The sequence below is a fragment of the Bradyrhizobium yuanmingense genome (assembly GCF_025200905.1).
GTDB lineage: Bacteria > Pseudomonadota > Alphaproteobacteria > Rhizobiales > Xanthobacteraceae > Bradyrhizobium > Bradyrhizobium yuanmingense.
In genome coordinates this window covers 4375368-4816921 of sequence record NZ_CP104173.1, presented here as the reverse complement: position 1 = coordinate 4816921, position 441554 = coordinate 4375368, and the positions used below count along the sequence as shown (strand labels likewise).

Annotated in this window: 451 protein-coding genes, 8 tRNA genes, 5 pseudogenes and 1 riboswitch (2 of these 465 cut by a window edge); of the genes and pseudogenes, 257 read left to right on the top strand and 207 right to left on the bottom strand. The window is 64.8% G+C overall.

The annotated features are described in order from the left end of the window. Positions 1 to 272 (bottom strand): annotated as a pseudogene (locus tag N2605_RS36375) (winged helix-turn-helix transcriptional regulator); it reaches 12 nt to the left of the window's first position. Here N2605_RS36375 and N2605_RS22835 point away from each other — a divergent pair. The 3 genes and pseudogenes from N2605_RS22835 (at position 229) to N2605_RS22825 (ending at position 3793) form a co-directional block, all read left to right on the top strand. Continuing rightward, a pseudogene (locus N2605_RS22835) lies at positions 229 to 1256 on the top strand (SDR family oxidoreductase). The pseudogenes N2605_RS36375 and N2605_RS22835 sit on opposite strands and share 44 nt — an antisense overlap. Positions 1257 to 1339: 83 nt before the next feature. Further along, positions 1340 to 2119: a 2-keto-4-pentenoate hydratase gene (locus tag N2605_RS22830; protein ID WP_225147600.1), complete on the top strand. Its 780-nt coding sequence runs from the start codon at positions 1340 to 1342 to the stop codon at positions 2117 to 2119. A gap of 507 nt (positions 2120 to 2626) precedes the next feature. Beyond that, the gene (locus tag N2605_RS22825) at positions 2627 to 3793 is read left to right on the top strand and encodes a PcfJ domain-containing protein (RefSeq protein WP_225185486.1); all 1167 of its coding nucleotides are present in this window, start codon (positions 2627 to 2629) and stop codon (positions 3791 to 3793) included. A gap of 134 nt (positions 3794 to 3927) precedes the next feature. On the opposite strand, the gene flgH is transcribed toward N2605_RS22825, so the two are convergent. Genes flgH through flgF form a run of 4 tightly spaced genes read right to left on the bottom strand, consistent with a single transcriptional unit; the run spans position 3928 to position 7404 of the window. Beyond that, complete coding sequence (flgH, locus tag N2605_RS22820) at positions 3928 to 4692, bottom strand: flagellar basal body L-ring protein FlgH (RefSeq protein ID WP_036027919.1); 765 nt, start codon at positions 4690 to 4692, stop codon at positions 3928 to 3930. 4 nt (positions 4693 to 4696) lie between these two features. Then, positions 4697 to 5827 (bottom strand): flagellar basal body P-ring formation chaperone FlgA, encoded by a 1131-nt coding sequence (flgA, locus tag N2605_RS22815; RefSeq protein WP_036027931.1) that lies wholly within the window; start codon positions 5825 to 5827, stop codon positions 4697 to 4699. Between the two features lie 10 nt (positions 5828 to 5837). Beyond that, the gene (gene flgG / locus N2605_RS22810) at positions 5838 to 6626 is read right to left on the bottom strand and encodes a flagellar basal-body rod protein FlgG (RefSeq protein WP_036013098.1); all 789 of its coding nucleotides are present in this window, start codon (positions 6624 to 6626) and stop codon (positions 5838 to 5840) included. Positions 6627 to 6642: 16 nt separating this feature from the next. Further along, positions 6643 to 7404 carry a flagellar basal-body rod protein FlgF gene (gene flgF / locus N2605_RS22805; RefSeq protein WP_128264476.1) on the bottom strand — a complete coding sequence of 254 codons (762 nt, stop codon included), beginning with the start codon at positions 7402 to 7404 and terminating at the stop codon, positions 6643 to 6645. 382 nt (positions 7405 to 7786) lie between these two features. Between flgF and fliL the strand changes: the two genes are divergently transcribed. From fliL to N2605_RS22785, 4 genes are read left to right on the top strand one after another with little or no spacing between them, the layout of a single operon-like run. Beyond that, positions 7787 to 8284: a flagellar basal body-associated protein FliL gene (gene fliL / locus N2605_RS22800; RefSeq protein WP_128264477.1), complete on the top strand. Its 498-nt coding sequence runs from the start codon at positions 7787 to 7789 to the stop codon at positions 8282 to 8284. A gap of 19 nt (positions 8285 to 8303) precedes the next feature. After that, positions 8304 to 9506 (top strand): flagellar motor switch protein FliM, encoded by a 1203-nt coding sequence (fliM, locus tag N2605_RS22795; protein WP_036027916.1) that lies wholly within the window; start codon positions 8304 to 8306, stop codon positions 9504 to 9506. After that, on the top strand, positions 9503 to 9949 hold the full coding sequence (locus N2605_RS22790) for a DUF6468 domain-containing protein (RefSeq protein WP_074448249.1): 447 nt from the start codon (positions 9503 to 9505) through the stop codon (positions 9947 to 9949). The genes fliM and N2605_RS22790 overlap by 4 nt, the downstream gene beginning before the upstream one ends. Before the next feature lie 9 nt (positions 9950 to 9958). After that, positions 9959 to 10720, top strand: coding sequence for a MotE family protein (locus N2605_RS22785; RefSeq protein ID WP_036013086.1), 762 nt, complete (start codon positions 9959 to 9961; stop codon positions 10718 to 10720). A 68-nt stretch (positions 10721 to 10788) separates the two neighbouring features. Here N2605_RS22785 and N2605_RS22780 read toward each other — a convergent pair whose 3' ends face one another. Further along, complete coding sequence (locus N2605_RS22780) at positions 10789 to 11028, bottom strand: hypothetical protein (RefSeq protein ID WP_036013084.1); 240 nt, start codon at positions 11026 to 11028, stop codon at positions 10789 to 10791. A 277-nt stretch (positions 11029 to 11305) separates the two neighbouring features. Here N2605_RS22780 and N2605_RS22775 point away from each other — a divergent pair, with 277 nt between their 5' ends. Beyond that, entirely contained in the window at positions 11306 to 11503 is a 198-nt protein-coding gene (locus N2605_RS22775) for a hypothetical protein (protein ID WP_074448248.1), read from the top strand. A gap of 21 nt (positions 11504 to 11524) precedes the next feature. Here N2605_RS22775 and N2605_RS22770 read toward each other — a convergent pair whose 3' ends face one another. Then, positions 11525 to 15616 carry a VCBS domain-containing protein gene (locus N2605_RS22770; RefSeq protein WP_225151168.1) on the bottom strand — a complete coding sequence of 1364 codons (4092 nt, stop codon included), beginning with the start codon at positions 15614 to 15616 and terminating at the stop codon, positions 11525 to 11527. A 421-nt stretch (positions 15617 to 16037) separates the two neighbouring features. Between N2605_RS22770 and N2605_RS22765 the strand changes: the two genes are divergently transcribed. From N2605_RS22765 to N2605_RS22755, 3 genes are all read left to right on the top strand, one after another. Beyond that, on the top strand, positions 16038 to 16652 hold the full coding sequence (locus tag N2605_RS22765; protein ID WP_240538199.1) for a FecR family protein: 615 nt from the start codon (positions 16038 to 16040) through the stop codon (positions 16650 to 16652). Positions 16653 to 16715: 63 nt separating this feature from the next. After that, positions 16716 to 17621: a tetratricopeptide repeat protein gene (locus tag N2605_RS22760; RefSeq protein ID WP_260343274.1), complete on the top strand. Its 906-nt coding sequence runs from the start codon at positions 16716 to 16718 to the stop codon at positions 17619 to 17621. Positions 17622 to 17844: 223 nt separating this feature from the next. After that, a complete protein-coding gene (locus N2605_RS22755; protein ID WP_260343273.1) occupies positions 17845 to 21567 on the top strand; it encodes a tetratricopeptide repeat protein in 3723 nt (1240 codons plus the stop codon). 187 nt (positions 21568 to 21754) lie between these two features. Here the strand turns inward: N2605_RS22755 and fliP are convergent, their stop codons facing one another. Further along, positions 21755 to 22513: a flagellar type III secretion system pore protein FliP gene (gene fliP / locus N2605_RS22750; protein WP_036027911.1), complete on the bottom strand. Its 759-nt coding sequence runs from the start codon at positions 22511 to 22513 to the stop codon at positions 21755 to 21757. Beyond that, a complete protein-coding gene (locus N2605_RS22745; protein WP_225139735.1) occupies positions 22510 to 23484 on the bottom strand; it encodes a flagellar biosynthetic protein FliO in 975 nt (324 codons plus the stop codon). Before N2605_RS22745 ends, fliP begins: the two co-directional genes overlap by 4 nt. A 352-nt stretch (positions 23485 to 23836) precedes the next feature. Here N2605_RS22745 and flgB point away from each other — a divergent pair, with 352 nt between their 5' ends. The 10 genes from flgB (at position 23837) to N2605_RS22695 (ending at position 33077) form a co-directional block, all read left to right on the top strand. After that, positions 23837 to 24241 (top strand): flagellar basal body rod protein FlgB, encoded by a 405-nt coding sequence (flgB, locus tag N2605_RS22740; protein WP_036013075.1) that lies wholly within the window; start codon positions 23837 to 23839, stop codon positions 24239 to 24241. 19 nt (positions 24242 to 24260) lie between these two features. Then, positions 24261 to 24686, top strand: coding sequence for a flagellar basal body rod protein FlgC (gene flgC, locus N2605_RS22735; protein ID WP_036013073.1), 426 nt, complete (start codon positions 24261 to 24263; stop codon positions 24684 to 24686). A 16-nt stretch (positions 24687 to 24702) separates the two neighbouring features. Then, entirely contained in the window at positions 24703 to 25017 is a 315-nt protein-coding gene (fliE, locus tag N2605_RS22730) for a flagellar hook-basal body complex protein FliE (protein ID WP_036027907.1), read from the top strand. Between the two features lie 141 nt (positions 25018 to 25158). Then, positions 25159 to 25422, top strand: a complete 264-nt coding sequence (gene fliQ, locus N2605_RS22725) for a flagellar biosynthesis protein FliQ (RefSeq protein ID WP_025037372.1) — start codon at positions 25159 to 25161, stop codon at positions 25420 to 25422. Positions 25423 to 25439: 17 nt separating this feature from the next. Beyond that, entirely contained in the window at positions 25440 to 26210 is a 771-nt protein-coding gene (fliR, locus tag N2605_RS22720) for a flagellar biosynthetic protein FliR (protein WP_036027906.1), read from the top strand. Between the two features lie 13 nt (positions 26211 to 26223). Beyond that, entirely contained in the window at positions 26224 to 27303 is a 1080-nt protein-coding gene (gene flhB / locus N2605_RS22715; RefSeq protein ID WP_225183319.1) for a flagellar biosynthesis protein FlhB, read from the top strand. Positions 27304 to 27458: 155 nt separating this feature from the next. Beyond that, positions 27459 to 30047 carry a cell cycle histidine kinase CckA gene (gene cckA / locus N2605_RS22710; RefSeq protein ID WP_225139737.1) on the top strand — a complete coding sequence of 863 codons (2589 nt, stop codon included), beginning with the start codon at positions 27459 to 27461 and terminating at the stop codon, positions 30045 to 30047. Positions 30048 to 30277: 230 nt separating this feature from the next. Continuing rightward, positions 30278 to 31291 (top strand): Tim44 domain-containing protein, encoded by a 1014-nt coding sequence (locus N2605_RS22705; protein ID WP_225183321.1) that lies wholly within the window; start codon positions 30278 to 30280, stop codon positions 31289 to 31291. Positions 31292 to 31435: 144 nt separating this feature from the next. Continuing rightward, positions 31436 to 32116, top strand: a complete 681-nt coding sequence (locus N2605_RS22700; protein ID WP_260343272.1) for a lectin — start codon at positions 31436 to 31438, stop codon at positions 32114 to 32116. A gap of 253 nt (positions 32117 to 32369) precedes the next feature. Next, positions 32370 to 33077 carry a glutathione S-transferase gene (locus N2605_RS22695; protein ID WP_225183323.1) on the top strand — a complete coding sequence of 236 codons (708 nt, stop codon included), beginning with the start codon at positions 32370 to 32372 and terminating at the stop codon, positions 33075 to 33077. Between the two features lie 22 nt (positions 33078 to 33099). Here the strand turns inward: N2605_RS22695 and N2605_RS22690 are convergent, their stop codons facing one another. From N2605_RS22690 to N2605_RS22680, 3 genes are all read right to left on the bottom strand, one after another. Further along, positions 33100 to 33774, bottom strand: coding sequence for a methyltransferase family protein (locus N2605_RS22690; protein ID WP_036027901.1), 675 nt, complete (start codon positions 33772 to 33774; stop codon positions 33100 to 33102). 116 nt (positions 33775 to 33890) lie between these two features. Then, the gene (locus N2605_RS22685) at positions 33891 to 34064 is read right to left on the bottom strand and encodes a hypothetical protein (RefSeq protein ID WP_167361693.1); all 174 of its coding nucleotides are present in this window, start codon (positions 34062 to 34064) and stop codon (positions 33891 to 33893) included. A 277-nt stretch (positions 34065 to 34341) separates the two neighbouring features. Continuing rightward, positions 34342 to 34815 (bottom strand): hypothetical protein, encoded by a 474-nt coding sequence (locus N2605_RS22680; protein WP_036013057.1) that lies wholly within the window; start codon positions 34813 to 34815, stop codon positions 34342 to 34344. 212 nt (positions 34816 to 35027) lie between these two features. On the opposite strand from N2605_RS22680, the gene N2605_RS22675 reads away from it, so the two are divergent. Beyond that, positions 35028 to 36683 (top strand): fumarate hydratase, encoded by a 1656-nt coding sequence (locus N2605_RS22675; protein WP_036027899.1) that lies wholly within the window; start codon positions 35028 to 35030, stop codon positions 36681 to 36683. A 196-nt stretch (positions 36684 to 36879) separates the two neighbouring features. Here the strand turns inward: N2605_RS22675 and N2605_RS22670 are convergent, their stop codons facing one another. From N2605_RS22670 to N2605_RS22650, 5 genes are all read right to left on the bottom strand, one after another. Then, the gene (locus tag N2605_RS22670; protein ID WP_225150555.1) at positions 36880 to 37800 is read right to left on the bottom strand and encodes an SH3 domain-containing protein; all 921 of its coding nucleotides are present in this window, start codon (positions 37798 to 37800) and stop codon (positions 36880 to 36882) included. A 16-nt stretch (positions 37801 to 37816) separates the two neighbouring features. Then, entirely contained in the window at positions 37817 to 38113 is a 297-nt protein-coding gene (locus tag N2605_RS22665) for a hypothetical protein (protein ID WP_036013050.1), read from the bottom strand. A gap of 105 nt (positions 38114 to 38218) precedes the next feature. Next, positions 38219 to 38773 (bottom strand): inner membrane-spanning protein YciB, encoded by a 555-nt coding sequence (locus N2605_RS22660; protein WP_036013049.1) that lies wholly within the window; start codon positions 38771 to 38773, stop codon positions 38219 to 38221. A 220-nt stretch (positions 38774 to 38993) separates the two neighbouring features. Continuing rightward, on the bottom strand, positions 38994 to 39257 hold the full coding sequence (locus N2605_RS22655; RefSeq protein ID WP_036043814.1) for a hypothetical protein: 264 nt from the start codon (positions 39255 to 39257) through the stop codon (positions 38994 to 38996). A 72-nt stretch (positions 39258 to 39329) separates the two neighbouring features. Then, a complete protein-coding gene (locus N2605_RS22650) occupies positions 39330 to 40727 on the bottom strand; it encodes a carotenoid oxygenase family protein (protein WP_225124704.1) in 1398 nt (465 codons plus the stop codon). A 106-nt stretch (positions 40728 to 40833) separates the two neighbouring features. Here N2605_RS22650 and N2605_RS22645 point away from each other — a divergent pair, with 106 nt between their 5' ends. Then, positions 40834 to 41565, top strand: coding sequence for a TetR/AcrR family transcriptional regulator (locus N2605_RS22645; protein WP_225124705.1), 732 nt, complete (start codon positions 40834 to 40836; stop codon positions 41563 to 41565). 175 nt (positions 41566 to 41740) lie between these two features. Here N2605_RS22645 and N2605_RS22640 read toward each other — a convergent pair whose 3' ends face one another. Further along, positions 41741 to 41974, bottom strand: a complete 234-nt coding sequence (locus tag N2605_RS22640) for a hypothetical protein (RefSeq protein ID WP_225114263.1) — start codon at positions 41972 to 41974, stop codon at positions 41741 to 41743. Here N2605_RS22640 and N2605_RS22635 point away from each other — a divergent pair. Next, on the top strand, positions 41940 to 42245 hold the full coding sequence (locus N2605_RS22635; RefSeq protein ID WP_225125314.1) for a DUF6321 domain-containing protein: 306 nt from the start codon (positions 41940 to 41942) through the stop codon (positions 42243 to 42245). The genes N2605_RS22640 and N2605_RS22635 overlap by 35 nt on opposite strands. Here N2605_RS22635 and N2605_RS22630 read toward each other — a convergent pair. Further along, positions 42242 to 42847, bottom strand: coding sequence for a hypothetical protein (locus N2605_RS22630; RefSeq protein WP_225124707.1), 606 nt, complete (start codon positions 42845 to 42847; stop codon positions 42242 to 42244). The two genes, N2605_RS22635 and N2605_RS22630, sit on opposite strands and share 4 nt — an antisense overlap. Before the next feature lie 162 nt (positions 42848 to 43009). Here N2605_RS22630 and N2605_RS22625 point away from each other — a divergent pair, with 162 nt between their 5' ends. Beyond that, positions 43010 to 43573, top strand: a complete 564-nt coding sequence (locus N2605_RS22625) for an SET domain-containing protein (RefSeq protein ID WP_225124709.1) — start codon at positions 43010 to 43012, stop codon at positions 43571 to 43573. Positions 43574 to 43596: 23 nt separating this feature from the next. Here N2605_RS22625 and N2605_RS22620 read toward each other — a convergent pair whose 3' ends face one another. The 3 genes from N2605_RS22620 to N2605_RS22610 all read right to left on the bottom strand — a co-directional run bounded on the left by N2605_RS22620 (position 43597) and on the right by N2605_RS22610 (position 45359). Continuing rightward, on the bottom strand, positions 43597 to 43872 hold the full coding sequence (locus tag N2605_RS22620) for a hypothetical protein (protein WP_225124711.1): 276 nt from the start codon (positions 43870 to 43872) through the stop codon (positions 43597 to 43599). Between the two features lie 824 nt (positions 43873 to 44696). Next, positions 44697 to 45095 (bottom strand): hypothetical protein, encoded by a 399-nt coding sequence (locus N2605_RS22615; protein WP_225124713.1) that lies wholly within the window; start codon positions 45093 to 45095, stop codon positions 44697 to 44699. Positions 45096 to 45128: 33 nt separating this feature from the next. Beyond that, entirely contained in the window at positions 45129 to 45359 is a 231-nt protein-coding gene (locus N2605_RS22610; RefSeq protein ID WP_192893150.1) for a hypothetical protein, read from the bottom strand. A 100-nt stretch (positions 45360 to 45459) separates the two neighbouring features. On the opposite strand from N2605_RS22610, the gene N2605_RS22605 reads away from it, so the two are divergent. Next, entirely contained in the window at positions 45460 to 46281 is an 822-nt protein-coding gene (locus N2605_RS22605) for a helix-turn-helix domain-containing protein (protein WP_225124715.1), read from the top strand. Positions 46282 to 46321: 40 nt separating this feature from the next. Next, on the top strand, positions 46322 to 47143 hold the full coding sequence (locus N2605_RS22600; protein ID WP_225124716.1) for a helix-turn-helix domain-containing protein: 822 nt from the start codon (positions 46322 to 46324) through the stop codon (positions 47141 to 47143). Here N2605_RS22600 and N2605_RS22595 read toward each other — a convergent pair. Then, positions 47131 to 47931, bottom strand: coding sequence for a thioesterase family protein (locus tag N2605_RS22595; RefSeq protein ID WP_225124717.1), 801 nt, complete (start codon positions 47929 to 47931; stop codon positions 47131 to 47133). The two genes, N2605_RS22600 and N2605_RS22595, sit on opposite strands and share 13 nt — an antisense overlap. Before the next feature lie 171 nt (positions 47932 to 48102). On the opposite strand from N2605_RS22595, the gene N2605_RS22590 reads away from it, so the two are divergent. Next, positions 48103 to 48768, top strand: coding sequence for a DsbA family oxidoreductase (locus tag N2605_RS22590; protein WP_225150551.1), 666 nt, complete (start codon positions 48103 to 48105; stop codon positions 48766 to 48768). A gap of 4 nt (positions 48769 to 48772) precedes the next feature. On the opposite strand, the gene N2605_RS22585 is transcribed toward N2605_RS22590, so the two are convergent. The 3 genes and pseudogenes from N2605_RS22585 to N2605_RS22575 form a co-directional block, all read right to left on the bottom strand. Continuing rightward, positions 48773 to 49942: a GNAT family N-acetyltransferase gene (locus N2605_RS22585; RefSeq protein ID WP_225150549.1), complete on the bottom strand. Its 1170-nt coding sequence runs from the start codon at positions 49940 to 49942 to the stop codon at positions 48773 to 48775. Between the two features lie 154 nt (positions 49943 to 50096). Beyond that, on the bottom strand, positions 50097 to 51533 hold the full coding sequence (gene ccoG, locus N2605_RS22580; RefSeq protein WP_225150547.1) for a cytochrome c oxidase accessory protein CcoG: 1437 nt from the start codon (positions 51531 to 51533) through the stop codon (positions 50097 to 50099). Positions 51534 to 51576: 43 nt separating this feature from the next. Next, positions 51577 to 51717, bottom strand: a pseudogene (locus N2605_RS22575) (ArsR/SmtB family transcription factor); the annotation flags it as partial. Between the two features lie 47 nt (positions 51718 to 51764). Here N2605_RS22575 and N2605_RS22570 point away from each other — a divergent pair. Both N2605_RS22570 and N2605_RS22565 read left to right on the top strand, forming a co-directional pair. Next, positions 51765 to 52193, top strand: a complete 429-nt coding sequence (locus tag N2605_RS22570; protein ID WP_036013017.1) for a YeeE/YedE family protein — start codon at positions 51765 to 51767, stop codon at positions 52191 to 52193. 5 nt (positions 52194 to 52198) lie between these two features. Next, positions 52199 to 52666, top strand: a complete 468-nt coding sequence (locus N2605_RS22565) for a DUF6691 family protein (protein ID WP_036013015.1) — start codon at positions 52199 to 52201, stop codon at positions 52664 to 52666. A gap of 57 nt (positions 52667 to 52723) precedes the next feature. Here N2605_RS22565 and N2605_RS22560 read toward each other — a convergent pair whose 3' ends face one another. From N2605_RS22560 to N2605_RS22550, 3 genes are all read right to left on the bottom strand, one after another. Further along, the gene (locus N2605_RS22560; protein WP_036013014.1) at positions 52724 to 53047 is read right to left on the bottom strand and encodes a hypothetical protein; all 324 of its coding nucleotides are present in this window, start codon (positions 53045 to 53047) and stop codon (positions 52724 to 52726) included. Positions 53048 to 53149: 102 nt separating this feature from the next. After that, complete coding sequence (locus tag N2605_RS22555) at positions 53150 to 53551, bottom strand: hypothetical protein (RefSeq protein ID WP_036027875.1); 402 nt, start codon at positions 53549 to 53551, stop codon at positions 53150 to 53152. 348 nt (positions 53552 to 53899) lie between these two features. Next, positions 53900 to 54142 (bottom strand): PilZ domain-containing protein, encoded by a 243-nt coding sequence (locus tag N2605_RS22550; protein WP_260343253.1) that lies wholly within the window; start codon positions 54140 to 54142, stop codon positions 53900 to 53902. Positions 54143 to 54349: 207 nt separating this feature from the next. Here N2605_RS22550 and N2605_RS22545 point away from each other — a divergent pair, with 207 nt between their 5' ends. Beyond that, on the top strand, positions 54350 to 54643 hold the full coding sequence (locus tag N2605_RS22545; RefSeq protein WP_225128886.1) for an HdeA family protein: 294 nt from the start codon (positions 54350 to 54352) through the stop codon (positions 54641 to 54643). A 114-nt stretch (positions 54644 to 54757) separates the two neighbouring features. Here N2605_RS22545 and N2605_RS22540 read toward each other — a convergent pair whose 3' ends face one another. Further along, on the bottom strand, positions 54758 to 55222 hold the full coding sequence (locus N2605_RS22540; protein WP_225147582.1) for a PaaI family thioesterase: 465 nt from the start codon (positions 55220 to 55222) through the stop codon (positions 54758 to 54760). 362 nt (positions 55223 to 55584) lie between these two features. Here N2605_RS22540 and N2605_RS22535 point away from each other — a divergent pair, with 362 nt between their 5' ends. Together N2605_RS22535 and N2605_RS22530 are read left to right on the top strand one after the other, a co-directional pair. Beyond that, complete coding sequence (locus N2605_RS22535; RefSeq protein ID WP_128264514.1) at positions 55585 to 55884, top strand: hypothetical protein; 300 nt, start codon at positions 55585 to 55587, stop codon at positions 55882 to 55884. Positions 55885 to 55982: 98 nt separating this feature from the next. Further along, positions 55983 to 56237 carry a hypothetical protein gene (locus N2605_RS22530; RefSeq protein WP_036013009.1) on the top strand — a complete coding sequence of 85 codons (255 nt, stop codon included), beginning with the start codon at positions 55983 to 55985 and terminating at the stop codon, positions 56235 to 56237. Between the two features lie 30 nt (positions 56238 to 56267). Here the strand turns inward: N2605_RS22530 and N2605_RS22525 are convergent, their stop codons facing one another. Next, entirely contained in the window at positions 56268 to 56456 is a 189-nt protein-coding gene (locus N2605_RS22525) for a hypothetical protein (RefSeq protein WP_260343249.1), read from the bottom strand. A 234-nt stretch (positions 56457 to 56690) separates the two neighbouring features. Here N2605_RS22525 and N2605_RS22520 point away from each other — a divergent pair, with 234 nt between their 5' ends. Then, a complete protein-coding gene (locus N2605_RS22520) occupies positions 56691 to 56942 on the top strand; it encodes a DUF2798 domain-containing protein (RefSeq protein WP_109143204.1) in 252 nt (83 codons plus the stop codon). 575 nt (positions 56943 to 57517) lie between these two features. Here the strand turns inward: N2605_RS22520 and N2605_RS22515 are convergent. Continuing rightward, the gene (locus N2605_RS22515) at positions 57518 to 57688 is read right to left on the bottom strand and encodes a hypothetical protein (protein WP_225114240.1); all 171 of its coding nucleotides are present in this window, start codon (positions 57686 to 57688) and stop codon (positions 57518 to 57520) included. Between the two features lie 153 nt (positions 57689 to 57841). Beyond that, positions 57842 to 58042, bottom strand: coding sequence for a hypothetical protein (locus tag N2605_RS22510; RefSeq protein WP_036043863.1), 201 nt, complete (start codon positions 58040 to 58042; stop codon positions 57842 to 57844). 323 nt (positions 58043 to 58365) lie between these two features. Between N2605_RS22510 and recA the strand changes: the two genes are divergently transcribed. Continuing rightward, positions 58366 to 59454 (top strand): recombinase RecA, encoded by a 1089-nt coding sequence (gene recA / locus N2605_RS22505; protein ID WP_027577058.1) that lies wholly within the window; start codon positions 58366 to 58368, stop codon positions 59452 to 59454. Between the two features lie 99 nt (positions 59455 to 59553). Continuing rightward, entirely contained in the window at positions 59554 to 60549 is a 996-nt protein-coding gene (locus N2605_RS22500) for a hypothetical protein (protein ID WP_036012995.1), read from the top strand. 129 nt (positions 60550 to 60678) lie between these two features. On the opposite strand, the gene gcvP is transcribed toward N2605_RS22500, so the two are convergent. The 3 genes from gcvP to gcvT form a co-directional block, all read right to left on the bottom strand. Continuing rightward, complete coding sequence (gcvP, locus tag N2605_RS22495; protein WP_260347471.1) at positions 60679 to 63543, bottom strand: aminomethyl-transferring glycine dehydrogenase; 2865 nt, start codon at positions 63541 to 63543, stop codon at positions 60679 to 60681. A 162-nt stretch (positions 63544 to 63705) separates the two neighbouring features. Next, complete coding sequence (gene gcvH / locus N2605_RS22490; protein WP_057030328.1) at positions 63706 to 64074, bottom strand: glycine cleavage system protein GcvH; 369 nt, start codon at positions 64072 to 64074, stop codon at positions 63706 to 63708. A gap of 9 nt (positions 64075 to 64083) precedes the next feature. Continuing rightward, on the bottom strand, positions 64084 to 65229 hold the full coding sequence (gene gcvT / locus N2605_RS22485; protein ID WP_260343244.1) for a glycine cleavage system aminomethyltransferase GcvT: 1146 nt from the start codon (positions 65227 to 65229) through the stop codon (positions 64084 to 64086). Between the two features lie 146 nt (positions 65230 to 65375). Continuing rightward, positions 65376 to 65466: riboswitch (glycine riboswitch) on the bottom strand. 234 nt (positions 65467 to 65700) lie between these two features. Here gcvT and alaS point away from each other — a divergent pair. Further along, positions 65701 to 68382 (top strand): alanine--tRNA ligase, encoded by a 2682-nt coding sequence (gene alaS, locus N2605_RS22480; RefSeq protein WP_225124731.1) that lies wholly within the window; start codon positions 65701 to 65703, stop codon positions 68380 to 68382. 87 nt (positions 68383 to 68469) lie between these two features. Here alaS and N2605_RS22475 read toward each other — a convergent pair whose 3' ends face one another. Next, a complete protein-coding gene (locus N2605_RS22475; protein WP_225147579.1) occupies positions 68470 to 68973 on the bottom strand; it encodes a DUF3455 domain-containing protein in 504 nt (167 codons plus the stop codon). Between the two features lie 93 nt (positions 68974 to 69066). Next, the gene (locus N2605_RS22470; RefSeq protein WP_225114235.1) at positions 69067 to 70281 is read right to left on the bottom strand and encodes an NADP-dependent isocitrate dehydrogenase; all 1215 of its coding nucleotides are present in this window, start codon (positions 70279 to 70281) and stop codon (positions 69067 to 69069) included. Positions 70282 to 70617: 336 nt separating this feature from the next. Here N2605_RS22470 and N2605_RS22465 point away from each other — a divergent pair, with 336 nt between their 5' ends. Further along, positions 70618 to 71811 (top strand): TrmJ/YjtD family RNA methyltransferase, encoded by a 1194-nt coding sequence (locus tag N2605_RS22465; RefSeq protein ID WP_260343239.1) that lies wholly within the window; start codon positions 70618 to 70620, stop codon positions 71809 to 71811. A 2-nt stretch (positions 71812 to 71813) separates the two neighbouring features. Here the strand turns inward: N2605_RS22465 and N2605_RS22460 are convergent, their stop codons facing one another. Both N2605_RS22460 and wrbA read right to left on the bottom strand, forming a co-directional pair. Further along, positions 71814 to 73013: an MFS transporter gene (locus N2605_RS22460; protein WP_260343238.1), complete on the bottom strand. Its 1200-nt coding sequence runs from the start codon at positions 73011 to 73013 to the stop codon at positions 71814 to 71816. Beyond that, on the bottom strand, positions 73013 to 73639 hold the full coding sequence (wrbA, locus tag N2605_RS22455) for an NAD(P)H:quinone oxidoreductase (protein WP_036012985.1): 627 nt from the start codon (positions 73637 to 73639) through the stop codon (positions 73013 to 73015). The genes N2605_RS22460 and wrbA overlap by 1 nt, the downstream gene beginning before the upstream one ends. A gap of 102 nt (positions 73640 to 73741) precedes the next feature. On the opposite strand from wrbA, the gene N2605_RS22450 reads away from it, so the two are divergent. Together N2605_RS22450 and N2605_RS22445 are read left to right on the top strand one after the other, a co-directional pair. Continuing rightward, positions 73742 to 74650: a LysR family transcriptional regulator gene (locus tag N2605_RS22450; protein ID WP_109143213.1), complete on the top strand. Its 909-nt coding sequence runs from the start codon at positions 73742 to 73744 to the stop codon at positions 74648 to 74650. Between the two features lie 215 nt (positions 74651 to 74865). Continuing rightward, positions 74866 to 76551 carry a tetratricopeptide repeat protein gene (locus N2605_RS22445; RefSeq protein WP_036012965.1) on the top strand — a complete coding sequence of 562 codons (1686 nt, stop codon included), beginning with the start codon at positions 74866 to 74868 and terminating at the stop codon, positions 76549 to 76551. Between the two features lie 159 nt (positions 76552 to 76710). Here the strand turns inward: N2605_RS22445 and N2605_RS22440 are convergent, their stop codons facing one another. Then, a complete protein-coding gene (locus N2605_RS22440; protein ID WP_036012964.1) occupies positions 76711 to 77358 on the bottom strand; it encodes a TetR/AcrR family transcriptional regulator in 648 nt (215 codons plus the stop codon). Between the two features lie 247 nt (positions 77359 to 77605). Between N2605_RS22440 and N2605_RS22435 the strand changes: the two genes are divergently transcribed. The 3 genes from N2605_RS22435 to N2605_RS22425 are packed head-to-tail and all read left to right on the top strand — an operon-like array spanning position 77606 to position 80223. Next, positions 77606 to 78148, top strand: coding sequence for an OsmC family protein (locus N2605_RS22435; protein ID WP_036012963.1), 543 nt, complete (start codon positions 77606 to 77608; stop codon positions 78146 to 78148). A 35-nt stretch (positions 78149 to 78183) separates the two neighbouring features. Next, positions 78184 to 79296 (top strand): acyl-CoA dehydrogenase family protein, encoded by a 1113-nt coding sequence (locus N2605_RS22430; protein WP_260343237.1) that lies wholly within the window; start codon positions 78184 to 78186, stop codon positions 79294 to 79296. 48 nt (positions 79297 to 79344) lie between these two features. Then, a complete protein-coding gene (locus tag N2605_RS22425) occupies positions 79345 to 80223 on the top strand; it encodes a sulfurtransferase (RefSeq protein WP_260343236.1) in 879 nt (292 codons plus the stop codon). An 8-nt stretch (positions 80224 to 80231) separates the two neighbouring features. On the opposite strand, the gene N2605_RS22420 is transcribed toward N2605_RS22425, so the two are convergent. Beyond that, positions 80232 to 82157: a sigma 54-interacting transcriptional regulator gene (locus N2605_RS22420; RefSeq protein ID WP_260343235.1), complete on the bottom strand. Its 1926-nt coding sequence runs from the start codon at positions 82155 to 82157 to the stop codon at positions 80232 to 80234. A gap of 160 nt (positions 82158 to 82317) precedes the next feature. Here N2605_RS22420 and N2605_RS22415 point away from each other — a divergent pair, with 160 nt between their 5' ends. The 4 genes from N2605_RS22415 to cynS all read left to right on the top strand — a co-directional run bounded on the left by N2605_RS22415 (position 82318) and on the right by cynS (position 86184). Next, positions 82318 to 83697 carry a CmpA/NrtA family ABC transporter substrate-binding protein gene (locus tag N2605_RS22415; RefSeq protein ID WP_225139758.1) on the top strand — a complete coding sequence of 460 codons (1380 nt, stop codon included), beginning with the start codon at positions 82318 to 82320 and terminating at the stop codon, positions 83695 to 83697. Positions 83698 to 83851: 154 nt separating this feature from the next. Then, complete coding sequence (gene ntrB, locus N2605_RS22410) at positions 83852 to 84691, top strand: nitrate ABC transporter permease (protein ID WP_036027853.1); 840 nt, start codon at positions 83852 to 83854, stop codon at positions 84689 to 84691. 5 nt (positions 84692 to 84696) lie between these two features. Further along, positions 84697 to 85620 carry an ABC transporter ATP-binding protein gene (locus N2605_RS22405; protein WP_225114226.1) on the top strand — a complete coding sequence of 308 codons (924 nt, stop codon included), beginning with the start codon at positions 84697 to 84699 and terminating at the stop codon, positions 85618 to 85620. A gap of 75 nt (positions 85621 to 85695) precedes the next feature. Continuing rightward, entirely contained in the window at positions 85696 to 86184 is a 489-nt protein-coding gene (gene cynS / locus N2605_RS22400; protein WP_025037304.1) for a cyanase, read from the top strand. On the opposite strand, the gene N2605_RS22395 is transcribed toward cynS, so the two are convergent. Then, positions 86171 to 86998 (bottom strand): isocitrate lyase/PEP mutase family protein, encoded by an 828-nt coding sequence (locus N2605_RS22395; protein ID WP_260343232.1) that lies wholly within the window; start codon positions 86996 to 86998, stop codon positions 86171 to 86173. The genes cynS and N2605_RS22395 overlap by 14 nt on opposite strands. A 103-nt stretch (positions 86999 to 87101) precedes the next feature. Between N2605_RS22395 and N2605_RS22390 the strand changes: the two genes are divergently transcribed. Then, positions 87102 to 88076, top strand: a complete 975-nt coding sequence (locus tag N2605_RS22390; RefSeq protein WP_260343230.1) for a LysR family transcriptional regulator — start codon at positions 87102 to 87104, stop codon at positions 88074 to 88076. Positions 88077 to 88081: 5 nt separating this feature from the next. Here N2605_RS22390 and N2605_RS22385 read toward each other — a convergent pair whose 3' ends face one another. Next, positions 88082 to 88405: a DUF1476 domain-containing protein gene (locus N2605_RS22385; RefSeq protein ID WP_036027850.1), complete on the bottom strand. Its 324-nt coding sequence runs from the start codon at positions 88403 to 88405 to the stop codon at positions 88082 to 88084. Between the two features lie 320 nt (positions 88406 to 88725). On the opposite strand from N2605_RS22385, the gene purC reads away from it, so the two are divergent. Genes purC through N2605_RS22370 form a run of 3 tightly spaced genes read left to right on the top strand, consistent with a single transcriptional unit; the run spans position 88726 to position 89941 of the window. After that, positions 88726 to 89493 carry a phosphoribosylaminoimidazolesuccinocarboxamide synthase gene (purC, locus tag N2605_RS22380; protein WP_172782948.1) on the top strand — a complete coding sequence of 256 codons (768 nt, stop codon included), beginning with the start codon at positions 88726 to 88728 and terminating at the stop codon, positions 89491 to 89493. Between the two features lie 14 nt (positions 89494 to 89507). Then, positions 89508 to 89750 carry a phosphoribosylformylglycinamidine synthase subunit PurS gene (gene purS, locus N2605_RS22375; RefSeq protein ID WP_036012950.1) on the top strand — a complete coding sequence of 81 codons (243 nt, stop codon included), beginning with the start codon at positions 89508 to 89510 and terminating at the stop codon, positions 89748 to 89750. A 5-nt stretch (positions 89751 to 89755) separates the two neighbouring features. Beyond that, complete coding sequence (locus N2605_RS22370) at positions 89756 to 89941, top strand: hypothetical protein (protein WP_260343219.1); 186 nt, start codon at positions 89756 to 89758, stop codon at positions 89939 to 89941. A gap of 19 nt (positions 89942 to 89960) precedes the next feature. Here the strand turns inward: N2605_RS22370 and N2605_RS22365 are convergent, their stop codons facing one another. Beyond that, positions 89961 to 90977 carry a magnesium and cobalt transport protein CorA gene (locus N2605_RS22365; RefSeq protein ID WP_260343218.1) on the bottom strand — a complete coding sequence of 339 codons (1017 nt, stop codon included), beginning with the start codon at positions 90975 to 90977 and terminating at the stop codon, positions 89961 to 89963. A 166-nt stretch (positions 90978 to 91143) separates the two neighbouring features. Between N2605_RS22365 and purQ the strand changes: the two genes are divergently transcribed. Together purQ and N2605_RS22355 are read left to right on the top strand one after the other, a co-directional pair. Then, the gene (gene purQ, locus N2605_RS22360) at positions 91144 to 91845 is read left to right on the top strand and encodes a phosphoribosylformylglycinamidine synthase subunit PurQ (protein WP_036027846.1); all 702 of its coding nucleotides are present in this window, start codon (positions 91144 to 91146) and stop codon (positions 91843 to 91845) included. Continuing rightward, positions 91842 to 92831 (top strand): tripartite tricarboxylate transporter substrate binding protein BugD, encoded by a 990-nt coding sequence (locus N2605_RS22355; RefSeq protein ID WP_225142574.1) that lies wholly within the window; start codon positions 91842 to 91844, stop codon positions 92829 to 92831. Before purQ ends, N2605_RS22355 begins: the two co-directional genes overlap by 4 nt. A gap of 47 nt (positions 92832 to 92878) precedes the next feature. On the opposite strand, the gene N2605_RS22350 is transcribed toward N2605_RS22355, so the two are convergent. Further along, a complete protein-coding gene (locus tag N2605_RS22350) occupies positions 92879 to 93277 on the bottom strand; it encodes a RidA family protein (RefSeq protein ID WP_074448244.1) in 399 nt (132 codons plus the stop codon). Positions 93278 to 93407: 130 nt separating this feature from the next. Here N2605_RS22350 and N2605_RS22345 point away from each other — a divergent pair, with 130 nt between their 5' ends. From N2605_RS22345 to N2605_RS22335, 3 genes are all read left to right on the top strand, one after another. Further along, positions 93408 to 94013 (top strand): TetR/AcrR family transcriptional regulator, encoded by a 606-nt coding sequence (locus N2605_RS22345; protein ID WP_225139765.1) that lies wholly within the window; start codon positions 93408 to 93410, stop codon positions 94011 to 94013. A 145-nt stretch (positions 94014 to 94158) separates the two neighbouring features. Beyond that, the gene (locus tag N2605_RS22340) at positions 94159 to 94896 is read left to right on the top strand and encodes a tetratricopeptide repeat protein (protein WP_260343212.1); all 738 of its coding nucleotides are present in this window, start codon (positions 94159 to 94161) and stop codon (positions 94894 to 94896) included. A 139-nt stretch (positions 94897 to 95035) separates the two neighbouring features. Beyond that, on the top strand, positions 95036 to 95461 hold the full coding sequence (locus N2605_RS22335; RefSeq protein ID WP_109143227.1) for a GFA family protein: 426 nt from the start codon (positions 95036 to 95038) through the stop codon (positions 95459 to 95461). 13 nt (positions 95462 to 95474) lie between these two features. On the opposite strand, the gene N2605_RS22330 is transcribed toward N2605_RS22335, so the two are convergent. Beyond that, on the bottom strand, positions 95475 to 96440 hold the full coding sequence (locus N2605_RS22330) for a DMT family transporter (RefSeq protein ID WP_260343210.1): 966 nt from the start codon (positions 96438 to 96440) through the stop codon (positions 95475 to 95477). Between the two features lie 76 nt (positions 96441 to 96516). Beyond that, positions 96517 to 96996, bottom strand: a complete 480-nt coding sequence (locus N2605_RS22325) for a PaaI family thioesterase (RefSeq protein ID WP_025037294.1) — start codon at positions 96994 to 96996, stop codon at positions 96517 to 96519. Positions 96997 to 97182: 186 nt separating this feature from the next. Here N2605_RS22325 and purL point away from each other — a divergent pair, with 186 nt between their 5' ends. After that, the gene (gene purL, locus N2605_RS22320; RefSeq protein ID WP_225187711.1) at positions 97183 to 99393 is read left to right on the top strand and encodes a phosphoribosylformylglycinamidine synthase subunit PurL; all 2211 of its coding nucleotides are present in this window, start codon (positions 97183 to 97185) and stop codon (positions 99391 to 99393) included. A gap of 126 nt (positions 99394 to 99519) precedes the next feature. On the opposite strand, the gene N2605_RS22315 is transcribed toward purL, so the two are convergent. Next, positions 99520 to 100707: an acyltransferase family protein gene (locus N2605_RS22315; protein WP_085972307.1), complete on the bottom strand. Its 1188-nt coding sequence runs from the start codon at positions 100705 to 100707 to the stop codon at positions 99520 to 99522. A 175-nt stretch (positions 100708 to 100882) separates the two neighbouring features. Between N2605_RS22315 and N2605_RS22310 the strand changes: the two genes are divergently transcribed. Further along, the gene (locus tag N2605_RS22310; protein WP_036012969.1) at positions 100883 to 101056 is read left to right on the top strand and encodes a DUF1328 domain-containing protein; all 174 of its coding nucleotides are present in this window, start codon (positions 100883 to 100885) and stop codon (positions 101054 to 101056) included. Between the two features lie 156 nt (positions 101057 to 101212). Here N2605_RS22310 and N2605_RS22305 read toward each other — a convergent pair whose 3' ends face one another. Then, positions 101213 to 101572: a DUF427 domain-containing protein gene (locus N2605_RS22305; RefSeq protein ID WP_036043505.1), complete on the bottom strand. Its 360-nt coding sequence runs from the start codon at positions 101570 to 101572 to the stop codon at positions 101213 to 101215. 197 nt (positions 101573 to 101769) lie between these two features. On the opposite strand from N2605_RS22305, the gene N2605_RS22300 reads away from it, so the two are divergent. Both N2605_RS22300 and N2605_RS22295 read left to right on the top strand, forming a co-directional pair. Next, complete coding sequence (locus N2605_RS22300) at positions 101770 to 102006, top strand: BolA family protein (protein ID WP_011088461.1); 237 nt, start codon at positions 101770 to 101772, stop codon at positions 102004 to 102006. A gap of 42 nt (positions 102007 to 102048) precedes the next feature. Beyond that, positions 102049 to 103242 (top strand): low temperature requirement protein A, encoded by a 1194-nt coding sequence (locus N2605_RS22295; RefSeq protein ID WP_260347470.1) that lies wholly within the window; start codon positions 102049 to 102051, stop codon positions 103240 to 103242. 9 nt (positions 103243 to 103251) lie between these two features. Here N2605_RS22295 and egtD read toward each other — a convergent pair whose 3' ends face one another. Next, positions 103252 to 104223, bottom strand: a complete 972-nt coding sequence (egtD, locus tag N2605_RS22290; RefSeq protein ID WP_036027840.1) for an L-histidine N(alpha)-methyltransferase — start codon at positions 104221 to 104223, stop codon at positions 103252 to 103254. Between the two features lie 48 nt (positions 104224 to 104271). After that, positions 104272 to 105567: an ergothioneine biosynthesis protein EgtB gene (gene egtB / locus N2605_RS22285; RefSeq protein WP_192893155.1), complete on the bottom strand. Its 1296-nt coding sequence runs from the start codon at positions 105565 to 105567 to the stop codon at positions 104272 to 104274. A gap of 238 nt (positions 105568 to 105805) precedes the next feature. Between egtB and grxD the strand changes: the two genes are divergently transcribed. The 4 genes from grxD to N2605_RS22265 are packed head-to-tail and all read left to right on the top strand — an operon-like array spanning position 105806 to position 109281. Then, complete coding sequence (gene grxD / locus N2605_RS22280) at positions 105806 to 106132, top strand: Grx4 family monothiol glutaredoxin (protein WP_018647423.1); 327 nt, start codon at positions 105806 to 105808, stop codon at positions 106130 to 106132. Between the two features lie 3 nt (positions 106133 to 106135). Next, positions 106136 to 106687, top strand: a complete 552-nt coding sequence (locus N2605_RS22275) for an O-acetyl-ADP-ribose deacetylase (RefSeq protein ID WP_109143232.1) — start codon at positions 106136 to 106138, stop codon at positions 106685 to 106687. A 46-nt stretch (positions 106688 to 106733) separates the two neighbouring features. After that, positions 106734 to 108020: a serine hydrolase domain-containing protein gene (locus tag N2605_RS22270; RefSeq protein ID WP_036012922.1), complete on the top strand. Its 1287-nt coding sequence runs from the start codon at positions 106734 to 106736 to the stop codon at positions 108018 to 108020. 1 nt (position 108021) lies between these two features. After that, entirely contained in the window at positions 108022 to 109281 is a 1260-nt protein-coding gene (locus N2605_RS22265) for a serine hydrolase domain-containing protein (protein WP_260343179.1), read from the top strand. A gap of 112 nt (positions 109282 to 109393) precedes the next feature. Here the strand turns inward: N2605_RS22265 and N2605_RS22260 are convergent, their stop codons facing one another. The 7 genes from N2605_RS22260 to N2605_RS22230 form a co-directional block, all read right to left on the bottom strand. Continuing rightward, on the bottom strand, positions 109394 to 110461 hold the full coding sequence (locus tag N2605_RS22260) for a threonine aldolase family protein (RefSeq protein WP_260343178.1): 1068 nt from the start codon (positions 110459 to 110461) through the stop codon (positions 109394 to 109396). Between the two features lie 349 nt (positions 110462 to 110810). Beyond that, positions 110811 to 111428 (bottom strand): 30S ribosomal protein S4, encoded by a 618-nt coding sequence (rpsD, locus tag N2605_RS22255; RefSeq protein ID WP_036012915.1) that lies wholly within the window; start codon positions 111426 to 111428, stop codon positions 110811 to 110813. A 222-nt stretch (positions 111429 to 111650) separates the two neighbouring features. Then, positions 111651 to 112418, bottom strand: a complete 768-nt coding sequence (locus N2605_RS22250) for an acyltransferase (protein ID WP_036012914.1) — start codon at positions 112416 to 112418, stop codon at positions 111651 to 111653. A gap of 221 nt (positions 112419 to 112639) precedes the next feature. After that, on the bottom strand, positions 112640 to 113413 hold the full coding sequence (locus N2605_RS22245; RefSeq protein ID WP_260343176.1) for an HpcH/HpaI aldolase family protein: 774 nt from the start codon (positions 113411 to 113413) through the stop codon (positions 112640 to 112642). Positions 113414 to 113474: 61 nt separating this feature from the next. Continuing rightward, positions 113475 to 114272, bottom strand: a complete 798-nt coding sequence (murI, locus tag N2605_RS22240) for a glutamate racemase (protein WP_036027824.1) — start codon at positions 114270 to 114272, stop codon at positions 113475 to 113477. Between the two features lie 136 nt (positions 114273 to 114408). Beyond that, positions 114409 to 115215, bottom strand: coding sequence for a Crp/Fnr family transcriptional regulator (locus tag N2605_RS22235; RefSeq protein WP_036012905.1), 807 nt, complete (start codon positions 115213 to 115215; stop codon positions 114409 to 114411). A 229-nt stretch (positions 115216 to 115444) separates the two neighbouring features. Continuing rightward, positions 115445 to 116524 (bottom strand): SecDF P1 head subdomain-containing protein, encoded by a 1080-nt coding sequence (locus tag N2605_RS22230; RefSeq protein WP_036012903.1) that lies wholly within the window; start codon positions 116522 to 116524, stop codon positions 115445 to 115447. A gap of 226 nt (positions 116525 to 116750) precedes the next feature. On the opposite strand from N2605_RS22230, the gene N2605_RS22225 reads away from it, so the two are divergent. After that, the gene (locus N2605_RS22225) at positions 116751 to 118658 is read left to right on the top strand and encodes an acyl-CoA synthetase (protein WP_036012901.1); all 1908 of its coding nucleotides are present in this window, start codon (positions 116751 to 116753) and stop codon (positions 118656 to 118658) included. 168 nt (positions 118659 to 118826) lie between these two features. Further along, a complete protein-coding gene (locus tag N2605_RS22220) occupies positions 118827 to 120653 on the top strand; it encodes a caspase family protein (RefSeq protein ID WP_240538197.1) in 1827 nt (608 codons plus the stop codon). Positions 120654 to 120672: 19 nt separating this feature from the next. Here N2605_RS22220 and N2605_RS22215 read toward each other — a convergent pair whose 3' ends face one another. Then, positions 120673 to 121845, bottom strand: a complete 1173-nt coding sequence (locus tag N2605_RS22215) for a M20 aminoacylase family protein (protein ID WP_036012899.1) — start codon at positions 121843 to 121845, stop codon at positions 120673 to 120675. Positions 121846 to 122013: 168 nt separating this feature from the next. Then, positions 122014 to 123321 carry an adenylosuccinate lyase gene (gene purB, locus N2605_RS22210; RefSeq protein ID WP_260343175.1) on the bottom strand — a complete coding sequence of 436 codons (1308 nt, stop codon included), beginning with the start codon at positions 123319 to 123321 and terminating at the stop codon, positions 122014 to 122016. Positions 123322 to 123884: 563 nt separating this feature from the next. Between purB and N2605_RS22205 the strand changes: the two genes are divergently transcribed. Next, the gene (locus tag N2605_RS22205) at positions 123885 to 124472 is read left to right on the top strand and encodes a TetR/AcrR family transcriptional regulator (RefSeq protein ID WP_192893159.1); all 588 of its coding nucleotides are present in this window, start codon (positions 123885 to 123887) and stop codon (positions 124470 to 124472) included. Positions 124473 to 124502: 30 nt separating this feature from the next. Here the strand turns inward: N2605_RS22205 and N2605_RS22200 are convergent, their stop codons facing one another. From N2605_RS22200 to N2605_RS22190, 3 genes are all read right to left on the bottom strand, one after another. Next, positions 124503 to 124799 carry a hypothetical protein gene (locus N2605_RS22200; protein ID WP_109143242.1) on the bottom strand — a complete coding sequence of 99 codons (297 nt, stop codon included), beginning with the start codon at positions 124797 to 124799 and terminating at the stop codon, positions 124503 to 124505. 110 nt (positions 124800 to 124909) lie between these two features. Beyond that, positions 124910 to 125563, bottom strand: coding sequence for a response regulator (locus N2605_RS22195; RefSeq protein ID WP_036027820.1), 654 nt, complete (start codon positions 125561 to 125563; stop codon positions 124910 to 124912). 7 nt (positions 125564 to 125570) lie between these two features. Then, positions 125571 to 126941, bottom strand: a complete 1371-nt coding sequence (locus tag N2605_RS22190) for a sensor histidine kinase (protein ID WP_036012890.1) — start codon at positions 126939 to 126941, stop codon at positions 125571 to 125573. A 198-nt stretch (positions 126942 to 127139) separates the two neighbouring features. Between N2605_RS22190 and N2605_RS22185 the strand changes: the two genes are divergently transcribed. The 5 genes from N2605_RS22185 to N2605_RS22165 all read left to right on the top strand — a co-directional run bounded on the left by N2605_RS22185 (position 127140) and on the right by N2605_RS22165 (position 131487). After that, positions 127140 to 127910 (top strand): MotA/TolQ/ExbB proton channel family protein, encoded by a 771-nt coding sequence (locus N2605_RS22185; protein WP_057029496.1) that lies wholly within the window; start codon positions 127140 to 127142, stop codon positions 127908 to 127910. Next, positions 127907 to 128593, top strand: coding sequence for a hypothetical protein (locus tag N2605_RS22180; RefSeq protein ID WP_036012886.1), 687 nt, complete (start codon positions 127907 to 127909; stop codon positions 128591 to 128593). Before N2605_RS22185 ends, N2605_RS22180 begins: the two co-directional genes overlap by 4 nt. Next, the gene (locus N2605_RS22175) at positions 128586 to 129191 is read left to right on the top strand and encodes a hypothetical protein (protein ID WP_036027815.1); all 606 of its coding nucleotides are present in this window, start codon (positions 128586 to 128588) and stop codon (positions 129189 to 129191) included. Before N2605_RS22180 ends, N2605_RS22175 begins: the two co-directional genes overlap by 8 nt. A 118-nt stretch (positions 129192 to 129309) precedes the next feature. Next, complete coding sequence (locus tag N2605_RS22170) at positions 129310 to 130050, top strand: metallophosphoesterase family protein (RefSeq protein ID WP_057029497.1); 741 nt, start codon at positions 129310 to 129312, stop codon at positions 130048 to 130050. Between the two features lie 3 nt (positions 130051 to 130053). Next, a complete protein-coding gene (locus N2605_RS22165) occupies positions 130054 to 131487 on the top strand; it encodes a serine/threonine protein kinase (RefSeq protein ID WP_260343172.1) in 1434 nt (477 codons plus the stop codon). A 27-nt stretch (positions 131488 to 131514) separates the two neighbouring features. On the opposite strand, the gene N2605_RS22160 is transcribed toward N2605_RS22165, so the two are convergent. The 5 genes from N2605_RS22160 to rpe form a co-directional block, all read right to left on the bottom strand. Beyond that, complete coding sequence (locus tag N2605_RS22160; protein ID WP_036012880.1) at positions 131515 to 131703, bottom strand: hypothetical protein; 189 nt, start codon at positions 131701 to 131703, stop codon at positions 131515 to 131517. A gap of 21 nt (positions 131704 to 131724) precedes the next feature. Further along, positions 131725 to 131904 carry a hypothetical protein gene (locus tag N2605_RS22155; RefSeq protein ID WP_036027809.1) on the bottom strand — a complete coding sequence of 60 codons (180 nt, stop codon included), beginning with the start codon at positions 131902 to 131904 and terminating at the stop codon, positions 131725 to 131727. A gap of 5 nt (positions 131905 to 131909) precedes the next feature. Beyond that, positions 131910 to 132050, bottom strand: coding sequence for a hypothetical protein (locus N2605_RS22150; RefSeq protein WP_167361692.1), 141 nt, complete (start codon positions 132048 to 132050; stop codon positions 131910 to 131912). Positions 132051 to 132139: 89 nt separating this feature from the next. Further along, a complete protein-coding gene (locus N2605_RS22145) occupies positions 132140 to 132739 on the bottom strand; it encodes a hypothetical protein (protein ID WP_036027807.1) in 600 nt (199 codons plus the stop codon). 47 nt (positions 132740 to 132786) lie between these two features. Further along, positions 132787 to 133488, bottom strand: coding sequence for a ribulose-phosphate 3-epimerase (rpe, locus tag N2605_RS22140; RefSeq protein ID WP_036012875.1), 702 nt, complete (start codon positions 133486 to 133488; stop codon positions 132787 to 132789). Positions 133489 to 133743: 255 nt separating this feature from the next. Here rpe and N2605_RS22135 point away from each other — a divergent pair, with 255 nt between their 5' ends. After that, entirely contained in the window at positions 133744 to 134496 is a 753-nt protein-coding gene (locus N2605_RS22135) for an EF-hand domain-containing protein (protein ID WP_036027805.1), read from the top strand. A 13-nt stretch (positions 134497 to 134509) separates the two neighbouring features. Here the strand turns inward: N2605_RS22135 and N2605_RS22130 are convergent, their stop codons facing one another. From N2605_RS22130 to N2605_RS22120, 3 genes are read right to left on the bottom strand one after another with little or no spacing between them, the layout of a single operon-like run. Beyond that, positions 134510 to 134722, bottom strand: a complete 213-nt coding sequence (locus tag N2605_RS22130; protein WP_036027804.1) for a KTSC domain-containing protein — start codon at positions 134720 to 134722, stop codon at positions 134510 to 134512. 48 nt (positions 134723 to 134770) lie between these two features. After that, complete coding sequence (locus N2605_RS22125; protein ID WP_036027803.1) at positions 134771 to 135769, bottom strand: P1 family peptidase; 999 nt, start codon at positions 135767 to 135769, stop codon at positions 134771 to 134773. 55 nt (positions 135770 to 135824) lie between these two features. Then, positions 135825 to 138638 (bottom strand): PAS domain S-box protein, encoded by a 2814-nt coding sequence (locus tag N2605_RS22120; RefSeq protein ID WP_260343170.1) that lies wholly within the window; start codon positions 138636 to 138638, stop codon positions 135825 to 135827. Between the two features lie 235 nt (positions 138639 to 138873). On the opposite strand from N2605_RS22120, the gene N2605_RS22115 reads away from it, so the two are divergent. Then, positions 138874 to 139260 (top strand): response regulator, encoded by a 387-nt coding sequence (locus N2605_RS22115; protein ID WP_128264566.1) that lies wholly within the window; start codon positions 138874 to 138876, stop codon positions 139258 to 139260. A 94-nt stretch (positions 139261 to 139354) separates the two neighbouring features. On the opposite strand, the gene N2605_RS22110 is transcribed toward N2605_RS22115, so the two are convergent. The 6 genes from N2605_RS22110 to N2605_RS22085 all read right to left on the bottom strand — a co-directional run bounded on the left by N2605_RS22110 (position 139355) and on the right by N2605_RS22085 (position 145014). After that, entirely contained in the window at positions 139355 to 140473 is a 1119-nt protein-coding gene (locus tag N2605_RS22110; RefSeq protein ID WP_036012868.1) for a branched-chain amino acid ABC transporter substrate-binding protein, read from the bottom strand. Between the two features lie 150 nt (positions 140474 to 140623). Then, a complete protein-coding gene (locus N2605_RS22105; RefSeq protein WP_025037253.1) occupies positions 140624 to 141361 on the bottom strand; it encodes an ABC transporter ATP-binding protein in 738 nt (245 codons plus the stop codon). After that, complete coding sequence (locus N2605_RS22100) at positions 141358 to 142191, bottom strand: ABC transporter ATP-binding protein (RefSeq protein WP_036043573.1); 834 nt, start codon at positions 142189 to 142191, stop codon at positions 141358 to 141360. Before N2605_RS22100 ends, N2605_RS22105 begins: the two co-directional genes overlap by 4 nt. Beyond that, positions 142188 to 143507 carry a high-affinity branched-chain amino acid ABC transporter permease LivM gene (gene livM, locus N2605_RS22095; RefSeq protein ID WP_260343166.1) on the bottom strand — a complete coding sequence of 440 codons (1320 nt, stop codon included), beginning with the start codon at positions 143505 to 143507 and terminating at the stop codon, positions 142188 to 142190. Before livM ends, N2605_RS22100 begins: the two co-directional genes overlap by 4 nt. A gap of 12 nt (positions 143508 to 143519) precedes the next feature. Beyond that, a complete protein-coding gene (locus N2605_RS22090; RefSeq protein WP_109143253.1) occupies positions 143520 to 144437 on the bottom strand; it encodes an ABC transporter permease subunit in 918 nt (305 codons plus the stop codon). A 205-nt stretch (positions 144438 to 144642) separates the two neighbouring features. Beyond that, positions 144643 to 145014: a hypothetical protein gene (locus tag N2605_RS22085; RefSeq protein ID WP_260343163.1), complete on the bottom strand. Its 372-nt coding sequence runs from the start codon at positions 145012 to 145014 to the stop codon at positions 144643 to 144645. Positions 145015 to 145167: 153 nt separating this feature from the next. Between N2605_RS22085 and N2605_RS22080 the strand changes: the two genes are divergently transcribed. Continuing rightward, positions 145168 to 145707, top strand: a complete 540-nt coding sequence (locus N2605_RS22080; protein WP_225114410.1) for a hypothetical protein — start codon at positions 145168 to 145170, stop codon at positions 145705 to 145707. Here N2605_RS22080 and N2605_RS22075 read toward each other — a convergent pair. The 3 genes from N2605_RS22075 to N2605_RS22065 all read right to left on the bottom strand — a co-directional run bounded on the left by N2605_RS22075 (position 145669) and on the right by N2605_RS22065 (position 148325). Then, the gene (locus N2605_RS22075) at positions 145669 to 146061 is read right to left on the bottom strand and encodes a carboxymuconolactone decarboxylase family protein (protein WP_024340834.1); all 393 of its coding nucleotides are present in this window, start codon (positions 146059 to 146061) and stop codon (positions 145669 to 145671) included. The genes N2605_RS22080 and N2605_RS22075 overlap by 39 nt on opposite strands. 110 nt (positions 146062 to 146171) lie before the next feature. After that, on the bottom strand, positions 146172 to 146954 hold the full coding sequence (gene pcaD / locus N2605_RS22070; RefSeq protein ID WP_225124767.1) for a 3-oxoadipate enol-lactonase: 783 nt from the start codon (positions 146952 to 146954) through the stop codon (positions 146172 to 146174). 15 nt (positions 146955 to 146969) lie between these two features. Continuing rightward, positions 146970 to 148325 (bottom strand): 3-carboxy-cis,cis-muconate cycloisomerase, encoded by a 1356-nt coding sequence (locus N2605_RS22065; RefSeq protein WP_225157076.1) that lies wholly within the window; start codon positions 148323 to 148325, stop codon positions 146970 to 146972. A 172-nt stretch (positions 148326 to 148497) separates the two neighbouring features. Here N2605_RS22065 and N2605_RS22060 point away from each other — a divergent pair, with 172 nt between their 5' ends. The 11 genes from N2605_RS22060 to adhP all read left to right on the top strand — a co-directional run bounded on the left by N2605_RS22060 (position 148498) and on the right by adhP (position 157614). After that, on the top strand, positions 148498 to 148944 hold the full coding sequence (locus tag N2605_RS22060; protein WP_036043583.1) for an SRPBCC family protein: 447 nt from the start codon (positions 148498 to 148500) through the stop codon (positions 148942 to 148944). A 149-nt stretch (positions 148945 to 149093) separates the two neighbouring features. Beyond that, complete coding sequence (locus N2605_RS22055) at positions 149094 to 149579, top strand: (2Fe-2S)-binding protein (RefSeq protein WP_014494194.1); 486 nt, start codon at positions 149094 to 149096, stop codon at positions 149577 to 149579. A 27-nt stretch (positions 149580 to 149606) separates the two neighbouring features. Then, positions 149607 to 150413 (top strand): FAD binding domain-containing protein, encoded by an 807-nt coding sequence (locus N2605_RS22050; protein ID WP_036012847.1) that lies wholly within the window; start codon positions 149607 to 149609, stop codon positions 150411 to 150413. A 62-nt stretch (positions 150414 to 150475) separates the two neighbouring features. Then, positions 150476 to 151399, top strand: a complete 924-nt coding sequence (locus N2605_RS22045) for an AAA family ATPase (protein WP_036027789.1) — start codon at positions 150476 to 150478, stop codon at positions 151397 to 151399. A 139-nt stretch (positions 151400 to 151538) separates the two neighbouring features. Then, entirely contained in the window at positions 151539 to 152741 is a 1203-nt protein-coding gene (locus tag N2605_RS22040) for a vWA domain-containing protein (protein ID WP_036012843.1), read from the top strand. 10 nt (positions 152742 to 152751) lie between these two features. Next, the gene (locus N2605_RS22035) at positions 152752 to 153075 is read left to right on the top strand and encodes an XdhC family protein (protein ID WP_025037240.1); all 324 of its coding nucleotides are present in this window, start codon (positions 152752 to 152754) and stop codon (positions 153073 to 153075) included. Positions 153076 to 153077: 2 nt separating this feature from the next. Next, complete coding sequence (locus N2605_RS22030; protein WP_036012841.1) at positions 153078 to 153779, top strand: XdhC family protein; 702 nt, start codon at positions 153078 to 153080, stop codon at positions 153777 to 153779. Then, positions 153776 to 155380, top strand: coding sequence for an NTP transferase domain-containing protein (locus N2605_RS22025; protein WP_036027785.1), 1605 nt, complete (start codon positions 153776 to 153778; stop codon positions 155378 to 155380). Before N2605_RS22030 ends, N2605_RS22025 begins: the two co-directional genes overlap by 4 nt. Before the next feature lie 202 nt (positions 155381 to 155582). Next, entirely contained in the window at positions 155583 to 155972 is a 390-nt protein-coding gene (locus N2605_RS22020; protein WP_036012830.1) for a DUF4189 domain-containing protein, read from the top strand. A 66-nt stretch (positions 155973 to 156038) separates the two neighbouring features. Then, entirely contained in the window at positions 156039 to 156449 is a 411-nt protein-coding gene (locus N2605_RS22015; protein WP_036012829.1) for a DUF2000 family protein, read from the top strand. A gap of 139 nt (positions 156450 to 156588) precedes the next feature. Beyond that, on the top strand, positions 156589 to 157614 hold the full coding sequence (gene adhP / locus N2605_RS22010) for an alcohol dehydrogenase AdhP (protein WP_036027781.1): 1026 nt from the start codon (positions 156589 to 156591) through the stop codon (positions 157612 to 157614). Between the two features lie 67 nt (positions 157615 to 157681). Here adhP and N2605_RS22005 read toward each other — a convergent pair whose 3' ends face one another. Genes N2605_RS22005 through N2605_RS21995 form a run of 3 tightly spaced genes read right to left on the bottom strand, consistent with a single transcriptional unit; the run spans position 157682 to position 158904 of the window. Further along, positions 157682 to 158095, bottom strand: a complete 414-nt coding sequence (locus tag N2605_RS22005; protein ID WP_036012827.1) for a GFA family protein — start codon at positions 158093 to 158095, stop codon at positions 157682 to 157684. 15 nt (positions 158096 to 158110) lie between these two features. Further along, entirely contained in the window at positions 158111 to 158572 is a 462-nt protein-coding gene (locus N2605_RS22000; RefSeq protein WP_036027779.1) for an SRPBCC family protein, read from the bottom strand. After that, the gene (locus N2605_RS21995; protein WP_036012825.1) at positions 158569 to 158904 is read right to left on the bottom strand and encodes an ArsR/SmtB family transcription factor; all 336 of its coding nucleotides are present in this window, start codon (positions 158902 to 158904) and stop codon (positions 158569 to 158571) included. Before N2605_RS21995 ends, N2605_RS22000 begins: the two co-directional genes overlap by 4 nt. 108 nt (positions 158905 to 159012) lie before the next feature. Here N2605_RS21995 and N2605_RS21990 point away from each other — a divergent pair, with 108 nt between their 5' ends. The 6 genes from N2605_RS21990 (at position 159013) to N2605_RS21965 (ending at position 165001) form a co-directional block, all read left to right on the top strand. Next, positions 159013 to 159708, top strand: a complete 696-nt coding sequence (locus N2605_RS21990) for a TetR/AcrR family transcriptional regulator (RefSeq protein WP_085969158.1) — start codon at positions 159013 to 159015, stop codon at positions 159706 to 159708. After that, on the top strand, positions 159705 to 160508 hold the full coding sequence (locus N2605_RS21985) for an HlyD family secretion protein (protein WP_036027776.1): 804 nt from the start codon (positions 159705 to 159707) through the stop codon (positions 160506 to 160508). The genes N2605_RS21990 and N2605_RS21985 overlap by 4 nt, the downstream gene beginning before the upstream one ends. Beyond that, positions 160505 to 161437 carry an ABC transporter ATP-binding protein gene (locus tag N2605_RS21980; RefSeq protein WP_036027774.1) on the top strand — a complete coding sequence of 311 codons (933 nt, stop codon included), beginning with the start codon at positions 160505 to 160507 and terminating at the stop codon, positions 161435 to 161437. The genes N2605_RS21985 and N2605_RS21980 overlap by 4 nt, the downstream gene beginning before the upstream one ends. Next, a complete protein-coding gene (locus N2605_RS21975; RefSeq protein WP_036027772.1) occupies positions 161434 to 162597 on the top strand; it encodes an ABC transporter permease in 1164 nt (387 codons plus the stop codon). The genes N2605_RS21980 and N2605_RS21975 overlap by 4 nt, the downstream gene beginning before the upstream one ends. A 29-nt stretch (positions 162598 to 162626) precedes the next feature. Further along, positions 162627 to 163934 (top strand): adenylate/guanylate cyclase domain-containing protein, encoded by a 1308-nt coding sequence (locus N2605_RS21970; RefSeq protein WP_036027770.1) that lies wholly within the window; start codon positions 162627 to 162629, stop codon positions 163932 to 163934. Positions 163935 to 164086: 152 nt separating this feature from the next. After that, positions 164087 to 165001 carry a PhzF family phenazine biosynthesis protein gene (locus N2605_RS21965; RefSeq protein ID WP_036027795.1) on the top strand — a complete coding sequence of 305 codons (915 nt, stop codon included), beginning with the start codon at positions 164087 to 164089 and terminating at the stop codon, positions 164999 to 165001. A 139-nt stretch (positions 165002 to 165140) separates the two neighbouring features. On the opposite strand, the gene N2605_RS21960 is transcribed toward N2605_RS21965, so the two are convergent. Next, entirely contained in the window at positions 165141 to 165596 is a 456-nt protein-coding gene (locus N2605_RS21960; RefSeq protein ID WP_036027769.1) for a DUF488 domain-containing protein, read from the bottom strand. A 7-nt stretch (positions 165597 to 165603) separates the two neighbouring features. Further along, the gene (locus N2605_RS21955; protein WP_085972302.1) at positions 165604 to 166440 is read right to left on the bottom strand and encodes a DUF72 domain-containing protein; all 837 of its coding nucleotides are present in this window, start codon (positions 166438 to 166440) and stop codon (positions 165604 to 165606) included. Between the two features lie 98 nt (positions 166441 to 166538). Here N2605_RS21955 and N2605_RS21950 point away from each other — a divergent pair, with 98 nt between their 5' ends. From N2605_RS21950 to N2605_RS21935, 4 genes are all read left to right on the top strand, one after another. Further along, the gene (locus N2605_RS21950; protein WP_036012816.1) at positions 166539 to 166919 is read left to right on the top strand and encodes a hypothetical protein; all 381 of its coding nucleotides are present in this window, start codon (positions 166539 to 166541) and stop codon (positions 166917 to 166919) included. A gap of 135 nt (positions 166920 to 167054) precedes the next feature. Then, positions 167055 to 167255 carry a hypothetical protein gene (locus N2605_RS21945; protein WP_036027765.1) on the top strand — a complete coding sequence of 67 codons (201 nt, stop codon included), beginning with the start codon at positions 167055 to 167057 and terminating at the stop codon, positions 167253 to 167255. Positions 167256 to 167496: 241 nt separating this feature from the next. Beyond that, positions 167497 to 168624 carry a glycosyltransferase family 2 protein gene (locus N2605_RS21940; protein ID WP_036027763.1) on the top strand — a complete coding sequence of 376 codons (1128 nt, stop codon included), beginning with the start codon at positions 167497 to 167499 and terminating at the stop codon, positions 168622 to 168624. A 6-nt stretch (positions 168625 to 168630) separates the two neighbouring features. After that, positions 168631 to 170133, top strand: a complete 1503-nt coding sequence (locus N2605_RS21935) for a glycosyltransferase family 39 protein (protein ID WP_036027762.1) — start codon at positions 168631 to 168633, stop codon at positions 170131 to 170133. 4 nt (positions 170134 to 170137) lie between these two features. Here N2605_RS21935 and N2605_RS21930 read toward each other — a convergent pair whose 3' ends face one another. After that, a complete protein-coding gene (locus tag N2605_RS21930; RefSeq protein ID WP_225124783.1) occupies positions 170138 to 172027 on the bottom strand; it encodes a CHASE2 domain-containing protein in 1890 nt (629 codons plus the stop codon). A gap of 56 nt (positions 172028 to 172083) precedes the next feature. Then, complete coding sequence (locus N2605_RS21925) at positions 172084 to 172608, bottom strand: FecR domain-containing protein (RefSeq protein WP_036012807.1); 525 nt, start codon at positions 172606 to 172608, stop codon at positions 172084 to 172086. A gap of 658 nt (positions 172609 to 173266) precedes the next feature. Here N2605_RS21925 and N2605_RS21920 point away from each other — a divergent pair. Next, the gene (locus N2605_RS21920; protein ID WP_225139793.1) at positions 173267 to 174346 is read left to right on the top strand and encodes a tlde1 domain-containing protein; all 1080 of its coding nucleotides are present in this window, start codon (positions 173267 to 173269) and stop codon (positions 174344 to 174346) included. 7 nt (positions 174347 to 174353) lie between these two features. Here N2605_RS21920 and N2605_RS21915 read toward each other — a convergent pair whose 3' ends face one another. Next, positions 174354 to 174983, bottom strand: a complete 630-nt coding sequence (locus tag N2605_RS21915) for a glutathione binding-like protein (RefSeq protein ID WP_225114395.1) — start codon at positions 174981 to 174983, stop codon at positions 174354 to 174356. 13 nt (positions 174984 to 174996) lie between these two features. Continuing rightward, positions 174997 to 175590: a cysteine hydrolase family protein gene (locus N2605_RS21910; protein WP_036012801.1), complete on the bottom strand. Its 594-nt coding sequence runs from the start codon at positions 175588 to 175590 to the stop codon at positions 174997 to 174999. Positions 175591 to 175717: 127 nt separating this feature from the next. Between N2605_RS21910 and N2605_RS21905 the strand changes: the two genes are divergently transcribed. The 5 genes from N2605_RS21905 to lepB all read left to right on the top strand — a co-directional run bounded on the left by N2605_RS21905 (position 175718) and on the right by lepB (position 179298). Continuing rightward, positions 175718 to 176557 (top strand): LysR family transcriptional regulator, encoded by an 840-nt coding sequence (locus N2605_RS21905; protein WP_260347469.1) that lies wholly within the window; start codon positions 175718 to 175720, stop codon positions 176555 to 176557. 194 nt (positions 176558 to 176751) lie between these two features. Then, positions 176752 to 176821: transfer RNA gene (locus N2605_RS21900), tRNA-Phe, on the top strand. Between the two features lie 4 nt (positions 176822 to 176825). Beyond that, positions 176826 to 176891, top strand: a tRNA-His gene (locus N2605_RS21895). 338 nt (positions 176892 to 177229) lie between these two features. Continuing rightward, positions 177230 to 178393 (top strand): slipin family protein, encoded by a 1164-nt coding sequence (locus tag N2605_RS21890; protein WP_260343107.1) that lies wholly within the window; start codon positions 177230 to 177232, stop codon positions 178391 to 178393. Positions 178394 to 178554: 161 nt separating this feature from the next. Then, positions 178555 to 179298, top strand: a complete 744-nt coding sequence (gene lepB, locus N2605_RS21885; protein WP_260343105.1) for a signal peptidase I — start codon at positions 178555 to 178557, stop codon at positions 179296 to 179298. A 321-nt stretch (positions 179299 to 179619) separates the two neighbouring features. Here the strand turns inward: lepB and groL are convergent, their stop codons facing one another. Together groL and N2605_RS21875 are read right to left on the bottom strand one after the other, a co-directional pair. After that, complete coding sequence (groL, locus tag N2605_RS21880; RefSeq protein ID WP_057029537.1) at positions 179620 to 181260, bottom strand: chaperonin GroEL; 1641 nt, start codon at positions 181258 to 181260, stop codon at positions 179620 to 179622. Between the two features lie 48 nt (positions 181261 to 181308). Beyond that, the gene (locus N2605_RS21875; RefSeq protein WP_025037205.1) at positions 181309 to 181623 is read right to left on the bottom strand and encodes a co-chaperone GroES; all 315 of its coding nucleotides are present in this window, start codon (positions 181621 to 181623) and stop codon (positions 181309 to 181311) included. Positions 181624 to 182002: 379 nt separating this feature from the next. Here N2605_RS21875 and N2605_RS21870 point away from each other — a divergent pair, with 379 nt between their 5' ends. Continuing rightward, positions 182003 to 182290, top strand: a complete 288-nt coding sequence (locus tag N2605_RS21870) for an usg protein (protein WP_036015394.1) — start codon at positions 182003 to 182005, stop codon at positions 182288 to 182290. A gap of 134 nt (positions 182291 to 182424) precedes the next feature. Here the strand turns inward: N2605_RS21870 and N2605_RS21865 are convergent, their stop codons facing one another. Continuing rightward, entirely contained in the window at positions 182425 to 184554 is a 2130-nt protein-coding gene (locus tag N2605_RS21865) for an O-linked N-acetylglucosamine transferase, SPINDLY family protein (RefSeq protein WP_260343095.1), read from the bottom strand. Between the two features lie 290 nt (positions 184555 to 184844). On the opposite strand from N2605_RS21865, the gene N2605_RS21860 reads away from it, so the two are divergent. Beyond that, the gene (locus N2605_RS21860; protein WP_260343093.1) at positions 184845 to 185372 is read left to right on the top strand and encodes a cupin domain-containing protein; all 528 of its coding nucleotides are present in this window, start codon (positions 184845 to 184847) and stop codon (positions 185370 to 185372) included. Between the two features lie 151 nt (positions 185373 to 185523). Beyond that, a complete protein-coding gene (locus N2605_RS21855; protein WP_260343091.1) occupies positions 185524 to 186723 on the top strand; it encodes a rhomboid family intramembrane serine protease in 1200 nt (399 codons plus the stop codon). Between the two features lie 120 nt (positions 186724 to 186843). On the opposite strand, the gene N2605_RS21850 is transcribed toward N2605_RS21855, so the two are convergent. Next, positions 186844 to 188094, bottom strand: a complete 1251-nt coding sequence (locus N2605_RS21850; protein WP_225132683.1) for a NupC/NupG family nucleoside CNT transporter — start codon at positions 188092 to 188094, stop codon at positions 186844 to 186846. Between the two features lie 160 nt (positions 188095 to 188254). On the opposite strand from N2605_RS21850, the gene N2605_RS21845 reads away from it, so the two are divergent. Then, positions 188255 to 189493: an MFS transporter gene (locus tag N2605_RS21845; RefSeq protein WP_260347468.1), complete on the top strand. Its 1239-nt coding sequence runs from the start codon at positions 188255 to 188257 to the stop codon at positions 189491 to 189493. Positions 189494 to 189734: 241 nt separating this feature from the next. Here the strand turns inward: N2605_RS21845 and N2605_RS21840 are convergent, their stop codons facing one another. The 6 genes from N2605_RS21840 to N2605_RS21815 all read right to left on the bottom strand — a co-directional run bounded on the left by N2605_RS21840 (position 189735) and on the right by N2605_RS21815 (position 195359). Beyond that, positions 189735 to 190493 carry an SDR family oxidoreductase gene (locus N2605_RS21840; RefSeq protein ID WP_260343087.1) on the bottom strand — a complete coding sequence of 253 codons (759 nt, stop codon included), beginning with the start codon at positions 190491 to 190493 and terminating at the stop codon, positions 189735 to 189737. 26 nt (positions 190494 to 190519) lie between these two features. Then, entirely contained in the window at positions 190520 to 191278 is a 759-nt protein-coding gene (locus tag N2605_RS21835) for a proteasome-type protease (protein ID WP_036015360.1), read from the bottom strand. Between the two features lie 192 nt (positions 191279 to 191470). Beyond that, positions 191471 to 191878: a carboxymuconolactone decarboxylase family protein gene (locus N2605_RS21830; protein WP_260343084.1), complete on the bottom strand. Its 408-nt coding sequence runs from the start codon at positions 191876 to 191878 to the stop codon at positions 191471 to 191473. 67 nt (positions 191879 to 191945) lie between these two features. Then, positions 191946 to 192794, bottom strand: coding sequence for a transglutaminase family protein (locus tag N2605_RS21825; RefSeq protein ID WP_036029799.1), 849 nt, complete (start codon positions 192792 to 192794; stop codon positions 191946 to 191948). A 197-nt stretch (positions 192795 to 192991) separates the two neighbouring features. Continuing rightward, entirely contained in the window at positions 192992 to 193936 is a 945-nt protein-coding gene (locus N2605_RS21820) for an alpha-E domain-containing protein (RefSeq protein WP_036015356.1), read from the bottom strand. 4 nt (positions 193937 to 193940) lie between these two features. Then, positions 193941 to 195359 (bottom strand): circularly permuted type 2 ATP-grasp protein, encoded by a 1419-nt coding sequence (locus tag N2605_RS21815; protein ID WP_260343080.1) that lies wholly within the window; start codon positions 195357 to 195359, stop codon positions 193941 to 193943. 278 nt (positions 195360 to 195637) lie between these two features. Here N2605_RS21815 and N2605_RS21810 point away from each other — a divergent pair, with 278 nt between their 5' ends. The 3 genes from N2605_RS21810 to N2605_RS21800 are packed head-to-tail and all read left to right on the top strand — an operon-like array spanning position 195638 to position 197625. Next, the gene (locus tag N2605_RS21810; protein ID WP_225139801.1) at positions 195638 to 196375 is read left to right on the top strand and encodes a competence/damage-inducible protein A; all 738 of its coding nucleotides are present in this window, start codon (positions 195638 to 195640) and stop codon (positions 196373 to 196375) included. 36 nt (positions 196376 to 196411) lie between these two features. Beyond that, positions 196412 to 196939, top strand: a complete 528-nt coding sequence (gene gpt, locus N2605_RS21805) for a xanthine phosphoribosyltransferase (protein ID WP_036015348.1) — start codon at positions 196412 to 196414, stop codon at positions 196937 to 196939. Between the two features lie 23 nt (positions 196940 to 196962). After that, positions 196963 to 197625, top strand: coding sequence for a hypothetical protein (locus N2605_RS21800; RefSeq protein WP_225132682.1), 663 nt, complete (start codon positions 196963 to 196965; stop codon positions 197623 to 197625). A gap of 25 nt (positions 197626 to 197650) precedes the next feature. Here the strand turns inward: N2605_RS21800 and N2605_RS21795 are convergent, their stop codons facing one another. Beyond that, positions 197651 to 198673, bottom strand: coding sequence for a methionine synthase (locus N2605_RS21795; RefSeq protein ID WP_225139802.1), 1023 nt, complete (start codon positions 198671 to 198673; stop codon positions 197651 to 197653). 118 nt (positions 198674 to 198791) lie between these two features. Here N2605_RS21795 and N2605_RS21790 point away from each other — a divergent pair, with 118 nt between their 5' ends. The 3 genes from N2605_RS21790 to N2605_RS21780 all read left to right on the top strand — a co-directional run bounded on the left by N2605_RS21790 (position 198792) and on the right by N2605_RS21780 (position 201212). After that, positions 198792 to 199493 (top strand): glutathione S-transferase N-terminal domain-containing protein, encoded by a 702-nt coding sequence (locus tag N2605_RS21790; RefSeq protein WP_260343071.1) that lies wholly within the window; start codon positions 198792 to 198794, stop codon positions 199491 to 199493. Positions 199494 to 199629: 136 nt separating this feature from the next. Next, complete coding sequence (locus tag N2605_RS21785) at positions 199630 to 200238, top strand: 2-hydroxychromene-2-carboxylate isomerase (protein ID WP_260343069.1); 609 nt, start codon at positions 199630 to 199632, stop codon at positions 200236 to 200238. Further along, the gene (locus tag N2605_RS21780) at positions 200238 to 201212 is read left to right on the top strand and encodes an NADPH:quinone oxidoreductase family protein (RefSeq protein WP_225157088.1); all 975 of its coding nucleotides are present in this window, start codon (positions 200238 to 200240) and stop codon (positions 201210 to 201212) included. Before N2605_RS21785 ends, N2605_RS21780 begins: the two co-directional genes overlap by 1 nt. Here the strand turns inward: N2605_RS21780 and N2605_RS21775 are convergent. The 9 genes from N2605_RS21775 to N2605_RS21735 all read right to left on the bottom strand — a co-directional run bounded on the left by N2605_RS21775 (position 201201) and on the right by N2605_RS21735 (position 212152). Further along, complete coding sequence (locus N2605_RS21775; RefSeq protein ID WP_225114408.1) at positions 201201 to 201647, bottom strand: hypothetical protein; 447 nt, start codon at positions 201645 to 201647, stop codon at positions 201201 to 201203. The two genes, N2605_RS21780 and N2605_RS21775, sit on opposite strands and share 12 nt — an antisense overlap. Before the next feature lie 137 nt (positions 201648 to 201784). Beyond that, positions 201785 to 202675, bottom strand: coding sequence for a crotonase/enoyl-CoA hydratase family protein (locus tag N2605_RS21770; RefSeq protein ID WP_036045899.1), 891 nt, complete (start codon positions 202673 to 202675; stop codon positions 201785 to 201787). Between the two features lie 157 nt (positions 202676 to 202832). Further along, entirely contained in the window at positions 202833 to 204254 is a 1422-nt protein-coding gene (locus tag N2605_RS21765; RefSeq protein ID WP_260343060.1) for an amidase, read from the bottom strand. Beyond that, positions 204247 to 205419 (bottom strand): M20 aminoacylase family protein, encoded by a 1173-nt coding sequence (locus tag N2605_RS21760; RefSeq protein WP_036015333.1) that lies wholly within the window; start codon positions 205417 to 205419, stop codon positions 204247 to 204249. Before N2605_RS21760 ends, N2605_RS21765 begins: the two co-directional genes overlap by 8 nt. 14 nt (positions 205420 to 205433) lie before the next feature. Beyond that, complete coding sequence (locus N2605_RS21755; RefSeq protein ID WP_036045893.1) at positions 205434 to 206939, bottom strand: M81 family metallopeptidase; 1506 nt, start codon at positions 206937 to 206939, stop codon at positions 205434 to 205436. A 234-nt stretch (positions 206940 to 207173) separates the two neighbouring features. Then, positions 207174 to 208823, bottom strand: coding sequence for an ABC transporter ATP-binding protein (locus N2605_RS21750; protein ID WP_057029706.1), 1650 nt, complete (start codon positions 208821 to 208823; stop codon positions 207174 to 207176). A gap of 129 nt (positions 208824 to 208952) precedes the next feature. Next, positions 208953 to 209840: an ABC transporter permease gene (locus N2605_RS21745; protein WP_036029754.1), complete on the bottom strand. Its 888-nt coding sequence runs from the start codon at positions 209838 to 209840 to the stop codon at positions 208953 to 208955. 18 nt (positions 209841 to 209858) lie between these two features. Beyond that, a complete protein-coding gene (locus N2605_RS21740) occupies positions 209859 to 210800 on the bottom strand; it encodes an ABC transporter permease (RefSeq protein ID WP_036029753.1) in 942 nt (313 codons plus the stop codon). A gap of 221 nt (positions 210801 to 211021) precedes the next feature. Next, entirely contained in the window at positions 211022 to 212152 is a 1131-nt protein-coding gene (locus N2605_RS21735; protein ID WP_260343053.1) for a M20/M25/M40 family metallo-hydrolase, read from the bottom strand. A gap of 267 nt (positions 212153 to 212419) precedes the next feature. Between N2605_RS21735 and N2605_RS21730 the strand changes: the two genes are divergently transcribed. Continuing rightward, entirely contained in the window at positions 212420 to 214027 is a 1608-nt protein-coding gene (locus N2605_RS21730) for an ABC transporter substrate-binding protein (RefSeq protein ID WP_036015319.1), read from the top strand. A 380-nt stretch (positions 214028 to 214407) separates the two neighbouring features. Here the strand turns inward: N2605_RS21730 and N2605_RS21725 are convergent, their stop codons facing one another. Continuing rightward, positions 214408 to 215610 carry a multidrug effflux MFS transporter gene (locus N2605_RS21725; protein ID WP_425248805.1) on the bottom strand — a complete coding sequence of 401 codons (1203 nt, stop codon included), beginning with the start codon at positions 215608 to 215610 and terminating at the stop codon, positions 214408 to 214410. Positions 215611 to 215982: 372 nt separating this feature from the next. Between N2605_RS21725 and N2605_RS21720 the strand changes: the two genes are divergently transcribed. After that, the gene (locus N2605_RS21720; protein ID WP_260343048.1) at positions 215983 to 217293 is read left to right on the top strand and encodes a hypothetical protein; all 1311 of its coding nucleotides are present in this window, start codon (positions 215983 to 215985) and stop codon (positions 217291 to 217293) included. A 10-nt stretch (positions 217294 to 217303) separates the two neighbouring features. Here the strand turns inward: N2605_RS21720 and N2605_RS21715 are convergent. Beyond that, positions 217304 to 217392, bottom strand: a tRNA-Leu gene (locus N2605_RS21715). A 172-nt stretch (positions 217393 to 217564) separates the two neighbouring features. Between N2605_RS21715 and N2605_RS21710 the strand changes: the two genes are divergently transcribed. After that, positions 217565 to 217987, top strand: a complete 423-nt coding sequence (locus N2605_RS21710) for a twin-arginine translocation pathway signal (protein WP_260343046.1) — start codon at positions 217565 to 217567, stop codon at positions 217985 to 217987. Positions 217988 to 218012: 25 nt separating this feature from the next. Here the strand turns inward: N2605_RS21710 and N2605_RS21705 are convergent, their stop codons facing one another. Continuing rightward, entirely contained in the window at positions 218013 to 219215 is a 1203-nt protein-coding gene (locus N2605_RS21705) for an FAD-dependent monooxygenase (protein WP_260343044.1), read from the bottom strand. Positions 219216 to 219235: 20 nt separating this feature from the next. Beyond that, positions 219236 to 219481 (bottom strand): zinc-finger domain-containing protein, encoded by a 246-nt coding sequence (locus N2605_RS21700; RefSeq protein WP_008562814.1) that lies wholly within the window; start codon positions 219479 to 219481, stop codon positions 219236 to 219238. A gap of 307 nt (positions 219482 to 219788) precedes the next feature. Here N2605_RS21700 and N2605_RS21695 point away from each other — a divergent pair, with 307 nt between their 5' ends. The 3 genes from N2605_RS21695 (at position 219789) to N2605_RS21685 (ending at position 223609) form a co-directional block, all read left to right on the top strand. After that, positions 219789 to 220925 (top strand): hypothetical protein, encoded by a 1137-nt coding sequence (locus tag N2605_RS21695; protein ID WP_260343040.1) that lies wholly within the window; start codon positions 219789 to 219791, stop codon positions 220923 to 220925. Positions 220926 to 221042: 117 nt separating this feature from the next. Then, the gene (locus tag N2605_RS21690) at positions 221043 to 221798 is read left to right on the top strand and encodes an alpha/beta fold hydrolase (RefSeq protein WP_260343038.1); all 756 of its coding nucleotides are present in this window, start codon (positions 221043 to 221045) and stop codon (positions 221796 to 221798) included. Between the two features lie 299 nt (positions 221799 to 222097). Then, positions 222098 to 223609 (top strand): MASE4 domain-containing protein, encoded by a 1512-nt coding sequence (locus N2605_RS21685; protein WP_260343037.1) that lies wholly within the window; start codon positions 222098 to 222100, stop codon positions 223607 to 223609. Between the two features lie 42 nt (positions 223610 to 223651). On the opposite strand, the gene N2605_RS21680 is transcribed toward N2605_RS21685, so the two are convergent. After that, complete coding sequence (locus tag N2605_RS21680; RefSeq protein WP_260343034.1) at positions 223652 to 224587, bottom strand: LysR family transcriptional regulator; 936 nt, start codon at positions 224585 to 224587, stop codon at positions 223652 to 223654. Between the two features lie 107 nt (positions 224588 to 224694). Between N2605_RS21680 and N2605_RS21675 the strand changes: the two genes are divergently transcribed. Beyond that, positions 224695 to 225108 carry a hypothetical protein gene (locus N2605_RS21675; protein WP_057029559.1) on the top strand — a complete coding sequence of 138 codons (414 nt, stop codon included), beginning with the start codon at positions 224695 to 224697 and terminating at the stop codon, positions 225106 to 225108. Positions 225109 to 225110: 2 nt separating this feature from the next. Here N2605_RS21675 and N2605_RS21670 read toward each other — a convergent pair whose 3' ends face one another. From N2605_RS21670 to N2605_RS21660, 3 genes are all read right to left on the bottom strand, one after another. After that, entirely contained in the window at positions 225111 to 225392 is a 282-nt protein-coding gene (locus tag N2605_RS21670) for a hypothetical protein (RefSeq protein ID WP_260343032.1), read from the bottom strand. A gap of 148 nt (positions 225393 to 225540) precedes the next feature. Continuing rightward, positions 225541 to 225696 (bottom strand): hypothetical protein, encoded by a 156-nt coding sequence (locus N2605_RS21665; RefSeq protein ID WP_156447197.1) that lies wholly within the window; start codon positions 225694 to 225696, stop codon positions 225541 to 225543. A gap of 9 nt (positions 225697 to 225705) precedes the next feature. Then, entirely contained in the window at positions 225706 to 227160 is a 1455-nt protein-coding gene (locus tag N2605_RS21660; RefSeq protein ID WP_260343028.1) for a hypothetical protein, read from the bottom strand. Between the two features lie 274 nt (positions 227161 to 227434). Here N2605_RS21660 and cysE point away from each other — a divergent pair, with 274 nt between their 5' ends. Next, positions 227435 to 228259 (top strand): serine O-acetyltransferase, encoded by an 825-nt coding sequence (gene cysE / locus N2605_RS21655; protein ID WP_036015299.1) that lies wholly within the window; start codon positions 227435 to 227437, stop codon positions 228257 to 228259. Between the two features lie 131 nt (positions 228260 to 228390). Continuing rightward, entirely contained in the window at positions 228391 to 228609 is a 219-nt protein-coding gene (locus tag N2605_RS21650) for a DUF3126 family protein (protein ID WP_007602550.1), read from the top strand. A gap of 314 nt (positions 228610 to 228923) precedes the next feature. Here N2605_RS21650 and N2605_RS21645 read toward each other — a convergent pair whose 3' ends face one another. Together N2605_RS21645 and N2605_RS21640 are read right to left on the bottom strand one after the other, a co-directional pair. Continuing rightward, complete coding sequence (locus N2605_RS21645) at positions 228924 to 230735, bottom strand: caspase family protein (RefSeq protein WP_260342944.1); 1812 nt, start codon at positions 230733 to 230735, stop codon at positions 228924 to 228926. A gap of 266 nt (positions 230736 to 231001) precedes the next feature. Next, the gene (locus N2605_RS21640; protein WP_225147517.1) at positions 231002 to 231709 is read right to left on the bottom strand and encodes a hypothetical protein; all 708 of its coding nucleotides are present in this window, start codon (positions 231707 to 231709) and stop codon (positions 231002 to 231004) included. A gap of 222 nt (positions 231710 to 231931) precedes the next feature. Here N2605_RS21640 and N2605_RS21635 point away from each other — a divergent pair, with 222 nt between their 5' ends. From N2605_RS21635 to N2605_RS21620, 4 genes are all read left to right on the top strand, one after another. Continuing rightward, positions 231932 to 232261 (top strand): DUF6949 family protein, encoded by a 330-nt coding sequence (locus N2605_RS21635; RefSeq protein WP_036015295.1) that lies wholly within the window; start codon positions 231932 to 231934, stop codon positions 232259 to 232261. A gap of 85 nt (positions 232262 to 232346) precedes the next feature. After that, on the top strand, positions 232347 to 232877 hold the full coding sequence (locus N2605_RS21630; RefSeq protein ID WP_225124829.1) for a gamma carbonic anhydrase family protein: 531 nt from the start codon (positions 232347 to 232349) through the stop codon (positions 232875 to 232877). Positions 232878 to 233010: 133 nt separating this feature from the next. After that, complete coding sequence (locus N2605_RS21625) at positions 233011 to 234705, top strand: PAS-domain containing protein (RefSeq protein WP_260342941.1); 1695 nt, start codon at positions 233011 to 233013, stop codon at positions 234703 to 234705. A gap of 141 nt (positions 234706 to 234846) precedes the next feature. Then, positions 234847 to 235221, top strand: coding sequence for a hypothetical protein (locus N2605_RS21620; RefSeq protein ID WP_036044002.1), 375 nt, complete (start codon positions 234847 to 234849; stop codon positions 235219 to 235221). Between the two features lie 180 nt (positions 235222 to 235401). On the opposite strand, the gene N2605_RS21615 is transcribed toward N2605_RS21620, so the two are convergent. From N2605_RS21615 to N2605_RS21590, 6 genes are all read right to left on the bottom strand, one after another. Next, positions 235402 to 235893, bottom strand: coding sequence for a hypothetical protein (locus N2605_RS21615; protein WP_057029563.1), 492 nt, complete (start codon positions 235891 to 235893; stop codon positions 235402 to 235404). 180 nt (positions 235894 to 236073) lie between these two features. Beyond that, a complete protein-coding gene (locus tag N2605_RS21610; RefSeq protein ID WP_225114714.1) occupies positions 236074 to 236805 on the bottom strand; it encodes an aspartate/glutamate racemase family protein in 732 nt (243 codons plus the stop codon). A gap of 21 nt (positions 236806 to 236826) precedes the next feature. Then, a complete protein-coding gene (locus N2605_RS21605; protein WP_025037151.1) occupies positions 236827 to 237705 on the bottom strand; it encodes an ABC transporter permease in 879 nt (292 codons plus the stop codon). Positions 237706 to 237708: 3 nt separating this feature from the next. Beyond that, complete coding sequence (locus N2605_RS21600) at positions 237709 to 238662, bottom strand: ABC transporter permease (RefSeq protein ID WP_036015279.1); 954 nt, start codon at positions 238660 to 238662, stop codon at positions 237709 to 237711. Between the two features lie 5 nt (positions 238663 to 238667). Further along, entirely contained in the window at positions 238668 to 239957 is a 1290-nt protein-coding gene (locus N2605_RS21595; RefSeq protein WP_036029687.1) for an ABC transporter substrate-binding protein, read from the bottom strand. A 42-nt stretch (positions 239958 to 239999) separates the two neighbouring features. Beyond that, positions 240000 to 240986 carry an ABC transporter ATP-binding protein gene (locus N2605_RS21590; protein ID WP_260342932.1) on the bottom strand — a complete coding sequence of 329 codons (987 nt, stop codon included), beginning with the start codon at positions 240984 to 240986 and terminating at the stop codon, positions 240000 to 240002. A 258-nt stretch (positions 240987 to 241244) separates the two neighbouring features. Here N2605_RS21590 and N2605_RS21585 point away from each other — a divergent pair, with 258 nt between their 5' ends. After that, complete coding sequence (locus tag N2605_RS21585; protein WP_260342930.1) at positions 241245 to 241952, top strand: GntR family transcriptional regulator; 708 nt, start codon at positions 241245 to 241247, stop codon at positions 241950 to 241952. Positions 241953 to 241992: 40 nt separating this feature from the next. Here N2605_RS21585 and N2605_RS21580 read toward each other — a convergent pair whose 3' ends face one another. The 3 genes from N2605_RS21580 to N2605_RS21570 all read right to left on the bottom strand — a co-directional run bounded on the left by N2605_RS21580 (position 241993) and on the right by N2605_RS21570 (position 244201). Then, a complete protein-coding gene (locus N2605_RS21580) occupies positions 241993 to 242970 on the bottom strand; it encodes a Bug family tripartite tricarboxylate transporter substrate binding protein (protein WP_260342928.1) in 978 nt (325 codons plus the stop codon). 104 nt (positions 242971 to 243074) lie between these two features. After that, the gene (locus N2605_RS21575; protein ID WP_036015272.1) at positions 243075 to 243890 is read right to left on the bottom strand and encodes a helix-turn-helix domain-containing protein; all 816 of its coding nucleotides are present in this window, start codon (positions 243888 to 243890) and stop codon (positions 243075 to 243077) included. 104 nt (positions 243891 to 243994) lie between these two features. Continuing rightward, positions 243995 to 244201: a hypothetical protein gene (locus N2605_RS21570; RefSeq protein ID WP_225130870.1), complete on the bottom strand. Its 207-nt coding sequence runs from the start codon at positions 244199 to 244201 to the stop codon at positions 243995 to 243997. 147 nt (positions 244202 to 244348) lie between these two features. On the opposite strand from N2605_RS21570, the gene N2605_RS21565 reads away from it, so the two are divergent. Next, the gene (locus N2605_RS21565) at positions 244349 to 245896 is read left to right on the top strand and encodes an FAD-dependent oxidoreductase (RefSeq protein ID WP_260342925.1); all 1548 of its coding nucleotides are present in this window, start codon (positions 244349 to 244351) and stop codon (positions 245894 to 245896) included. Positions 245897 to 246073: 177 nt separating this feature from the next. Then, complete coding sequence (locus N2605_RS21560; protein WP_260342924.1) at positions 246074 to 247834, top strand: CYTH and CHAD domain-containing protein; 1761 nt, start codon at positions 246074 to 246076, stop codon at positions 247832 to 247834. A 120-nt stretch (positions 247835 to 247954) separates the two neighbouring features. On the opposite strand, the gene N2605_RS21555 is transcribed toward N2605_RS21560, so the two are convergent. The 4 genes from N2605_RS21555 to N2605_RS21540 all read right to left on the bottom strand — a co-directional run bounded on the left by N2605_RS21555 (position 247955) and on the right by N2605_RS21540 (position 252100). Continuing rightward, entirely contained in the window at positions 247955 to 248578 is a 624-nt protein-coding gene (locus N2605_RS21555) for a transglutaminase-like cysteine peptidase (protein ID WP_036015265.1), read from the bottom strand. A gap of 330 nt (positions 248579 to 248908) precedes the next feature. After that, positions 248909 to 249520, bottom strand: coding sequence for a PilZ domain-containing protein (locus N2605_RS21550; RefSeq protein ID WP_026312634.1), 612 nt, complete (start codon positions 249518 to 249520; stop codon positions 248909 to 248911). A gap of 124 nt (positions 249521 to 249644) precedes the next feature. Continuing rightward, positions 249645 to 250844: an MFS transporter gene (locus N2605_RS21545; protein ID WP_225139824.1), complete on the bottom strand. Its 1200-nt coding sequence runs from the start codon at positions 250842 to 250844 to the stop codon at positions 249645 to 249647. Positions 250845 to 251203: 359 nt separating this feature from the next. Next, the gene (locus N2605_RS21540) at positions 251204 to 252100 is read right to left on the bottom strand and encodes an acyl-CoA desaturase (protein WP_260342921.1); all 897 of its coding nucleotides are present in this window, start codon (positions 252098 to 252100) and stop codon (positions 251204 to 251206) included. Between the two features lie 196 nt (positions 252101 to 252296). Between N2605_RS21540 and N2605_RS21535 the strand changes: the two genes are divergently transcribed. Beyond that, positions 252297 to 253448, top strand: a complete 1152-nt coding sequence (locus N2605_RS21535) for a zinc-binding dehydrogenase (RefSeq protein ID WP_225139827.1) — start codon at positions 252297 to 252299, stop codon at positions 253446 to 253448. Between the two features lie 25 nt (positions 253449 to 253473). Further along, positions 253474 to 253896 carry a VOC family protein gene (locus N2605_RS21530; RefSeq protein ID WP_225139828.1) on the top strand — a complete coding sequence of 141 codons (423 nt, stop codon included), beginning with the start codon at positions 253474 to 253476 and terminating at the stop codon, positions 253894 to 253896. Between the two features lie 6 nt (positions 253897 to 253902). On the opposite strand, the gene N2605_RS21525 is transcribed toward N2605_RS21530, so the two are convergent. Then, entirely contained in the window at positions 253903 to 254643 is a 741-nt protein-coding gene (locus N2605_RS21525; RefSeq protein WP_225139829.1) for a metallophosphoesterase family protein, read from the bottom strand. A gap of 271 nt (positions 254644 to 254914) precedes the next feature. Here N2605_RS21525 and N2605_RS21520 point away from each other — a divergent pair, with 271 nt between their 5' ends. From N2605_RS21520 to N2605_RS21510, 3 genes are all read left to right on the top strand, one after another. Further along, on the top strand, positions 254915 to 256840 hold the full coding sequence (locus N2605_RS21520; RefSeq protein ID WP_225139830.1) for a DEAD/DEAH box helicase: 1926 nt from the start codon (positions 254915 to 254917) through the stop codon (positions 256838 to 256840). A 394-nt stretch (positions 256841 to 257234) separates the two neighbouring features. After that, entirely contained in the window at positions 257235 to 257720 is a 486-nt protein-coding gene (locus tag N2605_RS21515) for a phasin (protein WP_225124845.1), read from the top strand. 115 nt (positions 257721 to 257835) lie between these two features. Next, entirely contained in the window at positions 257836 to 258063 is a 228-nt protein-coding gene (locus N2605_RS21510; protein WP_225115087.1) for a hypothetical protein, read from the top strand. Between the two features lie 45 nt (positions 258064 to 258108). Here N2605_RS21510 and N2605_RS21505 read toward each other — a convergent pair whose 3' ends face one another. The 3 genes from N2605_RS21505 to N2605_RS21495 form a co-directional block, all read right to left on the bottom strand. Beyond that, positions 258109 to 258615 carry a GNAT family N-acetyltransferase gene (locus N2605_RS21505; RefSeq protein WP_036015246.1) on the bottom strand — a complete coding sequence of 169 codons (507 nt, stop codon included), beginning with the start codon at positions 258613 to 258615 and terminating at the stop codon, positions 258109 to 258111. 79 nt (positions 258616 to 258694) lie between these two features. After that, positions 258695 to 259828, bottom strand: coding sequence for a DJ-1/PfpI family protein (locus N2605_RS21500; protein WP_036015286.1), 1134 nt, complete (start codon positions 259826 to 259828; stop codon positions 258695 to 258697). Positions 259829 to 259963: 135 nt separating this feature from the next. Further along, positions 259964 to 260518, bottom strand: coding sequence for a PAS domain-containing protein (locus N2605_RS21495; protein WP_036029643.1), 555 nt, complete (start codon positions 260516 to 260518; stop codon positions 259964 to 259966). A 449-nt stretch (positions 260519 to 260967) separates the two neighbouring features. Between N2605_RS21495 and N2605_RS21490 the strand changes: the two genes are divergently transcribed. Next, positions 260968 to 261786, top strand: coding sequence for a rhomboid family intramembrane serine protease (locus tag N2605_RS21490; RefSeq protein ID WP_036015285.1), 819 nt, complete (start codon positions 260968 to 260970; stop codon positions 261784 to 261786). A gap of 188 nt (positions 261787 to 261974) precedes the next feature. Continuing rightward, positions 261975 to 262403: a CBS domain-containing protein gene (locus tag N2605_RS21485; RefSeq protein WP_036015240.1), complete on the top strand. Its 429-nt coding sequence runs from the start codon at positions 261975 to 261977 to the stop codon at positions 262401 to 262403. On the opposite strand, the gene N2605_RS21480 is transcribed toward N2605_RS21485, so the two are convergent. After that, on the bottom strand, positions 262404 to 263477 hold the full coding sequence (locus tag N2605_RS21480) for a patatin-like phospholipase family protein (protein ID WP_036015237.1): 1074 nt from the start codon (positions 263475 to 263477) through the stop codon (positions 262404 to 262406). Between the two features lie 247 nt (positions 263478 to 263724). Here N2605_RS21480 and N2605_RS21475 point away from each other — a divergent pair, with 247 nt between their 5' ends. The 3 genes from N2605_RS21475 to N2605_RS21465 all read left to right on the top strand — a co-directional run bounded on the left by N2605_RS21475 (position 263725) and on the right by N2605_RS21465 (position 268804). After that, positions 263725 to 264798, top strand: coding sequence for a hypothetical protein (locus tag N2605_RS21475; RefSeq protein ID WP_260342912.1), 1074 nt, complete (start codon positions 263725 to 263727; stop codon positions 264796 to 264798). Positions 264799 to 265115: 317 nt separating this feature from the next. Beyond that, on the top strand, positions 265116 to 265355 hold the full coding sequence (locus tag N2605_RS21470) for a hypothetical protein (RefSeq protein WP_225185566.1): 240 nt from the start codon (positions 265116 to 265118) through the stop codon (positions 265353 to 265355). A 986-nt stretch (positions 265356 to 266341) separates the two neighbouring features. Then, positions 266342 to 268804, top strand: a complete 2463-nt coding sequence (locus N2605_RS21465) for a putative bifunctional diguanylate cyclase/phosphodiesterase (RefSeq protein ID WP_036027750.1) — start codon at positions 266342 to 266344, stop codon at positions 268802 to 268804. Here the strand turns inward: N2605_RS21465 and N2605_RS21460 are convergent. The 3 genes from N2605_RS21460 to thrS form a co-directional block, all read right to left on the bottom strand. After that, positions 268790 to 270058, bottom strand: coding sequence for a serine hydrolase domain-containing protein (locus tag N2605_RS21460; protein WP_036027746.1), 1269 nt, complete (start codon positions 270056 to 270058; stop codon positions 268790 to 268792). The two genes, N2605_RS21465 and N2605_RS21460, sit on opposite strands and share 15 nt — an antisense overlap. 64 nt (positions 270059 to 270122) lie before the next feature. Continuing rightward, a complete protein-coding gene (locus N2605_RS21455; protein WP_036010490.1) occupies positions 270123 to 270686 on the bottom strand; it encodes a nitroreductase family protein in 564 nt (187 codons plus the stop codon). A 92-nt stretch (positions 270687 to 270778) separates the two neighbouring features. After that, positions 270779 to 272821: a threonine--tRNA ligase gene (gene thrS, locus N2605_RS21450; protein ID WP_050996028.1), complete on the bottom strand. Its 2043-nt coding sequence runs from the start codon at positions 272819 to 272821 to the stop codon at positions 270779 to 270781. A 187-nt stretch (positions 272822 to 273008) separates the two neighbouring features. Here thrS and N2605_RS21445 point away from each other — a divergent pair, with 187 nt between their 5' ends. Together N2605_RS21445 and N2605_RS21440 are read left to right on the top strand one after the other, a co-directional pair. After that, complete coding sequence (locus tag N2605_RS21445; protein ID WP_074448151.1) at positions 273009 to 274184, top strand: MFS transporter; 1176 nt, start codon at positions 273009 to 273011, stop codon at positions 274182 to 274184. An 89-nt stretch (positions 274185 to 274273) separates the two neighbouring features. Further along, complete coding sequence (locus tag N2605_RS21440) at positions 274274 to 274639, top strand: hypothetical protein (protein ID WP_036027737.1); 366 nt, start codon at positions 274274 to 274276, stop codon at positions 274637 to 274639. Positions 274640 to 274660: 21 nt separating this feature from the next. On the opposite strand, the gene N2605_RS21435 is transcribed toward N2605_RS21440, so the two are convergent. After that, the gene (locus tag N2605_RS21435) at positions 274661 to 275980 is read right to left on the bottom strand and encodes an alpha/beta hydrolase (RefSeq protein ID WP_225124852.1); all 1320 of its coding nucleotides are present in this window, start codon (positions 275978 to 275980) and stop codon (positions 274661 to 274663) included. Positions 275981 to 276339: 359 nt separating this feature from the next. Here N2605_RS21435 and N2605_RS21430 point away from each other — a divergent pair, with 359 nt between their 5' ends. Both N2605_RS21430 and N2605_RS21425 read left to right on the top strand, forming a co-directional pair. Then, positions 276340 to 277707 (top strand): APC family permease, encoded by a 1368-nt coding sequence (locus N2605_RS21430; protein WP_036027723.1) that lies wholly within the window; start codon positions 276340 to 276342, stop codon positions 277705 to 277707. 2 nt (positions 277708 to 277709) lie between these two features. Continuing rightward, a complete protein-coding gene (locus tag N2605_RS21425) occupies positions 277710 to 278924 on the top strand; it encodes a hypothetical protein (RefSeq protein ID WP_085972298.1) in 1215 nt (404 codons plus the stop codon). Here N2605_RS21425 and N2605_RS21420 read toward each other — a convergent pair whose 3' ends face one another. Together N2605_RS21420 and yidD are read right to left on the bottom strand one after the other, a co-directional pair. Beyond that, positions 278925 to 279131, bottom strand: a complete 207-nt coding sequence (locus N2605_RS21420) for a hypothetical protein (RefSeq protein ID WP_036027722.1) — start codon at positions 279129 to 279131, stop codon at positions 278925 to 278927. A gap of 89 nt (positions 279132 to 279220) precedes the next feature. Further along, positions 279221 to 279559, bottom strand: a complete 339-nt coding sequence (yidD, locus tag N2605_RS21415) for a membrane protein insertion efficiency factor YidD (protein WP_036027721.1) — start codon at positions 279557 to 279559, stop codon at positions 279221 to 279223. A 255-nt stretch (positions 279560 to 279814) separates the two neighbouring features. Here yidD and N2605_RS21410 point away from each other — a divergent pair, with 255 nt between their 5' ends. Further along, positions 279815 to 280711: a COG3904 family protein gene (locus N2605_RS21410; protein ID WP_036027720.1), complete on the top strand. Its 897-nt coding sequence runs from the start codon at positions 279815 to 279817 to the stop codon at positions 280709 to 280711. Positions 280712 to 280816: 105 nt separating this feature from the next. Here the strand turns inward: N2605_RS21410 and N2605_RS21405 are convergent, their stop codons facing one another. Further along, positions 280817 to 281272 (bottom strand): iron-sulfur cluster assembly scaffold protein, encoded by a 456-nt coding sequence (locus N2605_RS21405; protein WP_036027719.1) that lies wholly within the window; start codon positions 281270 to 281272, stop codon positions 280817 to 280819. Between the two features lie 253 nt (positions 281273 to 281525). Between N2605_RS21405 and folE the strand changes: the two genes are divergently transcribed. The 4 genes from folE to N2605_RS21385 all read left to right on the top strand — a co-directional run bounded on the left by folE (position 281526) and on the right by N2605_RS21385 (position 285341). After that, positions 281526 to 282218 carry a GTP cyclohydrolase I FolE gene (folE, locus tag N2605_RS21400; RefSeq protein ID WP_036027718.1) on the top strand — a complete coding sequence of 231 codons (693 nt, stop codon included), beginning with the start codon at positions 281526 to 281528 and terminating at the stop codon, positions 282216 to 282218. A gap of 27 nt (positions 282219 to 282245) precedes the next feature. Then, entirely contained in the window at positions 282246 to 282668 is a 423-nt protein-coding gene (hisI, locus tag N2605_RS21395) for a phosphoribosyl-AMP cyclohydrolase (protein ID WP_036027717.1), read from the top strand. 96 nt (positions 282669 to 282764) lie between these two features. Continuing rightward, entirely contained in the window at positions 282765 to 283838 is a 1074-nt protein-coding gene (locus N2605_RS21390; protein ID WP_085972297.1) for a transglycosylase SLT domain-containing protein, read from the top strand. A 327-nt stretch (positions 283839 to 284165) separates the two neighbouring features. Beyond that, on the top strand, positions 284166 to 285341 hold the full coding sequence (locus N2605_RS21385) for a DUF2336 domain-containing protein (RefSeq protein ID WP_036027716.1): 1176 nt from the start codon (positions 284166 to 284168) through the stop codon (positions 285339 to 285341). 140 nt (positions 285342 to 285481) lie between these two features. Here the strand turns inward: N2605_RS21385 and N2605_RS21380 are convergent, their stop codons facing one another. The 3 genes from N2605_RS21380 to N2605_RS21370 all read right to left on the bottom strand — a co-directional run bounded on the left by N2605_RS21380 (position 285482) and on the right by N2605_RS21370 (position 287506). After that, a complete protein-coding gene (locus N2605_RS21380; protein WP_036027715.1) occupies positions 285482 to 286060 on the bottom strand; it encodes an Hpt domain-containing protein in 579 nt (192 codons plus the stop codon). Positions 286061 to 286088: 28 nt separating this feature from the next. Further along, a complete protein-coding gene (locus N2605_RS21375) occupies positions 286089 to 286634 on the bottom strand; it encodes a response regulator (protein ID WP_011088265.1) in 546 nt (181 codons plus the stop codon). A 92-nt stretch (positions 286635 to 286726) separates the two neighbouring features. Further along, on the bottom strand, positions 286727 to 287506 hold the full coding sequence (locus N2605_RS21370) for an NAD kinase (RefSeq protein WP_036010536.1): 780 nt from the start codon (positions 287504 to 287506) through the stop codon (positions 286727 to 286729). Between the two features lie 253 nt (positions 287507 to 287759). Here N2605_RS21370 and N2605_RS21365 point away from each other — a divergent pair, with 253 nt between their 5' ends. After that, entirely contained in the window at positions 287760 to 289328 is a 1569-nt protein-coding gene (locus N2605_RS21365; protein WP_036027728.1) for a S10 family peptidase, read from the top strand. Here the strand turns inward: N2605_RS21365 and N2605_RS21360 are convergent. After that, positions 289315 to 290703 (bottom strand): serine hydrolase domain-containing protein, encoded by a 1389-nt coding sequence (locus N2605_RS21360; protein WP_036027714.1) that lies wholly within the window; start codon positions 290701 to 290703, stop codon positions 289315 to 289317. The genes N2605_RS21365 and N2605_RS21360 overlap by 14 nt on opposite strands. A 122-nt stretch (positions 290704 to 290825) precedes the next feature. Continuing rightward, positions 290826 to 291368, bottom strand: coding sequence for a tetratricopeptide repeat protein (locus N2605_RS21355; protein WP_036010542.1), 543 nt, complete (start codon positions 291366 to 291368; stop codon positions 290826 to 290828). Between the two features lie 248 nt (positions 291369 to 291616). On the opposite strand from N2605_RS21355, the gene N2605_RS21350 reads away from it, so the two are divergent. The 4 genes from N2605_RS21350 to N2605_RS21335 all read left to right on the top strand — a co-directional run bounded on the left by N2605_RS21350 (position 291617) and on the right by N2605_RS21335 (position 294126). Next, the gene (locus N2605_RS21350; protein ID WP_036027712.1) at positions 291617 to 292009 is read left to right on the top strand and encodes a His-rich protein BRANT; all 393 of its coding nucleotides are present in this window, start codon (positions 291617 to 291619) and stop codon (positions 292007 to 292009) included. 229 nt (positions 292010 to 292238) lie between these two features. Then, positions 292239 to 292634, top strand: a complete 396-nt coding sequence (locus tag N2605_RS21345) for a hypothetical protein (RefSeq protein WP_036027727.1) — start codon at positions 292239 to 292241, stop codon at positions 292632 to 292634. Positions 292635 to 292895: 261 nt separating this feature from the next. After that, positions 292896 to 293600, top strand: a complete 705-nt coding sequence (locus N2605_RS21340) for an outer membrane protein (protein WP_036027726.1) — start codon at positions 292896 to 292898, stop codon at positions 293598 to 293600. Positions 293601 to 293883: 283 nt separating this feature from the next. Further along, entirely contained in the window at positions 293884 to 294126 is a 243-nt protein-coding gene (locus tag N2605_RS21335) for a DUF6719 family protein (protein WP_036010549.1), read from the top strand. 27 nt (positions 294127 to 294153) lie between these two features. On the opposite strand, the gene N2605_RS21330 is transcribed toward N2605_RS21335, so the two are convergent. Further along, entirely contained in the window at positions 294154 to 294408 is a 255-nt protein-coding gene (locus N2605_RS21330; RefSeq protein WP_260342886.1) for a hypothetical protein, read from the bottom strand. A 312-nt stretch (positions 294409 to 294720) separates the two neighbouring features. Beyond that, positions 294721 to 295092 (bottom strand): hypothetical protein, encoded by a 372-nt coding sequence (locus N2605_RS21325; RefSeq protein ID WP_036027725.1) that lies wholly within the window; start codon positions 295090 to 295092, stop codon positions 294721 to 294723. Between the two features lie 99 nt (positions 295093 to 295191). On the opposite strand from N2605_RS21325, the gene N2605_RS21320 reads away from it, so the two are divergent. Continuing rightward, the gene (locus tag N2605_RS21320) at positions 295192 to 295356 is read left to right on the top strand and encodes a hypothetical protein (RefSeq protein WP_167361680.1); all 165 of its coding nucleotides are present in this window, start codon (positions 295192 to 295194) and stop codon (positions 295354 to 295356) included. A 23-nt stretch (positions 295357 to 295379) separates the two neighbouring features. Here N2605_RS21320 and N2605_RS21315 read toward each other — a convergent pair whose 3' ends face one another. Next, the gene (locus N2605_RS21315; protein ID WP_050996027.1) at positions 295380 to 295583 is read right to left on the bottom strand and encodes a hypothetical protein; all 204 of its coding nucleotides are present in this window, start codon (positions 295581 to 295583) and stop codon (positions 295380 to 295382) included. Positions 295584 to 295903: 320 nt separating this feature from the next. Here N2605_RS21315 and N2605_RS21310 point away from each other — a divergent pair, with 320 nt between their 5' ends. Next, the gene (locus tag N2605_RS21310) at positions 295904 to 296623 is read left to right on the top strand and encodes a class I SAM-dependent methyltransferase (protein WP_260342884.1); all 720 of its coding nucleotides are present in this window, start codon (positions 295904 to 295906) and stop codon (positions 296621 to 296623) included. On the opposite strand, the gene N2605_RS21305 is transcribed toward N2605_RS21310, so the two are convergent. Together N2605_RS21305 and N2605_RS21300 are read right to left on the bottom strand one after the other, a co-directional pair. Then, positions 296611 to 296685: transfer RNA gene (locus tag N2605_RS21305), tRNA-Thr, on the bottom strand. The two genes, N2605_RS21310 and N2605_RS21305, sit on opposite strands and share 13 nt — an antisense overlap. 171 nt (positions 296686 to 296856) lie before the next feature. Further along, positions 296857 to 297351 (bottom strand): hypothetical protein, encoded by a 495-nt coding sequence (locus tag N2605_RS21300; protein WP_057029593.1) that lies wholly within the window; start codon positions 297349 to 297351, stop codon positions 296857 to 296859. 283 nt (positions 297352 to 297634) lie between these two features. On the opposite strand from N2605_RS21300, the gene N2605_RS21295 reads away from it, so the two are divergent. Both N2605_RS21295 and N2605_RS21290 read left to right on the top strand, forming a co-directional pair. Continuing rightward, positions 297635 to 298117, top strand: coding sequence for a hypothetical protein (locus N2605_RS21295; RefSeq protein WP_109143325.1), 483 nt, complete (start codon positions 297635 to 297637; stop codon positions 298115 to 298117). Between the two features lie 41 nt (positions 298118 to 298158). Beyond that, complete coding sequence (locus tag N2605_RS21290) at positions 298159 to 298665, top strand: hypothetical protein (RefSeq protein ID WP_109143326.1); 507 nt, start codon at positions 298159 to 298161, stop codon at positions 298663 to 298665. Positions 298666 to 298927: 262 nt separating this feature from the next. Here N2605_RS21290 and rlmB read toward each other — a convergent pair whose 3' ends face one another. After that, the gene (gene rlmB / locus N2605_RS21285) at positions 298928 to 299758 is read right to left on the bottom strand and encodes a 23S rRNA (guanosine(2251)-2'-O)-methyltransferase RlmB (RefSeq protein ID WP_260342880.1); all 831 of its coding nucleotides are present in this window, start codon (positions 299756 to 299758) and stop codon (positions 298928 to 298930) included. Between the two features lie 207 nt (positions 299759 to 299965). On the opposite strand from rlmB, the gene N2605_RS21280 reads away from it, so the two are divergent. Further along, positions 299966 to 300051, top strand: a tRNA-Tyr gene (locus N2605_RS21280). A gap of 126 nt (positions 300052 to 300177) precedes the next feature. Here the strand turns inward: N2605_RS21280 and N2605_RS21275 are convergent. The 3 genes from N2605_RS21275 to N2605_RS21265 form a co-directional block, all read right to left on the bottom strand. Then, entirely contained in the window at positions 300178 to 301209 is a 1032-nt protein-coding gene (locus N2605_RS21275) for an LLM class flavin-dependent oxidoreductase (protein ID WP_260342878.1), read from the bottom strand. Between the two features lie 95 nt (positions 301210 to 301304). Beyond that, positions 301305 to 302285, bottom strand: a complete 981-nt coding sequence (locus N2605_RS21270; RefSeq protein WP_260342876.1) for an NADPH:quinone oxidoreductase family protein — start codon at positions 302283 to 302285, stop codon at positions 301305 to 301307. Positions 302286 to 302341: 56 nt separating this feature from the next. Continuing rightward, a complete protein-coding gene (locus N2605_RS21265) occupies positions 302342 to 304399 on the bottom strand; it encodes an ATP-dependent helicase (RefSeq protein ID WP_225113255.1) in 2058 nt (685 codons plus the stop codon). 122 nt (positions 304400 to 304521) lie between these two features. Between N2605_RS21265 and N2605_RS21260 the strand changes: the two genes are divergently transcribed. Beyond that, positions 304522 to 305115 (top strand): TMEM175 family protein, encoded by a 594-nt coding sequence (locus N2605_RS21260; protein WP_260347467.1) that lies wholly within the window; start codon positions 304522 to 304524, stop codon positions 305113 to 305115. Here N2605_RS21260 and N2605_RS21255 read toward each other — a convergent pair. Continuing rightward, positions 305082 to 305456 (bottom strand): YciI family protein, encoded by a 375-nt coding sequence (locus N2605_RS21255; protein WP_036010863.1) that lies wholly within the window; start codon positions 305454 to 305456, stop codon positions 305082 to 305084. The two genes, N2605_RS21260 and N2605_RS21255, sit on opposite strands and share 34 nt — an antisense overlap. A 211-nt stretch (positions 305457 to 305667) precedes the next feature. Here N2605_RS21255 and N2605_RS21250 point away from each other — a divergent pair, with 211 nt between their 5' ends. Beyond that, entirely contained in the window at positions 305668 to 305853 is a 186-nt protein-coding gene (locus N2605_RS21250) for a hypothetical protein (protein WP_036010865.1), read from the top strand. A gap of 299 nt (positions 305854 to 306152) precedes the next feature. On the opposite strand, the gene N2605_RS21240 is transcribed toward N2605_RS21250, so the two are convergent. Then, positions 306153 to 306323 carry a hypothetical protein gene (locus tag N2605_RS21240; protein WP_420887834.1) on the bottom strand — a complete coding sequence of 57 codons (171 nt, stop codon included), beginning with the start codon at positions 306321 to 306323 and terminating at the stop codon, positions 306153 to 306155. Between the two features lie 411 nt (positions 306324 to 306734). On the opposite strand from N2605_RS21240, the pseudogene N2605_RS21235 reads away from it, so the two are divergent. Together N2605_RS21235 and N2605_RS21230 are read left to right on the top strand one after the other, a co-directional pair. Beyond that, positions 306735 to 308480: pseudogene (locus tag N2605_RS21235) on the top strand (ATP-binding protein); the annotation flags it as partial. Between the two features lie 329 nt (positions 308481 to 308809). Further along, positions 308810 to 308883 (top strand) — tRNA-Gly (locus N2605_RS21230). 357 nt (positions 308884 to 309240) lie between these two features. On the opposite strand, the gene N2605_RS21225 is transcribed toward N2605_RS21230, so the two are convergent. Continuing rightward, a complete protein-coding gene (locus tag N2605_RS21225; RefSeq protein WP_260342874.1) occupies positions 309241 to 310104 on the bottom strand; it encodes a formate/nitrite transporter family protein in 864 nt (287 codons plus the stop codon). A gap of 164 nt (positions 310105 to 310268) precedes the next feature. Between N2605_RS21225 and N2605_RS21220 the strand changes: the two genes are divergently transcribed. The 8 genes from N2605_RS21220 to N2605_RS21185 all read left to right on the top strand — a co-directional run bounded on the left by N2605_RS21220 (position 310269) and on the right by N2605_RS21185 (position 316938). After that, complete coding sequence (locus tag N2605_RS21220; protein ID WP_260342872.1) at positions 310269 to 310721, top strand: DUF2231 domain-containing protein; 453 nt, start codon at positions 310269 to 310271, stop codon at positions 310719 to 310721. Then, positions 310718 to 312052, top strand: coding sequence for a PQQ-dependent sugar dehydrogenase (locus N2605_RS21215; protein ID WP_260342870.1), 1335 nt, complete (start codon positions 310718 to 310720; stop codon positions 312050 to 312052). Before N2605_RS21220 ends, N2605_RS21215 begins: the two co-directional genes overlap by 4 nt. A 60-nt stretch (positions 312053 to 312112) precedes the next feature. Beyond that, the gene (locus N2605_RS21210; protein ID WP_036010879.1) at positions 312113 to 312328 is read left to right on the top strand and encodes a hypothetical protein; all 216 of its coding nucleotides are present in this window, start codon (positions 312113 to 312115) and stop codon (positions 312326 to 312328) included. Positions 312329 to 312337: 9 nt separating this feature from the next. Then, positions 312338 to 312508: a hypothetical protein gene (locus N2605_RS21205; protein WP_167361681.1), complete on the top strand. Its 171-nt coding sequence runs from the start codon at positions 312338 to 312340 to the stop codon at positions 312506 to 312508. A gap of 303 nt (positions 312509 to 312811) precedes the next feature. Beyond that, entirely contained in the window at positions 312812 to 313639 is an 828-nt protein-coding gene (locus N2605_RS21200; protein WP_057029603.1) for a 3-oxoadipate:acetyl-CoA acetyltransferase, read from the top strand. A 132-nt stretch (positions 313640 to 313771) separates the two neighbouring features. Beyond that, positions 313772 to 314974, top strand: coding sequence for an MFS transporter (locus tag N2605_RS21195; protein WP_260342864.1), 1203 nt, complete (start codon positions 313772 to 313774; stop codon positions 314972 to 314974). A gap of 180 nt (positions 314975 to 315154) precedes the next feature. Beyond that, the gene (locus N2605_RS21190; RefSeq protein ID WP_260342862.1) at positions 315155 to 316384 is read left to right on the top strand and encodes a CaiB/BaiF CoA transferase family protein; all 1230 of its coding nucleotides are present in this window, start codon (positions 315155 to 315157) and stop codon (positions 316382 to 316384) included. A 338-nt stretch (positions 316385 to 316722) separates the two neighbouring features. Continuing rightward, positions 316723 to 316938: a hypothetical protein gene (locus N2605_RS21185; protein ID WP_036010888.1), complete on the top strand. Its 216-nt coding sequence runs from the start codon at positions 316723 to 316725 to the stop codon at positions 316936 to 316938. 303 nt (positions 316939 to 317241) lie between these two features. Here N2605_RS21185 and N2605_RS21180 read toward each other — a convergent pair whose 3' ends face one another. Then, on the bottom strand, positions 317242 to 317904 hold the full coding sequence (locus N2605_RS21180) for a TetR/AcrR family transcriptional regulator (protein WP_036027671.1): 663 nt from the start codon (positions 317902 to 317904) through the stop codon (positions 317242 to 317244). A 208-nt stretch (positions 317905 to 318112) separates the two neighbouring features. Here N2605_RS21180 and N2605_RS21175 point away from each other — a divergent pair, with 208 nt between their 5' ends. From N2605_RS21175 to N2605_RS21165, 3 genes are all read left to right on the top strand, one after another. Next, entirely contained in the window at positions 318113 to 319348 is a 1236-nt protein-coding gene (locus N2605_RS21175; RefSeq protein ID WP_036027669.1) for an acyl-CoA dehydrogenase family protein, read from the top strand. A gap of 131 nt (positions 319349 to 319479) precedes the next feature. Continuing rightward, positions 319480 to 320538 (top strand): phosphotransferase family protein, encoded by a 1059-nt coding sequence (locus tag N2605_RS21170; protein ID WP_109145739.1) that lies wholly within the window; start codon positions 319480 to 319482, stop codon positions 320536 to 320538. 249 nt (positions 320539 to 320787) lie between these two features. Continuing rightward, positions 320788 to 321414, top strand: a complete 627-nt coding sequence (locus N2605_RS21165) for a LysE family translocator (protein WP_128264692.1) — start codon at positions 320788 to 320790, stop codon at positions 321412 to 321414. 159 nt (positions 321415 to 321573) lie between these two features. Here N2605_RS21165 and argE read toward each other — a convergent pair whose 3' ends face one another. Together argE and N2605_RS21155 are read right to left on the bottom strand one after the other, a co-directional pair. Next, positions 321574 to 322767, bottom strand: coding sequence for an acetylornithine deacetylase (argE, locus tag N2605_RS21160; protein ID WP_260342854.1), 1194 nt, complete (start codon positions 322765 to 322767; stop codon positions 321574 to 321576). A gap of 400 nt (positions 322768 to 323167) precedes the next feature. Next, complete coding sequence (locus N2605_RS21155) at positions 323168 to 323953, bottom strand: SDR family NAD(P)-dependent oxidoreductase (RefSeq protein ID WP_109143341.1); 786 nt, start codon at positions 323951 to 323953, stop codon at positions 323168 to 323170. A 133-nt stretch (positions 323954 to 324086) separates the two neighbouring features. Here N2605_RS21155 and N2605_RS21150 point away from each other — a divergent pair, with 133 nt between their 5' ends. Next, positions 324087 to 324785 carry a histidine phosphatase family protein gene (locus N2605_RS21150; protein WP_057029612.1) on the top strand — a complete coding sequence of 233 codons (699 nt, stop codon included), beginning with the start codon at positions 324087 to 324089 and terminating at the stop codon, positions 324783 to 324785. A 34-nt stretch (positions 324786 to 324819) separates the two neighbouring features. Further along, positions 324820 to 325587 (top strand): SDR family NAD(P)-dependent oxidoreductase, encoded by a 768-nt coding sequence (locus N2605_RS21145; RefSeq protein WP_225139860.1) that lies wholly within the window; start codon positions 324820 to 324822, stop codon positions 325585 to 325587. 191 nt (positions 325588 to 325778) lie between these two features. Here the strand turns inward: N2605_RS21145 and N2605_RS21140 are convergent, their stop codons facing one another. After that, positions 325779 to 327014, bottom strand: coding sequence for a serine hydrolase domain-containing protein (locus tag N2605_RS21140; protein WP_225150243.1), 1236 nt, complete (start codon positions 327012 to 327014; stop codon positions 325779 to 325781). 148 nt (positions 327015 to 327162) lie between these two features. Between N2605_RS21140 and N2605_RS21135 the strand changes: the two genes are divergently transcribed. Next, positions 327163 to 327238, top strand: a tRNA-Trp gene (locus N2605_RS21135). A gap of 105 nt (positions 327239 to 327343) precedes the next feature. Here N2605_RS21135 and N2605_RS21130 read toward each other — a convergent pair. From N2605_RS21130 to N2605_RS21030, 21 genes are all read right to left on the bottom strand, one after another. After that, positions 327344 to 328105, bottom strand: a complete 762-nt coding sequence (locus N2605_RS21130; protein WP_036010911.1) for a glycosyltransferase family 2 protein — start codon at positions 328103 to 328105, stop codon at positions 327344 to 327346. A 138-nt stretch (positions 328106 to 328243) separates the two neighbouring features. Then, positions 328244 to 328750, bottom strand: a complete 507-nt coding sequence (locus tag N2605_RS21125) for a hypothetical protein (RefSeq protein WP_109143343.1) — start codon at positions 328748 to 328750, stop codon at positions 328244 to 328246. Positions 328751 to 328754: 4 nt separating this feature from the next. Next, a complete protein-coding gene (locus N2605_RS21120) occupies positions 328755 to 329261 on the bottom strand; it encodes a hypothetical protein (protein ID WP_225113242.1) in 507 nt (168 codons plus the stop codon). 159 nt (positions 329262 to 329420) lie between these two features. Beyond that, a complete protein-coding gene (locus tag N2605_RS21115; RefSeq protein WP_260342848.1) occupies positions 329421 to 330461 on the bottom strand; it encodes a Gfo/Idh/MocA family protein in 1041 nt (346 codons plus the stop codon). 3 nt (positions 330462 to 330464) lie between these two features. Beyond that, positions 330465 to 331670 carry a class I SAM-dependent methyltransferase gene (locus N2605_RS21110; RefSeq protein ID WP_260342846.1) on the bottom strand — a complete coding sequence of 402 codons (1206 nt, stop codon included), beginning with the start codon at positions 331668 to 331670 and terminating at the stop codon, positions 330465 to 330467. 9 nt (positions 331671 to 331679) lie between these two features. Beyond that, positions 331680 to 332885 carry a class I SAM-dependent methyltransferase gene (locus N2605_RS21105; protein WP_036010928.1) on the bottom strand — a complete coding sequence of 402 codons (1206 nt, stop codon included), beginning with the start codon at positions 332883 to 332885 and terminating at the stop codon, positions 331680 to 331682. Positions 332886 to 333129: 244 nt separating this feature from the next. Then, entirely contained in the window at positions 333130 to 335028 is a 1899-nt protein-coding gene (locus tag N2605_RS21100; RefSeq protein WP_260342842.1) for a hypothetical protein, read from the bottom strand. 315 nt (positions 335029 to 335343) lie between these two features. Continuing rightward, complete coding sequence (locus N2605_RS21095; protein ID WP_109143348.1) at positions 335344 to 337104, bottom strand: hypothetical protein; 1761 nt, start codon at positions 337102 to 337104, stop codon at positions 335344 to 335346. A 4-nt stretch (positions 337105 to 337108) separates the two neighbouring features. Further along, positions 337109 to 337693 (bottom strand): WbuC family cupin fold metalloprotein, encoded by a 585-nt coding sequence (locus tag N2605_RS21090; RefSeq protein WP_050996026.1) that lies wholly within the window; start codon positions 337691 to 337693, stop codon positions 337109 to 337111. Beyond that, a complete protein-coding gene (locus N2605_RS21085) occupies positions 337671 to 338336 on the bottom strand; it encodes a class I SAM-dependent methyltransferase (protein WP_225113239.1) in 666 nt (221 codons plus the stop codon). Before N2605_RS21085 ends, N2605_RS21090 begins: the two co-directional genes overlap by 23 nt. Before the next feature lie 25 nt (positions 338337 to 338361). Beyond that, positions 338362 to 338754, bottom strand: coding sequence for an LIC12192 family sporadic carbohydrate cluster protein (locus N2605_RS21080; RefSeq protein ID WP_225113238.1), 393 nt, complete (start codon positions 338752 to 338754; stop codon positions 338362 to 338364). Continuing rightward, on the bottom strand, positions 338747 to 339553 hold the full coding sequence (locus N2605_RS21075) for a sporadic carbohydrate cluster 2OG-Fe(II) oxygenase (RefSeq protein ID WP_025037016.1): 807 nt from the start codon (positions 339551 to 339553) through the stop codon (positions 338747 to 338749). Before N2605_RS21075 ends, N2605_RS21080 begins: the two co-directional genes overlap by 8 nt. Continuing rightward, the gene (locus N2605_RS21070; protein ID WP_260342834.1) at positions 339550 to 340668 is read right to left on the bottom strand and encodes a DegT/DnrJ/EryC1/StrS family aminotransferase; all 1119 of its coding nucleotides are present in this window, start codon (positions 340666 to 340668) and stop codon (positions 339550 to 339552) included. Before N2605_RS21070 ends, N2605_RS21075 begins: the two co-directional genes overlap by 4 nt. Further along, positions 340658 to 341764 carry a DegT/DnrJ/EryC1/StrS family aminotransferase gene (locus N2605_RS21065; protein WP_225113236.1) on the bottom strand — a complete coding sequence of 369 codons (1107 nt, stop codon included), beginning with the start codon at positions 341762 to 341764 and terminating at the stop codon, positions 340658 to 340660. The genes N2605_RS21070 and N2605_RS21065 overlap by 11 nt, the downstream gene beginning before the upstream one ends. An 8-nt stretch (positions 341765 to 341772) precedes the next feature. Next, positions 341773 to 342732, bottom strand: a complete 960-nt coding sequence (locus N2605_RS21060) for a transketolase family protein (protein WP_036010951.1) — start codon at positions 342730 to 342732, stop codon at positions 341773 to 341775. A gap of 10 nt (positions 342733 to 342742) precedes the next feature. Continuing rightward, positions 342743 to 343591 (bottom strand): transketolase, encoded by an 849-nt coding sequence (locus N2605_RS21055; protein WP_225113235.1) that lies wholly within the window; start codon positions 343589 to 343591, stop codon positions 342743 to 342745. Then, the gene (locus N2605_RS21050) at positions 343566 to 344603 is read right to left on the bottom strand and encodes an aminoglycoside phosphotransferase family protein (RefSeq protein WP_225113234.1); all 1038 of its coding nucleotides are present in this window, start codon (positions 344601 to 344603) and stop codon (positions 343566 to 343568) included. Before N2605_RS21050 ends, N2605_RS21055 begins: the two co-directional genes overlap by 26 nt. Beyond that, positions 344600 to 345211, bottom strand: a complete 612-nt coding sequence (locus tag N2605_RS21045) for an HAD family hydrolase (RefSeq protein ID WP_225113233.1) — start codon at positions 345209 to 345211, stop codon at positions 344600 to 344602. Before N2605_RS21045 ends, N2605_RS21050 begins: the two co-directional genes overlap by 4 nt. Before the next feature lie 5 nt (positions 345212 to 345216). Next, on the bottom strand, positions 345217 to 346218 hold the full coding sequence (locus tag N2605_RS21040; RefSeq protein WP_036010979.1) for an NAD-dependent epimerase/dehydratase family protein: 1002 nt from the start codon (positions 346216 to 346218) through the stop codon (positions 345217 to 345219). A gap of 27 nt (positions 346219 to 346245) precedes the next feature. Further along, positions 346246 to 347811 (bottom strand): PfkB family carbohydrate kinase, encoded by a 1566-nt coding sequence (locus tag N2605_RS21035; protein ID WP_050991860.1) that lies wholly within the window; start codon positions 347809 to 347811, stop codon positions 346246 to 346248. 87 nt (positions 347812 to 347898) lie between these two features. Then, positions 347899 to 348915: an SDR family oxidoreductase gene (locus tag N2605_RS21030; protein ID WP_260342827.1), complete on the bottom strand. Its 1017-nt coding sequence runs from the start codon at positions 348913 to 348915 to the stop codon at positions 347899 to 347901. 166 nt (positions 348916 to 349081) lie between these two features. Between N2605_RS21030 and N2605_RS21025 the strand changes: the two genes are divergently transcribed. From N2605_RS21025 to N2605_RS20785, 49 genes and pseudogenes are all read left to right on the top strand, one after another. Continuing rightward, entirely contained in the window at positions 349082 to 349669 is a 588-nt protein-coding gene (locus N2605_RS21025; RefSeq protein ID WP_225113231.1) for an SIS domain-containing protein, read from the top strand. 11 nt (positions 349670 to 349680) lie between these two features. After that, on the top strand, positions 349681 to 350697 hold the full coding sequence (locus N2605_RS21020; RefSeq protein WP_225113230.1) for a lysylphosphatidylglycerol synthase transmembrane domain-containing protein: 1017 nt from the start codon (positions 349681 to 349683) through the stop codon (positions 350695 to 350697). An 82-nt stretch (positions 350698 to 350779) separates the two neighbouring features. Continuing rightward, positions 350780 to 352048, top strand: coding sequence for a class I SAM-dependent methyltransferase (locus N2605_RS21015; RefSeq protein WP_109143353.1), 1269 nt, complete (start codon positions 350780 to 350782; stop codon positions 352046 to 352048). A gap of 327 nt (positions 352049 to 352375) precedes the next feature. After that, a complete protein-coding gene (secE, locus tag N2605_RS21010; RefSeq protein ID WP_036010992.1) occupies positions 352376 to 352567 on the top strand; it encodes a preprotein translocase subunit SecE in 192 nt (63 codons plus the stop codon). Further along, positions 352567 to 353121, top strand: coding sequence for a transcription termination/antitermination protein NusG (gene nusG / locus N2605_RS21005; protein ID WP_018647229.1), 555 nt, complete (start codon positions 352567 to 352569; stop codon positions 353119 to 353121). The genes secE and nusG overlap by 1 nt, the downstream gene beginning before the upstream one ends. 129 nt (positions 353122 to 353250) lie before the next feature. Further along, the gene (gene rplK, locus N2605_RS21000) at positions 353251 to 353679 is read left to right on the top strand and encodes a 50S ribosomal protein L11 (RefSeq protein WP_011088164.1); all 429 of its coding nucleotides are present in this window, start codon (positions 353251 to 353253) and stop codon (positions 353677 to 353679) included. A gap of 6 nt (positions 353680 to 353685) precedes the next feature. Further along, on the top strand, positions 353686 to 354378 hold the full coding sequence (gene rplA / locus N2605_RS20995) for a 50S ribosomal protein L1 (RefSeq protein ID WP_025037003.1): 693 nt from the start codon (positions 353686 to 353688) through the stop codon (positions 354376 to 354378). Positions 354379 to 354468: 90 nt separating this feature from the next. Next, positions 354469 to 355421: pseudogene (locus N2605_RS20990) on the top strand (2-hydroxyacid dehydrogenase). A 583-nt stretch (positions 355422 to 356004) separates the two neighbouring features. Then, on the top strand, positions 356005 to 356523 hold the full coding sequence (gene rplJ / locus N2605_RS20985) for a 50S ribosomal protein L10 (protein ID WP_036010998.1): 519 nt from the start codon (positions 356005 to 356007) through the stop codon (positions 356521 to 356523). Between the two features lie 54 nt (positions 356524 to 356577). Continuing rightward, a complete protein-coding gene (gene rplL, locus N2605_RS20980) occupies positions 356578 to 356958 on the top strand; it encodes a 50S ribosomal protein L7/L12 (protein ID WP_036027614.1) in 381 nt (126 codons plus the stop codon). Positions 356959 to 357441: 483 nt separating this feature from the next. Beyond that, positions 357442 to 361566: a DNA-directed RNA polymerase subunit beta gene (gene rpoB / locus N2605_RS20975; RefSeq protein ID WP_036027612.1), complete on the top strand. Its 4125-nt coding sequence runs from the start codon at positions 357442 to 357444 to the stop codon at positions 361564 to 361566. A 129-nt stretch (positions 361567 to 361695) separates the two neighbouring features. Continuing rightward, positions 361696 to 365892 carry a DNA-directed RNA polymerase subunit beta' gene (gene rpoC / locus N2605_RS20970; protein ID WP_036011015.1) on the top strand — a complete coding sequence of 1399 codons (4197 nt, stop codon included), beginning with the start codon at positions 361696 to 361698 and terminating at the stop codon, positions 365890 to 365892. Between the two features lie 185 nt (positions 365893 to 366077). Then, positions 366078 to 368132 (top strand): FAD-dependent oxidoreductase, encoded by a 2055-nt coding sequence (locus tag N2605_RS20965; protein WP_036027610.1) that lies wholly within the window; start codon positions 366078 to 366080, stop codon positions 368130 to 368132. Positions 368133 to 368266: 134 nt separating this feature from the next. Continuing rightward, positions 368267 to 370312, top strand: coding sequence for an ABC transporter ATP-binding protein (locus N2605_RS20960; RefSeq protein ID WP_036027604.1), 2046 nt, complete (start codon positions 368267 to 368269; stop codon positions 370310 to 370312). 896 nt (positions 370313 to 371208) lie between these two features. Further along, on the top strand, positions 371209 to 371580 hold the full coding sequence (gene rpsL / locus N2605_RS20955; protein ID WP_007603006.1) for a 30S ribosomal protein S12: 372 nt from the start codon (positions 371209 to 371211) through the stop codon (positions 371578 to 371580). 15 nt (positions 371581 to 371595) lie between these two features. After that, positions 371596 to 372066 (top strand): 30S ribosomal protein S7, encoded by a 471-nt coding sequence (gene rpsG / locus N2605_RS20950; protein WP_018647239.1) that lies wholly within the window; start codon positions 371596 to 371598, stop codon positions 372064 to 372066. Between the two features lie 33 nt (positions 372067 to 372099). Then, positions 372100 to 374172 (top strand): elongation factor G, encoded by a 2073-nt coding sequence (gene fusA, locus N2605_RS20945; RefSeq protein ID WP_036027596.1) that lies wholly within the window; start codon positions 372100 to 372102, stop codon positions 374170 to 374172. Between the two features lie 40 nt (positions 374173 to 374212). Continuing rightward, on the top strand, positions 374213 to 375403 hold the full coding sequence (gene tuf, locus N2605_RS20940; protein WP_025036994.1) for an elongation factor Tu: 1191 nt from the start codon (positions 374213 to 374215) through the stop codon (positions 375401 to 375403). Between the two features lie 81 nt (positions 375404 to 375484). Next, positions 375485 to 375793, top strand: coding sequence for a 30S ribosomal protein S10 (rpsJ, locus tag N2605_RS20935; protein WP_002712302.1), 309 nt, complete (start codon positions 375485 to 375487; stop codon positions 375791 to 375793). Positions 375794 to 375845: 52 nt separating this feature from the next. Then, positions 375846 to 376559, top strand: a complete 714-nt coding sequence (gene rplC / locus N2605_RS20930; protein ID WP_025036993.1) for a 50S ribosomal protein L3 — start codon at positions 375846 to 375848, stop codon at positions 376557 to 376559. 1 nt (position 376560) lies between these two features. Next, the gene (gene rplD / locus N2605_RS20925) at positions 376561 to 377181 is read left to right on the top strand and encodes a 50S ribosomal protein L4 (RefSeq protein ID WP_018647243.1); all 621 of its coding nucleotides are present in this window, start codon (positions 376561 to 376563) and stop codon (positions 377179 to 377181) included. After that, positions 377178 to 377480 (top strand): 50S ribosomal protein L23, encoded by a 303-nt coding sequence (locus tag N2605_RS20920; protein ID WP_025036992.1) that lies wholly within the window; start codon positions 377178 to 377180, stop codon positions 377478 to 377480. The genes rplD and N2605_RS20920 overlap by 4 nt, the downstream gene beginning before the upstream one ends. A 12-nt stretch (positions 377481 to 377492) precedes the next feature. Then, a complete protein-coding gene (rplB, locus tag N2605_RS20915; protein WP_024342450.1) occupies positions 377493 to 378326 on the top strand; it encodes a 50S ribosomal protein L2 in 834 nt (277 codons plus the stop codon). Between the two features lie 12 nt (positions 378327 to 378338). Next, positions 378339 to 378617 carry a 30S ribosomal protein S19 gene (rpsS, locus tag N2605_RS20910; RefSeq protein WP_008136357.1) on the top strand — a complete coding sequence of 93 codons (279 nt, stop codon included), beginning with the start codon at positions 378339 to 378341 and terminating at the stop codon, positions 378615 to 378617. Between the two features lie 10 nt (positions 378618 to 378627). Then, positions 378628 to 379014, top strand: coding sequence for a 50S ribosomal protein L22 (gene rplV / locus N2605_RS20905; RefSeq protein WP_008549264.1), 387 nt, complete (start codon positions 378628 to 378630; stop codon positions 379012 to 379014). Positions 379015 to 379031: 17 nt separating this feature from the next. Next, complete coding sequence (gene rpsC, locus N2605_RS20900; protein WP_036011029.1) at positions 379032 to 379757, top strand: 30S ribosomal protein S3; 726 nt, start codon at positions 379032 to 379034, stop codon at positions 379755 to 379757. Between the two features lie 30 nt (positions 379758 to 379787). Next, complete coding sequence (gene rplP, locus N2605_RS20895; protein ID WP_008136349.1) at positions 379788 to 380201, top strand: 50S ribosomal protein L16; 414 nt, start codon at positions 379788 to 379790, stop codon at positions 380199 to 380201. Between the two features lie 5 nt (positions 380202 to 380206). Continuing rightward, positions 380207 to 380413, top strand: a complete 207-nt coding sequence (rpmC, locus tag N2605_RS20890) for a 50S ribosomal protein L29 (protein ID WP_025036989.1) — start codon at positions 380207 to 380209, stop codon at positions 380411 to 380413. 13 nt (positions 380414 to 380426) lie between these two features. Next, a complete protein-coding gene (gene rpsQ, locus N2605_RS20885) occupies positions 380427 to 380675 on the top strand; it encodes a 30S ribosomal protein S17 (protein WP_024342452.1) in 249 nt (82 codons plus the stop codon). A gap of 84 nt (positions 380676 to 380759) precedes the next feature. Next, positions 380760 to 381128, top strand: a complete 369-nt coding sequence (gene rplN / locus N2605_RS20880) for a 50S ribosomal protein L14 (RefSeq protein WP_007603030.1) — start codon at positions 380760 to 380762, stop codon at positions 381126 to 381128. Continuing rightward, on the top strand, positions 381128 to 381442 hold the full coding sequence (gene rplX / locus N2605_RS20875; protein WP_011088142.1) for a 50S ribosomal protein L24: 315 nt from the start codon (positions 381128 to 381130) through the stop codon (positions 381440 to 381442). Before rplN ends, rplX begins: the two co-directional genes overlap by 1 nt. Then, positions 381435 to 381992 (top strand): 50S ribosomal protein L5, encoded by a 558-nt coding sequence (gene rplE, locus N2605_RS20870; protein ID WP_025036988.1) that lies wholly within the window; start codon positions 381435 to 381437, stop codon positions 381990 to 381992. The genes rplX and rplE overlap by 8 nt, the downstream gene beginning before the upstream one ends. 46 nt (positions 381993 to 382038) lie before the next feature. Continuing rightward, positions 382039 to 382344, top strand: a complete 306-nt coding sequence (rpsN, locus tag N2605_RS20865) for a 30S ribosomal protein S14 (protein WP_028137018.1) — start codon at positions 382039 to 382041, stop codon at positions 382342 to 382344. Between the two features lie 14 nt (positions 382345 to 382358). After that, entirely contained in the window at positions 382359 to 382757 is a 399-nt protein-coding gene (gene rpsH, locus N2605_RS20860) for a 30S ribosomal protein S8 (protein ID WP_024342456.1), read from the top strand. A 16-nt stretch (positions 382758 to 382773) separates the two neighbouring features. Beyond that, a complete protein-coding gene (gene rplF / locus N2605_RS20855; RefSeq protein ID WP_036011036.1) occupies positions 382774 to 383307 on the top strand; it encodes a 50S ribosomal protein L6 in 534 nt (177 codons plus the stop codon). A gap of 11 nt (positions 383308 to 383318) precedes the next feature. After that, positions 383319 to 383681 carry a 50S ribosomal protein L18 gene (gene rplR / locus N2605_RS20850; RefSeq protein ID WP_024342458.1) on the top strand — a complete coding sequence of 121 codons (363 nt, stop codon included), beginning with the start codon at positions 383319 to 383321 and terminating at the stop codon, positions 383679 to 383681. Between the two features lie 44 nt (positions 383682 to 383725). Beyond that, a complete protein-coding gene (rpsE, locus tag N2605_RS20845) occupies positions 383726 to 384319 on the top strand; it encodes a 30S ribosomal protein S5 (RefSeq protein WP_025036985.1) in 594 nt (197 codons plus the stop codon). Between the two features lie 25 nt (positions 384320 to 384344). Then, a complete protein-coding gene (gene rpmD, locus N2605_RS20840; RefSeq protein WP_225147670.1) occupies positions 384345 to 384539 on the top strand; it encodes a 50S ribosomal protein L30 in 195 nt (64 codons plus the stop codon). Between the two features lie 75 nt (positions 384540 to 384614). Next, positions 384615 to 385100 carry a 50S ribosomal protein L15 gene (gene rplO, locus N2605_RS20835; RefSeq protein WP_036011044.1) on the top strand — a complete coding sequence of 162 codons (486 nt, stop codon included), beginning with the start codon at positions 384615 to 384617 and terminating at the stop codon, positions 385098 to 385100. A gap of 149 nt (positions 385101 to 385249) precedes the next feature. Next, positions 385250 to 386581 (top strand): preprotein translocase subunit SecY, encoded by a 1332-nt coding sequence (gene secY / locus N2605_RS20830; RefSeq protein ID WP_036011045.1) that lies wholly within the window; start codon positions 385250 to 385252, stop codon positions 386579 to 386581. Then, positions 386578 to 387486 (top strand): hypothetical protein, encoded by a 909-nt coding sequence (locus tag N2605_RS20825; protein WP_260342621.1) that lies wholly within the window; start codon positions 386578 to 386580, stop codon positions 387484 to 387486. The genes secY and N2605_RS20825 overlap by 4 nt, the downstream gene beginning before the upstream one ends. Further along, the gene (locus tag N2605_RS20820) at positions 387438 to 387788 is read left to right on the top strand and encodes a hypothetical protein (protein ID WP_260342619.1); all 351 of its coding nucleotides are present in this window, start codon (positions 387438 to 387440) and stop codon (positions 387786 to 387788) included. The genes N2605_RS20825 and N2605_RS20820 overlap by 49 nt, the downstream gene beginning before the upstream one ends. Then, positions 387785 to 388654 carry an adenylate kinase gene (locus N2605_RS20815; RefSeq protein WP_057029636.1) on the top strand — a complete coding sequence of 290 codons (870 nt, stop codon included), beginning with the start codon at positions 387785 to 387787 and terminating at the stop codon, positions 388652 to 388654. The genes N2605_RS20820 and N2605_RS20815 overlap by 4 nt, the downstream gene beginning before the upstream one ends. 187 nt (positions 388655 to 388841) lie before the next feature. Beyond that, on the top strand, positions 388842 to 389210 hold the full coding sequence (gene rpsM / locus N2605_RS20810) for a 30S ribosomal protein S13 (protein WP_008549231.1): 369 nt from the start codon (positions 388842 to 388844) through the stop codon (positions 389208 to 389210). A 131-nt stretch (positions 389211 to 389341) separates the two neighbouring features. Next, positions 389342 to 389731 carry a 30S ribosomal protein S11 gene (rpsK, locus tag N2605_RS20805; protein WP_007603045.1) on the top strand — a complete coding sequence of 130 codons (390 nt, stop codon included), beginning with the start codon at positions 389342 to 389344 and terminating at the stop codon, positions 389729 to 389731. Positions 389732 to 389845: 114 nt separating this feature from the next. Continuing rightward, a complete protein-coding gene (locus N2605_RS20800; RefSeq protein WP_036011050.1) occupies positions 389846 to 390877 on the top strand; it encodes a DNA-directed RNA polymerase subunit alpha in 1032 nt (343 codons plus the stop codon). Between the two features lie 148 nt (positions 390878 to 391025). After that, positions 391026 to 391442, top strand: coding sequence for a 50S ribosomal protein L17 (gene rplQ, locus N2605_RS20795; RefSeq protein WP_025036979.1), 417 nt, complete (start codon positions 391026 to 391028; stop codon positions 391440 to 391442). A 189-nt stretch (positions 391443 to 391631) separates the two neighbouring features. Beyond that, entirely contained in the window at positions 391632 to 392420 is a 789-nt protein-coding gene (locus tag N2605_RS20790) for an SDR family NAD(P)-dependent oxidoreductase (protein WP_260342528.1), read from the top strand. Between the two features lie 10 nt (positions 392421 to 392430). Continuing rightward, entirely contained in the window at positions 392431 to 392727 is a 297-nt protein-coding gene (locus N2605_RS20785) for a DUF1330 domain-containing protein (RefSeq protein ID WP_057029639.1), read from the top strand. A 94-nt stretch (positions 392728 to 392821) separates the two neighbouring features. Here N2605_RS20785 and N2605_RS20780 read toward each other — a convergent pair whose 3' ends face one another. Continuing rightward, the gene (locus N2605_RS20780; protein WP_225113224.1) at positions 392822 to 393835 is read right to left on the bottom strand and encodes a zinc-binding alcohol dehydrogenase family protein; all 1014 of its coding nucleotides are present in this window, start codon (positions 393833 to 393835) and stop codon (positions 392822 to 392824) included. 123 nt (positions 393836 to 393958) lie between these two features. On the opposite strand from N2605_RS20780, the gene N2605_RS20775 reads away from it, so the two are divergent. Beyond that, entirely contained in the window at positions 393959 to 394333 is a 375-nt protein-coding gene (locus N2605_RS20775; RefSeq protein ID WP_036011060.1) for a winged helix-turn-helix transcriptional regulator, read from the top strand. 121 nt (positions 394334 to 394454) lie between these two features. Here N2605_RS20775 and N2605_RS20770 read toward each other — a convergent pair whose 3' ends face one another. Next, on the bottom strand, positions 394455 to 396068 hold the full coding sequence (locus N2605_RS20770; protein ID WP_225185621.1) for an OprO/OprP family phosphate-selective porin: 1614 nt from the start codon (positions 396066 to 396068) through the stop codon (positions 394455 to 394457). Positions 396069 to 396380: 312 nt separating this feature from the next. On the opposite strand from N2605_RS20770, the gene N2605_RS20765 reads away from it, so the two are divergent. The 9 genes from N2605_RS20765 to blaOXA all read left to right on the top strand — a co-directional run bounded on the left by N2605_RS20765 (position 396381) and on the right by blaOXA (position 404731). Beyond that, entirely contained in the window at positions 396381 to 397787 is a 1407-nt protein-coding gene (locus N2605_RS20765) for a DegQ family serine endoprotease (protein WP_036011123.1), read from the top strand. Then, positions 397784 to 399118 (top strand): replication-associated recombination protein A, encoded by a 1335-nt coding sequence (locus N2605_RS20760; protein WP_260342524.1) that lies wholly within the window; start codon positions 397784 to 397786, stop codon positions 399116 to 399118. The genes N2605_RS20765 and N2605_RS20760 overlap by 4 nt, the downstream gene beginning before the upstream one ends. Positions 399119 to 399184: 66 nt before the next feature. Beyond that, a complete protein-coding gene (locus tag N2605_RS20755) occupies positions 399185 to 399502 on the top strand; it encodes a HigA family addiction module antitoxin (protein ID WP_057029643.1) in 318 nt (105 codons plus the stop codon). Next, complete coding sequence (locus N2605_RS20750; protein ID WP_225151420.1) at positions 399499 to 400713, top strand: RluA family pseudouridine synthase; 1215 nt, start codon at positions 399499 to 399501, stop codon at positions 400711 to 400713. Before N2605_RS20755 ends, N2605_RS20750 begins: the two co-directional genes overlap by 4 nt. 83 nt (positions 400714 to 400796) lie before the next feature. Beyond that, positions 400797 to 401054, top strand: a complete 258-nt coding sequence (locus N2605_RS20745; RefSeq protein ID WP_311735310.1) for a hypothetical protein — start codon at positions 400797 to 400799, stop codon at positions 401052 to 401054. Positions 401055 to 401128: 74 nt separating this feature from the next. After that, on the top strand, positions 401129 to 401920 hold the full coding sequence (locus tag N2605_RS20740) for an ATP12 family chaperone protein (RefSeq protein WP_260342519.1): 792 nt from the start codon (positions 401129 to 401131) through the stop codon (positions 401918 to 401920). 56 nt (positions 401921 to 401976) lie between these two features. After that, a complete protein-coding gene (fliK, locus tag N2605_RS20735; RefSeq protein WP_260342508.1) occupies positions 401977 to 403578 on the top strand; it encodes a flagellar hook-length control protein FliK in 1602 nt (533 codons plus the stop codon). Next, positions 403575 to 403838 (top strand): EscU/YscU/HrcU family type III secretion system export apparatus switch protein, encoded by a 264-nt coding sequence (locus tag N2605_RS20730; RefSeq protein WP_036027569.1) that lies wholly within the window; start codon positions 403575 to 403577, stop codon positions 403836 to 403838. Before fliK ends, N2605_RS20730 begins: the two co-directional genes overlap by 4 nt. Before the next feature lie 74 nt (positions 403839 to 403912). Next, positions 403913 to 404731, top strand: coding sequence for a class D beta-lactamase (gene blaOXA / locus N2605_RS20725; protein WP_260342506.1), 819 nt, complete (start codon positions 403913 to 403915; stop codon positions 404729 to 404731). A 48-nt stretch (positions 404732 to 404779) separates the two neighbouring features. On the opposite strand, the gene N2605_RS20720 is transcribed toward blaOXA, so the two are convergent. From N2605_RS20720 to N2605_RS20710, 3 genes are all read right to left on the bottom strand, one after another. Next, positions 404780 to 405217 (bottom strand): DUF1330 domain-containing protein, encoded by a 438-nt coding sequence (locus N2605_RS20720; RefSeq protein WP_036027565.1) that lies wholly within the window; start codon positions 405215 to 405217, stop codon positions 404780 to 404782. A 191-nt stretch (positions 405218 to 405408) separates the two neighbouring features. Continuing rightward, positions 405409 to 405999: a hypothetical protein gene (locus N2605_RS20715; RefSeq protein ID WP_036027564.1), complete on the bottom strand. Its 591-nt coding sequence runs from the start codon at positions 405997 to 405999 to the stop codon at positions 405409 to 405411. A gap of 149 nt (positions 406000 to 406148) precedes the next feature. Then, on the bottom strand, positions 406149 to 406553 hold the full coding sequence (locus N2605_RS20710; RefSeq protein ID WP_036027562.1) for a DUF4260 domain-containing protein: 405 nt from the start codon (positions 406551 to 406553) through the stop codon (positions 406149 to 406151). Positions 406554 to 406693: 140 nt separating this feature from the next. On the opposite strand from N2605_RS20710, the gene N2605_RS20705 reads away from it, so the two are divergent. Together N2605_RS20705 and N2605_RS20700 are read left to right on the top strand one after the other, a co-directional pair. Continuing rightward, complete coding sequence (locus tag N2605_RS20705) at positions 406694 to 408226, top strand: acyl-CoA carboxylase subunit beta (RefSeq protein WP_128264731.1); 1533 nt, start codon at positions 406694 to 406696, stop codon at positions 408224 to 408226. 110 nt (positions 408227 to 408336) lie between these two features. Beyond that, a complete protein-coding gene (locus N2605_RS20700) occupies positions 408337 to 408684 on the top strand; it encodes a hypothetical protein (RefSeq protein WP_225124914.1) in 348 nt (115 codons plus the stop codon). Positions 408685 to 408804: 120 nt separating this feature from the next. Here N2605_RS20700 and N2605_RS20695 read toward each other — a convergent pair whose 3' ends face one another. Together N2605_RS20695 and N2605_RS20690 are read right to left on the bottom strand one after the other, a co-directional pair. Then, positions 408805 to 408957 (bottom strand): hypothetical protein, encoded by a 153-nt coding sequence (locus N2605_RS20695; protein WP_193374987.1) that lies wholly within the window; start codon positions 408955 to 408957, stop codon positions 408805 to 408807. A gap of 75 nt (positions 408958 to 409032) precedes the next feature. Next, entirely contained in the window at positions 409033 to 409686 is a 654-nt protein-coding gene (locus N2605_RS20690; RefSeq protein ID WP_260342497.1) for a glutathione S-transferase family protein, read from the bottom strand. 130 nt (positions 409687 to 409816) lie between these two features. On the opposite strand from N2605_RS20690, the gene N2605_RS20685 reads away from it, so the two are divergent. Then, the gene (locus N2605_RS20685) at positions 409817 to 410131 is read left to right on the top strand and encodes a hypothetical protein (protein WP_225132584.1); all 315 of its coding nucleotides are present in this window, start codon (positions 409817 to 409819) and stop codon (positions 410129 to 410131) included. Between the two features lie 24 nt (positions 410132 to 410155). Here N2605_RS20685 and N2605_RS20680 read toward each other — a convergent pair whose 3' ends face one another. Continuing rightward, entirely contained in the window at positions 410156 to 410389 is a 234-nt protein-coding gene (locus N2605_RS20680) for a hypothetical protein (protein WP_036027557.1), read from the bottom strand. On the opposite strand from N2605_RS20680, the gene N2605_RS20675 reads away from it, so the two are divergent. Beyond that, positions 410292 to 410561, top strand: a complete 270-nt coding sequence (locus N2605_RS20675) for a twin-arginine translocation (Tat) (protein WP_225132790.1) — start codon at positions 410292 to 410294, stop codon at positions 410559 to 410561. The genes N2605_RS20680 and N2605_RS20675 overlap by 98 nt on opposite strands. 150 nt (positions 410562 to 410711) lie before the next feature. On the opposite strand, the gene N2605_RS20670 is transcribed toward N2605_RS20675, so the two are convergent. From N2605_RS20670 to N2605_RS20660, 3 genes are all read right to left on the bottom strand, one after another. After that, complete coding sequence (locus N2605_RS20670; RefSeq protein ID WP_036011098.1) at positions 410712 to 410963, bottom strand: GCG_CRPN prefix-to-repeats domain-containing protein; 252 nt, start codon at positions 410961 to 410963, stop codon at positions 410712 to 410714. A gap of 195 nt (positions 410964 to 411158) precedes the next feature. Continuing rightward, on the bottom strand, positions 411159 to 412169 hold the full coding sequence (locus tag N2605_RS20665) for an alpha/beta fold hydrolase (protein ID WP_260342494.1): 1011 nt from the start codon (positions 412167 to 412169) through the stop codon (positions 411159 to 411161). A 179-nt stretch (positions 412170 to 412348) separates the two neighbouring features. After that, positions 412349 to 413047 (bottom strand): winged helix-turn-helix domain-containing protein, encoded by a 699-nt coding sequence (locus tag N2605_RS20660; protein ID WP_225132582.1) that lies wholly within the window; start codon positions 413045 to 413047, stop codon positions 412349 to 412351. Between the two features lie 161 nt (positions 413048 to 413208). On the opposite strand from N2605_RS20660, the gene N2605_RS20655 reads away from it, so the two are divergent. Beyond that, entirely contained in the window at positions 413209 to 413517 is a 309-nt protein-coding gene (locus tag N2605_RS20655) for an NIPSNAP family protein (protein WP_036011128.1), read from the top strand. 24 nt (positions 413518 to 413541) lie between these two features. Next, positions 413542 to 413898 carry an antibiotic biosynthesis monooxygenase family protein gene (locus N2605_RS20650; protein ID WP_225185635.1) on the top strand — a complete coding sequence of 119 codons (357 nt, stop codon included), beginning with the start codon at positions 413542 to 413544 and terminating at the stop codon, positions 413896 to 413898. Positions 413899 to 413912: 14 nt separating this feature from the next. Here the strand turns inward: N2605_RS20650 and N2605_RS20645 are convergent, their stop codons facing one another. Further along, positions 413913 to 416465 carry a polynucleotide kinase-phosphatase gene (locus tag N2605_RS20645; RefSeq protein ID WP_225185636.1) on the bottom strand — a complete coding sequence of 851 codons (2553 nt, stop codon included), beginning with the start codon at positions 416463 to 416465 and terminating at the stop codon, positions 413913 to 413915. Positions 416466 to 416474: 9 nt separating this feature from the next. Further along, positions 416475 to 417857, bottom strand: a complete 1383-nt coding sequence (locus N2605_RS20640; protein WP_225113210.1) for a 3' terminal RNA ribose 2'-O-methyltransferase Hen1 — start codon at positions 417855 to 417857, stop codon at positions 416475 to 416477. A 129-nt stretch (positions 417858 to 417986) separates the two neighbouring features. Between N2605_RS20640 and N2605_RS20635 the strand changes: the two genes are divergently transcribed. Continuing rightward, complete coding sequence (locus N2605_RS20635) at positions 417987 to 418796, top strand: isocitrate lyase/PEP mutase family protein (RefSeq protein WP_057029659.1); 810 nt, start codon at positions 417987 to 417989, stop codon at positions 418794 to 418796. Between the two features lie 159 nt (positions 418797 to 418955). On the opposite strand, the gene N2605_RS20630 is transcribed toward N2605_RS20635, so the two are convergent. Then, on the bottom strand, positions 418956 to 419345 hold the full coding sequence (locus N2605_RS20630; RefSeq protein WP_036011109.1) for a hypothetical protein: 390 nt from the start codon (positions 419343 to 419345) through the stop codon (positions 418956 to 418958). Between the two features lie 164 nt (positions 419346 to 419509). Here N2605_RS20630 and N2605_RS20625 point away from each other — a divergent pair, with 164 nt between their 5' ends. Then, positions 419510 to 420154 (top strand): trimeric intracellular cation channel family protein, encoded by a 645-nt coding sequence (locus tag N2605_RS20625; RefSeq protein WP_036011112.1) that lies wholly within the window; start codon positions 419510 to 419512, stop codon positions 420152 to 420154. A gap of 55 nt (positions 420155 to 420209) precedes the next feature. On the opposite strand, the gene N2605_RS20620 is transcribed toward N2605_RS20625, so the two are convergent. Next, the gene (locus N2605_RS20620; protein WP_036011115.1) at positions 420210 to 421457 is read right to left on the bottom strand and encodes a c-type cytochrome; all 1248 of its coding nucleotides are present in this window, start codon (positions 421455 to 421457) and stop codon (positions 420210 to 420212) included. A gap of 283 nt (positions 421458 to 421740) precedes the next feature. Between N2605_RS20620 and N2605_RS20615 the strand changes: the two genes are divergently transcribed. The 8 genes from N2605_RS20615 (at position 421741) to N2605_RS20580 (ending at position 434599) form a co-directional block, all read left to right on the top strand. Next, positions 421741 to 425232, top strand: coding sequence for an indolepyruvate ferredoxin oxidoreductase family protein (locus N2605_RS20615; protein ID WP_260342482.1), 3492 nt, complete (start codon positions 421741 to 421743; stop codon positions 425230 to 425232). Between the two features lie 947 nt (positions 425233 to 426179). Then, positions 426180 to 427337 carry a thiolase domain-containing protein gene (locus tag N2605_RS20610; protein WP_057029662.1) on the top strand — a complete coding sequence of 386 codons (1158 nt, stop codon included), beginning with the start codon at positions 426180 to 426182 and terminating at the stop codon, positions 427335 to 427337. After that, complete coding sequence (locus tag N2605_RS20605) at positions 427337 to 427726, top strand: Zn-ribbon domain-containing OB-fold protein (protein ID WP_036011139.1); 390 nt, start codon at positions 427337 to 427339, stop codon at positions 427724 to 427726. Before N2605_RS20610 ends, N2605_RS20605 begins: the two co-directional genes overlap by 1 nt. Positions 427727 to 427926: 200 nt before the next feature. Next, complete coding sequence (locus tag N2605_RS20600) at positions 427927 to 428787, top strand: MaoC family dehydratase (RefSeq protein WP_260342478.1); 861 nt, start codon at positions 427927 to 427929, stop codon at positions 428785 to 428787. A 179-nt stretch (positions 428788 to 428966) separates the two neighbouring features. Next, positions 428967 to 429845: an SDR family oxidoreductase gene (locus tag N2605_RS20595; protein WP_057029663.1), complete on the top strand. Its 879-nt coding sequence runs from the start codon at positions 428967 to 428969 to the stop codon at positions 429843 to 429845. Positions 429846 to 429970: 125 nt separating this feature from the next. Further along, positions 429971 to 430924, top strand: a complete 954-nt coding sequence (locus N2605_RS20590) for a dihydrodipicolinate synthase family protein (protein WP_225139885.1) — start codon at positions 429971 to 429973, stop codon at positions 430922 to 430924. Positions 430925 to 430928: 4 nt separating this feature from the next. Next, on the top strand, positions 430929 to 431723 hold the full coding sequence (locus N2605_RS20585; RefSeq protein ID WP_260342475.1) for an NUDIX hydrolase: 795 nt from the start codon (positions 430929 to 430931) through the stop codon (positions 431721 to 431723). Positions 431724 to 431911: 188 nt separating this feature from the next. Next, the gene (locus tag N2605_RS20580) at positions 431912 to 434599 is read left to right on the top strand and encodes a PAS domain S-box protein (protein ID WP_036011152.1); all 2688 of its coding nucleotides are present in this window, start codon (positions 431912 to 431914) and stop codon (positions 434597 to 434599) included. On the opposite strand, the gene N2605_RS20575 is transcribed toward N2605_RS20580, so the two are convergent. Further along, entirely contained in the window at positions 434600 to 434953 is a 354-nt protein-coding gene (locus tag N2605_RS20575) for a GrlR family regulatory protein (RefSeq protein WP_036011154.1), read from the bottom strand. Between the two features lie 254 nt (positions 434954 to 435207). On the opposite strand from N2605_RS20575, the gene N2605_RS20570 reads away from it, so the two are divergent. Beyond that, positions 435208 to 435705: a hypothetical protein gene (locus N2605_RS20570; protein WP_036011156.1), complete on the top strand. Its 498-nt coding sequence runs from the start codon at positions 435208 to 435210 to the stop codon at positions 435703 to 435705. A gap of 58 nt (positions 435706 to 435763) precedes the next feature. On the opposite strand, the gene N2605_RS20565 is transcribed toward N2605_RS20570, so the two are convergent. Next, positions 435764 to 436150 (bottom strand): VOC family protein, encoded by a 387-nt coding sequence (locus N2605_RS20565; RefSeq protein ID WP_036011159.1) that lies wholly within the window; start codon positions 436148 to 436150, stop codon positions 435764 to 435766. 181 nt (positions 436151 to 436331) lie between these two features. Between N2605_RS20565 and N2605_RS20560 the strand changes: the two genes are divergently transcribed. The 3 genes from N2605_RS20560 to N2605_RS20550 all read left to right on the top strand — a co-directional run bounded on the left by N2605_RS20560 (position 436332) and on the right by N2605_RS20550 (position 437810). Beyond that, entirely contained in the window at positions 436332 to 436904 is a 573-nt protein-coding gene (locus tag N2605_RS20560) for a hypothetical protein (protein WP_036011161.1), read from the top strand. A gap of 161 nt (positions 436905 to 437065) precedes the next feature. Beyond that, entirely contained in the window at positions 437066 to 437584 is a 519-nt protein-coding gene (locus N2605_RS20555) for a hypothetical protein (RefSeq protein ID WP_225113207.1), read from the top strand. 149 nt (positions 437585 to 437733) lie between these two features. Further along, a tRNA-Arg gene (locus N2605_RS20550) sits at positions 437734 to 437810 on the top strand. Between the two features lie 73 nt (positions 437811 to 437883). Here N2605_RS20550 and N2605_RS20545 read toward each other — a convergent pair. Both N2605_RS20545 and N2605_RS20540 read right to left on the bottom strand, forming a co-directional pair. Continuing rightward, entirely contained in the window at positions 437884 to 438846 is a 963-nt protein-coding gene (locus tag N2605_RS20545; protein WP_225113206.1) for an AraC family transcriptional regulator, read from the bottom strand. A 325-nt stretch (positions 438847 to 439171) separates the two neighbouring features. Beyond that, entirely contained in the window at positions 439172 to 439456 is a 285-nt protein-coding gene (locus N2605_RS20540) for a hypothetical protein (RefSeq protein ID WP_036031624.1), read from the bottom strand. A 247-nt stretch (positions 439457 to 439703) separates the two neighbouring features. On the opposite strand from N2605_RS20540, the gene N2605_RS20535 reads away from it, so the two are divergent. Both N2605_RS20535 and N2605_RS20530 read left to right on the top strand, forming a co-directional pair. After that, the gene (locus N2605_RS20535; protein WP_036031620.1) at positions 439704 to 440114 is read left to right on the top strand and encodes a DUF3775 domain-containing protein; all 411 of its coding nucleotides are present in this window, start codon (positions 439704 to 439706) and stop codon (positions 440112 to 440114) included. 38 nt (positions 440115 to 440152) lie between these two features. After that, positions 440153 to 440614, top strand: coding sequence for a host attachment protein (locus N2605_RS20530; protein WP_036011176.1), 462 nt, complete (start codon positions 440153 to 440155; stop codon positions 440612 to 440614). 24 nt (positions 440615 to 440638) lie between these two features. On the opposite strand, the gene N2605_RS20525 is transcribed toward N2605_RS20530, so the two are convergent. Then, entirely contained in the window at positions 440639 to 440902 is a 264-nt protein-coding gene (locus N2605_RS20525) for a hypothetical protein (RefSeq protein WP_225113203.1), read from the bottom strand. 297 nt (positions 440903 to 441199) lie between these two features. Here N2605_RS20525 and N2605_RS20520 point away from each other — a divergent pair, with 297 nt between their 5' ends. Continuing rightward, positions 441200 to 441554, top strand: the 5' portion of a protein-coding gene (locus N2605_RS20520; RefSeq protein WP_036011182.1) for a hypothetical protein. 92 nt of this gene lie beyond the right edge of the window; the window shows 355 of its 447 coding nt (coding positions 1-355); the start codon lies at positions 441200 to 441202; the stop codon falls past the right edge of the window.

Below are 441554 nucleotides of genomic sequence, written 5' to 3'. Positions count from 1 at the left end.
TTCCTTAAACGCCAACAACAGGCCGTGGGCCGCATCGGTCAGCTCGTACTCGACCCTCAACGGCTTTTCCGCGAAGACAGTGCGCGACACGAGGCCGTCCTGCTCGAGCTCGCGCAGCTGCGTGGTCAGCATGTGCTGGGTGATGCCGCCGATCGACGCAAGGCGCCGAAACGAACCGCGCCGTTCATCAGCGCAAACAGGATCTCCAGTTTGAGGGGAATGCGGGTCATGAGCACTGTTCTGGTCACCGGCGGGTCGGGCTTCGTCGGCATCCATGTCGTCCTGCAGCTTCTGGCCGCCGGCCATGCCGTGCGGACGACGGTGCGACGGCCGGAGCGCCAAGCCGATGTGCTCGCCATGCTGCGCGAGGGCGGGGCGGCGACGCCCGAGAGCGTGGCCTTCGTCACCGCCGATCTGACCCGGGACGACGGCTGGGAGGCGGCGGTCGCGGGCTGCGACTACGTTCTCCATGTGGCGTCCCCGCTCTCGACCACCGTCCCCACGGACGAGAACGAGATGATCATCCCCGCCCGCGACGGAACGATCCGGGTGCTCCGGGCCGCGCGCGCGGCCGGTGTCAAGAGAGTCGTCATCACCTCGTCGCTGGGCGCGATCGGCTATGGCCATCCGCCGCGCGACAAGCCGTTCGATGAGACCGAATGGACCAATCTCGCCGGTGTCGACGGCCAACCCTACGTCAAGTCCAAGACGCTGGCCGAGCGGGCGGCTTGGGATTTCGTCGCGCGCGAGGGCGATGGGCTGGAGCTGTCGGTGATCAACCCCGCCGGCATTTTCGGGCCCGTGCTGGGGCCGGACTTTTCCGGCTCGATCGAGATCGTCAGATCCCTGCTCGACGGCGCCATGCCGGCCGTGCCGCGGGTCTATTTCGGCGTGGTCGACGTCCGCGACGTCGCCGAGCTGCACCTGCGGGCGATGACTGCGCCGGAGGCGAAAGGCGAGCGCTTCATCGCGGTCTCCGGCGAGACGATGTCGATCCTCGACATCGCCCGCGTGCTGCGGCGGGAACTCGGGCCGCGGGCGCGCCGGGTTCCGTGGCTCCAGGCGCCGGACTGGCTGGTGCGGCTGGCCGCGCGCCGGATTCGCTGCTGCGTGCGGTCGTGCCGATGCTCGGAAAAGTCAGGCATTCCACCAGCGCCAAGGCCAAGTCGCTGCTCGGCTGGCAGGCCCGCTCCAACGAGGAGGCGATCCTTGCGACCGCCGAGAGCCTGATCCGGCTCGGCCTCGTCAAGGGGTGAGGGCATGCCGCCCGCGCTTGTCAGGCCGGAGCGGGGATGCTGAAGTGCCGCCCTGCGACTGCGTAGCGTGGGAGGCGGCGCCGATGGACAAGATTCTCGAAGCCGCAAAGGCGATCGCGCTGGCGCGTCGCAACCACGCCCCGCTCGCGGCGCTGGAGCGGCCCCCTGCGGACGAAGCCGAGGGCTATCAGGTCCAGCGCACCCTGCACGATCTGCTGCTGCCGCATGTCGGCCCGCTCGTCGGCTACAAGATCGGCTGCACCAGCCAGGTGATGCAGGACTATATCGGCATCCCGCACCCTTGCGGCGGCGGCGTGTTCCAGAAGGGCGTCCATGACAGCGGCGCCAAGCTCGCCGCCTCCAATTATGTCCGCGTCGGCGTCGAATGCGAGATCGCGGTGCGGCTGAAGCGGGACCTTGCCGCCGGCGAAGCGCCCTTCACGGCCGAATGGGTCGGCGAGGCGGTCGAGTCCTATCATCCCGCCATCGAGATCGTCGACGACCGCTACGTGAAATGGGAGACGATGGGCGCGCCGACCTTGATCGCCGACGATTTCTTCGCCGCCGGCTGCGTGCTGGGTCCCTCGGTCCCGCGCTCGTTGGTGCCGGACCTCAAGGCGGTCAAAGGCCGCGCCATCGTCAACGGCGAGGAGGTCAGCCACGGCACCGGCGCCGACGTGCTCGGCCATCCCCACAACGCGCTCGCCTGGCTCGCCAACCATCTCGCCGCCGAAGGCAAGGGGCTGCACGCCGGGCAGCTCGTGCTCACCGGCAGCCTGGTGAAGACGCTGTGGCTGAAGGCCGGCGACAAGGTGCGGATGGAGCTGGACGGGCTCGGCGTGGTGGAGGCGGAGTTTACGTGAGCGGCATTGGTCCTCTCCGCAGTCATTCTCCGCGAAGGCGGGGAATCCAGTACGCCGCGCAGAATCGATTTAACCACTGACGTCTCGGAATACTGGATCGTCCGCCTTCGCGGACGATGACGGGGCACACGCTTCTGCCTTCATTTTTCCGTCGTTGCGAGGAGCCCTCGCGACGAAGCAATCCAGTCTGTCTCCGTTGAGGGATTCTGGATTGCTTCCGCCTTCGCCAAGGCTTCGGCGGACAAGTCGCTGCGCTCGCAATGACGGAGTGTGTTGTCGCGGCGTTGCAATAATGTCGCGGACCTGCCTCGCGGTACGCAGTTTCTGACACATCCCGACAAAGGCATCTTGCGCCCGCCGGCAATCGGGTCTATGAGCCCCGTCCCATTCAACCTGCGCGTTCAAAAATGAGGAGACCAGCCGTGAGTACTTTGTGGCGATCGACACATTCCGTGCCGACGCTCTCAGTGCGTCCGGCTGACAGTCATCCAATCATGTTGAACGACAATGGCACAGTCATTGATTCAGCGCCGGCGGGAGGCCGAGCGCACGCGGGTTGAAGCCTACGAGCTGTCGCTGCGGCACGTGTCGCAGCGGACGCGTCCTCCACCGGATTTCGAGAACGCAATCAAAGAGGCCAGGCGTGGCTTCGAGGCGGACATCCTTCGCGATGCTTCGGCATGGAAGCCGCAGCTGAAAACTCGCGACGCCGCGCGTCTTCGTCTTGGCGCCGCCCGCTATCTCTTTGCGCGCTATCCTGTCGCTGAGCATCTGGAGCAGATCTGGATCGACAGCGCGGGACTGAGCCGCGACGAGATCATGTTGCGCAAGCGATGGTATGTCGTGGCGGCCGGCGGCGGTTCGCTCTACGCCGCCGGTGCGGCCGAATGGCTGTCTCGCAAGGAGGTCCATGCCTTCCTCAATCCGTTGGGGAAGGTCGGCTTCGAGGCTGCGATCTGGCAGGCGATTGCGCGTTCCTATGCGACCGATCCCGCTGTTGCGATGCGGATCGCGCGCACCAGGATCACGCAGACGCAGCGCGCTCAGCATCGCTTCTGGCGCGAGGTGGTGCGCTTCTTCTGCGCGCAACCCACCACGGTCGAGGACATGGATGACTTCCATGACTACCTCGCCGATTGCCACCGGCGTGATCCAGAGTACACCCTCAAGGGGCGTTCACTGATCTCGCTTGGGCGGCAGATGCGCGAATGGCATCGCGATCTCGATGCCATTGCTCGTATCGAGGCCGCACGCCGTCGCGCCGAGGCGGCGCGAAACCGTGCGCGGGGGCTGGCAGCAGGCCCCGAGCAGAGCGAGGACCGTTGGCTCGGTGCAGCGATCGCGGACTGGTCATGGACAAAGTCGTCCAAGGACCGGGCCAAGCGCGAAGAATATGTTGTGATCCAGTTGAGGACGGCAGCCGATCTCGTGGCTGAGACGCGCAGCATGCGTCACTGCGTCGCCACTTACGCGACAAAGTGCATTGCCGGGCATGCCTCGATCTGGTCGCTCCGTCGCCGTGCCTCGGGTGACGTCCAGCGGCTGCTGACCATCGAGCTTGATACCCGTTCCAGGGCGGTTCAGGTTCGTGGGTTTGCGAACCGTCCGCCGTTTGCCGAGGAGTGCAAGATCCTCCAGCGATGGGCGCAAGCACGCGGGATCATGCTGCTGTGAGAGAAGCCTGCGCCGCTTCGGCGGCGCAGGCAAAATACATGCGGCCCTCGCCAGGGGAGCTAGCGAGGACCGCGTAGTACATCGTCGTTCGCGCCTTTAGTTCGCGAGCACGATGTGGGAGCTCTTGAAGGGGCTTAGAAGGGCAGCAGCACGTCCATGACCTGCTGGCCGTAGCGCGGCTGCTGCACGTCGGTGATCTGGCCGCGGCCGCCATAGGCGATGCGGGCCTGGGCGATCTTGGTGGAGTCGATGGTGTTGTCGCTCTGGATGTCCTCGGGGCGGACGATGCCGGCGACGATCAGCTCGCGAATTTCGAAGTTGACGCGGATCTCCTGCTTGCCTTCGACCACCAAATTGCCGTTCGGCAGCACCTGGGTCACCACCGCGGCGACGTTGGTCTGCAGAGCTTCCTTGCGGTCGACGCTGCCCTTGCCCTCGCTCGAGGAGGTCGAGTCGGCGGTCAGGATGCGGCCGGGGAGGATCTTGTTGGCCTGGGTGATCGTCTGGGAGCCGATGAAGTCCGTGATCCCGGAATCTTCCTTGTTGCTGCGGCTGCGCGAGGTGTCGTTCTCGATGTTGGCCTTGTCGGTGATGTTCACGGCTACCGTCAGGAGATCGCCGACCTGGCGGGCGCGCTGGTCCTTGAAGAAGGCGCGGCTGCCGTTGCGCCACAGCGAGTTCGGATTGTAGGAGGCGACCTCAGGCTTGGGCATCGGCATCTGCACCGGCTTGTAGCCGGGCTGCGTCGTCGGGTTGTCGATCGCCGACAGCTTCGGCTGCTCGCCGATCTGCGACAGGCGGTCGATCGAGGAGCAGCCGCTCGCCAAGGCACAAATTGCAAGCAGCAGGGCAGAGATCGCGATGCGACGAAGGCGGGAGGCCGAACTGAACGTGGACATGAATCTACTCTGACTTGGCTGGAGCTTGCGAGAGGCGGACTTGCGGAATCTGGGCTTGGGCGATCTCGGCTGCGGACGCGGGTGCCTGGACCAGGCTCTGCGCCAGGGCAGCGGCCGCCGGCACGGGGTCGCGCTTGACCGACGAGGTCTGCTCGACCGCCGGTGCCATCGGTGCGGACTGGCTGGCGCCCTGCACCGTGACCTGGCCGCGGCCGGTCACGATGCCGGTCAGCGTGCGCTTGGAGTGCAGATTGAGCACGCTGACGGTGTCGCCCTCGGCACCGCTCTCGATCGCCTTGCCGCGCGTGGTGAGATAGAGACCGGGCACCTGGTAGATGATGGTGACGGCCTGGTCGCGCACCACGAAGTCGGGCTTGACGAGGTCGGCGGCGCGGATCGGCGTGCCCGCGCGCATTGCTCGGCGCAGCTGCATGCCGATGCTGCGGTCGCGCGAGGCAGGCTCGCCGGCGACTTCGGCCTTCGGCCGGCGCTCCAACGACAGGTCGGAGGATTTCAGGAGATCGGCGCGGTCGATGTCGCGGGTCAGCACGGCCACCTCCACCGTCTCGATCGCGGTGCCGGTGAAGCGCAGCTTGGTCGGCGCGGCGTTGCCGTCGTTGGCGATCTCGAAGGCGATGTCGAAACGCGTGCTGCGGGCATCATAGCGGGTTGCGACCGGCTGCAGCGCGCCGCTGTTGGAGGCGTCCAGCCGCATCTCGGCGACGCTGCGGTCGAACGTGATGGTGATGTTGGCGGCGTCGCCGAGGCCGAAGCGGCGCTCGAGCGCCGCGGCGACGGCGTTTTCGATATCCTTGCTCGCGAGCGTGCGGGCGAGGCGGGTGACCTGGACCTCTTTGATGTCCCCGGTCATGACGCCGATCACCTGCTTGGCCCGCAGGACCGAGAGCACCTGGCCTGTCGTCAGCGTGCCGGTGGTGCCGAGATCGGGCGAGCGGTAGACCGGGATCAGCGCGGCCGATCCGGCGTTGTCGATGAGATCGCCGATCCGCACCACGTCCGAAGTCACCGTGACGCTTGCGCGCAGCGTCGGCGCGGCGATGAAATCGTCGGCGGCCGCTGCCGGCAAGGCCAGCGCGAGAAGGGTGGAGATGGCGGCGAGGGTGGCGCGGATCATGGTCATCACCTCAGCGGAACAACGCCGTGGTCGATTGCATCATCTGGTCGGCGGCGCTGATCACCTTGGCGTTCATCTCGTAGGCGCGCTGGGCGGCGATCAGGTCGCTCATCTCCGAGACGACGTCGACATTGGCCTGCTCCAGGCTGCCTTGCGTGAGCTTGCCGTAACCTTCGGTGTTCGCGGTGCCGTCCTGCGGCGCACCGGACGAGGGCGTCTCGGTGAACTGGTTGTTGCCGACCGGCTGCAGGCCCGCCTTGTTGATGAAGCGCGTGACGCCGATCTGGCCGACGATCGAGGAGGTGGTTGAGCCCGGCAACGTCACCGAGACCTGGCCCTGCTCGCTCACGGAGATGCCCGAGGCGTTGTTGGGAATGGTGATAGTGGGCTGCACCGGATTGCCCTGCGCGGTGACGACGCGGCCCTGATTGTCCATCTGGAAGGTGCCGTCGCGGGTGTACTGGAAGGTGCCGTCGGGCATCAGGATCTTGAAGAAGCCCTCGCCCGAGATGGCGAGATCGAGGTCGTTGCCGGTCTGCGACAGCGTGCCTTGCGTCATGCTGCGCGGCGTGCCGACGGTCTTGACGCCGCCGCCGATGTCGACGCCGACCGGTAGGATGGTGCCCTGGTCCGACGATTGGGCGCCGACGCGGCGGACGTGCTCGTAGATAAGATCCTGGAACGCCGCCGTCTGCTTCTTGAAGCCGGTGGTGCGGAGGTTGGCGATGTTGTTGGAGATCACCTGAACGTTGAGTTCCTGTGCCGCCATTCCGGTCGCTGCGGTGTGAAGCGCCTGCATCTCAGTTCTCCTTCAATCAGGCCGGAACGTCGGCGAGCTTCTCGATCGCCGATTTGTGGAGGTCGCTCTGCTGCTGCAGCAGGTTGGCGACCGCGGCGTAGCTGCGCATCACCTCGACCATGCGGGTCATCTCGCCGACCGCATTCACGTTCGACTTCTCGACATAGCCCTGCTGCAGGGTGGACTTGGTGTCGGGCTGCTGGTTCGCCGAGCCGGCGGCATAGAGATTGGCGCCGAGCTTGGTCAGCTTGGCCGGATCGTCGAACGAGACCATGCGGATCTTGCCGCGGATCGAGTCGGTCCGCGCCGTGCCCTCGAGCACCGTGACGGTGCCGTCGGGCGCGACGTTGATGTCGTGGTCGGTCGGCTGAAAGGTGATCGGGCCGGCATTGCCAAGCACGAGATTGCCGTCGGCGGTGACGAGCTGGCCGGTGCTGTTGAGCGAGAACTTGCCGTCGCGGGTATAGAACTCGCCGCCATTGGCCTGCACTGCGAAATAGGCGCCGCCGTTGATCGCCATGTCGAGCGGATTGTTGGTCGGCTCCAGCGGCCCCTGGCTGATGTTGCGGAAGGTGCCGCGGTCCTGGACATAGGAGACCCGGCGGTCGCGGCCGATGAAATTGTCCTCGCGCGCGTTCGAGTTCAGATATTCCTCGAACAGCGAATGGTCGGACTTGAAGCCGTTGGTGTTGGCATTGGCGACGTTGTTGGCGATGACATCCATCTGCCGTTCCAACGTCATCTGCCGTGACAAGCCGATCAGACGCGCGTTCTGCATCGGAAATCTCCCCTGAGCGGATCTGCCATTTCGCTCTCCCAAGCGCCTTGGCGGACCCCGTGACCGAGACCGTCGGGTTCTCCCAAACCGTGAAGTCTCGGCCCCTTCTCAGCGAAAGCCGTGCCAATCAGGAAAATCACGTAACTTCAATGTGTTGGCGACTTTCGAGGGGCGCGAGCAGGCGGCAGAAAGGTTCTGTTAGCCATGTTTGCCCGGCAGATTTTTCCTAGCGGCGGCCCAATCGAAAGATTCCGTTAACCATTATTACCGTAGCGTTTGCGCATCAGAGGAGCGCATTGCGCTGGGGCATTCGTATCGCGTCATTGTCTGCCAGGAGGCTTCGCTCTTTCGACCCCTTTGAGAGATAACCGGGCGCGGCAACATGGCAGAGAATGAGGAAGGCGGCACAGCCGCTGATGGCGCGGAAGCCGCTCCGCCGAAGAACAAGCTCAAGCTCATCATCATGGTCGTCGGCGCGCTCGCCGTGCTCGGCGGCGGTGCTGCGACCTGGTTCTTCTTCTTCCGTCATAGCGGCGATGAGCATCATGCCGAGGCCGCGCCGCCGCCGAAGCCGCCGGCCTTCGTCGACGTTCCCGACCTGATGGTCAACCTCGCCGGTTCGCCCGGCGAGCGCGTGCAATATCTGCGGTTGAAGATCGTGCTGGAGCTGAAGGAAGAGAAGCAGATCGAGGCGATCAAGCCGACGATGCCGCGCGTCACCGACATCTTCCAGACCTATGTGCGCGAGCTGCGCCCGTCCGACCTCAACGGTTCGGCCGGCATCTTCCGCCTCAAGGAGGAGCTGACCAAGCGCGTCAACGCGGCGGTCGCCCCGATCCAGGTCAGCGCCGTGCTGTTCAAGGAAGTCGTGGTCCAGTGAGCATGACGGACTAGGGATCATGGCGGGCAACGACCAAGTCGACCAGGATGCAATTGCCGCCCAGTGGGAGGCCTCGCTCGATAGCGAGGATCCCGCCGAGGCGGCAAAGGCTGCCGCCGAGAACGAGCTATCGGAGACGATGGCCCTGCAATGGGCCGCCATGGTCGAGGACGGCAGCCGCGATCTCGGCACCGGCAAGAATTCCGGCGAGCGGGTGTTGTCCCAGGAGGAGATCGACAATCTCCTCGGCTTCACCGTCGGTGACGTCACGCTCGACGACCATTCCGGCATTCGCGCGATCATCGATTCGGCGATGGTCTCCTACGAGCGCCTGCCGATGCTCGAAATCGTCTTCGACCGCCTGGTGCGGTTGATGACGACCTCCTTGCGCAATTTCACCTCCGACAACGTCGAAGTCTCGCTCGACCGCATCACCTCGGTGCGCTTCGGCGATTACATGAACTCGATCCCGCTGCCCGCCGTCCTCACCGTCTTCAAGGCCGAGGAGTGGGAGAACTTCGGCATGGCGACGGTCGATTCCAACCTGATCTATTCGATGATCGACGTGCTGCTCGGCGGCCGCCGCGGCACCAGCCAGCTGCGCATCGAGGGCCGGCCCTACACCACGATCGAGACCGAGCTGGTCAAGCGGCTGGTCGAGGTGGTGCTGGCCGACGCCGAGCAGGCGTTCCGGCCGCTGTCGCCGGTGACCTTCTCGATCGACCGGCTCGAGACCAATCCGCGTTTCGCCGCGATCAGCCGTCCCGCCAACGCCGCGATCCTGGTGCGCCTGCGCATCGACATGGAAGACCGCGGCGGCAACATCGAGCTGCTGCTGCCTTATGCGACCATCGAGCCGATCCGGGGCGTCCTGCTCCAGATGTTCATGGGCGAAAAGTTCGGCCGCGACCCGGTCTGGGAGGGCCACTTCGCCACCGAGATCGTGCAGGCCGAGATCGCCGTCGACGCCGTGCTCTACGAGGCCGACATTCCGCTCAAGCAGCTGATGCGGCTCAAGGTCGGCGACACGCTGCCGCTCGACATGCGCGCCGACGCCAACGTCACCGTGCGTTGCGGCGACGTCACGCTGACCGAGGGGCGGATGGGCCGGGTCGGCGACCGCGTCGCGATCCGTGTGACGAAACCCTTGCGCAAGCCAAGTACGACACTTGCGATGTTCGAGAAGGTGGACGAGCAGAACAAGATGATGGAGGCCCCATGAACCACTCCCTGGGAATGGCGATCGAGACGCTGGTGGCTATCCTGCTGATGCTGACGATCGTCTACTGCGTCACGCTCAACAAGCGCTTGAGGCGGCTGAAGGCGGACGAGCATTCGCTGAAGGCCGTCATCGCCGAGCTGATCACCGCGACCGAGATTGCCGAGCGCGCGATCGGCGGGCTGAAGCTCGCCGTGCGCGACGTCAACGAGAACCTCGGCAGCCAGCTCGCCGCCGCGACGCAGATGTCGGATCAGCTCTACAAGCAGCTCGGCGAGGCCGACAACGTGGTGCGGCGCCTGTCCAAGATCGCGATCGCCGCGCGTCCCGTCACCAATCCGGAGACGGTCGCCGCGCCCGCGCCCAAGCCGTCGTCCGCGAAGGCGGTGGCGGCGGCCGCCGAAGCCTTCTCCGAGCGCCGACGATCCAACGGCCTTGCCGCATGAAGCCTGGGTATGAAGTCCTTTCGTAACATCCGCGTCATTCCGGTCGTCCTGGTCGCCGTTGCCGGCCTCGCCACGCTGAAGGTGGCGGGCCTTGCGATCAACGGCGGCTATGTCTTCGACTACAAGCCGAACCAGGGCAAGAAATCCTGGGCGGAAGAGAACCTGAATTTCCCGACCGGCCGCGAGGATCCCGACATCACCGGCTCGACCCCTGCGCCGAAGGAAGCACCTAAGCCGGCAGCGCCCGAGACCAAGATGGAGGGTGGCACCGTCGTCAAGATCGACGAGGGGCAGCCGCAGGTCTCGGCCGCGGAGCGCGCGATCCTGGAACGGTTGCAGGCGCGGCGTCAGGAGATCGAGGCGCGCCAGCGCGAGATCGACATCCGCGAAAGCCTGCTCAAGTCGGCCGAGAAGCGCATCGAGACCAAGGTCGAGGAGATGAAGGCGGTGGAAACCCGCATCTCCGCGACCCAGGCCGAGCAGAAGGCCGCCGAAGCCCAGCGCATGAAGGGCCTCGTGACCATGTACGAGGGCATGAAGCCCAAGGATGCCGCGCGGGTGTTCGACCGGCTCGAAATGGGCGTGCTGATCGAGATCGCCTCGGCGATCGCGCCGCGCAAGATGTCGGACATCCTGGGCCTGATGTCATCGGAAGCCGCCGAGCGGCTGACCGTCGAGATGGCCCGCCGCGCCAATGGCGGCGGCGATCAGTCCGCCTCGGCCGGCGAATTGCCCAAGATCGACGGCAAGCCGACGCAAAAGCCGAATTGAGGCTCGAGGAGAAGCGCGCTTTCAATCCGCGCGCTGTCGACTGAAGCCCAGAGAAATGCCTCGTGCGCCTAATTCGCGAAGGCCTGTTGCACCCTGCGAACAGGCGGGCGCAACTGCTGCTCCATCTGGGCGAGGATATTGACCTGCTGCTTGATCAGCGCCGCCTTTGAGACGCGGGTCACGAGCTGCAGGGTGCTGTGGCAACAGGCACATTCATATGTCTTCAGGGCATATCCTCTTGCAATCGGGACGATCGCGACGACCGCTCTTGCTCTGCTACACACAATGCAACCGGCTTCTCCGCTCATTGATTACCCCCAGAGCTAACCAATGCGATTTGCATCGCCGAGATTCACATCTGATTCAGAGTCGCGCGCGAACCGCAACGAGCCGAAGGTTGTGAGTGCGCGCGCTCAGCAACCCGTCAAGGTGGAAATCAGAACCCGTGGCGGATGCAGCCGGGGCAGGCGGCATCCTCCGGGACTGCGATGACTTGACGCGCGCAGGTGTGAAGTGGCGTACAGTGGTGCTCAAGGCGCCGTCCTACGCTTCGGTCATTCGCAGTCGGCAGCGCAGGAGGAGGCCATGAACTACTCGTCCGCAGCAGAACGCGTCATCGAGGCCGTCAACCGGATGCTCATAGCGGCGATGACATCCGCATGGACATCCGCGCTAAGCCATCAGCATGCCGCGCCGCCGGATGGCGAGGCCGGCAACGATGATCAATCTTCTCTTGGCGAAGAGAGCTCCTCGGCGCCCGATGGCGCCGGGACGCAACACTGAAGAGCCCATTGGCTCGGGGCGTCACAAGATCAGATCGTGCAAGCCGTGGCCGTGAGCCGGACTTGGGCCATGAGGCGGATCAACATCGGGCGGAGATGGTTCAGGCGTGAACGCCAGTTCGAGCCCGTGGAATCCTCCAGCGTGGCCGGGATGACCGGCGAGGTCTAGATGATCCGGCACCACGCTGTGCTGTGAGCCCTGCGAAGCGTTATCCTTGAACTTGAACGACTCGCCGAGCTGTTGCGTCTCGCTTGCAAGCGAATGGTTGGCGCCTCCGCTCGACGACTTCAGAAGGCTCGGATTGAGCGTCGCCTCTGCCATTCCATCGTTGGCACGACCGTGGGCATGCGCCGCCTCGTCGGCGTTTCCTTGATGCGAGGCGCCGTGATTCCCGGCATTGTTCCCCGGTGCAAGCCCGCGCCCGGCGTGCTGTTCGGCGGCATTCTGGTCAAAATTCAGCGCGGCGATGGCAATGTCAGGCATGTGGCCGCTTCCAGCAATCGCGCCACTTTTGGCCAGCAATGCTGTGTCGGGACCGGCCAGGTGGTCGAAGACAAAACTGGCCTCCGTCGGTGCGGCGACGTATTGCGACATCGTAGACGGTCCGCTGCCCGAAGGAGCTACCGCAACAATAGCGAGTGTTTCGGTCGAGGGCGTTTGCATCGGGTCCGAACTGGAGATGCTCGAATATTCAGTTTGTTCGATCTGGTCCGAAGGCGTATCCAGGTTGTGGAGCGGCTCGCTTGACTGGATGTCCGGACTCTCTGCGAGGAGCGTGCCGTCGCCGCTTCCGGAGTCGGACGAGATTTCGGAAGTGATCGTCATTAGCCCGGCCGCATCACTCTGCAGGGTTGCGGTGAGGTCGGTCAGCTCGCTGGCGACCGCCACTACAGGCGCCGCTGGCGCCAGGATGAAGTCCGAGGCATCGACGGTTGCAATCCCCTGCAAATGGATTTCGAGCAGACTGGAATCGCCGATGTGCAGGGTCTGGTCCGTTGAGTTGACGTACACGATGGTTTCGTTCGACGCGCTGTCATAGATCCAGGCGATCGTATGTGGCGGCACCGTCGTGTTGGTTGAGCTCAACGCCAGGATGGCAAACCCGAGCGCGCCAAAGGCGGTCAGGTCGATCCTGTCCGCTCCCGATGCGAAGTCGGTGATGGTGTCGAACTGACCGGCACGGGAATCGGCAACGAACAAATATGCGAAACGATCGTTGCCATTGCTGCCGGTGAGTTGGTCCGCACCAAATCCGCCGGTTATGGTATCGGCGCCGTTGTTGCCGTTTACCGTATCGTTTCCCGAGCCGCCGTAGATGGCATCATTGCCATCGTTGCCCTTGATCGTGTCATTGCCTGAGCCGCCATAGAGAACGTCCGTCTTGCCGGTCCCATTGACCGTATCACTGCCGGCTCCCGCATAGATGACCTGACCTGTGTCGCCGCCGCCGGCGATGGTTTCGCTCCCCGGCGTTCCGTACACGTTCGGAGGATCGGAGATCACGACGGATCCGGTGGCCAGGTTGTCAAAATCGTTGGGGTCGGCATCACTGGCGCCATGAATGGCGACGGTCACCGTCTGCGTGGTACCGTCGATCGCGGTTACCGTGAATGTGTCGGTCAGGGTGTCGCCGGAATCGAGAGCCTCAACCACGCTATTGTTGTTGTCGAGGGTGTACGTCCATGCGCCGGCTGCGGTCATCGTGAAGGTGCCGTATCCGTCGTCGCTCGCGGTCGGTGAAGAGATCGCGGTGAACGTATTCGGCGCGTTGTCGACGTCGGTACCGGTCAGCGTGCCAGTCGCGATGGGAGCGCCGGGCGAGAAGGTTCCTGCCTCCGTCACTGAGCCGGTCGTGGTGCCGGAAATGAGGGCCGCGTCGTTGCTGCCGTGAATGGTGATCGTCACCACCTGTGGCGTGCCGTCGAGGGTCGTGACAGTAAAACTGTCGGTGAGTGTGTCCCCGACATTCAGCGCCTGCACCGCGCCGCTCGCATTGTCGAGCATGTAGGTCCACGCGCCGGCGGCGGTTAGCGTAAAGGTGCCATAACCATTCGTGCTTGCCTTGGGCGAACTCAGTGCTGTGAAGGTATTGGACGCATTGTCGACGTCGGCGGCAAACAGCGTGCCGGTTGCGCTCGGGCTGCCCGGTGTCGCATTGGCAACGCCGCCGGCCTCGGTCACCGCGCCGGTCGTGGTGCCGGAAACGATGGCGGCATCGTTGGTGCCATGGATGGTGACCGTCACCACTTGGGCGGTTCCATCCAGAGTGGTCACCGTGAACCTGTCGGTCAGCGTTTCGCCGGTATTGAGCGCCTGCACCGCAGCGTTGGCGTTGTCGAGCGTGTAGGTCCACACGCCGGCAGCCGTCATGGTGAAGGTGCCGTAGCCGGCGGCGCTCTGCGTCGGCGAGCCGACGGCCGTGAATGCATTTGCGATCGTGTCCACGTCGGTATCGGTGAGGGTGCCGGTCGCGATGGGCGTGCCGGGGTTAGCACTGGCGACGCCGCCAGCCTCGATGACGGCGCCGGTCGTGTCGCCGGAGATGACCGCTGCATCACTGGTTCCCTGGATGGTGATCGTCACCACCTGGGGCGTGCCTCCGATCGTGGTCACCGTGAAGCTGTCGGTTAGCGTTTGGCCGGCATTGAGCCTCTGCACTGCGAGGTTCGAATTGTCCACGGTGTAGGTCCACACGCCGGCAGCCGTCATCGTGAAGGTGCCATAGCCGCCGGTGCTCGTCGTCGGCGAACTCACGGCCGTGAACGTATTTGGTGGGTCGTCGACGTCGGTATCGGAAAGCGTGCCGGTCGCAATCGGCGTGCCGGGCGTTCCATTGGCAATGCCGCCAGCCTCGACGATCGAGCCGGTCGTGGTGCCGGAGATGATTGCAGCGTCGTCGACACCGTTGATGGTGACTGTGAACGTCTGACTCGCAGAACTGAGGCCGTCGGAAACCGTGACGACGAAACTGTCGGTCGTGGGCGCCTTCAGCGCGTTGATCGCGATGCTGTCAGGCACGAACGTGTAGGCGCCGCTCGTACTGTTGACGTAGAGCGTTCCGTACGGACCGGGCTTTGACAGGTCGTATGTCACTCCGCCGAGGACCGTCTCGCCGGCGGTTGCCCCTATGACGCCAAAGGTCAGCTTGGCGCTGCCGCTGGTGCTGCTGGCAGCGAAGATTCCGCTCGTCGCAGTGAATGTATCAAACACCACCGTATCGAGCTCGGTCGGCCCCGCTCCGGTGCTGAGTGTCGGCGGTATGGGGTCGAAAACGGGAATGGCGAATGGCGACACAGGCGCCAGCAAATTCTGCAGCGAGGGCGCGTCGGGCTGAATGAAATTGATCGGCTGCAGCAATTGGGTTTTGACGAAGGGAGGCGTGCTCGAGCCATGCGGCCCCTGTCCGTCCAGATTGGCGAGCACGTCCTGCTGTGCGGCGCGCAACTCGTCCATGCGAGCGGCCGAGTTCGCGACCTGATTGACACTGATGGTGGATCCCACTTTCTTGACGATGATCGTTTCGCCGGGATCATCGACGATGATGTGCCGTGGGATCGGCTCCTTGGTCACGAGCTCAAATGCGCCGTGCGCAAGGTCCTTGTAAGTGATGGAGTCGTCATCCAGGAATGTGACGTCCGGGTCCGCGGCCTCGGCATTTTCCGCAACCGAGAAAGTCAATGCTGCAAGCGTCAGCATTCCGAAACCGCCCGCGTGACTTCGGGCGCGAATGCCTGCAATTGGCGTATTCAGCTGGAGAGACCCGGTTTCTGCCAGCCGATCTGGTACGAAACTGAAGCTGCCTCGGGTCACGTCGAACAGGGCTGTAGGTGGCGTGCCTTCGACGTCGAAGACGAATTCGCTCAGCGCGAGGCGAGTGTCGCAGGAGATGTTGAAGAAAGTACCGTCGATAAAGCGAATCGTGATCTGTCCGTCGGCGTCAGTCTCTATCACGTCAGCCCGGTAGACAGGCGCGCCGGCTACGGCCTGTGTGGCGACGCCACTGGCTCGCGTGAGCGTACCGCAGCCGATCGCTGTATGAATATGGCCAATGATTTGGACGGGTAGGGCCGCGGCGGCCCTATTGCCAACCTGGACATCGGATGCAACCAACATGGCTCGACCTCGCCTGGGTGATTAATTCAGGCTCGGCGTGCTGCCATGGTCTTTCGGGGCGGCCCTCGCCAAGGGACAAATATCCTGGGCGCTGGCAGCCGAAGGCTTGCCGCCGAAAATCATCAAGTCTGGTCCAGAGAGACGCATGGCGCGGGGACGGCGGCGCGTAATACCATTCCCGGCGCGTATCCCTCCCGCTAAAGTGATTAAATTGACAAACGAGAGCTTATTTAATTTGTGGCGCTTCCGTAGCGTTACGGTAAACTAGAACGATTAAAATTATTAAACAAGAAATTTATTTATTGCGACCGCGCTTCGCGGTTCAAGAGCGGTTCAAGAAATGAGCCGCCGCTAGTCGATAGGATCTTCTCGGAAAGGGCGGATCATGTGCAGACCTACGACAGCCGCTTTGGCGACCGGCTTGGTCTTGGCGCTTGCCAATTTCTTGCCGAGTGCGGCTCAAGCGCAAATCGATTCCGCCGGGCCCGCCGTCACCAGCTCGTCTTCCAAACCGATTGGCAAGGTGGTGGCGGCCACAGGCTCCGTCACGATCGAACATGCGGGCGCAGTGATCGTTCAAGCGAATGTCTCGAGTGAGCCCGGCCGGGCCAAGGCGGGTGATCCCGTATACCTTGGTGACGTGGTGCTGACCGGAGGCGACGGACGAGTCGGTATAAACTTCAGCGACGGCAGCTCGTTCAATCTATCGAGCAACGCCCGTATAGTGCTTGATCACTATGTGTATGAGCCGGCCGGCAAGTCCAATACGACCCTGTTCAGCCTCGCCAGGGGAACGTTCACTTTCGTTGCGGGCAATGTTGCGAAGACCGGCGACATGAAGGTCGATACGCCCGTTGCCACGTTGGGGATCCGAGGTACGACGCCGCACATCGAGATTTCGGATGACGGGTCAGCCAAATTTTCGACGCTGATCGAAGAGGGCAAAAGCAAGCTCCTGAAGAAGCCGCCGGCAGGCGCGGCGCCGCAGCCCGATCGAAGCGCCAATCGCAGGCTCATTATCTGTCGGGGGTGCTGAGACGTTTGCTCGGCCGAAGCCGCCATGATGCCGGCGCAGGGTTCGGCCCGGCAGAGAGACAAGATGAGTGCTTCGTTCGCCTGGGGATTGACGCCTGGTGTGAAAATGACCGCACGAGCCAGTGTCATCAGGGCAGTCATGCTCATTCTCATCGTCGGGCTGCTCGGTTCGTCGGGCTTGGCGCAGACGCCGAAGAAGGGCAGCTCACTCAAGAATATCGAACTGTGCAACGGGTCAGATCGCGTCTCGCCCGAAGCTCGGATCGAGGCCTGCACGGCGTTTATCGATGCGGGCGAGGGGAGCGCAAACGGCTTCGCTGTCGCCCATAACAACAGGGGCAATGCCCGTAGCGCCAAAGCCGACTACGGAGGCGCGATCAAGGATTTCCTTGAAGCGATCCGGCTCAACCCGAATTATGCGAAAGCCTTCAACAACCTCGGCGTGGCTTATCTGAGGACGGGCTCTTACGACCTTGCTCTTAGCGCTTTTCAGGAGGCGCTGAAGCTCAACCCCAACTATGCCACTGCCTTTGCCAACCGTGCGGCAGCGTTCTTGAAGAGGAATACGTACGACCGTGCAGCGCAGGACTATGACGAAGCAATTCGCCTTGACCCGAAGCTGGAGGCGGCCTGGAGCGGACGCTGTTGGGCCCGAGCCGTCCTCGGCGCCTTGCAAGCTGCGATGGAGGACTGCGACATGGTGCTTCGATCGGGAGCAGGCAACGCTGCAACATACGATTCGCGAGCCCTGATAAACCTGAAAATAGGACACCTCTCCGCGGCTATCGACGACTACAACGCGGCGCTGCGGTACGCGCCCAAGCTGGCGAGCGCGCTGTACGGTCGCGGGGTCGCCAGATTCAAGCTCGGCGACACCGATGGCGGCAATAGGGATATCTTAGAGGCCAGAAGAATCGAGGCTGGAATCGCCGAAGACTTTGTCCGCTATGGGGTGCCGCAAAGGGACTGACCAGCCGCGACGGCACCGTCGTGCAGCCGTTAACAACTGCTTAACCGCCTGCGTCTCAAATTCAAACTGACGGATCGGCCCCCCGCTCGATCGGCGCGGCGTGCTGTTCCCGACGCAAATCAAGAGATAGCATTAACAAGTCCTTAATTGGCGAGACCTACAGTCGACGGCACGGGCCGGCGCCAGTGCCGGCATGCCCGCCGAACCGGAAGAAATGCCGCCAATGGCGCGAGAGGCTGCCGCTGGATTTGTGTCGCGAGCCCGCGCATCGGCGCGGGGCTTGTCGCGTCACGCCCGCGCCGCGGCCTTGCTGGCGGCCTGTCTCCTGCTTGGCCTTGCGGCGCCCGGCCGGGCGGCCGATCCGATCAGGGGCGAGGCGACGTTTTCAGCCGGTGGCGGCTTTGCCCGTCTCGTCATCAAGCTCGGCGAGGACGTTCCCTCCGAGGTGACGACCGCGGGCTCGATCCTCGTCATCCGCTTCGACCGGCCCGTCGATGTTCCCGTCGAGCGCATTCCAGAAGGCGCGCCCGATTACGTCAATTCCGCCCGCCGCGACCCTGACGGCGGCGCCATCCGCCTGTCGCTGGCGCGGCGCGTCACCGTGAACACCATGAACGCCGGCGAGCGCACCTTCATCGACCTGCTGCCCGAGGGTTGGAAGGGGCCGCCGCCGAGCCTGCCCATGGACGTGGTCAAGGAGCTTGCCGAGCGGGCACGCGCGGCCGAGCGTGCGCTGCGCGCCCAGCGTGCCGCCGCGGAGTCCAGGAAGCGTCCGCCGATCCGCGTGCGCGCCTCGGTGCAGCCGACCTTCGTGCGCTTCGTGTTCGAGATGCCCGACGGGGTCGGCGTCTCCTCCGTGCTCAACGAGCAGAAGCTGACGCTCGTCTTCAACGCCAATCTCAATTTCGACCTGGCGGACGCGGTCCTCGCCGCGCCGCCGAACGTCGCCTCGATCAAGCAGAAGTCCGATATCGACCAGACCAATGTCGAGATCGCGCTGATCGGCGATGCCGACGTGCATTCGTTCCGCGACGAGAAGAACTACGTCGTCGACGTCTCCTTCCAGCCCGACAAGGGGAAGTTGGCGGCAACGCCCGAGGCGACGATCGCGCAGATGATGCCGGTCGGTCGCGGGCCGGCGGCTGCCGCTGCACCTGCACCGGAAAAGCCCGCCGCCGAGAAGAAGGACGCCCATCGCGAGATCCCACCGCCGACCTCCGAGACGATCGCGCGCGAGGCCAGGATCGACATCAAGCCCGAGGTGAAGGTGGAAGCGCCCGCCGCGCTGCCGCCCGCCGAAACGCCGAAACCGGCAGCCTCTCCCGCGGCCGAAGCGGCCCAACCGCCCAAGGAAGCTGCGAAGCCGGCGGCTGCGCCTGCGCCCGTCGAAGCGCCCAGGGAGGTCGCGAAGGAACCGGTCAAGGATGCCGCCAAGGATGCTGGCAAGGATGCTGGCAAGGATGCTGCCAAGGCTGGGCCGGGGGAGGTGCCGGTCGCGCCCGCGATTGCCAGCGTCGATGCGCGCCGCGACAGCGACGGCTTGCGCGTGACGTTCCCGTTTCAGGTCGCAACGCCGGCGGCGGCGTTCCGCCGCGGCGACACCGTGTGGCTGGTGTTCGATACGCCGAAGCTCGTCGATGTCGAGGCGATCCGCACCAAGGGCGGCGCGATGATCGGCGAGGTCGGCCGCGTCCCGCTCGACAAGGCGCAGGCGGTGCGCATCCGTCTCACCCGTCCGCTGGTCTATTCGCTGACGAGCGAGGAGGTCGGCAAGGAGACCAACTGGATGTTGACGCTCGCCGACAAGATCCAGGCGACGCCGCTGCCGCTGATGATGTCGCGCAACATCACCGATCCCGCGCTCGCCAATATCGCGATCCCCTTCGCCAATCCGGGCCAGCTGCACAAGCTCACCGATCCCGATGCCGGCGACACGCTCTATGTCGTCACCGCGCTGCGGCCGGTGCGCGGCTTCATCAAGCGGCAGGACCTCGTCGATCTCTCGCTGCTGGAATCCGCGCACGGCATCGCGATCCGGCCGAACTCCGACGAGATCGGCGTCGAGGTCGGCTCCGACAAGGTCATTCTCGGCAAGAAGGGCGGCTTGACCCTGTCGCCGGTCGACATCTCGGCCGAGCGGGCGCCGACCGCCGTGCGCCCGATCTTCAGTCCCGAAGGCTGGCGCAAGGGCCAGTCGGAAAACTTCATGGCGCGCCAGGGCGAACTGATGACGGCGATCTCGGCGGTCGAGCCGGCGCTGCGTTCGCTGCCGCGGCTCGATCTTGCGCAATTCTACATGTCGCGCGCCATGTATCACGAGGCCAAGGCCGTGACCGACGTGATGCTGAGCGATCCGCTCAACAAGGAGGAGAGCGGCGCGCTGATCATGCATGCGATCGCCAACATCCTGATCGGCCGGCCGGCGCAGGGCCTGAAGGATCTCGCCAATCCTGCGATCGGCAATAGCCACGATTCCCAGCTTTGGAAGGCGCTCGCCTATGCGCGCCAGGGCAAATGGGCCGATGCGCGCGAAAAGTTCAAGAACGTCGAATTCGCCATCGCCTCGCTGCCGCTCGACATCCAGCGCATCGTGACGATGGACGCGATGCGCGCATCCCTCGAGGTGAAGGACTATGCCGGCGCCTCCAAGCGCCGCAACGAGCTCGAGGTGGTCGGTGTCCCGCCCGAGGCCGCGCCAGGCTTCGCCGTGCTGCGCGGCCGGCTCGCCGAGGCGCTCGGCCACGACAAGGATGCGCTCGACGATTACAAGCTCGCGGTCGCCTCGAATGACCGTCCGGCTGCGGCCGAGGCCAAGCAGCTCGAGATCGCGCTGCGTCAGAAGCGCGACGAGATCGGCAAGGACGAGGCGCTGCGCGAGCTCGAGACGCTGTCGATGACCTGGCGCGGCGATGCGATCGAGGTGAAGACGCTGCAGATGCTGTCGCGCCTCTATGCCGAGAACGGGCGCTACCGAGATGCGCTCACCGCCGCGCGCACCGCGACGCGGCTGCAGCCGAACGCCGAAGCCTCGCGTCAGGCGCAGGATCTCGCCTCCGAGCTGTTCACGCAGCTCTTCCTCGGGCCGAAGGGCGACGAGCTGCCGCCGGTCGAGGCGCTCGGGATGTTCTACGAGTTCCGCGAGCTGACGCCGATCGGCCGCCGCGGCGACGAGCTGATCCGCCGTCTCGCCGACCGTCTCGCCTCGATCGATCTGCTCGATCAGGCTGCCGAGCTCCTGCAATACCAGATCGATCATCGCCTCGAAGGCGCCGCGCGCGCCCAGGTCGCCGCGCGCCTCGCCATGATCTATCTCGCCAACCGCAAGCCCGATTTGGCCATCACCGCGCTGCGCGCGAGCCGCATCAGCGATCTCTCCGGGGAGCTCCGGCAGCAGCGCCTGCTGCTGGAGGCGCGTGCGCAGAGCGACGTCGGCCGTCACGATCTTGCGCTCGACATCGTCTCCAACGTCGCCGGGCGGGAAGTGCTCCGCCTGCGTTCCGACATCTTCTGGGCGGCGCGGCGCTGGCGCGAATCCGCCGAGCAGATCGAGCTCTATTACGGAGACCGCTTCCGCGACTTCAAGCCGCTCAATACGGTCGAGAAGAGCGACATCATCCGCGCCGCCGTCGGCTACGCCCTCGCCGACGACTCGATCGGCCTGTCGCGCTTCCGCGAGAAATACGCCCCGCTGATGAGCGAGAGCGCCGACCGTCTCGCCTTCGACATTGCGAGCAAGCCGGCCGCAGCCTCCAGCGCCGAATTCGCCGAGATCGCCAAGCTCGCTGCCAGCGTCGACACGCTCGACGGCTTCCTGCGCGAGATGAAGCAGCGCTTCCCCGACGCCACCGCCCGCGCGCCCGGCGCGCCGCAGGCCAAAGATACGAGCGACCACACCGGCTCGCTGCCCACGATCCCGGTCGTGCGGCAGATCAAGATGACGCGGTAGGACTGTCTCCGCGCGAAGCGCGGCCCGCGACCGCGCCACAAGCTCGTCATTGCGAGCGCAGCGAAGCAATCCAGACTCTTTCCGCGGCGGCAGTCTGGATTGCTTCGTCGCAAGAGCTCCTCGCAATGACGAGGAGGGAGCGGGGGCTGTCGCTGAGAGCGGAAAGGACGCAGCAGCGAACGAAGCCTTACCCCCCGTAACTCTGCACCAGGCTCCCCGCCACCAGCGACCAGCCGTCGACCAGCACGAAGAAGATCAGCTTGAACGGCAGCGAGATCGTCGCCGGCGGCAGCATCATCATGCCCATCGACATCAGCACGGAGGCGACGACGAGGTCTATGATCAGGAACGGCAGGAACAACAGGAAGCCGATCTCGAAGGCGCGCTTCAGCTCGGAGATCATGAAGGCGGGGACGAGGATGCGTAAGGCGAGATCGTCGGGCGTGGCCGGCGGCGCCTCGCCGGAGAGATCCAGGAACAGCTTCAGGTCCTTTTCGCGCACGTTCTTCTGCATGAAGCCGCGCAGCGGCACGGAGGCGCGCTGGAACGCGTCCTCGACGCCGATCTGGTTGGCGACGAGCGGGCGGATGCCCTCGTCGTAGGATTTCTGCAGCACCGGGCCCATCACGAAGAAGGTGAGGAACATCGCGAGCGCGATGATCACCGAGTTCGGCGGGGCGGTCGCAGTGCCCATCGCGGTGCGCAGCAGCGACAGCACCACCACGATGCGGGTGAACGACGTCATCATGATCAGGATCGACGGGGCGATCGAGAGCACCGTGAGCAGCGCGATCAGCTGGATCGCGCGCTCGGTGACGCCGCCGCCACCGGCGCCGCCGCCGAGATTGATGCTGATGTCCTGGGCATGCGACGGCATTGCGAGCGAAGCCGCGCCGACCAGGACAGAAAGGAAAAGAACTCTACGCGGGAGGGCGGGCAACCTCACGAAGACGGCTTCGGACGGCCGAGCAGGGAGGCCATCTCGTCTTCGAGATTTTCAAAGCTGGTCTTTTCCGCAGCCGGCTTCGCCGGCGCAGCGGGCGGTGCCGGCGGCTCGCTGCGGGCGGCGCGCGCCGGAGCGGGCGGCGGCTCCGGCGCAACCGGAGGCGCGACCGTTTCCCCGGCCGGGCGGCGCAGGGCAGCCTCGAGCCGCTGCGCCATTTCGGCGAGATTCTGCTCGGCGCTCGAGGGCGCGGCAGCGGGTGCCGGCGGCGGAACGGGCGCAGCCTGCGGCACGGGCGGAGGAGGCGGTGGTGCCGCGGCGCGCTCGGCTCGCACCGGCGGCATCTTCATCGGCTCACTGCCGCGCGGCGGACGCGGCATCAGCGGCGGCTCGCCGCGGGCGATGCGCGGCGGCAGCGGCTCGGGCCGCGGTTCGCGCTCGGGACGTGGCGCGATCGGCTCCGGCGTAAAGCCGCCCAGAGCCGGCTCGCTGCGGCGTTCGGCCAGTGCAGGCGCAGGCCGACGCACTTCGTCGGCGAAGGATGGCCGCGCGGGCCGCGGCGGCGGCTCGGGCATTTGCGGCTCGGGATGATCGAGCAGCTCGGGCCGCGGCGCGTCGTCGGCCCAGCCGCCGGCATCGGGCAGGGGGGCAAGGCGCGGCGGTTCGGCGGCACTCGGACGTTGCGGAATCTGGTCGCGGCTGGGCGCGGCGCGAACGATGTTGGGCTCGACGACGATGTCGGTCGGGCCGCCGATCATCAGCAGATGCTCGACATTGTCGCGCCGGACCAGCACCAGGCGGCGCCGGCCGTCGACCGCGGCGGCGTCGATCACGGCGAGGCGGGGCATCCGGCCGCGCTGGGTGTTGGCGCCGATGCGGCTTCCGGCGAATCGGCGAACCAGCCATGCAGCGACGCCGATCAACGCCAGAACGACGATGAACGCGACGATGAAGGTGATAGGGCTGCCTTGCATACTTGTCCCCGACAAATGGCGCTTTTCTCGTGCCCATGGTCAGTCGAGCCGACCACCGGCGGACGATGCCCCAAACTGCGATTTCTTAACGTTCCACGGCAAGTTTTGCCGTCCCCAACTCTTAATAACCCATGAATCGCCCGATCCAAAACGACTTCTTGCCCTGTGCACGTCTCGCCAAACGGTTGGGTTAATGCCACTTTTCGCGCCGTCGAATCGCGGGGGCGCAAGAATCAGTTTCGGCTGGGGACATGCATCACGACCGGTCCTTAACCAGCTGTTAACCATACAGGCGGCAAATTCTGCCTAGCGGCGGTCCCTGGGGTCCGTCGGGGCGGGGGGAGCCGCGACGATGTCCATCAACGATATTCCGGAACTGTCGGTGCTTCGCACCAAGATGCAGTGGCATCAGGAGCGCCAGCGCGTCCTGTCCGAGAACGTCTCCAATTCCGACACGCCGAAATTCCGGCCGCGCGACCTGGTCGAGCCCAAGTTCGACAAGGCCGGCGCCGTCACGGGGTCCATGGGGCCCTTGGTCCTGACCCGGACCAGCGCCTCGCATTTGGCGCCGTCGGGGGCCCCTTCCGCCTTCGACCAGAACAAGAACGCGGGTTTCGAGACCCGCCCCGCCGGCAATGCCGTCAATCTCGAGGAGGAGATGATGAAGGCCGCCAGTAACCAGATGGACTACGCCGCGGTGACCTCGCTCTATTCGAAGAGCCTGCGCCTGCTCAAGACCGCGATCGGCAAAGGTTAGGCCCTAAAGGAGGCGGATCATGGCAAATGACAGCAGCGACTTCGCCCGCTCCATGGCAATCGCGACCTCGGGCCTGCGCGCGCAGGCCGGCCGCATGCGGGTGATCTCGGAGAACATCGCGAATGCGGACTCGACGGCGCAGACCGCCGGCGGCGATCCCTACCGGCGCAAGGTGCCGACCTTCTCATCCGCGCTCGACCGCACGCTCGACGCGCAGGTCGTCACCCTCGGCAGGATCAAGCCCGACCAGTCCGCCTTCCGCGTCCGATACGAGCCGAACAATCCGGCTGCGGATGCCAGCGGCAACGTCAAATATCCCAACGTGAACTCGGTGGTCGAGATGACCGACATGCGCGACGCGCAGCGGTCCTACGAGGCCAACCTCAACATCATCAGTGCGACGCGCCGGATGATCCAGCGCACGCTCGACATCCTCAAGAGCTGAACAGGACATTTGAGCCATGGCATCACCGACAATTGCCGCCAATGCTTACGCCAGCCTCGCCCGCGTGCTGGAGAACACCGGCACCGGCGCCGGCAAGGGCAGCGAACCGAACGGGCAATCCTTCGCCGCGCTGCTGAAGGACGCCGTCGGCAGCGTCGTGGAATCCGGTCGCAAGTCCGACGCGCAGACGGTCGCAATGGCCGCCGGCAAGGCCAACGTGATGGACGTGGTTACGGCGGTCGCAGACACCGATGTCGCGGTGTCCACGCTGGTCTCGGTCCGCGACCGCGTCATCGCGGCCTATGAAGACATCATGAAGATGCCGATCTGATGCGCGCCGTCATTCCGGGGCGCGACGAAGTCGCGAGCCCGGAGTCCATGGTGCGACCAACGCTGCGGCTAAAATCGATTCCGGGTTCTCGCTTCGCGAGCCCCGAATGACGACAAACAATTTCAGAGTGAGAACTCCCAAATGACCGGACCCGAGACCCTCGACGTCGCGCGCGATGCGATCTGGACCATCGTGATCGTGTCGTCGCCGCTGATGGTGGTCGGCCTCGTGGTCGGCGTCATCGTGTCGCTGTTCCAGGCGCTGACGCAGATCCAGGAGCAGACGCTGATCTACGTGCCGAAGATCCTCGCGATCTTTGCCACGATGCTGTTGGCGCTGCCGTTCATGGCCGATTCGATGCACGCCCACATGCTGCGGATATCGTCGCGAATCATAGGCGGCTGAGGCACTATGCGTGAATTATGCGCATCGACGTCTCGCTGCTGCCGGCGCTCGCCGCTTCCTTCATGCTCGCCTTCGCCCGGGTCGGCGCGATGGTGATGCTGCTGCCCGGCCTCGGCGAGACCAACATCCCGACGCGGATCAAGCTGTCGATCGCGCTGCTGCTCACGCTGATCATCCTGCCGCTGCATCGCAACGCCTATCAGGTCGACATGGGCTCGCTGGCGCCGCTGCTGGTGCTGATGCTGCATGAGATCGCGATCGGCATCGTGCTCGGCGCGACCGCGCGCGTGACTTTGTCGGCGCTCCAGGTTGCGGGATCCGTGATCGCGCAGCAGATGGGGCTCGGCTTCGTCACCTCGGTCGATCCGACGCAGGGCCAGCAGGGCGTGCTGGTCGGCAACTTCCTGACCATGCTGGGCGTGACGCTGCTGTTTGCCACCGACAGCCATCATCTGGTGATCGCGGCGCTGAACGACAGCTACACGATCTTCTCGCCGGGCGAGACCGTGTCGAGCGGCGACGTCGCCTCGCTTGCGACGCGTGCCTTCGCCGCCGCGTTCCGCCTCGGCTTGCAGCTCTCCGGGCCGTTCCTGGTGTTCGGCCTCGTCTTCAATATCGGACTGGGCGTGCTGGCGCGGCTGATGCCGCAGATGCAGGTCTATTTCGTCGGCGTGCCGCTGTCGATCTTCGCGGGCTTCCTGGTGCTTGCCGTGGTGCTCACCGCGATGATGGGCACCTTTCTCGACTACTTCATCGGTGTCATGCACCAGATGATGCCGCTCAGGTGAGGGGGATCGATCGGTGGCCGAAGACAACGATCCCGAAAGTCAAACAGAAGACCCGACGCAAAAGCGCCTCGACGATGCGCTCGAACGCGGCGACGTCGCCAAGAGCCAGGAGATCAACACCTGGTTCATGATGGCAGGCGGCACGCTCGTCGTCTCCACCTTCTCGGGCTCGGTCGGCAGCGGGCTGCTGACGCCGATGCGCAACCTGCTTGCCAATTCCTGGATGATCAAGACCGACGGCAAGGCCCTGCTCGCGCTGATGGAGCAGATCGAGCTCGCCGTGCTTGCCGCGATCGGCGTGCCCCTGTTGATGCTGGTGCTGGCGGCCATCGCCGGCAACATGCTGCAGCACCGGCTGGTTTGGTCGGCCGAATCCCTGAAACCCAAGTTCAACAAGATTTCGCCGGGCGCCGGCTTCAAACGCATCTTCGGCAAACAGGCGGCGGCCAATTTTCTCAAGGGCATCGGCAAGCTGGTCGCCTTGGCCGTGGTCATGACCATGATCCTGTGGCCGGAGCGGCACCGCATGGAGGCGATGGTCAGGCTCGATCCGGCCGCCATGCTCGGCGCCAGCACCAGCATGACCATCCAACTGCTCGGCGCGGTCGTCGCCGCGCTCGCGATCGTCGCCATCGCCGACTATTTCTTCCAGTACCGAAGTTGGTTCCAGCGGCAGAAGATGTCGCTCCAGGAGATCAAGGAAGAGTACAAGCAGTCCGAAGGCGACCCCCACATCAAAGGCAAGATCAGGCAGCTGCGGCAGCAGCGCGCCAAGAAACGCATGATGGCGGCGGTTCCCAAGGCCTCCGTGATCATCACCAACCCAACCCACTATTCGGTAGCGCTGTCCTACGAGCGCGGCATGACCGCGCCGATCTGCGTCGCCAAGGGCGTCGACAATCTCGCCTTCAAGATCCGGGAGATCGCGCGCCAGCACGACATCCCGATCGTGGAGAACGTGCCGCTGGCCCGCGCGCTCTACGCCACGGTGGACATCGACCAGGAGATCCCGACCGAGCACTACCATGCCGTCGCCGAAGTCATCGGCTACGTCATGCGCCTGAAGCGCGGATTCAGCGCCGGGCGGGGATAAGATGCCCGAAAAGTACCGGAAATGGCCGTAATCTGGGAATCAGCGTACCTTTTGCCGCTGCTGCCCTTGCACCTCAGGGTCCGATTCAGGCAGGGAGGACCCCACGCGCCCGGTGGCGCGTTGATTCTCTGCCGACAGGCTGCGCCAGCTCGAGAATGACCGCCGAGACCGACCACGACCTCACACGCGAGCCCGTTGCGGCGCACGAGCCGTCGCCGCGCTCGGGCAGCATTGCGCTGGTGCTGCTGGTGGCCGCCGGCCTCGTCGCCGTGGCCGTCGGGCTGATGACGCTCGGGCGCGCGCAGGCGCAGCCCTATATCCTCGGTATCCTCGCCGTGCTGGCGATGGTCGGCCTGTTCAACCTGTTCGCCTTCGCCGCCGGCATCATCCGCTTCGCCGACCGCAATCTCGACGATCCCATCATCGGCCGCATCTCCGATCACGCCTTCGACGGGCTCGCGGTCACCGACGCGCGCGGACACGTGGTCTATTCCAATGCTGCCTATCTGACGCTGACCGGCGCCACCGGCCCGCAGGACGTGCGCCCGGTCGAGCGCGTCTTCATCGGCAATCCCGACGTCTCGGAAGCCGTGTTCCGGCTGCTCAAGGCCGCCCGCGAGGGCAAGCGGCAGCAGGAAGAGGTGCGCATCTCCGGCCATGACGGCAATCAGGGCCGCTGGCTGCGCATGCGCGTGCGCCCGCTCGGCACCGGCAAGCGCGAGGCGAAATACGCGGTGTGGTCGATCGCCGACATCACGCGCGACCGCGAACGCCAGGAGGACGTGTTCCAGGAGCTCCAGCACGCGATCGAATATCTCGATCACGCCCCGTGCGGCTTCTTCTCGGTCAATCCGGCCGGCGAGCTCGCCTATGTCAACGCGACATTGGCGAACTGGCTCGACTACGACCTCGCCGAGATCGGCTCCGGCGGCCTGAAGCTTACCGATATCGTCTCCGGCGACGGCGCTTCGCTCTTGACCTCGATCGTGGCGGTGCCGGGCGAGGTGAAGACCGAGGTGTTCGACATCGACCTGCGCATGCGCACCGGCAAGACCATGCCGGTGCGGCTCTATCACAAGCTCGCCTTCGGCGCCGACGGCGCGCCGGGGCCCTCGCGCACGCTCGTGATCAGCCGCGCCCGCGACGAGCGCAGCGACCCTGATCGTGCCGCCGAAGTGCGCTTCATGCGCTTCTTCGACCACACGCCGATGGCGATCGCGACCGTCGATCGCGCCGGCAACGTGGTGCGCGCCAATGCGCGCTACGCCAAGCTCAGTCAGGCGCTGGGGCTCGACACCTCCTCCAAGTCGATCTTCCGCGCGGTCAATTCGCGCGACCGGCACCTCCTGATCGCGGCCATCAACCAGGCCGCCGAAGGCAAGGCCGATATCGCGCCGGTCGAGGTGGCGCTGGAAGGGGCCAAGGAACGCTGGGGCCAGTTCTTCGTGACGCCGGTCGATTCGGCCGAGACCGAGGCGGAAGCCGCCATCGTGCACATGCTCGAGACCACCGAGCGGCGCGCGCTGGAAAACCAGATCAACCAGTCGCAGAAGATGGAGACGGTCGGCCAGCTCGCCGGCGGCATCGCCCACGACTTCAACAACGTGCTGTCCGCCATCATGATGGCGAACGACTTCCTGCTGAACGCGCACAAGCCGACCGACCCGTCGTTCCAGGACATCATGCAGATCAAGCAGAACGCAACGCGCGCCGCCACCCTGGTGCGGCAGTTGCTGGCGTTCTCGCGGCGGCAGACGCTGCGGCCGCAGGTGCTCGATCTCGGCGACGCGCTGTCCGATCTCACCATGCTGCTGCGCCGGCTGATCGGCGAGAAGGTCAAGCTCGACCTCGTCCACGGCCGCGACCTCTGGCCGGTGAAGGTCGACGTCTCCCAGTTCGAGCAGGTGATCGTCAACCTCGCGGTGAACGCGCGCGACGCCATGCCTGACGGCGGCAAGCTGATCATCCGCACCGCCAACGTCACCAGCGACGATTCGGGCAAGCTCGCCTACAAGGGTATGCCCGCCGCGGATTATGTCCGCATCGAGGTCGCCGACACCGGCACCGGCATCCCCGCCGACATCCGCGACAAGATCTTCGAGCCGTTCTTCTCGACGAAAGAGGTCGGCAAGGGCACGGGCCTCGGGCTCTCCACCGTCTACGGCATCGTCAAGCAGACCGGCGGCTTCATCTACGTCGATTCCGAGCCGGGGCAGGGCACCTCGTTCCACATCTTCCTGCCGCGCCACATCGCCGAACCGGAGGTGCAGGTCGAGCAGCCCGCAGCCGCAATCGGCGCGACCAGCGACGCCGCGAAGGAAGCCGCGCCCCCCGCGGCGGCAGAGGCGAAGCCGCGTACCGACCTCACCGGGCAGGGCACCATCCTGCTGGTCGAGGACGAGGAGGGCCTGCGCGCGCTCAATGCCCGCGGCCTGCGCTCGCGTGGCTACACCGTGGTCGAGGCCGAGAACGGCGTCGAGGCCATGGAGGTGCTGGACGAGCAAAGTGGCGCGATCGATCTCGTCGTCTCCGACGTCGTCATGCCGGAGATGGACGGCCCGACGCTGTTGAAGGCAATGCGCGAGAAGAACCCCGACATCAAGTTCATCTTCGTCTCCGGCTATGCCGAGGATGCCTTCGAGAAGAGCCTGCCCGAAGGCCAGCAGTTCGACTTCCTGCCAAAGCCCTTCACGCTCAGCCAGCTGGTCGCGGCGGTGAAGGAGACGATGACGAAGCAGGGGTGAGACCTGCCGCTCTCCTCGCAATGACGGCTGCTGGGCCAGCTCGGCTCGCGGACCCGGGGAAAAGCGGAAATCGGGTCGTAAACCCGGCGGTAAGCATCCTCCAATGGTTCCCGTAAAACCCCTGTCATATATGGGCTTTTGCCACATCCCCGCGACTGAGGGCCGCAGCCGCAAGTTCCGAAACCGGCTTCACTTTTCGGGAAGTCTGACCATCTTAGGGGCACGTCCCCATGCCGGGGATTTGGGAAACGCACATGACTTTCTCGCTTCGCTCCCGGAAATTCTTCAACACGATCGCCGTCGTGCTGGCGCTTGCGCTGCCGACCGCGCTGACGATCTCGTCGGCCGACGCCCGCGCGGGTGGCGGCATGTCGTCCGGTTCGCGCGGTACGCGCTCCTATTCGGCGCCGCCGCCGACCACGACCGCACCCGGCTCGGCCTCGCAGTTCAACCGCACCTACACCCAGCCGGGCGCAGGCATGAACTCGGCCGCGACCGCGCCGGCGCGCGGCGGCCTGTTTGGCCGCGCCGGCGGCTTCATGGGCGGCCTTGCGGCCGGCTTCCTCGGCGCCGGCCTGCTCGGCATGCTGTTCGGTGGCGGCCTGTTCGGCGGCCTCGGCGGCCTGTCCTCGATCATCGGCCTGATCATCCAGATCGCGCTGGTGGTGCTCGTGGTCCGGCTGGCAATGTCCTGGTGGCAGCGCCGTCACACTCCGCGGGCGGCTTACGCCAATGTTGAGGCCGGCGCAGCGCCCGGACCGCAGACGAACTATCGCAGCGGTCTCGGTGGTGGCCTTGGTGGCGGCCTCGGTGGCTTCGGCTTCGGCGCCAACAACGCGCCGCTCGAGATCAAGCCGGACGACTATGAGGCGTTCGAGCGCCTGCTCGGCGACGTCCAGGCCGCCTGGTCGAACGAGGACGTGGCCAAGCTGCACACGCTCGCGACGCCGGAAATGGTCTCCTATTTCGAGCAGGACCTCGCCCAGAACCGCGCCCGCAACGTGGTCAACAAGGTCACGGAAGTGAAGCTGTTGCAGGGCGACCTCGCGGAAGCCTGGCGCGAAGGCGAGACCGACTATGCCACGGTGGCGCTGCGCTTCGCGCTCACCGACAAGACGGTGGATCGCAACACCGGCGCAATCGTCGCCGGCAGCGAGCAGCCGGGCGAGGCGACCGAGATCTGGACCTTCGCCCGCCGGCCGGGCACAGGCTGGGAATTGTCAGCGATTCAGCAGACCAACTGATCGCGGACGAGATGAGGAACCAGGGCGTCGTGCTTCGGCACGGCGCCCTTTTCTTTTGGGCCTCTCGCAGCACGGCATCGGAATAAGCGGGGGCGCCTCGGGTTGAAGTCAGGCGGCGAACAAAAACAACGTTGGGAGGACAGGATGATCCGTATCGAGAAATCCATGACGATTTCCGGTGTTGCGCTGGCCATGGTCTTGCTTGCTGCCCCATCGGCGCAAGCGCAGTCGGCCGACATGACCTTCTTCGTGACCTCCAACGGCCCCGGCAAGGGCGCCGATCTCGGCGGTCTCGAAGGAGCCGACGCGCAATGCCAGAAGCTTGCACAAGCCGCTGGCGCCGGCACAAAGACCTGGCGCGCCTATCTGTCGACGCAGGCCGCCGACGGCAAACTTGCCGTCAACGCTAAGGATCGCATCGGCAAGGGGCCGTGGCAGAACGCCAAGGGCACGGTGATCGCCAAGGACGTCGCCGAGCTGCACGGCGCGACGAACAATCTCACCAAGCAGACCGCGCTCAGCGAAAAGGGTGAGGTCATCAATGGTGCCGGCGACCAGCCGAACCGGCACGACATCCTCACGGGATCGCAACCGGACGGCACCGCGTTCGCCGGGCCGGACGATCGCACCTGCAAGAACTGGACGTCGAGCACGCAAGGCGCCGCGATGGTCGGCCATTTCGATCGCCGGGGTCTGCGCGACGACGAACCCTCGAAATCCTGGAATAGCTCTCACCCCTCGCGCGGTCCCGACGGCGGCTGCTCGCAGGCCGATTTGAAGACCACCGGCGGCGACGGGCTGCTGTACTGCTTCGCGGCGAATTGAGGCGCTGAGTTCTCTCCACCGTCGCGGAGCTCTCTCCATTCGTCATTGCGAGGAGCTCTTGCGACGAAGCAATCCAGAGTGTCTCCGCGGAGGCATTTCAGGATTGCTTCCGCCTTCGCCAAGGCTTCGGCGGACAAGTCGCTTGCGCTCGCAATGACGGCGTATGTTGAACCGCCGTTCCGCCTCATTCTGACGGAACCTTCAGCCACGTGCTACATTGGTCCGATCGCCTCCACGCTCACGGACCTCCCCCATGAAATACGAGCTCTACTACTGGCCCGAGATCCAGGGCCGCGGCGAATATGTGCGGCTGGCGCTGGAGGAGGCGGGCGCCGCTTACGTCGATGTCGCGCGCGGTCCGCGCGGATCGGCTGTGATGATGAAGATGATGGACGCGCAGAAGGGCACGCCGCCCTTTGCGCCGCCGTTCCTGAAAGCGGGCAAGCTCGTCATCGGCCAGACCGCCAACATCCTGTTCTATCTCGGTTCCCGCCATGGGCTTGCGCCGAAGACGGAAGCCGGCAGGCTCTGGGTGCACCAGCTTCAGCTCACGATCACGGACTTCGTCGTCGAGATCCACGACACCCATCATCCGCTCGGACCCTCGCTCTATTATGAGGACCAGAAGGCGCCGGCGAAGAAGCGCACGGCCGACTTCTGGGACGAGCGCGTGCCGAAATATCTCGGCTATTTCGAGCGGCTTCTCGCCGGGAGCGGCGGCACTTACGTGACGGGCCGGCGCCTGACCTATGTCGACCTCTCGCTGTTCCAGCTCGTCGATGGGCTGCGTTATGCTTTCCCCAAGCGCATGAAGGCGTTCGAGAAGGATGTCCCGGGCCTCGTCGGCCTGCACGACCGCATCGCCGCACGGCCCAATATCCAGGCCTATCTCGCAAGCGAGCGCCGCATTCCCTTCAACGAGCAGGGCATCTTCCGCCGCTATCGCGAGCTGGACCGATAGCGGCTTCGTGCAGTTGGCGCGTTCACCAGACGCCGGGGATGAGGCGATGGCGCACCCGCGCCGTGTAATCGGTGTAGCCGGGCAGACCCTCGCGCAGCGTGCGCTCCTCGATCGGAATGCGGACCGCGAGCAAGGCGAGGAGGAGCGGCATCATCGCAAGTCCCCACCACGATCCCAGCAGCAACGGCACGCCGGTGAAGAACAGGATCATGCCGCTGTACATGGGATGACGGACATAGGCATAGGGTCCGGTCGAGATCACGTGCTGCGCGCGCTCGGCTTGCAGCTTCACCACGGGCGCGGCGAACGAGTTCTCGCGGAACACCCACATGGTGAACAGTGTCGAGCCCAGGAACAGCCCGAGTCCGAGCACCTGCAACGCCGTCGACATGTCAGAGGATCGAACACGCCGGTCGAGCCCCATCAGGACAAGCCAGGCCAGGATGGCGACGATGAACAGCGCCATGAACATCTTGTCGGCGGCGGGCTGATCCTTTTGCAGCACCGGCCGCAGGCGTTCGGCGAGCAGCGCCGGATCGGTCCGGTAGAGCCACCAGCCGCAGAGTGGGCCGAGCAGGGCGGAGGTTGCGAGGAAGGCCCAGGCCGACGGCCAATGCAGCGTCCCCGCGCACGCGAACAGCAGCGCGCCCATGCCGACGACGAACACCGTGTTCCGCAATAGCAGCCGTGCGAACATGCGCAGGTCCCGAGTGAACGGCGCATGATCCTCGTGCAGCTATCCGGCAAAGATGCGGCCGGACACGCCAAAAGCCCGATCGACCGGATCGGGCGCTTCGGTCTCGGGACGCCTGATCAGGCGAGCTGATCGATCCGCGTGCCCTGACCCGGCGGCAGCGGCGCCGGCGGCTGCGGCTTGAAGGTCGGATTCTCGTCCTTGACCTTTGTCTGATCGTCCTGCGGCTTGGTCGTGTCGTAGTTCGGAACCACGATCGCGATCGGCGGGGGCGCAACGGTAGAAACCTTCATCCGCAAATCCTCACACATGGAAACAATCAAGCCTGCCCTGCGAGGAGCGAAATTTCCTTCAAGCCAATCGTTAAAATGTGAGGGAATTGGCGCGGTGAAGGCTGTGCACGCGTGGCATCCGCGCGGTGCAAACGGAGACGACGAGGCCTCTCCCCGTCATTGCGAGGAGCCCTTGCGACGAAGCAATCCAGACTCTCTCCGCGGCGACAGACTTGATTGCTTCGCTGCGCTCGCAACGACGGAGTACGTGGCGACCCGTCGCGGCCCAACTGCGCCCCTATTCGTCCTTGCCGCGCGTGATGGCGATGGACGCCTCTGTCTTGGTGCGAGTGCATTCCATGTTGAGCCGGCGGTAGCGCATGGTGACCTTGTCGCCGCGCAATAGACCCATCCGCTTCAGGCAGCGCGTCGCTCCCGTCGTGGTGTCGTCCTTGGTCACGGTGAAGACGATCGCCGCCATCGAGCCGACCAGCGCGTAGAATTCCGGCTTCGGCTTGCGATCACCCTTGGCGTAGAGCTCGATGGAATATTTGTCGCCGCGGCAACCCACGGACAGCTCCTTGGCCGCCGGGTGCGTCAGGTAAACGACATTGGCGGCGCGAAAATTCACCTTGAGGCGATCGACCTGGCTCGCCAGCTCCTTGGCGCTGTCGTCGCAGCGATCGGCGCGGGCAGGCGAAGCCAGAGCCACAAGGCCGGTGAAGGCGGCGGCGACCAGGATCGCGCCGCGGACGTTCAGTTTCAATGTCATGATGAAAAGCCCCTTAGGGCACGCATTCAAGCGTCGGCGGACGCGAATCGCAAGGGTGGGCAGAGGCATTTCCACGAGCTGTGCCAATGCCTTCCCGTGCCGAACCTACCCCTCCCATGCGCACCGCTCCCTTTCTTTTCTGGCTAGAATGCGCTTAGAACGCTTCTATGCTGAGAGGCCCGCCACGGCCCCAAAACCCCGAGATTTGCCCCATGAACGCTCCCACCGCCTTCCCCGACCAGTCCAAGCCCGTTCCGCCCTACAAGCACACCCCGCTGTTCCCGCTGGGCAAGGACGAGACGCCCTACAAGAAGATTTCGTCCGAGGGCGTCAGGGTCGAGAAGGTGCTCGGCAAGGACATGCTGGTGGTGTCGCGCGAGGCGCTGCGGGCGCTGTCGGAGGCGGCCTTTGGCGACATCAACCACTATCTGCGCCCCGGCCATCTGAAGCAGCTCCGCGCGATCCTGGAGGACGGCGAGGCGAGCCCGAACGACAAGTTTGTCGCGCTGGACTTCTTGAAGAACGCCAATATCGCGGCTGGCGGCGTGCTGCCGATGTGCCAGGACACCGGCACCGCGATCATCATGGGCAAGAAGGGCTGCAACGTCATCACCGACGGTGACGACGAGGCGGCGCTGTCCGAAGGCGCGCGTGACGCCTACCTGCGCCGCAATTTGCGCTACTCGCAGGTCGCGCCGCTCTCGATGTACGAGGAGAAGAACACCGCCAACAACATGCCGGCGCAGTGCGAGATCTACGCCGAGGGCGATGACGCCTACAAGTTCATGTTCATGGCCAAGGGCGGCGGCTCCGCCAACAAGAGCTTCCTGTTCCAGGCCACGCCCTCGGTGCTGACCAAGGACCGGCTGCTCGCGTTCCTGAAGGAAAAGATCCTCACCCTCGGCACCGCCGCGTGCCCGCCTTATCACCTCGCCATCGTGATCGGCGGTACCTCGGCCGAGCTGTGCATGAAGACGGTGAAGCTCGCTTCGGCGCGCTATCTCGATGCGTTGCCGACGCACGGCTCGCCCGACGGCAACGCCTTCCGCGACGTCGAGATGGAGAAGGAAATCCACAAGATGACGCAGTCACTCGGCGTCGGGGCGCAGTTCGGCGGCAAGTATTTCTGCCACGACGTGCGGGTGATCCGCATGCCGCGCCACGGCGCCTCGCTGCCGATCGGGCTTGGCGTGTCCTGCTCGGCCGACCGCCAGGTGCTCGGCAAGATCACCAGGGACGGCGTCTATCTTGAGGAGCTCGAGCACAATCCCGCGCAATACCTGCCGCAGGTCGAAGAGTCGCTCGGCGGCGAGGTCGTCAAGATCGACCTCAACCAGCCGATGAAGGACATTCTGGCGACGTTCTCGAAATATCCGATCAAGACGCGGGTCTCGATGACGGGCACCATGATCGTCGCGCGCGATAGCGCCCACGCCAAGCTGCGCGAACGGCTGGAGAAGGGCGAGCCGCTGCCGGACTATTTCAAGAACCATCCGGTCTATTATGCCGGTCCCGCCAAGACGCCCGAGGGCTACGCCTCCGGCGCGTTCGGTCCGACCACCGCGGGCCGCATGGATTCCTTCGTCGACCAGTTCCAGGCTGCCGGCGGCTCGATGGTGATGGTCGCCAAGGGCAACCGCGCCCCTAGCGTGCGGGAGGCCTGCAAGAAATACGGCGGCTTCTATCTCGGCTCGATCGGCGGCGCCGCGGCGAACCTCGCCGAGCACTGCATCAAGAAGGTCGAGGTGCTCGAATATCCCGAGCTCGGCATGGAAGCGATCTGGCGCATCGAGGTCGTCGATTTTCCGGCGTTCATCATCATCGACGACAAGGGCAACGACTTCTTCAAGGAGTTGAATTTGGGCTAGTTGCTTCACCCGCACGCGCGCGGGGGAAGATGCTCGTGCCGTAACAATGATCGTCATGCCCGGGCTTGTCCCGCCTGCGCGGCCGAAGCCGCTTCGGCGAGGCGAAGGCCCGGGCATCCACGTTCTTAGTGCCGCAAAGAAGCCGTGGATGGCTGAACAACAAGCCCGGCCATGACGAAGCCAATGCTTCAGCGCCTCAACTGCAATTCGTGACCTGGTTGGAGCACAGCGCGCGCCACCAGCCGCGGACGCCGTCGTGGCTCTCGACCAGACCCCAGAGCCCACTGCAGGCGAAGATGCGCTTCGGGCCGCCGTCGGTGTCGAGCGGCCCGCCGAGCTCGCGCTGGGCCGGCATCCATTTGGCATCGATGAAGGGCGCCTGAAACAGCCCGCCCATGCGCGTGGTGCCACTGGCATAGTTCGCGCCGACCTTGTTCGAGGCGACCCAGCCGCGCCCGGCATAGGGCCTCGGCGCGCTGCGCGGATATCGCGTCTCGTCCTCATAGTCCTTGCCCGGCGGCCTCGCGTCTTCGATCAGGAACCAGCCGTCCCTGAAGCCGATGATGCGGAATTCGGTCAGCCAGCCGCCCTCGGGCGTGTTCTCGGCGCCGCCGAGCCTCAGCCGGTAGGGCGGCGGCAATGTGCCAAGCACGCGCGCCTTGATCGACGGCTCGGCGCGCACGTTGAGGCCGCTGGAATCCTTGTCGATGGACCAGGCGCCGAGATCGCAGGGCTCGGTGCCAGCAGGCAGCTTTGCGCGCTTGGCGGCGAGCTCGGCGTGCATCCCGGCGAAATCATTGTCGTCGTTATCAGGGGCCGGCCCGGTGCGCGGCTTCAGCTCGGCTGACGTCGCCCGCGTCGCGTCCGCAGTCAGCGTGACGACCAGAACCTGGCGCGCCGCAAAGACGCTCCCCGGTGTCTTCGGATCGTTCGATGTCGCGGGATAGACCGCGAGATAACCGGTCGACCCCTCGGTTCGATAAGCGGTGCCGGCAACATAGCCTGCCGGCACCAGAGCGAGCGCGCTCGCGCGCCACGCCGGTTCGCTGTCACCTGCGCGCGCGGCCTGTGCTACGGCAGACAGGACTGCCGCCGCGATGAGGAGGAGCGCACGCATCGGTGCAGCGCGCGGTTTACGCCCGCGCGCCCGTGAACGGGAAGCTGCCCATCGGGCCGATGCCCATCTCGCCACTGATGCTGTCGCCGGAGACCGTGCCGGTGAATTCGAGCGTGAGCGGCATCGGCTTGTCGATCGAGACCTTCCAGGAGACGTTGTCGCCGGAGACGGTGCCGTCGAAGATCTCGGTGGTATTGCCTTCCGCGCCCTGCGTGCCCGTGAGCGTGCCGCCAGCAGCCTTCAGGCTCAGCGTCGCCTGGCGCTCGCCCATCGGCGTCGTCATGGTCAGATTCCAGTTGCCGTCTACGGCCATTCCCGTCTCCCGAACAGATTGCGGCGGTCCGCGACGATCCGCGGCCGTCCCTGGCCGAGCCTATAGCCCAACTCGCAGCTCCTGCCTAACGCTCCGGTAGGGCATTTAGGCGCGGGCAGCGGCGCGTCGGCGGTTGGTTACGATCAGCCGCAGAACGAAGTACTGCACGGCAAAAGCCAGGATCTTGGCGCCGCCTGCGACCACCATAAGATAGAACGCCCAGAGCTTCAGATCGCCGGTGGCGGCGACTGCCATCATGCCGGCGCCGATCACGAACATCAGCGCCGCCCAAGCATAGCCCGCGATGGTGACATATTCCGGGACGGTCTCGACGATGACGGGCGGCATGTAGCGCAGCATCCAGCCGCGCTTGAGCATGATCGCGCCGATCGCGAAATGTGCGATCGAGGGTTTTGCCAGCATGAAGCGCGGATCATTGGTCAGCAGCGTGATACCGCCGAGCACGATGACCAGAGCGAGGCTCGCATAGGTCATGTAGTGGAGCGGCTGTCCCTTGAGGCGCGCATAGAGCACCTGCGCGAACGCGCCGGCAATCGCCACCGCCGTTGCGAGGATCACGTTGTCGGTGAGGAGATAGACGGCCAGGAAGATGATAACGGAGAGGAGGTCGGAGGCGAGGCGGGCGAATACGTCCTTCATCGTCATTCCTGTTTCGCGGTCGTGGGCAGGGCGCAGACTGCCGCACCCTACTTGATCCGGCGATGCCCGGCATATCACTTTGTGAAGACAACCGCGTACGAGATAGCGCATGGCAGCCCCCGACCAGAATGCCAGGCCGGGACCAGCAGCGCGGGATTCGGAACCGCAACAAGCAGAGCGCGATGCGCGAGACAGGGAGCCGCGCCGGACCACCCGTCTCTTACAATGTCAAGACGACGTAAACGACCTCCAGAAAATGAAGTGCTGCAACGAGCTGGCTGGTCATCTCGTCGACCAACCCCGTCCAGGGCAGGCGCGACACCATCGGGAGTGCGGCCGCGAGTAGAAGGCCGGCAGCGAGCAGGACGCCGCCTTCGAAGAACGTGAGGCTTCGCCGGCGCAGCCGTATCGCCAAGCATGCAAGTACGGCGCCGGCCGGGGCGATGACAGCGGTGGAATACGCGGTGATCGAGAGCATGTGCATCGGGCTTTCTTTGACCACGCAATATCCACGTGGATTCCGGGATCGCGATCTCCTCGCGCCCGTTGACGAGGGCTACGCCGCGCCGACCCAATTGCCGTGGAAGCCGTCGGGGACGCGATGTCCGAGCTGCACCAGGGCGGCAGGACCCGCCTCGATATCGGTGGCGTTGAACACGGCGAGATCGCTGCGGTTCTCCCGCGCACGCCAGACCACCGCGAGCAGCCAGCCGTCGCCTTCGGCGGCATCCCTGGATCGCTCGACGAAAACAGGCTCGGAGATGGTGTCGCCGGCCGGCAGCAGATATTGGCCGAGCCGCCTGCCGTTGCCGTCGACATGGACGATGCCCGACAGCGCGCCGAACATCGGCAGTTTCGGATTGGCGCAGGCGTACCAGCCGTGACGGCTCTTCAGCCCGGCGCGGCGATCGTCGATGCGCGGGAATTCTCCGGTGAGGTCGTCCAGGTAGGTCTGCTGGAAGCGGTCGGTATTGCCTGCGAGATCGAAGGTCCAGCGGCAATGGCGGGCGCGCGATTTCTCGGGATCGGTGGGGCGGCCGTCCGGATGCGGAAACAGCGGCGCTTCCTCGAACTGCATGACGTCGGCGACGATGCGGTTTTCGTCCTCCCACGCATTCATGACATGGAAGACGTAGCACGCTTCGGCACGAAACCAGACAATGTCCTTGGCCGTGCCGCTGCGCTTCATCACCCCGACATAGGCGCCCTTGTCCGGCTCCCAGGCATAAGGCGGCCGTCCGCTCATCGCGCGCTCCATGCTGCCCGTGATCGGCAGGATCGGAAACAGCACATGGTTCGCGGTGACGATGAAGTCGTGCACCATGCTGGCATAGGGCGCCTCAAACCGCTCGAACCGCGTCGCCTTGCCTGTTGCGTCGATCGATCCGTAGGAGAGGGCAGGCGTCAGCGGGCCCGCAGCGTTGTAGCCGAAGAACACCAGCTCGCCGGTGACGGGATCGATCTTGGGATGCGCGGTGAAACTGCCGGCGACGCGGCCCTGGTAGTTGTGATAGCCGCGCGTCGCCAGCGTGCCCGGCTCGATCTCCGTCGGCAGGTGCGCTTCTTCCAGCGCCAGCAGCTTGCCGGCGTGGAAGACGATGTTGGTGTTGGCGACGCCGCCATCGGTCAGGTTTGCCGGCGCATCCGGCAGCTTGCGGCCGAAGCCGCCGAACAGCGCGCGGCCGGCGTCGTGCTCGGCGAGCCATTTCGGCGTGCGGACCCAGCGGTTGCGGTAGCTGGCGCGCCCGTTCTCGAGATGGAAGGCGTGCAGCATCCCATCGCCGACGAACCAGTGCGCGCCGGGCGAATCGAACTGCGGATTGGGGCCGTTGCGATAGAGCGTGCCGTTCAGCTCGCGCGGCAATTCGCCGACGATCTTCAGGAAGGGCGCGTCGGCCTCGAATGGGATCGGCGCGATATTGTTGCTGCGCTCGGCCATGGCGTCGTGCTGCACGGCGAATCCTCCCTTATCTTTACATCGTAAAGATTGAGTAGACCCGATCGCAGCTTTCGTCAAGCGAAATCTTTACACTGTCAATATTGCGTCATATAGCTTGCAAATGGCCAAGACAGACACCAAGGGCGACGCGGCGCGCAGCCCGCGTGCCCTAAGAAAAACCACCTCGACCGCGGCATCGCGCGCCTCGCGGCGCGCCAGAACCGCCAAGACCGAGACGCCGTATCATCACGGCGCGCTCCGCGAGGCGCTGCTCCAGGCCGCCGAACGGGTGCTGGAGCGCGACGGGCTCGCTGGCCTGACGTTGCGCGCGGTGGCGCGCGAGGCCGGCGTCTCGCATGCCGCTCCCACCCATCATTTCGGCGACCTGACGGGCCTGCTCAGCGAGCTCGCGGCCGTCGGCTTCCGCCAGTTCAACGCGGTCATGAACGCTTCGTGCGATGCCGCCACCACGCCGCTCGAAGCCGCGCTGGCGCGGCCGAAAGCCTACATCGCCTATGCGCAGGCCCATCCTGGCATGTACGGCATCATGTTCCGCACCGAGCGGCTGGATTATTCGAGGCCGTCGCTGCACGAGGCGGCCGAGGCATCCTTCGCGGGCCTTACCAATGCGATCGGCATGATGCGGCAGGAGCAGATCAGCGGCGACGCGCTGACGCTGAACCAGGGCGCCGCGATCGCGCGAGCCTGGTCGCTGGTTCACGGCTTCACCATGCTGCTGCTCGACGGACGGCTGAAGGACATTCTCGCGCGGCTGCCGGAGGGAACGACGGCCGAGCGGCTGCTCGAGACGATGCTGACCGCTCCAGTGACCGATAAGCTGCCCGGCTCCTGATCACCAGGTGTGACGCAACTCTTGCTTTATTCAAGCGTTGATGCGCCATGGCAAAGGCATCGCGCTCTCCCTGGAAACGTGCCAACCCCCGTAAACGCGCGGGTAAGGCATCCAAGCATCTCAGTCCTGCACAGAAATCGGCGGCGAAGGCACGCGCCCGCCGCGCCGGGCGACGCTATCCCAACCTCGTGGACAACATGCGCGTGGCAGCGAAGAAGACCTCCAAGAGGAAGACGCCTTCCAAGTCGAAATCCTCCAAGGCAAAGTCTGCGAAGAAATCTGTCAGGAAAACCGGCAAGCGTAACGCAAAGAAGACCTCAAAGTCCTCGCGCAAGCGCGTCGCCTCCGCGCGCGAAAAGGATCCGCGGGGCGGGCTGACAGCAGCTGGCAGAAAGGCTTTCGCCCGCAAGCAGGGTTCCCATCTGCGACCAGGCGTCACCAAGAAACAATCCGAGATGACCCCGCAGGAAATGCGCCGGAAGGGAAGCTGGGCGGTTCGCTTCTACGGCCGCGCCAAAGTGCCACCGCTGGTCGATGCCAAGGGTCAGCCGACCCGGCACGCATTGTCGGCACATGCCTGGGGCGAGCCTGTTCCGAGGACGGTGGCAGCGGCCAGGCGCATTGCCGCGAAGGGCGAGCGCCTGCTGGCGCGCTACCGCCGCATCAAGGACAATGCCTAGCGCATTGTCGCGAGCTCGACGGCGCGGCCGCGCGCGCCGATGATCTTGACCTCGTCCTTGCCGCAAGCGAAACCGCGGGCGAGATCGTCGGCGGCCTTGCGCGCGAGCTCGTTGGCGTTCGGGTTGGCGATCCCATCGACATAGGCGACGTGGCAGACCGGACCCGGCGGCAGCCGGGTCACGACCAGCATGGCCTTGGTGTTCGGCCGACCCTGCTTGTCGGGATCGGAATTGTCGGCGATGTGCCAGCGCTGGATGATCGCGAACGGCCTTGCGCCGGCCGCGCGCCATTCGATGGTCGTCTCCGATGAATTGAACGGCCCGAACCAGACGTTGGCTGCCGGTTCCTCGGCTGCTGCCTTGCGGCTGCGCCCGACCGAGACGATCTCGCGAAGATCGTCCTCGGCGATCAGCACGATCAGGCCGTCCTTGCCCGGACAAACCCGCGTGCTGCTGCCGTCGAGCGCGCCGGGCTTGCCGATCTGCCGGCAATCTTTTGGAGCCGTCGAGGTGTAGCTGCTGCCCAGGGATTGGGCGTCGGCGCGGCTCAGACCGATGCAAGCCATCAGGACGGCGAAGCCTATTGCGGTGACACGGTTCATGTGAAGCTTTGATGGACTGGGAACTTCGTCCCATCAGACGTCTTGATTGTGGGCAAGGTTCAAACAGCGACGCGATATACCTGACAGCGGCGCGGAATCGTTCTACAAGAGCGGCTTCGCTTAAGCCGTGCGGGCCTCGTTCGCGTTCTCATTCTCCTGATCATGCCACCCACCTCGAACAAACCTTATCGCGTCGGCCGCTCCAAGACCGGGCTCGGCCTCTTCGCCACCAAGCCGATCAAGAAGGGGACCCGGATCATCCGCTATTTCGGACCGATCCTGGACTCGCGCATTCCCGAGCAGGACGAAATCGAGAACAAATATCTGTTCGAGCTCAACGGGCGCTGGACCATCGACGGATCGGTGCGCAAGAACCTCGCGCGCTACATCAACCATTCCTGCCGCCCCAACGCGGAATCGGACGTCCGCCCGCGCGAGCGCAAGGTCTATATCCGCGCCATCAGGAACATCGAGCCGGGCGACGAGATCAACTACGATTACGGCACCGACTATTTCAAAGCCTATCTGAAGCCGATCGGCTGCAAGTGCGATTCCTGCGAGAAGAAGCGCAAGAAGCTGCGCGCCGAGGCGAGGGCGGAAGCCGCCAAGGTGAAGGCGCGGGCCGAGCGCAAGGCGCAGAAGGCGGGCGCGAAAAGCACGGCTACGAAAAAGAAGAAGCTGAACGGCAAGCACTTCCCCGGCAAGGTCGGTCGCGCCAAGGCGTAGCCTCGCGCAGCACCCACCGGCTTTCACGAGTCCCCCTGATTGATCCTCAGGCTGCCGGCTGAAATGCAGCGGAGTCTCCACCACTCCATCATTGCGAGCGAAAGCGACTTGTCCGCCGAAGCCTTGGCGAAGGCGGAAGCAATCCAGAATCCAACCGCGGAAAGACTCTGGATTGCTTCGCTACGCTCGCAATGACGCTGTTGATACAGCGCGTTCAGATGTCTGACCGTCACCCTGAGGCGGCCCGCCTCTTCGGCGGCCCTCGAAGGGGGCGGCCCGCTTGCATCGAGGTCGTTCATACTTCGAGGCTCGCTGCGCGAGCGCCTCTGGCCCCGTAGGTTGAATTGAGCCCTTGCGAAACCCATCGCTTTTCCGCGCCACTCGCCGTACTCGCTGCCTACCGGCGAGGCGTCGGGCAAAACACCCAAAATCTGTCAATCTCGGCGCGCAGAAATATATCGCTTTTCCGAATTTCGGATTTGTGGCATGTGTTGCCTATCCCGGCCCTGCCAGAGGGGCGCTTCGCGATCGTCACGAGATGCGGGCCGGGGTGCGGTGGACGCGGTAGCGCCGGCGCGATTGGCTTGAGGACAGGGCGGGCAACCGTGAGTCTCAGGCGATGCGCATACGACACGGCGCGGTCACAGCGGTTTGGTCGATGGTCTGGGGTGCGCACACCAAGCCCCGGGCGCTGAGGCCAAATCGTCCGCGGACGGAGAAGTCGTGTGGTCCTGACGCCCGGGGTCTGTGCGTCAAGGCTTGCGGTGATGCGGCGGCCCGACCGGGTGCGCGCATCAGAGAAGCCGCAAGGCGACGGGGGCAATAGTGCAACGCTCCCCGAGGAGAGCACGAAGGACACCGTTAAAACCATCCGCGCAGGGAAGGCCGGGCGACCGGCAACACCTGTGGTCCACCCCGTGTGCATGTCCTTGTACACGGACTCGGGTGCCACCGGCGCCCGGCCTTCCCTGCGCCCTCCGGCAACCGAAGGGCGCAAGCAACGAAGCAAAGCTCGGGCGAAATCCGCTGCGAGAACGCGAGGTCATGCATGCATCCGGATACGATCCGATATGACGAAGCCGTCGCGTTCCCCGGTTTGCGCCGCGGAGCCGCCACGAAGCGATCACGCCGCGACGGCGCGCCCGCTCCTCTTCAAACCCACATATTGCAGCTCGGCGAATACGCCGGTGGCGATGGCTTGCGCGACGACCATGAGCTCGCCGGCGAGGTTCGGCGACACCGCGCCCGAGAGCAGCAGCGCGATGCTGCCGACGGTCCAAGCGGCATTGCCGATCACGACCAGCAGCACCAGCGACTTCGCGACCGTGGCCCGCGAGGCGAGCCAGCCGACCAGGGCGGTGTAGGCAATCAGGAACAGGCCGCTCTCGCGCAGCAGCGCTTCGGGCAGGTTGAACAGCGCAGCGAAAGCGCTCGCGCCGAAGGTGAAGCCGAGCGCGGCGACGCCGCTGAAGAGGGCGTCGGCGAAGAGGGCGCGGCGCAGGAAGGTGGATGCATCGATCATCTCAGGTCTCCTTGGTTGGGCTGGGGTGGAACTTTAGCGCCGACCGCGCCACCAGGCGCGGAGCAGACGGGCGAGCCGGAACGGGCAGAGGCTCCTGCCGACGCCGTGCTCGAAGGCGATGACCTGCGCGACCACATAGTCGCCGGTCGAATGCAGCAGCGGCTCCGGCATGTTGAGGCTGCGCGCCAGCATCCGGGTTGCGAACGCCATGGCCCAGGGCAAGACGTGGTCTGCGACGGTCCGGTAGAGCAGCAACGCGATCATGGTCATCTCCTGTTGCGACCAAAGATGCGCGTGCTCGTCCCCCATTTCGATTACCTCGGTGGTAATGGAAGCGCCTAAATTCGCGTGCTAGTTTTTGATCATGAACGCACATGCATCCACCGTACGTACCGAACGCAGCCAGCCGGTCCATATCGGCGACCATTTGCGGGAATGGCGGCAGCGCCGCCGCATGAGCCAGCTCGATCTTGCCGGCGAAGCCGAAATCTCGGCGCGGCATTTGAGCTTCGTCGAGACCGGTCGCGCCGCGCCCTCGCGCGACATGGTGCTCAGGCTCGCCGAGCGGCTCGACGTGCCCTTGCGCGAACGCAACGTGCTGCTGGTCGCAGCCGGTTTCGCTCCGGCCTTTCCGCAGCGCCCGCTGGAGGATCCCGCCTTGAAATCAGCCCGTGCGGCGATCGACCTCGTCTTGAAAGCACATGAGCCCAATCCGGCGCTCGCGGTGGACCGGCACTGGAACCTGGTCTCCGCCAACCGCATGGTGGCGCCGCTGCTCGACGGCATCCCGCAGCATCTGCTCGGCCAGCCCGTCAACGTGCTGAGGCTGGCTTTCCATCCCGAGGCGCTGGCACCGCGCACGGTCAATCTCGCCGAGTGGTGCGGGCATCTCCTGGAACGGCTGCACCGGCAGTGCGAGGCGACGGCCGATCCGGAGCTGATCAAGCTGTACAACGATCTGAAGAGCTATCCGATTCCGGCGCGCTCGGCGCCGCTGCCAGCCGACAACGTCGCGATCCCCTTCAAGCTGAGGCATGGCGGGGAGATCCTCAGCTTCTTCTCCACCACCATGGTGTTCGGCACGCCGGTCGACATAACCCTGTCGGAGTTGGCGCTGGAGACGTTCTTTCCGGCGGACGAGCGCACCGCCGAACGGCTGAAGCAGATGGCGGCCGGGCTGCGCTAGCGCCGTTTACAGGACGGAGCAGCGCTCGCATAATCGGCGGATGGACACACGCTCCTTCCGGCGATTGCGGCCGGCCAATCCCATCGGCGATCTCCTGCGCGGCTGGCGCACCCGTCGTGCATTGAGCCAGGCGGAGCTGGCGTTCGAGGCCGGCATTTCGGTCAAGCATCTGAGCTATGTCGAGACCGGAAAGGCGGCGGCCAGCCGGGACATCCTGCTGCAGCTCGCGTCCGCGCTCGATCTGTCGTTGCGCGATCGCAATGCGCTGCTCGAGGCCGGCGGCTTCGCGCGGCAATATGGCGAGCGCGATCTGTCGGCGCCGGAGCTTGCCGAGGCGCGGCGTGCCATCGACCTGCTGCTCAGCCGTCACGAGCCGTTCCCGGCGATCGTCACCGACCGGCGCTGGAACGTGATGCAGGCCAATCGCGCCGCCGCGCGCCTGATGACCATGCTGCTTGGCCCTCTCCGCATGCAGCGCCCGCTCAACCACATGCGCATGTTCCTCGCTGCCGACGAACTCAAGCCTTTCGTCGAGAACTGGTCGATTGTCGCAGCCGCGCTGCTGGCGCGGGCGCGGCATGAGGCGATGGCCGCGCCGCTCGATGAGGCCCTGCAATCGACCTGGCGCGAATTGATGCGGCTGCCGCAGCTGCCTGAGGCGACCGAGGACAACGCGGCCCCGGGGCCGCTCTGCGAGGTGCGCCTGCGCAAGGGCGATATCGGCGTTGGTTTGATCGGTGCGGTGCTGACGCTCGGCACCCCGCAGGACGTCACGCTGCAGGAGCTTCGCGTCGAGATGTTCATGCCTGTTGATGCCGCCTCCGAGGCCGCCTTGGTCGCGCTTGCAGATCAGGACGCTTGAGCCTGCACGGCTTCGCGCCGCTCGAAGCTCATGGCCTGCATCACCTCCGCGAACGGCCCGTTGCGGTCACTCAGTGTCGCCGTGGTGAGGCCCGCGCCATGGGCGCCGACGCGCGTCGCGGCGCGGATCAGGATCCATTCGCCCTCGGGCGGACGGAAGAAATAGAGGCTGATCTCCGGGTTGATGAAGGTCCATTGGCGCATGTCGACGATCTGCGCGACGCCGCTGGAGAAGTCCGCGGCCTGCACCGCCTGGAGCAACGGCGTGTTGGGTTCGCCCTCGACCAGCGGCGCATCGAGCCGCATCCAGGCTGCCGCCGGGCCCGGCTTCTCCAGGGCGCCCTCGATGAGGCGCACCGACACATTCTGGAAATAGCGGCTCCATTTCTGCGCAAAGGCGGGCGGCGGGCTGCCGGCCTCGGGACCACTGTCGGGGGCCAAGGGCCTCGCGAATGGATCGATGGGCGACTCGCCGCTCGGCGCCGTCAGCAGCGCCGTGCAGCGGCCGATCTCGGTCTCGCCGTCCATCAGCCGCACCTGCAGGGTCTTGGCCTTGCGACCGTCGCGCAGCAGCTCGCTGACCGCCCTGAACAGGCGCAGGCCCGCCGGCCGCCACAGATCGAAGGTCAGACGCCGCACCGCAAAGCCGGATTTGGCGGCGAGGCGCTCGACCTCGCGGGTCATCAGCGCGGTGGTGGCGCTTCCCTGCAGCATGTCCGGCGACCACGGCCCGCCGGCATGCTCGGTGGCCCGGAACAGATCGCCTTCCGGCTCGAAAATGGCGTTCATCGCGGTCTCCTCTTTGGGCTTGATCGTGGCCGTGAGTATCGGGGCGGGGAGAACCGGTCACAATAACCGCAGAGGTGAAGTCGTGAGCCATGCAGGACGGGTGCCTTGCGCCGCCTCCGGTTCGGCCTATGTTCGGGCGGACCCTCGAAGTGCCCGAAGGAGGCGCCTGACATGAGCACGCTGAAACCGCTCCAGATCGACGTCGTCTCTGATGTGGTCTGCCCCTGGTGCTATATCGGCAAGCATCGCATCGAGAGCGCGCTGGCGCTGGTGCCTGACGTTCCGGTCAAGCTCAATTTCCGTCCCTTCTTCCTCAATCCCTGGGTGCCGCGCGAGGGCATCAGCCGCGAGGCCTATCTCACCCAGAAGTTCGGCTCGGTCGAAGCCTATAAGGGCATTGCGGGACGCGTCGTCGCGGCCGCGAGCGAGGAGGGGCTCCTCTACAAGCCCGAGCTCGTCGCGCGCCAGCCCAACACGACCGACTGCCACCGCCTGATCCTCTGGGCGGACGCGATCGGCAAGGCGCCCGAGATGAAGCAGCGCCTGATGGAGCTGTATTTCCGCGACGGCGGCGATCTCACCGACGTGAACGTGCTGGTGCAGGCAGCGGCCGACATCGGCCTCGATGCCGACGACGTGCGCAAGCGCCTCGCCACCGACGAGGACGTCGCGCGCGTCTCGGCAGATGCGCAGGAAGCCGCCGACAAGGGCATCTCCGGCGTGCCAACCTATGTCTTTGCGCAGAAGTACGCCGTCTCCGGCGCGCAGGATCCAAACCTGCTTGCCCGCGCCATCCGCCAGGTCTCCGAGGAGATCAACGCGCAGGCGGCGGAGTAGCTTTCTATTTTCGGAGCCGGCGAACCACGCCGCGCGCGGCCTCGTGCGCGGCGTTGAGGCCGACCAGCGCGCCGTGAATGAGCGCCACGACCGGGTCGTGCCGCCGTAGCGGGATCAGCACATCGCCGATCGCGAGGCGTCCGCGCCAGATCGGGTTGATCATGGGGTGATCGGCATTCGCCGTCGAGTCCGCGCTGGCGACGGCGGGGTCGGCGCAGAGATGGCGGGTGAGGTCGAGCGTGAGCTGCACGCCCGGCGAATATTTTGCAAAGCGCTCGTCGATCCCGAGCTTGAAGAAGAAGGCACGATCCTGATGGCGCAACACGATGCCGGCGGCAATCGGCGTCGCGCCGGCGCGAAGGGTGACGATCTCGCACTGCGCGGTCTCTGCCAGCGCGGGCACTGCGCGGCGGATGAAGGTTGCGTCGCCCGCGTGCTGAACCAGCGCGGTGCCCCGCTTGCCCTTCCAGCCGCTCGCTTCGAGCTGCAGAAAGGTTTCGAGCGCACGTCCGATCTGGTCGGTGCTGCGCGCAACCTCGAACACGACGGGGCCGTGCTCCTCGAGACGGTGACGCTGGCGCCGCAGCTCCTTGAGCTTCTTGGCGCCGAGCGCCTCGCGCAACAGTGCGTCTCCATCCTGCGTCGCATCGAGGCTGGCGCGGATGTAGGAGCTGAGGATTCTCGGCTTCAGGCGGTCGCGCTTCAGCACCTGCTTGAGTGATGCCATGGCTGCGCCGTCGAGCGCGACGTCGGTCAGCACGAGCGCATGCGCGCCGGCCTCGCGCGCCTGCTGCAGCAGACGCGCAGCGGCTTCGAGCGGAGCGTCGCGGTCGAGCAGCGGGCTGCACAGCGTGCCATAGGGATGCGCGCTCACCAGGGCGGGCAGGGGAATCTTCAAAGCGCGCCAGAGTGAGACCACCGGCATCAGGCCGATCAGCCGGGCCGAAGTGCCGTCAAATGCGGCTAGCGCCAAGGCATCCGTGCGACCGCGCGCAGTTGCGCTGACGGCGAGCTCCCAGGCGGGCAGGTAATATCCGTTCGGCTCGATCGCCCGCTGCGCCAGCGCGCGCCATTGGCCGGTGTCGACGGCCGCAAGCGGAACAGGCGCGCGCGCCATCGCGGCATCCCTTGCCGATGCCGGATTGATCGCAGCCTGATGCGCGATGTCGACCACGTCCCGTCGTCCCCGTTCACGCGAGCTGAGCCCGTGCCACCGGTCATGCTTAGCGCAAAGATTGGAAAATACCGTTGGCACGCCGCCGCAATTCGAGCGGTAGTGTTAACATTCCATTCAGCATCCGGCCGGGGGTGACCCTGAGGAATCGTGGCTAGTCTCCCGGCACGAAATGATCGCGGGTGCTCGCGCGGCCGCCGCTGGCGGTATCGGTGATGGTGATCTCGATGTCGCGGGAGGTCTTCGGCAGGTCGCTGGGCCCGATCTGTACCGACAGCCTGACCTCGCGGGTCTGATCCTGCCCGACCTCGATGATGGGCTTGCCGCCAGGTTCCGCCTCGATGCCGGCGACGCGAATGGTCGCGCCCGGCAGACCGGAGACTTCGAGCGCAAACGATCGCTGTGCACTCTTGTTGAGGATACGCACGGTGTAGTCGTTGCGCACGCCGCCGTCCGAAAGCTGGACGAAGAGGGGATTGCGCTCGTGCAGCACGTTGACGTCCATCGTCGCGCGAGTGGCGAGAGTGTACAGCATGATGCTGCCCACAATGGCGATGGCCGCGGCATAGATCAGCGTGCGCGGACGGATGATGCGGTAGATCGCCGGCTTGCCCTCGCGTCGGCGCTGCATGTTGATGTCGGTGTCGTAGCCGATCAGGCCCTGGGGCCGGCCGATCTCGCGCATGACGTTGTCGCAGGCGTCGATGCACAGGCCGCACTGGATGCAGCCGAGCTGGATGCCGTGGCGGATGTCGACGCCGGTCGGGCAGACATTGATGCACTGATGGCAGTCGACGCAATCGCCGGCGGGATCGCCATGGGCGCGCGCGGCATCCGCCTTCTTCACCGACATGCGCGGCTCGCCGCGGTCACGCCGATAGGTGACGTTGAGCGCCCATTCGTCGGTCAGCGCCGCCTGGATCCGCGGCCACGGGCACATGTAGATGCACATCTGCTCCCGGGCGTGACCGGCAAAGACATAGGTCGTGGCGGTGAGGATGCCGATCCAGAGATAGGCGATGAACGGGGCCTGGAAGGTCGCGAGCTCCTTCACCAGCGTCGGCGCGTCGGAAAAGTAGAGCACCCAGGCGCCGCCGGTCCACCAGGCGATCATGATCCAGAGGAAGTGCTTGAGCGCGACCTTGCGAAGATGGTCGAACGTCCAGTAGCGCTTGTCGCCCTGCATGCGTTCGCGCCGGTCGCCCTCGACCCAACGCTCGACCGCGTAGAACAGGTCGGTCCACACCGTCTGCGGGCACATGTAGCCGCACCACAGCCGTCCCGCGACCGCGTTCATCAGGAACAGAATCATCGCCGCGATGATGAGGAGACCGGTGAAATAATAGACCTCCTGCGGCCACAGCTCGATGAAGTAGAAGTAAAAGCGCCGATGCGGGAAGTCGATCAGCACGGCCTGGTCGGGCAGGCCGGGTCCGCGATTCCAGCGCACGAACGGCAGCAGATAATAGGTCCCGAGCGTGACGCACAGGATCGCCCATTTGATGCGGCGGAAAGGGCCACGCACCGATTGCGGATAGACCTTCCTCCGCTTCTCGTAGAGAGGTCCCTCGATGAAGGTGTCGTCGGTCATCCCATGCTCCCCGCGTTTTGCGAAGGCGAGAGTCCGACTTGCCGGCGCAGAAGAGCCGGCAAAGAATCTCCAGCACTGCGCGGACTTTCGGGCTCGCGATGTTGTAGTATATCGTTTGGCCGTCACGCTTTGGTTTGACCAAGCTCAATGCGCGCATCTTTCCGAGATGCTGGGATAGCGCGGCCATGGTATTTGCGCCCTACGCAAGGGCGCTCTCGCTCAGGAGAGGTCATGGTCACGACGTCTTTTACGCCGATCGCGTCGCTCGTTGGCGGGGCGATGATTGGCCTCGCGGCCGTTCTGCTGATGTGGGCAACGGGTCGGATCGCCGGCGTCAGCGGCATCGCGGCGCGGCTGTTTCCGCCCTATGAGGACAGCGAACTCGCTGGGCGCCTTGCCTTCGTCGCCGGTCTTGCTGCTGCGCCCGTGCTGGTCCGGCTCGTCACCGGAGGTCTGCCGGAGCAGACGATCGCGGCGGGGCCGGCCCTCCTGATCATCGGCGGATTGCTCACGGGTTTCGGTTCGGTGTGGGGCAGCGGCTGCACCTCGGGCCACGGCGTTTGCGGCCTGTCGCGGCTGTCGGTGCGCTCGCTGGTTGCGACCATCACCTTCATGGCCGCCGGCATGGCGACCGTGTTCTTGATGCGGCACTGGAACTGACGGCGATGGCAATCCTGGTTCAATTCGCGATTGGACTGATCTTCGGCCTCGGCCTCATCGTCTCCGGCATGTCGAACCCCGCAAAGGTGCTGAACTTCCTGGACGTCGCCGGCATTCAGGCAGGGACATGGGATGCAAGCCTCGCCTTCGTGATGGCGGGCGCGGTGGCCGTGACCTTCGTCGGCTTCAGCCGCGTTCTCAAGCTTCCGCGTCCATTCTTCGCTGATCGATTCTATTTGCCGACGCGGCGAGACATCGATCCCAGGATCGTCGCAGGTCCGGCGATCTTCGGCATCGGCTGGGGGCTGGTAGGCTTTTGCCCGGGGCCGGCGCTGACCGCGCTCGGATTTGGCTCGCTCTCCGCCGTCATCTTTGTCGTGGCGATGTGCGCCGGCATGGTGCTCGCCCGCTTCATCGCTCAGCTGCCGTCATCGACGCGCTACATCACGCCGGCCGATCCACTCGAAACCTGAGGTCACGGGACCGGGCGAATAGTCTCGCCCGGTCTCCGACCATCAAGCCTTCATCGCTCACCAGCTACCGACGCCGACGCTGACGCCGGGCGCGCGAATGCCGACGCCGGCGCGCGGGCCGTCATCGTAGTGGCGATGATAGCTCCGGCGCTCATAGTAGCGGTCGCGCGGCATGTAATTGTAGGAATCGCGCACGATCACGCGCGACCCGCCGCGCGTGCGATAGCAGCGACCATCCTCGTCGCAGACGAGTCGCACCTGCTGCACGAGATCCGGATTGGTGTATTCGCTGGTCGTATAGATATCGGAAGCCTTGGCCCCCGAGGCGGCGGCCAAGGCCCCCACGCCTGCCAGCAGCGCAATAGTCAACGTCCTCATCATGTCCTCCTCGAAACTGCCCTCGGCGGTAACAAGAAGGGGAGGCGGTGATCGTTCCGGGTCATCTACAGGTTTTTCCCGGAACCTGTCGTCAGGGGCGGGTTCCTAGATCGGCTCGTAAGTCTCCGTGCCGCAGATGTCGTCGGCGTCGGCGCGCCGGCGGTCCACGACCCTGCCGTCGTTGATCGTCACGATGTAGGTCTGGGCGCCGAGCGACGTACCGGTCGCCGAGGTGAGCTGCGCGCGGACGCACGCGGTCCAGCCCGGTCCTCGCAGCTCACGATGCGGCGGGGCGACGTGAACCTCGCGCGGATAGGACGTTGCGAGAAAGACGACGTCGATCTGCTCGCGCACCACGCGCTTGACGTCGGGCGGCGCTTCCGGCGGCTGCTCGGGCTCCTTCATGCGCATGAATTCCGGCACCGGTGCGCGGCTGTCGGCAAAGCCGCAGGCACCGAGCGCAAGCGCGCCAATGAGCAGCGCCGCATGAGCAATGATCCGCAACATCCGTGAAAGGTCCCCTGCGGGCCGACAGATAGGCACGAATGCGATCGGACGAAGTCAAGGCCGATCAAGATTTGCTGAGGTCCCGGAACCCGGACATCGCTATTCCGCGATTGGGGGCTGGCTTGTACCCCAGAGGTGGGGGATTGCGGTAATGCGGATTCTGGTCATCACGCCGCCGTGCTGGCGCTGAGGGCCGCCTCAGCGCAGGCGCAGTGCCCGCCCAATGACCGCGTCGAGTCGATCGACGTTGCGGGGCTCATCATCGCTCGCGGGTGTTACGCGCGTGATTGCGAGCCAGTCATGATGGTGGTGTGCACGCGATGCGAACCTTCGTTCACATCGCGCCCGCTATTGCACGAAAGCGAGGCCGACGCGCTTGTCGCTGCGCCAAACTGTGCGACAATGCCGTACGAAATGGTCACAGGCGATCGAGAGCGTGACCGATTGCGGCACCATGACGGGAGTGTCGAGGTCGATCGCCGCGCCGCCCGCCGACATGTTTCGCACCGTGCAAGGAATGCCGCTGTTTTCGAACGTGATCTTTCCGCCCTTGAAAACACGGTGACGTTGCGATGTGCGCTTCTCAATCATCCGCGTTAGTCCTGCCGATGAGTATGAAGTAGTGCATAGAAATTACGTTGAACTAAACTCAATACTGGCGCTACTTGCACGGCGTTTCAGACTTTGTTTACGACGTTAGAGCGGCGAGCCGCTCCCACGAACCTGCCCAAAGAGCCTACCCAAAGAGCCTACACAAGTGCCTTTCCTTTATGGCGCGACGCGCCGATGGAGATATTGATGAAGACTTCGCTTTCGATTTTGTTCGCCGCAGCGCTCTCGCTGGCCTCGATGCCCGCCCACGCCGTCAAGTGGGACCTCTCGACCATGACCTGCAAGCAGTTCCTCGAGAGCGGCGAGGACAACATCGGCGTCGTGCTGACCTGGATGGACGGCTGGTACAAGGGCGACGAGGACAATGCGATCATCGACACCGACGTCTTCATCGAGAATGCCAAGAAGTTCGGCGCCTATTGCGGAAAGAATCCGACCGTCAGCGTCGTCACCGCGGCCGACGAGATCCTCGGCAAGTGACATTGCCGGCGCAATGACGGCAAGCGCGATCGCGCTTGCTGTCCCGACACGATTTCCATCGAGAGCCGCCTCGAGCCTTGCGCTTCGCGCGGCTCTCTTGTTTTCAGGGCGCGTTCACCCCGGCAGCATCGCGAACGCGCTCGACACCATCGCGGCCGGCTTGCCGTCGGCGGCCGAGAGCAGCGTGACGCGGCCAAAGCTCATGGTGCGCCCGAGCCGCACCACGCGCGCATCCGCCAGCACGTCGGACGCGGCGATCGCGCGCATGAAATGCGTGGTCTGATCGACCGTGGTCATGGGACGGTAGCCGCGATTGGCCGCGAGGATCGCGATCACCATCGCGGTATCGGCGAGCGCCATCAGGGCCTGGCCGCAGACCACGCCGCCGTTGCGGCACAGCCGCTCCGAAAACGGCATGCGCAGCAGCGCGCCGGGCTGCCAGTCCGGGTCGTCCGCGGGCTGTACATGCTCGATGCGCTCGACCGCGAGGTTGAGATCCTGGACCCAGGGCGCAAAGACCTCGCCGAGGATGCGACTGGCGTCGGCGGGGCCGAACTCGGCTTCTGGCTGCGTTTGCATTGCTGTCGCGCTCTCCTGTGTTGCCGGATGTTTCACCGCATTGTGCGCGCATCCGCGAGGCAAAGTCACCCGGTCTGGCGCCGGCCGCCTCGGCTTGAAAATGCCTGACTTGGCCCGATATGATGCCTGGCTTGGGTAGGGGTGGATGATGGTGCGTCGCTGTATCCTCGTCTTTTGCATGGGCCTGCTCGGTCTCGCGCTGAGCGGGTGCACCAAATGCGGTCCGATCTGGGACGATTGGCTGCAGACGCCCAAATCATGCCGATCGGATCGGCACTAGCGGCCACCGGTCGTGACCGGGCTGACGAGGATGACAGGGCACGGGGCGATCCGCGCCTCATGGAAGACTTAAGGAGTGAATGATGAAGCTTTTCCGTTTGGCCGCGGTGCTGGCCGTGCTGGCGGGACCTGCCTACGCGCAAATGCCCAACATCAACTTGATGCAGGATGCCCCGAGCAAGTCGCCGGAGGAGAAGGCCATCGAGGCCGAACGTGAGAAGGCCTACAAGGAAACACTGAAGAAGATTCCGGATACCAAGGCGTCCAGCGATCCCTGGGGTGGCATGCGTGCCGAACAGCCGAAGCAGCCGGCGGCGCCGAAGGCGTCGTCGGCCGCAACCAGTGCGCCGAAGAAGGCCAAGAGCGGGACGGCCGCCAATTGACCCGTTCCGGGGAGGCACAATGCTCCTCGGAAGGACTCCTCTTGATCCGGCCCGCGCCCTACATTGTCGGTAGCGTAGTGCGCAGAGGAAGGCAGGACATGGCCGATCGTCCGCGGGATCTCGCCGAGCGGATGGCGCGCCGGCGCAAGGCGGCCGGCAAGCCCGGCCAGTCCGCCGGCGATGGCTATCTGCGCGAGACCTTCACGCTGCCGCGGGCGGCGGCACGGGAGCGGGCGCAGGCCTTCTTCGCCCGCTACCCCAAGGCCGGCTATATGAGCGAGGTCGAGACCTGGCGCGAATTGCCCGGCGGCGATATCGAGTTCACCATGCGTCGGCTGCCCAGCGCCGATTGACGCGCGCTATGACGCAGAAGGCGAAACGGTTCAGGCCGTCTTTCGCCCGATCGCCTTCAGCTCGCGGTCGATGCGCAACTGCACGCGCCGGATCGCCAGCAGGTCGAGCCTGGTCTCGGTCTTGCCGGTCCTGATCCGGTCGCCGATGCGGAACTGCCACTGCCAGACTGCGGGAATCGCCGTCTTGGCGATGGTGAACTCGACGCCCCTGTGATTCATGGTCACCTCCCACGATTCACCCTTGTGCCTGCAAACATGTTGGTCGTCGCAATATTCCGCAGGCAAGAAAAATGTCGCCCGCGGCCTCCGTGGTTCTCCGACCATGAACAAAGTTCCTGGAGCCCGGCCGGGGTGCACCGGCGGTCCCGCATCGCGGTTCCAATCGAAGCGCCGGATCCGCTCGACGGCATGTGCCTTGCTTGCCGATCACGGGCAAGCAACCATGGGCGCCTCATGCTCGGCATTCCCCGCCGCTACTCGCATTTCGTCTTCGGCATCATCCAGTCCGGGCTGACCTCGCTGATCGCGGCGGGGATCGCCAGCTTTCCCGCCGGCAGCCCGATGCTCTTCGTGCGGCACTGGATGGTGTCCTGGCTGATCGCATGGGCCGCGATGCTGCCGGTCGTGCTGCTGGCGGCGCCCGCGATCCGCGCCTTCTCGCTGCGCCTGACGCAGGAGGAGCAGGAGCCCCGCGCCGGCCGGTAGCCGGGCGACCCTAGCCGGCTGGCTGACGACAGCCTGACAGGCGGACCGCCGGCAGGTGCGCGATCGAAAGGCCGCACACTGGCCCCGTACCGGTCCCAATTTCGACATCCGTCCGCACCACTGCGGACACACCCGTCGGCAAGATTTTATCCGTTCGGCGCAGCCATGGGGGAAACGTGGCGCGCCGGAAACGGGGTGGCATCATATGGATAACGTAGAGCGGTCATTCGCCGTCGCGACGGCGGCTGGCTTCGTCGTGCTGGTGATAGGTCTGGTTCTGCTGGCGGTGCTCTAGCAGGCGCTGCTGCAGACGGAACTGACGTGCTGGGCCGTCCTATCGAAGGCGCCGGCGCGCCTTGCCTCTCAAAAGTGGCAAAACAACCCCATCCACAGTAGGGGTCCTGGCGATTTCATCGCTTCGCCAATGGGTTGCTGGTAGTATTTAGCTACCTGGTGCATCGCCGGTCGCGGCGCCCCGACCGGCGATGCCGATCGGAGGTTCCGGGCAAGGAACAGAGCGGAGTGCCGCATCGCGGGCGGGCCTGGCCCGCTCCGGACGGCGGTCCTGGCAGTGTCTAATGAACCTTGATCTCGTTCAGCGGCAGACGGAGCTCGGCGGCGCGCTCTTCGCGGTCCTTCTTGCGGAACTCGTTTTCCTTGCGCTCGAACTTCACCATCTCCTCGTGGGCGGCGTCCAGCAGCGGCTTTCGCCTCAGCGTATCGTGCTGCGTGTCGTTGTTCGTCATGACCAGAGATCCCCAAAAGTTGCGGTCCCATCCCCACAGAAGGCCCGAGACCGCGAAAAGGTTCGGTGCCGTAGGATTACGGAAACATGACGGCGCCCAGTCGCGCGTCGTTGATCCCGGTCATGGTCGCTTCGAGGAACCCGGCGTAGGCGGCTATTCCGGCGGCTGCAGCCCCGGCGATTTGACCCAATCGTTCAGATGATTGGCAACGTCGGCCTGGCGCGCCTTCTTGAGCAGCGCGTCCCGCTCCGGCCCGGGAGGTAGCTTGGACGCCTGCTCGCGGACCTGCTTCACCCATGCCGACAGCCGGTCCTGAAGGGTCAGTTGCTGCTTGAAACGTCGTCGCTTCAACATGGCGCGCTCTTTCCGTGCGAGGAGGCGGGAGCGCGAGTCAGCGGTCTCATCACCGATAGTGGCCACGGTCCGCGCGGTGATGATGCATTAGGATCCAGAAGTGGATCCGCGTCTGTTCAGTTGTGCACGCAGTGCCGACGGCGTGACGATCCAGCATGGCCGGTTCGACCAGCTCCGTTGTCTCCTGGTCCAGTCAGAAAGACAAAATCCGCAAAAGAACATATTGCGAACCTAGAACAAATGGGGTACATTGCTTTTATCGCCGAGCTGCCTCGCAACCGTTTGTCCCTCACGCGAATCCTCGCCATAAGGAGCACGACCCAATGTCCGCAACTGCCCTGCGTATCGTCGAAGGATCCTCCATGGACAAGAGTAAAGCTCTGGCTGCCGCGCTCTCTCAGATCGAGCGCCAGTTCGGCAAGGGCTCGGTGATGAAGCTCGGCAAGAACGACCGCTCCATGGACATCGAGGCGGTGTCCTCCGGCTCGCTCGGGCTCGATATCGCGCTCGGCATCGGCGGCCTGCCCAAGGGGCGCATCGTCGAGATCTACGGGCCGGAATCGTCCGGCAAGACCACGCTGGCGCTGCATACGGTGGCGGAAGCGCAGAAGAAGGGTGGCATCTGCGCCTTCATCGATGCCGAGCACGCGCTCGATCCGGTCTATGCCCGCAAGCTCGGCGTCAACATCGACGAGCTCCTGATCTCGCAGCCCGACACCGGCGAGCAGGCGCTGGAGATCTGCGACACCCTGGTGCGCTCGGGCGCGGTCGATGTTCTCGTGGTCGATTCGGTGGCGGCGCTGGTGCCGAAGGCCGAGCTCGAGGGCGAGATGGGCGATGCGCTGCCGGGACTTCAAGCACGGTTGATGAGCCAGGCGCTGCGCAAGCTCACGGCCTCCATCAACAAATCCAACACGATGGTGATCTTCATCAACCAGATCCGCATGAAGATCGGTGTGATGTACGGCTCGCCGGAAACCACCACCGGCGGCAATGCGCTGAAATTCTACGCCTCCGTCCGCCTCGACATCCGCCGCATCGGCGCGATCAAGGAGCGCGACGAGGTGGTCGGCAACACCACGCGCGTCAAGGTGGTCAAGAACAAGCTGGCCCCGCCGTTCAAGCAGGTCGAGTTCGACATCATGTACGGCGAGGGCGTCTCCAAGATGGGCGAGATCCTCGATCTCGGCGTCAAGGCCGGCATCGTCGAGAAGTCCGGCGCCTGGTTCTCCTATGACAGCCAGCGCCTCGGCCAGGGCCGCGAGAACGCCAAGGCGTTTCTGAAGGGCAACCCCGACATCACCGCCAAGATCGAGACCGCGATCCGCCAGAATTCCGGCCTGATCGCCGAGCAGATTCTCGCCGGCACGCCGGAGCGCGACGCCGACGGCGAGGAGCCGGCGGACGAGTAAGACCTAACGCGAAAATTTTTCGCGAGGAGCGGGCACTGAGGACGTTGAGTTGCCGACGTCTTCGGTGCCCGTTTCGTGTTGCGTGAGGGCGCGTCGACGATGAAGCGTGTGATTCTGACTAGTTCGTCCGGCGTTGGTCTCACCTATGCCGGTCGTGCTGACATGGTCGTCCCGTTGATCTTTCGGTTCGTTTGGGGGCCGTTGCCTACGTCGCACCACCTCGAGGACTATCTTACGGGAGGCTATTACAGGGGCGATCCGGAGGTGCGGTGGTCCGATCTTGTTGGCCGGTTGCCTCAGACCGGTCTCGCACACAAGGAGACTGGCCTGGTTTGGTTTTGCGAGACCTATGGCGTCGAGTTCATCGAGCTGTGGTTCGACCCTGAGCCTAACAGTCAATTGCAACTGATCTGGATCCTGGACTATTTGCGGTCCCATCCATCGATCACCCATTGTCTGAGACTGCGACGGGTCAATTTCGATCTGCGCGAAGCGGACGGCCCGCAACTTCGCGATCGTACGGTGCGGGAATCGGAGATCGCAGAGTGCGACTTCGAGATAGCCAACATGGCCTGGGAGGCGTATCGGGCGCCGACGCCTGAACTTTGCTTCGGGTTGCTGACAAGGGATTTACCCAGGCTACCTTTCCTGAAGCCGGCTCTGGAAGCGTTGCTAGCTGAACTGCCGTCACCAATCACCGGATTGGGCGCGACGGAGGCGCGGCTTATCGAGCTGATTGCAAGGGGGCACAACCGTACAAAAGAACTGTTTCAGCCGGGCGGGCTGCTCGAAACGCGCGTGTTCGACCAGTGGGAGCTGGGTCCGTTGCTCGAAGGGCTTGCGTCGGGCCCGATGCCGGCGGTCGCAGGTCTCGATCCGAAACTCGCGACGCTCGCCCCGCACGATGCGCGAGGTCGCAACGCCGCCTATCGTCGGAGCCGGTTGTCGCTGACCGAATTTGGCAAAGCGGTTCTGGAAGGCCGCGAAGATTTCCGTCGCCACAATCCGATTCGACGTTGGTGGGGCGGCACGCTGCTCACCAATGAACGGCTTTGGCGGTGGGATGGCGAGCGCCGGTTGTTGATTGCGCCCTAGCGGCGCACGCAGTGCCGTAGGGCCGAAGGCGTAATCCACCACCGTTCGGTTCAGCGGACGCAGAAGTGGTGGGTTACGCGTCGCGGACTGCGCTTTGCGCAGCCGCGAGGCTAACCCACCCTACACATCCTACTCCGCAGCTTCTGCGTAATCGCTCACCGGCGGGCAGGAGCACACGAGGTTGCGGTCGCCATAGACGTTGTCGACGCGGCCGACGGGGCACCAATATTTGTCGGAGCGCGAGACGCCGTCGGGGAAGCAACCCTCCGTGCGGGTGTAGGCGCGCTTCCAATCGTCGTCGGCGATGTCGTGCACTGTGTGCGGAGCGTGGCGCAGGGGCGAGGCTGCGATCTCAAAGCGACCGGCCTCGACCTCGGCGATTTCCTTGCGGATCGCGATCATGGCGTCGCAAAAACGATCCAGCTCGGCCTTGGATTCCGATTCGGTCGGCTCGATCATCAGCGTGCCCGGTACCGGGAAGCTCATGGTCGGGGCGTGGAAGCCGTAATCGATCAGGCGCTTTGCGATGTCGTCGACGGTGACGCCACTCGTCGTCTTCAGCGGACGCGGATCGACGATGCACTCATGCGCGACGCGTCCCTTCTCGTTCTTGTAGAGCACCGGGAAATGCGGATCGAGGCGCGCTGCGATGTAATTGGCGTTGAGGATCGCGATCTCGGTGGCGCGCTTCAGGCCTTCACCGCCCATCATCAGGATGTAGATGTAGGAGATGGTAAGGATCGACGCCGAACCGAACGGCGCGGCCGAGACCGGACCGACCGGCGCGTCTGCCTTCGTCGCGGGGTGGCCGGGGAGGAACGGGGCGAGATGCGCCTTGACGCCGATCGGGCCCATGCCGGGGCCGCCGCCGCCATGCGGGATGCAGAAGGTCTTGTGCAGGTTGAGATGGCTGACGTCGGCGCCGTAATCGCCGGGCCTGGAAAGGCCGACCTGCGCATTGAGGTTGGCGCCGTCGAGATACACCTGGCCGCCATGGCCGTGCACGATGTCGCAGATCTCGCGGATGTGCTCCTCGAACACGCCGTGGGTCGAGGGATAGGTGATCATGACAGCTGCGAGGTCGTTCGCGTGCTTCTCCGCCTTGGCGCGGAGATCATTGACGTCGACGTCGCCGTTCTTCTCGCAAGACACCACCACCACGTCCATGCCGACCATCGCGGCCGAGGCCGGATTGGTGCCGTGGGCGGAGGAGGGGATCAGGCAGATCTTGCGATGGCCCTGTCCGCGCGCGGCATGATAGCCGCGGATCGCGAGCAGCCCGGCATATTCGCCCTGCGCGCCCGAGTTCGGCTGCAGCGAGATCGCGTCATAGCCGGTGATGTCGCAGAGCCATTTCTCCAGGCGTGCGAACAGCGCGTGATAGCCTTGAGCTTGTTCGGGCGGGGCGAACGGATGCAGCGAGCCGAATTCCGGCCAGGTCAGCGGCATCATCTCGGTGGTCGCGTTCAGCTTCATGGTGCAGGATCCAAGCGGGATCATGGCGCGGTCGAGCGCGAGGTCGCGATCACTGAGCTTGCGCATGTAGCGCAGCATCTCGGTCTCCGAGCGGTGCGCATGGAACACCGGATGGGTCAGGAACGCGGTGCCGCGCTTCAAGTCGTCCGGCAGCGCCTCGCGCGTCTCGGCGTCGATCTCGGCATAGGCAAGCTTGCCGCCGAAGGCGCGCCAGACGGCTTCGACCGTCGCGGGCGTCGTGGTCTCGTCGAGCGCGATGCGAAGGGCGGTATCACTGATGCCGAGATTGATCTTCTCGGCCAAAGCGCGCGCGACGATCTCCTCGCGCTTGCTGCTGCAATCGACGCTGAGCGTGTCGAAGAAGCTTTCGCTGGCAGGCGCAAAGCCGAGCTTGCGCAAGCCGGTCGCGAGCACGGCGGCGCGGCGATGCACGTTGCGTGCGATCTGGGCCAGGCCCTCGGGACCGTGATAGACCGCATACATCGAGGCGATCACGGCGAGCAGCACCTGCGCGGTGCAGATGTTGGAGGTCGCCTTCTCGCGGCGGATGTGCTGCTCGCGGGTCTGCAGCGCGAGCCGATAGGCCGGCGCACCGCGGGAATCGACGGAGAGGCCGACGATGCGGCCGGGCAGCGAACGCTTCAGCGCATCGCGCACCGCCATATAGGCGGCGTGCGGCCCGCCATAGCCCATCGGCACGCCGAAGCGCTGGGCCGAGCCGATGGCGATGTCGGCCCCGAGCTCGCCGGGCGAGGCGAGCAGCGTCAGCGCGAGGAGGTCGGCGGCTAGAATCGCGAGTGCGCCCTTGGCCTTCAGCGCGGCGATCGCGGGCCTGAGGTCGCGCAACGCGCCCGAAGAACCGGGGTATTGCAGCAGCGCACCGAGCACGTCCGCTTTGTCGAGATCGGTGAGGGGATCGCCGACGACCAGAGTCCACCCCAGCGGCTCGGCGCGGGTGCGCATCACGGCCAGCGTCTGCGGATGCACGTCCTTGTCGACGAAGAAGGCCCTTGCCTTGACCTGCGAGTGGCGCTCGGCGAGCGCCATGGCTTCGGCCGCCGCGGTGGCTTCATCGAGCAGCGAGGCGTTGGCGACGTCGAGCCCGGTGAGGTCGCAGATCATGGTCTGGAAGTTGAGCAGCGCTTCCAGCCGGCCCTGGCTGATCTCCGGCTGGTAGGGCGTATAGGCCGTGTACCAGGCCGGGTTCTCCAGGATGTTGCGCTGGATCACCGCAGGCAGGATGGTGCCTGAATAGCCCTGGCCGATCAGCGAGGTGAAGACCTGGTTCTGACGCGCAAGCTCGGTCATGTGCGCGATCGCCTCGGTCTCGCTCAAGGGCTTGCCGAGGTCGAGCGGGCCGGCCTGCCGGATCGAGGCCGGCAGCGTTTCCGCGATCAGCGCATCGACGCTCTTGGCACTGACTGTTTCAAGCATGGCGGTGACATCGCGCGCCGATGGGCCGATGTGGCGGCGGACGAAACTGGCGGTGTCGCCGTTGGATTTGCGGTGCGCGGTCATCATGGGTCCTCGCTTCAGATTTCGCTGTCAGTGTCATGCCCCGCGAAGGCGGGGCATCCAGTACTCTCCAGCAGCGCGGATTGAACCGAGGGGCCGCGGCGTACTGGATCACTTGCCTTCGCGGGTGATGACACTGAGCATGAGGTTAGACTTCGCTTCATCTCACGCCGTATGCGCCTTGTAGGCGGCTTCATCCATGAGGCCGCCGAGCTCGCTTCTGTCGGCCATCTTGATCTTGAAGAACCAGGCCTTGCCTTGCGCATCCGAGTTCACCAGCGCCGGCTCGGATGCGAGCTCGGCATTGGCCTCGAGCACTTCACCCGAGATTGGTGCGTAGACGTCGGAGGCCGCCTTGACGGACTCGACGACGGCGGCGGCTTCGGCCTTCTTCAGCGCGCGGCCGACCTTGGGCAGCTCGACGAACACGACGTCGCCGAGTTGCTGCTGGGCGTAATCGGTGATGCCGACCGTGGCGACATCGCCGTCGATGGCGAGCCATTCATGGTCGGAAGTGTACAGCGTCGTGGTCATGTCTCGTCCTCAGCGTTTGTAGGTGTTTTTCACGAAGGGCATGGCGGCGACCTGTAAGGGCAGTCGCTGGCCGCGCACCTCGGCGAAGAGCTTTGTGCCAAGCGCGCTCAGATTCGTGGGCACGTAGCCCATCGCAACCGGCGCATTCAGGCTCGGGCCGAAACCGCCCGAGGTGACTTGTCCGATCGGCTCGCCGCCCGCGTCATTCGCAAACAGCAGCGCGCCCTCGCGCACCGGCGCGCGGCCTTCGGCGCGCAAGCCGACGCGGCGGCGGGATGCGCCGCCATCGAAATGGGCGAGGATCTTCGCAGCGCCGGGAAAGCCGCCGGTGCGCGCACCGCCGCTGCGGCGGCTTTTCTGCACCGACCATTCCAGCGCGGCCTCGACCGGCGTGGTCGTGGTGTCGATGTCGTGGCCGTACAGGCAGAGCCCGGCTTCCAGCCGCAGGCTGTCGCGGGCCCCGAGGCCAATCGGCAGCACGTCGGGATTTTCAAGCAGCACCTTTGCGAGGCGTTCGGCATCGCCTGCTGGAACCGAGATCTCGAAGCCGTCCTCGCCGGTGTAGCCGGAGCGCGAGACGAAGCACTTGATGCCGGCAACCTCGTGCGGGCCGGCGTCCATGAACTTCATGCCTGATACCTCTGCACAGAATTTCGCCAGCGCCGCTTCCGCCTTCGGGCCCTGCAACGCGATCAGCGCGCGGTCGGCAAGCGGCTCGATCACGCAGGCGTCGGACAGTTTCGCGCGCAGATGCGCCTCGTCCTGGGCTTTGCAGGCGGCGTTGACGACCAGGAACAGGTGATCGCCGAAATTGGCGACCATCAGATCGTCGAGAATGCCGCCGTCGTCATTGGTGAACTGGGCGTAGCGCTGCCGCCCTGCGGCGATCGCCACGATGTCCTGCGGCACCAGCCGCTCCAGCGCGCGGGCGGCGTCCTCCACATTGCCGGATTTCGGCCGGAGCGCGAGCTGGCCCATGTGGGAGACGTCGAACAGGCCCGCTTTGGTGCGGGTATGGAGGTGCTCTTTCAAGACGCCCGCGGGGTACTGCACGGGCATGTCATAGCCCGCGAACGGCACCATCTTGCCCCCTAGGGACACATGAAGGTCGTAGAGGGGGGTGCGTTTCAGGGAGTCTTGGTCGTGCGCTAGCATCTTGAGGGCCCTCGGCGGTTCCCCCGGGGAGGATTCCCCGATGGACACCAGTCGAAGCCCCATCTGTCGCTGTGCCTGAGAGTATTATCCCGTCGGCGGACGCTGTCCGGGCCTACACCCGTCGGCGCCTCTTTCCAGATGCTGTCAAAGCCACGCGGTCCTTTTGCCTGAGAGTTTCCGGGGCGGTTGCTCCTTCGGCGCCGGCTACCAGGTGCCGGTCTCTCCCGACGTGGCCGTACGATACAGATGGGTAGAGACCACAGGGGAGCCAAGCCTGTCAACGCGTCCGCGCGCCCTATCCAACGGGATTGCAAGGGGATTGAGCGCCTGCGGCAACCCTCTGATCTCTCTGCACAGTTTCTGGACAGCGAAGCTGGCCTTGTCTAAAAGCGCTTTGGCCCGCAGATATCAGCCTTAACGGTCCGGTTTGGACCGCGAAAAGCGGGCCCAAGCATACCCGATTGGATGAACATGAGCGGCGTCAACGAGATCAGGTCGACCTTTCTGAACTTCTTTGCCGAGAACGGCCACGAGATCGTGCCGTCCTCGCCACTCGTGCCGCGCAACGACCCGACGTTGATGTTCACCAATGCCGGCATGGTGCAGTTCAAGAACGTCTTCACCGGCGTCGAGAAGCGGCCCTATCAGCGCGCCACCACCTCGCAGAAATGCGTGCGCGCCGGCGGCAAGCACAACGACCTCGACAATGTCGGCTACACCGCGCGCCATCTCACCTTCTTCGAGATGCTCGGCAATTTCTCGTTCGGCGATTACTTCAAGGAGCGCGCGATCGAGCTCGCCTGGAAGCTGATCACGAGCGAGTTCGGGCTGAAGAAGGACAAGCTGCTCGTCACCGTCTACCACACCGACGACGAGGCGGCCGGCCTGTGGAAGAAGATCGCCGGCTTCTCCGACGACCGCATCATCCGCATCCCGACCTCGGACAATTTCTGGGCGATGGGCGACACCGGGCCGTGCGGCCCGTGCTCGGAGATCTTCATCGACCGCGGCGAGCACATCTGGGGCGGTCCTCCGGGATCGCCGGAAGAGGACGGCGACCGCTTCCTCGAATTCTGGAATCTCGTGTTCATGCAATACGAGCAGGTGACGAAGGAGGAGCGCGTTAATCTGCCGCGTCCCTCGATCGACACCGGCATGGGCCTGGAGCGCATGGCCTGCATCCTCCAGGGCGTCGAGAGCGTGTTCGAGACCGACCTGTTCAAGAACCTGATCGACGCGACCTCGTCCGCGCTCGGCAGCGGACCGAACGAGCAGAACGTCGGCTCGTTCCGCGTCATCGCCGATCACTTGCGCTCGTCCGCCTTCCTGGTCTCCGACGGCGTGCTGCCCTCGAACGAGGGCCGCGGCTATGTGCTGCGCCGGATCATGCGCCGGGCGATGCGCCATGCCCAGCTCTTGGGTGCCAAGGAGCCTTTGATGCACCGCCTCGTCTGGGCGCTGGTGCGCGAGATGGGCCAGGCCTATCCGGAATTGATGCGCGCGGAAAAACTGATCGAGGAAACGCTGCGGCTGGAAGAGACCCGCTTCCGCAAGACTCTCTCGCGCGGCTTGGCCATCCTCGACGAGAAGAGCGCGTCCTTAAAGAAGGGCGACATGTTCGACGGCGACGTCGCCTTCACGCTCTACGACACCTACGGCTTCCCGCTCGACCTGACGCAGGACGCGCTGAAGTCGCGCGGCATCGGCGTCGACCAGGCGGCGTTCACTGACGCGATGGAGCGTCAGAAGGCCAAGGCGCGCGAGTCCTGGAAGGGCTCGGGTGAGGCGGCCTCCGAGGCGATCTGGTTCCCGCTGCGCGAGAAGCTCGGCGCCACCGAATTCCTGGGTTACGAGACCGAGAGCGCCGAGGGCGTGGTCTCGGCGCTGGTCAAGGACGGCGCCGAGGTGACGAGCCTCAAGGCCGGCGAGACCGGCGCGATCGTGCTGAACCAGACGCCGTTCTATGCGGAGTCCGGCGGCCAGGTCGGCGACACCGGTGTGCTCTCGGGCGAGGGCGGCATCAAGGTTCGCGTCACCGATACGCAGAAGAAGCTCGGCGATCTCTTCGTCCATATCGGCACGGTCGAGAGTGGCGAAGTGAAGCTCGGCACGGCGCTGCAGCTCGAGGTGGATCACGCACGCCGCTCGACCATCCGCGCCCATCACTCGGCGACTCACATTATCCACGAGGCGCTGCGCCAGGTGCTCGGCGATCACATCGCCCAGCGCGGCTCGATGGTCGCGCCGGATCGGCTGCGCTTCGACTTCGTGCATCCGAAGCCGATCACGGCTGAGGAGCTCGCCCGGGTCGAGGACATCGCCAACGACGTGGTGTTGGAGAACGACGAGGTCACCACGCGCGTCATGGGCGTCGACGAGGCCCGCGAGGCTGGCGCGCGCGCGCTGTTCGGCGAGAAATATGGCGACGAGGTCCGCGTCGTCTCGATGGGCAGGACCGCGCGCGAGCGCGGCGCCAACGCGCTCGGCTGGTCGGTCGAGCTCTGCGGCGGCACCCATGTGAAGCGCACCGGCGATATCGGCCTGATCACGGTCACGAGCGAGAGCGCGGTCGCCTCCGGCGTGCGCCGGATCGAGGCGCTGACGGGCAACTACGCGCGAAAACATGCCAACGACACCATGGCGCTGGCGAAGATCGCGGCGAACGAGCTGCGCACCTCGCTCGACGACGTGCCGGCGCGCATCTCGGCGCTGATGGAGGAGCGCAAGAAGCTCGAGCGCGAACTCTCCGATGCCCGCAAGAAGCTGGCGATGGGCGGCGGCGCCGCAGCCGGCAACAACGGCGCAGCGTCGGGCGTGCGCGAGGCCGGCGGCGTCAAGCTGATGGCGCGTGCGGTCGAAGGCATCGAGATGAAGGATCTCAAGAGTCTCGCCGACGACGGCAAGAAGCAGATCGGCTCGGGCGTCGTCGCCATCGTCGGCGTCACCGGGGACGGCAAGGCCGGAATCGTGGTTGGCGTCACGCAGGACCTCACCGCGCGCTTCAACGCGGTCAATCTGGTCCGCATCGCCTCCGAGGCGCTCGGCGGCAAGGGCGGCGGCGGCCGGCCAGACATGGCCCAGGCCGGCGGCCCCGATGGCGCCAAGGCGTCCGAGGCCCTGAGCGCGATCGAAAAAGCGATGGCGGGCGCGTAAGGCGCGCGTCGCCAGGGTCGTCTCACCGGCTTCAATGGCATCGGCGTGGCACCTTGATCGCGCCGCGCGGTTCGGCCCGTAAAGCGATCAGCCCTTCTTCAGGAAGACGTAGTCGGCGGAGTAGGGCACGCTCCTGAATTCGCCGGCCTTGTCGCAGGCGCCGTCGAGCTTGCCGCCCTGGGTGTTGATGCGCTGGACCGTGGTGACAGGCGCAAGCACGCCGCTGCCGCGGTGAGTGGTGACGTCCAGCTTCAGCCAGGGGATGTCGGCTGCGGTCGCGCCCGGCGCATTGCCGACGGCTTTACCAGTCACGGCGCTGCCGTCGGCAAGCTCCCAGTTCGGGCCGGCATAATGGCGGCCGATGGTCTTGCTTTCGGACAGCAGCGTCGCGATCGGCTCGCGAAAAGCCCACGCGAGCTTGCCGTCGAGGCCAGCCTTGCACTCATAGACCTGCGCACCTTCGGCGTGGACGCTGAGCACGACGGTCTCGCCGGGGGCGGCGATCGCGTTGGGGAGTGGGTCGGCGGCGACAGCGAGCCCGGCCATTGCGGCGAGCAGGAGCAGGCAGGGGGTGGCAAGCTTGATGAACATGGCGGTCTCCGCGAATGCTCTCAAAAAAACGGGCCGCGCTGGTCGCGCGGCCCGTGATGATGTCTGGCTCCGTCGGGCGAAATTGCGGTCGACTTACGCCGCCAGCTCTTTCGTGAGGTTCTCGGCGACCTTGTCGAGGAAGCCGGTGGTCGAGAGCCAGCGCTGGTCGGCGCCGACCAGCAGCGCGAGGTCCTTGGTCATATAGCCGGCCTCGACTGTGTCGACGCAGACCTTCTCCAGCGTGGCCGCGAACTTGGCGAGCTCGGGGTTGTTGTCGAGCTTGGCGCGGTGCGACAGGCCTCTCGTCCAGGCGAAGATCGAGGCGATCGAGTTGGTCGAGGTCTCCTTGCCCTTCTGGTGCTCGCGGTAATGGCGGGTCACCGTGCCGTGGGCAGCTTCCGCCTCGACGGTCTTGCCGTCGGGGGTGAGCAGCACCGAGGTCATCAGGCCGAGCGAGCCGTAGCCCTGCGCGACCGTGTCGGACTGCACGTCGCCGTCGTAGTTCTTACAGGCCCAGACATAGCCGCCGGACCATTTCAGCGCCGAGGCCACCATGTCATCGATCAGGCGGTGCTCGTAGGTCAGGCCCTTGGCGTCGAACTCCTTCTTGAACTCGCGGTCGAAGATGTCCTGGAAGATGTCCTTGAAGCGCCCGTCATAGACCTTGAGGATCGTGTTCTTGGTCGACAGGTACACCGGGTAATTGCGCAGCAGGCCGTAATTGAAGGAGGCGCGGGCGAAGTCGATGATGGAATCGTCGAGATTGTACATCTCCATGGCGACGCCGGCGCCGGGCGCCTTGAACACTTCCTTCTCGATCACGGTGCCGTCCTCGCCGACGAACTTCAGCGAGAGGGTGCCCTTGCCGGGGAACTTGATGTCGGTGGCGCGGTACTGGTCGCCATAGGCGTGGCGGCCGATGATGATCGGCTTGGTCCAGCCGGGAACCAGGCGCGGCACGTTCTTGCAGATGATCGGCTCGCGGAAGATCACCCCGCCGAGAATGTTGCGGATGGTGCCGTTCGGCGACTTCCACATCTGCTTGAGATTGAACTCCTTCACCCGGGCTTCATCCGGGGTGATGGTGGCGCATTTGACGCCGACGCCGACCTTCTTGATCGCCTCGGCGGCGTCGATCGTCACCTGATCGTTGGTGTGGTCGCGGTATTCCATGCCCAGGTCGAAATAGAGCAGCTCGACATCGAGGAACGGGGTGATCAGCTTGTCCTTGATGTACTGCCAGATGATCCGGGTCATCTCGTCGCCATCGAGCTCGACGACGGGATTGGATACCTTGATTTTTGCCATGATCGGGGAAGCCTCTTGGGAACGGCGCTTTCGGCGCGCCACGGGAATATCCGCCGCCTCTTAGCACCTGATAGCAGCGGGCGAAAGCCAAGGGATTATGCACTTTTAGCTCATCCAGCTTGCGCAGGCGGGAAGCGGCCGGCCGGCCCTCGGCCCGGCCTTCGGGCCCGTTTCGGGCGAGATTCAAAGTCGAATCCAAGTCGTTATTTCCCTTGAGAATTTTGTCAGGACAGGCAAACGACAGACCGCGAGGCGGCCCGGTCGTGGGGGCCGCTTGAATCAATTCCTAAGGCGGCCTTGCCAAGGCCTTGAGACGAAGAGTGGAAGCGAAAGCAGATGTCGGGGACTGACAAGAGCAAAGCGGGCCTTTCCCTCGACGGTCCCATCGTGATCCTGGTCGAGCCGCAGCTCGGCGAGAATATCGGCATGGCCGCGCGCGCCATGGGCAACTTCGCCCTCGACCGGATGCGCATCGTCAATCCCCGGGACGGCTGGCCCAACATCGCGGCCCAGCGCGCCGCGGCCGGTGCGGACCATATCCTGGAGAAGGCGCAGCTGTTCGACACGGTCGAGCAGGCGGTTGCCGATCTCGACCTCCTGTTCGCCACCACCGCACGCCCCCACGACCAGGCCAAGCCCGTGGTGGGGCCGGAGGCGGCTGCCGCCGAGATCGCGGGGCACGTCGCGACGGGCGGCAGGGCCGGCATCCTCTTCGGCCGCGAGCGCTGGGGGCTGACCAACGAGGAGGTCGGGCTCTCCAACCGCATCATCACCTTCCCGGTCAATCCGGGCTTTGCCTCGCTCAACCTCGCCCAGGCCGTGCTCTTGGTCGGCTATGAATGGTTCAAGCGCGCGACGTCGGGCGAACTGCCGCACGCCATGCCTGAAAGATCCGAGCGCGCCTCGCAGCACCAGATGCAGGCCTTCTTCGACAATCTCGTGCGCGAGCTCGACAAGGTCGAGTTCCTGCGGCCCGCCGAGAAGCGCGACACGATGCTGGTGAACCTGCGCAACATCTTCACCCGGATGGAGCCGACCAAGCAGGACATGCACACGCTGCACGGCGTGATCATGGCGATCGCCGAGGGGCGCAAGGGTCCGGCCAAGGGCGGTGTACTCGACGGCGAGCAGGCCACGCGCCTGCGCGCGCTGCTGGCCGAGCACGGGCAGGGCGGCGGCGTGCCGGACAGCGGCTCGACCGTGCGGGGCCTTGCCCGCCTGCTCCGCCGCAACCCGACCGACGCCGAACGCCTGCTCTGGCAGGCGCTGACGCGTGATCGCCGCTTCGCAGGTGGGTTCAAGCGGCAGACTCCCGTGGGGCGCCACATCCCCGACTTCGTCTCATTCCCGCACCGGATCGCGATCGAGCTGGTGAACCCGGGCGAGGGGGAGGCGATTGCAGCCGATCGCGCGTCGCGGCGGGCGTGGCTGGAGGCGCGGGATTATCGCGTGCTCGACATTCGGGCCGTGGATGTGGAGCGCGATCTCGAGGCGGAGCTGGTGCGGCTTGCCGAGATGTTGGGACAGTAGGGTCAGTGGGCCGCGCTGTCATCGAAGCGGGCGGATGCGGCGATGATGGCGGCAAGCAGCGCGGCGATCAGGATGATGGCCAGTGCGGCTGTCCACCCATAGGCCTCAACGGCACTTCCGACCGCGACAGGTCCGGCCACTTGGCCGAGATTGCTGCCCTGCATCACCAGTCCGGTGACCACAGGAATGAGTGCGGCGGATGGCGCGAGCAAGGGGATCGATGAGATCAGGACGGCCGGCATCAGGCCACCGACCGCAGCGAACAGGATGCACAGCAGAAGCGTGGGCGTATCGCCGAAGATCTGCAGGAAGATGCCAGGAGCTGAAAAGCCCATGGCCAGACAGGCCGCGAAGACCAGCACTGAACGCCGGGCACCGCGCGCGAGCAGGTAGCCGGCAGCGACATTGCCGATGATGTTGCTTGCGGTGGCGAGGGCACTGAGCATGCCGGCCGTGCCATGGGGGATGTTCATCCGTTCCATCAGCAGCACCGGGAGGAAGCTGAACAGCGCGAAGAACATCAGGCTGTAGAGGACAAAACATCCGGCCAGCAGAAGCGGGCCTTTGCTTGCCGCCACGTACACGGCATCGGACATCGTCCGTCGCCACGATGCCGGGGTGCGCTTCGGAGCGGCCGGAATACTCATCCACGCGGCCACGATGGCGATCGCTGCAGGACCGGCGCTGCCCCACCACAGTGCGCGCCAGTCGCTGAAGAACGTCCCGACGAGCATCGCGAGCGCAATGCCGGCCGGCATGAAGCAGCTCCACAGGGCAAGCGGAACGTCCTGTTGCCCGGACGGGACTGCTCTGTTCAGGATCGCCGGACCCGCAACAATGATCAGAAGAAATCCTGAGCCTTCTACGATGCGCGATGCGAGAAGCACCGCATAGTCGGTTGCGAGCGCGCCGATGATGGCGCCAAGGATGAGCAGCCCGAGGCCGACAATGAGACTTCGCCGATCTCCGGCGCGGGCGACGAGGGAGCCGGCAGGGATACCGCCCAACAGGCCGAGAACAGCGATGATCCCGGTCAGCCAGCCGGCAGAGGCGAGGTCAAGGCCCAGATCCTTTTGCAGCATGGGCGTGGCGATCGCAGCCTTCCCCACCTGGATCGCGGCGACGACGCCGGAGCCCACGACGATGCTCACCACATGCCAATGTCGATCTCGCAAGGACGAGGCAGGTGCTGCCGCCGCCATCAGGCCGCCTCCGTGAGCCGCCCAGCGGCCAGGGCGCGAGCGATCTCGGCGACATGGCGTCCCTGAAAGCGTGCCCCGGCCAGTTCGTTGGCGCTTGGACGACGATCCCCGCCGCTGCCGTCGTCGGCGAGGGTCGATGCGCCGTAGGGCGAGCATCCGGTGACCTCGTCCATGCGCATCTGTCCCTTGAATGTGTAGGGCAGCCCGACCACGACCATGCCGAGGTGCAGCAGCACGCTGTGCACGGACAGAATGGTGCTTTCCTGGCCGCCATGCTGGCTGCCCGTCGATGTGAAGACGCTGCCGACTTTGCCCACGAGCTTGTTCTCGAACCACAGGCCGCCGCACTGGTCGAGGAAGTTCTTCATCTGCGCGGCCATGTTCCCGAAACGCGTCGGGGTGCCAAGGATGATCGCGTCGTAGTCCGGCAATTCGGCCACGGCGGCGGTGTCGGCGCGTTGATCGACCTTGTATCCGGCCCTCTGCGCGACGTGGTCGGGAACAATTTCCGGCACGCGCTTGATGGCGACTTCGGCTTCGGCCTCCCGTGCACCCCGGGCCATCTCTTCAGCCATCGTCTCGATGTGACCGTAGGACGAGTAGTACAGCACCAGGACCTTCGTCATTTTGCTTCCTCGCTCTTAGGTGGGGGCTAGCAGCCAAAATAGGTCTGTGCTTGATCAGCGGTAGCGCGATAAGATCGATGAGTTCGATCGATTGGATAGATCATGCTGGACGTGCTGACGCTAGATCAGTTGCGAACATTCGTGACGGTGGCGGAATGCGGGAGCTTCCGGGCGGCCGCGGCTCGGCTGTCCCGTGTTCAGTCCGCCATCAGCCATGCCATCGCCAATCTGGAGGCCGAACTGGGTGTTGCGCTGTTCGATCGCACGGGTCATCGGCCGGTCCTGACGCCCGAGGGGCAGTCACTGCTCGCCAACGCGCGTGACATTCTCCTCAGGGTCGATGCGATGCGGGCGCGGGCCCGGGGCCTTGGCGAGGGAGTCGAACTCGAGCTTTCCCTGACAATCGACACGTTGTTTCCGATCGGCATGGTCGGCGCGGCATTGACGAAGATGCGCGCTGCCTATCCCTCGGTTTCAATCAGGCTTGCGGTCGAGCCGCTGGGTGGACCGATCGCCTCGCTGATCGACAAGCGCAGTTCGCTTGCGATCGTGGTCGGCGAGGATTTTCGCGATCCGCGGATCGCACTCGAGGCGATCTCGTCGGTCGAGCAGGTTGCCGTCGTTTCCGTCGATCACCCATTGGCGAGGCGGCAATCGCGCAACAGGATCAGCCTTCAGGATCTGGCCGATCATCTGCAGATCGTTCTGTCCGATCCGACGCCGCTGACGGAAGGGCGCATGTTCGGTGTGCTTTCGCCCCAGACCTGCCGGGTCACCAATCAGGACACCAAGCATGCGATGATTCTCGCCGGTCTCGGCTGGGGCCGCCTGCCGTTCTGGCTGGTGGAGCGCGATCTGAGGGAAAGGCGCCTCGTGCGCCTTGCCACCACCGCCCTCGGACGGCGCAGCCAGGTTGCCGCAGAAGCCTATCTCGCGCACCGGCTGGACCAGCCGCTCGGACCAGCCGCGCTGGCTTTTCGCGAGGCCTTGTTGCAGATCGCCGAGGCGTAGGCGGACACGGCTCGAGGCGCGTCGCGTGCTCGACATTAGGGCAGTGGATGTGGAGCGGTGATCTGGAGGCGGAACTGGTGCGGCTTCAGGGGATGATGGCCAAGTCGGCCTGAGCATCGGGCCGCACGGACCCGTCGCCTGCAAGTGCGCAACCAAGGGCTGTGCATAGACAAGATTGGTTGCTATGAAGTCTCTGGAAATTGAGTGGGGACTGCATGTTTGGAAGGATCGGCCGCGCAGGAGTTCGTGCGGCAGCAAGCTTCGGTGTTGTGGCGCTGACGGCCTTGCTCGAAATGTCAGGCGCTCGCGCGGAAATGCCGTTGGCTTCCAAGTGTAACGCGGTCGGCAATTTCAGCCTCGATGACAGGATCGCAGGCTGCACCGCCATCATTCAGGCGGCGGGGACGGGCATGCAGCAAGGTGTGGTCATGGCGCGCTTCCGCCGCGCCATGTTCTACCGCCAGAAGGGCGAGATCGACCTTGCGATAGCGGACTACAACGAGATCATTGAGCGCGATCCGGGCAATCTGAACTCCCGCATCGCGAGGGCTTCTGCGCTGATCCAAAAGCGAGAGCCCGAGGCTGCGCTGCTTGATTATGCCAAGGTGATCGAGCTCGATCCGAAGAATACCTACGCCTATATCGGACGTGCTCACGTCTATTCGGCGAGACGCGACTTCGTCCGTGCCATCGCCGATTATGATCAGGCCCTTCTGATTCATCCGGACAATGTCATAGCGCATGTCGAACGAGGCCTCTCTTACGTCCGGAATGGGGATCCCGATCGGGCCATGGCTGACTGCGATCGTGCGGTCGAGATCAGCCCGCAAAACGGTGGAGGCCAATTGTGCCGCGGTCGAGTTTACTTCGCAAAGGGTAAGAGAGAGCTCGCGTTGGCCGCACTGGATCAAACCATCCAGATCAAACCCAGAAGCGAGAATTTTTACTACTTCCGAGCCGAATCCTTTTCTCAACTGGGTGAACTCGACCGCGCGATCGCCGACTATGACCGGATCATCGAGCTAAACCCACAGAGCCGGTCTGCCTATGGTTGCCGGGGCGTCGCCTATTTTCAAAAGGGTGATTACGATCGCGCCATTGCCGATTACAATCAGGTGATCCAGCTGGCACATAAGGGTCAAGGAAACACCGGCGATCGGCAGAGTCAGCTTCAAGGTCAGGATGCAGATCCCATTTCTGCGTCCGTCGCAGGTGAATCGATTGCGCTCGCGTCCACGGATGGCCCCGTGCTCCGCGCTCGGGGTGGGGCCTACCACGCGAAAGGGGAGCTTGACCGCGCTATCGCAGACTTCGATGATGCGATACGCCTCAACCCCAAGGATAAGGATGCATTCGGGCTCCGCGCCAACGCGTACAAGGCCAAGGGGGACTTCGGCCGCTCGCTCGAGGACTACGATCAACTCGTGCAGCTCGATCCCAAGGATGCGCGCGCCTACTTTCATCGTGCGAGGCTCTATTGGCAGACCGCTTCCTTCGCCCAATCGTTGACCGATCTGGATCAGGCGATCGAGCTCGATCCGAAAGGTGCCTATCCAGTCATCTGGCGCGAAATTGTTGCAAGGCGCAGCGACCAACCGAGCCGGCTGAGCGAGGCTGCAAAGCGGCTCGACGCGACGAAATGGCCCGCGCCGGTCGTCAACCTCTTCCTGGGTACGACGACGCCGGAGCAAGTGCGCAGCGCAGCGGACGATGCCGACCCGGCGAAGAAGAAGGGGCAGGTCTGCGAGGCGAATTTCTATATTGCCGAGCGAGCCCTGCAGAGCGGCTCCAGGGAAGAGGCGTTAAAACTGTTCGAGCAGGCGGCTGCCGATTGCCCGAGGACCTTTATCGAGAAGTCGGCCGCCGACGTCGAGCTTGCCGCGCTGCGAGCGAGCCGCTGATCGAGCGGACGGGTCCGTAGGCGGGCAAATCAAAGCTTACAGTTGAGACGGAATGGTGGGCACGGCGCGTCGCGCCTTTGCCCACCCTACGAAGTCATCGTAGCCCGGATGGAGCGCAGCGCGATCCGGGACAGTGTCCCCTTTACGAAGCAAGAACCGTCACACGGCCTCCAACTGCTCCGCCGCGCGCTTCTTCTTCGCCTTGGCCTGGCCGAGCAGGGGGCCTGCCGTAAGCGCCGCGGTATCCGCGACGGCCGGGTCGCGCGAGATCATGGCGGCGACGATGGCGCCGTCGATGATGAGGCCGAGCTGATGCGCCAGCACAGCGGGCTCGGCTGAGCCGAGCTCGCCGGCGAGCTTCTCGATGTGGCCGAGCACGATCTTCTTGTGCTTCAGCGCGATGTTGCGGAATTGCTTGGCATCCTTGTCGTGCTCGCCGACGGCGTTGATGAAGGGGCAGCCGTAGAAGCGCTCTTCGGCGAACCAGCTCTTCAGCGCGGGGAAGATGCGCGTGAGTTTCGCCTGCGCATCGCCGCCGCCTTGCTCCATGGCGCCGATGAACCATTCGCGCCATTGCTTGCCTTCGCTCTCCAGCACCGCGTTGACGAGGTTGGTCTTGGAGCCGAACAATTTGTAGAGCGTGGTCTTGGCGGTGCCGGCCTCTTCGATGATCGCATCGATGCCGGTAGCGTTGATGCCGTTCTTGCAGAACAGATGCGTTGCGGCGCTGAGCAGGCGCCCGCGTGCGGATTCGTCGTCGCCGGCAGCGGCGTGGGGCGGATTCTTCTTCGATGACGGCTTTGCCATGAGCGACAACTTAATCGCAGCCGCCTCGCATCAGCAAGCCGCATCTGTTCGGCGCCGAAAAGATTCGCATCCGCGCGCGCGTCTGCTCCGCCTTTGAGCAGGAGTGGGCTGACCAATCTGCAGGCAGCGACGCTTAAGCGGCTCCAAAGCCTCGCCTTTTGTTTTTCGCGAGATCTGGCACGCTCCATGCAAGGAAACAGACCGTTCGGTATCCTGCCGATTTCCACTTCTGCCAGGGAGAAGATTGATGACTGCCGTCGTTCAGAAGACAGTGCTGACGGGGTGCCTCGCGCCCATCGACAAGAACGGGCTCGAGCAACTGATTGCCAACGGCAAGGCAAACCCGAAGGTCATCAAGACCTTGAAGTGCAAGACGGTCGCGGAGGGCAAATTCCGCCACGCCAATTACATCCGCAACCTGCAGCCCTACATCGTCGACGAGCCGCCGGGTCTCTTAGGTGACGACACCGCGCCCAATCCGTCGGAAGCCTCGCTGGCCGCGCTCGGCTCGTGCCTCGCGGTCGGCCTGCATGCCAACGCCGTGCACCGCGGCTGGATCGTCAACAAGCTCGAGCTCGAGCTCGAAGGCGATCTCAACATCACCGCGGTCTGGGGCACCGGCGACACCTCCGACAAGCCGGTCGGCTTCACCGATGTCCGCGTCAAGGTCGACATGGAATGCGAGGGCATCTCGCCGGACGAGATCAACGCGCTGGTCGCCCATGTGAAGAAATGGTCGCCGGTCGCCAACACCTTCACCCGGCCGGTCAATCTCGAGGTCGGCATCTAGCAGACGGCAATCAGGACAGGGTGCGGGAGACGATCATGGGTTCACTGGCTTTATCGCAGGCCGACGTTCTGGATCAGCCCGCACCGTCCATTGCGGACGAGGTGGCGCGGATCGCACGCCAAGAGCTCGCGCCGCTCGCGGCGGGCATCGACGACGGATCGGTCTATCCGGCCGAGGTGCTGCGCAAGTTCGGCGCAGTCGGGGCGTGGGGCAGCCACGTGCCGCACGGCGGCCCCGCCGATTTGCGCTGCGCGATCGAGGCGATGGCGGCGGTCGGCGAGGTCTGCGGTGCGACGGCCTTCATGGCCTGGTGCCAGAATACGCTGGTCTGGTACGCGGCGAATTCCACCAATGTGAAGCTCGCCAAGCGCTTCGGCGATGCGTTCTCGACCGGCCGCGTGCTCGGCGGCACCGGGCTCTCCAATCCCATGAAGAGCTTTTTCGGCATCGAAAAGCTGAAGCTGAAGGGCCGCAAGGTCGAGGGCGGCTACATCGTGCGCGGTGCGTTGCCCTGGGTCTCCAATCTCGGCCCCGACCATTATTTCGGCACGATCTTCGAGCGGGAGGACGACGAGGGGACTGTCATGTTCCTCGCCGATTGCTCCGACCCCGCGATCACGCTGACGCCGTGCAAGCCGTTTCTCGCGATGGACGGCACCGGCACCTATGGCGTGCAGTTCCGCGACGCCTTCGTGCCTGATGAGCTGATCCTCGCCGATCCCGCCGCGCCTTTCGTCAAGAAGATCCGGGCCGGCTTCATCCTGCTCCAGGCTGGCATGGCGCTTGGGGTGATCAAGGATTGCATCAACATCATGGACGAGGTCGACAATCCCCTCGGCCATATCAACCGCTATCTGCCGCAGCAGCCGGTGCAGTTCCGCGAGCTCGCCGCCGAGCTCGAGGCTGAGACCATGGCGCTGGCGCGCGATCCCTACAACGAGGAGGAGACCTATTGGCGCAAGGTGATCGCGCTCCGGCTTCGCGCCGGCGAGGCCAGCGTCGCGGCGGCGCATGCGGCGATGCTGCATTGTGGCGCGCGAGGTTACCTCAAGAGCCACCGCGCGCAGCGGCGCCTGCGCGAGGCTTATTTCGTCGCGATCGTCACGCCTGCTACCAAGCAGCTGCGCAAGATGCTCGCCGATTTCTGAGTTTTGCGAGTCCACCCGAAGACCCACCACCTCAACGGAGAGGCTGCCATGACTGACGTTCTGATCACTGCCGTCGAACTCGCCGATCTCTTGAAGCTAGAACCCTGTGTCGTCATCGACACCCGCAATCCCGATGCTTACGCCGCCGGGCATCTGCCGGGCGCCGTGAACGTGCACGAGATCTTTACGTTCCTCGCAACCTCGACGCCGGAAGGCATGGCCGAGCTCAAGACGAAATTCGCCGATGCGTTCGGCGCTGCCGGCCTTTCCGGCAAGGAGACGGCAGTGGTCTACGAACAGTCGATGAACTCCGGCTTCGGCCAGTCCTGCCGCGGCTATTACCTGCTCACCATGCTCGGCTATCCCAAGGTGAAGGTGCTGCATGGCGGCTTCGACGCCTGGTCGGCTGCAGGCTTCCCGGTGACCAAGGAGGTGCCGATGCCGGTGAAGGCCTCATTCCCGATCGTGCCCGAAGCCGGCGAGATCCTGATCGATGCCAAGACCATGCTGGCCGCCGTCGGCAAGCCGGGCTTCGCGATCCTCGATGTCCGCGACGTCGACGAGTGGATCGGCGACAGCTCGTCCCCGTATGGCAAGGATTTCTGCCCGCGCAAGGGCCGCATTCCCGGCGCCGTGTGGCTGGAATGGTATCGGATGATGAAGCCGACCGCCGAAGGCCCGCGCTTCAAATCCAAGGACGAGATTCTGGCCGAATGCGCCACCGTCGGCATCTCGCAGACCACGCCGGTCTATCTCTATTGCTTCAAGGGGGCGCGCGCCTCGAACACCTTCCTGGCGCTGAAGAACGCCGGCGTGAAGGACGTGCGGATGTATTTCGGCTCCTGGAACGAATGGTCGCGCGATCCGTCGTTGCCGATCGAGCAGGGTCTGCCGATCGCATCGGACGTCACCACCAAGGCAGCCTGAGCGCGCGATCACATGGCCCGCGGACGAGGCGCGATTCCCAGCGCCTTGATCCGCGAGGCCAGCGTGGTCGGCTTGATGTCGAGAATCTCGGCGGCTCCGCCGGGGCCGAAGACTTTTCCGGAAGAGGCCTCGAGCGCGGCCTGGATGTTGGCGCGCTCGTGGTCGCGCATTTCGGACGACGTCATGATCGCTGGGCGCGCGTCGGGCTTCTGACGGGCGGCGCCGGGAGGCGCTTGTGCGCCTGAGGCATCGGGCAGATCGATGCGCAGGCGGCCGTGCTGCGACAGGATCGCCGCGCGCTCGATCACGTTCTGCAGTTCGCGGACATTGCCGGGCCAGTCGTAGCGGGTCAGACGCCGCGCATCGCCCTCCGACAAACGCAGGTTCGATTTCAGCGCCTTGCTCTCGCGCGTCAGGAAATGCTGGGCCAGCAGGGGAATGTCCTCGCGCCGCTCGCGCAACGGGACGGTCTCGATCGGAAACACGTTGAGGCGGAAATAGAGGTCCTCGCGAAAGCGGCCGCGCTGCACCTCCTGCTTGAGATCGCGGTTGGTCGCGGCGATGACGCGGACGTCGACCGCGCGGGTGCGCGCCTCGCCGACGCGCTCGAAATGGCCTTCCTGCAGCACGCGCAGCAGCTTGCCTTGCAGCTCGAGCGGGATCTCGCCGACCTCGTCCAGGAACAGCGTGCCGCCGTCGGCGAGCTCGAAGCGGCCGATGCGGTCGCGCGTCGCACCGGTGAAGGCGCCGCGGACATGGCCGAAGAACTCGCTCTCGAACAATTCGCGCGGGATCGCCGCGCAATTGACGCGGATCAGCGGCCGGTCGCTGCGCGTGGAATCCTCGTGGATGGCGCGCGCGATCAGCTCCTTGCCGGTGCCGGACTCGCCGGTGATCATCACCGCCGCGGTGGTCGGCGCCACCAGCTTGACCTGGCGCAGCGTCTTCTGGATCGCCTCGCTTCCCCCGATGATGCCGCGCGGGTTGGTCTCGATGCGGATTTCCTCCTGGAGATAGGCGTTCTCCAGCTCGAGCCGCTCGCGCAAGCGGTCGACCTCGGCAAGGGCCGCGTGCAGCTTCTCGGCGGCCTCGCGGCGCTGGCTGACATCGCGAAACACCACGACGGCGCCGACCACGACGCCGCGGTCGCGGATCGGTGTCGAGGTGTACTCGACCCAGGCCGGCGAGCCGTCCTTGCGCCAAAACACCTCGCCGTCGACCTGGTGCACGGCGCCGTCGCGGAACGCCGCATAGATCGGGCAGTCGTGGTTGTGATAGTGCCGGCCGTCGTGATGGGTGTGGTGGACGATCGGGTGGATCTCCTTGCCGACCAGCTCCTCGGCGGTCCAGCCCAGCATGCGCTCGGCCGCGGGATTGACGAAGGTGGTCTTGCCTTCGGCGTTGACGCCATAGATGCCTTCGCCGGCGGCGCGCAGGATCAGCTGGTTCTCGCGCTCGATGTCCTGGAACACGCGCTCGACCCGCTGCCAGGTCGAGATGCCGCCGCGCATGTGGTCTTCGGCGGCAGCATCGACATTGCGCCGGCGGCGGGCTTCGAGGTCGGTCAGCGTCAGCAGCAGCAGCGTGCGGCCGTCATGCGGCAGCAGGCAGCCGGCATATTCGAGCTTGAGATCTTGCCCGGTGGCGTGACGGGGATTGAGCGCGGTGGTCCAGTAGGCGCCCTTGTGCAGCACGGCCTGGGTGAAGACAGTGAGGGCGGCAAGCTCGCCGGCGTGGAGCGTGCTGGCCCTGGTCTGCCGCAGCAAAGCGCGGTCATAACCGAGCAGGGCGCAGGCGGCGGGATTGGCATCGACGATCTGGTCGCCGTAGGGATCGACCAGCAGCATCGCCTCGACCGAGGATTCGAACGCCGCGATGCGGGGGTCGATGACGGGGGCCACCTCGTCGTGGACGGGCATTGGCGTCGTTGCCATTGCGAAATCTCGTAATTGAACTACGAAATCTCGTTTATCACGAGTTTTCGTAGCGGCCAAGCGCGGGTGAAAATGCTGCGTCATCAAGGCAATGTCCGCTTCTTCGTCGGTGGCATGCTCCTTGCGTAATTCCTTCTCGCATTGACGCGCAGGAGGGCCGATGTCCACGTTCGACAATCCGTTTGATCCCGATCGCAAGCTTCGAGCCGGCTGTGTTTGCGGCCAGCATCGTTCCGCAGCTGAGCATGAGCAGGCGACGGCGCTGCATTGCGAGCCGGTCGCAAGCGAAGAGCAGCGCTACGAGGGCGTGGTCGCCTCCGCATTGATGCGCGCGATGTTTCCGCAGGACGTGGCGCGGCGTGCGTTCTTGAAGTCGGTCGGAGCATCGACCGCGCTCGCGGCGCTGTCGCAATTCTTCCCGATGAAGACGGCGACCGAGGTGTTCGCGCAAGCCGGCGCGCCCGAGAAGAAGGACCTCAAGGTCGGCTTCATCCCGATCACCTGCGCGACGCCGATCATCATGGCAGCGCCAATGGGCTTCTATGCCAAGCACGGCCTCAACGTCGAAGTGGTGAAGACCGCCGGCTGGGCCGTGATCCGCGACAAGACCATCAACAAGGAATACGACGCCGCGCACATGCTGGCACCGATGCCGATCGCGATCTCGCTCGGGCTCGGCGCCAACGCGATTCCCTTCACCGTCCCGGCCATCGAGAACATCAACGGGCAGGGCATCGTGCTGGCGAGCAAGCACAAGGACAAGCGCGATCCGAAGGACTGGAAGGGGCTGAAATTCGCCATCCCCTTCGACTACTCCATGCACAATTACCTCTTGCGCTATTACCTCGCCGAGCACGGTCTCGATCCCGATACCGACGTGCAGCTGCGCTCGGTGCCGCCGCCGGAGATGGTCGCGAACCTGCGTGCCGACAACATCGACGGCTTCCTCGCGCCCGACAACATCTGCCAGCGCGCGATCTATGACGGCGTCGGCTTCATGCATCTGCTCTCCAAGGAGATCTGGGATGGCCATCCCTGCTGCAGCTTTGCTGCGAGCCGCGAGTTCATCACGTCAGCGCCGAACAGCTTCGCGGCGCTGACGCGGGCGATCGTCGATGCCACCGCCTTCGCCTCGAAGGCCGAGAACCGCAAGCAGATCGCCGAGGCGATCGCGCCTGCGAACTACATCAACGCGCCTGTCACCGTGCTGGAGCAGGTCCTGACCGGCACCTATGCCGACGGCCTCGGCGGGGTGAAGACCGATCCCAAGCGCGTCGATTTCGATCCATTCCCCTGGCAGTCCTTTGCGGTTTGGATGCTGACGCAGATGAAGCGCTGGGGCCAGATCAAGGGCGACGTCGACTACAAGGCGGTGGCCGAGCAGGTGTATCTGGCAACCGATACCAAGAAGCTGATGACCGAGATGGGCCTCACACCGCCGGCGAGTGCCTACAAGTCGTTCGCGGTGATGGGCAAGAATTTCGATCCGGCCAAGCCGGAGGACTATCTGGCGAGCTTCAAGATCAGGAAGGCGTCGTGATGGCCCGCGCTCTATCTTCACATCGCCCAGCTTGCGGGGAGAGGTCGGGGGTACAGGTGCCTCGACAATCTCACGTGTCGAGGGAGGCCCCTCACCCCGACCCTCTCAGCGCGAGCGAAGCTCGTCGCGCCCCCGTAAGAACGGGGAGAGGGAGATGACCGCCTCCCTCCGCCTCCGCGCCGGCCTCGTCTCCCTCGTGCTGCTCGCCGCCTTCCTCGGCATCTGGCATCTCGCCACACGCTCGACCGGCACGACGGCGACGATGAGCCCGGAATACGCCAAGCTGATGGGCCTCACGGCGACGCAGGGCAAATCGGCGATGCCCGGGCCGCTCGATGTCGGCGCAAAGCTCTGGGAGCATCTGAAGCGGCCGTTCTACGACAACGGGCCGAACGACAAGGGGCTCGGCATCCAGCTCGGCTATTCCATTGCGCGCGTCGGCACCGGCTATCTGCTGGCCGTGCTGGTGGCGATCCCGCTCGGCTTTCTGATCGGCATGTCGCCGCTGCTGAGCAAGGCGCTCGATCCGTTCATCCAGGTCTTGAAGCCGATCTCGCCTTTGGCCTGGATGCCGCTCGCGCTCTACACAATTAAGGATTCCTCGGTCTCCGCGATCTTCGTCATCTTCATCTGCTCGATTTGGCCGATGCTGCTCAACACGGTGTTCGGCGTCGCGAGCGTGCGCAAGGAATGGATCAACGTCGCGCGCACGCTCGAGGTCGGCACCGTCAGGCGGGCCTTCACCGTGATCCTGCCGGCAGCGGCCCCAACCATCCTGACGGGCATGCGCATCTCGATCGGCATCGCCTGGCTCGTGATCGTCGCTGCCGAGATGCTCGTCGGCGGCACCGGCATCGGCTACTTCGTCTGGAACGAGTGGAATAATTTGTCGATCACCAACGTCATCATCGCGATCCTCCTGATCGGGATCGTCGGCATGCTGCTCGACCAGATCCTGGCGCGCTTCACGCGCATGGTCACGTTTCCGGAGTAGAGGCGATGACCGACAAGTTCATCTCGATCGAAGGCATCGCCAAGCGCTATCCAGGTGCGGGCGGCGCGACGACCACCATCTTCGAGAACCTCTGGCTCTCGATGGCGCGCGGCGAGTTTTGTTGCGTGATCGGCCATTCCGGATGCGGCAAGACCACGGTGCTCAACATCCTCGCCGGGCTCGATGCGCCGAGCGAGGGCGCGGTCATCGTCGACGGTCAGGCGATCTCGGGCACCAGCCTCGACCGCGCCGTGATCTTCCAGAGCCATGCGCTGCTGCCCTGGCGCACGGTGCTCGGCAACGTCGCATATGCCGTCAGCTCGAAATGGCGCAGCTGGGACCGCGCCAAGGTCAAGGCGCATGCGCAAAAGTTCATCGATCTGGTCGGCCTCTCCGGCGCCGAGCACAAGCGTCCCTCGGAGCTGTCGGGCGGCATGAAGCAGCGCGTTGGCATCGCACGGGCGCTGTCGATCACGCCGAAGATGATGCTGATGGACGAGCCGTTCTCGGCGCTGGACGCGCTGACGCGCGGCACGCTGCAGGACGAGGTGCGGCGGATTTGCCTGGAGACCGGGCAGACCGCGTTCATGATCACCCACGACGTCGACGAGGCGATCTATCTCGCCGACAAGATCTTCCTGATGACCAACGGTCCCGGCGCGGTGCTGGCGGAGGTGGTCGAGAACCCGCTGCCGCGCGACCGCGGCCGCACCGACCTGCACCGCCATCCGCTGTACTACGCGCTGCGCAACCACATCATCGATTTCCTGGTGACGCGCAGCAAGACTTTTACCACTGAAAAGCCGGATCACGATCCGCGCAACGTGCCGACGGTGCAGATCGGCAAGCCCGGGCTCTCGATCGCATCAAGCGGCGAAGAGCCGCGACAGACCAGGATGCCGGGGACAAACCCCGGATTGAGCGCCTGATTTCTGTAGACGCATGATCCACGGAAAAACCGCTTCACACTTTTCCGGATCATGCTTTTGAAAGGAGACCCCGACATGAAACGCGAAGACCTCACCGAAAAACTGCTCGACATCAAGCGCGAGAAGGGCTGGAGCTGGAAGCACATCTGCGAAAAGATCGGCGGCTATTCCGAGGTGCTGATCGTCGGTGCGATCATGGGCCAGATGAAGCTGACGAAGCCGCAGGCTGCCAATGCCGGCGAGCTGTTCGGCCTGTCGAAGGCGGAAGTTGCCATGCTCAACGAGGTGCCGATGCGCGGCACCGGCACGCCGATGCCGCCGACCGACCCGCTGATCTACCGCTTCTACGAGATGGTGATGGTGAACGGTCCGGCCTGGAAGGCGCTGATCGAGGAGGAGTTCGGCGACGGCATCATGTCGGCGATCGACTTCGACATGGGCATCGAACGCGTCGCCAACCCCAAGGGCGACCGCGTCAAGATCACCATGAGCGGCAAGTTCCTGCCGTATAAATATTACGGCGCCAGCGGCAACGTGCCGGAGTATGGCTTCAAGGAGGAGTGACCGCGGCGAAGGCGGCGCGCAGCTCGCCGACCGGCGCCATCTCGCGGATGTAGGTGAAGGACCCCTTGTCCTTCATCTCGCGCGCGCAGTTCAGGAACGCTGCGAGCGCGTAGCGCGACATGGCTCCGCCGACGCTGATGCGCTTGACGCCAGCGGCGGACAATTGCTCGACGGTTAGCGTCGGGTCGGCAAAGCCCATCACGTGGTTGAAGGGCTTGCCCACCGAGGACGCCACCGTCCTGATCGTGGCGAGATCGTACAGGCCCGGCGCGTAGAGGACGTCGGCGCCGGCGGCCTCGAAGGCCTGCAGGCGGCGGATCGTATCGTCGATGTCCTTGCGGCCGTGCAGGAAGTTCTCGGCCCGCGCCGTCAGCGTGAACGGAATGGGCAGCGCGCGTGCCACCTCCACCGCGGCCTGGACGCGCTCGACGGCGTGGGAGAAGTCGTAGATCGGGCGATCGCGATCGCCGCTGAAATCCTCGATCGAGCCGCCCACCGCGCCAGTGTCTGCGGCACGCCGAATAGCTTCGGCGGCGCGTCTCGGCTCATGTGCGCCGCAATTCTCGAGATCGACGCTGACGGGCAGGTCGGTGGCTTCGACGATCGTGCGTGCGTTGGCGAGGATGACGTCGAGGCTGACGCCGCTGCTGCCGAGCATGTTGGCGACCCCGAGGCTCGTAGTGGCCAGGGCTTCGAAGCCCATCGCCGCGAGCAGCTTCGCGGTGCCGGCATCCCATGGATTGGGAATGATGAAGGCACCGGGCCGCTCGTGCAACGCGCGAAACGCTCTCGCCTTGTCCAACTGGCTCGTCATGGCTCGTCTCCATTGTCTGTCCCAACGAGCTTTAGGCGCACTTCCGTCATCCGCCAAATTTGTTATTCTGTGAGATATCATCAGCTTTTTGCATGAGGTCGCGATGGACAGTGACGCCCTCAACACCTTCCTGGCGGTTCATCGCAGAGGCGGGATTTCGCATGCCGCGAAATTCCTGCACCGCTCGCAGCCGGCGATTTCGCGCCGTATCGCTCTATTGGAGCAGGAGCTCGGCGTTCCCCTGTTCGAGCGGGTGGCAGGCCGCACCCGGCTGAGCGATGCCGGGCGCGTGCTGATCCCCTATGCCGAGCGCGCAGTGGCCGCGGCGCAGGATGGCGAACAGGCGATCCGCGCACTGACCAAGCAGAATGCAGGGCCGGTTTCGCTGGCCGTGACCGGGACGCTCGCTGACAGCCGCCTCTCGACCATCATGAAGCGATTTGCCAAGGAGCATCCCGCCGTCGTGCTGAGCTTGCGGACGGCGACCAGCGCGGAGGTCAGCGATCTCATCCGGCGCGGCGAGGCCACGATTGGCCTGCGCTACAACGCCGACCGCTCCGGCGATCTCGCCTGCGAGCAGATCCTGCGCGAATCGTTGCAAGTGGTCTGTGCGCCCGACCATCCTCGCGCCGGACAGCGGGTGAAACGCCTCGCCGAGCTTGGTGGCGAGCGCTGGATCGCATTCCCCGAGATTCGCGGCCGCCGCGAGATTGCCGCGGCTCACGTGTTCGCGGTGTTTCTGACGCGGGGACTTGGCGAGGTGGAATGGACGGCCGTGGACAGCCTCACTGCGCAGAAGCGGCTGGTGGAATCGGGCTTCGGTCTTGCACTGCTGGCAAAAAGCCACGTGGCTGAGGAGCTGCGTGCGGGCTCGATCGCGACGGTCGCCGTGGGCGACCTTGATGCGCACCAGGATATCGTCCTCGTCACGCGTCGTGGCGGGTTTTTGAGCGCTGCCGCAGAGCGCCTGCTCGAAACCATCCGCCGCAACTATGCCGGGCCGAATGTCTCGACCACGCGGGAAGGCAGAAGAAGAACGCCGGCGCGCAAGGCTATTGCGCGCCAGCGGGTCGGTTGACTCGATTATTTCCCCGCCTTCACCTCGGCGGCGGCAACTGCGAGCAACTCGCTCATCTTGGCGCGAATCGCCTGCTCGGTGACGGTGACGTTCTTGGCGGCGAAATCGGCCGTCAGCTTGCGCACGACGTCGGCATCGCCGGCCTCCTCGAAATCGGCCGCGACGACCTCCTTGGCATAGGCGATGGCGGCATCACCCGTGATTCCGAGCTTCTCGGCTGCCCACAGGCCGAGCAGCCGGTTGCGGCGGGCCTCCGCCTTGAACTTCTGCTCCTCGTCGAGGGCGTACTTCTTCTCAAAGCCTTCCTGGCGTTTGTCGAACTCGCTCATGCCTGTTCCAAATCCTCGCTGAATGGAGCGGGAGCCTTCCGTTGCGGCGACCCGGCTGCATGCCTACATAGATAGCACGAATCGGCAAAACAACGGGCCGTTAAGCCGCAGGCAAGACGGTATAAGTTGGTGCCGGACGGCCGGATCGATTGTGCTCGGACAGCCAATCGGATAGGTTGCCTAAGGCTTGGTTCCCGTTCTGTTTCCAACGGGTTATAGATGGGTTCCTGGCCGTTCACGGCAGCTCCGCTGTGGGTCGTAATCCTAGTCAACCGGAGCACACCAAATTCATGGATTTCAACAAAACACGGTACATCCCCATGAGCCGTCGGCGTCGCATTTATGAAGGCAAGGCAAAGGTTCTTTACGAAGGCCCCGAGCCCGGTACCCTGATCCAGCACTTCAAGGACGACGCCACCGCGTTCAATGCGAAAAAGCATCAGGTGATCGAGGGCAAGGGCGTCCTCAACAACCGGATCTCGGAGTACCTGTTTCAGCACCTCAACGACATCGGGGTGCCGACCCATTTCATCCGCCGCCTCAACATGCGCGAGCAGTTGATTCGCGAGGTCGAGATCGTGCCGCTCGAGGTGGTGGTGCGGAACGTCGCCGCCGGCTCGCTGTCGCAGCGCCTCGGCATCGAGGAGGGCACGCAGCTGCCGCGCTCGATCATCGAGTTCTATTACAAGAACGACCAGCTCAACGACCCCATGGTGTCGGAAGAGCACATCACAGCCTTCGGCTGGGCGACGCCGCAGGAGATCGACGACATCATGGCGCTGGCCATCCGCGTCAACGACTTCCTCACCGGCCTCTTCCTCGGCATCGGCATCCGCCTCGTCGACTTCAAGATGGAGTGCGGGCGCCTGTTCGAGAACGAGATGATGCGCATCATCGTCGCCGACGAGATCTCGCCGGACAGCTGCCGGCTGTGGGACATCAAGTCGAACGAGAAGCTCGACAAGGATCGTTTCCGCAGGGATCTCGGCGGCCTGCTCGAGGCCTACACCGAAGTTGCAAAGCGTCTCGGCATCCTCATGGAGAACGAGCGTCCCCAGGGCACCGGCCCGGTGCTGGTGAAGAGCTGAAGAGGACTTTTGACGTGAAGGCACGTGTCACCGTTACCCTGAAGACGGGCATCCTCGACCCGCAGGGCAAGGCCATCGAAGGCGCGTTGAAGTCGCTCGGCGTCGACGGCGTCGCCAGCGTCCGCCAGGGCAAGGTGTTCGACATCGAGCTCGCCGGCGCCGACAAGGCCAAGGCGGAGGCGGCGCTGAAGGAAGCCGCGGACAAGCTCTTGGCGAACACCGTGATCGAGAATTATGCGATCGAGATGAAAGCCTGAGCGGAGTGGCGGATATCGGCAAAGAGCTGATTTTCGAGTTGCTGAAGCAGGTCGAGCAAACGCTCGGTGATGTCGAATACAAGATCGACGAAATCAGGTCTGAGCTGAGCGCCTGTCGAGAAGAGCAGCTTCTCATGCTGCACGACCTTCAGATGGCGCAGAGCACGTGGTCTGGCAGACGAGGCATGTAACCAGTCTGAGCGTCTGGACTCACAGCCACCCGGCCCGCCGAAAACGCCAGTACAGCGAGCCGCATGCCGTCAGCATCACGCCCAGCAGTATGAAATAGCCGTACTCCCATTCCAGCTCCGGCATGTGCTTGAAGTTCATGCCGTAGATGCCGGCGAGCGCGGTCGGGACCGCGATGATGGCGAGCCAGGATGCGAGCTTCTTGGACACCGCCGTCTCCTGGGCCTGGCCGACCAAAAGGCTCGCCTCGAAGGCGAACGCCAGCACCTCGCGCATGGAATCGATGCGCTCCTGGATGTTGCGGACGTGGTCGGTGACGTCGCGGAACAGCGGCTGCATGGCCTGCCGCACCATCGACAGGTCGTCATGCTCCAGCCGGCGGCAGACCTCCACCAGCGGGCCGATCGCGGTCCTGAGCCGCAACAGGTCGCGGCGCAGCATGTAGAGCCGCTCGATCTGCGCCTTGCTGATCTGCTTGGAGAGCACGTCATCCTCGATGCTCTCGATCTCGTCGTGGATGCTCTCCAGCACGGGCGAGTAATTGTCGACGATGAAATCGAGGATGGCATAGAGGATGTAGTCCTCGCCGCGCGCGAGCGCCCGCGGGCAGCTCTCGCAGCGTTCGCGCACCGGCGTGTAGGAGGTCGAAGCGCCGTGGCGCACCGAGACCAGATAGCCTTCGCCGACGAAGATGTGGGTCTCGCCAAAGGCAATGCGCCCCTCGATCAATTGCGCGGTGCGCGCGACGATGAACAGGGCCTCGCCATATTGCTCGATCTTCGGCCGTTGATGGGCGTGGTTGGCGTCCTCGATCGCGAGGTCGTGCAGGTCGAACTGCTTCTGCACCGCGCCGAGCAGCGCCATGTCGGGCTCGTGCAGCCCGATCCACACGACATGGCCGGGCTTGGCTCGCCAGCTCGAGGCCTCGCTGATGGCGATATTGGCGACCCGGCGGCCGTCGACATAAGCGCCGGCGGCGACCACGCCCTCGGCGGATACTGCTTCGGCGAGAGATGCGGGCAGCGACGGGACGTTCATGGCTTCAATCCCGGGCAAATCGAGCGGCCAAAGGCGCGTGGCTATGGCCTGTGTACAAGGGCGCTCCGCAACGCTAGCACTGGTAAAATCTCCGTCAAATGGTTATGTCTGTTCACGAATTGGCCCGTTGGCCAGCCTCGATTCCCAGCCGCGTCGGAACCCTGCCATGAAAGCCGCCATCCTCGTCTTTCCCGGAATCAACCGCGAGCGCGACATGGCGCGCGCGTTGAGGCTGATCTCCGGCAGCGAGCCCGCGATGGTCTGGCACGCCGAGACCGCGCTGCCTGCGGGCACCGATCTCGTCGTCGTGCCCGGCGGCTTCTCCTACGGCGATTACCTGCGCTGCGGCGCGATTGCGGCGCGTGCACCGGTGATGGATGCGGTGCGCGACTATGCGGCCAAGGGCGGCCTCGTGCTCGGCGTCTGCAACGGCTTTCAGATCCTGTGCGAGTCCGGTCTCTTGCCGGGCGTGTTGATGCGCAACGCGCGGCTGAAATTCATCTGCCGCGACGTGCATCTGCGCGTCGAGCGTTCCGACACGCCGTTCACGCGCGGTTACAATGCCGGCCAGGTGATCCGCGTGCCGGTCGCCCATGGCGAGGGCAATTACGAGGCGGACGAAGAGACCATCAAGCGGCTCGAAGGCGAGGGGCGGGTGCTCTATCGCTACTGCTCCGCTGCCGGCGAAGTCGACGATTTCAACAACATCAACGGCGCCGCGCATTCGATCGCCGGCATCGTCAACGACCGGGGCAACGTGCTCGGCATGATGCCGCATCCGGAAAACCACGTCGAAGACATCATGGGCTGCACCGATGGTCGCGGCTTGTTCGCCGGTCTCGCCCAGCATCTGGAAAAAGCCGCGTGATCTCGTTCGTGGTGAAGCGTGCGCTCGCCGCGATCGCGGCGCTGGCGTTCGCGACATTTTCGATCGCCACTTGCGCATCCGCGCAGGATTATCCCAAGCGTCCCATCACCATGATCGTGCCGTTCGCGGCCGGCGGCACCTCGGACGTGATCGCGCGCGCGGTGGCCGAGCAGATGGGCATCGCGCTCGGCCAGACCATCGTGATCGAGAATGTTGCGGGGGCCGGCGGCTCGACCGCGCTGGCGCGGGCCTCCCGCGCCGAGCCGGATGGTTATACGATTGCGATCGGCAATGCCGGCACCAATGCCGCGACCTACACGATCTATCCAAAACTGCCGTTCACGCCTGATTCCTTCGTGCCGATCGCGATGGTGGCGAAGACGTTCGGCATCATCGCGCTGCGCAAGGACTTTCCGGCGAAGGACCTGAAAGAGTTCATCGCCTATGCCAAGGCCAATCCGGGCAAGATCAATCTCGGCCATGCCGGCGTCGGCTCCTCGAACTATCTGATCTGCAAAAGCTTCGTCACAGCAGCCGGGATCGACGCGACGCTGATCGGCTATCGCGGCGCCGCGCCCGCGCTGACCGACGCGGTCGGCGGCCAGATCGACGGCGTCTGCGACGCGGCCGCCTCGGTGTCGCAGTCGATCAACGACAAGCTGGTGAAGGGCCTCGTGGTCGGCTCGACCGTTCGGCTCTCAACGCTGCCGGATCTGCCGACCTCGGCGGAAGCGGGCCTGCCCGAGTTCGAGGCGCAGGGCTGGAACGGCCTGTTCGCGCCCAAGGGCACGCCGCAGGCCGTGCTCGCCAAGCTGAATGCCGCGGCGCGCACAGCCGTCGAGACCGAAGCGGTGAAGAAGCGCTTCGCCGACCTGTCGACCGTCGCGCCCGATGCCGACGAGCACGCGCCCGACGTGCTGCAAAAGCTCGTGACGCGCGACGTCGAAAAGTACCGCAAGATGCTAGCGGACGACGCCAACAAGTAGCCCGGCCAAGTTGTCTGCTGGCGGCCGGCGTATGGCCGCCCGGAAGCTTACTGGAGCACAGGAATGCGGGCGATGACCTTGATCTCGAAGTCGAAGCCGGCAAGCCAGTTCACGCCGACAGCCGTCCAGTTCGGATAGGGAGGATCGCCGATCTCCTCGGCGCGAACGGCCATCACCGTCTCGATCTGGCTCGCCGGATCGGTGTGGAACGTGGTGACATCGACGACATCGTCCAGCGTGCATCCACCAGCGGCGAGCACGGCACGCAAATTGGCGAACGCGCGCCGGACCTGGTCCTCGAATACCGGTTCGGGCGAGCCGTCCTCGCGGCTGCCGACCTGTCCCGACACGAACAGCAGGTCACCGGAGCGGATCGCCGCGGAGTACCGATGCACTTGATAGAGCGCGTGGCGGTTCGCGGGGAAGATTGCCTCTCGCTGGGGCATGGCAGGGCCTTTCGGTTGATGGGCGTGAGCGGATCGTGGGTGTTCCATGGCTGGCGCGTCACGGCAATTTCAGATACGTTTCGTATGTGAGATATCACTCACATACGAGGCGTATGTCAAGGGGCAGGGCATGGCAAAGGGGAAGCGCGCTGCGGCCATGGCGGAAAACCGGGCCAGGCTCATCCGCGCCGCACGCGCGGCATTTGCCACGCAGGGCTATGCAGACGCGTCGATGGACGAGCTCACTGCGGCCGTCGGTCTGACGCGGGGCGCGCTGTATCACAACTTCGAAGACAAGAAGGGGCTGCTCTGGGCCGTCGTCGAGCAGATCGACGGTGAAATGGCGGAGCGGCTCCGCATCGCTCGGGAGCAAGCGCCCAGTCCGTGGCTGGGCCTGCTGGCGGAGGGAAGTGCTTATATCGAGATGGCGCTCGAACCCGAGATCCAGCGCATCATGCTTCTGGATGGACCTGCGGTGCTCGGCGATCCCTCCAAATGGCCCGGCGAGAACGCCTGTCTCGATATCACCATGCGAACGATCCGTGCGCTGATCGAGCAGGGAATCGTGAAGCCGGTCGACGTCGAAGCGGCGGGGCGGTTGCTGAACGGGGCTGCGCTCAGCGCCGCCTTGTGGGTCGCGGCCGCCGACGATCCCAAGAGCGTGCTGAGCAAGGCTGTTGATGCGTTTCGAGTGCTGGCGAGTGGATTGCTACGCGAGGCGCGTGAACCTGCATAGGTTTTGCGGCGACTGACTCCTCGTCACCATTAAGGCGCGCGTCCGGGTTCGCTGATTTCTTGCCGGTTGACGCAACTCAAAGTTGTTTCATCGGTTCGATTGCATTATCAGGAGGCCGGCTGTCGTTGTGCTTTCCGGATGTCACATGCCCGTTGCTTTGGTCGTTCTGCTGCTCGATATCACGCTGATCTATCACGCCTCGCGAACCGGACGGTTGCGGCCCTGGGCCTTCATCATCCTGCTGGTGCCGATGATGGGCGCGCTCGCCTATATCGCGGTCGAGCTCATTCCCGAATGGTTTTCCAGCCCCGGTGCCCGGCAGGCGCGCCAGCGTGTCGCCAATCGCCTCGATCCCGAGAAGCGCTATCGCGAGCTGTCCGACCAACTCGCCGGCACCGACACCATCGCCAACCGTGCGGCGCTGGCGGAAGAGTGCGCGAATATCGGCCGGTTCGGCGAAGCTGAAGCGCATTATGATCACATCCTGAAGCTGCCGATGGGCCACGATCCCGCCTATGCGCTGCGCAGGGCGCAGGCGCAATTTGCCGCCAGCCGCCCGGCCGATGCGCTGGCGACGCTGGACGATCTGCAGAAGCAATGGCCCGATTTCGATTCCGCCGACGCGCATCTGCTCTATGCCCACGCGCTCGCCGAGGTCGGACGTGTCGACGAGGCGCTGGAGGAATATCACGCGCTCGCCGGCTACTTCCCCGGCGCCGAGGCGCGGGTGCGCTACGGCATGCTGCTGCAAACGGTCGGCCGCACCGCAGAGGCGCGCATGGTCTTCAACGAGCTCCTGATCCAGATGCGGCGCGCGCCGAAATATCTGCGCAAGGCGCAGGCCGAGTGGCTGTCGATCGCGGAGAAGCAGTTGTCGGCGTGAGGAGTCCGGCCCGCGTGAGTTGTTTTGATGCCTTGGGCGATTCCTTTTGATTGTTCGGCCCACATTTGAGAGAACGTTCCTGCCCGCTGACGTCGCCGAGCGGCGTCGTCATTCGCAGCAACGCCAGGAAGCATGCAGCATGGTGAGTGATACAAACGTCCGGGCTGGTCAGTGCCATTGCGGGGCGGTGCGTTTCGAGGCGTCGCTGAGTGACGGTTTCAATTCGATCCGCCGCTGCACCTGCTCTTACTGCCGGATGCGCGGTGCGGTCGTCGTCATGGCGGAGATGGGCGGCATCAAGTTCCTGAAGGGCGAGGATGCGCTGACGAGCTACCGCTTCCATACCGGAACAGCGCAGCATTTCTTCTGTTCCCGCTGCGGAATCTACACGCATCATCAGCGTCGATCGGACCAGAATCTGTATGCTGTCAACGTGGCTTGCCTCGACGGGGTAAGTCCGTTCGATTTTCCTGAGGTGCCCGTCATGGACGGTGTCAATCACACCAACGACACAGGAAAACTGACGCGCCGTGCAGGTACCCTCCGCTTTATTTCGGCGGATTGACCATCGCCGTCGGCTACCGCCACTTCAACCGCTCCGCCGGCACCGTCATCGCCGCAACACCGGCCATCACCAGCAATAACCCCAGTGCGAGGTTCGACGGCACGCTCTCGCCGAGCAGCAGCACCGAGAGGCCGACGCCGATCGGGATGCGCAAATAGCCTTGGGCGTTGGTCGTCAGCGTGCCGAGCCGGCCGAGGCAGACATAGAACAACATCAGGCCCAATGCGCTGGAGACGATGCCCATGACGATGGTGGCGACGATCGCGGTCGGAGTCGGTTGCAGCGTCCAGGGCTGGTCGATGATCAGCGCGGGCGGCAGCAGCACGAGACCGCCGAACAGCAGAGAGCCGGTTGCCACCACCATCGGATCGTACTCGGAGAGACGGAGGCCGAAGATGGTCGCGCAGGCAAAGGAAATGGTGGCAAGCAGGATCGCGATCTCCGCTACGATCTCGCTGCCAAGGCCATGCAAAGCATCGAGCCCGACGATCGCGACGGTGCCGGCCAGTCCCAGGATCGCGCCCGCGAGCTTGAGCAGCGTCGCCGGCTCGTGCCGCGTGATCAGCGAGGTGATCAGGAAGGCGAAGATCGGCGTCGTCGAAGCCAGCACCACCGTGTTCGACGCCGGCACGTATTGCTGCGACCAGGTGATGACCAGAAACGGAAAGGTCGAGTTGATCAGCTGCTGGGTCGCAAACAGCTTCCACGCCTTCACGTCGGTCGGCAGCTTGACGCCGCGCATCCGCAGGATCGCGAACAGAAAGAGGAACGCGATCAGCGAGCGCGCCGAGATGAAGGTGATCGGCGGAATGGTGGGAAGCGCGAGCTTGGTCAGCGGATAGGTCGAGCTCCAGCAGCAGGCGAGCGCGAGCAGCAACGCATAGTCGCGCCAGTTTCGCACGCCGGTAGCGGCTGTGGACGGCAACGGCGTCGATGCGGCCGCCGTCGCGCGACCCGCCTCGGATGTGCTCTGCGGCACCTTGTTCTTGCTCCCCGGCGCCAAAGCGCTTGGTGGGAAGTCTGGGCGAGTGGGCGCGAAAAGGGAAGGCGTCGAGCTATGCGTTTGGCTGAGGGAGTGCCTTCCGCTTCATCCGCTTGATCGTTCCGGAAAAGGTCAGCAGCAGTCGCTCGCCGGACATCATCTTGCCGCGCAGGAAGATCAGCGAGCCGCCGGCGCGGGTGACCTCGCCGGTGCATTCGATCAGTTCGCCCTCGCGTGCCGCATCGAGGAATTCGCAGGCGAAGTTGGTCGTCACCGCCCGGCTGTCCAGGACATGGGTGGCGATCGCAAACAGGGAGTAGTCGGCAAAGGCCATGTAGCAGCCGCCATGGACGTTGCCGGAGCCATTGAGGTGCTTCTTCTCGACGCGGAAGGCGCTGCGGACGCTCCCGTCCGCTTCGATCCGGTGCCAGAAGGGGCCGACATGGGACTCAAAACTGTCGCGAATCCAGGTCCGCCAGCCCACAAATTCGCCCTCGGTGGCGACATGGAGGTCGGGGCGGCGCGGCGGGGGCGCTTTGGTCAATTCGTGCAAGGAAATAGGCCTTCAATTGCGGGTCTTTAGACCTTAAATCCGATCCGACCGCGCCGTGCAATTCCCGTTCCCGCCGGCCCTGCCGGCGCAAAACGTGGGACAGCGGGAAAATGCGCCATAAAGGGCTTTTCGAAGCCGTCCGATGTTCCTAAGAACGGCCAAACCGCCGCCGAAAGCCTCGAATCCATGAAGAACGAACCCAAGATCACCCCGGAACTGGTTGCCGCCCACGGGCTCAAGCCCGACGAGTATGAGCGCATCCTGAAGCTGATCGGGCGGGAGCCGACCTTCACCGAGCTCGGCATCTTCTCGGCGATGTGGAACGAGCATTGCTCGTACAAGTCCTCGCGCATCCATCTGCGCGGCCTGCCGACCAAGGCGCCCTGGGTGATCCAGGGCCCCGGCGAGAACGCCGGCGTGATCGACATTGGCGACGGCCAGGCTGTGGTCTTCAAGATGGAGAGCCACAACCACCCGAGCTATATCGAGCCATACCAGGGTGCGACCACCGGCGTCGGCGGCATTTTGCGCGATGTCTTCACTATGGGCGCGCGCCCGATCGCCTGCCTCAATGCACTGAGCTTCGGCGCGCCCGAGCATCCGAAGACGCGGCATCTCGTCTCCGGCGTCGTGGCGGGCGTCGGCGGCTACGGCAATTCCTTCGGCGTGCCGACGGTGGGCGGCCAGGTGCGCTTCCACACCCGCTACGACGGCAACATCCTCGTCAATGCCATGGCGGTGGGCCTCGCCGATGCCGACAAGATCTTCTATGCGGCAGCCTCCGGCGTGAACATGCCGATCGTCTATTTGGGCTCCAAGACCGGCCGCGACGGCATCCACGGCGCCTCGATGGCCTCGGCCGAGTTCGACGACAAGTCCGAGGAGAAGCGCCCGACGGTGCAGGTCGGCGATCCCTTCGCCGAGAAGCTGCTGTTAGAGGCCTGCCTCGAGATCATGGAGAAGGGCTGCGTCATCGCGATCCAGGACATGGGCGCGGCGGGCCTGACCTGCTCGGCGGTGGAGATGGGCGCCAAGGGCGACCTCGGCGTCGACCTCGACCTCGATGCGGTGCCGACCCGCGAGGCCGGCATGAGCGCCTACGAGATGATGCTCTCGGAGAGCCAGGAGCGCATGCTCATGGTGCTCAAGCCCGAGAAGGAGAAGGAAGCCGAGGCGATCTTCACGAAGTGGGGGCTCGATTTTGCGATTGTCGGCTACACCACGCCGAGCAAGCGCTTCGTGGTCAAGCATGGCGGCGACGTCATGGCCGATTTGCCGATCAAGGAGCTCGGCGACGAGGCGCCGGTCTATGATCGCCCGCACGTTCCGTCCACAGCGCTGCCGGTCGTGCATGCCCGCGACGTGCCGGCGCCGATGGGCCTTGGAGCTGCGCTGGAGAAGCTGATCGGCACGCCGGACATGTGCTCGAAGCGCTGGGTCTGGGAGCAGTACGATCACGTCATCCTCGGCAACACCATGCAGCGTCCCGGCGGCGACGCCGCCGTCGTGCGCGTGCAGGACGGGCCGAAGGGCCTCGCGCTCACTGTCGACGTCACGCCGCGCTATTGCGAGGCCGATCCTTATCAAGGCGGGATGCAGGCGGTCGCGGAAGCCTGGCGCAACATCACCGCGGTCGGCGGCAAGCCGCTCGCGATCACCGACAATCTCAACTTCGGCAACCCTGAAAGGCCCGAGATCATGGGCCAGTTCGTCGGCTGCCTCAAGGGCATCTCGGAAGCCTGCCGCACGCTGGACTTCCCGGTCGTGTCCGGCAACGTCTCGCTCTACAACGAGACCAACGGCCGCGCGATCCTGCCGACGCCCTCGATCGGCGGTGTCGGCCTGCTCGACGATTTCACCAAGTCGGCGTCGCTCGCCTTCAAGGCAGAGGGCGAGGCGATCCTCCTGATCGGCGAGACCCATGGCTGGCTCGGCCAGTCCGTCTATCTGCGCGACGTCTGCGGCCGCGAGGAGGGTGCGCCGCCGCCGGTCGATCTTGCGGCCGAGAAGCGCAACGGCGATTGCGTGCGCGGCATGATCCATGCGGGCACCGCGACCGCCGTGCATGATTTGTCGGACGGCGGCCTCCTGATCGCGCTGGCCGAGATGGCGATGGCGGGCGGCATCGGCGCCAAGCTGCTGGCGGCACCGACTGCGCTGGTGCCGCAGGCCTACTGGTTCGGCGAGGACCAGGCGCGCTATCTCGTCACCGTGCCGGAAACCGAAGCCGGCCGCGTGCTCGCCAAGATGCGCGGCTGCGAGGTGCCCTGCGTGCGGATCGGCACCACCGGCGGCGATGCCATCGCGATCGCGGGCGAGACGCCGGTTACGATCGACAGCTTGCGCAAGTCGTTCGAGCGCTGGCTGCCGGAATATATGAGCGGCAAGGCGGCGTAAGGCGCTGCCACAAATCAGATCTGTAGCCCGGATGGAGCGTAAGCGTAATCCGGGACCGCTATCACTTGTGGCGAGGTCCCGGATTGCGCTGCGCTCCATCCGGGCCACGGACCGAGAGACCGTGCCTCACAACACGCGTGACGCGCCCGGGATCTGCCGCAACGCGCGCGTCAGCGCCCAGCTCGCCGCGACAGTCAGTACAAAGCCGATCGTAGCCTTGACGATCGCCGGCAGGTCATAGTCGAACAGCCAGTATTGCAGCCACAGCGCGATCGGATAGTGCACCAGGAACATGCCGAACGCGTCGCCCTGCATTGGATCGAGCAGCCTGGCTGAGCCTGATTGCTTGAATCTCTGGAAAAGGGCCAGGATCAGAAACATGATGGCCACGCTGAAGACGGTGAAGCAGATGGCATAAAGCGCTTCATACCAGTCCGGCAACGGCGACGGGTTGCCCAGTATTTCGCGCTTGATGAAGATCAGCCCCCACAACAGGCAATACGGAACGATCGCCAGGACCATCCAGTCCCAGCTGACCTTCGCCATGCGGCCGTCGACAGAGAGCAGCCCACGATCCATTTGCGCAACGCCGATGCCGGCACCGAAAAAGAAATAGGTCGCGTACAGCATCACGCGCCCGTGCTGGACCGAGAACGGCCCGAACTCGAACCAGCTGCTGTGTCCGTAGTGAACCAGCCCGGGAATGTAGAACGCGGCGGTGACCGCCAGCATGACCGCAAAGAACACGGCGGGCCGGCGGCGACCATGTAGCGAGAGGCGATTGATCGGATCGAGCAGGTTGGGTGACAGCCGGTACAAAAGGCAGGCAACCAGGTCGAAGGCAAACAAGACCCAAAGGAACCAGATCGGCCCGCTCGGCCACGGGCCCTTCGTGACCATATTCCACCAGAATTCCGCAAAACCGATCTCGGGATGGTGCCGCAGGGAGATCGCGTAATAGGCGAGCGGAATGACTGTAAAGGCGCAGATCGCGAAGGGTAGGCCAAGCCGAAGCAGGCGATCTGCCAAATAGCTCCGGACTCCCTTCCGGGCGATGCCAGACCAGGCGAACAGTCCCGACAGGAAGAAGAACATCGCCATGAAGAAGCTGTCGGTGGCGAGCACGATCATGTCGAAGCCGAAGAAATAACTCGGATCGGTATGCCCGAAATAGGTATAGGGGATCACCGCGTGATGCAGCAGCACCACCAGAGTGAGGAAGGTGCGGGCGCGATCGATCGCCAGATTGCGCACCTTGCTCGTGGGCGCGGCATGCACCTCCGCGCCGATCGTCGCTGAATGTGACATCGTCATCGTGGCCGCCCCGATCCTGACCTCGGCTGGACTGTGCCGCCGGGAACTCGATTCAGCAAGGGCCGTTTGTTTCGGAGGTCGCCCCCGACTACCTCTAGGAACCAGTTCCTCGCAGCAATGTTAGCGTTCGCCGAAAACAGCGTAGGCCGTGAGACGCGGCAGTTCGGAGCTGGCGATGTCGATCCTGAAATGGGCCCTGATCTTCCTACTTGTCTCGATCGTGGCCGGCGTGCTCGGCTTCACCGGAATCTCGGCCGCCTCCGCCGATATCGCGCGCTTCCTGTTCTACGTCTTCGTGGCGATCTTCCTGGTGCTGCTGATACTGGGACTCACGATCTTCAGGACGTAGCTGATTCAGCCCTCTCCGCCGTCATGGCCAGGCTTGACCCGGCCATCCACGCCTTACCGCGTACAGAACGTGGTTGCCCGGGCCTTCGCCTCGCCGGAGCGGCTTCGACCGCGCAGGCGGGACAAGCCCGGGCATGACGGTCGTGGGTTGCGGCGCCTATCCCACTTCCTCGATCTTCACCTTGTCCGGATAGAACGCGAGATGGCCTGAAATCTCCGTCATCGCGGGGAAGGGTGTCTCGTAGGTCCAGATCGCGTTGTCCAGCGTCTTGCCGTCGGCCTTGACGCTGTAATAGTTCGCGTCCCCCTTGTAGGGGCAATGGGTGACGCGGTCGGTACGCTCCAACAGGGCCATGTTGGCGTCCTCCCGCGGTACATATTGCACTGCCGGATATCTGGCCTCCTTCAAGGTCAGCGCCTTGCTGGTCTCGGCGATCACGATGTCGCCCGCCGTGACGCGGACGCGCCGGGGATTTGGGGTGATGGTGATCGGGTGGTCGGGCCCTGGAAGCTTCATGATTTCACGCCTTTTCGATCAATCTGCCGCGCGCGGCACTTTGTCGTGCCTTTGTCCTGATGGGATCAGGGATATAGTGCCGGAAAGCGTGACGTAGAAGGCCGTTCACGCTAAGTTTGACCTTGCCGGCGAGGGGACCCCCGGCAGCGATTCGATGATGAGGCTGCTTTGCAGCCGAGATAAGGAGCAAGACCCGAATGCCCATGGACGCCCACGATATCGAGGCGATGATCAAGGCAGCGATCCCCGATGCCGAGGTGACCATCCGTGACCTCGCCGGCGACGGCGACCACTATGCCGCGACCGTGATCTCGGAATCCTTCCGTGGCAAATCGCGCGTCCAGCAGCACCAGATCGTCTACCAGTCCCTGCGTGGCCAGATGGGCGGCGTGCTGCACGCGCTGGCGCTGCAAACCGGCGTGCCAGGTACTTGACGAAGCTGCACCTGACCTGACCAGCGCCACGAGGGGACGATGATGGCTGCGGACAATCCGCACGGCGCGATGTTCCGCGTCATTGTGCCGAACCAGCACAGCCGCGTCACTTTCGTCGAGCTGTTCTTCGACCTTGTCTTCGTCTTCGCCGTCACGCAGATATCGCACACGCTGCTGCACCATTTCACGCCGCTCGGCGCCGTGCACGTCGCGGTGCTGTTTCTCGCGGTGTGGTGGCTGTGGGTTTTCACCGCCTGGGTTACCAACTGGCTCAATCCCGAGCTGACCCCGGTCCGGCTCCTGCTCTTTGCGATGATGTTGGGCGGCCTCGTGCTGTCGACCACGATCCCGACCGCCTTCGAGGGCCGTGGCCTGTGGTTCGCGATTGCCTATGCGGCCATGCAGGTGGGGCGTACCGCGTTCTGGCTGCTCGCAACGCCGCTGCATCGAACAGCGGTGCGGCATAACGCAATCCGCATCCTGACCTGGCTGTCGATCTCCGCGGCGTTGTGGATCGCGGGCGGCCTGGCCGAGGGCGAGAGGCGGCTATGGCTGTGGATCGCGGCGGTTACCTGGGAATACATCTCGCCGGCCGCGCGGTTCTGGGTGCCGAAGCTGGGCTTTTCTTCCGTTGAGGCCTGGGCGGTCGAAGGCGGCCATATGGCCGAGCGTTGCGGTCTATTCGTCATCATCGCGCTCGGCGAGGCCATTATCGTCAACGGCGCGACCTTCGCTGAACTGGAGTGGACCGCGAGCAACATTCTCGCCTTCGTCTCAGCGCTGGTCGGCGCCATCGCGATGTGGTGGATCTATTTCCACAAGGGCGCGGAGGCCGGCTTGGAGCGGATCTCGAAGTCAAGCGAGTCCGGCCGCCTGGCGCGGCTCGCCTACACCTATCTGCATATGCCGATCATCGCCGGCATCATCCTGACCGCGGTCTCAAACGAACTGGTGCTGAAGCATCCGTCCGGCCATTCCGACGCCCGCACGGTTCTGAGCACGATCGGCGGCCCGCTGGTGTTTCTGATCGGCACCATCCTGTTCAAGCACGCGGTCCGCGGCTTCCTCCAGCTCTCGCACGGCATCGGCATCATCCTGCTGCTGGTGCTGTGGTGGTTCGCGTCGGAACTGTCGCCGCTGTGGCTGTCAATGGCGACGAGCGCCATCTTAATCGTGGTGGCGGTGTGGGAGTCGGTGTCGCTGGGGTCGAAGGTGGAGGAGGCCGGGGAGCATTGAAGCCCGGCCTTACTCCGCGACCTCCAGCGCGTGCACCGAGAACATCTTCGCCGCATCCGTCCAGCTCTCGCGGACCCGCCAGCCCGCGCCCTGGGCCAGCGCGGCAAAACGCGCGATGCTGTATTTGTAGCTGTTCTCTGTGTGGATGCTTTCGCCCGGGCGGAACGAGAAGCTGGTGCCCAGCAGGCGCACGGTCTGGCTCTTCCGGCTGATCAGGTGCATCTCGATGCGGTGCCGCTCGCGGTTGTAGATCGCGCGATGGGTGAAGGCGGACAGGTCGAAATTGCCGCCGAGCTCGCGGTTGATGCGCACCAGCACATTGAGGTTGAAGCGCGCGGTGACGCCGGCCGCATCGTTATAGGCGTCGAAGAGGATCCGCTCGTCCTTCTCGAGATCGGCGCCGATGATCATCTGCGCGCCCTTGCCGAGGATCTTGCGCGCGCTTTTCAGGAAGGCCTGCGCTTCCTGCGGCTCGAAATTGCCGATGGTCGAGCCGGGGAAGAAGCCGACCTTCGGCATGGATGCAACCTGCTTGGGCAGCTCGAACGGCGTCGTGAAATCGGCCGCCACCGGATAGATGCCGAGCGCCGGGAAATCCCGCTTCAGGCCGCTCGCCTGTGCCTTCAGGAAGTCGCCGGAGATGTCGACGGGGACATAGGCTGCGAATTTGCAATGATCGAGCAGCAGGCGCACCTTCGTGGTCGCGCCGGCGCCGAACTCGACCAGCGCGGCGTGCTCCGGGATGATGCTTGCGATCTCGCTTCCGCGCTCCTTCAGGATCGATAGCTCGGTGCGCGTCGGATAATATTCCGGCAGCTTGGTGATCGCCTCGAACAGCTCCGATCCGGTCGCGTCGTAGAAGTATTTCGGCGACAGCTTTTTCGGCTGCTGCGAGAGGTCCTCGATGGCCTCGCGGGCAAAGGCGGTGGTCTGCTCGTCGGGAAGATGGGCCTCGGCCAAAGCGCTGGCGTGCACATTCATGATACTCTCCTGAACGCGCTGTCCGGCGCGCATCTGTCGTCGGAATACTTAGTCGTAATCGGCAAGCCGCAGCCCGGTGAACTGCCAGCGGTGGTGCGGATAGAAGAAGTTGCGATAGGTGGTACGGCTGTGGCCTTGCGGAGTTGCAAGCGAGGAGCCGCGCAGCACCAGCTGGTTGACCATGAACTTGCCGTTGTACTCGCCGAGCGCGCCTTCGACGGCGCGATAGCCGGGGTAGGGCGCGTAGGAGCTGCGGGTCCATTGCCAGACGAGGCCGAAGGCGTCGTTGAGCTGGCCAGCGCGGGCCGCGACCTCCCATTCCATCTCGGTCGGCAGGTGTTTTCCGGACCAGCGCGCGAACGCATCCGCTTCGTAATAGCTGATGTGGCAGACCGGCGCGTCCGGATCGACCGGCTTGAGGCCGGCCAGCGTCATCACCTGCCATGCGCCGTCGACCTCGCGCCAATAGCCGGGGGCTTGCCAGTCTTCCTTGCTGGCCGCGGCAAAGCCGTCCATCAGCCACAGGGTTGCGGTCCGGTAGCCGCCGTCCTGCATGAAGGCGAGCCACTCGGCATTGGTGACCAGATTGCGGGCGATCCTGACCGGGCCGACCAGGGCGCGGTGCGCCGGCTTCTCGTTGTCGAAATGAAAGCCGTCGTCGACATGGCCGACGGTGTGGATGCCTTCGTTCAGCGTCAGCCAGTCATCGCCGCCGCGCGTTGCGGCCGGGAAGCGCCAGGCCGGGTCATACGCCGGATAGATCGGGTTCTGCGCAAAGGCATGCAGGATGTCGGTGAACATCAGCTCCTGATGCTGCTGCTCGTGATTGAGCCCGACCTCGACCAGCGGCGCGATTGCGCGGAGCTTGTCCGCGCCCGCCTCGCGGAAGAATTTGCTGACCGCCGTATCGACGTATTTGCGATAGGCGCCGACCTCGTCGGCGCTGGGGCGGGTGATGTCGCCGCGATGATTGCGAGCATGTCGCGGGCCGGCGCTGACGTAGTAGGAATTGAACAGGAACGCGAAATCGGGGTGGAAGGGCCGGTAGCCCGCAGCATGCTCGCCGAGCAGGAATTGCTCCCAGAACCAGGTCGTATGGGCCCGGTGCCATTTGGTCGGGCTGGCATCCGGCATGGACTGGATCTGCTGGTCCTCGGGCGACAGCGGTGCGGCCCGGCGTTCGGTCTCATTGCGGACAGTCGAGAACGCCGCTTCCAGCCGCTGGGCGAGTTCGTCCTCGCGGGAGGACGGTGACGAACGCAGGGAGGCCGTGGCTGAGGCTTGTTTCGTCACGTTTTTCTCCAGACAGGACAAGAGAACGTTGTTCGCACGACCCGGTTCCATGAACAGGGTTCGTCCTAGATAGGGGCTCCGTTACGGTATGAAAGTCCTCTGCGGCGATGATATTGATGTCATCAGCCTATGGACCCGGCTGGGGTCAATCCGGCCGCGGGGACCCGTCGCCGCCATTTTACTTTGGATGCACAACGGTTTGGGCTACATATATGGGCAGGTATCGGGTTAAATCGGCTGAGCCGGCCCGAAGCAATTGGTGAGGGCTCTGCCCCAGAAGGACACGGATATGAGCATCGCGGAATTCATCGACAATGAAGTGAAGTCGAACGACGTGGTTCTGTTCATGAAGGGGACGCCGCAATTTCCGCAGTGCGGTTTCTCCGGCCAGGTGGTCCAGATCCTCGACCATATCGGTGTCGGCTATAAGGGGCTCAACGTTCTCGAATCCGCCGAGCTGCGCAACGGCATCAAGGAATATTCGAACTGGCCGACCATCCCGCAGCTCTATGTGAAGGGCGAGTTCATCGGCGGCTGCGACATCGTCCGCGAGATGTTCCAGGCCGGCGAATTGCAGCAGCTCTTCTCCGAGAAGGGCGTCGTCGTCGCGGCCTGACACGTGACCGTGCTGACGCGCCGGATTGGCGGCGCGGAGCTCGAGGTCATCGTCGCCGATATCACCACACTCGGCGTTGACGCCATCGTCAACGCCGCGAACACGTCGCTCCTTGGGGGGGGCGGCGTGGATGGCGCGATCCATGACGCCGCTGGTCCCGAGCTTCTCGCCGAATGTCAGACGCTCGGGGGATGCCCGACCGGCGATGCCAAGATCACGAAGGGCTATCGTCTGCCCGCCCGATACGTGATCCATGCCGTCGGTCCGGTCTGGCACGGCGGCACTCGCGGCGAGGCGGCGGCACTTCGTTCCTGTTACCGCCGTGCGCTGGAGCTCTCCCAGGCCAATGGGCTGACTTCGCTGGCGTTCTCCGCGATCTCGACCGGCGTATATCGTTTTCCTGCCGACCAGGCGGCAAAGATCGCGGTCCATGCCGCCATCGAAGCCCTGCCTGCTGCGCCGCTGGTTGCGCACGTCATATTTTGTTGTTTCTCGGAGGCAAGCGCCGCCCTCCATTCGGATGTCTTGGCGCGGTACGGCAGCCCTTGTGCCTGATGACGCGGTCGGTACACTCCGAGGCGCCATGTTCCGGGGAGGGGATATGATTTCACAATTTGGACTGCGTGCGCTCGCCTGCGGCGCGTTGGTGTCGCTTGCCGCGATCTCGCCGGCGCGCGCGGAGGGCACTTACGAGATTCCGGCCGGCGCACGTTTCAACCAGGAGAAGCTCGGCAGGATCACCGAGTTCTTCAAGAACGAGGTTGCGACGGGCAAGATCGCCGGTGCAAACGTGCTGATCCAGCAGCATGGCAAGCCGGTCTATCACGAAGTCTTCGGCGTTCAGGACGTGGTCAGCAAGGCTCCGATCACGGACAAGACCATCTTCCGCCTGTTCTCGATGACCAAGGCGATCACTGCGGTGGTCTCGATGCAATTGGTCGAGGAGGGCAAGATCAAGCTGGACGATCCCGTCTCGAAATACATTCCCTCCTTCGCCAATGTGAAGGTCGGTGTCGAGAAGAAGGCGGAGGACGGCACGAAATCGCTCGAGCTGGTGCCGCCGAAGCGGCCGATGACCGTGCACGATCTGATGACGCACACCTCGGGCATCACCTACGGCTTCTACGGCGACAGCCTGGTCCGCAAGGCCTATCGCGAGGCCAACATCTATGCCGGCGACTTCGATCTGGCCGAGTTCGCCGAACGCATCGCCAAGCTGCCGTTGCACAACCAGCCGGGCGCGCTCTGGCAATACGGCCACTCGACCGACGTGCTGGCGCGTGTGATGGAGGTCGCCGCCGGCAAGCCGCTGATCGACATCATGCGCGAGAAGCTGCTCGATCCTCTCGGCATGGTCGATACCGGCTTCTTGGTCACGGACCCCGCGAAGCAGAAGCTTCTGGCCCAGCCCGTGCCGAACGATGCCGATTTCCGCGTCGGCCGCATCAATGATCCGACGGTCGTCAAGAAGATCCAGTTCGCCAGCGGCGGCATGGTCACGACCATGGCGGATTACAGGCGCTTTTCGCAGATGCTGCTCAATGGCGGCAGTCTCGACGGCAAGACCATCCTCAAGCCCGAGACGTTCAAGCTGATGACCACTGATCAGGTCGGCCCCGGCTCCGGCGTCGAGCGCGACTATTTCTATTTCCCCGGCGACGGCTTTGGCTTCGGCCTTGGGCTTGCGGTCCGTACCGAGCCCGGCAACGCCAAGCCGCCGCCGCCCGGAAACCTCGGCGAACTGAAGTGGGACGGCGCCTCCGGCTGCTATTTCGTAATCGACCCCAAGCAGGACATGTTCTTCGTGCTGCTGGAGCAGACCCCGAGCGAGCGCCAGCGCGTGCAGCGGACATTGAAGCAGCTGGTTTATGAAGCCATGGAGAAGTGACATGAACGGGCGCCGCGCGCTGTTCGCGGCGCTCGTTCTTTTGTTCGGCGCCGTAAGTGCGCGGGCGGGCTCGGAGGGCCGCGCGCACAGATTCATGCCCGAAGGCCTGGCAAAAGTCTCCGACTACATCAGGAATGAGATCGCGACCGGCAAATTTCCGGGAGCGATTCTGCTGCTCCAGCAACACGGCAAGCCGGTCTACTGCGAGAATTTCGGCGTCCGCGACGTCGCGACCCAACTTTCGATGAGTGCGGACACGATCTTCCGCCTCTATTCGATGACCAAGCCGATCACCTCGGTCCTGGCGATGATGCTGGTCGAGGAGGGTAAGCTTGCGATCAGCGATCCCGTCTCGAAATACATTCCGGCCTTTGCCGGCATGAAGGTCGGCGTCGAGAAGAAGGCCGAGGACGACAAGGTCTCGCTGGAGCTGGAGCCGCTCAAACGCCCGGTGACGATCGAGGATTTGATGCGGCATACCGCCGGGATCCCTTATGGCTATTATGGCGGGGACCTGGTGAACAAGCTCTACGCCGACGCCGGACTGTTCGACAGGAATTCGACCAATGCCGAATTCGTCGCGAAGATCACCGCGCTTCCGCTCGCCGAACAGCCCGGCACGATCTGGGACTACGGCCACTCCACCGACGTGCTCGGGCGCATCATCGAGGTGATCTCGGGGACATCGCTGCTCGAGTTCGCGAAGACGCGGCTGCTCGACCCACTCGGGATGAAGGACACGGAATTCTACCTCGCCGATCCCGCCAAATGGCCGCGTATCGCCGAGCCGATGCCGCAGGATCGGGCGATCAGCCCGATCACGCAGGTTCGCGATATCAGGAAACCGCTGCGATGGGAGTCGGGCGGCGGCGGCCTCGTCGGCACGGTCGGCGATTATGCCCGCTTCTCGCAAATGCTGCTCAACGGCGGCACGCTTGAAGGTCGACGTTATCTGAAGCGGGAAACCATCGCCTTGATGGCGAGGGATCATATCGGTCCCGAAACCCGCGTCGAGCGCGACAAGCACTACTATCCGGGTGAGACCAGCGGCTACGGCCTCGGCTTCGCCGTACGTACCGCAGTGCCGCCGGGCACGAACTGGCCGCTTGGCGAATATCGCTGGGACGGCGTTGGCGGCACCTTCTTCTTCATCGATCCCGAAGACGACCTGTTCGGAATCTTCATGGTGCAGACCCCCTCGCAGCGCGGCCGGATCCAGCTCGAGCTGAAGACGCTGATCTATCAGGCGATGGGGCGGTGAGACCTCTCCCCCTTTGCGTAGCCGGATGGAGCGAAGCGCAATCCGGGACGTCCTCACCGCGTGGATAGATCCCGGATTTCGCTGCGCTCCATCCGGGCTACGGGGCTGAGCTTTACGCCCCGCGCACGATCTCGCGCACGTACCCGATCGTCTCCTCGATCTGGCTCGCATTGACGTCCAGATGGGTGCAGGCGCGGATGCGGCCGTCCATCATCGCGAGCGTCACGCCGCGCTGACGGAGGGCCGAGACCATCTTGTCGCCGGGAATGCCGGCGCCGTCGGGCTTGAAGAACACGAGATTGGTCTCGGGCTCCTGCACCTCCATGCCCGAGATCTGCGACAGGCCGCGGGCGAGCGCGCGCGCATTGGCGTGGTCGTCGGCCAGGCGCTCGACGTGGTGGTCGAGAGCATAGATGCACGCTGCGGCGCAGATGCCGGCCTGCCGCATCGAGCCGCCGAGCCGCTGCTTCCACTGCCAGACCGCGTCGATGAAGGCGCGCGAGCCTGCGAGCACGCCGCCGATCGGTGCGCCCAGGCCCTTGGAGAAGTCGATCCAGGCCGAGTCCCAGCCCGCGGTCATGTCGCGCGGCGAGATGCCGCTCGCAACCGTGGCGTTGAGCAGGCGCGCGCCGTCCATGTGGGTGACGAGGCCGTGCTGCCTGGCGATCGCGACGATCTCATCGAGCACCGCCTTCTTCCAGATCGTGCCGCCGCCGATATTGGCGGTCTGCTCGACACTGACGACGGTCTGCGGCGGCTGGTAGCGGGTGCGCGGATGCAGCGCCTTGCGAAGAGTCTCCGGCGTGAACTGGCCATCGGGGCCCTTGAGCTGGGTGACCTGGAAACCGCCGATCGCGGCATGCGCGCCGCCTTCGCGCGCGATGATATGCGCGGTCTCATGGGCGAGGATCTCGTCGCCGGGGCGGCAATGCACCAGCGTCGCGGTGACGTTGCACATCGTGCCCGAGGGCATGTAGACCGCAGCTTCCTTGCCGAGCAGATCGGCCACGCGCTCGCACAGCGCGTTCACGGTCGGATCGTCGCCGACCTGTTCGTCGCCGACTTCCGCCCGCGCCATCGCCTCCCGCATCCCTGCCGTCGGCTTGGTCTGCGTGTCCGAGAGCAGATTGATGCGCACCGGCGGCGCCTTGGGATCGACGGGGGGAGGGGTGTAGAGCATGGCGTGTCTCATCTCTAGTCGAACAATTGCGACGTATTGCGTGCGTGCCCCGATGACCTGTACTAGCCACGAGAGCGTTGAGCGACGCGCTGTCGCGCGGCAAGGAGGCTGTCGTCTGGCGTGTCTGCTGTGAAGATATTGCAATCGGGCAGAGCGAACAGCCCCTGATATCGGCAGATCTGCTCGGCGCGGGAGAGGGCCTCCCACGCGCGAAGCGCCGCTTCAGTCGGCGTTGCAGAAGGCAGAGTGTTGGCGAACTGGTCGGCCGCGCGAGACATCGATGACATGCTACCAAACAAAAAGGCCCCGGAGAACCGGAGCCTTTTGAATGTCGATCTGCCGAAACTTATCAGCGCGAATAGAATTCGACGACCAGATGCGGCTCCATCTGCACCGGGAACGGCACGTCGGAGAGGCCGGGGATGCGGGCGTACTTCGCGGTCATCTTGCCGTGGTCGACTTCGAGATAGTCCGGGACCTCGCGCTCGGGAAGCTGGCTGGCTTCGAGCACGTGGGCGAGCTGCTTGGAGGCTTCCTTGACCTCGACCACGTCGCCGACCTTGAGCTGATAGCTCGAAATGTTGACCTTGCGGCCGTTCACCTTGATGTGGCCGTGGTTGATGAACTGGCGTGCGGCGAAGATCGTGGAGACGAACTTGGCGCGGTACACGACCGCGTCGAGACGACGCTCCAGCAGGCCGATCAGGTTCTCGCCGGTGTCACCCTTGAGGCGGCTGGCCTCGACATAGATGCCGTGGAACTGGCGCTCGCTGATGTTGGCGTAATAGCCCTTCAGCTTCTGCTTGGCGCGCAGCTGCACGCCGAAGTCGGAGAGCTTGCCCTTGCGGCGCTGGCCATGCTGGCCGGGGCCGTATTCGCGGCGGTTGACGGGACTCTTCGGGCGGCCCCAGATGTTCTGGCCCATACGGCGATCGATCTTGTACTTCGCCTCACTGCGCTTAGTCATCGCGTCCTCTTCAGGTCATGGTTTGAGGAAACGCGCCCTCCTGTGTGACGGGATGATCCCGGCACCGACAGGTCCGATCCCCAAAGCTTAAGGGAGAGGACCACGGGTCGCGAAACGCTTCGCGGGCCGAAATCGGCCCGCGAGCAGGCGGCTTTTAGGGGAGTTTGGGGTTGGCTGTCAATTCTTTAGCCTGTCATTCCGGGACCTGCGACGACGGTATTCTTATGTCCTGACCGCCCGGACCGGCTTTGACCCCGCCGCCCGCAATTCGGCAGCAATTTCAGTGTTCAGGACCTGTTCCAGCCGGGTCAGGACCCGCGCGATCGGGGCGGCGTCGGTGACGCGGTGGTCCCAGCGGATCACGACATGGATGGTCTGATCTGGCTCGACCAGCCCATAGCTCAGGACAAAGGGGCCCGGCGTGATCGGGTGGAGCTCGCCGCCGCCGTAGGCGGCGACCGAGCTTACCGCAAAGCTGCCGAACCAGTTACCGCGCTGACGGCCGAAATTCAGACCGATGGCCAAGGACAGGCGCCGCAATGGCAACGGCAGGCGGGTCGCCCGCATGATCTTGCGGTACATCGGAACATCCTCGATCGGGGCCGTCTTGCCGCGTCGGATTTCCGCATCGACTTCTGCCAGCGAAAGAGCCTCGGGACCCGCGATTCGCTGCAGCAGCACGCATTCCTCGCCATCCTCGACCCGCGCGATCGCGACCGTCGCCACGCTCTTTGGAAGCTCATACAGAGCCGGCCAGGGCCATTTAACGTAAAGGGTGCGCAGGATCGGCTCGTCCTTTGCAACCAGGGCGAAAGCCTTGACGAACATCGCGGCCCAGCCGGCGGGCGCGGCCGCGTCCGCGCGGGCCTCCAGCAGGGGGCGGATATTGAGCGAACGGGCCAATGAAACGAAAGGTACGCCCTTCGAGGCGTGCATGAGGTCGCAGATCACACGACGACGCAGCGAAATGGTCTTGGGCGTCCCGCGCATAGGCCTCCGGTTCCAAATCAAAAGATCAAAATATGTGCAACGAGCGGGGCCCGCCTGCTCGCTCTAGCACGAACCAACCCGCTTGGGGCCGGTCGGTTCGCCGCACCGAGCAGCGCCAAAGATGGACCCCCTTTAGACCAAAAAATCATCCATTTTCAATGATTTATATCTCGATCAGGCGCTCTTGGTCGCGTCGGTCGGTCATGCGTCGATCGGCCCGATCAGCGCCTGACCCCCTCGTAGGCCGCCATGATGCCGCGCTGGAACAGCGACCAGTCGAAGCCCAGCGCAATCGCGCGGTAGCCGCGGTCGATCAGCGCATTGGCCTGATCGGCGGTGCGCGCCACCCCGCCGATCGGCACCCCGCTCTTGAGGATGCCCGCCTCGGCGCGCGCGATCAGGTCCAGCAATTGCCGATCATCCATCTGGCCGCGCTTGTTGATGGAGGTGGCGAGATCGCCGGGACCGATGACCGCGACGTCGATACCGGGCGTTGCCATGATCTCGTCGATGCGATCGACCGCATCGACGTGCTCGATCGTGATCATGCAGATCATCTCGTCGTCGGCAGAGGCCATGTAATCAGGCATCGACTGGCCCCAGCGGAACGGCGCGTGGAAGGGACCCCAGAGCCGATCGCCGCGCGGCGGGTAACGCACGCTGCGCACCGCTTTCTCGGCATCCGCGCGGCTCGTGATCATCGGGAAGTTGATGCCGAAGGCACCGATGTCCATCGGCGCTTTCGCCAGCCACGGCTCGTTGGCGGCGATCCGCACCAGAGGCGTGCACGGCGTGCCCGTGGTCGCGGCGATCATCGCGTGGGCTTCGGTCAATCCGATCGGGCCGTGCTCGAGATCGACGATGATCCAGTCGAGCGAGCGCGCCATGATCTGCACCATCTGCACGCTCGGGATGGTCGCGATCGCACCGAAGGCGGGGCGACCCTCGCGCCAGAGCTGGCGGAGGCGGTTCAGCGGCTTTGCGGGGACCGACATGGAAAATCCTGCGGGACGATGGCGACGGCAAAGCCTAGCAGCGCGCCGCCAGTGCGCAAGCTCAGGCCACCGCGCGTCCGCCGAAGAACGGCGTCAGCGTGGCGCTGAGACCATGCACGCGGTTCGATGTAAAAATCATCTCGGCGCCGGACTGCGCGATGCCGCCGGTCGGCGGGCCGAGCAGGTCGGAGACGCGACGGGCGATCGCGGGCGCCGGATCGATCCAGTCGACCGGCCAGGGCGCGAGCTTCTTCATCCGGTCCAGCAGAAGCGGGTAGTGCGTGCAGGCGAGCACCACAGTGTCGGTGCGCGCGCTCGCATCCGAGGCGTCGCCGACGAAGCAGGGAGCGAGCTCGGCGAGGATGGCTTCGTCGCTGATCGGGCTACCGCCGAGCGCGGCTTCGGCCAGCGAAGCGAGCTCGGGCGAGCCGACCAGCGTCACCTCGCATCCTTGTGCGAAATCGCGGATCAGCGCCTTGGTGTACTCGCGCTTCACCGTGCCCTTGGTGCCGAGCACCGAAACGCGGCGGGTCCTGGACTGCGCACAGGCCGGCTTGATCGCCGGCACCGTGCCGACGAAGGCTACGGAATAGGCGGCGCGCAAGTGAGACAGGACCAGGGTGGACGCCGTGTTGCAGGCGATGACGACGAGGTCTGGACTATGCCGGCCGATCAGCTCCCCCATCAGCGGCACGACGCGGGCGATGATCTCGTCCTCGCTGTGGTGGCCATAGGGGAAGAAGGCGTCGTCGGCGACGTAGACGTAATGCGCGTCGGGCCGCGCCGCCACGACCTCGCGGAGCACCGTGAGCCCGCCAAGGCCGGAATCGAACACCAGGATCGTCGGAGAATTGGTCACGTCGCCACCCTAGCCCGGCATGGTTACCATTCGGTTTTTAGGGCGATTTTGCGGCGATCCCGCAAAGACCGGGGGGCGTCTCGTGTCACGGACGCGCTGCGTCGTCATCCCCGGCGTCAGATCGGCCGCGCGGCGCTCACGCGATCCTGTTGGTGGTGGTCCCGCGCTCGGTTGCCAGCTGCTTCTGCAGGCGATCGATGTTCTGCAACAGGCGCTGGCTGGTCAGCACCAGGAAGTAATAGCCGAATTGCGGATCCTGGAAGTAGATCTCGAGCAGCCGGTCATAGGTGATGGTCAGCACCTGGCCGTCCTCGATGCATTCGACCGTCCCCGTGCGCCGGTTGTCCGGCGTGAGGAAGCCGAGCTCGCCCATCAGCGCCCCGGGGCCGATCTCGACGTTGATCTCCTTGACCAGGAACTTGCCGGTGACGGTGAGGAACATTTCGTTGGCTGGGTCACGCATCTTGAAGAGGATGTCGCCGCGCCGGTATCTGCGCTCGGTCATGAATGGCTTGAGCCATTCGATCGACATGTCCCCTTCGGCCGCATGGCGCGCCTTCTTGACCAGCTTCAGCATCTGCCGCAGGCGCAGCGCGTTGATCGGAAGCATCAGGAGATAGAGCAGGAACGTCGCGACGTTGGCGGAGAGCGCGCCGAAAAGAGCGAAGAACGCGCAGCCGATCATGTTGGCGACGCGCAGCGGCACCATTGTCCGCATCAAGAGGGTGGCGACGAAGAAGACCGCCCCGACCACGGCGAACAGATTGGCGAGCGTGATGTTGTGGACGAAGATCTCCAGGAGCCGGTTGAAGATCGCCTCGTAGGTGACGCTGTCGGGATCGAGCCCCATCTGGACCAGGATTTTCGCGATCCTGAGGTTGTCCGTGGCCGCTTCGAGGATGCGGTCGAGGATCGACGAAACGTCTGCGCTGCCGGACGGCATGGTACTAACCCCACGTAAGGCATTCAGTCCTGGTCGGCACCCGTATAGCCGAAATCGAATGACGACCGCTTGAATGACGCTTCCGGCCATCGTGCCGCAAGGGGCAAATTTTAGCCTGATCGGGCGTTTCGGCAATTGCCCGTTGGTTGCGCGTCCGGCCGCGCAGGCCCGTGATTCGGGCCAGCCGTGCGGGCTTGGGCGTCGCTGACGGGCCCGAAGCGACCTTCGTTTACGGCTTGGCGGCGGGTTGCACGACCCGCTGCTCGACGAGGCCGAGCCGCCCCGGCAGAGAGCCGGCGCGCAGCAGCATGGCGACGCTGTTGGCCTCTTCCAGGGTGAAATTGCCGGAAATCTGGCCGGAGCCGCCGGTGATGGGCTCGCGGATCACGGGCGCGGAGATCACCTTGTCGTCGAGCACGATGGCAAAAGGCTTTCCGACATTCTCTGCCGTGATATGGGCGAAGCGCCGCGTGCCGCGGCCGTTGAAGCGGAACGATGCGATCGGCTCCTTGCTGTCGCCGGTAAATCCCGGGCCGGCATAGCTGATCTCGCCGCCCTCGAGCGCGCTGTCCTTGGCGACGAGATAAGGAAGCTTGTCCTTGAAGCCGAGCAGGACTTCCGTGCCCGCCGGCGGCGTGCCCGATTGCGCCTGCTCTGCGGACATCGAGAGGTCGATCAGGCGGAAGCCGACCTTGACCTTCCTGGCGAAGATCGCGGTGATTTGCTCGGGCTCCATCAATCCGGGCAGCAAGATGCGGATACGGTCCATTCCCTCGGGCTGGACGCTGGCGAGCTTGACGCCGGCGTCCTTGAGGCGCTGCTCGATCATGGCGATGGAATCTTCGACGAGATCGCGCAGCCGCGCGGCGGATGCGGCATCGGTCGGCGCGAGCCTGAGCAGCCCGTCGCCGGCGTCGGTGACGTTGAGCGCGTGTGTCGGCAACCCCTCCGCCGCCGCGACGAGCTTGCGCGTGAACTGTTCGCGGCCTTTGCCGTCAGCGATCTTCACGTCGACGCCGCCGTCGCGGATCGCAAGTCCGGAGAACGCGATGCGGCCCTCGCGCAGGATCTTGTAAACGTCGTCGCGCAAATCCGTGACGACCGCCTCCCGCAAGGCATCGGTGTCGACCCTGTAGACGATCCGCGATCCGCCCAGCTTCTCCATCTTGTCGGCGATGAAGGCGGCAACCTTGACCCGCACCTTGTCGAGCTGGCTGTCGGCAAGCGCGGCGCCGGGCAGGGCGATCGCGGATACCATTGTGAACGCAGCGACCAGCCGTGCGATCCGGTTCCGCAGGGGCGTCGTCATGATGACCTCGAGTCTTGCGGCAGGGCGCTGGCGAGTGAATTCAGTGGCAGTTCTTGGTCCCTCGATCAGGCGCAGAGGTTCAAGTGGCGCAGCCGGTAGGCAATGGACGAACGGCAAATCATCCATCATTCTGGTCCGGCTCGGCCGAACACGGCCGAGACCTCGCCGAACCAAACTGTCAAAAGATACGGCGGCGGGGACATGCATCTGAGGGAGGACGGAATTCATGGCGGGCATCCACGCGCTCGATCGGTTGATCGGCAACGACTATCCGGAACTGTTGACGGACGAGGAGGTCCGGGCGTTCGAGCAGGTCCCCTACGCCGACCGCGTCACGGCCGAGAGCACCTATGACGCCATCAGGCTTGGTGCCGAGCGCAATCCCGACGGGGCGGCGATCCAGTTCCTGCAAAATGCCGATCCCGCCGACGCGCCGCTGGTCGTCACGCACCGCGATTTCATCGCGCGCGTCACCCAGGCCGCCAACATGTTTCACGCGCTCGGCGCCGAGAAGGGCGACGTCATCAGCTTCATGCTGCCCTTGGTGCCGGATGCGTTCGTCACTCTGTTCGGCGCCGAGGCCGCCGGCATCGCCAATCCCGTCAATCCGCTGCTCGAGCCGCACCAGCTCGCCGAAATCCTGGAAGCTGCGAACACCAAGATCCTGGTGGCGCTCGGGCCGATGCCGGGCACCGACATCTGGCAGAAGGTCGAGCAGATCCGCCCGCATCTGAAGCATCTGAAAGCCATCGTGCAGGTGTTCGGCGGCGGCGATCCGGCCGATGGCATCTTCGCCTTCAGCGACCTGATCAAGCAGCAGCCGTCGGATCGGCTGGTCAGCGGGCGCAAGATTCGCGGCAGCGACATCGCAGCCTATTTCCACACCGGCGGCACCACGGGTACGCCCAAGCTGGTGCGGCATACCCATGCCAACCAGGTCTATCAGGCCTGGGCACTCAATCTGCTGTTGAAGGGCAAGCCCGGCGCCAACCTGCTGTTCGGCATGCCGCTGTTTCACGTCGGTGGATCGCTGACCCAGGTGCTGACGACGCTGTCGGGCGGGGGCTCGCTGGTCGTGCTGTCGCCGAGCGGCTGGCGCAACCCGAATGCGGTGAAGAACATCTGGCAGCTCGTCGAGCGCTTCAAGCCCGAAGCGCTGTCGAGCGTGCCGACCGTGCTCGCCGCGACGCTCGCGGTGCCGCCGGGGAATGCGGATATCTCGAGCCTGAAATATGCGGCCGGCGGCGGCTCGGCGATTCCGGTCGCGGTCGGCTCGGCGATTCAGGAGACGCTGAAGCTGCCGGTGGTCGAGGTCTACGGCATGACCGAGACCTCGAGCGTGCACACGCTCGCTTATCCGGGCCGGCCGATCCGGCTCGGCTCGGTTGGCCTTCCCATGCCCTATGCGCGCGTGCGCATCGTGCAGCTCGACGCCGACGGCCGCCTGATCCGCGACTGCAAGCCGGACGAGATTGGTGTCGTCATCATGGCCGGGCCCGGCGTGTTCGGCGGCTATCTCAACGACGAGCACAACAAGGGTGCCTTCATTGACGGGGTCTGGGTCAATTCCGGCGATCTCGGGCGGCTCGATGCCGACGGCTATCTGTGGATCACCGGCCGCGCCAAGGATCTCGTGATCCGCGGCGGCCACAACATCGATCCGGCGCCGATCGAGGAGATCATGTTCCGCCATCCCGCCGTCGGCTTCGCCGCGGTGGTTGGCCAGCCCGACGCTTACGCCGGCGAATTGCCGGTAGGCTACGTGCAGTTGAAGCCCGGCGCAAAGGTTGAGCCGGGCGAGCTGGAAGCCTGGGTGCGCGAGCGCACGCCGGAGCGCGCCGCCGTTCCTGTGCAGGTCATTCCGATCGATCCAATGCCGGTGACGGGCGTCGGCAAGGTGTTCAAGCCGCAGCTGCGCTGGGACGCGGCCGAACGCGTGTTCACCAAGGTGCTGGCGCCGCTGGTCGAGCGCGGCATCGATTGCAAGGTGAAGGTCGGTCCGCACGGCAGCCACGGCTCGATCGCGACCGTCACGCTGACGGGCCTGCCGGCTGGGCAGCGCGAAGCGGTGGAGGGGGAGGTGCACGCACTGCTCGCACCCTTCGTGATGCGCCACGAGGTGGTGCAGGCGTAGGTCCGCGCCTGCGGGGCGAGGGCTGACTGCATTAGCTATAAGCCGCGATCGAGGCGTTTATGTGATGGGCCTCACATAGAAAAATTTGGCTTTCGTCGGCGCTCCGAATAGTCTCAGGAAATTGCATCCGAGGGGGCTGCAGTGATTCCGTTTCGGCTATTTGGTTTATTGATTTTTGCGACCTTACTGGCCTGCGGATCGGCACACGCCGATCGGCGGGTCGCGCTCGTCATCGGCAATTCCGCTTACAAGAGCGCGCCCAAGCTCACCAATCCCGCGAACGATGCCACGCTGATCGGCGGCATGTTCAAGAAGGCCGGCTTCGATTCCGTCGATGTCAGGCTGGATCTCAGTGCGAGCGAGATGCGGCGCATGTTGCGCGAGTTCGCCGGCAGGTCACGCGATGCGGACATGGCGGTGATCTACTATGCCGGCCACGGCATCGAGCTCGACGGCAACAATTATCTCATTCCGACCGACGCGACGCTGGAGACGGATGGCGACGTTCTCGACGAAACCATTCCTGTCGAGCGCGCATTGTTCGCGGTCGAGCCGGCCAAACAGCTGCGCCTGATCATCCTCGATGCCTGCCGCGATAACCCCTTTGCGAAGACGATGAAGCGCACGCTGGCCTCGCGGGCGATCGGACGCGGCCTCGCTAAGGTCGAGCCAACCAGCCCGAACACGATGATCGCCTTCGCCGCGAAGGCCGGCTCGACCGCATCCGACGGCGATTCTCGCAACAGTCCGTTTGCTGCCGCGCTGGTCGAGCACCTGCCGAAGCCGGGCCTCGATCTGCGCAAGGCGTTCGGCTTCGTGCGCGACGACGTGCTCAAGAGCACCGGCTACAAGCAAGAGCCCTATGTCTATGGCTCGCTCGGCGGCGACGACGTGCCGCTCGTAATGAAGCCGGCCGCAACCGGTCCGCAGGCAAATCCCCAGGACGCGGTTCGCAGGGACTACGAGCTCGCGCTCCAGCTTGCGACGCGCGATGCCTGGGAAGCCTTTTTGGCGACCTATCCGGACGGCTTCTATGCCAGCCTCGCCAAGGGGCAGTTGAACAAGATCGGTGCCGAAGAGACGCGTCTGGCTGCCGAGCAAAAGGCCAAGGCGGCCGAGCAGGAAAAGGCAAGGCTTATCGCCGAGCGCGCCCAGAAAGCCGAGCAGGAGAAGGCGGCTGCTGCTGCGAAGGCCGCTGAAGAGGCGCGAATCGCTGCGGAGAAGCAAAAGCAGATTGAACAGGCCAGGGCGGAAGCGGCCGAGCAGCAGCGCAAAGCTGCCGAGGCGGCGGCCGCGAAAGCGCTGGCCGAGAAACAGGCGGCAGAGAGGGCCAAGGCCGAGCTGGCGGCCAAGCAGGCCGCCGAGAAAGCGGAGCAGGCCGCCAAGCCGGCCGCCGATCGGCAGATGCCCGAAGTCGAGAACCAGAAAGTGGCTGCGCTCTCGCCCGGACCCACATCCACATTATCGGCGGCCGAGCTTTCCAAATCGGTACAAAGCGAACTGCGCCGCGTCGGTTGCCTGACCTCGTCTGCGGAAAGCGAGTGGAGCTCGGCCGCGCAGCGCTCGCTGACGCTGTTCAACAAATATTCCGGCACCAAGTTCGACGTGAAGCTGGCCAGCGTCGACGCACTCGATGCTTTGAAGGCCAAGCCGGGACGGGTTTGTCCGCTGGTGTGCAATTTCGGATTCAAGGCCGACGGCGACCAATGCGTGAAGATCACCTGCCGGGCCGGTTATCGTGTCAACGACGATAACGAATGCGAAAAGGTGCAGGAGAAGAAGCCGGTTGCGACGCGCGAGAATTCCAGACCGCGAGACCATGAGCGGAAGGCAAGCGAGTCCGCGCCGTCAAAACCGCAGGCGACCGGTCAGGTCTTTTGCAACAGTGCAGGGTGCCGGCCGGTCCGGCAGGGTTGTCGGCTCGAGACGTGGGGCAATAGGACTGCCGGCCAAACGGCCGGCGGCGGCACCAGCATGGTCGAAGTCTGCAACTGAGCTGGTGATTGCCCGCCTGCTACCCCGCAGGCATTCGTGTTTCCACCAGCCGCGCCCAGAACGAGGCGCCGTGACCCAGAATGTTGTCGTTGAAGACGTAAGCCGGGTGGTGACACTCGTTGCCGTCGCCCATGCCGACCAGCACCATCGCGCCGGGGCGTGCTTCCAGCATGAACGAAAAGTCCTCGGCGCCCATCATCGGGACGAACTTGTCGTTGACGCGCTCAGTGCCGACGATGTCGCGCGCGACGTCGGCGGCGAGTGCGGCCTCGCGGGCATGGTTCATCGTCACCGGATACATCCGCGTGTATTTCGTTTCGGCCGAGCCACCATAGGCGCGGGCGATGCTGTCGGCGACTTCGCCGATGCGGCGTTCGACGAGATCGCGCACTTCGGGGTCGAGCGTGCGCACGGTGCCGGCGAGCTCGGCGACCTCCGGGATGATGTTGAAGGCGGTGCCGGAGTGGAATTGTGTGATCGAGATCACCGCCGATTTCAGCGGATCGACGTTGCGCGCCACGATCGATTGCAGCGCGTTCACGATTTGCGAGCCGATCAGCACGCTGTCGACAGATTTGTGCGGACCGGCGCCGGCGTGGCCACCCTTGCCGCGGACCGTGATCTGGATGTTGTCGGAGGAGGCGAGCATCGCACCCGGCGTGGTGGCGAAATGGCCCTCGGGCAGGTTCGGCATGTTGTGCATGCCGTAGACCTCCTGGATGTTCCAGCGCGTCATCAGTCCGTCCTCGACCATCGCCTTGCCGCCGCCACCGCCTTCCTCGGCGGGCTGGAAGATCATCACGGCCGTGCCGTCGAAATTGCGCGTCTCGGCGAGATATTTGGCCGCGCCCAGCAGCATCGCGGTGTGGCCGTCATGGCCGCAGGCGTGCATCTTGCCGGGGACCTTCGAGGCATAAGACACGCCCGACGTCTCCATGATCGGCAGCGCGTCCATGTCGGCGCGCAGGCCGATGGTCTTGCCGGAGGCCGACTTGCGGCCGCGGATCACGCCGACCACGCCGGTGCGGCCGATGCCCGTCACCACCTCGTCGCAGCCGAATTCGCGCAAGCGATCGGCGACGATGCCGGCGGTGCGGTGGACTTCGTAGAGCAGCTCGGGGTTCTCGTGGAAGTCATGGCGCCAGGCGGCCATTTCGTCGGAGAGGGCGGCGACGCGGTTGACGATGGGCATGAGGGAATCCGCTTTCTGGTTGTCGTTTGTAGGGTGGGTTAGCCCCGTGGATGCGCAAGCGCATCCACTTGGCGTAACCCACCACGGTTTCCGTGGGAGCGAAAGAGGTGGGTTACGCCCAGCGGACTGCGCTTCGCGCAGGCCGCACGGCTAACCCACCCTACGATCCTACGCTTCCCCGAACACGCGCTTGAAGATCGTGTCGACGTGCTTGAGGTGATAGCCGAGGTCGAACTGCTCCTCGATCTCGGCGTCGGTGAGATATGTCTTCACCTCACTGTCCTTCTTCAGCAGCTGAAGGAAGTCGCCTTCGCCGCGCCAGACCGGCATGGCGTTGCGCTGCACGAGCTTGTAGGCGTCCTCGCGGCTGGCGCCCTTCTGCGTCAGCGCCAGCAGCACGCGCTGCGAATGCACGAGGCCGCCGAGGCGGTCGAGGTTCTTTTGCATGTTGGCGGGATAGACCAGCAGCTTGTCGATCAGGCCGGCGAGGCGCACCAGCGCGAAGTCGAGCGTCACGGTGGCGTCCGGGCCCATCATGCGTTCGGCCGAGGAGTGCGAGATGTCGCGCTCGTGCCAGAGCACGACGTTCTCCAGTGCCGGCGTCACATAGGCGCGCACCATGCGGGAGAGGCCGGTGAGGTTCTCCGACAGCACCGGGTTGCGCTTGTGCGGCATGGCAGAGGAGCCCTTTTGTCCCTCCGAGAAGAACTCTTCGGCCTCGAGCACCTCGGTGCGCTGCATGTGGCGGATCTCCACGGCAATGCGCTCGATCGAGGAGGCGATCACGCCGAGGGTCGAGAAATACATCGCGTGACGGTCGCGCGGGATCACCTGGGTCGAGATCGGCTCCGGCACGAGTCCCATGGCCTTGGCGACATGCTCTTCGACGCGCGGATCGATCTGCGCGAAGGTGCCGACGGCGCCGGAGATCGCGCAGGTCGCGACCTCCTTGCGCGCCGCGATCAGACGGTCCTTGGCACGGGTGAATTCGGCATAGGCATAAGCGAGCTTGAGGCCGAAGGTGACGGGCTCGGCATGGATGCCGTGGCTGCGGCCGATAGTCGGCGTCATCTTGTGCTCGAAGGCGCGCTTCTTCAGCGCGGCCAGCACCTTGTCGAGGTCGGCGAGCAGCAGGTCGGCGGCGCGGGTGAGCTGGACGTTGAGGCAGGTATCGAGCACGTCGGAGGAGGTCATGCCCTGGTGCACGAAGCGCGCCTCGGGGCCGACGATCTCGGCGAGGTGGGTGAGGAAGGCGATGACGTCGTGCTTGGTCTCGCGCTCGATCTCGTCGATGCGGGCGACGTCGAAGATGGCGTCCTTGGCCTTGGCCCAGACCGTCCGGGCGGCCTCCTTGGGGATGGTCCCGAGCTCGGCGAGGGCGTCCGCCGCATGCGCCTCGATCTCGAACCAGATCTTGAACCGGGTCTGCGGCTCCCAGATCGAGGCCATTTCCGGGCGGGTGTAGCGGGGGATCATGGGGCGGCTCCAGGAAGGTGGGCGGGCGGTCCCGAGAACGGCGGCGCCGGCCAAAATGCTTTTTACGCCGTGATGTAACAGAGCAGGCAGGGCGAAACAAACGGTCTGGGCCCCGGAAGAAGGGCATCGCCGACCTTTCCACCGGACCGGCCGGCCGGGATGGCGGCGCTTGGCCGCAGATATTAACTGTCAATCACGGATCATTGACTGACAGATATTGAAATCTGTCAGCGAGACGTGTATATCCGTTCTCGGACGCTCCGATTGGGCGTCCCGCGACAAGCCCCGGGGAGCCCGACATCCGAGCCACGCTCGGATCGGAGGGCGGATTGAAGAGCGGGGACCGCGGACGAATGGAGACTTAGACAATGACGACCGAAATCCTCAATTTCACTGGCGTGATTGGGCATTGGCTCAATTTGCTGGTGGCGCGCCAGATCGCGGCGCAGGCTGCAAAACTGCCGCATTAAGGCATAGGCTTTCCGAAACGACCGGCCAGGGCGCTTCGGAAGCAGCCCTACTGCCGGAGTAAACTGAGCCCTGAACGGGAACATGGTGCTGGCATGAATGAAGCCGTTGTCTTGACGCCGGAGCGGATCCTCGAAGTCACCGAGGACGTGCTCAGGCGTTACGGACTTGCCAAGGCCACCGTGGTCGACGTTGCCCGTGCGCTCGATGTGAGCCACGGCAGCGTCTACCGTCATTTCCCCAGCAAGGCCTCGCTGCGCGAGGCCGTTGCCAAGCGCTGGCTGGACCGCATCGACGCGCCGCTCCGCGCGATCGCGGAGGAGAAAGGGCCGGCTCCCGTGCGGCTCGACCGCTGGCTGCGGACGCTGTTTGCCGCCAAGCGTTCGCGCGTCCTCGACGACCCCGAGATGTTCGAGACCTATCTGACCTTGGCACGCGAGGCCTGTGCGGCGGTCAAGTGTCACAAGGACACCATGATCGACCAGATCGCGGCGATCCTGACCGATGGCGTCAGGAAGGGCGAATTTGCCGTAGGCGACGTCAAGGCGACCGCGCGCGCGATCTTCGATGCGACCGTCCGCTTCCACCATCCCGCCCATGCCGACGAGTGGAAGGACGCCGATCTCTCCGCGCGCGTCGATGCGACGCTGGCGCTGCTGCTGCGCGGGTTGAAGGCGGCCTGAGGCCCCAAGGACTGAGCCGCGTGCCGCCGATCAGCCTCTTGCCTTGTGAAGAAGGGCGCCGTCGCGCAGCGACGGCGAGTGCCTTCGCGCGTTGAGCGCCGGGTCGGACGACGGCACCACCGGCGGACTATCCGGATAGGCGTTGACTGCGATTTCGACGGCGTCCTTCGACCGCTTTCGAAGCCGGTAGAATGTCAGCTCCTGATCGAACATCGGGCAGCGAAAGTGGACGACGGCCGTGTCGGGCAGGCGGCAAAGTTCGTCGATGAGCTCGCCTACCGTGATGATTGGGGGATGGTCGACTGCTTTGTGGTGACCCTTACTCATGACCCTTTACTCCTTCTCTGCCGTACCAACCGGCGCCGGATCGGAACCGTTCCTATTTCGCCAGCAGATTGAGGAGCGTCGAGGGATCGGGTAGTGCGGCAGCTTTGCTGCTAGATCCTCGTCAGCCCGCAGGTCGCGGCGAGCCGCACCAGCTGCGCATCGGTGCGCGCGCCGGTCTTCGACTTGATCAGGTAGTGATAGTTTTGCACGGTCTTGACGCTGAGATTGAGATGCGCCGCGATCTCTTCGGTGGTGGCGCCGCCGGCGAACTGGCGCAAAATCTCGATCTCGCGCTCGCCCAACTGGTCCAGCACCGAGCCGGTCGGCGACAGGCTGTCCTCCGCCAGCACATGTGCGATGTCATCGCTCATGGCGCGCTCGCCGCGGGCGACGCTGCGAATGGCGTTCACGACCGCGGACGGCTCGCTGCTCTTGGTGACGAAGCCGGAGGCGCCAGCGCCGAAGGCCGCCTTCACCAGCACGGCCTCATTGTGCATGGTGAAGACGAGAATGCGCGCCCGCGGGCTGCGGGCGCGGATGTTGCGGATCGCCTCCAGCCCGCTCGCGCCGGGCATCGAAATGTCGAGCACCACCACGTCGGGGTCATGCGCCTTGAACGCGCCGTAGGCGTCGGCGGCGTTGTCGGCTTCCGCCACGACATGCAAATCGCCCTGGCTCTCCAGCACGCGCCGATAGCCTTGCCGCACGATCGGATGGTCGTCGACCAGCAGCACGGAGATGCCTGTTGCCGCCACCTCGTTCATTCCGGCCTCATGCAGCGAGCGGAATGGTGGCGGCGATGCTGAGGCCGCGGTTCGCGGGCAGGATCGACAGCGATCCGCCGGCGGCCGTGACGCGCTCGCGGATTCCGGTGAGGCCGAAGCCGGCCGATTGCGCGACGCGCTCCGCATCGCCGCCGCCGTCGTCCTCGACGCGGATCAGCAGCGCATCGTCCTCGCCGGCGCGCCGCTCGACGCGGAGCGAGATCTCGCGCGCTGCACTGTGGCGCAGCGCGTTGGTCAGGCATTCCTGTGCGACCCGATAGGCGGTGGTGGCGGCCGGGCCGCTGATGTCGGTGAGGTCGCCCCTGAGATCGAGCTGGATCGCCGGCCGCGCGGCGCTGTGCGAGCGCCAGCTGTCGACGAGATTGACCAGGCTCGCCTCGAGCCCGAGCTCCTCCGGCAGCGGATTGCGCAGCCGGTTCAGCGCGTCGCGCAGCGAGGCCATCAGATGGTGCGTCGCCTGCGAGATCATGCGCGCGTCCTGCGCGATCCCATCATCCTTGTGCTGCTTCGTACTCGCCGTCTCGATCGTGTTGGCGAAGGCGAGAATGGCGGATAGATTCTGCCCGAACTCGTCGTGCAGCTCGCGGGCGAGCGCGCGGCGCTCGTCGTCGCGGATCTCGATCAGGCGGCGCGTCAGCGCGGCGCGCTGCTCGGTCGCTTCCTCCAGCCGGCCGCCGAGCTCGCCGACGGCGCTGCCGATCATCGCCAGCTCCATCGAGCGGAAACGCGGCAGCCTGGTGCGATATTGGCCGCGCGCCATGCGCTGAAGCGCGGTGACGATCGCGCGCGCCGGCGCCAGCGCGTGCGCGATGGCAAGCGAAGCAAGCAGGGCGATCGCCGCCGCCATCAGCAGCGCGACGTCGATGACGTTGAGGACGTAGTCCCAGGCGAGCGCGATCGCGGCGGCCGCATGGGGCGTCGCAACGACGGCGCCGGCGGCTGCGGCGCGGGGACTGACGGGCCGCACCACCTCGGCGTGGCTGCCGAGGAAGCTCGGCACGATGGCGGCGAACCAGCGCGGCGGCGTCTTGCCCAGCCCCTCGCTCTGGCCGCAGAGCGGCTTCTCGAAGGCCGCGGCCGGCTGGAACTCGACGCAGACACCGGGCGAGATCAGCTTCATCGTCTCCAGCGTGCGCCACTCCGGAACCGGCAGGAGATGCTCGCGCGCCCTGCTGCTGCGCAACAACAGCTCGCGCCAATACAGCGCCTGAAGCGCCTGCGCGACCCGCTGCGCCGACGCCGCCGTCGCCCGATCGACGCTGCGATAGGCATCGAACGTGGCCCATACGGTCGCGGCTCCCAGGCACAGCGCTACGATTAGAAGCAGGCGGGCTACAAGCTGAAGCACGAGGCGCATGCGATCACCCCCGACGTTTGCTAAGGTCAGCCTAACAACGCCGTCGTGCCTTGCCAATCGCAGAACGCTAGGGATTGCAGCTCGGGCAAATTTCCCAAGCCGGATTGGGCATGGGTCTTTGGACCTGAAGCGGCGGCTTTGATCTAATCGGTGAGGACAAGTTGCAGGCCGGCGCCTGCAAGCCAGGAGCGGTGCAGCATGAGTTCGATGACGATTGGACCAATCGCAAGCCAGGCTGCCGATCCATCCGAGCGCAGCGCGCTGCTGTTCTGGATGATCTTCACCGGGCTGTCGATCTTCGCTGTCGTGCTGCTGTGGCGCTTCGGCCTGATTCACCTGATGCTGACCTCGGATCGCACCTACATTTCAGCGGTGATCGCGGCGCTCTACGTCCTCACCTGCGGCCACTGCTTCCTGCGGACCCGGGCCATCGCGCGGGAAGGGGCGGCGACGCGGCGCTGCCGTGCGGTGCTGTCGGCAGCGGGCGGCAGCAAGGCGCTCGATGCGAGCGCCGTGGCGCTGCCGCGCGGTCTGGTGCGCGACCACATCGAAAGCCTGGTTACCAAGGCCGCGGCGCAGGACTACCGGCCGGTCGACCAGACGCTGCTGCTACGTAATCTCGCCGATCGCTTGCGCGGCTCCAACGGGTTCGGCGCCTTCGTCTCCGATACGCTGATGAAGCTCGGTCTGCTCGGCACCATCATCGGCTTCATCATCATGCTGGCGCCGATCGCGGGGCTGGACGCCGCCGACAAGGTCGCGATGCGCTCCTCGATGGGCTTGATGAGCGACGGCATGGCGATCGCGATGTACACGACGCTGGCCGGCCTTGTCGGCTCGATCCTGATCCGCATCCAGTACTACATGCTCGACGCCGCGACCCAGCGGGTGTTCTCGGACGCGGTGGTGCTGACCGAGACCTATGTGACGCCGGTGCTGGAGCGCAAGGGTTCGGGAACGCCGTCATGATGGATGATTTCGGTCTCTATCCGCGCGAGGAGCCGTTCGACCCGCTGGGCGTGATGCTGTTCAAGGCGCTCCAGGTGATCGCCTTCCTGTTCTTCCTGGCGCTGCTGGCGGTCTCCCCCGACGCCAAGGACGGCAAGATCGATTCCAAGGCGGAGTTCATGATCACGCTGGACTGGCCGGACAACCACCCCGACGATCTCGACCTGTTCGTGCAGGATCCCGCCGGCAACATCGCCTGGTATCGCCACCGCGAGGCCGGCTTCCTCACGCTCGACCGCGACGACCGCGGCGGGGCCAACAATTTCATCATCGTCAACGGCAAGAAGATCGCCTCGCCGATCCGCGAGGAGATCGTCACCGTGCGTGGCATCCTCGCCGGCGAGTACGTCGTGAACGTCTCGCATTTCGTCGCCACCACGGGCGAGCCTGTGACGGCCGGTGTGAAGGTGCAGAAGCTCAATCCGACCGCGCAGGTGATCTTCGACAACAAGTTCACGCTCGACCACACCGGCGACGAGAAGACCGCGGTCCGATTCCGGATCGATGCGGAAGGCAAGGTCGTCGATGTCGATCAGCGGCCGAAATCGCTGTTGGAGACGTTCCGCAGCAGCTGGCGCAATGGCGGCGATCTCGATGCCAGGACCGGTGTGAGCAGGAACGCTACGAGGGTACGCCGTGAGTAACCTGCAAACGGTCATCCTGACGCTATCGGTCGCGTATGCCGTCATCGGCGCGCTGCTGCTGGTCGTTCTGGTCTATGCGCGGCTGCACTGGTCGCTGAAGGCGGTCGCCGTGGTCGTGACCAGCACCTTCTACATCGTCAGCTTCACCGAAATGCGCGGCCTGCTCGGTTGGGCCAGCACGGAGCGGCTGCCGACCACCTTCAAGCTGCTGAAGGCCCGCATCGTCGAGCCGCATTCGCTTGAGGGCGATCCCGGCTCGATCTATCTCTGGGTCGAGGCGCTGGACGAGGACAATCGCCCGAGCGGCATCCCGCGCGCTTTTCGTGTGCCGTACAATGACCGGCTGGCCGACAAGACCCACGCCGCCGAGAACGAGATCGCGGCCGGACATCCGCAAGGAGGGCGCGCGGCGGATTTCGGCGGCGGCGACGGCAGCCTGATCGACCTGGTTCGAGAATATGTGACGCCGAAGACCATCCTGGAGACCAGCGGCGGCGATTCCTCGACCGGCGAGTTCACTGCGCCGCCGGCCGGTGCCCAGGACGCGGTATTCACGCCGATTCCGCCGCCCCGGATGCCGCCCAAGGACGAGCAATAGGCCCATCACCATCACCGCAGAGCAGCGCTGGCAAACGGCCCAGTGCTGGCGCATCCTGTTGACCTCCCTCAATTTGGCCTCATCGGCCCCGAATAAGAATTTGAGGGGTGGAGGGTGCGTGCTTCTCGCTGTCTTCTCGGATATCCATGGCAACAGGCAGGCGTTCGAGGCCTGCCTGAAGATCGCGCATGCGAAGGGCGCAGAGGGCTTCGTCCTGCTCGGCGACTTCGTCGGCTATGGCGCCGATCCGGAATGGGTGGTGGACACCGCGATGGAGCTGGTCGCGCAGGGCGCCGTCGCGGTGCGCGGCAATCATGACCAGGCGATCAATTCCACGGCCGAGACGATGAACGCCGAGGCGCAGATCGCGATCGAATGGACCCGCGGCCGCCTCGACACGGCGCAGCGGCGGTTTCTGGCCGAATTGCCGATGCAGGTGGAGGACGATGGCCGCCTGTTCGTGCATGCGGAAGCCTCGCATCCCCAGCGCTGGCACTATGTCCGCTCGACCGTGGACGCCGCCAAGAGCCTGATTGCGACACGGGCCCACGTCACCTTTTGCGGCCACATCCACAGGCCGGCGCTCTATTCGATGTCGGTGACGGCGAAGATGACGAGCTTCGTGCCGAAGACCGACGTCCCCGTGCAGCTCCTGCGCGGACGGCAATGGCTCGCCGTGCTCGGTTCGGTCGGCCAGCCCCGCGACGGCGATCCGTCGGCGGCCTTCGTGCTGTTCGACACCGAGTCGTGCCAGATCACCTATTGCCGCGCGCCCTATGACGTCGAGACCGCAGCGAGCAGGATCCGCGACAACGGCCTGCCGCCTTGGCTTGCCGACCGCTTGTTGCAGGGGCGCTGACGGATGCCCAAACCCCTGGTCAAGTCAGGCGCGGAGATCGACGGTTTTACGATCGGCGAATGCGTTCATGCCGGCGGCATGGCGACGCTGTGGACCGTCACCCATCCCGGCATCGACGTGCCCTTGCTGATGAAGATCCCGCGGGTGTCGGAGGGCGAGGACGCCGCCGCGATCGTTTCCTTCGAGATGGAGATGATGATCCTGCAGCGGCTGGCGGGGCCGCACGTGCCGGCCTGCTTCGGCACCGGTGATTTCGCCCGCCAAGCCTATGTCGTGATCGAGCGCATTCCAGGTGCCACGCTGTACAAGCGGCTCCCCGACCTGCCGCTGCCCTATGACGAGGCGCGGCAGCTCGTCGCCAGAATCGCCACGGCGCTTGCGGATCTGCACCGGCAGAACGTGATCCACCACGACATCAAGCCGAGCAGCATCATGTTCCGCGAGAGCGGCGAAGCGGTGCTGATCGACTACGGCCTGTCGCATCACAACCACCTGCCGGACCTGTTGCAGGAGGAATTCCGCCTGCCTTACGGCACCGCGCCCTATATGGCACCCGAGCGGCTGCTCGGGGTGCGCGACGATCCGCGCAGCGATGTGTTTTCGCTCGGCGTGCTGCTCTATTTCTTCACCACCGGCGAGCGGCCGTTCGGCGAGGGCGAGACGCTGCGGGCGATGCGGCGCCGGCTGTGGCGCGATCCGCATCCGCCGCGGAAGCTTCGTGCGGATTATCCGCCCTGGCTTCAGGAGGTGGTGTTGCGCTGTCTGGAGATCGAGCCGGTGTGGCGCTATCCGACCGCGGCCCAGCTTGCCTTCGATCTCGCTTATCCGGACCAGGTCAAGCTCACCGCGCGCTCGGAGCGGGTGAAGCGCGATTCCCTCGGCATCGCCTGGCGCCGGCGCTTCAACCAGGGTGTCATGGCGCCGCGCGCGAAATCGGATGTCGCAGCCCAGATCGCATCGAGCCCGATCCTCGCCGTTGCGCTCGACACGGCGGAGGGCGCTCCGGAGCTGAACGAGGCGCTGCGCGTGACCACCCAGCGCATCCTCGCCACCTTGCCCTCGGCGCGGCTTGCCTGCGTCAACGTGCTCAAGCTGAACCGGATTGCGATCGATCGGACGTTGGACGAGCAGGGCTCCAACAAGCATATCGATCGTCTGGTCGCGCTCAGGCATTGGGCAACGCCGCTCAAGCTGGACGAGAGCCGGCTGTCGGCTCATGTGCTGGAGGCGGTCGATCCCGCCGCCGCGATCCTGGAGTTTGCCAAGGCCAACCAGGTCGACCACGTCATCATCGGCGCGCGACAGAGCTCGTTCCGGCGCATGCTGCTCGGCAGCGTGTCGGCCAAGGTGGCCTCGGAGGCGAGCTGCACCGTCACCGTGGTGCGGCCGCCGCGATTGGCGGGGGACGGCGGCGGGCCGGAGGCCGGCGAAGGTTAGGCCGGCCGGGGCGATTTGCGGGCCGGATCAGGCCGCGTGGACGGCAAACGCGCGCTTGCGGCGGATCGGCCAGGAGAATTGCGGTCCCGGCTCGCCGTGATCGGCGCTGCCGCCGAAATACTGGATGATCTCGCGGCAGGGCTCGCAATTGAACAGGTTACGCGACGCGGACGCCTTGGTCATTTCCTTCAGGCAGTTCGGGCAATGCGGTTTCATGGGTGGTCCGGAAAAGAGGTCTTAGTGTCGGCGCGGCGAGCCAAGCGAACGGTCGAGGTCCGAATTGTCGAGCCCGGCATCGTCGTCCAGCGTGCCATCGGCGTGCTCGAGGCGGCCGAAGAAATAATCGAGGCTCGGATGCGGGCGCCGTGGAATCCGGCACCGGCGCTTCGGCTGACGCCTCACGAGTGCGATCTGCATGGACGTCAGCCCCTGGTGCGGTCGCGACGGATGTTGCGGGCCGGACGTGCCGGGGCCTCGACCGGTCCGGCCGAGGGACCGAACACCACAAACGCACTGAAACCAATCCACAACGCCACGCCAGTCCAAACCAGGGTCGTCGTCATGATGTGCTCCCGCGAAACAGGCAGGAATCACTTGCAGTGATTTGCGCGAATCAGGGAAGTCCGGATGAGTACGGACCAAGGCTACAATTTTAAGCTTTGCGCCTTGCAGAACCCGTGGAAGCCGCAGTTCTTCCCGCGTGCGACCGACGTACTTTGCCGGTGCGCGCATGATCGAGGATATCCCGGATGCGCCTTGCGTCTCGAACACAGCGAAACCCATAGCGCCCGGTGTAGTCGGTATCGGGCGAACGGGTCGAGCGCCCTGACGCAAAGTTCAGGTGGCCGACGCCGCCGCCGATGTCGAGGATTTCGAACACTTCATCCATGGCGTCGAACGAAGTAGCGGTCACGCTGCGTCTGCTCCAGGCCGTGCGCACGATCAGCGCGCGGCGGTCGGTGATCACATAAAGCGTCTGCAGGTCTTGCAGCAGCATCACGAACGGAGCTGCAATCATCCCAACTCCAATCATTGCCAGAGGTTGGGTCGCTTGGTCGATCCAATCCTTGCTGACGGCGATGACGGTCAGCAACAACCAGGGAAATCCGATCCACCAGAGAAATCGCCACATTGTCGCGTTGGCGATGGCGTCGGGCTGCCCCTGCCAGACCACTTGCTCTCCATCATGAAGGGACTCGGCGAGAAGACGAAGCAGGCCGGCAGTAAACGGAGTGGCGCGGAGTTTATCCATTCCACTTGGTCGTAGCGGCCGCGGCTCCGGTTCGGATAGCGATGGTCTCAGATCGCCTCGCCGCGTGCCCCAAGTGCCGCGTTGCGGATCGCGGCGATGTTGGTCTTGTAGGCCTCCTGCGTGCCGCCTTTGAACACCGAGGTGCCCGCGACGAAAGCGTTGGCGCCGGCCGCGGCGAGCGCACCCGCGACATCGGGGCCGACGCCGCCGTCGACCTCGATGTCGATCGGGCGGCCCGCAACCATCGCGCGGATGTCCCGGATCTTGTTGATCGCGGAGGGGATGAAGGCCTGGCCGCCGAAGCCGGGATTGACCGACATCACCAGCACGAGGTCGACGAGGTCGAGGACGTATTCGAGCGCGCTGATCGGCGTCGCCGGATTGAGCGAGACGCCGGCCTTCTTGCCGAGCGCGCGGATGGCCTGGAGCGAGCGGTGCAAATGGGGACCTGCCTCCGCGTGCACGGTGACGTGGTCGCAGCCGGCCTTCGCGAAGGCCTCGAGATAGGGATCGCAGGGCGAGATCATCAGATGCGCGTCGAAGATCTTCTTGGTGTGCGGGCGCATCGCCCTGATGACGTCAGGACCGTAGGAGATGTTCGGAACGAAGTGCCCGTCCATCACGTCGAGATGGATCCAGTCGGCGCCGGCGGCGTCGACGCTGCGCACCTCCTCGCCGAGCTTCGAGAAATCCGAGGCCAGGATCGAGGGCGCGATGGCCAGGGGGCGGGGGGCGAAAGCTTGGGTCATGGCGCGTTTTCCCGGGGGCGGACGGACGACGAATGGCCTCGCCTAACATGGGCTCTTGTGGCGGGCAATGCAGGAGGGGCGCGCTTCCTGTGGGCGGAAATTTCTGCCGCCGGCGGCATGAATTGCCGATGTTCCCGCGGCCTGCACGACCCGACGGATGCGGAATTCGTTGAGCTTCTCGCGATGGCACGGCGCTTGCTGAGTTCAGCCGCAGAACATTGGTCGCGGCATGCCGCATCCTGTTGGAGTTGTGCAATGTTGTTCGCCCTTGGTGCGGTATCGAGCGCGCTCGACGCGATCCAGTCGCTGACGAACGCGAAATCGTCGTCGGCGGCGCACAAGACCGGCTCCTCGCAGAGCGCGCCGACCAATCCGTTCGCAATCGACAGCGGCAGCAGCAGCACGACCGGCGCGACCTCGTCGGTCAATGCAGGTAAATATCCGCAGATCTCGGCGGAGACGATGAATGCGCTGTTCGCGGCGCAGGGCCAGTCGGCCAACGGCACATCCTCGACGTCGAAGGGCCGGGAGGCTGCGCTGAAGGATCTGTTCTCGCAGATCGACGTGGATGGCGACGGCAAAATCACCAAGTCCGAGTTCGAGGACGCGCTCGGCGCGGGCGGCACCAACCTGGCCCAGGCCGACGACGTGTTTTCGAAGATGGACGCGAATGCGGATGGCAGCGTCAATCTCGGCGAGATGACGAAGGCGCTGAGGGGCGGTCACGGCCGTGATCACGCGGAAGGCGCGGGCGATGGCTCGGATTCCTCGTCGCAACCCAGCCGCGGTTCGACGTCGACCACGACGACCAATGCCGACGGCTCGACCACCACCATCGTCACCTATGCCGACGGCTTCAAGATGTCGACCACGGTGCCGGGCGCCGCCGGCTCGTCGAATGCGAAAAGTGGCGGCAATTCGCCTTATGATTGGTTCGGGCAGATGATGCAGCGCCAGGCGCAGGCCACTGCGGGATCAGCAGCTTCATCGATGTCGATCAGCGTGTGAGCGCGTCCCGAAGTTACCCGGCAAGTTCGTGGGTGATGTCACGACAGGCATAGCGGTCGCGGATCTCGCGATTGAAGAACGTTCCTTTTGCGCGCGCATCCCTGAACGCAGCAGCGATCTCGGGCGGAACATCCTCATAGACATAGAGGCGCCCGCTGACGAACGTCACCTTCAGTTCGCGTCTCTCTGGCGCATAGCGAAAAAAGCGGATCACGGAAGAGGGCATGGCCGCACACCTTGTCCGCCGGGTAACGCTTGGGTGACGGTTTCGTTTCTAGCCGAACCGGTCCTTCCAAGCCGCCTGCGCGCCCGGAAACGGTAGGGCCGTCGCGCTGTAGACGCCGCGGGCGATCGCGCGGGCGACCACGTTGGCGGCGATCGTGCCGAGCTCGGTGAGGCCAACCAGCGGCTCGATCGGCGTTTCACAGGTGGCGGCGGCGAACAGCACGTCGCCGTCGGTCGGCGCATGCACCGGATAGATCGCGCGGGCGAAGCCGGTATGCGCGATCATCGCCAGCCGCTTGGCCTGGGGCTTGGTCAGCACCGCGTTGGTCACGACGGCGCCGATGGTGGTGTTCTCGCGCGCGCTCGCGGCAGGACCGCCCTTGATGCGCATGCGGAGCATGTCCTCGGTGAACTTGTCCGGCAGGCCGCGTCCACCGAATTCGCTGTCCACCTCGAACGGCGCCGCCCAGAACCACGGGCCATTGCCGACGGTGACGCTGCCCACGGCGTTGACGGCGACGATCGCCGCGACCTTGATTCCGCTCGCCGTCACGGCCGATGCCGAGCCAAGCCCGCCCTTGAACGTCGCGGTGGTGGCGCCGAAGCCGGCGCCGGCGCTGCCAAGCGCGAAATCCGCGCTGGTGGCGGCAGTCGCCGCGGCATAGCCGAGGTCGCGATACGGCGAGAAGCGTCCCCAGGCCTTGTCGCCGCCATTGAGCAGGTCGAACAGGATCGCCCCCGGCACGATCGGGATCAGCGCTTCGCGAACCCGGTGGCCGCGGCCCTGCTCGGCGAGCCAGGCCTGCACGCCGCCGCCGGTGTCGAGGCCGAAGGCCGAGCCGCCCGACAGCGCGATAGCGTCGACGCGCTCGACCGTGTTGGCGAGATCGAGCAGTGCATCCTCGCGCGTGCCGGGGCCGCCGCCGCGCACGTCGATCGCGGCGATCGCAGGAGAATCGAAGATGATCGCGGTCGCGCCGGAACCGACTTTCGGATCTTCGGCGTGGCCGACCCGGACGCCGGCGATATCGGTGAGAAGGTTCTTCAAGGCGGCCTCGTGTTTGAGAATTCACGATCTGCGATAGCGCAGCAATGCCGCAGGCTCAACCGGCGAGCGCGGTCCTCAGCATCTTGGCGAGCTCGGACTTGCGGTAGGGCTTGGCCAGCAGCAGCACGCCGGAATCGAGCCGGCCGTGATGGACGATGGCGTTCTCGGTGTAGCCCGAGGTGAACAGCGTCTTCAGGTCGGGGCGGCGCTTGTGGGCTTCGTCGGCCAGCTGGCGGCCATTCATGTTGCCGGGCATGATGATGTCGGTGAACAGCAGGTCGATGGTCTCGTCGCTGTCGATGATATTGAGCGCCTCGGCGCCGTTGGCGGCCTCGAGCGCGGTATAGCCGAGGCTCTTGACCTGCGTCACGACATATTGCCGCACCAAGGCATCGTCTTCGACGATCAGGATCTTCTCGTTACCGCCGGTGATTGGCGCATTCTGGAGCGATTCGAACTCGGTCTCCTGCACACCGGTCGAGCGCGGCAGGTAGATCTTCACGCTCGTGCCGTGGCCTTCCTCACTGTAGATCTTGATGTGCCCGCCCGATTGCTTGACGAAGCCAAACACCATGCTGAGGCCGAGGCCAGTGCCCTTGCCAACCTCCTTGGTCGTGAAGAAGGGATCGAATACCCGGTCGATCAGCTCGGCAGGAATTCCGGTGCCGGTGTCGCTGACCGCGATCATCACGTAATTGCCGGCAACGACGTCGGGGTTCATGCTGGCATAGCCGTCGTCGAGGAAGATGTTGCGGGTCTCCAGCACCAGGGTGCCGCCCTCGGGCATGGCGTCGCGCGCGTTCAGCGCGAGATTGAGGATCGCGGTGGAGAGCTGGCCCGGGTCGACCAGTGTCGGCCAGGCATCCTCGGTGAGCTGCGGCATGATGGTGATCTGCTCGCCGAGCGTCGGATGCAAGAGCTTGGCGGCTTCGAGCGCCAGTGCGTTGACGTCGATCTCGCGCGGCTGCAGCGGCTGCTTGCGGGCGAAGGCGAGCAGGTGCTTGGTCAGCTGCGCGCCGCGCTCTGCGGCGTCGTCGATCAGCTTGGTGATCGCGGCAAGATCGGGCCGGTCGGCGACCGCGTCGCTGAGAATGCCGATCGTGCCCGTGATCACGGTCAGCACGTTGTTGAAGTCGTGGGCGACGCCGCCGGTCAATTGGCCGATCGAGTCCATTTTCTGGACCTGCCGGAGCTGGGCTTCGGCGGCCTGCTTGTCGGTGAGGTCGCGGCCGATGAAGAAGTGGCGTTTCACCGGCTCGGACCAGGTGCCCATCCAGTTCAGCGTGACCTCGTGACCGTCGTAATGGTAGTAGCGCGCCTCGAAGCTGCGCTTGACCGCGCCGCGACGGGCCGCGCGCATCTCGCTCCGCGTCTTCTCGAGATCGTCGGGATGGATGAACTCGATCGCGCTGTGCCCGACCATGTCCTCGGGGCTGTAGCCGAGAATGTTCTGCACGCTCGGGCTGACCTGGACGAAATTGCCGTAGCCGTCGGTGACCAGGATCAGGTCCTGCGATGTCTCGAAAATCCGCTGGCGTTCCTCGGTCTCGCGGCGCAGCTTCTCTCTAGCCTGCTTTTCTTCCGTGATGTCATGGGCGATCTTGGAAGCGCCGATGATCTCTCCATCGTCGGTCCGCAGCGGCGAGACGTTCAGGACGACGTCGAGCGGGCGGCCGTCTTTGCGGATTCGGACCGTCTCGTGCTGGGCGATCGATTCATTGCTGGCGATCTGGTTGAGGGTGCTTCTGATCTCGCCCTTGCGATCCGGCGGCACGATGATGTCGATCGGCTTGCCGACGGCCTCGGCGGCGGAGTAGCCGAATAGGTTTTCGGCGGCCTTGTTCCAGCTGGTGATGATGCCGTCGAGCGACTTGGTGATGATCGCGTCATTGGAGGATTCGACCACGGCGCCGTACAGCGCGAGGCGCTTGCCGAAATAGTCGCGTTGCGAGGCCGATTGCTGGCGCAGCTTTCCGACGAGGCCCACTGTATGCGCCTGGAGGCGGACATTCTCGATCAGAAGCACCGCGAGCACGAAGGTCGCCGCGGCGAGGCCGTAGAGCCGGCCGGCATAGAATCCGAGATCGAAGCGCGCGACGTTGACGATCGCCGACAGGGCGATGTCGAACAGCCAGGCGCACATGACCACCATCAGCCAGATGTCAATCACCGTATGCGGCCTGCGGAACCAGAGCGAGACCAGCGCGGCAAAGCTCAGCGACCACACGAAGGACACGACGCCGATCATGGTCGCCGTGTAGCGGCCCTCGCTCAACAGGACCGGCAACAGATCGTGCTGCGCGGTGACGATCCAGGCGAAGACCGCCATCGCGCCGACGACGCCGAGCCCGCAGGCATAAATCGCGGTGCTTACCGCGCCGCGGATCCGGGGCCCACCGTCTTTCTCCTTCAGCCAGGCATATGCCATCACGCAGAGCGGAAAGCCGGCGTGCCAGATCATGTAGAGCCACACCGTGGTCTGTCGGCCCGCGCCCAGGAGTCCGGTCGGGGTGAACAGCCCTGGGAAGGTGAGGGCATGAACCAGCGCCGCCGCGGCGGTGAAGAGATAGCCGCTGGCGAGCCACAGCAGCGCGCGGGTGCGCAGGATCGCAAATTGCGACAGCAGCAGCACTGCCGTGACGATGTCGCTCACGGCCAGCGCGGATTGATAGCTGGCGACGAAGGCTGGCACCGGCAACAGCGGGATACCGGCGAAGGGCATGGCTGCGGCGAACAGGAGCGAGGACACACCGACAATCGTCAATGCTGCAGTGCGGTCGGCCGACGTGGCCGGCAGGGTCGACAGAAATGTGCTTCGGTCGATCGGCGCAGGCACGTCCATTTCGCGCGAGTCGATGGGCTTGAGCATCTCCGCTAGTCTCATTCGCCGGCAGTCCGTTCATCGTAGCGGGTTCTGGGCGCAGGTGGTCACGGAACCGGTTTACGACTCAACCGAGGGTTACAGCTTACCTAATTTCGGTGAGAGCACGGAACAGGGATTGGTAAGGGGCACTTTACTGGGCGGTGTCATAATGCCCTGCCGCTGCGGCCGGTTCCAGGCTTGAAACAGGCGATTTTGATTTCGAGATCGGGAGTTTGCCCCCATGCCCCGCGTTCTCATCATCGACGACCAGAAGGACGTCCGCGCGATGGTGGCGATCGTGCTTCGGGTCAACCATTTCGAGGTCGTGGAGGCCGAAACCGGCGCGGCGGGGCTGAAGGCCTTTGCGGAAAGCCGCTTTGACGCGGCGATTGTGGACATCTTCCTCGGTGATACCAGCGGCGTCGACGTCATCACCGCCTTGCGCGAACGCGCGCCGGCGCTGCCGGTGATTGCGGTATCCGGGATGACGGCACTCGATTTCATGGACCAATCGCCCCACCTCGCCAACGTGGTCGGCCTGCAAAAGCCGTTTCGGCCGAACGATCTGCTGCAGGCCCTACGGAAGGCCCAGGCCGCGGCCGGCGGCGAGATTTCGGCCGCGGTCTGACCGGCAAAAGAACGCCCCGGCAAGCCGGGGCGTGGTCGCGATGGCGGGAGCTTTCGGGGGATCGCTGATCGGGATCCCCGAAGAGCATTCTCGATCAAGAGCCCTTGGCGCCGAGCTCGGCGTAATTGCCCTTGGCGTCCCACTTGTAGACGACATAGTCGATCTGCTTGAGGTCGCCCTTGGCGTCAATTTCGATCGGGCCGAGCACCGTGTCCCACTTGCCGGCCTTGATGGTCTCCATGACCTTCTTGGCGTCGGTGGTGCCGGCCTTCTTGACCGCCTGCGTCCAGACCTGCAGCGCAGCGTAGGTATAGAGCGTATAGCCTTCCGGATCGATGCCCTTGGCCTTGAACGCCTCGACGATCTTCTTCGCGGTCGGCTTGTTGCGCGGGTCGGGACCGAAGGTGAACAGCGTGCCTTCGCCGGCGGGACCGGTGATGGAGGCGTACTCCTTGTCCGCGAGCGCGTCGCCCGACATCAGCACCGTCTTCATGCCCTGATCGCGCATCTGGCGGAGGATGAGGCCGGCTTCCTGATGGTAACCGCCGACATAGACGAGCTCGACATTGTCCTTCTTCAGGCGCGAGACGATCGCGTTGAAGTCCTTGTCGCCCTTGTTGTAGGATTCGTACATCTTCTCGGTGATGCCGGCCTTGTTGAGCGCCTTCTTTGTCTCGTCGGCAAGACCCTTGCCGTAAGTGGTCTTGTCGTTGAGGATCGCGATGTTCTTGCCCTTGTAGTTCTTGGCGATGTACTGCGCGGCGATCAGGCCCTGCTGGTCGTCGCGGCCGCAGACTCGCGCCACGTTCCACAGCTTGCGCTCGGTGAAGAGCGGGTTGGTCGAAGCCGGGGTGATTTGCAGGACGTTGCCGTCCGCATAGGCTTCAGAGGCCGGGATCGAAGACGACGAGCAGAAATGGCCGGCGACGAACGGGATCTTGGCGCCGGCGATCTTTTCCGCGATCGAGCGGGCCTGTTTCGGATCGCAGGCGTCGTCCTCGGCGTTGAGCGCGAGCTTCTTGCCGTTGACGCCACCGGCGGCGTTGATGTCGGCGACGGCCATCTCGGCGCCGTTCTTCATCTGGCGGCCGAAGGCGGACTCGCCGCCGGTCATCGGGCCTGCGACTGCGACGGTGACATCCTGCGCGAATGCCGCGCTCGATAGCGCGAGCGATGCGCCGAATGCCAGACCGATGAGCTTCAGTGATTTCATGAGATACCTCGCGGGTGGTCGCCTGTGGAAGTTGCCGGGCATGCCCGGTTCAAACCGGCGCCATTCTTGAATGAATTCGAGGAGAAGTCACCGGCAAAATACGGGCATACGCCAAGATATCTAGCCGCATTCTCGCGCAGGCGGGGCCGGTCAGTGCCGGCCGCCTTCCAGATAAGCGGCGCGGATTTCGGGGCGCTGCAGCAATTCGGCGCCGCTGCCGGCCAGCGTGATCAGGCCGTTGACCATGACATAGCCGCGATGGGCCAGCTTGAGGGCGTGGTTGGCGTTCTGCTCGACGATCAGCACGGTCAGGCCGTCCTGCCGGTTCAGCGTGCGGATGGCGTCGAAAATCTGCCGCGCGATCAGCGGGGCGAGCCCCAGCGAGGGTTCATCGAGCAGGAGCAGGCGAGGGCGGCTCATCAAGGCGCGGCCGATGGCCAGCATCTGCTGCTCGCCGCCGGACAGGGTTCCGCCGCGCTGGGCGAAACGTTCCTTCAGGCGGGGAAACAGGGCGAACACGCGCTCGAGTGTGCTCTCCCGTTCCGCCGGCGTGCTCTCGGTGACGTCGGCCCCCATCTGGAGGTTCTCGGCGACGCTCATGCGCGGGAAGATGCGGCGGCCTTCGGGCGACTGCGCGATGCGCAAATGGGCGATCTCGTGGGTCGGGACGGCCGTGATGTCCTTGCCCTCGTACAGGATCTGCCCGGCGCGGGCGCGCGGCTTGCCGAAGATGGTCATCATCAGCGTCGACTTGCCGGCGCCGTTGGCGCCGATCAGCGCCACGATCTCGCCGGAATTGATGTCGACGTCGACGCCCTTCAAGGCCTCGATCTTGCCGTAGGCCGCGCGCAGGCCCCGGATCGCGAGCAGGGGGGATGCCGCCGTCACGATCCGCTCTCCATGACGGCCACGGCCTCTTCCTCGTCGGTGCCGAGATAGGCGGCGATCACCTTGGGATCGTCGCGCACCTCGCGCGGCGTGCCTTGTGCGATCTTCACGCCGTGATCCATCACCACGATGTGGTCGGAGATCTCCATCACCACCGACATGTCATGCTCGATCAGGAGGATCGACGTTCCCAGGTCGTTGCGGATCGAAAGCAGGAGCTCGTTCAACGCGGCGCTCTCTCGCGCGTTGAGGCCGGCAGCCGGTTCGTCGAGGCACAGCAGTGCGGGCTCGGTGCACATCGCGCGCGCGATCTCGAGGCGGCGCTGATCGCCATAGGCGAGATTGCCGGCCGCGTCGTCGGCGCGGTCCAGCAGGTTGACCCGCTTCAGCCAGTCGGAGGCGAGATCAATCGCGCGCTTTTCTGCGTCGCGATAGGCGGGCGCGCCGACAAGGCCGAGCAAGGTGAAGCCCGAGGCGCGCATCAGCATGTTGTGCTGCGCCACCATCAGGTTTTCGAGCACGGTCATCCCGGGAAACAGGCGGATGTTCTGGAACGTGCGCGCGACCTTGGCCTGCTTGGCGATACGGAAGTCGTTGAGCCGCTGGAGCGCGATTTCCTTGCCGTCATCGTGGGTGAGGCGGATGGCGCCGCCGGTCGGCTTGTAGAAGCCGGTGATGCAGTTGAACACCGTGGTCTTGCCGGCGCCGTTCGGCCCGATCAGCGCGGTGATCTTCTTCCGCTCCGCGGCGAACGAGAGATCCTGCACGGCGACGATGCCGCCGAAGCGCATGGTTAGCCGGTCGACGCTGAGGATCTTGTCGCCGCTCATCCGTGTCCTTCCTTGACGAGGTCGGAGGAGATGGCCTGCGCCTTCTTCAGATAAACGGTCGGCGCGCGATGGCCGACCAGGCCGCGTGGCCGCCAGATCATGATCAGCACCATGGCCCAGCCGAACACCAGCATACGATAGGTCTCGAGGCCGCGGAACAGCTCGAAGCCGCCGATCATCGCCAGCGCGGCGAGCGCGACGCCCAGCTGCGAGCCCATGCCGCCGAGCACGACGATGGCGAGCACCAGCGCCGATTCCTGGAAGGTAAAGGATTCCGGGCTGATGAAGCCCTGGCGGGTGGCGAAGAACGCACCGGCGAAGCCGCCGAACATGGCGCCGGTCGCAAATGCCGTGAGCTTGGTCGTCGTGGTGTTGATGCCGAGCGCGCGGCAGGCGACCTCGTCCTCGCGCAAGGCTTCCCAGGCACGCCCGATCGGCAGCCGGCGCAGGCGGATCGTCGCCCAATTGGTGAGCAGCGCCAGCGCCAGGATCAGATAGAACAGGAAGACGATACGGTGGGTCGCCGAGTACTCGATGCCGAGCTTGTTGGCCAGCCCATCGTCAGTGTTGCTCAGCGGAATGCCGAACAGGGTCGGACGCGGAATACCGGACACGCCGTTCGGTCCCCCGGTCAGATCCTGCCAGTTGATCAGGACGAGGCGGATGATCTCGCCGAAGGCGAGCGTCACGATGGCGAGGTAGTCGCCGCGCAGGCGCAGCACGGGGAAGCCGAGCAGCACGCCCCAGAACGCGGCGAGGATGCCGGCGAGCGGCAGGCAAATCCAGAACGACCAGCCGAAATTGGTGGCGAGCAGCGCGTAGGAATAGGCGCCGACGGCATAGAACGCGACGTAGCCGAGATCGAGCAGGCCGGCGAGCCCGACCACGACGTTGAGGCCCCAGCCGAGCATCACATAAGTGAGCACGAGAATGGCGAGGTCGAGGATGTAGCGCTGGTTATAGAAGATCACGGGCACCAGCAGCGTGAAGATCAGCAGCGCGGGCGCAAGGTAGCGGCCGACCAGCGACACGCCCTTCTGCAACGCTGGCGGCACCAGCTTCTCCGTGCCGGCCGGGCCGATCCATTGTCTGAGCAGCTCGATCACGATCGAGCCGCCGAACACGGCGGCGACGAGGGAAGCGAGCTCGCCGAAACGCGTCCAGTAGGTGAGCTGGCCGTCGGAGCCCGCCTCGGTGCGGACGCCGACCATCAGCGAAAACAGCACCAGCGCGATCACTGCGTTGATGACGGCGGTCTTGAGGAGAGCGGGGAGGCTCGTTGCAGGTTTGGTCGTGTGGGTGGAGGGTGCTGTCACGCGGCCGGTCCGTCAGACTTTCTCGACTTCGGGACGGCCGAGCAGGCCGGTCGGCATGAAGATCAGCACGACGATCAGGATCGAGAACGCCGCGACGTCCTTGTATTCGACCGAGAAATAGGCCGACCAGAGCGTCTCGATCAGGCCGATCAAAAGCCCCCCGAGCATGGCGCCTGGCAGCGAGCCGATGCCGCCGAGCACGGCGGCGGTGAAGGCCTTGATGCCGGCGACGAAGCCCATGAAGAAGTCGACCAGGCCGTAATAGAGCAGGTACATCAGGCCCGCCACGGCGGCGAGCGCCGCGCCGATCACGAAAGTCATGGAGATGGTGCGGTCGACGTCGACGCCGAGCAGCGCCGCCATGGTCTGATCCTGCTCGCAGGCGCGCATGTCGCGGCCGAGCCGGGTGCTCGACACCAGCCAGGTGAAGATCGCCAGCAGCACGATGGTGGTAATGACCACCATGATCTGAATGTTGGAGAGCTGGATCACGAAGCCCTCCTGGCTCTCGTGCAGCGTGTAGCCGCCGGTGATGAAGGGCGGGATCGGCTTGACGCGAGCGCCTTGCGCCACTTGCGAATAGTTCGTCAGCACGAACGACATGCCGATGGCCGACAGCATCGGGGCGAGGCGGAAGGAATGGCGGAGCGGCCGGTAGGCGATACGCTCGATGGTCCAGCCATAGAGCGCCGTGATCGCCATCGACACCAGCAGCACTACGAGCAGGATCAGGGGAATGGCCGTGAGGCCGAGCGAGATCAGGATCAGGAAGGTGATGAGGGCGATGAAGCCTCCGATCATGAAGACGTCGCCATGGGCGAAGTTGATCATGCCGACGATGCCGTAGACCATCGTGTAGCCGATCGCGATCAGGCCGTAGATTGAGCCGAGCACGAGACCGTTGATGAGCTGCTGGGCGAAATAATCCATAAGCTGCCGTACCCAAACTTGACGCGGCTCAAAGGGAGCTCTTGCAGAGAGTTCTTGGGCCCCGGCAGCCCTTGAGCGTTCGGCAGGTTTTGTAACAGGAGGGAACTGGCGGCTGCAACTGGCCAAGCCTCGTCAATAAGGCTTGTACAGAATGATTTCGCACTCGGGTTCCCGCAGCTGCGAGGAACCGGGTTCCGCAGGGCAACTAAAGTGGATGCTGTCCGTTATCTCGTCCCTGACGTCCAACAAGGGAGTTTCCCGAATGACGAAGCAGCAGAACCAGAATCCGGGCCAGCAGAGTCAGAACCCCGGCCAGCAGCGCCCCGGGCAGCAGCAGGGCGGTGGTCAGAAACCCGGACAGCAGCAGCAGGATCCGCGCCAGGGCGATCGGCCCGGCCAACAGCAGGGCGGCCAGCGCGACCAGGAATAGCGAGTTTGGGAGCCCAGGAGTGAGGAGAGGCCCCGCCGGAAGGCGGGGCCTTTTTTCTTGGGGCAATCGTTTGCCCGTCATTCCGGGATGGTGCGTCAGCAGCAGGCCCGGAATCTCGAGATTCTCAGGTGCGCAATTGCGCACCATAGTTCGGCTCCTGCAAGCCGCCCCGGAATGACGAAGGCGGGCGGGCAGTTAAGGTAAACAAAGGGTTTAAATTGCCGCCACAGTCTGATGCGAGTTAGCTCCGGCATGGCCGCCGCCTTCCATCGAAGGCTCGGCAACCAGGCGGGAAGCGGCATGTTCAGGAATTGGCGGATCGGCTCGGTCAACGGCGCGCTGCTGGCGGCCTATTTCATTCCTGTCTGGAGCCTCATAGCCTTCAGCATCATCGTCGCGCCCGTGCGCGGCCTCTACGAGCGGCCGAGCGTCGCGGTGGCGCTGTATCTGAGCGACCATCTGCAGATGGCGGGCATGGACACGGTGCGTGCCGCCTGGCTGCTGGCGCTCGGACGGCTGACCGTGGTGGCGTTCTTTGCGATCTACCTCGTGCTGCTCTGCATTCCCCGCACCCGGAAGGGCGGCGGCAGCGACGAGGCGCTCGGTATTGCGCTCGCGATCGGCAGCCTGATCTCCTTTGCCAGCATGGTGATGGCCTCGAAGGTCGGCGAGATGGCCGCGCTTCGGCTCCACGCCACCGAGCTCCTGATGCTGCTCGGTGCCGCCGTCGTGCTCGTGATCGAGAAGCCGGAGGCAGCGTCGAAGGCGGCCAAGGTCGCCGCGCCGCCGAATCTTCAGCCTCTAGGTCTTGAGCAGGCCGAGCTCCTGCACAATCGCTGAGGCTTCCTTGACGGCGTGGTTCGCCGCCGGCACGCCGCAATAGATCGCCTGCTGCAGCAGGATCTCCTTGATGTCGTCGGGCGTGAAGCCGCCCTCGGCCAGCGCCGCACGCACGTGCAGGCGGAATTCGTCCCATTGCCCGAGCGCGACCATGGTGCCGATCACCAGCACGCGCCGCGTGCGCTCGTCGAAATGCGGCCGCGTCCAGATCTCGCCCCAGGCGTAGCGGGTGATCAGGTCCTGGAAGTCGGTGTTGAAGGCATTGCGGTTCGCGATCGACTTGTCGACCCAGGCATTGCCCAGCACCTTGCGGCGCACATTCATGCCGGCATCGCGGCGCTTCTGGTCGTCCATTCTGTTCCTCCTCTTTCGTCATTGCGAGCGCAGCGAAGCAATCCAGAAATGTGTCCGCGGAGACGGACTGGATTGCTTCGTCGCTACGCTCCTCGCAATGACGGTTGTTGCTAGCGCTGCGTCAGGAACCCCACCACCGCATCCGTGAACGCATGCGGCTGCTCGACGTTCGAAATGTGCGCGGCGTCGATGATCGTCATGCTGGCGCCGGGAATGCTGGAGCGGATCAATTCGGCCGCCGAGATCGGCGTCGCCACGTCGTGGCGGCCGGCGATCACGAGCGTCGGGCTCTTGATTTTCGGCAGCAGCGCGCGCTGGTCGAGCGTCGACAGCGCCTCGCAGCAGGCGAGATAGCCCTCGACAGGCGAGGCGAGCAGCATCGACTTCATCTTCGCGGTGATCGCAGGCTCGCGCTCGCGGAAATCCTGGGTGAGCCAGCCCGCGATCACGGCATCGGCGACGGCGGCGATGCCGCCCTCCTTTACCGCCTTGATGCGGTTGTGCCAGTTAGTTGGATCGGGATAGTAGCAGGACGTGTTGGCGAGGATCAGCTTGCCGAACCTTTCGGGCGCATTGGCGCCGAGCCATTGCCCGACCATGCCGCCCATCGACAGGCCGCACCAATGCACCTTCTCGATGTTGAGGTCGTCGAGGATCGCGAGCACGTCGCGGCCGAACCGCTCCATCGTGTAGGGGCCAGGCGGGACGTTCGACTTGCCGTGGCCGCGGCGATCGTAGCGGATGACACGGAACACCTGCGTCAGCGCCTTCATCTGCGGCTCCCACATCTGCAGCGTGCAGCCGAGCGAGTTCGACAGCATCAAGGTCGGCCCGCCGTCGCGGCCCTCGACGGAGACGTTGAGCAGGCATCCGTCGGCATCGATCATGGGCATGCGGCGTCTCCGTTCTTAATCTTGATCGAGGTTGTCGAGCAGCCGGTCGATCAGCGCCTGTGACGCCCCTTGATAGGCCATCGGCTCGAACAATGCCGCAATTTTTTCCGGCGAAAGGTGCGCGATGACTTGCGAATCGGCCGACAGCACCTCGCGCAGATGCTTCTTCTCGGCGACGGCACGCTTGCTCGCGGCCTCGACGAGATGATGCGCGTTGCTCTTGCCGATGGCTTCGGCGAGCGCGAAGGTGACGGCCTCGGCCATGATCAAGCCATGCGTCGCATCGAGATTGCGGAGCATGCGCGCTGCATCGACCTCGAGACCCTCGGCGATGTCGACGACGGCAGCCAGCGCGCCTGATGTGACCAGCATCAATTGCGGCAGCGTCGGCCATTCCGCGTGCCAGGGACCGGCACTGCGTTCGTGGTCCTGCACCTGGGCGGCGAAGATCGTCGCGGCGAGCTGCGGGGCCATGGTGGCAGAGCCCAGCGCGCTTGCGGCGGCGACCGGGTTGCGCTTGTGCGGCATGGTCGAGGAGCCGCCGCGGCCTTCGCCGGCGGGCTCGAACGCTTCGGCGACGTCGGTCTGCATCAGCAGCGAGACGTCGCGCGCGATCTTGCCGCAGCTGCCGGCGAGAATGGCGAAGCAGGATGCGGCCTCGGCGATGCGGTCGCGATGGGTATGCCAGGGCGCCTCGGGCAGCGGCAGGTCGAGCTCCTGCGCCAGCCGTTCGGCCACCGCGAGCCCCTTGTCGCCGAGCGCAGCGAGCGTGCCGGCAGCGCCACCGAATTGCAGCGCGAGGCCCTCGCGGGAGAGCCGCCGCAGGCGGCAGCGGGCGCGGGCAAGGCTCGAGGCGTATTCGGCGGCCTTCAGCCCGAACGGCATCGGCAGCGCATGCTGGAGCCAGGTCCGCGCCACCATCGGGGTGTTGCGATGGCTGCGCGCCAGCGCGGCAAAGCCCTTGATGGCACGGCTGAGGTCGGCATCCAGCGCCGCGATGCCGGCGCGAAGCATAAGCATGGTCGCGGTGTCGATGACGTCCTGGCTGGTCGCGCCCCAATGCACGTAGCGCGCGGCCTCCGCGTCATTCTTGCCAACATTGGCGGTCAGCATCTTGACCAGGGGAATCGCGAGATTGCCCGACCGCGTCGCGGCCTCGGCCAGTGCGGCCATGTCGAAGCCATCGGCCTTGCACGCCGCCTCGATTGGTCCGATGGCGGATGCGGGAATCACCGCACTGGCCGCCTCGGCCCGTGCCAAGGCTGCCTCGAAATCGAGCATGTTCTGCAAGGTCGACCGATCGTCGCAGACCACGCGCATGGCGGCGCTCGACAGCATCGGTGCGAGCAGGGGGGAGATGGATGTGCTCATGTTGCGCGCGACCTAATCATCATGGCCCGGCCGTGCCAATCCCCCACCGCCCGCACACGTCATTTTGCAGTTGCGAATATGCATTGCACGTGACCGGGCGCCGGCCTTTTCTTTGCCGCGCCGCTGCGTTACTTGATCAGCACTATAGTTACGCGATCCGGGAGGCACCCTCATGGCCATGACGATGAACGGCGAAGTCCAGCTTGCAGCGCCGCGCGAGGCCGTGTGGGCCAAGCTCAACGATCCCGAGGTGCTGAAGGCCTGCATCCCCGGCTGCGAGGAGCTGGAGAAGACCGACGACGGCGGCTTCCGCGCGACGGCGAAGATGAAGGTCGGGCCGGTGTCGGCGCGCTTCAAGGGCAAGGTCACGCTGTCCGATCTCGACCCGCCGAACGGCTACAAGATCTCCGGTGAGGGCGAGGGCGGGGTGGCCGGATTCGCCAAGGGCGGCGCGACCGTCAAGCTCGCCGAGAAGGACGGCGGCACGCTGCTCTCCTACGACGTCGAGGCGCAGATCGGCGGCAAGTTGGCGCAGCTCGGCCAGCGCCTCATCAACGGCGCCGCCAAGAAGCTTGCCGATGAGTTTTTCGCGAACTTCGCCAAGGCCGTACAGGGCTGAAGGTCCAATACCTTTAGGGTAGCGCCTTCGGCATGGCGCCTTGCGCCCGGGGCGATGTTGCCCCGGGGCATAATGGCCCATATGATGGGTTGGAATAATTATAAGAACCGCTTCGACGGGACCCGTCGGGGTGCTGACAGAGAGTGCTTATGGCAAAAATCTCCCTCATCGTGAACGGCAATCCAGTCACCGCCAATGTCGATCCCCGCACGCTCCTGGTGCAATTCCTGCGCGAGAATCTGCGGCTGACCGGCACCCATGTCGGCTGCGACACCTCGCAGTGCGGCGCCTGCGTCGTGCATCTCGACGGCAAGGCCGTGAAGTCCTGCACCACGCTTGCGGTGATGGCCGATGGCCACGAGGTCAAGACGATCGAGGGGCTGGCTGCGGACGGCGCGCCGCTGCATCCGATGCAGGAGGCCTTCCGCGAGCACCATGGCCTGCAGTGCGGCTTCTGCACGCCCGGCATGATCATGACTGCGATCGACATCGTGCACCGCAAGGGCCACGAGCTCGACGACCACACCATTCGCGAGGAGCTCGAAGGCAATCTCTGCCGCTGCACGGGCTACCAGAACATCGTCGCCTCGATCTCCGCCGGCGCGAAGGCGATGGCCAAATCCGACCTCGCGTAACGCGCCTCCCGCGATCAGGACATACAGATGTACGAATTCAAATATCATCGCCCTGGGACCGTTCGCCAGGCGGCCAACCTCCTGGTGAAGAACGAGGACGCCAAGGTGATCGCCGGCGGCCACACGCTGATTCCCGTCATGAAGCAGCGCCTCGCCAGTCCCCCGCATCTGGTCGACCTCTCCCACATCGAGGGGCTCAATGCGATCGAGATGAAGGGCCGCTCGCTCGTGATCGGCGCCACCGCCAAGCATGCCGAGGTCGCGACCTCCGCCATCGTCGGTGAAGCCATTCCGGCGCTGGCGAATCTCGCCGGCGGCATTGGCGATCCCGCCGTGCGTCACAAGGGCACGATCGGCGGCTCGCTCGCCAACAACGATCCGACTGCCGATTATCCGGCCGCGGTGCTCGCGCTCGGGGCCACCATCGTCACCAACAAGCGCCGCCTCAAGGCGGAAGAGTTCTTCCAGGGCCTGTTCACGACCGCGCTCGAAGCGGATGAGATCATCACCAAGGTGATGTTCCCGCTGCCGAAGAAGGCCGCTTACGTCAAGTTCCGCAACCAGGCCTCGCGCTATGCGCTTGTCGGGGTGTTCGTGGCGCGGCGTCCTTCGGACGTGCGCGTTGCGGTCACCGGTGCGGGCTCCGAAGGCGTGTTCCGCGTCACCGCATTCGAGGAAGCCTTGAAGAAGCGCTTCGCCTCGAAGGCGCTGGAGGGCATCGCGGTACCGGCAGAAGGCCTCAACAGCGACATCCACGGCAGCGCCGAATACCGCGCGCATCTCATCGGCGTGCTGACGCGGCGCGCCGTCGATGCCGCCAATGCCAAGGAATGAGCTGACCTCATTCCTCGGTCCAGACCTGTCCCCGGTGAGGGCGTAGCGAGACTGGCTTTTCCATGACTTCAGCGGCCACTTCTTCCGGTGCTTTGCCGGCATCGGTCGATGCGATGCTCGAACTCCTGACGTCGCGCGGCTATCTCGCTGAGCGCTCGCTGGCGACGGTGACGTATCTGTCGCTGCGTATGGGCCGACCGCTGTTCCTGGAAGGTGAGGCCGGCGTCGGCAAGACCGAGATCGCTAAGGTGCTCTCGGCGGCGCTGGGGCGGAAGCTGATCCGCCTGCAGTGCTATGAAGGCCTCGACGTTTCCTCCGCGGTGTATGAGTGGAACAGCGCGTCGCAGATGATCGCGATCCGGATGGCGGAAGCCGCGGGCGACACTGATCGCGATCAGCTTTCGAGCGACATCTTCGCCGACCGCTACATGATCAAGCGGCCGCTGCTCCAGGCGCTGGAGCCTGATGTCGCCGGTCCGCCGGTGCTGCTGATCGACGAGCTCGACCGTGCCGACGAGGCGTTCGAAGCCTACCTGCTCGAGATCCTCAGTGACTTCCAGGTGACCATCCCCGAATTCGGCACCGTGAAGGCGCCGCACCCGCCGATCGTCATCATCACCTCCAACCGCACCCGCGAGATCCACGACGCGCTGAAACGGCGCTGCCTCTATCACTGGGTCGATTATCCCGCCGCCGAGCGCGAGCTCGCGATCGTCAAGACACGTGTACCCGGCATCTCCGCCAAGCTGTCGCAGCAGGTCGTGCGTTTCGTGCAGGCGCTGCGCAACCAGGACTTCTACAAGTCGCCGGGCGTTGCCGAGACCATCGACTGGGCTACCGCGCTGTCGGAGCTCGATGCCCGCTCGCTGACCCCGCAAGTGGTCGGCGACACGCTGGGCGCGCTGCTCAAGTACCAGGACGACATCACCCGGATGCAGGGCGACACGCTGCAGAAGGTGCTGAAGGACGCGACGAGCGAGAATTGACGCGTCGTAACTAGCTCGTCATTCCGGGGCGCGACGAAGTCGCGAGCCCGGAATCCATCGGGCAGCGGCGACGGTGGATGAATGGATTCCGGGCTCGCGCCAAGTGGCGCGCCCCGGAATGACGGTGCGAGGATAGACCATGGCCATCAACCACCTTGCCCCCGAAAAGAGCGAGCAATTCGCCGACAACATCGTCGGCTTCGCCCGCGCGCTGCGTGCGGCCGGCCTGCCGGTCGGGCCGGGCGCTGTCATCGATGCCATGAGCGCGCTGCAAGTGATCGACATCGGCAGCCGATCCGACGTCTTCACCACGCTGGAGGCGATCTTCGTCAAGCGCCATGAGCATGCGCTGATCTTCAAGCAGGCTTTCAACCTGTTCTTCCGCGCCTCGGAAGAATGGAAGCACATGCTGGATTCGGTGCCGCTGCCGGACGAGGCCAAGAAGAAGCCCCAGGCCGGCGCCCGCCGCGTCCAGGAGGCGATGGCGCAGCCTCGCATGACCGAGACGCCGCAGCACCAGGAGCAGGATCTGCGCCTGTCGGTCTCCGACAAGGAGATCCTGCAGAAGAAGGATTTTGCGCAGATGAGCGCGGCGGAGATCGCCGAGGCGCTCCGTGCCATCGAGCGGATGAGGTTGCCGCAGGCCGAGCTCTTGACGCGCCGGCGCCGGCCCGATGCGCGCGGCCTGCGCCTCGACCTCCGCCGCACGCTGCGCGCCTCCTTGCGCACCGGCGGTGACATCATCGACATTCATCGCCTCGGACGGATCGAGAAGCCGGCGCCGATCGTGGCACTGCTCGACATCTCGGGCTCGATGAGCGAATACACCCGCCTGTTCCTGCATTTCCTGCATGCCATCACGGATGCCCGCAAGCGCGTCTCGGTGTTCCTGTTCGGCACGCGCCTCACCAATGTCAGCCGCGCGCTGCGCCAGCGCGACCCGGACGAGGCGCTGGCGAGCTGCTCGGCCTCGGTCGAGGACTGGGCCGGCGGCACCCGTATCTCGGCCTCGCTGCACAACTTCAACAAATTGTGGGCGCGCCGGGTGCTGAGCCAGGGCGCCATCGTGCTCCTGATCTCCGACGGGCTGGAGCGGGAGGCCGATTCCAAGCTCGCCTTCGAGATGGACCGGCTGCACCGGTCCTGCCGGCGGCTGATCTGGCTGAACCCGCTGCTGCGGTTTGGCGGCTTCGAGGCCAAGGCGCAGGGCATCAAAATGATGCTCCCCCACGTTGACGAATTCCGCCCGGTACATAATTTGAGTTCGATCCAGGAGCTGATCACGACGCTCTCCCAGCCGCTGCCGCCGCATCACCGCAGCCTGATCCGCTCCGCAGCTTGAGAGGCCAGCCATGCTCGATCGCGACGAGGACATCCTGAAGGCGGCGGAGGACTGGCAGAAGGCCGGCCGTGGCGTTGCGCTCGCGACGGTTGTCGAAACCTGGGGCTCGGCGCCGCGCCCGGCGGGCTCCAGCCTCGTCATCAACGACGAAGGCACGTTCCTGGGGTCCGTCTCCGGCGGCTGCGTCGAGGGCGCAGTGGTTACGGAGGCCATGGATGTGATCCAGAGCGGCAAGCCGAAGATGCTGGAATTCGGCGTCGCCGACGAGACCGCCTGGAACGTGGGGCTGTCCTGCGGCGGCACCATCCGCGTCTTCGTCGAGAAGGTCGGCTAGCCGTGAAGCTCCAGATCCTGCACGAACTCAATGCCGAGCGCGCCGCGCGCCGGCCGGTCATTCTGGTGACGGACACCGAGAGCGGCGAGCAGCGGCTGGTGAAGGCGAAGGATTTCGCCGGGGATCCGCTGCGCTCCGAGCTGGAGAAGCAGCTTCGCATGGGCAAGAGCGCCAGCGTCGAGGCCGGCGGCAAGAAGCTGTTTCTCAACGTCTACGCCCCGACGGCAAAGCTCGTCATCATCGGCGCGGTCCATATCAGCCAGGCGCTCGCGCCGCTGGCGCGCTCGCTCGGCTATGACGTCACCGTGGTCGATCCGCGCACGGCCTTTGCAAGCCCCGAGCGCTTCCCCGACATTCCGCTGATCGCCGAATGGCCCGATACTGCGCTGCCGCCGCTCAATGTCGATGCCTACACCGCGTTCGTGGCGGTGACGCACGATCCCAAGATCGACGACCCCGCGCTGCTGCACGCCTTCGAGCGCAACTGCTTCTATATCGGCGCGCTCGGCTCGCGAAAGACGCATGCCAAGCGTGGCGACCGGTTGCGGGCGCAGGGCGCCAAGGAAAGCGACATCGCGCGCATCCACGCGCCCATCGGGCTAGCGATCGGCGCGGTCTCGCCGTCCGAGATCGCGGTGGCGATCATGGCCGAGATCACGGCCGTGCTTCGGCTGCCTCCCAAGGAAAAAGAAGAAGCGGCATGAAGTTCGGCCCGGCGAGCCCCAGGGATGCAATTGGCGGGGTGACCGTCCACACCCTGCGCCAGGGATCGCTGGTGCTGAAGAAGGGCACGACGATCGGACCTGCCGAGGTCGAGGCGCTGGAGCGCGCCGGCATCAAGGACATCGTCGTGGTGCGCATGGAGGCGGGCGACGTCTCCGAGGACGTTGCCGCCGCCAGCATCGCGCTCGCCATCGGCGGCGAGGGCATCCATGTCGAGCGCGCTTTCACCGGCCGTGCCAATCTGTTCGCCGCGCGAGCGGGCGTGCTGGTGATCGATCGCGCCGCGGTCGACCGCATCAACAACATCGACGAAGCCATCACCTTTGCCACGCTCGCCGCCTACAAGCCGGTGGTCGAGGGCGAGATGGTCGGAACCGTCAAGATCATCCCGTTCGGCGTCGAGGCGAGTTTGCGCGATGCCGCGGTGAAGGCGGCGGGCAAGGACGTGCTGAAGGTCGCGCCTTACGTGATCAAGCGCGTCGGCGTGGTCTCGACGCTGCTGCCGGGCCTGTCCACCAAGGTGATCGACAAGACCCTGCGCGTCACTGCCGAACGGCTGGCGCCAGCCGGCGCCAGCATCATCGCCGAGCGCCGGGTCCCGCACGAGGAGCAGGCGCTGTCGGCTGCGATCAAGGAATTGCTCGGCCTGGGCGCCGAGCTCGTGATCGTGTTCGGTGCATCCGCGATCGCTGACCGCCGCGACGTGATTCCGGCGGCCGTCACCGGAATCGGCGGCGAGATCGAGCATTTCGGCATGCCGGTCGACCCCGGAAATCTCCTGCTGATCGCCCGCGCCGGCGAGGTGCCGGTGCTGGGCGCGCCGGGCTGCGCGCGCTCGCCGGTCGAGAACGGTTTTGACTGGGTCGTAATGCGGCTTCTCGCCGGCATCAAGGTGACCCGCTCCGAGCTGATGGGCATGGGCGTCGGCGGCCTCTTGATGGAGATCGTGACGCGGCCGCAGCCGCGCGCCAAGCCGGAGACCGAGGGCAACCGCCAGGTCGCGGCCATCGTGCTCGCGGCGGGACGCTCGACCCGGATGGGCGGGCCGAACAAGCTGCTCGCCGAGCTCGACGGCAAGAAGCTGGTGCGCCTCGCGACCGAGCAGGCGCTGGCCTCTAGGGCATCCGAGGTGATCGTCGTCACCGGCCATCAGGCCGAGCTCGTCGAGCAGGCGCTACAAGGCCTGAAGGTGACATTCGTCCGCAATCCGGACTTCGCCGGCGGCATCGCCAGTTCGGTGAAGGCCGGCATCGCCGCCGTTCCCGAGACCTGCGATGGCGCCGTCGTGTGTCTCGGCGACATGCCGCTGATCGACGCCGGCCTGATCGACAGGCTGATCGACAGTTTCGCGCCCGACCGCGGCAATCTCATCGTCGTTCCCGTCAGCGAGGGCCGCCGCGGCAACCCGGTGCTGTGGTCGCGCCGCTTCTTCAAGGAGTTGATGACGCTCGACGGCGACATCGGCGCGCGGCATCTGATCGCCAAGCACACCGAGGCGGTCGCCGAAGTGCCCGTCGACGGCGAGAGCGCCTTCCTCGACATCGACACGCCGCAGGCGCTGGAGGCGGCACGGCGGGGCTGAAGGTGCGTAGGGCGGATTAGCCGAAGGCGTAATCCGCCGCTGTGTTTCTCCGCGGAAACAAAAGAGGCGGATTACGCTTCGCTAATCCGCCCTACGGGACTACGGCATCCTCCAAGCCTGCCGATTTCAACCACCCGTTCACCATCTGGAAACGACCGCCGCTTAGACTCGCCTCCACCTGCCTTGGGGGGAGGGGTTTTCCATGGCTTCGAACATCGTCGCGCGCCGTTGCGCGATGTTTTTCCTTGCGCTGTCCGTCTTTGCATCCGGCGCGCGCCATACGACAGAAGCCGAGGCCGCCGGCGCCATCGCGGTCGGCAAATGCGGCGCTTATGGCCAGGCCTATGATTATGGCCACGAGCACGAGGCCCGCGCCGCCGCGCAGAAGCAGTGCAAGGGCGATTGCACCACCGTGACGATGAAGCGCGCCTGTGCCGCGATGTCGGTCGATATGACAAATCCCTGCGGCGCCTACGGCTATGCCGTCAAGCCGAACATTTCCGCCTCGCTCAACGCCGCCACGCGTGAATGCTACAAATACGGCGGCAAGGAATGCGTGATCCGCGCCTGGGCCTGTGACGCCAAGGGGTGATTTTCTCTTGCTGTCGTGATCGGGCGTTGCGTAGCATCGCCTCGGGAATGACAGCGGAAGGCATACATGCAGTTCGACACCAAGATCGCGGTCGTGATCCGTACCGATCTTCAGGCCTGGCAGAAGCTGAACGTAGCCTCCTTCCTCACCAGCGGCATCGCCGCGGCCTTTCCGGAATGCATCGGCGAAGCCTATGAGGACGCCTCGGGCACGAAGTATCATGCACTGATCGGCCAACCGATCCTGATCTATGGCGCCGACGGTCCGGCGCTGTCGCGCGCGCTGGACCGCGCGCTCGCCCGCAACGTCAAGGCGGCGGTCTATACCGAAGACATGTTCAAGACGACACATGATGGCGCCAACCGCGAGGCGGTGAGGGCGGTTGCGCGTAGCGACCTCAATCTCGTCGGCATTGCGATGCGCGCCGAGCGGAAGGTGATCGACAAGATCGTCGACGGTCTCAAGTTCCATAGCTGACAGATCGAGAGCACCGCGCGGCGTCATCGGGGTGTCATGATGGACCCGCCATTGCGCAAACATTGTGCTTTTTGACTCTCCTCAAGGGTGCGCCAGGCGGCGTCGCTATTCTGCTTCACAAAGCACAAGGAGCAGACCGATGCCGACCATGAAAGCCGCAATCGTCAAGCAATTCGGCAAGCCGCTGGTGATCGAGGACGTGCCGGTGCCGCAGCCCGGTCCGGGCGAGGTTCTGGTCAAGGTCAAGGCCTGCGGCGTCTGTCACACCGATCTGCACGCCGCCTCCGGCGACTGGCCGGTGAAGCCGGTGCCGCCCTTCATCCCCGGCCATGAAGCCGCCGGCATCGTCGCCGCGCTCGGGCCCGGCGTGAAGAATCTGAAAGTCGGCGATGCCGTCGGCGTCGCCTGGCTGCACGACGCCTGCATGTCGTGCGAATATTGCGAGACCGGCTGGGAGACGCTGTGCGAGCACCAGCACAACACCGGCTACAGCGTCAACGGCGGCTTTGCCGAATATGTCATCGCTTCGGCCGCGTTCGCCGCCAAGCTGCCGGCGACGATCGATTTCGCGGCCATCGCGCCGATCCTCTGCGCTGGGGTCACCACCTACAAGGGATTGAAGGAAACCGAGGCCAAGCCCGGCGAGTGGGTCGTGATCTCCGGAATCGGCGGGCTCGGCCATGTCGCGATCCAATACGCCAAGGCGATGGGGCTGAAGGTCGCCGCGGTTGATATCGCCGAGGACAAGTTGGAGCTGGCGCGTGAAACCGGTGCCGATCTCGCGGTCAACGCGCTGGCGGATGGTGCAGTGGAGAAGGTGCTGACGGCGAGTGGGGGAGGCGCGCATGGCGTGCTGGTGACGGCGGTGTCGACTGCTGCATTCGCTCAGGCGCTCAAGATGGTGCGTCGCAAGGGCACTGTCAGCCTCGTCGGCCTGCCGCCGGGCGAATTCCCGACACCGATCTTCGACGTCGTGCTCAAGCGCATCACCGTGCGCGGCTCCATCGTCGGCACGAGGCGTGACCTCGACGAAGCCATCGCGTTCGCCGCCGACGGCAAGGTCAAGGCCGAGGTGACCAAGGTGCCGCTCGCAGCGATCAACGACGTCTTCGACCGGATGAGGGCCGGCAAGATCGACGGTCGCATGGTGCTGGATTTTGGCTAAAGCGTTTTCGAGCGAAGTGGACACCGGTTCGCGTTAAGAAAACGCGTCAAAACAAGAATCTGGCGCTTTACCCTGGCGGCATGCCGTCGAACTTCACCAGGCCAGGGTCGAGAGGATCCCACTCATGGCCGCGCGCGGCGAAGGTCACCGCCTGCGGCCTGTAACGGGCGGGCTCGTCGAGGCTTGCCGCCCGGATCGTGAACACGTCAGGCTGCGCCGCGAAGGTCATGTAGACAGCTACGCCGCATTGTGTGCAGAAGCCGCGGGTCTTCACCTTGCCGTTGTCGGCGACCATGTCCCAGTGCCTGGCATCGCCCGTCAGCGTGACGCCGGCGCGCGCGAAGGTCGCGTACGAGCCATGGCCGCTGCCGCTTTCCCGCTGGCAGTCGCGGCATTGGCAGTGATTGCTGAAGAGGGGCTCCCCTTCAATCGAATAGCGGATCGCGCCGCAGGCGCAGCCGCCGGTATAGGGCTTCTCCATCGCAATATCTCCCACTCAACCTTCGCCGCTGATCTCGTCGAGCTTGCGAACGACCTTCTTCCAGCCGCCGCTCATCACCGTGTAGGCCGACTCGTTCCTGGGCAGGACGAAGCCCGCATGCACGAGGCGGATCCGCGTGCCGGCTTCGACCGGGGTGAGGGACCAGGTCACGACGGTGTCGAGCGGGGCGCCATAGCCGGTGTTGCGCTCGTCGCCGCCTTTCCAGGCGTAGACGAGGCGGCTGAAAGCCACGACCTCCAGAACCCGGCAATGGATCACGCCGTCCCAGTTGCCCCCCGGGGTGGTCTGGAAGGTGAAGGCCTTGCCTTCGACGGCTTCGAAGCCGGTCGGCTGCATCAGCCAGCGCCCGATCAGCTGTCCGCTGGTCAGCGCCTTCCAGATCGTCTGGGCTGTGTGAGGGAAGACCTCGTCGATGACGATGTCTCTTGTGTCGGCTTTCAACGCGGCAGCACTCACGGGTCGATCTCCTTCAAGAGGTCACGCAGGTTCCGGAAACGCTCGCGCCAGAAGACGCCGTAATGGTCCATCCAGGTGACCAGCGGCTCGAGTCCCTGCGGCGCGGCGCGGTAATAGACGTTGCGGCCCTCGGCGCGCTCGGCGACGAGGCCCGCTTGCTTCAACGATTTCAGGTGTTGCGAGACGGCTCCTTGCGTGACGCCGCTGCCGCGCGTCAGCTCGGCGACGCTGATCTCTTTGCTCTCGAACACACGCTCGAACACGGCGCGGCGGGTCGGATCGGCAAGGGCGCGCATCACGGTGGTGACGGGGTTTGGGGTGGCTTCGATCATGCCATCAAATTAGCGGATACTAATGCATTAGTCAACACTAATCCGTCTGGACAGTCGCCGCCCCCGCGCGCTCTTGACTATGACTGACCAGTCAGTCATATATATCGAATGACGAAGAAGCCGACCAAAGCCGCCTTACCCTCCGCCGCTCCCACCGGAGCGAACGACCCTGGGACTGCTGGCCCCGATGCAGCGCCTGCCTCGAACCGCGCCTCGCGTGCGGCGGAGCGGCGTGCGGCGATCGTGGAGGCGGCGATGGAGGAGTTCATCGCGCGCGGCTTTGCCGCCACCAGGCTCGACGACATCGCCAAGCGCGCCGGCGTCGCCAAGGGCACGATCTACCTGCACTTCAAGGACAAGGAATCGATGTTCGAGGAGCTGGTGCGCATCGTCATCGTTCCCGTGGTCGCACGGCTGACCACGCTGCCGCCGCCGGCAGGCTCGGTGCGCGACCTCATCGAGACGTTCGCCGGCAACTTCCTGAAGGAGGTGATCGGCACGAGACGGGGCGATCTGGTGCGTCTGATCGTGGCGGAGGGGCCGCGCTTTCCGTCCGTCGCCGACTTCTACTACCGCGAGGTGGTCTCGCGCGGGATCACTGCCATGCGCGCGCTGATCGAGCTCGGCATCGCCCGCGGCGAGATCCGGCAGAAGGACCTCGCGCGCTATCCACAGATCCTGGTCGCGCCCGCGATGATCGCCGTGATCTGGCAGAGCCTGTTTGCGCGGCATGCGCCGCTCGACGCGCAGGAGATGCTGCGCGTTCATCTCGATTTGATTTTTGGCGAACGGAGGACGACATGAGGTCGTCGCAAGTGATTTCTTTCTTGGCATTGGTCCTTGTGCTCGCAACCGGGCTTGCCGGGTGCAAGGAGAAGCGCGATCCCGGCTTCCAGGGCTGGGTCGAGGCCGACATGATCTTCGTCAGTCCGGACGAAGCCGGGCGCGTCACCAAGCTCAATGTCCGCGAAGGCGACGAGGTCAAGGTCGGCGATCACCTCTATTCCGTCGATGACGATCTCCAGCTTGCCGACCTCAACCAGCAGAAGGCGACGCTTGCGAATGCGCAGCAGACCTATGACCGTGCGGCCTCGCTGAACAAGACCGGTTCGGGCACGCAGGCCAATCTCGATTCCGCCGTGTCCGCCTTGCGCGTCGCGGAGGCGCGGGTGGCGACCTCGGAGACGCGGATGGCGCGGCGCAAGGGCTTTGCGCCAGTCGCCGGCACCATCCAGCAGATCTATTTCCGCGAAGGCGAGATGGTGGCGGCGCAGCGGCCGGTGCTCTCGATCATGCCGCCCGGCAACATGAAGCTGCGCTTCTTCGTGCCGGAGACCGAGCTGCCGAAGCTCGCGATTGGCGACACGGTGCGTGTCTCCTGTGACAATTGCGCCGCCGACCTCACCGCGAAGATCTACTTCATCGCGACCTCGGCCGAATACACGCCGCCCGTCATCTACAGCCTCGAAGAGCGCAACAAGCTGGTCTATCTGATCCAGGCGCGACCCTCGCGGCCCGATGCCTTGCGCGTCGGACAGCCGATCGACATCCACCTCAATCCCAAAACTCCTGAGACCAAGACACCGGTGGCGGACAAGCGATGAGCAACGGCAACGGCATCGCAATCGACGTCAAGGGCCTGACCAAGTCATTCGGCGGCCGCGAGGTCGTGCACGATCTGTCGATGCAGGTGAAGCGCGGCTCGATCTACGGCTTCCTCGGTCCCAACGGCTCGGGCAAGACCACCACCATCCGCATCCTCTGCGGCCTGCTGACGCCCGACAGCGGCGAGGGCACCTGCCTCGGCTACGACATCCGCCGCGATGCCGAGAAGATCAAGCGCCAGGTCGGCTACATGACCCAGCGCTTCAGCCTGTACCAGGACCTCTCGGTGCGCGAGAACCTCGAATTCGTGGCGCGGCTCTATGGCCTCGCTGACGCGCGCGGCGCCGCGCGCGACATGATCAAGCGGCTCGGGCTCTCGGGGCGGGAGGAGCAGCTCGCCGGCGAGCTCTCGGGCGGCTGGAAGCAGCGGCTGGCGCTCGGGGCCTGCACGCTGCCCAATCCACAATTGTTGCTGCTGGACGAGCCGACCGCCGGCGTCGATCCCAAGGCGCGGCGCGATTTCTGGAACGAGATCCATGCGCTGGCCGCCGAGGGCCTCACGGTGCTGGTCTCGACCCATTACATGGACGAGGCCGAGCGCTGCCACGAGATCGCCTACATCGCATACGGCTATCTGCTGGCGCACGGCACGGTGGAGGAGGTCATCGCGAAATCCGCGCTGACGACCTACACCGTCACGGGCGACGACCTGAACGAGCTTGGCGCGGCGCTCACGGGCAAGCCCGGCATCGACATGGTGGCGCCGTTCGGCACCTCGCTGCATGTTTCCGGCCGCGACGTCCCGGCGCTCGAAGCCAGCATCGCGCCCTGGCGCGAGAGAGGCGGCCTGCACTGGCAGAAGTCCAAGCCCTCGCTCGAAGACGTGTTCATCGAGCTGATGGGACGCTCCAAGGACAATTTCCAATGAGCGCGGTAGAACATCCCGAACCACGGCGCGAAATCCGCGAGCGTTTCGGTTTCCTGCGGCGCTCCTACGCGATGCTGGTCAAGGAGTTCATCCAGCTGAGGCGCGACCGCGTCTCGTTCGCGATGATCGTGATGCTGCCGGTGATGCAGCTGATGCTGTTCGGCTATGCCATCAACACCACGCCGCGTCATCTGCCGAGCGCGGTGCTGCTCCAGGAGGATTCCGATCTCGCCCGCTCGGTGCTGAAGGCGCTGGAGAACACCAAATATTTCCGCTTCCTCTACGAGGTTCACGACGTCGACGATTTCGACAACCTCCTGAAGTCCGGCAAGGTGCTGTTCGGGGTCGAGATCCCGCGCGGCTTCGAGCGGGCGGTGCGGCGCGGCGACAGGCCGGCGCTGCTGGTCGCGGCCGACGCCACCGATCCGGTCGCCGCAAGCGCTGCGCTCGGCTCGCTCGGCATGATCGTGCAGACCGCGCTCGCGCACGATCTCTATATCGGCGAGCCCCCGGAGATGCCGTTCGAGATCCGCGCCCACGCCCGCTACAATCCGGCCGCGAATTCCAGCCTCAATATCGTGCCAGGCCTCGTCGGCACCATCCTCACCATGACCATGCTGATCTTCACCGCGCTCTCGGTCACGCGCGAGGTCGAACGCGGCACCATGGAGAGCCTGTTGTCGATGCCGATCAAGCCGATCGAGGTGATGTTCGGCAAGATCGTGCCCTACGTGCTGGTCGGCTTCGTCCAGGCCTTCCTGATCATCAGCATCGGTGTCGGCCTGTTCGGCGTGCCCGTGCTCGGCAATCTCGTCCTGCTGGCGCTGCTGTCGACGCTGTTCATCACCACCAATCTGGCGGTCGGCTACACCATCTCGACGCTGGTTCAGAACCAGCTCCAGGCCATGCAGATGTCGATGATGTTCTTCCTGCCGAGCATTCTGCTCTCCGGCTTCATGTTCCCGTTCGCAGGCATGCCGGCCTGGGCGCAATATCTCGGCGAATGCCTGCCGCTGACCCATTATTTGCGGATCGTCCGCGCCATCATGCTGAAGGGCGCGACCATGGAGAATTTGCGCTTCGATACGCTGGCTCTGGCGGCCCTGATGCTGCTCGCCATGACCGTCGCGGTGACGCGCTTCCGCCGCACGCTGGATTGAGGCACAATACCCCGGAATCGAGGGGCGGGATGGCCAAGTTTGCGAGCAGGAAAGCGCGGCAGCATGCCGTCTTGTCGGAGGACTTCGAGCGCGAGCTGACGCGGGAGGTGCTGCGCACCGAGCTGTTGCGGGTCCGGGCGCTGATCGCGACCGGCTGCGTCATGACCCTGTTCCTCACCGCAATCTATCTGATCGACCCCGCCGTGGTGAACCGGGTCTGGCGCGGCACCGAAGGGTTCGCCGAAGTCTACGGCCTGCTCGTCGGGTTCATTTTGTTCGAGGTCTGGGTCCACACCCAGATCAGGAAGAACCTCCGCCTCGATCGCGACGTGCCGGTGGCCAGGCGCTATATCGGCACGCTGATCGAGACGTCGCTGCCAACCGTGATCCTCATCCTGCAGATCCGGACCATGGGCGCGACCCAGGCCCTCGGCTTTGCCGTGCCGCTGATGTATTTCATTTTCGTCATCCTCTCGACGCTGCGGCTCGATTTCTGGCTCTCGACCTTCACCGGCTTCGTCGCTGCTGCCGAGCTGTTCGTGGTCGCACTGGTCTACGATCCCTCGAGCAGCGTCGGCGAGCCCCAGCTCTATTTTCACGCGGTCCGCAGCGCCATCATCCTGATCTGCGGCGTGCTCGCCGGCGCCGTCGGCGCGCAATTGCGCCGGCAGTTCGCCGCGAGCATCGCGGCCGCCACCGCGCGTGACCGGGTCACCAATCTGTTCGGCCAGCATGTCTCGCCGCAGGTGGTGGAGCGGCTGATGACGGCGGGAACGGGCGCTAGCGGCGACGTCCGCCGCGTCGCGGTGATGTTCGTCGATTTCCGCGGCTTCACGGCCGGTGCGCAGTCGCGCAGTCCGCAGGAGGTGGTCGACCGGCTCGACGGCGCCTTCGCCGTCCTGGTCGACATTCTCGACCGCCAGGGCGGCATCGTGAACAAGTTTCTCGGTGACGGTTTCCTCGCGCTGTTCGGCGCGCCGCTGGAAGCATCCGACGCCGCGCACCGCGCGGTCGCCGCCGGCCGCGAGATGCTCCGGGCAATGGACCGCATCAACGCAGAGAGCAGCTGGCCGCTGCGGATCGGCATTGGCATCCATTTCGGCGAGGTCGTCGCCGGCAATATCGGCTCGCCCCGGCGCAAGGAATACACGGTCATCGGCGACACCGTGAACTTCGCTTCGCGACTCGAGGCGCTGAACAAGGATTTCGGCTCGCAGCTCTTGATCTCGGCGTCCGTGCGCGAGGCGCTGGGAGCCGACGGCAGCGATGCCGTCGCGCTCGGCGAGGTCGAAGTGCGCGGCTACGAGCAGAAAGTACCGGTGTTTCAGCTGGGATAATGTGCATCACACATCGGTGCGCGCAGTTCTCTTTCATCCAAGCGATTGCTCCGATTGCACTCAATTTTGGGGCATGACGAGCGATGTTTTCGGCTTGTAGAGTGCTGCGCGATGCGGCCGGTCGCGGCCGCGACTTGCATGAGGAAGTGACGATGCAGCGCCGCTACATCACCGTCGACGTGTTCACCGACCGCGCCTTCGGCGGCAACCAGCTCGCGGTGGTGCTCGATGCCGGCGGGCTGACGACGCAGCAGATGCAGGCGATCGCGACCGAGTTCAATTATTCCGAGACCACTTTCGTGCTGCCGCCGCGCGACAGGGCCAACGACGCCGAGGTGCGCATCTTCACGCCGGTGCAGGAGATCGCCTTTGCGGGCCATCCCAATGTCGGCACCGCCTTCGTGCTGGCCTCGATGGCGAAGGAGCCGAAGCTACGCCTGCTGTTCGAGGAGAAGGCCGGGTTGGTCCCGGTCGAGATCGTGCGAGAGCAGGGCAGGGTGATCAGAACCGAGCTCACCGCGCCGCAGCCGCTGCAGCGGCTCTCAACGCTGTCAACAGCGGAAGCCGCGAGCTGCATCTCGCTCGTTGCCGACGACATCAAGACCGACAATCACGAGCCGCAGATTGTCACCGTCGGAAACGCGTTTCTGGTGATGGAGCTGCATTCGCGCGAGGCGCTGAAGCGGGCCCGGCCCGATGCTGCGGCCTTTGGCAAGGTCTTGCCGCGCGATGGTGCCCGCGCGGTGTGGTTCTATACGCGCGATGTGCCGGCGGCGGAGGCGCCTTGCGAGCGACAGGCGCGCATGTTCATGCGCGGTGCCAGCGGCCTCGTCGAGGATCCCGCCACCGGCAGCGCCACGGTTGCCGCCGCCGCGCTGTTCGCCGATCTCGATCCCGCGAGCGACGGCGAGCTGAAGCTGACCGTCGGGCAGGGTTTTGACATGGGTCGTCCAAGCATCCTCTCGACCCGCGTACGCAAGCAGGACGGCAAGATTGTATCCGCTCACATCGGCGGCGCTTGCGTGCAGATGATGGAGGGGACGTTCCGGCTGGCGGGGGAGGGGTAACTTGTCATTCCGGGGCGCGCGTAGCGCGAACCCGGAATCCATCTAGCCGCAGTGTTGGTGGAGGAATGGATTCTCAGGTGCGCAATTGCGCACCCTAGCGCGCGCTGCGCGCGCCCGGGAATGACGGCTGTGGCTACACCTACCGCCCCGCCAAATTCTTCACCGCAACCCCATCGCGCTCCTCGATGATCTCCGCGATCATCTGGCGGTGGCAGTGGGTGTGGTCGCGCTCGTAGCAGAGCAGGCACACCGGGCCGGCCTTTTTCACCAGCGCAGAAAGCTCGTCCATCTCTTCCCTCGCCTGCGGCGTCTTCAGGTGCTTGGAGAAGATCATCTCCAGCACGTCGTATTGACCGCTGCGGGCGGCGAGGCGGCCTTCCTTCGGCGTGCCGAGCGCGGCGAGATGGACATAGCCGATGCCGCGCTCGTCGAGGCCCGCCGAAAGCTGCTTCTTGGAAAAGCCCGGCCGACGCGACGACGTCACCGCGCGCACGTCGACCACGAGCTTGACGCCGGCCTGTTCCAGCTCGTCCAGCACGGCCTTCGGCGGCGTCTGCTCATAGCCGATGGTGAAGAGCTTCTTCGCCTTTGCCATGGGACCCTCAACTCACCCGTGCGATCAGTTCCATGGCGCCGTGCGGTGCGCGTACCTTGCCCTCGTGGATGACGTAAGCGAACACGTCGCGCGGCTCCTTCTTCGGCTTGGCCTTGTCAACCTTCGGGAGATCGTCGGGTTCACCGCCCGAAGCCCAATCCTGGAAGCGCTGGGCCCAGGCATCGAGCTGCTTCGGCGGATAGCAGGTCTTGATCTCGTCATTGCCCTTCTGCAGCCGCGCATAGACGAAATCGCCGGCGACATCTGCGATGGCGGGATATTTGCCGTGCTCGGCGAAAACCACGGGCGTCTCGAACTCGCGGATCAGCGCCACGAAGTCCGGCGTGCAGAAGCTGTCATGGCGCACTTCCACGACATGGCGCAGCGCGCGCCCCTCGAGCTTGCGCGGCAACAGCTCCAGGAACTTGCCGAAATCGGCGCCATCGAACTTCTTCGTCGGCGCAAACTGCCACAGCACCGGCCCGAGATGATCGCCGAGTTCCAGCACGCCGGAATCGTAGAACCGCTTGATGGAATCACCGGCCTCGGCGAGCACGCGGCGGTTGGTCGCAAAGCGCGGTCCCTTCACCGAGAACACGAAACCGTCAGGCACCTCGCTCGCCCATTTGCGAAAGCTCTCCGGCTTCTGCGAGCCGTAATAGGTGCCGTTGATCTCGATCGAGGTCAGCTTCGAAGCGGCATAGGACAGCTCCTTCGCCTGCGCGAGCTTCTCCGGATAGAACACGCCGCGCCAGGGCTCGAAGGTCCAGCCGCCGATACCGATGAAGATGTTGCCGGAGTTTTTGGACGCAGTTTTTACTTTGGCCACGGGAGGATCTCGCATCGACGGGGAGGGATCTCATCCTAATCAAACCAGATGTGATTGGCCAGTTGGCCGGTCCGGTCTAAGCTCGCGACGGGCCCGCAAAGAAGGAGAACAAGATGCGGATGCTGCTGGTGGGGGGCGCGCTCGTCATGATGACATCTGCTGCCATGACAAGTTCTGCCGTGGCGGATGACGACGACACGAAGGGCGCGCAGAAGCTCGCTCAGCAGGGCCGCGACGACTATTGGCATTGCCTCGCGCGGGAATATTCGCGCGAGTCCAATCAGGGCCTGTCGGAGCAGGATTTCGGCCGCTCGGTTGCCGGAGCCTGTCCGTCGGAGCGGCAATATTACCGGGTCACGCTGCTCGATTATCTCACCACGCAATATCCTGATATCGATGCCGGCGCTCATCTCGCCACCGCGAACAGAGCGGTGGAGGCGGCGCAGAAGGACATCGTGATGGCCTTCGTCAAGCACCGGCCGCCCCAGAAGTAGGGGAGTGGCGAATCGCGAATAGGGCGACAAGGCATGCCATGCTCATTCGCCACTCGCCATTCGCGATTCGCCCTGGGCCTTCCAGTCGCGCGCTCATCCATGGTATCACTGAGCCCGTCTGGAGCAGGAACTTGCATGTCGTCTGAGTCGGTGGGTGGCATTCTGGGGGCGATCGTCGCGGCGGTCGTCCTTGCGGTTGCCGTCGTGTTCGGGCCGATCGGCCAGTACGGCAAGCCGCCCAAGCCGGCGAAGGCCGAGCCGGCGGCGGCGGCACCCGCAGCCCCGGTCGCGCCCGCGCCGCGCGGGCCGGTCATCCGGGAAGTGCCCAACCAATAGGGTTTGAAAATCGGATTTCCGCCCCCTTGCGGAACGCTTTTGCCATTCCCATCTAGCTTCTAACGGCGACGTTGAGCGTAAAGACCTCCGTCGCTGGAACGACCTTGGAATTGCTTAAGGCTTGCGCCGGATGTACGCGCGGCCCGCCGTTCCGGGGTCGTTGGCATTTTAGGCCCCTTTTCGGCCCTTCCCCAGACCCCCGGCTTGGCAGCGCAGGATGCGGCGGATATACGCTGCCGTCATGAACGAAGCGATCAGACCGGGCATCGACAACCAAGCCCACGAGGGGCCGGAACTGTCGGTTATCGTCCCAACTTTCAACGAGCGCGACAACGTCACCGTGCTGTACCGGCGCCTCGAGGCGACGCTCGCCAACGTCGTCTGGGAAGTCGTGTTCGTCGATGACAATTCGCCCGACGGCACCTGGGATGTCGTGCGCGAGTTGGCGCAGCGCGACAGCCGGGTGCGCTGCGTCCGCCGCATCGGCCGCCGCGGCCTGTCGGGCGCCTGCATCGAGGGCATCCTTGCCTCCAGCGCGCCCTATGTGGCCGTGATCGATGCCGACCTCCAGCACGACGAGACGCAGTTGCCCAAGATGCTGCTCTTGCTCGCGAGCGATCAGGCCGACCTCGTCGTCGGCAGCCGCTACATCGAGGGCTACAAGAGCGAAGGCTTCAACAGGCAGCGCGCCGGCGCCAGCGCGCTCGCGACCGAGGTCGCCAAGAAGATGCTGCGGGTCGAGATTGCCGACCCCATGAGCGGCTTCTTCATGATCCGCCGCGACCGCTTCGAGCAGCTCGCGCCAAAACTCTCCGTGCACGGCTTCAAGATCCTGCTCGACATCGTCGCGACCGCGCATGGCAGCTTGCGGGCGGTCGAGATTCCCTACACGTTCGGCGCCCGCCAGCACGGCGAGAGCAAGCTCGATTCCATGGTCGCGCTCGACTTCCTCGGCCTCGTCTTCGCCAAGCTGACCAACGACATCGTCTCGCTGCGCTTCATCCTGTTCGCGATGGTCGGCGGCATCGGCCTCGTCGTGCACCTGACCACGCTGTTCATCGCGCTTCGCCTGTTCAACGCGCCGTTCCCGGAGGCGCAGGCCGCGGGCGCCATCGTCGCCATGACCAGCAATTTCATCCTCAACAACTTTCTCACCTATCGCGACCAGCGGCTGAAGGGCTTTGCGCTGCTGCGCGGGCTGATCGCCTTCTACATCGTGTGCAGCGTCGGCCTGCTCGCCAATGTCGGCGTCGCCTTCTCGGTCTACGACCAGGAGCCGATCTGGTGGCTGGCCGGCCTGGCCGGCGCGTTGATGGGCGTGGTGTGGAACTACGCGATGTCCGGACTGTTCGTCTGGCGCAAGAAATAGCGCGTGATGGGCGGGGCCGACGCGCGGATCGTCCGCAACACCGCGCTGCTGATTGTCGCGCTGGTGGGATTGCGGCTCGTCGCAGCCGCCTTCACGCCGATCACGTTCGACGAAGCCTATTACTGGATGTGGTCGAAGAGCCTCGCCGGGGGCTATTACGACCACCCGCCCATGGTCGCCTATGTGATCCGCGCCGGCACCATGATCGCGGGCGATACCGAGCTCGGCGTCCGCCTCGTCTCGATCCTGCTCGCGCTGCCGATGAGCTATGCGGTCTATCGCTCCGCCGCAATTCTGTTCGGCGGGGTGCGTGTGGCCGCGACCAGCGCCATCCTGCTCAACGTGACGCTGCTGGCTTCCGTCGGCACGCTGATCGTCACGCCCGATGCGCCGCTGCTGGTCGCCTCCAGCTTCGTGCTGTTCTTTCTCGCCAAGGTGCTGGAGACCGGACGCGGCGCCTGGTGGCTCGCGGTCGGCGCCGCCGTCGGCGCGGCGCTATTGTCGAAATACACCGCGATGTTCTTTGGCGCCGCGATCCTGATCTGGCTCGCTTGCGTGCCGAAGCTGCGGCGCTGGTTCCTCTCGCCCTGGCCCTATCTCGGCGGCCTCGTCGCGCTGGCGCTGTTCTCGCCGGTGATCCTCTGGAATGCCGACCATCAATGGGTCTCGTTCGCAAAGCAGCTCGGCCGCGCCAGGATCGAGGACTTCCGCCCCGTCTTCATCGCCGAGCTGATCCCGACCCAGATCGCGTTCGCAACCCCGCTGGTCTTTATCCTCGGCGCCATGGGCCTGCATGCGCTGACCTGGCAGCGCGCCGGCGCGCTGGCCTCGCGCGTGCTGATCGAGACGATGTTCTGGACCATCGTCGCCTATTTCGTCTGGCATTCGCTGCATGCGCGCGTCGAGGCCAACTGGTTCGCGCCGGTGTATCCGCCGTTCGTCATTGCCGCGGCCGCCGCGGCCAATCTTGCGCAATGGAAGCCGCGTCAGCGGCGCCTCGTCGACGTTTGCCAGCGCTGGGCCGCGCCTGTGGGCATCGTCATGTTTGCCGCCTTGATCGTGCAGGCCAATACCGGCTGGTTGTCCGGATATCGCCGCGATGCCACCGTGCGCAGTGTCGGTGTCGGCTGGCGCGAGCTCGCGGCCGGAATCGAAGCGGTGCGCGCGCGCAGTGGCGCCACCTGCGTGCTGGCGCAGGATTACGGCACCACGAGCTGGCTCGCATTCTATCTGCCGCGCGGCACCTGCGTCGCGCAGCAAAATCAGCGCATCCGCTGGGTCAACATGGCCGAACCCGATCCCAAGCTGCTCGCCGGCAAGCTGCTCTATGTCGACGAGCTGCGCGCCGACGGTCATCCTGCCCTCAATGCTCTCTTTGCAAAGGTGACGCAGGTGGCGCAATTGCAGCGCAAGCGCGGGCCGCTCGTGATCGAGACCTACGGCATCGACCTGCTGGAAGTCGCCAAGGGCGAGGTGCTGGACCGCTCGCCGCCGCCGGAAGCGCGGTAGCGCCTTAATCAATCATCTCGGCCTTGTCAGCATCCTGCCCCGGCCCATCGCGATCGCGCCAGAACCAGACGGTCACGACGCCGGAACGGCCGCGGACCCGGGCGAGCAGGGGGCCGGACAGAACACCGTCGGGCGCGCCCTGGAAGTCGGCCGCATCCAGCAGCGTGTCGCTCAGCGCAAGGCGCGCATCGTTCTGGGCGGCAATCTCCATCAGCCGGCTTGCGACGTTGACGGTGTCGCCCGTCGCCGTGATGTGCTGATGGCTTTCGCCGAGTCGCGAGGCGACGATCGGGCCGCAATGCGCGCCGATCTTGTAGCCGAGCTGACCCGCGATCGCCGGCGGAAGCGAGGCGATCCAGCGTGCGAGGCCGCGATGCAGATCGACCGCGCATTTCAGCGCGCGCGCCGAATCGTCGGGCATGGCGCGCGGCAGCCCGAACAGGATCATGGCGCCGTCGCCGAGAAAGCCCGTGATCATGCCGCCGCAATCGATCGCGATCCGGTCGATCAGCGCATGAAACGCCTTCAGAATATCCGTGAGCTCGTCCGGATCGATCCGCTCACTCAAACCGGTGAAACCGGAGAGATCGACGAACACCACGGCTGCATCCTGCCGCACCGGCTTCGACAGGAAGTTCGGATCTCGCGAGAGCCAATCCCGCAGCGCCGGAGCCTGGAATTGCGCAAGCGACCTGCTCTTAGCGGCGAAATATTGCGTGCGGCGGCCTCCGGCCCACAGCTGCACGCCGGCAAAGACCGCAACCGGCGGCACGGCGGCGGCGAGCGTGGTCGCGGCGTTCAGCCAGACGCCGTGCGTGAACGCGAACAGGTTGAGCCCGGCCCAGGCAATCATCACCGCGGCCGCCGCCATGGTGCCGAGCGCGATGCGCCGCCAGGCGAGCAGGCCGACCAGCAGCACCGGCAGCAGGATCGCCGTGAGCGCGTCGGCAATGCGGACCCGGTGGTCACGCAGGATGGCGTCGCCGGCGACGAGATGCGTGATTGCGGTCGAGACCACCTCGACGCCGGGCATGAGGGAATCGAACGGCGTCGGATAGAAGTCGCCGCCGCCGGCGACGGAGGCGCCGATCACGACGATCCGGTTCTCGATGGCCGCGCGATCGAGCGTGCCATCGAAGATGCTCTGTGCGCTGACGGTACGGATGGTGCGGCGCGGGCCGTAATAGGTGATCGGCAATGCCAGATTGCTGTCGGTCGGCACCACGCGATCGCCGAGCATGAGATGGCCCGGCGCGACGGTCAGCGGCTCGTCGAGCGCGCGCGCCGCAACGCGCAACGGAAACGACAGCTCGACCTTGTCGCGGGTCCGGAACAGCATCGGCACCGAGAGCGGCGAGCCCGATTGCCCGGTCGCGACGTTGACGATGCCGACCTCGGCGTGATCGGCGAATGCGGGCAATGGCTGCAGGAAGCGCTCGGCCTCCGGCAGCACGGCCAGCGGACCTTCGCTGCTGGGTGACACGGTTTCGCTGGCCGAGGGGAAGATCGCGGCGGCGGCGAGCACCATGCGGCCGGTGGCCAATGTGTTGGCCAGCGTCGCATCGCCGATCGCGGCGCTGCGGTCGACCAGCAGCAGGTCGATCGCCACGACCTTCGGCTTAAACTGCACGATGGTATCGACCACGCGGGCAAGATCGGCGCGCGGCAGTGGATAGGTGCCGCCGCGCTTCACCACCGTGTCGTCGATCGCAACGATGGTGACGAAATCCGGCGGACGCCGCACGCCGCGCGCCTGCGTCCGCCAATCCGTCAACGTGGCTTCGAGGCGGTCCAGGAAGCGCAGATGGCCGTGGGCGTGCGTGGCATAGATGCCCGCGCCCCACAGCGCGGTGAGGACGAGTGCCACCAGGATCTGAACGCGTCGGCTGCGCATGCGGTCTTGCAATCGTATAATCCAAATCTCATGGGCCGGGCCTTGCCGGCCCCGGCTCATTGCCCGAGTCTGGCCATGAGCGCGTCGACGCGCGGCTGGCCCCAGGTCTTGACGGTCAACGGACCGGTTGGCTCGACATCGACGCCTTCGCCGGGGCCGAGCACGACGCCGCGTCCACGAGCCCTGCGGCTCACGCCGACCCGGCCGTCTGCGACGAACACGGAAGTCTTGGCGTCGGCGGCATCGACCGCCCATTTCGTGCCGCGCACTGCGGCGATCGCTTGCGGCGTCAGCACCTTGAAGGGATTGCCGCGCGGCTTCTTGGGCACCTCGATCAGCAGCGCTTTGCTGCTCAACTCCACGGAGTCTATATGTCCGTCGCGGTTGGCGTCCTTAAGTTCAAATCTGGCGCCGTTTTCCGCAACGATGGTGATGCCGTTGTCGCAGCGCCAGGTCTGCGTCCCGGCAGCCGACGGCGATGCCGTGCAGCCCGCATTCGCCGCAGGCTGCGCAGTCGCAGATCCGATCAACAGAAACGACCCCGCCAGGGCGAAAAACCCCGCGCGCGCAATCCCTCTCATGCCAGCCTCCGTTTGCGTGCTCGGCACAGCTCAGGGCAGGATGATACGGTACCGTATCACGCGCAGAGGCTGCTGAAAAGTGCCGAAGTGGGAGCTATTTTCTCGCACCCGCGATGTCCAGAACCGAGGCGATCAACTTTCAATCACGGCGCCGTGCCGCGGTGCCCGGCGCGTCATGAGCATGCACCGTTGTCGCGCGGCCGACGAGGCCCAATCCGACGCGTCGTCCACCAGCCTCGCGCAACGCTGGCGCGTTACGTTCGGGGGCAGTGGAGGGCCACGAAAATGACGTTCTCAAGTGCGTCATGGATGTGGCCGCAGACGTCCGCAGAGCCTGCTGAACCGGCCGAGAATTATAGTTAACAGACCCGACTAAGTCCGTAGTTCTGCGGGCGTTTTTCTCAAAACGGGACAGCGTTAACGAGTCGCCGCAGATCCGCCCGAACTTAATCCGCATTTAACTAAAAGTCGCCTTAATGACGCTCCGACCCTCTGCGAGATGCTGTTCCCGGATCGTGACCAGCGGCACTTCGAAGGGGGACAGAGTGACACCGTCCTGGACGCAAGGCGAATGAGTACGAGTATCGCTGCGCAGAGTAACGCGGCACGGAAGTCCAAGAATTTCTCGAAGACCAATTCGCGGAAATCTTCCCGGAAAATGACCACGACCAATTGGCTTGGCGCCGCGGCGATCGGCTGCGCCGTGATGGGCGCCGGCTGGACCATCCACAGCAACATCTTCGGCGCGAGCGTCTATCCCTCCGTCGGCAGCGTCGGCTACGACGAGCCGGTGATCAAGCGCGCGCCCAGGGTGGTGCTGCGCGAGGCCGGCGAGGCCATCAAGGAAACCTTCGCGCTGCTGCCCGACCGCCTCCAGGTCGCAGCTCCAATCTCGCGCGAGATGTTCAACGAGCGCTTTGCCGCGGCCGCAACGCAGGGCGTGCCATCGAATGCCACAAGCGCCGCACCCCCGGCGCAGGTCGTTGCGGTGGCCAAAGACGCCCCGAAGCAGGGCGTGATCGCGAAGGTCGCGGAAGCGCTGAAGCCGGCAGCCAAGGGCGCCGACAACGCCGCGGACAAGACCAAGCGCGCGCCGGCTGCCCAGCTGCAACTCGCCTCGGCCGACCCGGCCGAGATCGTGCCGGCGCCCGAAGCCAAGCAAAAATCCTTCGCCGACCGTGCCAAGGCCGCGGTGATGTCGATCACCGCTCCGCGCCAGGCGATGGTGGAAAAGCTGTGGGGCAAGCGCGAAGCGTCCGGCGGGCTGCTCGCCTACGCCTCGGCCGATGCCAGCATCACTGCGTCCATCGCCCCGAAGGAGCAGAACCCGATGTTCGGCGGCGCTCCGCCTTATGAGCGGGACACCGCGGTCTACGACATCACGGCCAAGATGGTGTATCTGCCTGACGGCACCAGGCTCGAGGCGCATTCCGGCCTTGGCGCCAACCGCGACGATCCGGACTCGCGCCGCCTGCGCATGCGCGGCGTGACGCCGCCGCACATCTATACGCTGAAACCGCGCGAGGCGCTGTTCCACGGCGTGCCGGCGCTGCGCCTCACCCCGATCGGCGGCGAGAGCGCGATCTACGGCCGCGACGGCCTGCTCGCCCACACCTTCATGCTCGGGCCGGGCGGCGATTCCAACGGCTGCGTGTCGTTCAAGGATTACTACGCGTTCCTCGACGCCTACCGCAACAAGGGCATCCGCAAGCTCGCGGTGCTGGCGCGGGTGGAGTGAGGCGAGCTCAGGCCGCAACGGTCTTGCGCAGCGCCATCTCGGTCGCGATCGCGCGCCGGACCGCGGGGCGGGCCTGCATGCGTTCGAGATAGGCCGCGAGCGGTGGCCATTGCGCGATGTCGATCCCTGCCGGACGGAGCAGAAGCAAGGTCCAGGTGAGATGGGCATCGGCCACGGTGAAGGCGTCGCCGACGAGGAATTCGCGGCCCGCCAGATGCGCTGCCGGCACCGACAATGTCTGCATGATCCTCGCGCGCGGCTTGGCCAGCGAGCCGTCGTCCTTGTACCAGAAGGTTGGAAACAGGAACGCCTTGTGGATCTCGGCGCCGACGAAGCTCAGCCATTCCTGCAGGCGATAACGATCGATGTCGCCGGGCCGCGGCGCAAGGCGTGCCTCCGGCTTCACATCGGCGATGTATTGCAGCACCGCTGCGCTTTCCGTCAGCCGCTCGCCGTTCTCCAGCACCAGGACCGGCACCGCGCCCTTCGGTGACACCTCACGGAAGTCGCGGCCGTCGTCCACGAGCCGCTTGGTCCAGATATGGGCGAGGTGATACTGCGCCTCGATTCCGGCCTCCAGCAACGCGATGTGGCTCGAGAGCGAGCAGGCCATCGGAAAGAAATAGAGCTGCAGCATCGGGAAGGTCTCCTCAGGTCAGCACGTCGCTCTGCGCGATGATCGCGAACCGGTCGGACAATTCGGCCAGAGCGACCTCGTGAACAATTCTCGCCGGCAGCGTGCCGCCGCGCCCATCGGGAAGATCGCGCGTGGCGCAGGCATCCGCCGCGATCGTCGTGCGCAGGCCGAGATCGAGCGCGGCGCGCGCGGTCGAAGACACGCACATATGCGTCATGAACCCCGCGAGCACGATGTTCTTGCGTCCGGTCGCGGCCAGCCGGGCCTGCAGGTCGGTGCCGGCGAAGGCATTCGGCAGCGCCTTCTCGATCACGGGCTCGGTCGCGAGTGGCGTCAGGCGTTCGACGATCGCGCCGCGCGCCGCCTCGCGGTCGAACAGGCCGCCGGCGCGGCCCTTGTGCGCGACGTGGAAGATCGCAGCTCCGCTCTCCCGTGCGCGCGCGAGCAGGCGCGCAGCCGCGGCGATCGCCGCTTGCGCCTCGGGCAGGGCGATGGGGCCGGCGCAATATTCGTTCTGGATGTCGATCAGAACGAGGCATGTCTCGTTGAGCTTGGGCGGATCGAGATCGGCGCCGGCGAGTTCGAGCAGCGTCTTTGGAGCGGTCATGCCGTCAGGCTTTCGTGAATTCGGATGCTTCGACACTAGCGCAGCAGCAGCCTGCCATTGTGCAGGACTATTGCAGCTGATGGCTGCGAATTTGCAGGTAGCGGCGGCGCCTGCTAGGCTCGCCCCGATGAATTGGGACGATCTGCGCATCATCGCCGCGGTCAGGGACGAGGGCACCTATGCCGGCGCCAGCGCGCGGCTGCGCATCGACGAGACCACCGTCGGCCGCAGGCTTGCGCGCATCCAGCGCGATCTCGGCGTGAAGCTGTTCGATGCGGTGGACGGCGTGCGGCGGCCGACGCGCCAGTGCGAGGCGGTGCTCGCGCATGTCGGTGCGATGGCCGCGCATGCGGCGGCGATCGACCGCATCAAGGAGGGCCAGGCCGGCCCGGTCGGGCGGCTGCGCATCGCCTCGACAAATGCGGTCGCCGAGGAGCTGCTGGCGCCGCATGCGAGCAGCTTCCTGCGCGATCATCCGGGGCTGACGCTGCAATTCCTCACCGCGAGCGGCAACGTCAAGTTCTCGCGCTGGCAGGCCGATCTCGCCATCCGCCTGCGCAAGCCGGAGAAGGGGGACTTCACCATCTCCAAGCTCGGCGACGTCAGGCTGTACTTCTTCGAGCCCGCGGACCGCGGCGGCCGCGAGCCCGTTGCGTGCGTCTATCCGGACGAGCTCGACGCGATCCCGGAAGCGCAGTTCTTACGTGCGAAGCGGCTGACCAACATGCGCTGCATCACCGACAATATCCGCATCATCCGCACCATGATCCAGTCGCATCTGGCCATCGGCGTGCTGCCCGAGCACAGCTGCGCACCCCTGCTCGCCGACCGCAGCCTGCGCGCCACCCTGCTGCCGAAGCGCCGCGACGTCTGGCTGCTCGTGCAGAACCACCTCAAGCGCGATCCGGCGACACGCGTGACGATCGCGTGGGTGAGGGCGTGCTTCCAGGACATCTCGCGCAATTGATGTCGCATATCGCCGCAATCATCGCGCCACGCGCGCACGCTGCGACGAAAAAACTTCAGCCGCCCCCTTGCAACCCGAACGTGCCTGGTCTATTAGCGCCGTCCTTCGCTAGGCCATGGGTTCGGGCTCGCTGAGATTCCGACTGGCGCGGGCCGGGCTTGCCGGTTTCGTGTTCCGCCGAATGAAGGAGAAACGCAGGACGTAGCTCATGGAGAGCGTCGGGCTGAACACCCGAAGGCATCGGTTCGATTCCGGTCTCTTGCACAAAGGATAGCTCAGTTTGGTAGAGCAGATGATTGTGACTCATCCTGTCGCGGGTTCGAATCCCGCTCCAGCGCTCCGTTTCAGCCTGAAACGCTGATACCTCTGACGAGGACCGGACGCGCGCTTCAGTCGCGGTCCGGCCGTTTTGCCGCAAGGCTTTCCGTCCGAACCTAGACACTGTGAGACCGGCTTTGCGCCGCGGGTAGATACCGCTTGCGCTGATGCCGGGTGGCTCCGCACGGCCGCGCGACACGTCTCGCGCGATCGCGCGCGTGCGCCCGTCGTCATGCAAGCTCAAGCCCCGGCCCGCCGATTTCGCGGGAAGCGTCGTCCGCGTCCTCACGTCCTTTGCAGGTGTAACCCGCTATCCGGCCGCGCTCGGCCGGAGGCAACTGAAGGAGGCGTGCCATGACTTTGAACAAGACCTGGCATTTGCTGATGCTGAACGTGACGGTGAAGGATGGCGAGCGTGCGTTGCTGGCGCGCAACGGGCAGCTCGTGCGCGTGCTCGCGCCCGGCAAGCATCGCCTGTTCGATCCCCTGCACGAGCTGAAGGCCGAGGTGCTCGACGTGGTCCGCAGCGAATTTCCTGCGGAGCGCTACGCAGTGCTGAAGGCCGCGCGGCCTGATCTTGCCGCCGAGCTGTTCGAGGCGGTCGAGACCAAGGCGGACGAGATCGCCATCGTCAGCCACGACGGCCGGCCCGTGCATCTGATGACGCCTTGGCAGGTGCGCGTCTACTGGAATGTCGCAACGCGCATCGATGTCGAGCGCATCGATGTGTCCAGCGACGTCAGGGTCGACGCGCGGCACCTCACCATGATCGAGCGCAGCCGCTCGACCGTCATGAGCGAGACTGTGGTCGAGAACCACGAAGCGGGCCTGCTCTATGTCGAGGGCCGGCTCGTGGAGCGGCTCGCGCCCGGCCGGCACGCCTTCTGGACCGTCGGCCGCAAGATCGAGGTGAAGCGCCTCGACCTGCGGCCCCAGGCGGTCGAGATCACCGCGCAGGAGATGCTGACCAAGGATCGCATCGCGCTGCGGGTGACGCTGACGGCGTTCCGCCGCATCGTCGATCCCGAGCGCACGGTGGCGACCGTGCCCGACGTGGATGCGTGGCTGTACCGCCTGGTGCAGTTCGCGATCCGCGAGGCAGTGGCGGGCCGGACGCTGGACGAGGTGCTGTCTGCGAAGGCGGCGCTGGATGCGGAGCTGCGCGACTATGTGCGTGCACGCGTCGCAGAGTCCGGCGTGGAGGTGACCGAGCTCGGCGTCAAGGACGTGATCCTGCCCGGCGAGATCCGGGAGCTGGTGAACAAGGTGGTGGAGGCGGAGCGAGTCGCGAAGGCGAACCTGATCCGCCGGCAGGAGGAGACCGCGGCGACGCGTTCGCTCCTGAACACTGCCCGCCTGATGGAGGAGAACCCCCTGCTGCTTCGGCTCAAGGAGCTGGAGTCGCTGGAGCGGCTGGTCGAGAAGGTCGGCCGCATCGACCTCCATGCCGGTGAAGGCCAGGGCCTCGATGCCCTCCTGACCCGGCTCGTGCGTCTGAAGGCGCACGAGAGCGCATGAACCGAAGGGCCGCCCACGGGCGGCCCTTCACATCGGCGTTGCCGCCGTCTGCGATGAACGCGATCGGCGCGAGGCGCGACCAAATTTGAGCTCGTCGGGGATTGAGCGCGCTCGCAGGTTGCGTCATCTTGGGGCCGCAACGTCTTGATCAGGGAAGGCCCATGACCGTTCTTCAGGAATCGATCCGCCCCGCGGCACGATCCAGCGACTGGAAGGCGATCGTCGTCCTGATCCTCATGATCCCGGTGCTGTGGTCGCCGGTGATCCTGCTTCGCTTCGTCCTGTATCAGCCGTTCAACATTCCGTCCGGTTCGATGACACCGGCGCTGATGGTCGGCGACTACGTCTTCGCCGCGAAATATCCCTACGGGTATGGCCGCTATTCCCTCCCATTCGCGTCGTCCTGGATCTCGGGCCGCGTCCTCGCCGCCGATCCCGAATACGGGGATATCGTGGTATTCCGGACGGCGAAGGACAGTTCTGCCGACTACGTCAAACGCGTCGTCGGCCTGCCCGGAGACCGCATCCAGATGCGGCAGGGCCGGCTCATCCTCAACGGCCGCCCGGTGACCCGCGTCGCCCTGGAGGCGACATTTGCCGGCGACGCCTGCGGTGTCGACGACCGCGCCGCCGTCAAGCGCTGGCGCGAGACGCTGCCGAGCGGCGCGTCCTATGTGACCTACGACTGCCTCGACAACGGCTATCTCGACAACACAGACGTCTTCACCGTGCCGCCGGGCCACATCTTCGTGCTCGGCGACAACCGCGACAATTCCACCGACAGCCGCATGTCGACATTCGGCTTCGTGCCGATGGACAATCTCATCGGCAAGGTGACGCGGATCTTCTGGTCGCTGGATGAAGACGGCGAGCCGCGTTTCGAGCGGCTCGGGAAGGTGGAGTAAGGCTTGCTCCGTCATTCCGGGGCGGCGCGCAGCGCCGAGCCCGGAATCCATAACCACAGCCAGATGGAATGGCCCGCTATGCCTGTCGCCCGTAAGAAGGGGTGCAAGAAGTGGCAGTGGGACTGGAAGACTCAGTAGTCGAGGATCGGAATTTGGACTGCGCTGATCTCCATTCCGGGACAACCAACTGAATTTCGTGGTTATGGATTCCGGGCTCGCGCCCAAGAGGGGCGCGCCCCGGAATGACGTGCTCCCCAAAAAAACAAAAACCCCGGCATCGCTGCCGGGGTTTCGCATTCGTATCGTGCCTGAGAGGCTGGATCAGAAGTCCATGCCGCCCATGCCGCCGCCCGGGGGCATCGCCGGGCCGGCGCCGCCCTTCTTCGGCAGCTCGGCGACCATGGCTTCCGTGGTGATCAGGAGCGCGGCCACCGAGGCAGCGTTCTGGATCGCGGTACGGACCACCTTGGTCGGGTCGATGATGCCCTTCTTGACGAGGTCGGCATATTCGCCGGTCTGGGAGTCGAAGCCGTAATTGTAGGCCTTGTTCTCCAGGATCTTGCCGACGATCACCGAGCCGTCTTCACCGGCGTTGATCGCGATCTGGCGAGCGGGGGCCGACAGCGCCTTGCGCACGATCTCGACGCCGGTCTTCTGGTCGTCGTTCTTGGTGCGCAGACCCTTGAGCTGCTCGGAGGCACGGAGCAGGGCAACGCCGCCGCCCGGAACGATGCCTTCTTCCACGGCCGCGCGGGTCGCATGCATCGCGTCATCAACGCGATCCTTGCGCTCCTTCACCTCGACCTCGGTCGCGCCGCCGACGCGGATCACCGCGACGCCGCCCGCGAGCTTGGCAAGACGCTCCTGGAGCTTCTCACGGTCGTAGTCCGAGGTGGTCTCCTCGATCTGCGCCTTGATCTGCGCCACGCGCGCCTCGATGTCGGCCTTCTTGCCGGCGCCGTTGACGATCGTGGTGTTCTCCTTGTCGATCATCACCTTCTTGGCGCGACCGAGCATGTTGAGCGTGACGTTCTCGAGCTTGATGCCGAGGTCTTCCGAGATAGCCTGGCCGCCGGTCAGGATCGCGATGTCCTGCAGCATGGCCTTGCGGCGATCGCCGAAGCCCGGAGCCTTGACGGCCGCGACCTTGAGGCCGCCGCGCAGGCGGTTCACGACGAGGGTCGCAAGCGCTTCGCCTTCGACGTCCTCGGCGACGATGACCAGCGGCTTGCCGGTCTGCACCACGGCCTCGAGCAGCGGCAGCAGCTCGTTCAGCGAGGAGAGCTTCTTCTCGTTGATGAGGATGTAGGCGTCGTCCATCTCAACGCGCATCTTGTCGGCGTTGGTGACGAAGTAGGGCGAGATGTAGCCGCGGTCGAACTGCATGCCCTCGACCACGTCGAGCTCGGTCTCGAGCGACTTGGCTTCCTCGACGGTGATGACGCCCTCGTTGCCGACCTTCTTCATGGCGTCGGCGAGGAACTTGCCGATTTCGGCATCGCCGTTGGCCGAGATGGTGCCGACCTGGGCGATCTCGTCGTTCGAGGTGACCTTCTTCGAGTTCTTCTCGAGGTCGGCCACGACGGCTTCGACCGCGAGGTCGATGCCGCGCTTGAGGTCCATCGGGTTCATGCCGGCGGCGACCGACTTGGCGCCTTCCTTCACGATCGCCTGGGCGAGCACGGTGGCGGTGGTGGTGCCGTCGCCGGCCGCGTCAGCGGACTTGGAGGCGACTTCGCGCACCATCTGCGCGCCCATGTTCTCGAACTTGTCGTCGAGCTCGATCTCCTTGGCGACGGTGACGCCGTCCTTGGTGATGCGGGGAGCGCCGAACGACTTGTCGAGCACAACGTTGCGGCCCTTCGGACCGAGCGTGACCTTCACCGCATTGGCGAGAACGTCGACGCCGCGCAGCATCTTGTCGCGCGCTTCAACCGAGAATTTGACTTCTTTGGCTGCCATCTGGAGTTTTCCTTAGGTGAGTTTGACTGGAGGGGAGGAGAGGGGCTCTTAAGCCGCCTTCTTCTTGGACTCGCTGACTTCGAGAACGCCCATCACGTCGCTCTCCTTCATGATCAGCAGGTCCTGGCCGTCGATCTTGACCTCGGTGCCGGACCACTTGCCGAACAGCACGCGGTCGCCGACCTTCAGGTCGATCGGAATCAGCTTGCCAGCTTCGTCGCGGCCACCGGGACCAACGGCGACGACTTCGCCCTGGGAGGGCTTTTCCTTGGCAGTGTCGGGAATGATGATGCCGCCAGCGGTCTTCTCTTCTGCGTCGATGCGCTTGACCACGACGCGGTCGTGAAGCGGACGGAATTTCATGCAGTCCTCCTAAGCAATTGCACGTGTTGAGGATTTGGGGATTGTTAGCAGTCGTTGCCCGTGAGTGCTAGCACAGGCGAGCCTGAAATAGGACAGGAATTTTGCGGGAGCAAGGGTTTGTAGCAGAAAAATTAGCAGCCGAAAGCGCGGACTGCCAGAAACCCCTCGCCATCGTTAACCGGGCAGCCGTGACCGTATTAGCACGGAGTCGTCTCTGCTGCTAAAGCATTGAATTTCAACAGCTTGTTAAACTTTTGGGCTTGAGATGAGTTGTCAGTTTGCGTCACATTTCTCGTCTGTGAGCGCATCGTTTCCGGGTGGCTCCCCGGGGCACGGACCAAGCCACTCGCCGAATGCGCTCCTGCAAAGGAGGTTTGGCATGGGACTGCGCGTTGGGGGCGTTTCCGAGGAATTCCGGAAACAGATGCTGGGCTACGGGCTGACGACGGCACAAATTCTCTATCGGATGCCGGATCATCCCTCGCTGCTCCAGACCTATGTCTGGCAGAACTACGACATGTTTCCGAAATTCCCCGCGCTCACCGATTTCCTGGCGTTCTGGCAGGAGAAGCTCGACGGTCCCCTCCATTCGGTGACGGTGGCGCATTCCAAGCTGATCAAGCCGGCCGAGCTCCGCGCCGTTGACGGCGTGTTCCGCCTGCATTGAGGCCGCGTAGGGTGGATTAGCCTGCGGCGGCGCGACGCGCTGCCGCTGGCGTAATCCACTTCGTTTCTCTCCGCGTGCCGAAACAGAAACGGTGGATTACGCCTTCGGCTAATCCACCCTACGAGATCACGCAATCAGACGCCGCCGCTGCAATAACGCGTCCACATCGCGCGATAGGCCGCGTCCACCGCGCGTGCATATGAGACGGGGTTGCCCGCGGCCGCGGCGTTGATCGTTGCGGGCAACTCGCGGCGCAACTTGTCGAGCTCGCCGATCTCGGCCGCGCGGCTGGCCGCGATCTCGACATAGGCCTCCTCGCTGTCGGCGACCCAGTCCGGCAGGCCAAGTGCGGTGAGGATGGCGCCGGCAGCGCGGCCGGGCAGGCTGTTGCCGAGCTTCGCCACCACGGGCACGCCCATCTGCAGGGCTTCCCATGTGCTGACGCCGCCGTTCTGCGGAAACGGATCGAGGGCAATATCGATGCGATTGAACGATGCCAGATGCTCGTCCCGCAACGTGGCCCCGAGCAGATCGACGCGTTCGGCCGGCAATCGGCAAGCCGCAAATCGCGCCAGCAGCTCGTCGCGGACCAGCTGGTCGTCGAGAGCCACGTCCTTGATCAACAGTCGCGAGCCCGGCACCCGCTCGAGGATCCTGGACCAGACTGCCGCCGCCTCGTCCGAGATCTTGCTGATGCGGTTGAAGACACCGAACGTGACGAAGCCGTTCGAGAGTGCCGGCGTCTTGCCCTGCGCAATCCCGGCCGGCAGCGGCGCCAGCGTCACGAAGCACGGCAGGTCGACCACCGTCTCTGCAAACAGATGCCGAACGTCGTGCGGAATCCCGACCGGATCCGAGAACAGATAGTCGATCGTCGGCAGCCCGGTGCCGGTGCCGTGGCCCCAGCCGTGCGCCTGGATCGGCGCCGGCTTGCGCGCAAATACGCCGAGGCGATTTCCTCTGGTATGGCCGGACAGATCGATCAGGATATCGATGCGATCGTCGCGAATCTGGGCGGCGAGGCGATCGTCGCTCCATTGCGAGGCGTCACGCCAGCGATCGGCGATGCCTTGAAATTCGCGTGTCGTCGCGTCCTCCTTCGCCGAGCACGAGTAGCACACGATCTCGAACTGGGCGCGGTCATGGTGTTGCAGGACGGGCTTGAAGATGAACGCAGCCGAATGCGCGTTGAAGTCCGACGAGACGTAGCCAAGCACCAGGCGGCGATCCGGATCGCGGCCGTTGTCATGCGGTGCCGCCGCTTCTGAAGCGATTCTCGCGCCGATCCGCTCCCACCATACGCGTCGCGCCTGCTGATGCCGCTCGACGCTGGCGTCCGGCACAAAATCGAGCGTGAAGATCTTGCTCGAGATCGCGCTCTCGAGATCGGGCCTGATATCGAGGGCTCTGTCGAAACTGGCGAGGGCTTCGTCGACCCGGCCTAGTCCGGCAAGACAAAGGCCCAGCACCAGATGAGCCTGATCGGAATCGGGCGCGATCGCGAGCGCCTTCTCGCAATCGGATAGTGCCTGGGCCACCTGCCGGGTCTGAAGCAAGACATTGGCGCGCCAAAGCCATCCGTTCACGTCGTCAGGGGCGAGGGCGATTGCCCGGTTGCAATCCGCCATGGCCTCGTCGAATCGCTGCAGCTCCCGGAGTGCCACGGCGCGGTTCGCCAGCGCCGCCGCATAGTCGGGCTTGATCGCGAGCGCGCGGTTCAGGCTTGCAAGAGCCTTGTCGTAGTTGCGCAGACGGCAGAGCGTGGAGCCGCGGCCGTTGTGGGCTTCGGCGAGGTTTGCGTCGACGGCGAGCGCCCGATCGTAGCTGTCGAGCGCTTCCTGGTAGCGATCCAGGGCCGCGCTCGCGTTCCCGAGATTGGAGAGAGCGAGGGCGTAGTTGGGCCGCAAGGCGAGCGCCTTGCGATAGCTCTCGCGGGCATCATTGTGACGTTTCAGCCCGTTCAGCGCGACGCCCAGGCTCATATGGGCTTCGGCCGATCGCGGATCGACGACAACCGCCCGGCTCAGCAGGCTCTCGGCCTGCTGATAATTCCCGGCATCGGACTCCAACGCGCCGAGCATATGCAGCGCGATGAATTGATTGGGCGCGATCTGCAGGAGCTGGCGATAGGCAGCCTTGGCCTCGAGCAGGCGGCCCTTCTTGTGCAATTCGAGCGCTTGCCCGAGCAAGGGCAGCACGTCGGCCTTTTGCCGCTTCTGAAGCCGGGCATTTTGAAATGCACGCTGACCGACATTGCTGCCCATGAATCAATTCCCCGGATGTCCCGGGCGAGACTAGTTCAGCGCGAGAACGAAGACGAGACGACCCCCGCCCGCCACGCCAGCTTGGGGCAAGCTACGAAGCGATGCGGTGATCGCGTGATTGGCCTCAGCCTCTTACCCTCCAGGGGAGGGTCCTGGAGGGGGAGGGTGACAGCGCGGATGCGGCACTACTCAACACGACCAGGTCTGCGATTGCTGCCTCGCCCACGACTGGATAAGCTGACCTTCAAGCCATACCGCGCGACGGCGGCTCAGAAACAGGGAGGCAGACAATGGCCAAGCAAAAGGCATCGAGGCCCGCATTGAAGACCGCGGTGAAGAAGCGGAGTGGCGCCAAGGCGGCGGCGCGATCCTCGGCACGCAAGGCCGTGAAGGCGAAGGCGCGCACTGCCGCTGCGAAAAAGCCCGCACGTCCGAAGCAGCGCATCGCCGTCAGCCATCACCGCGAGGAAGACTTCAAGGCCGACGGCCTGCGCGCCTACGCGAAGTATCGCGATCTCGGCATCGGCGAGGCGACCCATGGCCTCGCGCAGGCGCATGTGATCCGCCTGCAAGGTCCCTGCAACCGGGCCGAGGTGTCCAAGCTCCACTATCACGACGTCGAATTCCAGATGGTCTACGTGCTCAAGGGCTGGGTGAAGACCTATATGGACGGGCAGGGCGAGACCTTGATGCAGCAAGGCAGCGCCTGGACCCAGCCGCCGAAGATCAGACACATGATCCTGGACTATTCGGACGACGTGGAGCTGCTGGAGGTGATCCTCCCCGCTGAGTTCAAGACGGTGGAGCTGAAGGCGTAAGCGCAACTCTCGATCGCTAAAATGCGGTCGATCCGAGAAACCGGGCGGTCAGCAATCGGGATGATTTCGGCCGCCCCGCAAGCCTGGTGCTAACCAGTCGAAAATACCTCTCGCGTCAACTCAAGGCTGTGTCAACGCGGGAAATGCTTTCATGGCGACCAACACTTTTGGCCGACGCGGCACCGTAGCGCCAGCTCCAAGAGCATCGTTTCAAGCCGCCGCCGCGCCGATCGCCATAGAGAAGCCCTCTTCCAGCGAGGAGACGCTTTTTGCCGACAACAAGCTTCTGGCCGACATCCCCTTCCTCACCATCGGCCTGATCTTCGGTCTGCTCCTGATCTTCGTTCTGCAGCGTAGTCTCGCCATCGACATCGCGCGGGACGGCGATCTCGATGTCCGCTCGCTGATCGCTCAGGGGGCGTCCGGCTACGATCTCGTCGTCGGGAGGGGAGAGTGGTGGCGAATCGGCCTTGCGCCGCTTCTGCATGGCAGCGGGTGGCACCTCGTGAGCAACTGCGTGGCGCTGTTCATCGTCGGCGTCAGGCTGGAGTCGCTGATCGGCCGCGGCTGGTTTGCTTTGATCTTCGTTGCCAGTGCATTGGCCGGAGAGGCCGGCTCGCTGCTGGGCAACGGCCCCGGCACGGTCGGCGTCGGTGCGTCCGGCGCCATCACCGGGCTGATCGCCGCGCTGTTCGTGGCGAGCTTCGATCCCGAAGCGGACGCCGATCAGACCATATCGAGGCTGAAGACGTCGCTGTTCTTCGGTGTTCCCGCACTGCTGCCAATGGCCTTTGGCGCTTCCGGCAACGTCAACTATTACGCCCACGCAGGCGGTGCGGTGGCCGGCGCCGCGCTCGCCGTCACGCCGTGGCTCGCCTTCTGGTCCTATGACAGCCTGCCGCGGAGCGCGAGCATGACCTTGCTGGCAGGATCCATCGGATCTCTCATCTGCGCCGGCTTCGCCGCCGCGCATTATTCGGCCTACATGGCCGATGCCGCGCACTATATCCGCGCCTCGGAAGTGCCGATGAAGGGCGACGAGATGGCCAGCCGGTCGCTCGATCTCGTTAGCCGCTACCCGAAAGACGCGCGGGCTCACGTCTACCGTGCTGTCTTCTTCCTGGAACAAGCGGATATCAATGCCGCCGAGAGGGAAGCGCAAACCGCCATGTCGCTCGCAGCTTCGGACGTAGCGGGTGGGCCGGTGCGCTCCGGGGCGCAGGGCTTGATAGCGGTGTTGCTGTGGGTGCAGGGGCGAACCAGCGAGGCAAAGGCCATGGCGGCCGAGCCGTGCCGTTCCAAGGTGCCTGAGGTGCGTCGCATCCTGCAGAAGTCGAAATTGTGCGGTTGAGGCAAAGATTCTCGCCGCCGTCATTGCGAGGAGCTCTTGCGACGAAGCAATCCAGACTGTCTCCGCGGACGCATGTCTGGATTGCTTCGCTTCGCTCGCAATGACGCGTGGAAAGAGAGCCTACGCCAACACCCCCACCACCGCTCCCATCAGGCACGTCGTGAGCGTCCCCGACACGATCGACTTCAGCCCCAGCGCATTGATCTCCTCGCGCCGCTCCGGTGCCATCACCCCTAAGCCGCCGATCATGATGCCGAGGCTGGCGAAATTGGCGAAGCCGCACATTGCATAGAGCATGATCAGGCGCGAGCGCGGATCGAGCGTATCGGGCGGCAGCTTCGAGAAGTCGACATAGGCGATCAATTCGTTCAGCACCGTCTTGGTGCCCATCAGGCTGCCGGCGGTGATCGCCTGATCCCACGGCAACCCCATCAGCCAGCACACCGGCGCCATGACGAGGCCGAGCAGCCGCTGCAGCGAGATCGCGGCGCCGCCGACGTGCGGGAGCAGGCCGAGGATTGCGTTGACGAGATAGACCAGCGCCACCAGCACCAGCAGCATCGCGACGATGTTGATCAGCAGCTCGATGCCCGCGCTGGTGCCTTTCACGATCGCGTCCATCGTGCTGGCGACCTCCATTTGCGGATCCTCCAGCGCGCCGCCGGTGCGCTTGTCGGAGGTTTCAGGGACCATGATCAGGCTGACCAGGATCGCCGCCGGTGCGCCGAGCACCGAGGCGATGACGAAATGCGCGGCGGCGTCGGGAATGAGAGGCGCCAGCAGCGTCGCATAGAGCACCAGCACGGTGCCGGCGATGCCCGCCATGCCGCCGGTCATGACCAGGAACAACTCGCTGCGCGTCATCTGTGCCAGATACGGCCGCACGAACAGCGGTGCCTCGACCATGCCGAGGAAGATGTTGGCGGCGGTCGAAAGCCCGACGGCGCCGCCGACGCCGAGGGTGCGCTCCAAGAGCCAGGCCATGCCGCGGACGATCGGCGGCAGCACGCGCCAATAGAACAACAGCGTCGTGAGCACGCTCATGACCAGCACGATCGGCAGTGCCTGGAACGCCAGGATGAAGTCCGCGCCTGGCGCCTTCAGGTCGAAGGGCAGGGGTCCGCCGCCGATATAGCCGAACACGAAGGCGGAGCCGGCCCGCGAGGCCGCCGAGATCGCGCCGACCGCCTCGTTGATGGCGCCGAAGGCATGGGCGACGACCGGCAGCTTCAGCAGCACGAGGGCGGTGACGAAGGTCGCGGCAAGGCCGATCGCCGCCTGGCGCAGCGACACCGCGCGACGATTTTCCGCCAGCGCGAAGGCGATCAGCAGCAATGCGAAAATGCCGAGTGCAGATTGCAGGCGCAGCATGATGTCTCAAGCCCCTCGATGATTATGGCCGCCCATGCGTTGCAAAGGCAATGCCGGGAGCAGCCGGGAACGACCAGTGTTGACAAGCGGGGCCACCTCGGCCACCCCGGGGGCCTTCGATATCGAGGGAAAGAGCGGTCCGAGCGTGACCGAAGAGGCGATGCCAGAGCAGCCAATATCCGGACATCGACCGGTCACCGCCGGTGAGCTCCTCCGCCATCCCGCTTTCCTGTTCTTCCTGCTCTCGCGCAGCCTGTCGCGCTTCTCCAGCCAGATCGCGGCCGTCGCGATCGGCTGGCAGATCTACGATCTCACCGGCTCGGCGTTCGACCTCGGGATGGTTGGTCTCGTCCAGTTCCTGCCCACCGCGCTTCTGGTGTTCGTCGCCGGCCACGCCGCCGATCGCTACGAGCGCAAGCGCGTCGTCCAGCTCTGCCAGCTGGTGGAGGCCGCGACCGCGCTCTATCTCGGGGCCATCACCTATCTCGGCGCGGTCAGCGAAGTGCAGATCTTCATCGCGACTTTCCTGCTCGGAATCGCCGGCGCGTTCGAGAGCCCGACCACGGCGGCGCTGCTGCCGCTGATCGCGCCGCAGGGCTCGCTCCAGCGCGCCACTGCCGTCTCCAGCGGGGCGGCGCAGCTCGCGACCATCACGGGCCCCGCGCTCGGCGGCATCGCCTATGCGGTCGCCCCGCACCTTGCCTATGCCGTGATGGTCCTGTTCTGGGTCTTGGGGATGATCTTGACCGGCTTCATCCGGCCGCGCCCGCAGGCGATCGCGAGGGAGGGGATGGACTCGGACAACATCTTCGCCGGCGTCCGCTTCATTCGCAGCAACCCGGCGATCCTCGGGACCATCTCGCTCGATTTGTTCGCCGTGCTGTTCGGCGGCGTCACGGCGCTGCTGCCGATCTATGCCCGCGACATCCTCCAGACCGGCCCGGTCGGGTTAGGCGTGCTGCGCGCCGCGCCTGCGGTCGGTGCCTTGCTGATGACCATGGTGCTGGCGCGCCACGCGATCTCCCGGCATGTGGGCCTCCGCATGTTCCAGGCCGTGATCGTGTTCGGCCTCGCCACCATCGTGTTCGCGCTGTCGTCCTGGATGTGGCTGTCGGTGCTGTCGCTTGCAATCCTCGGTGCGGCCGACACGATCAGCGTCGTGATCCGCTTCTCGCTGGTGCAGCTGTCGACGCCCGATGAGATGCGCGGCCGCGTCGGCGCGGTGAACTTCCTGTTCATCAACGCCTCGAACCAGCTCGGCCAGTTCGAGAGCGGAGTGGCAGCCGCGCTGCTCGGCGCCATGCCCGCCGCTGTGCTCGGCGGCGTCGCCACCGTCGCAGTGGCGCTGCTCTGGATGAAGCTGTTTCCAGCCCTGCGCAAGGTGGAGAGCCTGGAGTAGGCGCTCCGCTCTCTCAACGTCATTGCGAGGAGCTCGCGACAAAATTGCGTAGCAATTTTGCGCTGATGCGACGAAGCAATCCAGAATCTCACCGCGGCGGCAGCCTGGATTGCTTCGCTGCGCTCGCAATGACGATTATTGAGATGGCGTGGGGACTTAACTCGCGGGACGCCCGCAGCCCGGCAGCAGCAGGCGCCTCTTGACGCCTACTGTGCATGGGGTTGTTTTCGCGCTTTTTTGTTCAGCCCCGCCCGACGAACGGCATCTTGGTCGCCATCACCGTCATGGTCAGCACGTTGGCATCGAGCGGCAGGCTGGCCATGTAGGCCACGGCATCGCCGACTGCTTTCGCGTCCATGCGCGGCTCGTGCTTGGTGGTGCCGTCGGGCTGCAGCACGCCGGGGCCGTTGACCATGCGGTCGGTCATCGGGGTTGCGGCATTGCCGATGTCGACCTGGCCGACGGCGATGTCGTACATGCGGCCGTCGAGATTGCTGGCCTTGGTGAGGCCGGTGATGGCGTGCTTGGTCGAGGTGTAGGCCGCCGAGAATGGCCGCGGCGCGTGCGCCGAGATCGAGCCGTTGTTGATGATGCGGCCGCCGCGCGGGGTCTGATCCTTCATGATGCGGAAGGCGTGCTGGGTGCACAGGAACGGGCCGGTGAGGTTGGTGTTCACCACGGCCTGCCATTGCTCGAGGCTGAGATCCTCGAATTTGACGGCCGGCGCGCCCATGCCGGCATTGTTGAAGAGCACGTCGAGCCGGCCGTAGGTCGCCTTCACCTTGTCGAACAGCGCGGCGATGGAGTCCGGCTTGGTCATGTCGGCGGTGACGCAGAGGCTTTTTCCCGCGGGACCGAGCTTTGCCGTCTCCTCGAGCATGTCGAGCCGGCGGCCTGTGAGCACCACGGTGAAGCCGGTGTTCATCAGCGCCAGCGACGCCGCGCGCCCGACGCCGGTGCCGGCGCCCGTCACCAATGCGATCTTTTTCGCTTCACTCATCGTTTCCTGCCTTTTCTCTTCTGCTGTCAGGTTTTGGGTTCTTTGTCGTTCTTGTAGGGCGGGCGCGGAATGTTCTGATGCGCCGCGCGCAAGGCCGCCGACCAGCGCGAGCGCAGGTCGTGGAAATAGGGCTCGCCTGCCTCGATGCGGTGGTTGAGATCGGCCTCGCAGGCATCGTTGCGCACCACCAGCACGTCGATCGGCAGGCCGACGCCGAGATTCGAGCGCATCGTCGAATCCATCGAGATCAGGCCCGTCTTCAGCGCCTCGTAGAGCTCGACGTCGTAATGCATGGCACGGTCGAGCACCGGCTTGCCGTATTTGTGCTCGCCGATCTGCAGGTAGGGCGTGTCGGTGGTGCACTCGATGAAATTGCCGGCGGTGTAGACCATGAACAGGCGCATCCGCGCGCCCTTGATCTGGCCGCCGAACAGAAAGGAGACGTCGAAGGACACGTCCTCGGATTTCAGCGCCGGCCCTTCGGTGGCATGCACCGCCCGGATCGCCCGGCCGATGCGCTGGGCGGCCTGGAACATGGTCGGCGCGTTCATCAGCGTCTCGATCTCGCCCGTATTGGGATCTTCGAGGCCCTCGGTCAGCGTCGACAGCACCGACTGGCTGATGGCGAGGTTGCCGGCACTGGCGATCGCCATGATGCGCTCGCCGGGCTTGGAGAAGATGTGCAGCTTGCGGAAGGTTGAGACATTGTCGAGGCCGGCATTGGTGCGGGTATCGGCGATCATCACCAGACCGTCCCGAACCAGGATTCCGCAGCAATAGGTCATTTCCAGTCCCCGAACGCGTTTGCGCGGAATTACTAGCCAATTTCAAGGGCCACTCCAACCCCCGATTAAGCCCGTCATTCCGGGGCGCGACGAAGTCGCGAGCCCGGAATCCATTCCTCCACCAACTCTGCGACCAGATGGATTCCGGGTTCGCGCTACGCGCGCCCCGGAATGACGGTGCGAGACGGCAAGCTAGTCAGCTGCGTCGACCAGAAACGCCTCATCAACCGGCACGCCGAGCGCCGTCACCAGCCGGTTGGTCTCCGCGGCCATGCCGATGATGGCGAGCAGCTCGCCATATTCGGCCTCACTCATGCCCTTGGCCCGTGCCGCGGCCGTGTGGGAGTGGATGCAATAGCTGCAGCCATGCGCGATCGACACCGCGACGTAGAGCATTTCCTTGACCTTGGGATCGAGCGCGCCGGGAGCCATCACCTCCTTGATGCTCTCCCAGGTCCGCCGCAGCGTCTTCGGATCATGCGCCAGCGCGCGCCAGAAATTGTTGACGAAGTCCGATTTCCGCACCCTGCGGATGTCGTCGAAAACGGCGCGCGCTTCAGTCGAGAGTTCATCGTCTGAAAGCATTTTCACTGTCGCCATGGCTACCTCGCGGGTCTGATTTGACGCCGCAAATGTAGCACGCCGAAATGTGTTCGGCTGGCGACTCCTAGCTCTGCCGCTGGGACTGCGATTGCGACTGCCCGCCGCGGCCGGCCTGTTCGACCTTCACCGCCACCGTCAGCGTTTCCGTGCCGCCGCCGTAGCGCGTGCCGCGCACCGGGGCCGCGCCGAGATAGTCGAGCCCGATCGCGAGGCGGACATGCGCGTCGGTGGCGCAGATGCTGTTGGCGGGATCGAAGCCGACCCAGCCGAGATCGGGCACGTAGGCCTCTGCCCAGGCATGGCCGGCGTCCTGGTGCACCGTGTCGTCCGCACGCAGGAAATGTCCGGAGACGAAGCGCGCCGGCACGCCGCCGGCGCGGGCGCAGGCGATGAAGATGTGCGCGTAATCCTGGCAGACCCCGCGCTTGAGCGTGAACGCCTCCGCTGCGGACGTGCCGCTGTTGGTCGGGTCCTCGTCGAACGTCATGTGATCGGCCACCTGCGTCATCAGCGTGTGCAGGAAGCCCAGCGTGTCGCTCTCGGCCTCGCTGCGCAACTGGCGCGCGACCGCCGTCATCGCCGGATTGACCGAGGTGAGGTCGGTGACGCGCAGGAACATGCCGGGGGGAAAACGCTCGTCGCTGCCGCGCAGCACGCCGCCGGTGTCGTGAGTCTCGATCAGCCCTTCGGCAATGATCTGGATGTCGCCGACCGGCCCGCAGGACAGCACGTGGGTGACGTTGCCGAACGCGTCCTCATGCATGTCGAGCTTGGTGTCGGTGGAGACGTCGATCTGCCATTCCGCGACGTATTGCCCGTCATGGCTGCCCGGCGTCATGCGCAGGATCTGGATCACGCTGGTGGCCGGCGGCTCGTAGCGATAGGTCGTGGTGTGCTGGATTCGCAGGCGCATGGTGGACCGTGTCGTTTGTTGTAAGGCGTGACTGCCGTCGCAAAGAAGCTCGTCATGCCCGGGCTTGTCCCGGGGCATCCACGTTCTTCCTCGTCGCGCAAAAGCAAGAACGTGGATGGCCGGGACATCTAGCGCGAAGACGCGCTTCGCGCTCTTGCCCGGCCATGACAATATCCCCTGTCGTCAGTCGAGCGACATTAGATCAAATACTGCTTCGTGATGATTTCGCCCAGCCTGGAATTGTCCGCGATGAATTCCTGAATGAATTCATGCACGCCATGCTGGAAAATGTCGTTCATGTTGCTGTGTTCCAGCCGGTTGCGGATGCCGCGGGCGTGGCGCTGGGCCGGGCCCTGGCGGCCATAGGCGACGCCGATCTGGTCGAGGTTGCGCACGAGGTTGCCGTAGCAGCTGGCGAGCGAGCGCGGCAGCGTGTCGTTGAGGATCAACAGGTCCGCGATCAGCCAGGGCTTCAGCGTCTCGCGATAGACCCAGTGATAAGCCGTCAGCGCCGAGACCGAGCGCAGGATCGAGCTCCACTGGTAGAAATCGAGGGGCCCACCGACATGCTCCTCCTCGGGCAGCAGCACGTGATACTTCACGTCGAGGATGCGCGCGGTGTTGTCCGCCCGCTCCAGGTGCACGCCCATGCGCGAGAACCAATAGGCGTCGTTGCGCAGCATGGTCCGATAGGCCGAGCCGTCGAAGCGCAGCGAGGTCTCCTGCACGAAGCGCAGGAATTTTGCGAGGTCCTCGCGTGTCGAGGTGCCCTTGCTCCACACAGCCTGAAGCTCGATCCAGGCCGAGTTGATGGTGTCCCACATCTCGCTGGTGAGCGCCGTGCGCACCGAGCGCGAGTTCAGCCGCGCCGCTTCGATGCAGTTTCGGATCGAGGACGGGTTGTTCTGGGAGAAGGAGAGATACTCGACGACGTTGTGCTCGTTGGCTTCCTCATAGGCCTGATAGAAGCTCGCGGCGACGCCAGCGGTGAGCAGCGCCGAATCCCATTCATTGGTCTTGCCGATATAGGCGGCGGGAAGCGCGGTGACGCGCAAGGTCGCATCGATGGTGCGCGCCAGATATTCGGCCCGTTCGACGTAGCGGGCGAGCCAGTAGAGGTTTTCGGCGGTACGCGACAGCATCTCTCTACTCGTCCAGAATCCAGGTGTCCTTGGTGCCGCCGCCCTGGCTCGAATTCACCACCAGGGAGCCTTCCTTGAGCGCGACGCGGGTGAGCCCGCCCGGCACGATGGTCGTGCTCTTGCTGCCCGTGAGCACGAAGGGGCGAAGATCGACGTGACGTGGAGCGAGGCCGGACGCCGTGCAGGTCGGGCAGGTCGAAAGCGCCAGCGTCGGCTGGGCGATGAAACCTTCCGGCTCGCGCTTGAGCTTGTCGCGGAACGCTTCGATCGTCGCCTTGGTCGCGGCGGGGCCGATCAGCATGCCGTAGCCGCCGGAGCCGTGCACTTCCTTGACGACGAGCTCGCTTAGATTGTCCAGCACATAAGCGAGGTCCTTTGGCTCGCGGCAGCGCCAGGTCGGCACGTTCTTCAGGATCGGCTCCTCGCCGAGATAGAATTTCACGATGTCGGGCATGTAGGAGTAGATCGCCTTGTCGTCGGCGATGCCGGTGCCGACGGCGTTGGCGAGCGTGATGTTACCGGCCGCGTAGGCCGACATCAGTCCGGGCACGCCGAGCACCGAATCGGGACGGAAGGTGAGGGGATCGAGGAAGTCGTCGTCGACGCGCCGATAGATCACGTCGACCCGCTTCAGCCCTTCCGTCGTCCGCATGAACACTTCGTTGTTCTTGACGACAAGGTCGCGGCCTTCGACCAGCTCGATGCCGAGCTTGTCGGCGAGGAAGGAGTGCTCGTAATAGGCCGAATTGTAGACGCCCGGGGTGAGCAGGGCGACCGTCGGCTCGCCGGAGGCGCTTTGCGGCGCGACCGAGCGGAGCGCTGCGAGCAGCTCGTCCGGATAGCGCTCGACCGGCGCCACCCGGTGGCGGGCGAACAGATCCGGAAACAGCCGCATCATGATCTCGCGGTTTTCCAGCATGTAGGACACGCCCGACGGCGTGCGGGCGTTGTCCTCCAGCACGATGAAGTCCTCGGCGTCGACCCGGACGATGTCGATGCCGGCGATGTGCACGTAGACGTCGTGCGGCACCTGCTGGCCGTTCATCTCGGGCCGGAACACCGGGTTCTGGAAGATCAGATCGTCGGGCACGATGTCGGCGCGGAGGATGTCGCGGCCGTGATAGATGTCGCGCAGGAACATGTTGAGCGCGCGCACGCGCTGCTTCAGGCCCTTCTCCAGCAGCGCCCATTCCTTGCCGGACATGATCCGCGGAATCACATCGAAGGGGATCAGGCGCTCGGTGGACTCGGAATCGCCGTAGACTGCGAAGGTGATGCCGATCCGGCGGAACAGGAGCTCGGCCTCCTGGCGGCGATATTCGAGCGCCTCGGGAGGCGTCTCCTTGAGCCAGCGCGCCAGCTCCTGATAGGCGGGGCGGAGGTCCCCGCCGGGAATGTTCATTTCGTCAAACGCGACTGCCATAGATCCCGACTTGTCTCCCCAGGCGTTGCGCCATGCGCCAGGTCGCGTCAGCCTTGATGAGACCGCAACGTCCTGTGGCCATGCGTCAACAGTGCATGACTTTCATGTGGTAGCAAGGGCCGGGCCAGCGCGATAAGCATGGAGAGGGGGCATTTGCCGGCGACGGCCGGCGGCGTGCCTGAAAAAATGGCTGAAGACTGCTTATTTCAGAAGCAAAACCGCGTGACTTCAACGCGTTACCTCGGCAAAGTCGGCGTCACAGGTGAGGGACTTAAGGCATGAGCGAGATCGTCACGGCGGGCATTCTGGTCATCGGAGACGAAATCCTGTCCGGCCGGACCAAGGACAAGAATATCGGCTTCATCGCCGAATACCTGACCAATATCGGCATCGACCTGAAGGAGGTCCGCATCGTCTCCGACGACGAGCCGGATATCATCGCTGCACTGGATGCATTGCGGCATCGCTACACCTACGTCTTCACCACGGGCGGCATCGGGCCGACCCATGACGATATCACCGCAGATGCCGTCGCCAAGGCGTTCGGCGTCGGGATCGACCATCATCCGGAAGTGGTCGCCCGCTTTCGCGAGCGCTGGAGCGAGCAGGACCTCAACGAGGCCCGACTACGCATGGCCCGCATTCCCGAGGGCGCCGAGCTGATCCAGAGCGCGACCATCCTCGCCCCCGGCTTCAAGATCGGCAACGTCATCGTCATGGCCGGCGTGCCCTCGATCATGCAAGCGATGATGGACATCGTCTCGCCCAAGCTGAAGTCGGGCGTGCGCATGCTGTCGGACTCCGTCCGTGCCAATGCGCGCGAGGGCGACATCGGCGGGCCGCTGCGGGCGATCGCTGCCGCCCATCCCGACACCATCATCGGCAGCTATCCCTTCATGGACGAGGAGCAGAAGCCCAACACCAATCTGGTGGTGCGCTCGCGCGATCCCGAGAAGCTCGCGGCGGCAATGGCCGCGGTGAAGGAAATGCTGGCGGGATTGAACGTCAACCGCTAGCAGGGAATTGCCGGACGAGATTGCAGGAGACAGGCGATGGCTGGTGAAGCACCGGAACTGAGTGCGCAGGAGCGGGCAGGCAAGGCCTTCCCCGTCTCGTGGGACCAGTTCCACCGGGATTGCCGGGCGCTGACCTGGCGGCTCAACGAGGTCGGTCCGTTCCATGCGGTGATTGCGATCACCCGCGGCGGCCTGGTGCCCGCCGCGATCGTGGCGCGCGAGTTAGGGGTGCGCGTCATCGATACGGTCTGCGTCGCCAGCTACGACCACAACAAGCAGGGCGAGCTCCAGGTGCTCAAGGGCATTTCCGAGGCGACAATGACGCTCGGCGGCGGCACCGGCAAGGGCCTGTTGATCGTCGATGACCTCGTCGATACCGGCAAGACCGGCAGGATGGTGCGCGAGATGCTGCCCGATGCGCATTTCGCCACCGTCTACGCCAAGCCGATGGGACGCCCGCTGGTCGACACTTTCATCACCGAAGTCTCGCAGGACACCTGGATCTTCTTCCCCTGGGACACAGCACTGTCCTACCACCCGCCGCTGCGCGACGGCGCGGCGTGACCAGAGCGAATGGCGAGTAGCGAATGGCGAGTAACACCGACCCCATTCGCCATTCGCCATTCGCCACTCGCCCCCTCCAGAACCGAGTCACGCCCACCGGCGACATCATCGCCACCCCACACCGCGGCCTGTTCACCGGCAATCGCGGCATCATCCACGATCCCGCGACGAAGACGCTGTTGAAGAAGCGCTGGTCGACGCCGGCCTGGATCACATGCCTGTGCGAATTCCGCGGCTGGCGGCGGCCGGTGATGGCGCGGCGGAGCTGGACCGAGCTGTTCTTCCTCGACGAAGCCACCGCCTTTGCTGCCGGACATCGCCCATGCTTCTTCTGCCGGCGTGACGATGCCAACCGGTTTCGCGCGGCATGGGAGAGGGGAAACGGCGCAAGCAAGGTGAGCGCAAAGTCGATGGACGCAAAGCTGCACCTGGAGCGTCTGGATCACGGCCGTAAGCGCCTGCACCCACTGCGAGGGCCGCTCGCAGACTTACCCGATGGCGTGATGGTGCAGCAGGGCGAGCAGAGCTATCTTGTGACGAAAGGCCGGCCGCTGCTTTGGTCGCCAGCCGGCTATGCCCGTACCGAGCACGAACTGTCGAGTGCGATGCTGCTGACGCCTCCATCCACATTACGGGCGTTCAGCGCCGGATATCGACCGGCGTTGCATCCGACCGCTCCGGACTAGCCGAGCGACCTGCGGATCACCGCCATCACCCCAGCCTCTCGCGCGCCAGCGCCGCGCCGGCGCCAAGCGCCACCAGCTTGGCTTCGGCGATCTCGCGCCGCATCGGCGCCATGCCGCAATTGGTGGTGGCGATGATGTTGCTCTTGGGCACGAATTGCGACACCGCCTCGATCACCTTCACGACGTCCTCGGCCGTCTCCACCGTGTCGCTGGCGACGTCGATGACACCGGCCTGCACGATCTTGTTCTTCAGCAGCGCGAGCAGGTCGAGCGGCACCTTGGAATTGCGGCACTCGATCGCGACCTGCTGGATCGGGCTTGCGTCGATGGCCGGAAAGATCTGCTCGTATTGCCGCCATTGGCTGCCGAGCGTCTCCTTCCAGTCCGTATTGGCCTTGATGCCGTAGCCATAGCAGATGTGCACGGCGGTGGCGCAGGTGAGGCCCTCCGCGGCGCGCTCCAGCGCCTTGATGCCCCAATCGTTGACCTCGTCCATGTAGACGTTGAAGGCGGGCTCGTCGAACTGCACGAGGTCGACGCCGTCGGCCTGCAAGGCCTTGGCTTCCTCGTTCAAGAGCTCGGCGAAGGCAAAGGCCATCTTGACCCTGTCGCCATAATAGCGGTCGGCAATGGTGTCGATGATCGTCATCGGGCCGGGCAGGGTGAATTTCAGCTGCTTCCTGGTGTGCGTGCGCGCGACGCGCGCCTCGAAGGCATGGACGCGGTCCTTCAGCCGCAGCGGCGCGACCACCTGCGGCACCATCGCCTTGTAGCGGTCTTTCCGGATGCCCATCTCGACCTTGTGGGCGAAATCGATGCCCTCGATCTTCTCCAGAAAGCCGTGCACGAAGTGCTGCCGGGCCTGTTCGCCTTCGGTGACGATGTCGATGCCGGCGTCCTCCTGGATCTTCAGCCAGATCAGCGTCGCATCGCGCTTGGCGCGGGCGAGCTCGTCGCCTTCGGACTTCCAGGGCGCCCAGAGCATGTTCGGCTCGGCGAGCCATTCCGGCTTCGGCAAGGAGCCGGCGATCGTGGTTGGAAACAGCATGGCGGCCCTCCCGGCGGGTTGTTGCGCCCCTTCCTGCCATGTCCTAACGTCGAGGTACAGAACAACAAAAGTCGTCATTGGCTGGCGGCAGCGATAGGGACGGCGCAAGGGAAGGCCCATGATCGACCTCTATTACGCGCCGACGCCGAACGGCTGGAAAATCTCGATCATGCTGGAGGAGCTCGGGCTTCCCTATCGGGTGATCCCCGTGAACATCCGCGCCGGCGAGCAGTTCAATCCTGAGTTCCTGGCGATCTCTCCGAACAACCGCATTCCCGCGATCGTTGATCACGCGCCCGCTGATGGCGGCGCGCCGTTCTCCGCGTTCGAGACCGGCGCGATCCTGATCTATCTCGCGGAGAAGACCGGCCGCTTCCTGCCCGCCGATTGGCGCGGCCGCTCCAGCACGATCCAGTGGGTGATGTGGCAGATGGCGGGCCTCGGGCCGATGCTCGGCCAGCACGGCCATTTCGCGCTCTATGCGGCCGAGAAGATCCCTTACGCGATCGAGCGCTATCGCGACGAGGCGGCGCGGCTCTACGGCGTGCTCGATCGCCAATTGGCCAGGACCGGCGCCCATGTCGCCGGTGACTATTCCATCGCCGACATCGCCTGCTTCCCCTGGACCATGACCCACAAGGCGCAGGGTTTTACGCTCGACGACTATCCCAATGTGAAACGCTGGTATGCCGAGGTCCGGGCAAGGCCGCAGGTGCAGGCGGGGCTTGCGATCGGAAAATTCGTGAAGGAGCCGTTCGACGAGGAATCACGCAAGATCATGTTCGGGCAACGGGCTAAGGAAGTGCTGGGAAGGAAGTGACGGCCACGCCGTCATTCCGGGGCGCGACGAAGTCGCGAGACCGGAATCCATCAGGCAGCGTAACGAGAGGCGAAATGGATTCCGGGCTCGCGCCCAAAGGCGGCGCGCCCCGGAATGACAGCAAAAAGGAACCCCCATGATCGAATTCTTCTTCGACTGTTCCAGCCCCTGGACCTATCTCGCCTTCCACAACATCCAACCGCTCGCCAAGGAGTTCGGGGCCGACATCACCTGGCGTCCGATCCTGGTCGGCGGCATCTTCAACACCGTCAATCCGAGCGTCTATGCCCAGCGCGAGAAGCCGGTGCCGCTGAAGGCGCGCTACATGAAGAAGGACCTCGCCGACTGGGCACGTTCGGCGGGTCTTGCCATCAAGATGCCACCGACGGTGTTCCCGGTGAACAGCGTCAAGGTGATGCGCGGCTGCCTCTGGCTCGGTCAGGACATGGTGCCGTTCGCGACATCAGTGTTCGAGGCCTATTGGGGCGAGGACAAGGACATCTCGCAGGACGCGGTGCTTGCGGAGATCTGCAGGAGGGTCGGCATCGACGAGCAGAAGTTCTTCGCCGGTATTGCCGAGCAGGGCATCAAGGACCAGCTCAAGGCCAATACCGAGGAGGTCATCGCGCGCGGCGGCTTCGGCTCGCCGACGATCTTCGTGAACAAGACCGACATGTATTTCGGCAATGACCGCCTGCCGCTGATCCGCGAAGCGCTTTTGCGCAGCAAGGCGAGCGCGGCCTGATGGTGCGCGCCGTCGTCTGCCGCGAACTCGGCGCGCCCGAGCGTTTGCTGTTGGAGGAGTTTCCGTCGCGCGCGCTGAGGCCGGGCGAGGTGCGCGTCGCCATCCGCGCCGCCGGGCTGAACTTCCCCGACGTGCTGATGGCCGCCGGCGAATACCAGCTCAAGCCGGAGCTGCCGTTCACGCCGGGCATGGAAGCGGCCGGCGACGTCACCGAGGTGGCATCGGAGGCAAGCGGCGTTGCCGTCGGCGACAAGGTCATCGTGAAGATGCGCTTTGGTGCCTTCACGGATGAAGCGGTGGTGATGCCGTCGCAGCTCACTCCCATGCCGTCCACCTTCGACTATGCGGAGGCTGCCACCTATCTCGCCGGCCACGGCACGGCCTATCACGCGCTGATCGATCGCGGCCGGGTCGCGCCGGGCGAGGTGCTGCTGGTCCACGGTGCCGGCGGCGGCGTCGGCCTTGCCGCCGTCGAGATCGGCAAGATGCTGGGCGCGACCGTGATCGCGACCGCCTCCAGCGACGAGAAGCTCGGAATCGCGAAATCGCGCGGCGCCGATCATCTCATCCGCTACGACCGCGAGCCGTTCCGCGATGCCGTCAAGCGCATCACCGACGGCCGCGGCGCCGACGTCGTGTTCGACCCCGTCGGTGGCGAGGTCTTTGAAGACTCGATGCGCTGCATCGCCTGGGGCGCGCGGCTCCTGGTGATCGGCTTCACCGGCGGCATCGGCTCGGCCAAGACCAATCTGTTGCTGATCAAGGGCGCCAGCGTGCTCGGCGTACGCGCCGGCGAAGCGGTGCGGAAGAATCCTGCGCTCGGCGAGGTCCGCCTGAAGGCGCTTTTGCAATGGGCGGAGGAGGGCAAGCTGCGCCCCAACGTCTCGCACCGCCTGCCGCTTAAGGACTATGCGAAGGCGATGCGGTTGTTGCTCGACCGCAAGGCGATCGGACGCGTCGCGCTACTGATGTGACGTCCGCGCGACGGTGTCGCGGCCGCCCGGCGCATAGCCGAGGCAGGTCCGCACGATCTGGCCGCAGACGGCGTCACGCGCATTTCCGATGTCGGTATTCCCGGCATATTGCACCTCGGTGACCTTGCCGCGAGCAAAGCGCAACTGCACGCGACAATAGCCCGACGGCGCCTGGCCTCCGATATTCAGGCCGGGCGGAAGCGTGAGCGTGGGCGGCGCGATGCCGCCGGGAGGGCTCGCCGCGTGCTCGTACATCCAGATCTCGCCCGAACCGTCCTTGGCGGTTCCGGCCGGCAGGCCGGCGCACATGCGGATCGCCGACTGGTCGAGACCGATCAAGCTGGCTCGTCCGCGCTGCGCCCACTCGGCGTCCTGCTCGGCACAGCCGGCAAGGACGAGTGGCGCGAGAGCCGCCATTCGCAGGCAAAGTTGCATCGGCATCGCTTCCCTGTGCGATGCGAACGATAGCGCAAGGTGGTTTTGCGATGCAGCAGGCCTGTCGACCGACTGTCCATGCGCACTTGGCATGGATCAAACAGCCGAGTTGCGCGTTAAGGCGCGCTACGCGCTCGTCACTTGTACTCGCGCTCCGTCCACCACGGGAAGTAATCCGGCATGTCGGTGGACACCTTGTTCTTGAAGTGCGCGGGACGCTTCTCCAGGAACGACACCACGCCTTCCTTGACGTCGTCCGAGCGGCCGCGGGCGTAGATGCCGCGGCTGTCGACCTTGTGGGCTTCCATTGGATCGTCGGCGCCCATCATGCGCCACATCATCTGGCGGATCAGCGCGACCGACACCGGCGCGGTCTTTGCCGCAAACTCCTTGGCGAGCGCTCGGGCGGTCGGCAGCAGATCATCGGGGGCCACGACCTTGCTGACGAGGCGGCCCGCAAGCGCTTCCTGCGCCGGGAAGACACGGCCCGAATAGCACCATTCCAGCGCCTGCGAGATGCCGACGATGCGCGGCAGGAACCAGCTCGAGGCCGCCTCGGGCACGATGCCGCGCTGGGAGAACACGAAGCCGAAGCGCGCGGCCTCTGAGGCGATGCGGATGTCCATCGCGAGCTGCATGGTGACGCCGATGCCGACGGCCGGGCCGTTCACCGCCGCGATCACGGGCTTGAGGCATTTGAAGATGCGCAACGTCACTTGGCCGCCGCCGTCACGCACCTGCGGGTCGCTATAGTCGACCTTGCCGTCGGCAAAACGCTTGACCGGCCCGCGCCGCGCGTCGCGATCGAACGTGTCGGCACCGGAGGAGAGATCGGCGCCCGCGCAAAAGCCGCGGCCGGCGCCGGTGACGATGATGGCGCGGACGTTATCATCCTTGTCGGCGGTGTCGAACGCGTCGATCAGTTCGGCTTGCATCTGCGCGTTGAAGGCGTTGAGCTTGTCGGGCCGGTTCAACGTGATGGTGAGGATCTGATCGGCGACCTCGTACTTGATGGTCTCATACGCCATGGTGGTTTCCTCTTCCTTGGTTCTTTGTCCGTCTGTCTAGCACGTCATTCCGGGGCGCGCGAAGCGCGAGCCCGGAATCCATTTCTCCACACTCCTTGCGGATGAATGGATTCCGGGCTTGCGCCAAGAGGGCGCAACCCGGAATGACGACGGTGCGTTATTGGGCCGGCGGCTTCGGCCAGGGCCGCTGCGGGCCGCGCAGACCTTCGAAGGCCTTGGCCATGCCGAGCACGCCGATGTCGTCGAAGCGGCGGCCGACGATCTGCACGCCGATGGGGAAACCCTTGGCGTCGAAGCCGCCGTTGAGGGAGATCGCCGGGTTCTCCGACATATTCCACGGCACGGTATAGGCGATGTGCTCGAACGGCTTCATGGGATCGTTGGTCGGCGACGCCCATTCCGCCGGAAAGTTCACGTTCGGCGCGGTCGGCGAGATCACATAGTCCAGCTCGCAAAAGAGCTTCGCCGCAGCCGCGCGGATCGCCATGGTCTGGTTGAAGCCGCGGATGACGTCGACGCCCGAGAGCTTGGCCCCGGACTCGCCCCACTTGAAGATATAGGGCAGCACCTTGGCCTGCTCGGCCTGCGTCAGCTTGGACAGATCGTCCCACATCCGCGCGCGCCAGAAATTGTCGAGACCGTCGAGCATCTCGCGCGTGAGGATGCCGTCGACCTCGGTGACGACGCTGCCTGCGGACTCGAATGCCTTCGCGGCCTTCACTGCGACCTCGCGCACCGGCTTCTCCAGCGCCAGGCCGCAGCCGGGATCGAGCATCAACCCGATGCGTAGTTTTCGCGGAGATTTCTCCAGCCCCTTCCAGTTCAGCAGCTCGGCCGGCAGGCTCATGCCGTCGCGGCGGTCGGGCTTTGCGATCGCGCTCATCATCAGCGCGCAATCGTCGACCGTGCGGGTCATCGGGCCTGCGACACGGCCGACATAAGTGGGGTCGATCGGCACGCGGCCAAAACTCGGCTTCAGGCCGACGAGGCCGCACCAGCCGGCGGGCAGGCGAACCGAGCCGCCGATATCGGTGCCGAGATGCAAGGGCCCGTAGCCGGCCGCGGCGGCGGCGCCTGCGCCGGCGCTGGAGCCGCCCGGGTTCTTGCTGAGATCCCACGGGTTGCGCGCGAGCGCATGGAACGAGGAGAGCCCGGAGGACAGCATGCCGTAATCGGGCATGGTGGTCTTGGCGAAGATGATGCTGCCGGCCTCACGCAGCCGCGCAGCGGGCGGCGCGTCCTTCTCGGCCGGCACGAGCTTGACGCTGGCTGCCCCCAGCGGCACCGGCACGCCCTTGGTCGCGATGTTGTCCTTCACCGTCACGGGCACGCCGTCGAGCGGCCCGGAGGGCTCGCCGCCGGTCCAGCGCGCGGTCGAGGCCTTTGCGGCCTCGCGCGCGCCATCGGGGTCGAACGCATAGAGCGCCTTCAGATGCGGTTCCCACGCCGCGACATGCGCGAGCACGTCCTCCAGCACCTCGCTCGGCGAGAACTGCTTGGCACGATAACCCGCGATCAGGTCGACCGCGGACAGATCGTGCAGCGAGGTGACCGCTTCCTCGACGCTCTTTTTATGCATTGCCACCCACCGGCATGCGCGTCTCGACGATGCGGGCGAACATGCTGGCACCGATCGGCAGGATCTTGTCGTCGAGCACGAAGCCGGGATTGTGCACGGGCACCGAGCCGTCATGGCCGACCCAGAAGTAAGCGCCGGGAATCGTCTCCAGCATGTCGGCGAAATCCTCGCTGCCCATCTTCGGCTGGATGCGGGTGATCACGTTGGCGGGATCGACGATGGTGCGCGCGACCTCCTCGACCACCTTGGACTGCTCGACCTGGTTGACCAGAACGCCGAACGTGTCGCGGATGTCGGCTTCGATCGTGCACTGATAGGCGGCGGCGATGCCGGCGCAGATGGTGCGGATGCGCTCGGCGATCAGGGCGCGGACTTCGTTCGAGAAGGTGCGGATGGTGCCGCACAGATGCGCATCGCCCGGAATGACGTTGTAAGCCGAGCCGGCATGGATCTGGGTGATCGAGATCACCGCGGCTTGCAGCGGGTCGACGTTGCGGCTGACGATGGTCTGGATCGCCTGCGCCAGTGTGGTCGCAATGACAACCGCGTCCTTGGAGCGCTCGGGCATCGCGCCATGCGCGCCGTAGCCGGTGATGCGCAGGTCGAAGAAGTCGGCACTGGCCATGGCCGGGCCCGGCAGGATCGCGATCTCGCCATGGTTGAGGTCGGGCGCGTTGTGCAGGCCGTAGAGCTCGTCGCAGGGAAATTTCTCGAACAGCCCGTCCTTGATCATGGCGCGGGCGCCGCCGAGACCTTCCTCGGCCGGCTGGAAGATCAGATGCACGGTGCCGTCGAAATTCCGAGTCTCGGCGAGATAGCGCGCGGTGCCGAGCAGCATGGTGGTGTGGCCGTCATGGCCGCAGCCGTGGAAGCGGCCGGGGATCTTCGAGCTCCACTTCAGATTGGTGTTCTCTTCCATCGGCAGCGCGTCCATGTCGGCGCGCAGCCCGATGCGCTTGCTGCCGGTGCCCTTGCCCTTGATGACGCCGATCACGCCGGTGCCGCCGAGGCCGCGATGCACCTCGATGCCCCAGCTCTTCAGCTTGTCGGCGACGATGCCGGAGGTGCGCACTTCCTCGAAGCCGATCTCGGGATGGGCGTGGAGGTCGCGCCTGATTGCGGTGAGCTCGTCGGCGTAGCCGTCGATGCGATCGATCGTGGGCATGTGGTCCTGTCCGGTTAGCGTGAGGGAGGCGTGAATACGGGGCCGTTCGGCTTGATGCGGATGCCCGGGCGCAGGCGCGTCCAGGGTAGCGAAGCGGTGTCGGCCGGCATCGCACCGGGCGCGGCACAGATCATCAGCTTCTCGGCGATCGGCTCGAAATCGGCGCGGAAATGCACCGAGCTCTTGTTGACCAGGATTTTCTGTTCGGTCGGCTCGATGCCGACATAGCGGTACATCGCCTGGTCGGCGAGCTGGGCCTTGTGCGAAGAGACGACGATGCGGACATCGCCGATGCGCAAGGCTGCGGACGGGCCCATCTCCATCTCGCGGCCGCCGTAATAGGGACCGGGCGCGATGAAGCGGCCGTCCGAGAGCTGCTCGACCACGAAGGTCTCGCGATAGGGCTCGTCGCCGGGGATGCCGGACTTGCCGCCGAGCGACAGCGTCACGGTGGCGCCGACGCCGGCTGCGTGCGCGGCCTTGGCCGATTCCGGATCGTAGATCGCGCCGGTTGCGGCACTCGCCTTGTTGCGCACCAGCGCGCGCAGCATGCCCGTGGTGTCGGAATCGCCGCCGGCGCCCGGATTGTCCTGGGTGTCGGCGATGATGATCGGCTTGCGCGCGCCCTTGGCAAGTTCCATGGCGTGGCGCACGCCGTCGTCGGGCGTCCAGATCTTGCCGTCGAAATCGTTCTCGTGGCTTTCGATCAGCTTCAGAAGCGCGTCGGCCGCACGATCGGCGTCGTGTTGCGTCTTGCCGTAGGCGAACACGCTGGGGCCGCAGTCGCGGAAATCGGCGGCGGGAAAGCCGGGCGCGAAAGAGAGGGTGGGAACGGCATCGCTCTCCAGCGCGGCGAGTCTTTCGTAGATGCCTTTGGTGGGCTGGTCGTTGGTGCATTGCCAGCTGATCGGGATCAGGAATGGCAATTGCCGGAAGGCCTTTGCGAAGCGCTGCTTCGTCTGCAGCAGCAGCGCGAGATGGCGCGCGCAGGCGCGGCCGGTCTCGGCCATGTCGACATGCGGATAGGTGCGGTAGGCGATCAGCGCGTCGGCATGCTCCATCATCTCGGGCGTGACGTTGGCGTGGAGATCGAGGCTGGTGACCAGCGGAACATCCTTACCGATGACGCGGCGCACGCGCGCCAAGATCTCGCCTTCGCCGTCGTCGAGATGCTCGGTCACCATCGCGCCGTGCAGGTCGAGATAGACGGCGTCGATCGGGCCGGCGGCGGCGATGCCGTCGACCATGACCTTCACGATGCGCTCGAATGCGTCTTCGGTGACATGCGCCGACGGGCTCGCGCCGCAGGCGATGGTCGGAATGAGTTCCCAGCGGTTCGCCTCGGCGCTGTCGACGAAACCGGCGAGCCCGACATTGATGCGGCGCATCACCTTCAACACGTCGGCACCTTCAGTCATCGCCGGCCAGCCGCCGCCATGCTGGAAGTCGGCGAATGTCGCCTTCGTCGGAGCGAAGGTGTTGGTCTCGTGCAGGAAGCCGCCGACGGCAATACGTGTCATTCAGTTCAGGTCCAGCGTTGAAAAGTGCGCGACGTTAGCCTTGGCTCTGAGGAGAGGGCAAGGTGAGAGGCCATCGTGCCACGCATAGGGTCAGATCGATTTGGGAATGCTGCTCCGCCGTCATTCCGGGGCGCGCGTAGCGCGAGCCCGGAATCCATCGTGCGACAGAGTTCGCAGCCTGATGAATTCCGGGCTCATCGCTTCGCGATGCCCCGGAATGACGAGTGGAGAGACCTAGGCCGTCGCCCCCACGCCCTCGGCCACCGGCCTGAAGTTCGCAAAATCCCAACCCCGCCCGGGCGCCGCATCCAGCAGCGCCTTGGTGTAGGCCTCCTTAGGATGCGTCAGCACTTCGGCGGCCGGTCCCTGTTCGACGACGCGGCCGTGCTGCATCACCACGACCTCGTCGCAGATCTGGGCTGCGACGCGGAGGTCGTGGGTGATGAACAGGATGGCGATGCCGAGCCGCTTCTGGATCTCGTCGAGCAGCTCCAGCACCTGCGCCTGCACCGAGACGTCGAGCGCGGAGACCGCTTCATCCGCGACCAGCACGTCCGGATCGAGCGCGAGCGCCCGGGCGATCGCGATGCGCTGGCGCTGGCCGCCGGAGAATTGGTGCGGATAGCGCGACACCGCATCCGGCGGCAGGCCGACCAGCTCGAGCAACTCGCGCGCCCGCTTCATCGCGTCGGCGTGCGCCACGCCGTAATTGACCGGGCCTTCGGCGATGCTCTCGCCGACGGTGACGCGCGGATTGAGCGAACGATAGGGATCCTGGAATACGATCTGGATCTTCTGCCGATGCGGCTGCAACAGGCGGCGCGAGATGTCGGCGATCTCGCGGCCGGCGAGGCGCACGCCGCCGGAAGTCGGATCGATCAGGCGCACGATGCAGCGCGCAACCGTCGACTTGCCCGAGCCGCTTTCGCCGACGATGCCGAGCGTGCGGCCCTTGCGCAGGGTCAACGTGACCTTGTCGGCAGCGACGACCTCGCGGCCTTTGCCGAAGAAGGCGCGCTCCTTGTAGACCTTGCCGAGCTCGTTGGCCTCCAGCACCACGGGCTCGCGGGTTTCCTCGCGCGGCGGGCGCGGCACCAGGCTCGGCACCGAGGAGAGCAGGTTGCGGGTGTATTCCATGGTCGGATTGCGCAGCACGGTCTCGAGCGGACCGGTCTCGACCAGGCGGCCCTGCCGCATCACCGCGACGCGATCGGCAATCTCGGCCACCACGCCCATGTCGTGCGTGATGAACAGCACGGCGGTGCCGTGATCGCGCTGGAGCTCGCGGATCAGGGACAGGATCTGCTTCTGCGTGGTGACGTCGAGCGCGGTGGTCGGCTCGTCGGCAATGAGCAGCTTCGGCTCCAGCACCAGCGCCATCGCGATCATGATGCGCTGGCGCTGGCCGCCGGAGAGACGGTGCGGGTAGGAGGCGAAGATGCGCTCGACCTGGGGCAGGTGGACCTGCTCCATCATGTCGAGAATGCGCTTCCTGCGCGCTTTGGCATCGAGTTTGGTGTGGGCGCGGAGCACCTCGTCGATCTGGCGGCCGACCGGAACCACCGGATTGAGCGCGGTCATCGGCTCCTGGAAGATCATCGCCATCTTGGTCGCGCGCAGCTGGCGCAGGCGGCGGTCGGTGGCGGTGAGCAGCTCCTCGCCGACCAGCTTCACGCTGCCGCCGGTTGGCACCAGGGTGCCCTTCGGCAACAGGCCCATCGTGGTGAGCGAGGTCACCGACTTGCCCGAGCCGCTCTCGCCAACGAGGCACAGCGTCTCGCGCTCGCGCACCTGGATCGAGATGCCGTCGATGATGTTGGCGCCTTTCGGCTGCTTGCCGATGGAGACGACGAGATTGTTGATGTCGAGGATGGTGTCGGTCACGTCAATTCTCTCCGTCATTCCGGGGCGCGACAAAGTCGCGAGCCCGGAATCCATCGGGCCGCAGCACGCGTGGTGAAATGGATTCCGGGCTCGCGCTACGCGCGCCCCGGAATGACAACGCTACTCGCATCACTTCCCCTCCCGCTGCTTCATGCGCGGATCGAGGGCGTCGCGGGCGGCGTCGCCGATCAGGTTGATGCTGAGGATGGCGATGGAGAGCAGCAGGCCCGGCCAGAAGATCAGCGATGGCTTGATCTGGAAGTACTGGCGGCCCTCGGCCATGATGTTGCCCCAGGTCGGCGTCTCCGGCGAGATGCCGGCGCCGAGGAAGGAGAGGATCGCCTCGGTCAGGATGGCGCTGGCGCAGATATAGGTGCCCTGGACGATTAGCGGCGCGATCGTGTTCGGCATCAGGTGGCGCCACATGATCTTCGGCAGGCTCGAGCCGACCGAGATCGCGGCCTCGACGTAAGGCTCCTCGCGCGCCGACAGCACGACCGAGCGGACCAGGCGTGCAACGCGCGGAATCTCGGGGATCGTGATCGCGATCAGCACGGTCCAGAGGCTGGCGCCGGACAGCGACACCACGGCGATCGCGAGCAGGATGCTCGGCATTGCCATCAGGCCGTCCATGACGCGCATCATCACGGAATCGACCAGCTTGAAGAAGCCGGAGACGAGGCCGATCGCCAGCCCGATGGCGATCGACAGGATCGCCGCACCGATGCCGATCAGAAGCGAGATGCGGCCGCCATAGATCACGCGCGACAACACGTCGCGGCCGTAGGCGTCGGTGCCGAGCAGGAACTGTGCGGAAGATGGCTTGAGCCGCTGCGACGGGGCGAGCTGGATCGGATCATGCGGCGCGATCAGCGGCGCGAGGATCGAGACCACCACGATCAAGGCGAGCAGGCACGTCGCGGTGGCGATGATCGGGGTCGAGGTGAGGAATCCGAATCGCGGCCGCAGCGGCGACGTGATCGGAATGGAGGACTGGGGAAGGGTATCGACCGACATTTTGTTCTTGTCCTTGCCTCAGTACCGGATCCGGGGATCGAGCAGGGTGTAGGCGACGTCGATGAGAAGATTGACGACGACGTAGATCAGCGAGGTCAGCAGGATCATCGCCTGGATCACCGGATAGTCGCGCGCCAGCACCGCATCGACGGTGAGACGCCCGATGCCGGGGATGTTGAACACGCTCTCGGTGACGACGACGCCGGAGATCAAGAGCGCAAAGCCGGTGCCGATCACGGTGATCACGGGCACGGCGGCGTTGCGCAGAGCATGGCGCATCATCACCGCAACCTCGTTGATGCCCTTCGCGCGCGCCGTTCGCACGTAGTCTTCGCCGAGCACGTCGAGCATCGCCGCACGCGTCATGCGCGCGATCAGTGCGACGTAGATGAAGGACAGCGCGCAGGTCGGCAGGATCATGCGCTCGAAGAACGGACCGAAGCCGTTGAAGATGCTACGGAAGCCCTGCACCGGCACCCAGCGCAGCTCGATCGCGAAGACCTGGATGAGGACATAGCCGACCACGAAAACCGGCACCGAGAAGCCGAGCACGGACAGACCCATCACGAAACGGTCGATCCAGGTGCCGTGCTTCCACGCCGCGATCACCCCCAAGGGAACTGCGACGATGACGGCGAGGATGATGGTGCACAGCGCGATCGAGATCGACGGCTCGACGCGCTGGCCGATCATCTTCATCACCGGCAAATTGGAGATCAGCGACGTCCCGAGGTCGCCGTGCAGCAGCTTGTTCACCCAGGTGACGAACTGCACGATCAGCGGCTCGTTGAGGCCGAGCGATTCGCGGATGCGCTCCAGCCGTTCCGGGGTCGCGTTGTCGCCGGCGAGGATCGCGGCGGGATCGCCGGGGGTGAGGCGGAGCAGGAGGAAAACGAACAGCGCGACCACGCCCATCACGGGCACGGCGGCGAGAATTCGGCGAAGGAGATATCCGAGCAAGTTGGATCCGTCAGTTTAGAGTCAAATTGGGCAGGGCTCTTCGGCCAGCCTGCCATCAGCCTAACATTTCAGCAATTCCCGTGCCACGAGGGCCACAGTTTTTGCGGTGCAGCCAATCTTCGTAGGGTGGGCAAAGCGGAGCGTGCCCACCTGCTTTCGGTCGGGAAAACGGTGGGCACGGCGCTTTGCGCCTTTTGCCCACCTACGGGATCGCTTCGCGATCACTCCAGCGTCGCCAGCAGCCCCGCCATCAGCCGTCCTCGCTCAGCGAGACTCTCGACTTCGATATACTCTTCGAGCGTGTGGACATTGCCGCCGCGCACACCGAGGCCGTCGAGCGTGGGGATTCCCATCGCGCCGGTGAAGTTGCCGTCCGAGCCGCCGCCGGAGCTTGCATGCGGTAATTCCATGCCGAGAGATTTGGCAATGCCGTGGGCCTTCTCGTACAGTGCCATGGTGCCGGCATTGGGCTCCCAGACCGGCCGCGTCACGCCGCGCGTGACCTTGAAGCTGACGTCGTTGCTGGTGCCGGACAACGCCAGCATCCGCTCGACGCCGCGGTCGAGATCGGCCTGGCGCTTGGCCATGGAGAGCGCCTCGCCCGTCGCCGTGGTAGCAACGCAATTGACCCATTGGCCGCCATGCACGACGCCGACCGAGAAGGTGCAGTCCTCCGTCGTCATGGCGTCGATCGCGAGGATCTGTCGCGCCATCTCGCGGATCGCCGAGCGTCCCGAGGACAGCGTCGCGCCGGCGTGGCTCGGCCGGCCCGTCGCTTCGAGGTTGAAGCGTGCGATGGCGTAACGTCCGGTGGTGACGCCGTTGTCGGCGCGGCCGGGCTCCGGCACCAGCACGTATTTGTTGCGCGCGGCCTCGGCCTCGATGATGTCGCGTGTCGAGGGCGTGCCGACTTCCTCGTCCGGCGTGAACAGCACGGTAATCGGCAGCGGCGTGGTGAACGATGCGCGCGCCAGCTGCCGGATCGCTTCCAGCGAGAGGTAATTGCCGCCCTTCATGTCGTAGATGCCGGGGCCGTAGCACTTGTTGCCTTCGCGCCGCCATTTCAGCTTCTCGATGGTGCCGACCGGGTGGACGGTATCCATGTGTCCGGCGATCAGGATGCCCGGCTCGCCCTGCTTCGGGTGGGGAAAGCGCGCGCGGATGACCCCGCCGAAGCCCTGGCGGCCGGCGATGCGCTCGATCGTCGCACCCATGATCGCCATATCTCGCGCTGCGATATCGAGCATGCGGTCCACGGCACCGGCATCCCAGGTGGGGCTTTCGCATTCGATCCAGCCGCGCAGGCCTTCGAGCATGGCCTCGGAATCAAAGGGAAGATTGGCAGGATTCATCTCAATGTCTCTCAAGCTTGGAAAGATGGAACGCGCATTGCATTGGCGCGGACGGGACAAGCGGAGGGTGTTGTAGAGCCAAACCGATCTTTGTGGAGCCCGTGCGCGCGCCGCAAGGGCTTGCACCGAAACCGGATTGACGCGCTTCACCCTGTCTGCAAGTCTCGAAAGACGAAGGCATTGCATGAGGTTAGTTCGCCCAACGAACGAACCTCATGCTCAATCAATAACCTGCCTTTGAACAGTTTCACGTCAGGAGAACTTTCTATGTTCCACTTCATGCGCCGGGGGCCTCGCGCGTTCGCCTCCACACTTGCGCTGTCGGTCGTCGCGCTTTCGACCGCGCTGGCCTCGCCGGTGCTCGCGGCCGGCAAGACTCTCACGGCGGTGCTGCATTCGGATTTGCGCATCATCGATCCGATCTTCACCACGGCCTACATCACGCGTGACCACGGCTACATGGTTTACGACACGCTGGTGGCCACCGACTCGAATTTCAAGGTCCAGCCGCAGATGGCGGACTGGAAGGTCTCCGACGACAAGCTCACCTACACGTTCACGCTGCGCGACGGCCTGAAGTGGCATGACGGTGCGCCGGTGACGGCGGAGGACTGCGTCGCTTCGCTGAAGCGCTGGGCTGCGGTCGACGGCATGGGACAGAAGCTCATGGACTTCACCGCCAGCATCGAGGCGACCGACCCCAAGACCATCACGCTGAAGCTGAAGGAGCCCTACGGCCTGGTGCTCGACTCCATCGGCAAGCCGTCCTCGCGCGTCGCCTTCATGATGCCGAAGCGCCTTGCGGAGACGCCGCCGGACAAGCAGATCCCCGAGCAGATCGGCTCTGGTCCGTTCAAGTTCGTGCAGGGCGAATTCCAGCCCGGCGTGAAGGCGGTCTACGTCAAGAACACTGACTACGTGCCGCGCAAGGAGCCGGCGAGCTGGACCTCCGGCGGCAAGGTGGTGAAGGTGGACCGCGTCGAGTGGATCACCATGCCGGACTCGCAGACCGCGGTGAACGCGCTGCAGTCGGGCGACATCGATTTCATGGAGAACCTGCCGTTCGACATGCTGCCGGTGCTGGAAGGCAACAAGGAGCTCACCATCGAGGTTCTGAACAAGTTCGGCTTCCAGACGCTCGGCCGGATGAACTTTCTGCATCCGCCGTTCGACAACGTGAAGGTGCGGCGTGCTGCCTTGCTGGCCCTGAACCAGAAGGACGTGCTCGACGCGCTGGTCGGCAACGCCAAATATCAGAAGATCTGCGGCGCGTTCTTCATTTGCGACACGCCGCTCGCAACCGATGCGGGCTCCGAGACCCTGGTCAAGGGGAACGGCATGGCGCAAGCCAAGAAGGCGCTCGCCGAGTCCGGCTATGACGGCACGCCGATCGTCATCATGGCCCCTGGCGACGTCACGACGCTGAAGGCGCAGCCGATCGTTTCGGCCCAGCTGCTGCGCGAGGCCGGCTTCAAGGTCGACCTTCAGGCGACCGACTGGCAGACGGTGGTGAGCCGCCGCGCCAGCCAGAAGCCGCCGAAGGAAGGTGGCTGGAACATGTTCTTCACCAACTGGGTCGCGGCCGACGTGTCCAACCCGATCGCCAATCTCTCGATCGGCGGCCAGGGCAAGAAGGGCTGGTTCGGCTGGGCGGAGGACGCCAAGATCGAGCAGCTCAAGGACGCTTTCGTCCGCGCGGCCTCGGTCGACGATCAGAAGAAGATCGCCGCCGATATCCAGAAGCAGGCCTATGAGCAGGTGATCTACATTCCGCTGGGGCAGTATCTCATCCCGAGCGGCTGGCGCAAATCGCTGACGGGCGTGCTCGACGGCCCCGCGACGCCGGTGTTCTGGAACATCGACAAGAAGGAATAAAGCATGATCCGGAAAAGTGCGAAGCGGTTTTCCGGAAAGATCACGCGCAAACAACAACCTAAAGCGCGATGACGATCGTCCGAATCTCATCGCGCTTTACGCGCCGCGCGCCTGCATGTGAATACGAACGGCGCCGCAGTTTCCTGCGGCGCCGTTTTCTATGAGGCGGTCTGTGATCGCGCTCGTCTAGCAGTGGCTGTCGCGCAGCTGCTCGAGCCCTTCACTCACGAATGCCAAGCTCGAGTCCATTCGTTCATCGGAACGAGGCTGCGAAATCGGCCGTTCGATCTCGGACGCGGGCTGATCCGATCTGTTCTCTTGTTCCATCTCGCCAATCCTCTGAATTGCTGCAGTACAACATCGCGAGGGGCGGGAAGTTCCTAGCTGATCGGGCGATGATGCGGCCTGAACAGCCGCCCTTTCTCCACCACCAGCACGATCGCGAGCGCGGCGAGCGTCGACAGGAAGAAGCCGATCGAGAACGGCAGCAGCGTGCCGTCGAAGCTCTGCCCGATTGCCATGCCGACCACGATCCCGATCAGCGTGGTGATCGAGCCGTACAGCGAGGAGGCGGTGCCGGCGATGTGGCCCTGCGGCTCCATCGCCAGCGCGGTGAAGTTGGCGACCATCATGCCGAACGAGAACATCATCAGGGCGGAGAGCGCCATGAACAAGGCGAGCGGCAGCACGCCGAGGCTTTCCGTCAGCAGCATCACGCCGGCCACGGCCGTGTAGAGCGTCAGCGCGCCGTGCGAGATCACGCGCATGCCGAGCCGGCCGACCAGCCTCGCATTGAGGAAGCCGGCGATGGCTGTGCCGGCGGCAATCGCGGCGAAAGCCAGCGGGAAATATTGGCCGAGATGATAGATGCCGGTGAAGACCTGCTGGGCGCAGAAGACATAGGCGAACAGCGCGCCGATGACGCTGCCGGCGGCGGTGGCATAGCCGACGGTCTGGCGATGGGTCAGGGTCTGCCGGAATGCCGAGAGCACGTCGGAGGGCGCCAGCGACCTGCGCTTCGACTCGGGAAGCGTCTCGGGCAGCCGCAGCACGCACCATGCGAGCGCGAGCAGGCCGTAGAGCATCAGCACCACGAAGATGCCGCGCCACGCCGTCACCAGCAGCACCGCCTGTCCGAACGAGGGCGCGACCACGGGCACCGCGATGAAGATCATCATGGCGAGCGACATCACGCTCGCCATGCGGCGGCCGACATAGCAGTCGCGCACGATCGAGGTCGCGATCACGCGCGTCGCCGCGGTGCCGAGCCCCTGGAGCGCACGCGCCAGCAGCAGCGTCTCGAACGAGGGGGCAATGACCGCCAGCACGCTCGCCACCGCATAGACCGCCATGCCGCCGAGCAGCACCGGTCGGCGCCCAAAACGGTCCGACAGCGGACCCATGACGAACTGACCGGCGCCGAAGCCGATCAGGAAGGTCGACAGCACCAGTTGCAGGTGGTTCTCGACGGGAATCTTGAAGGCGGCGCCGATATTGGGCAGCGCCGGCAGCATCATGTCCATCGCGAGCGGGTTCAGCGCCATGATGGACGCGATCACGATGACGAACTCCGGAAAACCCATTGGGCGGTGTCCCGCGGACACCCAACCGTCGGCATTGACGTCGGACAAGAAGCTTACCCCTGCAATCAAGCGACTTATCTAGCCCTGGTGCTGCGTTGCACAACCCATGTTTCGGGATGGCTGGCAGGCGGGGCAGGAGCGTCAAAAACGGGTGAGGGCCCATCGCCGGCCTGATGGCCATCCGCGACCGCGTCGCCGCGCACATCGAAGAGTTTTCGGAAGCCGCATCGCCGGAGGGTTGGGCCTGCAACCAGGGATTCACCATAAGATCGGCGCGGCACGCCGGGGAGATGAATCGGCAACCCGTCCTGTCCATTGTGGTCGGACCGGCTGCCGCAACGGCGCCGCGAGAAGCCAAACAGGGTATCGCCCGTGTCCGACATATCAGGTGCAGCACGATGGTTGGCGCCTGCGGCCAAGGCTGCCAGGCGCAACGTCTGGCTTGCCGGCGTGGTCACGCTGACCGCGCTGCTGGTGCTCGGTAATCTCGCCAACGATGCCTCGCTCGACCTGCCGTATGGCTGGGACGTCCGGGTCAATTGCGCGGCGGTCGATGCGCATGCCGACGGGCTCGATCCCTACTTCGTCAAGAACCTGAAGGGCACCACCTATTCTTATCCCTATCTGCCGGTGACGCTGGACGTCTTCCGTCCCCTCTGCGCGGGCGGCGTTCTGCTCGATCATTACCGAAGCATCTTTCTCGTCCTCGCCGTGCTCTGCGCGCTGCTTCTGCCCGGCCTTGGCCGGACGCGTGCCAGCGCGCGCGATGCTGGCTTGAAGGTGCTCTGCGCGCTCGGCGCGTTCGTCGGTTTCGAATTCGTGGTGGCGTCGGGGAATTTTGCGCTGCTGAGCGGAGTGCTGACCGCGATCGCGCTGAAGCTCCTGCTACGCCCGCTCGCATCCGAACAGAATTCGAACTTTTCCTGGCGCATCGCCGGCGCTGCGCTGCTCGGCCTCGTGACCTCGTTCAAGCTGGTGTTCGTCCCGGTGCTGGCGGCGCTCTATTTCCTGCCGCTGCCGCGTGGCCGCAAGCTGGCCTTGATCGCGGTGGCCGTGTTCGCCTTCGCGTTGCCGCTCGCGCTGTCGCGGTTACTCTATCCAGATCTGTTCGCGAGCTGGCTGCTCGCGATCGCAGGACAAATTCCCGGCCAGCATGCCGTCGGTCTCGTGGAGACCAATCCGTCGCTGTTGCTGCTGGCGCGCGACCTCATGGCCCAGGCCGGCTTCGGTGACGGCAAGCCGGCGATGTTGGCGGCCTATGCGTTCGCGGCACTCGCGCTCGTGCTCGTGCCGTTCGCGCTGTCCGTCCTGCGCGCGGCCGCGAGCGGACCGGTGCGCGACGGGGCATCGCTCCTGACGCAGCTCGATCGCTGGCTGATGGATCACCCGCGCACGGGCATGCGCATCACGGTGCTCGCCATGTTCGCGCTCTATCTCAGCTCGCCGCGTCTGAAGGAATATGCCTTCTTCGAGCTCGCGCTTCTTGCCGCGATCCTCATCGTCGATCTTCCGTCCCTGGCGCTCGCCGCCATCCTCGGCATCGGCCTCGCCTTTCCGGCACTGGTCTCGCTTCTGGGCGCGCCGATCGAGGGCACCTTCATCCTCCTCGTCACCGCGCTGATCTGCTTCTGGATCGTGCTGCTCGATTTCCGCGCAGAGCCCGAGCGCCTCGAGCGGGGGTGATACAAGCTAGTGGTGCGGGCAGCCGGGGTCGAACCGGCACAGCGCTTGCGCACCGAGGGATTTTAAGTCCCTTGCGTCTACCAATTCCGCCATGCCCGCTTGATCCAACGAGATCAAACACTTAAGTCCGTTCCGGCGGTCTGGAATTGGCGCGTTCGTTGCCGGAGGACCGGTTCTTCCTTAAGCGAGCCGGGGGCGCAAGGCAAAGCCTCAATCCGGACATCTGTTGCTGCTTTAGGCATTCTCAATCCACGGGGGCTATTCATCCGGCATGGCTGCTTCGTTTTCCTTTTGGCTGCGCGGCTTTGGCGCGCTGTTCGCGCTGCTTGCGGCTGGCCTCGCGCTGTCCGGCTGCGCCGGCGTGAGCGAGACGATCGCACCGGCCTTTGCCGATCCCGCCAAATACGAATTGTACGATTGCAAGCAGCTCGAGACCGAGCGCAAGGACCTCGCCAAGCGCACCGCCGATCTGCAGAGGCTGATGGAGAAGGCCGAGACCGGGGCCGGCGGCGCCGTCGTGTCCGAACTCGCTTATCGCAACGATTATATCGCCGTGCGCGGGCAGGTCCAATTGGCCGAGGATGCCTGGCGCCGCAACAGATGCCGGGAGACGCCGCCCGAGGCGCCGCCGCCTCCGGCATCGCCCGCGGCCAGCGCCAAATCCGCATCGAAATCCGGCAAAGCCGCCCGCTGAGGCGCCGCGCCGGCGGCGCTCTGCATCAGGGCCGCCAGCCGTAGATCCAGTCCTGTCGCGCCAGCATGCGCTGCGGGCCGAGCGCGCGGATCGCAAGATCGCGTGCGAGCGCGAGCGGCCCATTGAGATGATAGATGCGGCCCTGCTGCCGCGCGGTCCGCTGCACCCGCCGCACCCGCGCCTGGCGGGCACGGCCGTATTGCGTCAGCGCGGCGGCAACCGCTTTGCTGCTCTCGGCGGCCTCCGGGCTCAAATGCCGGGCGAGCACGGCGGCATCCTCGATCGCCATGCCGGCCCCTTGCGCTGCGAACGGCAGCATCGCGTGCACGGCATCGCCGAGCAGCGCCACCGAACCCTTGCTCCAGGGGCAGCCGTCCGGCACGCCAAACAGCGCCCATTTGCGCCAGCTGTCGACCGCGGCGAGCAGCATCCGCGCCGCCGGCGGCCAGCGCGGGCCGGCAAAGGCGTCCATCACCTCGCTGATATCGCCGGGCGTGCTCCAGCCCGGCCGGTTCCAGGTGCCCGGCAGCACCGCGACCACGTTGATCTGGCGCCCGCCCGCAATGGGATAGGCGACCAGATGGGCGTTCGGCCCCATCCAGAGCTGCACCCGGCGCGCGGTATAGTCCTTCGGCAATTGCGTGGCATCGAGCGTGCCGCGCCAGGCGATCAGGCCGGAAAAGCGCGGCTGCACCTCGGGAAACAGATGCTGGCGCACCGTCGACCAGATGCCGTCGGCGCCGATCAGCGCGCTGGCGAGATCGCTGCGGCGGATCGTGCCGCTGCGATGGACCACGGTCAGGCCCTTGGCGTGAGGCGCGACGTCCTCGAAGGTCGCGCCCAGCTTCAGGTCGATGTCGGGATGGTCGGCGACGGCGCCGGCGAGGGCCGCTTGCAGGTCGGCACGGTGCACCACCCAATAGGGCGCTCCGGCGCGCAGCGAGGCGGCTTCGCCGAGCGGCATGCGCAGCAGTTCGCCGCCGACGCGCGCGCTCATGATCGAGAGCGCTTCCGGGGTGACGGCGCGCAGCTTGAGGCGTTCGGTGAGGCCGAGCTCGACCAGCACGCGACTGGCATTGGGCGAGAGCTGCAGGCCGGCGCCGACCTCCTCGAGGCGTTCGGCCTTCTCCAGCATGACGATGCGGAAGCCGCGGGCGGCGAGCGCGAGCGCGGCCGTCAGGCCACCGATGCCGGCACCGGCGACGACGATCGTTCGGGAGAGCGCCACCCCTTAACCGATGGACGCGGTCAGGCCACCTTGTCCTTCAGCACACATTCCGGCGGGCGGGCTTCGCCGGGCTTCAGGTCGGCCGCGAAGCGGTACAGCGTCGAGCAATAGGGGCAGATGATCTCGTTGTCGTTGCCGAGGTCGAGGAAGACGTGCGGATGGTCGAACGGAGGATTGGCGCCCACGCACATGAACTCTTGCGAGCCGATCTCGATGACGGGGACACCGGCATCGTTATGGAAGTGCGGGACGACATGGTCGGACATCGAAGTTCATCCTGGAGTGGCAATGGCGGCAGATACAATCACGAACTTACGCGGCATCTTTGAGGCGCTGCGGACCATACTGGCGGGTACAGGTGATTGCTAGTCCAGCGGAACCGAAAAGCTTCGCAAGCGCCCCATGCTCATTTGCTCATGCAAATTCGACACAATCTTGCGCCCCTAGAGAAGCCCTTCTTTCGTCGGGGACGTTGTGTCGCAATTTTGGCATACTATCTCTGTGGTTGCGTGAAACCGGGACGAAAGACGTAGTGTTCCGCGCAAGCGATCTCAGGGCATCCGGGCTTTCCACATGAAGTGGCTGCGAATCAGTACGGCGTTGGCGGGAATGGCCGTGTGCGGCTTCGTGCTCGCGCAGGTGGCGCCGCATGCCCGCGAGGCCGGCGCGATCCTGGCTGCCCAGGACGATCCGGTCGCGCTCTCCGAGCTGAAGCTCGATGCACTGCTCCGGCACAACGACCGCCTGGTTCAGGACAATATCGAGGCCGCGCTCGCCGCCGGCGATGCCGATCTCGCCGACAGTTTCGTCACGCTGGCGCGCGAGCGCAACATCGCGCTTCCCGACGACCTCTTGAGCCGCGTCGCCGACGCGGTGAAAGCGGAGAATTCCACCGCGCATTTCGCCAAGCGCTTCGCCACCGGTCTCGTCACCGGCAACGCGGACGACGTCGCCAGCCTGTCCGGGACCGTGGCCGGCGATCTCTTCGTGTTCGGCGACATCAGGGACGTGGTGCGCGAAGGCAAGCACCTCGCCATGGGCGAGGACACCGACCGCCTCGTGCTCTCCCTTGCGGCGGCCGGCCTTGCGGTGACGGCGGCAACCTACATCTCCGTCGGCGGTGCCGCGCCGGTGCGCGCAGGACTGACGCTGGTGAAGGATGCGCGCAAGCTCGGACGGCTCGGCGAGGGGCTCGCCGCATGGGCCGGCCGGTCCGCGCGCGAGGTCGTCGACGCGCCGATGCTGCGGAACGCGGTGGCATCGGGCTCGGTGCTGCGCCCAGGCCAGACCGTGAGCGCGATCAAGGCCGCGTTCCGGGCCGAGAAGGCCGGTGCGCTGGTCCGGCTCGGCAAGGACGTCACGCGCGTCGCCGGAAAGACCGGCACGCGCGGGGCCATGGATACGCTCCGCATCGCCGAGGGCCCCAAGGACGTCGCGCGCGCCGTGCGGCTTGCGGAAGCGCAAGGCGGCAAGACGCGCGCGATCATCAAGCTGCTCGGCCGCGGCGCGCTGCTGCTCGTCGGCGGCGCGTTCGATCTGGCGATGTGGCTGTTTGGCGCGGTCGTGACGCTGTTCGGCCTGCTCTCCTCCATCAAGGCGACCACCGAGCGCCTGACCCAGGCCTGGTGCGATCGCAGGCGAGCGCGGCGGCTGCGCCGCGCGCAGATGGCGGCCGACGCGGCGTTAGCCAACGCGGCCGCGACGGTCTGAGGCGCGATCCGCTTCGGGCTATTGTTTGAGCATGATGTTGCCGGAAAACCGCTGCACACTTTGCCGGATAGTGCTCTAAGATCGCGTCATTCCCCTCAACACCTCACGGAACTGCTGATGCCGAGCTTTCACAACGGCGCCGTTGAAATTGCCTATCTCGACGAAGGCGAGGGCGATCCGATCATCCTGGTGCACGGCTTTGCCTCCAGCAAGAACGTGAACTGGGTCTATCCGACCTGGGTGTCGGAGCTGCGCAAGAACGGACGCCGCGTCATCGCGCTCGACAATCGCGGCCATGGCGAGAGCGCAAAGCTCTACGAGCCCGCGCAATATTCTATACCCGTAATGGCCGGCGACGTGCTCGCACTGATGGATCACCTCGCCATCCCGCAGGCCGACATCATGGGCTATTCGATGGGCGGGCGGATGACGGCCTGGCTCTCCCTCAACGAGCCGCAGCGCCTGCGCTCGGCGATCCTCGGCGGCATCGGCATCGGCGGCCTGATCGAGGGCAGCGGCCCCGGCGAGAACGTCGCCAAAGCGCTGGAGGCGCCCGCGCTCGACGACGTCACCGATCCCGTCGGCCGCACCTTCCGAGCCTTTGCCGATCAGACCCGCTCCGACCGCCGCGCGCTCGCCGCGTGCCTGCGCGGCACGCGCGATCTCATGACGAGGCAAGAGGCCGCGCGCATCGAGGTGCCCGTGCTGATCGCAGTCGGCTCGACCGACGACGTCGCAGGAAGCGCCAGCGCGCTCGGCGCCATCATCCCCGGCGCGGAAGTGCTCGACATTCCCAACCGCGACCACATGCGCGCCGTCGGCGACAAGGTCTACAAATCAGGCGTTCTGGATTTCCTCTCACGCCGCGGCTGAGGCGATCAGGTCGCAGACGATGAGGTCGGTGTTCAGCTGTCCTGAAAGTCCCATCACGACAGGCCATCCACTCCTTCGGCGAATGAATGATGGTGACGCCTCCAGATCGACTTTCGTAGGCTCGCCTGCGTCCGTGAAAATCCCTAGGATCGACAGGCTATAGGCTTAGCTTCGTCTTGCCCGGTGGAACTGGAGGGGCAATGCCAGCTGGGGGCACAGGTGCCGGGATCGACCGTGAATCCGACCGGGACTTCCCTGTCGCGATTGCGATAACCCCGGCTTCCCACGAACAGCGTCGATTGGCTGTCTATGTCGTCGCCGTTCTGGCAACGGTCGCAATCATTGTCGCGCCATTCGCGGCAACGCCACTGCCGCGGATCGACAACTTCGTTCCTGTCCTTCAAACAGTTCTGGCCGTCGCGGATCTCATCACGGCCATTCTGTTGTTAGCCCAATATCGCGTCCTGCCACAACGTGCCCTCCTTGCCGTGGCGAGCGCGTATCTGTGCAGTGCATCATATGCGTTCTTGCAGACGCTTACGTTCCCGGGCGCGTACGGGCCTCAGGGTCTGTTCGGAGACGGACCGAACACACCGGCCTGGCTCTTCGTGCTCTGGCACGCAACGTTCCCGCTCGGCATCCTCGTCTATGCTCTCATGAAGGAGCGTCGCGAGCCGACGAATCCATCCGTGGGAACGGCTGCGACAGCAATGATGCTGACCGTTGTTGCCGTGTTCATCGCGGTCAGCGTGACCACGTGGTTCGTCAGCGCGTATGTCGGAAGCCTGCCTGCGTTCTATGAAGACGGCATCATCAGGCAAACCAACCTGGGAAATCAGGCCAATGTCGGCTTGCTGCTCTGGTACTGCATTGCTCTTGCAGTCCTCGTGGCGCGAGGACGCACGATGCTCGACATCTGGCTCATTGTGGTCCTGATGGCATGGTTGCCGAATTTTCTGGTGGCTGCGCTCGCCAGCTCGGTACGATTTTCCCTGGGGTGGTATGCGGGCCGTGGCTTCGCACTCATCGCAAGCTTCATGCTTCTCTGCGTGCTTCTGACCGAAATGACAGTGCTGTATTCCCGTATCGCGAACGCGTTCTCGCTGTTGCGTCGCGAGCGCGCCAACCGCCTGATGAGCGTGGATGCAGCAACGGCTGCGATCGCCCATGAAGTGCGCGGTCCGCTCGGCGCGATCACGCTCAACGCAAGTGCCGCCCTCACGCAACTTCGAACACCATCGCCGCGGCTTGAGGAGATCGAGGCCATCCTTAGCGACATCGAAGCCGACAGCCTCCGGGTGGATGACGTCATTGCTGGCACGCGCTCCCTGTTCAAGATGACCACCGGGAGCCGCGGAGCGGCCGAGTTGGGAGACATTGCCCGTCGATCTCTCGCTCTTTCAGAGCCGGATCTTCTGAACAGTGCGGTATCTGTCGTGACCGATTTCCAGGACGATCACGTGCCGGTCTATGCCGATCAGATCCAGCTGCAGCAAGTCATTCTGAACCTCATTCGGAATGCGATTGATGCGATGAGCTCGGTTGCATCCGACGCTCGCTTGCTGCGATTGACGACCCGCGTCAGCGGTTCGACCGTATTGCTTTCGGTGGCCGATACCGGTGTGGGCATTGCGGCCGGCGATAATGACCTCATCTTCGAGGCATTCTTCACGACAAAGCGCTCCGGCCTCGGACTAGGTCTGGCGATCAGTCGAACCATTGTGGAAAGCCATGGAGGATCTCTGCGGCTCGCCAGATCGGGGCCGGATGGATCCGTCTTTGAAATCTCTTTGAGACGATACGGGGATTGAGCTCGTGCGCTTGGCGACCAAATGTCGGTGACGCGCGCCGCTTCACACCGCCTTGTCGCTGAAGGCGGCGGGAAGCGTGTTGAGGAACGACATGACGCGCTGCGTGCGCAGGGGCGGGCGGCGGCCCGAGGTGCGCACCATCCATAGCGGCTCTCCGGACACGCGCCAGGGCGCAAGCACCTCGACCAGCCGGCCGGCGCGAAGGTCTTCGCCAACGAGCCACGCTGGCCCCCAGCCGATCCCAAACCCATTCGCGATCAGAGCCAGCGAAGCGTGCGCGTCGTCGCAAATGTGCTTGGGCTTGGGCGTGACGCGAATGGGTCCTTTGCCGCGCGGATCGGCGAAGCGCCATGTCAGGATCTGACCGCTCGCGGGATTGCGGAAGCCGACGTGCTCGTGCGCGGAAAGCTCGAAGGGAGTGGCCGGCGCGCCGCGCGCTTTCAGATAGGCAGGCGAGGCGCAAGCGATCCAGGAGAAGGTGCAAAGCCGCCGCGCCTGATGACCGGGCGCGCGATCGAGCGGCCCTGTGCGGATCGCGATGTCGACGCCTTCCGCCGCGAGATCGAGAATCTCGTTGCGGAATTTGATCTCGATCTCGATTTCCGGCCGTTCCCGCAGGAACGCGGGCAGCCGTGGCAGGATGCAGGCGCGCGCGAACGAGGCGGGGGCAGTCACGCGCACCCGTCCGCCATCGTCGCGCGCGACTTCGCCGAGCGCGGATTGGACACGAGCGAGGCTTTCGGCCAACGCGCGTCCCGCCGACATCAGCCGGTCGCCCTCTGCGGTCAGCGCCAACGAATGGGTGGAGCGATGCAAAAGTCGCAATCCGTGAGCCTGTTCGAAGCGGGCGACCGCCTTGGACATCGCCGATGTGGTCGTCCCCGCCCGCCGCGCGGCTTCGGCGAAGGAGCCTGCCTCGACGACGCGGACGAAGGCGAGGAGGCGCGAAAGGTCGGGAGGCAAAGTCGTTGTGGACATGAAGTCCACATAGCCATGGCCAGACGGTCACTACAAGACCCATTCGAGAACGGCTAATCGGGGAGTATCAGCACGCATTCTGCGGCGCTGGAAACGCGGGACGTCCGATGAACCCTATCGAAATTACGCTGCAAGCCCTCGACGCCGCCGAGCGGGCGATTCCATCCGGCCAGCCGGTTTATATGCTCAATCTGCTGCGCTACCGCGCGCAGGCGCGTTACGAGGACGGCTTTGACGCCGCGCCCTGCTCGGGCCGCGAAGCCTTTCATGAACGCTACAGGCCGGCATTCCGGCGCCTTGCGGCCGGCAAGCCGATCGCGCCGATGTTTTCCGGGCCGATCCTCGCGAGCCTCGTCGGCTCGCCAAGCGAACGCTGGGACGAAGCGGCGCTTAATGAGTACGGTGACTTTGCCACCTTCCGCTCGATCGTCGACACCGAGACTTACAGGCGCGAAGTGGCGCCCCACCGGCACGCGGCGCTTGAGGATTTCCGGCTGTTCGCGCTCGCCAAGGCGATGTGAAACTATGGCGACAGTGCCAGGCGCCGTCGCTCAACGGCGTCACCGATCTCGGGCCCTATTGTTTTCGGTGCTCTGATTTCCCGGACGGTGATTTCGGCCAGAGCGACAGCGTCAGTCACGCCGCGCATGTGAATGTCGATCATCCTCTTGGCGAGAAGATCACAGATCGGATCGCTTCGATCCACCAGGTCGAGCTTGCGCAAGGCATGGTTGAAGGCGAGTTCAAGAACATGTTCCTGTTCGCGGGTGAGATCGACATTCGCAATCAGCCGTAGAATGGGCATGACGCTGCTCCCTGTTGGAGTAGGGCGGGAGCACAACCGGTCTCTCTGTCACCGATTGAAGCCACGGACCGGGCGGTGATGGAACACACTGTTCCTCAACGGCTTGGCAGTCAATGCCGTCAGAGTGCCAAGCAAGCGATATTGCAACTTAATCAGCAGGGCTGCGCTTTTGAGCTTCGAGGTAGTCGGCGCGCAAACGGTATTCTTCGGCGATCTCTAGCAGCGCAGCCTTGGTGCGCCCGTCAGCCGACAGTGCCGCTTGCTCGCGGGCGGCATGTTCGAGGCGGCGGAATTCTCGGTCCATGCGAACAGCCTACCTGACCGAGACGGCTGCCGCATTAAACTGTGCAAATGTGTACACATCGTCCACTCCCTCAGGAGATTGGGAGCGATGAGGCTTCACCCCGATCTCATCCTGCTTGCCGTCCTCGCCCAGCCGCCGCCCCACGGCCATCAGCACCACGAACGTCGCGACCCACACCATGCGCGCGCCGTAGCGGTCGTGGGGCCCTGAGATCACGCCGCAGATGAAGGCGTTGCCGAGCAGCGCCAGCGTCACCGTCCCAGCCAGCAGCGTCAGATCGTCCAGCCGGCGCCTTGCCAGCGCATGGCCGAGCAGCGCGAGCAGCGCCAGCATCGAGGCCAGCGCGACGGGGACATGCAGCCAGTTCACGACATCGAAATTGACGCCCCAGTTCTGCTGCCGCGCCGCGCGCATGGCTGCGGCCTGCGCGGGGATGTAGCGCTCGATGATGCCGCGGGTGTGCGGGATCCAGCCGTTGGTGCCTTCGCCGGTCGCCACGTGCAGCAATTGCTGTCCCATCGCGCGGAGCGCCGCGCCTGCCTGCCAGGCCGGATAATCCTTCAGTGACTGCACGACGATGGTGCCCATCTCCTCATTCATGCCTGCGAAACGGCCGAGCGTGTTGAACACGCTCTTGCCCCACAGGAATTCGTCGGCGCTCGCCGGCAGCTCGTTGCGGTAGGGACAAAGCTTGTAATGTTCGCGTGGGCAACGGTCATTGAGATATTGCGCAACGATGCCGTCCTGCATCATGCGGCCGAAGGCGACGCCGTAGCCGCCGGGCGTCCAGGCCAGCTTGCCGGACAGCGCATAATTCGCCGACACCAGCATCAAGCCGCCCGCGACGATGGTGAGGCTCGCCTGCAGTAGTCCGGCCAGCGGCAGGCGCGCGCCCAGAAACGGCCGCGCCATCCAGCCCGCGGCGCACAGTCCGAGCAGCACGCCGAGCGTGGCGCTGTGGGTCGCCGCGGCAAAGGCGGTGAAGACAAACAGCGAGATCTTCTCGATCGCCGAGGTGCGGTTTGCGCCGACCACCAGGAGGAACAGCGACAGCACCGCGAGCCCGGCAAAGATGTCGGTGAGCAGCATGCTCGCAAGCCAGGGCAGCGCGGTCGACAGCATCAGGGAGAGGCTGATTGCGACGAAGCGGAAGGTCTGCATCAAACTCAACACGCGAAGAGTGAGCTGTAGCAGCCATAGCGTCGCCAGCGACTGGGCGGCGAGGTTGATCCAGAAGCCGAAACCCTCGCCATAGTGCAAATAGAGGCCGAACACCGTGGAGCGGCTGGGGACGAGATAGCCCTCGTACCAGCGCGCGAGATAGCCGCCGGTATCCCATTGCAACAGCGGATAGCCGTTCCAGACCGCCGGCGCGATCATCAGGAGGGGCAGGGCCATTGCGGCCAGCCGCAGCCAAAAAGAGCCCGCGGCGCGCGCGCGCAGTTGATCGGTGGTGATGGTCAAATCGGCTCTGCCCCCGCTCGGATCATGCCCGCAATAACGGTTGGAGGCGAATTCACCAATAGTTTGACGCCGCCCGGCTTGAATTTGGCGAAACTCTGACCACCTTGAGCCGACCTTGCCGCTCGGGGCGTCAGAAGAAAGTCTTGTTTATCAATGGTTTGGCTTGATCTCCGAGGCAGGGCACTGTTCACTCTCAGGCAAGCCCGTCAGGACTTTGTCGCCTAGACTGTGCTATAGAGCCAACAAAATCAGCCAATTCGAAAGAGCAGATCCCATGGCAGTGCATCAGGTCAATCCGGGAGGAAAGCTCGCATCGCTCGATCCGATCTGGGACCGGATCCGCAGCGAAGCGGAGGACATCGTCCGCCGCGAGCCGGAGCTTGCGACCTTCATCTATTCGGCGGTGCTGCATCACGGCCGGCTGGAGGATTCGGTGGTCCACCGCGTCGCCGACCGGCTCGATCATTCCGCGCTGTCGGGCGACCTCGTGCGCCAGGCCTATATCGAGGCGCTGCGCGACGACCCCGATCTCGGCAACGCCTTCCGCGCCGACCTCGTTGCCGTTTACGACCGCGATCCCGCGACCTCGCGCTTCATCGATCCCTTGCTCTACTTCAAGGGCTTTCATGCCATCCAGACCCATCGCCTCGCGCACTGGCTCTATCTGAGGGGCCGCAAGGATTTCGCCTATTACCTTCAGAGCCGATCCTCGGCGGTGTTCCAGACCGACATCAATCCCGCCGCGCGCATCGGCCGCGGCATCTTCCTCGACCACGCCACCGGCTTCGTCTGCGGCGAGACGGCTGTGATCGAGGACGACGTCTCGATCCTGCACGGCGTCACGCTCGGCGGTACCGGCAAGGAGAACGAGGATCGTCACCCCAAGATCCGCCACGGTGTGCTGATCGGTGCCGGCGCAAAAATTCTCGGCAATATCGAGATCGGCCATTGCGCGCGCATCGCCGCCGGCTCAGTCGTGGTCAAGCCCGTGCCGCACAACGTCACGGTTGCGGGCGTTCCGGCCAAGATCGTCGGCGAGGCCGGCTGCGCCGAGCCGTCGCGCACCATGGATCAGATGATCAACGCGATGGGGCTCTGAGCGGGCCCTTGATGCTGCGAAGGGCCGGATTTTCCGGCCCTTTTCTTCGCTAAATTCTTTGACAATTCTTGCTGGCGGTTCGCCGCATCTCGTCCTAAAACCCGCCGACCATTTTCGATCGGAGACTTGCCGTGGACGTCAAAGAAGTCAGAAAGTTAGATGCGTATCTGAAGCGCGTATTCGGCAATCCCAAGATCCGCGTCGTGCCGCGGCCGAAGAAGGACGATTCCGCCGAGGTCTATATCGGCGAGGAATTCATCGGCGTGCTCTTCGTCGACGACGAGGACGACGATCGCTCGTTCCAATTCCAGATGGCGATCCTCGAGGACGACCTGGTCGATCAGGAGTAGTTGGTCGCGAGCGAAGCGGAGTCTTCGCTCGCGCGCGGCGTTCTCCGTGTCCCGGACGCACTGCAACGCTCCATAAGCGCGTTCACGCGCGTCTTCGACACGCTGTGGCGTTGCAGTGCAGAGCCGGGACCCAGATAGCCACGCAGCGCATCTCGGACATGGGCCCTGGCTCAGCAGCGCACCGTCGAAGAGACGCTGCGCTGCCTCCGGGGCACGCAGCGAAGATCGCGGTGCAATTTCTCCACGCCGTCATTGCGAGCCCAGCACAGCGGCGCCAGCATTGCTTGGGCAACACCCTGACGGCCTTTACGTGCTCAATTGCAGACCTCGACGTTGCTTGAATTCTTTTGTTCAAGCCGACAGCCGGGGCGAACAGGGCGGCAACCACCAATTCCCACGCCGCAAACTATCTGCCCACTCGTCTGAGGCTTCGCAGGCCTGGATTCAACTTGCTTCCGTTCGGCGTCTCGGTTCGTGGCATCCTCGCGGGTCGCGACCGGCTTCTTGTCCTGCACCTTCTCGCATTCATTGTCGTCGTTGACGCGATAGCCGGCGCGGCACGCGATCTTGACGCAGGTATCGCCGTCCGCCTTGAAGCCCCGATTGCACACCAGCGGGCAGACCCGGCCCGGCTTGGACTTGATCATGTCGAGCGCCTCGAAGCTCGCGAGCTTGGGGTCGAGCTTCGTTCCCGCATATTGGTTGAACAGCGTCAGTGAGCGCTGTGATGACGCATTCCAGTCGCCGTCGGCGGCGACGGCCAGACAACCGACGCGACGGAGCTCCGACTGAACCAGCTTGGCGGTTTCCAGCGGCGAGAGCGAGGGCGCCGATTGAGCAGGGGCCACGGCCGCGACCTTCTGCTCAGCGTCACGCTGAGCCTTCTCTTTGGCGGCTAGCTCAGCCGCTGCCTTTTCGCTGGCGATCTTTTCGGCCAGCGCCTTCTCGGCAGCCTGCTTGTCGGCCAGTGCCTTGGCAGCTGCTTCTGCATCTTTCCTGCGCTGCTCGGCGGCCGCCGCCTTGGCCTCTTCGATCCGTTTGGCCTTCTCCGCGGCGATCCGAGCATCTTCGGCAGCCTTGGCCGCTGCTGCGGCTTTCTCCTGCTCGGCCTTCTTGGCCCGTTCGGCGGCAAGCTTTGCCTTCTCCTCCTCGGCCGCCCGCGCCTTCTCGGCCGCTGCAGCGCGGGCGTCTTCGGCAGAAATCCGGTTGAGTTGAGCCTTGGCGAGATCGGTATAGAAGCCGCTGGGATAACGATTGAGGAATGCGGTCCAAACGTCGCGCGTGCCGAGCTGGAGCGCCAGTTCGTAGTCGCGCCGGATTTCGCTGTCCGGGTTCGCCTGCGGTCCGGTCGCGACCGGCTTGGCCGGAACTAGGGCCACGTCGTCGCCGCCGAGCGAGCCGTACACAAACGGCTCCTGCTTGTAGCCGGTATTCTTGAGCACGTCGTCGCGCACGAAGCCGAACGCCTTGCGCAGATCGAGCCCGGGCGTCGGCAGACGTTCGACGAGAGCCGCCGCGAACGGGCTGTTCTTGGAGTCGCCGTCGGACGCCGTCGAGCCCGCTTTCGCGGCGAACGCGATCATCGTATTCGGGCTGGTTGGCTCGACCTTTGCGAGGCCGCGGCCGATGGCACGCGAGGCGATGGTACGCTTCATCGTCTTGGCAAACGGGTTGTCGCGACATGCATCGAGGATGATCAGGCGCAGCTGCTTTGCAGGTTCGACCGCGAACAGCGCGCGGTCCAGCGCGATCGTTTCGTCCAGCACGTCGCTGTCGGTCTCCAGCGTCGCGTCTGTCGGGATCAGATAGTTGACGCCGTCCAGTTCAATGCCATGACCGGCGTAATAAACCACCGCGACCCCAGCATCCCGCGCCTTGCCGCCGAAGTCACGCAGCGCCCGGCGCATCTCCGAACCGTTGAGGTCGAGCTTGATGTCGACGGTATCGAACCCGGCCTTCCTGAACATGCCGCCGACCAGGGTGGCATCGTTCGCGGGGTTCGCCAGCCGCGCCACGTTCTTGTAGGCCGAGTTGCCCATCACCAGCGCGACGCGCTTCTCAGCCAGCGCCGGGCCCGCTCCCACGCAGATCGCAAACATCAACAAAACAAACAGCCGAAGCCGCATTCCAGCCCCCGAATGCAATAGCGTCAGATTATTCGCAGCATGGCCAATCGCAATCTATGCTCAGTGATATCAGTCACACATCCATGCGCCATCCGGGCAACCCCGTGCCACGCATCACGGCCATCATGCCCTGTTTTGGCCCGATGGGTCAATCGTTATTCGAAAAAAACGAAAAGACTCGATGCTGCCAACGCTTGGCTACTGTGCATGGGGTTGTTTTCGATTTTTTGGTTTGGAGGCTCCAGCCTACAGTAAGCCGACCGCCCTTAGCCACGCGGCCCGCGCAGCTGCGCGGTCAGCCTCTCCATCGCCTCCGCCACTTCGCGCCACTGCGACAGCCAGCTGCGTGGAAAGCGGAAGGTGAGGTCGGCGCCGCCGACGCGGCGCTCGGAGAGGCACATGCCGGGGGTGGCGGCATCGCGCGTGCAGCGCGCGGTGAGCGCGGGGCTCGCAGCCGAATAGAGGTCCTCGCTGCCGTAGGGCGTGTCGGTGCGGAACATGCGCATCGTCAGGCCGTCCGCTGGGCTTGCCGCGGCCGGGTCGAGATAGCGCGGATAGATCGTGGCCGTGCGCTGCTCGGGCGAGAGCGCATCGTGATGGGCGGCGATCGACAGGAAGATGCGGTCGATCGACTGCAGCGCCGCCTCCGCCGTGTCGGAGGTGACGTGCTTGGGCGCGCCGGGCGGCTCCAGCGAGGGATAGAGGAAGTCGAGATCGATGCGCTCCTGCGGCCCCGAGTGCCGCTGGATCTTCATCCGGATCGCGGTCACCGGCAGGTTGAACAACGTGCCGCCGACGCTCACCGGCAGCTTGTCCGGCGCGTTCGCGCCCCGGCTGCCCCAGGTCGGCCACAGCAGATAGGCGACGAGCGCGACAGCTGCGACCGCCGCCGCGCCGCCGAGCACGATCGGCACGACATGCGCCCGGGTGCGCGTGCGGGGGGACCTGAGGGGAGCTGCCGAGAACAATGCCATGAATTGTGCGAGGTCGACCGGAGGTCGGCCGATGGCCGACGAATCAGCGGCGAATATGCCATGCGACGGCGCTTTCGCGCAGCGTTCCCGGCCGCTTGGATCGGGACGGCCCCTGCATGGGACTGCCGGCCGCGTTAACCTTTCCTTAAGGATAATGTAGCGTTAACGGGCTCTGTTTGTCACAGGAAGGCACGCGCGTTGTGTAAGGGCGGAGCACTTCCGATGACACCTGAAGCTCTCAACACCTTCTTCTCGATCGGCATCGGTTTCGCGCTCGCGGGCGCGCTCGTGAACGGATACCAGGCGCTGGCGCAGCGGCCCGCCGGCTTCGGCCTGCTGCAGGACGGCGTGGCCCCGAAAACCTTCGCGGCAGTTCCCTTCCTGGTGTTCGCCGCGCCCTTCATCATCATGCGCAACACGCTGCGCGGCGTGCGGGTGGAAAGCCGCCGCATGGAATTCGTGATGATGGCGACCGTCATCGCTGCCTTTTGGAGCATGATGAGCGGCACCTTTTTCCTGATGACGCTGCGCGCCGCCGGCCTTCTGGTCTGATCCGAAGTGCCTCGAGCGCGGCCGGCCCTTTGCGTCGCGGCTGCCGTTTGGCTATGCCAATCGTCAACGCGACAGGAGACAGCCAATGGCCATCTACGAGCTCGACGGGCAGGCGCCCGACCTTCCCGCCGACGGCAATTATTTCATCGCCGAGACCGCGACCGTGATCGGCCGGGTGCGCTTGAAGCCGGGCGCGAGCGTCTGGTTCGGCGCGGTGCTGCGCGGCGACAATGAGTGGATCGAGGTCGGCGAGGGCGCCAATGTGCAGGACGGCTCGACCTGCCACACCGATCTCGGCTTTCCGCTTGTCATCAGCAGGAATTGCACGGTCGGCCACAACGTCATCCTGCACGGCTGCACCATCGAGGAGGGCGCGCTGATCGGCATGGGCTCGATCGTGATGAACGGGGCAAAGATCGGCCGCAACAGCATCGTCGGCGCGGGCTCCGTCATCACCGAGGGCAAGGAGTTCCCCGAGCGCTCGCTGATCATCGGCTCGCCGGCCCGCGTGATTCGCACGCTCGACGACGCCCAGGTGCAGAAGATGGGGAGCGCGGCCCGGTTCTACGTAGCCAACGGTCCGCGCTTCAAGCAGGGCCTGAAACGGATCGGCTGACCGGCCCGCCCGGCCGCGCTTCGCCTCAGCCGTGCCACGGCTCCATACCGTAAAAATACAGGTTGGCGCTTTAATCCTCTGCTAGCGCGATCACGCTTATCATCCAGCGTTTTCAACCAGGAGGAGCAGCGCCATGGGAGCTGCGGCGCTGGAATCCGGCTTCAGTGCCGGAACCAAATTCTTGAAGAAATTGGTCCGTTTCGTGCGCGGCGCCGACACGCTGACGGTCGCGGAGAAGGTCTACAGCATCGCCGCCTTTCTCGCGATCGTCACCACTTTCCTGCTGGTGATGTCGGTCCAGTCAGTGCGCCTGCAGACGACGTATCGCCACCTGCATGCCACCTCCGCCGACGCGGCGGTCGGCGTCGGGCGCATCAACGCCCTGATCTACGCCGTCGTGATGGAATCGCGCGGCATCTACATGTCCGCCGATCGTGCCGCGATGAAGCAGTTCGCGGACGGGCTGGTGCGGCGCAACCGCGAGCTCGCCGAGGCCGTGAAGAGCATGGAGCGCACGGTGGGCGACGACGACGCCGAGCTGTTCTCTTCCTTCCGCCAGCGCATCCAGCAATTCATCGACTTCCGCCAGGAGCTGGTGCGCCGCGGCGTCGGGATCAGCCCGGCCGCGGCCCGCGAGTGGGGCGACAACGACGCCAATCGCACCCTGCGCAGCAAGCTCAACAGCGATCTCGAAGCGCTCGAGCGCATCTACGAACAGCGCGCCCGCGAGGCGGACGAACTCGCCGACAGCCACCGCTACGCAGCCGCCTATCTGTTCGCGCTGGGGCTCGTGGCGCTGATGCTCGCGGCGTTGAACGTCGTCGTCATGCGGAACTCGGTGATCGGCGCGCTCGCCGATATCACGCAGGCGACCGACCGGATCGCGCAGGGCGACGTCAAGAGCGAGGTGCCGCATCTGCGCCGTCACGACGAGATCGGGCGCCTTGCGCGCGCGGTGCAGAATTTCCGTGACGCGGTGGCGCGCATCTTCGAGCTCGAGGAGCTCGAGCTCGGCACTGCGCAGGCGCGCGACGCGGCGATGACCGAGCGCGACAAGTTCAACGACAAGTACCAGGCCAAGAAGTGGCAGCTTTCGGCAGCGATCAACAACATGCCGCAGGGGCTGATCATGCTCGACGGCAAGGCCAATGTGGTCGCGATGAACGCCAATTACCGCAGGATCTACAATCTGCCTGAGACGATCCAGACCGGGTCGAGTCTCGAGGAGATCCTCCAGCACAGGGTCGAGAGCGGATTGTTCAGCGGCGACGTCACGAAATACGTCGCGGCGGTGCTCGACCGCATCGCCAAACGCCAGCCGACGTCGTACGAGATCGCGCTGAACGACGGCCGCATCATCAAGATCTACGAGCGCCCGATGGACGGCGGCGGCTGGGTGTCGGTGCAGGAGGACGTCACGGAACAGCGCCACCGCGAACGCATTCTCGAACGGATGGAGCGCTTTCTCGCCACTATCATCGAGAACGTGGCCGAGGGCATCATCGCCAAGGACGCGCGCAATCTGCGCTACGTCTTCGTCAACAAGGCCGCCGAGAAGATGATCGGCATGTCGCGCGGCGAGATCATCGGCAAGACGGCGCGGGAATTGTTCTCCGTGGAGGCTGCCGAATTGATCGAGCGGCGCGACCAGCAGTTGCTCGCACAGCGGCAGCAGCTCGAGCCGATCATCGATACCATCGACAATCCCGTCCGCGGGCGCCGCGTCATCTGCGCCCGCCGCATCCAGGTTGGGGGCGCCGGTGAGGAGTCCCACATGTTCGTAACCATGGTTGAGGATCGGACCGAACGGCCGGCAGCGGCGGCATAGCGGCCGGCGGCAGCTCGCATCTGCCGCGGGCTGCCGATGCTCGCGCGGAAGTGAGACAGTGTGGCTGTCACGAATGACCGACTGACGGTAGCTTGGTCCTGCTTTGAAGCGTGGAGCAACCTCCACGCGGAGGATCGAGTGATGTTACGCAGGATGATGATGACGGCGCTGGCCGTGGCGGCGGTCGGGCTGTCGGCGCCCCAAAAGGCCGAGGCGGGCGGCGGTTTCGGACGTGGTGGAGGTTTTCACGGCGGTGGTTTCCATGGTGGCGGCTTCCATGGCTGGGGGCACCGTCATTGGCATGGCGGCGGCTTCTGGCCAGGGGTCGGGATCGGGGTAGGTCTCGCCGGCGCCGGCTACTACGGCGGTTATTACGGCTACGGCTACCCCTATTACGGCGGCCCCACCTATTATGGCGTCGGCTACAACGACGGTTATGGCGGCTGCTACGTCGTGCGCAAGCGCGTCATGACCCCGTCGGGATGGCGCTACCGCCAAGTCGACGTCTGCGAGTGAGGCGAAATAGCTGTTAAAAAACAAGGTCGTTGACGCAGTATACCGTCAACGACCTTGCCAGCCCCGGATATTGAAATCGGCTCACGCCATCCGGTAACGGCGAGCATCGCGCGGAATCATACCGGCGAATGTGATCCAGTTCACAAGTGGCGAAAATAAAGTTCCCGCACCGTGCCCGGCTCAGCCGCCCGAGCGCTTGCGGGCGCTGGCGTGGACGCGCCGCGCTGGTTTCCTGCGGGTAACCGATGGAGTCTCGACCTCGGTCGCCCGTGCACTGGCAAAGGACTGCCGCAAGCCGTCGATGGATTCGTTCAAGGCCGTAACCTGCTCCGACAGGCGCTTGGTGTCGGCCTGTTGCGCCGCCAGCAGCCGCTTCATCGTCTGAAGCTGGTCCTGCACCACCTGGAGCTGGTCGATCGATTCCTGCTGGGTCGCCTCCAGCCCCTTGGTCTTCTCGACCAGCTGCTCGGAGGCCTGGGCGGTGCGGGCCTGAAGCTGCCGCGAGGCCACCACCCGGTCGCTCTCGGGGGCGGCACCGGTATAGGCCCGCCAGATTGCGATCGACGTCACGCCCGCGATCAGCAGCAGGAGGGCTGCAGCAGTCAGCGCGATCGGCTGGGCGCCAAGGCGAAGGAGGGTGTTGGACGGCCTGTCCTGGGCGAGATCGATCATCGCTGACAAAACCCAAATTGAAACTTGGTGAGTGGCGAAGACCGGCAACCCAGAGGGGTCACCGGGGCGTCCCGAAAGCCTTACGTTTCGGCAAGGAATGGGACCAAAAAGAGGCTGAGCGGCAAAAAACCAGTGATCAGCGGCTCTTGCAGCCCGGGAGCGCCGCGCAGCGGGCAGGGATCAAGGCTGAAATTGCGAGAACGGCCCGGAATAGCTCTTTGCGCGCGGTGCCGCATAGGGCCCGAGCCGGGAGGTCTTCAGTCCAAGTCGCACCAGTGATTCCGCCAGCGTCACCGCGGCCGCGACGCCGTCGATCACGGGCAGGCCGTGCGCGGCGGCGAGCTCGCCTGCGAGATCGGCCATGCCGGCGCAGCCGAGCACGATCGCTTCTGCCCGGTCGTCACGGACGGCGGCGGTGATCTCCGCTGAGATCTTGCCGAGCGCATCAATGTTGCGCTCTTCCAGCGCCAGCACCGGGACCTCGGCGGCACGGACGCGGGCGCAGCGTTCGGCCAGGCCGTACTTCCGCAGATTGTGCTCGAGCGGCACGATGGAGACGCCGAGCGTGGTCACCACGGCAAAGCGCGCCGCGATCAGGCTCGCGAGGTGGAAGCCGGCCTCGCCGATGCCGATCACCGGCGCCTTGGCGGCGGCACGCGCGGCATCCAGGCCGGTGTCGTCGAAGCAGGCGATGATGTGTGCGTCCGCGCCGTCGCGATCGGCCTCGCGGATGCAGCCGAGCATGCCGGGCACCGCGAAAGCTTCGTCGTAAAACCCCTCGATCGAGACCGGGCCCATCGCCGGCTGACGCGCATCGATCACGGTGCCCGCGAGGGCAACGCTGCGCGCGGCAGCGGCGATCTTCGCCGTCATCGACGCGGTTGTGTTGGGATTGACGACGTGAAGCCGCATCAGAACAGACGAGTCCTTATCTCACACGAGTCCCTTGCCGGCGTCCGAGCCCTTGGCCGCCTGCCGCTTGTTGAGCACGTGAATGGTGCCGAGCGCAAGCGTGATGACCGTGAACGAGACCGCCGAGATCACGGTGCCGAGCGCGTAGATGTCGGGGTTGGTCACGGTGGTGGTGAGGCCTTGAAGATCCAGCGGCAACGTGTTCACGGCGCCGATCGCCTGGCTGGAGCGTGCGAGCTCGTCCCAGGACAGCGTGAAGCCGAACAGGCCGATGCCGATCACCGAGGGCAGGATGATCGGCAGCACGACATGACGAAAGGTCTGCCACGGTGTCGCGCCGAGATCGCGCGCGGCCTCTTCCAGCCGCGGATCGAAGCGGTTGAAGATCGCGAACATGATGAGCAGCCCGAACGGCAGCGTCCAGGTCAGGTGCGCGCCGAGCCCGGACGTCAGCAGGCCCATCGAGGTCTCGAAATTCTCGTTCCAATGCGCCTTGATCAGGTCGTCGATGATGCGGAACTCGAGCGAGATGCCGAGCGAGGTGATGATCGAGGGCACGATGAGGCTGGCGATCGCCGAGTAGAACAGGATGCTCTGCGCCTTGAACTTGCGCCGGAACGCCATGCCGGCGGCGACCGACAGCACGACGGTGACGATCATCACGACGATGCCGAGCAGCAGCGAGCGGCGGAAGGCGGCACCGAGATCGACGATGCCGGTGCCCTGGAACAATTTTGCGATCCAGAAGGTCGATACGCCGTTCATAGGGAAGGTGAGGCCGCCCTGCGGCCCCTGGAACGACAGCACGTAGATCGCGATCATCGGCCCATAGAGAAACAGCACATAGGCCGCGAAGAAGATCGCGAGCACGTAGAACGAGCGCGGGCGTCCTTCCTTCATGCTCTAGAGCTCCTTCTTGATGTCTACGATGCGCGACATCATGGTGATGATCAGGAAGGTGATTGCGAGGAGGATCACGGCATTGGCCGCGGCGGCGGGGAATTGCAGCGCGTTGACCCGCGTCTCGATGATCTTGCCGGCGGCGGCGATCTGCTGGCCGCCCATCACGCCGATGGTGATGAAGTCGCCCATCACGATGGTGATGACGAAGATCGAGCCGATCACGATGCCAGGCTTGGCCAGCGGAATGATGACGTTGACGAGGGTCTGGAAACCGCTGGCGCCGGCATCATAGGCGGCCTCGATCAGCGACTTGTCGATGCGCACCATCGAGTTGAAGATCGGCACCACCATGAAGAAGGTGAAGAGGTGCACCAGTGCCAGCACCACGGAGAATTCGGAGAACAGCAGCCATTCCACGGGATGGTTTATCAGGCCCGTCTTCATCAGGCCGGTGTTCACGAGGCCGTTGCGGCCGAGCAGCGGGATCCAGGCGATCATGCGGATCACGTTGGAGGTCCAGAACGGGATCGTGCAGAGCAGCGACAAGCCCATCTGCCAGGTCTTGGACTTGACGTGGAAGGCGAGGAAGTAGGCGACCCAGAAGCCGACGAAGAGGGTGATGGCCCAGACCAGGAAGCAGAGCTTCAGCGTCTTCAGATAGGTCTTGGCGATGGTGCAGAGCTCAGGGAGCTGCGCGATGCAGCCTTCGAACGTGTCGGTGTAGCCGCGGCCGGAGAAAGCCGGCAGCAGCTGGTATTCGTTGTAGTCCCAGAACGAGACGATGACGACGAAGACGAGCGGAATGAGGAAGAACGCGAGAAACACCAGCATCATCGGCCCGGCCTGGAGCCAGGAGATGAAGGACGGCGACAGGCGCGTCGGCTTTGCGGCGCGCGCTGTGCCCGACCCCGGGATCAAGCCCGGGGCTGCCTGTTGCAGGACCTCTTCCGACATGTCCGTTACGCCGCGATGAACTCGTTCCACTTGCGGACCATGTAGTCGTTCTCGTCCATCACGGCGTTCCAGCACGCGACCCCGCCCATGCGATCCTCGTAGGAGCCGCCGTCACGCACCGCGCCGGCCTTTTCAAGCAGCGAGCCGTCGGGCGCCTTGATGTCCTTCTCGGCCGGCTTGCCTTCCATCCAGTAGGCCCATTCGTAGGGCTCCATGTGGGCCTTCGCGGTAGAGAGCACGGCGGAGTAATAGCCCTGGCGGTTGAGATAGGCGCCGGCAAAGCCCGACAGGAACCAGTTCACGAATTCATAGGCCCATTCGAGCTTGGCACCCGAGACGCCCTTCGACACGCAGAAGCCGGAAGCCCAGGACCGGTAGCCTTCCTTCAGCGGCTGGAAGGTGCAGGGGATGCCCATCGAGCGCACCTTGGTGACCGCCGGTGACCACATCGACTGAATCACGGTCTCGCCCGAGGCCATCAGGTTGACGCTCTCGTTGAAGTCCTTCCAGAAGGCGCGGAACTGGCCGGCCTTCTTGGCCTCGGTCATCACCTTCATGGTGAGATCGATCTCTTCCTTGGTCATGTTGCCCTTGTCGGCATATTTGTACTTGCCGGAGGCTTCCACGACCATGGCGGCATCCATGATGCCGATCGAGGGGATGTTGAGGATTGAAGCCTTGCCCTTGAATTCGGGGTTGAGCAGCTCGGCCCAGGTGGTGATCGGACGCTTGATCAGGTCGGGGCGGATGCCGAGCGTGTCGGCGTTGTAGACGGTCGGGATCAGCGTGACGAATTCGGTCGCCGACGTCGCGAACTTCTTGGAGTCCTTGCCTTCGAGATAGAGCACCTTCCAGGGCGCGGTGCCCTGGCCGCCGATCTTCTTGCCGCCGGGCGTCTCGCCCTTGGTGAAGACGGGCGTGATGTTGCCGAACTCCTTGATCTTCTTGGCGTCGAGCGCAAGGATGTTGCCCGACGGCACCAGCTTCTTCAGCGAGAAATATTCGGTATCAAGCACGTCGAAGGAATTCGGCTGGGTCATCACGCGCTTGGTGACGTCGTCCGTGGTTGCGGTGATGTATTCGATCTTGATACCAGTGTCCTTCAGGCATTGCTTGGCGATGTCGTCGCCCTCGTTCACGGCCGTGCCGAGATAGCGCAGCACCTTCGCATCGGCCGACTTCACGTAAGGAAAGCCGGTGATCGCGCCGGAGCCGGCGGCGAGGCCGGCGAGACCCGCGGTGCCCTTCAATAGCGTGCGGCGGCTGACGCCGGTCTTCCTGGTCGTCTCGGTCATTTCGCTCACTCCTCTGTGTTGCGCATTCCGTGGTGAAGGGTGCTATTGCAGGCGTTGCGCCTTGGCGGGATCCCAGGTCGCCAGCACGCGATCGCCCGGGCGGAACGGATGCACGTCGAAGGTGGCCTCGGGAACGTGGGAGAACAGGGCGGTGCCGTCGTCGAGCGTGAGCGAGACGGCGATGTAGGAGCCCTGGTACTCGGTCTGGGTCAGCAGCGCCGGCGCGCCGAAGGCGCCGTCGACGAACGGCACGATGCCGAGCTGATCGGCGCGAACGGCGATGAGATTCCCGGCGTCGCTGAGCACGTTGTGTCCGCCGATGAATCGGGCCACGAATTCGGTGCGGGGACGATGGAAGATGTCGCGCGCCGTGCCCTGCTGCTCGATCCTGCCGTGGTTCATCACCACGATGTGGTCGGCGAGGGCCATCGCCTCTTCCTGGCCGTGGGTAACCTGGATGAAGCTGATGCCGAGCTCGCGCTGCAGCCGCTTCAGCTCGCCGCGCATCTTGACGCGCAGGAACGGATCGAGCGCCGAGAGCGGCTCGTCGAGCAGGAGGATCTGCGGCTCGGTGATCAGCGCGCGCGCGAGCGCGACGCGCTGCTGCTGGCCGCCGGAGAGTTGCGCCGGAAGACGGCCTGCATATTGGCTCATCGCGACCAGCTCGAGCAATTCGCCGGCGCGCTTGTGCCGCGTCGGCTTGTCGATGCCGCGCATCTTCAGGGCGAAGGCGACGTTGTCGAGCACGGAGAGGTGCGGAAACAGAGCGTAGGACTGGAACATCATCGCGGTGCCGCGCTTGGCGGGCTCGAGGTCGGTGACGTTCTGCGCGCCGAGGATGATGTCGCCTTCGCTAACCGCCTCGTGACCTGCGATCATGCGCAGCGTCGAGGTCTTGCCGCAGCCGGAGGGGCCGAGCAGGCAGCAATAGGTGCCGGCCGGGATCTTCAGGTTGACGTTGTCAACGGCCAGCGTGGCGTCGTAGCGCTTGGTGACGGCGACCAGTTCGAGAGCGGCGGGAATGGCCATGGCGTGTCCGAGGAGGGGCGTTGCGTCCCGCCTCTCTCCGCAAGGTCCGTGCCAACAGCCCGCGACGATGCGAATTTCAAAAACTGTGCAGCGGAGTCAGATCGTTAGATCGATTCCGTCCCAATTTGTCGGGCCGTCACCCGTGCAGCCAGCTGCACACAAAACGGGCGAAGATTGTATAAAGTTTCGCCTGTGATTGGATACAGCTCGTCGACTAACATTGCAGGCCGAACGTTCGTCGATCGAGCCCTCACAATCATGGCCGCCAAGACCCGCCAGAAATCCGATGCGCCAGACGCGAGCGATCGCGTCAGCCGTATCCGGGAGGGTGTGACCGCCGCGATCCTCGAGCATCGCCTGCTGCCGGGCACCAAGCTCGGGGAGGACGAGATCGGCGACATCTACGGCGCGAGCCGGACGCTGGTGCGCTCAGCGCTGCAGCAGCTTGCGCATGAGGGCATCGTCAACATCGAGAAGAATCGCGGCGCTTTCGTTGCGCGCCCGACGCCGGCTGATGCCCGTGAGGTGTTCGAGGCGCGGCGCCTGATCGAGCCCAGCATCGTGGACCGCGCCATTGACGCGATCTCGCCGGCCTGGCTTGATCGCCTGCAGCACCATCTCACAGAAGAACGCGAGGCCGAGTTGCGCGGCGATGCCCGCGCCTCGGTGCGGCTCTCCGGCGAGTTTCATCGTCTCGTCGCCGAGATGAGCGGCCACAGCATCTATCTCGGCTTCCTGAAGGAGCTGATCGCGCGCTCCTCGCTCATCATCCTGCTCTACCGCCGTCACGACACGCCCGCGTGCGGCACCGATCATCACGCCGAGATCGTCGCCGCGATCCGCAAGCGCGACAAGGCGCGCGCGAGCGCCTTGATGCTGTCGCACCTGAACGAGATCGAGGCGGAGCTGTTCCTGAAGGATCCCGCCGCCGACGAACTGCGGCTGGCGGACGTGCTGGGGGCGTGAGAAGGGCGTCGCCAGCGCACGGGATCGGCGGGTCCGGACGCTATTGTGGCTCCAATCCGAGATTCTTGATCGATTCCAGCCAGACCGGCCCTTCTTTTTCGTAGAGGGCGACCGAGGATGCGCGGTCCATTGCCGGCGCATCGACCCCGAAGGCCTCCAGCAGCTTCTGGACACGCTCGGTCTTGCCGCCTTCGACCATCAGCTTGGCGAGCAGCTCGATCCGGTCGGTCGGCGTCGCAGCGGGCGCCACCAGGGTCGTGAAGCTGGTCAGCTGGAAGACCTTGCCGGTGACCCCCTGCTCGGTGAACGTCTTGGTGTCCGGCAGCTTCTTCATGCGAACCAGTGACGGAACAGCGATCGCGCGGCCGACGCCGGTATCAAGGACCGGAAGCGCGGCTTGGTAGCTGCCGGTCGCGGCCTGGATGACGCCGGCCGCCAAGTCCTGCCACATCGGCGCTTCGCCGCGGTAATGCACGATGGGGATGTCGAGGCCGTATTGGCGATTGAGCTCGGCGATCGCGATGTGCGCGAACGAACCGATCCCATACGAGCCGGCCGTGACCTTGTTGCGGCGCGCATAGGCGACGAAATCTTCGATGGACTTTGCACCGGTGGCGGAATGGACGACCAGCGGCAGATGACCCGATGGCGTCATCGCGACGATCGTGAAATCCTTGTCCGGATCGTAGGCGAGCGACTTCAGCAGCAGCCGGTTTCCGAGCAGCGTGGACGAGATCGTGTACATCAGCGTATGGCCGTCCGCCGGCGAATCCTTGACCGATTGGGCTGCCAGCGCGCCGCTCGCTCCCGTCTTGTTTTCGACGACGACCGGCTGTCCGAGCTTCTGAGAGATGTAATCGCCATAGGCGCGGGCGAACGCATCGGTGATGCCGCCGGCGGGCGTCGACACGACGATCTTGATTGCTTTGGTCGGCCAGGCTTCGGCCGCAGCCCCATCAGCCGTGGCCAGCACCAGGCCTGCAATCGCAGCGCCCAGCATTGCGACGAATGTCCTCACTTGCCCCTCCCGTTTTGTTGCGTCTTTGGGCGCCCTTTGGCCGCCGGGCAGAGATGTCACACGAGCAGAGCCAAATAGAAACAACATTTCATTGTGTGAAATGGCTAGCTCTTGGCGGCCGCGGACGGGCCGGCCGCAGCAAGCCTGGCGCTGAGCGTCTCGGCCAGTGCGGAGGCGACTTTCTTCATCTGAGGCACGAAGCGCCTGAGACCTTCCTCGGTGCTGACGGCCTCGCGCAGCATCATCACGTTCATGCTTGCGAACAGGCGGTTCGGAACAGCGACGGGAACGCCGATCGCCCAGACGGCGCCGCCGAAGATGCGGCGGCTGTAGCTCTCGTCCATCACTGCGAATCCGGCTTTCCGGATCGCGCGCAGCACCTTGGTGAGTTTGGCGGGATTGCGGGCGAGGTCGTTCCAGGGCTCCGGGCTGAGGGCAAGGCGCGCCGCGATGCGCTCCTGCTCGGCCGGTTCGCAAAACGCCAAATAGGCGCGCCCCATCGAGGTGCCCAGCACGGGAAAGCGAAAACCCGGCGGACGGTAGAAGAGCAGCGAACCGCCGATCCGGGTCGTATGTGCGATCACCATGGATTCCTCGTCGAGCACGGCCACGTCCGAGGGCCACTGAATCTGTTGGCGAAACTTGTTGAGCATCGGTTCGGCGATACCGCCGATCCAATTGGGTTCGTCGTAGCCGGCGCTGAGCAGGAGCGCCCGTCCGGTCGGGGCATAGCTGGGCGGCTCGGCGCGCCGCACCACATATCCTTCATGCTCCAGCGTTTCGAGCATGCGGACGATTGTTGCCTTGTTGAGGCCCGTCGCCTTATGCAGCGAGCCTACAGTCGATTGCCGTTCCTGGTTGATGACGCGCAGGACCTCGAGGCCTCTCGACAACGCGATAACGGGACGGAACGAGGGCATGGCAGCTCTTTGTGAGGACCGTTCCGCTAGTCAATGATGTAATCGCCGGATCAGTCAACAGGCCCGACTCCCGGCCGGGAATTGGACGGTGCCGCATCGGCTCCTCAGCGACCGAGTTCGCTTTCGGCGGCAAGCTGCCCCTCTGCCGTGATCTCGTATTCGCCGTCGTGCTTGGTCATCCATCCTGACCTGACCATCTCTCGTGCAAGCTGTATCGAGCAGATCGGATGATTGCCGCCCGGGTGATACAGCCTGTCGTTGCGGACGAGCAGGTGCCCGTACAATCGCGCCTGGCGCAGCGCCCTGCGCATCCCCGGTGATGGACTTTTCATGCCGGTTCAAGCGCGAGCACGATGAAGGTTCCTAATGAATGCGGCCATCTCATCGGCGTTTCGTTCGATAGCGCACATAGGAACCGTCATTCTGCTGCATCGTTTGTTCTTCCGAGGAGTAGCGCCATGAATGTACGGGATGAGCACACGTGGTCCCTCTGGATGGACGTATCTGTCGCCGAAGCTCCGGTGCTGTCGAGTACGGTCGGCGTGGACGTTGCCGTGGTCGGCTCCGGAATAGCCGGGCTTTCGGTCGCATATGAACTTGCTTGCCATGGACGTTCGGTCGCAGTGATCGATCGCGGCCGCATCGGCAGCGGGATGACGGCGCGCACCACGGCGCATCTGGCGACCGCGCTTGATGATGGTTATGATGCGTTTGTGCGAGTCCGCGGCCCTGACTGTGCGCGGCGTTACTATCAGAGCGTCGCTGCCGCGATCGATCGCGTCGAGGCCATCCAAGGCGCCGAGCACATCGATTGCGGTTTTAAGCGCGTCGATGGCTATTGGGTACTGGCATCCGGAACGTCCGCATCCGAGCTGGATAGTGAATTGGACTGCTGTCGCAAGCTGCAGATTCCTGTCGAAAATTGCATTAATCCGACACCATTCCATGACAGGGGTCAGACGCGTTCGCTGCGCTTTCCGCGCCAGGCGCGCCTGCATCCGACTAAATATCTCGCCGGTCTGGCGAGCGCACTGCAGCGCCGGGGCGCCCAGCTCTATGCTGACACCTGCGTCGAGAGCATCCAGCAACGCCAGGGTAGCATGGTCGTCACCACCGCCTCAGGCTACGAGGTTCACGCCGCCGACGTGGTGGTTGCGACCAACTCGCCCGTCAATGTTCAGGTGGCGATCCACACCAAGCAGGCGCCTTACCGCACATATGCGCTCGCCGCGAAGATTGCCGCGGGCGCCATGGAGGATGCGCTCTATTGGGATACGCTCGATCCTTATCATTATGTCCGCCTCCAACCGTTGTCAGCCGACGAGGACATCGTGATCATCGGCGGCGAAGATCACAAGTCGGGTGAGGCGAATGATGGCGCACAGCGCCTTGACGCGCTTGAGCGCTGGGCGCGCGAGCGATTGCCGGATTTGCGCGAGGTCACCCATCGGTGGTCGGGTCAGGTGCTGGAGCCGGTCGATTTCGCCGGCTTCATCGGCCGCAGCCCCGGCGAGGAGCATGTATTCGTTGTCAGCGGCGACTCCGGGCAGGGGATCACCAACGGGCTCGTGGCCGGCATGCTGATCGCGGATCTCATCACCAGCGGCGCAAGTGCCTGGGAGGACGTCTACGCTCCGTCGCGGAAGATTCAAAGGAACATCGGCGAGTTCATCAGCGAGAACATCACCCCTATCAAGAATTTCGCGGAGTATCTCACCGCAAGTGAAATCGCGAGCGCTGAACAACTGCGGCCCGGCGAGGGGCGCCTCTTCCGAAGCGGTCTGAAGAAGATCGCGGCGTGCCGGGACCGAAGCGGACATTTGCATTTGCATTCGGCGAGCTGCACCCATTTGGGCTGCGTCGTGCACTGGAACTCACTCGAACAGTGCTGGGACTGCCCATGTCACGGATCGCAGTTTGCACCCGATGGCACCGCGCTCAACGGCCCGGCGGTTTCCCCGCTCGGCGAGGCTGAAAAGCCGGCCAATCTTGAAGCGGCAGAATGAGCGGCATCTCTCGGCGTGTCGTGGTCAGGCTTTAAGGGGGCTTGGGCCGGCTGCTGCAGCTTTTACCTGGCGAGCTACATGTGAATCATGATGCGCGCCGATCTGATGTGACTATTCCTCGCAGGCTGTACAGGCTATATCCCTGTCGCCTGTCATTGAACTGTCATGTTACCGCAAATGCTAAAGTCAGATGCTGCGCCGGCTCGCAAGACTCCGGGCGCGCCGGAAGCCAATCCTTCTGTTGGGAACACCAAGAGAACGCAGCTCCTCACTGGCTTGCCGGGGCAACGCGAGGACGTCAGCGTGGAACCCGCGACGGTCGAGGAGCGCACTGCCATTGAGCAGACGCCATCGCAGGACGTGACGCCCGCGCCGAGCCCAACCCAGCCCGCATCTCCCGTTGGCGAAATCGAGCTCAAGCTGCTCGTCGGTGCCGATCGCATGGCGCATTTCGGCGCAGCGCCCGTGATCGCGGCGAACGCACGCAACAAGGGCACGCGCAAACGTCTCAAGTCCGTCTACTACGACACGCCCGAGCGGGCGCTTCGTCGTGCCGGCCTGAGCTTGCGCGTCCGCCAGAGCGGCACGCGTTTCGTGCAGACCGTGAAGACCGAGGTTGCGGACGATCCGTTGCGTCGCGGCGAATGGGAAGCAAGCGTGCCTTCGCTTGCGCCCGATCTCGCTTTGGCGATGCCGTTCATTCCGGAGAAGCTTCGCGAGCGACTCAAAGCGCAGCCGCTCGAAGCGGTGTTCACGGCCGATGTGCATCGTCACACGCGCATCATCGACCTGCCATCCGGCACGGTCGAGGTCGCCTGCGACCAGGGCGAGCTGACGGCCGGCGACCGGTCGGTTCCTGTCAGCGAAATCGAGCTGGAGCTGAAGAGCGGCAGCGCGAGCGCGATCTACGAGATCGCTCTGCGCGTTGCGGAGCACGGAACGGTGAAGCCGTCCATCCGCAGCAAGTCTGCGCGCGGCTTCGACCTTGCCGCGGACCTGCCGCCGTCGGCACGCCGGCCGCGCAAGCTTCGCCTCGATCCCTCCGTGACGCTCGACGAAGCCTTCGCGACCATCCTGCGCACCTGCTTCCTTCACCTGCTGCAATCGCTGCCGGCGGCCGAGGACGGCCGCAATCCGGAAGGCGTGCATCAGCTGCGCGTCTCGCTGCGCCGGCTGCGATCCGCGCTCGACCTGATGCGTTCGGTCGGCGCGCTCAGCAATCTCGAGGCGCTGCGTTCGGAGGCCAAATGGCTGGCGCAAGGCCTGTCCGCCGCGCGCGACTGGGACGTGTTCCAGCTCGACACCTTGCCGGCGATCGCAAGAGCCTGTCCTTCGGTCGCGGGCTTCGATGCGCTTGGGCGGGCCGCGGCTCAGCGTCAGGCGGAAGCCTATCGCAGCGCCCGCCACGCGCTCGATGATCGCCGCTGCGCGCTCTTCCTGATCGGCCTCGGCGGCTGGATCGAGGCGCGCGGCTGGCGCAACGGCGTCGCGCCCGAGGATCTCGGCCGGCTCGCCGAGCCCGCCGTCAATTTCGCGCAGCGCGTCCTGTCGGAACAGCACGCGAAGGTGCTCAAGCGCGGCCGCCGCTTCAAGTCGCTGACGGTCGACGAGCTGCACCGCGTGCGGCTCGCCACCAAGCGGCTGCGCTATCTCAGCGAGTTCCTGCTGCCGCTGTACGAGGATCGCAAGTCCGCACGAAAATTCGCACGCCGGCTCGCCGGCTTGCAGGAGGAGCTCGGCGTCTTCAATGACATGGCGGTGACGGCCTCGTTGCTCGATGGGCTCGGCGCTGACGATCGCGACAGCGCCATTGCGGCGGCCGCGATCGCCGGCTGGCAGGCGCGGGCATCGATCGGCATGCAGCAGGGCTTGCAGGATAGCTGGCGGGATTTTGCCGCCGCACGCGTACCCTGGTCGCGCCAAGGCCAGCAGAGCTGATCGCGCTTTCCCAAAAAGTTGCGGCCAGCCATTGGGGGATGGCTGGCCGCGCGCGAACCGGTCTGGGACGGGGAGGGGTGGGGATGTGACCGGGTCGCGTAACCTGTTGTCTCGTTCCTACTAATCTTTCGCGCTGGCGGTGGAGACCGCCGGCTTGGTATCGCCCAGCGAGACCCAGACGTTGGGATCGCTCTGCGACTGGCGCTTGACGAAGCGGTAGCCGGTCTCCGTCCAGGCGAGGACGTTCTCGTTCTGATTGTCGAGAATGAACTCGCCCTTGTCGGTCTTCACCGTCAGCACCGCGTGGCCTTCGCCCTTTTTGTCGCGCACCACGGTGATGAGCAGGGCCTGGCGCGGCCAGCCGGCATCCATCAGCATCTTGCGCTTCAACAGCACGTAGTCTTCACAGTCGCCGTAACCGTCTGACGGCAGCGACCACTTCTCGATCACGCCCCAGTGCTCCTGGTCGGTCAGAGGCTTGACGGTCTCGTTGACCCAGCGATTGACCTTGACGAGGTCGCGCCATGCGGCCTGCGACATCACGATGTCGCGCGGCTGCAGCGGTGCGCCCTGGCACTGGGCAGTATTGTCCGCGCAGAACTCGACCCAGCCGATCGGCGCACGCGTGGTGTCGCCGAGGCTCGCGTAGAGCAGACGGCCTTCGCCGGCCTGCGCTGCCGCGCTGATCCCGAAGAGCATGGCGGCCAGCGCCAGTCCCTTCCCCCGTCCCCTGAAGTCAAACATTGCGGCCCCCGTTTCTTGTTGGGACCACATTTCGCACGGAGCTTTTGAGTTGCCGCTAAGTCGACCAAGTCAAGTCGAGACGAATGCAAGTAAAAGGCGCGGCGAATTCGATCTATACTTGAATAGAATTCGCGTAAAATTGGATATGACTGCAATTGATTCAAATTTTATCTATTAACGCGGAAACGCTGGGAGGAGCGTTGTTTGCGCTCATCTGCGGCCCCTCCGTTAACCGCTGGCCATTCACCGCGGGACATGAAAAAGGCGGCGTCCGCATCGCGGAAGCCGCCTTCGAGCCTGGAAATATGGAGGTTTTCGCGTCCTTGCGCTTTACCGCGCGGTAACGCTCTCTTCGAGTGTCTCCGCCGGCTGCTCGTGCATGAACTCCAGCGCGAAGCCGTCCTCGAGGTTTCGGACCACGCGGCCCTGGACCCGGCCGAGCAGAACCGTCGATTTTAGCGGTGGCCGGTTCTCGGCAGCGATCGCCGCGCCCGACAGCGAGAGGTCGATGATGCGACAGGTCATCTTGGTGCCGTCCTCGAGCGTCAGCACCGCGATCGGGTTGCGCGGCACGATACGGTCGTGGCGGCGGTCCTCCGGCAGATTGAGGATGTCGCGGTTGGCGAGCCAGGTCAGCTGCGCGGCGAGCTTGTCGCGCTTGCGCGGCGTCGCACCGATGGTCATGGCGAAGCCGTTGTCGATGATCCGGGTGATCTTGCCCTCGACGCGGCCGATATGGTCAAGATAGGCGACCACGCGGTCGCCGACATTGCCGATGCCGGGGGCGAGCAAAGCGAGGCCGCCCGGCGACATGTTGATCACCTGGCAGGGGAATTCCCGGCGGTCCGGCAGCATGTAGCGGCCGAGCAGGTGCACCTTCACCCGCTGGAAGCGCCTGCGCTCCTCGGCGGCCGGAAGAAATTTTTTGTTCGCCAACGCCATTTCCAACACCCGACCCCCCGCCCGGGCGGAGTCCTTGCGACCCTAAGGTGCACAGGGTTAATGCCGCGTTAGGATCGGGCGCGCTGGACACGGACAGACACGATGCGCTCGAAAAGCCACACCTTCAGGCGGGGCTCGGCTTCCTCGCGGCGCGCCCATAAAGCAGGCACAGCAGCGCCAGCAGCACGGCGGCTGACAATCCAAGCGACCAGTGAATGCCGATCGCCGCGCCTGCTACTCCGACCGTGATGCCGCTGAAGGCCCGCATGCCGAGGCCGGCCATGTTGTAGAGGCCGACGACGCGGCCGCGGATGTCGTGCGGCGCGTTCAGCTGCACCAGCGCCTGCGCCATGGTGTTGAACGAGAGCTCGAAGAAGCCCGCGAAGAACAATAGCGCGATCGCGACCGGATAGACCGGCACCAGCGCGAAGCCGAGCAGCGCCACGCTCCACAGCATTGCCAGCGTGATCGCGGTGCGCGGGGTGCCCTTCAGCCGTCCCCAGGATTCCAGCGCGATGCCGGCCAGCACTGCGCCGGCCGCGTCCGCGGCGAGCAGCACGCTGTAGGAGACGCCGGGATCGCCATGGCCGAGATCGCCGGCATAGCCCGGCATCTGGGCGTGATAGGCGTTGCCGATCATGAAGGAGGTGAGGCCGGCGAGCCACGTCATCGCCGACAACACGGGCTGGGTGCCGATCGCGCGGATGGTGAGCACGATGTCGGCAAGGCCGCGCACGGCAAAACGCCTTGCCGCCACGCTCTTATCCCTGATCGGGGCCCAGAACAGCCACAGCAGCATCGGCAGATAGAACAGCGTGTTGAAGATGATGCCGTGCGAGGGACCGAGCGTCAGCATGATGAGCCCGCCCACCGCAGGTCCGACCAGGATGCCGAGATAGCGCGCCATCGCGTTCAGCCGCACCGCGCTCGGCAGGTCGGCCGGGCCGACCAGGTCGTAGAGCAAGAGCTGGTTCGGCGTCTGCCAGAGCACGCCGGCGCAGCCATGGATCACCAGAAGCAGCATCGCGTGCCACATCTGGATCGTATCGGTCAGGAAGAAGAAGCCCCAACCGGCGGAGGCGACGATGAACAGCAGCATGCCGCACTGGATGATGCGGCGCGGATCGAACCGGTCGGCGAGGCCGCCGACCGCGACGGAGAACAGCAGGAACGGCAGCCAGTGCGACAGCACGGCAAACCCGCCCAGCGTCGGCGAATGGAATTTCTGGAACACCACCCAATAGCTGATCACATGCTCGATGTTGTCCGCCATCATCGCCAGCACGTAAGAGGCGAACTGGAGACGGTAGGGCACGGACCTCATCGCCGCGAACGATCCGGACGCGGCCACGGGATTTTGGGGAAGGGGATTCACGGGATGACCTGAGGTGAGACTCGTGGCGAGTTACACGCTCGCCGGCCGGCGCTCAAGACAATTGGGCGTGCTGGAACAGCAGCCATGCACTCTTGCCACGAGGCTCCGTGATCTCAGGTGCAAGCCTTGCGAGCTCCGGCCCGCTCTCGTCGAGCCGGAGCAGCGACGCAATCCAGACTGCCCTGTTGAGGGATTCTGGATTGCTTCGTCGCAAGAGCTCCTCGCAATGACGGCGCCTGTAGTGCATCGACGTCACCATCGCGATCATCATGCAGCATCGGGGACCCCATCGTCCCGTTTCGCCTCGGTCAATCGCCGCAAGCCGGGCCGCTCCGGTAGTTGTGCGGCGTCCTGACATTCCAGACCAACCCGATCGCTTCGAGTGATCGGATCAGCCACCAGCCGGGATCGACCTGTCCCGGCAAAAGTCCGAGCTTCGCCGAGCCCGGATAGGCGTGATGGTTGTTGTGCCAGTTCTCGCCCATGCTGATCAGCGCGGCGAGGCGGACATTGTAGCCTTGGGCCGCGACGCCATCGACGCTCCAGATCTGATCGCCGCTTGTGTGGGAGAAGTGGCCGACCAGCCAGTGGCCGGTGACGCAGACGCTGACGCGCACGCAAATGCCCCAGACCAGCCAGTCCAGCCCGCCGATTGCAAAGAAGAGGAGGGCCCAGGGCAATTGCTGCAACATCCATGTGCGTTCGATGAAGGCATAGAACCGGTCACTGGCAAGCGGCGGCTCGAGCCGGAATCTTGGCGGATGGCGCAGCACCAGCCGGCAATGCAATTGCCACCAGGCATCGCGCCAGAAGCCGGCGCCGTGGCGGGAATATTCATGGCACGCGGGCTGGCGCTGCGCCCAGTCGCGGAAATCGTGCAGGCGGATCATGCCGAACGGCCCGGCCATGCCGACGAGCGTGCCGAGATAGACGAAGAGATGTTCCAGCCAGAGTGGGCAGTCGTAGCTCGCATGGATCAGCTTGCGGTGCATGCCGACGGAGTGCCCTGCGCAGAGCGTGACGGCGCTCGCTGCGAGGAAGAGTGCGAATGCCGACCAGGAGAAGCAGAGCGGCGCGAGCGCGATGGCGGCCGTCGTCATGCCCGCGAGCCACAGCGACTTCTGCGGCGCCCATTGCACATATCCGTCTACCGGATCGGTGTCAGAGGCGACAAAAATTCGTTCCGAACCCGGTCGCAAATCCATCTGATGATCCCGGCTGACCGCGGCGCGAGGAGCCGCGCAGGTCCGAAGCAGGCATCGCTCCGGCACACGCAGCCTGCTCACACAACTGCGGCGTGTCAACGCGCCGCGTTGGTATTTCCAATGTCGCAGGGCTGTCATAGGTTGATCGCAGGCCCGCACGATCAAAACACAACAAGCGGGCAGCGAGGAAACAGCCATGCAACAAATCCGCGTCTGCACCCACGCAGGTCCCGGCTCGGAGCCCGTGATCCGCACCGTGCCGTGGCCGAAGGTCGGCCGCAAGGCTGCGCTGATCAAGGTCGGCGCCTGCGGGGTTTGCGGCACCGATCTCCATATCCTCAAGGGGCACTGGCCGAAGCCGCTGCCCTGGCCGTTCACGCTGGGACACGAGCTCGGCGGCGTCATCGTCGAATGCGGCGACGAGTTCACCGAAGATTTCATGAGCAAGCCGCTCAAAGTTGGATCGAAAGTGATGATCCCGCCCTTGATGCCGTGCGGCCGCTGCTACTATTGCATCCACTATCCGCAAACCGCGAACAAATGCCTGACGCCGGTCTATTACGGCCGCTATCTCGGCTTCGACAAGGCGCCGCATTTGTGGGGCGGCTGGGCCGAATATGTCTATGTCGATCTCGACATGCTGCCGGGCACCAAGATCTACAAGCTGCCGGACGACATGTCGTTGCGCCTGGGTGCGCTGTCGGAGCCGCTGACCTCCTGCATTCGGGCCTTCAATCGTGCGACCCGCGCCGGCGGATTCAGTTGGGGCGACACCGTGGTGATCCAGGGCTCCGGCCCGATCGGCATTCTGGCGGTCGCGGCCGCCAGGGAGATGGGGGCGGGGCGCATCATCTGCGTCGGCGCGCCGGAGGAGCCGCGGCTCAAGCTGGCGCGTGAGTTCGGCGCCGAGACGACCGTGAACATCGAGGAGCTGAAATCACCGCAGGATCGCATTGCGCGCGTCCGCGAGATCGTCGGCGGCTTCGGCGCCGATCTCGTGATGGACTGCTCGGGTCATCCAACCGCCGGCCCCGAGGGCATCGAGATGCTGCGCGACGGCGGCACCTATGTCGAGATGGGCCAGTTCACCGACGCCGGCTCGATCGACACCTCCTGGCACCGCATCTGCACCAAGGACCTCAACGTGCTGGGATCCTGGGGCTTCACCGGCAATGACCTCCCGCTCGGCGTCGACATGCTCTACCGCACCCGTGACAAATACCCGTGGCTGAAAATGCAGACGATCTACCCGTTCACGGAAGCGGGCGTCGCGCAGGCCGTGCAGGACGCAATGGCGATGAAGACGGTGAAGTCGACGATCGTGCCGTGGCCGGAGCTGGTGGAGTAAGAACGTAGCCGAGATGAGCGACCAAATGAAAAACGAAGAGACGGCCGACCCAAACCGGAGCTCCCCCTTCAACGCCATCCGCGCGATCGACTACACCGTCATCTTCGTGCGCGACCTGACAGCGATGCGGCGCTTCTACGAGGACGTCCTCGCCTTTCCACTCTCGCGCGAGCTGTCGCCGAATTGGATCGAGTACGGCCTCGGCAGCAACACGTTGGTGCTGGCAAGGCCGAGCCGCACCGCCAGCGATGCACCGACGCCAGCGGGCAGCGCCTCGCTGCAGCTGGCCTTCAAGGTCTCTGCTGCAGAGGTCGACGCGTGCGCCGATGAACTCGTGCGGCAAGGCGTGGCGCTGCTGTCACCGCCGACCAACCAGCCCTTCGGCCATCGCACGCTGTTCTTCCGCGATCCCGACGGGAATCTGCTGGAGGTGTACGCCGAGATCTGAGAAATTCTATTTGACGTATCCCGACAACATGGCGTGCGCCCAGTCCGGACGGTTGTTGGCGAGCGCGCGCGCCGAGGCGGCCTCCCAGTCGTATTCGAGGGCCAGCAGCTCGACCTGCCAGCCCCTTTTGCCCTTGGTGAGGATCGCGTAGCGGGCGTGAGGCGAGCGGTGTTCCAGTTTCGCGGCAAAGGGAATGTCAGCGAAAACAGGGCATCCGACGCTGCCGGGATTGAGGACCAGACATTCGCGCGGCCCGTGAACGACGGCCGGGCGGTGGCTATGGCCACACAGCACCACGCGCGCCGCCGGCTCGCTCGCAAGGCGTGCTTCCAGCACGTCGCGGCGTGCCGGCACGAAGCGGCCGTCGTCGAGTGCGTCCTCCAGCAGGCACGCCGTATCGCTCTCGGGCGTGCCATGGCAGGCCAGGATGCCGTCGTCCAGTCGCAGCTGGGAGGGCAGGTTGTGAAGTGCACGACGCTGCTCTGCAGTCAGTGCGTTTCGCGCAAACAGACCTGCCGGCGAGAGCTTGTCGTCCGGAAACTCCTCGATCCAGCGATCATGATTTCCGCGCACGGTCGGCAACGACAGCGATTGGAGGAATTCGAACGTTTCCCTCGGCCACAACGGGCTGGTGACGCAGTCGCCGAGGTTGACTATCCGATCGACGCCCCGCGTCTTGATATCCGCCAGCACCGCCTCCAGCGCGGCGAGATTGCCGTGGATGTCGGAAATGACCGCCAATCGCATCTTTATTCCCCATATCGCCAGACGTGAGCGTGGCTCGGCTATAGGCCGATCCCGCCGCGCCAAGGTTAATCGAGCTGGCCGCAAAAATCCGCTGCAAGCTTCAGGCGCGGCTCGCCGTCAAGCCATGCATCACGGCTATGGTGATTTCCGGGCGCTTGGCGTAAAGAGCGCCCAGATCAAATCAGCGTGCGGTCGGGCCGTTTGCCGCGCACGCAGCTCGGGGCGCCGGTTCACCGTTTGCGCGCCTGAATCAAACAAGGTTTCCCATCTCGTGTCTCTTCCGGCCCTGACCCCGCCGCTCGCCCGCGCTTTGGCCGAGCGGAACTATGATTCACTGACGCCCGTCCAGCTCGCGGTGCTCGCCCATGAAGCCACCAGCCGCGACCTCCTGGTCTCGGCCCAGACCGGTTCCGGCAAGACCGTCGCTTACGGCTTGGCCATCGCAAAGAACATCCTCGATGACGCCGAGCAGTTCGCACCAGCGGCCGCGCCGCTCGCCTTGATCGTGGCGCCGACCCGCGAACTCGCGCTCCAGGTTCAGCGCGAGCTGGCCTGGCTCTATGGGCATGCCGGCGGGCGTGTCGTCTCTTGCGTTGGCGGCATGGATCCGCGGCGCGAGCAGCGCGAGCTCGCCGCCGGCGCGCATATCGTCGTCGGCACCCCCGGGCGTCTGTGCGATCATCTGCGGCGCGGCCGTCTCGACATTTCCGAGCTCGCCGCGGTTGTGCTCGACGAAGCCGACGAGATGCTCAATCTCGGCTTTCGCGAGGACATGGAATTCATCCTCGAGACCACGCCGCAGACGCGCCGCACCCTGTTGTTCTCGGCGACGTTTCCCCGTGGCATCGTCGCGCTGGCGCGGCAATATCAGCGCGACGCCTTCCGGATCGAGGTCGCCGGCGACGAGGGCGGCCACGCCGATATCGAATACCGCGCGATCCGCATCGCGCCCGCCGACGTCGAGCATGCCGTCGTCAACGTGCTGCGCTTCTACGAGGCGCCGAGCGCGCTGGTGTTCTGCAGCACGCGCGATGCCGTCAGGCATTTGCAAGCCGCGCTCCTGGAGCGCGGCTTCTCTGTGGTCGCGCTGTCGGGTGAATTGACGCAGAACGAACGCACCCTGGCGCTGCAGTCGCTACGCGACGGCCGCGCCCGCGTCTGCGTCGCGACCGACGTTGCCGCCCGCGGCATCGACCTGCCGAGCCTCGACCTCGTCATTCATGCCGATTTGCCCAACGACGCCGAGGTCCTGCAGCATCGCTCGGGCCGCACCGGGCGCGCGGGCCGGAAGGGGACGAGCGTCCTGCTGGTGCCGCCCGCGCGGCGGCGGCGCGCCGAGCTGCTGCTCGATCTCGCAGGGGTCGACGCGGTCTGGGGCACGGCGCCGCAGGCGGAAGACATCCGCAAGCTCGATCATGCGCGCATGAAGGACGTGCTGTTCACGGAGGAGACTGGTCCCGACGATCTGGCTTTGGCGCAATCGCTATTGGCCGAGCGCTCGGCCGAGGACATCGCCGCCGCGCTCGCGCGGCTTTATCGCGCGCGCCTGCCGTCGCCAGAGGACATCATCGATCCCGGCGAGCGAAGCGGCAGGCCGGAACGCGGGCGTGATAGGTCCGAACAGGGCGAGGACCGCGCCAAGCCGCGGTCGAAGGCTGGGAAATCCTCGAAGCACGCCATGGCGGATGGCAGCGTCTGGTTCCGCGCCGCCATCGGGCGCCGCAAGAACGCGGAAGCGCGCTGGCTGCTGCCGATGATCTGTCGCCGCGGCGGCATCGACAAGCGCGACATCGGCGCCATCAGGATCATGGAGACCACCACCGAGTTCGAGATCTCCCAGCGGGTCGCCGAATCCTTTGCGGCGAAGATCAAGCGTCCCGACAAGGAAGACAGCATCCGGATCGAGCCGATGACGGATGCGCCTCACCGGCAAGACGCTCCTCAGGAGCGCCCCCGCGCGCCGCAGCGCGAGGCCGGCGCTCATCATGAACGGCGCGAGAATCGCCCGCGCGAGGCGAGTGGATTCAAGTCGCGCAGCAAGCCTCAGGGCGAGCGCGCGTCGAAATTCGGTGATGCGCGTTCTTTCGCAAAGAAAAAGAAGCACAAGAACAAGCCCGGCCATGCAGAGCCTTCGGTCACGCCGTGGCCTGCGAGGGGCGCGCCCGAGAAAAACGCGAAGAAGAAGCGTCGGGGCTGATCTGCCGCTTTCCGGCCCCGGCCAGACTAACGCCGCCGAAGGCTCGCGCGGTGCGCTATGGCGCAATCAATCAGTAACATGGTGCCATCCGGACGCGCCTGCGAGCCCGCGCCTTCTCGAGTTGGCAGAATCCTTTTCGGCAAACTCAAAGCGGCAAGAGCGGCGCCTGCGGCGAGGCGTCGCTTGAATCGAATTTAATCAAGTCGAGAGTCTGAAAGCGAACTGAAGGTCCGATCCTGGTTGGTCATAGTTGGCATCGGCAGGGGGGCGAGAGCAGCTCATCAGCAGCATCCCTCCATTTTGAGAGTAGGGGCACTGGTTTCCCGGTGCGGCCCGCACCCGGGAGCTTCTGAGAGTCTTCAATCCAACATCTGGTTTCGCGTGAAAGGATGGAATGACGATGCATGATGCCAATGTGAAAGCCGAGACGAATGCCACTCCCGCGGGTGGGAATGGTGGTGCAAGGCTCAAGTTCGACGTGCCGTTTTTCAATATCCAGGAGATCTTCGGTGATCTTGCCGAGCAGGGCGCCGCGCGGGCCAAGGCAAATCTCGAGCAGATGAAGGCGGCTTCCGAGGAGATCACCGACGCTTTCCGCGAAGTCTGTGCGACCAATGCCACGCGTGCCGCCGACTACGGCACCAAGGTCATCGAAATATCGAAAATCAATACCAGCTCCACCCTGGAATTCCTGTCCCAACTGGCCGATGCGAGGTCGTTTGCGGATGTCGTGAACCTCTCCACCACCCACAGCCGCAGGACCTTTGAAATGGCTTCCGGGCATAACCGGGAGCTTTGGGACCTTGCTCAGAAGGTTGCGACCGAGACGGCCGAGCCGATCAAGAAGAGCTTCAACCGGGTTCTGCACAGGGCAGCTTGAATCGAGGCTATCGGCCGCGTGAATCGGCGGACGAGCGTCTTCGCCAGAAGAGACGCCGTCCGGCTGATGGCGGCGACGCCCTTCCGTGAAGGGATGCCGAGCTGGAGGAAATCAGATGGGTATGGTGATGATCAAGTGCCCGGAAACGGGCCGAGCCATTTCGACCGGCATCGAGATGGACCGCGAACGATTTCGGTGCAGTGCAGTGTTCTTCTCTCGCACCTATTGCGAGATGTGTGCGGCAACGCACGAGTGGTTTGCCAAGGAGGCCTGGGTCTACGAAACGGGAAGTCCGGGGGTAGGCAGTCGTTCCGCGCGGGGGCGGCGTGAAGAAGCAGCCTGACGGCGTCCTGCGAAGCAATCCGATCAATTTGCCCGGGGACGGGCATTACGTCGCGGCGAGGTCGCGCAGCATGTAGGTCGCGCCGTCGCCGTAGGATGCGAGCTTTGCGTGCAACTCGGCGTCCGCCGTCACGGTCCGAAAGCCGACGCGTTCCCATAACGGCGGCGTGCCGTAGACCGAGACCAGCGCGAGCGTTCTGATGCGTGATGCACGCGCCAGCTTCTCGATATCACCGACATAAGCGCGCACGCCGCCGCCGCGGAACTCCGGCAATACGGCGACGTCGTGGATGTAGAGACAGTCGGCGCGATCGGGCAATGCTTGCAGAAAGCCGTCGAGCGGCGGAATTCGGTACCGCATCCAGGGATGTGCCAGTCCGTAGCCGATGATGCCCTGGTCCGTATCGAGCACGCCGCAGCCCTCCGGGCAAAGCCTGATCTTCTCCGCCAGCACCTCTTCGCGTTCGGGCAACGCCGGATGGATGCGTGCCGCAATCGCGCTTATCGCAGGAAGGTCGGAGGCGCGCGCGGGACGCCAATGCGGCTTGCTCATGTCGATCCGTCGTTCCGTGGTGTCCTTACAATCTATTCCGCCGCGGCGCTGCGCGCAGCGGGAAAGATCCTGGCGGTCGTTATCGCGGATATTCCAGCTGCATCGCCACGAAGTCGGCCGTGCGTGCTCCATAGCGCGTCTCGATCGCGCGCAGCGTTTCGTCCAGCGCCCGCGCCGGCGGCGAGGCGCCGGAATCCGGCACAGCCTGCTCCGCCGGCCAGCTCCCGGCAATGCGGTCCGGCAGGATGCGAAGACCGCTGCGGCTGGTCCGCGCCTCTGCCGTGGCGGCGAAGGTGAGGGCGCGCGAGCGGTAGGTGCGCGACCACGCATCGGCGATCAGGGCGAGCGAGACCTCGTCGACATCAGGCGTCAACGCGATGCCGAGTTGCTCGCGCTTCCAGAATGCGAGCGTGTTTGCGATCGCCGTCAGCGCGAAGGGGCGTGTGAAGCTGAACGCGTCGCTGCGGTGGCGTGCGTCCCATCGCGCAAGGCCGATGTCGCCGGCGACCGCCTCGGCCTTGGCGCGGCCGGCGATCGCCTCGATCAAGGTGAGGGCCATCGGCATGGATGCGGTGATGCCAGTGGTCGTCGCGACGCCCTGGTCGACGACCAGCCTGCGGTCCGCCGCGTAGCGGATCGTCGAATGCTTCTTCAGATCGCCCACGGAATACCAATGCGTCGTGGCCCGCTTGCCGTCGAGCAGCCCGGTGTTGGCAACAACCGTGGCACCGACGCACACGCCGATCACAATCGCGCCCTTGCCGGCTTGGCTCCTGATCCAGTGCAAGACCGTTGCGTCGTCGTCGCGGCTCATCGCCGGCACGATGACGTAGTCGGCGCCATCGGGGTGCGCGGCATCGAACTCGGCGATGGTCGCATGCGGCTGCACCTTGAGGGCGGGATAGAGCGTGACGGGCCCTGGCTGCGTCGACAAGGTGAGGACGTCGGCAATGTCGGCGCGGGCGAGAATGCCGTAGGGCATCAGGTAATCGGTGGTCTCGCTCATGTCGTTGATGCCGACGATGGCGATCAAGGGTCGCTTGCGTTTCGGCGGTTTCAGCGCCGCCAGGGTCGATTCGGTTTCGTCTCTGGAAATCGCAGGCGCGGTTCCCGAGGCTGGCGCGGCTGGCAGCAGGAGCAGCCAGGTCGCGCCGATCCCTGCCAGCAATGTCATGCCGCCGAGGGCAGTCCACGCCAGATTGCGCCAGCTCATCATGATGTCACCCGCTCGTCTCACGCGGCGCGGAAGCTATCCGGTCGCATCGACGTCAGGAATGACGCAAATCCGGCAAAAACGGTCACGCTGCGCGACGATCCATCGCAGGATCGCCGCACGTCTGCAGGGGCTCTATCGCAGCCCCTCATACACCATCAGCCCGCGCGCGATCTGCAATTTGCGGATGGCGCGCGGCAGGAGTTTCTCCGGCTGGTGCAGGTAGCGCCAGGAAGTGAGGGTGAAGGCGGACAACGTGCCGCATTCGTCGTCGAACGGCGCGAGCACGCCGGTGACGCTGACCGGCGTATGCGGGCGGGCGTTGAAGGGCAGCAGCAGGAGCTCCAGATGCGCCTTGCTGCCGTCCTCGCGCGCGGCGGTGACGCCGGCGATCGCGCCCAGCGTCTCGTCGGCGACGATCGTCGTGATCTCCTCGATCTCGCTGCGGCTTGCTTCTGTGAACAGCGCCGCAAAGCTGCGGTCCTTGAGGTCGGTTCCTGCGAGCGCGCAGACGCGCGTGCCGGCGACGCGGAACGGGAAGCCGAGGTTCGGCTCGCAGGACAACACGAAGATGTCGCCGAGCAGGCCGCGGACCGCGGCCGGGTCGATGTCGGCCCGGTCAGGAGCCCGTGCAGTGCCGCGCTTCTTGTCCCAATACGCGAAGAACGCGCGGCTCGACGGATGTTTCATGACTGAACGCTCGCCCCGGGGTGCAACCTCGAAGGGACAGACTTGTCCCGCTTCAGTGCACCCGCGATCCCTTCTGTTGTTGTGCAGGAGGGGATTTGCAGCGTCCATGCCGCCGGCGCGTTTTCAGGCTTCTTGGGCCGGCCTTTACGTCGTTAACGTTAAATTAACTATGCGCTTCGTGCCGGCCGCGCGCCTGCTATGGTGACCGCGGTCGCAAGCCTCGCCGCTTTTCTCCAGGTTCTCGGCGGGGCCTGTACAGGGCGTCAAACAGTTTGGTCACGGGCCGCGGGGAGGGGTGGGGATACGCCTTGTCTCTCCGGCCACCGGAAGACCGACACGGACAGGCAGGGCTTCGGCCCTGCCTTTTCCTTTTGTGCACTTGCGCAGGGACGGCAAAGGCGCCTATCTCCAAGTCTGTCGCCCCGATGTCGCCCGAAAGCGAAGCTGCCTTGGATTCCCCGCAAGATTCGTCGCCGCAAGGTCCTGAGCCGGGCCCGCCGGCCGTCGTGGAGGCTCCGCGCGAGCCGATCCTGACGCTGCCTCCGGCGCTGACCGCCTATATCCTGCTGCTGGCGGTGATCCATCTGCACGTGCTGCTACCGCCCGAGCTCGAGAACTGGACCATCGACGTCTTCGGCTTCATCCCGAAGCGCTACGATTCCTCGCTGCTCAATCTCCAGATCCCGGGCGGGGCGGGGGCGAAGGTCTGGACCTTCGTCACCTATTCGCTGCTGCACGCCAATCTCACCCATCTCGGCTTCAACGTGCTGTGGCTCTTGCCGTTCGGCAGCGCGTTGGCGCGGCGTTTCGGCACCGTCAGGTTCTTCGTCTTCCTGGCCGTGACGGCGGCGGCCGGCGCGCTCGCCCATCTCATCACCCATGAGCATGCGGTGGCGCCGATGATCGGCGCCTCGGCCTCAGTGTCGGGCGCGATGGCAGCCGCAATCCGCTTTGCCTTCGTCCGCGGCAGCTTCCTGTCGTTCAGCCGATCGGATGCCGATACCGCCGCGAAAGTTCCGGCGCTGCCGCTGTCCCGCGCGCTCCGCGACGGGCGGGTGGTCGGCTTCCTCGCCGTCTGGTTCGGCATCAACATCATCTTCGGCGTGGGCGCGATCGGGGTCGATGCGGAAACCACGAGCGTGGCCTGGCAGGCGCATATCGGCGGCTTCTTCGCCGGCCTGTTGCTGTTCGCGCTGTTCGATCCCGTGCCGCGCGTGCGAAGCGATGCTGCGGATGCGTCATCACGGGACGTTTCAGACCGTATCTGAAGCGGCGCTTGCGACGCGGCCCGAATTCATCCATCATTCCCGCGAAGAATGTTCCGAAGCGACACGTCCTTAGCGACGATGCTTCGCAAAGCGCACGAGCGTGAAACCGGCGCTGTAACTGTTAGTTGAAGACTCGCGAACAAGTCCGAACCGCCAAAGGCGGACGGCTCGGATTCAGGGAGGCGACGATGACGGTACGTTCCATTCTGAACACCAAGGGCCACCAGATCATGAGCGTCGAGCCCGATGCCAAGCTGGCGGACGCGATCAAGCTGCTCGGCGAGAAGAAGATCGGCGCGGTGCTGGTGATGAGCCAGAGCCGGCTCGAGGGCATCCTGTCGGAGCGCGACATTGTGCGCGTGCTCGGCGAGCGCGGCGCCGGCGTGCTGGAGGCGCCCGTCTCGGAGGTGATGACCCGCAAGGTCGTGACCTGCAAGGAGACCGACACCGTCGCCGAGCTCATGGAGATGATGACGACCGGCAAGTTCCGTCATCTGCCCGTGATCGACAACGGCAAGGTGGTCGGCCTGATCTCGATCGGCGACATCGTCAAGCGCCGCGTCCAGGAATACGAGAGCGAGCAGGAAGCCCTGCGCGACTACATCAAGACTGCCTGATCAGGCCAAGTCTCCCGCTTTCGGCTCGTCCGCTTTCGGCGCGATGCCCGCGGGCGCCGGCGCCAGCACGTGGATCGCCTCCTGGATGGACTCCAGTGCACGCTCCGCAGCGCGCGTGCCATGTGCGATCAGGTCTTCGGAGCGGTGGAAGTCGAACCAGCCGAACTGACCGACCCGCGGCGTGATCAGCATGTCGGGCGGATCGCCGGCGAGACGGGCGCGGGTGATGCGGTCCTGCATGATGTTGAAGGCGTCCACCATCACCGAGGAGATGCCGGGCCGGCCGTTACCGCCGAAGAACTCGCGCTTCATCGTCTTCTCGGGCGAGAACAGGCGCGGGAAGCGCCGCTTCGCCGTCGGCTCCTCGGCCACCGGTACGACCGGGGCGGGCACTGCGCCGTGCGAATAGATCGTGGTGGAATGGGTGAAGATGTCGCTGGAAAGATTTGCGGCGATGACGATTTCGGCGCCGAGCGCGCGGGCGGCCGAGACCGGCACCGGGTTCACCAGCGCGCCGTCGACCAGCCAGCGGTCGCCGATCAGCACGGGCGCGAAGATGCCGGGCAGGGCGTAGGAGGCTCGCATGGCATCGACCACGCGGCCGCGCGTCAGCCAGATCTCGTGGCCGGTGCGAACCTCGGTCGCGACGCTCGCGAACTTGATGGGCAGGTCCTCGATTAGGATCTGCCCGATCGCCTCCTCGAGCCGGGTCGCGAGCTTCTCGCCACCGAGCAGGCCGGAGCCGTTGAGACGGATATCGAGATAGCCGAGAATGTTGCGCATTCCTTGCAGGCTGCGCCCCCATTCCTCGAACGTATCGAGCCGGCCGGCCGCGTGGAGGCCGCCGACCACGGCGCCGATGGACGTGCCGACCACGACATCGGGCACGATTCCATTGGCAATCAGGGTCCTCAGGATTCCGATATGGGCAAAGCCGCGGGCCGCGCCGCCGCCGAGAGCAAGGCCGATCACCGGCCGGCGGATGCTGCCCAGGCCAACTTTTTCGCCGACTTTTTCGCCCACTTTCTCGCCGTTCGAGCCGTTCGCGCCCCGGCCTTTCAATCTGTCCAGCACCGAAACTCTCCTACGCCGGGCCAGCCCGCATCGTCAGACTAGGCATCGCACTTGCGCTTCGCCATATCAGGCGCGAAGCATGGTTTATGCCGCTTTGGAAAGGGCACGGGGCAGGAATATGGCGAGGGCCGGTTGCCACGGGACTAATCACGCAGCCGTCAAGCCGGTTCCACCGAAGGTCCAGGGCCGTATTTCCTGGGGTTTCAGAGGCTTGAATTTGCCGCGTTTTCGGTGAAAAGCAGGGACCATGACACGCGGGGGTGACGGCATCAGCGGATGGCGGCGCAGCGGCAGGCTGCTGCCGGCGCTGATCCTTGCCGTATGCCTCTTGACTTCCGGCCGAAATGCCGCCCAGGCGCAACTTTTCTCGGATCGTCCGCCGCCGGTACCGCCGGCCTCGGTGCCCGACCCAGGCAACGCTGTCAGCCTGGCGCCGCCCTCCGGGCTGGGCGCGGGACCGCCAAGCCTGCCGCCGACCCTGATGCAGCCGGCGACCCCGAGCATGCCACCGCCCGCTGTCTCGACCGTGCCGCCCGCCGCCCCGCTGAATGCGACCGTGCCCGGACAGGGCGTGCTGTCGCTGACGGCGAAGTACGGCAAGGACTCGGCCCCGATCACCAGCGGCCTGGTCTGGCGCGTGTTTGCCGACCGGCCCGACGAGAACGGCACCTTCAAGCTGATCCGCGAGGACCGCAGCGGGACGCCGAACATCGTGCTGCCGCCCGGCAATTATGTCGTCCACGTCGCCTTCGGCCTCGTCAGCGCGGTGCGCACCGTCAGCCTGAAGTCCGAGACCAATCGCGAATCCTTCGTGCTGCCGGCCGGCGGCCTGCGCATCGAGGGCCGCGTCGGCACCAGCCGCATTCCGCAGAACCAGATCTCATTCGCGATCTACAAGGGCAGCCAGTTCGAATCCGGCGAGCGCGCTTCCCTGGTGCCGAACGTCGCCGCCGGCGACGTCGTGCTGATCCCGGAGGGCACCTATTACATCGTCTCCAACTACGGCGATGCCAATTCGGTGGTGCGCTCGGACATCCGCGTCCAGGCCGGCAAGCTCACCGACGTCACCATCACCCACCGCGCCGCCGTCATCACGCTCAAGCTGGTCAGCGACAGGGGCGGCGAGGCGCTCGCCAACACCGCCTGGTCGGTGCTGACCCCCGGCGGCGACGTCATCAAGGAATCGATCGGCGCGTTCCCGCGCGTCGTGCTGTCCGAAGGCGAGTACCGCGCCATCGCCAAGAACGAGGGCAAGGTCTACGAGCGCGGATTCAACGTCGTCAACGGCGTCGACGGCGAAGTCGAGGTCATCGCGCGCTAAGGGCAGCCGGCGGCGAGAGGCTCCGGCACGACGATTCTCATCGCGCGCACGGATGTGCATCTTCTGTTACCGTCACCGTCAGTGGGTTTCTGCCAGGTAACCTCGGACCCCTCTCTGTGTTCTGTTGTGAACACTGGTAGCGTCATCATTACGTGCAGGGGCCAGCAAACACCGGCGGCATCGGCTTATTCCAGCAGCAGCGCGTCTTGCTTACGATCGTGGACGGTACGTATTTCCGATAATCAATTTTATTCTCTTTCCATCCTGCTGCGCTATATGTCTGGCGTCCGTCCAACGGGGGAAGCCGGAGCAGGCTCATGCCTTGCAGGACCGGCATGGAGCAGGGGACCAGGCTTGTCGACATGTTCGAAGTGATCCTCACCAGGCGCAAGCGGTTCGGCTGGCGGTGGCAGGTGTGCGACCAGTCCGGCAAGATATTTGCCGACGGCTTCGCGCGCACGCGCCCGTCCGCCAAATATCAGGGCGAACGCGCGTTGTTCTTCCTGCTGTCCCAGGCCTATTTGCGCAACCGCTCGGCGGCCTCCAGCGAGGATTAGCGGGGTAGGCCACCATCCCTTGCGTTGCCCGACGGGCAAAACACGCGAGCGCTAGGTCAACGCACACGGCCCAAAATATTCCGCTTTACCGAAATTCGGAAATCGCGTATGTCTCGCGCAACCCGGCCCAAGGAAGAGGGGCGTATCGCGATCGTCACGAACGCGGGCCGAGGGGCGGTGGACGCTGATGGCGTTGGCGCGAAAGGCTTTGCAGGGCGGAGAGCCGTGAGCAAAGACCTCGCGCATACGACCGGTGTCATCGGCGTACGGCAAAATCGTGTGGTCCTGGCGCCCGGGGTCTGTGCGCCAAGTCTTGTGATGATGTGAGCGGCCCAACCGGGCCCACGCGTCAGCCATCCGCGGGGCGACGGGGGCAATAGTGCATCGCTCCCCGGGGAGAGCACGACATAAGCCGTAAAGCCACTGCGCAGGGAAGGCCGGATGTTTGGCTTCACCTGTATGCCGCTGTGCAAATTCTTCGTTGCCACCTTTCGCACAGTGGACCGTGGGTGCCCGGCCGGCACCCGGTCTTCCCTGCGCCCTCTTTCAATTGAGGGTCGGACGACAGGCAAAGCTCGGGCGAAATGAGCCGCGAGGATGCGGAAGCGTGTCCGCGAGCGAAATGCGAATTGAAGAACGGCGCTGCCCACCACACACTCCGTCATTGCGAGCGCAGCGAAGCAATCCAGAAATGTATCCGCGGAGGGATTCTGGATTGCTTCGCTGCGCTCGCAATGAAGGTGTTGAGGCAGGTGCGCGCCAAAGCTCCGCTCTCGTGCCCCGGCTCTGCGCCGCACCGCTTACGCGTCGCGTCCGGGACACGAGAGCATCGCCTTCGCGCAACCGTCACAGTCTCTAACGCCCACTAACCAACACCTGACTTAAAACTGTCATAATCACCGAATGGAACCCACGCCTGCGCGCTTTTTACACGTCGTTAAGCGCGCCTGCATTGGATGCGGCGGGAAAGTGCGTTGGGGACTGCAATGACTGCCGCGAAGAAGATGCCGGGCAAACCGGCCGCCGAAATGTTCGACGACATCCCGGTGCTTCAGCGCAAATGGCGTGCGGCGTTGAAGCCGGGTGAGCGGTTGCCGCGTTACGAGGACGTCATGCTCGGCAGTCTCGGACGGCTCGCCGACCACATCGCGCTCTTGAAGAACGATGGCGTGCTCGAACTGTCGCGCAGCGGACGCTACGTGCAGAAATGGCTCGGCGAGGAGCGCTGGGACATTCCCCTAGCCGAGCTGTCGCCCGATTGCGCCACGGCGCTGTCGGAAGCGGCGGCGAGCGCGCTGGCGGCCGGACGGCCGCACCGGGCGAGCGCGCATTGCGTGCGCGACGGCATGGTCAGGACCTACGACGTGCTGGCGCTGCCGACGTCCTCGCGCTGGGGCGCGACGCTGATCGGCGCCTATGTCAACGAGCGCGGCGCGCAATACAATCTCCTCGACGCCATCTTTTCCGCGACCGACGACGCGGTGGTCTTCCTGGCGACGCTGCGCGATGCCGCCGGCAAGCCGTTCGACCTTCAGGTCGTGCACCACAACAAGAGCGCGGGTGAGCTGCTGAAGGTTGCAGGCGCAAGCCTGTTGTGGCGGCGGATCGGCGAAGGCGGCACGCTGCTGGCTTTCCCCGAGGTGATGGAATTCCTGCTCAAGGCCGTTTCGGGCAGCCGCTGCGAGCAGCTCGAGCTGGAGAGCGAGGGACGCTACCTCAGGCTCAGCGCCACGGCCTTTGCCGACGTGGTCTCGCTGACCATCTCCGATGTCACCGTCCTGAAGCGGCGCGATGCCTCGTTCCGCCTCCTGTTCGACAACAATCCAATGCCGATGTGGGTGTTCGACGCAGAGACCAAGGAGTTCCTCAGCGTCAACGACGCCGCGGTCCAGCATTACGGCTACAGCCGCGCGACCTTCCTGCGCATGAAGCTGCACGAGATATGGCCGGAGGACGAGTGGGACAGCCACGCCGCGGCGCTGGAGCGCCTCGGCGACGCCTACCACTCCTCGCGCAATTGGCGACACCTGCGCGCCGACGGCAGCGAGATCGAGGTGCTCACCTTCGGCCGTCGCGTCGCCTTCGACGAGCGCGACGGCTATCTGGTGGCGGTGGTCGACATCACCGAACGACGCAAGGCCGAAGCGCGCATCGCCTATATGGCCCATCATGACGGGCTCACCGACCTGCCGAACCGCGAGCACTTCCAGGAGCGCCTGAAGCAGGCGCTGGACCAGGCCGCGGGAAAACGGGTCGGCGTGCTCTACATCGATCTTGACCTGTTCAAGAACATCAACGATTCCTTCGGTCATCCGGTGGGCGATCGCCTGTTGAAGCAGGTCGCCGAGCGCCTGACCATAGCGGTCCGCGGCACCAATCTCGCCGCGCGGCTCGGCGGCGATGAGTTCGCCGTCATCTTGGCTGCCGACGTCTCGCCGAACGAGGCCAGCGCCTGTGCCTCCCTGCTGATCGACATGCTCAAGGCGCCTTACGACGTCGACGGACAGGAGATGGTGATCGGCGCCAGCGTTGGCATCGCGCTGTCGCCGGGCGATGGCACCACGCCGGAAGAGTTGATGCGCAATGCCGACATGGCGCTGTACCGGGCCAAGGCCGACGGCGGCGGCGTGCACCACTTCTTCGAGCGTGAGATGGACCTCCAGGCGCAGAGGCGCCGCGACATGGAGCTGGATCTGCGCCGGGCGTTCGCCAACGGCGAGTTCGAGCTGCACTATCAGCCGCTGGTGTCGATCGCCTCTGACCGCATCTCCGGCTTCGAGTCGCTGCTGCGCTGGCGTCATCCGGACAAGGGCATGATCTCGCCTGCGGAGTTCATCCCCGTCGCCGAAGACATCGGCCTGATCACCCAGCTCGGCGAATGGGTGCTGCGCGAAGCCTGCACCGAGGCGGTAAAATGGCCCGTCGACGTCAAGGTCGCCGTCAACCTGTCGCCGGCACAATTCCGCAGCCGCAACCTGGTCCAGGTCGTGATCTCGGCCCTAGCGCAGTCCGGCCTGTCGCCGAAGCGGCTCGAGCTCGAGATCACTGAGTCGATTTTCCTGGCCGAGACCGACGCCAATGTCGCCACCTTGCACCAGTTGCGCGAGCTCGGCGTCGGCATTTCCATGGACGATTTCGGCACCGGCTATTCCAGCCTGAGCTATCTCCGCAGCTTTCCGTTCGACAAGATCAAGATCGACCGCTCCTTCGTCAAGGATCTGGCTGAGCGGCCCGACTGCGGTGCGATCGTGCGCGCGATCTCGGGTTTGGGGCGCAGCCTCAACATCACCACGACCGCGGAGGGCGTGGAGACCGAGGATCAGCTCGACTGGCTGCGCGCCGAAGGCTGCAACGAGGTGCAGGGATTTCTGTTCAGCGCCGCGCGGCCGGCGGCCGAGCTCGGAAAGCTCCTCGCCGATTTCGGCCAGCGCACCTCACGGGCGGCGTAACGCGGGCGGATAGCAATCGTAGACCAGCGCCTTGAACGCGGGGGTGATGCGGCCGCGCTCGTTCTGGGTCTGCTGCATCATGACGTAGACCATGTCGAGCTTGGGATCGACGCCGAAATAGGTGCCGCTCCCCGAGTCCCATTTCAATTCGCCGAGCGAGCCCGGCGGCGGCGGTTTTGCATTGCCGGGATCGGTGCGCACCGCAAGGCCGTAGCCGTAGCCGAAGCCGTCGCCTGGAAAATAGAAATAGTCGCGTCCGACGCCGGAGCCCGGCCCGATCTGATCGGTCGTCATGGCCTTGAACGCGGCGGGGCTGAGATAGCGCCTGCCCTCGAGCTCGCCGCCGTTGAGCAGCATCTGCGAGAAGCGCTGATAGTCGGTGATGGTCGAGAGGAGGCCGCCGCCGCCCGACTGCCATTCTGGATGGTCCAGGCGGTCGCGCTCGCCGGCGAGCAGGATTGAGTCGCTCGGCAGCGGCCGCGCCATCCGCGCCAGCTCGTCCTCGGTCGCGAGCGTAAATTTGGTGCTGTTCATGCCGAGCGGATCGAAGATGCGGGCTTTCAGGAAGTCGTACAGCGTCTGGCCCGAGATGATCTCGATGACGCTGCCGAGCACGTCGGTGGAATGGCCGTAGCGCCACAGCGTTCCGGGCTGCCGCGCCAGCGGCAGCTTGGCGATGCGATCGGCGAATTCCCTGTTGTCGAAATGGCCCGCGAAAATGTTGGCCATCTTGTAGGCGTGCTCGACCCATTCGCTGCCGATGTAATCGTAGCTGATGCCCGAAGTATGCCGCAGCAGATCCTCGATGTTGACGGGGCGGTCCGGTGGGTCGAGGTCCAGCTCGACCGTGCCGCCGGGCAGGGTCACCTCGCGGCCCACCTTGGTCCCGGCGAACAGCGGGACGTATTTCGATACGGGGTCGGTCAGCGCAAGCTTGCCGTCGTCGATCAGCATCATCGCGCCAAGGCACGTGATCGGCTTGGTCATGGAGTGGATGGCAAAGATCGTGTCCGGCGTCATCGCGACGCCGCTCCTGGTGTCGCGCACGCCGAAGCACTTCAGGTAGACCGGCTTGCCGTGCTGCTGAACGAGGATCACCGCGCCCGGCAGCCGGCCGCTTGCCACCTCATTGTCGAAGTACGCGGTGATGCGGTCGAGCCCGTCGGGCGAGGGGGCGGGGATGTCCGCGGCCCGGCTTCGCGCCATCGTGCCGGCGAGCATCGCGGCCCCGACCAGAAATTCACGGCGTCTCATCCGCACCTTCCTCCCTCGGCGGGATCAAAGCCGCAAGAGGCTCGATGCGTCAACACAACATCGATTAAAATCGCGTCACGATGTCCGAAAGTGACGGGCGCGGACGGTCCTCGTTCGGCTTGGTCGGCGTGCCGATATGAATGAAGCCGGCGAGCTTCTCATCCGGCTTGAGGCCGAGGCCGTCGAGCACGTCGCGGTCGAAAGAGAACCAGCCGGTCAGCCAGCAGGCGCCGTAGCCGAGTGCGGTGGCGGCGGTGACGATGTTCATGGCGCTGGCGCCCGCCGACAATTCCTGCTCGAACGCCGGCACCTTCGGATGCGGCTTGGTGAAGCTGACGATGCCGATCACCAGCGGTGCGTCCATTAGGCGCTTGCGCTCGGTCTCGACGTCGGCCGCCGGCGCCCCCGGATTCTTCCTGGCGAAGACCCGCGCGATCACCTCGCCGGCACGTAGCCGGGCCTCGCCCTCGAAGATGATGAAGCGCCAGGGCGCGAGCTTGCCGTGATCGGGCACGCGCGCCCCGATGGTGAGGATGGTCTCGAGCTCGGCCGCCGACGGGCCGGGCCCCGTCATCTCGCGCGGCTTGACCGAGCGGCGGGTCTTCAGGAGTTCGATGGCATCGGGCACTGCGATATCCTCTTCAAATGGTCGGCGGGCGTGCCATGCCGAGATAAGCATGCACGCCCGCAACCGGAAGCGAATTTAGATCGATTTCAGGATCAAGCGGCGCCGCGCATTCGCTTCACATCCGGCGGCGTCGCCTCGTCGACCAGGGCGGCGATCGCCTCGGCCGTGGTCATCACCTTCTGGCCGTCGCTGCCGAGCCGGCGGACCGAGACCGAATGCGTCTCAGCCTCTTTCTTGCCGACCACGAGCAGGGCCGGGATCTTGGCCAGCGAGTGCTCACGGACCTTGTAGTTGATCTTTTCGTTGCGCAGGTCGATCTCGGCCCGAAGCCCGGCGCGCCGCGCCTGCTCCAGCACCACCTTGGCGTATTCGTCGCCTTCCGAGGTGATGGTGGTGACAACCGCCTGCACCGGCGAGAGCCAGAGCGGGAAGTTGCCGGCATAGTGCTCGATCAGGATGCCGATATAGCGCTCCATCGAGCCGCAGATCGCGCGGTGCACCATCACCGGCGGTTTCTTGCCGCCGTCATGGTCGATGTAGAAGGCGCCGAACCGCTCCGGCAGGTTGAAGTCGACCTGCGTGGTGCCGCACTGCCAGTCGCGGCCGATGGCATCGCGCAGAACGTATTCGAACTTCGGCCCATAGAACGCGCCTTCGCCCGGATTGATCTCGGTCTTGATGTGATTGTTCTGCGACTGGATCTCGCGCAGCACCGTCGCCATTACGCGCTCGGCGTGATCCCACATCGCATCGGTGCCGACGCGTTTCTCCGGCCGGGTCGAGAGCTTCACCGTGAGGTCGCCGGTGAAGCCGAAATCGGCATAGGTCGACAGGATCAGATCGTTGATCTTCAGGCACTCCTCGGCGAGCTGATCCTCGGTGCAGAAGATGTGCGCGTCGTCCTGGGTGAAGCCGCGCACGCGCATCAGGCCGTGCATGGCGCCGGAGGGCTCGTAGCGATGCACCACGCCGAACTCGGCGAGGCGCAAGGGCAGGTCCCGATAGCTCTTCAGGCCGTGCTTGAAGATCTGGACGTGACCGGGGCAGTTCATCGGCTTGAGCGCAAACCAGCGCTTGTCCTCGGCCTCGTCGCCGGCCGATTGCGCCGCGAACATGTTCTCGCGATACCAGCCCCAATGGCCCGAGGTCTCCCACAACACCTTGTCGAGGATCTGCGGCGCGTTGACTTCGCTGTAATCGCCGGTCAGGCGACGGCGCATATAGGCGATCAGCTGCTGGAAGATGGTCCAGCCCTTCGGATGCCAGAACACGACGCCCGGACCTTCCTCCTGGAAGTGGAAGAGGTCGAGCTCGCGCCCGAGCTTGCGATGGTCGCGCTTCTCGGCTTCCTCGATCTGCTTCAGGTAAGCGTCGAGGTCCTCCTGCTTGGCGAAGGCTGTGCCGTAAATGCGCGTCAGCATCGGGTTGTTGGAATCGCCGCGCCAATAAGCGCCGGCCACCTTCATCAGCTTGAAGGCGCCTCCGACCTTGCCGGTCGAGGTCATGTGCGGGCCGCGGCAGAGGTCGAACCAGTCGCCCTGGTAGTAGATCTTGATCGGCTCGGTGCCGGGAATCGCGTCGACCAGCTCGACCTTGAAGGCCTCGCCCTTGTCGCGGAACACCTGCTTGGTCTTTTCGCGGTCCCAGACTTCCTTGGTGAAAGGCTTGTCGCGCGCGATGATCTCGCGCATCTTCTTCTCGATCGCGGCAAAGTCTTCCGGCGTGAACGGCTCGTTGCGGAAGAAGTCGTAATAGAAGCCGTTCTCGATCACAGGGCCGATCGTGACCTGGGTTCCCGGCCACAGCGTCTGCACCGCTTCGGCCAGCACGTGTGCGCAGTCGTGCCGGATCAATTCGAGCGCGCGCGGGTCGTCGCGATTGACGAATTCGATTCTAGCGTCGGCCTCGATCGGATCGTTGAGATCGGCAAGCGCGCCGTCGAGCGCCATGGCGACCGTGCGCTTGGCCAGCGACGGCGAGATGCCCTTGGCGATATCGAGGCCGGTGATGCCCTTGTCGAACTGGCGCTTGGCGCCGTCGGGGAAGGTGAGGGTGACTTTGGCGGCGGGGGTCACGGGCTTCAAATTGGAGAGGCTGTACTGGAAGCCGGACTCGGATTTGGGCTGGTCGGACATTGCTTTTCTCCTGGGGCTCACTCCTGCGAACGAGCGCAGGTAAGCGGGAACGAGCGATATATCAGGCGATTCGGCCTGCGCAATCCGGCATTTCCAAGAAAGTGGCGCGCAAATCCGGGGGCGGAGCCCGCAACTATTTGACGTTGTACCCTTTAACCGGTCGCAGGCCGCCGCTACATGCGTTTGCATGAAAAGCGCCCCAGCCGCCGGCCGTTTCGCGCCAACCGCCCTGATGCTCGGCAATCTCGTGACCGGCTGCTCGGTCTTGGCACCGGCGGGCATGCTGCCGGAATTGTCGGCGGGGCTCGGGATCAGCATCCACGCGGCCGGGCTCCTGATCACCTTCGGCGCGGTGACGCTGTGCGTCGGCTCGCCGCTGACGGCGTGGCTGACCAGCCGCATCGAACGGCGGATCCTGCTCGCCACGACGCTGGCGGTGCTCGCACTCGGCAATCTCGCCTCCGCGCTTGCGCCCGATTACACCAGCCTGCTGATCATTCGGCTCGCCATGCTCGCAGTCGGCTCGCTCTATACGCCGCAGGCGGCCGGCACGGCTGCGCTGATCGTGCCGGCGGAACGGCGCGGCAGCACCATTGCGTACCTCTTCCTCGGCTGGTCGCTCGCAGCCGCCGTCGGCCTGCCGCTCATCACCTTTATCGCCAGCCGCTACGGCTGGCGCGCGGCCTATGGCGGGGTCGGCGCGCTCAGCTGCGTCAGCTTGCTGCTGTTGCTGCTGCGTCTGCCGGCGGGCCTGCAGGGCGCACCGGTCGATCTGAAGACATGGGCCGCCGTCGGCCGAAGCAGGACGATCCTGCTGCTGCTCGCGATCACGATGCTGCAAATGTCGGGGCAGTTCGTCGTGTTCACCTATATGGGCCCGCTGCTCAACAAGCTCACTGGCGCCGGCCCCGATGCGATCGGCTTGGTCTTCGCGCTGTACGGGATCTGCGGCTTCCTCGGCGTCGTCGTCGCCACCCGCATCGTCGACACTGCGGGGCCCTATCGCACCTCGTTGCTGTTCACCTGCCTGCTGCTTGCCGGGATGAGCGGGTGGGCCCTCGGCGCCGGCTCGCTCGTCATGATGGCGGGCGCGGTGACGATCTGGGGCCTTGGCTTCGCCTCGACCAATTCGATGCAGCAGGTGCGGCTGGTCGCGGCTGCGCCGCCGCTGGCGTCGGCCACCGTCGCCCTCAACACATCCGTCCTCTATATCGGCCAGGCGGTCGGCTCCGCGGTCGGCGGCTTGCTGTTCGCCCGCGAGCTCCTGCACACGCTCGGCTTCGTCGCGGTCGGTTTCGTCGTGCTGGCACTGATCCTGGTGGTCGTGACCCGGCCCAGGCGGGCGGCTGCCGCCACCGCCTGAACGCAGCAGGTCGTGCGCGCAAGGCGCTTGGCAAACCTCGCGCGGGAGCGGTAGAAGGCCGGCGTGGGGATCAAAGAGAGTTGACTGAGATGAGGATGATTCTGGCGGTTGCCGCGGTGCTCTATTCAGCCTCCGCATTTGCGCAGACCGAGAAGCCACCCATGGTGGGGGACAAGCCGCTGGTGCAGGTCAAGCCGAAAGGCGCCAAGGAGGCTGTCGCCGCTCCAAAGGGCAAGCCGCAATCGATCGCGGTCCGCCTCCAGACCTGCCTCGAAATCGACGACGGCACCAAGGATCGCCTCAACTGCTACGACGCCGTGATCCCGCCGGCGCCGAAGCCGAAGCCGGCCAAGGCCAAGGGCTATGCCGACTGCCGCTTCGTCAAGGAAGAGGACGAGCGGCTGGCCTGCTTCAACGGCTTTGCCGAGAGCATTCCGAAGCTGCCCAGGAACTGATATTGGGAACTGATATCCCGGTTAGGGATTTGTGGAGGCGACGCGCGTCAGCGCGAGCGACGGCGTCGCCGCCATCTTCACCAGCACGTCCTTGAGCGGATCGCGCGTCCAAGCGCGCGTGACGTAGTCGCGATGGGTGATGCCCTCGCCGGTCTCCACGAACACCACGCTGCCGGGTCGTAGCGGCCCGTCCATGTCCTCGGCGACGCTGATGCCCTTCTGGCGGAGCATGCTCATCAGCTCGCGGTCGCGCCGCGCGGTGTGGCGGGTGTAGGCGCTGACGAAGAAGCCGGAACGGTGGTTCTCGATCCAGGACGCGAATTTGTCCATCTCGCCATAGACCGCATCGAGCAGCACCACGCCGCGCACGCGGTCGCTGATGCCGCCGACCTCGAGGCTCCACGCCGTCGGCAGGAAGCCGCCGCTATAGCCGACGATCACGATCGGCATGTTGGCGAAGGCGCGCGCGCTGTTGGGATCGCCGGTGAGGCGCGCAAGATGGTCGGCCGATTCCGCCATGAAGCGCTTGAAGCCGCCCGGCTGCCAGAATTTTCCGGCGCTGGAATCGGCGGCGTCGACCGCCATCTGCGGCGCGAGCAGGATCGCATTGGCGCCGGAATCGGTGACCTGTTTCGGCACCATCTGCCGGTCGCGGACGTCGCGCTCGAGCGTTGCGCCATTGCCGTGGAAGAACACCACGATCACGCCCGGCTTGCGCAGGTCGAAATGCTCGGGCACGTGCACCAGCACGCGGCTGTCGCTGTAGGTCTCGTCCTGCCAGTAGACGCGGCCGGAATAGCTGCGGTGGCCGCGGCGGTCGCCCTTGGAGATGTTGAGGAAGGGCGCGTCGGAGGCGGGGTTGTTGCCGAAGTAGGGAAAGGCCGACGACTTCATGCTGACGAGTGTCGTCAGATCCTCGCGGGCGGGGCGCTTGTACGGCACTTGCGGCTCGAGCGAGGCCACCTTGTAGGACGCCTGCTCCGGCTGAGACTGCACGGCGCGCTTGGGCGAGAAGTCCGACATCTGCCGCTGCAGGAAGCTCTCACTCGCCGAGGGAAAGCGCTCCTTAAACTGCGGGGCAGGGAAGCGATCCTCGAACCTGTCGCCGCTTGCCACGCGCGCGTTCGAGCTCTGCGAATTGGTCTTGGCGACCACCTGGACATTCGCCTGGGAGTTCGCCGCCAGCGCCGCCGGATCCGGCGCCTTGCCGCATTGAACCAGCGTCAGCGACAACGGCACCATGACTGAGATTAGACCGGCCCGGAGCGCACGATCATGCCGACCGGACATTGTCCGATCGGCACGATCATCAGCTCTCAGTTTAGGAGCGGCCCCGGCCATCCACCCATGACCCCAAAGTCACGACCCAAGTCTTACGTCCCAGGTCACACGTCCAAGTCACACGTCCATCGGCAAACTTGAAACAATTGAGCCGACTGGCGTTTAGGCGACGTTAAGCGTCCGGAGAAACTTCCCCACATCCGGAACGCTCGAAAGGACCATGCAATCGTGTCCTGATTGTGGGGGAGCGGAACGGACAATCCCGGGTGCATCCAGAGACATCGTCCAAAGAAGCGCCTAGGCGGTGGTCAGGTACCTACCTCCGTTGCCTCATTTAACCCTTGTTAACCCTGCTTGAATTGACTGGGCCAAAGTGCACGATCGGCCATTAGGCGAAGCGCCTGAGGTTAAGGACCCCGATGACGGCATCAGATGCGGGTACCCCGCCCTGGACGGACCGGCTGACCGGGAGGGGGGCCGGGGTCTCCGTTCCGGTCGCCACCGCCATCGTCGTCGCCGACATGATCGGGGTCGGCGTCTTCACCAGCCTCGGCTTCCAGGTCAAGGACATCCCGTCCGGCTTCTCGATCCTGCTGCTCTGGACGGTCGGCGGCGTCGTCGCGCTGTGCGGTGTGTTCGCGTACAGCGAGTTGGGCGCGATGTTTCCGCGCTCGAGCGGCGAGTACAATTTCCTCGGCCGTGCCTATCACCCGGCCTTCGGCTTCCTCGCCGGCTGGGTGTCGGCCACGGTCGGCTTCGCGGCGCCGGTCGCGCTCGCCGCGATGGCGTTCGGGGAATATGCCAAGTCGGTCGTACCCGATCTGCCGGCGATTCCGCTCGCCATCGGCGTGGTGTGGCTGGTTTCGCTGGTGCAACTGACCGGCGTCAGGCACTCATCCACGTTCCAGTTGATCTCGACCGTCCTCAAGGTCGTGCTGATCGTCGGCTTCCTGGTCGCCGGCTTCGTCATCGCCGTGCCGCAGCCGATCAGCTTCACGCCGCAGCCCGGCGATATCGCTCACATCGTCAGCGCGCCGTTCGCCATCGGGCTCGTCTTCGTGATGTATTCGTTCTCGGGCTGGAATGCCGCCACCTACATCATCGGCGAGATGAAGACGCCGCAACGGAACCTGCCGCGCGCGCTGCTCGCGGGCACGCTGATCGTGCTCGTGCTGTATGTCGCGCTGAACGCGGTATTTCTCCATTCGGCGCCGGTCAGCGCGCTCGCCGGCCAGCTCGACGTCGCCAGTGTCGCCGGCACGGCGATCTTCGGCACCCTCGGCGGTCGGATCGTCGGCGCCATGATTTGCTTCGGTCTGATCTCTTCGATCAGCGCGATGATGTGGATCGGCCCGCGCGTGATGATGACGATGGGGGAGGACATTCCCGCCTTGCGCGTTTTCTCCAAGCGGTCCGTGAGCGGCGCGCCGGCCTATGCCATCCTGTTCCAACTGGCCATCGCCAATCTTCTGTTGTTCACGCGCAGCTTCGAGGCGGTGCTCGATTTCATCCAGTTCGCGCTGTTGTTCTGCTCGTTCTTCACGGTCGCCGGCGTCATCAAGCTGCGGATCACCGATCCCGATCTGCCGCGGCCCTATCGCACCTGGGGATACCCGTTCACGCCGCTCGTGTTTCTGCTCGTGACCGCGTTCATGATGTACTACCTTCTGACGGAGCGGCCGCTTCAGTCGCTGTCGGGAATGCTCGTCATGCTCTCCGGCCTTTTGATTTACGCTGTTTTCCGCAGGCGGCCCGTCGTCGCTGCCGCATCACCGCATCGCGAATAGACATGCTCCGCCCCCTGAGAATTGCGGCCGTTGCTTTCGTCCTCCTGGCTGCGGCCGTCTCGTCCGCGCGTGCCGCAGACGTCACCTTCGATGACACGGCGCGCTTCCTTGCGGGCATGCAGCCTTCGGCGGACTCGCCGCTGGTGCCGCTCACCAGGGACCCGGCCTGGCAGCGTCACGCCAAATTCTTCGACGGCGCCTTCGCTCAGCTCGAGCAGCGTCAGCTCTCGAAGATCCGCAGCTGGGCCGACCTCAATCTGGCCGCGCCCCGACCGACCATGTTCTATTTGTTCAGCGGCCCCGATTTCCTCTACGCCAACACCTTCTATCCCAAAGCCAGCACCTACGTGCTCGGCGCGCTGGAGCCGGTCGGCGCGGTCCCCGATTTGACGCGGCTGCCGCGCGGTTCGGTCGGCGCTGCGCTCTATAACGTCGAACGCTCGCTTGGCTCGATCCTGAGCTTCTCGTTCTTCATCACCAAGCAGATGAAGGTCGACCTGAGCGCCAACCAGGTCAACGGCACCCTGCCGATCCTCTATGTCTTCCTCGCCCGCTCCGGCAAGACCATCCGCAACGTCGAGATGGTCGCGCTCGACGACAAGGGCGGGCTACATGTCGGCGGCGACAATCCCGGACGGAACGCGACGCGCGGCGTCCGCATCAGCTTTGCCGGCAGCGACGGGGAAGCGCGTACGCTGTATTATTTCGCGACCGACCTCTCAAATTCCGGCGCACGTGCCACGGGCTTCCTGAAATTCTGCGAGACGCTCGGGCCCGGCAACAGCCTGCTCAAGAGTGCGTCCTACCTGTTGCACTCCGGCAATTTCACCGTCGCACGCGACTGGTTGCTCGCCAACAGCGCCACCATCATCCAGGACGATTCCGGCATTCCGCTTGCGAACTACAATGCACGGCAATGGCGGTTCTTCCCGTTCGGCCGCTATCTTGGTCCCATCGACGAATTCCCCGGCCGCTACCAGGAGCGCTACGCCGAGCTGTTCACGCGCGCCCAGCCGATCGATTTCGGCGTCGGCTATCGCTGGCGCATGCGTGAATCGAATTTGCTGCTGGCGGTGAAGGTGCCGGGCAGCGAGACCGCACCGGCTGCAGAGACCACTTCGGCCGCCGAGCCGGCGCCAAAGCCGCCGCGCCCGAAGCGGCTACGACCGCCGGAGTCGATCCCTCCATCACAGGGACGGTTCTACTGGTTCCGGTGACTACCAATGCACGCTCTGGCTCGGCACGATGAACGTCGTCGTGCTCGGCTGTGTCGCAAGGCTCCTCTCAAGATACCAGCCTGAGCCGAGGACGAGCGCAAGCAAAGCGATGATGGCGAGCAGGTCGATGGTTCTTGGATCGTGCGCCCTGTGATCGAGATTCGGACGGGGCTTAGCGTGAAAATGCGGGCTGATTTTCCAGCGCATTGTTGTTTCCTCCCGTGGGGAGCATCAAGACAACGCGGGCGGAAAGTCTAAGGTTCCGGTCAGGGCGGCGCTGTTCAGAGCACCGCAGGTCAGGACGCGTTAACTCCGCGCCAGCGGCCATAGCGCCAGGGGAGATACCAGCGTGCGCCTTTGGGCGCCGTGAGAGGCACGTTGTCGATGCCGGACGTGCCGAAGGGATGGCAACGGAGCAGGCGCGCGAGCGTCATCCAGCCGCCGGCCCACAGCCCGAACCGTTCGATTGCCTCATCGCCATAGACGGAGCAGGTCGGCAGGTGCCGGCAATTGTAACCGACCAGAGGTGACAGCGTGTGGCGATACAGCCAGATCAGTGCACGGCCGAATCTGCGCGGCAGCCGGAGCACACCATCGACGGAACTGGAACAATGCTCGCAAGCTGAATGCTTCATGTGCGTTGTGCTGCGATGTTGAGCGAAGCTTTGCCCGGTTCCGGTGCAGGGAACCATAAGTTGTTGTTTCCACGCCATATTTTGCGTGTTTTTTGGGAGCAGTGCAGCAAGTATCTGTGGACGATCTGTATTCGCCCGGATACCATTTTTATGACGGTCGTGTGTAGAAACATACGCCTGTATGATGGACTCAGGTAGCGCCACCGGGGATTGTTTGGGGACCTTGGGGCTTTGGGGCTTGGGGAAGGAACCAGATTGAGACTTCTGAACTCCCTTAAACTTCGCGGCTGGTTGCTGGTGGGAACCGCCGTCTGCGGAGTCGCGCTGGCTGGCGCTGTCGCAACATTCGGATCGTCGGCCCGCGCCGGCGCTGCCCTCGAAGAGCGCAAGCTGCCGATGAAGTTCAGCTGGGTCGCCTGCGAGCCGAACTGCCGCGGCTGGATCAGCGCGGTCGGCATCATCACCGCCGATACGCCCAAAGAATTCGAAGAGTTTTCGCGCGGCCGCCAGCTCGGCGGCGCCACCGTAGTGCTCGATTCCAGCGGCGGCTCCGTCAATGACGCGATCACGCTCGGCCGGCGCTTCCGCAATCTCGGGCTTTTGACCACGGTCGGCGTGAGCCTCCGCGGCGGGCCGTCGACACGGCCGGCCGTCGCGCCGGAAGCGTATTGCGAATCCATGTGCGCCTTCCTGCTGCTGGCCGGCAAGAAGCGTTACGTGCCGGAAGCCGCTCATGTTCGGGTTCACCAGATCTGGATGGGCGACCGCGCCGATGATGCCAAGGCGGCGAGCTATAGCGCGCAGGACCTGATGATCGTGGAGCGCGACATCGGGCGCCTCGCCAAATACACCTTCGATATGGGTGGCGCCGGGGATCTGTTGTCGCTTGCGCTCAGCGTCCCGCCTTGGGAGGACCTGCACGAGCTCGATGCCGGCGAGCTCAAGCTCACCAATCTGGTTACGACCGATCTCGTGGCTGACGTGCTCCCGCACGTGGATATCTCGGCGCCGGCAATGGCGGAGCTTGCACCGAAGACGCAGGCGAGGTTCGGCGCGGAACCGGAGCAGGCTTCCAAGTCGACCAAGACGGCGGAAGCCCTGGTGCCGACCGGTAGTGTTGCCACACCGGCTGCTGCGGCGGCGCCGAAGTAAGCTCTTAAATCTCGGTAGTCATCCCGGGGCGCGCGTCAGCGCGAACCTTGGTGAGCAAGTGCGTACCTGGGGTGCGCAAGTTCGCCCGGAATGACGGAGAGGGGGTCAGCCTTGCGCTGCGGCCGGCTGCTTGGTTCTGGCCTCGATCTGGCCGATGGCATCAACCACGGCATCGAAGGTGAGAAGCGTCGAGGCATGGCGCGCCTTGTAGTCGCGGACCGGCTCGAGGAACTTGATCTCCTCCCATTTTCCTTGAGGAGGCGCACCATTGTCCTTCAGCATCTTGCGAACGGTTTCGCGTAACTCACGGAGTTCGCTCGCAGTCGAGCCGACCACGTGACTTGCCATGATGGATGAAGAGGCCTGGCCCAAAGCGCAGGCCTTCACGTCATGGGCGAAGTCGGTGACGGTATCCCCGTTCATCTTAAGATCGACCTTCACGGTCGAGCCGCACAGCTTGGAATGGGCGGTGGCGGAGGCATCGGGGTCCGCCAACCGTCCGAGCCGCGGAATATTCCCGGCCAGCTCGATGATCCGCTTGTTGTAAATGTCGTTCAGCATGTGATGGAGTCCAACGCGTCCACACCCGCTTCCAAGCCGGATCGGCCTTGGCGGGCGCCGCCCACGGTCCTATATAGGGGCGGAACTGGTGGAAAAACAGTCCAGCGGAGCGGTGGCGGTGATCCAGATCTGCGCTGCCGGCTTTGTGACCTTGGGACTTTTGCACCGAAACTGTTCTGTTCAGGCGTCCGGCGGCTTGGCCGCCCCGTCTGCCGGTGACACTCCGGCCGTTAGGCCGTCGAACGGAGAAGATATGGACGCTGCAATCAAATCCATCCGCCCGGGTAAGCCCTCCGACCGGCAGCCCGAGAACCGCCCGGCCGAGCTTGATCCTGCCGAATTCCTCGCGGCCGCCGTCCGCGCCGACCAGCCGCGTCCCGCGCGCGCCGAGGCGGAAGCGGCGGTGAAGACGCTGCTCGCCTATATCGGCGAGAACACCGAGCGCGAGGGCCTGCTCGACACGCCGCGCCGCGTCGTCGAGGCTTTCGACGAGCTCTATCAGGGCTACCACCAGTGCCCGGCCGAGGTGCTCGACCGCACCTTCGGCGAGACGGCGGGCTATGACGATTTCGTCCTGGTGCGCGACATCGAGTTCACCTCGCAATGCGAGCACCACATGATGCCGTTCTACGGCAAGGCGCACATCGCCTATACGCCGGTGGAGCGCGTCGTCGGCCTGTCCAAGCTGGCCCGCTTGACCGACATCTTCGCCCGCCGGCTCCAGACCCAGGAGCACCTGACCGCGCAGATCGCCGCCGCGATCGACGAGGTCCTCAAGCCTCGCGGCGTTGCCGTGCTGATCGAGGCCGAGCATACCTGCATGTCGGTGCGCGGCGTCGCCAAGCATGGCGCCTCTACTTTCACCAGCCGCTTCACCGGCATGTTCCGCGACAATCCGGCGGAGCAGGCCCGTTTCCTGTCCCTGGTGCGAGGCACGACGCGCTGACCTCGCGACAAACCGGCGAGAGTTGCTGTGTCCGCTCATTCCCATGAGATCGAGGAGGGCCTCGCCTTCCTGCCCAGATTTGATGCCGCTGGCCTCGTGACGGTCGTCGCCACCGACGTCGCCACCGGCGACGTGCTGATGGTCGCGCACATGAACGACGAGGCGCTGCGCAAGACCATTGCGACCGGCGAAGCCTGGTATTTCAGCCGCTCGCGCAATGCGTTGTGGCGAAAAGGTGAGACGTCGGGTCAGATCCAGCGCGTGGTCGAGATGCGCACCGATTGCGATCAGGATGCGGTCTGGATCCGCATCGAGCAGATCGGCGCGGCCTGCCATACCGGCCGGCGGTCGTGCTTCTACCGCAAGGTCGAGGCCGAGGGCGGGGGAGCGAGATTGGTCTTCACTGAGGCGGACCGGCTGTTCGATCCGAACGACGTTTACAGGAAGTAGCAGCCTGTCATTCCGGGTTCGCGCTGTCGCATGCCCCGGAATGACGCGGAGCGTCAGTTAACCCCGCCTTAACCATACCTGCCCCACGGTGAGACGATGGGCGCCGAATTGCCGGCGTCGCTCAGCGCCGCGCGGGGCGGGCCCTCCACCATGTCGATCGACAGTTTCAGTGCCACGCAGACGGCCGGCCTTGATCCGTCGCGCGCGCGTGTCGCCGGTGCGATCAAGCAGGCCTCGAACGTCACAGGCGTCAGCTTCCAGTACATGCTGACCACGGCCAAGATGGAATCGGACTTCAATCCGACGGCCACCGCCACCACCTCGTCCGCGCAGGGGCTCTACCAGTTCATCGACCAGACCTGGCTCGGCACGGTGAAGGAAGCGGGTGCCCAGCTCGGCTATGGCAGCTACGCCGACGCCATCACCAGGACGTCATCGGGGACCTACACCGTCGACGATCCCGTCAAGAAGCGGTCGATCATGAAGCTGCGCGACGATCCCGAAGCCGCTTCCGCCATGGCCGCGGCGCTGACGCAGTCGAACAGCTTCAAGCTCACGGGCCTGCTCGGGCGCAGGCCGAGCGACAGCGAACTCTACATGGCCCATTTCATGGGCGTCCGCGGCGCGGCGAAATTGATCGCCAATGCCGAGGACAATCCGCAAGCCGTCGGCGCGCGGCTGTTTCCCAACGCGGCGGCCGCCAACCGCCCGATCTTCTACGCCAAGGACGGCCGCGCCCGCAGCGTCTCCGAGGTCTATTCGGTCCTGGACAGCCGCTATGCCAGCGCGGCCAATTCAAAGGTAACCCGCAGCGCGATGGCGATGTATGGCGCCACGCCTTCGACCACGCAGGTCGCGAGTGCCAATGCAGTGGTGCCCACTGCGCCTGTCGTGGACAACGCCGCCTATCTCCAGACCTTCCCGAATGCCCGCACAGTGACGCCCGTCAGCGCGACGTCGTCGACACATGTCGCGGACAATCCGACGGGCACGCCGGTGTTTCGTTCGATCTATCAACCCGGCGATGCCACGCAGCCGGTCTCGACCACGGTGCAGAAACTATGGGGCAACAATGCCTCGCTCACCTCGGTCGCAGCGGCGACGCCGGACGTGCGGCCGCCGCAACCGCTCGATCTCTTCAGTGATCGCAGCGGCACGTTCTCGAGCTAGCTTCGCTCTTGCTCCGGACGCCGCGTTACGTCCGTGCACAAGATCGAGACTGTGTGCGCAGCTGCGTCAACACCGTCATTGCGAGCGCAGCGAAGCAATCCAGAATCTCTCCGCGGATACAGTCCTGGATTGCTTCGCTGCGCTCGCAATGACGGAGGATCAGCGAGAGCTCGTCGCGTGTGCCGCACGTGGCGGCTTTGTTCCCTTAACAAATCATCAACAAAACCAGCCAGTTATGGTGAACGCTTTGTTAAGCGTCGTGGTTTATTTTGTGTTGCAGGTGACGAGCGTCATCGTTTTTCGTTTGTTGTGTAAGCCGGAAGCAGCATGATTGTTCGGCAGTTCATTCATTGGATCAGGACGGCGCCCGCAGGCGAGCGGGCCGAGGCAACACGGGCGCTGGCCCGGGCCTGGCTGATCTCGGACCTTTCTGCAGACGATCGCATCGCCGCCGAAGGCGCGCTTCTGATGCTGCTCGACGATGCCTCGCCGCTGGTCCGGCAGGCGATGGCCGAAGCCTTTGCCCGCAGCCTCGACGCGCCGGCCTCAATTGTGCGGGCGCTGTCGGCCGATCAGCCGACAGTCGCACTGCCGGTGCTCGAACATTCCCCGCTCTTGATCGACGCCGATCTCGTCGACATCGTCGCGACCGGCGGCGAGGAGGTGCAATGCGCAGTCGCCCGCCGCATCGCATTGCCGGTGTCGGTGTGCGCCGCGATCGCCGAAGTCGGCTGCGCGGCTGCCGCGCTGGAGCTGATCGAGAATCCCCATGCCGAGCTCGCCCCGTTCTCCTGGGACCGGATCGTCGAGCGTCACGGTCATCTCGCCGCGATCCGCGAGGCGATGCTGGTGCTGGAGGATCTGCCGGCCGCAACGCGTGCTGCGCTGGTGGCAAAGCTCTCCGAGACGCTGGCGCAATTCGTCGTGGCGCGGAACTGGCTGAGCGCCGAGCGCGCGGACCGCATCACCATCGAGGCGCGCGATCGCTCCACCATGAACATCGCGGCGCGCTCGCGCGGCGATGACATGCAGGGCCTGGTCCGGCATTTGCGCGTCACCGGCCAGCTGACCGCGGGCCTGATCCTGCGCGCACTACTGTCCGGCAATCTGGGCTTGTTCGATGCGGCACTCGCCGAGCTCGCCGATCTGCCGCTGGCGCGCGTCTCGGCGCTGCTGCACGAGCGCGGCGGCAACAGCGTGCACGCGCTGCTCCGTCGCGCCGGGCTTCCGGAGGCGACGTTTGCGGCGTTCCAGGTCGCGCTCGATGCCTGCCACGAGCAGGGCTTCGTCGATAGCGACGACGGCGCGGCGCGGCTGCGCCGGCGCATGGTCGAGCGCGTGCTCACCCATTGCGAGTCCGATCGCGGCGCCACCGAGCCGCTGATGGTCCTGCTGCGCCGCTTCGCCACTGAATCCGCGCGCGAAGAGGCACGGCTGTTCTGCGACGAGATTGTCGCGGATGATGTGGTCGATCCGCTCTATGACGATCTGATTGCGGCGTAGTTCGAAGCTCGCGACAAGGCGGGCCGGAAGAGAGACAGGCTCCGTCATTGCGAGCGCAGCGAAGCAATCGAGAATCCCTCCGCGGGGACAGTCTGGATTGCTTCGCTGCGCTCGCAATGACGAGAGGAGAGAGTTCGGCCTTATTCCGCCGGCGCGATGCTCGGCGCCAGGATCACCTCGAGATGCTCGGGGCGGTCGCGGTTGACGTAGGCAAGATAATCATCGGCGACCTTGCGCAGGCGGCGGCTGAGCTCGGCCGAGACGCTGATCCTGTCCAGCCTGGTGTTCTCGTGCACGATGGCGAGAATGGCGTTGATGTGGTGCGTGAACAGCTCGGCCGGCACCTTTTCCAGGTCAGGCGCGTGCTCGATGACGCGGCACAGGCTTTCGGCGATGCCTGCGGCTGAAGGAAAGCCGAATGTCGCCGCATCCCCCTTGATGTCATGCGCGGCGTGAAACAGCTCGTCGCGCAGTTTCTTCGTGAAGCCGTCGTTCTGCACGGCCGTCCAGGCGGCGGACAGTCGCTGGGCCTCGATCGCCATCCAGTCCTTGAACTCGCCGGAGAGGCTCGCGAGCGCCTGCTCGGCGCGGGCGACCGGGTCGTCGAGGTCTTTTTCTTCGACGCGGCGCAGGACCTTGCGCAGCGGATTGGGCTGCGTGATGACCTGGTGCGTGGCGAAGGCCTTGACCTCGATGTCCTTTGCGCTGTTCTTCGCCATGATGCCTGCCTCGTCTGAAGCGGTTGCGCTAGATGGTGGAGCGGGCCTTGTCGAGCAGCGAGGGCTGCTGCAGCACCTCGTGCTTTTCGCCGACGCGGCGCTCCGGGCCCATATAGGCGGAGTTGGTGTTGCGGCGCCGGTCGGGGCCGAAATAGGTCTTGGTCTTGATGAAGGGGCGGGGATTGGCGACGACGTTGAGGATACGCTGATAGAGCCCCTTGGCCGAGATCGGCTTGGCCAGAAATTCGGTGACGCCGGCATCGCGCGCGACCGTGACGCGACGTTTCTCCGAATGTCCGGTCAGCATGATGATCGGTGCGTAGGGATTGCCCTTGGATTCCGGCTGCCGGATCATCTGCGCGAGCTCGAGCCCGTCGAAGATCGGCATGGCCCAGTCGGTGATGACGATGTCGGGCACGTAATGGCTGTACATTTCGAGCGCCGTGGCGCCGTCCTCGGCCTCATAGACCTCGCGCGCGCCGAACGAATGCAGCAGCGTCCGCAGGATGCGGCGCATGTGCGGATTGTCGTCGCAGACGAGGAAGCGCAGCTTGTTGAAGTCGATACGGAACATGACGCCCGGGCCAAAAGCGGGTCAACCTTCGTTAACCATATCGTGCCGGGAGTTAACGAAGGGTTGCGGCCAGGGTTGGGGCGGCAGGACACTCAGTAGCCGAACTGCTCCCGCAGGATGCGCTCTTCCAGGCTGTGGCCAGGGTCGAACAGCATCCGCATCGAGATGCTCTTGTCCGAAAGCACTTCGACGCGCCGGACCCTGCGCACCTCCTCGTGGTCGGCGACCGCTGCGACGGGGCGCTTGTCGTCTTCCAGCACCTCGATCACGACATAGGCGGTATTGGGCAGGAGGGCGCCGCGCCAGCGCCGCGGCCGGAAGGCGCTGATTGGCGTCAGCGCCAGCAGGGCGGCGTTGATTGGGAGGATGGGTCCCTGGGCGGAGAGGTTATAGGCCGTTGAGCCTGCCGGCGTCGCGACGATAATGCCATCGGCGATCAGCTCCGGCATGCGTTCGCGCTCGTCGATAAGTATCCGCAAGCGCGCCGCCTGGGAGGTCTGGCGGAATAAGTAGACCTCGTTGATGGCGTGGTGCAGGTGAACGCGGTCGTTGACGTCGGTCGCGCGCATCAAGAGCGGATTGATCTCGGATTCATGCGCCGTCTCGAGCCGTTGGCGCAGATCATGCGTCGAGTACTCGTTCATCAGGAAGCCGACCGTGCCGCGGTGCATGCCGTAGATCGGCTTTCCCGTACGCATATGGTGGTGCAGCGTCTGCAGCATCAGCCCATCGCCGCCGAGTGCGACGACCACGTCGGCCTCATCGGGATCGCAATTGCCATAGTCCCTGGTCAGCTGGCCAAAGGCGGCTTGCGCCTCGTTGCTCGGGCTGGCGACGAAGGCGATCCGGTCGTATCGCGCAGGCTTGGTCATGGCTTCTCGGCAGGGCCGCTGGGTCGAGGAAGGTTCCGCCGGGCTCGTCTATACGAGGTAGGCCCGTATTGTCGAGGATGACCGCCCACCAAAGCTAATGGGGACGGTCCAACCGGACTTAAGCACAGAACCGGGCAATTTGAACCCGGCCGGCCGCTTCAGGGCCCGCACCGCCAATGTTTCCCCAAACCGTCGTAATTTGGCGCTACCTTTCTGACTCCCCGGCGGTCACGGCCGGACACGGAGGATGATCATGGTCACGACTTTGCCGGCGCTCCGCCGCGCGGGCCTGGTGTTGGCGGTGTCGGCTTTCGCGTTCGCCGGCCTTGCACACGCAGATGATGCGCCGCAGCCGCGCTCCGAGGCGGCCGCGCCGGCCGGACAGAAGGGTGGGCGCGGCGGTGCCGCGCAAGGCGCGCCGCAGACGTCGTCGTCCGCGGCCGAGCCGCACCGTCTGCCGCCGGATTCGACCACGAAGCAGACGCTCGATCTGCCCGGCCGGACCCTCAACTTCACGGCCACCGCCGGGTCGATCCGCGTGTTCGATGGCAAAGGCGAGCCGTTGGCCGACATCGCCTATACGTCCTACCAGCTCGACGGTGCCGAGCGCGCCACGCGTCCGGTGACGTTCCTGTTCAACGGCGGGCCCGGTGCGTCCTCGGCCTGGCTTCAGTTCGGCGCGGCCGGGCCGTGGCGCTTGCCGCTCGATGGCGAGGCCTTGTCGCCGTCGGCCTCGCCCGAGGTGAAGCCGAACGCGGAGACCTGGCTTGATTTCACCGATCTCGTCTTCATCGACCCCGTCAGCACCGGCTACAGCCGCTTCGTGGCGAGCGGCGAGGATGCCCGCAAATCGTTCTACTCCGTCGACGGCGACGCCAACTCGATCGCGCTTGTGATCCGACGCTGGCTCGAAAAGCACGAGCGGCTGACTTCGCCGAAATACGTCGCCGGCGAAAGCTATGGCGGCATTCGCGGCCCCAAGGTCTTGCGCCAGTTGCAGCTCCAGCACGGCGTCGGCGTCAGGGGCTTGATCCTGGTCTCGCCGCTCTTGGATTTCCGCGAGTTCACCGGCACGAGCCTCCTGCAATATGTCGCGACGCTGCCGAGCTACGTGGCAGTGGCGCGCGAAGCCAAACGTCCGGTCAAGCGCGCCGACCTCGCCGACGTCGAAGCTTACGCGCGCGGCGAATTCCTGACCGACCTCGTCAAAGGCGAGGCGGACAAGGAGGCAACCACGCGTCTGGCCGACAAGGTCGCCGAACTCACCGGCATCGACCAGGCGGTGAGCCGCCGCCTCGCCGGCCGCTTCGACGTCGGTGAATTCCGCCGCGAATTCGACCGCAAGAACGGCAAGGTGACCGGACGCTACGATGCCTCGGTGCGCGGCTTCGATCCCTATCCGGACTCGAGCAGCTCGCGCTTCGGCGATCCCTCCGGCGATGCGCTCCAGGCACCGCTGACGAGCGCCGCGGTCGACGTGCTCTCGCGCAAGCTCAACTGGCGGCCCGGCGGCTCATATGAAGTCCTGAACGGTGCTGTCGAAGGGCAATGGGATTTCGGCCGCGGCATCAACCCGCCGCAATCGGTCTCCGAGCTGCGCCAGATCCTCGCCACCGATGCGAAGCTGAACGTGCTGGTCACGCACGGCCTGTTCGATCTCGCCACGCCCTATTTCGCAACGAGGCGGGTGCTCGACCAGTTGCCGGCCTTCGTGACGCAGCGCGTGAAGTTCGTGGTCTATCCCGGCGGCCACATGTTCTATTCGCGCGACGGATCGCGGCAGGCGTTCCGAAGCGAGGTCGAGGCGCTCATTCGGGAGTAGGCCGGCGCTTGCGCGGCGGATACCGGCGCGCGATCTCGCGTGCGACGACTTTTTTTGGCTTCACGTTCGCGCCGGCAATCCAGATGTCGCTGATCTTGCCGCGCTTGTCACGGACCCGGCGCACCGGCTCGCCGTGGCTGGAATAGCCGGCAGCCCAGGCGAGCTTGCCGGTGTCGCGGCCGGTCACTTCGATTTCGGCGGCATCCATAAACGGGTTGTTGAACTGCGGGTTGGCGACGAGCACGCGGTTGCCGGCGGGGACGAGATCGGTCGCGCCCCAGATCGTCCACCAGCGCCCGGTCCAGTCGCGCACGCGCCGGTCGGGGGCGCCGCGGGTCTGGAAGACGCGCAGGATCTGCATCGCGCCGTCCATCCAGAACGGCGCCGCGCCGTCGATCGAGTTGCTGAGGATGCTGATTGCAAGCTCGCAAGCGGGAATGGAGCAGGTCCGCGAGATATAGCCCTGGAAACCGCCGCCATGGCCGAACCAGTCCCAGCCGTCGGTCTTGCCGGCATTGACTCCCAAGCCGTAATAGGCCTCGACGCTCTGCGGGATGCGCCAATGATTTCGCGTCATCTCACGGCGGCTCGCGATCGACAGCACGCTCTTCTTCGCGTTGGGCGCCAGCTGCGCGAAGAAGCGTGCGGTGTCGGCGGAGGTGGCGACGAAGCCTGCGGCAGATGCCATTGCATGTGCGGGATTGTCGCCGGGGATCACGCAGCGCTCGCCAAACGGCACTCTTCGCGTGTGGCCGCGCGCGAAGGCTGCGCCCTTGGGAAGCGGTGCGTCCGGTTCGGTCTCGCGCAGGCCGGCCGGCGCAATGATCTCGCGCTTGATCCAGACGGAGTAGGGCTCCTTCGCAACAGCCTCGATCACGAGGCCGAGCAGGCCAAAGCCGTGATTAGAATATTTGAAGCGTGTGCCGGGGTCGATCGCGGTCGGCAGCTTCAATTCTGCAAGCAGCTCCTTGGCATCGAGATAGGGGCGGCTGTCGATGAACTGGCCGGAATCGGCGCCGTCGCGCGTCAGCCCCGCGCTGTGCGATAGCACTTGCGCGATCGTGGTCTCGGCGACGCGCGGATCGAGGCCGCCGACATATCGGCCGACATGGTCGTCGAGCCGGAGCTTGCCCCGCTCGCGCAGCTTCATGATGCCGGCCGAGGTGAAGCTCTTGGAGTGCGAGGCGATGCGGAAGCGATGGCGCGGGGTGAGCTTCTCGCCGGTGTCGAGATTGGCGAGGCCGAACGCATGCTCGGCGACGACCTCGCCGCGATGGGCGAAAGCCACGATGACGCCCGGCTGCTGGATCGTCGTCAGCTGGTATTCGATCCAGGAGCCGATGTAGTCGATCGCGGATCGCAGCCACGTGTCCATTGCGCTACCGGTTTGCGAGGGAGGTCGGTGCGAAAGGCTAGCCGAGAAAGCAGAACGGGCACAACCTGAAAGGTTGTGCCCGTTTGCGTCGTTCGGAGATGCGATGTCTCCAGTCTATGCCTTCAGTAGACGAGCGTCGCGCCGGTCGGCTTGTCGAGCGCTTCGGCCAGCGAGCGATATTCCGAGCTGCCGGTGCCGGCGAGCGAGGCGATCTTGTCGAGGTGGTATTGCGCCTGCTCGCGGTTGCCCTGCTCGAGCTGCCAGAGGCCGTAATATTGCCAGGTGCGGACGTGGTTCGGATCGTCCTTCAGCGCCAGCTCATAATAGGCCTTCGACGACTGGTAGTCGCCGAGCTTGCGATAGGAGTAGCCGATCAGGTTGGCGACGTCCGCGACGTCGTTGCGCTTGAGCGACTTCAGCTGGTCGATCGCGCCCCTGTAATCGTGCTTGTCGTAGATCGCGGCGTAGGCGGTGCGGTAGGCCGCGAGGAATTTGGGGTCGCTGACGGAAGAGCTCTTCTTCTTGCCCTTCTTGGTCGAGGTGTCCGATTTCGGCGGCGACGAAGGGTCGTCGCCGGCGGCGGCATACGCGCTGGACAGCACCGGCGCGGCCGCCAGTGTCATAGCGACGAGTCCCGGCACAACGAGCATTGAGAGTTTGCGCATCTAAGTTCTCCGGTATGGAACGTGGCGATCCTACACGATTGCCCGAAGACCGGAACACCTCTCGGGCAAAAACATTCCCGCGTCGCACGATCTATTCGCCCGGCCGTGGATGACAAACGTGTCATCGAGATGAACGGAAGCCTGCAAGGGGCTTCAGATTGGGTTCAGTGCACCCCGCTTATGTTCCTTCCCACGATCGATGGGGGCGAGAGGGCGCCGCCTGATGATCCTTCCAAGAGGAGACCACCATGTTGAAGACCATTTCTGCAGCCTTGCTCGCAACCTCCGTGATCGCAGCCCCGGCGTTCGCCGCCGAGGCCGGCAAGACCACCACAGCCGCGCCGGTGATCAAGGCCGACCAGAGCCAGACCAAGGCGGCGACCACTGCCGCAAAACCGGAAGCCGGCGTCAAGGCCGACGCCAAGACGGACGTGAAGACGACGGACGCGAAGGCTTCCGATGTCAAGACGGACGCCAAGGTGGATGGCAAGAAGGCAATGGACGCCAATGCCGCGGTCACCACCGACCAGCACAAGAGCGTGAGCAAGCATCGCCATCACGACAAGCAGGTCACGGCCAAGGAGTCGCAGAAGGCGCAGCCGGATGTGACCAAGCCCGCGACGTCTGACAAGCGCAACTGACGACTGATCGCGCGCGGCGGCATCCTGGCATTGCCCGCCGCCGCGCGCGGACGTCAGGCCTGGCCCGTTGCCACGCCTCGGGCGGAAGCCCGAGATGTCGGCGGCTGGCCGGTGCGCTGTTTGCGCCGCTGCAAGCGAATTCCCTTCATCCCGGCTTGGGGCTAGAACGTCTCCTGATCTGTTCGAGCGGAGAGCGGGGCCTGTGGGGCGATTGGCGAGATGTGCGGTGATCCTGGCGTTGCCGCTGGCGCTTGCGGCATGTTTCGGCAGCGACAGTGACCGTCCGACTTTCTTGGGCGGGACCCAGGCCGGCGGGCCGCAGCCGTTTCCCGACAATTTCCGGAACGACACGGTGGCGTTGATGCGGGCCTACCTCAACAATCCGGTCGGCGTGCGCAATGCCGCCATGGCCGAGCCGGTGCAGCGCGAGGTCGGCGGTCGGCAGTTCTATGTGAGCTGCCTGCACTTCACCCCGCGCGAGACGGATGGGAGCTACAAGGGCATGCGCGAGCGGGCCGTGATCTTCGTCAACGGCCGGGCGGACCGCGTGGTCGACCAGACCAGCGATCTCTGCGCCGGTGCGGTTTACGCACCGTTTCCGGAACTGGAAAAGATGACGCGGTAGCGCAAAGGCGCGTTTATTCGCCCGGTGTTAGACAGAAGGAGCCGGAGCCGCTGGATCACATTTCGGCGAGCTTTGAACGGGGTGGTTTCGTCTTGCGACAAATCGTGGCGGCGGCCTTGCGCAGCCGAATTGACGGAACAAATTCGTGTTGTTGCCACGCCGTCACAGTCACGAACGATCAACGTTCCGGCATTGCCGCGAAGCAACCCAATTCACGCCACGTTGTTTCCCGAGTGTCGTAATGAAAGAACGGGGATGATCATGAAGTCGATCTTGCTGGGTGCAGCAGCTCTGCTGGCGCTGGTTGCGCCGGCCGTAGCGGCCGACATGCAGCCGCGCGCCTATACCAAGGCTCCGGTCACGCCGCCGCAGGTGATCTATAACTGGACCGGTTTCTATATCGGTGGCCATCTCGGCGGCGCGTTTGCCGGCGACAACAGCTTCCAGTCGAGCGACGCGCGTTTCCTGGGCGGCGTGCAGGGCGGCTTCGACTACCAGTTCGCGCCCAACTGGGTGGTGGGTATCGAGGCCCAGTATTCCTGGCTGCCGACCAACAACAATGGCGCCATCTTCCCGCTGGGCACGCAGGTGACATCCAACACCGACCAGATCGGGTCGGTGACCGGTCGCATCGGTTACACCTGGGGACCGACGCTGCTTTACGCCAAGGGCGGTTATGCCTGGCGGAATAACGGCCTTGGCGTGAACATCGCCGGGGTGCCGCAGGCCTTCACCACCACCGGCAACAACAAGGACGGCTATACGGTCGGCGCCGGCCTCGAATACATGTTCGCGCCGAACTGGTCGGCCAAGGCCGAGTATCAATATTACAATTTCGGCAGCACGACCTTCACCTCCGGCCCGGCTGACATCGTCGGCGTTCGTGGCCGGGAGGACGAGCATACCGTCAAGGCCGGGGTGAACTATCGCTTCGGCTGGGGCGGCCCGGCCGCCTCGCGGTACTGACGGTCAGCGCCGACCCAAGATCTGAAGATCGAAGACCTGAAGATCCAAGACCTGACAAAGGCCGGCTCCGCCGGTCTTTCGTTTGCCGGCCTGCCGCCTCCGGCGCCTGCTTTCTTTGCATTCCGTGAACCATTTGGCGCGTCATTTGCTTGCAAACGATGCTGGCGCGCCTTCTCCCGCGCGTCATGGGGCTGGCGTAAAGCAAAAATAATTTTTGCGGTTTACGGAACTCGCGCTCCGGAACGCGTTATATGACAATTACCGGGCAGGTGGGACGACGGACATGCGTATCTTGGTGTCGGCAGTGGTGCTCTCGTTCTTCGGCTGCCTGCCGTGCTCTGCACAGACAATCCTCAGATCCGAGCCTCTGATGTTGGCACCGTACGAAGTTGCCTTCGTCAAGGACGCTTCATGTCCGTCGGGCAAGGTCATGAAGGTCACCGGCGCCATCCGCGGGCTGCACCGCCGCAAGGCCTGCGTGACTATGCCGGGCGAGCAAGCCTCGCTTGTGGCGGCCACCCCCTGAGCTTTCGCTCCGGCTCCGTGCCGGAACTCAGGAATTCAGCTCGAGCTCCATTCTGGACTGCCGATCGGCCTCCGCCTTGTTCTTGGCGGGGTCCTCGCCTTGAGCCGCCTGGCACGGCTCGATCTTGTAATCATTGTCGAGCACCCGGTGCGGTCCCGGCCGCTCGTCGTCCGCCGTCACGTCCACGACGAGACCACTCCGCTCAGCGAGCTTCCAGACGTCGGCCTCGCTCGGATAGGCCTTGCTGATTTGGGCGTCATTGCAGAAGAGGGCGTAGGGCATGCATCCCGACTCCAGGAATGCCCGTTAACGAGCTTACGGGGGAGGGGTTCCGGCCACCGCCCGATCACGCGCCCGTGATCGTCGCGGACGGCCCTTGAGTCCCTTAACGAGTCCTGAATCCCGGAAAAAAGAATCCCTGGGACTCGTCGGCCGGAATCAGCGGATGTTTTCCGCCATGACGAGCGACCTGAACACATCCTGCGGGCACATGCTCCTGCCGCTCACGCTGGCGCTGCTCGGCGCCTGCGCGGCCAATCTCTGGCTGGTCTGGTCGTGGTTGTAGGGGCCTGGCTGTAGACCCCTGGCCGGGCCCTATTTTTCGGCCGGTGGACTGGAGGCGTCGAGGATGGCGGCACGCAATTTGGTCAGGGTTGCCACACAATATTCCTCACGTTCGCGCTCGAAGCGCTCCTGGTGCTTGCGGAAATTGGCGATGCGGGCCTGCATCTCGGCGCGGAAATCGCCGCTCGTCCGCGGCGGCAGAGGCGCGGGCCGCGGCGCAAGGGGGGCTTGCGGCGGTTCGATCTCGACGGTGACCGCCTGCATGGTGACGATCTCCATCGCGACGGCCGGGCCAGATGCGGGCGCCTCCGGCTGAAGAACGTCATCCTTCCTGCCGGTCACCGACTGGACGAAAGCCAGCGTCTGCGCGATCAGTGCGTCGCGCTCCCTGATCCATTTCATGATCCACCTCAGCCGCGCGTATTCCAGCAAAGCGGCTGCTTCGAATCAAGGCTGTTTGCAAGGGTTGCATATTTTTCCCGGTAGCCCGACACTGGGCAGATGGATGCATCGAAAGAAAGACCGAACGAGGCGGAGGGCCTGAGGCTCATCCGCGCGTTCCTGACGCTGCCGCCCGACAAGCGGGCGGAGGTGATCGCGTTTGTCGAGGAATTGGCGCGTGTCCACGGCCGACCCGAGGAGGGCGCCAAGGCCTCGCCGAGGTAAGCAAGACCTCGTCGAGGTAATCGCTACCGCTCGCGCGGATTGACGTTGGGCTCGAACGGCGCGCCGACCACCCGAACCGGGATCTGAGCTGGCGTGCGCGGAGTGGGCTCGATCACGGCCCTATCGGCGACCAGCTTATCGGGCGTCCGTACAGGCGCCGGCTCGAACAGCGCCAACATCCCGGCCACGGCGATACAGCACAGCGTCACCGTCGCCAGCAGAATCATGTTTCGGTTTTCTTCCCGGATCCGCATGCGCTGACAACGGCTGGCGCCGGAGCCGGTTCCGGGCCGGCGATTTTCGATGCGAAAACGGGGGGCTTTAGATCGCGCCTAGTGCGACAGCACCAAGCCGAGCGCGAGCACGAACAGCATGGCCGTCGCGACGACGGCCGTAAGCGCGCCGGCGACGATCTTGGCCTTCTCTTTGGGAGTGGTGGAGCGCATGGTCTCGACGAGACGAATGACGTGCGTAGGTTCGCTGCCAGGGAATTTCGAACAGTTCGGCCGGATTGTATAGTGTACCCGCGCCGCAAAAGGCTCGCCCAATGACCGTCGGTCGTCCTCCCGTGCTTGCGCACGAACGCTTCGTTGCCGACCGTGACAATTTCTCAGGGCTGGATCTCGCCGCGCGGTTCGCGCGGATTGAGCGCACCAACCTCTGGGGCGCAACCACTTCGGTGTCCGGCCTCGGCTCCGAGGATGTCGCCACAGCCGCGATCCAGCAGGCGCTGCCTGCATTGCTGCTACGGCTCGGCGTTCGCTCGCTGCTCGATGCGCCCTGCGGCGATGCAGGTTGGATCGGCCGGCTCAAGCTCGATGTCGATTACACCGGCATCGACATCGTACCGTCGCTGATCGATGCAAACCGCCGGCGTGTCGCAGCCGACGGTTCGTCCGGTCGGTTTCTCGTCGCTGACATCACGCGCGATGCGCTGCCGCACGCCGACGTCATTCTCTGCCGGGATTGCCTGGTGCATCTGAGCTTTGCGAACATCTATCGCGCGCTCGCGCAATTTCGGATGAGCGGCGCGCGCTTCCTGCTCGTCACGACCTTTCCGGAGTGGGACGACAATCACGATTGCGAGGATGGCGACTGGCGCGCGCTCAACATGGAGAAAGCGCCGTTCGGCTGGCCGGCACCGCAGGCAGTGATCGACGAGCGTTGCGAGGAGGGCGGTGGCGGCTGGCGCGACAAGAGCCTCGGGCTCTGGCGGCTGGATGAGCTGCCGGAGAATAGCTTCGCGTCAGAAGCTGGTGCCGGCTGAGGGGATTGAACCCCCGACCTTCGGTTTACAAAACCGCTGCTCTACCGCTGAGCTAAGCCGGCGATGCCTCAAGAGGCAGGGCAGAGCTCGGCTCGCGCCGGGCCCCGTCTACCCGTGCGCGCCGCCATACCAGACTTGATCGGAAAGTGCCAGAACCGGGAGGTCGTCGTCGCAGGACGTGAAGCGGGCGGCCGCGCGGGCCGCCCGATGTGTCGCGTTCGGCTCAAGCCGGCTTACTGGCAGAGCTGCCGGCGGCCGTCTGCGCCCTTGAAGTACGTGCCGGGCGTACAGACGAAGCCGTTGCGCTGGGCATAGGTGCGCCTGTCCCAGCTACGATTGTCCCAGCCGCGGTCCCACGAATTGTCATAGGCGTAGGAATTGTCCCAACCTCGGAATGGGGCGGTGGCAATCGCGCCGGCGGTGCCGATCGCGGCGCCCGCGACGCCGGCCGCCGTCCCGACAGCGCCCGCCGCAACGTCGGTCGGCCAGAAGCCAGTGGGGCTTCTGTTCCAGTCGTTATTCCAGTCGCGGTTGGTCTGGCGATAGGCCGCGCGGCGGTGGCGGTAGCCGCTCTCGGTGGTGGCCTGTCCCGGTCCGAAGGTCTGGCAATTGGCGTTCGGGAATTGCGCCGAGCAGCGGCCCTGATTGGTGACGACGGTCTGCGCCATGGCAGAGCCTGCCAGCATGGTCGCTGCGATCGCCGTGGCCCCGAGAAGCTTGATGGTCATGGTTGTTCGCTCCCATTTTGTGGACAGGAGCTAAACGCTGACGGCGCAGGACGTTCCGATGCAACCTTGGGATTTTTCGGAGGCGAGCCGTCAAACCGATCTGAGCAGCATGCGCTGTTCCAGTCGCGCGGTTCCGCGCCGTTAACGCTTCGCTAGCTCGCCGTGCAACATTTGAGCGGCGCGCAATCCTTGCACGTTAGGCTTACCGGAATTTGGTGAGCAGGCCTTAACTCTCTCTGCGTCGCGATCGGATAGGTTGCGCCCGGATAACCGGGGTCTCCTCATGCGTGCCGTGGCGCTCGCCGCCTTTCTGATCGGACTGCCTGCAACCGCGTTTGCAGCCGGCTTCGAGATCGTCGTTCCCGGCCGTCCCGGCGTGCCTGTAATCATCAACAACATCGATGCGTCCTATGCCGTCGTCGAGGGCACCTGGGGCCTCGGCAAGGGCCAGCAGGTGCAGCCCACGATCTATGGCGGACGCTATATCGCCGAGCGGCAGCCCGACAACGTCGGCCATTATTATCCGACGCTGGGCCTGCGGCCAGGCTACGGCCGGCTCGAGGTCGAGCCGCCGGCGAACCGCAAATTGCCCAAGCCCGCCGAGAGCTACCACCAGAGCTGGGGTGCCTCGTCCGCGCCGCTGCCGGCGCAGATGGATCCGCCCGTCGATCCGCCGCCGGTGATCTACGCGCCCGAGATCAACGACCGTCCTCGGCCCCCGCGGCCGCGGCCGCGCACAGAGATACCCGGCAGGCCGCCGGGTTGAGAAACGTGAAAACCAAAAACGGAAATCAACAGGAGAGAGTAATGCGTCAAATGATTTCGGGACTGGTCGCGGCAACTGCCGTGATGTTCGCCGCCACCGTGCCGGCCGCGGCCTGCGGCTTCAGCACATGCGCGCCCGTTGCGCCGGTCTATGCCGGCTGCAACACCGGATGCGGCGGATATGGTTATGGCTACGGCTACGGCGCCTATGAGCGTCTCGCCGAGCCGACCACGCAGTATTATTACGTCAACCAGGGTCCGACCTATACCGGTCCGGGCGCCTTCGCGCCGTACCCGACCTATCGCGAGGACGCGGTCGTCGCGCCCGCCAATTACGGCTATGGCTATGGCTATCGTGCCGCTGCGGTCGCGCCGCCGGCCGCTTATCCCTATCGCCGCCCGTACTTCCGTCCCTATCGCTACGGCTACGGTCCCCGCTACGGCTATCTGCCGCGCGTTCACTACGGCCATGCTCACCGCTACGGCTACGCCCACCGCCATGCGCCGCGCTATTATGGCGGTCACCGCGTGCTGCGCCGCTATTACTGATCTCTGATCGGTTGAGATTTGCGAAGCGCCCGTTCGCGTGATGCGGACGGGCGTTTTGCTTTCTCTTCAAAACAACCCCATGCACAGTAGCCGGGAACAGTGAAATCAAGGACTTGAAGCGCAATGTGCCCGAGATGAGCGAGCATCGCTCATTAGCTCATTGTTCGAACCCCAAATTTCGGAAAAACAGAGACTTAGATTGATCCGTCGGGCAAAACAGGCGTAGTCTAGCATCGTCCGGATATGCGCGGCGCCTAAAGCGCTAGCGCTTCATCAGCCCCAGCCGGCTCGCGCCGACATAGAGCGAGAGTACGGCCGCATTCGAGACGTTGAGGCTCTTGATCTCGCCGGGCATGTCGAGCCGCGCCACGACGCTGCAGGTCTCGCGCGTCAATTGCCGCAAGCCTTTGCCTTCGGCGCCGAGCACCAGCGCGAGCGGCTCGCGCAGTGTGACGTTCGAGAGGTCCTCGGTACCTTCGCTGTCGAGACCGACGGTCTGGAAGCCGCGCTCGTTCAACGCCGTTAAGGCGCGGGCGAGATTTTGCACCGTGACGACAGGCACAAGCTCCAGCGCGCCGGAGGCGGCCTTGGCGAGCACGCCCGTCGCCTCGGGGCTGTGACGCGCGGTGGTCACGATCGCCTTCACCGCGAAGGCCGCTGCAGAGCGCAGAATGGCGCCGACATTGTGCGGATCGGTGATCTGGTCGAGCACCAGCACCATGCCTTCCTGCTTGAGCGTCTCGATGTCCGGCGAGGGCAGGGGATCGGCCTCGGCGAGCAGGCCCTGATGCACGGCGTCGGGCGAGAGCAGGCGGTCGATCTCATGGGGACGGACGATCTCGGGCGCGATGCGGGTCGCGATGTTTTCGTCCGCCAGCCGCCGCGCGGCGTTCTCGGTCAGCGTCAGCTTGCGGATCCGCCGCTGCGGATTGGCGAGGGCCATGGTGACGGTGTGCCAGCCATAGAGAATGACCGGGCCGTCGCCTTGCGAATCACGGTCGCGCCAAGCCGGCCGGCCGGCCGATTTTCCGGGTCTGTTGAAGGGCTTAGCCCCGCCGCGAGCCCCCTTGGGGCCGAATTTTCGATCCTTCATGGGCTCGCTTCTGTCATGGGTTCCGGAATATGGCAATTTCGGTGCCTGCGAGGGCGATTTTAGCTGCTTGCCTCGGTTGACTTTGCCCCACCGCTTCGCCCATAAACGCGCCCGGTCGCGCCCCGATCCGGGTTGCCGCGGCCTTCACGTTCCATGGCCGTCTTCGGTCCGCCGGCAAGGTCCGGCCCGATTGTGCTGCCGTCGAGCGGGGGAGTGTCCCGAGTGGCAAAGGGAGCTGACTGTAAATCAGCCGCCTCATGGCTTCGCAGGTTCGAGTCCTGCCTCCCCCACCAGCCTTCGCTCGCTTCGCGAGCTACGGCTAGGCAAGCCAGCATAAGTGCTCGTGGCGCGAAGTGAGCGAAGGCTGTCGCGCCGTAGCCCGCAGGGCGTAGGCGGACTGGGACTGTTTCTCAAGCCCGCTACCCCATCATCTCCCGCACCATCGGCACCACCTTCCGCCCGTAGAGCTCGATGCTCCGCATCAGCTTCTCGTTCGGCAACGGCCCCGCCGAATACTTCAACTGAAACCGCGAAATGCCGAGCGCCTTTGCGGTCTTCGCGATCTTGCGCGCCACCGTTTCCGGCGAGCCGACATAGAGCGACCCGTGCTCGGCCTCGCTGACAAACTCCTCGCGGCCCATCGGCGGCCAGCCGCGCTCCTTGCCGATGCGGTCGCGCATCGCCTTGTAGTCGGGCCAGAGCTCCTCGCGCGCCTGCGCGTCGGTCTCGGCGACGTAGCCCGGCGAATGCACGCCGATCGGCTGGGCCGGGCGACCGAACTCCCTGAAGGCCCGATGATAGAGCTCGACATAGGGCGCAAAGCGCGCTGGATCGCCGCCGATGATCGCCAGCATCAAGGGCAGATCGTAATGCGCGGCGCGCACCACCGATTGCGGACTGCCGCCGACGCCGATCCAGGTTTTCAGCTTACCGTTCTCGACCGGCGGATAGACCAGCTGATCTTTCAGCGGCGGACGCAGCTTGCCTTGCCAGGTGACCGGCTGCTGCGACAAGAGCGCGGCGAACAGATCGAGCTTCTCCTCGAACAGCTCCTCATATTTGCGCAGGTCGAAGCCGAACAGCGGGAAGGATTCGGTGAACGAGCCGCGGCCGAGGATCACCTCGGCGCGTCCGTTCGAGACCGCATCCAGCGTGGCAAAGCGCTGGAACACGCGGATGGGATCGTCCGAAGACAGCACCGTCACGGCCGAGCCGAGATGGATGCGCCTGGTGCGCGATGCGATCGCCGCGAGCACGGTCTCCGGCGAGGAGATCGCGAAATCGGCGCGGTGATGCTCGCCGAGACCGATGAAATCGAGACCGAGCTCGTCCGCCAGCACCGCTTCGTCGACCACGTTGCGGATCACCTGCGCATGCGGAATCATGTCGCCGGACGCATCTCTTGTGACGTCGCCAAAGGTATCCAGTCCGAATTCGAGCGGTGGGGTCATCGATCAGGTCTCTGTGGGAGGATCGGCCACATCTAAGAGACCGCAGCCCGGTCACAAGCGCACGTGCGGAAATGCTCGGTTTCCGTTTGTGGATCTTATCGCCCGATGCGCACCACCATCTTGCCGAGCGCAGCGCGCGTCTGCATCGTCTTGAATGCCGCGCGGAAATCCTCGAAGGCGAAGACTTGGCCGACCACGGGCTTCAACTGGCCATCGGCAAGCCAGTCCGTCAATTGTGACATCAGGCGCTTCTGCACATCGGGCTCGCGCGTTGGAATCTGCGCAAGATCGACACCGAGTAAGGCGCCGCCTTTCAGAAGCGGCAGATTGAACGGCAGCGCGGGAATGGCGCCGGCGGCAAAGCCGACCACGAGATGGCGTCCGCGCCAGGCGATGGATCGAAATGCCTGCACCGAGATTTCGCCGCCAACGGGATCGAAGATCACGTCCGCGCCACGTCCTGCCGTCAACTCCTTGAGCGTGTCGCGCCAGCCGGCCTGCGTATAGTCGATCACCGCATCGGCGCCATGCGCCTGCGCAAACTCGCGCTTCTCTGGTGTTGATGCAGCCGCGATGACGCGAGCGCCGAGCAGCTTTCCAATCTGGACGGCCGCAATCCCAGTGCCGCCGGCGGCACCCAGCACGAGAAGCTGCTCGCCTGCGGCCAGCGAAGCGCGCGCGCCCAGCGCATAAAGGGCCGTCAGGTAATTGGCGCGAAACGAGGCGGCGACCTCGGCTGCGACGCCATCCGGCAGGGGATGGACCGCTTCAGGCCTAACGACGATCTCTTCGGCCAGTGCGCCCGATCGCGTCATGCCCATCACGCGCATGCCGGGTTGGTAACCGCCCGATGCGCCGGGCGCGTCCGTCATCACTCCCGCGAACTCCGTCCCGGGAATGAAGGGCAGGGGGTCCTTGGTCTGGTAGCGTCCCTCGATCTTCAGCCCATCGACGAAGCCAATCCCGGCAGCTTCCACCCGGATGCGCAGCTGTCCCGCCTCCATGGACGGAGGCGGTACGTCCTTCAGCTCGATCTGATCGATGGGGGCGTATTGCTCGACGACAACGGCTTTCATGTCGGACCTCTGTTGTTCCAGTTATCCTGACAGGTCTCGACACTAGCCTCTTGTGTCTACCGCCACATCCCGCGCATCCTTGCCCCGATGTCGATCTTCGGCCCCTGCGCCGCGGTGCGCGCGGCACCGCTTGCTGCCTTCGGCCAGGCGGTGCGCTCGAACAGGTAGACCAATTGCTCCGGGATGAACCGGGTGCGCGAGGCGTAGACGTGGCGGTCGCCCCTGGCGGCCTGACCGTGCACGAAGAAGCGCTGCGGCACGACGAGATGCAGATCGTCCTTGGCGCGCGTCATCGCGACATAGAGCAGGCGGCGCTCCTCCTCGATCTCGGCGCTGGTGCCGGCGCCGAGATCGGACGGCATGCAGCCGTCGACGACGTTGAGCACGAACACCGATTTCCACTCCTGGCCCTTGGCGGAGTGGATGGTGGAGAGGATCAGGTAGTCCTCGTCGCGCAGGGGTGGCCCTGATTTGTCGCTGGTCGCATCCGGCGGATCGAGCGTGAGCTCGGTCAGGAATTTCTCGCGAGAGGCATAGCCGCTCGCGATCTGCTCGAGTTGCATCAGATCGGCGCGGCGCGTCTCGGCATCCTCGTGCATGCGGTCGAGATGCGGCTCGTACCAGAGCCGCACCCGTTCGAGATCGACGGGCCATTCCGAATAGCGCAAGTTTTCGACCGTGCGGACGAAACAGGTCCAGTCCTCGCCGGTGCGCGCCGGCCCCGGCAGCCGGCCGAGCGCGGCAAGCGGGTCGGTGCTCTCCGCCATCTGGTCCAGCACGCGCTGTGCGGTCGCAGGCCCGATACCCGGCAGCAGGTGCAGGATGCGAAAGCCGGCGACGCGGTCGCGCGGATTCTCGGCGAAGCGCAACACGGCCAGCACGTCCTTGACATGCGCGGCATCCAGGAATTTCAGGCCGCCGAACTTGACGAAGGGGATGTTGCGGCGGGTCAGCTCGATCTCCAGCGGACCCGAATGCGAGGAGGTGCGGAACAGCACCGCCTGGTGCTTGAGCAGCGCGCCTTGCTCGCGGTTCGCCAGCACCGCCTCGACGATGTAGCGCGCCTGGTCGGCCTCGTCGTGCACGGTGACGAGCTGCGGCTTCTGACCTGAGGTGCGGTCGGTCCAGAGGTTCTTGGTGAAGCGCTCGCGGGCGAGGCCGATCACGCCGTTCGCCGCCGACAGCACCGCCTGCGTCGAGCGGTAATTGCGGTCGAGCGTGATCATCTCCGCGCGCGGCGAGAAGCTCTGCGGAAAGTCCAGGATGTTGCGCACGGTGGCGGCGCGAAACGAATAGATCGACTGCGCGTCGTCGCCGACCACGGTGAGGCCGCGGCCGTCGGGCTTGAGCGCCAAGAGGATCGAGGATTGCAGACGGTTGGTGTCCTGATATTCGTCGACCAGCACGTGGTCGAAGCGGCCGCCGATCTCCTGAGCGATCAGCGCATCGCCCATCATCTGCGACCAATACAGCAGCAGATCGTCGTAATCGAGCACGTGCTGGGCCTGCTTGGCCTCGACATAGGCGGCGAACAGACCCTTCAGCTCGGCGGCCCAGCCCGCGCACCAGGGAAAATGCTGGGCGAGCACCTTCTCGATCTCCATCTCGGCATTGACGCAGCGGGAATAGATCGACAGGCAGGTGCCCTTGGCCGGAAAGCGGCTCTCGGTCTTCGACAGGCCGCGCTCGTGCCGGACCAGGTTCATCAGGTCGGCAGAATCCTCGCGGTCATGGATGGTGAAGGCGGGATCGACGCCGATCCGCTCGGCATATTCGCGCAGGAGCCGCGCGCCGATGCCGTGGAAGGTGCCGGCCCAGGTCAGCGCATCGCGCATGATTGCGGCGTTGTTCTCGCCCAGCACCTTGCGCGCGATGCGCTCGACCCTTCCGGCCATTTCCGCCGCGGCGCGGCGGGAGAACGTCATCAGCAGGATGCGGCGGGGATCGGCGCCTGCGACGATCAGATGCGCGACGCGGTGGGCGAGCGTGTTGGTCTTGCCGGAGCCGGCACCGGCGATGACGAGCAGGGGGCCGCCCACGGTTGCGCCGTCGGCCACGCCATGCTCGACGGCGCGGCGCTGCTCCGCATTGAGCGTGTCCAGATATGTCGCCACGAATCGCCCCGGTGAAAGGATCAGACTCGGCGATCCCGGCGCGAATCGCAATGCGGCTGGACGGAACTGGAATTAGGATTTAGGGGGATGACGGCCCTTTGGTTCCAGCACCCCATGGCGAGATGACCGAGCTCAAGCCCGAACAATTCGAGATGCGGCGGCTGGAGTCGCTCAGCAACACCATTTTCGGCGTCGCCATGACGCTGCTGGCCTACGACCTGCCGAAGGCGGCAGTGTTCAGTGGCGCACCCGACTGGAACGATCTCGCGCGGGTGTATTCCGGCAAGCTTGCCGGCTTCGCGCTCAGCTTCATCATCGCCGGGGTGTTCTGGATCAGCCATCACCGCCGGCTGGCACGTCAGCCCGTCGGCAGCCGCGGCATGGTGGTCCTCAACCTTTTCTTCCTGCTCTCGATCGTGCTGCTGCCGGTCACCAATGGGCTCTACACCAACTACGCCATGAGCAGCGCGGTGGCGGTGCTCTACGGCCTGCACCTGACCACGATCGGCGGCCTCAATGCCTTGCTGTGGTGGACCATCCTGCGCGGCTGCGGCCGCGAGATCATGGCTTCGCTGTTTCCGGTCGCCGTGTTCATCCCGGGCACCATCGTTGCGGCGTTTGCGCCGCATATCGCGCCCTACATCTGGTGTTTTGCCTTTGGCGGCCTCCTGATCCAGCGCTTCTATGTCGCGCCGAACCCATCGGCCGGCACGTAAAGCTTGACCGGGCGGATCTCGTACACCGCCGTCGGATTGACCGCGCGCAGCTTCCGCGCCGCTTCGATCGCCTCCTCCTCGGTGGCGCATTGCATCAAGTGGAAGCCGAGAAGCTGCTCCTTGGTCTCGGCAAACGGCCCGTCCAGCACCATTCCCGCGCCGGGGCCGCGCAAGGTCCGGGCCTTACGGGTCTCATCCAGCCGGGCCGCCGGACCAAACTGCCCGCTGGCCCGCAGCGGCGCCTGAACCTCGATGACCTTGGCGACGACCGCGGCGTCCTGCTCCGCCGTCCAGGACAGGACCTCGTCTTCCACGTGATAGGCCAGGATGGCGTACAGCATCGTCACCTCGTTCTTTTCTGCTTTTGTTTCTGCGCAAGTCCTGAGGACGTGGCACGGCGGCCCATGCCGACACTTCCGAAGCAAAATATTGCGTGGCCCGCAAGCGGCGAAACCGTCCTGAAACCCGATTGCGTCCTCGCCCATGTGAACGCCGCCGGAACTGGTCGCGACTGATGGACCATAAACAACAAGTTCTTTGCTGGAGGCGGCAATGTCGGGTCATACCATCAAGATCATCTGCGACGCGCGGCGGGCAGGGCAGTCGGAGCCGGCCGATCTGCACGACCAGGCCGGCCATCACCGCTATTACGGCAGCTCGGCTGAGAACGGCGGTGAGCGGATCGTCGAGAGCCGGCGCGGCAAACTGCGGCGCGCGTTCAACTTCTTCGGCTTCTGAAGCCTTGCGGCGAGGCGGGCGTTCGAGATGGACGTTCCGCAGATATCGATCGCGGCGATGCCGTTCCTGCTCGCGCTGATGATCCGGACCTCCAAGGCCATCGTCCCGTGCCTTCTGACGAGAGGTTATGTTTGAGCATGATCTTTTCGGAAAACCGCTACACACTTTCCGGATCATGCTCTGGTCACGGTGCTGCTCGGCGAGGAGCCGAACCGCGCGGTCGTGGCCTGGTGCGTCGGCATGCTGATCGCCGCCGTCGCGCTGCGCGAGCGGCTTCGCGCTGGCTGACGCAGCATTCGTCATTGCCCGCTCAAGACCGGCTTGACCAGGGCCTCGCGCAGCGAGGCCAGCTTGCCGCTCGCCTGCATCTGGGCGATGACCTTGCCGACCTCAGGCACCAGATCGCGATGACGTTCATGCAGGTAGTGGTTGCAGGCGATGCGCGCCAGCCGGATCGTGTCCTGCGCCAACGCAGGGTCAGTGGCGAGCAGCGACAGGCAGGCGACGGCTAGCCGCCAAAGTTGGCGCCTGCACACCCGGTCGCAACGATCATTGCGCGCTCGTCCCGCGAGCCATACCGGACTTTCACCGATGACATTTTAGCACGAGCAGTGATAATTTGCCCAGCAGTGCCGCTGCGGGGGCGGAAGACGTGACTTGCCGACTTCGAGCTCGCGGGCCGACGGGACGTCGCTTGCATCGGGTGACGAGACGGGCGCGTCTCAGCCCATGGATTGCTCGAGACTGCAACCGCTCGACCGCAGCAGCGAGCCGCCATTTCGGGAACATGGTGCATGGCCAACGCAGCTGACGAGGACGCCAAGCGCAGCCACGCCATCGCGCCGACGGCGGCGAAGCCTGGTCTGACCGACATCGAGACGCTTGCGGCCATCGCCGAGTACGTCAGCAAATACAGCCTGACCCGGCCCCCACCGCCGTTACGCCTGGAGCGCCGGCCGCCCTCCGATGCCGACGAGCTGGACAAGGTGATCGAGGCTTTCAACGCGATGTGCGCGAACCTCCAGCAGGCCTATGGCGAGCTGCGCGAGGCCAATGCCAATCTCGAGCGCGATTTGACCATCCGCCGGCGCGCCGAAGCGGAGGCGCGGGCGAGCGAAGAGCGTTTCCGCGACTATGCCGAAACCGCGTCCGACTGGTTCTGGGAAACCGGGCCGGACCACTGCTTCACCTATCTCTCTGACCGGGTGATTGCCTTCGGAATGGATCCCAAAGTGCGGATCGGCACGCGTCGCATCGATACTGCGCTCGATCGGGATACCGAGGCCGAGAAATGGCGCGCGCATCTGGCGACGCTGGACCGTCACGAGCCGTTCCGCAAATTCGAATATCGCGGACGCGACACGCGCGGGCGGATGCATCATTTCAGCGTCAATGGCAAGCCGGTTTTCGACGACGATGGACGCTTCCTCGGCTACCGCGGCTCCGCGACCGACCTCACCGCGCAGCACGAGATCGAGGAGCGGCTGCGTCAGTCCCAGAAGATGGACGCGATCGGCCAGCTCACAGGCGGCGTGGCGCACGATTTCAACAACGTGCTCACGGTTATCACCGGTACGATCGAGATCATTCAGGAGGGGCTTGCGGACAAGCCCGAGCTGGCCGCGATCGCGCAATTGATCGATGATGCGGCCGCGCGCGGGGCGGAGATCACCTCGCAACTCCTGACCTTCGCGCGCCGCCAGCCGCTGGAGCCGCGCGAGATCGACGTTAACGCGCTCGTGGTCGAGACCGCGAAGCTGCTGAGGCCGATGCTCGGCGAGCAAATCGAGATCGAGACGCGGCTCGCCGACGAGGCCTGGTCCGCGATGGTGGATCCGTCGCAGCTGTCCTCCGCGATCGTCAACCTCGCCGTCAATGCGCGCGACGCGATGCCGGGCGGCGGCAAGCTCACCCTCGAAACCGCGAACCGCGAGCTCGACGGCACGGGGACCGCTGGTGAGGGCGTGCGCGGCGCCTTCGTGATGGTTGCAGTCGGCGACACCGGTCACGGCATTCCGGCCGATATCCGCGAGCGTGTTTTCGAGCCGTTCTTCACCACCAAGGGGGTCGGCCGCGGCACCGGTCTGGGGCTGAGCATGGTCTACGGCTTTGCCCGCCAGAGCGGCGGCACTGTTGCGATCGAAAGCGAGGAGGGGCGCGGCACCGTGATGCGGCTGTTCCTGCCGCGGGCAAAGGGCGAGGCTGTGGCCAGGACGGCGCCGGTTCAAGCGCCGGCCACGGCGCGCGGGCGGGAGACGATACTCGTGGTGGAGGACGATCCGCTGGTCCAGGGCTATGTCATCGCGCAACTCGGCGGCCTCGGCTACCGCACGCTCGCTGCGAGCGACGGCGCGTCCGCGCTGGCGTTGGTCGACCAGGGTGCCCGATTCGATCTGCTGTTCACGGACATCATCATGCCCGGCGGCATGAACGGGCATGAATTGGCCGAAGCCGTCAGGCTCCGCCGGCCGGGCGTGAGGGTGCTCTACACCTCCGGCTATACCGACAACACCATCGTCCACGACGGACATCTCGATCCCGGCGTGGCGCTGCTGTTCAAGCCATACCGCAAGGCGGAGCTGTCGCAGAAGATTCGCGAGGTGCTTGCCGGCGAGCCGCCCGCCTGAGCCGCGGCGACAGACGAAAAAGGCGCGGCGGGGAAGCCCCGTCGCGCCCGATTTCTTGCTCGCTGGTCCAGGGCTGAGAGCGCCCCGATGCCAAGCCCTACTCGAAGCTTAGCGGGCGATCCCAGCGAGGTGACAGCGCTTGAGATAAGACACTGGATCACCTCCTTTCGTTGGTTTCGGAAGTCTTCAATATAGGCGGCGATCCCGCCGCTGTTAAGGGGCGGCGGGTCCGCAGGAACCCGGGTGGTTCGCAAGGCCGCCGAAGACGCCGGAAAGCGACCTCCTGGGCAGTTGAGACCGCAGCCCGGCCGTGTTAGGGAGCCCCCAACGCGGGTGTAGCTCAATGGTAGAGCAGCAGCCTTCCAAGCTGAATACGAGGGTTCGATTCCCTTCACCCGCTCCAGAACCTGCTGGACGCGATATCCCAGCAGGGCATTTCCTCGATAGCCCCCCGTGGCTTGACGGCCGATCAGCTATTCCTCGTCCCGTCGCTCCGATCCTTCCGTGCGCGATCGAGCGCGCCGCCTTGAGGCTGTCCGCTGACCTTCACGCCGGGGAGATGATCGACCTTGTTCTTGTCGGCCTCGTCGCCGCGCTGAAGTTCGCGATCAATGATGTCGCGTGATCCTTCGGCCGGTTCCTGTCGAATGGGCTCTTGCTCTCGATGCTCATGAATGATCCTGCTTGACCGCGTTGATTGCTAGGGCAAACCCAGCTCTGCGCTATCGTTCCTGTCCAAAGCAGCCGCTTCGTGCAGGCTCTATCCCCTGTGGTTATCGATTTCGGCGGCGACCTGTCCGTAGTTCAGCAGCGCAACCAGGGTCGTTCCGCCGATAATATTGCCGTGTAGCGTGGGTATGAAGAAGTCGGAGGCATATTGGCTGAACGAGGCCAGGCCGCTCTGCACCAGAAAGGCGCACTCGATCGAACCCGCGACGATGTGCAAGAACTGGCCGAGTGCGACCACATAGGTCATCACTACGATGATGTGTGCGCGCGAGCCTTTGGCAGCCGGAAGAAGCCAGGCCATCGAGGCGATCAGCCAGCCGGCGAAGATGGCCCTGACGAAGGTGCTTGAGAACGTCCCCTCGATCGTCGGTCGGCTGAGATCGATGAAGGCGTCCACGATGCGAGGTTCGAAGATGCTGGTGCGAGCGAGCACGGAGGCGGCCGCCCAGGTCCCTGCGATATTCGAGGCGAGAACCAGGATCCAGAGCTTGAGCACGCTTGCCAAGGTGCCGAGATCCCTGTTGTGCAACAGCGGCAGGATCGGTGTCAGCGTGTTCTCGGTGAAGAGCTGTTGTCGTCCCAGCACGACGACCAGGAAGCCGACGGTGTAGCCGAGCGGAGCAACCAGGCGGCGGGTCGCCTCATCCGAGATCAGCGCATGCAACTCGCCCTGAACGATCAGCGACAGGCTTATCGAAAGGCCGGCGGCAAAACCGGACAGCACGATGGCCCACCATCGCCGCTCCAGCTCCTGCTCGCCTTCGGCGCGGATCGTCTCATGGATCAGCGCGGCGCTTGGCCTGCTCTGGGATTCGATCTGCCTGGTCTGGCGCCGCGACACGCCGTCGAGCTTGGATGCTGGGTTGAATGAGGCGCCGTCGCCAGACTGATCCACGCTGCGGTCTCCGAAAGGCTGATCCAGTCAAGACTTCCGGATGTCCCATTCAGTTCCCCTTGCGCGGTGCAGCCTCGCTCCAGGCGCGATGCAGCACGCGGAGGAACCTTCGTCATGAGCGGAAGTTCGCCGTACGGGCAAGGCTAAAAGTCACGAGGCCAACCGTGCAAGGCGACGTGCGCGTGCGTTCCACCGCGCAGATCGCGGGTCATCCGATTCATCCGATGCTGGTGCCGATCCCGATTACGTGTTTCGTCGGGGCGCTGCTGACCGACATCGCCTATGTCGCCAGTGCCGAGATCATGTGGGCGAATTTTTCGGCCTGGCTGCTGCTCGCCGGAATCGTCTTCGGCGTGCTGGCGGCGATCGCGGGCCTGATCGACTTCCTCGGCAATCGGCTGGTGCGGGCGCAGGCGCCGGCCTGGCCGCATCTGATCGGCAATGCCGTGGTGCTGATCCTTTCGATCGTCAATCTGATGATCCACATGCGCGATGGCTGGACTTCCGTGTGGCCGAGCGGGCTCGCCTTGTCCGCGCTCACAGTGCTGATCCTGCCGATCACGGGGTGGCTCGGCTGGGCTCTCGTCTATCGCCACGGCGTGGGAGTTGCACGATGACGTCTGCGATGATCCGCGCGCTGTTGTGCGCGTCGCTGCTGGGGCTGGCCGGCTGCAATGACGGCAGCGGCGATCCCAACGCGCAGGTCGGCGCCAATCCGGCACTTCCCGAAATCCAGCAATATCTGCTGCCGCCGGTCCACATTGCCCGCATCGTCGGCTGGAAGAAGGACGAGACGCCGACGGTCGCGCAGGGCCTGCAGGCCAAGGCCTTCGCCACCGGCCTGCAGCACCCGCGCTCGCTCTACGTTCTCCCCAATGGCGACGTGCTGGTGGTGGAATCCAAGGCGCCGAAAGGCGCTCCGATCAAGCTGCCCAAGGAACTCGTGATGGGCGTCATCCAGTCCTGGGCGACCTCCGGCGGCGACAGCGGCGCGAGCAACCGCATCACGCTGCTGCGCGACAGCAACGGGGATGGCGTGCCGGAGACGCAAAGCGTCTTCCTCGACCATCTCAACTCGCCGTTCGGCGTCGCGCTGGTCGGCAACGATCTCTATGTCGCCAACACCGACGCCATCCTCAGATATCCCTACACCGAAGGGGACACGAAGATCACCGCGCCGGGCACGGTGCTGACGCCGCTGCCGGGCGGTCCGATCAACCATCACTGGACCAAGAGCCTGGTCGCCAGCCCCGACGGCTCGAAGCTCTACGCCGGCGTCGGCTCCAACAGCAACGCCGCCGAGAGGGGCATGGAGGCCGAGCACAATCGCGCCGCCATCCTCGAGGTCGATCGCGCCAGCGGCCGCTGGCGCGTGTTCGCAAGCGGCCTGCGCAATCCCAACGGCCTTAGCTTCGAGCCGCAGACCGGCGCATTGTGGACGGTGGTCAACGAGCGCGACGAGCTCGGTCCCGATCTCGTGCCTGATTACATGACCTCGGTGAAGGACGGCGGCTTCTACGGCTGGCCCTACAGCTATTTCGGCCAGCACGTCGATCCCCGCGTCAAGCCGGAGCGGCCGGATCTCGTCGCCAGGGCGATCGTGCCGGATTATGCGCTGAGCTCGCATGTCGCCCCGCTCGGGCTCGCCTTCAACACCGGCACCAGCCTGCCGGCCGCCTATCGCGGCGGCGCCTTCGTTGGCGAGCACGGCAGTTGGAACAGGCAGGTGCTGAGCGGCTACAAGGTCGTGTTCGTGCCGTTCAAAGACGGCAAGCCGAGCGGCCCGCCGCAGGACGTCGTCACCGGGTTCCTCAACAGCGACAATAAGGCGCGCGGCCGCCCCGTTGGTGTTGCCATCGACAAGACCGGCGCGCTTCTGGTTGCGGACGACAGCGGCAACACGGTCTGGCGAGTGAGCGCGACCCATCCGCAGCTGACGCAACGTTAAGCGCGCAGGCGCGTTGTCGTGCAGACTTTTTTCTGAAATCTAGAGCCAGGAGTTTGGACAATGGGCCTTGCGCAATATGCCATCGTGCCGGTGCGGGACGAATGGGGCGTGCTGCACGACGGCGACGTCAAGAACACCTACGCCACCAAGGAAGCCGCGTTCGAGTCCGCAGTCGCCGCCGCATCCCTCGCGCTGCGTGAGGGACATGAAGTTCAGGTCAGCGTGCCCGGCCGCGAGGCGGGAGGCAACGCGCTCGGCGTCCGGGACAACGCTTGAGAAGACGCGATGACCAAGCCCCGTGAGCCCAACGGCGTCGAGCCATCCCGCTCCGAGGACGACATCCAGCGCGACCAGCTCGGCCCGCGCGGCGTGCCGGGCGCGCCCGATCCGGCCAAGATGACGCCGCAGCGCGAGAAGAAGACGCCGAAGCACGTGGATCCCGGCCACACCGCGTGAGGGGCTCCGCTGCGGCCAACCGACCAGACGATCAATCGCCCGCGGCGGGCGGCACTCCTCCGTCATTTCCGTAGCGGCCTTTGAATCGAGGTAGTCGCCTCATCGAGGTAGTCGCCTCGAGGTCATCGCGCGCGCCGCCGCCAGCCGCACGGCTACAGCAGGCCGGGCGACCGCAGTTCCGACCTGATTCAGACGAAAAGGCCCTGTCGCTGCGATCGACGAATGTTGCCGCGACAGGGTTTCACTTGTAGCAAGACTGGCCGAACGTTATGCGCGCGAGCGCAAAGATCATGAGGTCGCTGGATGAACCCCGCTGTCATTGCCGTCGCCATCACCGGCTCCGTTCCGCGCAAGAAGGACAATCCGGCGGTGCCGATCCTGCCCTCCGAGCAGATCGAATCGACGCACCAGGCCTTCGAGGCGGGCGCCACGCTTGCGCATATCCACGTCCGCAACGACGACGAGACGCCGTCCTCCGATCCCGAGCGTTTTGCCCAGGTGCAGGAGGGGATCAAAAAGCATTGTCCTGATATGATCGTCCAGTTCTCGACCGGCGGGCGTGGCCGCGATCCCTCGGCGCGCGGATCGGCGCTCTACCTCAAGCCCGACATGGCCTCGCTCTCCACGGGATCGGTGAACTTTCCGACCATCGTCTACGAGAACAGCGCCGCGCTGGTCGAGACGCTCGCCACTAGCATGAAGACGAACGGCATCCGGCCGGAAATCGAGATCTTCGATCTGTCGCATCTGCATGGCGCCCGCCGCCTGATCGATGCGGGCCTCATCGACGCGCGTCCGCACGTGCAGTTCGTCATGGGCGTCAAGAACGCGATGCCGGCGGACGAGCATGTGCTCGACATTCTCCTGGGCGAGCTCAGGCGGCTGATCCCGAAGGCAACCTGGACCGCAGCCGGAATCGGCCGTCATCAGGCCGAGGTCATGGGGTGGGCGCTCGCCCGAGGGGCGGACGCGGTCCGCACCGGGCTCGAGGACAATATCCGCATCGACAAGACGCGCCTTGCTGCCAGCAACGCCGAGCTCGTGACCTTGGCCTGCGAGGCGGTCGCGCGCCACGGCCGGCGCGTTGCGACCGCGGCTGAGGCGCGATCGCTGCTCGCCATGGCAGGGTAGGGCGACTTCCTCGTCCTCACATGCTCCCGGCTGCCGCCTGCCATTCGGCGGCCGGCGTTCCCGTGCGCCGTTTCTCCGAGTAGACAGGTGCTACAGGCGCAATCTGCGCCTGCCGGGCAGGCGACGTTTGGAATGCAGTTCTTGAAATATGACGGCAGGCTCATCGGGGTCCTGCTGATGCTCGCCACCACGCAGCTGGTCGGATGGGGCACGATCGGGCTTCCCGCCATCGTCGGGCGCGATCTCGCCGCCGATCTCGGCATGAGCCTGCCGGCGGTGTTCGCCGGCACGTCCGTTCTCTACGTCTCGATGGGGCTGTGCGGTCCGTTGCTCGCCAAGTCCTTTGCGCGGCATGGCGCGCGGACGGTGATGATGGTCGGCACGATCGTCACGGCGCCAGGCTTCGTGCTGCTGTCGCTGGCGCGCGAGCCGATGCTCTATTTCGCCGCGTGGATCGTGCTTGGCATCGCCGGCAGCGCCACGCTGTCGACCGGCGCCTATATCATGCTGAACGAGATCGCGGGGCGGCAGGCCAAGAACGCGATCGGCGCGCTGATGCTGGTGACGGGCCTGTCCAGCAGCATCTTCTGGCCGACGACCTCGTTCCTGAGCGGTCACCTCGGCTGGCGGGGGACGTGCCTGGTCTACGCCGCGATGATGCTCCTCGTCAGCCTCCCGCTCTATGCGTTCGGCGCGCCGCGCCGAAAGATCGCACAGGACGAGGGCACCGCGCCGGCGAAGCGGTCGCCGCCGCCTGCCATTGCACGGAGCACGTTCGGCCTCGTCGTTGCCGCGATCACGCTGAACGCCTTCGTCAATTTCGGCGTCAGTGCGATCCTGATCGAGCTGTTGCGGGCGGAGGGGCTGGCGCCGGCTCAGGCGCTGGTGTTCGGCTCGATGCTGGGCGTGATCCAGGTCAGCGCCCGCGGGCTGGATTTTCTCGGCGGCGGACGATGGGACGGCATCACGACCGGGCTCGTCGCGGGCAGCGCATTGCCGGTCGCCATGCTGCTGCTGATGTCGAGCGAGGGCGCCACGTGGGCGGTCGCGGTCTTCATCCTGCTCTATGGCGCCGGCAGCGGCGCAATGGCGGTGGCGCGGGCGACCATCCCGCTGGTGTTCTATGACCAGGCCGAGTTCGCCAAGGCGATGTCGATGATCTCGCTGCCGCTCAACCTCGCCTCCGCGATCTCACCGCCGCTGCTCGCGGGCCTGCTGACGGAGTTCGGCAGCCGTGCTGCGCTCGGTCTCACGCTGGTGTTCTCCTGCGCGACGGTGCTGATCCTCGTTCTGCTCGCTCGCCGCCGGCCGCGGCTGCCGGTTGTTGTGACCTGAGCCGATCACGCAATCTTCGCCGCGCGGAAAGTTGCTGACGGCGACGACCTCCGGTCCGGCCGGAGATAGCCGTATGCCGCCAGTGCAGTGCTCAGGGCGCGAAAATGGTGGTATCGGCAGGGAGCGCGGCCTCGCGATCCCGCCGCCGCGCCAAGATCCAGTTCTCCGGAGGAAATCGACATGTCTGCCCTGCCGCTCTCAGGCATCAAGATCCTTGATCTCACCCGCGTGCTGGCCGGGCCGCTGTCGGCCCAGATGCTGGGCGATCTCGGCGCCGAGGTGATCAAGATCGAGCGGCCCGGCACCGGCGACGACGCGCGCGCCTTCGGCCCGCCTTACCTGACCGACCCCGAGGGCAAGGCCAACAACAACAATTCGTTCTACCTCTGCGCCAATCGCAACAAGAAGTCGGTCACCGTCAACATCGCCAAGCCCGAAGGGCAGGCGATCGTCCGCGAGCTCGCCAAGGATGCCGACGTCTTCTTGGAGAATTACAAGGTCGGCGACCTCAAGCGTTACGGCCTCGACTACGAGACCATCAAGGCGATCAATCCCGGCATCATCTATTGCTCGGTGACCGGCTTCGGCCAGACCGGCCCCTATGCGCCGCGCGCCGGCTACGACGCCATCCTGCAGGCGATGGGCGGCCTGATGAGCGTCACCGGCCATATCGACGGCGAGCCGGGCGAGGGCCCGATGAAGGTCGGCCCGTCGATCGTCGACTACATGACCGGCATGAACGCCTCGATCGGCATTCTCTCGGCGCTCTACCATCGCGACGCCAGGGGCGGGCAGGGACAGCACATCGACGTCTGCCTATTCGATACGGTGATCGCATCGCTGTCGCACTGGCTGCAAATCTATCTCGTCAACGGCAAGATCCCGCCGCGCCGCGGCACCTGGGGCAATGGCGGCATGCCGGCCGGCGTGTTCCGCTGCACCGACGGCGAGCTGATGGTCGTGGTCGGCAATGACGGCCAGTTTCAGCGCACCTGCGCCGTGCTCGGCGCGCCCGAGCTCGCAAGCGATCCGCGCTTCGTCAAGAACAACGACCGCGTCGTGCACGGCAAGGAGATCATGGCGATCTTCGCCGGCCTGTTCCTGAAGCAAAAGGTAGCCTACTGGCTGGAGAAGCTGGAGGAGGCGGGGGTGCCCTCAGGGCCGATCAACAATTTCGAGCAGGTGTTCTCCGACCCGCACGTCCAGTCGCGCGGCATGCGCGTGAAGGTCAACCATCCCTTCGAGCCCGATCTGTCGCTGGTCCGCAACGCGCTGACGCTCTCGGAGACCCCGATCAAGGACTACCGCGCCCCGCCGCTTCTGGGCGAGCACACCCAGGAGGTCCTCGGCGGCAAGCTCGGCTATGATGCCGGCAAGATCGAGCAGCTGAAGCAGCAGGGCATCATCTAGATTCGACGAAGCGGCGCCGGCTTTCCCTCTCCCCTTGTGGGAGAGGGTGGCTCGCCGCAAAGCGGCGAGACGGGTGAGGGTTCTCTCCGCGTGCAAAGCTGCAGTCGAGTTCGTCGAGAGAACCCCTCATCCGGCGCTTCGCGCCACCTTCTCCCACAAGGGGAGAAGGGAAGAGGGCCGCGCTTGTGGAAACGGCGAGAAAAATCGGGGCGCCATGCCGGGGCTTGCGTGAAGCTTGCCCGCAATCCCCAGCTAATCCCGGTCCGTAGTCGCACAGGCTTCCGCTTTGCCTCCGACTCTGATTCGATCTCTCCACTTGAGTTCGGGGAGGGAAGTGAATGTCCTACACGATCGGGTTCCAGGCCAAGGACCAGAAGGCCATTCTGGCGACCGAGGCGGCCACCGCCAATCAGGCCGTCGCCATCATTGCCGCGCTGCGGCAGAGCGCTGACGAGATCAAGTTCATCCGCTCGCCGCAGGAAGGCGAAATGGGCATCGAGATGCTGCTGCTGCTCGCCAAGGAAGAGGCCGAGGAGATGCCGCAGCGGGCGTAGTCCCGCCCACCAATCATTCTTCGACCAGATCGACTGCATCGCCTGTTGTGAGGTGAATGGCGCTGACTTCACCTCTCCCCGCTTGCGGGGAGAGGTCGGATCGCCTCGGCGATGCGAAGGCATCGTCCGGTGCGATCCGGGTGAGGGGGTACAGGTCTCCCCGAAGACCGCACGTGTGGAGAGAGGCCCCTCACCCCAACCCCTCTCAGCGCGAGCAAAGCTCGTCGCGGCCCCGTAAGAACGGGGCGAGGGAGCGCACCGCGAATGCAGCTTCCAGCTCCGTACCGTCAACGCCCATCCGCGCTAACGCGCCGCCACCTTTGAAGAGACCTTCGGCTCCATCCGTCCCGCCGTCAGCGCCATCGTCGCCACGCTGACGACGCGCGTGACCACATCCTCGACGTCGTCGAGGTCGCATTTGCCCTCCGAAAGCTTGGTCAGCCGCTCGCTCTCACGGATGGTGTGATGCGCCATGGCGAGCGCGAAGTTGAGGCCCCAATAGATATCGACGTCACTGCGGTCGGGCAGGGACCGCCGCATCGCGCCGACGAATTTGCGCAAATGGTCGATCTCGCGGTTTTTGATGCGCCGGATCGGCGGCACGGATTCGATCGAGGCGCGGATCATGAAGCGCGCCGCGGTCGAGCGCTGGTTCTCCGGCCCCAGGCAGCCGCGCAAGGTCGGCCCGACCAACGCGCGCAGGATGACCTCGATCGGCGCGCGGCCGCCGCCTTGCTCCTCCGCCGCCTTCAACTCGTGCAGGCGCTCGCGGTTGGTGGCGATCGAGCGTGTGACGAATAGTTCCGCGATCAGCTCGTCCTTTGAGCCGAAATGATAGTTCACCGCGGCGAGGTTGACGCCCGCCTCCGCGACGATGTCGCGCAGCGTCACGTCGCCGAAGCCGCGATCGGCATAGAGCCGCTCGGCGGCGGCGAGAATGGCAGACCTCGTATGATCGCTGGCCATGGATGCCCTCGGGGAGGGGAGTTGCAATTCAAACAGTTGTATGAAACTATCGTTTGAAGGTCGGGAAAAGTCAATCCGCAATCGGGACTCGTTCGCAACTGCAGCCGGGTTTCGACAGGTCCGCAAGGACGCGCATTCGCGCTTGCGGGCCGCGCAAAGCGGGAGGACAGTCCGGCGCAAAAGGACCAGTGAGAGAGAGGAGCGTCGCATGGACTTCGATATGTCGCCCAAGCAAAAGGAATGGCTCGACCGCGTGCGGTCCTTCATGGCCAAGCACGTGCGCCCGGCGGTGCCGATCTACGATCAGCAGGACAAGAGCGGCGACCGCTGGAAGGTGATCCCTGTTCTCGAGGACCTCAAGAAGAAGGCGAAGGCCGAAGGCCTCTGGAACATGTTCATGCCGCCGTCCGAGCATGAGGACGATGAATTCCGCGGCGCGGGACTGACCAATCTCGAATACGCGCTTTTGTCGGAAGAAATGGGCCGCATCACCTGGGCCTCGGAAGTGTTCAATTGTTCCGCGCCCGACACCGGCAACATGGAAGTGTTCATCCGCTACGGCACCAAGGAGCAGAAGCGGAAATGGCTGCGGCCGCTGATGGACGGTGAGATCCGCTCCGCCTTCCTGATGACGGAGCCGGCGGTGGCCTCGTCCGACGCCACCAACATCGAGACCCGCATCGAGCGCGACGGCGACCATTACGTCATCAACGGCCGCAAATGGTGGTCGTCCGGCGTCGGCGATCCCCGCTGCAAGATCGCGATCCTGATGGGCAAGACCGATTTCAAGGCCGCCAAGCACCAGCAGCAGTCGCAGATCCTGGTTCCGCTCGACACGCCCGGCATCAAGGTCGAGAAGATGCTGCCGGTGTTCGGCTTCGACGACGCCCCGCACGGCCATGCCCAGGTGCTGCTCGAGAACGTGCGCGTGCCGAAGGAGAACATCCTGCTCGGCGAAGGCCGCGGCTTCGAGATCGCGCAGGGCCGCCTCGGCCCGGGCCGTATCCATCACTGCATGCGAACCATCGGCAAGGCCGAGGAGGCGCTGGAGAAAATGGTGAAGCGGCTCGCCTCGCGCACCGCGTTCGGCAAGAAAATCGTCGAGCACAGCGTGTGGGAGCAGCGCATCGGCGAGGCCCGCACCAACATCGAGATGACGCGTCTTCTGTGTCTCAAGGCGGCCGACATGATGGACAAGGTCGGCAACAAGACCGCGCAGGCCGAGATCGCCATGATCAAGGTCGCTGCGCCCAACATGGCGCTGAAGATCATCGACGAGGCGATCCAGGCGTTCGGCGGCGGCGGTGTGTCGGACGAGGCTGGCCTTGCCAAGGACTACGCCCACATCCGCACGCTGCGGCTCGCCGACGGCCCGGACGAGGTGCACAATCGCGCCATTGCCAGGCTCGAACTTCGGAAGTATGCAAACTCTCCCAATCACTAAGCGGGGGAGCCCTGCGGCGCTCCCGACTTGAAGAAACGACGGGACATGATCCAATTGCGGTAACCGCTTGACGCAAGTGCGTCAGCGGTTACCGATTAGGATCATGTTCGGACTGAAGAGGGAGCGTGACCGTGGCTGACGGCGTCAGGAAAGACGAGGAGTTTTCGGGCACCAAGCCGGTCGAGGAGCGGCATCGCTTCGACGAGATGCGGCTCGAGGCCTGGATGCGCGAGCACGTCGAAGGCTTCGAAGGCCCGCTTGTGGTGCTGCAGTTCAAGGGCGGGCAGTCCAACCCGACCTATCGCCTCAACACACCGAACCGCTCCTACGTGATGCGCCGCAAGCCGTTCGGCAAGCTGCTGCCCTCGGCGCATGCAGTCGACCGCGAGTATCGCGTCATCGCGGCGCTTGGCAAGCAGGGCTTTCCGGTCGCGCGCGCCTATGCGCTGTGCCAGGACGACGGCGTCATCGGCGCGGCCTTCTACATCATGTCGATGGAGGAGGGGCGCGTGTTCTGGGATCCGACGCTGCCGAGCCAGGACAACGATGCACGCCGAAAGATCTTCACCAGCAAGATCGAGACGCTGGCGAAACTCCACATGTTCGATCCTGTTACCATCGGGCTCGGCGATTTTGGCAAGCCCGGCAACTATTTTGCCCGGCAGATCGACCGCTGGACCAAGCAATATCGCGCGTCCGAGACCCAGCACATTCCGGAGTTTGAGAAGGTGGCCGAATGGTTGCCGAAGACGGTGCCGGAGCAGGCGCGCGTCTCGATCGTCCATGGCGACTATCGTCTCGACAACATGATTTTCCACGCGACGGAACCGCGCGTGCAGGCGGTGCTGGACTGGGAGCTGTCGACGCTCGGCGATCCCATGGCCGACTTCACCTATCTCTTGATGCAATGGATCATGCCGGGCCTCGACGGTGCCGACCTCAAGGCGCTCAATATCCCGAGCCTCGAAGAGGCCGCGCAGATCTATTGCAACGTCACAGAGATGACGGTGCCCGATCTCAACTGGTACTTCGCCTACAATTTGTTCCGTCTCGCCGGCATCACCCAGGGCATCGCCGGCCGCGTCCGCGACGGCACTGCCGCCAACGCCAAGGCGCTCGAATCCGCCAAGCGCACCGTGCCGCTGTCGAAGGCTTCCTGGGAATACGCGCAGAAGGCGGGGGCGGTGTAGGAAGAACAAAGGCGCGGCTGATGGCCGCGCCCTTTTTTGTTTTGGTAAGGCGCTGCTCCACACGCGCCGTCATTGCGAGCGCAGCGAAGCAATCCAGATTCTTTCCGCGGTGGCCCCCTGGATTGCTTCGCTGCGCTCGCAATGACGAGGAGGCGGAATCCAAGACTCGCAATTCACACCGCGCAAGTGCCTTTCGCAGCGACCGAGTCCTTGTATCCCTTTGCCCAATCCGCCCCGGGAGACCCGCGCATGATCGACCACACTACTCTCATCACCTACGTCCTCATCGTGCTCGGTTTCGTCTTCATCCCGGGACCAGCGACGCTGCTCACGATGGCGCGGGCGGCAAGCTCGGGAACGAAGGTCGGCATCGCCACGGGTGCGGGAATCGCCGCTGGAGACCTGGTACATACGGGGATGGCGATCGTCGGACTCTCGGCGATCATCGCGACCTCGGCGCTGCTGTTCAGCATCGTCAAATATGCCGGCGCTGGCTTCCTGATCTATCTCGGCATTCGGGCCATGCTGGACAAGGCGCCGATCGCGCTGAACGGCGGCGCCCCTCCGATCGGCGCGGGCCGTGCCTTTCGCGAGGCCGTGCTGACCGAGGTGCTCAATCCCAAGACCGCACTGTTCTTCCTGGCGTTCCTGCCACAATTCGTGAAGCCGGAGCACGGTGCGCCTGCACTTCAGCTTGCCATTCTCGGTGTCGTCTTCGTGCTGCTCGGTCTCGTCAGCACTGTCGTGTTCGCCGTCGGCGCGGGTCGTCTCGGCAACCTGCTGCGCCGCCATCCGGCGGTGGTGAAGTGGCAGGGCAAGGTGGTCGGCGCCATCTACTGCGCCGTCGGCGTGCGGCTGGCCCTGCAGGAGCGCTGAGGCGCGGTGAGGCCGTAGCGGCAATGAGTACAGGCTGACTCTCGTAGGGTGGGCAAAGGCGCGCAGCGCCGTGCCCACCATCTCTCAACTACACGAAAACGGTGGGCACGCTTCCGCCGTCGCTTTGCGAGCTGCGGCGGACAAGTCGCTTTGCCCACCCTACGGCAGCGCCGCCTGAGAGGCGCCCTTCGCACAATGCGCGATCAGCCTTTCCACGAACCCCGCGCATTTCTCCAGCTCCGCCATCTCCACGAACTCATCGGGCGTATGCGCTTGTGCGATCGAGCCCGGGCCGATCACCACGGAGGGAATGTCGGCGATGTCGGCGAACAAGCTCGCCTCGGTGCCGAACGCGACCTTGGCGTGGTCGTTGCGCCCTGCGAGGCTCTTGGCCAGCGTGACGATGGCGGCGTCGGCGGCGGTGTCGAGCGCGGGATAGTCGAGGATCTCCTCGAAATCGATGCCGCAATCGGGATGTCTCGCCTCCATCGCCGGCTCGATCTCGGCCTTGGCCCAGGCGACGATCGCATCGGTCACCTCCTTGGACTCGGTGATCCCGATGCCGCGGCATTCGAAATCCACGGTGCAGGTATCAGGCACGATGTTCAGCGCTGCGCCGCCGTGCACGATGCTGGTGAGCAGCGTCGAATGCGGGACGTCGTAGAGGCTGTCCGTCGACCGCACGGCCGCCAGCGCCACGGCGCGGCGGCGGATCTCGACGATCAGCTCGGCGGCATATTCGATCGCATTGACGCCGTCGGGCGCGATCGAGGAATGACGCGCGAGCCCATGGAACGTGGCGCGTACACCGTGCTTGCCCTTGTGGCCGATGATGACCTGCATCTGGGTGGGCTCGCCGATGAATGCGCCGAGCGGCCGGACCCTCTTCTTCGCGACCTCGTGCAGCATCGGCCGCACGCCGACGCAGCCGATCTCCTCGTCATAGGAGATCGCCAGATGAATCGGCGTCTTGAGTCTCGCCTCCACCATCTCCGGCACCATGGCGAGGCACACCGCCACATAGCCCTTCATGTCCGTGGTGCCGCGGCCGTACAGCTTGCCGTCACGCTCCACCAGCTTGAACGGATCATGGCTCCAGTCCTGGCCCACGACAGGCACCACATCGGTATGGCCCGACAGCACGAAGCCCGGCCGATCCTCCGGCCCGATCGTGACCCAGAGCGAAGCCTTCTCGCCGGTCTCGTCGACGATGCGCTCGCCCTTGATCCCGAACGCGGCGAGATAGCTCTCGATATGGGCAATCAGGGGCAGGTTAGTGCGGTCGCTGACGGTGTCGAACGAGACGAGGTCGGCGAGGAGTTTTCGGATGCGGTCGGGTCTTGAGCTTGGCATTGTCTCGGTCTTGTCAGGGAATGGAGGCTGAGTTGCCTGCAGGAACCATACCAACGTGAGCCCCGGTCGAGCAAATCAACACAGCCCCGCAGCCCGGATGCTGCCCACCACACGACCGTCATTGCGAGCGCAGCGAAGCAATCCATAGTCTTTCCGCGGAGGGATTCTGGATTGCTTCGCTGCGCTCGCAATGACGGGTTGAGGCAGCTGTGTACCTGAAACTCACGTCTCGTGGCCCGGACGCTGCGCAGCGTCTCCCCGGCGATGCGAAGCATCGTCCGGTTCGACGATGCGCTGCAGAGCCGGGGCCCGTGCAGCAGCGAGCGACGTAGCCTGCTGGGTCCCGGCTCTGCGCCGCACCGCTTGCGCGCTGCGTCGCGTCCGGGACACGACCTGCGAACTAAACCGGCTTGCCCGTATACGGCATCGATGCCGTCAAGCCGCCGTCGACCGGGAACGCCTGGCCGTTCACATACGAAGCCTCGTCGCTCGCCAGGAACAGTCCCATCGCCGCGAGCTCGTGCGGCTGTCCCGGCCGCTTGAGCGGGTTGAGCTGGCCGATCTTGTCTTGGGTGCCGCGCTCCTTGGCGCGGTCGAAGATCGGCTTGGTCATGCCTGTTTCGATCAGGCCGGGGCAGACCGCATTGATGCGCACGCCGGTGCCGGTGAGCGAATACGCCGTGGTCTGCACCAGGCTGATCACGCCGGCCTTGCTCGCGGCATAGGGATGCCCGCTCGCGCCGGCCTTGAGGCCGGCGACAGAGGCGGTCAGCACGATCGCGCCGGACTGCTGCTTGACCATGTGCGGCATTGCGTACTTCACCGCGAGGAACGGCCCGATCAGGTTGACGCGCAGGATTTCCTGCCAATGCTCGACGGTCTGCTCGGCGAGCGGAACGAGTCCGCCGGAGACGCCGGCATTGGCCCAGATCACGTCGAGCCGGCCGTGCGTCTTCACCGCCTTGTCGATCACAGCGATGACGTCTTGTTCGGAGCCGGCATCCGCAACCATCGCTTCCGCGACGCCGCCGGCCTTCTTGATCTCCTCGACCGTCTCCTTCACCGCCTCGGTGCGATCGACCGCGATCAACTTGCCGCCCTCCTTGGTGAACAGCAGCGCAGCCGCGCGGCCGATGCCGCTGCCGGCGCCGGTGATGATGACGGATTTGCCTTGCAGGCGACCCATGCGTTTCTCCCTTTTGCTCGTGCACGACGCTTGCCGCGCGACGGAATTTCAAACAAGATTTCAAACGGCAAAGTGTCTTGAGACGCGTTCACTACTCACGTACAGCGACAATAGACGGGATGGAAGGGTTTCGATGGCAGGTGCAGACAAGCCGAACGTGGTCATCACGCGGTGGTGGTGGGTCCGTCACGCGCCGGTGCGCAACGACGGCGGCAACATCTACGGGCAGAGCGACATCGCCTGTGACACCAGCGATACTTATGTGTTCAATGCTGTTGCCAAGGTGCTGCCACGCCAGGCGGTCTGGTATTCGAGCAATCTGATGCGCACCCATCAGACCGCCGAGGCGATCTGGGCCGCGGGTTTTCCAAGGCCGGCAGCGCTGAAATGGGAGGCGGATCTCGCCGAGCAGAACCTCGGCCGCTGGCAGGGCATGAACCGCGCCCAGTTCATTGCCAGCCGCCCCGTCGGTGCGAGCTGGTTCGCCGACATCAACGAGCCCGCGCCCGGCGGTGAAAGCTTCATGGACCTGTACAACCGCACGCGCCGCACCATCGAGCGGATCAACGCCGAGGCGGCCGGGAAGGACATCATCGCAGTCGCGCATGGCGGCACTATCAGGGCGGCAGTGGGGTTCGCGCTCGGCGGGCAGCCGGAACGCGGGCTGTCGTTCGACATCGACAATTGCTCGGTGACGCGGCTGGATTATTTTGCGAGTCCCGATCGCACGGTCTGGCGGCTGCCGATGGTCAATCAGCAGCCTTGGATCGCCGATCCAGCGCACGCGGCGATGCATCAGCCGGCGGGACCGGAAGTCAAGAAGCTGGCCTGATAATGAATACGAAAATCAAATCTGGGAGAGAAACATGACCTTGTTCGACATGAAGGGGAAAGTCGCCGTCATCACGGGCTCGACGCGCGGCATCGGGCTTGCGATCGCCGAGCGCATGGCCGAGCACGGCGCCAAGGTGGTGATCTCCTCGCGCAAGGCCGACGTGTGCGAGCAGGTGGCGAAAGGCATCAACGACAGATTCGGCAAGGGCACCGCGGTCGCGGTCGCCGCCAACATCTCCTCGAAAGAGAATCTGCAGAACCTCGTCGACGAGAGCAACCGCGCCTTCGGCAAGATCGACGTGCTGGTCTGCAACGCCGCATCGAATCCGTATTACGGCCCGCTCGCCGGCATCTCCGACGATCAGTTCAGGAAGATCCTCGACAACAACATCGTCGCCAACAATTGGCTGATCTCGATGGTGGTGCCCCAGATGATCGAGCGCAAGGACGGATCGATCATCATCGTCTCCTCGATCGGCGGCCTCAAGGGCTCGACCATCCTCGGCGCTTACGCCATCTCGAAAGCCGCCGACATGCAGCTCGCGCGCAACCTCGCCTGCGAATACGGCCCGCACAACATTCGCGTGAACTGCATCGCGCCGGGCCTGATCAAGACCGATTTTGCCAAGGCGCTGTGGGACAATCCGGAGAACCTGAAAGCCTCGACCTCGCGCTCGCCGCTCTTGCGCATCGGCATCCCCGACGAGATCGCCGGCGCGGCGGTGTTCCTGGGCTCGAAGGCCGGCGACTTCATGACCGGCCAGACCATGGTGATCGACGGCGGCGCGACGATCAGTTGATGCGTTTGTCGGAAGGGAAAGGGCACGTAGTCCACCCATACACAGCGGTCATCGCCCGCGAAGGCGGACGATCCAGTACCCGCAGCCGCAGTTGTGTGAACGAATGACCGCCGCGGCGTACTGGATGCCCCGCCTTCGCGGGGGCATGACAGTGCGGATGATGATACGGCGTCGCGCGTAAGCGCAGGGCCTCACTCCACCGCCGCGTAAACCAGATCTCGCACCAGGGTCCGCGTGTGGTCGCGCTGTCCCGGCCCCTGGCTCATGAACACTGCGAACAGATCCTCCTTCGGATCGATCCAGAAGAACGTGCCGGCAATGCCGCTCCAGAAATACTGGCCGACGCTGCCTGGGAAGGGCGCGATGCCGGCCTCGCGGCGCACGGCAAAGCCGAGGCCGAAGCCATGACCCGGCGATAGCAGCGTGCCGTTGGTCGGCACGCCTGGCCCGAGGTGATCGGAGGCCATCAGCTCCAGGGTCTTGCGGCCGATGATCCTGTTGCCGTCGAGCGTGCCGCCATTGCGCAGCATGAGGCAGAAGCGGGCGTAGTCCATCGTGGTAGAGACCAGGCCGCCGCCGCCGGACTCCATCACGGGCTGCTCGAGCATGTTGAACAGCGCGACCTTGTCGCCGGTCCACGGGTCGGCCGCGAACGGCTCGGCAAGGCGGCCGGCATTGGCTTGGCTTGTCGAGAAGCCGGTTTCGGCCATCTGGAGCGGCGCAAGCACGCGCTCGGTAAGGAACGCGCCGAGCGATTTGCCGCTGACGACTTCGATGATGCGGCCCAAAATATCTGTGGAGCGGCTGTAGTTGAACTCCGCGCCGGGCTGGCAGACGAGCGGGAAGCTCGCCACCAGCGCGGCATGTTCGGCGTTGGTGATCTTGCGGCTGCGGACGCGGGACTCCTGGTAGAGCTTGTGCACGGGGCCGTCGCCCTGGTGCTCGTAGGTGAGGCCGGAGGTGTGGCGGAGCAGGTCCTGCACGGTCATGGGCCGCGCCGGCGGTACCAGCTCCAACCGGCCGTCCTTGACGGCGCCGACCTGCTGGCTCGCGAACTCCGGTATGAACTTTGCGACGGCATCGCTGAGCAGGAGCTGTCCGTCCTCGACCAACGTCATGATGCCGACCGAGACGATCGGCTTGGTCATCGAGAAGATGCGGAAGATCGAATCGCGCGCCATGGGCGCCGCGCCTGCCGGGCTCTGCTTGCCGAGCGCCTCGAACCAGCCGATTTGGCCGCGCCTCGCCACCAGCACGGTGACCCCGGGAACGGTTCCCTTGTCGATTTCGCGCTTGAAGGTGTCCGACATGGCCTGGAGCCGCGGCCGCGACAGCCCGAGCGTCTCTGGGCGCGCTTCCGGCAAAGCTGGGGTGTGGGGCGCGTTTGCGGCCTGCGGGGCGGCAGTGGCGGTCGCTGTAGCGGTCATGGGCACTCCCGATTGTTTTTCGTTATGGCCGATGGACTGTGGCCCAGAACCCCCGGCACAAACAAGCGAAGCCGGCGCGGTTCACCCTTGCAAACCGGCCGCTCTCTGTGCTTGAAAGCGCCCCTGATCCGCGGCGACGCGGGTTCGTAGGAGTGTAGCTCAATTGGTAGAGCACCGGTCTCCAAAACCGGGGGTCGCAGGTTCGAGCCCTGCCACTCCTGCCAGCCAAATCAATCACTTAGACTAGATTGCGGCGGGAGGGCGTCCCGCGCGCGCCCGTGCTCTCGCAGCCGCTGTGCTGGAGGTGCCGTGTCGTGGTCCGGCGAGGCCTAGCGCGCCGGGGTCCGTTCCGCGTCGGCGGGAATCTGCCTGAGGTTGACGTTCCGGATGGGAACGCGGCGCAGCAGGGAAAGGATGGTCCCGCCGAGCTCGAGATAGGTGCGCAGCCGCAGCGCGCGCGACGAGCCCTTCAGCTCCGCGTTCAGGCTCACCGGAACCTGGACGTAGGTGAGGCCGAGCTGGAGCAGGGAGATCAGCGCACAGATCTGGTAGCCGTAGCCGTCGGCCTTGACCGCGATCTGGCGCAGCCATTTCACGGGATAGACGATCATGCTGTGATAGTCGGACAGCCAGAAGCCGAACAGGCAGTTCAGGATGAACCGCAACGAATGCGACTGCAGCGAGCGGTTGACGGAGCGGTCCGACTGGTTGTCGCGATAGGTGATGACGAGGTCGGCGGCGCCCGCCGCTTTGAACATCCGGGCAACACCCTCGTTCTGGAAGGCGTGATCGCCGGGGATGAGCGTGATGGCATCGAATTTCGCGCGCGATAGCGCATATTCGAAGCCGGCACCGACACCCCGCGGTTCGGCATTGTGATGCACGATGATGCGCGGCTCGCCGGCTGCGAACTCGTCCATGATCGCGCCGGTGGCATCGGTGCTGCCGTCGTCGATCAGGAAGATCTCGAAATCGTCGAGCAGGTCGCGGGCGAGCGGCAGCACGCCGTCGATCGTGTCGGCGATCTTGTCCTGCTCGTTCAGTGCAGGAATGACGATCGTAAGCCTTTTTGCCGCCCTGGAAGGTGTCATTGTATGCGCCCGTTGGCGGGGCCACTCTGTCCCGGTGACCCCATGCAAGTCTAGGTCATCTGAACCGGGCGAACAATGCGGCTCGCCGGTATGCCCACAAGACCGGCGCGAAACCTATGATGTGTGTGTTCCGCGCAACTAGTCGGAAAAATCATAGAGGCTGGTGTCGCCAATGCCGAAGGCGCGGCGCAGCCGTCCGACGTGGCCTGCCATATTCCGGCCCGCCGCCGTCGCCGCGAAGTGCGAATCGGTCCGTTCCACCAAGCCGCCATCGACCAAGTTCCCAATTCGTCCGCGGAACAGATCTGGAACCTGCCCGTCAGCGATCTCCGATAGCGGTGCCCTGCGATCGGGGCGATCGACGAGGCTGAGCAGGATGCCCAGCGAAACCGATTTATACACGGCGCCAAAGGCGAACACGTAAGCCATGACGCAAAATCCGAAAATCGATGCGGCGTCCCAGTACTGAAGCTGCGGGACGAAGAGAATTCCGAGCATCACCCCGAGACCGTGCGAGACAACCGTGGCAATCGCCAGCAGGGTCACGGGTCCGAGCGGCCAAGCGCGTGCGCGGGCCATGAATTGCAGGGCAGGCGCCAGCAGGGCGAACACGGCGACGGCGGCAAGTCCGACAGCAAAGGACATCGACTCACCCAAGGCCTGTCGACAGACGAACGAGCTTGACGAGATGCGCTACCGCAACCCCCTTGGAGGTGGGGGCAAGCCGGCCGTCCGCCGTGATGACCATCCCGGCCCCGATCAGGAGCTTCAGGCGGTTGTGCGTGAAGGTGCCGAGATCTCCACCTTGCATGTAGGCTGTCGCCCATTGCTCCAGGGTGAGAGGATGTCCAGCCTGAACGAGTGCGGTGAGCAGCGTCAGCGTGAAGCCCCAGGCCAGCAGGCTGAACAGGATGTAGCAGAGCATCATTGCGGTCCCGAGCAGGAAGAGACCGCCAAGCACATCGCCGACGTGGCGCTGACCTGGAAGGGCGATACAGGCGACGGCGTAAAGGATGACGACGCTGATGCAGCCCAGCCGGAAGCGACGGCCGGCTCCGCCGGTGGCGGCGATGCGCGCGTAAAGCAGCAACAACAGTGGAAAGGCGAGGCTGACACCAATCGCAGCAGCTTGCGCCGGGCCCGGTAGCAGGTTCATTGCGGAAAATCGTCCCGGACGCCTCTCAGGCCAGTCAGAGCGAAAGTCTATAGGGGGTCGTATTTTTCAGGTCAAGGCAGCCCGGCGCCTTTGACTGGCGATTGTCACGCGGACTCGCGTGTGTCGCGATGGAAACGGCTGGCTGCGCAAACTTCCGCATCATGCGATGCCGTCAGCCCGCCGCTTGTAGACCATCTCCGCCAGTGAGATGTCGGTCACCGAGTCCTTGCCGGAGGCGAGGGGGGTGCGTCCCTCGGCGATATCGGAAACGAAGGCGTCGGCCTGGCGCCGAAATGCCCAGCTCTTTTCACCCGTCAGATGCGTGCTTTGACCATCGTGCTCGACGATGACCTCCGCCTCTTGCTCGGCAAAGGGCGGGGGCAGTTTCAAGGTCACCGCGCCGCGCTCGAAATCGATCGTCAGACCCTCGCGCCAGGCTCCCTCGGACCCGTTCACGAGATCCAGCGTACAAGCGATGCTGTCGAAGTCGAGGGTGATGCGCGCGGCTCCCGAAGTTTCGACGGAGCTGTCGGCGACCGTTGGCGATGATCCGAGCAGGTAGCGCGTCAGATTGATGATATGGCTGAAGACGTTCAGAAAGTTGTCGTAGCCGGCCCGCATCGTGCTCGGCATCCAGTCGGGACCGTCCTTCCAGAGTTCGATCCCGTCCGGCCGTGTTTCGCCGGTCATCACGAAATTGTCGCGCGACCGGCCGGTGTCGCCGCCGAAGCACCAGCCCTTGGCGCGGACCACGCGTCCGAGCGATCGGTCGTTGTGCAAGCGCGTCAGCACATCGAGCGCGCGCGCCACACCGGCATCGTGACGCTTCATGTAGCCGACGCTGTAGACGAGGTTTCGCTGCCGCGCCGCTTCGACCAGCAACGTCGCCTGAGCCGTCGTATAGGCCATCGGTTTCTCCGACAGCACGTGGCGGCCGCTGTTCAACGCGTCCAGCACGATCGGACCGGTGGCTCGCCGCTTTGTCACGACCACGACAGCGGACACCGCAGCGTCCGCGAGCAGCTCCCGATGCGTGCCGTAGACCTGCGAGATGCCGAACTTCTGCGCTGCGGCGGCAGCGAGATCCGGCCGGAGATCGGCGATGGCGACGACGCGGCAGGCGGGATTGGCGACGAAATTGGCGAGGTGGCACATCTGGCCGACCATCCCCGTTCCGATGATGCCAATGCCTGGCCTCACTGGCTATGATCCCTTGAAGCGCTTCCGGATGACGAGGAAATGCGCCGGCTGTCCCCAGGTGTTGATAAATGCCGGATCTGTCTGGGTCAGGGCCGTGACCGCAGGCGCATCGCGTCGCCCGATCGCGGCGAAGATGCGGTGGAAACTGTCGAGCGTCGCAACGATGGTTTCGATTTCGGAAGCATCGTCCGCGAGAATGTCCGTCGTTCGGATCGCCTCGCGTAAGGACGCAAGGCTCGCGATCACGCGTGGCAGGCTCTCGCCGAAGGGGGCGTCGATCATCGCGTCGACGTCGAGAACCAGCGTCTCGATCGATGCCGAAATCGCCGCCACGGCATCGGCCTTGCCGACCAGGTAGAGCTTGCGTCCGCCGAGGAAGCTGAGGCGGCTGCGGTGGAGATGGCGCGCCGCACGCCGCAGCTTCTCGTCGGCGGAGAGAACCTTCTTGTGCCAGTAGACGTCCAGGCTGTCGCGATAGGCTGGCCACGCCGAATGGATGTCGAATCCCTGCTCATGCGCTGCCGTGCACAAGGCGGCTGCGTCGAGGAAGTACCGATGCCGGACGAACGGGTTCTCGAGTACGTCCATCAGCCAGGATTCGAAGCTGCGGGTGTGCGGAATGCTGTTCCATTTCGCGTCGAAAAGCGTCTTCGCGGTTTCGAGTGCGGGACGGCCTGACAAAGCCTTGCCGGCGGCATGGATTGCCTTGAGCGCGAGCTCGAAGAAGCCGCCATAGCGCTCGTAATAGGACACGACGGCGAAACCGTCCGGATTGAGCAGCCGATGGAAGACGCCGAGCCAATTTTCGGTCGGCTGCACGGTGTAAATGAAACCTTCGGCATCGATGATGTCGTAGCGGCGCTCGCTGCGAAATCCCTCGACATCGGCCAACGCGAGTTCGCGCAGGCGCTCGCTCAGGCCAAAATGCGCGAAATAGGCCTCAATTTTCGGATGCGCATGCCGGTTCGGTTCGGCGAGCGCCATGTTCGCGCCCCAGCCGGCAAACACCAGCGCATTCTCACCGGAATCTGGACCGAATTCGAGCACCTCCGCATCGCGGAACAGCCGCGGCGGCAGCACGAGCTTGTCTGAAAACAGCTCGCGCCGCTGGCTGGCATATGCATCGAGTTCGGCGGCCGATTTGAAATTCCCGAACGTCGGTAGGACGTCCTGACGTTCGTAGTAATTGAAGAGCTTCTCGTCAGCCATGCCGCGTCCCTAACCCAAGGCCGCCTCGAGCCGATCGAGCTCGCTCCAGATGTCGGAGGGCGCGAAAATCGAAACGATGTGCAGCGGCCGCTTCACGTTCTCGCGCAGCCGGCTGCTGACCTTGGCTTCGTTTTCCTGGTTCACGGCGAGAAGGCAGACGAGCGGCTCCGACTTGCCGGCGAGTTCGTCCGGCGAACGGATCGGTATGCCGGTGCCGGGCAGGAACAGCCCCTGGCGCTCCTTCTGGTCGTCGACGGAGAGATCGACGAGCTCCGCCAGCTCATGCGCGTTGGTGAAGGTGCAGGCGCGGCAGCCCGCGCCGTAGATGGCAATCTCGGCGCCGTTCGCACGGGCCTTGGCGAGGATCGGCCGCAGGCGCGCGCCGTACTCCCTTGCGCGCTGGCCGAATTTCTCGCCGACGCCGGAGGGCGCAGGCGGCGGCGTCACGTCGCGGGTTGCACGACGGGCGGCGATCGCGAGGCTGCCGCCGCTGAAATTGTATTTCTTCACCGAGACGGCCTCGAAGCCGTGGCGGACCAAGAGCGCGAGTAGCGTCGGCTCGGTGAAGTAGCTGACGTGCTCCTCCCACAGCACGGAGAGGTCGCCCGCCGTCGAACCGGGATCAAAGTCGGGCACGTCGATGAACAGCAGTCCGTCGTCGCTGAGCGCGATCTTCACGCAGTCGAAGAAGTTCTCGAAATCGACGATGTGCTCCAGCACCTGGCGCGAGACCACGAGATCGAACTTGCCGGACTGGGCGACCGCGTCGTGACACAGGGCCGGGCTGATCATGTCGGAATAGACCTTGATGCCGCGTTCGCGGGCAATCTTGCCCGACACGGGGTTGGGCTCCACACCCACCAAGACCTTCGCGCCGCGTTCGCGCAACTTATCCATGAACAGGCCGTCGTTGCATCCAATCTCGAACACGGATTGGTGCTTCGAGAATTTCGCGATGGTGTCGAGCTCGTCGACCTGGTGCGGCTCCGGCTTCCAGCTGCTGAAATTGTAGTTGAACTGGCGATAGAGGATGTCTGGATCAATCGGCTTGACGATCTGCGGCAGGCCGCAGTCGCCGCAGGCGAGGACCTCGAACGGATACCGCTCCTCCTGCTCGTTCCGGCTGCGCCGAAGTCGATGCGCGATTGGCATTTGCCCGAGGTCGATGACCGGTCGCAGGTTGGTCGAATGGCAGAGGCGGCAATGATCGGTCACTGATTATTCTCGCATTTGAGCAGGTCTGACGAGGCGACCTTCAATGGAAACCGGCGTGGCCGGCAACGAGACGCTCCCGGATACATCATAACCGGGTTACGCGGGGCATTCCTCCGGCCTGTGCGTTCTCGGCCAAAGCAGGTAGCAGCCGTGGATAGGTCTTGCAAGACGTGCCGCCGTCCCTCAATTGGAGGTGGATGCGGCCGGCCATGTACGCGCGCGACGGCTGCGAGCACGGTCGACGTCAAGGCCGCCGCCGCTCGTAGAGTGTCAAATTACCCCGGGTCTCCACGGCCACGAAATCCCGCTTGATCCGCTTCATGACCTCTTGAACATGGTGGTACTCCGGCCTGCGCTCAACCATGCTGTCGTAGAACAGCCGGTCCGCCGGGTTCATCGAGCGATCCAGGAACCGCGCGTCAAAGGACACCAGGAACGGCATGAAATAGGCCATCGGCGCCCGATGGGCCTGGGCCAGATAGGCCCAATCCCTGAGGGCGATGACCAGAACCCTCTCGTCTGGCCTGGTTTTATCCTGGATGAACTTCGCATCGGCCTCGGTGATCTGATCCAGGTCCTCCTGCCACGTGACCGCCGGGCTCGAGACGAACGGCCACCGCAGAAGGCTGGGATAAGTTGCATACGATCTCAGGCCGTAGAGGTGGGGATTGTTCTTGTCCTGGACGAACAGCAGCGCAAGAACGGTCGCAGCGGCCGTTATGGCGCCGGCGGTTCTTCGGAACGACGGTTGCCACCCCGTTGAAAACTGGCGGATCCACCAGGCCGAGACCATCACCAGCGGCAACGCGTTCTGGTGCCAGACAGCGTCCAGCGTCCGGTTGACCCATTTGATCATCAGCGCCATGCCAATCATCGACAGCGTCAGCAGAATCCCGGTCACGAACCGGTCATGCCAGGAATCGGAGGGCCGTGACAGCCGGATCGCGGCCCAGCCGACGGTGATGCATCCGACGATCTGGAGCGGCAGATTGTAGATGATGCCCCAGCCCAAGTCCCATTTGATGGGCGTGCTTCCCCACCCGGTCCCGTAGAGTACGAGCGGGCGAAAGCATTCGATCAGAAACTCCAGGGAGAAGGCTCTCGTGCCGAACAGCACCAGGCACATCAGGATTGCGGCACCTATCGATGTGACTGCGAACACGAGGGCATTGCGATAGTTCGGCAACCCTCCGGCGATCGCCGCGACGAAGGTACCCGTCACAAGGAAGAACAGCCCGATCTCGGTCTGCCAGAGCAGCGAGACGGCGCACATGATGGCCGATAGGATTAGCCATGTCAGGCGCCCGGGAGCGGTGCAGTGCAGGCTGATCGCGAGCGCAAAGACGATCAAGAGCGGAAATCGCGTCGGGTAGGCAGATGGCGAGTAGAACTGGCCGGTCGTAGAGAAAGCCAGCACGGCGAGCGCCGTGATGACGGCGATCGCGGCAAGCTTCGAGCGGATCAAGTAATACAGAAGAAAGTAGGCCTGGACGTAGGTCGCGAGCGTGACCGCGATGTTCAATCCGACCGCTCGCATCGCCGCCGATTTCCAGCCATCTCCCATGATGAGATGAAAGAACCAGCCGAGCGCAGGGCCGTAATGCGAATGGAAGTCCAATCCGGGAACGAGCCCGGGGGCGTAGCCATAAAGCGCGGGACCGATGAAGTAACTTACCTTGTGCGCTTCGTCCCTCACGGCCGCGGTCAGGCCTTCGAGGTCGGAGGGGATCAGCAGCAGAGCGAGGAATATGATCGCGAGCAGATCGCCGGCCCCCACGCTGAACCGGGTGTCGGTCGAGGGTTTTGCAGCAGGAAGGTAATTGTTGGCGTCTCGATTGAGCGCGACGGTGATAGCGGCGACCGCCAGCAGGGCGATCGCGATCCCGGGGCTCCTCCAATCGTTGGCAGCGCCGAGGGCAAGATAGACGAAGCTCGCCGTGATGGCGCTCAGTGCGAGCGAGCCCGATGATCGATACGTCGCGTACAATGCCGCTGCTGCCGCAATCGGCCCGGACAGGAAGAACGAGCCGTAGAACGCCTTCTTGCAGAAATCGCAATTCCTGTCTGCCAAGGCCATGTCGAAGCCTTCGACGAAATTTGATTGAAATGACGGAAGGTGATTTTTCACCAGCAGCAGCACCACGTAGGCGACGGCGCATCCCAGCAGGGCGGCCACAACAGCTCTGGCGGCGATCGAGAATTCCCTTGTGTACTCCACTAGGAGGTCTCGAGGCTAGCTACGATCGAAGTCGGGGAGGAGGCTGCGTCGAACACAGCGGAAAATCTAACTTTCTCTGAAATCACGTCCAGTCCCCAATTGCCTGAACTTCCCGTTGCGAGGCGCTTCTACCACCACAGCGTTCCCTGAACAATCCCGCGAAGCCCGTGGTTGCCTCCGGCATGGCAATGTTTGTGTCTGGATGACGGGCGCTGGAACCCTCCATGGATGACGCATGCTCTAGCGAACTCCAGAGGCAGCACCTTCACATGCCGGGGCCGGCAGCGCCAGCAACCAGGCTGCGCCTCGGACGCCAGGCCGATTGCAAGGCGGCCGATACTCGGCTCTCGCCACAGGGGCCGGCTCTCCATCCTTCAACTGCATCAGTTCACCGCGGCCCTCCGTGGCCGAGGAGTTATTTCCGAGGGTCGCCGTCAGAAGCTCGATGAATCCAATGTCGTCGGGTCGTGGAATTCCCGGGGCGGCGCGATAGCGCCAGGTCTCGCGACGGGGTGGGCACGGAAAGGTCTCGAGGTAGGAAACCGGGCAGTTGCCGTTCACAACGAAATGAGGATCAGTAAAATCCCCGCAGTAGTCCGTGTAGATAAACGACCGCTCGCGATTTTCATCCCGCAGGATCGTCTGTGCCACGTTCATGTCATTGCCACCGAGGCATCGTGAGCGGAACGAGAAGACGTGCGAGTTCTCGAATTGGAGCTTAACGACCTTTGGCTCGGGGTCCGCGAGCAAGGCTGCTCGGACTTGCCGCAGCATGTCGCTGCTGAGCAACCCGTCGTAGAGCAGCCATTTGGAATCGTGAGCCGACGACAAGGCGAAGATCGCGACCAAGCCCCCCGCGACGGCTGCGCGGACGCGCGATCCCGGAATCGCCTGCACAACGGTCGCCATCAGGATCAAGACGCCGAACTGCGAGGGAAAGAGTAGCCTGGACTCGCCCCGCGTCACGTCGCCATAAATTCCGGTAAGAGCGTAGGGCAGCGCGCCGATGAGGGCAATCGCGGCTCCCAGCACCAGCAGCAGAAGCATCGCATTCGTGGTCGAGCGGCCGTTCAGCAGCCAGGGCGTCCACAATGCTGTCGATGAGAACCGGGCAAAGACGGCGATCGTGGCCAATGTCACTGCCGCGGAAACAGGAAGCCCCAGCAGCGCAACCCCGTGAGAATATGCGTAGCTCAGGCCGCTCGGGAAGGCCATGAGGTGCGCATAGAGCGCATTGGCTATGATCGAGAAATCGTTCGCGAAACTGTATTGTCCGGCGTAGTGGCCGCTCTTCCCCAGAATTGTCAGTCGCAGAACGATCATGGCTGCAACGGCCAGCCAGAACGGTACAAGACGCGCGAGTTTCTGCCTCCACCGCTCGGGACCAGACCAGGTGAGCACGACGCGAACCGGTTCGAGGGCGATCAGAGTCTCGAGCGACAACGCGAATAACAGACAAAAAGGTGCGCTCCATCGAAGCGCCCGCACCTTCGAATAGGACAGCTCGTAGGACAGCAGATAGAAGAGCAGGAAGAAGTCGTAGACCGCGTTGAGTGTCAGGCGAATTGCATAGAACGGGCTGAGCAGGAACAGAGCCGTGACAAGACCGGCGATCCGTCTCGTATAGGATGATCGCGACAGGACGGAGTGAAGCAACACGCCGTTGACCAGATGGCAGGCTAGTCCCGCGAGCCGCGCAGAGACATCGGGAGTATCGTTCAAAAGCGCCACAAACAGCGTCATCGGGATTGCGAAGCCGGCGTGTGCCGACTCCCACAGCACGCGAGCGACGCCAGCGGCACCTTGAGTCCAATAGATGTAGTACACAGTCCAATCGTCGCCGAAGACCTCACGCGCGAACAGCGCGGGCACGGCCGTAACAAAGGCGAGAACCAGAGCGACGTAGACGTATCCAATGCCCGCCCGCTCCCGTTGTCGGAGAGCCGCAGCTTTCGGATCTACATTCGTGCGAGCATCGTCGAAACCGACGGGGGTGACCATGGTCCTAGGCTTTGCCTCGTTTGTTCAGATGCTCCGCGGCGAGCCTACCAATTCTTGTGACGTAGTCCTGCACCGCGGCAGCGTCGCTGCCATCAGGCGCCCAGTCGGGAAATGCCGTGCGCGAAGGATCGAACGGGCCGGCGGTGGTTTCGTGAAATACCAGCCATTCCGAGGTGATCAGGATCGAGTGGAAGACCTGTTCCGGCATGCGATAATAGCAGCGTTTGCCCTGACCGTAGGGCGCCATCTCGAGCACCTCGCGAATGCCGCCGTCGTCCTCGAAGATCACGACCTGCGCGGTCCCCTCGATCACGTGGAACGATTCAGGTTTGCCAAGGTGCTTGTGCGGCCGCACATAGGCTTCGCGATGGTGCACGATCAGCATCTCGTGCAGTCCGGACGAAGGATCGGGATGCGTGCACAGCCGGCTGCGCAGGCGCGGGTTGCCGGCGGCGATGCGCTTCAGCTCCGCGATCGTGGCGTCATCCGCGGTGACGATGGCATCGTCCGAATAGTACACTTCCGGATTTTGCGCGCGCAACGAGGTCGGCCGGTGCAGGCCTGCCTCATTCGAAGAAGATGAACCCATGGTCGCCCCGATACCCGCATTTGTCGTAGATCCAGGCCCATGTGTGCGGGCCGTGGAAGCTCAGGCAGGTGAGCTGCCAGTAAAGCAGATTGGCCTTCTCGCGCTCGTTGCGGAAGGATTCGACCATCAGATATTTCGAGGTGCCGCGTCCGACGCGCTCGATCTCGGGCACCGCGCGGAACACGTCCTCGAGCGGAAGGTTGTGCAGCACGCCGAGCGAGACGACGAGGTCGAAGCTGTGGTCGGGGTAGGGGAGCTCGACGGCGCTGCCGACCTTCAAATGCGGCCGCACCTCCTCCTTGGCGTTGGCGATGCCATACTCGGAGATGTCGATGCCGGCGATCCTGAGATCGGGGACGAGCTGGGTGAACTCATAGAGCAGGTAGCCCTTGCCGCAGCCGACGTCGAGTACGCTCATGCCCGGTTTGATGCCGTAGCGATCGATCAGGGTCTGGGCGAGCGGGCGCCACCGTCCGTCATAGCGATAGCCGCCGTAGCCGTAGCGCCGGTCGCCGTCCCAATAGTCGCGTCCCCATTGCCGCGCCACAGTGGCGGATTCCGCCTTGTCGTGCTCGACCACGCGCTGGACGTAGTCCCGCCTCGTCGATGCGTGCATCGGCTGGAGCAGGTTGATCTCGGTCATGGGGGCCAACCGGTCCGCGGCATCATCACAGGATAGTCGCGAACCTGTTGACGAGCAGGATGTCCTCGATGGCCTGGATGTCCTTCTGAGACGCCAGCGTGATCTCCTCGACCGCTGCATGGAGATCGCAGCCCTCGCGCAGCACGCGGTCGTAGATCTGCCGCCGCCGACCCTCGTCGGGCGGCAGCATAAAAATGCTGTAGAGGATCAGCCCACGCAGCTGCGGCAGCTCGTCCAGAATGTCTTCCAGCACCATGTAGCTGCCGGGCATGGTGTGCTCGGCGGCGCTCAACAGATAGTGCAGGTTCTTGCGCCGCGCATAGTCGCGGATCACGATGTTCTGGACGTGCTGCGGGGTGCGGCTGCCGTTCAGCGGCCTGGCGCCGATATAGCCGCGGTGGCCGGCTCGCTCAGCCATGGAAGCCTCCCGGCAGCTTGTACTGCATCCCGACACGGGTTGCGGGGCGCAGCAGGATCGGCTCGAAGAACTCGCCGAAGCGCTTGTCCGCGTAGGGCGACATGATGCTCTTGAAGCGGCAGTTCATGCTCCAGCGCGTGCCGGCTTCCTCGTTGACGCGATTGCCGTGCATCAGGGTCTGGTTGAACAGCATGACGTGACCGTAGGGAATCTCGATGAAGGTCGCGTGCGGCTTGATGGTCTTGTAGAGCTCTTCGGCGCTGCGCAAGGCCGCCATCCGGTCCTGCATCTCGCCGTTCAGGGACGGCGGCAGCAGATACATCGACTTGGTGCGGTGGACATCGACCAGCGGCACCCACACCACGACCTCGAACGGCGAGTCGCCCGACCAGACGTCGGAATGGGTGGCGAGCAGCGAGGAGCTGTCGCCGGGAAGCTGGATGCTGAGATTGACGCGGCGCTGCATGCAGAGCTCGTTGCCGACGATGGTCTCGATCGTCGAGCGCGCCAGGCGGAAATAGGTCGGCCGGAACCAGGGCTCGGCGTTGAGGCCGTTGAAGACGTGCAGCCGCAGGCCGTTGAGATCATCCACGCTCACCCGCGTGTGGATGGTGTCGAGCATCGCGTAGGGATCGTTGCTGTGCGGCAGCTTCAGATAGTCCGCCGCGAGCTCGGCAGCACGGCGCTGGATCCGGTCGAGCCCGGCGCGATCGTCGGCCGGGGTGGTGACGAAGCCATCGTCGATGAAACGCTGCGCCAGCGCCTGCTCGTCGGCGTGCAGGAAGTCCGTGTCCGTCATGCAAAATACTCCCGGGCGGTCGCGCAAATATAGCTGATGTCGGCGGCCGACAGGAACTGGTTGATGGGAAGCGTGAGGATCTGGTCCGCCTGCCGTTCCGTCACCGGGAACGCGCCGCGGCCATGGCCGAGATGCGCTGCTGCCGGCTGCAGGTGGATCGGGACCGGATAATGGATCGCGGTCTCGATGCCTTTGTCGGCAAGATATTTCTGGAAGTCGTTGCGACGCTCGGTCTGCACCACGAAAGTGTGGAAGGTGTTGAACTCGATGTTCCGGCAGGGCGGAATGAACAGGGGCAGGCCGGCGAGCTCGGCGCGGTATTGCGCGGCGTTGCGCCGCCGGCGTTCGATCACGGAAGGAAGGTGGCGCAGGCGGATGCGCAGCACCTCGGCCTGGAGCGTGTCGAGCCGCGACACGATCCCCCATTCCTGGACGTCGCTGCGGTTGATCAGGCCGTGATTGCGCAGCCGTCGGATTCTTGCGGCAAGCTCGGCGTTGGCAGTGACGAGGAAGCCGGCATCTCCGGCGGCATTGAGATTCTTCAAGGGGTGGGCGGAGAAGCAGCCGAAGGTGCCGATCGTGCCGCTCATCCGGCCGTCATAGGTCGAGCCGACCGCCTGGGCGCTGTCCTCGATCACGGCGAGCGCGTGCTTCGCAGCGATCGCCATCAGCGGAGCCATGTCGGCCATGCGTCCGGTCAGATGCACCGGCATGATCGCCTTGGTCCGCGGCGTGACGGCGGCCTCGACCGCGGCCGGATCGATGTTCTGGTCCGGCAGCACGTCCGCAAACACCGGCGTGGCGCCGACCGCGATGATCGCGGCGGTCGATGCCACGAACGAATTCGGCGGCGTGATCACCTCGTCGCCGGGACCGATGTCGAGCGCCCGCATGGCGAGGATCAGCGCGTCGGTGCCCGAATTCAGCGTCACCACATGCGGCGAGCCGAGATAGGCGGATAATTCCTCCTCGAGCCTTCCGACCGCCGCCCCGCCGATGAAGTCGCCGCGCTGGAACACGCCCTCGACCGCCTGCATGATCTCGGCGCGCTCTTCCTCGAACTGCTCGGGAAGATTGACGTAGCCGATGCGCCGGCGGCCGGTGTCAGCGTCCATGGCAGAACTTCCTGACGGTCTCAATGACGCGGTCCTGCTGGGCGCGCGTCAGGTGCTGGTCGACCGGGAAGCTGATGACTTCCTTGGCATGGCGGTCGGTGACCGGGAACGTGCCCGGCGCGTAGCCGAGATGCTTCAGGCCTTCCTGCTGATACAGCGGGATGGGATAGTGGATCTTGGCCTCGATGCCGTTATCCAGGCAATATTTGTAGAGCTCGTCGCGACGTTCGGCGAACACCATGTAGAGATGGTAGACGTGCTTCACGTTGGGACGGCGCGGCGGGACGCGCAGGCCGGGCAGGCCGGCGAGACCCGCATCGTAATAGGCCGCATTTTCGATTCTGCGGCGCGTGATCTCGCTGGTCTGGCCGATCAGCCAGTTGCCGACCACGGCCTGCAGGGAATCGAGCCGCGAGTTGCAGCCGAGGATCGCGATCTCGTCGCGGGTCTTCATGCCGTGGTTGCGGATCAGGCGGAGCTTTTCGTTCATGCCGTCGTCATTGGTGACGACGACGCCGGCATCGCCCCAGACGTTGAGGTTCTTGAGCGGATGCAGCGAGAAGCCGGCCGCGATGCCGTGGGTGCCGGAGCGTTTTCCCGCGAACTCCGACAGGATGCCCTGGCAGGCGTCCTCGACCACAGGCAGGTTGTGGCGCTGCGCGATCGGCATCAGCTTGCCCATGTCGGTGACCTCGCCGGTCAACTGGACCGGCATGATCGCCTTGGTCTTCCCGGTGATGGCAGCCTCGACCTGGTCCACGTTCATGCAAAAGGAATCGTCGCAATCGACAAGAACCGGCGTCGCGCCGGTTTCCGCGATCGCGCCGACCGTGGCGATGAAGGTGTTCGCGGCGGTGATGACCTCGTCGCCATGACCGATGCCGAGCGCCTTGAGCGGCAGCTTGAGCGCGTCGGTGCCGGATCCGACGCCGATGGCGTGCCGGACGCCGATCAATTCGGCGAAGCGCTTCTCGAACTCGGCGACGGGCTTGCCAAGGGTGAAGTCACCGGTCGCAACCAGCCGGCCGATCTCGGCGAGGATCGGTGCGGGATCCGCGAATTGCTCGAGCAGATAGGAATATCGAACGTCGTACATGTGACCCGTCAGGTGGAATGAAGTTGAGGTGAGGGGGTGTGCGACGCCGCGAGCGCATGCTCGATCGAGGTCGCAATGGCGCCGGCGGAGAGCCCGTGCTTCTTCAGCAGCGAGTCCTGAGAGCCGTAATTGTGCATGAAGCGGTCGGGCAGCGACAGCCGCAGCATCGCAGGGAAACCGGAGCCGAGCTTGTCGATCAGCGCCTCCGCGACCGCGCTGCCGAGGCCGCCGGAGGGCACGTGCTCCTCCAGCGTTGCCACGAGCCGGGTGCCGCGGATCGCCTGCAGCAGCGCTGCGGTATCGAGCGGCTTCACGGTATGCATGTGCAGGATGCCGGCGCGAATGCCTTGCGCGGCCAGCAGGTCGGCTGCGGCGAGGGCGCGCTGGAGCATGATGCCGGTGGTCACCATGAGGACGTCGCCGGGCGGCCGCATCAGGATGGCTTTGCCGATCTCGAAGCCGTGCTCGGCCTTGGACACGATGGCATCGCCGCCCTTGCCGAGCCGGATGTAGATCGGGCCCTTCCAATCCAGCGTCTGCTCCATCATGCGCGCAGCCTCGTCGGCGTCGCACGGGCAGATCACCGTCATGTTGGGCAGCGCCCGCATGATGGCGATGTCCTCGATCGCCTGGTGCGTGGGACCGAGCGGCGCATAGACGAGGCCGCCGCCATTGGCGATCAGCCGTACCGGCAGATTGTGCAGGCAGAGATCGACCGCGACCTGCTCGTAGCAGCGGCGGGTGAGGAAGGTCGCGATGGTGTTGACGTAAGGCACGAAGCCCTCCATCGCGAGACCGGCCGACATGCCGATGATATGCGCTTCCGAGATGCCCTCGATCAGGTGGCGCTTGGGAAACTCCTTGCTCATCGCGCGCAGCGTGCCGGCACCCGGATCGGAGCCGATGTAAAGCACACGCTCGTCGCGCGCGGCGAGCTTGTGGACCATGTTCATCGCGGTGTTGCGCATGGGGAGCCGATCAAAAATCGCCGACGGCGACGCGAATGGCGTCGAGCTCGCTGTCGGTCAGCTTGTTCTTGTGATGCCAATCGGCATTGGATTCCGCAGCCGGAAGACCCTTGCCCTTGACGGTATGGCAGACGATGGCGGTGGGCTTGCCGGCAACGGCCGGGAGCTGCTTCAGGACCATGCGCAGTGCGCCGACGTCGTGGCCGTTGACCTCCTGCACCGCGAAGCCGAAGCTGCGCCACTTGTCCGCGAGCGGCTCCAGCGGCAGCACGTAGTCGGTGGGGCCGTAGCTCTGCAGCTTGTTGTAGTCGATCAGCGCGACGAGGTTGTCGAGGCCGTGCTTGGTCGCGCCCATCGCCGCTTCCCACACCGATCCCTCGTTGATCTCGCCGTCGCCGAGCAGCACGAAGGTGCGGTAGCTGCGCTCGCGCATGCGGGCGGCGAGCGCAAGGCCGACGCCGATCGAGAGGCCATGTCCGAGCGCGCCGGTCGAGGCCTCGACGCCGGGCACCATGCCGTATTCGGGATGTCCGCCCAGAATGCTGTCGGGACCGCAAAAGCCGTCCAGCTCCGACAGCGGGAAGAAGCCGCGATCGGCCAAAAGCGCATAGAGCGCCAGACATCCGTGTCCCTTGCTGAGGATGGCGCGGTCGCGATCGGGATCGCCCGGGTTCTTCGGGTCGATCCGCAGCACGTCGTCGTAAAGCACGCGGACCATCTCGATCAGCGACAGGGCAGGCCCGACATGGCCGCGTCCCGCGGAGCGGACAGAACCGAGGACCAGGCGGCGCAAATAGAGGCTCCGCTCGTCCAGCGTGCAGGTGAGAGCAGCTTCAGCGTGGGGTGAGATCTGGATCACGTTGGCAAATCGTTTGGTGGAGCCGACGGGCTTTGTCGAGCTGGCCGGCAAGGCGGACCGTCAGATCGCCACCTTGCGCAGCCAGGGCACGCCGGGAGCGGCTTTCCGGCAAATAGGCATTCAGGACAATCAGGCACCAAATCGCCCCGAACACAGGATACAGTACGTCAAGGCGGACCGCAAACGCGTCATCCCCAGCCGCGAAAGCGCGCGAGAGCCGCTCGATCAATCGGTTCGCATCCGCCACGGGCAGACCGCTGCCGGGGTGAATCGCGGTGTCGGACACGAGCTTGACCGGGTCGTCCCAGCCGAAATACTCGAAGTCGATGAAGCGCAATTTGCCGTCGTCGGTGCGCAGTGCGTTGTGTAGTCCGCAATCCGACGGGCTCAATGCACGTTGGGCGGGCGCAAGGTCCGCGGCGGGATCCAGGCCCCGTTCCGCATAGCGCCGACGGAGTTGCCGGATCGCGACGGCAGCGGTGGGAACCAGGCTGCCGTCCATGAACGCGCGCAGATCCGGATGATCATCCGAAGTCCGCCTCAGGTCGTCGAGGCGTTGCTCGTACTGGGCGATGGCCGCCTCGGCCGAGAAGATGCTGGCCGACGCATTCCGCAGAGTCTGCGCGCCTTCAGCGTCGTGCAGCTTTTGCAGCTCGATCAGGAAATCGGCCAACTGGTCGGCGTCGTCGGGCTGCGGATGCAGGACCGCGGGTTCACCGTCTAACCATTGATACAGCGCACAGAACGCGGCCGGATCCTTCGCGATCGGCCGCGGCGTCGCATTGATACCGTGGCGCGAGAGAAACGAGAGCGCGTCATATTCCTGTCCCAGCCGATCGCGCCCGTCGGACGGATAGTGCTTGAGGGCGAGCGGCGGGCCTTCCGCCATCTCCAGCCGAAACACCCGGTTGTTGCCGCCGGCCCGCGCCGGTTGCGCCGCCGCGACCCGCGCCCCGGAGAGGCGGCTGCCGATCGAGACCGCATCCTGTGCGCTGAGGTCCGACTGGCTCATGCTCCGAACACTCCGCGGTGGATATCGGCCCAGGTCGCGAGCGGCTCGCAATGCGCGGGATGCGGCGGCCGCGACTGCGTGAACAGGATCGATCGCGTCGCCTTCGGAAAATGCGGCTGCTCGAAGACGTCGACGAGATCGTCAATGAAGATGTCGAGCTGCAGGCTTGCCAACCGCTCGACCTTGGCCGCCAGCGTGTCCTCGAAATAGACATTGCCCGCCGAGATCGCCGCGTCGGCGGTGTCGATGAGACCCGCGCTCTTCAGCCAGCCACGCGCAGCCTCGCGCAAGTCGACCCGATCGGGATCCTGATGGCCGAACTGCGTCTTGTGGCTGACGATATGGACACTCGCGCCGGCCTTGCGGCACGCGGCAAGGAACTCGCGGACGCCAGGGTTGATCTCGGCGCCGCCGATTCCCTTGCCGTAGACGAAGCCCTGCAGTCCCTGCCAGGCAAGCTCGCCGCCGGCGCGGGATCGCAAGAAATCCCGCACGTCGGTCTTCAGCCCGTCCCAGCCCTCCGGCACCAGCCCGCGCTGGCGCGCGGCCGCGGCAAAGACCTTGTCGTAGCAGATGATCGTGTTGTCGAAATCGATGCCGATCCGCACGCCGCTCACTTCAGGCTGATGTTCTGCATCATCTTGATGTTGAAATACCTGGGATCGTTGAGTGAGTTCGGCAGGCGGCCCGCCCTGAAGGCGTCCACGAGCCCTGACACGGCCTGCTCGATCGTGTGCGTCGGCGCAAAGCCGAGCTCGCGGCGGATCTTCTCCGACGACACGTGGTAGGAACGGAGATCGTCGGTCGGCTCGACGGCCACGTCGACATTGTTGCCGACCACCGATTTGACGATGTCGGCGATCTTCATCAGCGAGTGGTTTTCGTAGCCGATGTTGTAGGTCTTGCCGTCGATCTTCGCATCATCCTGCTGCAGCAGGAACAGATAGGCCGCCGTCATGTCCTGGATGTGCAGATTGGGCCGCTTCTGCGTTCCGCCGAACACGCGGATGCGGCCGGTGTTGACGGCCAGATTGGTCAGGATGTTGACGACGACGTCGAGCCGCTGCCGCGGAGCGTAGCCGCAGACGGTGGCGGGGCGAACCGTGCAGGTGACGAAGCCGGACGCGGCCTCGTCGGCAAGATCGGTCTCGCACATCGCCTTGAACTTGGAGTAGTCGGTGAGCGGCTCGCAGGACAGCTCCTCGGTCACCTCGGCCTCATCCTTGATGCCGTAGACGCTCGAGGAGGAGGCGTAGATGAAGCGCTTGATACCCGCCTTCTTCGCGGCGCGTACCATCGGACGGAAGCAGTCGTAGTTGATGGACTTGCCGAGTGCCGGGTCCAGCTCGAACGAGGGATCGTTGGAGATGCAGGCGAGGTGGATCACCGCGTTGTTGCCGCGCAGGGCCTCGTTGACCGCGGCCTCATCGCGGATGTCGCCCTTGATCAGGCGGAGGTTCGGATTGTCACGAACGGCGTCGAAGACGTCCTCGCCATACATGAACAAGTCGAGCACGGTGACCTTGTGGCCCGCGGCAAGCAATTGCGGAACCAGCACGCTGCCGACATAGCCGGCGCCACCGGTGACCATCACATTCCATTTCCGATCAATCACTGTCGTTCTCCGGATTCTTCGATCGCGCTACTTCAACAACGCGGTGACGAACTTGACCAACGGCGCTTTCTCGACCGAGTTGCGGTGGCCGACGATGCCGACCTTGATCGCGCCCGCCGCATTGCCGATGAAGGCGACGTCCTCGATGTTGCCGCCGGCCGCCACCAGCGGCGCCGTGATTGTCAGGAAGGCATCGCCCGCACCGACGGTGTCGACGACGGTCTTGGTGAAAGCAGGGACGCGCGCAACGCCGGTCTTCGACGAGAAGGGGTAGCAGCCGAAGGAGCCGTGCGTGATGATCATGTTGTCGCAATCGATCTTGCGATGCAGGCCGCCCTCGATCACCGATGCGATGTCGTTGAACTTGTCGGTGGCGGCCAGGCGCGCTTCCGGTGCGTCGATGCAGATGTAATCGGCCCGCGGATACTTCGTGATCAGGTTGTAGCCGTGGTTGCCGCTGTTACTCTGGGCGTTGACGGCCAGGAACTTGGAATTCGCGATCAAGGCGTCGATCGTGCTGGATGCGATCATGCCGTGACCGAAATCGGTGACGATGACGACGTCGGCCCCGCGGACGCGCTCGGCGGTGACGCGGTCGATCTCCGTGCGCGCGGCCTCATCGAGCGGCGTGTCGTCCATCGTATAGACTTCGAACAGCTTGTGCAGATAGCCCATCTCGACGTACCGCAGCTTGCGGGTGGTCGGACGGCCCTGAACGCGGATCGGCGTGAGCTTTACGTTCGGGCGGACATGCGCCCGAATGAACTCTTCGGGGTAGTCGTTGCCACCCAGCGTCGTGACGATCTCGACCGACTTGCAGAAGCTCGCGACGTGATTTGCCGCGGCAATGACGCCGCCGGCAAACTGCTCGCCGTTCTTGAGCAGGGTCGCGACGATGTTCTCCTTGGAGGCCTTCCCGAGCGCCGTGACGTATTGGTATTCGTCGATGATGGTGTCGCCGACCAGCACGACGTGCATGTCCTGGATCTTGTCGATCAGCTTCAGCAGGCGTTCGGCGCCGCCGCCATCGCGCACCTTCTGGAGGTAGTCGCGCAGCGGCGGATCGTAGATGTCGAAATAACGGTTCAGCAGCGACGACGAGCTGAACGTCACGTCCCGCGTGAAGACGATGCGCCCGCCGTGACGCTCGACCGCCTCGCGCTCCACTGCGATCTTGCCGGTCACGTCATCCTCGGGATTCTCGTAGTCCGAGCCCTTCACGTAGATGTCGGGGCGCACGGTATCGAGGACCGGCTCGGCGCTGGAGGTCTGATTGATGCCGACCCAGTCGACCGTGCCGAGCGCGGCCAGCATCTCGGCGCGCATGTTCTCCGGAAAGATCGGCCGTCCCGGGCCCTTGTTGACGTAACGGTCCGCGGTGATGGTCACCACGACGACGTCGGCCTCGTTGCGGGCTGCCAGGATGTGCCGGACGTGACCGAGATGCACCAGATCGAACACGCCGTGGCAGAGCGCAACGGTCAGGCCCTCAGCCTGCGCGGCGCGCGCAATCTCGCCGAGCTCCTCGATCGTCTTGATCTTCTCGTGCGGTGCCGGATGGCCGGCCGGCCTGTCTGTCGCAGCATTACCCATGTGAATGACCCAAGGCGCCGGTCGGTCTCAGTTGGCCGGCCCGGACGTGATCGGCTGGCGGCAAAATTGGGGGGGGAACGAATCTGCTCAACGGCTTGCCTTCTGCGGGGTGACCTTGTCGTCACCGAGATATTTGAACCAGTCCTTGGTGGCGTCGGCGATCTTGTCCACCGTCCAGAGCGGAGCGTCCTTGTACTGGTCCATCGACCTCAACATCGTCGCAACGCCGTCCTCGAACTTCACCTTCGGCGCCCATTTCAGGACCCGCTTGATCTTGCTGATGTCGGCGTAGGTGCAATCGGGCTCGCCCGGGCGCTTGGGAATGTGGACCTTGTCGCCGCCGAGGAGCTCGACCAGGCGGTTCACGCTGTAGGTGTTGTCCGAGCCGACATTGAAGATCTCGTGCGAGACGTCGGAGCGCGCGGCGGTCACGAAGGCATCGGCGACGTCGCTGACGAAGGTGAAGTCGCGCGTCTGCTCGCCGTCGCCGACCACCGTGAAGGGCTTGCCCGCCAGCTTCTGTGCCATGAACACGCCGAACACGGCGCCGTAGGTGCCGGTGGTGCGATGGCGCGGTCCGAACACGTTGAACAGGCGCAGCGCCACGGCGGGCAGCTTGTAGACCTGGCACCAGTGCATGACGCATTGCTCACCGAGATTCTTGGTGAGCGCGTAGGGATACATCGGCCGGATCTCGGAACTCTCCGGCGTGGGATAGACATCCGGAATGCCGTAGCAGGAGGAGGAAGCCGCATAGATGAAGCGGCTGGCGCCCGCGTGCCGCGCCGCTTCGAGAACGTTGACCGTGCCGTCGACATTGGCGCGATGATAGGGGATCGGCGATTCGATCGAGGGTACGATGTCCGCCAGCGCGGCGAGATGGAAGACCCAATCCACCCCGTGGAAATACGGTTTGATCGCGTCGATGTCGGTGACGTCAGCCCGCACGACCTTCAACTGGCTCGAACCGGCGCGTGCGGCGAGGTTTTCAGCGCGTCCGATCACGAAATTATCGAGCGCAATGACCTCATGGCCGTCATCGAGCAGGCGATCGACGAGGTGACTTCCAATGAACCCGGCGCCGCCAGTAACAATGCATTTCATAGGGAACATCCGTGACGCGAATGCCCAGCGAAATAGGCTCGCCAATGTTGAGTGAAACCCGAAAAGCCGACTATCAGCCGCCCGCAAACTTTGCAAGTATTATACCTTTGCAATCCTTGGTAATAGCCGGTATCACCCGGTAATGTTGCAATCGAGCCGTCAGCCCATGCCTGCCGAATCCGTCGATCCCGACCACAAGGCTTTCCTCGACGATTACGTGGGGCGCCTGCATCGCGCGACGGCGGTCGACGACGGTATTTTTGCGAGGATCTCCGCGACGCGCGCGTCCTGGTTACGCACGCGCGAGCAGGGCGGTCGCGTCATCTTCATCGGCAACGGCGGGTCGGCCGGCATCGCTTCGCATTTGGCGATCGATCTGGCGAAGAATGCGTCAGTGCCCGCTCTCTGCTTCAGCGATGCGAGCATGATGTCGTGCCTTGCCAACGATTACGGGTTCGAGGACTGGATCGCGCACGCCGTGCGGCTGAATGCGCGCGCCGGCGATTGCCTCGTCGCGATCAGCTCGTCGGGGCGTTCGAAGAACATCCTCAACGCGGTCACGCAGGCGCGCAAGATGAAGCTCGACGTGATCACGTTGTCGGGCATGAACGCGGACAATCCGCTGCGCAATCTCGGCGACGTCAATTTCTGGGTCGACAGCCGCAGCTACAACATTGTCGAGACCACGCACCAGTTCTGGATGATGGCCGCAATCGACCTCGTCATCGGTCGTGCGGAATATCCGGCGTCCTGAGGCGGCATCCGATGCAGTCGCGATTCAAGCATGCGGCCCTGTTTTCGGTGAAGCTGCTGCTGTCGATCGCCGTGCTGGTCTACATCGCGCGCGGTCTCGACCTGCGCCAGCTGCGCGACCATCTCGTCTCGGTCGATCCGGTCCTGTTCGTCGTCGCGCTTGCGCTGATCTTCGTCCAGACCTTCGTGCTCAACGGCCGGTGGGAGCTGATCATGCGCGCGCTCGGCGTGTCGCTGGATTGGCTCGCCGGCTGGCGGATACTGATGACCAGCCTCTGGTTCAATCAGGTGTTGCCGTCATCGGTCGGCGGTGACGCGGTGCGGATCTGGCTGCTGCGTCAACGCAGCGTGCAGTGGCCGGAGGCGGTCAAGGGCGTTGCAGCCGACCGCTTCACGGCATTGATCGGACTGGTCGTGCTGATGGTGGCCGGATTGCCGTTTCTGTTGTCGCGCGTGTCGAATCACGCTGCGATCCTGGCGATCGGCGGACTGACGGTGGCCGGCGTCGCCGGCACGCTGGTCCTGTTGACGCTCGACCGTCTGCCGAAACGCTTCACTGCGCTTCCCGCGATCGCGAGCTTCGTGCGGTTCGGAACGCTGGTCAGGTTTTTGCTCCTGCAGTCCGAGCGCCGTGCGCTGCTGTTCGGATCGGCGCTCCTCATCCATCTCGTCACCGCCGCGGCCTGCTACACCTTGGCGCGCGGCGTCGGAGCGCATCTCTCTGTCCTCGACGCCGGCATTCTGATTCCGCCGGTGGTGCTGTTGACGGCGGTCCCCATCTCGATCAGCGGCTGGGGCGTTCGCGAGGGAGCGATGGTCGCCTGCCTGGGTCTGGCGGGTGTGTCGTCCGAGCAGGCGCTGTCGGTATCGCTCCTGCTGGGCGCCATTAGCGTGATCATCGGGCTCGTCGGTGGCGTAATCTGGCTGGCAAGTCCGGAGCGCGGCTCGTATTCGGCCGACAAGGTGGCCAAGGCAGCGGAGGACGCGCCCGGCTACGGGCTGGGCAACGAGGCCTCGAGCCACCCATGACCCGCTTGAGCCCGTTGCCGATCTGGTCTTCACAGGGTGGGACTATCCCACTCGCGCGCGTATCTCATTCTTCGGTTGCACGATGAAAAACCTGTTCTACGTCCGCAATACTTGCCGCCTCTGTCATTCCGACAAGCAAGAGCTGGTCGTCCCGATGGCAGGCATGCCGATCGGCACGCCGAACTTCCAGGTGCCGAACGCCAGCGTCGACGATCCCGTGTTCCGCGCTGCGGTGCCGATGGCGCTGCATCTGTGCCGGGACTGCGGCCACCTCCAGATCCTCCATGTCGGCAATCCGGAGATCCAGTACCGAAACTATGTCTATACCACCTCGCTCTCACTCGGCCTGCGCGAGCATTTCGCTACCTATGCCGACGACGTCGTCAGCCGTTTCGGCATTGCGTCGGGTTCGCTGGTGGTCGAGCTCGGCAGCAATGACGGATCGCTGCTCGGCTTCTTCAAGGAGCGGGGGATGCGGGTGCTGGGTGTTGATCCCGCCGTCGACATCGCGCGGCGCGCCACGGAGGCGGGCATCGAGACCATCGGCGATTTCTTCACCGATGCCGTCGGTCGCCGCATCCTGCAGAGCCATGGCGCGGCGAGCGTCGTGATCGCCAACAACATGATCGCCAATGTCGACAATCTGGATCCGCTGGTGATCGGGGTTCGCGACGTGCTCGCGCCGGACGGATTGTTCGTCTTCGAAACGCAATACGGCGTCGACGTCACCGAGAAGAACCTGCTCGATACCGTCTATCACGAGCATCTGTCGTATTTTAACATCAAGCCGCTGATCCGTTTCTTCGCCCGGCTGGGCATGGAGCTGATCGACGTCCAGCACATCTGGACCAAGGGCGGTTCGATCCGCGTGACCGTGCAGCGCGCCGGCGGCGCCAAGAAACCGTCGGCCGAGGTCGCGCGTTTCGTTGCCGAGGAAGACCGGCTCGGCGTCGATCAGCCGGCCTATTATGTGCCGTACGTGAAGAGGATCGCCGCCATCCGTGACGAATTGGTCGCGATGGCAGATGCCGCCCATGCGCGCGGTGAGCTGGTCGCCGGCTATGGCGTCTCGGTGGGCACCACGACGCTGCTGCCGCAGTTCGGCCTGGAGAACAAGATCGACTTCCTGGTGGACGACGATCCCAACAAGGGGAAGGTGATGGCGGGCCCCGGCTATGACATCCCGATCCTGCCGCCTGCCGCTCTCTACGAGCGCAAACCCGCGTTCGTCGTGGTCTTCGCCTGGCGCTATGTCGACCCGATCCGGGCCAAGCACGCCCGCTATTTCGCCGAAGGCGGGAAGTTCGTGGTGCCGCTGCCGGGGATTTCCATGGTCGACCGGGCCGACTGACGGCTCCCGATAGCCTTGCCGGGGATGGGATGGCGCGTTCCGGGCGGTCGACAAGTCCTTGATCCACATGGCCTCTGCACGACCCTCGGGGGGAGGGCGGCCTGCCCGGGCGAACTCTCTCTACCTTGACCTTTGGCCGCATCCGCAGTAGATACCCGGCACTCGCAGCCGGCCCGTTAGACGCGGATTTCCGGCGCGGCCTTGAAATCCCCGAACAATCGAGCCCGGTTTCCGGCTCATCCTTCGAGACAGAGGGCTGGGCCAACGGCGGCTGTTCGGATCCCTGAAATTCATTTGCGTCTGTCGACGGACGCTGGACCTCAAGCGATGGCAGTCAGCCCGTTCAAGTTCTTGCAGGAAGTGCGCTCGGAGACTGCCAAGGTCACCTGGCCGACCCGCCGTGAGACCACGATCACCACCATCATGGTGTTCGTCATGGTCGCGGTGGCTTCGATCTTCTTCTTCGCCGCCGACCTGATCATTCGCTACCTCGTCACCTTCCTCCTGGGCATTCAATGATGGCAACAGCAACCGCTCAAGTGTCCGACAAGCGCTGGTACATCGTCCACGCCTATTCGAACTTCGAGAAGAAGGTCGCCGAATCGATCCGCGAGCAGGCCAAGCAGCGCGGGCTCGAGGAGCTGTTCGAGCTGGTGCTGGTTCCGACCGAGAAGGTCACGGAAGTGCGCCGCGGCCGCAAGATCGACGCCGAGCGCAAGTTCTTCCCCGGCTACGTGCTGGTGAAGATGAAGCTGACCGACGAGGCGTTCCATCTGATCAAGAACACGCCGAAGGTCACGGGCTTCCTCGGCGCCGAGAACAAGCCGATGCCGATCTCGGAAGCCGAGGCCATGCGCATCCTGCACCAGGTGCAGGAGGGCGTGGAACGGCCGAAGGCGTCGGTGTCGTTCGAGATCGGCGAGAACGTGCGCGTGGCCGACGGCCCGTTCGCCTCGTTCTCGGGTGTGGTCGAGGAGATCGATGAGGCGCGCTCGCGCGTGAAGGTCGCCGTGTCGATCTTCGGCCGCGCGACGCCGGTCGAGCTGGAATTCGGTCAGGTCGAGAAGGTCTGATCGGGTAACGCGGGAGGCTTCGGTCTCGCGCAACAAGAGGCCGTGGGAGGGAGGGGCGGTTGCCAGCCGCATCCGACCCAGACCACGAACCTGAAACCGCCGGTCCTGCCGGCACAACAGGAGTGATACATGGCAAAGAAAGTGACCGGATACCTGAAGCTTCAGGTCCCGGCCGGCGCGGCGAATCCCTCGCCCCCGATCGGTCCCGCGCTCGGTCAGCGCGGTCTCAACATCATGGAGTTCTGCAAGGCGTTCAACGCCCAGACCCAGAAGGAAGAGAAGAACACCCCGATCCCGGTGATCATCACCATCTATGCGGACCGTTCCTTCACCTTCGAGATGAAGACGCCGCCGATGTCCTACTTCCTCAAGCAGGCTGCAAAAATCCAGTCCGGCTCGAAGGCGCCGGGCCGCGACAAGGCCGGCAAGGTGACCAAGGCGCAGGTGCGCGAGATCGCCGAGAAGAAGATGAAGGACTTGAATTGCGACACCATCGAATCGGCCATGAAGATGGTCGAGGGCTCGGCCCGTTCGATGGGTCTGGAAGTTGCGGGGTAAGCGGCCATGGCAATCGGAAAGCGTTTGAACAAAGCCCGCGAAGGCATTGACCGCGAAAAGCTTTACCCGCTCGCGGACGCCATCAAGATGGTCAAGGAACGCGCGAAAGCGAAGTTCGACGAGACCATCGAGGTCGCGATCAATCTCGGCGTCGATCCGCGCCACGCCGACCAGATGGTCCGCGGTGTCGTGACCCTGCCAAACGGCACCGGCCGTACGCTCCGCGTCGGCGTGTTCGCCCGCGGCGCCAAGGCCGATGAAGCCAAGGCCGCCGGTGCGGACGTCGTCGGCGCCGAGGACCTGGTCGAGAAGGTGCAGAACGGCACGATCGATTTCGACCGCTGTATCGCCACCCCCGACATGATGCCGCTGGTCGGCCGCCTCGGTAAGGTGCTCGGCCCGCGCGGCCTGATGCCGAACCCGAAGATCGGTACCGTGACCATGGACGTCACCGGTGCGGTGAAGGGCGCCAAGGGCGGCTCGGTCGAGTTCCGCGTCGAGAAGGCCGGCATCCTGCAGGCCGGCGTCGGCAAGGCCTCGTTCTCCGAGGAGAAGCTGGTCGAGAACATCAAGGCTCTGGCTGACGCGGTCTCCAAGGCGAAGCCGGCCGGTTCCAAGGGCACCTACATCCAGCGCGTTGCGGTGTCCTCGACGATGGGCCCCGGCGTGAAGGTCGAGCCGGGCACCATTCTCGGCTGAGGTTTGGAAATTGCATGAGGCGAGGGGCGGGATCGGGCGACCGATTCCGCCCCTCGTCGTTTGTGGCGGCGCTCTTCGGAAACAACAACAATGGCTGACAAGGTCCTGATCTACTCGCGCTTTCCCAAGTCGATGATGGCGCGCTTCGCCGAGCGGTTCGAGCTGCTCGACACCGGCGGCAAGCCCGTGCGGGAGGTGTTTCCGGCGGAGGAGCTGGGCGGCATCCGCGCACTGCTGACTGCTGGCGGCTCGCCACTCGGTGCGGAGGCGATGGACCTGTTTCCGAAGCTCGGCGCCATCGTCTGCTATGGGACTGGCTATGATGGCGTCGACTTGAAGGCGGCGGCCAGCCGGAACATCGCGGTCGGTCACAGCCCAGGTGCCAATGCGGCTTCTGTCGCCGACATCGCGATGACCTTGATGCTGGCGACGACGCGGCGGATTTTGGTGGCCGACCAATATGTCCGCAGCGGCGATTGGGCGGCCTCGAAACAGTCGCCGATGATGCGTCCCCAGGCCGGCATGCCCGGCCGCCGCATCGGCATCTACGGCATGGGTGAGATCGGCCGCAAAATCGCCGCGCGCTGTGCTGCTTTCGAGAGCGAGGTCGGCTATTTCAGCCGCACCCGGTATGATCTGCCCTATCAGTACTTTCAGACCCTGGAGGCGCTCGCCGATTGGTGCAGCGTCCTGATGATCGCGGTGCGGGCAGGGGCCGAGACCCAACATGCCGTCAACGCCGATATCCTCAGGCGCCTCGGGGCGGAGGGCTACGTCGTCAACATCTCCCGCGGCTCCGTCATCGACGAGAAGGCGCTGGTCGCGGCGCTCACCGACAAGACGATCGCGGGGGCGGGCCTCGACGTCTTCGAGAAGAAACGCACGCGCCTGACGCCCTGACCGAACTCCCCAACGTGGTGTTCGCCCCGCATATCGGCGGCCACACCCTGGATTCGCACGTCGCGATGCAGAACTGCGTGCTGGCCAACCTGACCGCGTTCTTCGAGGGCAAACCGCTGCCGTATCGGGTCAAATCGGCCTGAATCGGCCCTTGTTGGGCCATCTCAAGCCCAACCGCCAATCGATTGGAACTGGTGTGAATTTTGCTCTTGGCAAGCAGGCTCCGAGCGGTTAAAGAACCGCCTCCGGACGTGCCGGCCTCGGCTGGCGCGTTCGTGCACGCATTCCGAAAACCCGACACGACAGGAGATCATTCCTTTTCAGGACGTCCGTGAGGATTTGCCCGAAAAGGAAGGAAGATCCGTCTTTTGGCAGGGATGCGGGCAGAGGTCGGGCGGTTCGCCGGCTGACCTCGTCCTGTCCAAGACTGCAGGCGCCCGCGGGGAATCTCGATTCCTCAACGGCTTAATCGCATGGCCTGCATAGACGGGTGAAGACCGGATTTCACTTCGCATCCAGCTTTAAGGGCTGGTTTTGCGAAACGGGTCTGGTTCGGACCTCGACACGCCGTGGGCCCTTGGGCTCCCGGAGGGCAGGCTTTGAATTGTCGTCTTGCCCGGCGTGTCCGATGGGTTTTTGACCCGGAGGTTCAGGTTTGGGCGGGACGATGGGTGCAACCCGGCGGTCCCGCTTCTCGCGATGACCGCCAACCGGAGAGAGCTTGCTGTGGAACGAGCGGCAAAAAAAGAAGCGGTCGAACAGCTCAACGAGGTCTTCAAGACCACGAGCGTCGCGATCGTTGCTCAATATTCCGGCCTCACCGTCGCCCAGATGCAGAAGCTGCGCCAGCAGATGAAGCAGGCGGGTGCCGCGGTGAAGGTCTCGAAGAACCGTCTCGCCAAAATTGCTCTTGAAGGCACTGACGTCGTTGCCATCGGCCCCATGCTGAAGGGGCCGACCGTGATCGCGACTTCGAACGATCCGGTAGCGGCGCCAAAGGTCGCCATCGAATTCGCCAAGGCGAACGAAAAGTTCGTCATCGTCGGCGGATCGATGGGGAAGACCGTCCTGAATGTCGACGGTGTGAAGGCGCTTGCCTCGCTGCCGTCGCTTGACGAACTGCGCGGCAAGATCGTCGGCCTCATCGTGGCCCCGGCGACCAAGCTGGCCCAGCTCGCCAACGCGCCCGCGGGCAAGCTCGCGCGCGTCATCCAGGCTCATGCCTCAAAGGGCGAAGCGGCCTGACGCCCTTCGCAAAACTCAAACCCGAACCAGACTTACAGTTAAGGAAACTGAACAATGGCTGACCTGCAGAAGATCGTTGACGACCTCTCGAGCCTGACCGTGCTCGAAGCTGCCGAACTCGCGAAGCTCCTCGAAGAGAAGTGGGGCGTTTCGGCTGCCGCGGCTGTCGCCGTGGCCGGCCCGGCCGCTGGCGGCGGCGGTGCTGCCGCTCCGGCGGAAGAGAAGACCGAGTTCACGGTCGTTCTCGCCAGCGCCGGCGACAAGAAGATCGAGGTCATCAAGGAAGTCCGCGCCATCACCGGTCTCGGCCTGAAGGAAGCAAAGGACCTCGTCGAGGGTGCTCCGAAGCCGCTGAAGGAAGGCGTGAACAAGGACGAAGCCGACAAGATCAAGGCCCAGCTCGAGAAGGCTGGCGCCAAGGTCGAGCTCAAGTAAGCACTGCTTACTGGCGGGATCCCGGGCGGGCAACGGCTCTGCCCGGGATCCTGGTCCCCCTTCGAGAGGGTGGACCGGAATGCAAAAGGCGTGCGACGGAACGATCCGACGCAGGCCAAACACGAAAAAGTGTGGGGATTTGAGGGTTTGACCCTCGAATCTGCACTATTGTCGCCCCATATCGGGTCGGCAGCACGAAAGCGCGGTGGGCAGGGATGCCGGATTTCCCTGTAAGCCGTTGGGAGAGCAGGCTATTTCGGGCTTTTGCAGTCCGTGAAGATGATCGTTGTGACGGGCGGGCGCGCATCTGCGCCCCGCGCGTCGTTTTGCGTTTTGAAGGTCTGAAGAACAGATTCAGGACATCGGCGCCTGAAACTGCGTCTCCGGCCCCCCAAGACGGGTTCGAAAATTCAACCCGGAAAGCGGTGGCAGCCGCGGTCCGGACGGTGCGCCCAGGGCGGGCGACGAAAATGAGAGGCCACGATGGCGCAGCAGACATTCACCGGTCGCAAACGCGTTCGCAAGTTCTTCGGACACATCAAGGAAGTCGCCGAGATGCCGAACCTCATCGAGGTTCAGAAGGCGTCCTATGACCAGTTCCTGATGGTGGACGAACCCCAGGGCGGACGTCTCGACGAGGGTCTGCAGGCGGTGTTCCGCTCGGTGTTTCCGATCTCCGACTTCTCCGGCACCTCGATGCTGGAATTCGTCCGCTACGAGTTCGAGCAGCCGAAATACGACGTCGACGAGTGCCGCCAGCGCGGCATGACCTTCGCTGCGCCCCTCAAGGTGACGCTGCGCCTCATCGTGTTCGATATCGACGAGGAAACCGGCGCGAAGTCGGTGAAGGACATCAAGGAGCAGGACGTCTACATGGGCGACATCCCGCTCATGACGATGAACGGCACCTTCATCGTCAACGGCACCGAGCGCGTCATCGTCTCGCAGATGCACCGTTCGCCCGGCGTGTTCTTCGACCACGACAAGGGCAAGACCCATTCCTCGGGCAAGCTGCTGTTCGCCGCCCGCGTCATCCCGTATCGCGGCTCCTGGCTCGACATCGAGTTCGACGCCAAGGACATCGTCTATGCGCGTATCGACCGTCGCCGCAAGATTCCGGTGACGTCGCTGATGTTCGCCCTCGGCCTCGACGGCGAGGCGATCCTCTCAACGTTCTACAAGAAGATTCTCTACAAGCGGACCAAGGAAGGCTGGCGCGTTCCGTTCGACGCCAACCGCTTCCGCGGCTACTCCACGGTCAACGACCTGATCGATGCCGACACCGGCAAGGTTGTGCTCGAGGCCGGCAAGAAGCTCACCGTCCGCGCCGCCCGCCAGCTCCAGGAGAAGGGGCTGAAGGCGCTGCGCATGGCCGACGAGGAGCTGGTCGGCAACTACGTCGCCGAGGATCTCGTCAACCCCAAGACCGGTGAGATCCACGCCGAGGCCGGTGAGGAGATCACCGACAAGCTGATGAAGGCGCTCAACGAGCAGGGCTACAAAGAGCTGCCGCTGCTCGACATCGACCACGTCAATGTCGGCCCCTACATCCGCAACACGCTCTCGGCCGACAAGAACATGACGCGCGAGGACGCGCTGTTCGACATCTACCGCGTGATGCGTCCGGGCGAGCCGCCGACGCTGGAATCGGCGCAGGCCATGTTCCAGTCGCTGTTCTTCGACGCCGAGCGCTACGACCTCTCCGCGGTCGGCCGCGTCAAGATGAACATGCGCCTCGACCTCGATGCGCCCGACACCCAGCGCACGCTGCGCAAGGAGGACATCCTCTCCGTCATCAAGACGCTGGTGGATCTGCGCGACGGCAAGGGCGAGATCGACGACATCGACCATCTCGGCAACCGCCGCGTGCGTTCGGTCGGCGAGCTCATGGAGAACCAGTACCGCATCGGCCTGTTGCGCATGGAGCGCGCGATCAAGGAGCGCATGTCCTCGGTCGACATCGACACGGTCATGCCGCAGGACCTGATCAACGCCAAGCCGGCCGCCGCCGCGGTGCGCGAGTTCTTCGGCTCCTCGCAGCTCTCGCAGTTCATGGACCAGACCAACCCGCTCAGCGAGATCACCCACAAGCGCCGTCTCTCGGCGCTCGGACCGGGCGGTCTCACCCGCGAGCGCGCTGGCTTCGAGGTGCGCGACGTGCACCCGACGCATTACGGCCGCATCTGCCCGATCGAGACGCCGGAAGGTCCGAACATCGGCCTGATCAACTCGCTCGCGACCTTCGCGCGCGTGAACAAGTACGGCTTCGTCGAGACGCCGTATCGCAAGGTCAAGGATGGCCGTGTCACCGACGAGGTCGTGTACCTGTCGGCGATGGAGGAAGGGCGCTATTCCGTGGCCCAGGCCAACGTGCCGGTCGACGCCAAGGGCCGCTTCACCGAAGACCTCGTGGTCTGCCGTTCGAGCGGCACCCGCGACGTCGTGCCGATGACGCCCGACAAGGTCGACTACATGGACGTGTCGCCGAAGCAGCTCGTTTCGGTCGCCGCGGCGCTGATCCCGTTCCTCGAGAACGACGACGCCAACCGCGCGCTGATGGGCTCGAACATGCAGCGCCAGGCGGTGCCGCTGGTTCGCGCCGAGGCGCCGTTCGTCGGCACCGGCATGGAGGGCGTGGTTGCCCGTGACTCGGGCGCTGCGATCGCGGCGCGCCGTTCGGGCGTGATCGACCAGATCGATGCGACCCGCGTCGTCATCCGCGCCACGGAAGATCTCGATCCGACCAAGTCGGGCGTCGATATCTACCGCCTGATGAAGTACCAGCGCTCGAACCAGTCGACCTGCATCAACCAGCGTCCGCTGGTGAAGGTCGGCGACGTCGTCAGGAAGGGCGACATCATCGCCGACGGTCCTTCGACCGATCTCGGCGAGCTCGCGCTCGGCCGCAACGTGCTGGTCGCGTTCATGCCGTGGAACGGCTACAACTTCGAAGACTCGATCCTGCTCTCCGAGCGGATCGTGAAGGAGGACGTCTTCACCTCGATCCACATCGAGGAGTTCGAGGTGATGGCCCGCGACACCAAGCTCGGACCTGAGGAAATCACCCGCGACATTCCGAACGTCTCGGAAGAAGCGCTGAAGAACCTCGACGAAGCCGGTATCGTCTACATCGGCGCGGAAGTGCGCGCCGGCGACATCCTGGTCGGCAAGATCACGCCGAAGGGCGAAAGCCCGATGACGCCGGAAGAGAAGCTGCTGCGCGCCATCTTCGGCGAGAAGGCCTCCGACGTCCGCGACACCTCGCTGCGCGTTCCCCCGGGCGTGCAGGGCACCATCGTCGAAGTGCGCGTGTTCAACCGCCACGGCGTCGACAAGGACGAGCGTGCGCTGGCGATCGAGCGGGAGGAGATCGAGCGCCTCGCCAAGGACCGCGACGACGAGCAGGCGATCCTGGACCGCAACGTCTACAACCGTCTTGCCGAGCTGCTCGAGGGGCGGCAGGGCATTGCAGGTCCCAAGGGCTTCAAGAAGGACACCAAGATCACCCGTGCGGTGCTCGAGGAGTATCCGAAGTCGCAATGGTGGCTGTTCGCTTCGCCGAACGACAAGCTGATGGCCGAGATCGAGGCCATGCGGAAGCAGTACGACGAGTCGAAGAAGGGACTGGAACAGCGCTTCCTCGACAAGGTCGAGAAGCTTCAGCGCGGTGACGAATTGCCGCCCGGCGTGATGAAGATGGTCAAGGTCTTCGTCGCGGTGAAGCGCAAGATCCAGCCCGGCGACAAGATGGCCGGCCGCCACGGCAACAAGGGCGTGGTGTCGAAGATCGTGCCGATCGAGGACATGCCGTTCCTCGAAGACGGCACGCATGCCGACATCGTGCTCAATCCGCTCGGCGTGCCTTCGCGCATGAACGTCGGACAGATCCTCGAGACCCATCTCGGCTGGGCCTGCGCCGGCCTCGGCAAGCGTATCGGCCAGACCGTCGATGCGTACCTGTCGAAGCAGGACATCAAGCCGCTGAAGGAGACCTTGAAGAAGGTCTACGGCGAAGACGAGACGATCAAGTCGCTCAACGACAACGAGCTGCTCGAACTCGGCCATAACCTCAGCCGCGGCGTGCCGATCGCAACCCCGGTGTTCGACGGCGCCAAGGAAGCCGATATCGAGGAGATGCTGAAGCTTGCCGGTCTCGACGCTTCGGGTCAGTCGACCGTCTATGACGGCCGCACCGGCGATCCGTTCGATCGCAAGGTGACGGTGGGCTACATCTACATGCTCAAGCTGCACCATCTGGTCGACGACAAGATCCATGCGCGTTCGATCGGTCCGTACTCGCTCGTCACCCAGCAGCCGCTGGGCGGCAAGGCGCAGTTCGGCGGCCAGCGCTTCGGCGAAATGGAGGTGTGGGCGCTCGAGGCTTACGGCGCGGCGTACACGCTCCAGGAGATGCTGACGGTGAAGTCGGACGACGTCGCCGGCCGTACCAAGGTGTACGAGGCGATCGTGCGCGGCGACGACACGTTCGAGGCCGGTATTCCGGAATCGTTCAACGTGCTGGTCAAGGAAATGCGCTCGCTCGGCCTCAACGTCGACCTGCACAACTCCAAGATGGGACCGGCGCCGACGTCGGAAGCGGCCGAGTAATTCGACCTGTCATGCCTGGCCTTCGCGGCCGGGCATCGGCGCCCCGCCCGAGGCCTTGAGGGCAGGGCGCCATGCAGAAGTGATTTTCGAATTTGCGGCCGGAGGCGACCGGCACGCGAGGAGAAGACGATGAACCAAGAAATTATGAATCTCTTCAACCCGACGACGCCGGCTCAGGTCTTCGACCAGATCCGGATCTCGATCGCGTCTCCAGAGAAGATTCTGTCCTGGTCCTACGGCGAGATCAAGAAGCCGGAGACCATCAACTATCGTACCTTCAAGCCCGAGCGCGACGGCCTGTTCTGCGCCCGCATCTTCGGGCCGATCAAGGACTACGAGTGCTTGTGCGGCAAGTACAAGCGCATGAAGTACAAGGGCATCATCTGCGAGAAGTGCTCGGTCGAGGTCACGCTGTCGCGCGTCCGGCGCGAGCGCATGGGTCATATCGAACTCGCAGCCCCCGTCGCGCACATCTGGTTCCTGAAGTCGCTGCCCTCGCGCATCGGCCTCCTGCTCGACATGACGCTGAAGGATCTCGAGCGGATCCTCTACTTCGAATATTACGTCGTGCTCGAGCCGGGCCTCACCGCGCTGAAGGACCGTCAGCTGCTGTCGGAAGACGAGTATCTGAAGGCGCAGGACGAGTACGGCCAGGACAGCTTCACCGCCATGATCGGCGCCGAGGCGATCCGCGAGCTGCTCAAGGGCATGGACCTCGAGAAGCTCGAGGCCTCGCTGCGTGCCGAGATGCAGGAGACCGACTCCGACATCAAGCACAAGAAGCTCGCCAAGCGTCTGAAGATCGTGGAAGCGTTCCGCCATTCCGGCAACAAGCCGGAATGGATGATCATGACCGTGATCCCGGTGATTCCGCCGGACCTGCGTCCGCTGGTGCCGCTGGACGGCGGCCGTTTCGCGACCTCTGATCTCAACGACCTCTATCGCCGCGTCATCAACCGCAACAACCGCTTGAAGCGGCTGATGGAGCTGCGCGCGCCCGACATCATCATCCGCAACGAGAAGCGCATGCTTCAGGAAGCGGTCGATGCGCTGTTCGACAACGGCCGCCGCGGCCGCGTCATCACCGGCGCCAACAAGCGTCCGCTGAAGTCGCTCGCCGACATGCTCAAGGGCAAGCAGGGCCGCTTCCGCCAGAACCTGCTCGGCAAGCGCGTCGACTATTCGGGCCGTTCGGTGATCGTGGTCGGTCCCGAGCTGCGCCTGCATCAGTGCGGCCTGCCGAAGAAGATGGCGCTCGAGCTGTTCAAGCCGTTCATCTATTCGCGGCTCGACGCCAAGGGCCTGTCCACCACCGTGAAGCAGGCCAAGAAGCTGGTCGAGAAGGAACGGCCCGAGGTCTGGGACATCCTGGACGAGGTGATCCGCGAGCATCCGGTGCTGCTCAACCGCGCACCGACGCTGCACCGCCTCGGCATTCAGGCGTTCGAGCCCGTGCTGATCGAGGGCAAGGCGATCCAGCTTCACCCGCTGGTCTGCTCCGCGTTCAACGCCGATTTCGACGGCGACCAGATGGCCGTGCACGTTCCGCTGTCGCTCGAAGCGCAGCTGGAAGCGCGCGTCCTGATGATGTCGACCAACAACATCCTGCATCCGGCGAACGGCCAGCCGATCATCGTGCCGTCGCAGGACATCGTGCTCGGTCTGTACTACGTCTCGATCATGCGTGAAGGCCTGCCCGGCGAGGGCAAGGTGTTCGGCGACATGGCCGAGCTCGAGCACGCGCTGCACGCGAAGGTCATCCACCTCCACACCAAGATCAAGTATCGGTGGGAAGGCATGGACGAGACCGGCAAGGTCTCCAAGCGCTGGATCGAAACCACCGCCGGCCGCGTCATGCTCGGCAATCTGCTGCCGAAGAACCCGCGCATCTCCTACGAGATCATCAACAAGCTGATGACCAAGCGCGAGATCTCCGGCGTCATCGACCAGGTCTACCGCCACTGCGGCCAGAAGGAGACGGTGATCTTCTGCGATCGCATCATGGCGCTCGGCTTCTACAACGCGTTCAAGGCCGGCATCTCGTTCGGCAAGGACGACATGGTCGTGCCGCACGGCAAGTGGAAGATCGTCGACACCACCCGTACGCTGGCGAAGGATTTCGAGCAGCAGTACAACGACGGCCTGATCACCCACGGCGAGAAGTACAACAAGGTGGTCGACGCCTGGTCGAAGGCGACGGAAGAAATCGCCAAGGCGATGATGAAGGAGATCTCCGCCACCAAGAAGACGGCGAGCGGGGCCGATGCCGACATCAACTCGATCTACATGATGGCTCACTCCGGTGCCCGCGGTTCGCCGGCCCAGATGCGCCAGCTCGCCGGCATGCGCGGCCTGATGGCCAAGCCGTCGGGCGAGATCATCGAGACGCCGATCATCTCGAACTTCAAGGAAGGCCTCTCGGTGCTTGAGTACTTCAACTCGACCCACGGCGCCCGCAAGGGCCTCGCGGACACCGCGTTGAAGACCGCGAACTCCGGCTACCTGACCCGTCGTCTCGTCGACGTGGCGCAGGACTGCATCATCACGCAGAGCGACTGCGGCACCAAGCTCGGCATCAAGATGCGCGCCATCGTCGACGCCGGTACCGTGGTCGCCTCGCTCGGCTCGCGCATCCTCGGACGCACGGCCTGCGAAGACGTGCGTGACAGCTCGGGCCAGGTGATCGTCAAGCGCGATACGCTGATGGAAGAGAGCCACGTGGATGCCATCCATCAGGCCGGCATCCAGGAGGTGAAGATCCGCTCGGCGCTGACCTGCGAGCTCGTCAACGGCATCTGCGGCAAGTGCTACGGCCGCGACCTCGCCCGCGGCACGCCGGTCAACCATGGCGAAGCGGTTGGCGTCATCGCGGCGCAGTCGATCGGCGAGCCGGGCACCCAGCTCACCATGCGCACCTTCCACATCGGCGGTGCGGCGCAGCTCAACGAGCAGTCCTTCGTCGAAGCCAACTTCGACGGCAAGATCGTGATCAGGAACAAGGCCATCGCCCGCAACAGCGAAGGTCACCTTATCGCGATGGTGCGCAACATGGTTGTCGCGATCGTCGATGCCGACGGCACCGAGCGTGCGACGCACCGTATCCAGTACGGTTCGCGTCTGCACGTCGACGAGGGCGACATGGTCAAGCGCGGCCAGCGCATCGTCGAATGGGATCCCTACACCCGTCCGCTGCTCACCGAGGTCGAAGGAACCATCGGCTTCGAGGATCTGGTCGAGGGGCAGTCGATCTCGGAAACGCTCGACGAGGCCACCGGTATCGCCAAGCGCGTGGTCATCGACTGGCGTTCGACGCGCGGCGGCTCGGACCTGCGTCCGGCCATCGTGGTGAAGGGCAAGGACGGCAAGGTGCTCAAGCTCGCCCGTGGCGGCGATGCCCGCTACATGCTGTCGGTCGACGCCATTCTCTCGGTCGACATCGGAGCCAAGGTCCAGCCGGGCGACATCCTCGCCCGTGTCTCGACCGAAAGCGCCAAGACGCGTGACATCACCGGCGGTCTGCCGCGGGTGGCGGAACTGTTCGAGGCTCGGCGCCCGAAGGATGCGGCGATCATCGCCGAAATCGCGGGCACCATCCGGTTCGGGCGCGACTACAAGAACAAGCGTCGCATCTCGATCGAGCCGATGGACAAGACCGACGAGCCGCGCGAGTACCTGATCCCGAAGGGCAAGCACATCCACCTTCAGGACGGCGACGTCGTCGAAAAGGGCGACTTCATCGTGGAAGGCAACCCGGCGCCGCACGACATCCTCGCGGTCAAGGGCATCGAGGAGCTCGCTGCCTATCTGGTCAACGAGATCCAGGAGGTCTACCGGCTGCAGGGCGTGCTCATCAACGACAAGCACATCGAGGTGATTGTCCGTCAGATGCTCCAGAAGGTGGAAATCACCGACCAGGGCGACACGGACATGATCTCCGGCGAGCAGGTCGACAAGATCGAGTTCGACGCGCTGAACGTGAAGGCCAAGGAAGAGGGCAAGAAGCCCGCCACGGGAACGCCGGTTCTGCTCGGCATCACCAAGGCGAGCCTCCAGACCCGCTCCTTCTTCTCGGCGGCATCGTTCCAGGAGACCACCCGCGTCCTCACCGAGGCGGCGGTCAACGGCAAGATCGATCCGCTCGAAGGCCTCAAGGAGAACGTCATCGTCGGCCGGCTGATCCCGGCGGGCACCGGCGCCTCCATGGCCAAGATCCGCGAAGTCGCCATGAAGCGCGACAAGCTGATCCTGGACGAGCGGGAGAAGCAGGCCGCCGTCGTGTCGCCGGCGCCGGAAGCCGAGCTTCCTGCGCTGCCGCCCGCGGAATGATCGTTCATCCGTAGGAATACCGAGGACAATGAAAAGGCCGGCTTTTGCCGGCCTTTTTGCTGCTTTGTTGCGATGCGGGATCAACCTTTGTTCATCTTTCCTTCAGCCGCAAAAGCGCTTGTGCTATGGCGCCTTAGACCGGTGGTCCCGCCAAGGGGGCAGGGCCGGAAGACCACGGAACTCTCATGCTTGATCTCGCAATCGTAGGCGGCGGCCCCGGCGGGCTGATGAGCGCCTGGTACCTGAAGCGCAAGCTCGGCGACCTCTGCCGCGTCACCATCTACGAGGCCTCCGACAGGCTCGGCGGCAAGATCGTCACCCGCAAGTTCGATTCGGCGCCCGCGATGTACGAGGCCGGCGTTGCCGAGATCTACGACTACTCCATGACAGGCCCGGACCCGCTGCGCGAGCTGATCCAGCATTTCGGCCTTCAGACCATTCCGATGGATGCCGAACAGGTGCAGTTCGGCGGTGAGCTGCTCAACGACGTTCCCGGCATGCGCCGCAAATACGGCGCCAGGACTGCCGCCGCGATCGAAGCCTTCCGCAAGCGCTGCGCCGAGGTGATGTCGCCGGTGGAATATTACGAGGGCGTCGGCGCGCACGACAACGAACATCCCTGGGCCTACAAGACCGCCGAGCAGGTGCTCGACGAGGAGGTCGAGGACGTCACCGCAAAGCGCTTCTTCAAGGTGATGGCGCGTTCCGACATCGCGACCGAGAGCCACAACACCAACGGGCTCAACGCGCTCAAGAACTATCTGATGGACGTCGACGGCTATATCGGCCTCTATTCCATCCAGAACGGCAACGAGCAGCTGATCGAATGCCTGCAGTCGGAGGTCAATGCCGACATCCAGCTCAATCACCGCGTGCTCACCGTCGGCAAGGCGCCGACCGGCCGGTATCAGCTCAAGATGATGAACGGCAAGGGGCCGGAGACCCGTGACTTCGATCTCGTGCTGGTCTGCCTGCCGCATTCCTGGCTCGCCACTCTCGGCTGGGAGGGCGAGCAGCTGCGCAGGTCGATGGTCAAGCACGTGGCCTATTTCGACCGGCCCGCGCACTATCTGCGCGTCTCGATCCTGTTCGACGAGCCGTTCTGGGGCGACAAGATTCCGGGCGCCTGGTTCATGTCGGAAGCCTTCGGCGGCTGCTGCGTCTACAACGAGGGCGCACGTCACGACGTCGGCAAGCATGGTGTTCTGAACTGGCTCATTCCCGGCTCTGACGCGCTGGCTTTTGCCAATCTGTCGGACCAGGAGCTGATCGAGACCGCCCTGAAATCGCTGCCGGCTTCTCTCGGCGATGCGCGTCTGCATTTCATGGAAGGCAAGATCCACCGCTGGCTGTCCTCGGTGAACGCGCTGCCTGGTGGTTTGCCCGCGCGCGACGTCATGACCAATCACCGGCCCGAGCCGAAGGAGCACCCCGGCATCGTGGTGGTCGGCGACTATCTGTTCGATTCGACGCTGAACGGCCTGCTGGATTCCTCGGACGCGGCGACCGACATCATCCTGACCGAGATGATGCGCCTGCGCCGCCAGCGCGCGCAGGACGACAAGCCGCTCTCGGACAAGATCGATCGCAAATATTTCGAGAATTATCGCGGTCTCGGCCCCTATCATCAGGCGTGGCGGCACTTCACCGATCCCGACTACCTGACGAAGCTGATCGGCATCGTCTGGGGCAGGGCGGCGGACGCCAAGCTGCTGGTCGCGGGCTCCGCCAGCGGCGAACTGGTCGGCGCCCTGCGCGATCGCGGCATCGATGCATGGGGAATCGAGAACAACCGCGCGATCCACGCCAGGACGCCGAAATCGCTGAAGAAGTACAACAAGCTCGGCACGATCACCGACATGCCGTTCAAGGACGGCACGTTCGACTTCGTGTTCGAGACCAGCCTCTGCCACGTTTCCCCCAAGCAAGTGGTCCGCGCGATCCGCGAGCTCAACCGCGTGGTCAGGACCGGCCTCGTGTTCGGCTCCATCACCTCCGACATGGCGCCGGCATTGATTGACCGCTACGACCTCTTGCGCGGAGTCAAGAAGCTCGGCACCTGGTGGGAATGGTCCGAGCTCTTCTTCGGCAACGGCTTCGACCTATCGATGCACCGCAAGGATTGCACCGATGCGCTGTGGGAGGCGACGCTCGCCGCCAACAAGGGGCCGGGGCAGTGGTACGCCGACGCGGACAGCTTGCGCTATTCCTTCTTCGACAAGGTCGAGGACGAGGACTAGCCCGGGGGACGCCAACCGAATTCGCCAATTGTTTTGCCGAATTCATCTTGATCGCATAGAATCGGTGCAATAGCGGTTGCCGCTATTTCCTGCGTTCTCTGCGGTCATGCCGGCCGTCAGCATCGGTTGGTTTCATGGCATCCAAGCCTTTCTTGCCTGGCGACAAGCCTCTATCTCCCGATCAACAGAAGCTCGCCGCGGAGGAGGCGGCCGGGCTCGATGGCAAGCTCGCCGACGCTGCCAAGCCGGATCTCAAGGACGACGAGGACGCCGAAGACGAGGGGGATGACGAGCTGGAGCTCGACGAGGACGATGAGGACGAGGACCTCGTCGTCTTTACCGCGCGCGAAGCCGCCGGGGCCCTTGCGACCATTGTCGGGTTCGTCAAGCCCTATCTCTCCAACTACAAGCGGATGCTGTCATTCGTGGCATTCGGCGTCGTGGTCGAGACGTTGTTCAACGTCATCATGCCGCTCAGCCTCAAGTTCCTGATCGACGATGCGCTCGGCGAGGAGGATTTTCAGGCGCTCTACAAGATCCTCGGCGTGCTCGCCGTCGCCGGCATTTTCACCTCGATCGTTGCAGTCTGGTACGAACGCTGGGACGCGCGACTTGCCGCTTGCATCATCTCCGATGTCCGCACACGCCTGTTCGAGCACGTCCAGGACCTGCCCGCCGCCTATTTCGGCCGCACCAGGCGCGGCGAGATCCTGTCGCGCTTCTCGGTCGATCTCTCGGCCTTCGAAGGCTCGGTCAAGACGTTCGCCAACAGTGCCGCGCTGCCGTTCCTGGAGCTGATCGCCGGCATCATCCTGATGCTGTTCCTCAACTGGCAGCTCGCCGTCGTCGCGCTGCTGGTGTTCCCGATCACGCTGATCGGCCCGCGGATCCTGACGCCGAAGGCGGTGCAGGCCAATTACGAACAGAAGCTCAATGAATCGGCGTTGCTGGGCCAAGTCCAGGAGAACGTGGCCGCCCAGGCGGTCATCAAGGCGTTCAGCCTGCAACGCAAGATGTTCGGCTTCTTCCGGTTGCGCAACGACGAGACCCGCAACAAGATGGCCTCGGCCACATTCCTCTCGACCATGGTGGAGCGGACAGTCACCATCTCGGTGCTCCTCCTGCACCTTGTGGTGCTCGCGATCGGCGCGTATCTGGCGACCAAGGGCCATATCACCATCGGCACCTTCGTCACTTTCGAGAGCGCGTTCTGGGAGGTCTCCTACAACATCGCCCATGTGATGCATTTCATCCCGGTGTCGATCTCCTCGGCCGCCGCGATCCGCCACATTCAGGAATTGCTCGACGAGCCGACCCGCAGCGCCGATCGCCCGGGCGCACCCGATCTGCCGCGCATCACCCACGACATTACATTCGATCACGTCACCTTCCAGTACGAGGGTGGTCAGACGCCGGTGCTGGACAATCTCAGCCTCAAGCTCGACGCCGGCAAGCGCATCGCGATCGTCGGTCCGAGCGGCTCCGGCAAGAGCACGCTGCTCAATCTGATCCTGCGGCTCTACGTGCCCGACGAAGGCCGCGTCACCATCGACGGCGTCGACGTCCGCAAGGTGACGCTGGACTCGCTGCGCCGGAGCATGGCGGTGGTGTTCCAGGAGAACATGCTGTTCAACATGTCGATCCGCGAGAACATCCGGCTCGGCAAGGAGGGCGCAACCGACGAGGAGGTGGAGGAGGCGGCCAAGAAGGCCGAGATCCACCGCTACATCATGAGCCTGCCGCAGCGCTACGACACGCCGGTCGGCGAGCGCGGCGACACGCTGTCGGGCGGCCAACGCCAGCGCATTGCGATCGCGCGCGCGATCATACGCAACCCTTCCGTGCTGCTGCTGGACGAAGCAACTTCGGCGCTGGACCAGACCACCGAGGCCGCAATCAACCGCACGCTGCTCAGGGTCGCCAAGGGTCGCACCATGATCTGGTCGACCCACCGCCTGACCTCGGTGGTCGAGATGGACGAGATCATCGTGATTTCAGGGGGCAGGGCGATCGAGCGCGGTTCCCATGCCGAGTTGCTCGCCAAGAATGGCACCTATCGCAAGCTGTGGAACGACCAGATCCACCAGCCCCATGGCGCGGCAGCTCATGCCGACGCCGACCGCGACGATGACGACGAGGACGAAGACCTCGATGACGATGAGGACGACGAGGAGGAGTAACCGCGGGCGGTGAGCTTCGAGCGGCCGCGTCTGATCGTCTCGTCTCACGGCAACGCGCGGTTCAGCGTCGACTCGTCGATTCTCTGATGCAAGGCGTTCGGCCGCCGCGCGCCGCGTTTTTTCGCACGCATGGTTTGGGGCAAGAGCCATTCGCGGATCGACCAGTCCGGGCTGAAGCCCCGTCACACCGGGCATCGCGGCGGGCCGGGAAAAGCTGGTAGACCGGCCACCAGCCAGCAAACCGAGCGCAGGCAGGTGAAAAGCCCCTCAGCTTGGTAATAAAACTACATTAGACCCGGGTATAATTGTTTCAGATCTGGCAGGTCAGTCGCGTCGCTCCTATATCAGGCAGGCGCGGGGAGGCGGCGAAGAGGCGATTTTTTGCAGGCGCATGAAGCGCTTTGTGACTGTCGTTTCACCTTGACTTGACCGATTCCCACTTATAGAAAGCGCCTCACTTAACGACAGGCGGTGAGCATCGCCAGCGTCGGAACGGGCCACCCGTTGATCCCCAAAGACTAGATCTGCCAGGGGTCGCAAAGACGGGCACCAACCTCGACGAATGCCGCTCAAACGCTGTCGATCATAGCTAGGCAATGCCAGTGCGACTTTAGTTCTCTCGAGCACGTTCTCTTGAGATCGAATTCGGATGCATGACCTCAGTGCGCGGGCCGCGGCGTTACGCTGAACGGCTTCGAGACTGCGGTCCTCTGTGGCGTCGAAGCGCTTTCCGCTCGTTGATGGAGCGGTTGGCGCAATTTCGCTTTGCGCGGGTCTTTCGCGCCAGGCGGCCCGTTCGGGCGGGTAGCTCGAGCAGAATTTGCGGACCCGGTGACGGGCCGCGGCAAGACAGCGGACCCGAGAGGGGCCGCGGCAGAAAAAGGGTGAAGGCCAGTATGCCGACGATCAACCAGCTGATCGCTCAACCGCGGGAAGTGCAGAAGTCGCGCAAGAAGGTGCCGGCGCTGCAGCAGTCGCCGCAGAAGCGTGGTGTTTGCACGCGCGTCTACACCACGACCCCGAAGAAGCCGAACTCGGCGCTTCGTAAGGTTGCCAAGGTGCGCCTGACCAACGGCTTCGAGGTGATCGGCTACATCCCCGGCGAGGGCCATAACCTCCAGGAGCACTCGGTGGTCATGATCCGCGGCGGCCGCGTTAAGGACTTGCCGGGCGTGCGCTATCACATCCTCCGCGGCGTTCTGGACACCCAGGGCGTCAAGAACCGTAAGCAGCGTCGTTCGAAGTACGGCGCCAAGCGTCCGAAGTAAGCGGGAACCAAGCCTATGTCTCGTCGCCACTCTGCGGAAAAGCGCGAAGTTCTTCCGGATCCGAAGTTCGGGAACATCATCGTCACGAAGTTCATGAACTCGGTGATGTACGCCGGCAAGAAGTCGGTTGCGGAAGGCATCGTCTATGGTGCGTTCGGCATCATCGAATCCAAGACCAAGCAGAACCCGCTCGGCGTGTTCGAGCAGGCGCTCGAGAACGTCATGCCGACCATCGAGGTCCGCTCCCGCCGCGTCGGCGGCGCGACCTACCAGGTTCCGGTCGAGGTCCGCTCGACCCGCCGGCAGGCGCTCGGCATTCGCTGGCTGATCGCGGCTGCGCGCGAGCGCAACGAGAAGACCATGACCGAGCGGCTCTCGGCGGAGCTCTTGGACGCATCGAACAACCGGGGGAACGCCGTCAAGAAGCGCGAAGACGTGCACCGCATGGCGGAAGCCAACCGCGCCTTCTCGCACTACCGCTGGTAACGGCGACACACTCGGACTCGCAAGGAACGACCCATGCCCCGCCAACATGCCATCGAGGACTACCGTAACTTCGGTATCATGGCGCATATCGACGCCGGCAAGACCACGACGACCGAGCGCATCCTCTATTACACCGGCAAGAGCCACAAGATCGGCGAAGTGCACGAAGGTGCCGCGACGATGGACTGGATGGAGCAGGAGCAGGAGCGTGGCATCACGATCACCTCGGCTGCGACCACCGCGTTCTGGAACGGCAAGCGCCTGAACATCATCGACACGCCCGGTCACGTCGACTTCACCATCGAAGTCGAGCGTTCGCTCCGCGTGCTCGACGGCGCCGTCTGCGTGCTCGACTCCAACCAGGGCGTCGAGCCCCAGACCGAGACCGTCTGGCGCCAGGGCGACAAGTACAAGGTTCCGCGCATCGTCTTCGCCAACAAGATGGACAAGATCGGTGCCGACTTCTTCAAGTGTCTGGCGGACATTGTCGACCGTCTGGGCGCCAAGCCCGTCGCGATCCAGCTTCCGATCGGTGCCGAGAACAACTTCAAGGGTCTCGTCGACCTCGTGAAGATGAAGGGCGTCGTCTGGAACGATGAATCGCTCGGCGCCAAGTTCGATTATGTCGATATTCCGGAAGACCTTGCCGACCAGGCCAAGGAATACCGCGAGAAGATGGTGGAAGCCGCCGTCGAGCTCGACGACGATGCCATGGCCGCCTATCTCGATGGCAAGGAGCCGGACGAGGCGACCCTGAAGCGCCTGATCCGCAAGGCGGTGCTGACCGGCGCGTTTTATCCCGTGCTGTGCGGCTCGGCCTTCAAGAACAAGGGCGTGCAGCCGCTGCTCGACGCCGTGGTCGACTATCTGCCGTCGCCGCTCGACGTGCCCGCGATCAAGGGCACCGACGACAAGGGCAACGAGGTCGTGCGCAAGGCGGACGACAAGGAGCCGCTGGCGCTGCTCGCGTTCAAGATCATGGACGACCCGTTCGTCGGCACCATCACCTTCTGCCGCATCTATTCCGGCATCCTGCAGAGCGGCACCGGCGTCGTGAACTCGACCCGCGAGAAGAAGGAGCGGATCGGGCGCATGCTGTTGATGCATGCGAACAACCGCGAGGACATCAAGGAAGCCTATGCCGGCGACATCGTCGCGCTGGCCGGTCTGAAGGAAGCGCGCACCGGTGACACGCTGTGCGATCCCGACAAGCAGGTGATCCTGGAGAAGATGGAGTTCCCCGAGCCGGTCATCGAGATCGCGATCGAGCCGAAGTCCAAGGCCGACCAGGAGAAGCTGGGCGTGGCGCTGGCCAAGCTCGCCGCGGAGGATCCGTCCTTCCGCGTGTCGACCGACCACGAGTCCGGCCAGACCATCCTCAAGGGCATGGGCGAACTCCACCTCGACATCAAGGTCGACATCCTCAAGCGCACCTACAAGGTCGACGCCAACATCGGCGCGCCGCAGGTGGCGTTCCGTGAGCGCATCACCAAGCGGGTGGAGCACAGCTATACCCACAAGAAGCAGACCGGCGGTACCGGCCAGTTCGCGGCCGTGTCGTTCATCGTCGAGCCGAACGAAGCCGGCAAGGGCTTCGAGTTCGAATCGAAGATCGTCGGTGGCGCGGTGCCGAAGGAATACATCCCGGGCGTCGAGAAGGGCCTGGAGAGCGTGCTGTCGTCCGGCGTGGTCGCGGGCTTCCCCGTGGTCGACGTCAAGGTGCAGCTCGTCGACGGCAAGTATCACGACGTCGACTCGTCGGCGCTCGCCTTCGAAATCGCCTCGCGCGCCTGCTTCCGCGAAGCGCTGCAGATGGGCAAGTCGGTCCTGCTCGAGCCGATCATGAAGGTCGAGGTGGTGACCCCGGAAGACTACACCGGCTCGGTCATCGGCGACCTGAATTCCCGGCGCGGTCAGATCCAGGGGCAGGACATGCGCGGCAACGCCAACGTCATCAACGCGATGGTGCCGCTCATGAACATGTTCGGTTACGTGAACAATCTGCGCTCGATGAGCCAGGGTCGCGCGACCTTCACCATGCAGTTCGATCACTACGCAGAAGCGCCGGCCAACGTGTCGGCAGAAGTCCAGAAGAAGTTTGCCTGATTGTCGTCGGTTGAAAGCTGACGATTGAACGGAGAGTCAAATGGCCAAAGCAAAGTTTGAACGTACCAAGCCGCACTGCAACATCGGCACCATCGGTCACGTCGACCATGGCAAGACGTCGCTGACCGCGGCGATCACCAAGGTTCTCGCCGAAGCCGGCGGTGCGACGTTCACCGCGTACGACCAGATCGACAAGGCGCCGGAAGAGAAGGCCCGCGGCATCACCATCTCGACCGCGCACGTCGAGTACGAGACGCCGAACCGCCACTACGCCCACGTCGACTGCCCCGGCCACGCCGACTACGTCAAGAACATGATCACCGGCGCTGCCCAGATGGACGGCGCGATCCTGGTCGTGTCGGCCGCTGACGGCCCGATGCCGCAGACCCGCGAGCACATCCTGCTCGCCCGCCAGGTCGGCGTGCCCGCGCTCGTCGTGTTCCTCAACAAGTGCGACATGGTCGACGATCCGGAGCTGCTCGAACTCGTCGAGCTCGAAGTCCGCGAGCTGCTCTCCAAGTACGAATTCCCCGGTGACAAGATCCCGATTATCAAGGGTTCGGCGCTCGCCGCTCTCGAAGACTCCGACAAGAAGCTCGGCCACGACGCCATCCTCGAGCTGATGAAGAACGTCGACGAGTACATCCCGCAGCCGGAGCGTCCGATCGACCAGCCGTTCCTGATGCCGGTTGAAGACGTGTTCTCGATCTCGGGCCGCGGCACCGTCGTGACCGGCCGTGTCGAGCGCGGCGTCGTCAAGGTCGGCGAGGAAATCGAGATCGTCGGTCTCCGCGCCACCCAGAAGACCACCGTCACCGGCGTCGAAATGTTCCGCAAGCTGCTCGATCAGGGCCAGGCCGGCGACAACATCGGCGCGCTGCTCCGCGGCACCAAGCGCGAAGACGTCGAGCGCGGCCAGGTTCTGGCCAAGCCGGGTTCGGTCAAGCCGCACACCAAGTTCAAGGCCGAGGCCTACATCCTCACCAAGGAAGAGGGCGGTCGCCACACCCCGTTCTTCACCAACTACCGTCCGCAGTTCTACTTCCGCACCACCGACGTGACCGGTGTCGTGCACCTGCCGGAAGGCACCGAGATGGTGATGCCGGGCGACAACATCGCGATGGAAGTGCACCTGATCGTGCCGATCGCGATGGAAGAGAAGCTCCGCTTCGCGATCCGCGAAGGCGGCCGCACTGTCGGCGCCGGCGTCGTCGCCTCGATCATCGAGTAACAACGCGAATAGGGAATGGCGAGTGGCGAATAGTTTCTATTCGCTATTCGCTACTCGCCACTCACTAAGAAAGATTCGGCAATGAACGGCCAAAACATTCGTATCCGTCTCAAGGCGTTCGACCATCGTATCCTCGATACGTCGACCCGTGAGATCGTGAACACGGCGAAGCGCACCGGCGCGCAGGTCCGCGGACCCATTCCGCTGCCCACCCGCATCGAGAAGTTCACCGTCAACCGTTCGCCCCACGTCGACAAGAAGAGCCGCGAACAGTTCGAGATGCGCACTCACAAGCGCCTGCTCGACATCGTCGATCCGACCCCGCAAACCGTCGATGCTTTGATGAAGCTCGACCTGGCCGCCGGTGTCGACGTCGAGATCAAGCTCTAAGATTTTGGATCCCGTTCGCCAAAAGCGGACAAAGAGAACAGGAAGCAAGCCGATGCGCTCCGGAGTGATCGCACAAAAGGTCGGGATGACGCGGGTCTTCACGGAGGCCGGCGAACATATCCCCGTGACCGTGCTGAAGCTCGGCAATTGCCAGGTCGTAGGCCACCGCACCGAAGAGAAGAACGGTTACGTCGCGCTCCAGCTCGGTTCGGGCAGCCGCAAGACCGTCTACATGCCGAAGGCCGAGCGCGGCCAGTTCGCGGTCGCCAAGGTCGAGCCGAAGCGCCGGGTCGAGGAATTCCGCGTGACCGCGGACGCCATGATCCCGGTCGGCGCCGAGATCCAGGCCGACCACTTCGTCGTCGGCCAGTTCGTCGACGTCACCGGCACCTCGGTCGGTAAGGGCTTCGCCGGCGGCATGAAGCGCTGGAACTTCGGCGGTCTGCGCGCCACGCACGGTGTGTCGATCTCGCACCGCTCGATCGGTTCGACCGGTGGCCGTCAGGACCCCGGCAAGACCTGGAAGAACAAGAAGATGCCCGGCCACATGGGCGTCGACCGCATCACCACGCTCAACCTTCGCGTCGTCCAGACCGATGTCGAGCGCGGCCTGATCCTCGTCGAAGGCGCCGTTCCCGGCTCCAAGGGCGGCTGGATCCGCGTGCGCGACGCCGTCAAGAAGCCGCTGCCGAAGGAAGCCCCGAAGCCCGGCAAGTTCAAGGTTGCTGGCGACGCGGAAGCCGCTCCGGCTGCGCAGGAGGCGTGAGATGGAATTGAAGGTCACCACCCTCGAAGGTAAGGAAGCCGGCTCCGTCCAGCTGTCCGACGCCATTTTCGGCCTCGAGCCGCGCGAGGACATCATCGCGCGCTGCGTGCAGTGGCAGCTCAACAAGCGCCAGGCCGGCACGCACAAGGCCAAGGGCCGCGCCGAGATTTGGCGCACCGGCAAGAAGATGTACAAGCAGAAGGGCACCGGCGGTGCTCGTCACGGCTCGGCCCGCGTGCCGCAGTTCCGCGGCGGCGGTCGTGCCTTCGGTCCGGTGGTGCGTTCGCACGCCACCGACCTGCCGAAGAAGGTCCGTGCGCTCGCTCTGAAGCATGCGCTCTCGGCCAAGGCCAAGGACGGCGATCTCGTCGTGATCGAGAAGGCCGCGCTGGAAGCCGCCAAGACCAAGGCGCTGCTCGGCCACTTCTCGGGCCTCGGCCTCACCAACGCGCTGATCATCGACGGTGCCGAGCTCAACAACGGCTTCGCCGCTGCGGCTCGCAACATCCCGAACATGGACGTGCTGCCGATCCAGGGCATCAACGTCTATGACATCCTGCGCCGTCAGAAGCTCGTTCTGACCAAGGCCGCCATCGATGCGCTGGAGGCGCGCTTCAAATGAGCAAGAACATCGAGCCTCGCCACTACGACGTGATCCTGTCGCCGGTCGTGACCGAAAAGGCGACGATCGCCTCGGAGCACAACAAGGTGCTGTTCAAGGTGGCCGCCAAGGCGACCAAGCCGCAGATCAAGGAAGCGATCGAGAAGCTGTTCGACGTCAAGGTCAAGAGCGTCAACACGCTGGTCCGCAAGGGCAAGGTCAAGGCCTTCCGCGGCACCATCGGCTCGCAGTCGAACAGCAAACGCGCGATCGTGACCCTCGAAGAGGGTCACCGGATCGACGTCACCACCGGTCTGTAAGGTCGTACGACGATGGCACTGAAGACATTCAATCCCACGACGCCGGGCCAGCGCCAGCTGGTCATGGTCGATCGTTCGGCCCTCTACAAGGGCAAGCCGGTCAAGGCGCTCACCGAAGGCAAGAAGTCCTCGGGCGGCCGCAACAACACCGGCCGCATCACCGTGCGCTTCCGCGGCGGTGGTCACAAGCAGACGCTGCGTACGGTCGACTTCAAGCGTGAGAAGATCGACGTGCCCGCGACCGTCGAGCGTCTCGAGTATGATCCCAATCGCACCGGTTTCATCGCCCTGATCAAGTATCAGGACGGCGAGCAGGCCTACATCCTGGCGCCGCAGCGCCTGGCGGTGGGTGACACGATCATCGCCGGCAATTACGTCGACGTGAAGCCGGGCAACGTCATGCCGCTCGGCAACATGCCGGTCGGCACGATCATCCACAACATCGAGGTCAAGATCGGCAAGGGCGGCCAGCTGGCGCGTTCCGCCGGCACCTACGCCCAGCTCGTCGGCCGCGACCAGGACTACGTCATCATCCGCCTGAATTCGGGCGAGCAGCGCCTGGTGCACGGTCGTTGCCGCGGCACGATCGGCGCGGTGTCGAACCCGGATCACATGAACACCTCGATCGGCAAGGCCGGTCGCAAGCGTTGGATGGGCCGCAGGCCGCACAACCGCGGTGTCGCGATGAACCCGATCGACCATCCGCACGGCGGTGGTGAAGGTCGTACCTCGGGCGGCCGCCACCCGGTCACCCCGTGGGGCAAGCCGACCAAGGGCAAGAAGACCCGCACCAACAAGTCGACCAACAAATTCATTCTCCTAAGCCGCCACAAGCGGAAGAAGTAAGGAACGCCGGACATGGTTCGTTCAGTCTGGAAGGGCCCGTTCGTCGAGGGTTCTCTGCTCAAGAAGGCAGATGCCGCGCGCGCGTCCGGCCGTCACGACGTCATCAAGATCTGGAGCCGTCGCTCGACGATCCTGCCGCAATTCGTCGGCCTGACCTTCGGCGTCTACAACGGTCAGAAGCACGTGCCGGTGGCCGTGAACGAGGAAATGGTCGGTCACAAGTTCGGCGAGTTCTCGCCGACCCGGACCTTCCATGGCCACTCCGGCGACAAGAAAGCCAAGAAGGCTTGAGGATTAAACGATGAGCAAACCTAAGCGCGAACGGAGCCTCGCCGACAACGAGGCCAAGGCGGTCGCCCGGATGCTGCGGGTGAGCCCGCAGAAGCTCAACCTGGTCGCCCAGCTCATTCGCGGCCGGAAGGCGTCTGCCGCGCTCGCCGACCTGCAGTTTTCGCGCAAGCGGATCGCGGTCGACGTGAAGAAGTGCCTGGAATCGGCGATCGCCAACGCCGAGAACAACCACGACCTCGACGTCGACGATCTCGTCGTGGCGCAGGCCTTCGTCGGCAATGGCCTCGTGATGAAGCGCTTCGCCGCCCGCGGCCGCGGCCGCTCGGGCCGTGTCTACAAACCGTTTTCGCAGCTGACGATCATCGTTCGTCAGGTCGAAGCTGAAGCCGCCGCTTAAGGGCGCAGGAGAACACGATGGGTCAAAAGATCAATCCGATCGGTCTGCGTCTCGGCATCAACCGGACCTGGGATTCCCGCTGGTTCGCCGGCAAGCAGGAATATGGCAAGCTGCTGCACGAGGACGTCAAGATCCGCGAGATCCTGCACAAGGAGCTCAAGCAGGCGGCCGTCGCCCGCATCGTGATCGAGCGTCCGCACAAGAAGTGCCGCGTCACCATCCACTCGGCCCGTCCGGGCGTGGTGATCGGCAAGAAGGGCGCCGACATCGACAAGCTGCGCAAGAGGGTCGCGGACATCACCTCGTCCGACGTCGTCATCAACATCGTCGAGATCCGCAAGCCGGAGCTCGATGCGACGCTGGTGGCCGAATCGATCGCGCAGCAGCTCGAGCGCCGCGTGGCGTTCCGCCGTGCCATGAAGCGCGCCGTGCAGTCGGCAATGCGTCTCGGCGCGGAGGGCATCCGCATCAACTGCTCGGGACGTCTGGGCGGTGCGGAAATCGCGCGCATGGAGTGGTACCGCGAAGGCCGCGTGCCGCTGCACACGCTGCGTGCCGACATCGACTACGGCGTTGCGACCGCGTTCACGACCTTCGGCACCTGCGGCGTCAAGGTCTGGATCTTCAAGGGCGAGATCCTCGAGCACGATCCGATGGCCCAGGACAAGAGAATGGCCGAAGGCGAGACCGGCGGCAGTGGCGACCGCGGTGGCCGTCAGCGCCGCGAGACGGCCGCTGCCTAAGGCCAGACAGGAATTTGAGGGCTTAAAGCCATGATGCAACCTAAGAAAACGAAGTTCCGGAAGGCGCATAAGGGCCGCATCCACGGCGTTGCGTCTTCGGGCGCGACGTTGGCGTTCGGCCAGTTCGGCCTGAAGGCGACCGAGCCTGAGCGCGTCACCGCGCGCCAGATCGAAGCCGCCCGCCGCGCGCTGACCCGCCACATGAAGCGCGCCGGCCGCGTCTGGATCCGCGTGTTCCCCGACGTTCCGGTGTCGAAGAAGCCGGCCGAAGTCCGCATGGGCTCCGGCAAGGGTTCGCCGGAATTGTGGGTCGCGCGCGTCAAGCCGGGCCGGGTGCTGTTCGAGATCGATGGCGTCAACACCCAGACGGCGCGTGAGGCGCTGACCCTGGCGGCCGCCAAGCTGCCGATCAAGACGCGCTTCGTCGAGCGCATTGCGGAGTAATGGCCATGGCACAGATGAAGATCGAAGACATCCGCGCGATGAGCCCCGACCAGCAGGATGAGGCCATCCTGAACCTGAAGAAGGAGCGCTTCAACCTGCGCTTCCAGCGCGCCACCGGGCAGCTCGAGAACACCTCGCGCCTGCGCGAGGCCCGCCGCGACATCGCCCGGATCAAGACCATCGCCGCGCAGACGCGCGCGAAGAAGAAGTAAGAGGCTTACGAAGATGCCGAAACGTACTTTGCAGGGCGTGGTCGTCAGCGACAAGCAAGCCAAGACCATCGTGGTGCGCGTCGACCGCCGCTTCACGCACCCGATCTACAAGAAGACGATCCGCCGTTCGAAGAACTACCACGCGCACGACGAGAGCAACCAGTTCAAGCCGGGCGACATGGTGTGGATCGAGGAAACGAAGCCGATTTCGAAGTTGAAGCGCTGGGTCGTGATCCGGGGCGAACACAAGAAAAGCGCCTGATCTGTTGGCTTTAGCCGACTGACTTCAGGGAAATGTTGAGCGCCGGCTGGGCTGGCGCAAAGAGAAAGAGGACGAGGTGCATCAATGATTCAGATGCAGACCAACCTCGACGTGGCCGACAATTCTGGCGCACGCCGTGTCATGTGTATCAAGGTGCTCGGAGGCTCCAAGCGCCGCTACGCCACGATCGGCGACATCATCGTCGTGTCGATCAAGGAAGCCATTCCGCGTGGCAAGGTGAAGAAGGGCGACGTGATGAAGGCCGTCGTGGTGCGCGTCCGCAAGGACATCCGCCGCGCCGACGGCTCGGTCATCCGTTTCGACCGCAACGCCGCCGTGCTGATCAACAACCAGTCCGAGCCGGTCGGCACCCGTATCTTCGGGCCCGTGCCGCGCGAGCTGCGCGCCAAGAACCACATGAAGATCATCTCGCTCGCGCCGGAGGTGCTGTGATGGCTGCGAAGATCCGCAAGGGCGACAAGGTCGTCGTGCTGACCGGCCGCGACAAGGGCCGCACCGGCGAAGTGTTCGAGGTTCGCCCCGACGCCGGCACCGCGCTGGTGCGCGGCATCAACATGGTCAAGCGTCACCAGAAGCAGACGCAGGCCCAGGAGGGCGGCATCATCTCGAAAGAGGCGCCGATCCAACTGTCCAACATCGCGTATGTCGGCAAGGACGGAAAGCCGACCCGCGTCGGATTCAAGATTCTGGCGGACGGCAAGAAGGTCCGCATCGCCAAGAGCTCGGGAGCTGAGATCGATGGCTGAGGCCGCTTACACGCCGCGCCTGCGCGCGGAATATGACGCGAAGATCCGCACGGCTCTGACCGAGAAGTTCGGTTACGAGAATGTCATGCAGGTTCCGCGCCTGGACAAGGTCGTGCTGAACATGGGCGTTGGCGATTCCGTCAACGACCGCAAGAAGGCCGAGACCGCCGCTGCCGAATTGACCCAGATCGCCGGCCAGAAGGCGATCGTCACCTATTCGCGCATTGCGATCGCGACCTTCAAACTGCGTGAGAACCAGCCGATCGGCTGCAAGGTCACGCTGCGCAAGGCCCGCATGTACGAGTTCATCGATCGCCTGGTGAACGTCGCGCTGCCGCGCGTGCGCGACTTCCGCGGCCTGAACCCGAAGAGCTTCGACGGCCGCGGCAACTACTCGCTCGGCATCAAGGAGCACATCATTTTCCCCGAGATCGACTTCGACAAGGTCACGGAAGCCCGCGGTATGGACATCACCGTCTGCACCACGGCCAAGACCGACGAAGAGGCGAGGGCCTTGTTGACCGCTTTCAATTTCCCGTTCCGGCAGTGAGACGCTGACTTAGAGCCTCTCAAACGCGGATACCCAGGAGCCAAGCATGGCAAAGAAGAGTTCAGTCGAGAAGAACAACCGGCGCAAGCGGATGGTGAAGAACGCCGCCGCCAAGCGCGAGCGGTTGAAGGCGATCATCGCCGACAAGACGCTGCCGATGGAGGAGCGGTTCGCCGCGACACTGAAGCTGGCGGAAATGCCGCGCAACTCGTCGGCGACCCGCATCCGCCTGCGTTGCGAGCTGTCGGGCCGTCCGCGCTCGAACTATCGCAAGAACAAGCTGTCCCGTATCGCGCTGCGCGAACTTGGCTCCAAGGGCATGGTCCCGGGCCTCGTGAAGTCCAGCTGGTAAGGAGGGTCGTTTAGATGTCTACGCACGATCCAATCAGCGATCTGATCACCCGTATCCGCAACGCGCAGATGCGTTCGAAGACCAAGGTCTCCACGCCCGGCTCGAAGATGCGCGAGAACGTGCTCGAGGTTCTGAAGGCTGAGGGCTACATCCGCGGTTACGCCACGCTCGAGCACTCCTCGGGCCGCAGCGAGATCGAGATCGAGCTGAAGTATTTCGACGGCGAGCCCGTCATTCGCGAGATTGAGCGGGTTTCCAAGCCCGGGCGCAGAGTCTACGCCTCGGTGAAGAACCTGCCGCGGGTGAACAACGGTCTCGGCATTTCGGTGTTGTCGACGCCGAAGGGGATCATGGCCGACCACAGCGCGCGCGACGCGAATGTGGGCGGTGAAGTCCTCTTCACGGTGTTCTGAGAAGGATTTTTCATCCATGTCACGAGTTGGCAAAAGGCCTGTGGCGGTTCCGTCGGGTGTGACCGCGACCGTCGATGGGCAGACCGTCAAGATGAAGGGGCCGAAGGGCCAGCTTCAGTTCGTCGTCCACGACGACGTCGAGGTGAAGCTCGAGAACGGCCAGGTCAAGGTCAAGCCGCGGACCGAGACCAACCGCGCGCGGGCCCTCTACGGCACCGCTCGCGCCCAAGTCGCGAATCTGGTCGAAGGCGTCACCAAGGGTTTCGAGAAGAAGCTCGAGATCACCGGCGTCGGCTATCGCGCCGCGATGCAGGGCAAGAACCTGCAGCTCGCGCTCGGCTACAGCCATGACGTGATCTACCCGATCCCCGAGGGGATCACGATCACCGTGCCGAAGCCGACCGAGATCACGGTGGCGGGCAGCGACGTCCAGCGCGTCGGCCAGGTCGCCGCCGAGATCCGCTCCTATCGTCCGCCGGAGCCCTACAAGGGCAAGGGCGTGAAGTATGTGGGCGAATTCATCTTCCGCAAGGAAGGCAAGAAGAAGTAACGGAGCCGGTCATGTCGAAAGCCAAGGTTACGAATGCCCGGCGCAAGCGGAGTGTGCGGCTGAAGCTGCGCCGTTCCGCCGGCGGCCGTCCGCGCCTGTCGGTGTTCCGCTCTTCCAAGCACATCTACGCCCAGGTCATCGATGACCTGAAGGGCGAGACGCTGGCCTCTGCTTCGTCGCTCGAGAAGTCGATGCGCGACGGCGGCAAGACCGGCGCCGACATCGATGCGGCGAAGGCGGTCGGCAAGCTGCTGGCTGAGCGCGCTGCAGAGAAGGGTGTCAAGGAAGTCGTGTTCGATCGCGGCAGCTATCTCTATCACGGGCGCGTCAAGGCTCTTGCCGATGCAGCGCGTGAGAGTGGGCTGAGCTTCTAACAGAATTTGAGGATTGAGGCGTAAGTCTCTGAAGGATTAGAAAAATGGCAGAACGCGAACAACGTGGTGGACGCGATCAACGCGGCGGCGGACGTGAACGCAGGGAGCGCGAGGAGCGCGACAGCGAGTTCGTCGACAAGCTCGTCCACATCAACCGCGTGGCCAAGGTCGTCAAGGGCGGCAAGCGCTTCGGTTTCGCAGCGCTGGTCGTGATCGGCGACCAGAAGGGCCGCGCCGGCTTCGGTCACGGCAAGGCGCGCGAAGTGCCTGAGGCGATCCGCAAGGCGACCGAGTCCGCCAAGCGCAACCTGACGCGGGTGTCGCTGCGCGAGGGCCGCACGCTCCATCACGACATCGCCGGCCGTCATGGCGCGGGCCGTGTCTATCTGCGTGCAGCTCCGGCCGGTACCGGCATCATCGCCGGTGGCCCGATGCGCGCCGTGTTCGAGACGCTCGGCGTCCAGGACGTGGTGGCGAAGTCGATCGGCTCGTCGAACCCGTACAACATGGTGCGCGCGACCTTCGACGCGCTCAAGCACCAGGATTCGCCGCGTTCGGTCGCAGCCCGCCGCAACATCAAGGTGTCCACCCTCCAGTCCCGTCGTATCGGCGGCGATGCCGAGGCGGCCGCCGACTAACGGAAGCTTTTCGGAGTAGACTCCCATGGCCAAGACCGCAAAGACGATCAAGGTCGAGCAGACCGGCAGCGCGATCCGCCGCCATCACTCGCAGCGTTCGACCCTGATCGGGCTCAAGCTCAACAAGATCGGCCGCACCAGCGAACTGCCGGATACCCCGGCGGTCCGCGGCATGATCGAGAAGGTTCACCATCTCGTCCGCATCATCGACGAGAAGTAAGCAAAGGCGCACGGTCCCGGAGAGCGGGAAGCGGTTTTCGGTGAAGATCGTGCGCAAGACACAAGGAGAAGGGCGATGAAGCTCAGCGATATCGCCGACAACGCCGGCTCGCGCAAGAAGCGTATGCGCGTCGGCCGCGGCATCGGTTCCGGCAAGGGCAAGCAGTCCGGCCGCGGCGGCAAGGGCCAGACCGCGCGTTCGGGCGTGCGCATCAAGGGTTTCGAAGGCGGCCAGATGCCGATGCATCGCCGTCTGCCCAAGCGCGGCTTCAACAACATCTTCCGCGTCGAGTTCGCCGAGATCAATCTCGACCGGCTCCAGGAAGCGGTCGACGCCAAGAAGATCGACGCCGGCAGCGTCGTCAATGTCGAGGCCCTGGTGAAAGGCGGCGTGCTGCGCCGCGCCAAGGGCGGCCTGCGGCTGCTCGGCCGAGGCGAGCTCAAGTCCAAGCTCAACATCGAAGTGCACGGCGCCAGCAAGACCGCGATCGCTGCGGTCGAGAAGGCCGGCGGCTCGGTGAAGATCCTCGCCCAGCCCAAGGAAGAAGGCGAGGCGGCGTAACAACTGCGTCATTGGCCCGCGGCGCGCGGGCCTTTACGCATGCGGGACGTGGACTTATCGAAGCCGAGCCCCAGATAATGTCCGGCGTCCGCTAATTCAGCCCGGCCGCGGGCATCAACGGCGCAATAGGCGGCGGGAGAAAGTCCAAGATGGTCTCTGCAGCGGAACAACTGGCAGCCAATCTCAATTTCGGCGCGTTTGCCAAGGCCGACGAACTGAAGAAGCGCATCTGGTTCACCCTGGGTGCGCTGCTCGTTTATCGGCTCGGGACCTACATTCCGCTGCCCGGCATCGACCCGAGCGCCTGGGAACAGGTGTTCCGCTCGCAGGCCGGCGGCATCCTCGGCATGTTCAACATGTTCGCCGGCGGCGGCATCAACCGCATGGCGATCTTCGCGCTGAACATCATGCCGTATATCTCGGCCTCCATCATCATCCAGCTGTTGACCACGGTGTCGCCGCAGCTCGAAGCGCTGAAAAAGGAAGGCGAAGCCGGCCGCAAGACGCTGAATCAGTATACCCGCTATCTCACGGTGATCCTGGCCGCGTTCCAGTCCTACGGCATCGCGGTAGGACTTCAGGGCGCCGGCAATGTCGTCAGCGAACCTGGACTGTTTTTCCTGCTCTCGACCTCTATCACGCTGACCGGCGGCACCATGTTCCTGATGTGGCTCGGCGAGCAGATCACCTCGCGCGGCATCGGCAACGGCATTTCGCTGATCATTCTGGCCGGCATCGTCGCCGAGTTGCCCGCGGCACTCGCCGGCATGCTCGAGCTCGGCCGTCAGGGCGCGATGTCGACCGGCCTGATCCTGGTCGTCATCATCATGGCCGTCGTCGTGATCGCCTTCATCGTCTTCATGGAGCGCGCCCAGCGCCGCCTCTTGATCCAGTATCCGAAGCGCCAGGTCGGCAACAAGATGTTCGAGGGCCAGTCCTCGCATCTGCCGCTCAAGCTCAACACCTCCGGCGTGATCCCGCCGATCTTCGCATCCTCGCTGCTCCTCTTGCCGACGACGGTTGCGAACTTCAACACGGGTAGCGGGCCGGAATGGTTCCAGTGGATCACGACACAGCTCGGCCATGGCCGTCCGCTGTTCCTGATCATGTATCTGGCGCTGATCGTGTTCTTCGCCTTCTTCTACACCGCGATCGTGTTCAACCCGACCGAGACGGCGGACAATCTGAAGAAGCACGGCGGTTTCATTCCCGGCATTCGCCCGGGCGAACGCACCGCGGAATACATCGACTATGTGCTGTCGCGCATCACCGTGCTGGGTGCGATTTATCTCGCCATCGTCTGCTTGATCCCGGAAATCCTGATCTCCTACGCTTCGGTGCCGTTCTATTTCGGCGGCACCTCGCTGCTGATCGTCGTCAGCGTCACCATGGACACGGTGGCGCAGGTCCAGGGCTATCTGCTGGCGCACCAGTATGAAGGTCTGATCCGCAAGTCCAAGCTGCGGGGCCGCCGTAGATGAGCAGGGAGCTCGCGCGCCGAATCGCTTTCACGATCGGCGCGCTGCTCCTTTTCAGGCTCGGCACGCAGATCCCGATTGCGGGACTGAATCTCTCCGACGTCTCGCCGGCGCTGGATCTCGTCTCCCGGCTTTCGATCTTTGCGCTCGGCCTCATTCCCTATCTGACTGCGGCAATCTTGATCCGGCTGCTGTCCATGGTGTGGCGCGGCCTGAGTTCGCTCGAACGATCCGGCGAGGGCGGACGGCGTAAGATCGCACGTGCCACGCTCGGGCTCACACTCGGAATTGCGGCCTTTCAGGCCTACGGCATCGCCTCGGCACTGACGTCGATCCCGGGCCTCGTCAAAAATCCCGACGGCTGGTTCGTGACGACGGCTACGGCCTCGATGGTCGGCGGCGTCGTCGTGCTGGTGTGGCTCAGCGAACAGATGACCCGCTACGGCATCGGCAATGGCTTGGCGCTGATCTTGAGTGCCGGCTTCATCGTCGCCGTTCCGCAAAACATTGCCGGTATCGCGGATCTCGTGAGGAGCGGGACGATCTCGGGCAATCTTGTGCTCGGCCATGTCGTGTTTTGGATCGCGATCGTCGTCGTGATCGTGCTTGTCGAAGGTGCGCGGCGAAATATCCGGGTCCAGTTCGCAGCACAAAGCGTCGGTACGCGGCAACTGCCTGTGCGCGATGCAGTACTGCCGATCAAGCTCAACAGCGCCGGGTTCGTGATTCCCGTCACCGTGGCGCCGTGGATATTCTATCTGCCGCTTGCCTTTGCGGGCTTCATCCTGGGAGGCGATCATCCCCTGGTTGCCGCAACCTACGGCATCTCCAGCTGGGGCAGCCGGCGCACCTCATTCTCGTGTCGATCGCCGTGTTCGTGCTCGCCTTCGTCTACACTGCTTATGTGATCGATCCCGAATACACCGCCAAATCCCTGACCCGCCATGAGGGCGCAATTCCCGGTGTCGCTCCCGGCGAGGCCACCGCGGACTATCTCGATCGCGTCGTGTCATTGACGACAGTCGTCGGAGCCGTCTACCTGACGGCGTTGCAGTTGATTCCAGAGGTGTTCGAGCTTTACGGGATCGGGCTGCCTTATAGTATGGTCGTCAATGGTGGTGCAGTGCTGGTTGTGGTTTGCACCGTTCTTGATATCAAAACGCAGGTGCGCGAGGTGTCGCTCACCAATCCGGGGGGCGTACGCCGATGAGAATTATACTTCTGGGACCGCCGGGGTCGGGCAAGGGGACCCAGGCCCAGCTCCTGGTGCAGCGCTATGGCATCGTCCAGCTCTCGACTGGCGAGATGCTGCGTGCCGCGGTTGCGGCCGGCACCCCGGTCGGGTTGAAGGCCAAGGAGATCATGGCGAGCGGCGGCCTCGTGCCCGATGACGTCGTGGTGGGAATCATTTCCGACCGCATCGAGCAGCCGGACGCCAAGAGCGGTTTCATCCTCGACGGTTTCCCCCGCACCGTGCCGCAGGCCGAGGCGCTGGATGAGCTGCTCAAGCGCAAGCACCTCAAGCTGGACGCCGTGATCGAGCTCCGGGTCAATGAGAGCGCGCTCCTGAGCCGCGTCGAGACCCGCGTCGCCCAGATGCGGGAGCGCGGCGAGGAGGTCCGGCTCGACGATACCCCGGAGGTCCTGACCAAGCGGCTGGCCAGCTATCGCAGCCAGACGGAACCGCTGATTCACTATTATTCCGAGCGGCGGAAGCTCTCGACCATCGACGGCATGATGACCATCGACGAGGTCACCCGCGCCATCCACCGCCAGCTGCTGGCTCTGGGGGCGGTCGAGCCCAAGACGCATGCCCGGAGCGCCGCCAAGGCGGCGCCGGCTAAAAAGGCCCAGGCGGGGAAGAAGGCGGCGGCAAGGCCGGCAAAAACGGCCAAAAAGGGCGTCAAATCGGCTAAAAAGGCCGCCAAATCGGCGGTGAAAGGCCCAAAGAAGGCGGCCAAGAAAGCCTCCAAGAAAGCCACCAAGAAAACCGTCAAGAAAGCAGCCAAGAAGTCGGTCAAAAAGGGTGCCAAAAAGGCCGCAAAAAAGGTCACGAAAAAGCGAGCCAAGCGCTAGCAGCGGTTGACGAAAGCCCCCGGAATCCCCTAATAAGCCCCGCATCCAAGTCGGATAGTTTCAGACGATGCCGGGCCCCAGGAAGACCGGGGGTGGGCGTCGTGTTCGCGTTTGTGAACACCTGCCCGAGAAAGCAAGCACTTAAAGCCCGAGCCCTGACGAGGGATCGGCAACAGGAGAGAAGGCCGTGGCCCGTATTGCCGGCGTGAACATTCCCACCAACAAGCGCGTGCTGATCGCGCTCCAGTACATCCATGGCATCGGCCAGAAGATCGCTGGTGAGATCCTCGAGAAGGTGAAGATCCCCGTGGATCGTCGCGTCAATCAGCTCAGCGACGCCGAAGTGCTCCAGATCCGCGAAGTGATCGACCGCGACTATCTCGTCGAGGGCGACCTGCGTCGCGAGGTCGGCATCAACATCAAGCGTCTGATGGACCTCGGCTGCTATCGCGGCCTGCGTCATCGTCGCGGTCTGCCGGTGCGCGGTCAGCGGACCCACACCAATGCGCGCACGCGCAAGGGCCCGGCCAAGGCCATCGCCGGCAAGAAGAAGTAAACTGGCGAATTGGACGTGGCGAGTGGCGAGTAGGGGGCTTCCCTATTCGCCACTCGCTACTCGCTATTCGCTTCCATAGGTGTAGCCGCTGGCATTACGGCGGCGTTTGAGATCTTCAGGAAAGGGACTCAATGGGCAAGGAAGCCACCCGCGTTCGTCGTCGTGAGCGCAAGAACATCGCCTCCGGCGTCGCGCATGTGAACTCGTCGTTCAACAACACGACCATCACCATCACCGACGCGCAGGGCAATACGATCGCCTGGTCCTCGGCCGGCACGATGGGCTTCAAGGGCTCGCGCAAGTCGACCCCGTATGCCGCGCAGGTTGCCGCCGAGGACGTATCCAAGAAGGCGCAGGAGCACGGCATGCGCACGCTGGAAGTCGAGGTCGCCGGTCCCGGTTCGGGCCGCGAATCGGCGCTCCGCGCGCTCCAGGCTGCCGGCTTCACCGTCACCTCGATCCGCGACGTGACCACGATCCCGCACAACGGCTGCCGTCCCCGCAAGCGTCGGCGCGTTTGATTTTGACGAGCTGCGGGCGCGTCGGCGCCCGCGGCGACTTTGCAAGAAGCCGCGGGAATGATCTGCGGCCTTTCTCCAACGCCAGTATTTGCACCGTCAAATTGACTGGCCTGTATGGGTGAAACAGTGACGATCCAGAAAAATTGGCAAGAACTGATTCGGCCGAACAAGCTCCAGGTCACGCCCGGCAGCGATTCCTCGCGTTTCGCGACCATCGTCGCCGAGCCGCTCGAGCGTGGCTTCGGCCAGACCCTCGGCAATGCGCTGCGCCGCATCCTGCTCTCCTCGCTCCAGGGCGCGGCGGTGCAGTCGGTGCACATCGACGGCGTGCTGCACGAGTTCTCCTCGATCGCGGGCGTCCGTGAGGACGTCACCGACATCGTGCTCAACATCAAGGACATCTCGATCAAGATGCAGGGCGAGGGCCCCAAGCGCATGGTCGTGAAGAAGCAGGGCCCGGGTGTCGTCACCGCGGGCGACATTCAGACGGTCGGCGATGTGGTCGTGCTCAACCCCGATCTGCAGATCTGCACGCTCGACGAGGGCGCCGAGATCCGCATGGAGTTCACGGTCTCGACCGGCAAGGGCTACGTGCCCGCCGAGCGCAACCGTCCCGAGGATGCGCCGATCGGCCTGATCCCGGTCGACAGCCTGTACTCGCCGGTCCGCAAGGTCTCCTACAAGGTCGAGAACACCCGCGAGGGCCAGATCCTCGACTACGACAAGCTGACCATGACGATCGAGACCAACGGCGCGATCACGCCGGATGACTCGGTGGCCTACGCCGCCCGCATCCTGCAGGATCAGCTCAACGTGTTCGTCAACTTCGAAGAGCCGCGCAAGGAAGTCGCCCAGGAGATCATCCCGGACCTCGCCTTCAACCCGGCCTTCCTCAAGAAGGTGGACGAGCTCGAGCTGTCGGTGCGTTCGGCCAACTGCCTGAAGAACGACAACATCGTCTACATCGGCGACCTCGTGCAGAAGAGCGAGGCGGAAATGCTCCGCACCCCGAACTTCGGCCGCAAGTCGCTGAACGAGATCAAGGAAGTGCTGGCCCAGATGGGTCTGCACCTCGGCATGGAAGTGCCGGGCTGGCCGCCGGAGAACATCGACGAGCTCGCCAAGCGCTTCGAGGATCATTACTGAGCGAATGGCGAGTAGGGAGTGGCGAGTAGGGGAAGAAGATCTATTCGCTACTCACCATTCGCCACTCGCAGCCTAGGGCGAACGCAGGAAGCCCACCTGAAAACCAGTCGCTGAACCACCGCGACACAATCGAAGAAGGACTACACACATGCGTCACGGCAAGGTTCATCGGAAGCTCAACCGCACGGCCGAGCACCGCAAGGCGATGTTCGCCAACATGGCGGCCGCGCTGATCAAGCACGAGCAGATCGTCACCACGCTGCCCAAGGCCAAGGAGCTTCGCCCGATCGTCGAGAAGCTCGTCACCCTCGGCAAGAAGGGCGGCCTGTCGCTGCGCCGTCAGGCCATCTCCGAGCTGCGCGACGTCGACATGGTCAAGAAGCTATTCGACACGCTGGCGACCCGCTACAAGGACCGCCAGGGCGGCTACACCCGCATCATCAAGGCCGGCTTCCGCTACGGCGACAACGCCGCGATGGCCGTGATCGAGTTCGTCGATCGCGACGTCGACGCCAAGGGCCAGGATTCCGGCCCGGTGCAGGAGAAGGAAGCCGAGGCGGCGTAAAGCCCGATCGGCATGACGTTTCAAGAGCGGCGCCTTTGGCGCCGCTTTTTTGTTGGAACGGTCGGGTGGACAAAGGCGCTCTCTTGGCGCGCCGTGCCCCCCATTCACGCTCCTCACGCGTCGGTGAGCCCCGATTGCAGCTAAGGGAGCCGCTTCCGATATCTCCATCCGCATCCATGGAGATATCGCATGAAGATCGACCTTTCCGGAAAAACCGCCCTCGTCACCGGCTCGACCGCCGGCATCGGCCACGCCATCGCCAGGGGGCTCGCCGGCTCCGGCGCCAGCGTCGTGATCAACGGCCGCGGCCAGGACAAGGTCGATGCGGCGGTGCGCAGGCTGGAAGGGACGGGCGCCAAGGTCCGCGGCATCGCGGCCGACGTCTCGACCGCGGCAGGCTGCAAGGCACTCGTTGCGGCGCTGCCCGAGGTCGACATCCTCATCAACAATGCCGGCATCTTCGAGCCCAAGGATTTCTTCGACATCCCCGACGAGGACTGGAGCCGATTCTTCGAGGTGAATGTGATGAGCGGCGTGCGCCTGTCGCGCGCCTACATGAAGGGCATGCTCGCGCGCAACTGGGGCCGCATCGTCTTCATCTCCTCGGAATCCGGGCTCAACATTCCCGTCGAGATGATCCACTACGGCATGACCAAGACGGCCCAGCTTTCGGTCGCGCGCGGCCTGGCGCAGCTCACCGCTGGCACCGGCGTCACCGTCAATTCCGTGCTGCCGGGCCCGACCATGTCGGAAGGCGTCGAGACGTTCGTCAAGGATCTCGCGAAGCAGAACGGCCAGTCCGTGGATGAAGCCGCCGCCAACTTCGTCAAGCAGCATCGCCCGAGCTCGCTGCTGCAGCGCTTCGCCAGCGTCGACGAGATCGCCAATATGGTGGTCTATGTCGCCTCGAAGGAGGCATCCGCCACCAACGGCGCAGCGCTGCGCGCCGAGGGCGGCATCGTCAACACCATCGCCTGAGGCGAGGCGCATGGCGGCCTATGTGATCTCCGAGGTCGAGGTGCGCGACCCCGAGGACTTCAAAACCTATCGCGCACTTGCCGCCAGGACGGTCGCGCAGTACGGCGGGCGCTATCTCGTCCGCGGCGGCAAGGCCGAGCTTGCCGAAGGCAATTTGCCGCCGAAGGCCATTATCATCGTCGAATTCGCGTCGATGGCGCGGCTGAAGGAATGGTACGCCTCGCCGGAATATGCCGAAGCGCTCAAGTTGCGGCAGACGGCGCTGGAGCGGCGGCTGTTGTTCGTTGAAGGGACACCGGTGCCGTAGGGTGGGCAAAGCGAAGCGTGCCACCATTGTCGCGACTAGAGAGAGATGGTGGGCACTGCGCAAGCGCGCCTTGCCCACCCGACGAAGCCTTAGCCTACCACCCCTCCAGCACGATCTTGCCTCGCGACTTGCCGCTCTCGAGCAGCGTGTGCGCGCGCTTCAGGTTGGCTGCGTTGATCGTGCCGAAGGTCTGGTCGAGTGTGGTGCGCAACACGCCCTTGTCGATGAGGTCGGCGACATCATTGAGCAGATGATGCTGCGCGATCATGTCAGGCGTCTGGAACGAGGAGCGCGTGAACATCGATTCCCAATGCACCGAGATTGCCTTGCCCTTGAATGCGGCAATCGTGAACTCCGGGGGATCGTCGATCAGGCCGAACTTGCCCTGTGGTGCCATGAATTCCGCGATCGCCTTGTAGTGCTGGTCGGTAAAGGTGAGGCTGGCCACCAGCGCAACCGGCGGCAGCTTCAATTTCTCGATCTGCTCCTTCATCGGCTTGCCATGGTCGATCACCGCATGCGCGCCGAGATCGAGGCACCATTTCTGCGACTCCGGCCGTGTCGCGGTGGCGAGCACCGTCAGCCCGGTGAGGCGGCGGGCGAGCTGGATCAGGATCGAGCCGACGCCGCCGGCGCCGCCGGTGATCAACAGCGTGCGCGGATCGACGCTCTTGCCCGGCACCGCACCGAGCCGGTCGAACAGCAGCTCCCAGGCGGTGATCGAGGTGAGGGGAAGAGCGGCGGCTTGGGCGAACGACAGGCTCTTCGGTTTGGCGCCGACGATGCGCTCGTCGACCAGATGGAATTCGGCGTTGGTGCCCTGGCGCAGGATCGAGCCCGCGTAGAACACCTCGTCCCCTGGCTTGAACAGCGTGACCTCAGACCCGACCGCATCGACCACGCCGGCCGCGTCGTAGCCGAGGATTTTCGTCTCGCCCTCGGGCGGGGCGGCGCGCTTGCGCACTTTGTAGTCGACCGGATTGGCCGAGATCGCTTTCACCGCGACGCGGATGTCGCGCCCTTTGGGGTCGGGTTTAGCGGTCTCGAAATCGAACAGTGATTCCGCGTCCTCGATCGGAAGCGATTTCTTGTAGCCGACGGCTTTCATGGCGTGTCTCCATCAGATGGCTTTGTTCGCCCGCTGCCCTAACTGTCGCTCTAGCTCCGATTTGGCAAGTACTGTAAATTTGGGGATATAGTCCCTGTTTGGATACTATTGGGAAAAAGCCGCATGAAACGCCGTAACTTCGCCCGCCGTCCAGGCTGCTCGGTCGAGGCGACGCTGGACCTGATCGACGGCAAGTGGAAGGGCGTGATCCTCTACCACCTGCAGAGCGGCACCCAGCGCTTCGGCGAATTGCGCCGCCGGATGCCTGGCATCACCCAGCGCATGCTGACGAAGCAGCTGCGCGCGCTGGAGGAAGACCGGCTCGTCATCCGCAAGGTCTATGCCGAGGTGCCGCCGCGCGTGGAGTATTGCCTGTCCGAGCTGGGCGAGAGCCTGAGGCCCGTGATCGACATCCTGAAGGCCTGGGGCGAGAGCCACCAGGAGCGGTTGTCCTGCGCGCCGCCGCCCGTGGTCGTCAAGAAGAAGCGCGCGGCGTGATCGTTCGGGAGCGGACGCTGCCGCTCCCGAACGAGCGCGTTCTAAAGCGCGATCGCGCTTTAGGTTTTTGTTTGAGCATGATCTTTTCGGAAAACCGCTTCACACTTTTCCGGATCATGCTCTAGAACGCGAACTGCGTGCGCATCGCGACCGCGTCGAACTTCGAGCCGACGTCGGCGGTCGAGATCGGCGAGGCCTGTCGCGACACCGTGCCGTGCAGATAATCGAGCATGAAGCGCACGTTGCCGTTGACGTACCAGTTGAGCGCGAGCGTATAGACGGTCTGCCGGCCGCCTGCGACGCCGCTCGCGGTCGCGAGCTGATCGTTGAGGTCGATCGTCGAGAACCGTCCTGCGATCTCCCACGCGCCCCAGCCGCCGCCGTCGAGCGAGAACGGATGTGCCGGCTTGACGCCACTATAGGCCGCGTTCGCCGCATTGTAGGAGCGGCCTTCGCCGGTCAGCACATAGCCGGCCTGCGCGTAGCCGCCTTGGAATTTCAGGCTCGGTGCACCCGTCAGCGGCACGGCGGTGTTGGCGGTGCGATCGACATTGTACCAGAAATACTCGCCCTGGACGATGAACGGACCGTAGGTCGCCGCCGCCTCGACGCTGTAGACCTGCGCGCCCGAGGCATTGGCGATAGCGCCGGTCGAGATCAGCGTGGTCGGGTCGAGCCGCAATTCCGGACGATCGCTGAGCGTGACCGTCTGGGTGTTGGCGATCAGATTGCGCGGCGGTTGGATCAGCCATTGCGCATTGGCGCCGATATGCACCGAGTAGTCCTTGGTGCTGATCGGATTGCCGGCTACGCGCGCCACGGCACCATATTGCTCGCTGGTGCCGGGCGGCGCCGCGCTCGAGGCGGAATGGATCGCACCGGTCGTCGGCCCCGTGACATAGCCGCCGATCCAGAGCTGGTCGTTGAACCAGCGCGCACCGGCTGCGGAACGGAAGTCACCGGCAGCGATGTTGGTCGCGATCACGCCGGGCGAGGCGCGCTCCATGAACATGATGTCGTTGGAGCTCGTGGCTTCATCCATGGTGTAGGGCAGGTCCATGATGCCGGCCTCGATCGCCATCTTGCCGCCGAACGGCTTCAGGCCGGTATAACTGATATAGGCGTTCTCGACGCCGGAGACGCCGCCGCCGGGCAGCGATCCCGGCGCGGCGCCGCCAAATCCGTCGGACGAGCCGCCGAAATCGTAGACCAGTGCGAAATTCCAATCGTGGAAGAACTTGCCGGTGACACCGATGCGCGCGCGGCGGACGTTCTGGCCGCTATCGAGCTTTTGCGGCACGGTGGCCGCGGTGTTGGGACGATAGTCATAGCCGCCGACATCCCAATGCAGGCGGCTGGTGATGGCGACGCAGTTGGCTTGGTCGGCGGTGCAGATCGTCGGCCGGTTGTTCGGCATCGTCACGACGACGCCGGACGCCGGCGCCGGCCCCTTGACGGGGATTGCCGCGTTGGCATTGGCCACCGCGGCCTTTGCCTCCGCGCGCGCCTCGGCCTTTGCCTCTGCCTTGGCCTCGACTTTCGCCTTTGCTGTGGCCGCCGTGTTCGCCGCGGTCTGGCTCTGCAGCTTGTCGAGCTTCTGCTCGAGCATCTTCAACTGCTGCTTCAACAGCGCGATCTCCTGCTCGCTGCTGCTTGCCGACTGGGCCTGGGCCTGCGAGGCCGCCAGCGCGCCGGCGAGACCAATCGCGGTGGCCGCAATTCTTGTTCTGCTCACGTTACGCTCCATCATCTGACTGTTTTCCCCAAGTCGCGAACGGAGAGCCTAGGTGTGATCGATGACTGCCCCGCGACGCTGCGAGCGGTTGCGTGGGTTCCCACTGATGCAAATTCGCCGCAACCGAATCCGCCTCACACCACCATGCAAGATGACGCACATCATGCCAATCCGCCGCCGGGCAAATGGCCGATTCGCACGGCACCCTTGCATGCCGGACACGGCTGCGAAGGGACCGAATATTGCCCGCCGGCGGCCTTCTATTGGGAGGCGAACGCGCCTATATTCCGGCGTCTTTTCCAAGAGGTAGGAATGTTTCGAGCGACCTGGACTGCCGCCCTTACGGCGCTGTGCGTAGCCTTTTCGGCCACCTTCAATCCGACTGCTGCGCAGGACCGTCGGGTCCCGTCGTCGCCGGCCGAGCTGCGGATGTCCTATGCGCCGATCGTGCAGCGGGTGCAGCCGGCGGTCGTCAACGTCTATGCCGCCAAGGTGGTGCAGAACCGCAATCCGCTACTGGACGATCCGATCTTCCGCCGCTTCTTCGGCGTGCCGGGCCAGCAGCCCGAGCAGATGCAGCGCTCGCTCGGCTCCGGCGTCATCGTCGATGCCTCCGGCCTCGTCGTCACCAACGTCCACGTCATCGAGGGCGCCGACCAGGTGAAGGTGTCGCTGTCGGACAAGCGCGAGTTCGAGGCCGAGATCCTGCTCAAGGATTCCCGGACCGATCTCGCCGTGCTGCGCCTGAAGGACAGCAAGGAGAAGTTCCCGACGCTGGACTTCACCAATTCCGATGAGCTCTTGGTCGGCGACGTCGTGCTCGCGATCGGCAATCCGTTCGGCGTCGGCCAGACCGTGACCCAGGGTATCATTTCGGCGCTGGCGCGCACGCAAGTGGGCATCACCGACTATCAGTTCTTCATTCAGACCGATGCGGCGATCAACCCGGGCAATTCCGGCGGCGCGCTGGTCGACATGGGTGGCAAGCTCGCCGGCATCAATACCGCGATCTATTCGCGCTCCGGCGGCTCGCAAGGCATCGGCTTTGCGATTCCCGCCAACATGGTGCGCGTCGTCGTCGCCTCCGCCAAGAGCGGCGGCAAGGCGGTGAAGCGGCCCTGGTTAGGAGCAAAATTGCAGGCGGTGACGCCCGACATCGCCGAGAGCCTCGGCTTGCGCTCGCCGACCGGTGCGCTGGTCGCGAGCGTGGTGTCGAACGGTCCGGCGGCGAAAGCCGGCCTGAAATCCTCCGACCTCATCACCGGGATCGACGGCCAGATCGTGGATGATCCCAACGCCTTCGACTATCGCTTCGCAACCCGTCCGCTCGGCGGCACCGCGCAGCTCGACGTGCAGCGCGGCGGCAAGTCGGTGAAGCTCACGGTAGCGCTGGAGACCGCGCCCGACACCGGGCGCAACGAGCTCGTCGTCACCGCGCGTTCGCCGTTCCAGGGCGCGAAGGTTTCGACCATCACGCCGGCCGTCGCCGATGAGCTGCGTCTGGATGCCGACACCGAAGGCGTCGTGATCACCGATATCGGCGGCGATACCGCGGCTGCGAGTGTCGGCTTCCAGAAGGGCGACATCATCCTGGCCGTCAACAATCAGAAGATCAGCAAGACCGGCGACCTCGAGAAGGCTGCAGGTGAACGGGCACGGATCTGGCGCATCACGCTGGTGCGTGGTGGCCAGCAGATCAACGTCACGCTGGGCGGATGAGTCCGAAGCGACCAACGGAGACACCGACTCTCTTTGCTGCGGCGGGGCTCGATCACGATGCTCCGCATCCGCTGCCGGACCGGCTGCGCCCGCGTGCGCTGTCGGAGGTCGTCGGCCAGGATCACATCCTCGGCCCCGATGGTGCGCTGACGCGCATGCTGGAAACGCGCACGCTCGGCTCGCTGGTGTTCTGGGGCCCGCCCGGCACCGGCAAGACCACGGTGGCGCGGCTCCTGGCTGACGCGACGGATCTGCATTTTGAGCAGATCTCCGCGGTGTTCTCTGGCGTCGCCGACCTCAAGAAAGCGTTCGATGCCGCGCGCGCCCGTCGCGAGATGGGCAAGGGCACGCTGCTGTTCGTCGATGAGGTGCACAGATTCAACCGCGCCCAGCAGGACTCCTTTCTGCCGGTGATGGAAGACGGCACTGTCGTCATGGTCGGCGCCACCACCGAGAACCCGTCCTTTGAGCTCAATGCGGCGTTGCTCTCGCGTGCGCGCGTGCTGGTGTTTCGCTCGCTCGATGCCGCCGCGATCGATAAGCTGTTCGTGCATGCCGAAGCCGTCGAGGGCAGGAAGCTGCCACTCGATGCGGAGGCGCGCGCGGTGCTGGTGCGCATGGCCGACGGCGATGGCCGTGCGTCGTTGACGCTCGCCGAAGAAGTCTGGCGTTCGGCGCGGGCGGACGAGATTTTCAATGCCGCGCAGCTGCAGGAGATCCTGCAGCGCCGCGCGCCGATCTACGACAAATCGGCCGACGGCCACTACAATCTCATCTCGGCGCTGCATAAATCGGTGCGCGGCTCCGATCCCGATGCCGCGCTGTATTACCTCGCGCGCATGCTGGACGCTGGCGAGGACCCGCTGTTCCTGGCCCGCCGCGTCGTGCGCATGGCGGTCGAGGACATCGGGCTGGCCGATCCGCAGGCGCTCGTCATCGCCAATGCCGCCAAGGACGCCTTCGACTTCCTCGGCCATCCCGAGGGCGAGCTCGCCATCGCCCAGGCCGTGGTCTATCTCGCCACCGCGCCGAAATCGAACGCGGTCTACACCGCCTTCGGCACCGCGATGCAGGTCGCCAAGCAGGCCGGCTCGCTGCTGCCGCCAAAGCACATCCTCAATTCCCCGACCAAGCTGATGAAGTCCGAAGGCTACGGCTCCGGCTACGCATACGACCATGATGCGCCGGACGCCTTCTCCGGCCAGGACTACTTCCCGGAGGCCCTGGGCCGCCAGACCTTCTACGACCCGCCCGAGCGCGGTTTTGAACGCGAGATCAGGAAGCGGCTGGATTACTGGGCCAAGCTGCGCAAGGAGCGGGGCGGGACTTAGGGCTACAGGGCGTATATTTACGGTTTACGTAACGCGTAAATCTTGCTACTCGCCGGGGAAACTCCCATGGCTCATACACCAACACATCCCGGTGAGCATCTCGCCGAAGAACTGCGCGAACTCGGCATTTCGGCCGCAGAGCTGTCGCGTCAGATCGACGTACCTGTGAATCGCATCACCGGCATCATCAACGGGCAGCGCGGCATCACCGCCGACACGGCGTTGCGCCTGGGTCACTGGTTCGGCACCAGCCCGCAATTCTGGATGAACCTGCAACAGCAATATGAGCTGCGGCTGGCGGAGAAGGAGGTGGGCGCGCAGGTTGCGTCGCTGCCCCGCCGCGCCAATGCGCAGTCGACGCGAAAGCTTGGAAAAACCGCATGAGTCGCCGCATCAAGAGAATGAACCCAAAGCCGCGTTCGCGTGACGAGCGCGACGACTCGCGGGCGCATCAGGCGCGTAGCGCGAAGAAGGCCGGGCCGCGTCCGGGCGGCAAGCCCGGCGGGAAGCCGCCGCGCTTTGTCGGCGATCGCGCCGAGCGGCGTCCGCCAAAAGCAGTCCAGGAGAGGCCTGCGCCTGCAAAGTCCATCGAGGCGCTGCTGCCGACCAAGGTGCAAACCGTCACGGTCACGGCCGACGAGAACAACATGCGCGTTGACCGTTTCCTGGAAGCGCGCTTTCCCGGCCTGTCGTTCTCCCACATCCAGCGCGTCGTGCGCAAAGGCGAGCTGCGTGTCGACGGCAAGCGCGTCGACAGCAAAGACCGGCTGGAGGAGGGACAGAGCGTCCGCATCCCGCCGCTCAAGCTCGATGCGCCTAAGGTCGTCGGCGAGCTCTCGGAGGCCGCGCAGAAGACGCTGAAGGCGCTGAAGGAGATGACGATCTGGGAGGACGACGACGTCCTCGTCCTGAACAAGCCGGCCGGCCTTGCCGTGCAGGGCGGCTCGGGCATGACGCGGCACATCGATCAGATGCTGGAGGTGATGCGTGATGCCAAGGGCCAGAAGCCGCGTCTCGTCCACCGTATCGATCGCGAGACCTCAGGGTGTCTGCTGATCGCCAAGACGCGCTTTGCCGCCTCGCATCTGACCGGTGCATTCCGCTCGCGCTCGGCACGAAAGGTCTATTGGGCCCTGGTGCCGGGCCTGCCGAAGCCGAAGCAGGGGCGCATCTCGACCTTCCTTGCGAAGGAGGAGGGCGAGGACGACACCATCATGCGCATCGCCCAGCATGGCGATGAGGGCGCCAGCCACGCGGTGACGTACTACGCCGTGGTCGAGACCGCCGGTAACAAGCTGACCTGGGTGTCGCTGAAGCCGGTGACGGGCCGCACCCACCAGCTGCGCGCCCACATGGCCCATATCGGCCATCCCATCGTCGGCGATCCCAAATATTTCAACATCGAGAACTGGCAGCTGCCCGGCGGCTTGCAGAACCGGCTGCATCTGCTCGCACGCCGGATCGTCATCCCGCATCCGCGCGGCGGCGTGATCGACGCCACCGCGCCGTTGCCGCCGCACATGCAGCAGTCGTGGAACCTGCTGGGTCTGGACGCAACCAGATTTGATCCGATCGAGAACGCGCCTGAAGAATAGTGAGGTTGAATAGGGGCGCCTGGCGCACGACATGTTCCTCCATGAGACGATTGTCGATCTGCTTTGCGCTCTTGGCTACTCTGTTGGTAGAGCCGGCCGCCCGCGCGCAATATGTCTCGCCGGACGCCGCGCGGCTCGCTCCACCGCTGCCTGCGCCGCCACCGCCGCCGAAGATCGAGGTGCCCAAGGTTCCGCAATTTGACGCGCCGCCGCGCTACAATTACCAGCCGCTCCCGCGCAATTCGTTCAGCGATCGCGTCACGAAATGTCTTCACGACGGCGCAGCCGCAGGACTGGGGCCGGCCGATCGCGGCACGTACGCGCGCATGTGTGCGAACTAGCAGCACTCCTGGTCCTACTGGCGAGGTCGTGACGACACTGGTAATTCGACTGACGACAGGAACAAAAAAACGACATGCGCGAATTGTTCGAAGAAGCTGCGGGGCAGCCCCCGCCTGATCCCCGGGAATCGGCGCGCGCGTCCGCGCGCACGCCGCTGCGCAAGCGCTTCTACAAGGAGGCCGGCGTCGTCGACGCCGAGGGCGGCTTCGCCATCACTCTCGACGGCAAGCCGATCCGTACGCCCTCCGGCCGCCAATTGGTGATCCCGACGCGCGCGCTCGCAGATAGTGTCGCCGCAGAATGGTCCGCCCAAGGCGAGGCGATCGATCCCGTGACCATGCCGTTGACGCGCATCGCCAACAGCGTGGTCGAGGGCGTTATCGATCGCGTCGAGCTCGTCAGCGACGACCTCGCCAAATATTTCGAGTCTGACCTGCTGTTCTATCGTGCCGGCCATCCTGAGGGACTGGTCGCCCGGGAGGCCGCGCATTGGGATCCTGTGCTGTCCTGGGCGGCGCAGACGCTGGGTGCGCATTTCATCCTGTCCGAAGGCGTCATGCACGTGAAGCAGCCGGAGGAGGCGGTGAAGGCCGCACGGGCCGCGCTGCCCGGCGATCCCTGGTCGGTCGCCGCGCTCCACATGGTGACCACCCTGACCGGATCGGCGCTGCTCGCGCTGGCGCTGGACCAGGACGTGCGCGATGCCGACCAGGTCTGGGCCGCCGCCCATGTCGACGAGGACTGGAACGTCGAGCAATGGGGCTTGGACGAGGAGGCGGCCGCCCGCCGCGCCGCCCGCCTGAAGGATTTCCAGGCCGCTGCGACGGTTCTGGCGGCGGTGAAGCCGCCGGCCGTGCCAGGTTAACGAGAGGTTTACGAGGCAGCGGTTACGGTAGCCAGCATTCCCCTAGGGCTGCCGAGATGCCGACGCCGGTCACCCCCATCGCTCCCGTCAACGCTGCCAGCCGCCCGGCTGATGCGGCGACGCCGGATCTCGTGCTGCAAGCCGGCAGTGTCGTCGATGCCAGGGTGGTCAGCGTGCTCGCCGACAATCTGGTGCGGATCGCGATCGCTAACCTCTCGATGGACGTGATGTCGGAGGTGGCGTTGACGCCGGGGCAGAATCTCCAGCTCGCGGTCTCGCAGAGCAACGGCACCATTCGCCTCGCGGTCATGGGTGGGGCAGGCGAGGCGGCGGGAGATCAGGTCACGCTGACGCCGCGCGCGGCCTCGCTGGTGGACAGCCCGCCGCTGGCGCCGTCGGTGGCCACGGCACGGAACACCCTCACTCCGTCCGAGCAGGTCGCCGTTCAGACGGCCTCTGCCGACGCCGCGACCAAACAGGGCAGCCAGGCAGCGCTGTTCGCCAACCTGGCCTCCGTCGTGACGAACAGCAAACTGCCCGCAGGGCTGAAGCAGGCGGTGCTCGATGTGCTGGCGCAGCAGACGCCGCTCAACACCGCCCTCGACGGCGGCGATATCGAATCCGCGTTCCAGAAGTCAGGGCTGTTTCTCGAGGCGTCATTGGCCGCAGGCACAACGCCGTCCTCCGGCACGATCCCGGACTTGAAGGCCGCTCTGCTGGTGTTGCGCCAGACCCTGGCATCGACCTCCGGCGCGCCGCAAGCAACTGCGCCAGGTGTGGCGCTGCCGGCGAGTGCTGCGGCAACGACGCAGACCGCAGCCTCCGCGCTGGCGGGCGAAACGGCCCAAGCGGCGTTGCCGGAACTCGCCCAACCGGCGCAAGCGTCGCGCGGTGCGCTCGCTGTCGCCGTGCTGGCCCATGCGGCGGGGAACAATCCGCAAGCCTTGGTGTCGCGCACCATGTCCGGGGGCCTTGCCGCGAGGCTGCTGCAGGAGGTCACGGAAAACCTGCCGCGCCTGACCGGCAACGTGCCGGGCTCCAACAAGTCCGTGCCGGACGCCCATATCTTCGAGGCGGCCGCACACCCGACACCTCCACCGGTCCGCGGTGCGCTGCCGGCGCCTCAGTCCATCGCCGCGCCGTCGCTCGCACCGGATACGCCGCTGGCTGCGACCGTGCATCGTCTGCTCGATGACACCGATGCCGCGATCGCGCGGCAGACGCTGTTGCAAATTGCCTCGCTTCCCGATCGCACCGACGCCAGCGGCCACCGCATCGATCCGGCCGTGCCGCAGTGGAATTTCGAGATTCCGTTCGCGACCCCGCAAGGTACCGCGATGGCGCAGTTCGAGATCTCGCGCGACGGCGGCAATGAGTCGGACGATCCCGCCAAGCGCGCCTGGCGCGCGCGCTTCTCGCTCGATGTCGAGCCGGCCGGACCCGTGCATGCGCTGATCACGCTGAACGGCGACAAGACCTTCGTTCGGATGTGGGCGGAGCGGCCGGTCACGGCGCAGCAGCTCCGCGCCGGCATCGGTGAGCTCAGCCAGGCATTGACGAAGGCCGAGCTCAAGCCCGGCGATATCGTGGTCCGCGACGGCACGCCGCCGGCTCCGGCGCCCGCTCGCGCCGGCCACTTCCTGGATCGCGCCACATGAGCAATCCCTCCAAGCTCGCGATCGCGCTGCATTACGAGAAGGGATCTGGCGCGCCCGTCGTCGTCGCCAAGGGCAAGGGCACGATCGGCGAGAAGATCGTCGAGATCGCCAAGGCCCACGACATTCCGATCGAGGAGAACGAGGTTCTGGCCGGCGCGCTGTCGAAGGTCGAGCTCGGCGACGAGATCCCGCCAGATCTCTACAAGGCCGTCGCCGAGGTGCTGGTGTTCGTGCTGCGGCTGTCGGGCCGGGGGCGGTAAACACAACCTGTCATCGTTTCAACACTTAGCGGCTGCATGGTCGCGCTGGTTTTCGCTGCTCACGGATATCGCTTTTGCTGACCCGCCGTTCCACCCTCGGCCTCCTCGCCGCAACCGCGATCCTGCCTCGACGCGCGCGCGCCCATGTCGCGCCGCCGCGCAATGAAATCCGCGACGCTCTTGCAAAGCGCTTCACCGACCTCGGCACGTCGGGCACCTTCGTCGGCTACAAGGTCGAGGACTATCTGATCGTCGCCAGCGACAAGGAGCGCTCGGGCGAGGGCAAGTTGCCGGCCTCGACCTTCAAGATTCCCAACTCGCTGATTGCGCTCGAGGCCGGTGTCGTCACTGACCCCGACAAGGACGTGTTTGCCTGGGACGGCGTCAAGCGGCCGATCGAGACCTGGAACAAGGATCACACGCTGCGCAGCGCGATTCTCGTGAGCGCGGTGCCGGTCTATCAGGAGATCGCGCGCCGCATCGGCGAGGTGCGTATGCAGCAATATGTCGACGCGTTCGACTATGGCAATCGCGACATCGGCGGCGGCATCGACCAGTTCTGGCTCACCGGGGCCTTGCGCATCGATCCGGTCGAGCAAGTCGATTTCGTCGACCGGCTGCGCCGCCGCGCGCTGCCGATCTCGAAGCGCAGCCAGGATCTCGTCGCCGACATCCTGCCGGCGACCAAGGTCGGCGACGCCGTCATCCGCGCCAAATCTGGTCTCCTGGGCGCCGAGCGCGGCGAGCCGTCGCTCGGCTGGATGGTCGGCTGGGCCGAGAAGGGCGAGGCACATACCGTGTTCGCGCTCAACATGGATTGCAAAGAGCCACGGCACATCGAGGCTCGCATGACGCTGACGCAAGCCTGCCTTGCCGAGATCGGCGCGATCTAGCGCGACCGTGTGGTTGATGGAGAAGCAACCCGATCCCATACGGTCAGCTTAAGCGCGCGGTTGCAGATCAGCCGGCACCTGAACCTCGGTCGTCGCAATCAGGCGCCAATCGGCGAGCGCGGCCAAACGGTGGGGCTCGGCCTCACGCCGGTAATCGGAGCTCAAGACGATCGCTCGAAAGGTCGCGAAGTCAGGGTAACGGACGATTGCGGCGTCGTGCCAGGCTTCGCCTTGCGCGGCCACCAGCAGAGCTCCGACAGATCCAAGCCAAGTTGGCCTGACCCCTTGCGGAGTCGCGATCTTGCGAAATGCGGGGACATAGCGCGTAAAATAGGCTTCGCGGCCGCAACAGGCCGGAAGCTCGGACTTGTCCCGGTACAAGGCCTCATTCCGATAACGGAGAAGATTGATCATGAAGATAGGTTGATCTCCGGGCAGGCTCGAGCCTGCCATCGCGAGTGATGCATTATCGATATCGACGAACATTGTTCTCTCCGGTCGTGGGTTCTTGCTGCGCTGATATCGCTTTCGAACGCCCGGCCTTGTAGTGGTTTCGGTGTCACCGCTATGATGACGTCATGGCAACACCACGCAGCCATCGGCAACTCCTCGGCAATTCTGAGCGCCAACCCGGCGGTCCAGCTCGAGCTGAAAGTCGACGATTTCGGGGACGGAGTTCAGGCGTTGTCGGGTTTTGCCGTGAGCGCCCGGTCAATCGCAAAGCCGCCGATCTCGCTCATGGCCTGCGAGATCGGATCGCCGCGCCGGGCAAAGCCGCTGGAGAGATAATCGAACTGCGTCCGCGCCAGCCGCAGCACCTCGATCGGCACCGAGACCGCGGTTTCGTTGAAGCTGTCGACGGAGGCGCGCAAGCTGTCCAGCTCCGTCGTGAGCTTGCCAATATGCTGCTCGGCATGCTGCATCAGCGCGAGCAGCTTGCCGCGCTCGGCATCGAAGGCGGCGCGCTCGGCTGCGGTCGCGGCGGTGAGCTCGGCGAGCTGTGCCCGCAGCGCCGCGATCTGGCCGACCATGGCGTCGGAGGCGAGTTCGGCGGACTCGCGCAGCTCGGCGTTCCGCGTGCTCTCTTCCTGCGCCTGATGATAGAGCCGCTCGGCCGACATCGCCCGCTGGCCGAGCTGTTCGATCATGCTGGCTGCGCGCAGCAGCATCTCGCCGTTCCGCCCCGACACCATGCCGGCCATGCGGCGCAGGAAGTCGATCGTTTCGGACGCTGGGTTCGGCGGCAAGGGGACGACCGTCGCGGACATCTCGGTGATGCCAGTAGGTAGACGCTGGAGCCAGGGCAGATGATCACCGCCGTACCGACTGGGCTCACGCAACATTCGGCGCCTGATCTGACTCGGAGCAAGCCTGAATCGGTCGGCCCGGTCAACCTGCCGGGCTGCCAAATGTGAGGTCAGGAATCCTTCTGCCGCCCAATCCGCCCCAGGTGGGTGAAGCCGAACCCGGCGGAATATTTCAGGCCGTAGCCGAGCGCCCGGTCGATGCCGATATGGGCAAGCCAGATCAAGGCGATGGAGAGGATGAGGGGCGAGGCGAGGGCGAAGCCCAGCGTCAGCAGCGCCACCGGCACCAAGTAGCTGTGGGCGGCGTTGTAGACCATCGCGCCGAACCTGGCGTCGGACAGGTAGGCCAGGAAGCTCAGATCGGGTACGAAGAACAGCAGCGCAAACACCAGCCACGACCCGTCCCAGGCCGCATAGAGCGTCACCATCCCTGCAAACAGGGTGAGGCCCTCCAGCCGCAGCAGGATGTTGACGCCGCCTGTCGCAGCGCCCGTCTCGGCCGTTCCTTCGCTCACGCTCGCCTCCTGGGCAAAACTTTGTAATTCCTTGCGCTTTCCCGCTGCGGCAGGGCAGCCCTGCGACGGCGAAAGCGGCTTTCCGGGCCGCAAAATGCCGTGTTAGAACCCGCCCATCACTTAAGAACTGGCGGGAGCAAATGAAACACATCCTGGACGCCCTTGAAGATCGTCGTGCCGGCGCAAAGCTCGGCGGCGGGGAGAAGCGCATCGAGGCGCAGCACGCCCGCGGCAAGCTGACGGCCCGCGAGCGCATCGAGCTTCTGCTCGACAAGGGATCGTTCGAGGAGTTCGACATGTTCGTCGAGCACCGCTCCACCGAGTTCGGCATGGAGAAGAGCAAGGTGCCGGGCGACGGCGTCGTCACCGGCTGGGGCACCGTCAACGGCCGCAAGACTTTTGTGTTTGCCAAAGACTTCACGGTGTTCGGCGGCTCACTCTCGGAAACGCATGCGCTGAAGATCACGAAGCTCCAGGACATGGCGATGAAGGCGAGGGCGCCCATCATCGGCCTCTATGACGCCGGCGGCGCCCGCATCCAGGAAGGCGTCGCCGCGCTCGCCGGCTATTCCTACGTCTTCCGCCGCAACGTGCTTGCCTCGGGCGTGATCCCGCAGATCTCCGTCATCATGGGCCCCTGCGCCGGCGGCGACGTCTATTCGCCTGCGATGACCGACTTCATCTTCATGGTGAAGAACACCAGCTACATGTTCGTCACCGGCCCGGACGTCGTGAAGACCGTGACCAACGAGGTCGTCACCGCCGAAGAGCTCGGCGGCGCCTCGGTGCACGCCACGCGCTCCTCAATCGCCGACGGCGCCTTCGAGAACGACGTCGAGACCCTCTTGCAGATGCGTCGCCTGATCGACTTCCTGCCCTCCAACAACACCGACGGCGTGCCGGAATGGCCGAGCTTCGATGACATCGAGAGGGTCGACATGTCGCTCGACACGCTGATCCCCGACAATCCGAACAAGCCCTATGACATGAAGGAGCTGATCCTGAAGGTCGTGGACGAGGGCGACTTCTTCGAGATCGCCGAAGCCTTCGCCAAGAACATCGTCACCGGCTTTGGTCGCATTGCCGGGCGCACGGTCGGCTTCGTCGCCAACCAGCCGATGGTGCTGGCCGGCGTGCTCGACAGCGACGCATCGCGCAAGGCGGCACGCTTCGTCCGCTTCTGCGACGCCTTCAACATCCCGATCGTCACCTTCGTCGACGTGCCGGGCTTCCTGCCCGGCACCGCGCAGGAATATGGCGGCCTGATCAAGCACGGCGCGAAGCTCCTGTTCGCCTATTCGCAGTGCACCGTGCCGCTCGTCACCATCATCACCCGCAAGGCCTATGGCGGCGCCTTCGACGTCATGGCCTCCAAGGAGATCGGCGCCGACATGAACTACGCCTGGCCGACCGCCCAGATCGCCGTGATGGGCGCCAAGGGCGCGGTCGAGATCATCTTCCGCAGCGATATCGGCGACCCCGACAAGATCGCCGCCCGGACCAAGGAATACGAGGACCGCTTCCTGTCGCCGTTCATCGCCGCCGAGCGCGGCTATATCGACGACGTCATCATGCCGCACTCGACAAGAAAGCGCATCGCGCGGGCGCTGGCGATGCTGAAGGACAAGAAGACGGAAATGCCGGCGAAGAAGCACGACAATTTGCCGTTGTAATAGGAGGTAGCCCGGATGAGCGCAGCGAAATCCGGCCCTTTGCCGAGGTCCCGCATGTCGCTTTGCTCATGCGGGCGACAGGCTCCTTCTGATTTGGCACGCTCGATCCAATGACCGAAGACGATCCTTCCGACGAAATCTCCGACATCGAAGATCGGATCGAAGAGCTCGCCGAGATCGCTGAGCGGTGCCGCAAGTACATCCTGGCGTCCAAGATCGCGATCGGTGGCGGGGCGGCGCTGCTGCTGGTGACGATCCTCGGTCTGTTCGGATTTGGTCAGACTGCCGCGCTCGGATCGATTGCGCTGGTGCTCGGCGGGATCGTCTCGCTCGGCTCGAATGTCTCGACGTTGCGGCAGACGGACGAGGCCATCAGTGCTGCGGAGGCGCGGCGTGCGGCGTTGATCGGCAGCATTGACCTCAGGGTCGTTGCCGATGCGCCGCTGAAGCTGGTGTGAGGTGTAGGGTGGATTAGCGAAGCGTAATCCACCAAGGTGTGCGTCATCGGATGGAGAAGTGGCGGATTACGCTATCGCTAGTCCGCCCTACGCATCAGACGCCTCCAGCGCCAGCAAGCCTCACGCGGCCTGCTTGACTGTCAGCTCCGACAATTCGGCGCGGCATTCGGCGGCGTAGGCCTGGAGCCGGTCGGCGGTCTGCCGGTCGAGGATGGCCTTGGCCAACCGCTCGGCGCGGGCGATCTGTCGCTTGAGATATTCGATGCGGACCATGGGTCACCTGTCGAATTGAATCGTTCCGATGCCGGCGACTCTATGCCAAGCACAGCATCGATTATGTGAGGTGCATCACGCCCCGCGCGCCTTATCCGCCGCGGCGAAATGCGCCAGCTGGTCGGCGTGGGCCTTGGCGAACGCCGGACGTCCGGTGGCGCGCGCGACGTAAGCGCGGCAGGCAGGACTATCCGTCAGCCCGTTGAAACCATCGACGACGCGCAGCACGTCCGCCATCAGGATGTCGGCGACGGAGAAGGAGCCCGCCAACCATTCGCGGCTGGCCAGCACCGCCTCGAGATGCTTGAGCCGAAGCTTGAGGAAGTCGTCCACGAATTTCCATGCTGCCGTGTCGGTCGGATGTCCCATGAATTTGGACATGCCCCAGGGCAGGCTGGCCATCTCCACCGAATTGAGCGCCGCGAACACCCACTCCGCCGCTTCAGTGCGGCCGCGCGGGTCCTTTGGCATCAGCCTCTCGCTGAGGCCGCCGAGATGCAGCAGGATCGCGCCGGTCTCGAAGATCGAGAGGTCGCCGTCGGTCAGCCACGGAACCTGGCCGAACGGCTGGTGGGCGAAGTGCGCGGGCCCGCGGTCGTCGAATGGCACGCTGGCGACGCGATAGGGCAAGGCGGCTTCTTCGAGGGCCCAGCGCACGCGGAAGTCGCGCACGAAGCCTCGCGGCGCTGCGGGAACCCAATCGAAGGTGGTCAGGGTGAGGTCGGCCATTTGCTGTCTCCGTGTGCCGGTTCAACGCAAAGGACGAACGAAGGGCGCCCATTCCGACACCGGCGGCGACTCCTTTTGTCGCCGGCGGCTTAACCGGCTAGGCTCGCCCCAAACAACAGGAGGAAATCCGATGCCAGCAGCCTTCTTCGTCGTTCGCGCCGTCGTGTCCGACGCCGCCAAGCGCGCTGCTTTCGACCGTTGGTACGAGACGGAACATTTGCCCGACGCGGTGCAGGCCTTCGGCGTGAGCAAGGCGTGGCGATTCTGGAGCCTCGACGATCCCTCGCTGCACCAGGCGATGTATCAGTTCGATGACGAGGCCAAGCTGAACGCGATGCTGAAAGGTGATGCGCTGAAAAAGCTCGTCACCGACTTCAACCGCGACTGGCCCGACGTGAAGCGCTCGCGCGAGACGCTGGTGCTGGCGCAGGAGTTCGCGACGTAGCGAGGTTCTGTAACCCGGACGGAGTTACGAATTCTTCATCTCGGCTCGCATGAATCTGAACGCCGGCTTCAGCTTCGGTTCATGGCGTTGCAGCGACATTCCTTCTGCATCACGTGCACGATGATCCAAGAAGGAAGAAACGATGGAGCGCCGGAACTTTTTGAAACTTGCCTTGGGATTGACGGCGGGCGCCGCTGCCTTCGCCGCGACCGCGGCACAGGCCGCGCCGCTGTCACCGCAGCCGCTCGCTGATCCCACTCACGCGCCGCAAGGCAATCCCGACGCTCATCCCGCTGTCACGACCAGTGAGGAAGCTGCGCAACTCGCTCCTGAGCAGGTTCACTGGCGTGGGCGTGGCCGCCACTGGGGCTGGCACCGCCGTCATTGGCGCCGGCACCGTCGGCGCTGGCGCCGCCGCCATTATTGGTAAGCTCGCGACCATTCGCGGACTCAACGGGGATCGCCGCTGGCGGTCCCCGTTTCTTTTCTGGAGACGCCCGGCTCCGTGGGCGAAAGTCAGAGCCCCAAAAGAAAATGGCCGCAGCGGATGCCGCGCGGCCATTCTGGAGTGCGAAGAAGATCAGTAAGGACGGCAGCGGCCGGCGTACCAGCGGAAGCCGTAGGGGCAGACGCGCGCGCGGGGCACCACGACGACCGGCGGGGCGACCACCACGGGGGCGGGGCGCACGACGACTGCGCCACGCATCGGGCGGCACTGACCATAGGGGCCGCGATAAAACCCTCGGCCGCAGCCCTCGGCGGCGCTGGCCGCCTCGCTGAAACCGACGACGGCCGCGCTGGCGAGCATGACGGCGGCTAACAGGTATTTCATTTTTGATCTTCCTTCTCGTCCTGGGGGCAGGCTTAGGGGGATGGCGCTTGTGGCGCACAATGAATCAACAGACACGATTCGACACGTTAAAATTGGAGAAACGTGCCGGCACGTCGCGATCCAAACCTGCCAATCATGACCTGAATGCGGCATGAACGTTCCCCGCATCTGGTCCCGGACGACACGCTGGTGTCGCTAGCGGCCGAGAAAGCCGAGCACCAGTTCCTTGTACGTCTCCGGCGCCTCCAGGAACACGAGATGGCCGGTGCCGGGGATCACCTCGGCCCGCGCGTTCGGCATCTTCGCGGCGAGCTGCTTCGCAAGCTCTGCGTTCTGCCCCATCTTGGCCCGCAGCGCCTCCGGCGCGAGCGGCCGGCCCGGCGCGTTGTGGTCGTCCGCGCCCATGATGAACAGAGTCGGTGTCGCGATCAGCGGGATCTCGTGCGCCACCGGTTCACGATAGATCATCTGGCCGGAAGAGACGAAGGCGCGCAGCCAGCGCGGATAGTCCGGGCTGCCCTTGATATTGAAGCGGGCCTCGATGAACGGCGTGATCGCCTCGGCCGGCAGCTTGATTGCGTAATTGGTCTGGAGCTGCTTGCGATAGCCGTCGGCGGTGAGCTTGTCCTCGGTCTCGATCATCTTCTCGGTCGGCGTCGGCGGCACGTAGAGGCGGTAGTCCTCGAGCCCGATCGGCGCGGTCAGCACCAGATGGACGAGGCGGTCGGGATAGGCCCGGGCGATGCGCACGCCGAGCATGCCGCCGAGCGAATGCGCGACGATCTCGGCCTTGTCGATTTTGAGGTGATCGAGCAGCGCAATGGTGTTGCGCGCCAGATTGTCGAAATGCAGCTCGCCCGCCGGCTTGGAAGACTTGCCGAAACCGACCTGGTCCGGCACCACGACACGAAAGCCGGCCTCGCTCAGCATCTTGATCACGGGCGCCCAATAGCTCGACGGAAAATTGCGCCCGTGCAGCAGCACGACGGTGCGGCCGTTCGGCCGTGCCGCGGCGACATCCATATAGGCCATGCTGAGCTGCTCGCCGTCGTTGACGACGGGGAGCAAGTGCACGGGGTAAGGATAAGCAAAGCCTTCGAGCGCGATGCCATAGGGCTCGCGGGGCGCAGTGTCGGCGGCGCGGGTCGATGTCAGTTGGGAAACGAGAAGGGCGGCGGCAAGCGCGGCCAGGAAGATGCGGTTCATCACGGTCTCCGTCATGCCCCGGGCTTGTCCCGCCTGCGCGGCCGAAGCCGCTTCGGCGAGGCGAAGGCCCGGGCATCCACGTGCCAGCCGCAATAAAGACGTGGATGGCCGGGTCAAGCCCGGCCATGACGAGAGTGCACATTCACACGCAAACGTGCGATCTCACAGAGCTTGTGTGATCAGTCCTTCCCATTCGCGAACAGCGCAGCGAACTGCTTCTCGCCGGTACGGGTGAAATTCACGATACGGCTGCCGGGCGTGGGATCGCGCGCGGCCCATTTCAACTCGGCGAACCGTTGCATCATGGCCGCGCCCAACGTGCCGGCGAGATGGTGCCGCCGCTCGCTCCAGTCGAGGCAGGCCTTGCAGACCGGGCGGCGCGGATGGCTGAGCATGTCGGGCGAGATCTGCAGGTGCTTCACAAGAAAGCGCTCGCCCTCGGCGGTCAGCTCGATCTCCTGCTTCCTCTGCCTGACCAGATGCCGCTCGCGCAAGGAGTCCAGCATCTGCACGCCGAGGTCGCCGGCGAGATGGTCGTAGCAGATCCGCGCGCGCCGCAGCGCAGGGTCCTTCGGCCCGGTGCGCACGCGCATATGGCCGGTCCGCGCGGCAAGGCCGGCGAGCCCCTCGAGCACGCCGGCGACGTCGTCGTCGGTGAGGCGGTAATAGCGGTGGCGGCCCTGTTTCTCCGGCTCGATCAGGCCGCCGGCCTCGAGCTTCGACAGATGCGAGCTTGCGGTCTGCGGCGTGATGCCGGCCTCCTGAGCCAGCTCGCTCGCCGTGAGCGCACGGCCGTTCATCAGCGCAGTGAGCATGTTGGCGCGGGCGGGATCACCGACCAGCGAGGCGACCATGGCGATGTCGGGTCCTGATTTCATGCTTCGATGGTAACCGAAGCGTTGGTGTCGGGCAAGGGCGTAGCGTGTTGTCACGAACACGTCATTGCGAGCGAAGCGAAGCAATCCAGACTGCGTCCGCGGAGGGACTCCTGGATTGCTTCGCTACGCTCGCAATGACGGCGAAAACAAAGGAGCCCATCATGTCCGTCACCGTCTTCATCCGCTATCAGCTCGATCCCTTCAAGCGCGCGCAGTTCGAGGAATATTCGAAGCGCTGGCTCACCATCATCCCGAGATGTGGCGGCGAGTTGATTGGCTACTTCATGCCGCATGAGGGTACCAACAACATTGCGTCCGCCCTGATCTCGTTCGAGAGCCTGGCCGCCTATGAAGCCTATCGCAAACGGCTGCGCGCCGATCTCGACGGTATGGCAAACTTCAACTTTGCCGAGGCGGAGAAATTCATCCTCGCCGAAGAACGCACCTTCCTGCGCAAGGTGGTATTGTAGGCCCACCAACAGCAGGAGACGCCCATGATCGCCGTGATCTTCGAGGTCTGGCCCAAGCCGGAACACCGCCAGACCTATTTCGACCTTGCAGCCGATCTGAAGCCGCTGCTGCAGACCATCGACGGCTTCATCTCGGTCGAGCGATTCGAGAGCCTGACTGAGAAGGGCAAGATCCTGTCGGTGTCGTTCTGGCGGGATGAAGCGGCCGTCCAGGCCTGGCGCAACACGATGGAGCACCGCCGCACCCAGGCCAGGGGCAGGGCGCAGATCTTCGCCGACTATCACTTGCGCATCGCCAGCGTCATCCGCGACTACGGCATGAACGATCGCGACGAGGCGCCGAAGGACAGCCGCGCCGTGCATGACCAGGCCGCGCGGTAGCGGCCACGAAAGCCTCAGAGCCGCGGATCGACCGGCTCGCTCTCAAGTGCCAGCACGGCGAATACGCACTCGTGAATCCGCCGGAGCGGCTCGCGGGCGACAAAGCGCTTCAACGCCTCATGGCCGAGAGCGAATTCGCGCAGGGCGAGGTTGCGCTTGCCGCCGAGATTGCGCTGGCGCAGCCGGATAATGTGTTCGGGCGCATCGTATTCGGGACCGTAGATCAGGCGAAGATACTCGCGCCCGCGCACCTTCAGCGCGGGCTGAATGAGGCCCTTCTTGCCGCGAGCAATGAAGTCGCGTGGCTTGACCACCATCCCTTCACCGCCCTGGTTCGTCATGGCTTCCCACCAGGCAATGGTATCGCCGATGGCGGGCTCGTCGTCGAGAGCAACCGTGCGCCACTGCGTTTTCCTGATGACCGCGTCGGAGGCGGCGGCCAGCCGGTCGGCGAGCTTCATGTGCCAGACGTGATCATGGTCGAACCAGACGCGTCCCTCGCTTGCGAGCAGATGGAACGGCGCAACCCTGAGATCGGCAACGCCGCTCACCGGCCAGATATAGGGCGCCCAAACCTTGCCATAGCGCTCCGCGCGCAGAAGGCGGTCGGCGAAGCGATCGCGAAGGCCGGCGATGTCGAGACCGCGCTTGGTGGCACGCGTCAGTGCGTCCGCCGCCGCGGACAGTCCCGCCGCGGACGAGGCGGCAACCGGTGCGTACTGGCTTTCGATCAGGCTACCGGCCTTGGCCGACCAGGGCATGATCTCGGCGTCGAGCAGCAGCCAGTTACTGCCAAGCTCCTCCCACAGGCGCGCGCCGTCCACCGCGTGCCGTAATTGTGCCAAAAGCGCCTCGGTCGTCGCGGCGTCATTGAAGAAGCCGCGCCCGGTCCGGGTCCAGATCGCGCCAGTCTCGCCGATGGGCACGCCGAACCGGGCAGCGGCCGCGCTCGCCGTCCGGCACAGCGCGATGATCGCGCGGGAGCCCATGTGCTTCTCCTCGCACACCACCTCGCTGACGCCGCGTTCGCGAAAATGCGCAAAAGCCTCTTCGGGCCGCTCCAGCCAACCCTCGCGCGCGCTGGTTTCCGAAGGCGACATCGTCGGTGGCAAATAAGCGAGCCATTGCGGTGCGAGCGCGAACCGGCTCATCACCTCCAGTGCCGCAGTCGCATTCTCCTCCGCGACCACGATTCGGCCGCGCAGCTCGGTCTCGATCCAGCGCCGTCCGACGACGTCTTCGATGTCAAGCACCTGATCGGCGTCGGCTTGGGCCGAAGCTGGGTCGGCAGGGCTTGCCAGCGGCCGCACCGGTTCGGACCAAACGCGTTCCGCCACAACCTCGACGATCTCCTTCTCGGGCCAGCGCAAGGCCGTCAGCTTGCCGCCGAAGACGCAGGCTGTGTCGATGCAGAGCGTATTGTTGACCCAGTCGGCCCGGACCACCGGCGTGTGACCGTAGACGACGGTCGTCGATCCCCGGTACTTGGCCGCCCAGTCGGCGCGGACCGGCAGGCCGTAGGAGTCGATCTCGCCAGTGGTCTCGCCGAACAGCGCAAATTCCCGGACCGCGCCCGAGCCGCGGCCGATCATGTCTTCTTTCAGCCCGGCATGCGCAACTGCAAGCCGTCCGCCGTCGAGCCAGACATGGCTGCGGAGCCCGTCGAGGAAGGTGGCGACGCCGTCGCGGAAGCCGCGGTCCTCATGGGCGAGTTGATCGATCGATTGTTGCAAGCCATGCGCAACCGTGACCTTGCGGCCGGCAAGCCAGCGCTGGAGCTTGCGGTCGTGATTGCCCTGGACGACATACGCGGTGCCGGCCGCCGTCATGCTCATTGCGATGCGCAGCACATCCGGCGTGTTGGGGCCGCGATCGACGAGATCGCCGACGAAGACTAGCTTCCGTCCCTCGGGTGGCGTCACGGTGACGCTACGGTCAGCCGACCATTGCACGCCGTAGCCGAGCAGCGCGAGCAGCGCCTGCAATTCGTCTGCGCAGCCGTGAACGTCGCCGATGATGTCGAACGGGCCGTGATCTCCGCGTTTATCGGTCCAGAGCGGCTGGCGCGCGATGGTGGCGGCGTCGATGGCCTCGACATCCGAGAGCTTCCACACCTGACGAAAGCCTTCGCGCTGGAGGCCGCCGAAGCCGCGCCGGATCTCCGAGACCATGCGTTGCACGACCTGTCCGCCGAACGCGCGGTCGGGACGCTCCTTGTTGCGCGCGATGCAGACGTCGATGCCTGGATCGAACACGATGGCGATCGGTAGGGCGTGCCATTTGCGCGCCAGCTCGACCCAGCCCTTGCGCTCGGCAGGGCGGACGTTGGTTGCGTCGATGACCGCAAGCCGGCGATGCTTCAGGCGCTTGCCGGCGATTTCGCGCACGAGGTCGAAGGCGTCCGCACTGATGCTCTGGTTGGTCTCGTCGTCCGCCACCAGGCCGCGGCAATAATCCGACGAGATCACCTCGGTCGGCAGAAAATGCTTTGCCGCGAAGGTGGATTTGCCGGATCCGGTCGAGCCGATCAGCACGACCAGCGAGAAGTCGGGAATCTCGAGTTTCATCGTTTGAAGCTATCGCGTGAAGACGGCCATTTGGGTGGGTGATCCGAGCGCCGGGTCGCTCGCGCCGATGTCGCTGAATTCGGCGCGGTAGCCGTACGCCGTGCCGATCCTGTCCGCCCAGTCGCGAAACTCGGTGCGGGTCCATTCGAACCGATGGTCGCGATGGCGGAAGCTGCCCGCCGCGAGCGTCGGAAACAGCACGTTGTATTCGGCGTTGGGCGTGGTGACGACGACCGCGCGCGGCCGCGCCGCGCCGAACAGGACACGTTCGACGAGCGGAAGGCGGTCGGGATCGAGGTGCTCGATGACCTCGACCAGCGCTGCGGCATCCGCCTCGGCCCAGCGCTTGTCGTAGTAGGTCAGGGAGCCGTGCAGCAGCGACACGCGGCCTTCCGGCGGGCCGCCGGGCAGGTTCAGCTTGAGGCGCCGTACGGCCCGCTGCAATTCGTTCACGGCAGGGTCGAGGCCGATCAGCCGGTCGGCCCAGCGTTCGCGGAGGAGGTGCTGCAAGAGCTTGCCTTCGCCGCAGCCGAGGTCGGCCACGGTCTTGGCGCCGGTCGCACGCAGCGCCTCGACGACCGCGGCCATCCGCTGGTCGTTGAGCCGGATCGGCGTCTCGAGCGTGTCCTCGTCGCCGCTGCGCTCGTCGGGCTCGGTAGGATCGTCCTTGGTCTCGGGGGCAAGGCGTTCCAGCGCAACGCGTGCCAGCGTGCCGCGATGACGGAGATAGCGACGGACGATCAGCTCCTTGGCTGGATGCTGTTCAAGCCAGCCTTCGCCGCGCTTGAGCAGCTTGTCGATCTCATCGTCGCCCACCCAATAATGCTTGGCGTCGTCCATGACCGGGATGAGCACGTAGAGATGATTGAGGAGGGCGCTGAGCCGGGCCGTCCCGCTCAGGCGCAGGCGTGCATAGGCCTTGCCGGCCGTGTCGACGTTCGGGCTCGGGACCGGCTCGAGGTCGACGAGCCAGCCGAGCGGTTCGAACAGCTGCCGCACCACGCGCTCGCCGCCGCGCATCGGCAGCGGGGTGACCACGGCCTCCAGCGGAAGATCGCTGTCGGCGAGCTCCTGCCGCGCGCTGCTCACGCCATTCATGGCGGTCCGGAACGTCTTGTTCAGCGCTACCGAGAGAAACGAGGAGGCCGCGTACGGACGGTCGTTGACGTATTGATCGAGCAACCCTTCGCCCTGTCCCTTGCCCCTGACGAGGCCGACTGGATCGACGTCGAGCACCAGCGCCGCCTCGCAGCGCGACTCGCGGGCTTCGGGATAGAATACAAGGACCTTGCCGTAGGTCAGCTCGAGCTCATGCATCCGCTCGGGATGCTTGTTGAGCAGGTAGCCGAGGTCGGTGGCCGGTTGATGGGTGGTCGCAATCGATAGGAACATGCCGTCAGATAGCCGATGGCAGCATTTACTTCCAGTGGTCTTGATTGCTCCGCTCGCCTTTGAGGGCGGAGACACTGGCGCGGCCGGGCACGCAGCCTTATCTCTGCGCGGCTAACAAGGGAGAGAAACATGCACGTGACGACCGCTGACAAGCGCGCGACGTTCAGGAAGATGCACGAGAGCGGCTGCTTCATCCTGCCCAATCCGGTCGATGTCGGCAGCGCGAAAGCCTTGCAGCATCTCGGCTTCAAGGCGATCGCGTCATCGAGCGCGGGCTTTGCCTGGACCATCGGCAAGGCCGACAACCACGTCACCGTCGAGGACGTCTGTCAGCATCTGGCAGCATTGAGCTCGGCTGTCGACATCCCCGTGAACGCCGATTTCGAGGGTGGCTTTGCGGTCGAGCCCGACAAGGTCGCGGACAATGTCGAGCGCGGTGTGCGCACCGGCGTTGCGGGCCTCTCGATCGAGGATTCCACCGGCGACAAGGACAAGCCGCTCTACGATCGCGCGCTGGCCGTCGAGCGCATCAAGGCCTCGCGCAAGGCGATCGGCGACAGCGGCACGCTGCTGGTCGGCCGCTGCGAGGCCTATCTGTGGGGCGTGACCGATCTCAAGCTCGTCATCGACCGGCTCACCGCCTATGCCGATGCCGGCGCCGACTGCCTCTATGCGCCGGGTCTGAAGAGCCGCGAGGACATCGCCGCGGTGGTCAAGGCGGTCGCACCGAAGCCGTTCAATCTTCTGATCGGCGGCTCCGGCCTGTCGCTGCAGGAAGCCCAGGATCTTGGCGTGCGCCGCATCAGCGTCGGCGGCTCGCTCGCCCGCGCCGCCTGGGGCGGCTTCATGCGCGCGGCCAAGGAGATGGCGGAGAAGGGGACCTTCACCGAGCTCGGCGGCGGCTATCCCGGCGGCGAGCTCAACAAGATGTTCGGGTAGAGCATGATCCGGAAAAGTGCGTGGCGGTTTTCCGAGAAGATCATGCTCAAACAATAACCTAAAGCGCGATGACGATTCATCCTAATCCCATCGCGCTTTAGCCAAACGAAGAGCGGCGGGATGTTGCATCCCGCCGCTCTCGCGCATCATTACGAAATGTTACTTCGCGCCGTCGGACGGAGCTGGCGTATTCGGGGCCGGCCTGTTCGGCGCTGCACCCGTGGTCACGCCCGGCTCGGTGTTGCTGCGCGGCGTCACGTCACGCATGCCGGGAGGTGCGGCCGGATTGGTCGGCTGCGTCTGCGCAGTCTGCGAGGCCGGTGTGTTGCTGGCCTCGTTGGTGGTGCTGGAATTGTTCAAGCCGTAGAACACTGCGCCCAGCACCAGGGCGACAGCGACCGCAAACAGCGCGATCTTGCCGCTGGAGGCGGGGCCTTCCCCGAGCTCGGGATCGGCCTGCAGGTCGGCATCCCGGCGCGCCGCGCGAGAGTACTCATCGTCGGCGAGGTTCGGGCGGTACGGATCGTTGGGAAAACGGTCGTCTGCCATCGATTTGGTCTCCTCGGTTATGACCCCGGGACAACCCTCAGGTGCGAGATTCTGTTCCGCCGCCTTGGTGCTTTCGTCGCATGTTGCCTCGGTGTGGGGAATCGGGAACCTGTTCCATGGGAACCCACGCCTGAGTTCGAGGGCCATGGAGGAGGGAACACGCGATGTGGAGCCTGCCGCCTACCGATAGCGTGCTGCATTTCCTGTCCTTGGCCGCGGTGGCGGCGCAGGGCATGACGGCTGCGCTCGCTGCCGGACGCCGCAGCATGGATTGGCTGGGCGTCTGCTTCCTCGGCTGCATCACCGCGCTCGGCGGCGGCACGTTGCGCGATCTCTTCCTCGGACATTATCCGCTGGCCTGGGTGCAGAACCCGATCTATCTCGCGCTCGCCGGCGGCGCCGCCTTCCTCACCATCCTGTTTGCGCGCCTCGTGCACCGGCTGAAGGTCGCCTTCATCGTGCTCGATGCCATCGGTCTCGTCGTCTTCACCATGGCCGGCTGCGACGTAGCCTGGCAGATGGATGCTTCGCTGCCGATCGTCATCGTCTCGGGCATGGTGACGGGCTGCGCCGGCGGCGTGCTGCGCGACGTGCTCTGCAACGACGTGCCGCTGCTGTTTCGCTCCGAGCTCTATGCCAGCGTCTCGGTGGTGACGGGGTTGTTCTATGCGACCGCGTTCGGTCTCAAGCTCAACGCGGAGCTCTGGACCATTTTGACATTTGTCCTCGGCATCAGCTTCCGCCTGCTTGCGGTGCGCTACAAATGGGAGATGCCGAAATTCGTGTTCACGGGGGATGAAGAGCGGTGAGCGCTGTCGCGCGCGAATGGCGAATAGCGAATGGTTCTGGGCCATTCGCCACTCGCTATTCCCCATTCGCCTCTCGCTTCCTTGCTTTTGCCACCTGTGCCGGTGTCACCAGCGGGCCGGCATTGCCCCAGGAATTGCGGATGTAGTTCGTCACCGCGGCGATCTCGGCGTCGGACAGCTGCTTGGCGTAAGCCGGCATCTCGCCGGTGTTCGGCGCGCGCGGCGTCGTCACGGTGTGGGCACCGTCGAGGATGATGCGCAAGGTCGAGGACGGATTGTTCGATTGCAGCAGCGCATTGCCCGGCAGCGGCGGATAGATCCGTGGCGCTCCCGTGCCGTCGGCCTCGTGGCAGGCGATGCAGAGCTTTGCGTAGACCGCCTGGCCGGCCTTCATCTCGGCTGCGTCCGGCGGCGTCACAATGGTCTCGCGCCGGGCCGGCGGCAGGCTCTTCAGATAGGTCGCGATCGCGCGCACGTCGGCATCGCTCATCTTCGAGGTCGAGTTGACGACGACCTCCGCCATCGGCCCGCCGGCGTGGCTTTTGGCGTTGCGCCCGCTTTGCAGGTACTCCGTGATATCGGCCTCGCTCCAGGATTTCAGCCCGGTGCGGGCGGCGCCATCGAGCCGCGGTGCGAACCAGCCGCCGACCGCGTTGCCGGACAGCGCCTGCGCATCCCGGTCGGCGCCGAAATAATTCTTGGGCGTGTGGCAGGCGCCGCAATGGCCGAGCCCGGTGACCAGGTAGCCGCCTCTGTTCCAGGCCGCGCTCTTGGTCTGGTCCGGCTCGAACAGGCCGGGCTTGAAATACATCGCGTTCCAAAGCCGCATCAGGCCGCGATAGCCGAACGGCCAGCGCAGCTCCGGCGGCTTGTTGCGGCTGGTGACGGGCGCCAGCGTGCCGAGATAGGCGCGGATCGCCAGCGTGTCGTCCTTCGTCATCTTCGTGAAGTAGGGGTAGGGGAACGCCGGGTAATAGTTCGAGCCGTCGGGCGCGACGCCGGTGCGCAAGGCGCGGGTGAAATCGGCATCCGTCCAGCCGCCGATGCCAGTGTCACGGTCCGGCGTCAGGTTCGGCGCATAGATCGCGCCAAAGGGCGTGTCGATGCGCTTGCCGCCCGCGAACGGTTTGGCCGGATCGGCGGTGTGGCAGCCCGCGCAGTCGCCGGCCTCGGCCAGCGCCTTGCCATAGGCGATCAGCTCGGGCGATGGTCCGGCGGCGCCGGCCGCGCTTGTGACCGTACTTGCAACCGCACTGCACAATGCCAAGCCCACAAGCGCCAGGCCCGTCAGAATCGTCCGCATCGACAGCCTCCCCTGCGACCCATCGACCCTACCTGCGTGAAGGGAAGCGTCGATTCATTTCGCCGCGATGGGGGTATGGTGACACAAACTGAAAATCGCCAACGTGTTTCAGGCCACGAAATTGCGATTTTTACCCGGGGCCTCCTTTGGTCCAGAATTGTGATGCGGAGCATGAAATATCCGACATAGAGTGGCGGAGTTAGTCGGCGCGCCCTAGCTAAAACCAATGGGCAGGCAACGACTTAAGTCAGCAAGACCTGAACAGGGCGCAAGCGAGGACAGCATGGGCATCAACCAGGGTCCGATCAGTCTCGATCAAAAGTACACCCAGCAGACCGGACACGTCTTCACCACGGGCATCCAGGCCCTGGTCCGCTTGCCGATGGCCCAGATCCGGCGCGACCGCGCCAACGGCCTCAACACCGCGGGCTTCATCTCCGGTTATCGCGGCTCGCCGCTCGGCGGCTACGACCAGCAGCTGTTCGCCGCGCGCAAGCATCTCGAGCAGTACAATATCAAGTTCCAACCCGGCGTGAACGAGGACCTCGCCGCGACCGCGGTGTGGGGCTCGCAGCAGCTCAACCTCTCGCCCGGCGCCAAATACGATGGCGTGGTCGGCATCTGGTACGGCAAGGGCCCGGGCGTCGACCGCTGCGGCGACGTGTTCCGTCACGGCAATGCCGCGGGCTCGGCCAAGAACGGCGGCGTGCTGTGCCTTGCCGGCGACGACCACGGCGCGAAATCCTCCACCGTCCCGCATCAGTCCGACCATGCTTTCATGTCGGCACTGATGCCGTATCTCTACCCGTCGAGCATCCACGAGATGATCGAGATGGGCCTGCTCGGCATCGCGATGTCGCGCTATTCCGGCTGCTGGGTCGGCATGAAGGTGATCACGGAGACGGTGGAGACCACCGCCGAGATCGACCTCACCGACGAGATGAAGCCGTTCATCATTCCCACCGATTTCGAGCTGCCACCCGGCGGCCTCAACCTGCGCTGGCCCGACGACCGCTTCGAGCAGGACCGGCGCCTGCAGGACTACAAGGGCTTTGCCGCCATCGCCTTTGCCCGCGCCAATAAGGTCAACCGCGTCACCATGGATTCGCCGACCGCCCGTTTCGGCATCATGGCCTCTGGCAAGAGCTACGAGGACGTTCGTCAGGCGCTGCGCGAGCTCGGCATCACCGAGGAGGTCGCCGCCAAAATCGGCCTTCGTCTCTACAAGATCGGCATGCCCTGGCCGCTCGAGCCCGAAGGCGTGCATGAATTCGCCGTCGGCCTGGAGGAGATCTTCATCGTCGAGGAGCGGCGCGAGATCGTCGAGAACCAGGTCAAGCAGGTGTTGTTCAACTGGCGCGACGATGTGCGCCCGCGCATCGTCGGCAAGATGGACGAGCACGACAAGCGCTTCCTGACCTTCGCCGCCGAGCTCAGCGTCGCCTCGCTCGCGACCTCGCTGACCGAACGCCTGCTTCGACTTGATCTCAACCCCGAAATCGCGGAGATGCTCCGCGCCAAGGCCGACTGGTTCAACGGCCGCCAGGCGACCCAGATGCAGGCGGTCGCCCCTGTCTCCCGAACCCCGTATTTTTGCTCCGGCTGCCCCCACAACACGTCGACGAAAGTCCCCGAAGGCAGCCGCGCGCTTGCCGGCATCGGCTGCCACTTCATGGCGCTGTGGATGGACCGCTCGACCGAGACGTTCACGCATATGGGCGGCGAGGGCGTGCCCTGGGTCGGCATCGCGCCCTTCACCAACGAGAACCACATCTTCGCCAATCTCGGCGACGGCACCTACTTCCACTCCGGCATTCTCGCCATCCGCCAGGCGATCGCCTCCAAGGCCAACATCACCTACAAGATCCTCTACAACGATGCGGTAGCCATGACCGGCGGCCAGCGTCATGACGGCGATCTCTCGCCGCAGCAGATCACCCAGCAGCTTTACGCCGAAGGCATCCGCGAGCTCTATCTGGTCTCGGAAAACCCCGACGCTTACCCGGCCGATACCATCGCGCCCGGCGTGAAGAAGTATCACCGCGACGAGCTCGACAACGTCATGAAGATGTGCCGCGAGTTCAAGGGCACCTCGGCGATCGTCTTCGTGCAGACCTGCGCCGCCGAGAAGCGCCGTCGCCGCAAGCGCGGCCTGATGGAGGACCCGGCGCGCCGCGTCATGATCAATCCGACCGTCTGCGAAGGCTGCGGCGATTGCTCGGTGCAGTCGAACTGCATCTCGGTCGAGCCGCTGGAGACCGAGTTCGGCCGCAAGCGCGCTATCAACCAGTCATCCTGCAACAAGGACTATTCCTGCCTGAAAGGATTCTGTCCGTCCTTCGTCACCATCGACGGCGGCGCGCCGCGCCACCGTGCACCAGCCGAGCTCGCCGAAATCGGCGCGCTGCCCGAGCCGGCCTCGCGCCCGACGCTCGACAAGCCCTATAACATCGCCGTCGGCGGCGTCGGCGGCACCGGCGTGCTCACCATCGGCGCGCTGCTCGGCATGGCCGCCCATATCGAGGGCAAGGCCTCGATGATCCTGGATATGTCGGGCCTCGCGCAAAAGGGCGGGGCGGTGCTCAGCCATGTGCGGCTATCAGATCATCCGGCCGAGGTGACCTGCTCGCGCATCGTCACCGGCACGGCCGATCTCGTGCTCGCCGCCGACGAAGTCGTCGCAGTCGCCAAGGACACGATCACCCTTTGTGACACCAGCCGCACCCACGGCATCATCAACAGCCACGTCATTCCCACTGCCGATTTCATCCTCAACCGCGATTTCAATTTCCAGACCCGCAAGCTGAACGGGCTCCTGGAAACGGCGCTGCACAAGGATTCGGTGTTCTTCGACTTCACCAAGCCTGCCGAGCAGCTGCTCGGCGATGCCATCGCCACCAACATGATGATGATGGGCTATGCCTATCAGAAGGGTCTGTTGCCGCTCTCCGCGGAAGCGATCGAGCAGGCGATCGAGGTCAATGGCGTCTCGATCAAGATGAACAAGGAAGCCTTCCGCCTCGGCCGCCTCGCAGTCGCCGACCCCAAGCGCCTTGCCGACATGCTGAAGGGCGGGGACGAAGTGGTCGCGCCGAAGGCGCTGGATGCCATGACGCTGGACGAGGTCGTCGAGCACCGCGCCAAGCATCTGACCGCCTACCAGAACGCTCGTCTCGCCAGGCGCTATCGCAAGCTGGTCGACCAGGTCCGCGACGCCGCGGCGAAGGGCGGCTATGGCGATGCGCTGCCGCGCGCGGTCGCCGTGAATTATGCAAAGCTCCTGGCCTACAAGGACGAATACGAAGTGGCGCGCCTCTACACCGACGGCGCCTTCGAGCAGCAGCTCCGCGACCAGTTCGAGGGCGACTTCAAGTTCAACTTCAATCTCGCGCCGCCGATCCTCAGCAGCGGTGTCGATGCACTTGGGCGCCCGAAGAAGCGCGCCTTCGGCCCGTGGATGCTGAAGGTCTTCCGAGTGCTGGCCAAGTTCAAGTTCCTGCGCGGCACGCCGTTCGACATCTTCGGCCGCAGCGCCGACCGCAAGCTCGAGCGCGATCTCATCGCCAGCTACGAGAAGGACGTCGCCACCGTGCTCGGCCTGTTGTCGCCGCTCACGATTGACACCGCGGTCGAGCTGCTCTCACTGCCCGACCGCATCCGCGGCTACGGCCCCGTGAAGGAGAAGGCCGTACACGACGCCAAGGCCCGCTACGCCCAGCTCGCCGCGGATTTGGCCAACCCGCCGCCGGCGCCCCGGCAGATCGCGGCGGAGTAGGCGTAGTAGCCCGGATGGAGCGCAGCGTAATCCGGGACGAGTGCCTCCGCGGGTGACGGCCCCGGATTGCGCTGCGCTCCATCCGGGCTACGACACCATCCGTTGCGTTGCCCGCCGGGCAAAACACCCAAGCCATGGTCAATCCGCGCGCGCAAAAACATTCCGCTTTACCGAAATTCGGAATTATCGTATCTCTCCGCCACCTCATCCCTCTCAGAGGGGCGTATCGCGATCGTCACGAAACGCGGGGTGAGCGGCGGTGGACGCGGGCTGCGTCGCGCGAGTCTTTCGCGCGCACGACGGGCGCGGTCTCGCGTACGGCAAAATCGTGTGGTCCTGACGCCCGGGGTCTGTGCGTCAAGTCGTGCGGGTCTCTCTCGCAAGGCGACGGGGGCAATAGTGCATCGCTCCCCGGGGAGAGCGCGACATAAGCCGTAAAGCCACTGCGCAGGGAAGGCCGGATGTTGGGCTTCACCTGTATGCCGCTGTGCATCTGTTTTTCGCGCAATTCGCGCACAGCGGACCGTGGGTGCCCAGCCGGCACCCGGTCTTCCCTGCGCCCTCTGTCTTCGGAGGGAGCAAGACGGGAGCAAAACTCGGGCGAGATGTGCCGCGAGGATGCGGGCGTGTGTCTGCGAGCGAGTCTTGAGTTGAAGCAGCGCCATCAGTGGCAACAAACTCCGTCATTGCGAGCGTAGCGAAGCAATCCAGAATTCCTCAATGGAGGGGGCTCTGGATTGCTTCGTCGCAAGGGCTCCTCGCAATGACGACGCGGCGGGCAGGTTCGCTTGCTATCTGGGGCGGATTTTCGGATGTGCTCCCCTTGCGCCAATCCGCTACCCTCTCGCGGGGCGGAATATTTCCGCGCTTGCCAATCAGCCCGGTGCGGTTCAGAAAAAAGAGCCAAAAAAAGAGCCACGAACGAGACGCGAGCGGAGACTGAAGTTTTGACCATCAAGGGCAAGGCCTACATTGCCGGGATCTACGAACACCCGACCCGGCATGCGCCGGACAAATCCACCGCCCAGCTCCACGCCGAGGTCGCCAAGGGCGCGATCGAGGATGCCGGGATCAGCAAGGATGATATCGACGGCTATTTCTGTGCGGGCGACGCGCCCGGCGGCGCCTGGCCGATGGTCGATTATCTCGGCCTGAACACCAAGAAGCTTCGCCACATTGATTCCACCGAGACCGGTGGTTGCTCCTACATCATCCATCTCGGCCATGCCGCCGAGGCGATCGCCGCGGGCAAATGCTCGATCGCGCTCGTGACGCTCGCCGGCAAGCCGCGCACCGGCGCGATGCCGCCGCGCGCAGCCGGCGCCGAGGTCGATTTCGAAACCGCTTACGGGGCGACAACGCACAATGCCTATGGCATGTGTGCCATGCGCCATATGCACGACTACGGTACCACCAGCGAGCAACTCGCCTGGATCAAGGTCGCGGCCTCGCATCACGCGCAATACAATCCGCATGCGATGCTCAAGGACGTCGTCACCGTCGAGGACGTCCTGAACTCGCCGATGATCTCCGATCCCCTGCATCGCATGGATTGCTGCGTCGTCTCCGACGGCGGCGGCGCGCTGATCGTGACGACGCCCGAGATCGCCAAGAGCCTGAAGAAGCCGCTGGTGCGCCTGATCGGCCATGGCGAGGCTATGAAGGGCCCGCGCGGCGGCAAGGATCTCGATCTCACGTACTCCGCCGGCGTCTGGTCCGGCCCGCGTGCGTTCGAGGAAGCCGGCATCACGCCGAAGGACATCAAATACGCCTCGATCTATGACAGCTTCACCATCACCGTGCTGATGCAGCTCGAAGACCTCGGTTTCTGCAAGAAGGGCGAGGGCGGCAAGTTCGTCGCCGACGGCAACCTGATCTCGGGCGTCGGCAAGCTGCCGTTCAACACCGATGGTGGCGGCCTCTGCAGCAACCACCCCGTCAACCGCGGCGGCATGACCAAGATCCTCGAGGCCGTCAGGCAGCTGCGCGGCGAGGCGCATCCGAAGGTGCAGGTCAAGAACTGCGATCTCGCCATCGCCCACGGCACCGGCGGCCTGCTCGGCGTCCGCCACGCCGCCTCGACCGCCATTCTGGAGCGCGTGTGATGAGCGAAGTGAAAAAGTATCCGGCCCCGGTGACGAATCCCGAGACATCAGCGTTCTGGGACGCCGCGAAAGAGGGCAAGTTCATGATCAAGCGCTGCACCGCCTGCGGCGAAGCGCATTACTTCCCGCGCTCGATCTGCCCGTTCTGCTACTCCGACAAGACGGTGTGGGAGCAGGCCTCGGGCGAGGGCACGATCTACACCTACAGCTTGATGCGGAAATCGCCGACCGGCCCTTACGCCATCGGCTACGTCACGCTGAAGGAGGGGCCGTCGGTGCAGACCAACTTCGTCGACTGCGATCTCGAGAAGCTCAAGATCGGCCAGAAGGTGAAGGTGGTGTTCAAGCCGACCGACGGCGCCCCGCTGCCGTTCTTCACGGTGGCTTGATTGCTTTCTTCCTTCCCCCCCCCTTGCGGGGGAAGGTGGCGCGAAGCGCCGGATGAGGGGTTCTCTCCACGGAGAGAATCTTCAACGTGGAAGCAACCCCTCACCCAAACGCGTATGTGGCCGGCACCTCGGAGCCCTCTCCCGCAAGGGGAGAGGGCGCATCAGTAAGCGCCGGTGAAATCCCGGGAGAAACCAGAAGAATGTCCGCCAGATACGAAGAGCTCAAAGGCCTGAAAAATCTCGGCCAGAAATACGCCTACACCGATCGCGAGGTCATGCTCTACGCCTACGGCATCGGCCTCGGCGCCGATCCCATGGACGAGAACGAGCTCGCCTTCGTCAACGAGGGCACGTTCACGCCGCGGCCGCTGAAGGTGGTGCCGACCTTTGCTTCAGTCGCGGCCTGGGGCTCGGGCCCGGGCGAGATGAATCTCAACCGCGTCATGGTGGTCGACGGCGAACGGGACATCACCTTCCACCAGCCGCTGCCGGTCGCCGCCAACATCACCGCCGACTCCTCGGTGCTCGAAGTCTACGACAAGGGCAAGGACAAGGGCGTGGTCATCGTTCACCAGACCGTGCTGAAGAACGAGAAGGGCGAGAAGCTGGCAACGCTGGTCGCCTCGCGCTTTGCCCGCGGCGATGGCGGCTTCGGCGGGCCGAACCTGACCCAGCCCGATCCGCACAAGATCCCATCGCGCGAGCCGGACAAGACCATCGACATCACCACGCGCCCCGACCAGGCGCTGGTCTATCGCCTCTGCGGCGACCGCAACCCGCTGCACTCCGATCCCGAGTTCGCCAAGAAAGCCGGCTTCCCGCGTCCGATCCTGCACGGCATGTGCACCTACGGCATCACCTGCCGCGGCGTGCTCCAGACCTATGCCGACTACGATGCGAGCGCCTTCCGTCAGCACGTCGCGCGGTTCTCCTCGCCGGTCTATCCCGGCGAGACCGTGACCATGGACCTCTGGAAGGACGGCAACGTGATCGCGTTCGAAGCCAAGGTGAAGTCGCGCGGGGTGACGGTGATCAAGAACGGCAAGACGGTGCTGGGTTAGTGGGCACCGGCGTTTCACTCCCTCGCCCCGCTTGCGGGGAGAGGGTGGGGTGAGGGGCTCTCACCACGAGTCGGGCCGGTATTGAGACCTGTACCCCCTCACCCGGATCGCAAGAGCGATCCGACCTCTCCCCGCAGGCGGGGAGAGGTTAGAAAGAAAACAAACAGGGAGACGCCACCATGGGACTACTCGACGGCAAGGTCGCGCTGATCACCGGCGCGGGCGGTGGGCTCGGTGAGGCCTATGCAAAGCTGTTTGCGCGGGAGGGGGCCTCGGTCGTGGTCAACGATCTCGGCGGTCCCCGCGACGGCTCCGGCGCCGACAAGTCCATGGCGCAGCAGGTCGTGGACGCGATCAGGGCCCAGGGCGGCAAGGCGGTCGCGAACGGTGCCGACATCTCCACCATGGAAGGCGGCCAGTCGGTGTTCGACGACGCCATCAAGCATTTCGGCCGGGCCGACATCCTGGTCAACAATGCCGGCATTTTGCGCGACCAGACCTTTCACAAGGCCAGCGAGGCCGACTGGGACAAGGTCATCAAGGTCCATCTGAAGGGTACCTTTTGTTGCACCATGCCGGTGTTTCGCTGGATGCGGGAAAACGGCGGCGGCGTCATCGTCAACACCTCCTCGACGTCAGGGCTGATCGGCAATTTCGGCCAGACCAATTACGGCGCGGCCAAGGGCGGCATCTGGGGCCTGTCCAACGTGCTCGCGATCGAGGGCCGCAAGTACAACATCCGGATCTGGACGCTGGCCCCGGGCGCCCTGACCCGCATGACCGCAGACCTGCCCCGCTATAAGGAGAACCCCGGCGCCGCGCTCGGGCCGGACGGCATCGCGCCGGCCGTGCTATACATGGTCAGCGACTTGTCGGGCGACCAGACCGGCAAGGTGCTGGGCGTGTCCGGGCCCCGCGGCGTGCGCGAGATGCGGATGATGGAAATGGAAGGCTGGAAGCCGCCGCACTCGGGCTGGAACGCCCAGGACATTGTCGATCATGCCAAGGAGATCTTCTTCTCCGAGGAGCAGATCAAGATGGGGGCACGGCGGTTTTAGAAGGCCGTCATCTCGGGGCACGCGAAGCGTGAGCCCGGGATCCATACTCCGGATCGTGGTTATGGATTCCGGGCTCGCGACTGCGTCGCGCCCCGGAATGACAGATTAGAGAAAGACGAGGACCGATGAAACTCACCGCCGACGCCAAGGGCACTTTCGCAATCGCGCCGACGCCGTTCCACGACGACGGCCGGATCGACGAGCGCTCGATCGACCGCCTGACCGATTTCTACGAGGAGGTCGGCTGCGACGGCGTCACGGTGCTGGGCATTCTTGGTGAAGCCCCCAAGCTTGATGCCGTCGAGGCCGAGCAGGTCGCGGTGCGCTACGTCAAGCGCGCCAAGAAGATGCAGGTGATCGTCGGCGTCTCCGCGCCGGGCTTTGCCACCATGCGTTCGCTGGCCAAGGCTTCGATGGATGCGGGCGCGGCCGGCGTCATGATCGCGCCGCCGCCCTCGCTTCGCACCGACGACCAGATCATCGGCTATTTCAAGCAGGCGGCGGAAGCCATCGGCCCTGATGTGCCCTGGGTGCTGCAGGACTATCCGCTGACCTTGCAGGTGGTGTTCACCCCCGCCGTGATCCGCAAGATCGTCATGGACAATCCGAACTGCGTGATGCTCAAGCACGAGGACTGGCCGGGCCTGGAGAAGATCTCGACACTACGCGGCTTCCAGAAGGACGGCTCGCTCCGTCCGCTCTCGATCCTCTGCGGCAATGGCGGCACCTTCCTGGACTTCGAGATGGAGCGCGGCGCCGACGGCGCCATGACCGGCTACGCCTTCCCGGAGCTCCTGATCGACGTCGTGGACCTCTCCAAGGCCGGCAAGCGCGACGCTGCGCATGACATCTTCGACGCGCATCTGCCGCTGATCCGTTACGAGCAGCAGCCCGGCGTCGGCCTCACCGTGCGCAAATACGTGCTGCAGAAGCGCGGCATCATCGCCTCCAGCGCGCAGCGCAAGCCCGGTGCGACGATGACGGCGACGGCGAAGGCCGAGGTCGACTATCTCTTGTCGCGGGTCGCCCGTTTCGACAAGCGCGCCAATCTCGGCCCGCAATCCAGCGCCGCAGGCTAGTTGCATGGCCGAGACATCAGCATCACGCCCGGCCTCGACGATCCTCCTGCTGCGCGACGGCGCTAAGGAAATCGAAGTCTTCATGATGGTCCGCCATCATCAGATCGAGTTCAACTCGGGCGCGCTGGTGTTTCCCGGTGGCAGCGTCGATGCCGGCGACAACGAGATCGTCGCCCGCGCCGACCTCTATTCGGGCGGCAAAAGCCTCAGCGAAGCGGACCGCGGCTTCCGGATCGCCGCGATCCGCGAGACCTTCGAGGAGAGCGGGATCCTGCTGGCGCGGTCGAAGGACACGGGTACGCCAATCGATGCCGGGCGAGCAGGGGAGATCGCCGACAAGCATCGCGTTGCGCTGAACGAGCACAAGATCAGCTTCCTCAGCATTCTCGCCGACAACAATCTCCAGCTCGCGCTCGACACGCTCGTGCCCTATGCGCACTGGATCACGCCCGAGGGCATGCCGAAGCGGTTCGACACCTGGTTCTTCCTGGCCGCGGCACCGCCCGACCAGCTCGGTGCCCATGACGGACGGGAATCCACCGATTCGATCTGGGTGTCGCCGCGCGAGGCGGTGGAGGGCGGGGAGAGCGGCCGTTTCAAGCTGCCGTTCCCGACCACACGCAACCTGATCCGGCTCGCCAAGCAGGGAAGCGTGAGCGCGGCGCTGGAGCACGCCCGCGGCCTCTCGATCGTTACGGTGATGCCGGTGATGACCAAAACCGAAACCGGCCGTCAGCTCCGCATCCCCAGCGAGGCCGGCTATGACGGCGAGGTGTTCGAGGTCGGGGCCGTCGGCTAGTACACTTCGACACGCAACGAAGTATCGACGAATCCCGGGCCGCAGGGGCAGCCATCGTCAAACTGTCGTAAAGCTGAAGCGGGCGCCAAGTCCCGATATTAACGATATTCCGCGTCCCGAGGCATGTTCCCCCCGGGCAGCATTACGTCGTATATTGGACCTCCAGCAGTCCGGTCCTCAAACCACCAATGTCCGCCGAATTGAAGCCGTCCCCTGAGAAAAGGCGAACTTTCTCGCTCTCCATCGGCCAGCTCACCTTCGGTAGCTTCCTGTTGGTGCTGGCGGTGATCATTGTCACCTCGACTGCGAGCGTGATTGCGATCCGGCACATCGATTCGACCTTCGCCGAGCTGCAGCGGCTGCAGAGCGTCGGTGACCTCGCCGAGGACATCGATCGCCGCATGAACGAACTGCGTCTTGCCGCGCGCGACTTCGTCACAGATCCCGGTGCCGGCATCCAGTTCCAGCAGGTCGGCGAGGCGGCCTCGACGCTCAGCGACATCCTGAAGAAGACCCGCATCGAGCTCGCGCCCGAGCAGCAGGACATGCTCGACGGGGTCACCGAGCGGCTCGCAACCTATCGCTCCGGCCTCGAGCGGATCTCCACGCTGATCGACCGCCGCGCCCAGCTGCTCGCCGGACTGCCGCCGCTGCGCGAACAATTCGACGCAGCGGTTGAAGGCACCGCGGACCGCGAGCTGGCGTCCCGCCTGTCCGAGGCACAGGGCCGGATCGCGATCGGGCTGCTCGCGCGCAACCCGTCCGCAGCCGAGCAGGCTGCACAGGGAATGCGGGGGCTCGATATTGCCGATGCCAAGCTGAAGTCGGCGGTGAACGACTATGCCGAGGCGATCATGGCCGTCGCCGTCCGCGAGCGGCAGATCGCCGACATCGATCGCGAGGTGCTGGGAACGGAAGGACGGCTGATCGGCCGCGTCACCGAATTGCTGCGCGAGGTCAGCTCCCGACGCGGTCACGTGCTGTCGCGCGACTTCGCCCGGACACTGACCGAGGCGCGATGGCAGAGCATCGTGCTCGGCACGGTCGGCGTGCTGATCGGCATCGGCGCTGCCTGGTTCGTGGTTCGCAGGACGGTGCGTCCGCTCGCCCAGATCGCGCGATCCATTCGCGCGCTTGCCGCCGGCCGGAAAGATGTCTCAATTCCGTCCGCCGACCTCGGCAACGAGATCGGCGACATTGCGCGGGCGGCCGAAGTGTTTCGCCGCGCGCTGGAGGAGGCCGACACCGCGCGCGAGGCGGCGGTGCGCGCGCTCACCGAGCAGCGGCTCGCCGAGGAGAGCTATCGAAAACTGTTCGAAGGCTCCATCGACGGCATCTACGTGACGACCCCGGCCGGTGACCTCCTCAACGCCAATCCCGCGCTGGCGCGCATGATGGGCTACGACAGCCCGCAGCAGCTGATCGACAGCATCAGCGACATCGCCCACACGATCTACGTCCACCCCGAGGCGCGCGCCGAATACCAGCGGTTGATGGCGCGCGACGGCATGGTGCGCGAGTTCGAGTATCAGGTGCGCCAGCGCAGCGGCGACATCCTCTGGCTCTCCGACAGCGCCACGGGCGTGCGAGACGAAGCGGGCAACATCATCCGCTACGAGGGCACGCTGCGCGACATCACCGACCAGAAGCGGGCGGAGGAAGCCATCGCCGAAGGCCGGCGCCTGCTCCAGCAGGTCATCGACACCGTGCCGGCGGTGATCAACGTCAAGGATCGCAATCTGCGCTACGTGCTGATGAACCGCTACATGGCCGGCATCTTCGGCATCGAGCCCGGCGAGGCGCTCGGCCGCACCACGGCCGACCTGATGTCGCGCTACGGCGCATCCAAGTCGGACGAGAGCGACAAGCGGGTGCTCAAGCTTCGAAAAGGTCTCGGTTTCTACGAGGAGGAGTATCAGGACGCCTCCGGCAACATGCGGCAATGGCTGGTCAACAAGTTGCCGCTGCTCGACGCCGAGGGCGAGATCGAGCGGATCGTGACCGTTGCGCTCGATATCGGCGAGCGCAAGCGCGGCGAGCAGGAGATGCGCAAGGCCAAGGAAGCCGCCGAAACCGCGCTGCGCAATCTCCGCGAGACCCAGGCCTCCCTGATCGAGGCCGAGAAGCTGGCCGCGCTCGGGCGCCTCGTCGCCGGCGTCGCCCACGAGGTCAACAATCCCGTCGGCATCAGTCTCACCGTCGCCTCCGCGCTGGAGCGCAAGACCGCCATGTTCACCGCCGAAGTCGAGCGCGGCGAGCTGCGCCGCTCCACGCTCAACGACTTCCTCAGCACCAGCCGCGATGCGTCCTCGCAGCTCGTCTCCAATCTCAACCGCGCCGCCGAGCTGATCCAGTCGTTCAAGCAGGTCGCCGCCGACCGCAATTATTCGGATCAGCGTACTTTCGATCTCGGTGACCTCACCGAGCAGGTGGTGATGAGCCTGCGGCCGGGCCTGCGTAAGCACAATCTGACGCTCAACGTCGAGTGTCAGCCGGACCTGACCATGAACAGCTATCCCGGCCCGTACGGCCAGGTGCTGACCAATCTGTTTCTGAACTCGGTGGCGCACGCCTTCCCGGACGGCCGGCCCGGGACGATCGAGATCCAGGTGCGCGAGTCCGGCAAGGACAACGTCGAGATCATCTTCTCCGACAATGGCTGCGGCATGTCGCTCGACGTCCGTCGCCGCGCCTTCGATCCGTTTTTCACCACGCGGCGCGACCAAGGCGGCACCGGCCTCGGGCTGCACATCGTCTACAGCATCGTCACCAACCGGCTCGGTGGCCGGCTCGATCTCGATTCCGAACCGGGTGGCGGTACGCGCATCCAGATGATCCTGCCGCGTGTGGCGCCGCTCGAACAGGCCGCGGAATAGCTAATCGACGTCTGCAAGCTTGTGCAGCGTCGCGCCGAAGATCTGGCTGGCCTTGCCGACCAGCGCGGTGCCGGTCATCTGTCCGCGCGTGTCCGTGAACGTGCCGGTGACGCCGATGCCGACAGGGGCAGGGCCGCCGAACAGCGGATTGTCATCGCCTCGAGGCGAGGTGTGCCGTTGCACCAGCACCTCGCCCTTGAAGCTGTTGTTGTCCTTCACCGTGTAGCTGCCGGTGTAATACAGGTAGGCATCGCCGCCGAGAATCTTGCCGTCGCGGAAGAGAATCACGCCGCTGCCCTTGCCGACTCGACCATCGAGCAGGGTGACGTGAATTGAATAGAGGCCGTTTTTCATAACGTCCCGTAGGCCGGCCGCCATCGCCCAATGGCGCAACCGGTCCCGCTTTTATGCCAAAGCCCATCCCTGCGCGCAACGAGGCAGTTTGCCGGCCGGTCGCGGCGGCTGCGAGCCGTCGTTGTTCCGGTTTGTCCATGACACCGTCGTGACGCTCTGATGGTGAGGCGAGGCCCGACGTTGCGAATCAGAGTTGGCCCGCGAAATGCATAACCATTGTTGCACTGGCCGCGGGGTGCTGGAGCAAGACGAACGTGACCAACTGGATCGATTCCGGCGGCGATGAGCCGCGTCTGTACGGTGCGCGTCCCACGAATTGCAAAAGCGAACAACGGCGGATTGGCGATGCGATACGCCGGGCAAACCTCACGAGGCTGGCGCCCGCGTTGGCTTTGATCGCGCTCGCAGCCCCCTCGGGGCACGCGCGCGACCGCGGGCAGTTCGCCAACACCAATCCCGAATTGAAGGCTTGGTTCGACAGTCTGCGCAGCGGCGAGGGGCCCTGCTGTTCCGATGCCGACGGTTCGGCGCTCTCGGACTCCGACTGGGACAGCAAGGACGGGCATTATCGCGTCCGCGTCCCGCGCTATGGCTATGCGCTCGATGGCCAGCAGCAGGAGCTCGTCTGGGTCGACGTGCCCGCGGAGGCCGTGATCTCGGAGCCGAACCGGGTGGGACGCACCATGGTCTGGCCGATCTACGGCTACATGGGTGTCACCATCCGCTGCTTTATGCCCGGTAGCATGACTTAGCCTTCGGGCGTGACGTCGTCGCCGGCTCGGTGCCTGGACGGCGGGGCGCCCCGTCGCGTCAGGTATATTTCTTGTCGCGCTCGAGCAGCTCGATCGAGATGCCTTCGGGCCCGCGGATGAAGCAGATGCGTACGCCGGGACGAATGGTCGTCGGCTCGCGCGTGAACGTGACACCCTTGGCCTTGATCTCGGCGGCGACCGCGTCGATGTCCTTCACCGTCAAGCCGAAATGGTCGAGGCCCTGATGCGGGTGCGGAGGTGGCGGGCTGACGGCGCTGTCGCCCTCGAGTGGCGCGATGAAGATCCTGGCTCCGCCGAGGTTCACGTCGATTCGTCCCGGCGCGCGCACGATCTCGCCACCAAGGATGTCCTGCAGCCAGGCCGCGGTGGCCTCCGGATCGGGGCTGCGCAGATGGACGTGATCCCAAGCGACGGCGAACGGCATTTCATAATCTCCCAACGGGTCTTTTCGATGCTATGGCGCATGCTAGCAGTATCGCCGGTGGCCACCACCGCCGTTGCCGACTCGCATGACGTTGGGGGAACCTTAGTTCGTCGCCCGAATTAAGGTAAGCTGTGACTAAATCCATCTTCGATGGTGCTGCGGTCGCGATCGGTGTGCAACCATGAATGCGAGGCTCGACCGACTCGGATTGGGGCGCTTGGCCGGCACCGGCGAACGACTGGCGCGGGCGGTGACGATTGCGAGCGTCTCATTTGGCCGAAGCCTTCTATGGCTGCTGGCGGCAATCATCGTCGGTTGCGGCATTTGGATGCTGCTACCTCTCTCCAAGGGCAACAGTGCTGAGCCGGTGAGGCCTGAGCTGGCGGCTGTTGAAGCGCCTCCCTCCGGCGATGCGTCCAAAGTAGCCTCGCCAGTGTCCGAAGCTCAGGTGCCGGCGACAGCAGAACTTGGTCGTCTCAGGATTTCATCACAGACCTGGCGTCGCGGCGGCCTCGGCTCCAAAGCCCTGGTGACGTTCACGCTGCGAAACGACAACGACTATGCCGTAAAGGATGTCGAGATCGTCTGCGCCTTCACGCGGCGCGATGGAAGTCATCTGACCGACCGCAGCCGCGTGCTGGCGGATCCGGTCAGCATGAAGAGCCGCAAGACCTTTGTGCGTATCCCGATCGGCTTCGTTAACGTGAATGCCGATCAGGCAAAATGTTCCCCGGTTGCAGCACGCCGTGCTTGAAGGCGACTTGTCCCGGTAGCTGAAAAGTTACCTTCTGCGGTCCTTGGCCGAAAACTATGCATCACCATTTGAACCGAACGGCTGGGCCAGGAACCAATTGGAAGATCGCCTGTTGAGGCGAGCAGAGCCCACGCGGGGATGCGGGGGGCGGAGCGCGGCCAATGCCCATCTTTAGGTATTTCATCTTTGTCGGTGGAGCTTTGCTCACACTGCTGTTCGCGGCGGATTTCGTTTTCCCGGCGACGCCCGTAGCGCAGGCCGTCGCGACCGCAAGCAACGACCAGCCGCTGATCCGAATCCGGTCCGACCGCCATCTGCCTGAGCGCGTCGTCCTCGACACCAGCCAGCCGACGATTGTCGCACCCGCGGTTCAGACTGCCGCAGTTGCGGCTCCCCAGCCACCGGTACAGGAGAGCCTGTCGCCGGCTTTGGCCGAGATGTCTGCCAAGACGCGGGTGCGCGAGACCTTCGCCCAGTTCACGCCAGAGCCGAGGGCCGGGACCGCCGCAGCGAGGAAGTCCGACGCGGGCCAGCCCCAGACGTTCCAGGCCCAAGCGTCTCCTGTCCAGGCTCAGCCCAAGCGTAAGATCGTCAGGACGCAACCGGCGCATCAGCCGGGCCGCCCCATGATGCTGGTCGCTCAGCAGCCGCATTTCGGCCTCTTCAACACGACCTGGTAACAGCGCCTTCGGCTGCCTCGATCGAGGTGGGAAGGGCTTTTTATTGGCCGGCCTCTCTGCTAATTCGAACCAATCCGACCGCCGTCGGGTGTACTGGCTCCTCGCCAGTGCCGGCCGGCGGATCTCGGTGGCCCGCTACTCGGGCCAGGGCGCTCGTAGCTCAGCTGGATAGAGCATCGGATTTCGATTCCGAGGGTCGGAGGTTCGAATCCTTCCGAGCGCGCCAGTCCTCTTTGTTCCATATATGTTCTAAAGCGGCGAGGATGCCGGGTCACCGCCGCGAGGGCCTGCGGCGTCCATCAGCCTGCCGGGACACCGCTTTGCCGGCCGCGTGCCAGCGTGTCGGAGGGCGCCTCGTGGAAGATCGCGCGGTAGGCTGCGGCAAATTCGCCGAGATGATGGAAGCCTTGGGCACGTGCGCAGGTGGCCACGGTGACGCCACCCTTGAGGAGGCGGGCGCGGGTCGCCCACAGCCTCTTCAGGCGAATGTACTGGTGCAGGCTCATGCCCCGCACCTTGCTGACGGCGCCGCCGAGCGTACGGATCGAGACGTCGAACTCGCGGGCGAGATCGGCTGTATAGATCGGCGCGGTCGGATAGGTAGCGACGTAGTCGTCGATGCGCTGCACGAGCTTGATCGCCCGCTCGCTGTGGACCGAGGTGCTCCGATCCGACGTCGAATCGATTCGAAACAAATCGTCGAGCGCGAGCAGCAGGCCTTCCTGCAGATGGGCCGCAACCTCGGTCGTCTCGAACAGGTCTGGCTGCACTGACGCGGTGCGCAGGATGTCGAGCAGGAGCTGTCGGGTGTGGAGCAGGGCGGGCCGGTTCGCGACATGGGCGCGCAAATGGTCGGCGCGGTCGAACCAGCCCCGGTCTCTCAGCTCGGGGGAGAAGATGATCATGGCGTGATGATTGGTCCGGGGCTCGACGAAATGGCACTCATCGTTGCCGTGGAGGGCAGCGAAGAAGCGGGCGTCGAGATCCACACCTTTGAAGTTGACCTGAAGATCGTCGCTCATCGACAGGATCACCATCCCGCTCGACATGCGATAAGCGGTATCTAGGATCCGCGCGAACGATCTCATCACGATGATGCGGCACGCCGGCAGGGAGACGATGGCTCGGGCCGCCGCGAAGTTCGGGATGTCGAGCGGAATGCTCCTCGCATCCTCCATCGTCTCAATCGGCCGAAACGCATCGACATCGGAGAAGCCGATCAGTTGAAGGGCAGAGGAGGGAGCGAGGTCGTCGAACAACATGATTCTGGCCGGCCGCTGAAATGAGACAATCAAAGGAACATCGCTGCATCATCAATGGCGAAGCATCGAGTTTCAGTAAACCGAATTTCAGGGCCGTAGTATTGCGGACATCATGCCATGAGGTACGTTGGCTCATCGCCGTTCCTCAACGCTCTGCACCTTCATGTTGACAGCACCGAAACACGATCGGTTAAATCGTCATAAGTGACCTTTTCGGCTGATCTCATCTTTGATCTAGATCAAACATGAACGGCTTGGGGCCAGTGATCCACTGCGCAAGACATGATCTCGCAAAAGCGAAGGGGCCCGAAGGCCCCTTCAAACGTCACCAGCGGCGATAGCCGTAGTACCCATAATGGCGCGGCCCGTAATAGCGCGGCGGCCCATAGTACCGCGGGCCGTAATAATATGGCCGCGGCCTGTAGTAGTAGCCATAATAGTTCGGCCGCCACCAGCACCGTCCCCAGGCGTCGCAGACCATGCGGACCTGCTCGACGCCGGAGACCTGCGGTGTCGCAGGTGCAGGCGCGATGGGCATGGCGGATGCCGTCGACGATGCAACGAGGGCGCCGAACAGGAACGCGGCCAATCGGCCAGTCGTGAGGTTCATGATGTCTTCCTTCGCTTACGCGATGCAGGATATCGAGGTTGTTCTGATCAAATTGTGGCCGAACCGAAATGTAATACAGATGAACAGGCGAGCTGACCCTTACGTCACGGCTCGGCAGCGGGCCGTAGGCCGGGCAGGCCGTGTCGTGACTTGAGCTTGATCCTGCGCAATTCGCAAGTTTGCCTTGGCTCTTACTGTCGCCGTCATGGCAGCGGCGTGGTGCCTGCTGCCGGGCAAGGTGAGCTGAATGCGAGTCATTCCAGATCTGTCGATCTCGCCGGAGAAGGTGTTCTTCGTCATCTCGAAATCGCGCCGGTCCGACAGCGAAGCGGGAGGGGGTGGCGTCATCCTGGACTTCGGCGACGACGACATGAGCTACGGCCGCGGTGGGCGCGGCGAAAGCACCGACCGTGCCGAGCTCGCGGGCTTCATCCGCGCTCTCAATGTTGACGAGCAGATCGATCTCGTGGCGCTGACCTGGCTTGGCCGCGGCGACGGTGATCTCTCCGATTGGCGTCAACTGCGCGCCCAGGCCGCCCAGGCGCACAACCAGCGTACCGCCTCATACCTGATCGGTACGCCAATGCTCGCCGACTATCTGGAGGAGGCGATGACGCAATTCGGCAAGTCCTTCGAGGAATTCGAAGAACAGCTCTGATGCCGGATGCGGCGTCTGCAAGTGAAGGAGAAGTTGCGATGGACAAGATGAGAATGGACAAGGGTGACTGGCTGGTCGTGTGCGACGGGCGCAAGGCGCTCATTCTGGAAAACCTCGGCGACGAGATGTTTCCGAACCTCCACACCAGGGAGGTGCACGAGCAGCCCAATCCCGCGACCGCCGCTCAGGGGGCCGACGCGCCGGGCCGGTTGCATGGCGCGGTCGGCGGCGCACGCAGCTCGGTCGAGCAGACCGATTGGCACGACGAGGCCGAGCGCGCCTTTCTGCGGAGCCTAGCCGGCCGGCTCGATGCCGCCGTCAGCTCCGGTGAGACGACGGCCCTGACCATGGTGGCCTCGCCACGTGCGCTCGGCATGATCCGCGCCGACTATTCGGACGGGCTGCGCAAGGCGCTTCAGGGGGAGGTCGGCAAGGACCTCGTCAAGCTGCCGGTCTACGAGATCGAGAAGCAATTGCTGCGGTCGGGCGCCGCCAAATAGAGGAGCCGCAGCGGCCGCGGCGCCTCAGTAGCAGGGGTGCCGCCGGCCGTCCTGACCAATATAAGCGGCCGCGCTGCGGTAGCAGTGGTTGGTCGCCGGGCCGTCATAGTAGGCGAAGGTGCCGGGGGTGATACCCGGGCCGTAATTGTGCAGGTAGCTGATCGGGTAGGGCAGCGGGCTCGCGTAGGAGCGGTGGTACCGGTGGCGGCCGTTCGCCTCCGCGAGGGCGGGGGCCAGGACCGCAGCCGTCAAGGCCGCAACCGCGGCGACACGCGTCAACTTGCTCATCTCGATTCTCCGGAACCCGCTCGAATGGGTCAGCCTGTTATAGCAATTTCGAGCGGCCAAGCATCGCTCCGGAGGCCAGAAATCAAGGCCAATCCCGCAGATTTCCGGGTGGGTGTGACAGAATTGCCGGACATGCGGCCAAAGCTGCCCATTTTTGGCCTTTTCGGGATGCTTAACGAATTCCCCACACAAGTATGACCAAAGACTATTCGGTTCAGAATTCTTCCGCCGGCCCGGGGGCATTTGCCGGCCCCTCGAGTCCGGTACATTCCTGAAGGCCTTCGCCGTCATCTCGCCATGCGCATCACGCTTCCGAGTCTGCTGTTGCTCTGCCTCGCCGCCGCCACGCCGGCGCGCGCCGAGCTGCACATCACGCGCGACCACGGCGGCTATGTCGAGGAGTACAAGGCCAAGTACAAGCGGGTGCGCGAAAAGGGCGAGCGGGTCATCATCGACGGCATCTGCAATTCGGCCTGCACGCTCGTGCTCGGCATCGTGCCGATGAACAAGATCTGCGTGACGCCGCGCGCGAGCCTCGGCTTCCACCAGGCCTATTACGACAAGGCGTTCACCTTCGGCATCAAGGTCACCAGCGCTGAGGGTACCTCCGATCTCATGTCCTACTACCCCGACACGGTGAAGGACTGGATTC

Excerpts from the sequence above, each read along its gene's own strand:
- N2605_RS21300 (WP_057029593.1), bottom strand. The coding sequence starts at position 297,351 with ATGACCATCAAGCTTCTCGGGGCCACGGCGATCGCAGCGACCATGCTG.
- gcvH (WP_057030328.1), bottom strand. The coding sequence starts at position 64,074 with ATGACCACGACGCTGTACACTTCCGACCATGAATGGCTCGCCATCGAC.
- N2605_RS20765 (WP_036011123.1), top strand. The coding sequence starts at position 396,381 with ATGTTTCGAGCGACCTGGACTGCCGCCCTTACGGCGCTGTGCGTAGCC.
- N2605_RS21920 (WP_225139793.1), top strand. The coding sequence starts at position 173,267 with ATGACCACGACCAATTGGCTTGGCGCCGCGGCGATCGGCTGCGCCGTG.
- N2605_RS22615 (WP_225124713.1), bottom strand. The coding sequence starts at position 45,095 with ATGATCGATGCATCCACCTTCCTGCGCCGCGCCCTCTTCGCCGACGCC.
- N2605_RS21205 (WP_167361681.1), top strand. The coding sequence starts at position 312,338 with ATGACCAAGCCCCGTGAGCCCAACGGCGTCGAGCCATCCCGCTCCGAG.
- N2605_RS21785 (WP_260343069.1), top strand. The coding sequence starts at position 199,630 with ATGATCGAATTCTTCTTCGACTGTTCCAGCCCCTGGACCTATCTCGCC.
- argE (WP_260342854.1), bottom strand. The coding sequence starts at position 322,767 with ATGCCAAGCTCAAGACCCGACCGCATCCGAAAACTCCTCGCCGACCTC.
- folE (WP_036027718.1), top strand. The coding sequence starts at position 281,526 with ATGGACGCTGCAATCAAATCCATCCGCCCGGGTAAGCCCTCCGACCGG.
- N2605_RS20650 (WP_225185635.1), top strand. The coding sequence starts at position 413,542 with ATGATCGCCGTGATCTTCGAGGTCTGGCCCAAGCCGGAACACCGCCAG.
- N2605_RS22305 (WP_036043505.1), bottom strand. The coding sequence starts at position 101,572 with ATGAAGCTTCCAGGGCCCGACCACCCGATCACCATCACCCCAAATCCC.
- N2605_RS22080 (WP_225114410.1), top strand. The coding sequence starts at position 145,168 with ATGTTCAGGAATTGGCGGATCGGCTCGGTCAACGGCGCGCTGCTGGCG.
- N2605_RS22160 (WP_036012880.1), bottom strand. The coding sequence starts at position 131,703 with ATGAAACCGCATTGCCCGAACTGCCTGAAGGAAATGACCAAGGCGTCC.
- fliK (WP_260342508.1), top strand. The coding sequence starts at position 401,977 with ATGCCGACGCCGGTCACCCCCATCGCTCCCGTCAACGCTGCCAGCCGC.
- N2605_RS21465 (WP_036027750.1), top strand. The coding sequence starts at position 266,342 with ATGACTGCCGCGAAGAAGATGCCGGGCAAACCGGCCGCCGAAATGTTC.
- N2605_RS21790 (WP_260343071.1), top strand. The coding sequence starts at position 198,792 with ATGATCGACCTCTATTACGCGCCGACGCCGAACGGCTGGAAAATCTCG.
- N2605_RS21955 (WP_085972302.1), bottom strand. The coding sequence starts at position 166,440 with ATGCGAGATCCTCCCGTGGCCAAAGTAAAAACTGCGTCCAAAAACTCC.
- alaS (WP_225124731.1), top strand. The coding sequence starts at position 65,701 with ATGAGCGGCGTCAACGAGATCAGGTCGACCTTTCTGAACTTCTTTGCC.
- N2605_RS21725 (WP_425248805.1), bottom strand. The coding sequence starts at position 215,610 with ATGGGTTTTCCGGAGTTCGTCATCGTGATCGCGTCCATCATGGCGCTG.
- N2605_RS22340 (WP_260343212.1), top strand. The coding sequence starts at position 94,159 with ATGCCCGTTGCTTTGGTCGTTCTGCTGCTCGATATCACGCTGATCTAT.
- N2605_RS21965 (WP_036027795.1), top strand. The coding sequence starts at position 164,087 with ATGCAGCGCCGCTACATCACCGTCGACGTGTTCACCGACCGCGCCTTC.
- N2605_RS22620 (WP_225124711.1), bottom strand. The coding sequence starts at position 43,872 with ATGAACGACCTCGATGCAAGCGGGCCGCCCCCTTCGAGGGCCGCCGAA.
- rplR (WP_024342458.1), top strand. The coding sequence starts at position 383,319 with ATGTCGAAAGCCAAGGTTACGAATGCCCGGCGCAAGCGGAGTGTGCGG.
- N2605_RS21990 (WP_085969158.1), top strand. The coding sequence starts at position 159,013 with ATGACGAAGAAGCCGACCAAAGCCGCCTTACCCTCCGCCGCTCCCACC.
- N2605_RS22350 (WP_074448244.1), bottom strand. The coding sequence starts at position 93,277 with ATGCCCCAGCGAGAGGCAATCTTCCCCGCGAACCGCCACGCGCTCTAT.
- N2605_RS22625 (WP_225124709.1), top strand. The coding sequence starts at position 43,010 with ATGCCACCCACCTCGAACAAACCTTATCGCGTCGGCCGCTCCAAGACC.
- rpsD (WP_036012915.1), bottom strand. The coding sequence starts at position 111,428 with ATGACTAAGCGCAGTGAGGCGAAGTACAAGATCGATCGCCGTATGGGC.
- N2605_RS22600 (WP_225124716.1), top strand. The coding sequence starts at position 46,322 with ATGGACACACGCTCCTTCCGGCGATTGCGGCCGGCCAATCCCATCGGC.
- N2605_RS21560 (WP_260342924.1), top strand. The coding sequence starts at position 246,074 with ATGCTAAAGTCAGATGCTGCGCCGGCTCGCAAGACTCCGGGCGCGCCG.
- rplN (WP_007603030.1), top strand. The coding sequence starts at position 380,760 with ATGATTCAGATGCAGACCAACCTCGACGTGGCCGACAATTCTGGCGCA.
- thrS (WP_050996028.1), bottom strand. The coding sequence starts at position 272,821 with ATGTCCGACCAGCCCAAATCCGAGTCCGGCTTCCAGTACAGCCTCTCC.
- N2605_RS20965 (WP_036027610.1), top strand. The coding sequence starts at position 366,078 with ATGCTTGATCTCGCAATCGTAGGCGGCGGCCCCGGCGGGCTGATGAGC.
- rpsG (WP_018647239.1), top strand. The coding sequence starts at position 371,596 with ATGTCTCGTCGCCACTCTGCGGAAAAGCGCGAAGTTCTTCCGGATCCG.
- N2605_RS22690 (WP_036027901.1), bottom strand. The coding sequence starts at position 33,774 with ATGTTCGCACGGCTGCTATTGCGGAACACGGTGTTCGTCGTCGGCATG.
- N2605_RS21335 (WP_036010549.1), top strand. The coding sequence starts at position 293,884 with ATGCGTATCTTGGTGTCGGCAGTGGTGCTCTCGTTCTTCGGCTGCCTG.
- N2605_RS22670 (WP_225150555.1), bottom strand. The coding sequence starts at position 37,800 with ATGCGTGCGCTCCTCCTCATCGCGGCGGCAGTCCTGTCTGCCGTAGCA.
- N2605_RS20760 (WP_260342524.1), top strand. The coding sequence starts at position 397,784 with ATGAGTCCGAAGCGACCAACGGAGACACCGACTCTCTTTGCTGCGGCG.
- N2605_RS21540 (WP_260342921.1), bottom strand. The coding sequence starts at position 252,100 with ATGGATTTGCGACCGGGTTCGGAACGAATTTTTGTCGCCTCTGACACC.
- N2605_RS22200 (WP_109143242.1), bottom strand. The coding sequence starts at position 124,799 with ATGAGTAAGGGTCACCACAAAGCAGTCGACCATCCCCCAATCATCACG.
- purL (WP_225187711.1), top strand. The coding sequence starts at position 97,183 with ATGAAGAACGAACCCAAGATCACCCCGGAACTGGTTGCCGCCCACGGG.
- N2605_RS22460 (WP_260343238.1), bottom strand. The coding sequence starts at position 73,013 with ATGGCGGCGGCAGCACCTGCCTCGTCCTTGCGAGATCGACATTGGCAT.
- N2605_RS22785 (WP_036013086.1), top strand. The coding sequence starts at position 9,959 with ATGAAGTCCTTTCGTAACATCCGCGTCATTCCGGTCGTCCTGGTCGCC.
- N2605_RS22040 (WP_036012843.1), top strand. The coding sequence starts at position 151,539 with ATGGCCATCAACCACCTTGCCCCCGAAAAGAGCGAGCAATTCGCCGAC.
- rpsC (WP_036011029.1), top strand. The coding sequence starts at position 379,032 with ATGGGTCAAAAGATCAATCCGATCGGTCTGCGTCTCGGCATCAACCGG.
- N2605_RS22155 (WP_036027809.1), bottom strand. The coding sequence starts at position 131,904 with ATGCAGATCGCACTCGTGAGGCGTCAGCCGAAGCGCCGGTGCCGGATT.
- N2605_RS21985 (WP_036027776.1), top strand. The coding sequence starts at position 159,705 with ATGAGGTCGTCGCAAGTGATTTCTTTCTTGGCATTGGTCCTTGTGCTC.
- N2605_RS21975 (WP_036027772.1), top strand. The coding sequence starts at position 161,434 with ATGAGCGCGGTAGAACATCCCGAACCACGGCGCGAAATCCGCGAGCGT.
- N2605_RS22180 (WP_036012886.1), top strand. The coding sequence starts at position 127,907 with ATGATGGATGATTTCGGTCTCTATCCGCGCGAGGAGCCGTTCGACCCG.
- adhP (WP_036027781.1), top strand. The coding sequence starts at position 156,589 with ATGCCGACCATGAAAGCCGCAATCGTCAAGCAATTCGGCAAGCCGCTG.
- yidD (WP_036027721.1), bottom strand. The coding sequence starts at position 279,559 with ATGAAGCATTCAGCTTGCGAGCATTGTTCCAGTTCCGTCGATGGTGTG.
- N2605_RS20685 (WP_225132584.1), top strand. The coding sequence starts at position 409,817 with ATGCCAGCAGCCTTCTTCGTCGTTCGCGCCGTCGTGTCCGACGCCGCC.
- N2605_RS22510 (WP_036043863.1), bottom strand. The coding sequence starts at position 58,042 with ATGTTGAAGCGACGACGTTTCAAGCAGCAACTGACCCTTCAGGACCGG.
- N2605_RS22075 (WP_024340834.1), bottom strand. The coding sequence starts at position 146,061 with ATGGACGACCAGAAGCGCCGCGATGCCGGCATGAATGTGCGCCGCAAG.
- N2605_RS21860 (WP_260343093.1), top strand. The coding sequence starts at position 184,845 with ATGGCCAAGCAAAAGGCATCGAGGCCCGCATTGAAGACCGCGGTGAAG.
- N2605_RS21875 (WP_025037205.1), bottom strand. The coding sequence starts at position 181,623 with ATGAAATTCCGTCCGCTTCACGACCGCGTCGTGGTCAAGCGCATCGAC.
- rpoC (WP_036011015.1), top strand. The coding sequence starts at position 361,696 with ATGAACCAAGAAATTATGAATCTCTTCAACCCGACGACGCCGGCTCAG.
- N2605_RS22435 (WP_036012963.1), top strand. The coding sequence starts at position 77,606 with ATGACTGCCGTCGTTCAGAAGACAGTGCTGACGGGGTGCCTCGCGCCC.
- N2605_RS22660 (WP_036013049.1), bottom strand. The coding sequence starts at position 38,773 with ATGAAGGACGTATTCGCCCGCCTCGCCTCCGACCTCCTCTCCGTTATC.
- N2605_RS20660 (WP_225132582.1), bottom strand. The coding sequence starts at position 413,047 with ATGAAATCAGGACCCGACATCGCCATGGTCGCCTCGCTGGTCGGTGAT.
- N2605_RS20525 (WP_225113203.1), bottom strand. The coding sequence starts at position 440,902 with ATGAGCAAGTTGACGCGTGTCGCCGCGGTTGCGGCCTTGACGGCTGCG.
- flgA (WP_036027931.1), bottom strand. The coding sequence starts at position 5,827 with ATGATCCGCGCCACCCTCGCCGCCATCTCCACCCTTCTCGCGCTGGCC.
- N2605_RS21570 (WP_225130870.1), bottom strand. The coding sequence starts at position 244,201 with ATGCGCAGGGCGCTGCGCCAGGCGCGATTGTACGGGCACCTGCTCGTC.
- rpsL (WP_007603006.1), top strand. The coding sequence starts at position 371,209 with ATGCCGACGATCAACCAGCTGATCGCTCAACCGCGGGAAGTGCAGAAG.
- N2605_RS22830 (WP_225147600.1), top strand. The coding sequence starts at position 1,340 with ATGGACAAGATTCTCGAAGCCGCAAAGGCGATCGCGCTGGCGCGTCGC.
- N2605_RS21890 (WP_260343107.1), top strand. The coding sequence starts at position 177,230 with ATGACTTTGAACAAGACCTGGCATTTGCTGATGCTGAACGTGACGGTG.
- N2605_RS22425 (WP_260343236.1), top strand. The coding sequence starts at position 79,345 with ATGACTGACGTTCTGATCACTGCCGTCGAACTCGCCGATCTCTTGAAG.
- fliE (WP_036027907.1), top strand. The coding sequence starts at position 24,703 with ATGGCATCACCGACAATTGCCGCCAATGCTTACGCCAGCCTCGCCCGC.
- N2605_RS21020 (WP_225113230.1), top strand. The coding sequence starts at position 349,681 with ATGCAGTCGCGATTCAAGCATGCGGCCCTGTTTTCGGTGAAGCTGCTG.
- N2605_RS21200 (WP_057029603.1), top strand. The coding sequence starts at position 312,812 with ATGAACCCCGCTGTCATTGCCGTCGCCATCACCGGCTCCGTTCCGCGC.
- secE (WP_036010992.1), top strand. The coding sequence starts at position 352,376 with ATGGCAGTCAGCCCGTTCAAGTTCTTGCAGGAAGTGCGCTCGGAGACT.
- grxD (WP_018647423.1), top strand. The coding sequence starts at position 105,806 with ATGAGCATCGCGGAATTCATCGACAATGAAGTGAAGTCGAACGACGTG.
- N2605_RS22005 (WP_036012827.1), bottom strand. The coding sequence starts at position 158,095 with ATGGAGAAGCCCTATACCGGCGGCTGCGCCTGCGGCGCGATCCGCTAT.
- N2605_RS21795 (WP_225139802.1), bottom strand. The coding sequence starts at position 198,673 with ATGCTGTTTCCAACCACGATCGCCGGCTCCTTGCCGAAGCCGGAATGG.
- rpmD (WP_225147670.1), top strand. The coding sequence starts at position 384,345 with ATGGCCAAGACCGCAAAGACGATCAAGGTCGAGCAGACCGGCAGCGCG.
- N2605_RS21315 (WP_050996027.1), bottom strand. The coding sequence starts at position 295,583 with ATGATTCTGCTGGCGACGGTGACGCTGTGCTGTATCGCCGTGGCCGGG.
- N2605_RS22405 (WP_225114226.1), top strand. The coding sequence starts at position 84,697 with ATGACCGACAAGTTCATCTCGATCGAAGGCATCGCCAAGCGCTATCCA.
- N2605_RS21555 (WP_036015265.1), bottom strand. The coding sequence starts at position 248,578 with ATGTTTGACTTCAGGGGACGGGGGAAGGGACTGGCGCTGGCCGCCATG.
- N2605_RS21495 (WP_036029643.1), bottom strand. The coding sequence starts at position 260,518 with ATGAAACATCCGTCGAGCCGCGCGTTCTTCGCGTATTGGGACAAGAAG.
- N2605_RS20595 (WP_057029663.1), top strand. The coding sequence starts at position 428,967 with ATGGGACTACTCGACGGCAAGGTCGCGCTGATCACCGGCGCGGGCGGT.
- N2605_RS20825 (WP_260342621.1), top strand. The coding sequence starts at position 386,578 with ATGAGCAGGGAGCTCGCGCGCCGAATCGCTTTCACGATCGGCGCGCTG.
- N2605_RS21195 (WP_260342864.1), top strand. The coding sequence starts at position 313,772 with ATGCAGTTCTTGAAATATGACGGCAGGCTCATCGGGGTCCTGCTGATG.
- N2605_RS22150 (WP_167361692.1), bottom strand. The coding sequence starts at position 132,050 with ATGACGACGACCCTGGTTTGGACTGGCGTGGCGTTGTGGATTGGTTTC.
- N2605_RS21620 (WP_036044002.1), top strand. The coding sequence starts at position 234,847 with ATGTTACGCAGGATGATGATGACGGCGCTGGCCGTGGCGGCGGTCGGG.
- N2605_RS21935 (WP_036027762.1), top strand. The coding sequence starts at position 168,631 with ATGGGCGGGGCCGACGCGCGGATCGTCCGCAACACCGCGCTGCTGATT.
- N2605_RS21405 (WP_036027719.1), bottom strand. The coding sequence starts at position 281,272 with ATGCTGAACGACATTTACAACAAGCGGATCATCGAGCTGGCCGGGAAT.
- N2605_RS21470 (WP_225185566.1), top strand. The coding sequence starts at position 265,116 with ATGCCTTGCAGGACCGGCATGGAGCAGGGGACCAGGCTTGTCGACATG.
- N2605_RS21865 (WP_260343095.1), bottom strand. The coding sequence starts at position 184,554 with ATGGGCAGCAATGTCGGTCAGCGTGCATTTCAAAATGCCCGGCTTCAG.
- N2605_RS20720 (WP_036027565.1), bottom strand. The coding sequence starts at position 405,217 with ATGTTCGTCGATATCGATAATGCATCACTCGCGATGGCAGGCTCGAGC.
- N2605_RS22570 (WP_036013017.1), top strand. The coding sequence starts at position 51,765 with ATGGTCACGACGTCTTTTACGCCGATCGCGTCGCTCGTTGGCGGGGCG.
- rpoB (WP_036027612.1), top strand. The coding sequence starts at position 357,442 with ATGGCGCAGCAGACATTCACCGGTCGCAAACGCGTTCGCAAGTTCTTC.
- cckA (WP_225139737.1), top strand. The coding sequence starts at position 27,459 with ATGACCGCCGAGACCGACCACGACCTCACACGCGAGCCCGTTGCGGCG.
- N2605_RS22760 (WP_260343274.1), top strand. The coding sequence starts at position 16,716 with ATGAGTGCTTCGTTCGCCTGGGGATTGACGCCTGGTGTGAAAATGACC.
- N2605_RS22365 (WP_260343218.1), bottom strand. The coding sequence starts at position 90,977 with ATGAACGTCCCGTCGCTGCCCGCATCTCTCGCCGAAGCAGTATCCGCC.
- rplL (WP_036027614.1), top strand. The coding sequence starts at position 356,578 with ATGGCTGACCTGCAGAAGATCGTTGACGACCTCTCGAGCCTGACCGTG.
- flgC (WP_036013073.1), top strand. The coding sequence starts at position 24,261 with ATGGCAAATGACAGCAGCGACTTCGCCCGCTCCATGGCAATCGCGACC.
- N2605_RS21830 (WP_260343084.1), bottom strand. The coding sequence starts at position 191,878 with ATGGCGACAGTGAAAATGCTTTCAGACGATGAACTCTCGACTGAAGCG.
- N2605_RS21635 (WP_036015295.1), top strand. The coding sequence starts at position 231,932 with ATGACACCTGAAGCTCTCAACACCTTCTTCTCGATCGGCATCGGTTTC.
- N2605_RS21065 (WP_225113236.1), bottom strand. The coding sequence starts at position 341,764 with ATGTACGACGTTCGATATTCCTATCTGCTCGAGCAATTCGCGGATCCC.
- N2605_RS21380 (WP_036027715.1), bottom strand. The coding sequence starts at position 286,060 with ATGGCGAAGAACAGCGCAAAGGACATCGAGGTCAAGGCCTTCGCCACG.
- N2605_RS22755 (WP_260343273.1), top strand. The coding sequence starts at position 17,845 with ATGGCGCGAGAGGCTGCCGCTGGATTTGTGTCGCGAGCCCGCGCATCG.
- N2605_RS22055 (WP_014494194.1), top strand. The coding sequence starts at position 149,094 with ATGGCAAAAATCTCCCTCATCGTGAACGGCAATCCAGTCACCGCCAAT.
- N2605_RS21945 (WP_036027765.1), top strand. The coding sequence starts at position 167,055 with ATGTCGTCTGAGTCGGTGGGTGGCATTCTGGGGGCGATCGTCGCGGCG.
- N2605_RS20790 (WP_260342528.1), top strand. The coding sequence starts at position 391,632 with ATGAAGATCGACCTTTCCGGAAAAACCGCCCTCGTCACCGGCTCGACC.
- N2605_RS21330 (WP_260342886.1), bottom strand. The coding sequence starts at position 294,408 with ATGCCCTACGCCCTCTTCTGCAATGACGCCCAAATCAGCAAGGCCTAT.
- N2605_RS21390 (WP_085972297.1), top strand. The coding sequence starts at position 282,765 with ATGGGCGCCGAATTGCCGGCGTCGCTCAGCGCCGCGCGGGGCGGGCCC.
- N2605_RS21930 (WP_225124783.1), bottom strand. The coding sequence starts at position 172,027 with ATGCGCAGCCGACGCGTTCAGATCCTGGTGGCACTCGTCCTCACCGCG.
- N2605_RS22420 (WP_260343235.1), bottom strand. The coding sequence starts at position 82,157 with ATGGCAACGACGCCAATGCCCGTCCACGACGAGGTGGCCCCCGTCATC.
- rplC (WP_025036993.1), top strand. The coding sequence starts at position 375,846 with ATGCGCTCCGGAGTGATCGCACAAAAGGTCGGGATGACGCGGGTCTTC.
- N2605_RS21585 (WP_260342930.1), top strand. The coding sequence starts at position 241,245 with ATGGCCGCCAAGACCCGCCAGAAATCCGATGCGCCAGACGCGAGCGAT.
- N2605_RS22535 (WP_128264514.1), top strand. The coding sequence starts at position 55,585 with ATGAAGCTTTTCCGTTTGGCCGCGGTGCTGGCCGTGCTGGCGGGACCT.
- N2605_RS22695 (WP_225183323.1), top strand. The coding sequence starts at position 32,370 with ATGAAATACGAGCTCTACTACTGGCCCGAGATCCAGGGCCGCGGCGAA.
- N2605_RS21210 (WP_036010879.1), top strand. The coding sequence starts at position 312,113 with ATGGGCCTTGCGCAATATGCCATCGTGCCGGTGCGGGACGAATGGGGC.
- N2605_RS21275 (WP_260342878.1), bottom strand. The coding sequence starts at position 301,209 with ATGACCCCACCGCTCGAATTCGGACTGGATACCTTTGGCGACGTCACA.
- N2605_RS20690 (WP_260342497.1), bottom strand. The coding sequence starts at position 409,686 with ATGGCCGACCTCACCCTGACCACCTTCGATTGGGTTCCCGCAGCGCCG.
- N2605_RS21605 (WP_025037151.1), bottom strand. The coding sequence starts at position 237,705 with ATGAAGGAAGGACGCCCGCGCTCGTTCTACGTGCTCGCGATCTTCTTC.
- flgF (WP_128264476.1), bottom strand. The coding sequence starts at position 7,404 with ATGCAGAACGCGCGTCTGATCGGCTTGTCACGGCAGATGACGTTGGAA.
- N2605_RS22145 (WP_036027807.1), bottom strand. The coding sequence starts at position 132,739 with ATGGATAAACTCCGCGCCACTCCGTTTACTGCCGGCCTGCTTCGTCTT.
- rpsN (WP_028137018.1), top strand. The coding sequence starts at position 382,039 with ATGGCAAAGAAGAGTTCAGTCGAGAAGAACAACCGGCGCAAGCGGATG.
- N2605_RS20780 (WP_225113224.1), bottom strand. The coding sequence starts at position 393,835 with ATGAAAGCCGTCGGCTACAAGAAATCGCTTCCGATCGAGGACGCGGAA.
- N2605_RS20785 (WP_057029639.1), top strand. The coding sequence starts at position 392,431 with ATGGCGGCCTATGTGATCTCCGAGGTCGAGGTGCGCGACCCCGAGGAC.
- N2605_RS21870 (WP_036015394.1), top strand. The coding sequence starts at position 182,003 with ATGGGACTGCGCGTTGGGGGCGTTTCCGAGGAATTCCGGAAACAGATG.
- N2605_RS22685 (WP_167361693.1), bottom strand. The coding sequence starts at position 34,064 with ATGAAGGTTTCTACCGTTGCGCCCCCGCCGATCGCGATCGTGGTTCCG.
- N2605_RS22540 (WP_225147582.1), bottom strand. The coding sequence starts at position 55,222 with ATGCAAACGCAGCCAGAAGCCGAGTTCGGCCCCGCCGACGCCAGTCGC.
- N2605_RS21915 (WP_225114395.1), bottom strand. The coding sequence starts at position 174,983 with ATGCTGCAGCTCTATTTCTTTCCGATGGCCTGCTCGCTCTCGAGCCAC.
- N2605_RS21615 (WP_057029563.1), bottom strand. The coding sequence starts at position 235,893 with ATGATCGATCTCGCCCAGGACAGGCCGTCCAACACCCTCCTTCGCCTT.
- N2605_RS22770 (WP_225151168.1), bottom strand. The coding sequence starts at position 15,616 with ATGTTGGTTGCATCCGATGTCCAGGTTGGCAATAGGGCCGCCGCGGCC.
- N2605_RS20535 (WP_036031620.1), top strand. The coding sequence starts at position 439,704 with ATGCGAGTCATTCCAGATCTGTCGATCTCGCCGGAGAAGGTGTTCTTC.
- N2605_RS21710 (WP_260343046.1), top strand. The coding sequence starts at position 217,565 with ATGGCTGCTTCGTTTTCCTTTTGGCTGCGCGGCTTTGGCGCGCTGTTC.
- purC (WP_172782948.1), top strand. The coding sequence starts at position 88,726 with ATGAGCCGTCGGCGTCGCATTTATGAAGGCAAGGCAAAGGTTCTTTAC.
- N2605_RS22295 (WP_260347470.1), top strand. The coding sequence starts at position 102,049 with ATGGCTGCGGACAATCCGCACGGCGCGATGTTCCGCGTCATTGTGCCG.
- N2605_RS22260 (WP_260343178.1), bottom strand. The coding sequence starts at position 110,461 with ATGCTCTACACCCCTCCCCCCGTCGATCCCAAGGCGCCGCCGGTGCGC.
- N2605_RS21575 (WP_036015272.1), bottom strand. The coding sequence starts at position 243,890 with ATGCCCTCGTTCCGTCCCGTTATCGCGTTGTCGAGAGGCCTCGAGGTC.
- N2605_RS21140 (WP_225150243.1), bottom strand. The coding sequence starts at position 327,014 with ATGACCGCTACAGCGACCGCCACTGCCGCCCCGCAGGCCGCAAACGCG.
- N2605_RS22130 (WP_036027804.1), bottom strand. The coding sequence starts at position 134,722 with ATGCCCTCTTCCGTGATCCGCTTTTTTCGCTATGCGCCAGAGAGACGC.
- N2605_RS21960 (WP_036027769.1), bottom strand. The coding sequence starts at position 165,596 with ATGGCAAAGGCGAAGAAGCTCTTCACCATCGGCTATGAGCAGACGCCG.
- N2605_RS21420 (WP_036027722.1), bottom strand. The coding sequence starts at position 279,131 with ATGCGCTGGAAAATCAGCCCGCATTTTCACGCTAAGCCCCGTCCGAAT.
- N2605_RS20665 (WP_260342494.1), bottom strand. The coding sequence starts at position 412,169 with ATGAACCGCATCTTCCTGGCCGCGCTTGCCGCCGCCCTTCTCGTTTCC.
- N2605_RS21525 (WP_225139829.1), bottom strand. The coding sequence starts at position 254,643 with ATGCGATTGGCGGTCATTTCCGACATCCACGGCAATCTCGCCGCGCTG.
- cynS (WP_025037304.1), top strand. The coding sequence starts at position 85,696 with ATGAAACGCGAAGACCTCACCGAAAAACTGCTCGACATCAAGCGCGAG.
- N2605_RS22335 (WP_109143227.1), top strand. The coding sequence starts at position 95,036 with ATGGTGAGTGATACAAACGTCCGGGCTGGTCAGTGCCATTGCGGGGCG.
- N2605_RS22050 (WP_036012847.1), top strand. The coding sequence starts at position 149,607 with ATGTACGAATTCAAATATCATCGCCCTGGGACCGTTCGCCAGGCGGCC.
- N2605_RS21460 (WP_036027746.1), bottom strand. The coding sequence starts at position 270,058 with ATGAGACGCCGTGAATTTCTGGTCGGGGCCGCGATGCTCGCCGGCACG.
- N2605_RS20630 (WP_036011109.1), bottom strand. The coding sequence starts at position 419,345 with ATGGCAGACGACCGTTTTCCCAACGATCCGTACCGCCCGAACCTCGCC.
- flgH (WP_036027919.1), bottom strand. The coding sequence starts at position 4,692 with ATGTCCACGTTCAGTTCGGCCTCCCGCCTTCGTCGCATCGCGATCTCT.
- N2605_RS21765 (WP_260343060.1), bottom strand. The coding sequence starts at position 204,254 with ATGCATAAAAAGAGCGTCGAGGAAGCGGTCACCTCGCTGCACGATCTG.
- N2605_RS21590 (WP_260342932.1), bottom strand. The coding sequence starts at position 240,986 with ATGGCCATTCCCGCCGCTCTCGAACTGGTCGCCGTCACCAAGCGCTAC.
- N2605_RS21475 (WP_260342912.1), top strand. The coding sequence starts at position 263,725 with ATGACACGCGGGGGTGACGGCATCAGCGGATGGCGGCGCAGCGGCAGG.
- N2605_RS22045 (WP_036027789.1), top strand. The coding sequence starts at position 150,476 with ATGACTTCAGCGGCCACTTCTTCCGGTGCTTTGCCGGCATCGGTCGAT.
- N2605_RS21845 (WP_260347468.1), top strand. The coding sequence starts at position 188,255 with ATGCCAGAGCAGCCAATATCCGGACATCGACCGGTCACCGCCGGTGAG.
- N2605_RS21035 (WP_050991860.1), bottom strand. The coding sequence starts at position 347,811 with ATGGGTAATGCTGCGACAGACAGGCCGGCCGGCCATCCGGCACCGCAC.
- rplB (WP_024342450.1), top strand. The coding sequence starts at position 377,493 with ATGGCACTGAAGACATTCAATCCCACGACGCCGGGCCAGCGCCAGCTG.
- N2605_RS21375 (WP_011088265.1), bottom strand. The coding sequence starts at position 286,634 with ATGTTCCGTATCGACTTCAACAAGCTGCGCTTCCTCGTCTGCGACGAC.
- rplP (WP_008136349.1), top strand. The coding sequence starts at position 379,788 with ATGATGCAACCTAAGAAAACGAAGTTCCGGAAGGCGCATAAGGGCCGC.
- N2605_RS22595 (WP_225124717.1), bottom strand. The coding sequence starts at position 47,931 with ATGAACGCCATTTTCGAGCCGGAAGGCGATCTGTTCCGGGCCACCGAG.
- egtB (WP_192893155.1), bottom strand. The coding sequence starts at position 105,567 with ATGGAACCGGGTCGTGCGAACAACGTTCTCTTGTCCTGTCTGGAGAAA.
- N2605_RS22780 (WP_036013084.1), bottom strand. The coding sequence starts at position 11,028 with ATGAGCGGAGAAGCCGGTTGCATTGTGTGTAGCAGAGCAAGAGCGGTC.
- gcvP (WP_260347471.1), bottom strand. The coding sequence starts at position 63,543 with ATGACCGCGCACCGCAAATCCAACGGCGACACCGCCAGTTTCGTCCGC.
- N2605_RS21190 (WP_260342862.1), top strand. The coding sequence starts at position 315,155 with ATGTCTGCCCTGCCGCTCTCAGGCATCAAGATCCTTGATCTCACCCGC.
- N2605_RS21080 (WP_225113238.1), bottom strand. The coding sequence starts at position 338,754 with ATGGCTGAGCGAGCCGGCCACCGCGGCTATATCGGCGCCAGGCCGCTG.
- N2605_RS21500 (WP_036015286.1), bottom strand. The coding sequence starts at position 259,828 with ATGAGCTGGCGCAATCTGGCGTGGACTGCCCTCGGCGGCATGACATTG.
- N2605_RS22790 (WP_074448249.1), top strand. The coding sequence starts at position 9,503 with ATGAACCACTCCCTGGGAATGGCGATCGAGACGCTGGTGGCTATCCTG.
- egtD (WP_036027840.1), bottom strand. The coding sequence starts at position 104,223 with ATGAATGTGCACGCCAGCGCTTTGGCCGAGGCCCATCTTCCCGACGAG.
- N2605_RS20580 (WP_036011152.1), top strand. The coding sequence starts at position 431,912 with ATGTCCGCCGAATTGAAGCCGTCCCCTGAGAAAAGGCGAACTTTCTCG.
- N2605_RS20560 (WP_036011161.1), top strand. The coding sequence starts at position 436,332 with ATGAATGCGAGGCTCGACCGACTCGGATTGGGGCGCTTGGCCGGCACC.
- N2605_RS21745 (WP_036029754.1), bottom strand. The coding sequence starts at position 209,840 with ATGTCGGTCGATACCCTTCCCCAGTCCTCCATTCCGATCACGTCGCCG.
- cysE (WP_036015299.1), top strand. The coding sequence starts at position 227,435 with ATGGCAGTGCATCAGGTCAATCCGGGAGGAAAGCTCGCATCGCTCGAT.
- N2605_RS20620 (WP_036011115.1), bottom strand. The coding sequence starts at position 421,457 with ATGCGGACGATTCTGACGGGCCTGGCGCTTGTGGGCTTGGCATTGTGC.
- rpsJ (WP_002712302.1), top strand. The coding sequence starts at position 375,485 with ATGAACGGCCAAAACATTCGTATCCGTCTCAAGGCGTTCGACCATCGT.
- N2605_RS22090 (WP_109143253.1), bottom strand. The coding sequence starts at position 144,437 with ATGGATTATTTCGCCCAGCAGCTCATCAACGGTCTCGTGCTCGGCTCA.
- N2605_RS21810 (WP_225139801.1), top strand. The coding sequence starts at position 195,638 with ATGAGCGAGATCGTCACGGCGGGCATTCTGGTCATCGGAGACGAAATC.
- purB (WP_260343175.1), bottom strand. The coding sequence starts at position 123,321 with ATGATCCCCCGCTACACCCGCCCGGAAATGGCCTCGATCTGGGAGCCG.
- N2605_RS20715 (WP_036027564.1), bottom strand. The coding sequence starts at position 405,999 with ATGTCCGCGACGGTCGTCCCCTTGCCGCCGAACCCAGCGTCCGAAACG.
- N2605_RS22430 (WP_260343237.1), top strand. The coding sequence starts at position 78,184 with ATGGGTTCACTGGCTTTATCGCAGGCCGACGTTCTGGATCAGCCCGCA.
- N2605_RS22025 (WP_036027785.1), top strand. The coding sequence starts at position 153,776 with ATGAAGTTCGGCCCGGCGAGCCCCAGGGATGCAATTGGCGGGGTGACC.
- N2605_RS21085 (WP_225113239.1), bottom strand. The coding sequence starts at position 338,336 with ATGACCGAGATCAACCTGCTCCAGCCGATGCACGCATCGACGAGGCGG.
- N2605_RS22065 (WP_225157076.1), bottom strand. The coding sequence starts at position 148,325 with ATGAGCACATCCATCTCCCCCCTGCTCGCACCGATGCTGTCGAGCGCC.
- N2605_RS22060 (WP_036043583.1), top strand. The coding sequence starts at position 148,498 with ATGGCCATGACGATGAACGGCGAAGTCCAGCTTGCAGCGCCGCGCGAG.
- N2605_RS20775 (WP_036011060.1), top strand. The coding sequence starts at position 393,959 with ATGAAACGCCGTAACTTCGCCCGCCGTCCAGGCTGCTCGGTCGAGGCG.
- N2605_RS21360 (WP_036027714.1), bottom strand. The coding sequence starts at position 290,703 with ATGGACACGTGGCTGCGATCCGCGATCGACTACATCGGCTCCTGGATC.
- N2605_RS21675 (WP_057029559.1), top strand. The coding sequence starts at position 224,695 with ATGAACCCTATCGAAATTACGCTGCAAGCCCTCGACGCCGCCGAGCGG.
- N2605_RS22115 (WP_128264566.1), top strand. The coding sequence starts at position 138,874 with ATGCCCCGCGTTCTCATCATCGACGACCAGAAGGACGTCCGCGCGATG.
- N2605_RS21355 (WP_036010542.1), bottom strand. The coding sequence starts at position 291,368 with ATGCGCAAACTCTCAATGCTCGTTGTGCCGGGACTCGTCGCTATGACA.
- N2605_RS22560 (WP_036013014.1), bottom strand. The coding sequence starts at position 53,047 with ATGATGAGGACGTTGACTATTGCGCTGCTGGCAGGCGTGGGGGCCTTG.
- N2605_RS21340 (WP_036027726.1), top strand. The coding sequence starts at position 292,896 with ATGAAGTCGATCTTGCTGGGTGCAGCAGCTCTGCTGGCGCTGGTTGCG.
- rplF (WP_036011036.1), top strand. The coding sequence starts at position 382,774 with ATGTCACGAGTTGGCAAAAGGCCTGTGGCGGTTCCGTCGGGTGTGACC.
- N2605_RS20705 (WP_128264731.1), top strand. The coding sequence starts at position 406,694 with ATGAAACACATCCTGGACGCCCTTGAAGATCGTCGTGCCGGCGCAAAG.
- N2605_RS21365 (WP_036027728.1), top strand. The coding sequence starts at position 287,760 with ATGGTCACGACTTTGCCGGCGCTCCGCCGCGCGGGCCTGGTGTTGGCG.
- N2605_RS21775 (WP_225114408.1), bottom strand. The coding sequence starts at position 201,647 with ATGCAACTTTGCCTGCGAATGGCGGCTCTCGCGCCACTCGTCCTTGCC.
- N2605_RS22610 (WP_192893150.1), bottom strand. The coding sequence starts at position 45,359 with ATGATCGCGTTGCTGCTCTACCGGACCGTCGCAGACCACGTCTTGCCC.
- N2605_RS22110 (WP_036012868.1), bottom strand. The coding sequence starts at position 140,473 with ATGAAATCACTGAAGCTCATCGGTCTGGCATTCGGCGCATCGCTCGCG.
- N2605_RS20540 (WP_036031624.1), bottom strand. The coding sequence starts at position 439,456 with ATGAACCTCACGACTGGCCGATTGGCCGCGTTCCTGTTCGGCGCCCTC.
- N2605_RS20800 (WP_036011050.1), top strand. The coding sequence starts at position 389,846 with ATGGGTGAAACAGTGACGATCCAGAAAAATTGGCAAGAACTGATTCGG.
- N2605_RS20750 (WP_225151420.1), top strand. The coding sequence starts at position 399,499 with ATGAGTCGCCGCATCAAGAGAATGAACCCAAAGCCGCGTTCGCGTGAC.
- N2605_RS22680 (WP_036013057.1), bottom strand. The coding sequence starts at position 34,815 with ATGACATTGAAACTGAACGTCCGCGGCGCGATCCTGGTCGCCGCCGCC.
- N2605_RS20545 (WP_225113206.1), bottom strand. The coding sequence starts at position 438,846 with ATGTTGTTCGACGACCTCGCTCCCTCCTCTGCCCTTCAACTGATCGGC.
- N2605_RS21430 (WP_036027723.1), top strand. The coding sequence starts at position 276,340 with ATGACGGCATCAGATGCGGGTACCCCGCCCTGGACGGACCGGCTGACC.
- N2605_RS22235 (WP_036012905.1), bottom strand. The coding sequence starts at position 115,215 with ATGCCGTCCGGCAGCGCAGACGTTTCGTCGATCCTCGACCGCATCCTC.
- N2605_RS20575 (WP_036011154.1), bottom strand. The coding sequence starts at position 434,953 with ATGAAAAACGGCCTCTATTCAATTCACGTCACCCTGCTCGATGGTCGA.
- N2605_RS22230 (WP_036012903.1), bottom strand. The coding sequence starts at position 116,524 with ATGACGACGCCCCTGCGGAACCGGATCGCACGGCTGGTCGCTGCGTTC.
- N2605_RS20815 (WP_057029636.1), top strand. The coding sequence starts at position 387,785 with ATGAGAATTATACTTCTGGGACCGCCGGGGTCGGGCAAGGGGACCCAG.
- N2605_RS20755 (WP_057029643.1), top strand. The coding sequence starts at position 399,185 with ATGGCTCATACACCAACACATCCCGGTGAGCATCTCGCCGAAGAACTG.
- N2605_RS22825 (WP_225185486.1), top strand. The coding sequence starts at position 2,627 with ATGGCACAGTCATTGATTCAGCGCCGGCGGGAGGCCGAGCGCACGCGG.
- N2605_RS21610 (WP_225114714.1), bottom strand. The coding sequence starts at position 236,805 with ATGCGGCTTCACGTCGTCAATCCCAACACAACCGCGTCGATGACGGCG.
- groL (WP_057029537.1), bottom strand. The coding sequence starts at position 181,260 with ATGGCAGCCAAAGAAGTCAAATTCTCGGTTGAAGCGCGCGACAAGATG.
- N2605_RS21695 (WP_260343040.1), top strand. The coding sequence starts at position 219,789 with ATGAAGTGGCTGCGAATCAGTACGGCGTTGGCGGGAATGGCCGTGTGC.
- N2605_RS22525 (WP_260343249.1), bottom strand. The coding sequence starts at position 56,456 with ATGAATCACAGGGGCGTCGAGTTCACCATCGCCAAGACGGCGATTCCC.
- N2605_RS22015 (WP_036012829.1), top strand. The coding sequence starts at position 156,039 with ATGCAGTTCGACACCAAGATCGCGGTCGTGATCCGTACCGATCTTCAG.
- N2605_RS21325 (WP_036027725.1), bottom strand. The coding sequence starts at position 295,092 with ATGAAATGGATCAGGGAGCGCGACGCACTGATCGCGCAGACGCTGGCT.
- fusA (WP_036027596.1), top strand. The coding sequence starts at position 372,100 with ATGCCCCGCCAACATGCCATCGAGGACTACCGTAACTTCGGTATCATG.
- N2605_RS21780 (WP_225157088.1), top strand. The coding sequence starts at position 200,238 with ATGGTGCGCGCCGTCGTCTGCCGCGAACTCGGCGCGCCCGAGCGTTTG.
- N2605_RS21700 (WP_008562814.1), bottom strand. The coding sequence starts at position 219,481 with ATGTCCGACCATGTCGTCCCGCACTTCCATAACGATGCCGGTGTCCCC.
- N2605_RS20655 (WP_036011128.1), top strand. The coding sequence starts at position 413,209 with ATGTCCGTCACCGTCTTCATCCGCTATCAGCTCGATCCCTTCAAGCGC.
- N2605_RS22675 (WP_036027899.1), top strand. The coding sequence starts at position 35,028 with ATGAACGCTCCCACCGCCTTCCCCGACCAGTCCAAGCCCGTTCCGCCC.
- ntrB (WP_036027853.1), top strand. The coding sequence starts at position 83,852 with ATGACCGCCTCCCTCCGCCTCCGCGCCGGCCTCGTCTCCCTCGTGCTG.
- rlmB (WP_260342880.1), bottom strand. The coding sequence starts at position 299,758 with ATGAAGGATCGAAAATTCGGCCCCAAGGGGGCTCGCGGCGGGGCTAAG.
- lepB (WP_260343105.1), top strand. The coding sequence starts at position 178,555 with ATGACCGTTCTTCAGGAATCGATCCGCCCCGCGGCACGATCCAGCGAC.
- N2605_RS21310 (WP_260342884.1), top strand. The coding sequence starts at position 295,904 with ATGACCGTCGGTCGTCCTCCCGTGCTTGCGCACGAACGCTTCGTTGCC.
- N2605_RS22165 (WP_260343172.1), top strand. The coding sequence starts at position 130,054 with ATGCCCAAACCCCTGGTCAAGTCAGGCGCGGAGATCGACGGTTTTACG.
- N2605_RS22665 (WP_036013050.1), bottom strand. The coding sequence starts at position 38,113 with ATGGCCGTAGACGGCAACTGGAATCTGACCATGACGACGCCGATGGGC.
- N2605_RS21440 (WP_036027737.1), top strand. The coding sequence starts at position 274,274 with ATGAGGATGATTCTGGCGGTTGCCGCGGTGCTCTATTCAGCCTCCGCA.
- N2605_RS21630 (WP_225124829.1), top strand. The coding sequence starts at position 232,347 with ATGGCCATCTACGAGCTCGACGGGCAGGCGCCCGACCTTCCCGCCGAC.
- N2605_RS21840 (WP_260343087.1), bottom strand. The coding sequence starts at position 190,493 with ATGAGTGAAGCGAAAAAGATCGCATTGGTGACGGGCGCCGGCACCGGC.
- N2605_RS21940 (WP_036027763.1), top strand. The coding sequence starts at position 167,497 with ATGAACGAAGCGATCAGACCGGGCATCGACAACCAAGCCCACGAGGGG.
- rplO (WP_036011044.1), top strand. The coding sequence starts at position 384,615 with ATGAAGCTCAGCGATATCGCCGACAACGCCGGCTCGCGCAAGAAGCGT.
- N2605_RS22465 (WP_260343239.1), top strand. The coding sequence starts at position 70,618 with ATGTCGGGGACTGACAAGAGCAAAGCGGGCCTTTCCCTCGACGGTCCC.
- ccoG (WP_225150547.1), bottom strand. The coding sequence starts at position 51,533 with ATGACCGACGACACCTTCATCGAGGGACCTCTCTACGAGAAGCGGAGG.
- N2605_RS21835 (WP_036015360.1), bottom strand. The coding sequence starts at position 191,278 with ATGACCTATTGCTGCGGAATCCTGGTTCGGGACGGTCTGGTGATGATC.
- N2605_RS22565 (WP_036013015.1), top strand. The coding sequence starts at position 52,199 with ATGGCAATCCTGGTTCAATTCGCGATTGGACTGATCTTCGGCCTCGGC.
- rpsK (WP_007603045.1), top strand. The coding sequence starts at position 389,342 with ATGGGCAAGGAAGCCACCCGCGTTCGTCGTCGTGAGCGCAAGAACATC.
- N2605_RS22440 (WP_036012964.1), bottom strand. The coding sequence starts at position 77,358 with ATGGCAAAGCCGTCATCGAAGAAGAATCCGCCCCACGCCGCTGCCGGC.
- N2605_RS21905 (WP_260347469.1), top strand. The coding sequence starts at position 175,718 with ATGAATTGGGACGATCTGCGCATCATCGCCGCGGTCAGGGACGAGGGC.
- N2605_RS22645 (WP_225124705.1), top strand. The coding sequence starts at position 40,834 with ATGGCCAAGACAGACACCAAGGGCGACGCGGCGCGCAGCCCGCGTGCC.
- tuf (WP_025036994.1), top strand. The coding sequence starts at position 374,213 with ATGGCCAAAGCAAAGTTTGAACGTACCAAGCCGCACTGCAACATCGGC.
- N2605_RS20700 (WP_225124914.1), top strand. The coding sequence starts at position 408,337 with ATGACCGAAGACGATCCTTCCGACGAAATCTCCGACATCGAAGATCGG.
- N2605_RS21760 (WP_036015333.1), bottom strand. The coding sequence starts at position 205,419 with ATGCCCACGATCGATCGCATCGACGGCTACGCCGACGAGCTCACCGCA.
- N2605_RS22085 (WP_260343163.1), bottom strand. The coding sequence starts at position 145,014 with ATGGTGCGCAATTGCGCACCTGAGAATCTCGAGATTCCGGGCCTGCTG.
- N2605_RS22775 (WP_074448248.1), top strand. The coding sequence starts at position 11,306 with ATGAACTACTCGTCCGCAGCAGAACGCGTCATCGAGGCCGTCAACCGG.
- fliM (WP_036027916.1), top strand. The coding sequence starts at position 8,304 with ATGGCGGGCAACGACCAAGTCGACCAGGATGCAATTGCCGCCCAGTGG.
- N2605_RS22300 (WP_011088461.1), top strand. The coding sequence starts at position 101,770 with ATGCCCATGGACGCCCACGATATCGAGGCGATGATCAAGGCAGCGATC.
- N2605_RS21665 (WP_156447197.1), bottom strand. The coding sequence starts at position 225,696 with ATGGACCGAGAATTCCGCCGCCTCGAACATGCCGCCCGCGAGCAAGCG.
- N2605_RS22445 (WP_036012965.1), top strand. The coding sequence starts at position 74,866 with ATGTTTGGAAGGATCGGCCGCGCAGGAGTTCGTGCGGCAGCAAGCTTC.
- N2605_RS21215 (WP_260342870.1), top strand. The coding sequence starts at position 310,718 with ATGACGTCTGCGATGATCCGCGCGCTGTTGTGCGCGTCGCTGCTGGGG.
- N2605_RS21825 (WP_036029799.1), bottom strand. The coding sequence starts at position 192,794 with ATGCGCCTGCGAATCCAGCACACCACGACCTATCGCTACGAGCCGCCG.
- N2605_RS22705 (WP_225183321.1), top strand. The coding sequence starts at position 30,278 with ATGCCGGGGATTTGGGAAACGCACATGACTTTCTCGCTTCGCTCCCGG.
- N2605_RS22470 (WP_225114235.1), bottom strand. The coding sequence starts at position 70,281 with ATGGCAAAAATCAAGGTATCCAATCCCGTCGTCGAGCTCGATGGCGAC.
- fliQ (WP_025037372.1), top strand. The coding sequence starts at position 25,159 with ATGACCGGACCCGAGACCCTCGACGTCGCGCGCGATGCGATCTGGACC.
- N2605_RS22590 (WP_225150551.1), top strand. The coding sequence starts at position 48,103 with ATGAGCACGCTGAAACCGCTCCAGATCGACGTCGTCTCTGATGTGGTC.
- N2605_RS22020 (WP_036012830.1), top strand. The coding sequence starts at position 155,583 with ATGGCTTCGAACATCGTCGCGCGCCGTTGCGCGATGTTTTTCCTTGCG.
- N2605_RS20605 (WP_036011139.1), top strand. The coding sequence starts at position 427,337 with ATGAGCGAAGTGAAAAAGTATCCGGCCCCGGTGACGAATCCCGAGACA.
- N2605_RS21550 (WP_026312634.1), bottom strand. The coding sequence starts at position 249,520 with ATGGCGTTGGCGAACAAAAAATTTCTTCCGGCCGCCGAGGAGCGCAGG.
- N2605_RS21025 (WP_225113231.1), top strand. The coding sequence starts at position 349,082 with ATGCCTGCCGAATCCGTCGATCCCGACCACAAGGCTTTCCTCGACGAT.
- secY (WP_036011045.1), top strand. The coding sequence starts at position 385,250 with ATGGTCTCTGCAGCGGAACAACTGGCAGCCAATCTCAATTTCGGCGCG.
- N2605_RS21425 (WP_085972298.1), top strand. The coding sequence starts at position 277,710 with ATGCTCCGCCCCCTGAGAATTGCGGCCGTTGCTTTCGTCCTCCTGGCT.
- N2605_RS22310 (WP_036012969.1), top strand. The coding sequence starts at position 100,883 with ATGTCGATCCTGAAATGGGCCCTGATCTTCCTACTTGTCTCGATCGTG.
- N2605_RS21535 (WP_225139827.1), top strand. The coding sequence starts at position 252,297 with ATGCAACAAATCCGCGTCTGCACCCACGCAGGTCCCGGCTCGGAGCCC.
- N2605_RS22245 (WP_260343176.1), bottom strand. The coding sequence starts at position 113,413 with ATGTCGGTCCCCGCAAAGCCGCTGAACCGCCTCCGCCAGCTCTGGCGC.
- N2605_RS20920 (WP_025036992.1), top strand. The coding sequence starts at position 377,178 with ATGAGCAAGAACATCGAGCCTCGCCACTACGACGTGATCCTGTCGCCG.
- N2605_RS20740 (WP_260342519.1), top strand. The coding sequence starts at position 401,129 with ATGCGCGAATTGTTCGAAGAAGCTGCGGGGCAGCCCCCGCCTGATCCC.
- N2605_RS22555 (WP_036027875.1), bottom strand. The coding sequence starts at position 53,551 with ATGTTGCGGATCATTGCTCATGCGGCGCTGCTCATTGGCGCGCTTGCG.
- N2605_RS21175 (WP_036027669.1), top strand. The coding sequence starts at position 318,113 with ATGGACTTCGATATGTCGCCCAAGCAAAAGGAATGGCTCGACCGCGTG.
- N2605_RS22385 (WP_036027850.1), bottom strand. The coding sequence starts at position 88,405 with ATGAGCGAGTTCGACAAACGCCAGGAAGGCTTTGAGAAGAAGTACGCC.
- N2605_RS21110 (WP_260342846.1), bottom strand. The coding sequence starts at position 331,670 with ATGGCTGACGAGAAGCTCTTCAATTACTACGAACGTCAGGACGTCCTA.
- N2605_RS21270 (WP_260342876.1), bottom strand. The coding sequence starts at position 302,285 with ATGAAAGCCGTTGTCGTCGAGCAATACGCCCCCATCGATCAGATCGAG.
- N2605_RS22450 (WP_109143213.1), top strand. The coding sequence starts at position 73,742 with ATGCTGGACGTGCTGACGCTAGATCAGTTGCGAACATTCGTGACGGTG.
- N2605_RS21150 (WP_057029612.1), top strand. The coding sequence starts at position 324,087 with ATGGCAGGTGCAGACAAGCCGAACGTGGTCATCACGCGGTGGTGGTGG.
- N2605_RS21120 (WP_225113242.1), bottom strand. The coding sequence starts at position 329,261 with ATGAACCTGCTACCGGGCCCGGCGCAAGCTGCTGCGATTGGTGTCAGC.
- N2605_RS21770 (WP_036045899.1), bottom strand. The coding sequence starts at position 202,675 with ATGGCGTATGAGACCATCAAGTACGAGGTCGCCGATCAGATCCTCACC.
- N2605_RS21995 (WP_036012825.1), bottom strand. The coding sequence starts at position 158,904 with ATGATCGAAGCCACCCCAAACCCCGTCACCACCGTGATGCGCGCCCTT.
- rplD (WP_018647243.1), top strand. The coding sequence starts at position 376,561 with ATGGAATTGAAGGTCACCACCCTCGAAGGTAAGGAAGCCGGCTCCGTC.
- N2605_RS22250 (WP_036012914.1), bottom strand. The coding sequence starts at position 112,418 with ATGCGCGGGACGCCCAAGACCATTTCGCTGCGTCGTCGTGTGATCTGC.
- N2605_RS21625 (WP_260342941.1), top strand. The coding sequence starts at position 233,011 with ATGGGAGCTGCGGCGCTGGAATCCGGCTTCAGTGCCGGAACCAAATTC.
- N2605_RS22035 (WP_025037240.1), top strand. The coding sequence starts at position 152,752 with ATGCTCGATCGCGACGAGGACATCCTGAAGGCGGCGGAGGACTGGCAG.
- N2605_RS21510 (WP_225115087.1), top strand. The coding sequence starts at position 257,836 with ATGGGTATGGTGATGATCAAGTGCCCGGAAACGGGCCGAGCCATTTCG.
- N2605_RS20730 (WP_036027569.1), top strand. The coding sequence starts at position 403,575 with ATGAGCAATCCCTCCAAGCTCGCGATCGCGCTGCATTACGAGAAGGGA.
- N2605_RS22120 (WP_260343170.1), bottom strand. The coding sequence starts at position 138,638 with ATGCTCAAGCCCATCGACTCGCGCGAAATGGACGTGCCTGCGCCGATC.
- N2605_RS21350 (WP_036027712.1), top strand. The coding sequence starts at position 291,617 with ATGTTGAAGACCATTTCTGCAGCCTTGCTCGCAACCTCCGTGATCGCA.
- N2605_RS21800 (WP_225132682.1), top strand. The coding sequence starts at position 196,963 with ATGGCGAGTAACACCGACCCCATTCGCCATTCGCCATTCGCCACTCGC.
- N2605_RS21130 (WP_036010911.1), bottom strand. The coding sequence starts at position 328,105 with ATGACACCTTCCAGGGCGGCAAAAAGGCTTACGATCGTCATTCCTGCA.
- N2605_RS22700 (WP_260343272.1), top strand. The coding sequence starts at position 31,436 with ATGATCCGTATCGAGAAATCCATGACGATTTCCGGTGTTGCGCTGGCC.
- N2605_RS21385 (WP_036027716.1), top strand. The coding sequence starts at position 284,166 with ATGATTGTTCGGCAGTTCATTCATTGGATCAGGACGGCGCCCGCAGGC.
- N2605_RS21755 (WP_036045893.1), bottom strand. The coding sequence starts at position 206,939 with ATGACACGTATTGCCGTCGGCGGCTTCCTGCACGAGACCAACACCTTC.
- N2605_RS21690 (WP_260343038.1), top strand. The coding sequence starts at position 221,043 with ATGCCGAGCTTTCACAACGGCGCCGTTGAAATTGCCTATCTCGACGAA.
- N2605_RS20565 (WP_036011159.1), bottom strand. The coding sequence starts at position 436,150 with ATGCCGTTCGCCGTCGCTTGGGATCACGTCCATCTGCGCAGCCCCGAT.
- N2605_RS20960 (WP_036027604.1), top strand. The coding sequence starts at position 368,267 with ATGGCATCCAAGCCTTTCTTGCCTGGCGACAAGCCTCTATCTCCCGAT.
- N2605_RS21855 (WP_260343091.1), top strand. The coding sequence starts at position 185,524 with ATGGCGACCAACACTTTTGGCCGACGCGGCACCGTAGCGCCAGCTCCA.
- wrbA (WP_036012985.1), bottom strand. The coding sequence starts at position 73,639 with ATGACGAAGGTCCTGGTGCTGTACTACTCGTCCTACGGTCACATCGAG.
- N2605_RS22745 (WP_225139735.1), bottom strand. The coding sequence starts at position 23,484 with ATGCAAGGCAGCCCTATCACCTTCATCGTCGCGTTCATCGTCGTTCTG.
- N2605_RS22195 (WP_036027820.1), bottom strand. The coding sequence starts at position 125,563 with ATGAACGAGGTGGCGGCAACAGGCATCTCCGTGCTGCTGGTCGACGAC.
- N2605_RS21545 (WP_225139824.1), bottom strand. The coding sequence starts at position 250,844 with ATGAGGTCCGTGCCCTACCGTCTCCAGTTCGCCTCTTACGTGCTGGCG.
- N2605_RS20530 (WP_036011176.1), top strand. The coding sequence starts at position 440,153 with ATGGACAAGATGAGAATGGACAAGGGTGACTGGCTGGTCGTGTGCGAC.
- N2605_RS21815 (WP_260343080.1), bottom strand. The coding sequence starts at position 195,359 with ATGGCAGTCGCGTTTGACGAAATGAACATTCCCGGCGGGGACCTCCGC.
- N2605_RS21435 (WP_225124852.1), bottom strand. The coding sequence starts at position 275,980 with ATGGCCGGGGCCGCTCCTAAACTGAGAGCTGATGATCGTGCCGATCGG.
- N2605_RS21730 (WP_036015319.1), top strand. The coding sequence starts at position 212,420 with ATGTTCCACTTCATGCGCCGGGGGCCTCGCGCGTTCGCCTCCACACTT.
- N2605_RS21640 (WP_225147517.1), bottom strand. The coding sequence starts at position 231,709 with ATGGCATTGTTCTCGGCAGCTCCCCTCAGGTCCCCCCGCACGCGCACC.
- recA (WP_027577058.1), top strand. The coding sequence starts at position 58,366 with ATGTCCGCAACTGCCCTGCGTATCGTCGAAGGATCCTCCATGGACAAG.
- N2605_RS20670 (WP_036011098.1), bottom strand. The coding sequence starts at position 410,963 with ATGAAATACCTGTTAGCCGCCGTCATGCTCGCCAGCGCGGCCGTCGTC.
- N2605_RS21015 (WP_109143353.1), top strand. The coding sequence starts at position 350,780 with ATGAAAAACCTGTTCTACGTCCGCAATACTTGCCGCCTCTGTCATTCC.
- nusG (WP_018647229.1), top strand. The coding sequence starts at position 352,567 with ATGGCAACAGCAACCGCTCAAGTGTCCGACAAGCGCTGGTACATCGTC.
- N2605_RS21910 (WP_036012801.1), bottom strand. The coding sequence starts at position 175,590 with ATGACCGCTCCAAAGACGCTGCTCGAACTCGCCGGCGCCGATCTCGAT.
- N2605_RS21165 (WP_128264692.1), top strand. The coding sequence starts at position 320,788 with ATGATCGACCACACTACTCTCATCACCTACGTCCTCATCGTGCTCGGT.
- fliR (WP_036027906.1), top strand. The coding sequence starts at position 25,440 with ATGCGCATCGACGTCTCGCTGCTGCCGGCGCTCGCCGCTTCCTTCATG.
- rplA (WP_025037003.1), top strand. The coding sequence starts at position 353,686 with ATGGCAATCGGAAAGCGTTTGAACAAAGCCCGCGAAGGCATTGACCGC.
- N2605_RS21980 (WP_036027774.1), top strand. The coding sequence starts at position 160,505 with ATGAGCAACGGCAACGGCATCGCAATCGACGTCAAGGGCCTGACCAAG.
- N2605_RS21255 (WP_036010863.1), bottom strand. The coding sequence starts at position 305,456 with ATGCTGTACGCCATCCTGGCCTATCACGTGGAAGACGAGGTCCTGTCC.
- gcvT (WP_260343244.1), bottom strand. The coding sequence starts at position 65,229 with ATGCTAGCGCACGACCAAGACTCCCTGAAACGCACCCCCCTCTACGAC.
- N2605_RS21050 (WP_225113234.1), bottom strand. The coding sequence starts at position 344,603 with ATGAGCCAGTCGGACCTCAGCGCACAGGATGCGGTCTCGATCGGCAGC.
- N2605_RS22185 (WP_057029496.1), top strand. The coding sequence starts at position 127,140 with ATGAGTTCGATGACGATTGGACCAATCGCAAGCCAGGCTGCCGATCCA.
- flgG (WP_036013098.1), bottom strand. The coding sequence starts at position 6,626 with ATGCAGGCGCTTCACACCGCAGCGACCGGAATGGCGGCACAGGAACTC.
- N2605_RS21070 (WP_260342834.1), bottom strand. The coding sequence starts at position 340,668 with ATGGACGCTGACACCGGCCGCCGGCGCATCGGCTACGTCAATCTTCCC.
- N2605_RS21485 (WP_036015240.1), top strand. The coding sequence starts at position 261,975 with ATGACGGTACGTTCCATTCTGAACACCAAGGGCCACCAGATCATGAGC.
- N2605_RS22530 (WP_036013009.1), top strand. The coding sequence starts at position 55,983 with ATGGCCGATCGTCCGCGGGATCTCGCCGAGCGGATGGCGCGCCGGCGC.
- N2605_RS21075 (WP_025037016.1), bottom strand. The coding sequence starts at position 339,553 with ATGACGGACACGGACTTCCTGCACGCCGACGAGCAGGCGCTGGCGCAG.
- rplQ (WP_025036979.1), top strand. The coding sequence starts at position 391,026 with ATGCGTCACGGCAAGGTTCATCGGAAGCTCAACCGCACGGCCGAGCAC.
- N2605_RS22630 (WP_225124707.1), bottom strand. The coding sequence starts at position 42,847 with ATGAACCGTGTCACCGCAATAGGCTTCGCCGTCCTGATGGCTTGCATC.
- N2605_RS22345 (WP_225139765.1), top strand. The coding sequence starts at position 93,408 with ATGGCAAAGGGGAAGCGCGCTGCGGCCATGGCGGAAAACCGGGCCAGG.
- N2605_RS21505 (WP_036015246.1), bottom strand. The coding sequence starts at position 258,615 with ATGAGCAAGCCGCATTGGCGTCCCGCGCGCGCCTCCGACCTTCCTGCG.
- N2605_RS21645 (WP_260342944.1), bottom strand. The coding sequence starts at position 230,735 with ATGCGGCTTCGGCTGTTTGTTTTGTTGATGTTTGCGATCTGCGTGGGA.
- rpmC (WP_025036989.1), top strand. The coding sequence starts at position 380,207 with ATGGCACAGATGAAGATCGAAGACATCCGCGCGATGAGCCCCGACCAG.
- flgB (WP_036013075.1), top strand. The coding sequence starts at position 23,837 with ATGTCCATCAACGATATTCCGGAACTGTCGGTGCTTCGCACCAAGATG.
- N2605_RS22205 (WP_192893159.1), top strand. The coding sequence starts at position 123,885 with ATGAATGAAGCCGTTGTCTTGACGCCGGAGCGGATCCTCGAAGTCACC.
- N2605_RS21445 (WP_074448151.1), top strand. The coding sequence starts at position 273,009 with ATGAAAAGCGCCCCAGCCGCCGGCCGTTTCGCGCCAACCGCCCTGATG.
- N2605_RS21290 (WP_109143326.1), top strand. The coding sequence starts at position 298,159 with ATGCGTCAAATGATTTCGGGACTGGTCGCGGCAACTGCCGTGATGTTC.
- N2605_RS22270 (WP_036012922.1), top strand. The coding sequence starts at position 106,734 with ATGATTTCACAATTTGGACTGCGTGCGCTCGCCTGCGGCGCGTTGGTG.
- N2605_RS21950 (WP_036012816.1), top strand. The coding sequence starts at position 166,539 with ATGCGGATGCTGCTGGTGGGGGGCGCGCTCGTCATGATGACATCTGCT.
- fliL (WP_128264477.1), top strand. The coding sequence starts at position 7,787 with ATGGCAGAGAATGAGGAAGGCGGCACAGCCGCTGATGGCGCGGAAGCC.
- N2605_RS22655 (WP_036043814.1), bottom strand. The coding sequence starts at position 39,257 with ATGCACATGCTCTCGATCACCGCGTATTCCACCGCTGTCATCGCCCCG.
- N2605_RS21735 (WP_260343053.1), bottom strand. The coding sequence starts at position 212,152 with ATGAATCCTGCCAATCTTCCCTTTGATTCCGAGGCCATGCTCGAAGGC.
- N2605_RS22605 (WP_225124715.1), top strand. The coding sequence starts at position 45,460 with ATGAACGCACATGCATCCACCGTACGTACCGAACGCAGCCAGCCGGTC.
- N2605_RS21600 (WP_036015279.1), bottom strand. The coding sequence starts at position 238,662 with ATGTCGGAAGAGGTCCTGCAACAGGCAGCCCCGGGCTTGATCCCGGGG.
- rpsH (WP_024342456.1), top strand. The coding sequence starts at position 382,359 with ATGTCTACGCACGATCCAATCAGCGATCTGATCACCCGTATCCGCAAC.
- N2605_RS22390 (WP_260343230.1), top strand. The coding sequence starts at position 87,102 with ATGGACAGTGACGCCCTCAACACCTTCCTGGCGGTTCATCGCAGAGGC.
- N2605_RS21155 (WP_109143341.1), bottom strand. The coding sequence starts at position 323,953 with ATGGGTCGCCTGCAAGGCAAATCCGTCATCATCACCGGCGCCGGCAGC.
- N2605_RS21250 (WP_036010865.1), top strand. The coding sequence starts at position 305,668 with ATGTCGGGTCATACCATCAAGATCATCTGCGACGCGCGGCGGGCAGGG.
- N2605_RS20640 (WP_225113210.1), bottom strand. The coding sequence starts at position 417,857 with ATGTTCCTATCGATTGCGACCACCCATCAACCGGCCACCGACCTCGGC.
- N2605_RS21595 (WP_036029687.1), bottom strand. The coding sequence starts at position 239,957 with ATGACCGAGACGACCAGGAAGACCGGCGTCAGCCGCCGCACGCTATTG.
- N2605_RS21680 (WP_260343034.1), bottom strand. The coding sequence starts at position 224,587 with ATGTCCACAACGACTTTGCCTCCCGACCTTTCGCGCCTCCTCGCCTTC.
- rplE (WP_025036988.1), top strand. The coding sequence starts at position 381,435 with ATGGCTGAGGCCGCTTACACGCCGCGCCTGCGCGCGGAATATGACGCG.
- N2605_RS21125 (WP_109143343.1), bottom strand. The coding sequence starts at position 328,750 with ATGTCCTTTGCTGTCGGACTTGCCGCCGTCGCCGTGTTCGCCCTGCTG.
- N2605_RS21260 (WP_260347467.1), top strand. The coding sequence starts at position 304,522 with ATGACCGAGCTCAAGCCCGAACAATTCGAGATGCGGCGGCTGGAGTCG.
- N2605_RS22265 (WP_260343179.1), top strand. The coding sequence starts at position 108,022 with ATGAACGGGCGCCGCGCGCTGTTCGCGGCGCTCGTTCTTTTGTTCGGC.
- N2605_RS20695 (WP_193374987.1), bottom strand. The coding sequence starts at position 408,957 with ATGGTCCGCATCGAATATCTCAAGCGACAGATCGCCCGCGCCGAGCGG.
- N2605_RS20555 (WP_225113207.1), top strand. The coding sequence starts at position 437,066 with ATGCCCATCTTTAGGTATTTCATCTTTGTCGGTGGAGCTTTGCTCACA.
- rpe (WP_036012875.1), bottom strand. The coding sequence starts at position 133,488 with ATGACCCAAGCTTTCGCCCCCCGCCCCCTGGCCATCGCGCCCTCGATC.
- rpsQ (WP_024342452.1), top strand. The coding sequence starts at position 380,427 with ATGCCGAAACGTACTTTGCAGGGCGTGGTCGTCAGCGACAAGCAAGCC.
- N2605_RS20645 (WP_225185636.1), bottom strand. The coding sequence starts at position 416,465 with ATGAAACTCGAGATTCCCGACTTCTCGCTGGTCGTGCTGATCGGCTCG.
- N2605_RS22215 (WP_036012899.1), bottom strand. The coding sequence starts at position 121,845 with ATGCCCATCGTCAACCGCGTCGCCGCCCTCTCCGACGAAATGGCCGCC.
- purQ (WP_036027846.1), top strand. The coding sequence starts at position 91,144 with ATGAAAGCCGCCATCCTCGTCTTTCCCGGAATCAACCGCGAGCGCGAC.
- N2605_RS22315 (WP_085972307.1), bottom strand. The coding sequence starts at position 100,707 with ATGACGATGTCACATTCAGCGACGATCGGCGCGGAGGTGCATGCCGCG.
- N2605_RS22190 (WP_036012890.1), bottom strand. The coding sequence starts at position 126,941 with ATGCGCCTCGTGCTTCAGCTTGTAGCCCGCCTGCTTCTAATCGTAGCG.
- N2605_RS21515 (WP_225124845.1), top strand. The coding sequence starts at position 257,235 with ATGACGATGCATGATGCCAATGTGAAAGCCGAGACGAATGCCACTCCC.
- N2605_RS22100 (WP_036043573.1), bottom strand. The coding sequence starts at position 142,191 with ATGAGCGGCGACAAGATCCTCAGCGTCGACCGGCTAACCATGCGCTTC.
- N2605_RS22515 (WP_225114240.1), bottom strand. The coding sequence starts at position 57,688 with ATGACGAACAACGACACGCAGCACGATACGCTGAGGCGAAAGCCGCTG.
- N2605_RS21145 (WP_225139860.1), top strand. The coding sequence starts at position 324,820 with ATGACCTTGTTCGACATGAAGGGGAAAGTCGCCGTCATCACGGGCTCG.
- N2605_RS20625 (WP_036011112.1), top strand. The coding sequence starts at position 419,510 with ATGTGGAGCCTGCCGCCTACCGATAGCGTGCTGCATTTCCTGTCCTTG.
- N2605_RS21180 (WP_036027671.1), bottom strand. The coding sequence starts at position 317,904 with ATGGCCAGCGATCATACGAGGTCTGCCATTCTCGCCGCCGCCGAGCGG.
- N2605_RS22415 (WP_225139758.1), top strand. The coding sequence starts at position 82,318 with ATGTCCACGTTCGACAATCCGTTTGATCCCGATCGCAAGCTTCGAGCC.
- N2605_RS21030 (WP_260342827.1), bottom strand. The coding sequence starts at position 348,915 with ATGAAATGCATTGTTACTGGCGGCGCCGGGTTCATTGGAAGTCACCTC.
- N2605_RS21370 (WP_036010536.1), bottom strand. The coding sequence starts at position 287,506 with ATGACCAAGCCTGCGCGATACGACCGGATCGCCTTCGTCGCCAGCCCG.
- N2605_RS21670 (WP_260343032.1), bottom strand. The coding sequence starts at position 225,392 with ATGCCCATTCTACGGCTGATTGCGAATGTCGATCTCACCCGCGAACAG.
- rpsS (WP_008136357.1), top strand. The coding sequence starts at position 378,339 with ATGGTTCGTTCAGTCTGGAAGGGCCCGTTCGTCGAGGGTTCTCTGCTC.
- N2605_RS20615 (WP_260342482.1), top strand. The coding sequence starts at position 421,741 with ATGGGCATCAACCAGGGTCCGATCAGTCTCGATCAAAAGTACACCCAG.
- pcaD (WP_225124767.1), bottom strand. The coding sequence starts at position 146,954 with ATGCCCATGATCGATGCCGACGGATGCCTGCTCAACGTCTCCGTCGAG.
- N2605_RS21185 (WP_036010888.1), top strand. The coding sequence starts at position 316,723 with ATGTCCTACACGATCGGGTTCCAGGCCAAGGACCAGAAGGCCATTCTG.
- N2605_RS22545 (WP_225128886.1), top strand. The coding sequence starts at position 54,350 with ATGAAGACTTCGCTTTCGATTTTGTTCGCCGCAGCGCTCTCGCTGGCC.
- N2605_RS20590 (WP_225139885.1), top strand. The coding sequence starts at position 429,971 with ATGAAACTCACCGCCGACGCCAAGGGCACTTTCGCAATCGCGCCGACG.
- N2605_RS21850 (WP_225132683.1), bottom strand. The coding sequence starts at position 188,094 with ATGCTGCGCCTGCAATCTGCACTCGGCATTTTCGCATTGCTGCTGATC.
- N2605_RS22550 (WP_260343253.1), bottom strand. The coding sequence starts at position 54,142 with ATGATTGAGAAGCGCACATCGCAACGTCACCGTGTTTTCAAGGGCGGA.
- N2605_RS22500 (WP_036012995.1), top strand. The coding sequence starts at position 59,554 with ATGAAGCGTGTGATTCTGACTAGTTCGTCCGGCGTTGGTCTCACCTAT.
- N2605_RS22475 (WP_225147579.1), bottom strand. The coding sequence starts at position 68,973 with ATGTTCATCAAGCTTGCCACCCCCTGCCTGCTCCTGCTCGCCGCAATG.
- N2605_RS21320 (WP_167361680.1), top strand. The coding sequence starts at position 295,192 with ATGGATGCATCGAAAGAAAGACCGAACGAGGCGGAGGGCCTGAGGCTC.
- N2605_RS22520 (WP_109143204.1), top strand. The coding sequence starts at position 56,691 with ATGCTCGGCATTCCCCGCCGCTACTCGCATTTCGTCTTCGGCATCATC.
- N2605_RS22135 (WP_036027805.1), top strand. The coding sequence starts at position 133,744 with ATGTTGTTCGCCCTTGGTGCGGTATCGAGCGCGCTCGACGCGATCCAG.
- N2605_RS21565 (WP_260342925.1), top strand. The coding sequence starts at position 244,349 with ATGAATGTACGGGATGAGCACACGTGGTCCCTCTGGATGGACGTATCT.
- N2605_RS21090 (WP_050996026.1), bottom strand. The coding sequence starts at position 337,693 with ATGGGTTCATCTTCTTCGAATGAGGCAGGCCTGCACCGGCCGACCTCG.
- rplX (WP_011088142.1), top strand. The coding sequence starts at position 381,128 with ATGGCTGCGAAGATCCGCAAGGGCGACAAGGTCGTCGTGCTGACCGGC.
- N2605_RS21820 (WP_036015356.1), bottom strand. The coding sequence starts at position 193,936 with ATGCTGTCGCGTACCGCCGAAAACCTCTACTGGCTCGCCCGCTACGTC.
- N2605_RS21060 (WP_036010951.1), bottom strand. The coding sequence starts at position 342,732 with ATGCGCAACACCGCGATGAACATGGTCCACAAGCTCGCCGCGCGCGAC.
- N2605_RS21970 (WP_036027770.1), top strand. The coding sequence starts at position 162,627 with ATGGCCAAGTTTGCGAGCAGGAAAGCGCGGCAGCATGCCGTCTTGTCG.
- N2605_RS20600 (WP_260342478.1), top strand. The coding sequence starts at position 427,927 with ATGTCCGCCAGATACGAAGAGCTCAAAGGCCTGAAAAATCTCGGCCAG.
- N2605_RS21530 (WP_225139828.1), top strand. The coding sequence starts at position 253,474 with ATGAAAAACGAAGAGACGGCCGACCCAAACCGGAGCTCCCCCTTCAAC.
- N2605_RS21925 (WP_036012807.1), bottom strand. The coding sequence starts at position 172,608 with ATGAGAGGGATTGCGCGCGCGGGGTTTTTCGCCCTGGCGGGGTCGTTT.
- N2605_RS21295 (WP_109143325.1), top strand. The coding sequence starts at position 297,635 with ATGCGTGCCGTGGCGCTCGCCGCCTTTCTGATCGGACTGCCTGCAACC.
- N2605_RS22225 (WP_036012901.1), top strand. The coding sequence starts at position 116,751 with ATGGCGGGCATCCACGCGCTCGATCGGTTGATCGGCAACGACTATCCG.
- rplK (WP_011088164.1), top strand. The coding sequence starts at position 353,251 with ATGGCAAAGAAAGTGACCGGATACCTGAAGCTTCAGGTCCCGGCCGGC.
- rplV (WP_008549264.1), top strand. The coding sequence starts at position 378,628 with ATGAGCAAACCTAAGCGCGAACGGAGCCTCGCCGACAACGAGGCCAAG.
- gpt (WP_036015348.1), top strand. The coding sequence starts at position 196,412 with ATGGCTGGTGAAGCACCGGAACTGAGTGCGCAGGAGCGGGCAGGCAAG.
- N2605_RS20585 (WP_260342475.1), top strand. The coding sequence starts at position 430,929 with ATGGCCGAGACATCAGCATCACGCCCGGCCTCGACGATCCTCCTGCTG.
- rpsE (WP_025036985.1), top strand. The coding sequence starts at position 383,726 with ATGGCAGAACGCGAACAACGTGGTGGACGCGATCAACGCGGCGGCGGA.
- N2605_RS22395 (WP_260343232.1), bottom strand. The coding sequence starts at position 86,998 with ATGACGAGCCAGTTGGACAAGGCGAGAGCGTTTCGCGCGTTGCACGAG.
- N2605_RS21095 (WP_109143348.1), bottom strand. The coding sequence starts at position 337,104 with ATGGTCACCCCCGTCGGTTTCGACGATGCTCGCACGAATGTAGATCCG.
- N2605_RS20635 (WP_057029659.1), top strand. The coding sequence starts at position 417,987 with ATGCACGTGACGACCGCTGACAAGCGCGCGACGTTCAGGAAGATGCAC.